The following is a 461,373-nucleotide window of genomic DNA, read 5'->3' as shown; positions in this document are numbered from 1 at the left end:
CGTGCTGCAGCGATTTCGGCTAGCGCGCCCGCCCGTTCGAGATAGACGGAGGTGATGCGCGATCCCGGCAAGAATCTGCTGGTCGCGGCACGGGAATCCGCTGGCACCGTGCCGTCGAGATAGCGGTCGGTCAGCAGTCCCTGCGACAACGGCGAATAAACGATGCTGCCCGCCCCAACCCTCTCCAGCACCGGCAGCAGCCCGCGTTCAATGTGCCGGTTGAACATCGAGTAACTGGGTTGGTGCATCGTCAGGGGCACGTTGAGCTCGGTCAATGCGGCGGCCGCCGCGATGGTTTGCTCGGGGCTGTAATTCGAGATCCCGACGTACAGGGCCTTTCCCTGCTGCACAGCGCTGGCCAAGGCTCCCATGGTCTCCTCGATGGGCGTGTCCGGATCCGGCCGGTGCGAATAGAAGATATCGACGTAGTCGAGGCCGAGTCGGCCGAGGCTGGCGTCCAGCGACGCGAGCAGATTCTTGCGTGAGCCCCACTCCCCGTACGGCCCAGCCCACATCTCGTAGCCTGCCTTGGTTGAGATGATCAGCTCGTCGCGAAATGGACGGAAGTCTTCCGCGAACATCCGCCCGAAATTCGTTTCGGCACTGCCAGGAGGCGGCCCGTAGTTGTTTGCAAGATCGAAGTGCGTCACACCAAGGTCGAACGCCCTGCGCAGAATGGCCCGCTGAGTGTCCGCTGCTCGCGCCGAACCGAAATTGTGCCAGAGCCCGAGCGATAGTGACGGCAATTTCAGGCCGCTACGACCGGCACGCCGGTAGGACATCGACTGGTAGCGGTCTTCCGCCGGCACAAAGGTCATGGCTCCATCGTAGGAGTCGGTGCGCGCACTCGTCCCCAACAGCGGCCAGCCCACGTCGTATCCCACCGATCCGTTGAGCAGCGCCCCACGCCCCCGTCGAGGCGTTCAGGCTTGTGTTCACGAGACCCGCCACCGGCGAACATATCTGGCACGAGTGCCGGTTGCGGGTCTCGCGCTTCGAACAACATACGCACGACCGGCAGCTGCGAACCAGCGGCGCGGAGAGCAGACAGAGAAGGAGAATCTCATGATCGACAGTTTTTCTACCACAGGCCTGGTGGCAACGGAGCCGAGCCACAGCGCGACCGGTGAGGGAGTCGCGCTGATGAGCTTCCGTCTGGCATCCACGCCGCGAAAATTCAATCGAGAGAGCAAGACGTGGGAGTACGGCGAGACCAACTGGTTCACGGTTACGGCATTTCGGCACTTGGCTCTGAATCTCATCCAATCGATCAAGAAGGGCGACCGGGTGATCGTCATGGGGCGCATGCGCATCCGCGAGTGGACATCGCAGGAACGCTCAGGAACGGTGGTTGAAATCACTGCGGATTCTGTCGGTCACGACCTCACCTGGGGCACAGCGGTTTACAGCAGGACCACCAAGTCGGCGCCCGTCGGCGTCGACACCAGCACGCCCACGGTGAGTGATGCCTTCGACCCGGACGAGCCGGCGCAGGAAGCCAGCGTCGGCAGCGGCTGGGCGGACGCTGCCGGCGAAAGTGAGGGATTGCACCAAGACTCGGATGGGCGGGCGGCGGTGCTGGTCGGGGAGTAGCGGGCAGTGGCGCAGGCGGCTCACACCGGGCTGCACCTAGACTCGTACCGGCGCGGCGAGGACGTGTCGGGAAGGTGTCTCGAAGAATGCTTCGATTCTCACGCAATCGTCGCGGGGGATCGCCCATTGGTCTCGGGGGATCGCGCGTCGGCCTTGGGGCAGCCGCCGGCATGGCACTTGCTCTGGCCCTGTGTGGATGCACCGGCGCACCGACGACACCTCCCGCCTCACCGACCACGAGTATCACTCCAACGGCGACACCGTCGACGACCCCGACACCTGACCCGACGTTGCGTGCCGACCTGGGCGCGGCGGAGAACCTGGCATACTTCGACTTCGTCAATGAGAAAACCCTTGCGGCGCATCCCCAACCGGTCGGTCGCGATTTCATCGACGCGTTGGTCGCTGCCGGTTTTTCAAAGCCGGACATGCAGGTCACCGCCGACAAAACCACGATCAACCTTGTGCCGGGCTCGATTCAGTTTTCTGTGCGCTTCAACGGCCAGTGTCTGATCGGGCAATACGGTGCAGACGGCGTTGGGTACCACAGCGAAGTCACCAAATTGGTGTCGACCGGCAACTGCCTGATCGGCGACACGTCGCCCATCAACTGGTAGCACACGGTCATGCACACGACGACGCGGCGGTGGGCTCCGAGGGTGACGAAACCGCCGACCGCGCCCGAATAGACTGATGCGCATGGCCGAATACATTTACTCGATGGTCCGCGCCCGCAAGGCGGTCGGCGACAAGCTCATCCTCGACGACGTGACCATGGCTTTTCTGCCAGGCGCCAAGATCGGTGTGGTCGGCCCGAACGGTGCCGGCAAGTCCACGATCCTGAAGATCATGGCCGGCCTTGACACGCCGAGCAACGGCGAAGCGAAGCTGAGCCCCGGATACAGCGTCGGCATTCTCATGCAGGAACCGGTGCTCGACGAGACGAAGACCGTCTTGGAGAACGTGCAGGAAGGGCTCGGCGAGATCAAACAGCACGTCGACCGTTTCAACGAGATCTCAGCGGCGATGGCAGAGCCCGACGCCGACTTCGACGCCCTGCTGGCCGAAATGGGCACACTCCAAGAAAAGATCGACGCAGCAGACGCCTGGGACCTCGACTCACAACTGGAGCAGGCGATGGATGCCCTGCGCTGCCCCCCATCGGATACCCCCGTTTCTGTGTTGTCCGGCGGTGAGAAGCGGCGCGTCGCGCTGTGCAAGCTCCTGCTGCAGAAGCCGGACTTGTTGCTCCTGGATGAGCCGACGAACCACCTCGACGCGGAAAGCGTGCTGTGGCTCGAGCAGCACTTGTCGCAGTATCACGGTGCCGTGCTCGCCGTCACACACGACCGGTATTTCCTCGACCACGTCGCGGAATGGATCGCAGAAGTCGACCGCGGCCACCTCTACCCCTACGAGGGCAATTACTCGACGTATCTGGAGAAGAAGCAAGAGCGTCTGCAAGTTCAAGGCAAGAAAGACCAGAAGATGGCCAAGAGATTGGCCGACGAACTTGACTGGGTGCGCAGCAACGCCAAGGGCCGCCAGGCGAAATCCAAGGCTCGCCTCTCACGCTACGAGGAGATGGCCGCAGAGGCGGAGCGCACGAAGAAACTCGACTTCGAAGAGATCCAGATTCCGCCAGGCCCGCGTTTGGGCCAGGTCGTTCTCGAGGCCAAGAAGTTGCAGAAGGGCTTCGGAGACCGCACCCTGATCGACGATCTCAGCTTCACGCTGCCACGAAACGGCATCGTAGGCATCATCGGGCCGAACGGAGTCGGCAAGACCACCCTGTTCAAGACGATCGTCGGGCTCGAGCCGCTCGACGGCGGCGATCTCAAGGTCGGTGAGACCGTCGAGATCTCCTACGTCGACCAGTCACGCGGCGGGATCGACCCTAACAAGACCTTGTGGGAGGTTGTCTCGGAGGGGCTGGACTACATCCAGGTTGGGCGAACCGAAGTGCCGTCGAGGGCGTACGTGTCGACATTCGGGTTCAAAGGCCCAGACCAGCAGAAAAAGGCCGGTGTGCTCTCCGGGGGCGAGCGCAACCGCTTGAACCTCGCGTTGACGCTCAAGCAGGGCGGAAACCTGCTGCTGCTCGACGAGCCGACCAACGACCTCGATGTCGAGACCCTTTCGAGCCTGGAGAACGCTCTCCTCGAATTTCCGGGCTGCGCCGTGGTCATCACCCACGATCGATGGTTCCTCGACCGCATTGCGACGCACATCTTGGCCTACGAGGGCACGGAGGAGAGTCCCGCGAGCTGGTACTGGTTCGAGGGCAACTTCGAGGCGTACGAGCAGAACAAGATCGAGCGCCTCGGCCCAGATGCCGCAAAACCGCATCGTTCTGCCTACCGCAAGCTCACCAGGGACTGACATGCGACTGCATGTGCCGATCGGCTTGCGCTGGAGCGATCTGGACGCATACGGCCATGTGAACAACGTGTCGATGTTACGGCTGCTCGAAGAGGCCAGGATTCAAGCGTTCTGGGCAGACGGAGCAGGTCGAGCGGCCGGCGCGACCACCGCGGTGCTCAATGGGGGCCCGGATGCCGACACCCTCACGTTTCTCGCTCGCCAGGAGGTCGAGTATCTGAAGGCCGTGCCGTACCACCGCACGCCGTTGGACGTGCAGATCTGGCTTTCACAGCTCGGCGGCGCAAGTCTCGAGGTCTGCTATGAAGTTCATTCTCCCGAGGGCGAAACGCCCGATGTGCTCTACACGAAGGCGAGCACGACGATCGTGCTGATGGCTGCGGGCACCCAGCGGCCGCGTCGAATGAGCGCAATCGAGCGTGCAGCGTGGGAACCCTATCTGGACGCGCCAATAACCTTTCGGCGCCACCACTGACGCAGCCGTCCGCGCGTCGGTTGCCGCACGCTCAGGAAACAGTCGCCGTGCTCCCGCTCACAGTGACGGTGAGCGCGGTGAGACCTCGTGCGGCAGGTCCGTGCTCCACGGCACCGGTTGTACCGTTGAAAACGGAACCGTGGCACGGGCAGTCGAACCGGGAACCGGCCGGAGCAACGACGCAACCCTGATGTGGGCAGATCGCACTGAACGCGACGACCGTACCCGCCTTCGGCTGCTCCAGCACGATCGGCGAGCCTTTGAAGGTGGCAGACCGGCCGCCGCCAACCGGGATCGTCGACAGGTCGAACACACCATTCGCCGCGGAGCCGGAGCCAGAACCGCCGGAGCCAGAACCGCCGGAGCCAGCCCCGCCGGCGCCAACCCCGCTTGTGCCCCCATCCTGGCTGCAGCCGGCGAGCAACAGAGCTCCGGCTGCCGCACCCGTTGCAACCACGCTGCGCCTGGTCAGCGCCTCGCCGGCACCGGAATTCGACTGAGTCATGCCTTCCCCTCCCGCGGCAATCGGATCATGCCCTCCTGCGCCACACTGGCAAGCAGAACACCGCTCTTCGTGTAGATCCGCCCCTGGGCAAGCCCCCGCCCCCCGGAGGCGCTCGGTGACTCTTGCGCGTAGAGAAGCCAATCGTCGACACGACCGGAGCGGTGCCACCACATCGCGTGGTCGAGACTGGCCACCTTCAGGCCGGGCGTCGCCCACGCGAGCCCGTGGCGACGAAAGACAGATTCGAGGATCGTGTAGTCGCTCGCGAACACGAGTGCGGCACGGTGGAGGGCGTCGTCATCCGGCAGCGGCCCGGTCGCCTTGAACCACACCGCTTGATGCGCAACGTGCGCGCCCTCGACCGAGAGATACACCGGGGACGGAATGTGCCGCATGCTGAACGCTCGCTGTGTCGCCCAGTAGCGGCCGATCGGGTGGTCCAGGTCGATCAGTGCCGCAGCGGCGTCTGGAAGCTCGTCAGGGGACGGTAGATCCGTCGGCATCGCGACCTGGTGGTCGAGTCCGTCTGCGTCGGTTTGGAACGACGCGATCATCGATAAAATCGGGATCCCGTTCTGGTACGCCTGAGTGCGGCGGGCAGAGAAGGAACGTCCGTCGTGGATGCGATCGACGGAGAATGTGATCGGCACTCCGATGTCGCCGGCGCGGAGAAAGTACCCGTGCATCGAGTGCACGCGCCGCTCGTCTGGGATTGTGCGCATCGCGGCGACCAGGGCCTGCGCCAACACTTGCCCGCCGTACACCCGCCCGTGCGGCATCCACTGGCTGTCACCGGTGAAGATGTCCTCATCGGTGCGTGCTCCGGTGTCGGTCAGATCGAGGGCTGCGAGCATTCCGGTCAGCGGGTCTGTCATGGTGCCTCCGATGCACACTGGTCTGGCCAAGCAAGGCCGTGTCGAGTTCTCAGCCGCTGTTAGGTAGTTTAGACAGCAGATGAGTCAGTCATTTTCTTTGGTCGATGCCCTCGCGGTCTCTGACCTCCAGGTCTACCTGTCGCGCGCAGGGCGCGTCGAGGACGGATCCGTGCGCTTGATCGCCGGCGCCGGGGTGCTTGCGGTGTATACCGCCATTCTGTACCCGCATGGGCTCATGGACCGCATTCCGACCGTGCTCGGCCTGCGCACGTTCGCAACCGATCCCTCCGTCTTGTTTGATGCGGTCGTGCCGAGTCGATCGCTACTGGATCGGCTAGCACGTGTGGAGGGTGCGGCATCCGGCGCCGACCCGATTCGGATCAACGTTCCGTTGGAGGTCAGTACGGTCACCTGGGCCGGAATCTCGCCGCCACGCGGCGGCTGGCTTCGCGTCGGTGAGACAAGCGCTGCCGTGCTCGAACGCGCTGCGAAGGCGGGGATCGATGAGGTGGCGACCGCGATTCCGAGCGGAACCGGCGAGCAACTCGTCCAACGTGTCCGCGGTGAAGTGTGGGGTCGGCCGATCGACGGAATCGACTTCGTGCCTGCGGGCGCTGCGTTCGCGGCGACCAGCCTCGGCTTCCTCGACGACGCCGCCGTTCCGATTTTCGAGACCGGGCCATGGACGCGTTTGACGACGCGTCGCGGACATGTTCTCGTGCGCCGGCCGCCATGGACGTTGAAGGCGTAGCAGGCCTCCGCCGCCACAGTCGCTGGCAGCGGCGGTGCCGTCTTAGGACCGCACTGAACCCAGGCGCGCGACAGCGCGACCGGCTTGACGGCCCGTGAACAGGCATCCGCCAAGAAAGGTGCCCTCCAGTGAGCGATAACCGTGGATGCCGCCACCGCCGAATCCGCTTACCTCGCCGACCGCGTAGAGCCCGGGAACCGGCACGCCCGCGGGGTTCAATGCGCGCGAGTCCAGATCGGTCTGGATTCCGCCGAGGGTTTTTCGCGTCAGGATGTGCAATTTGACCGCGATCAGCGGACCAGCTTTGGGGTCGAGCAGTTTGTGCGGTGTTGCCACGCGAATGAGCTTGTCGCCCCGGTAGTGGCGTGCAGCGCGGATGGCGGTGATCTGGGCGTCTTTCGAGAAGTCGTTGTCGAGTTCACGGTCTCGTTCGACCAATTGCCGTTCGATCAGGTTGAAATCGAGGGGGAGGTCCGAGAGCCGCTGCATGCCAGCCAGTAGTTCTGGCAACGTTGAAGCGACGACGAAGTCTTCGCCCTTCTCTTTGAACGCCTCGACCGGTCCGGGTGCGCCCGGGGTGATCCGCTTGGCGAGCAGGCCGAGATCTTTGCCTGTCAGGTCCGGGTTCTGCTCACTGCCGGAGAGCGCGAATTCCTTCTCAATGATCCTCTGGGTCAGGATAAACCAGCTGTAGTCATGGCCGGTTTTCAGGATGTGCTCAAGCGTGCCCAGCGTGTCGAACCCGGGAAAGAGCGGTGCTGGCAGGCGTCGGCCGGTTGCGTCCAGCCACAGCGAAGAGGGGCCGGGCAGGATGCGGATGCCGTGCTTGTCCCAGACCGGTGCCCAGTTCGTGATGCCTTCTGTGTAGTGCCACATGCGGTCAGTGTTGATGAGCCGCGCCCCCGCTTTCTTCGTGATCGCAAGCATCCGTCCGTCGACGTGCGCGGGCACTCCCGTCAGCATGCGCTCGGGCGCCTTGCCCATACTTTTCGGCCAGTTCTTGCGCACGAGAGCCTGGTTGCCGCCGATGCCGCCGCTGGCGACGATCACGGCGGGCGCGCGGAGTTCGAACGCGCCTGCCTTCTTACGATTGCTGGCGACGCCGCGTTCGGCAGCATCGACCGCGAGCACTGTTCCACGCACGCCGACAACGGCGCCATCGTCGGTAATCAGCTCGTCAACGCGGTGCCGGTAGTGCATTGTCACGAGGCCGGACAGCGCCCCTTCGCGCACCGTGTCGATGAACGGCGCCAGGATGCCCGGCCCTGTTCCCCAGACAATGTGGAAACGGGGCACGGAGTTGCCATGCTCGCCTGCGGTGTAACCGCCGCGTTCGGCCCAGCCGACGACGGGGAAGAACCGCACGCCCTTGTCCCGCAGCCACTGCCGCTTCTCTCCCGCAGCGAACTCGAGGTAGGCCTCAGCCCATTTGCGAGCCCAATCGTCTTCGGCGCGGTCGAAGCCGGCGCTGGCGAACCAGTCTTGCCTGGCGAGATCGAGGGAATCCTTCACCCCCATCAGGCGCTGTTCCGGGGAGTCGATCAGGAAGAGACCGCCGAACGACCACCAGGCCTGCCCGCCGAGTGATGCTTCCGGTTCTTGATCGACGATCGCAACCCGTTTACCCGCGTCCACGAGTTCTGCAGCGGCAACGAGGCCGGACAGCCCGGCCCCGACGATGATCGCGTCGAACGGGCTCTGGACCGGTGCGTTGGCAACCGGCTGTTGCGGGTTCTGGCTGTTGGATAGCTGGGGCATCTGTGGCTCCTTCGTCACCTTCGGTTGCGCATCCGCGTCTGTTGCTAGTCGTCGAAGCTGTTCACCATGGCGTGTGCAGCACGGTCCAGGTAATCCCAGAGCGTTTCTGCGTGCAATGGCGAGAGATCGAGTGCGTCGATCGCTGTGCGCATACAGCGCAACCACCGGTCGCGCGCGTCGGGGTTGACTTTGTACGGAACGTGGCGCATCCGGAGTCGAGGATGGCCGCGGCGCTCGCTGTACGTATTCGGTCCGCCCCAGTACTGCTCGAGGAACATCCGCAGTCGGTCGGCGGCGGGGCCGAGATCTTCCTCGGGATACATGGGCTTCAGCACAGGATCGAGCCCGACCTCGCGGTAGAAGACATCGACCAACTTCTGGAAGGTGTCGTGCCCGCCTACTTGATCGTAGAACGTGACGAGCGCCCCTGCGCCGTTCTCGGCCGTCCGCAATACAACCGGGCTCGCCGGCACGCGGCCGGATTGGTTGCTCATCATTGGTGCGGCTCCTCTGTGCCGAGTGTGATCGCACCCGGCTCGGTCGGTCGTGGCTTGCGTCCGCGTGGCTTCTTCGGGGCGGGCTCCTTCTGCACGGTGACCGGCCGCGTGCGTGGCGGGCGTGCACCCGTGACACTCGCGGCGCCGTCGAATCCGGCGAGCACCACTGTGTTCAGTGACGGCAGTTGGATGCCGAGCTCGTCGACGGCAGCTTTCAACCGCGCGCGCAATTCGCGAGAAACGTCATCCTTCGCCGTCGTGCGGGTCTTGATCACGATTCGGAGCACGATTGCATCTGGCGAGACGGACTCCATTCCCCAGAGTTCCGGCTTTTCCAGAATGCGTGAGCGCCATTTCGGGGTGGAGGCGAGTTCCTGTGCAACCTGCAGCATGCGATCCTGTACGGCATCGACGTCTGTGTTGTACGGCACGGCAAGGTCGATGATGACCCGCGCCCAGCCCTGCGACATGTTGCCGACCCTGAGGATTTCGCCGTTTCGCACGAACCAGAGTGTGCCGTTGACGTCGCGGATCTGAGTGATGCGGATGCCGACCGCCTCGACTACACCGGTGGCCGGGCCGAGATCGACGACGTCACCGACGCCTAACTGGTCCTCCATCACCATGAAAAGACCGTTGAGCACGTCCTTCACGATGTTCTGGGCGCCGAAACCGAGGCCGGCGCCGACGGCGGCGGTGATCAACGCGAAGGAGCCGATGATGTCTTTGTTGATGGTGTTGACAACGAGGATGATCGCGATGATCGCGATGACGACGTTGACGATATTGCTGAGCACTGTGCCCAGTGTGCGGGTGCGTTGAACGACGCGAACCGCCGCGAGGGGGGACGCAAGCAGAGCCTGGGTGTCTTCCACGTGTTGGTTCTTCTTCACCCCGTTGACGATGCGGCGCACCGTGTGTCTGATGACGAGTCGCAGAATCCACGCGGCCACGAACGCGAGCACGATGATGACGATGATCGCGACCGAACGTCCGAGCAGAGTGTTGTAGAAGCTGTCCAACCACGCAGATGGCGACTGTGTGGACAGGATTGGTGTTTGCGCGGCCGGCGTCGGGGTCGGCACTGTAGAAACAGTGCGTGCGGCGGCGAGGAGCGCGGTCATAGCCATAGGTTTCGAGTCTATCCGCGCGCAACTGCGCGGTCCCTGGGCGCACGCTGAGCGCAACACATCGAGAGTGGTCAGTTGGTGATGAGGCCGTTTTCATAGGCGAAGATCACTGCGTGCACCCGATCGCGCAGTTCAAGCTTGGAGAGCACACGGCCGACATGTGTCTTCACCGTCGACTCCGTCAAGAAGTATTTTGCCGCGATCTCGTTGTTTGACAGCCCCTCGGCCATGGCACCGAGTATGTCGCGCTCGCGCGGCGTCAGCACGGAGACCGCGTCGAGCGCTCCCTGTTCGGACGTGGCCGGTAGCGCCCCGCCGAACAGGTCCAGCATCCGTTTTGTGACGCGGGGAGACACGACCGCGTCGCCGGCAGCCACCGAACGGATGGCGGAGAGCAGTTCGGCAGGTCGAGCATCTTTCAGTAGAAAGCCGCTTGCGCCCGCACGGAGCCCGCCGAACGCGTACTCGTCGAGATCGAAGGTGGTGAGCACGATCACCCGCGTTTCCGGCAACTCTGCAACGATCTGGCGGGTCGCGGCGATGCCGTCGAGGCCCGGCATCCGCACGTCCATCAAGACGATCCCTGGGCGAAGAGCCGCTGCGCGCGCGATCGCCTCGCGGCCATCGGATGCCTCGCCGACGACCGCGAGATCGGGCTCCGCGTCCAGCACCATGCGGAAGCCCATGCGCACGAGCGACTGGTCGTCAACGATCAGGATGCGAATTTGCGCGTTCCCGGGCACGCTTGCGGCCGAATGCGCGTCGCGAATGGGGTCTGTCATGTTGATTCGCCGTTCTCGAGCGGGTGGAGGGTCACGGCGACGCGCCAGCCGCCGCTCGGGCGCGGCCCCGACTCGAGTGTGCCGCGATGCAGCGCGACTCGTTCGCGCATGCCGACAAGTCCCCGGCCGGCGCCGTGGGTCGCCGTGTGCGAGGTGGTGTCGCTCACCGGGGCGCGAGCGACGCCGCTGTCATCAATGCGGATGCGCACGGCATCCGGTTGGTAGGTCACGGTCACCTCAACATGAGCAGCGCCGCTTGCGTGCCGCAGCACGTTCGTGAGCGACTCCTGCACGACGCGATACACGGTGAGTTGCAGGCCGGGGTCGTCCGGCGCCGCGCCGGTGACCGATAGCCGGGCGGGCAGCCCTGCGCTGCGGAACCTCTGGATCAGTTCCGCGATGTCCGATGCGCGCGGCTGAGGCTCCAAGGCTGCCCCCGTAGGGGCCTCCACGTCTGCAGGCCGTTGCTCCTGCGCGAGCTCCTGCGCCTGCTCCTGCTCCTGTGCAAGGGCCGGTTTCGACGCAGGTGCGGGTTCGGCGAGCACGTCGAGCATCCGCCGCATGTCGGTCAGCGCGTGCCTGCCGGTCTCCGCGACCTGACGCATGGCATCCGTCGCGCGTTCGGGATCAACTGAGGCAAGGGCTGCGGAGCCGTCGGCCAAACTCACCATCACGGTGAGGCTGTGCGAGACGATGTCGTGCATCTCACGTGCGATGCGAGCCCGTTCGGCTGCCGTTGCGAGTTGGGCCTGCTGATCACGCTCACGGGCGAGTTGCGCGGCGCGGTCGATCAGGGCCTGAAGGTACCGCTTGCGGTTTCCGATGTTCACGCCGATGAGCACGGCGAGCAGCATGAACACCGCCCAGGTGGCGACCGGCTGACTTGCCTCGTTGAAACCCAGCAGTTGAGGGAATGGCAGGAAGGCGCCTGCGGCGACGGCTGCGGCCGCGCAGGCGAGTCCGATCCATGCTGCCCGATTCGATCGGTAAACGGCGACCGCGTACAGGGTGAGACAGACACCGAACGCCAGGTATCCCCTTTGCGATGACATCGTGACGAACGTGCATACGGTCGTGACTGCGAGGGCCCACAACGGTGCGCGACGGCGGAACAGAACGGCCGCACCGGAACCGGCGGCGAGAATGGGGCCCGTGACGGCCACGAGAGCGTGCCCGTTCACCGTCGGGCTCAGGACCGCGACGCTGACACTCCCGATGAACGCAGGAAGCACGTATACGGCTGCGATGAGAGAATCGGTCCACCACGGATGCCTGGCCCAGAAGCGGCGAATGACGCCAGGTGGTTTCGGCAGAGACAGATCTCCCTCGGCCGCGGAAGCCGCGCGGCCGAGGGAGCTGTCGTGAGCCGACCGGCGTCGATCCGGTGTCTGCCGATCCGGCACCTGTCGATCCGTCATGACTGGACTCTACGCGTCCCGTCGTTTGACCAGCACAGCGGCAAGGACGCCGAACACCAGCACCCAGCCAACGAGCACGGCGAGGCCTTCCCAGCTGGTCAGGTCGACGAGGCCTGCAGTGTGCGTCGCGGGTTGGGTTGGCGAGCTGGCGACACTGTCCTGGTATGCGAAGATTTTGCCGCCGGCCTCGGACGGCAGGAATGCTGCAACGTTTTGAATCCAGACCGCCTGCGTGAGGTTTGCGATGATGCGCAGAACTGCCGGCACGACCAGGAGCAACCCCAGTATCGACGCGATCGCGCCTGCGCTGCTGCGCACCATTGTGCCGAACGTGAAGGCGAGCAGCGCGATCAGCGTTAGGTAGCCTGCGCCGCCGATCAGCGGCAACAACACCGACCAATCCGACAGTGCCGGATCGATTCCCTTGCCTGCCAGCAGAGGAATGGCAACGAACGCCGTTGCGACGATCGAGACGAGTCCGATCACGAAGGTGCTCACCGCCAGCACGACCGCCTTGCCGATGTATGCTCCGATGCGGCCGGGCACAGCGGCGAAGGTCGAGCGGATCATGCCGGTCGAGTACTCGCCGGTGATGACGAGCGCCCCGAGCACAGCGACGATCAGCTGCGTGAAGTTGACACCGAGTGTCGCCACCTGCACCATCACGGCGTTGCTTTGATCGGCGGTCAGTGCCGGGCCGGAGTGTGTGAAGGTGAGGGCCAGAAGCGCTCCGAAGCCGATGGTCAGCAGAACGATGAGCCCGTAGCACCACACGGTGGAGCGAAGGCTGCGCAACTTGATCCACTCGCTGCGCACGATGCCACTGAAACGCAGACGGACATTCTCGAACGCTGGGTCGGGTGTGTGTGTTGCCTGCATTGCCGTTGCACTCATCGGGAAACCTCCGTGCGGTATTCGACGTCGTCGTGGGTGAGTTCGAGGTACGCCTCTTCGAGGGACGCGCTGACGGGCGTCAGTTCGTGGAGTACGACCCCGGATGCCGCGGCCGCCTCGCCGATCTGGGCGGCGGTGATGCCCACAATCTCCAAAACGCCGGCCTCCGTACTGGAGACCGTGATGTCGGGGCCCGCGATGCGTTCGGCAAGAAGCTGCGCCTGGGGAGTCCGCACTCTCACCGAATTGTGAGTCGCCCCGTTCAGAATCTCCGCCACCGGAGCATCCGCGAGCACGCGGCCCCGGCCGAGCACCACGATGTGGTCCGCGGTCTGCGCCATCTCACTCATGAGGTGCGAGGAGAGGAACACTGTACGCCCTTCGGACGCGTAGTGCCGTGCGAGTTTGCGCACCCAGACCACGCCCTCCGGATCCAGGCCATTGACCGGTTCGTCGAGGATCAGCGTGCCGGGATCTCCGAGCAGCGCTGCCGCGATCCCGAGGCGTTGGCCCATGCCCAACGAGAATCCGCCGACGCGTTTGTTGGCAACGGATTCCAGGCCGGTCATCGCGATCACCTCGTGCACGCGAGACTTCGGTATGCCGTGGGTTGCGGCCATCGCCAACAAGTGGTTGTATGCGCTGCGACCGGTGTGGATCGCTTTGGCGTCGAGCAGTGCTCCGACCTCACGCAACGGCGACACCAGGTCGGCGTAACGTTTGCCCCCGACGGTGACTGTGCCGTGGGTCGGCCGGTCGAGCCCGACGATCATGCGCATCGTCGTCGACTTGCCTGCGCCGTTCGGTCCAAGGAAGCCCGTCACCCGGCCGGGCTGCACCGTGAAGCTGACATTGTCTACGGCGATCTTCTCGCCATAGCGTTTTGTAAGTCCTTCGATCTTGATCATGTATTCCAGACTAGGCATACACGAGTTGCCGGGCATCCGCCAAGCGATGGGTCTTGCAGTGTGCACGAGTCATACTGCGGTACCACCCTGGTGGTCGAGTAGCGAGCGCTAGCGAGCGTATCGAGACCCACATCGACCCCCGGTGGTCGAGTAGCGAGCGCCAGCGAGCGTATCGAGACCCACATCGCGGCTGGCGGAGTCTCGATACGCCTGCTCGCTGCGCTCGCGGGCTACTCGACCAGCGAGGGTGACGCCTGCTCGCTGCGCTCGCGGGCTACTCGACCAGCGGGAGTTACTCCGCGTCGCGCTGTTGCGCGGCCAACGCCCTCTCGATACCGGCGAAGTTCTCCACGACGAGTCGGCGCAGTGCCGCCGGCTCCGGGTTCGCGTTCAGCCACGCCTGCGTTGCATCGGCCAATTGCCGGTTGGCGAGGGGTGCAGGGTACATGCCAACGATCAGCGCGGATGCTATCGCGTAACTGCGCGTCTCCCAGATCGACTGGAGTGCGGCGAAGTACGGTGCGACGAACGGCTCGAGTAGGCTCGTGTCTGCCGCGCGCTGGAAGCCGAGCCCTGTGGTGCGCACGATGGTGTTCGGCAACTTGTCCGAATCGAACACGCTGGCGAACGCCGCCTGCTTGCCTGCAGCGGTCGGGATCGCTGCGCGCGCATGAGCGGCGGACTGCGCACCGGTCGCCGTGTTGTCATCTGCCAGAGCGGCGTCGATCTCGACTTCGCCGGCCTTGCCTCCTGCCACGAGTGCGATCAACAGCTCCCAGCTGAGGTCGGTGTCGATGTCGAGCCCATCGAGAGTCCGTTCGCCGTCGCGTAGTGCGCGGATGGCGCCGAGATGCTCATCGGTGGACGCGAGTGCCGCGAAGAACTTGACGAACTGGAACTGTGCATCGCTGCCCGCCTGCGCTTGCTGGGCCAACACCCACAGAGCGGATGCCGCCTCCTGCGTCGTGCGGACTTGCTCGTCGGGCACCACATAGGTTGAAGCCGTGAGCGCCAACTGGTTCAAAACCGTGCGGATCGTGGTCGACTCTGTCTCGCTGGCGATGTTGTTCAACACCAGCTTCACGAAATCGCTCGGCCGCGTCTCCGCGTCGCGAGTGGAATCCCACACGGATCCCCAGACGATCGAGCGCGCCAGAGGACTCTGAATTTTGTCGAGGTGCTCGATGGCAACCGTCAAGGACGTCTCATCAAGCCGGATCTTGGCGTAAGCCAGGTCGTCGTCGTTGAGCAGCACGAGATCGGGACGGGCGAGCCCGACGAGCTCGGTGACATCCGTTCGCTCGCCGGCGACGTCGAGTTCGACGCGGTGCTCACGAACCAACTCGCCGTCACGGAGGTTATAGAAACCGATCGCGAGACGGTGAGGACGAATCGTCGGGTAGTCGGCGGGCGCGGATTGCAGAACGGCGAAGCTAGTGACGATGCCGACGGCATCCGTCAAGATCTCGGGTCGCAGCGTGTTGACTCCGGCGGTTTCCAGCCACAGTTTCGACCATTCGGTGAGGTCGCGGCCGCTTGTCGCCTCGAGTTCGACAAGCAGGTCGCGCAGTTCGGTGTTTCCGTACTGGTGCTTTTTGAAGTAGCGGCCGACTCCGGCGAGGAAGTCGTCCTGACCAACCCACGCCACCAACTGCTTGAGCACGGAGGCGCCCTTGGCGTAGGTGATCCCATCGAAGTTGACCTGCACGTCTTCGAGGTCGTTGATCGTTGCGACGATCGGGTGGGTCGACGGCAGCTGGTCCTGCTTGTATGCCCAGCTCTTCTCCATCGCGGCAAAGGTGGTCCAGGCCTCGGTCCACTCTGTGGCTTCCGCGACGGCGAAGGTCGACATGTACTCGGCGAACGACTCATTCAGCCACAGGTCGTTCCACCACTTCATGGTGACGAGGTCGCCGAACCACATGTGCGCCAGCTCGTGCAGGATCGTGACCACGCGGCGTTCCTTGATGGCGTCGGTCACCTTCGAGCGGAAGACGTAAGTCTCTGTGAACGTGATCGCGCCCGCATTCTCCATCGCCCCGGCGTTGAACTCGGGAACGAACAACTGGTCGTACTTCTCAAACGGATACGCGTAGTCGAATTTCTCCTCGTAGAACGCGAAGCCCTGACGCGTCTTCTCGAAAATGTAGTCGGCATCGAGATACTGAGCGAGCGAGGCACGCGCGAACACACCGAGCGGGATGGTGCGACCGTCGCGGCTCGTCAGCTCACTGCGCACACTCACGTACGGGCCTGCGATCAGGGCGGTGATGTATGAGGAGATCACGGGGGATGGCGCGAACGTCCACGTTTTGGATTTTGTCCCTCCGTTCCCTGAGCTTGCCGAAGGGTTCGACGGAGCATCGACCGGCTCCGGTGTCGGCGAGTTGCTGACGACCTGCCAGTGCGCCGGTGCTGTCACGGTGAATTGGAACGTCGCCTTGAGGTCGGGCTGCTCGAATACGGCGAACATCCGCCGGGAATCTGGCACCTCGAACTGACTGTAGAGATACACCTCGCCGTCGACCGGGTCGACGAAGCGGTGCAAACCTTCACCGGTGTTGGTGTAGATCGCGTCTGCGACGACAGTGAGCTCGTTCTCGGCCTTCAGGTTCGGCAACTGGATGCGCACGCCGTCACTGACCGCAGCCGGGTCGAGCGGCTCACCGTTGAGAGTCACGGAATGCACCGTGCGGGTGATGGCGTCGATGAACGTCGACGCCCCTGGTGTCGCCGAGAAGCGTACGGTCGTCGTGCTGAGGAACGTCTCGTCGCCGGTGGTGAGATCAAGTGCGATCTCATAACTGTGGGTTGAGACGATACCGGCGCGAGTAGCGGCTTCGACGCGGGTGAGGTTTTCTCCGGGCAACAGTGCCTCCTGATCGATGTGGATTGTGTCCAACGATCAAGCGTAGTCGGCGCTCACGGTGGTCGAGTAGCGGCCGAGCGCCAGCACTCCGGTGGTCGAGTAGCGGCCGAGCGCCAGCGAGGTCGTGTATCGAGACCCGGCTGTGTGGGCCACGGGGTCTCGATATGCCTGCTCGCTGCGCTCGCGGGCTACTCGACCAGCGGAGGGATACCCCTGCTCGCCCTTCTGCTCAGGGACCGAAGCTCGCGGGCTACTCGACAGCGCACTCGGGAACAACTCGCGGGGTGCGCGGTTAGATAGAAGTATGACCTCTGATGAAAAGACTGCCGTAGATTTTTGGTTCGACCCCTCATGCCCGTGGGCGTGGATGGCGTCACGTTGGGTGGACGAGGTGGCGAAACACCGTGCACTCGACGTCACCTGGCACATTATGAGCCTGGCCGTTCTCAACGAGGACAAGGACGTCACGGATGACTATCGCGCGTTCTTCCCGCGTGCCCTCCGCTATACGCGGCTGGTTGCCGCCGTGCAGGAGCTGCACGGTCAACAATTCGTGAAGCCTCTCTATGACGCGCTCGGATCTCGCATCCACCCGGGCGGCAGCAAGAACGCTGACGAGGTGATCCCGGCAGCGCTGGCCGATGTCGGTCTCCCGGCAGACCTCGCCCGTTATGCGGACAGCGACGAGTATGACGAGCAGATGCGCGCGAGCCATTTCGACGGGATCAATCGCGTCGGCCAGGATGTCGGTACGCCGGTCATCGCGGTGAACGGCACGGCATTTTTCGGGCCGGTCATTTCGCCGACACCGCGCGGAGAGCAGGCGCTGAGGTTGTGGGACGGCGTTGTTGCGGCGGCGGCATACGACGGTTTCTTCGAGCTCAAGCGCAGCCGCACCCGCGAGCCCATTTTCGACTGAGTGCAGCTGCCCCTCAATAGGATGGATGCCATGCGCATCCATATCGCCACGGACCACGCCGGCCTCGAATTCAGTCGCGATCTGCAGGAGCACCTGCGCTCTGCGGGACACGAAGTGATCGATCATGGCCCGTCCAACTATGACCCGATCGACGACTACCCGGCGTTCTGCATCAACGCGGCCAAGGGTGTCGCGGCCGACCAGCAAGCCGGAGTCGAGGCTCTCGGCATCGTGTTCGGCGGGTCTGGAAATGGCGAGCAGATTTCGGCGAACAAGGTTCACGGCATCCGCGCGGCCTTGGTCTGGAGCCTGCCCACGGCGTTGCTGGCCCGCCAGCACAACGATGCCAACGTAATTTCGATCGGCGCACGGCAGCACACCGTCGAAGAAGCCACGAGCTTCATCGACGCGTTTCTAGCGGAACCGTTCTCGTTCGAGGAGCGCCACGTTCGCCGGATCGGGCAGCTTGCCGAATTCGAGGCGACCGGCGACATTGCGGGCAAGAACGTCGATGCCTGAGGGGCACTCCGTCCATCGAATCGCCCGGCAATTCGCGCGCAACTTCGTGGGGGATCAGGTTGCCGTCTCGTCCCCACAGGGCCGTTTCGCCTCGGGTGCGGCGCAGCTGAACGGGCGCACCATGGTGGATGCGCGTGCGGTCGGAAAGCAGATGTTCCTCGAGTTCGACAACGAACTGTGGCTGCGCGTGCACCTGGGGATCTACGGCGCGTGGGACTTCGCCGGCGAGATCTCGACGGATGCGACCATCCGCTCTGCGGGCGGCAGGATGGGACAGACGAACCAGCGTGGCACCGTGCTTGACGATGCAGCGCTGAACAACACAGCGCTGAACAACACAGCGCTGAATGACAAGGCGGGCGAAGATTCCATACGTTCGATCGGCGCGCCACGCAAAGCGCGGCTGCGGATGTCGGAGTCCGAAAAGGAAGACGACAGCGATTTCGTGTTCCCGCCGGAACCGGTCGGCGCGGTGCGGGTGCGCCTGCTGACCGAGAAGGCAGTAGCCGATCTGCGCGGTCCGACCGCGTGCGAAGTGCTGGAGTCTGCTGGGGTTCAGGCCGTGATCGACAGGCTTGGCCCCGACCCGATCAACGACTCGTCTGCAGAGGCAGAGCAGCGGTTCGTCACCGCGGTGCGCAAGAAGCAGTCGCCGATCGGACTACTTCTAATGGATCAGTCGATCGTCAGTGGCATCGGCAACGTCTATCGTGCCGAAATGCTCTTTCGCGCCCGGCTGAACCCGCACACCCCCGGCGCGCACGTGCCGGAAGAGACCGTGCGCGCACTTTGGCAGGACTGGGTCTATCTGCTGAAGCTCGGCGTCGCAACCGGTCAGATGATGACGATGGATGACCTCGACGACGCCGCATATCTGAAGGCGATGGCAAGCCGAGACGACCGGCACTGGGTGTACAAGCGCGAAGGTCTGCCCTGCCGCGTCTGCGGGACGAACATCGTCCTGGAGCTGATGGCCTCGCGCAAGCTGTATTGGTGTCCGAAGGATCAGGCCTAGCGCTATTCCGATGGCGGAGTAGCGAGGAAAAGACGGTGGTCGAGTAGCGAGCGCCAAAGACGGTGGTCGAGTAGCGAGCGCCAGCGAGCGTATCGAGACCCGTATCGAGACCCGTATCAACCCGACCAATCGACAGACTCGCAGGTAAGGTGCATCCATGCGACAGAATCCGAGCTTCACATTGACCGATCCGATCGAGATCAGGCGCCTGATTCGGGAGAACCCCTGGGCGGTTCTGGTGAGCCAGACGGATGCTGGATTGGTCGCGTCGCACTACCCGGTTTTGCTCGACGACACCCGCGAGGAGATCTCGATCGTCAGCCACGTCGGCAAGCCGGACGAGCAGGTGCTCGAGCTCGGTCAGCACGAATTGCTGGTGATCATCCAAGGGCCCCACGGCTACATATCACCGGGCTGGTACGACGGGAAACCGGCCGTGCCCACCTGGAACTTCACTGTCGCACACCTGACCGGGGTGCCGGAGATTCTGACCGATGAGGAGAACTATGCCGTTCTGGCGGCGCTCGTCGATCACTTCGAGGATCGGATGCCGCACCCCCGGCGGATGGCTGGCACCCCCGAGAATGCGGACTATGCAAAGCGCATTATGACGGGCACAGTCGGTTTTCGGCTCACACCGACAACAATTGTCGCGAAGAACAAGATGAGTCAGAACAAGCCCGCGGAGACTGTCGACACGGTTATCCGCGAACTCGACGGCGACGGCCCGTATGCAACCGAGGCGCTCGCCGCCCAGATGCGACGAACGCACGAACGGATGCGCGCAGCCCGTGCCGAACGCTGATTTCTACTCGCTGATGTGTGCGAAGAGGAACCAGCGGTCCTTGTCCAGACCGCGGGCGATCTCGACGGCGACATCCTGACTCGTCTGGTCCAACTCGTCGAGCTCGGCGACGGCGGTGTTCACGGCCGCGAGAGCGACATCGATGTGACCGATGATCTCGGCGATCGACTGGTTCGATTGTTGAAATCCGGCGGTCAGCGGCGCGGTCGCCGTCTTGGCCGCCACGGTCTCCAGGCGCGCGTCGACCGGCAGACCAAGTGCGATGATCCGCTCGGCGGCCAGGTCGGCCCACTCTTGCGCATGCGCAACGATTGTGTCGAGCAGTTCGTGCACGCCGACGAAGTTTGCTCCGCGCACATGCCAGTGCGCCTGTTTGCCGTTGACAACGAGCGCGGTCAACTCCACCACGATGGGGCTCAGAAACTGCGCGACGCCTGCTGCAACGTCAGGATTCGAAACACTCTGCGGAACGGTGACGGTGTTCGTCATTGGTCTTCCCCTTTGCTTTGCTTGTCTTCCGTGTCAACGCTACGCGGCCTGCATAATTCCTCAAGCAAGCTGAGGCTCGGCTTACCTCATGCCGAACCGGCGCTCACCGCAGCGCGGAAATCTTCAGCACCACCGAGCGGATGTTGCGGATCCGCTGTTCGTAGCGTGCCGCGAGCACAATCAGGATGATGCCGCCCGCGCCAAGCCACATCCACCATTGCGTCGCCGCGTACGCGTCGGCGATCCACGGCCACAGCTGCACCAGTGCATGCACCAATACGACGACACCGCCCAGCAGGAACGGAGCCTGAAGCTTCAGGACCAACCCGGCCACGAACACGGCAATGGCGACGACCCCGAGGGCGACGAGGCGCCAGAGAGCATCGTCGGTGAACCCGATCACCAGCGAGGGCACGAGCAGTACGGCCACGCCAGGGCCGAGCCACGGCCAGCTCCGAGCCGTCGGAACGCGGTCCAATTGAATCGCCCCGGACAGCAACAGTGCAATCGCCACCGGTACGGTCACGATTTCGATCGGCGTCGGCGCCAGGCGAGAGGCATCGACGACGATTGTGATCGCAGCAATCGTGATCGCAAGCCAGCCGACGGTCGGGGTAAGCGGAGGCGTCCGCAGCCAGTATGTCAGGGCGTGCACTGCGGACATCAAGCACGTCAGCAGCACGATGTGCAGCACCGGTTGTCCCCGCCCGGAGGCCGCGTGCTCGCCGAAGGTGATCAGAAGCAGTGCCGCGACCATCAGCGCGATACTGGCGCGGCGGCGCAACGCGACGGCAGCGCCGTCCCCGCGGCGAACGAGGAGAAACGCCGCTACAACCAGAACAGCGCAGGCGGTGAGCGCCCAGACCTCGATAATCCACGGTGCGCCCCGCGTGGAACCGTATGCATGAACGATACGACCGGATGCGATGAGCACGACACCGAGAGCACCCGGGAGTCCGATCGCGGCACAGTAAGCGACGGCGCCCGAGGTCCATCGGGCTGCACTGGCGACAATGAGGAGGGTCGCGCTGACGCCGCCGACGATGATCGGGCGCAGGATGCCGCCATCGGATGATGCGGGTGTCAGCGGAATGACCGCCAATGGAATTATTGCTACGGACAGCGCGGCCAGCAGAAGAACTGCCGCGCCCGCGCTGGCGTGCGCGGCGTGAGCGCTCGGGCCAAATCGCCACACGAGCATGGCCAGGACGAGCAACGCCGCCGCGACCGGGAGCACGTAGAGTTCGAGCGCATCCACGCCGCTACGGCCCAGACCGATCCAGAGGGCCGCAGTGCCGACCGCGAGGGCGATCCAACCGGCGTGGCGACGCACGGACCGCGACGCGAACAGGCCGTCGGCGTCGATCGCAGCGAGCAGGAAGGCCAGCGCGACGAGCAGCAGCACGAGCCACGTCGCATCCGGTGCAGCGAAAGCGGCGATGCCGCCCGCCCAGCAGAACGTGAGCGCTGCCCCGAGCTCGAGGGCGACGCGATCACGGGCAGGTGATCGTCCGCGCCGCAGTGAATCCGTGCGCGTTCGCGGTGGCGAGATTCCGATGACGAGCGCAATTGCGCACCCGAGCAGTGCCGCCGCCGCGATGACGACCACCCGGACTGTTGTGCCGGTGGCGGCCCCGGTCGTCCAGGCATTGGTTTCCGTGAGCGTTACGATCGCGGACGCGGCGAGGGCGACGACAGGCGCGAGGCCGGCGATTCCGAGCAGCCGCTCACGCCGGAGGCCAGCAGGGTTGCCGCGCGCGACCAGCCACACGATCGGTGCGATCAGCAAGATGGTCGCGCGGCCGAGACTGCCGAGAGGTTCGGGAAACAGCAGACCTGCGTCGCCGCGAGACGTGAGGTGCGCAAAGGCGGGAAGCAACAGGATTGCGAACGTGCTGGTCGGTAGCAACAGGAGCCAGAACGTGGTACGCCGCTCGAGCGGGCGCAGCGCTCGACGCCACGGCAGTGCGACCACTAGTTGCAACACTGCAGTACTCAGCGCGATGCCGCCGAGGACGTTGAAGGTCGTGGTCGTGATGCTGGGGGAGCGGCCCAACGTCAGCGCCCAGGGTGCGATTCCGCTTGCGATGACGGCCAGAGCCGCAGCGACAGGCAGGAGCACGGCGCGTGCGACTGCTCGCGAGCTTCCGCGCACCAGGTAGCGGGAAAAGAAGGCGATGAGGATCGCACCGACGGATCCGATCCACCAGGTGCCCGATGTCGCCCAGCTGACGAAGTAGCCCAAAACGGCCGCGACGATCATCGTGGTGAGCAGCACCGCTCGGAGCCGCCCGACGCGCAGTGTTCCTCGCGTGTCGAGCAGCAGAACGACACAACTTGCCGCTGCGATCACGAGGTAGCTGAGCACGATCGGCAGGAGCGCGGTTGCAAACGCGACCGCGAGAAGCAGGGTGCCGGCGGCGCACCACGCGAGCGAGAGCATCCGGGTGCGGAGGAGTTTCTGGGCCGCCCAAGCCGCAGCGGCCAACACCGCAACACCCGGCAGGGTCAGCAGGGCCCACCCGTTGATCGGTGGAGGGAAGCTGAACGGGTCGACTACGGCATCGATGCCGGTGCGGATACCGCCGCTGACGCCGTAGCTCAACGCCTCGATCGTTGGGACGGCTGCTGCGACGACGGTGGCCAGGAGTGAGCCGGCGGCGAGGACCAGCGCGGTCACTGCGGCAGCGGTCACGATGGAGCGAGCCGGAGCCGGGCGCTGTTGCAGCGTTGGAAACCGGCGCCGTGCCGCCTCCACTGCCAGCGCAATTGCAAGAGCGGCAAGGGTGGAGACGGTCACCGCGAGCGTGGGGCTGTTGAGCCGTGAAGCGAATTGCGGAACGAGCATGACCAGGTTGAGCACGACAAGGCAGGCGATGGTCGCCGGGATAGCGGTGGCAGGCGCAGGCTGCGACTCTCGGCGCATCCGCAGGAGAACGGCAATGTGCAGCAGGCCGACAGCGACGATCAACGGCACCCACCAGGCGGGAGCCCAAGTGTATTGGGGTTGCGCGAGCCAGCTTGCTAAGCCCGCCAGCGCAAGCGACGCGACCAAGATTACGAACAGGACTACTCGCTCTGCTGCCCGATTGTGAGACGGCCACCACGAACTGCGCGTCTGGAGCGTCGCCCGATACGCCATCGTCGCGAGCGCGGCCGCGAGGCAGGCGAGCAGCGTGCTGGTGGCACCGTCGAGTCGGTTCGTGAGTGCGGCGACGAGCAGTCCGCTCGCGGGTGCCAGCAGGGTGAAGCCTGCAACGCTCGCTACCCGCAGGTTGGACATGATGTGCCACACGAGAAAAATCGCTGTACAGTCCATCAGGGCTGCGCCCCAGTAGAGCAATCCGTCGAGCTGGCCGGCGCCGAACATGTCGTTGCTGCGGATCGCCCAGGCGTCAAGCAGCACGAGCACAACCGCGAAGACGGCGATGCCTTCCGCCGTCGCGGTCAGCCGTTTGCGCCGCAGCACTCCGCCGACGATGAGTGCGGTCGCGGTGAGCGCGCCCACAATTGCGGAGCGTACTTCGAGGCCGGTGACCAGCCAGGCGACGGTCAGAAAGAAGATCGCGGCGATTGACACGAGTGACACGCCGACGATCAACAGTGCGATTTGCACCGTTGAGTTCCTGCGAGGGCGCCGCGAGGGAGGCTCGGGAGCGAGTGGGTGCGGGGATGTTGGTGTTGGTGGCGGTGGCAGGGGCGGAGTCGAGCTGGTCTGGATCGGAGCTATGGATGCGGATGTGGGTGTGGAGGTGGTTGTTGGTGCGATCTGGATTGGCGGGGGATAGCGAGCCTCTGCTCGCTGCGCGGCGTACGCGGCCGCTTGCGCTGCGTAAGCGGCCGCTGCCGCCGCCTGTTCCCGCCGCATCGTAGCAATGAGCCTCTGTCGCGCGTCTTCTGCGACAATCAGCTGTGTCGACGCTGCAAGCAACTCGGCAGCGCGTGGCCCGCGCAGGTCCAGCCCGCACGCCGTGCAGTATGGACCAGCGAGGCGACTGAAGCACGCGGGGCAGCGCGTCGTGTCTGTCAGCCAGTTCGGGTCAGCAGGCCATTCGCGCGGCTCGCGGGGTTGGCCGGCATTGTGCGGTGCGTCGGTCATGCGAACACTCTGGCAGAGGTCGGCAGCGTGTCGAGCTATTTCGGCCGATCTGTGGAGAACTGGGATGCCACCTCGAACAGCGTCTCTTCTCGCCCGGCGTACACCCCGTCGGCGCGCGGCCAGTGAGTGATCACATCGGTGAAGCCGAACTCGGCGGCCCGGCCGACGGCATCCGTGAAGCTGTTCACGCTTTCGAGGGCGAATTGCGGTGACGCATCCAGGCTGAGATAGCGGTCGATGCTCTGTGGTGCGCGGCCGGCATTGGCGAGCGTCTCGTCGAGCCGGGCGGACAGTTCCGCAACGCTCCGCCACCAGGTGTCGAGGGAATCGGATTGCCGGCCAAGCGTCACCCAGCCGTCGCCGAGTTCCGCGACGAGTTGCAAGCCTTTCGGCCCGTCGGCGGCGATGATGAACGGCAGCCGCGGCGGCTGTGCAGGTTCGCCGACCATGCGTGCTTTGCGTGCGGTGAACCAGTCGCCGTCGAAGCTGATTCCGCCGCTTCCGGGCTCTTCGAATCGCAGCAGAGCATCCAACCCGCGCACGAATTCGACGAATCGCTCGTGGCGTTGCCGTGGTGTCAGTTGCGGATAGCCGAGCACGTATGCGTCGAAGCCGGTGCCGCCCGAGCCGACACCGAGCAGAAACCGACCGCCTGACACGTCATCAACGGTCGCGAGATCCTTGGCGAACGGCACCGGATGCCGAAAGTTCGGCGACGTCACGAACGTGCCGAGCCGGATCGTCGAGGTGACGGATGCCGCGGCCGTCAGCGTCGGAATCGTCGCGCCCCAGCGCTGATCCGCCAAACTTTGCCACGACAGGTGATCGTAGGTCCAGGCATGATCGAAACCGAGCCCTTCCGCGCTCTGCCACGTGCGCCGGGCCTCACTCCACTGTGCCTGCGGCAGGATGACGATTCCGTGTCTCATGCGCCCAACTCTACGGAAGAGATGGGCGATGATTGGGTCATTTCTGTGTTAGCTACGCGCTGACGAGTTGGGCAGCGCGCTGATGAGAGACGCCGAGAACCGACCCGACGTCAGCGAGCGTGAGGTTCTGAGCACGTAGCATGCGGGCAACGGCACGGTTCTCTTCCGCAGCCACCCGTCGAGCCTCGGCCTCGGCCGCACGCGCCTCGGCCAGCCGCTGCAGGCGTTCGGTGATCGCCTCGGGTAGTTTTAGCTCCACATGAACCTCAGGAGCTTCCTCTCCCGTCATGACCGTAATCAGGTCGGCCGCCATGGTCTGAATTTCACCGACATTGCGCGCCTGTGTGACGCGGTCGATCGCGGGCACGCGAACAAGCCAGAATCGGCCGTCGAGTTCAGCTGTGACTTCGTACATCACTTCCACCACCTTTGTCCTAACTGGGCTTGACATTCTTTGAAGATCTCGATCGCGAACCGATCGCCGATCTCGTTGTGTCGCGCTATGGGGATGATCGTGTCACCGAGGGTATAAACGTCGTGGTTTGCGCCGTTGCGGACGAGTTCCCACGTGATGCCTTGGCGTTTGGCTTCTGCGGCGATCTTCTTGAGGAGGTCCCTGCGCTTCATTGTAACGATTCTAGGACGTACTTGCAAGTAGTGCAAGAGCCGGATTGCAACATGATATTGCGGCGAACCATTCGAGCTCCTGCACACTGTCCTCGTCGGCGCCGTCCTCGGTGCGCACGGCCGCACGCGCCGAGGTGCAGGTGAACACCGCTCGCCATAGTGCTCGATAACTTTCCGGCGTGTCACGTTGTGATGCTGCTCTGTGCGTTGGCAACCCTGCGTACGGCTGAGGTGCAGGGAATGGCGAATCGGGACGTTCTCCTGTCGGCGACGGGCGCCCACATCGAGGTTCGCCATGCATCAAACGCATAAACAGGGCCTGGACGGTCAGCACGCCGAAGTCGAAGCATTCGTCCTGCGATCTGCCACTTCTCGAAGGGACGTCGATAGCGGACCTGAAGATCTACCCTCTGGCGCACCGACGCTCAGCCGACCCTGACGCGCTGATCTGGCCTGCTCGTAGTAGCGGATTTCGTGAGCTCGACTTCTAGCGGAACATCGATTGCGGATTGGTTTTGCAGTACTACGGCTCCCAGGCCGTCGGCCTGGGGTTACTACCCGAGACGTTCTGGCACGACCTCCGACACACCTACGCATCTTTGATGCTGGCCACTGCCGCCGCGCCACACAAGCTGAGCCAGTGGATGGGCACGCATTGCTGGTCACTACCGACACCGTGTACGGCACCCTGTGCCCGAGCGACTACGCGGCCGACATCGCCGCGTTCGAGGCGTTCGCAGTTCAGGCACAATCTGATTAGGAATTCCGACCACGCCTTGATGTCCTGTGACACACCGGCGTTGCCGTGGATGATTCTGCTGACAATTGCCATACTGATGGCAACTCATCTTTGGGAGGCGAGCGTGCCAAGAGGCAAACAGCGCAACTATCCGGCCATTGAACTTTCCCGTGCCCTTGCTGTAGCAAGAGTCATAGTAGACGAAGCCTCTTCACAGGCCGTTTCGAAACTTACCCTCGCCGGGTTGCTCGACACTACGCCAACGTCCAGTGCATTTCGCGATTTAGTTGCGGCGTCAAGACTCTATGGGTTAACAAGCGGTGGTATCAACAGTGACTCGTTCACCGTTACTGCTCTGGGCGAGAAGTCAGTTGGTGGAGACGAAGTTGCGAGAGACACAGCGCTCAAGCGGGCGGTTCAGAACGTTACACCGTACAAGCGATTTATCGACGCATACGTTTCCAAGAAGATTCCGGCAGCTGCTCCTCTGAAAGACTTTATGACTGGGGAAGGAGGCGTTGAAGTAGACCGTGTAGATGAGGCGACTCAGTTCTTGCTGGCCGATCTGGAAACGGCAGGCTTCATTGTGGATATGAAGGGTGGAAAGTGGGTCAATACTTCTGGATCAGCGGCCGCGATTGGCCTAGCCGCATCGTCGTCAGCTCAGGGTGAAGCTGAGGCAGGCGATAACTTCGAGTCGGAAGGCGATGGTCAGACCGAATACGATGCCCCGGCGGATACTTCGACAAGCGGTATCACTAACCTGCAGCCTCGGCTCAAAGACCGCAGTCTTGGCACTGCGAAGAAGGTCTTTATCGCCCATGGAAAGAATCGGACGCCTCTCGATCAATTGAAGAAGGCGCTTGACCAGTTCAAAGTACAGTACGCCGTGGCAGTTGACGAACCGAACAAGGGCCGTCCGATCAGTAAGAAGGTCGCTGATCTCATGGAGCTTGATTGCTCGTCTGGGATATTCATCTTCACGGCCGACGAGCAGTTCTTCAAAGGGGACGCTGACAACCAGCAGGAGGTGTGGCGCCCGAGCGAGAATGTGGTATTTGAGCTGGGCGCCGCATCTATTTTATATGACACGCGTATTGTCATCTTCAAGGAGAAGGGCGTGTCATTCCCGAGCGATTTTAGCGACTTGGGGTACATCGAGTTTGAGAAAGACCAGCTTGTCGCTGAGCTAGGCGCTCTCTTCTCCGAACTGGTTGCGCTCGACATCCTGGAGGTCCGCGCAAAAGGTTAGGACGGGGTTTACACGGGGATCTGCTCTGAGGGCTTCTTGCGCCAGCAGGCCGCGATCGCGGTGCTTGTAAGGAGAGGGGATGACGGGAATCGAACCCGCGTAATCAGTTTGGAAGACTGAGGCTCTACCATTGAGCTACATCCCCGACAACGGAGCGATCCGTTTCGCGCTGTGCAAGCCTAATGCATCGAATGCGCCGCCCGCGAAACCGCGCCCCAGCATCCGTGAGTCGCTCCGGCGACGAATCCGCTGCACCCGTCCGTGGATTCGCACGCGTCGCTTGGCCAGCGTGCATCAAACAGTCGAGCGTGCCCCAAACGGACGAGAGATGCTGCCCAGGCATGCACTCTCGTCAGAACGGGCCACGTTCGTCCATTCGACCATCGCTCGCCGCACGCCAACACAGCGAATACCTCGCAGCGCATCGCGCTGCACGCAGACCACGCGCACCTGGCACGGCGATTGGGCGCGAGAACATTCGCTAGACTGTGGGAGGTCATTTGGCTTGCCATGCGTTCACGCATGCCCGGTTAGGTGACACTCGTGGGTTGACAAAAGCGATCCGGGGCGTAGCTCAGCTTGGTAGAGCGCCCGCTTTGGGAGCGGGAGGTCGCAGGTTCGAATCCTGTCGCCCCGACCAGATCGCATCCGTCCACTTGCAGTGAACTTTGAAAAAACAGGAGATCCCCCAACGTGAAGACCACGGTCGAAAAGCTGAGCCCCACGCGCGCCAAGCTCACCATCTCGGTGACGCCGGAAGAGCTGAAGCCAGCCATCACCCATGCTTACGGACACATCGCCGAACAGGTGAACATTCCCGGCTTCCGTAAGGGCAAGGTGCCGCCGCCCATCATCGATCAACGCGTTGGCAAGGCAGCAGTGCTCGAGCACGCCGTCAACGAGGGCCTCGACGGCTTCTACCGCGCGGCCGTCGAAGAGAACTCGGTTCGCCCGCTTGGCCGCCCGGAGGCCGATATCACAGAGTGGCCGAGCGACAAGGACTACTCCGGCGACCTCCTGCTGACCATCGAGGTCGACGTGCGCCCCGAGTTCACGGTGCCCGACTACAACAAGATCGCGCTCACCGTGGATGCAGCGGAGGTCACAGACGAGGACGTCACCGCCGAGCTGGATCGTCTTCGTGAGCGCTTCGGCACCCTCATCACGGTAGACCGACCGGCCAAGACCGGTGACTTCGTGCAGATCGACCTCGTCGCGACGATCGGCGGCGAAGAGGTCGACACGGCCAGCAGCATTTCGTACGAACTCGGCTCCGGCGACCTGATCGAAGGCATCGACGAGGCACTCGACTCTCTCACCGCCGGTGAGACCACCACCTTCAACGCACCGCTGCTCGGCGGCGACCACGAGGGCGAAGAGGCAGAGATCACGGTGACCGTCATCGCCGTCAAGGAGCGCGAGCTTCCGGATGCCGACGACGATTTCGCGCAGATCGCAAGCGAATTCGACACCGTCGACGAGCTCAAGGAAAGCCTGCGCGGCGAAGCGGCCCGTGCCAAGACCTTCGGGCAGGGCAACGAGGCACGCAACCTTCTGATCGATCGGCTTCTTGAGCTCGTCGAGATCCCCATCCCCGCCCAGCTGGTCGAGGACGAGGTGCACAGGCATCTCGAGAACGAGAACCGCCTCGACGACGATGTACATCGCGCCGAGGTCGCAGAGTCCAGCGAGAAGACGTTCCGCATCCAGATCCTGCTCGACGATATCGCCGAAGCGGAGAAGGTCAAGGTCAGCCAGGACGAGCTCACGCAGTACCTGGTTCAGGGCGCAGCGCAGTACGGCATGGAGCCGAACGAGTTCATCAAGGTGCTGAGCGAAAACAACCAGATCCAGCAGATGGTCGGTGAGGTCGCACGCAACAAGGCCCTTGCCATCGTGCTCGGCCGCGCCGTTGTGACAGACAGCAACGGCGCGACCGTCGACCTGGGTGAATTCACCGCCGTCGATGACACCAGCGATGCGTCGGATGGCATCACCAGCATCCCCGTTGAAGTACCGGTTGTCGACGAAGCGGCCGAGGCCGAAGCGGCTGAAGCGGCAGCTTCTGCATCCGCTGCCGAAAACGACGAGGAAGCCGACGAGAAGCCGAAGAAGAAGTCGGCGAAGAAGTCGGCTGCCAAGAAGGACGCTGCTAAGAAGGACTGACGCGCAAGCGTGTATGCGGCCCGGGTGTCTGAGGACACCCGGGCCGTATGCTTTTGCGCGCATATCTGCCTAGGGCGAACAGGCCCGTGCGCGAGCGTTGGCTCCGATAGATTCGATTCCAGACGATAACGAAACGGAGCGTGACATGGCCGAACCGGCACTGGTGTCAAGCATTTTCGACCAACTTCTCAAGGACCGCATTATTTGGCTCGGCTCAGAGGTGCGCGATGAGAACGCAAACGAGATCTGCGCAAAGATTCTCCTCCTCGCCGCGGGAGATTCGAAGAAGGACATCTTCCTTTACATCAACTCACCCGGCGGTTCCATCACCGCGGGGATGGCGATCTACGACACGATGAAGTTCGTGCCGAACGACATTGTGACGGTCGGCATCGGGCTGGCCGCCTCGATGGGGCAGTTCCTGCTGTCCTCCGGCACAAAGGGCAAGCGATACATCACGCCGAACGCCCGCGTGCTTCTCCACCAGCCGTCCGGCGGATTCGGCGGAACCGCAGCCGACATCCAGACGCAGGCCGGCGTCATCCTCGATATGAAGAAGCGGATGGCCGAACTGACGGCCGAGCAGACCGGCAAGACTGTCGAGCAGATTCTGATCGACAATGACCGCGATAACTGGTTCACGGCTCAGGAAGCGCTTGAATACGGCTTCGTCGACCACCTGCGGGAATTCGCCGCTGAGGTCGTCGGCGGTGGCGGAACAGACGACTCCGTGGTTGCGAAGTAGGGAATGAGAGACATGGACTTCACAAACTTCAACACCCCGTCCTTCAACACACCGGCGTTCGGTTCAGCCGGGCACAACCTGCCTCCCGTTGCACCGGGCGGCTCGGCCCGTTATATCCTGCCGACCTTCGAGGAGCGCACGGCATACGGTTACAAGCGGCAGGACCCGTACGCGAAGCTGTTCGAGGATCGCATCATCTTCCTCGGCGTGCAGATCGACGACGCGTCAGCAGATGATGTGATGGCGCAATTGCTGGTATTGGAAAGCCAAGACCCCGATCGCGACATCGTCATGTACATCAACTCACCGGGCGGATCGTTCACGGCGATGACGGCGATCTACGACACGATGCAGTACATCCGGCCGCACATCCAGACCGTTGTTCTCGGCCAGGCTGCATCAGCCGCGGCAGTGATCACCGCGGCGGGGACACCCGGCAAGCGGCTCGCATTGCCGAACGCACGCATCCTGATTCACCAACCGGCGGGCGGGTCGGAGGGTTCCAGCCAGGCATCTGACATCGAGATCCAGGCTCGCGAGATTCAGCGGATGCGTGTCTGGTTGGAGGAGACCCTCGCCAAGCACTCCAACCGCAGCCAAGAGCAGGTCAACAAAGACATCGATCGCGACAAGATCCTGTCTGCGGAGGAAGCCATGGAATACGGTCTCATCGACCAGGTGCTCACCAGCCGTAAGAACGTTCCGGCCGCGCTGGTCAAATAGAGCAGATCGGCGCGCCGATCGCAACAGCACAGGGGTGGCGGCAGTGATGTCGCCACCCCTTCGTGCTCCGACTGTGTCGACGGGATTTCACAGGTTGGAGCCGCGGCCGGTTTGTGACGGCGTTACGCCTGAATGTCGGTGGCACAGGTTAGGCTCATAGCAAGTAACCCATCGAGGAGAGTGACAGATGGCACGCATCGGAGAAAGCGCCGACCTGCTCAAGTGCTCCTTCTGTGGGAAGAGCCAGAAGCAGGTCCAGCAACTCATTGCGGGACCAGGCGTGTACATCTGCGACGAGTGTGTCGAGTTGTGCAACGAGATCATCGAGGAGCGCCTCGCCGAAGCCGGCGATGACGCATCCGGTGACTTCGAATTGCCGAAGCCGAAAGAGATCTTCGCGTTCCTCGAGGAGTACGTGATCGGGCAGGAGCCGGCCAAACGCGCCCTGGCGGTCGCCGTGTACAACCATTACAAGCGCGTGCGTGCGCACGGCGTGATCGGCCCGGCCGACAAGGTCGCAGACGATGTCGAGATCGCCAAGTCGAACATTCTGCTGATCGGGCCGACCGGGTGCGGCAAGACGTATCTCGCCCAGACGTTGGCCAAGCAGCTGAATGTGCCCTTCGCGGTCGCGGACGCGACGGCCTTGACCGAGGCCGGCTACGTCGGCGAAGACGTCGAAAACATTCTGCTCAAGTTGATCCAGGCTGCTGACTATGACGTCAAGAAGGCCGAGACCGGCATCATCTATATCGACGAGATCGACAAGATCGCCCGCAAGGCAGAGAATCCGTCGATCACTCGAGACGTGTCGGGTGAAGGCGTTCAGCAGGCGCTGCTGAAGATCCTCGAGGGAACGGTCGCGTCCGTTCCGCCGCAGGGCGGGCGCAAGCATCCGCACCAGGAATTCATCCAAATCGACACCACGAACGTGTTGTTCATCGTTGCCGGCGCGTTCGCGGGCCTTGAAGACATTATCAGCCAGCGCGCCGGCAAAAAGGGCATCGGCTTCGGCGCACCGCTGCACAGCAAGGGCGATGATGTGAACCTGTTCGGCGAAGTTCTGCCGGAAGACTTGCACAAGTTCGGTCTGATTCCCGAGTTCATCGGGCGCTTGCCCGTGGTCACCACCGTGACGCAACTCGATCAGGAAGCTTTGATGCAGATTCTGACCGAGCCCAGAAACGCGCTTGTGCGCCAATACCAGCGAATGTTCGAGATCGACGGTGTCGAGCTTGAGTTCGACCACGGCGCGCTCGAGGCGATCGCCGACCTCGCCGTGTTGCGCCAGACGGGCGCCCGCGGACTACGGGCAATTCTGGAGGAAGTCCTCGGCCCGATCATGTTCGAAGTGCCATCCAGTTCCGAAGTTGCGCGCGTCGTCGTGACCCGTGAATCGGTGTTGGACAATGCTGCTCCGACGATCGTGCCGCATCGGGCTCGCCGCGAGGAAAAATCAGCCTGATCCCGTGCGCATGCGTGTTGCCGGAATTTGTGCGAGCGTCTGCTGCGAATCACTAGCAGCGATCGCCCGCCGGTCGTAGCATGGCGTCAGGTGTGCGCTGTCGTTTCTGTTCGAAGGGCGTGAGTCTCTTCGGCGACAGCTACGGACAGGGGTACGGGCCATGAATATGACAGCGCAGATGATGCAGAGCATGTCCAAGGAGATGGCGGGGATGCCGTCGGAGATGGACATGATGGTGATGCAGGACTGTATTGAGGCCTGTTCGGCCTGCGAGCAAGCCTGCACCATCTGTGCCGACGCCGGAGTGGCGGGCGGCATGGTCAAGTGCATGAGCATGTGCATGAACTGCGCAGACCTCTGCAACACCACGATGCGGATGATGATGCGCCCGACCGGCTTCGACATGACGAGCATGATGGCCACACTCGAAGCGTGCATGAGCATGTGCATCGCCTGCGCAGACGAATGCATGGATCACGCCGAGATGAGCGAAACGTGCCGAATGTGCGCCCAGGCCTGCCAAGCATGCGCCAAAGCCTGCGACGCCATGATGTCGATGATGCGGGCGACCGCGAACTAGCCGGCGCGTCCAGCTAACCGATCAGTACGTTGAACCTCTGGCATCCCGCCGCCAACACGCCGTAGCTGGTGTGGACGGACACGGGTTCTCCGACTGCCAGCACGCCGGAAAGGTCGGCGTGGTGCCACAGCGCTACGGTTTCCTCGCCGAACACCGGTATCAGTTCGGCTCGACCGTCGTCCGAAACCGAACCGACAATCGCGTCCAGCCACCGGCTGGGCGTCGCGGATGCGATGCTCAACTGAATTCTGCTGAGAGCGTGACCTGGGCGCTCCGTTGCGCACATCTGACCCTGCTCGCACGCGTGAGCGACTGCGGCGGGGGAGTGCGTGTGAATGGTCATGGCATTCACAGTACGAAATGATTTGCGGTCACGCATCTGCGCGTGTCACACAGTGCAACATTCGCCGAGGGGGTCTCGATACATCTGCTCGCTGCGCTCGCGGATTACTCGACCACCGGTGCCGGAAGGTTGGGAGGGGGTCTCGATACATCTGCTCGCTGCGTTCGCGGATTACTCGACCACCGGTGCCGGAAGGAGGGGAGGGGGGTCTCCTAGGTGCGTGGGTCAGTAGTGGTGTTGGTGTGGTTTGGATGTTTGATCAGGGATTTTGGGTCCCAGTGTGGGATAATTTGGTATGGGATCGGATACTCCTGATGGTCTTTTCGATGAGTCGCTGATTGAACGGGTGATGCCTGATCTGTCGGTGATCCAGGCTGGCGCCGGGATCCATAAACGGTTCAAACCGTTCGATCCGGATCTGGTGATGATGGTGCCGCCGTCGTTGGACGAGTGGCTGCCGGAGGTTCATCTTTCCCGGTTCATTGCTGACGTCGTGGACAGTCAGCTGGACTTGTCGAAGTTTTATGCGTCGTATGCCAAGGCGAAGGGCCAGCCGCCGTATGACCCGCGCCTGATGGTTCGTGTGCTGCTCTACGGGTATTGCGTGGGCGTGCGTTCCTCGCGGGAACTCGAGCGTGCGTGTGTGGATGTGGTCGCTTTTCGTTGGTTGACCGCGCAGCAAGCACCCGATTTTCGTTCGATTGCCCGGTTCCGCAAACGTCACCTGTCGGCCTTGGGCAACGTGTTCTTGCAAGCGTTGGAGTTGTGTCGGGCGGCGGGGATGGTCTCGCTGGGGCAGGTCGCGTTGGACGGCACGAAGGTGCGGGCCAACGCGTCCCGCCGCAAGGCGATGAGTTACGCCCGTCTGACCCAAAGGCAGAAGGTCCTGGCCGAGGAGGTCTCCGATCTCCTCGCGGAGGCCGAGGCGATCGACACTGCGGAAGACACCCGGTTCGGCAAGGACAAACGCGGTGACGAGTTACCGGCCGAGCTTGCCCGGCGTGAAACGCGTTTGGGCAAGCTTGCCCAGGCGCGGGCTGCGCTCGAGGCCGACGCGGCGGCCAAAGCCCGTAAAGATGCCGAACAGAAAGCACGCGAGCACGGCGATGAGGACGGTGCGGTCAAGGAGAAGGGTCAGGACGCGGCAGCCAAAGCTGTGGTGGGACCGAAGACGCAACGCAACTTCACCGACCCGGACTCGAGGATCATGAAGACCGCGGACGGGTCCTTCCACTACTGCTATAACGGTTTCTGCCTGGTGGATAAGGACCATCAAGTGATCGTCAGCAACGATATGACGAACACCCCGAATGATTTCGAACAGTTGGCCCCGATGATTCAGAAAGCCGAAGCGACTCTGGGGGTACTGCCCGGTCAGGTTCTGGTCGATGCCGGCTTCTGCTCGGTGAAGAACCTCGAATTCGCGGAGGGCATCGAGGAAGCCAGTGCGGGCAAGACAGAGTTCTTCATCGCAACCCGCCGACTCAACGCTGCAGAGGAAGCGATCATGGGGACGGGTCAGCAACAGGCGGCCGCGGCGACCGCAAAACTACGAATGGTGCAAAGGCTGCGATCCAAACACGGCCACGATATTTATGCCAGGCGCAAAGCGATCGTGGAACCGGTGTTCGGACAGATACACACCAGGCAAGGCAAACACGTGCTCCTGCGCGGGCTTGATCAAGCCAAACACGAGTGGGACCTGATCGCCGGCTGCCACAACCTACTCAAACTTTTCAGCGCCACAACCGCACGGTCAATGAACGGACTGGGAACCTAACCCGTCAGGATCGGGCCGCCCCACCAGGACCAGTCAAGCTGCCGCCGTCGCTCCACGGTCTCTGCAACACCAGAAGACCCCACCGATCACACATGGCACGCCTGCCCGCCACGACAGCCAGCGGCCGGAAACCGCCGCCAACTCCCAACCCCAAACCACTACTGACCCTCGCACCTAGGGAAGCGGAGTGTCTATGCGGCGGTGGCGTGGTTGAGTTCCACGTGGTATCCGAGGGCTTGGAGTTGTCGGATCGCGGCGTTCTTGGTCTTGTTGGGGTTGCGCCGGGTGTAGTAGTCAGGGCCGAGCTCGTTGTAGACGACGCCGTTTCGGATCATGTTCCAGACGATCACGAGCATGGTGTGTTCGATCGTGACGAGAGCTTTCAGACGTGCCTTGCTGTTGCGGGCCGCTATTCGCTGGTATTTGACGGAGAGGTAAGTGGTCTTCGATCTGGACGCCGACATCGCGGCGATACCCAGGGCGCCTTTGAGGTATCGGTTCCCCGGCCTGGTCCTGGCCGGTTTGACCCGTCCCGCGGACTGATTCTGCCCGGGACACACGCCCGCCCAGGACGCCAGGTTCTCCGCGGTGGGAAACACGTTCATGTCAACACCGATCTCGGCGATGATGATGTCAGCGACCGTGACAGAGAACCCGGGAATCGTCGTCAGCAGGTCCCGGACGTCACGAAAGGGGCGCATCACCTGATCGATCTGCGCATCGAATTTGTGGATATGCGTGTTAATCTCATCGATGGTCGCCAGGTGCTCACCGATCAGGAACTCGTGGTGGGTGGTGAACCGGCCGGTCAGAGCCTCCACCAGCGCCGCGTTCTTGACTCGCATCCCGGGCTCGACCAGCTCGGCAAGCACGTGCGGGTCCCGTTGCCCGGCCACCATCGCGTCCAAAATTGTGCGACACGACTTGGTCGTTAGGGAACTGGCCACCGAGGAGAGTTTGATCCCGGCGTCTTCCAAACACTTCTCGATCCGGGCGAACTCACGATTGGCCTCTTGCACGTAATGCGTGCGCGTTCGAGTCAGATCCCGCAACCGCCGGATCGGCTCCGGCGGAACGAACGAGTCATTCAGGAGGTCATACGCGGCCAGCTTCGCAAGCCACGTCGCATCCGACACATCCGTTTTACGCCCCGGGATGTTCTTGGCCTGCTTCGCGTTGACCAACTGCACATTCAGCGACTGCTCCAGCGGGAAGAAGAACGGTTTCCAATAATCGCCGGTCGCCTCCATCACCACCAGGGACACCTCGGCCGCCTCAAGATCGGCCCGCAATCGCTTCACCTCGTTCGTGGTAGCACCATACGTTGTCACAACCGAACGGAACCGCCCATTGCCACCTAGCGGGCTACGCACGCACACCTTCGCATCATTCTTGGAAATATCCATTCCCGCGCACCGAGGATGCACAACATCCATCCCCGCATCGATACCCATAATCGCCACCTCCAACACCAGCAGCGTGACGGCGCCGGCCGGCGCCGGTTGCCGCGGAGAGGGTAGGAAAAGCAAAAGCAGGATTCTCCTAGACGGGCTCGAAGCACCAATCCACGGTTCCCGTGGAAACCCTCCACACCATGCTCGATATCAGGCTGAAGACACTAAGACCTTCCGGCGTCGACCGCGACAACACCATTGTGCGACCCACGAAAACCAGCCACAAGACGCTTCCGACCACCACAACGGCGCGAAGCGCCCCCCATGCTCGATACGTCTGCTCGCTGCGCTCGCGGATTACTCGACCACCGGGGTCGGTGGTCGAGTAGCGCACGAGCGCAGCGAGTACGCGTATCGAGACCGGCGAAGGTCAGACGTCGAGGCCTCTGCGCTTCAAGAGCGGCTCGATGACGGCATCCCTGCCCCGGAAGTCGCGATAGGCTTCGAGCGGATCCTTCGCCCCGCCGATCCCGAGCAGTCTGCTGCGGAAACGGTCGCCGTTTTCCCGCGTGAGTCCGCCGTTCTCGGTGAACCACTCGACGGTGTCGGCGTCGAGCACTTCGCTCCAGATGTATGAGTAGTATCCCGCGTCGTAGCCCACCGAGAACGCGTGCGCAAAGTAGGTGCTGGAATAGCGCGGCGGCACGGCGGGATTGTCGAGTCCTGCCTCCGCGAGGGCCGCGGCCTCGAACGCGGCAACATCCGTCACCTGGGTTTCAGTCGTGATCCGATGCCAAGCCTGGTCCAGCAGTGCTGCAGCTAGGTATTCGCTGGTCTTGAAGCCCTCGTTGAACGCCTTCGAGGCTTCAAGTTTGTCGACGAGCTCTTGCGGCATTCGCTCGCCGGTCTCGACGTGCTGCGCGTAGTTGGCGAGCACCTCGGGCCAGAGCAGCCACATCTCGTTCACCTGACTCGGGAATTCAACGAAGTCGCGGAAGACGTTCGTTCCGGCGAACTTCGGATACGTGACCTGCGCGAACAGGCCGTGCAAGGCGTGCCCGAACTCGTGAAACAGCGTGCCGACCTCGTCGTAGGTCAAGAGCGTGGGTTCGTCGCCGGCAGGCTTCGGCACGTTGAGGTTGTTGAGCACGACGGTCGGGTTGTCGAGCAGTCTCGACTGGGAGATGAGGGGGTTCATCCAGGCGCCCCCGCGCTTGGAGTCGCGCGTGTAGAGGTCGAGCACATACAGCCCGAGCGGCGAGCCGTCTTCATTGAAGACCTCGAAAACGCGTGCGTCCGGGTGGTAGGCCACGAGGTCAGTACGCTCGCTGAAGGTGATGCCATACAGCCTCTGTGCGGCGAAGAACACGCCGTCGCGCAGCACGCGCTCCGCCTCGAAGTAGGGCCGCATCGCCGCCGTGTCGACGTCGTACGTCGACCTGCGCACCTTCTCCGTGTAAAACGCCCAATCGGACGCCGCGAGCTCGAACTGGTCGCCGACCTGTGCCTGCAGTGCGGCTTCCTCCGCGTGCGCATTGCGTGCTGCCGCGGGCGCGAGGCGTTCGAGCATCGCGGCGACGGCATCCGGAGTCTTTGCGGTTTCGTCGGCGGTCACGTATGCGGCGTGACTGTCGAAACCGAGCAGCTCTGCCCGCTCGGCGCGCAGACGAGTGATCTCGAGTACGACCTTGCGATTGTCGTGATCGCCGCCGCGGATGCCTCGGGAGCGTGACGCGGTCATGATCCGTTCGCGCAGGGCGCGTGAAGTCAGGCTTGCGAGGTAGGGGTGGCCCGTCGGCAGAACCAGCGTGATGAGGTACTGGCCCTCCAGCCCGCGTTCACAGGCTGCCTGCGCGGCGGCCGAGACCTCCGCAGGCGACAGGCCGTCAAGTTCTGCGACGTCGTCGACCACGACGGCGAGATCGTTGGTGTCTGAGAGCAGGTTCTTCTCGAATCGGGTGGTCAGGGTCGCCAGCTGTCGGTTATGGTCCCGCAGCTGCACTTTCTGTGCTTCGGTCAGCCCGGCACCGGCGAGCGTGAACTCCGTGTAGTAGCGCTCGACCAGATAACGGGATTCTGCGTCGAGGGCGTCGCCGGCGCGCTGAGGCGAGTCGAGCGAGTCGTGCACCGTTTTGATCCGCGCGTACAGCTCGGGATCCAGGCGGATGGCGTCGCTGTGCGCTGCGAGCAACGGCGCGAGTTCCTCCTCGAGCGCGTTCGTGAAGTCGCTCGAATCCGCTGAACTTTTCGTGAAGAAGACCTCGGAAACGCGCGACAGGATCTGGCCGGACCGTTCGAGAGGCAGAAAGGTGTTCTCGAACGTCGCGGCATCCGCATTCTGTGTGATGTCGCGCACTTCGGCCAACTGCTGCTCGAAGCCGCGTTCGAACGCCGGCTTGTAGTGCTCATCGCGGATCTCCGCGAACGGCGGGAGTTGATAGGGCAGTGCGCTGGGTTGAAAGAACGGATTAGACGATTCGGCCATGCGTTCTAGCCTAGGCCGCCGCACAGAAGCCTACGATTGCGTCATGGCTACGCATGAGCAGTACACCCACGGTCATCACGAGAGCGTGCTGCGCTCGCACACCTGGCGCACGGTTGAGAACTCGGCCGCATACCTGATTCCACGGCTTTTTCGTGGCGCGCGGGTGCTGGACGTCGGAAGCGGACCTGGCACCATCACGATAGATCTGGCGCGCCGCGTGGCACCGGGGAGCGTGATCGGCATCGATGCCTCCGCCGAGATCGTCGCACAGGCCAACGGGCTTGCCGTCGATAACGCGCTCGGCAATGTGTCGTTCGCCGTCGGCAACGCCTATGCACTGGACTTCGAAGACGACACCTTCGACATCGTGCACGCCCACCAAGTGCTACAACACGTCGCAGACCCGGTGGCCACGCTGGCTGAGGCGCGGCGCGTGCTCAAGCCCGGCGGGATCCTGGCCGTGCGCGAGGTCGACTACGGTGGCACGATTTGGGCACCCGCATCGCCTGGTCTGTCGCAGTGGTTGAGCACTTATGAGGCCGTGCATCGCTCGAACGGGGGCGATCCGCATGCAGGCCGCTCGTTGAAGAGCTGGGTGATGGCCGCAGGCTACGAAGAGGTCGTGAGTTCCGCGTCGATCTGGTGTTTCGCCTCAGATGCGGAGCGCGAATGGTGGGGTGGGTCGTGGGCCGTGCGCGCGGTTGAATCGGACTTCGCGCCGCGCGCCATCGAGATCGGAGTCGCGACACTCGACGATCTGCACGCGATTGCGGATGCCTGGCGCGACTGGGTGGGCGAGAAGGCCGGGTGGTTCGCGATGCCGCATGCGGAGATCATCGCTACAAAATAGACAATGGAGTCTCTGCAATCAAATCGTTGCAATCAAATCATTGCAAAGAAATTATTGCAACGAGTCGAATGCAATGATATCTTTGCAGCATGGCAATCGGTGAGAATGACGACCAAGCATCCGCTCTGAATGAGAGCGCGCAACCGGAGGCGCTTGCGGGCCGGGATTCTAGAAACCTCGATTTGGCTTCGCTGAAGGTTCTGGCGCACCCGCTGCGTGTGCAGCTTCTTGACGTGCTCTCCAAGTACGGCCCAGATACGGCGACGGGGTTGGCCGCGCGACTCGGCGAGTCAAGTGGCGCGACCAGCTATCATCTGCGCCAATTGGCGAAGGCTGACTTCGTGCGCGAGGTGCCCGGTCGGGGCACTAAGCGCGAGCGCTGGTGGGAGCGGAAGCCGGGCGGCATCAATTTGGAGCCGGCTGCGTTCTCGGGCAGCGTGGCGGCACGTACGGCGTCGGACATGGTGATGCGCCAGTGGCAACAGAACAGCGAAAGCGCGCTCTCCGACTATTTGACGCATGGACTCGACGTGCTTGAGAAAGAGTGGGTCATGCGCGGTGAAGTGAGTGTCGCGAACCTGCGCCTGACCAAGGAACAACTCGTCGATTTCACCACGCAGGTCACGGCCGTGATCGACGAATTCGTCACCAACTATCGAACCAGCACGGCGCCGGGATCTCGCCCGGTGCAAGTGCAATTCAATGCGTTCCCCTTGATTGATGGTGAGGAGATTCCATCATGAGCACGATTCTCGTTGGCAAAGCAGGCATGGGCACGTCGGCATTGGATCACCATCAACTGCCGATCATCGACCGGGCTGCGATCCGCATCGGCGCAATGTTGATCGCGTGGGGGCGCCGCCGTGCCCAGCGCGGTCTCGAATTCGACACAGCCGGTCGCGCACGCGCCGACTATGTCGAGCGCGTGCGCACCGCGTCCGCAGTCACACAGCAGCGACTCCTGCCCTGACCGCGTCCGCAAGATCACGAAAAGTGAGTGCGCGCTCTACGACCGCAATCCTCGATCGAGCCGATCGTGGACTCGGTCCGGCGTTCGGGCGGCTTTGGGCGGCCGCGATCGCCAGCAACCTCGCTGACGGCATCGGGCGTACAGCGATCCCGCTGATAGCAACGACGCTCACGAAAGATCCGCTGCTGATCTCCGCCGTCACGGCCGTCGCGTTCGTGCCATGGCTGCTCTTCGGATTGCCCGCCGGAATGCTTGTCGATCGGGTCGATCGCCGTCGTGCGATGGCCGTGGCGAACGGCGTTCGCGTGGCGATGGCGCTTGTCGTCGCCGTGGCGATCACGACCGGTGTGCTGACCATCTGGTTGCTGTACGCCTGCATCCTGATCTGGGGGATGGGCGAGACGGTGTTCGACACGGCAACCAATGCCGTGCTACCGAGCACGGTGCGCGTGACGCAACTCGAGCCCGCCAACGGCCGAATCCAGGCCGCACAACTCGTGGTCGACACGTTCATTGGCACACCGCTTTCCGGTGCGCTGTTCGCACTTGCAATCGCAGTGCCCGTCTGGTCCACCGCAGGCGGATTCGCGGTGAGTGCGCTGCTTGTGCTGTTCCTGCCGTTGTCGGTCGCACGGGCCGCAGCCGCCCCGGAGGAGCAGCAATCGCAGCGTCACGGCGTGCGGCGACTCGCGCACGAGGCGGTCGAGTCGTTGTCATTTCTGTGGCGGCATCGACTCTTGCGCGGACTGCTGGTGTTCACAACTCTGGCCGGCGGCCTGCTGGCATTCGGCCAGGCATCCGAGATCTTGTACCTGCTGTACACGATGGCGGTGCCTCCTGGTCTGCTCGGCTTCGTGCTCGCTGGAGTGGGCGTCGGCGCTCTCGCCGGGGCGTTGACGGCCAGCCGATTGGTGGCGCGTTTCGCCAGAGGAAAGGTGATGTTGCTGGCGACTGCGTTCGGCGGCATCGGTCTTGGTCTCGTCGGGTTGGCGCCAACCCTTCCGCTCGCGATCGTCTCGTGGGCCATCAGCGCATACGCGATCTCGGTGTGGAACGTGCCGTGGAGCGCGCTGCGGCAGCAATTGATCCCGCAGGCGATGCTCGGACGCACGATCGGATTCATCCGCAGCCTCACCTGGGGCATCATTCCGGTGGCGACCATCCTCGGCGGTGCCGTCGCGCGGATCGATTTGCGGTTGCCGTTCCTGATCGGCGGGGTCGGCATCGTGATCGTCGTGCTGCTCGGATCGAAACTGCTGCTTTCCATCGATCGGCGAACACGTGACTACTCGTCGCCGGCCTCGCCGAACTCGTCGTCGAATGCATTGGGCAGCGACTCGGCAGGCTGAGTGATCGTCGCTGAGTCCTCGGCGCGGTTGTACTGAATGCGCGTGCCATCGTCGAGTTCGATTTCGGGGTCCTTCTCGAGCCAGGTCAGCGTCCAACGCCATGCCCGAGTGTCGGTGTCGAGTGCGTCGAGTTCCTCTTCGACGGCTGCGACGGCATAGCGCACGACCTCGGGAAGACCGTCCGGCACCGGGGCTCCGACGGCCCACCGGGTGCCGAGTTGCATGGTCGAGGTCCGCTACTTCGCGAGATCTATTTCGTAGGTGACCCACGGGGTACGGGTGGCGACATCGTCGTAAAGAGCTTGCGCCTCGGCATTGTCCGCCGCAGTGATCCACTGCACGACGCCATGCCCTGCCGCCCGGGCACGATCGCTGACCGCATCGATGAGCGCGCGGCCGACGCCGCTGTGCCGGGCATCGTCCTTCACGAACAGGTCATCGATGTAGCTGCCTTGGTCGGCTTCGAGCGGGCGAGTGAACTCCCGGAAGTGCACCAAGCCCACCAGCGAGCCGTCGTCGACGGCGACAAGCGCGTTCTCCTCGTGCGAGGCATCCGTCAGCCAACTCCACAACTGCAGTGCTCTCTGGTCGGTCAGCGGCTCCTCGTAGAACTGCGCGTATCCCTCGTAGAGGCCGAGCCAGTCAAAGAAATCACCGTCGCCGGGTGTGCGTATCGTGATCGACATCACCGTCTCCTTCAGCCCGCCCCCGCGGAAGGCTCATTGTTGTGGTGCTCAATGACCATACCGCGCCAGCGCAATCCTGGGAAAGACAGACACGGCGCGAACCTGGCCTCCACTGGCCGCAATGCCGCCGATCCCGTCCGGTAGATCACTCCGCGGCGTGCTCCAGCACCACGTCGGTGACGGCCAGCTCGTCGCCGGGCAGGAAGGACAACTGGGAGATGCGGCCCACGGCCTTGAGATCCTCGGCTACGAGCCGCAGACCGGCAAGTTCGACCTCATTGCCGGTCAGTGTCGCAGAGACGACCGGTGTCTTCTGAGAGACCTTGGCGTCGGTCTTTGCTCGGCGGATGCCGGTCAGCGCGGCACTCGCCAGTGACAGTATGTCTCCTGAGCTCGAGGCGGATGCTGCACCGCTTGGTCCAGGCCAGGACGCACGGTGCACCGAGCTGTCATTGAACCACGACCAGGCCTCTGCGGTCGCGAACGGCAAGGCGGGCGCGAACAGCCTGAGCAGCGTCGACAGCGCCTCGCGGAGTGCGGCCACCGCCGAGGATTGCCGTTCAGCAGCCTGCGGTGCAGAGACGTCGCCGGCGTCGCCGGAGTCCTGTCCATAGGCGCGTTCTTTGACCAGTTCGAGGTAGTCGTCGCAGAAAGTCCAGAAAAACGTCTCGGTTGTCTCGAGTGCGCGTGCATGGTCGTAGTTCTCGAATGCGGCGCTCGCCTCCGCGACGACAGTATCGAGCGCGCTCAGCATGCTGAGATCGATTGGTTCGCTGACCAGGGCACCGGGGGTATCCGGGAACCCGAGGATGAACTTCGCCGCATTCAATACCTTGATGGCCAATCGGCGGCCGATCTTGATCTGCGTCGGGTTCTGGGGGTCGAAGGCCGAATCGGTGCCGAGCCGGCTGGTGGCCGCCCAGTATCGCACCGCGTCGGAGCCATGTTTCTCGAGGATGTCGGCCGGAGTGATGACATTGCCCTTCGATTTCGACATCTTCTTGCGATCAGGGTCGACGATGAACCCGGACAGCGCAGCGTTCGCCCACGGCGCCATGCCGTGTTCGAGTTGCGAGCGCAACATCGTTGAGAACAGCCAGGTGCGGATGATGTCCTGGCCTTGCGGACGCAGGTCGAACGGGAACACAGCGTCGAACAATGCGCCGTCGCGCTCCCAGCCGCCCGCCAACTGCGGCGTGAGGGAAGAGGTCATCCAGGTGTCCATCACATCGACCTCGCCGACGAAGCCGCCCGCTTGACCGCGCTGGCTTTCCTCGAAGCCCGGTGCGGCATCCGATGACGGGTCGACCGGCAGCAGGTCGCGTGTCGGCAGAATCGGCTCGTCGAAGACCGGGTTGCCGTCGGCATCGAGTGGATACCAGACCGGCAGGGGAACGCCGAAAAAGCGCTGGCGAGAGATCAGCCAATCACCGGAGAGCCCGCCGACCCAGTTCTCGTAGCGCACGCGCATGAAGTCGGGGTGCCAGTTCAGCTGCGCGCCCAGTTCGAGCAGACGGGCTTTCAAGGCTTCGTCGCGTGCGCCGTTCTTGACGTACCACTGACGAGTTGAGACGATCTCGAGCGGTTTGTCGCCCTTCTCGAAGAACTTCACGGGATGGATGATGGGCTTCGGGTCGCCGATCAAGTCGCCGGACTCGCGTAGCAGTTCAACGACGGACTGCTTTGCTGAGAACACGGTCTTGCCTGCGAGCTGTGCATACGCAGCGCGCCCCGCGTTCGAGGTGATCGCCTCGGGCGGGTCGGGCAGAATGCGGCCGTCGAACCCGATGATCGCGCGGTTCGGCAGATTCAACTCCCGCCACCAGACGACGTCGGTGATGTCGCCGAACGTGCAGATCATGGCGATACCGCTGCCCTTGTCCTGCTGGGCGAGATGGTGCGAAAGCACCGGCACTTCGACGTCGAACAGGGGAGTGCGCACACTCGTGCCGAACAGCGCTTGGTAGCGTTCATCATCCGGATGCGCGACGAGGGCAACGCAGGCAGGCAGCAGTTCCGGGCGGGTCGTCTCGATGTAGACCGGGCCGTCGGCTCCGTGGAAGGCGACGCGGTGGTAGGCGCCGGGCTGATCCTTGTCTTCGAGCTCCGCCTGGGCGACGGCGGTGCGGAAGGTGATGTCCCACAGCGTCGGCGCCATCGCCTGATAGGCCTCGCCTCGCTCGATGTTCCTCAGGAATCCGAGCTGAGAGGCGAGCAGTGCCTCGTGCCCGATTGTGCGGTAGGTCTGGCTCCAGTCGACAGAGAGGCCGAGCGCACGCCAGACCGCCTCGAACTGCTTCTCGTCTTCGACGGTCAGACGCTCGCACAGTTCGATGAAGTTGCGCCGCGAGATCGGCTTCTGATCTGCTGCCTTCGTGCTCTTATTGTCTCCGCCCTCGAATGGCGGCGCGAAGTCGGCGTCATACGGCAGAGACGGGTCACAGCGCACCCCGAAGTAGTTCTGAACGCGGCGCTCGGTCGGGAGGCCGTTGTCGTCCCAGCCCATCGGGTAGAACACGTTCTTGCCGCGCATCCGCTGGTAGCGCGCGATCAGGTCGGTGTGCGTGTAACTGAAGACGTGCCCGATGTGCAGCGAACCGGATGCGGTCGGCGGCGGTGTGTCGATCGAGTAGATCGCGCTGCGATCCTCGGCGGCCAGTGCGGCAGCCCGGTCGAACAGGTACGTGCCGTCGTGCTGCCAGCGCGAACCCCACTTCGCCTCGAGACCTTCCAGCGCCGGCTTGTCCGGAACACCTGACCCTGATCCCGATCCTGATCGTGTTTCGGTCGCGGGGTTCTGTGCATCGTTCATTGCGGTGTCCGGCTCTCGCTATAGGCGGCATCGCGTCAGGGATGCCTCAGTGTGGGGTGTCCTCCTATGCTACAGACCCTGGGCTGCGGGGTTTCTGTGGCGCTTCTTGCCGCACAAACCCTGCATTCAAGCGGATGCCGACGCCGCGTCGAGCTGCTCCGAGAGTTCCGCAAGCGCTGCTTCCTGATCTGCTGCCGCCTCTGCCCGCCGCCGGGTCAGCGGCACTGCGATCAGAGCGCAGACCAGCGTGATCACAGACAGAAGAGCCAGCACGATGCCGGGGTGCCACCAGGCGGCATTCGTCGCCGCAGCGAGACCGGCCGTCGCGAGCGGAATCAGGCCGGACAGCGCCGCGGCGATGCCGTAGGCGATCGACAGTGCGCTGTAGCGGATCGAACTGCCGAAGACATCCGCCATCAGGCCACCGAGTCCGGCCCAGCTGAGCGTCGGCAGAATTCCGCCAATGATCATCGTTCCGACCAGGATCGGGAAGGTGGCGAACTGCAGCAGGTAGTACATCGGGAATGCGATGAGCAGGGTGCCGAGCGCCCCGATCCAGACCACTCGCGCCGACCCGATCCGGGTGGCGAGCAGCCCGAACAGCGGAATCGTGATCAGCTGCAGCAGGCTACCGATGAGGGTCGCGGTGAACAGGTCTTGATACGAGAACTTGAGGATCGTCACGCCGTAACTGATCGTGTACGTGTTCATCAGCGAGTATGACCCGATGCCGAGCATCGCCGCGCCGACGGCGAGCAGCAGGGTGCCGGGCTGGCGACGGAATACCTCGAGAACGGGCGACTTCGTGCGCTGCTTCGTGTCGACGAGGTGCTCGAAAACGGGCGTCTCGTCGATTGTCAGACGCAGGTAGAGCGAGACGGCCAGCAGTGGGAAAGCCAGCAGGAAGGGCAGTCGCCAGCCCCAGGCGAGCATGTCCGCCGGGTTGAGAGTGACGCTCAGAATCAGAAAGAGCGCACCGGTGATGATCGTGCCGACAGGTGAGCCGAGCTGGGGCAGAGCCGCGTAGAAGCCGCGACGCTTCGGCGAGGAATGCTCCACCGCGACGAGGATGGAGCCTCCCCACTCGCCGCCGAGGGAGAGCCCCTGGATGACGCGCAACAGCGTGAGCAAGAACGGCGCAGCCAACCCGATCGTCGCGTAGCTCGGGAGCAGGCCGATCGCACCGGTGGAGACGCCCATGATGGAGATGGTCAGCAGCAGCGTACGCTTGCGGCCGATCCGGTCCCCGAGATGCCCGAAGATGATCGCGCCGATCGGGCGCACGAGATAGCTGGTGGCCAGCACCAGGAAGGCCGAGATCGTGCCCGCCACTCTGTCTTGCTCTGGAAAGAACAGTTGGGCACTGAAGATCGCACTGAAGTACGCGAATACGTAGAAGTCGTATGACTCGAGCGAGGTGCCCACAAACGACGCGAGTGCGACGCGTGTGGCTTTGCGGGCTGGTAGTACGGCAGCGGGGGAAGGCAGGGGAGAAGACATGAATCCTCGTCAAGGTGTAAGTCTGGATACTGTGAGGGCGGCCGGATGCGGGGGCAGCGGGGGCGGCGCACAGGTACATTGTTGTACTGAGACCAATAATAGAGGGTGAGGGGCGTTGTGCGTCAAGAAGACGGCATCAGGGCAGGGCGCAGGCGTGCCTCCTCGCGCGGCATCCTCGAAGAGGCGGCAAGCGAGTTGTTTCTTGAGAATACCTATGACGGCACCACGATCGAGCAGATCACCCAGCGGGCCGGCGTCAGCCGTAACACGTTCTTCAACTACTTTCAGGCCAAGAGCGACGTGCTGTGGGCAAGCGTCGACGAAGCGATCGCCTCGTTGCCGGAAGATTTCGCCCGCGTGTCGGCATCGACGCGGCCGCTGACCGCCGTACGTGCCGCCCTGATCGCGGCGTCTACCAGGTTCGGGCCCGATCGGCTGCCGCTGGCTGTCACGCAATACGAGGTGATGGGCACACAGGCGGAGTTGACGACCTCGGGCCTGACCCGCTTTCTGAGGGTTGCCGGCGATGTCGAAGGGTTCTTGACGAGCCGGCTGGGGGCGGATGCCCGGCCGCGCGCGCGGGTCATCGCTTTCGCGGTCGCCGCTGCGCTCGCCGCGGCGGCTGACGGATGGGCGCGGGCCGGCACCGGCCGGCATCCGCTCTCTGAGTACGTGGCTGAGGCGATCACCCCGATCTGTCGCGGTTTCGCTTGACTGCCAGACGCGTGGGGCGGCACCCGCGATCCGTGTGTGTGACGCCGCCGGAGTGGGTAGACTTTCTAAATCGACTGTGATCCGGCCATCACCGGGGAGTCTTCGGCAGAACTGTGGCGCCTTGTTCGACCAGGGCACCGCTCACTAGAACCGAACGGGGCTGGCCCGTCACAGCCAATGAAGAAGCGGTCGTGCAACGTCACGTTCAGACGGCGTACGGCAAGCGGGGTGGTACCGCGACGTTTGGCCGGAAACGGCGGGCGGCGTCCTCGTGCAGAGTGTCGAACTGCCAGGAGAAGAATGCCGTACCCACTGTCCAACCCGCACGATCTCGTCAACCCTTCCCCGAGGTTTCCGGAAATCGAGACCGGAATCCTCGCCTTTTGGAAGGCAGACGGCACTTTTCGGGCATCCATCGACAACCGAGCGGATGCCGATGAGTGGGTCTTCTACGACGGCCCGCCCTTTGCGAACGGCCTTCCGCACTATGGGCACCTGCTGACCGGCTACGCCAAGGACTTGTTCCCGCGATTCCAGACGATGCGCGGCAAGAAGGTCGAGCGCCGATTCGGCTGGGACACGCACGGCCTGCCCGCCGAGCTGGAGGCCGAGCGGCAGTTGGGCATTACGGACAAGAGCCAGATCGAGGAGATGGGGATCGCCGCGTTCAACGCGGCTGCGCGCGAGTCCGTGCTGCGTTACACCCGTGAATGGCGGGAGTATGTCACCCGTCAGGCGCGCTGGGTCGACTTCGACCACGATTACAAGACCCTCGACATCAGCTACATGGAGTCGGTGATCTGGGCATTCAAGCAGTTGTACGACAAAGGGCTCGCCTACGAGGGCTATCGGGTTTTGCCATACTGCTGGCGCGATCAGACGCCTCTGTCGAACCACGAGTTGCGCATGGACGACGATGTCTACAAGATGCGTCAGGATCAGACTGTCACGGTCACGTTTCCTCTGACCGGCGCAAAAGCCGAGGCGCTGGGTCTGACCGCTGTGCGTGCGCTGGCCTGGACGACCACTCCGTGGACGCTTCCGACCAATCTCGCGCTGGTCGTCGGCCCCGCCATCGAGTACGCGATCGTACCCGCCGGGCCGAACGGCACGGCGGATCGGGACGGAACGCGCGCCGAGGGTAGCGGCGCCGAGTATCTGCTCGCCGCGGACCTCGTCGGGAGCTACGCGAAAGACCTGGGCTACGGTTCCGCCGAGGCCGCCGTCGCGGCGGTGAGCCGAAGCATCCGAGGGGCTGAACTCGAGGACATCGGCTACGACCGACTCTGGGACTACTACGCGGATGCGTCGGAATACGGCACGCAGAACGCCTGGCGGATCCTGGTAGACGACTACGTGACCACGACGGACGGCACCGGCATCGTGCATCAGGCACCGGCGTACGGCGAAGATGACCAGCGCGTCTGCGAGGCCAACGGCATCCCGGTGATCCTGTCGGTTGATGAGGGCGGTCGCTTTCTGCCGAGCGTGCCCGAGGTGGCCGGCCTGCAGGTGTTCGAGGCGAACAAGCCGTTGACGCAACTGCTGAAGACCGGTGGTCGCCTGCTGCGTCAGGCGAGCTACGAGCACTCGTATCCGCATTGCTGGCGCTGCCGCAACCCGCTGATCTACAAGGCGGTTTCCAGCTGGTTCGTGGCCGTGACGGAGTTCCGTGACCGCATGTCCGAACTCAATCAGCAGATCGAATGGGTGCCGGAGAACGTCAAAGACGGCCAATTCGGCAAGTGGCTGGCGAACGCGCGCGACTGGTCGGTGAGCCGCAATCGTTACTGGGGGTCTCCGATCCCGGTGTGGAAGAGCGACAATCCCGATTTTCCGCGCGTCGATGTGTACGGGTCGCTCGCAGAACTCGAAGCGGACTTCGGCACGCTGCCGCTGAACGCAGATGGGGCGCCAGACCTGCATCGGCCATACATCGACGAGCTCACCAGACCCAACCCGGACGATCCGTCTGGCGCGTCAACGATGCGCCGCATCCCGGACGTGCTCGACGTGTGGTTCGACTCGGGGTCGATGCCGTTCGCGCAGGTGCACTATCCGTTCGAGAACCAGGACTGGTTCGATACGCACAGCCCCGCAGACTTCATCGTGGAGTACATCGGGCAGACTCGCGGCTGGTTCTACCTGTTGCACACCCTGTCCACTGCCCTGTTCGATCGGCCTGCGTTCAGCCGGGTGATCAGTCACGGCATCGTGCTCGGCAGCGACGGGCAAAAGATGTCGAAGTCGCTGCGCAACTATCCCAACGTCAACGAGGTCTTCGATCGCGACGGTTCGGATGCGATGCGCTGGTTCCTGATGTCAAGTCCCGTTCTGCGCGGGGGCAACCTCGTCGTCACGGAAGAAGGCATCCGCGAAGGCGTGCGCCAACTGCTGCTGCCACTGTGGAGCACGTGGTACTTCTTCTCGCTGTACGCAAACGCCTCGGGCGAAGGCGGTTATCACGCGCGTCGTCGCACCGACTCGACCGACGTGCTCGACCGGTACCTGCTGGCGAAGACCCACGAGTTGATTGAGGCCGTCACAGACGACCTGGAAGCGCTCGATGCGACGCTCGCGGCGGCGAAACTCCGCGACTTCGCCGACGTGCTCACCAATTGGTATGTGCGCCGTTCACGCGACCGGTTCTGGCAAGGGGCGAGCGCCGACGGCCGCAACGCAGAGGCGTTCGACACGCTGTACACGGTGTTGGAGACCGTGACCCGCGTCGCCGCTCCGTTGCTTCCGCTTGTCACCGAGCAGATCTGGAAGGGCCTGACCGGCGGTCGGAGCGTTCACCTGACCGATTGGCCTGACCCGAACGAGTTCCCCGCCGATGCGGCACTGGTGGCCGCGATGGACCAGATCAGGCAGATCTCCTCCAGCGCACTTTCGCTGCGCAAGCAGGCCGGACTGCGCGTGCGCCTGCCACTTGCGAAGCTGACGGTCGTTACGGCGGATGCGAGAATACTGGCCGAGTTCGAGGCGATCCTGCGCGAAGAACTCAACGTCAAGCAGGTCGAGTTCGTGCAGCTGGAAGAGGGCAGTGCTGCTGCCTACGGCATCACACGTCGGCTCACCGTCAATGCGCGTGCCGCCGGCCCGCGCCTGGGCAAAGCCGTGCAGACCGCCATCCAGGCCGCTCGTGCCGGCGACTGGAGCGACAACGACGGTGTTGTGACGGCAGGAGGTCTCGAACTTGTGGACGGCGAGTTCGACCTCGTGCTCGAGGTCGCCTCCGCCGGAGAATCCGCAGACACAGCTTTGGCGCTGCTGCCGGAGGGCGGCTTCGTGCTGCTGGAGACGCGCACGAGTCCGATCTTGGAAGCGGAGGGCCTTGCCCGCGACGTCGTGCGGGCTGTGCAGGATGCCCGCAAGGGCGCCGGGCTCGAGGTGAGCGACCGCATCCGGCTGCAACTGCAGTTGGACCGGGAAGGGGCAGCTGCGGCTCGTGCCTTCGACGAGTTGATCGCTGCCGAAACGCTCGCGGTACAGTTGCAGGTCACCGAAGCACCGATGATCGCGGACGAAGGTTCCGCGATCAACGTCGGCGACGCATCCGCGCTGATTGTCACACTGGAGAAAGTATGAGCCTCGGAGATACGACAGGCGACGATCAGTTCCGCGAAGCCGGCGACGCCGTCTATGAGACGATCCTCGAACGGCTGGGGGAGGCATCCCCGCAGCCGCGTCTTGCCCCGACCCGACGGGCGCTTGAGCTTCTCGGCGACCCGCAGCGAGCCTTCCCGATCATCCATGTGACCGGCACCAACGGCAAGACCAGCACCAGCCGGATCGCCGAGAGCATCCTCCGAGCGTACGGGTTGCGCACTGGGCTGTTCACGAGTCCGCACCTGGTGCGCTTCAACGAGCGCATCGTGATCGACGGCGAGCCGATCAGCGATGAGGCGCTCGTGCGCAATTGGGAGGACGTGCTGCCTTACGTGCAGATGGTGGACGACGAATTGGTCGGCGCCGATGACGTGCGATTGACCTTCTTCGAAGTGCTCACGATCCTCGCTTTCGCGTGTTTCGCGGATGCGCCGGTGGATGTCGCGGTCATCGAGGTCGGCATGGGTGGGGAATGGGACTCTACAAATGTCGGCGACGGCGATGTTGCGGTTTTCACTCCGATCTCGCTGGATCATCAGAATCGACTCGGCAACACAATTGGCGAGATCGCGCGAACCAAGTCCGGCATCATCAAGCCGGCTGCGATTGTTGTCAGTTCGGCACAACCGACCGAGGCGCTCGGCGAGCTGGAGAAAGCGGCGGCATTACGTGAGGCGTCTCTCACGGTTCAACCCGACGGTTTCGACGTGCTGTCAACGGCGGTTGCCGTCGGTGGGCAGCTGATCAGTGTTCGCGGGCGGGCCGGTGTGTACGAAGACTTGTTCCTGCCGCTTTACGGCGCGCATCAGGCGCAGAACGCTGCGGTGGCGATTGCTGCCGTCGAGTCTTTTCTCGGCGATGGCACGCAGGAGCTGAAGCACGAGCTGATCGAAGAGGGCCTCGCAACGGCGACCTCTCCCGGTCGGCTTCAGCTGGTGGGGGTCGAGCCGACGGTTCTGGTCGATGCGGCGCATAACCCGGCCGGCGCGCAGACGTTGGCCGCCGCTCTGCCGCGCTACTTCGACTTTGACGAAATCGGTTTCGTGGTGGGCATCCTGCGCGACAAAGACGCCAAGGGCATCATGGATGCACTTTCGCCGCTTGCCACACGCATTTTCGTGACGCAATCCCACTCCGAGCGCTCCACGCCGTTCGACGAGCTCGCAGAGAACATCGAGGGGTGGACGCATGAATCCGTGACCTCCTATGATGACCTCGGCGAAGCGATCGAAGCGGCACGAGAATGGGCGGCGCTTGCGCCGCGCCGCGCCGTCGTGATCACCGGGTCGATCACGCTGATCGGCGATGCGATGGCACTCGCCGAAGATCGCGCGTGGAAGGCGGCACCGTGAGACCTCAGAGGCGCTCCGCACGGCAGAGCCTTGGCCAGATCGTGCTCGGGTTTGAATTCGTCGTGGTCTTCCTCGGCGCGCTCGTCGCCTTCGGGTTGAAAGCGGTGCCTCCGGCGATCGCGCTCGGCGGGGGAGGAGCGCTCGTCGTCATAATGCTTGCGACGGTCGGACTTCTCCGCTACCGCTGGGGCTTCGCGCTGGGCTGGGCTTTGCAGGTCATTGTGATCGCGTCGGGATTTCTCGTCAGCATGATGTTCATCGTCGGCGCGATCTTCACCGGTATGTGGGCGTATGCGATGATCACGGGCGAGCGGCTCGATCGCACGAATGCGACGCCGGCGGCGCAAGCCGCGTCAGCGGCAGCTGATCACGCCCCAACTAACGACGACAGCAGCAAAGAAACGGAGAATCCCGAATGAGCACAATCGTCGAAGAGACCCTGGTCCTTGTCAAACCCGACGGCGTCGCACGCGGTCTGACCGGTGAGATTCTGCGCCGGATCGAGGCCAAAGGCTACTCACTTGTCGACCTGAAGATGGTGCAGGCCGATCGTGATCTACTGGCCAAGCACTACGCCGAACATGAGGGCAAGCCGTTCTACGAACCGCTCATCGAGTTCATGGAGTCCGGCCCGATCGTTGCGCTGCGCGTGGCGGGCAACCGCGTCATCGAAGGATTTCGGTCACTGGCGGGCGCGACGGATCCGACGGCAGCGTTGCCTGGCACAATTCGTGGCGACCTTGCCCGCGACTGGGGATTGCGAGTGCAGCAGAATCTCGTGCACGGCAGTGACTCGCAGGAGTCGGCGGCGCGCGAACTGGCGCTGTGGTTCTAACTTGCGCTGTGGTTCTAACTTGCGCTGTGGTTCTAACGTGCGCTGTGGTTCTAACGTGCGCTGTGGTTCTGGGCGTCGGTTGCCTGTTCTAGCGTCGGCTAGCGGAACGCATTCGGGATCCAGCTGACCTGGATTTGTGCGAGCACCGCGACGATCGCATAGCAGACGAGGGTGATCAGCGGCACCCACGAGTAGGCGGCTGCGAAGAACCGCTGGACAGATGCCGGAACGGGAATATTCCCCTCTTTGAGGTTGTAGAACGTCACCAGCCAGAAGGTGGGAATGGTCACGAGCCAGGTCACCATGCAATACGGGCAGAGCACAAACAGGGAATACAGGCTCTCCGAGATGAGAAAGACGACCAGAGCCATCGCCCCGACCACGCCGAGGTTGAATAACATCCAGAACCATCGCGCGAATCGTGCCCCGGCCAGAATCGAAACTCCGACGGCGATGGCCGCAGTCCATCCGGCAATGCCGATCAGCGGGTTGGGGAAGCCAAGAATGCTGCCCTGCCACGATGCCAGGTTCTTGCCGCAACCGATCAGCGGGTTGATATTGCAACTGAGTTGAGCGGCCGGATTCTCCAGTTGCTGGAACTTCTCCAGGGTCAGGATGAATGCGGCGAAAAAGCCGATCAATCCCATAACGATCAGCGAGACGGCGAGGACGGTTGGACGTTTGGCGGGCTCGGTGATCGACACTCTCGGATTATGGCACAGCGACCTTTGACACGGGAGGCGCCGTGGCGACCGTTGGAGCCCTGACCCGCGTCACCGCGCGCGCTCAATGACGCCCCGAGCATACGCGGCATGCGATAATAGATCGTTGCCTGGGCCGCGCTCAGGCAGACACCACCAAAAAGGCTTAGTGGGCGCCCTCGGTGCCCAGCAGGAAAACCAGTACGCAGGTTATGTACGAAAACGCAGGATTGAGTTGCACGGCCGACGGGTCGAACCGATGGGTCGGAACCGGCAGATCACCTGAAACAGACAGACAGGCAGCCCGAGCGAACAGCCGGCTGCTGTAACCCAAGGATTGGCGGGGGGATCGCCAAGCGCGAGAATCCCGCTTTCAGGAAAGTAACCCGGAGACGGCGGCGCGGCCGCGGTTCCGGTCAAGGAGTTGCACCAGAGATGGTGGATAAAGACGAAAACACGACGAATCCAAGGAACGAATCAGAGGCGGAGGGCGGTACCAGGAAGCGCAGCCGATTGTTCGGCGGGCGCAAATCGCACAAGCGCGCCGACCCGGTTGTGACGCAGCCCCAAGCCGCACCGGCTGTCGATTCCGTTCCGCCTGCACCGGTGGCAGCACCGTCGGCAGTCGCCGCACCCGCTGGCGCAGCACCCGCTGCAACTGCGGCGGCGATCGCGACCGCGAATGGTGGAACGACTCCTGGCGCGCAGGCGCCCAACGACGCCATTACGAACCCTGCACTGCCGGCGGCGGTGGTCGCCCCTGCTGCACCGGAAATCGCCGGCCCCGGCCTGCCCAGCGCAGCCATTCTGTTCAAAGCACCTGACATCGCGTTCCTGCCTGCGCTTGCCGATCGTGGGGCACACGACCTCGGCAACGGCGATCGTGATGATGACGAAGCGCCGACGCTGCGCCGGCGTTCTCGCCGCCGGTCCGGTGAGGGCACTCGAACCGGGGCGAACGATCCGGCCAACACCGTGGTCAAGGTACGAACTCCACGCGAACCGGAGCTGATCACAGAACCGCAGAGAATCAAAGGCTCAACACGTCTCGAGGCAAAAAAGCAGCGCCGCCGCGATGGGCGTGACGCCGGTCGCAGACGCCCCGTGATCACAGAAGCCGAGTTCTTGGCGCGCCGCGAGTCCGTCGACCGGCAGATGATCGTGCGGTCGAAAGACGGTCGCATCCAACTTGGAGTGCTCGAAGACAAGGTGCTCGTCGAGCACTACGTCGCGAAGTCGCAAGAAGCATCCCTGATCGGGAATGTGTATCTCGGTCGGGTGCAGAACGTGCTCCCGAGCATGGAAGCGGCATTCGTCGATATCGGCCGTGGCCGCAATGCCGTCTTGTACTCGGGCGAAGTCGACTGGGATGCCGCGGCCGAGAACTCCGCGGACGGCAAGCAGCAGGCTCGCCGCATCGAACTCGCCCTGAAACCCGGGGACAAGGTGCTCGTTCAAGTCACGAAGGACCCGGTTGGCCACAAGGGTGCGCGGCTCACGAGCCAGGTCTCGCTTCCCGGCCGCTATTTGGTGTACGTGCCGAACGGTTCGATGAACGGGATCAGCCGTAAGTTGCCGGACACGGAACGTTCGCGCTTGAAGAAGATCTTGAAGGCCGTGCTGCCCGAGAACGTGGGCGTCATCGTGCGAACCGCGGCAGAAGGCGCCACAGAAGACCAGCTGACGGTCGACGTCAATCGTCTGACCGCGCAGTGGGCGGCGATCTCCACAAAGGTGGAATCGGCGTCCGCCCCTGCGCTGTTGCACAGCGAACCCGACCTTTTGATCAAGATCGTGCGTGACGTCTTCAACGAGGACTTCCACAAGCTGATCATCTCCGGTGAGGATGCCCGCGAGACCATTGAGGGCTACCTCGCGCAGGTGGCGCCTGATCTTCTCGATCGCGTCGAGAAGTACGAAGGCGATCGCGACCCGTTCGACCAATACCGCATCACGGAGCAGATTGAGAAGGCGCTCGAACGCAAGGTGTGGTTGCCGTCGGGTGGCTCGCTGGTGATCGATCGCACAGAAGCCATGACGGTCATCGACGTCAACACCGGCAAGTTCGTCGGTTCAGGCGGAAACCTCGAAGAAACCGTAACGAAGAACAACCTGGAAGCCGCTGAGGAGATCGTGCGGCAGCTGCGGTTGCGTGACATTGGTGGCATCATCGTTGTCGACTTCATCGACATGGTGCTGGAGACCAACCGCGATCTGGTGCTGCGTCGACTGGTCGAGTGCCTCAGCCGCGACCGCACGAAGCATCAGGTTGCGGAGGTCACCTCGCTCGGCTTGATCCAGATGACGCGGAAGAAGCTCGGCCTCGGTCTGCTTGAGACGTTCAGCGAAGCGTGCGAGGTGTGCGCGGGACGCGGCGTCGTTGTGCATCACGACCCGGTTGTCAAGCACCGCACCGCGCCGCAACCGCAAAGCGATCGCAGGCGAGGCAAGGGCAGCATGTCGAGCAGCTCTGGCGTCGGCCAGCAGCAGACTGCCCCTGTCACGCACGCAATCACGGACGATGCGAAGAATGCCCTCGCCCAGATCGCGGCGAGCACGATCGCGCACGTGCATGACGACAGTGCGACTGCAACTGCGACCACAGCCGCGACCACGACTTCAGCTGATGCCGAAGCGTCCCTAGCGCCGGCGCGCTCCGCGGACGTTGGCGCCGCGGAAACCGCCGAGGTCCAGACTTCTACGGCCGAGACACCACGTGCAAAACACGTCGCGGACTCTGACGCAGACATTCCTGCACCGATCGTTGAGCCCGTCGCCATCCTGGACATACCCGTTGCGATCGGTGCGCCTGCCAAGCCGCGCTTGGCAAGCGAAGAGGCCGAGCACCTCTTGGAGACTGTGCTCGAGGCTCTGCCGGAGCCGAAGCAACCCGGTCAGGGTCGTAACAGACGTCGCCGTGTCACCACTGCCTCCCTTACGGGCGGCGTCATTACACCGCAACCAGGAATCAACCCCGACTCGCAACGGTCAGCTGACTGAGCCAGTCGACGGCATCCGTTCGGGCACGGTCTCGGCCTCGTGGGTTAGCGCCCGAGCGGATCCGCCCTGCGTTGTGCGGCGGTGATGCGCAGACCGCTGGCGCGCAGTCGCTCGACAAGTTCGCGCATCCCGACCGGATGCGCCCCCGCGGCCACCAGGTCGGCATAGAGTCGTTGCGGCACGTCGTAATGGTCACGATCGAAACTGCGTGCCGGGATGCCGTTCACGGCTGCAAACGCGTGAAGTTCCGCCAGCGATTCGTCACTGACCAGATGCGACCAGAACGTGCCATGGGCTGGCCACGCCGGCTGATCGATGAGCACGGTCATGACTCGATTCTAGGAACGGCCAGGGTATTTTTTGACGGTGACTGTCACCCGTGCGGATCTGGCCCGTCATGGCGTGGCTGCGTTTGACCAGCGGCGAAGCATCGAGTAAAGTCGACTGTTGGTGTGTGTTGGGCGACGCCCGCACGATCATCCACGGTTTTCTGAGCACGATCGGCTGTCGCCTGAGGCGGCTGGCCTCTGCCGGTGATTCATGGCAAGCGACGGTGAGTCGCGAGCGATGACGGATCGCAGGCGGCGACTCAATCAGCAGTGTGAATCAAGCAGTGCAATTCAAGCAGTGACTTTCCGAAAATAGTGCAGCAACCGGAGCCGTCAGGCTCCCCAGAGAAGTAGGTACCTAGAGTGGTTTACGCAGTAGTGCGCGCCGGTGGCCGGCAGGAAAAGGTCGAGGTCGGCACCATCGTGACGATGGATCGGATCAAAGCCGACAAAAACGGCAACGTCGAGTTGGCCGCAGTGCTGCTTGTTGACGGTGCAAAGGTCACCAGCGACGCCACGTCGCTCGCCAAGGTCACCGTCACCGCTGAGGTGCTCGAAGACCTCCGCGGCCCGAAGATCGTGATCCAGAAGTTCAAGAACAAGACCGGGTACAAGAAGCGCCAAGGGCACCGTCAGGATCTGACGCGCGTCAAGGTCACGGGTATCAAGTAGTAAGGCGAGGGAGAGAATCTCATGGCACACAAAAAGGGAGCGAGCTCCACTCGTAACGGCCGCGATTCGAACGCTCAGCGCCTCGGCGTCAAGCGCTTCGGAGGCCAGGTTGTCGGCGCGGGGGAGATCATCGTCCGCCAACGCGGCACCCACTTCCACCCCGGCGTGAACGTCGGCCGTGGCGGTGACGACACGCTGTTCGCACTCGAGGCGGGCGCTGTCGAATTCGGCAACAAGGGCGGCCGCAAGGTCGTCAACATCGTGGTACAGGCGTAGCCGACCGGCACACCTCACGTGGCTTTCGGATGGGCGAGCTTCGGCTCGCCCATCCGTGTTTACGCCACAAGCACGAAGCGCAGCACAACCACACGAAACCAGGAGGAGCGCACATGGCCACGTTCGTCGACCACGTCACGCTTCACCTGCGTGCCGGAAACGGGGGCAACGGATGCGTTTCCGTTCGCCGTGAGAAATTCAAGCCGCTTGCCGGGCCGGACGGCGGTAATGGCGGCCACGGCGGTGACATCGTGCTCGTCTCCGACGCCCAGGTGACCACGCTGCTCGGATTCCACCGCAATCCGCATCGCGCGTCAGACAACGGCGGATTCGGCATGGGCGATCATCGCAACGGGTATAACGGCCCGGACCTGGAGCTCGCGGTTCCCGTCGGCACCGTGGTGAAGGACGCCGACGGTCTCGAGCTGATCGATCTCGACGAGCCGGACATGCGCTTCGTCGTGGCCGCTGGCGGGCTCGGCGGGCTCGGGAACGCGTCGCTGGCGAGCACGAAGCGAAAGGCGCCGGGGTTCGCACTACTCGGCACGCCTGGCTGGGAAGGCGACGTTCTTCTCGAACTGAAGACGGTGGCCGATATTGCCCTGGTCGGCTACCCGTCTGCGGGCAAGTCCAGTCTCGTGGCGGCGTTGTCTGCTGCAAAACCGAAGATCGCGGATTACCCGTTCACAACGCTGCACCCGAATCTCGGCGTGGTGCAGGCCGGTGAGACCCGCTACACGATTGCGGATGTCCCAGGCCTGATCGAAGGCGCCAGCGAGGGCAAAGGGCTCGGTCTCGAATTTCTGCGTCACGTCGAGCGCTGCAGCGCGCTGCTGCACGTGTTGGACTGCGCCACGCTTGAGTCCGACCGCGATCCGCTCACCGACCTCGACGTCATCCTCGCCGAGCTGGCTGCTTATCCGGTTCCGGAAGGCCAGAAGCCGCTTCTTGAGCGTCCGCAGCTGATCGCCCTCAACAAAATCGACGTTCCGGATGCTCGCGACCTCGCCGCTCTCGTGCGTCCTGAACTCGAGGCCCGCGGTTTTCGCGTCTTCGAGATTTCGACGGTCAGTCACGAAGGGCTCAAGCCGCTTTCCTTTGCCCTCGCAGCCCTTGTCGATGATGCACGCCGCGAAGCACGTGCGGCGGCGGAGACCAAGCCGCGTATCGTCATCCGCCCCAAGAGCGTTGATGAGGCGAAGTTCGTCGTCAAGGTCGAGGGCGGCTCGTTCGGCAACATATATCGAATTCTCGGATCCAAACCGGAACGCTGGGTTGCACAGACCGACTTCACGAATGACGAAGCCATCGGATTCCTGGCCGACAGGCTTGCGAAGATCGGCATTGAAGATCAGCTCTTCAAAGCCGGTGCTGTCGCCGGGTCGACAGTCGTGATCGGCCCGGGCAGGGGAGTGATCTTCGACTGGGAGCCGACGCTGACCTCGACTGCGGAACTGATGACGGCACCGCGCGGCACCGATGCACGCATCGACGCCAATCCGCGTGCGACGCGCAATCAGCGTCGCGAGGAGTACTTCGAACGGATGGACGCGAAGGCAGAGGCCCGCGCCGAACTCGAGCGCGAGCGCCGAGCGGGGCTGTGGCAGGTTGATGTCGAGCGGAGCGAAGAGGAGTCCGTCGACGAATGATGATCGCCGAGCGCAATTTGATCCCGTCGGCCAAACGAGTCGTCGTCAAAGTCGGGTCGTCGTCGATCAGCGGTGAGAACGCCGGCCAGATCGTTCCGCTCGTCGACGCGTTGGCGGAGGCCCACGGGCGTGGCGTGGAGGTCATCCTCGTTTCGTCCGGTGCGATTGCGATCGGTGTTCGCTACCTGTCGCTGAACGGGCGGCCCGACGACCTGGCGACCCAGCAAGCGGCCGCGGCCGTTGGCCAGAACGTCTTGATCTACCGGTATCAAGACACATTGGACCGGTACGGCATTGTGGCCGGTCAGGTCCTTCTGACTGCGGGGGATTTGGAGAATCCGTCACACCGAAGCAACGCACAACGCGCAATGGAGCGCCTGCTCGACCTGCACATCCTGCCGATCGTCAACGAGAACGACACCGTCGCCACCCACGAGATCCGATTCGGCGACAACGACCGCCTGGCCGCGCTCGTCGCCACCCTCGTGCACGCCGATCTGCTCGTACTTCTTTCGGATGTCGACGCGCTTTACACCCGCCCACCCGGCGAACCCGGTGCGGAGCCGATCTTCAGGGTCCCTGCGGATGACCCGCTGGAAAACGTTGAAATCGGTTCGACAGGGGCGGCTGGTGTGGGCACCGGTGGCGCACTGACCAAAGTGTCCGCCGCTCGCCACGCTGCTGAAGCGGGCACCGCCGTGCTGCTCACTTCGACCGCGCTTGTTACCTCAGCATTGCGCGGGGATGCCGTCGGCACCTGGTTCGAACCATCCGTGCCGCGAGACTGAGCCGCTGACCAGGCTCGCTCGATAAGCTTGACCCATGCCCAATTCTGTTTTGCACGACGCTGTTTTGCACGACGCTGTATTGCACGACGCTGCTTTAGATGACGCCGCGCGGCAGAGGCCTGTCGTGAGCGGCTCGGATGCGGATCGCTCGTTCGAGCAGACTGTGGCCGCGGCGAAGGCAGCCTCTCACGCGTTGGCGATTGCCACGACCGACCAGAAGAATCATGCCCTGGCCGCGATCGCATCCGGAATTCGCGATGGAGGCGAAGCGATCGTCGCTGCCAACGAGTTGGATCTCGCCAACGGCCGCGAGAACGGACTGTCGACCGGCCTGCTCGATCGGCTCACGCTAGGCATTCCGCGGCTTTCGGCCCTCGCGGATGCGGTCACCGAGGTCATCGCCCTGGCCGATCCGGTCGGCACAGGGGTGCGGGCGAGCACCTTGCCGAACGGCGTCGCCATTCAGCAGGTGCGCGTTCCGTTCGGTGTTGTCGGCACCATCTACGAGGCCAGGCCGAATGTCACGATCGATATAGCCTCTTTGGCCATCAAGAGCGGAAATGCTGTCGTGCTTCGTGGTGGCAGCGCTGCCCTGAACACCAACCGTGTGCTGGTGGAGATCATCCGGCGCGCGCTTCATGAGGCGGGCCTGCCCGAAGATGCGGTGCAGACGATCGACCGATTCGGCCGAGAGGGTGCTGGGCAACTGATGCGTGCACGCGGCTACGTTGACGTGTTGATCCCGCGGGGCAGTGCCGAATTGATCGCCACGGTCGTGGCAGAGTCGACCGTCCCCGTGATTGAGACCGGCGCCGGCGTCGTGCACATCGTGCTCGACGAGAGCGCCCGGGAGGACTGGGCGGTCGAGATCGTGCGAAACGCCAAGGTTCAACGCCCAAGCGTCTGCAATGCGGTCGAGACGGTGCTCGTGCACTCAGCGGCAGCACAGCGGCTGCTGCCTCCGGTGCTCGCCGCTTTGCGCGCGGACGACGTCACGATCCACGCAGACGAACGTGCGCGCACGATCTTTCCGGACAGTGTGCCTGCGACCGAGGAGGACTGGGCAACTGAATACATGAGTCTGGACATCGCCGTCGCCGTGGTCGACTCGCTCGATGAAGCGATGGCGCACATCCGGCGCTACTCAACCGGGCACACGGAGTCCATCATCACCAATGACCTGGGCAATGCTGACCGTTTTCTTGCAGAGGTCGATTCGGCCGTCGTCATGGTGAATGCATCGACACGGTTCACAGACGGAGGCGAGTTCGGGTTCGGCGCCGAGGTCGGAATCTCCACGCAGAAGCTGCACGCGCGCGGGCCCATGGGGCTGCCGGAATTGACAAGCACGAAGTGGATCGTGCGCGGTTCAGGCCAGGTGCGCGGCTAGACTGGCTAACGCGAACCGGTTCCACCGAACGAACCGATTGCAACGAAAGGATTCGTCGAATGTCATTCGCAGCAGCAGTGCTCGCAGAGGGTGCGACCGCTCCGCTCATTATGGAGCCCTGGGTTTTCGGCGTGATCGCGCTCTGCGTCTTTGCGGCACTTGCTTTTGCGCTCTTCGCATACCGCGATGTTGCAAACCGTCACCCGCACAAGGCTGCGCCGGATGCCGCTGCTCACGCGGGCGCGCCGGGCGCGACGCACCATGGGGCGGGTCATCCTGGGTCAACGCACGAGTGAGCCTTCGGCACCGATGAGTTCGCCGGAGCAAAGGCGCCCTCGAATCGGCATCATGGGCGGCACCTTCGACCCGATCCATCACGGCCACCTTGTGGCGGCCAGCGAGGTCGTCCAGTCATTCGAGCTTGACGAGGTCATCTTCGTTCCCACCGGCCAGCCGTGGCAGAAGGGTACGGTCAGCTGGAGCGAGCATCGTTACCTGATGACGGTCATTGCGACGGCATCCAATCCGCGGTTCACGGTGAGCAGGGTCGATATCGACCGTAAGGGTCCCACCTTCACCATCGACACGCTCCGAGACATCCGGGCAGAACGTCCAGACGCCGAATTGTTCTTCATAACCGGTGCGGATGCGCTCGCGCAGATCCTCAGCTGGCGAGACGTCGGCGAGTTGTGGGCGCTTGCACACTTTGTTGCTGTGAGTCGTCCGGGACATGACTTGAGTATTTCTGGATTGCCACACCAGGACGTAAGCTTGTTGGAGGTTCCGGCGTTGGCGATTTCGTCAACAGATTGCCGGAGTCGGGTGAAGAGGGGATACCCGGTCTGGTACCTGGTGCCGGACGGCGTAGTGCAGTACATCTCCAAACATCATCTTTATCGGAGCGTGGCATGACTTTGTGGCAAGACCCGCCGCCACAATCGCGGCGACAGGCTCGTGAAAACGAGCGCGCCGCTGCTCAGCAAGCCGAAAACGCCGGTCGCTCACGTCGCGCTGCAACCATCGCGCCGACCGCCGCTGGGGAAGTTCCCGATGTCAGTACGCCCTACGGGTCTACGGCCGCCATGCATGGTGGAGCCGGGCCCACTGCTCCCGCAGTGGTACGTCCCGTGCCGCCGCGGTATGACGGGCTTGCTTTCGACACCCTGGTATCCGCCGATCCCGCGCCCAGCGACCTGTATCGCGCGGCGCCGCCTCCTGGCCGAACTGAACCGGTGACCTCCCCGCTCGCGGTAGTGAACCCGCCCGTTGCGCCGGCGCCCGTTGTGCCGGCCTCTGCTGTGCCGGCCTCTGCTGTGCCGGCCTCTGCTGTGCCGGCGTCAACACCGGAGCACACGCTGACCCGGCGCGAGTTGCGCGCAATGCTGCAGGCGCAAGAGGCAAACCAGCAGGCGTCATCACCGAGTTCGGCCGCGCAAAACCTTCCGTCGCCGGCGGCCACAATTCAAGCCGCTCCGATTCAAGCTGCACCGATTCAAGCTGCACCGACGCCCGTTACCCCTCCAATTGCGCCCGAGCCCAGCGTGATTCCGATCGCTGCACTCCCGGTGCCAACCACACAAACTGTGTTCCCGCAACCCGTGTCTCCGCAACCCGCCGCCCCGCAGCCCGTTGCCCAGGTGCAGCCCGTCGCGCCGGCGCCTGTTACGCAAGCGCCTGCCGCGGAGGTGCCTGCAGCCGATTACGCTCCAGTCGCCACCCCACCAGCCACCGCAGAAGTCACCGTAACCACACACCATGCCGCTTCGGCGCCGCGTCCATACGCGCCGACGAACGACCCGTGGTCGCTCGCCGCGGCCGAGGGGTCCACCGCGGGAGATCCGGCTGCACCGAGCTACTCCCGCAGCGCGGTGACAACGGGTAGTGTCACCACGTCCAACGCGCTGATCATTCCCACGGTCCCGTCTGCGGCGGATGCACTCGGCCCACTGACCAGCACCGGAGAGATTCTCGTTACCGGTTCGATCGATCTGCCGCGCAGCCTTGCAGCAACGGGCCAGCACAGCGACCGCATGGACACCTCGGCCATCGACAGGCTATTCGAGCAGCCGGAAGCCGGAGAGCACACACCATCGTCCGTTGCGCCGATTCGTGCCAGCCGGGCCGTCAGCTCGCACACGTCGACCCGCGACGTCATCACTCCGCCGCGCAATCGTGGCAACAAACTTCCGACGTTCCTGGCCATCACCGCTGCAGTGCTGGCACTCGGAGTTGTCGGCCTGCTCGTCGCCGGCTACGTCTTCAAGGTGTTCTGATCGTCCTCTCGCGCACAACCCCGCTTCAGATGGGAGCTTTATGACCGCGTCTTCGTATGCCCGTGAACTCACTCAGCGCGCCGCCGCAGCCGCAGATTCGAAGGCCGGCGAAGACCTCGTCGCGTTGGACGTATCCGGACCGCTGCCCCTGGCGGACGTGTTCTTGCTCGTTTCCGGTCGCAGCGAACGTCAGGTGTTAGCGATCGCGGATGAGATCGAGGACGCGTTGGCCGAAAGCGGTGTGAGGGCACTGCGCCGCGAGGGCCGAGGTGAGGCGCACTGGATCTTGCTCGATTTCGGTGATCTGGTCGTGCACGTGTTCCACCAGGAAGACCGCTCATACTACTCGCTCGAACGGCTTTGGAAGGACTGCCCGGTCGTGCCGATTGAACTCCCGGTCAAGCAAGACGTGACTTCGTGAACGGTTCGAGCTGCGGTTCTTGAGCCGACAAAAGATGTAGTAATCTGAACAGGTTGCTTTCGGCGAACGGAAGCACCGACTGGGGCTGTGGCGCAGCTGGTAGCGCACCTGCATGGCATGCAGGGGGTCAGGGGTTCGAATCCCCTCAGCTCCACCAAGGTATGCGAATGGGACTACTCAAAACGCCAGACGGGCTGGGCGAAGCCCGGTCAAGGTGTGGCCGGGTTCGGCGCGCATCCGGCTGACGGCGTCATTCTTGGTCGTCGCTGCGCGGGTCGGCGCCAACGATCGGCTGACCGAGTGCGGCCGCGACGGCTGTGAACAGCGCCCCCGCCGGGAGCGCCTCAGGTGTGCCGGCGGCGAGGTCGCCATTGACCTCGACGACGACGGTTGTATCCGTGCGGGTGTCATACTCCAGCTCGGTGTTGTATCCCGGCACCAAACCGTTGTGCCCGACCCAGCCTTGTACGCAGTTGAGGCCGATGCCGTAGCCGGCCGGCTCAGGAAAAGAGGACAACCGTTTGATTTGAGCGGCTTCCGGGAGCAGGCCCTGCCCTGTTCCCAGTGCGCGGCCGTACGTGAGCAAATCGTCCACGCGGCTGATGATCTCCCCGGACGCACCCGCCTGGGAAACGTTCCACGCGGTCGCATCAACTCGCGGTGCGTTCGCGCTCGCAACACCATCGACGATTCCGAGGTTCGTGTACCCGTGCGCGTGCGGAGTTGGGATGATTGCCGATCCACCTGGATAGGAGGTTGCGGTCAGCCGAAGAGGAGTGAAGATCCGTCGTTTTAGTTCGTCGGCGAGCCGGTGGCCGGTTACTTTCTCGATGACCTGCCCGAGGAGGACTGTGTTGGTGTTGGAGTAGTGGAACCCTGCGCCAGGGGCGAAGGCAGGCTGCATTGCGTATGCCGTGGCCAGCACCTGGTCGACTGTCCAGACGATGCTGTAATCGCCGCCGAAGTATAGCTTCTGAAACGCGGGGTCATGGGTGTAATCGGCGAGGCCGCTTGTCATGTTCGCCAGCTCGAGGATCGTGATGTTGGATCCGTTCGGCACGTTCGGCACGTACTTGCTGATGGCATCCGTCAATGAGATCTTCTTTTCCGAGACCAACTGCATGATCACCGTGCCGGTGAACGTCTTTGTGACAGATCCAACGCGATGGTGGACATCAGTGGTGAGTGGTTCGTTCGTCGTGATGTCGGCAACACCGTATGCCTTGGTCCAGGTGCCCTTCGGGGTGCGCACCCCAACGACAGCGCCGGGCACCGCCGTTGCGGCGAATGCGGCCGACGCGGCAGCATTCAGGGTTGCGGACAACTCGGCGGGCAGTTTCCCAGTGGATGTCTTGCCCGGTTTGCGTACGGCCACGGCCTGCGGGTTCGGGACGCACGCTGAGGCATTCGTTGTCGAGGTCGCATTCGAAGACGGCGGGTGCGTGGAAGCGGCCGATGTGGCGCCATCGGCGCCACACCCTGTCAACGCGAGCAGACCAACGGTGAGGAATGCCAGCGCGCTCCACGATCGCCCACGCGTGCCGTGCCGTCGATCGGCGGGGTTCGATAGACGCGGTTCACGCACAGCAGCGTCCTTCCGTCAGACGTGCCAGAAGGACAGCACGTGATATCTAGCACTGACATTACATGGGGATCGCATCGAATCCGTGCACCCTGCTGACAGCCTTGGGGGACGGCGGGAATCTGCGATCGCTACGTTGACGCGGCAGCTTCCGGCGGGCACTGGTGTCGCGTTCAGTCGCCAGTCTGCGCGCGTCGGTAACATGGCTCTCAGCCATGATTGCGCAGCCCCAAGCACCCCACACGGAGTTCACGCTGCCGTTCGCGCCGCCATACGAAGCGCTGCCCGCCCTGGCAACCCTGGCAGCCCACGCTATTCCCGGCGCAGAACGCACGGACATCGCCACCCGGTCGCACACCCGGCTGTTCCCGGATGTCTGCGGCTCGATCGCTGCAACCGTCACGTTCGAGGTCGACCACATCAGCGTGAACGCCGAAACAGATTCAGCAGGCGCGGAGCGGCTGACTCCGTTGTTGCGCGGCTGGCTCGACCTGGATGCGGACCCGCAGCGGGTGTACGCCGTGCTGCACGAGGACCCGGTGATCGGCCCTCTCATCGAGAAGCGCCCCGGGCTGCGCGTGATCGGCTACCCGGATGGCTTCGAAGCCGCAGCCACAACGGTGCTCGGCCAGCAGGTGTCCGTTGCTGCCTGTCGCACCTTCGCAGGCCGGCTGACCGCAGCCTTCGGCACGCCGGGGCCGGCGGGGCTGAGTGTTTTTCCGACCCCGGATGCCCTTGCCGCCCGGACGCCGGACCAGTTGCGAACTGCAGTCGGCTTGACGGGCTCGCGAGCCAAGACACTGCACGCTGTGGCCGAAGCCTGCGCGGGCGGCCTCGTCATCGGTCCCGACAGCGACCAGGCCGAAGTGCGCCGGCGATTGCTCGCCCTGCGCGGCATCGGTGCATGGAGCGTCGACTATCTGGCAGTGCGCGCGCTCGGCGATCGTGACGCCTTCGTTCCGGGGGATCTCGTGTTGCGCAAGGCACTCGGCGGCATCACGGCGAAACAGGCGGAGATCGCATCCGCAGCCTGGTCGCCCGTTCGTGCATATGCGCTCTTCCAGCTCTGGACCGAAACCGCATACGCGGCCTGAGCCGTGGCAGGCACGCGGCCTAGTACCAATGCGGGCTTCTGGCCTGCCACTGGTCCCAGGCGTTGCACGGCGATCCGTAGGCCGAGGAGATGTATGCGAGGCCCCAGTTGATCTGCGTGTTCGCGTTTGTACGCCAGTCGGCGCCCGCTGTGGCCATCTTGTAGCCAGGCCATGACTGCGGAATGCCGTACGCGCCGCTTGACGGGTTGTAAGCGTTCGCCCGCCAGCCTGACTCACCAGTCCAGAGGCTGACCAGGCAGCTGAACTGGTCGCCGCCCCAGCCGTACGCGCCGATGGCGCCACGCGCATACGCCTGCGCAGCCGCAGGGTCGACGACAACACCGGTCGTGTCGATGTAGACCGTGCCGTCAGACGAACTGCTCGATTGTGCGGCGAGCGCAGCCTGCTTTGCAACGCCGGCGTAATAGCTCTTCTCCACACTGGCCTCCGTGTTGTTCAACGCCGCGGCCTGCGCATACAGGGTGGCGCTGATCGTCTGCTGTTTCGCCAGTTCAGCGTCGGCGGCGGCCTGCGCAGCCTGGGCCGCCGCGAGCTTCTGTGCAGCGGCCACCGCGAGCTGGTCACGCAGTTGCTTGGCGATCCGTGCCTGCTTGGCCGTCGCATCCGCCACGTTCTGCTGCTGGGCGGCGCGCGATCGCAGCTGGGAACTCTGGCCGGAGAGTTGATCCATCGCGCCGAGTTTGCCCAGCAGGTCTTGCGCTGTCGGCCCGCTCAACAGGAGTTGGGTCGTGTAGTCGGTGCCGCCGGAGATGTAGAGCTGCGACACGTATTGGCCGAATCGCTTGCGAGCCATGGTTGCGGCTTGCGCGGCGCCCGTCGACTGTGCCTGCAGGTTGTCCGCGCGCACGGTGGCCGCATCGAGGGCGTTCTTTGCAACGGAGTACTCCGCGGCCTTCTGCAATTCGGTGGCTGCCGCCGCATCGGCGGAGGATTGAAGTTGGGCGACCAAGGCTGTGATCCTGGCGACTTCTGCCTGGGCGGCCGCGGCGTTGGCTTTCGCGGCCTGCACGTCGTTCCAGCTCGGATAATCGTCGGCGTGGGCAGGCACAGCAAGCGTCAGGATGAGCGCGATGGCGCTGGCTAGCGCGATCCAGCCGGTTCGTCGCCGCACGATAAAGCTCCTCAGCACGATTGTGGACGTTCTTCAGGATAAGCAGACGACGCCCCCCTGCCGGGGGCGACACTCGCATCCGGCGAATCGGAGATCGCTTGAATCGAAGATTCAATAAATTGAAGATCTAAGGATTCGATTGCCAAGCTCGGCCGTGTCGCGTTGACTGAGCGAGTGACTCCGCTCCAGTTCCGTATCCTGCTTGTCGCCATTCTGGCTTCGTTCGTCGCCTTTCTTGATGGTTCGGTCATCAACGTGGCGTTGCCGGCGATCGACAGGGACCTCGGTGGTGGGCTCGCGCTTCAGCAGTGGGTTGTGGACGCGTATCTTGTGACCCTCGGTTCGCTGATTCTTGTTGCGGGGTCGCTATCCGACGTGTTCGGCAGGCGACGCGTGCTGCGCGCCGGATTGATCGGTTTCGCCGTCACCTCCCTTGCCTGTGCCCTGGCGCCGAGTGGCGTGTTCCTCATCGCCGCACGCGCGGCACAGGGCATCGCGGGCGCCCTGCTCGTGCCGAGTTCGCTCGCGATCATCATCTCGACGTTCCATGGCGCCGAACAGTCGAAGGCGATCGGGCGCTGGACCGCGTGGACCGGAATGGCGGCAATCGCCGGGCCGATCGTCGGTGGACTGTTCGTCGACCTGTTGTCGTGGCGCTTCGTGTTCGCCATCAACCTGCTGCCCATCGCCGTCACCCTGTGGCTGATGGTCGGGACCGGGCACGATGAAACGCGGCCGGGCGGTCGCGTCGACTACCCCGGTGCTGTGCTCGGCGCGCTCGGGCTCGGAGCGGTTGTCTTCGCCCTGATCGAACAGGGCCAGTACGGCTGGAGCGCGCCCCACGTGTGGATCAGCCTCACGCTCGGCATTCTGGCGATGGCCGCGTTCTTCGTCGTGGAGGCGCGCTCATCGCATCCGATGCTCTCGTTCTCGATCTTCCGCGTGCACAACTTCTGGGTCGGCAACCTGTCGACCGCAGTGATCTACGGCGCGTTGTCATTCGGCCCATTCATTCTGGTGCTCTATCTGCAGCAGGTGGCCGGCTTCAGCGCGACGGAGGCCGGGATCGCAATGATCCCCGCCACACTGCTGATGCTGGCGTTTTCGGGTCTGTTCGGCTCCCTCGCCGGCAAACATGGCCCACGGTTCTTCATGGCGGTTGGACCGGCGGTTGCCGCGCTCGGCTTCCTCTGGATGATGACGATGGGCCAATCCGTCGTGTACTGGACGCAGCTTCTGCCGGGGGTGCTGCTGTTCGGGTTCGGGCTCTCGCTCACCGTCGCACCGCTGACCTCCGCAATTCTCGGTGCAATCGATCCGGCGGATGCTGGAATCGGCTCCGCGGTCAACAACGCGGTGGCTCGCGTGGCCGGGCTCGTGACAGTGGCGTTCGCGGGCATCCTCATCGGGGGTGCACTGGATCACGCCGGCATGCAACGCGCGATGCTCGCCACCGCGATCCTGATGTTTGCAGGGTCGGCGATCTCGGCCATCGGCATCCGCAACCCGCAGTCGGTTCAGGCCGTCAGCGACTGACCGGAGAGCGCAAGCATCGCGACATCGATCAGCGCACCCGCCATCACCAACCGCATCAGCGTCCGCGAACTTCTAGCACGCGCAATGAGAACGATTCCCCACACGGCGATGGCAAATGTGGCAGCCATGCCGATCCAGCCGATCAGCCGAGGCGGTAGTCCCGGCGCCAACCCGAGCAGGATGCCGGCGGCGGCCAGCGCCGCGAACGCGAGTACACCCGAAGTTGCTCGGCCAAGCCGATGGGGGAGACCGCGCACGCCGGTGCGGCGATCATCGTCGAGGTCGGGCAGCACGTTGGTGAAGTGCGCGGCGACGCCCAGCAACGCGCCGACGATCATCACCCACGGTGCAGCGAACGCGGGACGCTCCTGGCCGAGCGTGGCAACGGCAGGCAACAGCCCGAAACAGACGATGTAAGGAAGCACGGAGTACACGGTCGACTTCAGCCCGAGGTTGTAGCTCCAGCCGGCGACAACGCCGAGCAAGTTCGCGGTCGCCGCCAGGGGGCCGAGCAGCAGCGAGAGCACGATGGCGACTGCGAGCGCGGTGAATGCGGCCGCACGGACCGCACCGGCAGAGATCGCGCCGCTGGCGACGGGCTTGTCCGTTCGGTGCACCGCGACGTCACGCGCGCTGTCGATCCAGTCGTTCGACCAGCCGATCGACAGTTGCCCGGCGCCAACAGCAGCTGCCAGCAGAACGAGCCGGGCCGGTGGGTATCCGAGCGCAATACCGAGCACGATTGCAACGGCGGTGACGACGGCACTCGGGCCAGGGTGGCATGCGAGCAACAGCGCTCTGACCCTTTTCGGCATGTTCATTATCGTATTCGAGTCGGACCACACCGCGGTTGTCAAGAAGTTGCACACGGCCGCAAGAAGTTGCGTAGCATGGTCTCATGTCAAAACGCCTCGCAGAAGTTGCGCGCAAGGTCGGCGTCAGTGAAGCAACGGTCAGCCGCGTGCTCAACGAGAAGCCTGGCGTTTCCGACGCCACCCGCAAGGCCGTTCTGACGGCGCTGGACGTGCTCGGCTACGAGCGGCCCACCAAGTTGCGCGGTGGCCGCGCCCGGTTGGTCGGCCTGGTGCTTCCGGAGCTGCAGAATCCGATCTTCCCGGCATTCGCCGAGGTGATCGGCGGCGCACTCGCGCAGAACGGCTACACCCCGGTGCTCTGCACCCAAACCGCAGGAGGAATCACCGAGGCGGACTACGTCGAGCTGCTATTGCAACAGCAAGTTTCCGGGGTGGTGTTCGTCGGTGGTGCATACGCGCAACGCGATGCGTCGCACGACCACTATCGGCGCTTGTCCGAACTGAAGCTCCCGACCGTGCTGGTGAACGCACCGGTGAGGAGTCTTCGGTTCGCCACAGTGTCGTGCGACGACGCCGTGGCAACGGAACAGGCGATGAATCACCTACGCCAGCTGGGACACACACGGCTCGGATTCCTGCTTGGCCCGCGCGACCACGAGCCGTCTCTGCGCAAACTCGCAGCCGCACGCAGTATCGCGGCGGGCTGGGGTGTCGTGCTGGACGACGACCAGATCACGACCTCGCTGTATTCGCTCGAGGCCGCCCAGGTGGCGGCGTCGCGGCTGCTCGCGGCAGGGGTCACGGCGATCGTCTGTGCGAGCGATCCGATGGCGCTCGGCGCGATCCGTGCAGCACGGCGGGCAGGCCTGAGTGTTCCGCGAGACGTCTCGATCATCGGCTACGACGACTCCGCCCTGATGAATTGCACGGAACCGCCGCTGACGACCGTGCGGCAGCCGATCGAGACCATGGGCAAGATGATCATTGAACTGCTGATCCGGCAAATCTCAAGCGACTCGGCGAGCGCAGACGAGTTTCTGTTCGAACCCGAGTTGGTCGTACGCGGATCGACGGCGCCGTTGCGCGCATAAGTGCAGCGCAACTCGATGCTCGATTGCGCAATTTAACGCAAGAGAATTACTCTTTGTTTAGTTCTTGCGTCATTTCGTCGAGAACTGTACTTTCGCTGTGTGAGCCTCTCGATGCTGAAAGCACTGCCGTCGCCGAGCCGCGCTGACCCGTTGTGGTGGCGCGACGCGGTGATCTACCAGATCTACATCCGCAGCTTCGCGGATGCCAACGGAGACGGCACCGGAGACCTCGCCGGAGTGCGCAGTCGACTGGGCTACCTCAAAGACCTCGGAGTCGACGCAATCTGGTTCAACCCGTGGTATGTGTCGCCCCTGGCCGACGGCGGATACGACGTCGCAGACTATCGGCAGATCAATCCAGCGTTCGGAACCCTGGAAGAGGCAGAGGCGCTGATCACAGACGCGCTCGAGCTCGGCATCCGCACCATCATCGACGTCGTTCCGAATCACGTGTCAGCCGAACACCCGTGGTTCCGCGAGGCGCTCGCGGCCGGACCGGGTTCGCCGGCACGACAACGCTTCTGGTTTCGCCAGGGGCTCGGCCCAGACGGCAATGAGATGCCGAACCACTGGGTGTCGAACTTCTCGGGCGACACCTGGACGCGGACCACGAACCCCGATGGAACACCGGGAGAATGGTACCTGCACCTGTTCACGCCGCAGCAGCCCGACCTCAACTGGAATCATCCGGATGTACGACGAGAACACGAGGACATTCTGCGATTCTGGTTCGACCGTGGTGTCGCCGGCGTCCGCATCGATTCGGCGGCCCTTCTTGTCAAAGACGCCGCGTTGCCGGAGCTGTCAGACACACCTGGTCCAGGGGAACACCCCAACCAGGATCGCGACGAACTCCACGATATCTATCGTGGCTGGCGGGCCGTTGCAGACAGCTACCCCGGTGCTCGGGTGCTGGTCGGCGAAATCTGGTTGCCGGATATCGACCGGTTCGCCAAGTATCTGCGAACAGACGAACTGCACACGGCATTCAACTTCGACTTCTTATCCAGACCCTGGGATGCGCGCGAGTTCCGCGATTCCATCGACGAGACTCTGCGCGCGCACGCCCCGGTCGGGGCACCGTCGACCTGGGTGCTGTCCAATCACGACGTGACCCGGCCGGTGACCCGTTACGGGCGCGACGACACGTCGTTCTCGTTCGCGAAAAAGCGCAGAGGCACGCCGACCAACCTGACCATCGGGCAGCGCCGGGCGCGTGCGGCAGCTCTGCTGACCGCGGCACTGCCCGGATCGCTCTACATCTACCAGGGCGACGAACTCGGTCTGCCTGAGGTTGAGGACATTCCCCTGGATCGCCTGCAGGATCCGATGCACTTTCGGTCAGGCGGCATCGACCCCGGCCGAGACGGATGCCGCGTTCCGCTGCCGTGGCGGGGCATCCACCCCCCGTATGGTTTCAGCCCGATGGGCGCCGAGAGCGCACCGTGGCTGCCACAGCCGGCCGCATGGGCGCGTCTCACGGCTGAGGCGCAACTGAGCAACACCTCATCGATGTTGTGGCTGTACCGGGAGGCGCTCCGAATCCGGCGACAGAATCCGGCGCTCGGTGACGGCCCATTCGCGTGGATCGACAGCGACACCGACGTGCTCCAGTTTCGGCGCGGGCCTCGATTTCTCAACGTGACCAACCTTTCAGCGCACGGCGTGGCGCTGCCCGAACATGTCAGCATCCTCCTTTGCAGCAATCCACTCGAGAACGGATTACTGCCCCCAGACTCCACGGCATGGCTACGAACACAGCAGGAGCCGCCGGAGAACCGCGACGAACGCACCACTCAGTCGCGAACGCCCCACCAATAATCCCGATACGAAAAAACCCGATACGAAAAAACCCTGTACAAATCCCTGTAGAACATCGAAAGGAATATGACGATGACGTCACGCAGAAAGGCCATAGCGATCGCAACCGTTGCGCTCGCTAGCGCCGCACTCCTCAGCGGGTGCAGTAGCGGCGGCAGCGACAGCAGTGGAACGGTCAATCTTGTCGTCGCCCCTGTGCTGCCTGGATCGACCGCTGACGCCCTGACCGCGCTCGCGGCACGGGTCAAGGAATTCGAGAAGCTGAATCCGACGATCAAGGTGAAGGCGATCGAATATCAGTGGACCGGCACGACTTTTGCGGCTGAGCTCGCGGGTGGAACCCTGCCTGATGTGTTCAACGTGCCGTTCACAGATTCCAAGACCCTCGCGAACAACGGCCAGCTGGCAGACATCACCAAGCCATTCAACGAGACCAGCACGGCGAAGAAGTGGAATCCGAATGTGCTCACCGTTGCCACCGGCAACAACGGCAAGATCTACGGCATCCCCTGGGGTCCGTACGCCATGGCGTTGTCATACAACCGGGACCTGTTCACCAAGGCCGGCCTCGACCCGAACAAGCCTCCGACGACTCTTGACGAGATCCGGCAGGATGCCAAGATCATCTCGCAGAAGCTTCCAGGCGTCGCAGGCTACATGCAGATGACGACGGGCAACACCGGCGGGTGGGAGCTTTCGACGAACACCTACTCGCTCGGCGGGCGGCTGGAGACGGTCGGTTCGGGCGGCAAGGTGACGGTCAACACCGACAATGCTCAGACCAAGCAGGCGCTGAGCTGGTTGCATGACCTGCGCTGGAACGACAACTCGATGGGCAGTAACTTCCTGTGGGATTGGAGTGGAATCAACCAGGGCTTCGCCTCAGGCAAGATCGCGATGTACATGAGCGGTTCGGATGTCGTCGGTTCGCTCATGCAGGCCAACGGTGTCGATCCGAGCACGTATGGGGTGACCACCTTCCCGGTCGACTCGTCGAACGCGAATGCCGGAATCCTCTCCGGCGGCAACGTCGACGTCGTCAACGTGAAGGACACGCCTGCGCAAATCGCCGCCTCCGTCAAGTGGATCGACTTTTACCGCACCCAGCCGAGCGTGGACAAGTCGGCCGCCGTGTCGAACGCGAAGACCCTTGCCGCAGGCAAGCAGGCTGTTGGTGCTCCGACCCTGCCGGTGTTCGACAAGGCCACCTGGCAGCAGAATCAGCAGTGGATCGCGCCATACGTGAACGTGCCGGTGAGCAACGTGAAGCCGTTCACCGATGGAATCTGGAATCAGAAGATCGTTCCGGAGCCCTCCGCACACACGCAGGATCTGTACGCAGCGCTGGATTCGGTCGTTCAAGCCGTTCTCACCCAGCAGAATCCGAACGTCGACACCCTGCTGAAGGGCGTCGATACTAAGATCCAGGCGCTGATCGACGCAGACAGCAAGTAGTAGCCCGGCTGCGGCATTCGGGCCGCTGGAGCACACCTCCGGCGGCCCGTGGCCGCATCCCGACCGAAGGACGACGACACAATGGCTGTCTCGACGACTTCCCCCACACGCTTCGGGGCAAGCGATCCCGATGCCGCCCCTCGAACGGGTGCGCCGGTGACGCGAGCGACGCGGCACCACAACCCGATCACGTGGGTACAACGCGGCGGGCTGACCACGCTGCTGTTCCTGTTGCCACTGCTGATCATCTTCGGTGTCTTCTCATGGAACCCGATCGTGCAGTCGGTGATCATGAGCTTCCAGAAGACCAACCTGGTGACGCCCGCGGTGTTCGTCGGCTGGGACAACTTCGTCGCGGTCTTCAACGATCCCGTGTTCTGGCTCGCGGTGCGCAACACCGGCTATTTCGCGCTCCTGGCGCTCTTGTTCGGCTATCCGCTCCCGCTGGTCGTCGCCGTGCTGATGAGCGAAGTCAAACGGATGAAGGGACTGTACAGTGCGCTGGCATATTTGCCGGTGATCATCCCACCGGTCGTCGCCGTGCTGCTGTGGAAGGTTTTCTATGACGCAGGCCCGACCGGCGTCTTCAATAGTATTCTCGGCCTGTTCGGCATCCCCCCGCAGCCCTGGATCCAGTCTGTGACGACAGCAATGCCCTCCCTCGTGCTGCAGGCGACGTGGGCAGGAGCCGGTGGCGCCATCATCATCTATCTTGCGGCGCTGACCTCCGTCTCACCGGAACTCCATGACGCGGCCGAGGCCGACGGCGCCGGCATCTGGACGAAGATCTGGCATGTCACGTTGCCGCAGTTGCGCGGCATCTTGTTCATCACGTTGATTCTGCAGATCATCGCAACCACACAGGTGTTCCTTCAGCCGTATCTATTCACCTCGGGCGGGCCGGTCAATTCGACGACGACGATTCTGCTGTTGATCTATCAGTATGCGTTCACCAACAGTCTCGGGGGAGCCTACGGAGAGGCGACCGCGCTGAGCCTGATGCTGGCGATCTTCCTCGCCGTGCTGTCGATCGTGTACTTCCGAGTCACGGCAAGATGGAGTGACAATTGACCACCAGCTTTCTGAACGCAGAACCGCCCGGCGGCCCAAGCATCGCGAACGGGCGCGGGCGCACGCATCGGCGCGTCGACCGGCGCAGGAGCGGGGCCGGCGCGCCGGAGCCGGATCGCGGCATCCTGTCGACCACGGACTGGCGCCGGCCGCCGATCCGCGTACTCGGCGGCGGTCTGCACGTCGTGCTGCTGATCCTGCTGATCATCGCCGGCCTGCTCCCGCTGCTGTGGCTGCTGAAATCAGCTGTGACTCCAACGCAGGACACACTGACGCAGCCGCTTGCCTTGTTCCCGCACGGGATCGATTGGTCCAACCTCTCGAAGGCCTGGAACGATGTGCACATCGGTGATTTCTTCTTCAACACGATCGCGATGGCAGCAGGAGAGTGGGCCGTGCAATTGCTGGTCGCAACGACCGGCGGCTTCGTGCTGTCTGTGCTGAGGCCAAAATATGCGAAGTTCGTCAGCGGGCTGGTGCTTGCCACCCTGTTTGTTCCCGCTGTCGTATTACTCGTGCCGCTCTATCTGACGATTCTGCACCCACCGGTGATCGGCGTCTCGATGATCAACACCTACTGGGCAGTCTGGCTGCCTGCGGGGGCGAGCGCCTTCAATGTGCTGTTGGTGATGCGGTTCTTCGACAGTTTGCCGCGGGAGGTGTTCGAGGCCGCCCAGACCGACGGGGCAGGCACCTTCCGGCTCTTCTTCTCGGTCGTGCTGCCGATGTCGAAGCCGATCCTCGGTGTCGTTTCCGTTTTTGCGATCACGGCGGCCTGGGCGGATTTTCTGTGGCCGAATCTGGTGCTCACCGACATCTCCGTGCAGCCGTTGTCTGTGCGATTGCCGCAGATCCAATCGAGCACCGATCTCGGCGTCTACCTGGCTGCCCTGGCGATCGCTACACTCATCCCGGTTGTCATCTTCCTGATCTTCCAACGCACCTTCCTGAGCGGAGGCGGCTTAGGCGGCGCCGTCAAGGGGTAACACGGCAACGGGATACGATTTGCGTCATGCGCACTCCCCGAACGGGCACGGCACCAGCGCTGCGGCTGGCAGCCTCTGTTGTGCTACTCGGCCTGTTGGCCGGCTGCGGCGGAGTTGCCAAGTCGACTGAGCACAGCGCAGTCTCGCCCACCCCGACGGCGAGCCCGACCGTGACCCCTGCGCCGCGCGATCCGATCGCGGAGGCGGCCGAGGAACGCTTGGCGAACATGACTCTGCCGCAAAAGGTGGCCAGCCTGCTGATGCTGCACGCGCCCGGCACAGACGCCGCAGCGCTGCGCGCCTTCGTCGACCAATACGGGCTGGGCGGGCTGATCCTGATGGGCGACAACATTCCGTCGTCACCGGGCGCCCTGCTCGCGCAAACGCAAGCGATCAGTGCTGATCCGGCGCTTCCTGTGCTTCTCGGTATCGACGAGGAAGGCGGAGACGTCACGCGTCTTCCCTGGGACACTGCGCCCGGCGCCGACGCGCTCAAGAGCCTCGCGGTGCCGGCGACGACGGATGCTTTCAGCCAGCGGGCGGCGTTCCTCCAGCAGGCTGGTGTAAGCGTGAATTTCGGGATTGTCGCGGATGTCACCGCGGACACGAACTCGTTCATCTACGACCGTGTGCTCGGAACGAACCCGGCGGATGCCTCCGCTCGCGTCGCTGCCGCGGTGACAGCAGAGCGGGGAAAAGTCCTCAGCACGCTCAAACATTTTCCCGGCCATGGTGAGACCGAAGCAGATTCGCATCGCACGATTCCGACGACGGCCCTCTCCCTTGCCAACTGGAGCGTGCGGGATGCGCCGTCGTTCGCGGCGGGCATCGCTGCCGGAGCCCCGATCGTCATGTTCGGCCACCTCGTCTACAGCGCGGTCGATGCTCAGCCGGCCAGTCTGTCCGTGCGCTGGCACGAGATTCTGCGTCAACAACTCGGGTTCGACGGAATCACCATCACCGACGACCTGCGAATGCTGCAGGACACCGGGCTGCCTCAGTATCAGAACCCTTCTGAGAACGCGATCGCGGCGCTCGCCGCCGGTAACACAATGCTCCTGTTCGTAACCGGTGCGAGTGTTGCGCAAGACGGCATCGATCCGGCCCGAGTGATCGCAGACATCGTGGCGGCGGTTCAGTCCGGGCGGATCTCCCTGCGTCAACTCGATGAGGATGCCCGCATGTTGCTGCTCGCCCGGTTGACGCTCGGTTCGGCGCAGCATTGATGACGGCCCTAACCGGAGCTTCCGACGATCTCCTCGTGAATGCGGCGCAGGTCCTCCAGCAGAGAGCCGAGCAGCACCCAGTGCTGTGGGTGTGGTGTCGTGATGATCAGCGGTGCGGTCAATTCCAGGTCCTCTGGTTCGATCGGTGCCCCGGCGGCAGGCTGCGCCGCCGCGGCCGTCGCCTCCGTCGCGTGCGCGGCGATCAGCCGCAGATCGTGCGCGGCCCGCGATAGTTCGTCTGCGATCGCCTTGACGGTCGGCTCAGAGCGCAGGCTGTCGTCATAGTGGTCGTGCACGGCGCGCGTCATGCCGAGGGCGCGCGTCACGAGTGCTGGCATCCGGGCGAACAGCTCTTGTTCGCCGCCGAGCGTTCGCTTGTGCTTGGAACCACGCGGGTTGAACGTCAGGCTTTCCTCAGCCTGGGTCAGCGTCGTTTGCGCCCTGACCTGCATGGGACGCAGCAGCCGCGCGGTCAGCAGCATTTCGGCGAGTTCGGCCGTGGTCTGCGGCGCGACGAGAGCGCCGGCAAGACGCTCGAGCGTTGCGGCGAGCTCCTCGGTCAGCGCTCGCACGGCATCCTGTGCCGGGGCCAGCAGGATCGGAGCGACGATCACCAGATTGACAATGATCGCGATTGCGGCCCCGATCATTGTCTCAATGATGCGATTGAACGCGTAATCCGGATTCGTCGCGCCGATCGAAAGCACCAGCATCGCACTGATCGGCACCTGATTGGCGGTGCCGACGGTCAGTCGCAGTGCCCAGGCGATGAAAATCGCAACCACGATCGCGAGAAGCACCGCCCAGCTGCTCCGGCCGAAGACCACGATGACGACGTAGGCGACCAAGACGCCGACGATCACGCCGATCGTACGCTCGACGGCCTTGCCGAACGACTGGTTCACGCTCGGCTGCACGACCAGAAGCGCCGCGATCGCGGCAAACACCGGCACCTGTTCCGGGAGGAGGGCCGAGGCGATTAGCCATGCTGCGACGGTGGCCACGGCGGCTTTCGCGGTCTGCAGGAAGGGCACGCGGGATGCGGCGCGCAGTGCCTGGGCGAATTTCACCTCTTCAGGGTAGCCGTGGCCCAGGCGGCTCAGGGGGCAGCGCTAGCTCAGTCGGCCCGATAGTGAAGGAACCTAGTGGCGGACGACTGGAACGCTGTCTGTTCTCGAGCGCTCAACATCGTGAACGGATCGACGGTGAATCCTGCCGCTCCCGTGGCGGTGGGTCGCTGCCAGGTGCCGACCGCGCGACCTCGAGAAAGGATCGTGGGCCGGAAGATGCCGTTGCCGCCGGGGATCAGTCGCGCCGCGAATTCTGCGTCCACCACAGGCGAGCGGTCTTGATAGCCGAGGACATACTCATCGAAACCCGGCAGCGCGTGCACCGAATTGTCGGCGCGTCCGGCGGCCACAACGGTATCGGGCAACGCCGCCGGCACCAGATAGCGGATGCCGTTGCACTCGAGGTCGGCGATTTCAGCACCGGCCGCAGCCCGAGCGGTGCGGGCTTGCGCCACCGTGAGATTCGTCCACCACACGAAGTCTTTCACAGTTGCCGGCCCGTGCCCTGCAAGATATCCGACGAGGAACCGAGTCAACGCGGCCTCCTCGCTCAGTGGCAGCGGATTCGGTACCCACTCCTGCAGCAGCACCAACGCTTGCTGGTTGGCGTCGGGCGGGCCCCAAACCAGGGTTCCTGTCTGCGCCAGGAAATAGATCAGGTGGTATCCGCGCTGGCCGTCCGTCGCAATGCCGGCCTGTTCGAACGCCCGCAGCGCGCCGGCGCGATTCAACCGTTTGCCTCCGCACAAGGCATCGACCATCACCGCACGCGCGCGTTCGAGGGTGTCCTCACCGAGTCCGAGCTGGCTGCGGCGGGTCGCGGTGCGTGCAAGCATCCGCGGTGTGGTGAGTTCGAGCATCCAACCAAGTTCGCGGGCGGGAACGATATGCAGTGTTCCGCGCATCGGCCAGGATCGCACCAGCGCACCGGAGGAGAACGCCGCCGCGACGTCGTCCGCCCTCGCCGCTGCGGTGCGGATTCCCAGCCCCCAGCCCGCCTGTCCGAGGTCCTGCGCCTGCACGGCGAGCATCCGGTGTGCGACCGCTTCGACCGAAGCCGCCGGCTCACCGGTCAAGCCGTGCGCCTGCAGGCGAAAGCGCAACAGGTCGGCCGCGGACACCTTAGTCGCCATCGACTCAGTCCAGCACGCCGCGCGCGGTCAATTGATCCAGCAACCCGGCGCCGTCCGGTGCGTAAACCCAAGGAACATCACCGGAATCGGCGTGTTCCTGGGCGTTCGAACGCCCGCCCGCCCACACTGCCTCGCTGGTGGAGAGTTGCCGGATGGCGACGGCGGCCACACTGTGCGGATTGTTGCGCTCGAACTCACTGTAGAGGCTCTCGTCGTGCTGCCCGTCGTCACCGACGAGCAGCCAGCGCACTCGAGGGAACTCTTCGGCGAGACGCGCGAGACTGGCGCGCTTGTGCTCTTGGCCGCTGCGGAACCATCGATCGTGCGTCGGGCCCCAATCGGTCAGGAGCAGCACGCCGGCGGGAAACAGGTTGCGGGAAAGAAAGCGAGTGAGTGTCGGAGCAACGTTCCATGCGCCTGTTGACAAATAGATCATCGGGGTGCCCGGTGTTCCCGAGGTCAGGCGTTCCAGAAGCACGGCCATGCCGGGCGTCGGCACCCGGGCGTGCTCGTCGACCACGAAGGTGTTCCAGGCCGCCAGCAGCGGCCTGGGCAAGGCCGTGACCATGACCGTGTCGTCGACGTCGGAGATCACACCGAACCGCGTCGAGGGATCCACCACGAAGATCGGTGCCTGCGATGTTCCGCCGGAGTCCGATGCCCTCATCACGGCCGTGTGCCAACCCGGCGACAATTGAACGGGGATCACTTCGTCGATCACGCCTCCGCGGTCTGGATGCACGCGGTGCAGTTCACCGCCGATCGTCACCTCGACGACGACATCGGCCACGGGAACGCTCGTGAAGCTGCGCCAGCCGCGAACACTCTCCTCGCGTTTGCGGTATTTGCGTTCGGCGCGACTACCGGCTCGAGGCTCTTTGACCAACACGACCCGTCCAAGCACGCGCACCCACGAGGGCCCCCCGTAGCCCGCATACGGCACGATCGTCGACAGATAGCCGTGTTTTCGTGCGCGGCGCGCGCGAAAATCGTGGAAAGCATCCTCAATGCGCGCAGCGCGATGCACGACGGGCGCCGCAGCGGGCTCGTGATTGTGCGGGGCGGCAGGCATTACGCCAGTCTTTCATGAGTCAACCTGTGCGAACGAATGCGGTCCGCGCGGTGCTCGGTTGCACACTGACGGCGCGGAAGCTGGGCATTCAAGCCATTCCCGTTCTAAGATCGCAACAGTGCGTTGGAAGCTGCGCGGCATAAGGGGTGCCGACAGCGATGGCCAGCGCGTGCCCGCAAAGGAGCAATCGTTCGTGCAATTACATGACCTACTCCCGGAGAACGACAAGAAGTCCAACCTGCTGGTCCGAACAGAACCGGTTCAGGGAAGAAGTGCTGCTCGCATTGACGCGTTGTTGGATGCCGCAGCTTTTGTTGTCGACGAAACCGGCATTGATCGACTGACGACGGCGATGGTTTCCGAACACGCCGAAGCGTCGATCGGCACCGTGTATCGCTATTTTCCGGATCGGATCGCGCTGCTTCAAGCCCTGAGAGATCGCGCGGAGGGACGCTACCGGCTTGCGGTCGTCGCAGAGATCAGACGTGCAAAACCGACGAACTGGTGGGGTGCGGTCGAGTGCGCCCTTGTCGCATTCGCTCAGATGTATCGCACAGAGCCCGGATTCCGAATCATCCGATTCACCGATGTCGCGCGTGCGGCCGCCGAGCCAGATCCGGAGGCGCGCCCCGACTTCTTCGCGGAACGATTCGGAGAGATCCTTGCGGACGAGTACGGGCTCCCCGCCGGCGAGGAACTGACATTCCATCTCGGCATCGCTGTGCAGATCGGTGATTCGCTGATCACGCAGGCGTTCGCGGTCGACCCGGCGGGGGACGAACGCATCCTTGCTGAGGCACAAGCAGTCGTGCACAGCTACTTGGCCGGGTACTACGACGGAGTGCCCGCAGCAGGGTAGGTGTCTGCCGGCAAAGAAATTCGGCTGATCGGGAATGTCTGTGGTGGCTGCGAGGATTACACCAAGTGACGGATTGGGCTTGCCAATCAGGTCAAATGCTGTTTAGTTGAAGCTGTTTAGTTGAAGCGGTTCGTTGAAACTGCTTAGTTGCACTGATGGCGCGTGTCGATTCGAAGTCCGCCTCGAGGAATGAGCCGTAGCACCCATGATCGAGTTCCGATCGGTAACCAAGCGGTATGCAGACGGCACCGTCGCCGTCCGCGATTTCAGCTTGGTGATCCCGTCGCGAAAGATCACCGTTCTCGTCGGCTCGTCTGGCAGCGGCAAAACGACGATCCTGAGGATGATCAACCGCATGGTCGACGCGACGAGCGGCACGGTCGAGATCGACGGTCAAGACGTTGCGACGCTCGAGCCGGTTCGGCTGCGTCGCAGCATCGGCTATGTCATGCAGAACTCCGGACTGCTCCCGCACCGCCGGGTCGTCGACAACATCGCGACGGTGCCGCTCCTGCAGGGTGTGCCCAGGCGAGACGCGCGCGCGCAGGCACTCGAATTGATGGACGTCGTCGGCTTGGATCGTTCTTTGGCGCAGCGCTATCCGGCGCAACTCTCCGGTGGACAGCAGCAACGCGTCGGGGTTGCCCGCGGACTCGCAGTGAACCCGAACATCCTGCTGATGGATGAGCCGTTCGGTGCCGTTGACCCGTTGGTGCGGGCCGAACTGCAGCATGAGTTGACCCGCTTGCAGCGGTCCCTCGACAAAACGGTCGTCTTCGTGACGCACGATGTCGACGAAGCGTTTCTGCTCGGCGATCAGATCGTCATTTTCAAAACGGGCGGCGTCGTTGCCCAGATCGGCACGCCTGCCGAGATTCTCGCGTCACCCGCAGACGACTTCGTCGCGAAATTCATCGGCGCCGATCGTGGCAAGCGAGCCTTGTATCTGGAAGACAGTGCGGGCGGTCAGATCGTCGTCGATGGCGCTGGTCGCGCCGCCGGGATTCTCGAGGTAAAGGCCGCCCCCTCACGGGGTGCGGGTGCTTCGGCGCAGGGTGAGGCGGGGTCGTGAGCTGGTTCTGGTCGAACTTCGACTCGATCTGGCAGCTCACGCTCAGTCACGTGGCGCTGAGCATCCCGCCGATCCTGATCGGCTTCGCACTATCCGTGCCAATCGGCTGGCTCGCGAATCGCTACCATGCGACGCGAGGTGTGCTGCTGTCGATCGGCGGGCTGCTGTACACGATCCCATCGCTGGCCCTGTTTGTTGCCATGCCAAGTCTGATCGGCACGAAAATCCTCGACCCCGTGAACGTCATCGTCGCGCTGAGCATCTACGGCCTTGCGCTGATGGTGAGAACGACAGCCGACGCCCTGGCAGCGGTTGACGGAGACGTCAAGCAGTCTGCAACCGCCGTCGGCTTCTCCGGATGGCGGCGCTTCTGGGCCGTCGATCTGCCGCTGGCCGGGCCCGTGCTGCTCGCCGGTGTGCGCGTCGTGTCGGTCAGCACGGTGAGCCTTGTCAGCGTCGGGTCGATCATCGGTGTCAGCAGCCTCGGCAACCTGTTTCTCGACGGATACCTGCGCAGTTTCCCCGAGGAGATCCTGGTCGGGATCATCGGTACCCTGATCATCGCGATCGTGTTCGATGTCATCTTGGTTCTACTGGGACGCTTTCTGATGCCCTGGTCGCACACAACGCGCACCGATCGCAGACGTGCCCGTGCTGCTCGGTCCGTGGTGGTGAGCGCGTCGTGAACAATTTCTTCGCCGCATTCGCGTGGCTGGTCGATCCGGCGCATTTGGTCGGCGCAGACGGGATCCCGGCCCGCGTCGGCGAACATGTCGGATACACTCTGCTGACACTGGTCATCGCGGCGGCGATCGCGTTGCCGGCCGGGTTGGCGATCGGCCACACCGGGCACGGCAAAACGATTGCCGTGCAGTTATCCGGTGGCCTGCGGTCCCTGCCGACCTTGGGCCTCGTGACACTGCTCGGCGTTGCCATCGGCATCGGGTTGTTGCCGCCTCTGATCGCCCTGGTCATATTGGCGCTCCCGCCGATTCTGGCGGGGGCGTACGCAGGATTGGAAGCCGTTGATCGCACCATCATCGACGCGGCGAGGGCCGTCGGTATGACGGAGTGGCAGATCTTGATTACCGTGGAAATTCCGCTCGCAGCGCCGCTGATCATCGGCGGTATTCGGTCGGCGGCGCTGCAAGTCATCGCAACCTGGACGGTCGCCGCGATCCTCCCGCTCGGCGGTCTGGGTCGCTACATCTATGACGCGATCCCGGTGCTCGACTACACGCAGATGCTGGCCGGATCGATTCTGGTCACCGCTCTCGCCCTCGCGGTCGACGGGCTATTTGCGTTGATTCAGAAATTCGTCGTACCGCGTGGCGTTGTCGCCGGGCGGGTCGCAGAGGTACGGGTGAAGACCTCGCGTCGTCGCCCGGCGGCAGGTGCAGCCCTGTCGAACAACCAGTCCAGTTGAAAACGAAAGGAAACGGTTCAACTATGTTCGCAAAAAGAGTGTTTGCAGGCAGAAGAGGCCTCATTGCCGGCGGTGTGCTGGCAGTCGGGGCGCTCGTTCTCGCCGGGTGTTCATCAGGCAACCCGCTGAGCAATACGACGACAGCAGCATCCGGATCCTCCGCATCGACCACGGTCACAGTGGGTTCTGCGGCATTCCCGGAGAACGAGATCATCGCGCAAATTTATGCGCAGGCGCTGGCTGCAAACGGCGTGACCGTCAAGACCCAGCTGAACATCGGCCAGAGGGCGGTGTACCTGGCTGCGTTGAAAGACGGCTCAATCGACCTGGTGCCCGAATACAGCGGAAATCTGCTTCAGAACTACGATCCGAAGTCGACGGCACAGTCGAGTGAAGACGTGTATGCGGCGCTCAACGATGCGCTGCCCAAGGGATTCGAGGTTCTCAAACAATCCGCCGCGCAAGACGCCGACTCATATAACGTGACGAAGGAGTTTTCTGACAAGAACAACGTGAAGAGCCTGGCCGACCTTGCCGGCCTGAACATTCCGTTGACCGTTGCCGGAAACCCTGAGCTCGGCCAACGCCCCTATGGGATTCCGGGGCTCAAGTCCGTCTACGGTGTCAGTGCAACGCTTCTGCCGATCAGCGATAGCGGCGGACCGAACACGGTGAAGGCGCTTATCGACAACCAAGCACAACTCGCCGACATCTTCACGACGACTCCGGCGATCAAAGCCAACGGTTTCGTGACGCTCGCGGATCCTCAGCACATGATCGTGGCGCAAAACGTCGTGCCGTTGATCAACTCGAAGAAAGCCACGGAGAAAGTGACAACAGTGCTCAACAAGATCTCGGCGGCGCTGACCACACAGGACCTCATCGCCATGAACACGCTGAGCAGTGGATCCGCTAAGGAATCGGCTGACGCCATCGCAAAGCAGTGGCTCGCTCAAAAGAACCTGTTCGGGTAGGCAGAGTGGGCACACGCCGAGGACCGGATGAGCGAGTGGGGAAGGCCCTCTAGGCTTTTGCTGTGGAGCAGTCCCTTCTGCGCGAACGCATCGACGGTTGGGTTGCGCCTGCTGACGCCTTCTTAGCGTTGTACGCGTCGGTTGATAACACGTTCTGGCTCGACCGAGGCGTCTCCGCGACCGACGGCGTCAGCTACATGGGCGAGGCTGCCGCCGCCGCTCGCGATGGTGCGGAGATCCGGTCGATCGTGACAGCGTCTGTTGCCACGCACACCGTGAGGCTGCGTGCGCCTGACGGCAGCCTTGCACGCGAACGCCACGAGTCAGTTTTCGACTTTCTCGATCGAGAGATCGGAGGGGCGGCAGTCGCCGCAGACGTAGGCGGCGACGACGCGTCAATCGCCCTGTCGATCGTCCCGGCGTGGATCGGCTGGCTCGGCTACGAGGCAGGTGCCGATGCCGCTGGTGCGCCGGTGGCGGCGTCTCGCACACCGGATGCCGCGCTGCTGTTCGCGGATCGTGCCATCGCCTTCGATCATGCCCACCGGTCGATCACGCTGACGGCCGCCCCGCGGCCGGGTGCAAAGCATTGGATCGAGGCCACTCGACGTAAGCTCGCCGCGCGTGCGGGCGCGCCGATCGGCGCCCGCACGTCAAATCCGAGTGCGTCGACCGGCAGTGCGCCGACCGAGCCGACGTCGCCGGTCAACGCCCGTTGGCGGCACAATGCGCAGGAATACCTCGACCTGATCGCCCAGGCGCAGGCGGCGATCACCCGGGGGGACGCGTATCAGTTGTGCCTCACCAACGAGCTGCGTATCGATGCCGTCGTCGATCCGGCCGAAGCGTATCTGGCATTGAGGCAGGCAAGCCCGACGCGTAACGGCGGGTATCTGAGAATCGCGGGTGTGTCTGTGTTGAGCGCTTCTCCTGAGCAATTCCTGTCGATCGATCGCGCCGGCACCATCATCACGCGCCCGATCAAGGGCACGCGGCCGCGGGGCGCGAACGCGGCCGAGGATGCCATGTGGGCCGCGGAGTTGCTCGGCAGCGAGAAGGAGCGTGCCGAAAATCTGATGATCGTGGATCTGATGCGCAACGACATAGGCCGGGTTGCGCGGCTCGGCAGCGTCGCGGTACGTGATCTGTTGACCGTGGAGAGCTACGCCCAAGTGCACCAGCTGGTCAGCACGGTGCAGGCGCAACTTGCGGACGGTGCGACCAGCGTGGCTGCGGTACGTGCTTGCTTTCCGGCCGGATCGATGACAGGGGCTCCGAAGCTCAGTGCGATGCGCATCCTGCACTCGCTTGAAGGTGGGCCGCGCGGTGTCTATGCCGGCTGCTTCGGAGCGCTCAGCGTCGATGGACGCGTCGCACTGAGCATGGTGATCCGCAGCATCGTCGCCGACGCGTCCGGGCTCTCGATCGGGGCGGGAGGCGGCATCACCGCGCTGTCCGTGCCTGAAGAGGAGTTGGCAGAAGTTCGCCTGAAAGCAGCGGTCCTGGCCCGAATAGTCGGTGCAGTCGGCAACTTTGAGTAATCTTGAGAGGTGGACCGCCGCCGCTGACGTGACCATCGCAGTGCACCGTGTGGAGGATCCGCACGTCACTGACCGGCGCGGCCGCATCCCAAGCGATCACGCCGACCCCAGACCCGCACCTGCTGTTGCAGAGATTGAGAGCCCCGTGGCACACGAGCATTATTCCGCCACAACCGGTGACGACGCGCACTACGACTTCGCCGCAATCGAAGAGAAGTGGCTGCCGATCTGGGAAAAACTTCGCCCGTTTCGCACCGACAACCCAGCAGACACCCGCCCGCGCAAATATGTGCTGGACATGTTCCCCTACCCGTCGGGCGACCTGCACATGGGACACGCCGAAGCGTTCGGATTCGGTGACTTCGTGGCCCGGTATTGGCGTCAGCAAGGCTTCAACGTATTGCACCCGATCGGTTGGGATTCCTTCGGCCTGCCAGCCGAGAACGCGGCCATCAAACGCGGGATCGATCCACGCGGTTGGACGTACAGCAACATCGCGCAGCAGAAACAGAGTTTCCGCATCTACGCCCCGTCGTTCGACTGGGATCGCGAACTTCACACCAGCGACCCGGAATACTACCGGTGGACGCAATGGCTGTTTCTGAAACTCTACGAAAAAGGACTGGCCTACCGTAAGGACGGCCTGGTCAATTGGTGCCCGTTCGACCAGACTGTCCTCGCGAACGAGCAGGTCGTCGACGGCCACTGCGAGCGTTGCGGCAACCTGGTCACCAAGAAGAAATTGACGCAGTGGTACTTCCGGGTCACCGACTACGGCGACCGGCTGCTTGACGACCTGAACCAACTTGAGGGCGCCTGGCCGAGCAAGGTGCTCAGCATGCAGCGCAACTGGATCGGCCGTTCGCTGGGTGCCGACGTCGAGTTCGCCATCGAAGGGCGCGAAGAGCGGGTGCCCGTCTATACGACCCGCCCAGACACGCTCTACGGTACGACGTTCATGGTGGTCGCGCCCGATTCCGACCTTGCGGCGGAACTCGCATCCGGTGCGTCTGCGCACGTGCAGAGTGAGTTCGATGAGTATCTGAAGTCTGTGCGCTCGCACAGCGACATCGAGCGACTGAGCACCGAACGCCCGAAGACTGGCGTGTTCCTCGAACGGTTCGCGGTGAATCCGCTGAGTGGCGAGCGGATTCCAATTTGGACGGCAGACTACGTCTTGGCGGATTACGGCCACGGTGCCGTGATGGGTGTGCCCGCTCACGATCAACGCGACCTCGACTTCGCGCGAGCTTTCGGGCTGCCCGTGCGCGTGGTCATCGACACGAATGCTCCGGTGACCGGTGCGATCCCGGTGATTCCGACCGATCCTGTCACGGGTGAGGCCGTGCTGCCGGACGACCTTCCGCCGTTGGACCCCGCTGCAACCGGGGTTGCGCTGGCCGGTGAGGGCCGACTGATCAACTCCGGCCCGTTCAACGGTCTCAGCAAAGTGAACGCGATCAAGAAAATCACCGAAGCTCTTGCGACCAGCGGGCGGGGCGGAGCGTCCCGCAATTTCCGCCTGCGCGACTGGCTGATTTCGCGCCAGCGCTACTGGGGTGCCCCGATCCCGATGATCCATTGCCCGACCTGCGGCACCGTTCCTGTGCCCGAGGATCAGCTGCCGGTCGAGCTGCCGAAGGCAGACGGGCTGGATCTTCGCCCGAAGGGCACGAGCCCACTCGGGGCGGCCGAGGACTGGGTCAACGTCGATTGCCCAACCTGTGGTGGGCCCGCACGGCGTGACAGCGACACGATGGACACGTTCGTCGACAGCTCCTGGTACTACCTGCGCTACATGAACTCTCACGACGCCACGCAGGCGTTTGATGTTGCAGAGGTCGAGAAGTGGGCGCCCGTCGATCAGTACGTGGGCGGCGTCGAACATGCCATCCTGCACCTGCTCTATTCGCGCTTCATCACGAAGGTGCTGTTCGATCTCGGCTATCTCAGTTTCACCGAGCCGTTCACCTCCCTGCTGAATCAGGGCATGGTGCTCATGGACGGCTCGAAGATGAGCAAGAGCAAGGGCAACCTGGTCGAATTCGCCGACGAGCTGCGCCAGCACGGTGCCGACGCCCTGCGGGTCACACTTGCGTTCGCAGGCCCCCCGGAAGACGATATCGACTGGGCAGACGTCTCAGCGGCCGGCAGCGCGAAGTTCCTGGGCCGCGCGTGGCGCGTGGCCCACGACGTGACCAGCTCGCCGGACATCGCGTGGAAAAACGGCGACATCGCGTTGCGCCGTGTCACGCATCGCTTCCTCGCAGATGCTCCAGCACTGGTCGAACAGTTCAAATTCAATGTTGTGGTCGCCCGGCTGATGGAGCTCGTCAACGCGACTCGCAAGGCGATCGACTCCGGCCCCGGCCCCGCGGATGCCGCGGTGCGCGAAGCCGCGGAGATCACGGCCATGGCGTTGAACCTGTTCGCCCCATACACCGCGGAGGACATGTGGGAGCTGCTCGGTTATCAGCCGACAGTTGCCCTCGCCCAGTGGCGCAAGCCGGATCCTGCCTTGTTGGTCGAGGAATCCGTTGTCGCAATCGTTCAGGTTGACGGCAAGGTGCGGGACCGCCTTGAGGTCTCGCCGAAAATCAGTCAGGAGAAGCTGGAGTCACTGGCGCAGGCATCCGCAGCCGTGGCGCGTTCGATCGCAGATCGACAGATCGCCGCGGTCATCGTTCGCGCGCCGGGGCTCGTCAACATCGTTACCAAGCCGAGCGCTTCCTAACCCCAGAATCTTCACACGATCTACACAGGATCGGCGCAACGTCGCTCTTCGCGGTCGGCTCCCTCGGCCTCAACAGGCACGACAACGAGCGCGCTGTGCACTGATCGTCGGCCGGGTGGCATGAGGTGACGCGCCGACGTTTAGCCTTCCGGCATGACGGTCGATCCGGATGCGGCTGGCGACGCCGATACGTTGGCGCTGCTTGCGCCTGGGGTGCGCCGTGCCTCGCGGAGTGTCCGGCTGCGGTTGGGCATCGGTGCGGCGGCCGTGTTGCTGATCGGAGCCCTCGTGGTGACGGTGGTGATTTCGCTGCTCGCGCCCGGCAGCGGGAGCCAATCCGTCGCGGCGGTGACGGCGCAGACCCGACAGGCCGCATCGGCCGGCGACCAGAACGGTGACGGGAACGGCGCAGGGAACGGCCACCCGACCGGCTCGGCCCGGCCGGGCATCCTCTACGTTCACGTTCTCGGCGCGGTCAACAACGCCGGGCTGTATCAGCTGAGCAGCGGTGCGCGTGTCGTCGACGCGGTCGCCGCGGCTGGGGGATTCACTGCGGATGCCAATCAGGGCGGCGTAAATCTTGCGCGTGCTTTGTCCGACGGCGAACAGCTGGTCGTACCGAGGGTTGGCGAACCGGCGTCCGAAGCGGTGCCGGACGGGGCTGCGCCGGGGGTGGGCGACGGCCGCAGCACTGGGTCAGGGGGCGCCGTGGGCGGCAAGGTCAATCTCAACACGGCCGGTGAGGCCGAATTGCAGACACTTCCTCACGTCGGCCCGGCACTGGCCGCGCGCATTCTGCAGTGGCGCAAAGACAACGGACGCTTCAGCACGGTCGACGATCTGACGGCGGTCTCCGGAATCGGTGCCAAGACGTTTGAGGCGCTGAAGGACCTCGTGACGGTATGACGGCGACCGTCGACGCGCGCTTGGTCGCTCCGGCACTGGCCTGCTGGGGCGCTGCCGGCGTCGTGATCGCCATACCTCAAGCCGCTGCTGTCATCGCGCTGGTGCTGTGGCTGGCGGCCGGGGCCGGCGGCACGGCAGCGCTGTGGCTGCTGCGGTCAGCAGCCCGCGCGCAGACTCGTGGCCGCGCAACGGCCGGTGGCATCGTGGTCTGTCTGGCGGCAGCGGCAGTCGCGGCGTCTGCGATCGCGTTCGCGCTGCCGACACGACAACCGCCTGCGCTCACGGACGATCCCGGCAGTCACGTGATCACAGCGGTTGCGCAGGTGGATTCCCTGCCGCAGCGTGCGGCAGGAGGCGGCGCGTTCGATGCCGGCGGCCGGGTGCGGTTTCGAGCAACTCTGAGCCAGGTTGACTCGGCGGCGGGAACAGTGGCAGGGCGGATGCCGGTGCTCGTGACTGCGCGCGGTGTCGAAGATGCCGAGCGCAGCATCGACATCGGCGCCACCGTCACACTGAAGGGCACACTCCGGCCGGCTGCGCCGGAAGAACGCAGCGCTTTCTTCCTGAACTCGTCCGAGCCAGCTTCCCTGATTGCGCCTGCCACCGGGGTGCTCTCGTCGACGAATCTGCTTCGAGCCCAGTTCTCCGCTGCGGCCCGAGCGCTGCCCGGTGACGGCGGAGCGCTGCTTCCCGGCCTGTCCATTGGGGACGTGTCTGCGGTTGGCGATGAGCTCGACACCTCGATGAAACTCAGTTCGCTCAGCCACCTCACTGCCGTTTCCGGCGCGAATTGCGCGGTGGTGATCGCGGTGATGATGCTGGTCACGGGGTTGGTCGGGCTTGGGCGCACGACGCGCGTTGTGATCGCACTGACCGCACTGCTGGGATTCGTCGTGCTGGTGACTCCAGGCCCCAGTGTGCTGCGGGCGGCCGTGATGGCGACGATCGTGGTGTTCTCGATGGCAGCAGGTCGGCCTGGGCGGGGCATTCCTGCGCTCTGCGCCGCGGTCATTGCGCTGCTGGTTGCCGACCCGTGGATGGCGCGTGACTACGGTTTCGCATTGTCCGTTTTAGCCACGGCGGGGCTGCTCGTGCTCGCGCCGCCGTTGGCGCGCAGCCTGGGTAGGCACATGCCGCACGCCCTGGCCGCCGCGATCGCTCTGCCGCTTGCCGCACAACTCGCCTGTCAGCCCGTGCTCATTCTGCTGAACCCGAGTGTGCCGCTTTACGGTGTCGGGGCGAACCTGCTCGCGGAGCCGGCGGCGCCGATCGCGACGGTTCTCGGGCTCATCGCCTGCCTCCTGATGCCGTGGGCGCCGGGCATCGGCTATGCCTGCGCGCAGGTGGCGTGGCTGCCGTCCGCCTGGATTGCCGCGGTCGCCGACGTGTGCGCGTCACTGCCGGCCAGCCAGCTTCCGTGGTTGGGCGGTGCTGCAGGTCTGGCAGCGATGGCATTGATGGTGGCGATCGTCATCTTCGTGGCGGTCCCAGGGCGCCCGGAGTCGACGAAGCCGGCTCCGCCGGCTATTGAGGCCAGGCGTGCCGGACACAGGCTGCGTGCAGTTGCCGGCGTTGCTCTAGTGGTGTTCTGCGGATGCTACCTCGGCGCTTTTGTGGCAACCAGCGTGGGCAGCAGCCTGGGCAGGCCGGGGGATTGGCAACTGGCTGCCTGCGACATCGGGCAGGGCGACGCTGTTCTTCTGCAGGATGGCGACGCGCACGGCCTTGTCGACGTCGGCCCGGAGCCGAAGCCGTTGACAGCCTGCCTGGACAGCCTGGGCGTTGCGCGAATCGACCTGCTGGTCCTCACTCACTACGACAGGGATCACGTCGGAGGGGTCGACGCGGTCGTCGGGCGCGTTGGCATTGCGCTCGTCGGCCGACCCACTGATGCGCATGGGCAGTCCATTGTCGATGCTCTCGCACGTGGAGGAGCGGATGTGCGGTTCGCGGCCAGTGGCGATCACGGGAGCTTGGGAAGGCTCGAATGGCACGTGCTGTGGCCGAGCGCGGGGGCGCGTACAATGCAAACCGGAAACGAGGGGAGCGTGACGGTCTCGTTTGCGGGACGCGGCATCCGCTCGGTGTTCCTGGGGGACCTCGATGAGGGTGCGCAGGATGCGCTCTTGCGCTCAGGACGGGTGGGGTCCGTTGACGTTGTCAAGGTCGCACACCACGGCTCCGCCGACCAGAGCGAACGGCTGTACCGGGCGCTCGGTGCCCGGCTTGCGCTCATCTCGGTCGGTGCGAAGAACAGTTATGGGCATCCAACCGAGCGTTTGCTCGGGATTCTCAGGCGGATGCAGGCGCGAGCCGTGCGTACTGACGTTCAGGGATTGGCGCTCGTGTCGAGCAGCGCGGGCGGAACACTCGAACTCTGGACCCAGCGCCAGGTGTCGTCCGACGCGCTTCAGGTGCCCGGTGTTCGCCGCTGACGTCGGATGTCGCAGCTAGGCTTGGGGAGGCAGTGAGGAGCATCGTGGCGGCACGATCGGGTGGGCCTGCACCCCGCGGCAAGACGAGCGGAAGAACGACGGCGAACGCGCCGGCGATTCCGCAGCTTGCCTGGCATCAGGTGCGCCCCGCTCCGGTCGTTCTCGTCTCCGGGACGCAGAGCGTGCTCGCGGATCGAGCGATCCGGCTGCTGCGAGACGCGCTGAAGGCGGCGGACCCCAGCCTCGAAGTCAGCGACATTGCGGCGAATGATTACGCACCGGGCGAACTCGTCACGCTGGCCAGCCCATCGTTGTTCGGGGAACCACGGCTGATCCGCGTCGACGCTGTCGAGAAATGCACGGATGCGTTCTTGCTCGACGCTCTCGACTATCTGGTGTCACCTGCTGAGGACACCGTTGTCGTGCTTCGGCATTCCGGAGGGGTGCGCGGTAAGAAACTGCTCGACGCTGTTCGCACAGATCGTGGCGGCGCCATCGAAATCGTGTGCGCAGAACTGAAGAAAGACAGTGACAGATACGACTTCGCGCAGGCTGAGTTCCGCACGGCAGGCAAGAGGATCAGCGCCGGCGCGCTTCGGGCTCTGACGAGTGCATTCGCCGATGATCTGGCCGAGCTCGCCGGTGCCTGCCAGCAGCTCATCGCCGATGCTGGCGCCGAGATCAGCGAGGCGACGGTCGATCGATACTACGGCGGGAGGGTAGAAGCGAACGCCTTCGCCGTCGCGGATGCCGCGATCGCCGGTCAGCGCGGCGAGGCGTTGGTGACGCTGCGCCATGCGTTGGCATCCGGCGCCGACCCCGTGCCGATGGTGGCGGCCTTTGCAAGCAAATTGCGCACAATGGCGAAGATCGCAGGAGCGAACGGCAGCTCAGGCCAGCTCGCATCGCAGTTCGGCCTTGCGCCCTGGCAGGTCGATCGGGCCCGGCGAGACCTGCGAGGCTGGAGCGACACAGGGCTCGGCCGCTGCATTCAGATGCTCGCAGAAACGGATGCCGACGTCAAAGGTGGCGGGCGCGACCCGGTCTTTGCACTCGAGCGCATGATCGGCGTCGTCAGCATGCGCGGCCGCGCTTAACACAACAGCGACCCCGACTCGTCCGAGCGGGGCCGCTGTGTTGCCGGGCGCTAGAGCGCTGCGACCTGCTTCGCGATGGCCGACTTGCGGTTCGCCGCTTGGTTCTTGTGGATGACGCCCTTGCTGGCGGCCTTGTCGAGCTTCTTCGCTGCGTGGGCGAGTGCCTTCGTGGCCTTGTCCTTGTCTCCTGCCGCAACGGCCTCGCGCGTCGCACGGACTGCCGTCTTGACCTCGCTCTTGACCGCCTTGTTGCGCTCAGTAGCCTTCTTGTTGGTTCCGATGCGCTTGATCTGCGACTTGATATTTGCCACGAGTGATTCGTCTTCCGTTCGTTGTAGGTGATGTTCGGATGTGCCGGGAACGAGAGAGGGCGTTCCATCGGCGATTCGTGTGGTTCTCACCCACACGCAAGCCAACAGGAAACTTTACCAGAATTGCGCTGGACTTCTTGCATCGAGGCGGTGATCGCGGGCGTAGTCTCGGGGGATGACTGCTTTCGGTGGATCCATTGCGCTCATCAACGGCTACGTGGTTCCGGTGTCGTCAGAGCCCATCCAGCATGGAACCGTGCTGGTGCTCGATGGCCGGATTTCCGCTGTCGGAGCCGATGTCGATGTGCCTGCGGGTACTCCGGTGCTCGACGTGTCGGGCAAATGGGTGCTGCCCGGTTTCATCGAAGCGCACGGTCACGTCGGCATTCATGAGGAGGCCAACGGGCCAGCCGGGGATGACACGAACGAGATGACAGCACCGAACACGGCCGGCGTGCGGGCGATCGACGCGATCGACATCGATGATCAGGGTTTTCGCGATGCGCTCTCCGGTGGTGTGACCGCTGTCGTCGTGAAACCCGGGAGCGGCAACGTGATCGGCGGCCAGACCGTTGCGATCAAGACCTGGGGCGGCCGGATCATCGACGAACAGGTGATCAGCATGGCCGTGAGCGTGAAGTCGGCGCTCGGCGAGAACCCGAAACGGGTATACGGCGAGAAAAAGCAGCTTCCGAGCACTCGGCTTGGCATCGCATATGTCATCCGCGAGGCATTTGTCGACGCACAGAATTACGTGGCGGCTAGGGACGCCGCGGCAGCAGACGGCACACCGTTCGCGCGGGATCTGAATAAGGAGACCCTGGCGCGTGTGCTGTCCGGGGAACTGGCCTGGGACCAGCATGTGCATCGGCACGACGACATTGCCACGGCACTGCGGCTGGCCGACGAGTTCGGCTATCGCTTGATCATCAACCACGGCACGGATGCTGCGAAAATCGCAGACATCCTCGCCGAGCGGGACGTTCCGGTGATTTTCGGGCCGATGTTCACCTCGCGGTCCAAAGTCGAGTTACGCGATCGCAGCATCCCGAACCTGGTTGCACTGGCTGCAGCCGGCGTGCGGGTTGCGATCACGACGGATCATCCGGTCGTCCCGATCAATTTCCTGGTGCATCAGGCGTCATTTGCTGTCAGGGAGGGACTTCCGCGGCAGAAGGCATTCGAGGCGCTGACCGTCAACCCGGCCGCGTTCCTGGGGCTCGACGCCCGGGTCGGCTCACTCCGCGAAGGCCTTGACGGTGACCTCGTTGTGTGGTCCGGCGATCCGCTGGATGTGAACGAACGCGCCGAGCATGTCTTCATCGCCGGGAGGCAGGTGTTTTCAGTCGTCGACGGGCACGGCGTCACCGTCGAACGCCGAGAACGGTTCGGCGGATGAGCGCCCAACGGATGAACATGCACTGGGATCCCTCGCTTTATGGTCGGTATGCCGGCGAGCGTGCCCAACCATTCTTTGACCTGACTGCACGCATCAGTGCTGTTGCTCCTCGGAATGTCGTCGATCTCGGCTGTGGAACGGGGGCGCTGACGCAGACGCTGGCAGAACGCTGGCCGGCGGCGCGCATCCTGGGGATTGATTCGTCGCCGCACATGGTCAACCGCGCAAATGAAGCGGCCGGCGGTTCGTCTCGGCTGACGTTCGAGTTGCGCGATCTGGCGGCTTGGCTTCCTGATGAGACGACGGAGGTTGTCATCAGCAATGCCGCACTGCAATGGGTGCCAGAACATCGTGAGCTGCTCGCAGCGTGGGGCGCCGCACTTGCGGACGGCGCGTGGCTTGCCTTTCAGGTGCCGGGAAACTATGCGGCACCGTCGCACCGACTGATGCGCGAAGTGGCTGCTTCTGAGCGTTGGCGATCGCAATTGGACGGCGTCCTGCGCTCCGAGGATGCCGTCAGCGAGCCCGAGGAGTATCTGCGCTTGCTGAGCGGGCTCGGGTTCACGACGACCGCGTGGGAAACAACCTACTTGCACGTGCTGGCAGGGGAGGACCCGGTGTTGGAGTGGGTGCGCGGAACCGGGTTGCGCCCGGCGTTGCAGGCTCTGCCGCCCGCCGCCGCAGTCGAGTTCGAAGCAGACTATGCGCGGTTGTTGCGCCAGGCCTATCCGCAGACCGAACTCGGCACCGTGTTTCCGTTCCGCAGAATCTTCGTGGTCGGTCTCAAAGACGGGCGAGCGGGTCGCTGAACGGCCCGCAGGTACCGACGTACGCGGCGACCGACGCCCGCTGAGCATGGGACAATGGCACCACGATGTCACCACGAGCTTTGACGGCCCTCGAGCCCGCCGCGACGGACCCTGCGCTGATCCGCAACTTTTGCATCATTGCGCACATCGACCATGGCAAGTCGACGCTGGCTGATCGGATGCTGCAGATCACCGGCGTCGTCGACGATCGCGCGATGCGCGCCCAGTATCTGGATCGGATGGACATCGAGCGCGAGCGCGGCATCACGATCAAAAGCCAGGCCGTGCGCATGCCCTGGTCCCTGCCGCAGGCAGGCGGACCAGACCTCGTCTACGCGTTGAACATGATCGACACGCCCGGCCACGTCGACTTCACCTACGAGGTGTCGCGCTCCCTCGCCGCGTGCGAGGGAGCCATCCTGCTCGTGGATGCCGCGCAGGGCATCGAAGCGCAAACGCTCGCCAATCTGTATCTTGCGCTCGAGAACGATCTCACCATCATTCCGGTTCTCAATAAGATCGACCTGCCGGCCGCAGATCCGGACAAGTACTCTCGTGAGCTCGCCAGCCTGATCGGGGGCAGCCCCGACGACGTGATGCGAGTATCGGGCAAGACGGGGGACGGTGTCACTGAGCTGCTGGACCGGGTGACGCAACTCGTACCGGCTCCCACCGGTGTCGTCGACGCGCCCGCCCGCGCCATGATCTTCGACTCTGTGTACGACACGTATCGCGGTGTCGTCACCTACGTGCGTATGATCGACGGTCAGCTCTCGCCGCGGGAACGGATCCAGATGATGTCGACCCGTGCGACGCACGAGATCCTGGAGATCGGCGTCAGTTCGCCCGAACCTACTCCGAGCAACGGGCTCGGCGTCGGCGAGGTCGGCTACCTGATCACCGGGGTGAAGGATGTGCGGCAGTCCAAAGTCGGCGACACCGTGACCACGGCCGCCAAGCCGGCCACCGTTGCACTGCCGGGCTACACAGAGCCCCTGCCGATGGTGTTTTCCGGGTTGTATCCGATTGACGGCAGCGACTATCCCGAGCTGCGGGACGCCCTGGACAAACTGAAGCTGTCGGATGCCGCGCTCAACTACGAGCCGGAGACCTCCGTCGCGCTCGGCTTCGGCTTTCGCTGCGGTTTCCTCGGGTTGCTGCATCTGGAGATAATCACCGAACGGCTTGAGCGCGAGTTCGGGTTGGACCTGATCGCAACGGCGCCGAGCGTGATCTATCAGGTCACGACTGAAGACAAGAAAACCATCACCGTCACGAACCCGAGCGAGTTCCCGACCGGCAAGATCGCCAGCGTGCGCGAACCGATGGTGAAGGCGGCGATTCTGGCGCCGAAGGACTACGTGGGAACGATCATGGAGCTCTGTCAGGGCCGCCGTGGCACGCTCCTCGGCATGGAGTATCTCGGGGAGGATCGTGTCGAGATCCGGTACACCATGCCGCTCGGTGAGATCGTGTTCGACTTCTTCGACCAGTTGAAAAGCCGCACGCAGGGCTACGCGAGCCTCGACTACGAACCGACCGGAGATCAGGAGGCCGACCTGGTGAAGGTCGACATCCTGCTGCAGGGCGAGCAGGTCGACGCGTTCAGTGCGATCGTGCACCGCGACAAGGCATACGCGTACGGCGTTCTGATGACCGAGCGGCTGAAGAAGCTTATTCCGCGGCAGCAGTTCGAGGTGCCGGTGCAGGCCGCTATCGGTGCGCGCATCATCGCGCGTGAGTCGATCCGCGCGATGCGCAAGGACGTTCTGGCAAAGTGTTACGGCGGTGACATCACCCGAAAGCGCAAACTGCTCGAAAAGCAAAAAGAAGGCAAGAAGCGCATGAAGATGGTCGGTCGCGTCGAGGTGCCGCAAGAAGCGTTCATCGCGGCACTCTCCGGCGACACGGAGACCAAGAAGGCCAAGTAGCCGAGCCGTGCGTCTGTGCACAGTCGGCTACGATCGTTCCAACATCTCAGCGCTGAACAAAGGGGTGTCCACGATGGCGAACTCTGCTGCAGCAGACGATTCCGGCCACGGCAGTTCGACGAGCGGCGACGAATATGCGCAGAGACTGCGCAGGCTGGACGAATCCCGTTGGCGGCGCGTTCTCAATGTGCAGGCACCGTATCGCTGGAACATCCGCCGCCTACGACTCGGTCGCACTCTCGACATCGGATGCGGCTTGGGCCGCAACCTCGCCCATCTCGGAGGCAACGGGGTCGGCGTCGATCACAACGCAGCGTCCATCAAGATCGCGAGACAGCGCGGTCTGAATGCGTTCACAACCGAGGAGTTCCTCGCGTCTGCCGAGGCCCAGACCGCAAGCTTCGACTCGCTCCTTCTCGCTCACGTGATTGAGCATCTGAGCGAGGACTTCGCGCGCGAACTGTTGTCGGACTATCTGAGGTACCTGAAACCAGGCGGCAAGGTCTGCCTGATTACTCCGCAGGAGCGCGGCTACGCCACTGACGCCACTCATGTAACCTTCACCGACTTCGCGATGCTCGCCGCGTTGTGCACTCAACTGGGGCTGCACGAGTTGCGGCATTACTCGTTTCCGTTCCCTCGTGCAGCCGGGAAACTCTTCCCGTACAACGAGTTCGTTCTGGTGGCCACGAAGCCGGCCTGAGCCGCTCGGCCCCGAAGGGCGGCGACGGCACCGCGGGCCGCGGCGGAGGTGCCTCGGGGGTCAGTCGGTTACGCTTGTTGTTCGATACCTGTCAGGAAGCGAAGCATCATCATGCGCCGAAGTACGTTCACGGACGCGTCCGTCACCTACGGCTCGGTTGGCGGCACACAGGCGGAAGATCTGCTGTTCTATCCTCCGAAAGGCTACCGGCCGTTGGAGCGGTCAATCCGGCTCGGCAGCGGGCGGGAACGCTTCGAATCGTCCGTTGACGCCTTGATGACCTGGGGCGTCCAGCGCGGCAGCGGCATCGAGGTCACCGACATCGATCGCGGTACGGGCGAAGAGTATTCCGGCATCGTGTTCAACGAAGACGGCTCCCCGGCAGAGTTGCAGGACCACCACAGCAATGAGACGCTTTTCACCGACGACGGCACCGCGTACATTGCGAACGGTATGACAGCCGTATTGAAGATTCCAGTTGGCCCGTTTCACATCCACGCGCCGCTGCGTGTCGTGTACGTCGTGCGCGACGCGAACCGCGCCGGGTTCGCATACGGCACGTTGCGCGGGCATCCGGAAAGCGGTGAGGAGGCCTTCATTCTCGAGCACCGTGACGACGACTCGGTGTGGTTGGTCATCAGAGCGTTCTCCCGGCCGTCGAACTTCTTCTATCGAATCGCCGCACCGATTCTGCGCGTCAAGCAGTCCCAGTTCACGAAACGGTATCTGCGGGCGCTGCATCCGGTCAGCGCGGCGTAGGCGCAGGATGCCGAGCGCCCTGCCGATCGCCGATCCCGCTCCCGACGACGGACTCCTTCCGTCATCGGTCGCCGTCGGCGCGCACCAGCGCGATTTCGGCGTGTACCTGCACGTTCCGTTCTGCCGAGTGCGCTGCGGATACTGCGATTTCAACACATACACCGCCACGGAGCTACGGGGCGCGAAGCAGAGCGACTATGCGAGCCAGGCGATCCAGGAAATCGAGCAGGCCGAACGTGTCCTCGTCGGATCGGGGGTGCCGCCCCGCCCCGTGTCGACGGTCTTCTTCGGCGGTGGCACGCCGACGCTTCTGCCGGCGGGGCAGCTCATCGCGATGCTCGCGGCCGTGCGGGCAGCGTGGGGTTTGAAACCGGGCGCCGAGGTGACGACCGAGGCGAACCCGGACTCAGTAGACGCCGTCTATCTCGCGAACCTGGCCGATGCCGGCTTCACGCGGGTGTCATTCGGAATGCAATCTGCTGTGCGGCATGTATTGGCGACCCTGGATCGCACGCATGATCCGGAGCGCGTGCCGCAGGTGGTGGAGTGGGCGCGAGCAGCTGGGCTCCAGGTAAGCCTGGACCTGATCTACGGCACACCGGGCGAGTCGCTGGGCGACTGGCAGCAATCGGTCGACGCTGCGATCGCCTGCGAGCCGGATCACCTCTCCGCATACTCGTTAATCGTCGAGCCCGGCACGAAGCTCGCGCGGCAGATCAAGCGCGGCGAACTCGCACAGCCAGACGAAGACCTGCAAGCGGACATGTATGAGTTCGCGGATGCCCGACTCGCGCGGGCCGGATTCTCCTGGTACGAAGTCAGCAATTGGGCGAGGGATGCCGCGCACGTATCTCGACACAACCTCGCGTACTGGCTGGGGCACGACTGGTGGGGCGTCGGCCCCGGCGCGCACAGTCACGTCGGTGGCGTGCGCTGGTGGAACGTGAAGCATCCGGCCGCCTATGCCGATCGAGTGAGAGCCGGTCTCTCCCCAGCAGCAGGGCGTGAGACGTTGGACGCGCACACGCGCGAGGTCGAAAACGTGCTGCTGAGGGTGCGCATCCGCGAGGGCATCCGCATCTCCGAGTTACCCGAGAGCGGCAGGCAGGCAGTTGCCGGCCTGATCGCGGACGGCCTGATCGACGGGAAAGCCGCCCTCGGCGGCACCGTTGTGGTGACGTTGCGAGGGCGGCTGCTTGCAGACGCTGTCGTGCGACGGCTGCTCGATTAGAGCGCTGGTGCTCTACTTGATGAACTTGATGGACATCGGGTAGGTGTAGTTCTGGCCCTTGTTCGCGGCGATCGCTGCAATGATGCTGAAGATGATGATCACGATCTCGACGGCAAGGATGATGAAGATGCCGATGATCACAATCGTGAGGATCAAGCCGACCACGTAGGCGATCAGCATCGTCAGCTGGAAGTTCAGCGCCGCCGTCGCGTGCTGGCGCACGAACGGTCCGCGATCCTTCAGGACGAGATAGCCGATCAGCGACGGCAGGAAACTGAAGAAGATGCCGAGCACGTGGATCAGCGTCGACCACAACTTCTCGTCGGCAGGGCTCAACTGGTTGCTGGCTTGGTACGGATTCCCGGGAGGGGGTGTTGCATCAGACATCGAGGCTCCTTGATGTTCTGCCCTCTCGGGCAGGTTTATGTTCTGGCCCCTCACCTTATGGCACAGCGGACACTCAGGAGAAGACCCCCGCGGGCGTTTTTCGCCGCGGGGGCCTTCAACCGGTTACTTGATAAAACGCACTGCGAACGGGTAGCGGTAAGTGCCGCCGCCGTTGACGCGCACTGCGCCGACGATCGAGAACACGACGTCGAGCACAACCAGAGCCCAGCCGATCACGGCGAGGATCAGGAGCACCACCGTCCATACCCCGAAGCTGAGCGAGAACAGCAGCGCTGCTGTGACAATGGCGGCGATGATGGCCCAGATGATCATGGCGGCGACCATGGTGATCTGGAAATTGAGTGCCTCCTTCGATTCTTGCTTCGTCAGCGTGCCGCGCTTGCCGAATGCGAGATAGATCACGAGGGCTGGCACGATCGCCAGAAGCGCGAGCCATCCGGTGAAGAATGCCAGAATCGACACCGCGCCACCGAGGTGGGCCCACATTGCGTATTGCTTGTCCTGAACCGGAGTGAACGGTGCAGCCTCTGCGGCGGCGTACTGCTGTTGCGCCCCTGGTTGCTGTGCGCCCGGCTGTTGCTGGGCATACTGTGGCTGCGCAGGCGCTGCTGGCTGTGGCGGAACGTAGGGCGGTTGCGCGGCTTGAGCCTGGGCTGGTTGCGGTTGGGCTGGTTGCGGTTGCGCGGCTTGCGGCAGGCCCGCTGCAGGATCTGCAGGCTGCTGCACATTCGGGTCTGTCATGATGGTCCCCTTCGGTAAGTGGTTGTTGTCAACCGCTCGCCGATGCGCCTGTGCCTCGACATCTGGAGCAGGCAGCATTGCGAGCACAACCCTAAAGTACCCTGAGGCCATGGGCCCCGCAATCACCGCGTCGGAGGGCCACGCGATATGATTGGCACTCGGAGTTATTGAGTGCTAATCAGAGCGGTACTGGTCAGAGCGGTGCCAATCAGAGCGGTGCCAATCAGAACAAGAGGAGGCGACGATCTGGATGGTATCGGAACGTAGTCTCGAGGTTCTCCGCGTGATCGTGCAGGACTATGTGGCCTCGCGCGAGCCTGTCGGCTCGAAGAGCATCGTCGAACGTCACTCGTTCGGTGTTTCCGCTGCGACAATCCGTAACGACATGGCCGCGTTGGAAGAAGAGGAGTTGATCGCTGCTCCGCACACGTCATCGGGTCGGGTGCCCACTGACAAAGGGTATCGCGTGTTCGTCGATCAGCTTGCCGATCTGAAGCCGCTGACAAGCGCGCAACGCCAGGCGATCGAGGTCTTCCTCGGTCAATCTGTGGACGTCGACGATGTGCTTGCACGCACCGTGCGTCTGCTCTCACAGCTCACACATCAGGTGGCGCTCGTGCAGTACCCGTCGGTGTCTGCCGCTCGCGTTCGGCATATCGAGTTCGTGCCCGTCGCTCCGCAGCGCGTGCTGTGCGTTCTGATCGCAGACACAGGAGCCGTTGAACAGCGTGTCGCGGAACTGCCGGGCGTTGGTGATGAGGAGCTCATCAGCGAGTTGCGCGCGCGTGTGAATGCGGCCGTCGCCGGATGCAAACTTTCGGATGCCGTGCTGCGACTGCGCGAGATCGAGGATCAGTTCGGAGAGAGGCATCGCCGGTTGGCGGCGGCGATTCTCACGGCGCTGATCGATCAGATCGAGAGCACACGGCAAGAGAAGCTCGTCATGGCCGGTACGGCCAACCTGGTTCGCACGGAGCACGACTTCGCCGGCAGTATCTACCCCGTGCTCGAGGCGATTGAGCAGCAGGTGGAGTTGTTGAAGCTTTTCGGTGAGATGGCGACCGATCAGCACGGCGTGTCCGTGAGCATCGGCCGCGAGAACGCACCGTTCGGACTGTCGGAGACCTCTGTGCTTGCAAGCGGATACGCGGGCGGCGGCGGGGCACTCGCCCACGTCGGCGTTCTCGGACCGATCCGGATGGACTATTCGAACAACATGGCGGCCGTGCGCGCCGTCGCCCGATATTTGTCGCGTCGCCTCGGCGAAGACTGAGCCCGCAACGAGAACGAGTAAGGAAACACCTTTTACGTGGCCGACCATTATGAAGTGCTGGGCGTCGATCGCAACGCGACACCGGACGAGATCAAGAAGGCATACCGCAGACTGGCACGCGAACTGCATCCGGATGTGAATCCGAGCCCGGAGGCATCCGAACGGTTCAAGTCCGTGACTCACGCGTATGACGTGCTCAGCGACCCGCAGCAGCGAGAACAGTACGACCTCGGCCCTCAACAGGGCAGCTTCAGTGGTGCCGGTTTCGGCGGCTTCGGCGATATCTTCGAGACATTCTTCGGCGGTGGTGGTGGGACGCGAGGGCCGAAGTCGCGGCGAGAGCGCGGCCAAGACGCCCTCATTCGCGTTGAGGTCGATCTCGATGAGGTGATCTTCGGCACGCACCGCGATCTGGAAGTCGACACCGCAGTGCTCTGCGAGACCTGCTCCGGCTCATGCTGCCAACCGGGTACTGCACCGGTCACCTGCGACATCTGCCACGGAACCGGTCAACTTCAGCGCGCGGTGCGCTCGCTGCTCGGCAATGTGATGACCTCGACGCCCTGCGGCACCTGCCGCGGCTATGGCACGGTCATTGCAACCCCCTGTGTCACCTGCCAGGGTCAGGGCCGGGTGCGTGCCCGGCGCACGGTGCCGGTCGACATTCCGGCCGGCGTCGACACCGGACTGCGGTTGCAGATGCCCGGCAGTGGTGAAGCGGGCCCAGCCGGCGGCCCGAACGGCGACCTCTACCTCGAGATCAAAGTGAAGCACCATGATGTTTTCAGCCGCGACGGCGACGATCTGCTCTGCACACTTGTCATCGCGATGACCGATGCCATTCTCGGAACGCGCGCAACGGTCAGGGCGCTCGACGGCGACATCGACGTCGAACTGAAACCAGGCACGCAAAGCGCCGAGGTGCTCACTGTCAAGGGTCGCGGAATCACGCGGCTGCGAGGCGGCGGCCGTGGCGATCTGCGCATCGGCGTGCAGGTCACGACACCGACGAAACTCGATCGCAAGGAACGCGACCTCATCGAGAAGTTCTCGGCAGTGCGCAAGCAGGAATCTCCCACCCTCACGCACTTCCAGCAGGGTCTGTTCGCGAAGTTGCGCGATCGTTTCATGGGCGTCTAGGCGGCTGGCACCGGCGGGGCTTCTCGTGGCGAACTTCTATCTGGTCGAAGAACTCGACTCGGCGAATGTCGGCGACGAGATCGTGCTCGGGGCGTCGGAATCGCGCCACATCGTGACGGTGTCCCGTACCCGAGTCGGAGACAGGCTGGCGGTCGGCAACGGCCGCGGGCTGGCAGTGCACGGCACGGTGCTTTCCGCCGCGCCGGACGCCGTGGTCGTGCGCGTCGAGGCCGCGGTCTCGACACCGCCCGTTCGGCCGCGAGTGATCCTCGTGCAGGCGCTCGCCAAGGGCGACCGCGACGAGCTGGCCATCCAGGCGGCCACAGAACTCGGCGTCGACGCTGTCGTGCCATGGAGCGCCGCGCGCTCAGTGTCGCGGTGGGACGGCCAGAAGGCCGTCAAAGGCCGCGAACGCTGGGCGGCCATTGTGCGTGAGGCCACAAAGCAGTCGATGCGTCCGTGGCTGCCCGTCGTCGAGGCCCTTGCTGTGACAGCAGACCTCGAACGTCATGCCGGGCAGCGGCGGATGCTGGTGCTCGAGCCGCGCGCGGAACTCGCGTTGAGCGCGCTCGTGCTGCACGATCGTGACCGTCCCGACGATCGTGACCTCGAACTCATCGTCGGTCCGGAGGGCGGAATCACCGACCAGGAGCTTGTGCGGCTCGTCGCCGCGGGGGCGCGACCGGTGCGGTTGGGCGGCACCATCCTGCGCACATCCACGGCGGGTCCGGCAGCGATCGCGGTGCTGAATGCGCTGCTGGGGCGCTGGTGAGCGCATCCGCACGCCCACGGCGTAACCGGCCGCGGTGAACCCCACTGCTGCCTAGAATGAGACCATGGCGAAAGCAGAGCCCTCCCTCTGCGCGCGCGTCAATGCAGGCAGGCTTACGGAAGGCAGACTTGGCAGTCAGTGACGGAAACGACCGACCCAGCACAACGGACGGTGCTTCGGCCCAGCAAGCGGAGGTGCTCATGCATGTGGACGGCGTCGCCATGGTGCGCCTGCTCGGCCCGCAGGATCGATTGCTGAAGACGATCGAAACCCAGTACCCGACTGTCAGCGTGCACGTGCGCGGCAACGAGATCAGTTTGAACGGCGATTCAGTGCAGGTCGAAGCGGCCAGGCACCTGGTCGACGAGCTGCTCCTGATGGTGCGCAACGGACAGGACATCAGCCCGATCGAAGTCCGCAGTTCTGCGCGCATCATCGAATCCGACGCGACGGCGAGCCCGGCCGACGTCTTCAGCCAAGCGATTCTTTCGGCCAGGGGCAAAAGCATCCGACCGAAGACGCTCGGGCAGAAGCAGTACGTCGACGCGATCGACGAGAATACGATCGTGTTCGGCATCGGGCCGGCGGGAACGGGCAAGACCTATCTCGCGATGGCCAAGGCGGTGCAGTCGCTGCAGCGCAAGGAGGTCACCAGGATCATCCTGTCGCGCCCCGCGATCGAGGCCGGTGAAAGGCTCGGCTACCTGCCGGGCACATTGACAGACAAAATCGACCCGTACCTGCGGCCGCTCTACGACGCGCTGAACGAGATGATGGACCCGGAACTGGTTCCGAAACTCTTGGCAGCGGGAACCATCGAGGTCGCCCCGTTGGCATACATGCGCGGGCGCACGCTTAACGACTCGTTCATCGTGCTCGACGAGGCCCAGAACACGACGCCGGAGCAGATGAAGATGTTCCTGACCAGGCTCGGGTTCGGCTCGAAGATGGTCGTCACAGGGGATATCACCCAAATCGACTTGCCGAGCGCGTCGAGTGGGCTGCGGCTGGTCACCCGGGTGCTGGAGGGTATCGATGACATCCACTTCAGCCGGCTGACTAGTGCCGATGTCGTGCGGCACACCCTGGTGGGCCGGATCGTCGATGCGTACACGGAATACGACGCGCAGAAACAGGCAGACCACTACGAGCGCGAACAGGCGCGCGAATTCGCCAATCGCGCGGAACGCAGGTCTGCAGCTCCGCGCGATCACTTGCCGAAGAGACGATAGGAATCGCCGTGAGCATCGAGATCAACAACGAATCGGCGATCGAGGTCGATGAGGCGGCATTGCAGCGTCTGGCCGCGTACGCCCTCGAGGTGATGCACGTGCACGCCGAGGCGGAATTGGCCATCGTGCTCGTCGACGAGGCGGCAATGGAGCAGCTGCACGTGCAGTGGATGGACGAACCCGGGCCGACCGACGTGCTGAGCTTCCCGATGGATGAACTGCGACCCGGCACGGAAGACCTGCAGACCCCGCCCGGGTTGCTCGGTGACGTCGTGCTCTGCCCGCAGGTTGCGCAGGGACAGGCGGAGACGGCGCGCCACTCGCTGATGGACGAGCTGTTTGTGCTGACTGCCCACGGCATCTTGCATCTGCTCGGCTTCGACCACGCCGAACCGGACGAGGAACGCGAGATGTTCGGCATCCAGCGCGACATCCTCGTCGGGTTCGCGCTGGCCGAACGGCGACGATAAGGCTGCGATGCTCGTCGCCGTATTCCTGATCGTCGCACTGGTCCTCGTGGCGTTCGGCGGCTTGATGGCAGCCGTCGATGCGGCGATCAGTGTGCAGTCTCGCGGCGACATCGCGGAATTGGCGGAGGGCGCCCGAGCGCGCCGGTCGTTGCTGGCCATCGCAGCCGATCCCGGCGCTCATTTGAATGCCGTCAGCTTCATGCGGATCATCTCCGAGACGACGGCGGCTGTTCTGGTCACACTCGCGTTCGAGATGGTGTTCGAACAGTGGTGGGTGTCGTTGCTGCTCGCTGCAGCGATCATGACGGGTGTCTCGTTCGTGCTGGTGGGAACCAGCCCGCGCAGCGTCGGTCGCGCGCACGCGAAGACGGTGCTTGCCTTGAGTGCGCCACTGGTGCATTTCGTGCGGATGCTGCTCGGCCCGATCGCGCGGGGGCTGGTGGCGCTCGGCAACAAGGTCACACCGTCGCGCGCCCGATCCGCAGTCGTAGGCTCCGAGGAACAACTGCTCAGTATCGTCGACGAGGCGACTGAACTGGATGTTCTCGAGGAGGACGACAGGGAACTCATCCACTCGATATTCGAGTTCAACGAAACCGTGGTGCGCGAGGTGATGATTCCGAGGACCGACATGGTGACCGTGGATGCTTCTGCCTCGCTCGGCGCGGCAATGGCCCTGTTTCTGAGCAAAGGCGTTTCGCGCATCCCCGTCGTAGCAGACGATGTCGACGACGTCACGGGTGTGCTCTATCTGCGGGACGTTGCGCGGTTGACATTCGAGCGGCCACTGGATGTCGAGAACGTGACGGTCGGAGAGCTCGGGCGGCCGGCGCTGTTCGTGCCTGAGTCGCAGAAGGCAGACTCGTTGCTTCGTCAGATGCAACTCGAAGCCAACCATCTCGCCATGGTCGTCGACGAATACGGCGGAATCGCGGGCCTCGTCACGCTGGAGGACCTCATCGAGGAACTTGTCGGAGACATCTCAGACGAATACGACCACGATGTTGCGTTGGTCGAGGCCATCGGCCCTGACCGCTATCGGGTCAGCGCGAGGCTGCCGGTCGACGAACTCGGTGAACTTTTCGATCTGGAACTGGACGACGACGACGTTGATTCGGTGGGCGGGCTGCTCGGCAAGGCTCTCGGGCGATTGCCTGTTCCCGGGTCGACGGCATCGACCGGCGGATTGCTCCTGACCGCAGAACGCACGGAGGGCAGGCGCAAGCGCATCAGCACGGTGCTGGTCGAACGGGACACTGCATTGATCGACGTTGATGAAGACGCAGACCCAACCCACCGCACGACTCACAAGGAGAAATAGGATGACCAGCTACCGCGCGGGATTCGTGTCGTTCGTCGGGCGACCGAACGTGGGAAAATCCACGTTGACCAACGCCCTGGTGGGGGAGAAGGTGGCGATCACCAGCTCAAAACCGCAGACCACCCGCCGGGCTATCCGCGGGATCGTGCATCAGGAGAACGGGCAGTTGATTCTGGTCGACACCCCGGGCATGCATCGGCCGCGCACACTGCTGGGGGAACGACTGAACTCATTGGTGCAGTCAACTCTCGGCGATGTCGACGTGATTGGCCTGTGCATTCCCGCCAATGAGAAGGTCGGGCCGGGAGACCGCTACATCAACGAGCAACTGAGTGCCTTCCCGCGGGCGAAGAAGGTCGCCATCGTCACGAAGATCGATGCAGCGAGTCGCACCCAGGTCGCAGAGCAGCTGCTCGCGGTTTCAGCCCTGCGCGAGTGGGAGGCGATCATTCCGATCTCCGCGACAAGCCGCATCCAATTGGATACGCTGACCGTGGAATTGATGAAGCTGCTACCGGAATCTCCGCCGCTGTATCCGGATGACACCATCACCGATGAAGGCTTGGAAGATCGGATTGCCGAATACATCAGGGAAGCGGTGCTTGAAGGTGCGCGCGAAGAGTTGCCGCACTCGCTGGCAGTGACCATCGACGACATCATCGAGCGCGAAGACAAAAGCCTGGTCGAGATCTATGCCAACCTGTTCGTCGAACGCGACAGCCAAAAGGCCATCGTGATCGGAAAAGGAGGATCCCGGCTGCGCGAGATCGGCGCAACGGCGCGTGCTCAGATCGAACCGTTGATCGGCAAACAGGTGTTCCTGTCAATCAGGGTCAAGGTTGCGAAAGACTGGCAGCGCGACCCGAAGCAACTCGGGCGGCTCGGCTTCTGAACCGGCAAAAGCTGGGCCGGCAAAAGCTGAACCGGCAAAAGCTGGGCCGGCATACATCGGGCGGATGATTTCACCGGAATCGGCGATGGCGACCGCTGCCGCATCGTACGGTGGAAGCGTGCGTGTGACGCTTTCTGCCTATCGCTGGGTGCTCGAACCGCTCGTCGCCATCGTGCTGTTCGGCGGCTGGCTGGCGTTGACCCTGCCGATCCAACCGGAAGTTCTGCTGGTGCTGGTGCTCGTGAGTGCGGCGTTGGCACTGTCTCGAGTAGCGCCGCCGGTTGCACTCGGTATCGCGTGGCTGGCGGTTGTATGGGACCGCGCGGACGTCTCCTCTCTCCCGGCTGCACTGGCATGGCCCGGCTACGTGGGGTTGATGGCGATCATTCTCGGCGTGACGGCTCACGGTGGCGCCGTGGTTCGCTGGCTGGCACTAGCATCCGCTGTGCTGATGGGTGGGCTGATCGCGGTGCTCGGGATGGAGCCTGGCCTGCCTGCTGTGCCGAGCGCTACCGGTGCGCCCGCCGTGCTTTCCGAGGCATTCGGACTTGTGCTGCGCGTCGCCGTGTTCGCAATCGGATTGGTCGTGGCGTGGCTGGTTGGTTTGCTGATCTCGCGGCAGCGCGGTCGATCGGGCACCGACGTGCCCTCGCTCCTGGTCTGGCTAGCCGTGCCGAGCGCGGCATCATCGCCGGATGCCGATGACGATCACTCGGCCCTCGTTCGTTCACTCAAGCCCGCACAGCTGACGGCCGACATCGTCGTCGCCGTCGTGTTCCTGTTCGGCTGCCTGGTGGTCGTGTCGCAGGTCGGTGCTCACGCCGTCGCGGTCGTCGTATTCGCCGCGGCGCTCGCGCTTCGCCGGCTGTCGCCTCCTGTCGCTCTCGGTCTGGTCTGGGTGGGTGCCATCGCCCAGATGCTGACGGGATCCTCAACACAGGTGAGCGACCTCGCGGTGCTCGCGGTTCTGTACGCGAGCGCGGCGTACGGCGAGTCGATCACACGGTGGGCAGGATTGGCTTCGGTCGGGCTCGGTTCGCTCGTCGCGGCCGGCTACCTCACGCTGTACTCGACCTTGGAAGTGAGCTACCGGGCCGTGGCGTTGCGGCAGGCAGGATCGCTCGCCCTGGAATTCGGGTTTCTCCTGATCACATCGCTGTCTGTTTTGGGAGTTTCGTGGCTCCTCGGGTTGCTGGCACGCACCTGGCGTCGCGCGGGAGAGGGCCGTCGCGCACTCAGGGTGGCCGAAGAGGAGGAACAGCGTGCTCGCGCGGACGTTGCCGTCGAACAGGAGCGCACAAGGATCGCTCGGGATATGCACGATGTCGTCGCGCATTCTCTCGCGGTGGTGATCGCCCAGGCGGACGGTGCGCGCTACGCCGGGCGCACCGATCCGGAATCCGTCGATGAAGCGCTGAAGCAGATCGCCACAACGGCGAGAGACGCGCTCGGGGATGTGCGTGTTCTTCTCGCGGAGCTGCGACATGACGAGCTCGCCGGACCGCAACCGGGGCTTTCCGACCTCGACCCTCTGATCGATCAGTTGACGGCCGCGGGGCTGCATGTGACACGGAGCGACAGCGGACAGGCGCGTCCGGTGGGAGCCGCTGCGCAACTGGCGCTCTTCCGCATCGCGCAGGAGGGACTGACGAACGCGCTGCGGCACGGGCGGTCGGATGGCCCGGTGATCTTGCGCTTGGACTGGCAGAGTGAGAGCGTCGACCTACACATTGAGAACGAGCTCGACGAGCATGGCAGTGCGAACGACCGCGGTCGGCCAGCTGGGGCCGACGGGCACGGCCTGCCCGGGATGCGGGAGCGTGCGTTGCTCGCGGGCGGAGCGCTGAGGGCCGCTGCCAACAGCGGCGTGTTCGTCGTTGAAGCATCGGTGCCGACAGTGCCGATGCGCGCACAGGAGGGGCTGTAAATGAGCGGCTCTCCAATCAGGGTCGGTCTGGTCGACGATCAGGTGCTGTTTCGCGCGGGGATCCGCATGCTGGTGTCCTCCCAATCCGACCTGCAATTCGTCGGTGAGGCGGGTGACGGCTTGGACGGCGTCGCCATGGTCGCCTCCGCGCACCCGGACGTCGTGCTGATGGACATCCGGATGCCCGTGATGGACGGAATCGCATCAACTCAGGCGATCTTCGCTTCGGCCACGCGGCGCTCCGTTACCGCGCCGCGGGTCATCGTGCTCACCACGTTCGATCTCGATGAAGCGGCGGCGCGCGCGATTCGCGCTGGAGCGAGCGGGTTCGTCTTGAAGGACGCAGACCCCGAGTTCCTGCTCGCCGCGATCCGTACCGTTCATTCGGGCAGCGCCGTTATCGCAGCGGGCGCCACGCGGGCGTTGTTCGAGCATTTTGCATCGAATGCGCCCGTGCCGGTGCCAGCTTCGTTCAGCGGCCTCACCGCACGCGAGCACGAGATCTTCGCGTTGGCCGCTCGGGGCCTCAGCAATGGCGAGATCGCCGCAGGCGAGTTTCTCAGTGAGGCCACCGTCAAGACGCACATCAGCCGGATTCTCGCGAAGTTGCGTCTGCGGGATCGGGTGCAGCTGGTCGTGTACGCGTTCGAGCACGGACTGGTTCGCTGACCGAGCGCGCCACGCAGATCTCATGCTCGGGATGGATGCAAGGTCACTCCTGCGCATGATTCGCGCCCCGGGGCCGCGAACCTACCGTTGAGGCATGCAGATCACGACAACAAGCCTCGGCCTCGTCGCGCGGCTCGCGCACGCCACAAAATTCTATGGAAGCGGTGAAGGGGGCGTCCTAGCGCTGAACGAATTGTCATTGGGAATCGAACGCGGACGGTTCACGGCAATCATGGGTCCAAGCGGGTCCGGAAAGTCGACTCTGATGCACATCATGGCGGGGCTGGACACTCTGACCTCCGGTCGGGCATGGCTTGGCGACACTGAGATCACCGCGCTCCGCGACTCTGAGTTGACGTTGCTGCGCCGACGTCGTGTCGGCTTCGTGTTCCAGGCGTTCAATCTGGTGCCCACTCTCGACGTGCTCACGAACATCACGCTTCCGTTCGAACTCGATGGACGCCAGCCGACTGATGGGGAGACCGCGTGGATCAATCAGCTGGTCGATTCGCTCGGACTGCGAGATCGTCTCCGGCATCGCCCGCATGAGCTCTCCGGCGGTCAACAGCAGCGTGTCGCGATTGCGCGTGCGCTCGTGACGCGCCCCGAGCTGATTTTCGCAGACGAGCCGACCGGCAACCTCGATTCCCGCAGCGGCCGTGAGGTGCTGGCCCTGCTGGCTGCTTCCTGCACGGAATATGGGCAAAGCATCGCTTTGGTCACGCACGACCCGATTGCAGCAAGCTATGCCGATCGGATCGTGTTCCTTGCCGATGGGGCGGTGGCACACGAGACAGGCAGGGCGATGCCGTCCGAGATCTCGGAGTTGATGCTGAGCTTGGAGGCCGTCGCGTGAGTGTGCGGATGGTGCGGCGCGGTCACGCCTCGAGCATCCTCGTTGCGGCGTTGAGTTCAGCATTCGGCGTCATTCTGCTGCTCGGCACCGGGGTGCTGTCGACCTCTATCGAGCGGTCGAGACTGGCAGAACATGGGTCAGTGCAGCTTGACTTGATGCTTGTTGCCGCCGTATTCATTGTGATCGCGGTTTACGTCGGCGCGTTGGTCATCACCAACACGTTCGCGACCATCGTGGCCGGTCGGGCGCGCACGCTCGCTCTCTATCGGCTGATCGGCTCGAGTTCAGTGGCGTTGCGCCGCTCTGTCGCGCGCGAAGGCCTGTTAGTCGGAGCGCTCGGTGCCGTCATCGGGGCGCTCTCGGGCATCGTGGTCGTCGTCGTCGGCGTGCGGATTCTGATCGGCATCGGATTGCTGCCTGACCTGCCGTACCCGTTCGTGACTGCGGTGATCCTGGTCCCGGCGATCGTTGTTTTGCTGACCACATGGTGGGCCGCTTGGATCGGCTCGCGCCGTGTGCTGTCGGTCAGCCCGTTGCAGGCGGTCGGGGCCAGCACTCCCGCCTCACGCGAGGACAGCACCGGCTCCCGGCTCCGTCTCGTGGTCTGCCTTGTCATGATGGGAGCGGGCTTCGCCTTGTTGGCCGCGGGCATCGTGATCGGCATGCGATCGCCGGCCGGATTACTGATCGCGCTCCTCGGCGGATTGATGTCCTTCGGCGGACTCGTTGCCGGGGCCAACCGGTTCATGCCGCCCGTTCTTCACGTCGTCGGTCGCGCTCTCGGCTCCAGTGCGCCAGCACGCCTTGCGGCAGCAAACACGCACCGGTATCCAGAGCGCAGCGCACGAACGAGCGTGGGGCTGGTCATCGGCGTAACGCTCGTCACGATGTTCTCGGTCGCCGCCCAGTGCTATCAGAATGCGATCCTCGCCTCGCAGCGCGCCGCGCCAGGACTGTATGCCGACAGCGGTGTGAACACCGTGCTCACCGTAACCGTGACGGTCTTCAGCATTCTGGTTGGATTTTCCGCACTGATCGCCGCCGTCGGCGTTGTGAACAATCTGTCGCTGAGCGTTCTGCAGCGAACGAGAGAGTTGGGCCTCCTCCGAGCGCTCGGCTTCAGCGCGCGCCAGGCGCGGATCATGATCCTTGCAGAGAGCGCACAACTGACGGTCGCATCGGTCGTCGCGGGCCTCGTACTCGGCACTGTGTACGGTTGGGCCGGCGCGCAGTCTTTACTCGGTTCACTGCCGGGAGGAGGATTGCTCGCGCCGGCAATTCCGTGGACGATGTTTCTGATCGCGGCGATCGCGGCCGCCGCGCTGGCGGTGACCGCTGCGATCGCGCCGGCGCGTCGCGCTGTATCCGTTGCCCCAGTCGCCGCGCTCGCAGCAGACTGATTCGCAAAAAGCGGACTGATTCGCAAAAAGCGGACTGATTCGCAAAAAGCGGGCCAGTCGACCTGCTTTCTGTGGTGATGGTCGCGACTTCCTGGGAGTTCGCCCCGGCTGCACTTACCGTCCGCTGTGTTCCAGGCAGGTCTTCGATAATGAGTCGTTGCCATTGGAAGGAGTGTTCGTCGTGCCAGCCTGGTTGCTCTCGGTTCACATCGATCGGGCACCGTTCCTGGTCGTGCTGTATGCGATCGCAGCAGCCTTCGTTCTGGTGCTGATCCTCAGGAAACCGACGGCGCGGTGGGTTCGGATCTCGCTCATCGGCATCCTGGTGGGGGGCACCATCGGATTCCTTGCGGGCTGGCTGACCAGCGACGTGTTCAACACCTTCGGGTTACCGCTGACGGACGTCACCAAAATGTGGGTGACGCTCGGCGGTGCCGGGATCGGTCTCGCCGTTGTCAATCTGTGGAGGTCGGGCCTGTGGCGAAAGGTCGTCGCCGTCGTCAGCGTCGGAGTATTCCTGATCACGATGGCCGCCGGCATCAATGTCGACTTCGGTGCGTATCCGAATCTGCGCGATGCGCTGTTCACGAATCCGTATCCGGCCGCAACCGCGCAACAACTCGATCAGCACGCCGGGCCGCTGCAGGAGGACCTCGCAGCGGTCTGGCAAGCACCGGCGAAGATGCCGCGCACCGGGCAGGTGCGCGCGGTCGACATTCCGGCGACGACCTCGCATTTCGCGGCTCGCAACGGCGAGGTGTATCTACCGCCTGCCGCGTTGACGAAGAATCCGCCAGCCTTGCCGGTGATCGAAATGATGTCCGGTCAGCCAGGCTTTCCCGCAGAAATGTTCACGCTTGCGCGCACTGAAGTGGTGCTGAACGCCTACGCGGCCCAACATCACGGGCTGGCGCCGATCGTGGTCGTTCCCGACCAATTGGGCAACGCTGGTCAGAATCCAATGTGCGTGAATTCGCCGCTCGGAAATTCTGCGACCTACCTCACCGTTGACGTTCCGCGTTGGATCAATAGTCACCTGCACGTCGCAAGCGGCGCATCCGCATGGGCGGTTGCCGGATTTTCGCAGGGCGCGACGTGCGCAATGCAGTTCGGGGCCGCAGACCCGAAGCTGTTCGGCTCGATTCTCAGCATTTCCGGCGAATTGGAGCCGACGATCGGCTCAGATACCGTGTCCAAAGCGTTCCATGGCTCGGTCCTCGCATACGATCAGGCGAAGCCGATGACGATCATGAAGCAGAATGCTCCGTACGTGCACTCGTATGCGATCTTCGGGGTCGGAAGCAAAGACGCAAAGTACACCGCGTTCCAGCGCACGACCATGTCAGCGGCGAATGCGGCGGGTATGACGACGCAGTGGATTTCAGCGCCGGGGTCGTCGCACGACTGGAACACGGTGCGCTACGTCCTGAAGACGGCACTGCCGACGCTTGCGGATCGAATGGGGCTGTGAGGGGTGGTCGCACTCTTCGCATCTGTGAAGATAGGGCTGTGAAGACAGGGGGATGCTGATGACGGATGCCGCCCCCGCGTCCGCCGAAACGGCGCGGATCGCTCGATTCGGCCGGTTTCTGCTGCGCCGCGTCACCGGTGAGCCGTTCACACTCGCAGTAGCACTGCTGCTGCTCGCCACGGCCCTGGCCACAGGATCGATCTTCGGCAGAGCGCCTGGTGCGATCCGTGCCTTGGCGACCGGCTATCTCCCGCTCGGACTGTGGGGACATTGGTGGAGTCCGATCACCGCCGTTTTCCTCAGCCGCGGGATCGTCGACCTCGTCGTCGTGATCGTGCTCGCGATATTGCTGATCGGCTTGGCCGAACGTGCGATGGGTACGTGGCGCACCGTGCTCGCGTTCGTTGTCACAGCGTTTGCCGGAACCGTCGTCGGCGTCTTCGCTCAGGTGCTGACCTCGAGCGGTGACGCGTTCTGGCAGCACGGCGTGCGCACGCTGCTGACCGTTGATCCGACCGTGGCGATCGCCGGAACTTTGATGGCATCCAGTGCGTTCACGACAGCCCTGGTTCGTCGACGCATCCGAGTCCTGACGGTTGTCGTTGCCCTGATGCTCGTGTTCTATTCCGGGCAACCGGCCGACCTCTATCGCGCATTCGCTGTCGCTGCCGGCTGGGGACTCGGCTTGCTGCTTCGCCCGCCGGCCCGAGTGCGCGGCTGGGTGCGCAGTTCGCACCACGAGGTCCGGGTGCTGATGGCGTCCGTCGTCGCGGTGACAGCCGTCGGGCCGGCGATTGCCTTGTTCACGCGTTCTCGGCTCGGGCTGCTTGCGCCCGTCGCGCTGCTGATGAACAGTGGAGGATCCGGCACGGAGTCCCCGCTCGACGACTGCAGGGCATTAGCCGTCAGCAGTGTGTGCGTTCACAACATCACTCTGGAGCGGATCACCGGCGCGGGCCCCGTCATCCTTTCCATCTTGCCCCTGCTCACGCTGTTGCTGGTTGCGTTCGGTCTCTTGCTGGGGCGCCGATTCGCCGTCTGGCTCGGAATTGCGATGAACGGTGGCGAGGCGCTCCTTGCCGCCTACTATTTTGGATTCCTGCCCCGCTCCGGGTTGCCATACGTGGTGCCCAGCCTCAACGCGCACTATTGGGGCTTGACGCTGTCTCTGACCGCCACTGTAGCGATTCCTGCCGCCATCGCCGTATTGCTCGTGGTATTTCGGCGCAACTTCACCGTGCTTCCTTCACGTCGCAGCATTGCTCGGTATCTCGTGACCGTAGCCGGTGGCGCCGTCGCACTGGCAGCCATCTATGTCGGCGCCGGCTGGTCACTGCGGAACACCGGCTTCAGTCGACCGCTCACGCTTTTCGATCTGTTGGCCGATGTCGTAGAGCGCTTCCTCCCCGTGGCCTTCCTGCATCGAGAGGTTCCCAATTTCCTTCCCACAACACCGGCCGGTTGGCTCGCGTATCACGGCGTCGGGCCGGCCTTGTGGCTGGTGATCTTCCTCGCGTCGATCGGGCCGTTGGTGGGTCGCGCACAGGGCGCGCGCGGCGGTGATGCAGTGCGCGCACGCAGCCTGTTGGCATCGGCCGGCGGCGACGCGCTCTCATTCATGACGACCTGGGCCGGCAACTCGTACTGGTTCGATCCGGCCGGCGCCGGTGCCGTGGCATACCGCGTGCGCGGCGGGATCGCCGTGACGACCGGTGGCCCATTCGGAACGACACAGCCGGATGCTGAACTCATAGGCAGGTTCGCACGCTTCTGTGACGACAACGGCTGGGTTCCCGTGTTCTACAGCGTCGATGCAGAGCTGCAGCCGATTTTCCGCTCAATGGGATGGGGCACTCTCGTCGTTGCCGAAGAAGCAGTGGTGATCCCTGCGGAGTGGAGCACGACAGGCAAGAGCATGCAAGACATCCGCACCTCGATCAACCGTGCTTCACGCGCGGGTTTGCGCGCTGAATGGACGCACTACGCGCAGTTGCCGCTGGGCGTTTCCACGCAACTCGCAGAAATTTCCGAGGAATGGATCGCCGAGAAACAACTGCCCGAGATGGGCTTCACTCTCGGTGGGCTTGACGAGTTGCGCGACCAGGATGTCGCTCTGATGCTCGCCATCGACGAAGAAGGCATCGTGCAGGGCGTTACCAGTTGGCTGCCGTCATTCCGGTCCGGGGAGATTGTCGGCTGGACCCTGGACTTCATGCGACGTCGCTCAGGCGGAATGAACGGGGTCATGGAGTTCCTGATCGCTCAGGCCGCTGAGCGGATGCGCGAGCACGGCACAACGTTTATGAGTCTGTCTGCCGCACCACTTGCGCACTCGCTCTCGCCGGCAGACGGCACGGGAGGCGCAACCGATCGTTTTCTCGGCACGCTGAGCGGCGCTCTGGAGCCCGTCTATGGGTTCCGCTCCCTGCTGCGCTTCAAGAGGAAGTTCCATCCGCAACTGCGCCCGCTTCTAATGGCGTATCCAGACCCGATCGCCCTGCCGCGAATCGGACTCGCACTCGTTCGCTCCTATCTTCCCGGGCTCAGTGTCCGTCAGGCCGCGCGCCTGCTGCGCTCGTAGGTAGTCACGGCCGGTGGTATGCGCACACCTGCACATGGTGTTATTGTCGAACTGTGTTCCACGGTGTGCTCCTCCTTAGCTGCCGCGACGGGTCCTAACCTCCAGGCCTCCCTCGTCGCGGAGTTCGGTCGTGGCCTGTTAAACAGTGGCCTGTCAAACGGTGGCCTATCAAACGGTGGCCTGTTAGACAGCGGCCCAAACGACAGCAGCATTCACGAGGAGATTCGAACACCATGAAGAACACTCAGGCGCCGAGCGCCATGCCGATTCATAAGTATCGGCCGTACCACGAGCAGATCACCGTCAATCTGCCCGATCGCACCTGGCCGGACAACCGCATCACGGTTGCGCCGCGCTGGTGCGCCGTCGACCTGCGCGACGGCAACCAGGCTCTGATCGACCCGATGAGTCCAGAACGCAAGCGGATCATGTTCGACCTGCTGGTCTCGATGGGTTACAAGGAGATCGAGGTCGGATTTCCGAGCGCATCGCAGACCGACTTCGACTTCGTGCGCAGCCTCATCGAGACGAATTCGATTCCGGATGACGTGACTATCCAGGTGCTCACGCAGGCGCGCGATCATCTGATCAAACGCACTTATGAGTCGATCGCGGGCGCGAAGCAGGCCATCGTGCACCTGTACAACTCGACGAGCGTTCTTCAGCGTGATGTCGTTTTCCGTACGGACAAGCAGGGCATCGTCGACATCGCTCTGCACGGCGCGCGCATCTGCCGGGAGATGGAGGCAATCGTTCCCGGAACGACTGTCTACTACGAGTATTCGCCGGAGAGTTACACCGGCACCGAGTTGGAATTCGCTGCCGACATCTGCAACCAAGTTCTCGAGATCTTCGAACCGACCCCGGAACGCAAGGTCATCATCAACCTGCCCTCGACAGTGGAGATGGCCAGCCCGAACATTTACGCCGACTCGATCGAGTGGATGTCGCGGCACCTGAACCACCGCGAGAACGTCATCCTGTCGCTGCATCCGCACAATGATCGCGGCACAGCGATTGCTGCTGCCGAGCTGGGCTATCTCGCAGGCGCCGACAGGATCGAAGGCTGCCTGTTCGGTAACGGAGAGCGCACCGGCAACGTCGACCTGGTGGCGCTTGGGATCAACCTGTTCACGCAGGGCATCGACCCGCAAATCGATTTCTCAGATATCGACCACGTCAAGCGCACCGCGGAATACTGCAACCAGCTGCCAGTGCATGAGCGCAGCCCGTGGGCAGGAGACCTCGTGTTCACTGCTTTCAGCGGATCGCACCAAGACGCGATCAAGAAGGGGTTCGAGGCCATGGCGGCCGATGCCGCCGAGCAGGGCAAAGACGTGAACGAACTGCTCTGGGCTGTGCCATACCTGCCCGTCGACCCGAAAGACCTCGGGCGCAGCTACGAAGCGGTGATCCGGGTGAACTCGCAGTCCGGCAAGGGTGGCGTCGCCTACCTGCTGAAGAACGATCACGCCCTTGACCTGCCGCGCCGACTGCAAATCGAATTCTCTTCCGTCGTGCAGGCCAAGACCGATGAGGACGGTGGCGAACTCACGAGCCAGCAGATCTGGGAGATCTTCCAGGACGAGTATCTGCCGGCAGCCGACCACAAAGTCGACGAAAAGTGGGGGCGTTTCGAGGTGACCGGCGCATCGACATCGAGCGACGCATCCGGAATGGTGTCGTTGTCCATACAGCTGCGGCACGCAGACATCATCGAACACGCTGAGGCAATCGGCAACGGCCCGATTAACGCGTTCCTGCAGATCCTCGCAGACAAAGGGTTCGAGATCGAGCTGTACGATTACGTGCAGCACACGCTGTCGCAGGGTGGCGACGCGCAGGCGGCCGCCTATGTCGAGTTGCAGGTCGGCGACCAGCGGCTGTGGGGCGTCGGCATCGATGCGGACACGTCATCCGCATCGTTCAAGGCGATCATCTCTGCGGTCAACCGTGCGGTGCGTTCCCATGCGGCAGACGGGGCATTGGTGAAAGCCTGATCCGTTCGTGCAGGGCTGCGCATTCGTGCAGGCCGTCGCGCTCTCGGCCGAATCACGTGCTGCACGCGGGATAATTGCCCGGTGCCTGTCTATCGTGATGAAGCCGTCGTGCTGCGAACGCACAAGCTGGGTGAGGCCGACCGCATCGTCACCCTGTTGACCCGGCGGCACGGCAAGGTGCGGGCGGTCGCCAAGGGCGTGCGCCGCACCGCGTCGAAGTTCGGCGCGCGTCTCGAGCCGTTCATGGTCGCGGATGTGCAACTGTACGAGGGCAGGAGCCTCGACACCATCACACAGGCCGAGTCTCTCGGGTCGTACGGAGCGCTCATCGCGGACGACTACCCGAGCTACACTGCGGCGAATGCGATGGTGGAGGCGGCGGACCGGCTGACTGAGGCGGAGGGTTCCGTGCAGCAGTACATCCTGCTCGTCGGTGCGTTGCGCTCGCTCGCCCGGCGTGAGCACGCCTCGACGATGACGCTGGATTCCTATCTTCTGCGCGCTTTGTCCGTAGCAGGCTGGGCGCCGAGCTTCATCGACTGCTCGCGCTGCGGCACGCCCGGCCCACACGACAGCATCGTGGTGCAGCTCGGCGGGGTGGTCTGCGGCCAGTGCGCTCCAACCGGCGCGCCCCGCGTGGACGCGCCGACCATCGCCCTTCTCGGCGCACTGCTGGCCGGAGAATGGGACGTCGTCGACGCGGCAGACGACTCGACCAGATCGAAGGCCAGCGGCGTCGTTGCCGCATACACGCAATGGCATCTGGAGCGCGGCTTGCGTTCACTCGCCCATGTGGCGCGGGAGAACCGGATGGGAGCCCCTGCGTGAGTCCGAAGCCATACACGCACAAGGATGCTGTGCCGTTCCGGCCGGTCGACTGGACGGGTCTCTACCCGCCGAAGCTGCCGGCATCCGCAGTGCCGGATCACGTCGCACTGGTCATGGACGGCAATGGACGGTGGGCGAACAAACGGGGCCTCGCGCGGATCGAGGGGCACAGGGCCGGTGAGGCCTCTCTGCTCGACGTGGTCGCGGGAGCTATTCAACTCGGCGTCAAACACCTGAGCGTCTATGCCTTCTCGACGGAGAACTGGCGTCGTTCTCCCGATGAAGTCCGCTTTCTGATGGGGTTCAACCGAGAGGTTCTGCATCGTCGGCGGGATCAGCTGAACGAGTGGGGGGTGCGCGTGCGCTGGGCCGGCCGGAGGCCGCGACTGTGGGCATCCGTCATCAAAGAATTGCAATTCGCCGAGCAGCTCACCGCGCGCAATTCCGTGCTCACCCTCACGATGTGCGTCAACTACGGCGGGCGAACCGAGATTGCGGATGCGGTGCGTGCGATCGCTGCGGATGTCGCGGCCGGCCGCATCCGGCCCGGTGCGATCTCCGAGAAAACGATTCAGAAGCACCTGTATGCGCCGGAACTTCCGGATGTCGACCTGTTCGTGCGCAGTTCGGGGGAGCAGCGCACCAGCAACTTCATGCTCTGGCAGAGCGCGTACGCCGAAATGGTGTTCCTCGACACGCTGTGGCCCGACTTCACGCGGGAGCAGCTCTGGGAGGCCGTCGAACTCTACGCGGCACGTAACCGCCGGTTCGGCGGGGCCGTCGACACGCCCGATGCGGCGCTTTGAGATCGGGAATACGCCATCGGCCGGCACGGTTACCGCAACCATGAGTGAACCCATCAAGGTAGACATCTGGTCGGACATCGCGTGCCCGTGGTGCTACATCGGCAAACGCAAGTTCGAGGCCGGGAGCGGTCTGTTCGTCGGTGCCGGCGAAGATCGCGCCGTGGAGATCGAGTACCACAGCTACGAGTTGTCACCGGACACTCCTGTCGATTTTGACGGCAGCGAGCTCGACTTTCTTGCTGGACACAAAGGCATGCAACCTGACCAAGTCGGTGAGATGCTCGAGCGGGTCAGTGGGATCGCGAAGCAGGTGGGGCTCGACTACGATTTCGACGCGCTCAAGCACACGAACACAGTGAAGGCCCACGAACTCATCCACTATGCGAAAGCGCACGGACGGCAACTGGCAGCCACCGAGCGACTGATGAAGGCGTACTTCATCGAGGGCGGGCACGTCGGTCGGGTCGAGGACCTGGCCGACCTGGCTGCCGAGATCGGGCTGGACCGCGCGGATGTTGTGCGTTCGCTGACCGAGGAGGAGTACCTGACCGACGTGCGTGCTGATCAAGCCTTGGCACGTGAGTACGGCATCCAGGGCGTTCCGTTCTTCGTCGTCGACGGCAAGTACGGTGTGTCCGGAGCGCAAGAGGCTGCGACCTTCTCCCAGGTGCTCGAGCAAGTTTGGACGGAGCGCGCCGACGACGGCGAAGCAGCAGAGGAGGTGTCGGCGTGAGCGGCCCGCTGAAGCAGCTTGGCGACCCAGACGCACTGGTCTGCGAAGGCGGCGTCTGCCTGATTCCAGGCGCAACCGGCGACAGCTACTCCGGATCGGTGATGTCCGCGACGACCGCGTCGAACGCAGACACCAGCGCATCCGCGTCGACGAAGACGCTGTAGCCGTGCTCGCCGGCTCCCATCGCGATCTCTTGGCCGAGAATTGACGTGTCGGCGTACACCGGCCAGGGCGTGCTGCTGCCCAGTGGGGTGATTGTTCCTCGTTCGTAGCCGGTAGCTTGCTTGGCGAGCGCGGCATCCGGCATCGTCAGTTTGTTGACCCCGACGAGCGCCCTCAACCTCGGCCAGGAGATCTTGCGGCCGCCGGGCACCAGAGCGAACAAATAGTCGCCGTCGTGCCGCTTGACCACGAGGGTCTTGACGATGCCCTCCGGCAGGATGCCGAGCAGCGCGGCCGCTTCTTGCAGGGAATTCGCGGCGGGTCTGGGCACGACGCGAACGGTGAGGTTGCGGTCCGCGGCATCCGCGAGCATGCGTGCGCGGCCCGCGGGTTCCCGGTCAGTCATTCGCCGGCTGATTCATGTGACGCTCCATAATCTGGGAGAATTGTGCTCTGATGACTCTTACCGCAACGATAACCCCCACGCAATTGGCCATTGGGCCACTGCGACTCGATGTGCCCGTTGTGCTGGCGCCGATGGCGGGAATCACCAATACCGCGTTCCGGCTGCTCTGCCGCGAATACGGAGCGGGCCTGTATGTCAGTGAGATGATCACCTCACGTGCGCTGGTCGAACGAACGCCCGAATCGATGCGACTCATCGCCCACGATCCCAGTGAAACCCTTCGCTCGATTCAGCTGTACGGCGTGGACCCGACAACCGTGCGCGAGGCCGTCACAATGCTGGTCGCAGAAGACCGCGCCGATCACATCGATCTCAACTTCGGCTGCCCTGTGCCCAAAGTGACTCGCAAGGGTGGAGGGGCCGCGCTGCCGTGGAAGCTCGATCTGTTCGGCGACATCGTGCGGGCTGCGGTGCGAGCGGCAGGCGACATCCCGCTCACGATCAAGATGCGCAAGGGTATCGACACCGATCATCTGACCTACCTGGAGGCAGGGCGGATCGCGGAAGACGCCGGCGTCGCATCCATCGCACTGCACGCCCGCACTGCTGCAGAGTTCTATTCCGGGCACGCCGACTGGTCGGCGATCGCACGCCTGAAGGAGACCATCTCCAGCGTGCCGGTGCTCGGCAACGGAGACATCTGGTCGAGCGCAGACGCGTTGCGGATGGTCGACGAGACCGGGTGCGACGGCGTCGTCGTCGGGCGCGGATGCCTCGGCCGGCCGTGGCTGTTCGGCGACCTGTCCGCGGCCTTCCGCACCCGAGCCGGGGAGCTCGATCCCGCATTCGCGGCTGCGGCGCAGGCGCACCCGTCGCTCGGGCAGGTCGCTTCCGCGTTCCGCAGGCACGCTGAGCTGCTCGTCGACTTCTTCGAGAGCGAGGAACGCGGGTGCCGCGACATTCGCAAGCACGTTGCCTGGTACTTCAAGGGTTACCCGGTCGGTGGCGAGTTGCGTTCACAGCTGGCGCGCGTCGAAACCCTGGCCCAGCTGGATCAACTTCTGTCCACGCTGGACGCTGGACTGCCGTATCCGGGTGACGGGGCCGAAGGCCCGCGCGGCCGCGCAGGTACCCCGAAGCATCCGGCACTCCCGGAAAACTGGCTTGTCAGTCGAACTATTGCCGCAGCACAGCGTTCCGACGTTGCCGCAGCAGAGGTCCACAACAGTGGCGGATAACACGTCAAAGTATCAAGCGCACGACACAGAGCGCTGGCTTGCCGAACAGCACTCGAGCCGCAGGAGCGACTTCGCGCGTGACAGGGCGCGGATGCTGCATTCCAGTGCCCTGCGTCGCCTCGCAGCCAAAACCCAGGTGCTCAGCCCGACGGCAGGTCTCGACTTCGCCCGCAACCGTCTGACGCACTCGCTGGAGGTCGCACAAGTCGGCCGTGAACTGGCCGCGAGTCTGGGCCTGGACCCCGACGTCGTCGACACCGCGTGTCTGGCGCACGACATCGGGCATCCGCCTTTCGGGCACAATGGCGAGCGAGCGCTGAGCGAGTGGTCACGGGATATCGGCGGGTTCGAGGGGAATGCTCAAACCCTGCGACTGCTCACCCGGCTGGAACCAAAGGTCTTCGGCGCGGACGGTCAGGCGTATGGACTCAATCTGACCAGGGCGAGCCTGGACGCGAGCTGCAAGTACCCGTGGCCTGCCAGTCAATCGATCGCTGATCCGAGCGGACGAGCGAAGTTCGGCTTCTACGCAGACGACGAACTGGCCTTCGAGTGGCTCCGGGCCGGCGCCCCCGATCGCGTGCGCTGCATCGAGGCGCAGGTCATGGACCTCTCCGACGACATCGCCTACTCGGTGCATGACTTCGAAGACGCCATAGTGAACGGATACATCGACGTCGCCTCCCTCAGCGACAAGTCCGATCATGACGCACTCGTCGATTCGATGTACGAGTGGATCGGCGGTGAGGTCGCTCACGCGGAGCTGATCGAGGCGTTCGATCGACTCGAGGCGCTTCCCGGTTGGCTGCACACGTGGGACGGATCACGAATCGCCCAGGGGCGACTGAAGAACCTCACCAGCCAGCTGATCGGCCGATTCGCGGGCGCGGCGACCAAGGCGACCAGGGCAGCGCACCCGCAGGACAATCTGATCCGCTTCGCTGCGAGCGTCGTTGTTCCCGATGGGATCCAGGCGGAAATCGCGGTGCTCAAGGGAATCGTCGCGGCTTTTGTCATGTCCAAGAACACCCGGCAGCCGATCTACAGCCGCCAGCGGTTGATGCTCACCGTGCTGGCTGACGTCTTGCTCGAGCGTGGACCAGAGGCACTCGATCATGGTTTCGCGGACGACTGGGAGGCCGCGACAGACGATTCCGCTCGTAAGCGTGTTGTTGTGGATCAGGTGGCCAGCCTGACAGACCAGTCGGCGATCTCCTGGTACGAGCGGTTCAGCAGGTAGCCCTCCGCTGCAAACTCGGCGGGCAGTCCACGTCGGTGCCGCTGGCTAGAATCAAGGTATGGCGGGCCGGATTCGACAGAGTGACATCGAAGAGGTCAAAGCCCGCACTAATCTCGCTGACATCGTGGGCGACTACGTCAGCCTGAAGTCCGCTGGTGTCGGCTCGCTCAAGGGGCTGTGCCCGTTCCATGATGAACGGAGCCCAAGCTTCCACGTTCGACCGCAGGTCGGCATGTACCACTGCTTCGGCTGTGGCGAAAGCGGCGATGTCTACAGCTTCCTGCAGAAGATGGACCACGTCACGTTCGCAGAAGCGGTCGAGCGGCTCGCCGGCCGGATCAATCTGGAATTGCACTACGAAGACGGCGGCGGGCCGACCGAATCCGGCAACCGTGCGCGGATTCTTTCGGCCAATGCGGCAGCCGAAGAATTCTTCACGGGCCGGCTGGCGGCATCCGATGCTGCGGTAGCGCGAACGTTCTTGGGGGAGCGCGGTTTCGACGCCGCGGCAGCGGCACGCTTCGGCGTCGGCTTCGCACCGAAGAGCTGGGATGAGCTCACCGGAGCGCTGAAAGGCCGCGGATTCACGATCGAGGAACTCACTGCTGCCGGTCTGGTCTCTGCGGGGGAGCGAGGCGTGTACGACCGATTCAGGGGCCGCCTGGTCTGGCCGATCCGTGATGTGACCGGTCAGACGATCGGCTTCGGCGCGCGGCGACTGCTCGAAGATGACAAGGGTCCGAAGTATCTCAACACGCCCGAGACGCCCGTCTATCACAAGGCACAGGTGCTCTACGGTCTCGATCTGGCCAAACGCGAGATCTCGCGCAGCAGGCGCGTCGTCGTTGTCGAGGGCTACACAGACGTGATGGCTTGTCACCTGGCCGGCGTCACAACGGCTGTCGCAACGTGCGGCACCGCGTTCGGGGTCGACCACATCAAGGTGCTGCGGCGCGTGCTCGGAGACGACAGCGGCCTTGGCGAAGTGATCTTCACTTTCGATCCGGATGCCGCAGGTCAGAAGGCCGCGATGCGCGCGTTCAGCGAAGAACAGCGGTTCGCTGCTCAGACTTTCGTCGCCGTCGGCCCCGACGGTCTGGATCCCTGCGATCTGCGCTTGCAACAGGGCGATGCCGCCGTGCAGCACATGATCGACGCGAAGAAGCCGATGTTCGAGTTCATGATCAAGCAGGTGCTTTCCCGGTACAACCTCGACACGGTCGAGGGACGTGTCGCTGCTCTGCGCGCTGCCTCGCCCGTTGTGGCGGACATCAGGGACCCTGCCCTGCGGCCGGGCTACACCCGAGAGCTTGCCCGAATGCTGGGCATGGAGCTGCACGAGGTGACGGCAGCAGTCAATCAGCGGAGAGGGCCGACGACCGCGGCAGCATCGCAACGGCCGCGCGAAGCGGCGCCCGGCGACGAGGTGCCCGCTGCGCCCCGCGGGCCATCTTTGACCGAGCTCAGCAGCGACCCCGCCACCCGCCTGGAACGCGACGCATTGATGGCGATTCTGCAGCATCCACAGCTCGTCGGATCCGCTCTGATTCAGGATGCCGTCAGCACCGCTTTCCACAATCAGAGCCTCGTCGTCGTGCGCGATGGCATCGCCGCCAGCGCAGAGACGATCGATCGGCCCGACTGGGTGGACCATGTGGTCGCGGAGGTGCCGGCTGCTTTCGCCACGCTTGTGCAGCAACTCGCCGTCGCTCCGATCCCTGAGCGCGACGAGGCAGCCCTGGCCGGCTATGCGCGCGGTGTGGTCGGCTCCCTCGTCGACAAGGGGCTGCTTGGGCAGAAGGCCGAATTGCTCGGAAGGCTGCAGCGGGCGGACGCGAGCGACCGTGAAGGATTCCATGCCATCCAGCGCGAGCTGGTGGCTGTGGAGGCCCGGCGCCGGCTCATCCGCGAAGACTAGCGCACGTATCAGGTCGATAAAGATCGTGCCGCTGAAGCGCTGCAACCGCGTGTGCCGAACCGATCTGTGATACCACTTGAAGCTATCGCACTGCCGTCAATCTCATCGTTGAGAGTGCTCTGCAGTGATGATCTGACATGAGAAAGAGGAATACGGATATGAAATCCGCACATTCAACCGGCAAACGCATCCTCGTGGCTACCGTCGCGCTTGCGGCGTCGGCCATGGTGTTGACCGGCTGTTCCGGCAACTCGGGTGGTACCACCACGTCGAGTTCCACGCTGACGATCGGCACGACAGACAAGATCACCAGCATCGACCCGGCAGGATCCTATGACAACGGATCATTCGCGGTGATGAACCAGGTATACCCGTTCTTGCTGAACTCGCCATACGGCAGCCCCGACGTCAAGCCGGACATCGCCGCGAGCGCGAGTTTCACCTCGCCCACCGAATACACCGTGAAACTCAAGAAGGATTTGAAGTTCGCGAACGGCCACGACTTGACCTCGTCTGATGTTAAGTTCACCTTCGACCGTCAGTTGAAGATCAACGACCCGAACGGACCGGCTTCCCTGCTGGCCAACCTCGACAGCGTGACTACGCCTGACCCGCTGACCGCGGTCTTCCACCTGAAGACACCGAACGATCAGACCTTCCCGCAGGTGCTCTCGAGCCCAGCCGGCCCGATCGTCGACGAGCAGGTGTTCTCGGCAGACAAGGTCACCCCTGACAACACGATCGTCAAGGGTGAGGGCTTCGCCGGACAGTACGAGATCACCAGTTACGCGGTCAACAGCCTGATCCAGTACAAGGAGAACCCGAACTACGACGGCATCCTCGGCAAGGCGAAGACACCCACGATCAACGTGAAGTACTACGCCAACTCGTCGAACCTGAAGCTCGATGTGCAGCAGGGCAACATCGACGTCGCATTCCGCAGCCTGACTGCGACCGACATCGAGAGCCTGCGCAGCAACAAGAAGGTGAAGGTCGTCGACGGCCCTGGCGGTGAGATCCGTTACATTGTTTTCAACTTCAACACGATGCCGTACGGCGCGAAGACCGCGCAGGCAGACCCCGCTAAGGCCCTGGCGGTTCGCCAGGCCGCAGCAGACCTGCTTGACCGCAAGGCGATTGCGACGCAGGTCTACAAGGACACCTACACGCCGCTGTACTCCTACGTTCCGCAGGGTCTGACCGGCGCCAACGAAGCCCTGAAGGGCCTCTACGGCGATGGCAACGGCGGGCCGAGCCTCGACAAGGCGAAGCAAGTTCTGGCGGCAGCAGGAGTCACGACGCCGATCCAACTGCACCTGCAGTACAACAGCGACCACTACGGTCCGTCCTCCAGTGATGAATACGCCATGGTCAAGGACCAGCTGCAGAACGGCGGGCTGTTCGCCGTCGACCTGCAGTCAACCGAGTGGGTTCAGTACTCGAAGGATCGCGTCGCCGACCTGTACCCGGCTTACCAGCTGGGTTGGTTCCCCGACTACTCTGACGCGGACAACTACCTGTCACCGTTCTTCGCGAAGGACAACTTCCTGGCGAACCACTACGACAATGCCGATGTTCAGAGCCTCATAGACCAGCAGCGCGGCACAACCGATCGTGCGGAGCGCACCAAACTGATCGAGGAGATTCAGACCAAGGTGGCCGCGGACCTGTCCACGCTGCCAATCCTGCAGGGTGCCCAGGTTGCCGTCGTCGGTTCGAGCGTGACGGGAACGGACAAGACGCTCGACGCGTCGTTCAAGTTCCGCTACGGCGCACTGGCGAAGGGCTGATCGACCACTCGGTTAGAATCGGTTAACCGTCGTGGAGGGCGGCTCGCAGATCGCGGGTCGCCCTTCGCGTGCGACCGATCCACCCGATAGGCACACATCCTGATAGGCACACATCCTGATAGGCAACAATGACAACGACTGTCACAACTCCCGATAGCGCTTCGGCCACCCAGGATTCAACCGGAGTGAAGAAGCAACGATCGGGCGGTGGCCTACGCCGGTACTTGATCATCCGGTTCCTTCTGATCTTTCCAACGATCTTCATCCTCGTAACTCTGGTCTTCATCCTGATGCGTACGACGGGTGATCCGATCACCGCAGCGCTCGGCGGGCGTTTGACACCCGCACAATTGGCCGTGCGCATCCATGAAGCAGGGTACGATCGACCGCTGATTGTGCAGTATCTGCAATACCTTGGCAATATCGCCACCGGTAATTTCGGCACAACCACGAGCGACCACCTCCCGGTCACCCAAGTGCTTGTCACATACGGCACGGCGACGCTTGAGCTCGCGTTCTACGCACTCATCGTCGCGTTCATTGTCGGAATCCCTCTCGGAATGCTCGCAGCGTACATCCGAGACAGGTGGGGCGACGCCGTGCTGCGCGTGTTCGCCATCCTCTGCTACGCGACGCCGGTGTTCTTCGCCGGGTTGCTGCTCCAACTGATCTTCGCCGTCTGGCTGGACTGGTTGCCGGTCTCCGGACGGGCATCCGTGTCCGCGCAACTCGCGATGCAATTGGTTCCTCATCCAACCGGCATCTACCTGATCGACGCGTTCCAGACGGGGGATCCTGCGATCGTCGGCGATGTGCTCAGTCATGCCGTGCTCCCGGGAATCGCGCTCGGGTTGCTCACGGCCGGCGTGTTTCTCAGGCTGGTGCGCACCAACGTCATCGGCACCCTGTCCACGGATTACGTCGACGCCGCGCGCTCGCGTGGTGTCGGCGAGTACCGGTTGGTACGCAGACACGCCTATCGGCCGGCGTTGATCCCGATCATCACCGTGATTGGGCTGCAGATCGCGCTGCTGCTGAGCGGCGCGGTCCTGACCGAGGTCACGTTCGAGTGGAAAGGCCTCGGCTTCCAACTGGCCCAGTATCTGCAGGCGCGAGACTTCGTCGCCGTGCAGGGCATCGTCGCCTTGCTGGCGGTGATTGTGGCGCTCACCAACTTCATCGTCGATGTCATTGCCGCGCTCATCGACCCGAGGGTGAGGTTCTGAGATGAGTGCCACAGTCACCCCGCGGCGTAGCCTGTGGACGCGCCTGCCGATCGTGCATCAGGTGCGTGAGAGCGTCGGCGTGCAGCGCACGATGCTCATCGGCGGGCTTGTGCTGACCGCGATCTTCGTCCTGATCGCCTGCTTTGCGCCGCTGATCGCGCCGTACGGATTCGCTCAGCTGCACGACAGCAACGGCGATTTCGGCTCGCAGCAGCCACCGAGTTCCGCTCATATCTGGGGAACGACAGTCGGTGGATATGACGTCTATTCGCGCGTCCTGTGGGGCGCACAGACGGCCATTCTTGTGATCGTCGTTGCCGTGATCCTGTCGATCTTCGCCGGCGTGCTTTTGGGCCTGGTCTCCGGCTACTTCGGCGGCTGGCTCGATCGCGTGCTCGTCGTCATCTGTGACGCCATCTACGCGTTCCCTTCCCTGCTGCTGGCGATCGTGATGTCGATCGTGATCAGCGGCGGCCAATCGAGTCTGTGGGGCGGGGTGATGGCAGCAGCGATCTCGATCACGGTGGTGTACATCCCGCAGTACTTCCGCGTCGTGCGAGCCGAGGCAGTGCGGATCAAGGCGGAGGCCTACGTCGAATCGGCGAAGGTCATCGGCGCAAGCAATGCGCGGATCATGTTCCGGCACGTGTTCCGCAACTCCACGCGAACCCTCCCGTTGATCTTCACGCTCAATGCGTCGGACGCGATTCTCACGCTGGCCGGGCTCGGCTTCCTCGGCTTCGGCATCGAGCCGACCGCCGCTGCGGAATGGGGCTACGACCTGAACAAGGCGATCTCGGACGTGACCGCGGGAATTTGGTGGACGGCGCTGTATCCGGGCCTTGCGATCGTGCTCGTTGTGCTCGGGATCACGTTGGTCGGTGAAAGCCTCAACGATCTCGCCGACCCGAGGCTGCGCGGCCGCCGTGCCGCGGCGGAACTGTCGGGCGAAGTGGGCGAGGTGACTGTGGTGCCAGGAGGTGTGCTGGCTGCTGGTCCTGGCGGGTTCGACGGGCTCGAGGAGGCCGGAATCATGATGTCAGAAAGTGCGCGGCACGATGGGGAGGAGGGCCGGCTGTGACCAACGTCGTCGACATCACGAACCTCAAGGTGACATTTGCCACGGATGCGGGCGCCGTTCACGCGGTCTCCGGCGTCACACTCTCGGTTGCGCCGGGCGAAGTTCTTGCCATTGTCGGCGAGAGTGGCAGTGGAAAGACGGTGACAGCGAAGACGATCCTGGGGTTGCTGCCCGAAACGGCGACCGCATCCGGAACCGTGATTCTTCGCGGGCAGCACAGCGGCGACGGTGTGGACACGATATCGGTCAGCAAGCGTGAACTGCGGGCCGTGCGCGGCACGGATGTCTCCATGGTGTTTCAGGAGCCGTCAACGGCGCTGAACCCCGTGTACACGGTCGGATGGCAGATAGCGGAGGGCTTGCGAGCACACGGCAAGCTGAGCAAGGCTGCGGCGAAGGCACAGGCCATCGAGATCCTCGGCAAGGTCGGCATCCCAGACCCGAACACGCGCGTCAACTACTATCCGCATCAGTTCTCCGGCGGGCAGAAGCAGCGCATCGTCATCGCCATGGCGTTGGTGCTCAATCCGGGACTGATCGTCGCAGACGAGCCGACGACCGCGCTGGATGTCACGGTGCAGGCCGAGATCCTGGATCTGCTGCGTCGCTGCCGCGACGAGTTCGGTGCAGCGATCGTGCTGATCACTCACAACATGGGTGTCGTCGCCGACCTCGCCGATCGCGTCGCAGTGATGTACGAGGGCAAGGTGATCGAAGAGGCGGATGCCCGCACCCTGTTTTCGACTCCCCACGAGGACTACACGAAACGTCTTCTCGCCGCGGTTCCGTATGTCGGGCAAGGTCGCATCAAGACCCAGCAACGCGCGGCGGATCGTTCGGTCGACTGGGCTGATCAAACGCCGGTTGTCGCGGCGCGCGGTCTGCGGATCCAGTACCCCGGCCGTCTGGGGCGACCCGGCTTCGTCGCCGTCGACGGGGTCAGTTTCGACATCCGCCCGGGCGAGGTGCTCGGCCTTGTCGGGGAGAGCGGTTCAGGCAAGACGACCATCGGTCGCGCGATCGGCGGTCTGACACGCGTCACCGGTGGTTCGCTGTCCGTCTTGGGCAACGAGATGAACGGCATTTCCGAGCGCCGCTTCAAGAAGTCTCGCCGGCAGATCGGCTTCGTGTTCCAAGACCCTGCGTCGAGCTTCAACCCACTTCTGACGATCGCGGACTGCGTGGCAGAACCATTAGTCGTGCACGGGCGCGCGAAAACGCCTGCAGCGGCGCGTGGTCGCGTGGACGATCTGCTGGAGGCCGTTCAGTTGCCGCGCGCCTACGGCGACCGTTTTCCGCACGAGTTGAGTGGCGGCCAGCGGCAGCGTGCGTCGCTTGCGCGGGCACTGGCGTTGGAACCGTCGCTGCTGATCGCGGACGAACCGACATCGGCGTTGGATGTGTCCGTGCAGGCTGTGGTGCTCGAACTGTTCGCCGAACTGCAGCGCGAGTTCGGGTTCGCCTGCCTGTTCATCAGCCACGACCTGGCCGTCGTGGACATGCTGGCCGACCGTATAGCGGTGCTTCATCTGGGCCGTCTGGTGGAGGAGGGCACCGGAGAACAGGTGCTCGGAGACCCGCAAGACCCGTATACGCAACGGTTGCTTGCGTCTTTGCCGGTGCCAGACCCCGTGGAGCAGGCGAAACGACGAGAATTGCTGCATCGCTTGCGGGAAGGAGACGCGTGATCGATTCGGATGCACCGATCGTTGTCAGCGATCTGTCGGCAGAATATCCGGCACACGGTGCCAGCGCTGCGTGTGTTGCGCTGCACGGGGTGAGCATTCACGTCGAGCGCGGTGAGACCTTGGGGCTGCTCGGTGCCAGCGGCTCCGGCAAGAGCACACTGGCCCGGATCGTCGCGGGCCGGGCGGTTCGCGATGAGACGGCATCCGTTGTGCCGCGCATCACCGGTGGCGATGCCCGGGTGCGTGGGATGGCCGTGCGGTCGCTCAGCAAGCGCGATCGCGCGCAACTGACGTTTCACGTCGGCTACCTGGCTCAGGATGCAGCGGATACACTCCCTGCGTCGCTGACCGTTGGCGAGATCATCAGCCGGCCGATCTTCGATCGCGACAAACGCTACAACAGGCGTGCGGCAGGCGCCAGAGTCGCAACGATGCTCGACGCTGTGCACTTGCCTCTCGGCGTCATGACGTCGTACCCGTATCAGTTGAGCGGAGGCCAACGGCAGCGCGTCGCACTCGCGCGTTCGATCGTTCTGGGGCCTTCTGTGCTCGTTGCCGACGAACCGACTGCGGGCATCGACGTCACCGTGCGGGCGGCAGTTGTTGAATTGCTCGGTCAGTTGAAGCACGGCCGCGACTTCGCGGCTCTCGTTGTCAGTCATGACCTGGCGGTGCTGCGCCATGCGACCGCGCGGATTGCCGTGCTCGAGCAGGGCGGATTGATCGGCTACGGCGATATCGACACCGTTCTCGCACAACGAGAACACCCGTTTGTGGCCAAGCTCGCAGACGCCCTTCACGATCAGCACACGCACGAGCGCGAGGCGTGAGGAGAGTTTCCTTGCTCTACGACACACATGGGTCGCACGACTCAACCGATTCGATTTTGTCAGGGCGCAACCTTTGGTAAAGTAGCTAAGCCGAACAAGCATTCCTCGATAGCTCAATTGGCAGAGCAGCCGGCTGTTAACCGGCAGGTTCTTGGTTCGAGTCCAAGTCGGGGAGCCAAGGCCCGTAAGACTCCACTCTTACGGGCCTTCTTCGTCTGCGGGCGGGCTGCATACTCCCTCGGGAGTACGCGGTACCTCTCTGGAGCGGCTGCCCAGTTGGGCCCTGCTGGCTAGCATGAGGAGATGCCGGGCAGCAGTTTTGAACATCGCGACGTCGAGCACTGGCGCGGGTACCCTCGTTGGAACGGTGTCCGCTTCGTGCCGGTCGTCATCTCGTTGCTCACGCAGCTGATCGGGCTTGGCATCGCCATCCATGTGCGGGCACCGTTCGGCATTGCGGCTGCCGCGCTCTCGGCGGCCGCAAGTTTCGTCCTGCTCCTCGGTCGCAGAGCCCCAGGCGCCACCGTGGCGGTCGTCGGCTTGCTCTGCGCCCCGGCCATCGCCATTGTGCCCGGCCCTCCACTGGCGGCGATTCCTCTTGTATTCGCCGTCATCGGGGCGGTGATGCGGGGTGCTCACGTGTGGGTGTGGGCAACCTTGGCCGGTGTCGCACTCGTTCCAGGAATAGCTTGGTTTGCGGTCGGCGGCAACCCGTTCGCCATCGTCAGAGTGCTTTTCGTCGTCATCGCGCTGTGCCTGGTCGTCGCGCTTGCCGAAGCGGGTCGCTCACGCCGCGAGCGGTACCGGGCGATGTCGCGCGATGTCGCAACACGCAGACAGAGCGCAGAGGAGGCGGAGCGCCTGCGCATCGCTCGCGAATTGCACGACGTTCTCGCCCATTCGCTGTCGCAGATCAGCGTGCAGGCCGGTGTCGGGCTCCATCTGTTCGACACAGAACCAGAACGTGCGCGTCAGAGCCTTGAGACGATCAAGGCGACCAGCCGCGCCGCCCTTGACGACGTGCGCTCCGTGCTCGGATTGCTGCGCCAGGACGGTGAGCACGCTGCGACGAGTCCCGAGCCGGATCTGGCGCAGCTGGGCGCGCTGATCGACACAGCCGGTGCCGCGGGCCTGACGGTCACGATCGAGAATCGATTGCACGGCACGGTTCCCTCACCGGTGCAGCTCGCGCTGTATCGCATCGTGCAAGAGTCGCTGACGAACGTGATCAAACACTCGGCGGCGCGCGTGGCGACCGTCATGATCGAGCAGGACGCGGCGCACTACCGGGCGACCATCGGCGATCCGGGCCCGAGGGCCGATCGTGTGGAGCCGGCGGCTGACGCACCTCCCGGCCGGGGACTGCTCGGCATGCGCGAGCGCGCCGAACTGCTCGGCGGATCCCTGATGGCGGGAGTAACTCAGATAGGCGGCTTCGAAGTGGTTGTAGAACTGCCTGTGCGCGCCGGCGGTGTGTCGTGATCACCGTCGTGCTGGCCGATGATCAGCAGCTGGTGCGAGCCGGGTTCGGTGCCTTGCTGGCTGCAGAGCCGGACATCGAGGTCGTGGGTGAGGCGGCGACTGGTCGCGAGGCCGTCGCGCTTGCGAGCGCGACGCATCCGGATGTCGTGCTCATGGACATCCGGATGCCGGATGGTGACGGGTTGTGGGCGACCGAGAAGATCGTAGCGGACCCGCAGTTGAGCGGCGTGCACGTCGTCATCGTCACCACATTCGAACTGGACGACTACGTTGCGACAGCAATTCAAGCCGGCGCGAGCGGGTTTCTGGTCAAAGACACCGAGCCGGTCGAGCTGATCAGGTCGGTCCGGGTCGCCGCGGCTGGCGACGCACTTCTGTCGCCCAGTGTGACCAAGCGGTTGCTCGAACGCGTGGCGGATCGCATCAAACCGCAACAGCACCTCGAGTCGCTGTCGGTGCTGACTGACAGGGAACGCGAAGTGCTGGCTCTGGTGGGGCTCGGGTTGACCAACACCGAGATCGCGGGGCGACTCTATCTCAGCCCGTTGACGGCGAAGACGCACGTCTCGCGCATCCTGGGCAAGCTCGGTGCGAGAGACCGTGTGCATCTCGTTGTGATCGCATACGAGACCGGGCTGATCCAGCCGGGCTGGCAGTAGCGCGCGCTGCTCCGCAGGGTGTAGTTCAGATCACTCCTCCGGGCAGATTCCGTTGCATCCTCGACACGCGAGTCTGGGTAGGTGAGGTCGCGCAGTGCGGCCCGACGAAAGATTGGATGCATCGATCATGCTCAACACACTCGCGACAGCTGCCTCAACGGCAACAGCACACTGGGTCGGATGGGGTGCCGGGCCGGTCGGGTTCGGCTGGTTCTTCCTGCTGATTCCACTGTTCTGGATCGGAGTCGTGATTCTGATTGTGACGCTGGTCGCGCGCAGGCGGCGCGCCTTCTGGCACGGCGGAGGCTACGGTCCAGGATTCGGTCCCGGCTACGGCCGTGGGTCTTCGAATGCTGCGTCGTCTGCCGAGCGCACGCTCGCAGAACGATTCGCACAGGGAGACATCGACGAGGTCGAATATCGAGCCAGGCTCGAGGTGCTGCGCGCCAACCGACAGGCCGACAACTGATCGGGCGCGGACGGATCGCGGGTGACCGCTAGCCCTCGGGGTGATCGACGCCGGGCAGCCAACTGGCGCCCGGCGTTCCCCATCCCTGCTTGCGGATCGCCTTGGCAGCAGCCTTTCCATGCGGATGCTCGAGGCGGTCCACGTAGAGAATGCCGTCGAGATGATCGAATTCATGTTGGAAGATCCGGGCCAGCCAGCCATCCGCGCGCACCTCGAACGGGTCGCCGTCTTCGTCCGAAGCCCGCAGGATCACCGACTGCGAGCGGCGAAGTGGGAATCTTTCGCCTGGGACAGAGAGGCAGCCTTCTGACTCGTCGTCCTCATCGGGCTCTCCGACCAGAAGCGGGCTCTGCCACAATTCGGGGTTGACCGCAACGCCGCGGTGAAGCGTGTCATCGTCGTCGCGCCACCCGAAAACAAACACTCGTAGGGCCACGCCGACCTGGGGAGCTGCAAGACCGACGCCGGGCGCGGCATCCATCGTCTCGAACATGTCACGGATCAGATCGCGCAGGTCGTCATCGAACGCCGTGACGGCGATTGCTGGCGAATGCAGCACGGGGTCTCCGGTGATCCGGATCGGGAGGAGCGCCATTGCTCCAGAATATCGGCACAGGAACGGCTAGGGTTCTCACGTGGACCTCGTGACGGCAGACCTGAGTGCGAGTCTTGCTCTGGACCCGACTCAATTCATCGGAATTCCGTTCGCGCTGGTCGGCGCAGTGTTTCTCTCACTCGGTGCACAGTTCCAGCATCGTGGAGTGACAAAGGTTGAGTCGAACACTCCGGAGGACCGCGGCGGCGGGCTCAACTTCAGGCAGCTTGGCCTATTGTTGGCCCGACCATCCTGGGTCGTCGGCACGGTTCTACTCGGCCTAGCGATCGTGTTCCAACTGATCAGCCTCGGCTTCTCACCGCTGATCGTCGTGCAACCGCTCGGCGCAGTCGCCTTGGTGATCACGGCGATTCTCAACTCTCGGCTGAGCAAGATCAAGCTCAACAGGGCGTCGATCGTTGCGATCTGTCTGTGCGTCGGCGGAGTGGGCTTGTTCGTCACGGTCGCTGCCTTCACCGCACGGGAGACCCCCGTGACCGATCGCGACCTGATCGTCATTCTGATCATCCTCGGCGTCGTGCTCGTGTTGTTCGGTGCGGCATTCGCGTTCCTGCGCAACCGCTTCAAAGCCGTGATCTACGTCATCGGTGCCGGGGTGCTCTATGGTTTCGTCGCGACCCTCGCCAAGGTCGTGATTGCGCGGATCGTGCAGGGCCAATTCGAATGGTTGACGTTCACCTGCCTGGTCGCGCTCTTGGCGGCGGTCGGGCTCGGCGCATATTTCGTACAGAATGCCTATTCGTCTGGGCCGCCCGACCTGGTGATTGCCGGGTTGACCGTGATCGACCCCCTTGTTGCCGTGGCCATCGGAATCATCGTTCTGCAGGAGGCGGCCGAGGCGCCACTCTGGGCGGGTATCGCTTTTCTGGCGACCGGGGTGCTCGCGATTGTCGGGGTGTATCTGCTCGCACGGTATCATCCGCAGATTCATGATTGACAGGCTCGCGTCGTGACGATCCGACCCTTCACGGTTGGCATGCGTAGGCTAAAGTGCTTACGGAAGCTCGCCGCATTCAGGTGCGAGCGGCACGCACGCCGGATGACGATACCCGGCCACACACGTTAGGGAATCCACCACTTGTCCGATCCGCACGACTCGCCTTCTGCTGCGTTATCTGACACAGGTCCAGCAGTACGGAAGCCGCTGAAGGTATTGATCGGCGCCGACACTTTTCCGCCGGATGTGAACGGTGCCGCACGGTTCGCCGAACGGCTTGCGGCCGGTCTCGTCGAGCGCGGGCACGAGGTGCACATCGTTGCGCCGTCCGCATCGCGCAAGCACGGAACCTGGGTCGAAGAGCACGCCGGCCAGAAGATGATTGCCCATCGCCTCTACAGTTGGCGCTGGTACCCGCATGACTGGCTACGCTTTGCGATTCCCTGGAGGATCAAGCAAAACAGTGCGCGGATTCTCGATGAGGTCAAGCCGGACGTCGTTCATTTCCAATCGCACATTGTCGTCGGCCGGGGGCTGTCTCAGGAGGCGGAGAAGCGCGGCATCCGGATCATTGGAACCAACCATTTCATGCCCGAGAACATGCTGGAGTTCACGGGGATCCCGAAGCCGATGCAGGAGTGGGCCATCGGGCTCGCCTGGCGGGCGGCACGTCGCACGTTCGGTCGTGCTGAAGCCGTCACGACCCCGACGGAGAAAGCGGCGCAGTTCCTGGAGAAACACACCGGGCTACGTGGTGTGCTTGCGATCTCCTGCGGCATCGACGCGCACAATTACACCCCGAGTTTCGAGCCGCGCATCGAGAACCGCATACTGTTCGTCGGGCGGGTGACCGGGGAGAAGCAGATCGACGTGCTGCTGAAGGCGATGACGCTGCTGCCGGCCGAGCTGGACGCCACGTTGGAGATCGTCGGTGGCGGCGACCAGAAGAAGAATCTGGAGAACCTGACAGAGACTCTCGGTTTGACCGATCGTGTCACGTTCACCGGATATGTGACCGATGAACAGCTCAGGCAGGCGTACACGCGGGCCACGGTGCTCGCGATGCCCTCGATTGCGGAACTGCAGTCGATCGTCACGATGGAGGCAATGGCATCCGCTCTGCCAGTGGTCGCAGCCGATGCCATGGCATTGCCGCACCTGGTGCGCGACGGTGTGAACGGGTATTTGTTCCAGCCGGGCAATGCCCAAGAGCTCGCTGACCGATTGACGCAGGTTTTGACGGCATCACCCGATGAGTTGAATGCTCTCAAGAACGGGTCGCTTGAACTGATCAAGGCGCATGATATCCAGCGGACCCTGACGACGTTTGAAAGGCTCTACCGCGGAGAGCCCGCGTCGGACGATGCGTCGGGCTCGACCCGGAATGCTGCGACTCTGACGAGGTCCGAGGACTGACGCGGGCGGAGGACTGACGCAGGCGGAGTGTTATCCGTTCAGAAGCGTCGCACCGCGCTCGACCAGGAGCGCAATGCCGATCACGATCATGGCGATGCTTGAGACAGCGGCGACGGTGCGCGAGATCGCTGGTCGCGCCTGCAGAAGAGTGTGTGTTCCCCAACCAAGTATGAGGTAGAACACAATGCCTGTGCCGACGAAAACCAGCCCGAGGAGCATCAGCTGCGCGGCAATCGGCCACGGTGCATGCGGCGAGGTGAACTGAGGCAGAATTGCCACGAATACGAGCACGCCCTTGGGATTGAGGCCACTGACGCCGATTCCTCTGGCCATACGGTTCCACCACGGTGATGCCAGTGTGGTTGCTGCGACGGTGGCTGCCGGTGTGGTTACATCCGCGGCAGCCGGGACTGCAGTTCTCCGCCTTCGGCCGGCCGCGAGCGCGCTGACCCCCAGGTAGATCAGGTATCCGGCGCCGGCAAAGGTCAGAATTGTCAGCAGAAGGGGATTCTGCGCGACAAGGATGCCCACGCCGGCCGCCACGACGATCGTCAGCAGTAGGTAGCCGACGGCAAGCCCGGCGACGGCCGGAAGGACTGTGCGGTCCCGAGTTCCTGAGGTGAGAACGAACGCCCAGTCGGGTCCTGGCAACACGATCATGGCAAAGGCCATGCCCCAGAAGGCCAGGATGAGTGCGGGTGACATCGTCGCCTTTCTTGGGGTCGGTTGGGAATTCTTCCCCTGCAGCTGACACTATGGGTTTTCGCGCGCGAGGTGTTTGCTAATATTCCCGCGTTTGCGATCATCTGTGGAAAGATGATCACCGTGGATGCCATTGACCGCGAGATTCTTGCGCAACTCCAGGTAGACGGAAGAATTTCACTCACCGAGCTAGCCCGTCGGGTCGGCTTGAGTGTGTCGCCATGTCATCGTCGACTTCGCGATCTGGAGGAATCCGGTGCGATTCGCGGCTATCGAGCGATTGTGTCACCAGAGGCGCTCGGACTGGGTTTTGAGGCGCTCGTCTTCGTCACGATGAGGCAGGAAGATCGCGATACGCTGCTGGCGTTCGAGGCCGCAGTTGCCGAGATTCCCAACGTGTTGCTCGCGCAGCGGCTGTTCGGCGATCCGGACTATATTTTGCGAATCGTCACCGCCGATCTGGCCGCGTATCAGCGTTTGGAGGATGAGATGCTCTCGACGCTGCCCGGTGTGCAACGCCTGAATTCGACGCTGGTAATGAAGCGCGTTGTCGATGAACGGCCGCTGCCGGCGTAGTTCTTCGCCCGGTGGCCGGGCCGGTTCCAGAACGGCGCTCTTGACCCTGTATCGTGGTGAAACGGCGCTCGATCGTTAGTTAGCGATCGGATGCCCACGGCACAGCGCCAGGGAATGCATTCTCCTGGTCATGTGGTCGCGATCGGGGCGGTAGCTCAGCTGGTTAGAGCATCGGACTCATAATCCGCCGGTCACGGGTTCAAGTCCCGTCCGCCCCACTCGGCTCCAATTCTGGGCGCAAGCCGTGGCGCGCAGCTCATGCTTGGAAGCGTTCGGGCAATACCACGTTGGCGAGCTTGACTGTGAATAGCGGCCCGACGTGCGACGGTGCGTAGCCGGCAATACCGCATCCGATCTCCGTAACGAGGAACCGCAATTCCGGATGCTGCTCGGCAAATTCTAGAAACGTGCGCACCTCTGCGGCGAGCACATCGAGTCCGCTCATCGTGTCGATCGCGTAGGACTGTCCCTGTAGGCCGTGCCCTTGACCCCAGACCGCGCCGAAATGATCGGCCGCGAAACGCGCCGCGCCACCACCGTGAAAGCCGTTCGCATTCGAGCCGAAGACGAAGATCTCGTTCGGTTCGAGTCGTTCGATCATCATGGATGCCAGCCTACGTGTGGCGTCGCGGCTGCGGCGTGACTTGTACTCCTGTTGCTTGTGAAACAGTGTTGGGCGGTGTTCGAGAACGCCAGATGATGTCACCCTCGTGACGTATCGCGCGTTCGATTGCTGAGACGCGATTCGGTCATGCGCCTGCCGCCGGCAGGCGGTTTGAGCGGAATCGCACGGCTCGTTCGTTCCTTGAACGTGGCCGAAGAACCACACTCTGTTCCGATTGTAACGGCTTGGTAACGGTCTTTGAATGGCCCGGATTCGGCGTGTTTTCGCCTGTTTTCGGGGTCGGAGTGTCGGTGGCTGCTGGTTGACTTCAGGTATGGAAGATCTGCTGGAGGCAACGCAACGGCTGGATGCGCGGCTGCTGAATGCCGCGCCGTCCAGTGCCGATCTGCCGCAGTCCACCGTGCTTGACTCCACCGCACCCGAGTCCGACGTGACGTGTTCCAGCGTGCTGGATTCTGCTGAGTTCGGTTCGGTCCTGCTCAGCGCCGAGCTGGTTGACGATCCGGTCCTGATGCTGCCGCCGGCGGAAGTTGATGCGGGGGTGCGCAATGATGGGCAGGTTGCCCGTGCCCTGTTCGCGGGACGTCAGATCGCTCGGGCCACGGCCGGCCAGTTGGCGGCGATTCTCGCCACGATCCGCGAGGCGCGCGTGTTCCCGGAAGTGTTCGTCGGCCCTGCGCCCGAGCGGCAGAGCGCTCGCGGTGAACGGGATCGGGTGGAGTTCGCCGAACGCGCCGCGATCGCCGAACTGGCCGTGTCTCTGGGCGTGTCGCAGAACACGGTCCGTAACCGTCTGGCCGACGCGGAAACGCTGACCACACGGTTGCCGGCGGTGTGGGCCGACTTCCTCGAGGGGGAGATCTGCTACCCGAACGTGCGCGCCATCCTGGACAACACCACCGGCCTACCCAACCACACACCCAACGACGTGTCTGACGGCGCGGTCGGCGAGGCGGCCGAGGCGGCGGCGGTGTGGGCGGAATACGATGCGAAACTCGCCGGTCCGGCCCGCACCGTCAACCCGGGCCGGATGCGCCTGCTGGCGCGCAGCCTCGCCGAGAAACTCGCCGCCGAACCGTTGGCGGTGCGCCACGCCCGGGCCCGGGAGGACCGCCGGGTGTGGGTGGAGACCGCGGCGGACGGGATGGCGTGGTTCGGGGCGTTGCAACCGGCCGATGCCGCTTATCGCGCCTACGCGAGAATCAACGCGAACGCGAAACATTTGGCCGGCCTGCCCGGGGAGACCCGCACCATCGGCCAGATCCGCGCCGACGTGATGGCCGACCTGCTCACCGGCGAGGGCACACCCCACGAAGTCACAGCCACCGTCATGATCACCGTGCCCGTCCTGACCCTCCTGAACCCGGACACACCCACTGGCGGCCAAACGGGTCGGGCTGGCCAAACGCAGCCGACGGATCAATCGCAGCAGGCTGACCGAACCCAGCAGACCAGCCAGGCACAGCAGCCCACCCCGACAGATCAACCCGACCACACAGACCCGCCCGACCAGTCGGATCGAGCAGAACGCTCGGATCACGTTGCTCGGTATGAGCAGCCGGCCCAGTTGAACGGGTACGGGCCGATCGACTCCGACACCGCCAGACGCCTGGCAGGGAAGGCGCCCTCGTTCTACCGCATCCTCACCCACCCGGTCAGCAGTGCGATCCTGGATGTGGACCGCACCAGCTATACGGTTCCCGCCGACCTGAAACGGTGGATCCTGGCCACCCACACGTATTGTGTCTTCCCCGGTTGCAACCGGTTAGCCGTCGACTGTGACATTGACCACAGCCTCGACTGGGTGTTGAACGGCATCACCAGCCTGGACAACCTCGCACCCGTGTGTCGCGGCGACCACCGACTCAAACACAAAACCCGGTGGAAAATCATCCGCCACAAAGACGGCACCATCCAATGGGAAAGCCCCCTCGGCCACACCCACAACACCGACCCACCACCCTTCTAAACAGCACCGAAGCGCGCCTCGGCGGCACCGATCAGCGAGCGCGACCGTTTGCCTCAACGTAGTGAGCCCGAGTTAGCCAGCGTTTCCACCGTACTGACGGCGGGCGGGTATCCACGTGGGTCTTACGAAGCCTTCTTGGGCTTCGGCTTCATCGCAGTGACCTTGACTACGGCACCGTCGCGATCGTAGGTCGTCCATTCTCCGGTCTGCTGCCCGGCCGTGAATGTGCCGGAGCGCATCAGGCTGCCATCCTTGCGGAACCATTCCCAGTAGCCTTCGGCAATGTCGCCGACCTTCTGACCGCGCGCCCACAAGGTGCCGTCGCGGTGGTAGTGCAGGTATTCCTGACTTTCCTCCGCGGAGCCAGCAGAACTTGCCTTGGCAGGTGACATGCCTCCATTGTGCGGATACCGAAGGCGAAAGGGAAGCGGCGCTGTCACCAGTGCACACCAGAATGGAGGCGTGTACATTGCTCTCGCACGCACCTCGGCCGGCGACATCGTCGCGGCCGAACTGGACGACGACGGCAACGTCACGCACGAACACATCCTGCACACCGCGGAACTCCCCGCATTCGTCGCCGCGCGCGAAGACACAAAGCCGCGATGGGTTTGGGACAGCACTGCACGCTGGTACCCAGAGTTGCTCACCGCGGGCTTACGCATCGACCGATGCGTGGATCTCACGCTGTGTCACGCGATCCTGCGCTCGTCGACCTTGACTGTGTCCTCCGAGTTGACCCGCACCGACGACGGACAATGGGATGCGATGGAGCCAGCGGTCGATTCCGGCGCCGAACGCAGTGCAGACGCGACACTGTTCGACCTTGACGCGAACTTTGACACGGACCCAGACACGGACCAAGACACGGACCCAGACACGGATCTTGATGTCCGCCGCGAGGATCGCGTTGCTGAGAATTTCGAACATGACCGCCAGGCACGCGAGCCACAACCACAACACACCTCGCCGAAACAGCCCACCCACAACCCAGTCTCCCAGCTGAAGCTGCAGCTCGCTGCAGTCGAGGGTGCGAGCGTGCCCGGGCGCATCCGCCTGCTGCTTGCAGCAGAGTCCGCCGGTGCCCTCATCGCCGCCGAAATGCGGTTCGCCGGGCTGCCATGGCAGACCAGTGTGCACGACGAGCTGCTCACCCAGTTGTTGGGTCCACGGGTGCCGTACGGCGCGCGCCCGGCCAAGATGGAGGCGCTCACCGCGACGATCCGCACCGCCCTTGGCGCGCCGAACCTCAATCCGGACTCGCAAGCTGAACTGCTACGCGCCCTACGTGCGGCCGGCCTGGTGGTTTCGTCAACACGCGCATGGGAGTTGCGCGAGCTCACGCATCCGGTCATCGCCCCGTTGCTGGAATACAAGAAACTCGCCCGCCTGCTGACCGCGAACGGATGGACCTGGATGGACTCCTGGATCGTCGACGGACGCTTTCACCCGGACTATGTGCCCGGAGCGGTTGTCACCGGCCGCTGGGCGACGCGCGGCGGCGGCGCATTGCAATTACCCAAACAGATTCGCGGGGCCGTCGTCGCGGACCCGGGCTGGAAACTCGTGGTTGCGGATGCCGCACAACTTGAGCCGCGCATCCTCGCCGCACTTTCGGCCGACACTGCAATGGCCGGGGCGGGACGTGGACACGACCTGTACGACGGCATCGTGGCCAGCGGCGCAGTCGACACCCGCGCGCACGCCAAAGTCGCGATGCTGGGCGCTATGTACGGAGCCACCACAGGCGACAGCGCTCGCCTCGGACCGCGACTGGCGCGGGCCTACCCGCGCGCCATTGCGCTTGTCGAGGATGCCGCCCGCACCGGGGAGCGGGGAGGCATCGTCACGACGTGGCTCGGCCGGAGCTCGCCAAAACCGGGCCCGCGCTGGCTCGAGATCCAGGCACGCGCCTACGACCCGGATGCGTCGCCCACCGACGAGCGCAACGCACGCAGTCGCGCGCGCGACTGGGGTCGGTTCACCCGGAATTTCGTCGTGCAGGGTAGCGCGGCGGAGTGGGCGTTGTGCTGGATGGCCGAACTTCGACGACGCCTGTGCGCGCTCCCGGCAGCGGCAAGTGCAACAGGGGGAGCGCCGGAGCCGTTTGCGCGGCGTCCACACCTGGTGTTCTTTCTCCATGACGAGGTCATCGTGCACGCGCCCGAGGCGTTGGCCGAAGCTGTAGCCGCTGAAGTTCGGGCAGCGGCTGCCGAGGCTGGTCGGCTGCTGTTCGGTTCATTCCCTGTTGAATTCGCACTCACAGTCGCCATCGTGGACAACTACGCGCAGGCCAAGTGATCGTGACGGCGGTTAGCGGGCGCCAACAGGTGCTCGTACGTGCCGTGGCATCAACATCCAGGCAAGCACGCCGCCAGCGAAATAGATCGCGCCTTGGAGCTCCAGGAGCGGAAGAATGCCCCACGGCGCGTCGAGAAGACCGGCCGCGAGCATCCCGATCGCCTGTCCAAGCGCGCTGACCAGTCCAAGCATCGTGAAGACGCTTCCACGTTCTGAATCGGCACTGGCGGACTGCAGACTTGTGACGATCCCAGTCATCATGATCACACCGGGGGCGCCGACGATGATGAACAGCACGACATAGGGTGGGATGCCGGAGGTCAGCAACGGCAGGTTCCAGGTCAGCAGGGAGATGACACCGAACAGGATGCTGCCTGCCGCAGCCAGAACGCGGGCGCTCGACTTCTTGCCGAAGATTCCGAGCGCGAGCCCCGCCGCGATCGCACCGATCGCTTGGACACCGCGTAGTAGGCCGACATCGCCATCGCTGCCGGACAGTGTGTCCACCACGAACAGGACGAACAAGACCAGGAACATGCCCTGCGCAATACTCGTGAGAAACATCACGGCAAACGTGCCGCGGAGGTCGGCTTTGCGCAAAACGGCCATCAGGCCAGTTCCGCGTTGACGAGCGCCGGGTGCATCCGAGCCTATCGGCAGCTTTTGGCGCGGCATCGACGGCACGGCCGCGATCAGGAGCGCCGACAGCAGGTAGCTCACCGCATCGACGGCGACGACGAGCTCAAGGTCGCCGACCGCGAGGAGCACTCCGCCGAGAGGCCCGCCGATGAGACGGCCGAGATTCTGATTGAGCCCGACCAAGGCGTTGGCCGAGACAAGTTGTTCTGGCCCGACGAGATTTGGCAGGAGAGCGTTCTTTGCCGGCTCGAAAGCTGTGCCGAGTGCTGCCTGCGCCACGATCACGATATAGACCAACGGGAGATCGGCCTTGGTGTGTACGAACAGCAACGGTACGAGCGCGATTGCCTGAAGCACGTTGATCGCCACCATGAGCCACCGCCGGTCCAGTCGATTGACCAAGCGTGCGGCGATCGGAGCCAGCACGACGGCCGGGATCAACTCGAGCAGGAACGCAAGCGACGTGCCGAGCGCCGAACCGGTGAGCCGATAGACAACGAGGGGGAGAGCGATGAACAGAAGCCAGTCACCGGCATCCGAGATCAGACCGGCCGCCCAGAGCCGGCGAAATCCCGGAACAGAGAACGCGCTGGACATGGCTTACTCGAACGTGGGGCGCGGGAACGCGAGCACGGAAAGGTGAGCGGGTTCAGCATCCGATGGGGCATCGTCGCGGGTCGCCGCGATGTATGGCCGAACAACGGCGTCGATTGCCTCGACGATGCGGTGCAACTCATCCGGCGTCACGCGCAACCCATAGTTGAGGTGCGCATCGGTGTCGCGCCACGGCTGCGCTAGCGATTCTCGGTTGCGCAGATGCTCACGCGCCAATTGATAGTCGAGCTGCAGCGACGCGCCGATCATCGCTGCTGTTGCGGCGGCATCAGCTGGATCTGTGGACGCGAGATCCGTCGTGAATCCTGTGATCGTGGTCTTCCAGGGCCGTTCGCGGCCATCGTCGGATGCGACCTGTTCGACCAGGCCGTGCTTGGCGAGCACCCGCAGGTGGTAGCTGCAATTGGACGGCGTGTCGCCGACCGCGCGAGCACAGACGGATGCCGTCGCCGGTCCTTCGGACATCAGGTAGCCGAGCACGTCCAGACGCACAGGATGCGACAGCGCGTCGAGCACCGCCGGATCAGCGAGTAGCGGGCGATTCTCGTGCATGCGGAGCACTCCGATTTCGTCTGGTGGGTCGGTTGCGCTTCCGCAAGGTCTGAAAGCACCTTTCAGAGTGTAGGACGAATCGAGAAAGTCTGCAACTGTCTTTCAGAGTTTGCGGACGCCAGTGTGCGCAGAAAGCCAGTGTGCCAAGAAAGCCAGTGTGCAAAGAAAGTCAGTGTGCGCAGAAAGTCAGGGCGCGCTGAAAGTCAGGGCGCGAAGAAAATCGGTGCGCCAAGAAATTCGTTCGCAGATAGTCTGCGCAGACGCAATAAACCCGTGTCGGATGCCGTTGTCACAGGTGACCTGATCGAGGATGGAACCCATGACCGAAACCGCCGCCACTTCCACGACATCTCCTGACCCCATCAGTTTGCTCGCAGTGTATCGAGAACGTCGGGCGATGGCCGTCACGCAGCCGCTGGGCAGCCTCGCCCTGGTGAACACACAGTGGATCACAGGCGAGCCCGGCGTCAATCAGCCGATCTGGGGTGTGCCCGGACTCTGGGCGCCTCTGCCGACCGGCGAGTCGGGATTGCGGCTGACGGCGGCAGAATCCGACGGCATCCGTGTGGACGGCGTTCTGGTCGACGGGGACGTCGTTGTACGCGGCAAGGATGATGCGAACCCGAGTGAGATCGTGTTCAGCGACACGGTCGCCGGTTTCGTCATCGCAGGCGTAGACGGAAGTTATGCGCTTCGCGTGTGGGATGCCAACTCAGAAGGCATCCAAGACTTCGGGCAAATCGATGCGTTCGATTACAACCCGGAGTGGGTCATTCAGGGTGCATTCACCCCGAATCCCGATGGCGTGACCGTCGGCTTCGAGCACCTGAAAGACGACGGCAAGACCCGCGAGCTGGTGATTCCGGGCTCTATCACTTTCACCCAAGACGGCGTCGACTACGACCTGGCCGCCTTCAAGGCCGGCCGTGCTCTGCAACTGGTGTTCGCCGATGCGACCAGCGGCGACACCACATACTCTGTCGGCCGATTCCTGTTCGTCGCGCCGAATGCAGACGGCACGATCACCCTCGACTTCAACCGGGCTGTGCTGCCGCCCTGCGCCTTCAGCTACGCGTTCAACTGCCCGATGCCGCCCAAGCAGAACCGTTTTGCGGTGCCGATCGAGGCAGGAGAGAAGAACGTGCTGAACAAGGCTGGCACACTGCTGCACGAGTAGACTCAGCCGTTTTCCGGCGCGCGCTTGCGCTGCTTCACGGGTCGTCCGCGCCTCGGGGTTTCGGTGCTGAGCAACATTGGGGCACCCACTCCGGCGGCGGATGCTTGTGCTAGTTTCACTTCCACGTGGTCGAGCCAGCGCACCTCGGCCTCTGTGGCGAAGATCAGAGACTCGGTGACGAGGAGGCCTGCCAGACCCTCGGTCGATGACGCCGCCCCTGCAGCGTCGCGGTCGGCAGTCAGCTCGTGAAGTGTCTTGAGGCTGGATTCGCGCTGCGAAGCGATCACTCCGGCGACCTCCACACCAGGCAGTGTCACGGCGATTGCCAGCTTGATGGCCAGTTCGTCTCTGGTGGCGCCGGCGCGCACGAGGGGAGTGGACAACCACGCGTCTACTTCCGCGGAACCCACCGCCGTGATGGCGTAGTAGACGTGACCAGCAGCATCCGTGTCGCCCTTTTCGACGAGGCCGTCGCGCTCGAGGCGATCGAGTGTGTTGTAGATCTGGCCGACGTTGAGCGGCCAGGTCGAGCCGGTGCGCCTGTCGAATTCGCTGCGCAACTGGTAGCCGTAACACGGCCCTTGGTTCAGTATGGCGAGCAGACCCTGGCGGATGGACATCTGACTCCTGACGCAGCACGAAACGGATGAACGGAATATGGATACCCAAAAACTAGGTATCTAGTATTCATATACTCAAAATGTATTGTTGTCGAGCGCACAACACGCCCGGAATCACACGCTTGTGATTCAACCGTTATCTGGGGCATAATTCAGGTATCGGCGGCAGCGCCGCGCACAAGTTCACAGGAGTGTCGTTTCAGCAATTTCGTGAGCATCCGTTCAGTCGGGCGATGGGGAAGTCGTACCACACCGAACGGAGGATCATTATGGCGGCACCAACGGCTCGAGGCGTGCTTTACGTGCACTCCTCGCCCCGCGCGATTTGCCCACACGTCGAGTGGGCTGCTGGTCGCGCCCTCGAGCGTGCGGTGAACTTTACCTGGTCTGAGCAGCCCGTGCTCCGCAACACCCAGCGCACCGAGTTCTATTGGGAGGGTGCGCAAGGCACCGGTGCTGCGATCGCGTCAGCGCTTCGCGGCTGGGAAGACGTGCGGTTCGAAGTCACAGAAGACGCAGGGCTCGGCACCGACGGAGGGCGCTGGCTGCACACACCGGATCTCGGCATCTTCTACGCTCAGACCGACACGGCAGGAAACATGGTCGTCTCAGAAGACCGTGTGCGCTATGCCATGGAGATCGCGGGCACCAATGCACTCGAATTGCACCGTGAACTGCGCTTGGCCCTCGGCCAGGCCTGGGACGACGAACTCGAACCGTTTCGGCACGCGAGCGACTTCGCCCCTGTGGTCTGGTTGCACCAGGTGGGGTAGCAGACGGCCGAAGGCGGGAGCGGCGTCACGCGCGAGAGTTGGCGGGCTTCCCCGGCATTCGCGAAGGCGAAGCTCCCGGCCTTCGGTATTGCACCCGTTGCCCGGGTACCGAGCAGCTACACGCTGCGGAACGCTATGACGGCGTTGTGTCCGCCGAACCCGAACGAGTTGCTAATCGCCAGGAGGTCACCGGAGCCCAGCGCGCGTGGCGCGGTCACGACATCCAATGGGATCTCGGGGTCTTGGTGGGTCAGGTTGATCGTCGGCGGGGCTGTGCGCTCGTGCAACGCCATCACGGTGAAGTACGCTTCGATTGCGCCCGCACCGCCGAGCAGGTGACCCGTTGACGCCTTCGTCGCAGACACCGGGATGCCGTCGAGGAAGTCGCCGAAAACGCGGCGCAGCGCGTTGTATTCGGCGATGTCTCCGACCGGCGTACTCGTTGCGTGCGCGTTGATATGGTTGACTTCGGCAAGGGATGCGCCGGAGTGCTCGATCGCGGCGAGCATCGCACGCGCGGCCGCCGAGCCCTCCGGATCGGGTGCGGTGATGTGATACGCATCGCTGGTGACGGAGCCACCGACCAGCTCGGCGTAGATCTTCGCGCCGCGCGCCTTTGCGTGCTCTTCGGTTTCGAGCACGAGTGCGGCAGCGCCCTCACCGAGCACGAAACCGTCACGCGATACGTCGTATGGGCGCGACGCGGTGGTCGGCGAGTCGTTGCGCTTGGACAGCGCCTGCATGGCTGCGAACGACGCGATCGGCAATGGATGAATCGCCGCCTCCGACCCACCCGCAATGATCACGTCGGCAAGACCCTGTTGCAGGTGATCGTACGCATTCGCAATCGACTCGGTGCTCGACGCACACGCCGAAACAACCGTGCGGATGCCTGCTCGAGCGTGCAGATCCATTCCGATTGCGGCGCCGGGCCCGTTCGGCATCAACATCGGCACGGTCATCGGCAGAACACGACGTGGCCCGCGCTCGCGCAGCGTGTCCCAGGCGTCCAACAAGGTCCAGACCCCGCCGATTCCCGTCGCCCAGTCGATCGCGAGCCGCTCCGGTTCGAGTTCAGGGGCACCGGCATCCAACCACGCCTCCCGGCCCGCGATCAGCGCGAACTGACTCGATGGATCGAGTCGCTTGAGTTCGTGCCGTTGCAGAACATCTGCTGCGGCCACCTTTGCCTGCGCCGCAAACGTGACCGGAAGGTCGTTCTTGGCGACCCATTCCTGCGTCAGAGTAGACATGCCGGACTCACCGGCCAACAGCGCACTCCAACTCTCCGGCGCTGTACCGCCGAGCGGCGACGTTGCACCGACACCGGTGACGACGATCTTTTTGGTCATAACGAATTCTCCGAGGATCATGCAAATACCTGCCGCGGAAATTCCGCGGTCGGGAAACACGTGGGGCCGGCGCGATTTGATCAAGCACACTGTGCCAGTGCACAAAGCGCCTGAGGTGCGGCGCCGGCCGCACGGAAGCGCCTTGCTAGACCTGCGCCTTGACGATGAATTCCACGGCGTCTCCGACAGTCTTGAGGTTCTTAACCTCTTCGTCGGGGATCTTCACGTCGAACTTGTCCTCGGCGTTGACCACGATGGTCATCATCGAGATGGAGTCGATGTCGAGGTCGTCGGTGAACGACTTGCCCAGCTCAACCGTGTCGGTTGCAATGCCGGTCTCGTCGTTGATGAGTTCGGCCAGGCCGGCAAGAACTTCTTCGGTGGACAATGCCATGTTGTTTCTCCTTGGTGGGTGTCGTTTGACCGTTGAATAGTTTACGGGAGTACGACGACCTGCGCGCCGTACACCAGACCGGCCCCGAAGCCGATCTGCAGCGCGAGGCCGCCGCTGAGCTCAGGGTGCCCCTGCAACAGTCGATGGGTCGCTAACGGAATGGAGGCGGCCGAGGTGTTGCCGGTCGTCTCAATGTCACGGGCGATGATCACCGTACTGGGCAGCTTGAGTTGCTTCGCAAACTCGTCGACGATACGCATGTTTGCCTGATGGGGAATGAACGCCGCGAGGTCGGCCGCAGTGATTCCGGCAACCTCGAGGGCTCTGCGAGCGACTTTCGCCATGTCCCAAACCGCCCACCGGAAGACGGTCTGACCCTCCTGCCGAAGCGTCGGCCACTCGGCCTCGCCGTCACGAAATTGGGTCAACGTTGCGTTCATGCCGACAGCGTCCGCACGTGAACCGTCCGACCCCCAGACCGTCGGCGCAATGCCGGGTGTCTCGCTCGGCCCGATTACCGTGGCACCTGCGCCGTCACCAAGGAGGAACGAGATCGACCGGTCTGTCGGATCGACGACGTCGGAGAGTTTCTCCGCACCGACCACCAGCGCATAGTGCGCCGCGCCACTTCGGATCAGCGCATCCGCTTGTGCAATCGCATATGCATAGCCTGCACAAGCGGCGTTGACATCGTAGGCGGCCGCGGGATTCGCTCCGACCCGGTCGGCGACGACGGCGGACATCGACGGGGTCTGCTGCACATTGCTGATCGTCGCGATGATGACGAGATCGATATCCTCCGGTGCGATGCCGGATTTCTCGATCGCCTCGCGAGCAGCGTCGGTTGCCAGGTCGACGGCGAGGATCTGCTTCGACGCACGACGTCGGGTGACGATCCCGGTGCGCTGCTGGATCCACTCGTCAGACGAGTTGATCGGGCCGACGATGTCGTCGTTGGAGACGCTCAGGTCGCCACGGGCAGCACCGAATGCGAGCATCCGGGTGAATTCAGGGCCGTGGCTCTGTTGAAGAACGGGTTGGGTCATGTTCTGGAAAGTCTCTCTCGCGCGGCGATCAGGCGAACTGATCGAACAGTTCGATGGCCGCGGGCAGATCCTCCGGCGTCTTGATCGCCACCGTCGGAACTCCTTTGAGTCCTCGTTTGGCGAGTCCGGTCAGGGCGCCGGCAGGCGCAAGCTCAACCACGCCGGTGACTCCGGCAGCGGAGAACGCGGCCATGCACAAATCCCAGCGTACGGGGGATGCCACCTGACCGACGACCAATTCCAGGAATCTCGCACCGGATTCCACTTTCGATCCGTCATTGTTCGTCCAGATGCGCAGGTCGGGGTCGCTGGTCTCGAATGCACCCGCCGCTCCGGCCAGCCAGTCGCGTGCGGGCTCCATGTAGTGCGTGTGGAACGCCCCTGCCACCTGCAGTGGCACGACCCGCGTGCCGCGCAACGGCTCATCGGCCAGCCGCGCGAGCGCGTCGATGGCCCCCGCCACGACGATCTGACCGCCGCCGTTGTAATTGGCGGGCTCAAGGCCGAACGTCTTGACGTGGGCGACGACCGCGTCTTGATCGCCACCAAGCACGGCGCTCATGCCCGTTGGTGTTGCAGCAGCAGCCTGCGCCATCGCTACGGCGCGCTCGCTCACGAACTGCAGAGCGTCTGGTTCGCTGAGGATCCCGGAACCGGCCGCTGCCGCGATCTCACCGACGGAATGGCCGGCGATGCCGCCGATCCGGCCATGCGCGCCCGCGCTCAGCAGCGCATGCAGGGCGATGAGGCTTGCTCCAACGATCAACGGCTGAGCGACTGCCGTGTCCCGGATCGTGTCGGCGTCAGAAACGGTTCCGTGCGTGATCAGGTCGAGGCCCGCCGCATCAGAAAACTCTCCCAGCAGTGTGCGCGCCGTCGGATCGGAAAGCCAGGGCTCGAGAAAACCGGGAGTTTGGGAGCCCTGACCTGGGCAGACAACAACAATCACCGTACTAGTCTGCCAAGAGCGGTGGAATCCAGGGTGTCGACACTCTCACAGTTGTGGGCCAAAGCTTTGTCGATGTCACACAGAACGGTAGTGCGCTTCGGCTTCGCTCAGCGACTGGAAGCTCAGCGGCCGGAAGCTCAGTGACCGGGGTCTCAGCGACTGGGACGGCGTTTGATCGGGGCGTCCGGCTCATTGATGGAGCCGACGATCAGCGCCGCCTGCAGGATCAGCGCTTCACGGGCACCAGTGGCATCCCAGCCGATCACGTCGGTCACACGCTTCAGCCGGTAGCGCACCGTGTTGGGGTGAACGAACAGTTCGCGTGCCGTCGCCTCGAGCGAGCGGCCATTGTCCAGGTAGCACCAGAGAGTTGTCAGCAGTTCCGTCGAGTGCGCTTTGAGCGGCTTGTAGATGCGATTGATCAGCGTTGCGCGCGCCAGGCCGTCGCCGGCGAGAGCGCGTTCGGGAAGTAGATCGTCTGCGTGAACGGGGCGCGGGCAATTGCGCCAACCCTTTGCCACGGCGAATCCGGCAAGCGCTGCTTTCGCGCTCTTCGACGCGTCCACGAGTGTCGGCACCTCGTGGCCGAGCACCAGGTGGCCTTGGCCGAATCCGGGCTCCAACTGCGCGGCAATATCGAGGAAGTTGACCAGCGGTTCTGCGCCGATGGCGTCGTCCTGCTCCTCCGAGCTCGGGCGTGCCCTCCCGATCACGAGTACGAGTCTGCTGCCTTGCACTCCGATCAGCACATCGGCAGACATGTGTCTGGCAGTACGGCGCAGTTGGTCGACATCGAGAACGGGCGGGGTGGTCCCCACCAAGACGCTCACCTCGCCGTGACCGTGCCAGCCGAGTGCCGCAATGCGGCTCGGCAACTCGTCGTCGTATTCGCCGGTCAGGATCGAGTCGACGACGAGCGCCTCGAGGCGGGCATCCCAAAGCCCGCGTGCCTCGGCGGCGCGAGCATAGACATCCGCTGCCGCGAACGCGATCTCACGCGAGTACAGGAGGATCGCCTCGCGGAGTAGCTCACCGCCGTCTTTGACGCGATCCTCGACGACCTCGACCGTGACCCGGATCAGCTGGAGCGTCTGCTGCAGCGTGACGGAGCGCAGCAATTCGCGCGGCGCGGCACCGAAGACATCCGCCGCGATCCACGGGGTCGAACGCGGGTCGTCGAACCATGAGATGAACGACGTGATGCCGGCCTGCGCGACCAAGCCGACGGCGGAGCGTCGGCCGGGCGGCATGTCGCCATACCAGGGCAGTGTGTCCTCAAGCCGCTTGAGCGTGGCGGTGGCTAGCTCCCCGGAGATTTTACGCAGCCAGGCGAGCGTCTCTTCCTTAGTTTTCGGCACCTGTTGTACGCGCCGTCAGCTCTCGCCGCCGGCTGAGCCGGTTGTGCCCGCTGTGACATCGAACAGCCGGTAGCGGTCGATAGCCTGAGCGGGCAGCGAAGGATCCACCTGACCGCGTGCGGCAAGCAACTCCAGGGTGCGCACGACCAGCGATGGGCCGTCGATCTTGAAGAAGCGCCGCGCGGCCGCGCGGGTGTCTGAGAAACCGAAACCATCAGCCCCGAGCGACGCGAAGTCACCGGGAACGAACTGGCGAACCTGATCCGGAACGGCGTGCATGTAGTCGCTCACCGCGACGAACGGTCCCTGAGCGTCTGCCAGTGTGCGGGTCAGGTAAGGTACGACTCTCTCCGCGCTCGGATTCAGGAAGTTGTGGCTCTCGGCGGCGAGACCGTCTCTGCGCAACTCACTCCACGAGGTGACGGACCAGACATCCGCTGAGACGCCCCAGTCCGCCGCAAGCAGCCGCTGCGCTTCGAGTGCCCAGCCGACGGCGACTCCGGATGCCAGCAGTTGCGACTTCGGCCCGTCGTTCATCGCATGACGCAGCTTGTAAATGCCGCGTACCACCCCGTCGACATCGAGTCCTTCCGGCTCGGCGGGGTGAACGATGGGCTCGTTGTAAACGGTGATGTAGTACATGACGTTCGGATCAGGGCGTGTGCCGCCATACATGCGCTCCAGCCCGCTGCGCACGATGTGGCCGATCTCATAGCCGTATGCAGGGTCGTAGGAAACGACGGCCGGGTTCGTCGAGGCCAGCAGCGGCGAATGACCGTCCGCGTGTTGCAGACCTTCGCCGGTCAGTGTGGTTCGACCGGCGGTTGCGCCCATGATGAAGCCGCGGGCCATTTGATCGCCCGCAGCCCAGAAGGCGTCGCCGGTGCGTTGGAACCCGAACATCGAATAGAACACGTAGACCGGGATCAGCACTTCGCCCTGCGTCGAATACGATGTGCCAACCGCGGTGAAGGCGGCTGCTGCGCCGGCCTCGTTGATGCCGACGTGGATGATCTGGCCCTGCGGGCTCTCCTTGTAGGCAAGGAGAAGCTCGCGGTCGACCGACGTGTAGTGCTGCCCGCTCGGGTTGTAAATCTTTGCGCTCGGAAAGAAGGCGTCGATACCGAACGTGCGCGCTTCGTCTGGGATGATCGGCACGATGCGGTGGCCGAAGTCCTTCGATCGCAACAGCTCCTTCAGCAGGCGCACGAAGGCCATCGTCGTGGCGATCTCCTGTGTTCCGGAGCCCTTCTTCGCAAGCGCATAGGTGCCGTCGTTCGGCAGAGGAACCGGCGCATGGTGTGTGCGTCGCTCGGGAATGTACCCTCCGAGCAGGCGCCTGCGCTCTTGGAGATACTGGATCGTCTCATCCTGCTCACCGGGATTGTAGTACGGCGGAAGGTAGGGGTTTTCCTCGAGTTGCGCATCCGAGATCGGAATGTGCATCGCGTCTCGGAATGTCTTCAGGTTCTCGAGCGTCATCTTCTTCATCTGATGGGTCGCATTGCGACCTTCGAAGCTAGGCCCGAGGCCATAGCCCTTGACGGTCTTCGCGATGATCACCGTCGGTTGGCCCCTGTGTTGAAGTGCGGCTTGGAACGCCGCGTAGACCTTGCGGTAGTCGTGGCCGCCGCGCTTCAAGTTCCACAGGTCTTGATCGGAGTAGCCGGTGACCATTTCGAGTGTGCGCGGGTCACGGCCGAAGAAGTGCTCGCGCACGTAGGCGCCGTTTTCGGCCTTGTACGTTTGGTAGTCACCGTCGGGCGTTACGTTCATCAGGTTGACCAGCGCACCTTCGGTGTCGCGATCAAGCAGGACATCCCATTCGCGGCCCCAGATCACCTTGATGACGTTCCAGCCCGCACCGCGGAAGAAGCTCTCGAGCTCCTGGATGATCTTTCCGTTTCCGCGCACCGGGCCGTCGAGGCGTTGGAGATTGGCGTTGATGACGAAGGTCAGGTTGTCCAGGCCCTCGTTTGCGGCAACCTGCAGTTGGCCGCGACTCTCGACCTCGTCCATCTCACCGTCACCGAGGAACGCCCAGACGTGTTGGTCTGAGGCGTCCTTGATGCCGCGGTGCGTGAGGTACTGGTTCAGTTGCGCCTGGTAGATCGCGTTGATCGGGCCGAGCCCCATCGAGACGGTCGGGAACTGCCAGAAGTCCGGCATCAGCCGGGGGTGCGGGTAGGAGGACAGTCCGTTGGGCGCGTGCGACTTCTCCTGCCGGAAGCCGTCCAGTTGGTCGCTGCTCAGCCGACCTTCGAGGAAGGCCCGTGCATAAATTCCGGGGGATGCGTGCCCCTGGATGAAGATCTGGTCGCCGCCGCCCGCGTGATCTTGGCCCCGGAAGAAGTGGTTGAAGCCGACCTCATAGAGCGCAGCGCTGGAGGCATAGGTGGAAATATGGCCGCCGACCGCGATACCCGGGCGCTGCGCGCGGTGCACCTGAATGGCGGCGTTCCAGCGGATCCAAGCCCGATAACGACGTTCGAGCGCTTCATCGCCGGGAAAGTCGGGCTCGTTCTCGGGAGAGATCGTGTTGATATAGTCCGTCGTCGGAACCATCGGCACGTTCAGTTGCAGCTCTTTCGAGCGCTTGAGCAGGCTGAGCATGATCTCGCGGGCTCGACCGCGGCCCTCAGCGGCGACGATGGCGTCGAGCGATTCCTGCCACTCTGCGGTCTCTTCCGGATCCGTATCGACGTAATTCACCGAATACGGATCCTGATCGTTGACGGTCACCTCGACCTCTTTCTTGTGTGGGTTAGATCGGGAATCGGGCACTGGATTTGTCGGGTTTCGACAGAAAGGCACCGAACGTCAGCCTAGTCATAGTTCTCGCGTCGTGGAGTGGTGTTGAGCGGCCGTTCCTGGTGATCCTCAACGAACCGGTCTAGGCTGTCAGTTTGTGCCTGGCGACGGTCAGCCGGGTCCGCATGAAAGGACGCACGATGGCCCTGGAGAACGACACGCTCGCTCCCGACTTCGAACTTGCCAACCAATTCGGTGAGCCGATCCGGCTCAGCGATTTCGCCGGGCGCAAGGCGGTGGCGCTCGTCTTCTTTCCTTTCGCGTTCTCCGGCACGTGCACCGGCGAGCTGTGCGAACTGCGTGACAACGTGGAGCTGTTCGCGGCTGAGGGCGTTGAGCTGCTGGGCATTTCCGTCGACTCGAAATACTCCCTGCGCGCGTGGGCCGAACAGGAGGGTTACAATTTCTCGCTGCTGGCGGACTTCTGGCCGCACGGCCAGGTCGCCAAAGAATACGGCGTGTTCCTCGAAGACAAGGGATTCGCGAATCGCGCGACCTTCCTGATCGACGCTGGTGGCGTCATCCGCGAGAGTTTCATCACCGCGCCGGGCGAGGCGCGCTCCCTCGACGCATACCGCGCCGCATTGGAGGAACTGCACGCGGCGTAACGAACGGATGCTGTTACGCTTACTTCGCATCACGCGCACCGTCGTGCACGCGAAGGGCCTTTAGCTCAGCTGGTAGAGCGCCACGTTTACACCGTGGATGTCATCGGTTCGATCCCGGTAGGGCCCACAGGAGAGCCTTCACCTGTCATCAGCCACACTTTGTCCACGCGAGTGCGCATGACGATACTTGCGACGACTTTGACGAAGTCGCGGGGATTCTTCCCCGTTTCGTAACCGCTCCACGTGTTCTGCGTGAGGCCGCATTCGCGCTCCGCTTCGCTCAGGTTCCATCCCATGCGCCACCGGACCAGTGCAAGGCGCGCGCCAAAAGCGCTGACATCGGGAATCCAGTTGGAAGCCAACTCTGCATTTGACATGCCATATATATGATGCATATCGCATATTCCGCGCAAGATTGAAATTGTAAGTGCATTACATCTCGGGCTTCGTATTACAAATCATGTGCAGCGGTGCGACGGTTCTCGTATGTCGAATCAAGATGTGAACACCACAACTCGCGAAGTATCGAACGGATGAGCTGGCCGCGCCTGCGCACGCAACTGATCACCTTTGATGCCGCTTGTTCATCCTGTAGCGCCGGCCACGTAGTCACCCTCGGCGATGAGGTCGGCGGACGAGTAACTCATGCGGCGTCGTGGAAGACGAGGGCGAGCGTGTGCCGTTCACCGGAGCGAACGGCGGAGACGCCGTGCCGCACTGGCGCGGCTGACCAGCCACGCGCGGACTGCACGGGGCGCTCACGAGTGGTGAACACGTAGCCGTGACCGTGCGGGAGCAGCGTTGCGGTTCCCCTCGACTGCGCTCGGGGGCGCTGTTCGAGCAGTATGAATTCGCCGCCGATGTGGTCAACGCCGGGCTCGTTCAGGTTGATGACGACCTGGAGCGGGAACACGAGGTCTCCGTAGAGGTCGCGGTGCAGTGCGTTCCAATCCTTCTCGCAGTACTTCAGCAGGATCGCCGTCGACTTGGTCTGGCCGGCGTCGTGGCACATGTCGAGCCACTCGTCGAGTGTGTCAGGCCACGGGGAGGGCCTTCCGAGCTTGGTCCACCAATCGCGCGCGATCGGCAGCAGTCGAGGGTACAGCGCCTGCTTGAGCCGTTCGATCGGTTCAGGATAGGGGGCGTGGAAATACCGGTACTGACCCTCGCCGAAGCGGTGGCGACCCATGTTGATCGTGCTGCGGAACACTTCATCGCTTGCGTAGAGCTCCCGGAACGCGACGGTCTCGTCCGGCGTCAGGAGCTGCGGCAGGAGTGCTCCGCCGTACTCGTTGATTTCGTCGGCAACGGCCGACCAATCCGCTGACTCGACGCGGCCTAGCCACGGGTCGGTCGCCTGATTCTTCTTCTCATTGGTTGTCATGCTGCAGCTCCAGTTCGAGCAGGGCGTTTTGACGTCCAGGCCGCCGATGGAGCCGCCGAGCGAGCACTGGCGCGGACAGTCGCTTCATCGTCATCGGGTTGAATACGGCCAAGGCGAGTCTTTCGCGAGATCCGTTAGAACAATCGTCCCGCCCTCACCTGGGCGGGCTCCTCCAACTCCAACAAGGCCTGCTTGCGCTTCAGCCCACCGGCGTAGCCCGTGAGTTTGCCGTTCGCGCCGAGCACGCGGTGGCACGGCACGTAGATGCACAGCGGGTTCGCACCTACGGCCTGCCCGACACGGTAAGACAGCGACTTATCTCCGAGGCGTTCCGCGATCGCGCCGTAGGTGGTCGTCTCACCGAACTGCACTTCCGCCACGATGCTCCACACGGCATGCTGGAAGGCGTCGCCAGTCGCGTCGAATGGAAGATCGAACTCATGTCGCGCGCCAGCCAGGTACTCGTGGAGCTGCCCCGCCGCATCCGCGAGAAGTACATCGTCCGCGGCAGCGACCTCTCGGCCAAACGTCTCCGCCGCCGGCCGCCGAACGTGATGGCGGAAGTAGAGGCCGGTGATCGCGTCGCCGAAAGCGACGATCGTGACCTGTCCGAGCGTGGTGTCTACCGTCGCGTGTCGTGCGCTCATTGCTGTTCCCTTCTCCCGGTGTCTTGTCTCTTCATGTCTTGAAGACGCGCCCGGAGATCGGAACGTGAGATGGGCATCGACATCAGTTTCCGCGGTTGTCGTAGCGCTTGCCGTTGAGTGCGCCGAGAGAAATCGGGCGATGAGCAATCGGGCGATGAGCAACCGGGTGATGAACGCGAGTGACGAGGCGGAGAAGCACTGTCGCAGGCCGCATGAGACCTACCCCGGGCATCCGATGTGTAGATGACGAGCGTTAGAAAGATTTCCGAGCTACTGCGGCGGAGAACGCACGAGACGAATCGAAGAATGAACGTAGAAGACGACCAGCACAGCGTCAACGACAGTGTTCAGGAAATTGGAGAACTCATAGCCGGGCGCCCGTGATGCCGTGCCGAAGACGTCAAGCGTGACGCTCAGAGTGAGGAGAGAGCCGATCACGAGTCCCGCGGTCGGGCGCGCGGTCATCCGCCACCAGGCCCGGGGCGGCTCCACGGGCTCGCCTGCACCGCGAAATGAGCGCGCTCCGCCGAAGTAGAGCAGCAGAGTCACCGCGTTGGAAAGGATAGCGGCGACGGGCGTCGGCAAGAAGCGCGAAAACACGAAACCGTTCAACGTTGTTGCCAGCACGACAGCAACGACGATGTACGCGACCTTCCAGCGTGTCTTGCGGATTCGAAGCATGGCACAAACCTATCGGCCGCAACGGGGTGGTCGCGGTGGCAAGACGATCGCGGATTATGAGAGCAGCACCTCAGCTATTGCCGTTTTGGCTGCCGCCCGAGGGCGGCCGCCGAACGTGCTCACGCAGCCGGTCGGACCCTTCACTGAAATCACGATCGTGCTGGCGGTCAATACGTTGGAACTGGACGCCGCATGCGCGACGACGCATGCACCGACACTGAGGTCAGACGCTGAAGCGGACACACTTTGCGACAGTTTTGTCGAAGTGGACACCGGAAACCGCCGCGGCCGCAGAACACGCCGTCAGTGCCATCGCTGCCGCGATCACAATCGTGACCGCAACGCCTGCCTGCTTCAGCCGATGAGTTTGTGCATGCATTCGCCTTCTCCGTGAACGATGCCGGGGCGTTCCGTGCGCGGCACGTTCCTGAATGGCGTGTTCGCATCGGTCAATGGTGCTACCGGCGTCGCCGAGCCTAACTTCGGTGCCTTGGCGCTGCCTAGCGTCAAGCTCTCAACGCGTTGGATGCGGAGATACTCAGCACCGAGCCGTGGATTCCACCCGGATCACTCAACCTTCCAACCCCAAACGGATGCGTCTGGGCATCGCGTGCACCACGATCGCATGCGACTCCATGATGAGTTCGCGCACGTGATCGGGCGGCACCCGACCGTTCAGGGCTACTGTCACCCAGTGCTTTTTGTTCATGTGATAGCCGGGAGTAATGCCGTCGACGCTCGCGATCAATCGCGGCACGTTCTCGGGGAGCGCCTTCAGCGTGATCGTCGGCACGGGCGCACCGGGAGTGTCAATGGCGAAGATCTTGCCAGCCACTTTGTGCACGCGGGTCTCCGGCCCGAACGGGTATTCTTCGACGGCACCGTTCAGCTCGATCAAGAATGCGGACAATTCATCGGGATCCATGGCACCCATTGTGCGGCAGAGCTGTGACATTCGGTGCGGGCGCTTCAGTGGGTGGCCTGCGGTGCACACTCAATCAATGCCCGACGTGGAATACTGAGTGACATGGAAACCGTTATCTGGTCGGCACTCGGCACCTTCGGCATCGTCGGATTGATTTTGGGCATCATAGCCGCCGTCGCAATGATCAAGTCTCCGTACCGCGATCGGTAGGTGGATGCGGTCAACTCGGCAGTTCGTCGTCCTCTTCGGGCGCATGGTCCTTTTCGGGCGCCTGAGTCGCGACAGGCGGTAATGCTCGCGGCGCGGCCGTTACTTCTCGCGCTGAAGAGCCGGCAGCAGAGGTCAGCGCGCCGCCAGAGGCGAATCCCCACCGACTCAATGGTATGTAGCCGTCTATGAGTTCGTCTTCCGACTCCTCGTCCGTGAACGGCTTTGCGGCCTGCTTTCGCACGCGTTCTGCGGCTCGCGCTTGCTCGGCGGGGTCGTCCGCATTCAGACGGCGGGTCTCATTGCGGATCGCTCGCGCAAGGATGAAGAAGGCGATGAACACGAACAAGAGCCATTGGCCCACATACGAGTAGTGATAGCCGACACCTTCGGTCGGGGCTGTCGGCTGGATCGGCGTCAACTCCTTCGAAGCAGCGGGCGTCTGCGTGTCGAGCACGCCATAGGCACTGGTCTGCACGGCACCGCCGACGCGCTGTTGGATTTGGGCCAGGTCGATGGATTGAATCTGGCCGCTGGCGCCGGAGCCGCTGCCTTTCGCCGCTTCGCTTGGACGCAGACGCAGGACGACACTGACCTCGCCGCCAGGCGGGGCCGGGTTCGAGGCGGGCACGGTTAGATCAGCAGTCGACGGCGCTGTCCAGCCACGGTCCACCATGATGGTCGCCCCATCATCGGTTCGCAGCGGCGTCAGGACTTCGAACCCGATGTTCCCGTCGAGGAACCGATTACGCACAATCAACTGCTCATTCGCATCGTATCTGCCGGTCGCACTGACGCGCTGCCAGTTCTGACCGCTGTGATAGCGCGCACCGGTGGGCAGGGCTTGCGACAGCGGTACAGGGGTCGCGTTGAAGTTCGTGTTCACGATCGCGTTGTCCGTGGAAGCCTGCCGCCCACGGTCGAACTGCCAGAGCGCGAGACCGCAGCAGATCAGTGCGAAGGCGACCGCCAGCGCGATGTAAGCGATCCAGCGACCCGTTCGCAGAAACTGCCTACCTGTGAGCCCCTCCGTGACGGTGTCGTACACCGCCGCCGGCTTTGCCAGAGCGCCTCCGCCCGGCAGGCGGGCAACATCGCGCGAGCCGCGCTGTGCCAGCGTGGTTCGTGGTCGATTTTCCGTCACAGGCTGCTCGGATTCATTGACTCGGATTCATTGGCGTGGCTGATCTGCTGATGCCTCGCAAGAGGACCTTTACTCTCAGATTACTGTGCCTGGCTGGGGGAGGGCCCCGCCAGGGCGTCCGAATTCAGCGTTCATACCGTAAGAATCGGTATGGCAGGCCCGTTGTGGAACTGCGCCAACCTTCTGCCGGGTCTGTCGTGCGGATGGTCCAATCCAGCGCCACCAGAGGGGCATGGGTGTCGCCATCGAAGACGGCATCGATCTCGGTGACCTCCAGCACGTCTGCGATGCCGATCGTTGCAGCGTACAGTTGCCCGCCGCCGATGATCCACACGTCGGAATCGGCAGCCTCGATCGCTTCGTCGATAGAGTGCGCGACGGTTGCACCAACGGCGCACCACGAGGTATCTCGCGTGACGACGATGTTCGAGCGCCCTGGCAACGGCCGGTATCGAGCAGGCAACGAGTCCCAGGTGCGTCGTCCCATGATCACTGCGCCGCTGCCCGTGATCGCACGAAAGTGCCGAGAGTCTTCGGGCACGTGCCAGGGCATGACTCCCTGCCGCCCGATCACGCCGCCGCGCGCCTGCGCCCAAATCAAGCCGATCGTCATGCTGCGGCGAACCTCACACTGCAACAGCGGCGCGAATGGCCGGGTGATGCTGATAGTCGACGAGTTCGAAGTCCTCGTAACGGTAGTCGAAGATGCTTTCCGGGTGAGACAGAATTCGCAGCGTCGGTGCCGGATACGGGTCGCGAGTCAACTGCTCCGTCACCTGGTCGAGGTGGTTGTCATAGATGTGACAGTCACCGCCAGTCCAGACGAATTCGCCGGGTTCGAGGCCAGCCTGGTCGGCGACCATCAGCGTCAGCAGCGCGTAACTGGCGATATTGAAGGGCACGCCGAGAAACAGGTCGGCGCTGCGTTGGTAGAGCTGGCAAGACAGCTTGCCGTCGGCGACATAAAACTGGAATAGCGCGTGGCAGGGTGCGAGTGCCATTTTGGAAATCTCGGACACGTTCCATGCCGAAACGAGCATACGTCGGGAATCGGGGTCGCGGCGCAGAGTGTCGATGACCTGGGTGATCTGGTCGATGTGCCCACCATCCGGTGTCGGCCAGGATCGCCACTGCACGCCGTAGACGGGACCGAGTTCGCCAGCGGCATCCGCCCACTCGTCCCAGATCGTTACTCCATTCTCGCGAAGCCACGCGACGTTGCTGTCGCCTCGCAGGAACCAGAGCAACTCATACGCGATCGACTTGAAATGCACCCGCTTCGTGGTGATCAGCGGGAACCCCTGGGCCAGGTCGAATCGCAACTGTCGGCCGAATACGCTGCGCGTGCCCGTGCCGGTGCGGTCGGACTTCCGCGACCCGTTCGCCAGTGTGTCGCGCAGCAGGTCTTCGTATGGTGTGGTGATCGAATCAGTCATCGTTTCGATGTTACGTGCTCCGCAGCAGGGAATCCGCAGGCGCGAGCAAGTAGGCTCAGTGCGTGAGCGAAACCGTGGCATCCGTGCGGGCTGTGACCGAACACCTGTGGCCATCGTCCGGCACAGAGGCATGGGACGCGCCCGGGCTGCTCAGCGGCGCGTTGGATGCTCCGGTCGCGAGCATTCATCTGGCTGTCGACGCGGTCGCAGACACTGTCGCGGAGGCGATCGATGGGGCAGCAGACCTGCTGTTGGTGCACCACCCTCTGCTGTTGCGCGGTGTCACCAGCGTCGCGGAGGACCGGTACAAAGGCGCCCTTTTGGCGCGACTGATCAGAGCCGATTGCGCGCTGATCGCCGCCCACACCAATGCGGACGTGGTCGCACACGGCACGTCCGCGGTGTTCGCCGACCTGCTCGGGTTGACGAACACCAGGCCGATCGCGTCGGCCGGCGCTGCGAATGGCGAAACCGGTATCGGACGAATCGGCGCTCTTACCGAGGCAACCACTCTAGGCCGGCTCGCGCAGCGGATTGCGGAGTTGCTGCCGGCGACCGCGAGCGGGGTGCGCGCGGCTGGGGAATTCGAACGACCGGTGCGAGTTGTGGCGCTATGCGCCGGAGCGGGGGATGCCTATCTGGCCGACCCAGCAGTGCGAGCGGCGGATGTCTACATCACCTCAGACTTGCGTCACCATCCGGCGTCTGAAGCCCGTGAGCAAGCGCTGATCGGCGACGGCCCTGCACTCATCGACGTTTCGCACTGGGCCAGCGAGTGGCTGTGGCTGCAGACCGCGGCCGATCAATTGCGCAGCGCCCTACCGAATGCGACGATAACGGTCAGTGAGCTGCGCACCGACCCGTGGGATTTTGCGATCGTTCAATAGGTGCCATTCACATGCGGCCCGCCCGCGCTGCCGGCGACGCATGACTGCTGCACACCCGAAGTCGAGAGTTGAGGAACCGTGAAGGCCAGCCCCCAGGAGCAACAAGAGCTGCTTCGATTGCAAGCGTTAGACACCCGCCTTTCCCAACTCGACCACAATCTGAAGATGTTGCCGCAGCACGGTGCTCTCGCACAGTTGACCGCTCCCATGGACTCGGTACGCCAACGGCAGGCGGAGGCCGCCGGTCGGCGCGAGGACGCGCAGACCGAGTTGGGCCGGATCGAATCGGATGTCGCCGTCGTCGAGGCACGAATGGCCCGTGATGCGGATCGCCTGCAGCAGACGGCTTCGATGAAAGACGTCGAGGCGCTCGAAGCGGAAATCAGTGCGCTCACGAAGCGTCGAACCGACTTGGAAGACATCGAACTCACCGTCATGGAACGCATCGAGGGAATCGACGCAGAACTCGCCGGAATTGCCGCGGAGCGTGTAGTGCTCGACGAGCAGGTCGAGCAGCTGGAGTCTGCAAAGGGGGAGCAGCAGGTGGTGCTGGAGGCGGAGCGGGCCGCAGCATCCGCCGATCGTGCCGCGATCGCGGCGCAGCTACCGCAGGAACTGTTGGCGTTGTACGAGCGGCAACGTGGCCGCTACGGCATCGGTGCGGCTTTGTTGGTGCGTGGCGTATCGCTGGGCAGCAACGTCAAACTGACCGAGTCCGACCTGCAGGCTATCCGGGTCGCCGCGGATGACGACGTGGTGCTCTGCCCAGACAGTGGCGCCATCCTGATCAGGAACGAGGAGTCCGGTTTGTAGCCGGTAGGATTCAGTGCAGGAATGGGTCGGCAAGACGGTCGCGTCATCTCATTCGGATTTTCGAATTCGTGTCAGATGCCGAGGAACGTCCGGGCTCCACAGAGCAGGATGGTGGGTAACACCCACCCGGGGCAACCCGCGAGACAGTGCCACAGAAAGCAGACCGCCGCACGGCAACGTGCGGTAAGGGTGAAACGGTGGTGTAAGAGACCACCAGCGACCGGGGCGACCCGGCCGGCTCGGTAAACCTCGTCCGGAGCAAGGTCAGACAGGGAACAATGAGGCTGCTCGTCTCGTTCCCGGGTAGACCGCTAGAGGGCTGCGGCAACGTATGTCCCGAGATAGATGGCCGTCCACGGCGGAGCGTTCGCGCTTCGCCCGGACAGAACCCGGCGTAGCAGCCGGCCCATTCCCTTAGTCGTCGTCTTCGTCCGGCACGAACCGATAGCCCATGCCCGGCTCGGTCAGCAGATAACGCGGACGCGAGGGCTGCGGCTCGAGCTTCTTGCGCAGCTGCGCCAGATAGAGCCGCAGATAGCCGGTGTCGTTCGTGTATTGCGGCCCCCACACCTCAGTGAGCAACATCTGCCTGGTGACCAGCCGGCGCGGATTGCGCAGCAGCAGTTCCAGCATCCGCCACTCGGTCGGAGTCAGCCGAATGGTGACGTTTCCGTCGTCCGTGTGCTTCTGCGCCGACTTCGCGGCCAAGTCGACGGTCACCGGGCCCAGGTGCACGACCGGCTCATCCGCTGCGTTCGGCACGCGCCTGGTCAGAGCCCGGATGCGTGCGAGCAGCTCGTCTGCCGCGAACGGCTTGGTCACGTAGTCGTCTGCGCCGGCGTCCAGTGCATCGACCTTGTCAGCGGAGTCGGTGCGGCCAGACACGACGAGGATCGGCACCGTGCTCCAGCCGCGGAGCGCCTCGATCACTTGGGTGCCGGTGAGCCCGGGCATGCCGAGGTCCAGGATTACGAGCTCGGGGTGCTGTGTCGTGGCCGCATTGAGCGCTTCGGTGCCCGTGCGAGCGAGCACGATGTCGTAGCCGCGCGCCCGCAGCATCACCTGCAGCGCCCGAAGAATCTGCGTGTCGTCGTCTGCGATGAGGATCTTCACGCGCTCCCCCTTTCGCCCGCTACGGGGAGGGTGACGACCATGGTGAGGCCACCGCCCGGCGTGTCTTCTGTCGTGAGCGTGCCGCCCATGCCCTCGACGAATCCTTTTGACAGGGCGAGGCCAAGCCCGATTCCGCTGTCGTTGTCTGTGTCGCCGAGCCGTTGAAACGGAATGAAGATCTGATCTCTGCGTTCATCGGGAACGCCACGGCCCGAGTCGACGACGCGCACCTGGATGGTGCCGGCGAATTCGCTTGCACTGACGAGCGGATGCGTCCCGGCCGGTGAGAAGCGCAGCGCATTGCCCAGCAGATTGACCAGCACGCGCTGCAGGAGCACGGCGTCCGCCAGCGCTGGTCGCAGGTCGGTGGAGACGTCAAGCTCGACTGCGCCTGGCGGGAGCGCGAGTTCATCGAGCACGGCGGGCAACACATCGTCGATGGCGACAGGAGCGAGCGAGACCGCAAGCACTCCGGCTTGCACGCGGCTCACATCCAACAAATTGGTCACGAGGTCTGCAAGATTGGCGAGACTGACTTCTGCGGTGTCCAAGAGTTCCTGCCGATCGGCATCCGACCAGTCGACATCTCGTGAGGCGAGGCTCGTGACAGCGGCGGTCGCTGCTGCCAAGGGGCGTCGCAGGTCGTGGCCGACGGCGGCCAGCAGCGCACTGCGCACCCGGTCGGCTTCGGCCAGAGGCTCCATCTCGCGAGCGGCGTCACTGAGGTTCTGGTGTTCGAGGGCGGCGTCCAGCTGGGTGACGATCACCGCGAGCAGACGACGGTCTGCCGCCGCGAGGTCGCGGCCGGAGAGTTCGAGACGCGCCGAGTCTCCGACAGCCAGTGAGCTTGTGTGTGCTGCGTCTGCGGGCTCGCCGGACGCGAACAGCACGGTATCGCCGTCCATCAGGCGCACGCCGTTGAGCCCGAAGGCCTCCCGGGTGCGGGATACCAGCGCTTGCACGCTGCCTTCTCCGCGGATGACTCCGCCTGCCACGGTGGCGAGGAGTTCGGACTCCGCGGCGGCTCGAACGGCAGCTCTGCTGCGTCTGGCTGCTTGATCGACGACCAGGCTGACCAGCGCTGCAATGACGATGAACAGTGCGAGAGCGAGCAGATGAAGCGGCTTGCTGATCGTGATCGTGTAGAGCGGTTCGACGAAGAAGAAGTCGAGTGTGATCCCAGACAGCGCGGCCGCGAACAGTGCGGGCCAGACCCCGCCGACGAGGGCGACCAGAACGACGAGCAGCTGATAACTGAGAACGTCGCTGGTGATGGAGTCCGCGCTGCGAAACGAAGCGAGCAGTAAGGTCAGCAGGGGGCCGCCCAGCAGAGCAATGATCAGGCCGATCACCTGTCGGCGCAGTGTGAGCCCGCCGCCCAATCGTGGGAGGGCACCGCGTCCGCCGGCGGCCGCGTGCGAAACGATGTGCACGTCAATGTCGCCGGATTCTCGGATCACGGTCGATCCGATGCCCGGCCCGGTCAGCAGAGCGGCCAGCCGGGTTCTGCGGGAGACGCCGATCACCAGCTGCGTCGCGTTGCTCGCCTTGGCGAAATCGACGAGGGCACGGGGAACGTCGTCGCCGACCACTTGATGGTAGCTGCCGCCGAGTTGTTCGACGATTGCGCGCTGGGTGGCAAGTGCGCCGGGATTGGGGTCCCGAAGGCCGTCCTGACTCGTCACGTGCACGGCGAGCAGGTCGCCGCCGGATGCGCGTGCCGCGATTCGCGCCCCCCGTCGCACCAGCGTCTCGCCCTCCGGCCCGCCGGTCAAGGCGACCACGACGCGTTCCCGCGCCTCCCACTTGCTGTCGATGCCGTGCTCTGCGCGGTAGCGCTGCAGCGAGACATCGACTTCGTCTGCGAGCCAGAGCAACGCGAGTTCGCGCAGGGCGGTCAGGTTGCCGAGCCGGAAGTAGTTGGACAGGGCGGCGTCGATTCGACTGGCCGGATAGACGAGGCCGGCGCCGAGACGGTCGCGTAGCGCCTGCGGCGCCAGATCCACGACCTCGATCTGGTCGGCGCTGCGCAGCACCGCGTCGGGGATCGTCTCCTGTTGGGCCACCCCGGTGATCTGTTGCACCACATCGTTGAGAGACTGGATGTGCTGGATGTTCAGCGTGGAAACCACGTCGATACCAGCATCCAGCAGCGCATCCACGTCTTGCCAGCGCTTCTCGTGGGCAAGCCCCGGAGCATTGGTGTGAGCGAGCTCGTCAACCAGCGCGATCTCCGGCGCCCGGGCCAGCACGGCGGCCAGGTCCATGTCCGTCAGCTCGATTCCACGGTGTGCGACGGCGAGTCGAGGCACCACTTCGAGCCCGGCCAACATCGCCGCAGTTGCGTCGCGCCCGTGGGTTTCCACGAAGGCGACGACGACATCTTTGCCCTCATCGGCGAGACGGCGGCCTTCCTCCAGCATCGCGAACGTCTTGCCGACACCGGGGGCTGCACCGAGCAGAACCCGCAAACGACCTCTGCTCACCGTTTCTACCCCTTAGCCATTTCCGTTCGGATCCAGCTGTGCCAATGCCAGATTCAACTGCAGAACGTTGACGGTCGGTTCCCCGAGGTATCCGAGATCCCGTGGTTGAATCTTAGACTCGACCAGCTTCTTCACCACCGATTCGCTCAGGCCCCGCTTGGCTGCGACTGCCTTCACCTGGAGCAGAGCGTATGCCGGTGAGATCTGCGGGTCGAGGCCGGACCCGGATGCCGTGACAGCGTCCGGCGGGACCTGTGCGGCGGTAACCCCATCCAGTTTCTCGATGACCGCCTGACGCTGATCGATCGCCTTCGTGAGGTCCGGGTTGTTCGGCCCGAGGTTGCTGCCGGTCGACGCATTCGCGTCATAGTTCGCAGCAGACGGCCGAGATTGGAACCACTGTGCGAGCGGAACCCCTTTGTCGGTTGTGAAAGACTGCCCGATGAGGCTCGAGCCGATGACAGCGCCGCCGTTGACGCCTGCTGCGCTGATACGCGACCCGTTTGCCTGGGCCGGCATGGTCAACTGGCCGACTCCGGTCATGACAAGTGGATAAATGATTCCGAGAGCGGCGGTCATTACGAGCATGGCACGCAAGGCCACCCAGTATTGGCGAGAGGTGCCTCGCGCTGTGGCGTTCATGAAATGGTGTCCTAACGACTTTCTAAAATCCGGGGATCAGGCCGATGATGAGGTCGATGAGTTTGATGCCGATGAACGGGGCGATCAGGCCGCCCAGTCCGTAGATCAACAGGTTGCGGTTCAGCAACCGCGACGCTGAGGCCGGGCGGTAACGCACTCCGCGCAGTGACAGCGGGATCAGCAGCACGATGATGATCGCGTTGAAGATGACGGCGGAGAGGATCGCAGACGAGGGCGAATGCAACTGCATGATGTTCAGTGCCTGCAAACCGGGAAACACGCCGACGAACATCGCGGGAATGATCGCGAAGTATTTTGCCACATCGTTCGCGATCGAGAACGTGGTCAGTGCACCCCGTGTGATCAGCAACTGCTTGCCGATTCGCACGATGTCGATGAGCTTCGTCGGGTCGGAGTCGAGGTCGACCATGTTTCCGGCCTCTTTCGCAGCGGAGGTGCCCGTGTTCATCGCAACACCGACGTCGGCCTGGGCGAGCGCGGGCGCGTCGTTCGTGCCGTCTCCTGTCATGGCAACCAGGTTGCCGCCCTCTTGCTCGCGCCGAATCAGCACCAGCTTGTCTTCCGGTGTCGCCTCTGCGAGAAAATCGTCGACGCCGGCTTCCGCCGCGATGGCCTTCGCTGTGAGTGGGTTGTCACCGGTGACCATCACCGTGCGAATCCCCATCTTGCGCAGATCGGCGAACCTTTCGGCCAGCCCGGTCTTGACGATGTCCTTCAGATAGATCGCACCGAGAAGGCGGGCAACGCCATCCGCCGACCGAGTTGCAACGGCCAACGGTGTGCCGCCGACGGTCGAAATGCGCTCGATCTGAGCGTCGAGTTCGTGGCGCACATCGTCCGAGATCGCGCTCGTCGCTGCGACCCAGTCGATGACGGATGCCGCAGCTCCCTTTCTGATGCTGCTTCCGTCGCTGAAGTCCACACCGCTCATCCGGGTCTGCGCCGTGAACGGCACGATGTCGCCTGCCAGTTCGCCCGTGTGGGTGTAACCGAGACGTTCTGCGAGGGCAACGACGGATGCACCCTCCGGGGTCGGGTCGCTCAGTGAGGAGAGCGCTGCGGCTCGCACAAGGTCGTCTTGCGTCGTTGAACCGACCGGGATGAACTCATCAGCCTGCCGGTTTCCGTAGGTGATCGTTCCGGTCTTGTCGAGCAACAGCGTGGTGACGTCCCCGGCAGCCTCGACCGCGCGCCCTGACATCGCCAGAACGTTGCGCTGTACGAGCCGATCCATTCCGGCAATGCCGATCGCCGAAAGCAACGCACCGATCGTCGTCGGTATCAGACATACCAACAGGGCGACCAGCACGGCGACGCTCGGGGCTGCGTTCGCGAACCCGGCAGTCGGACCGAGCGCGAGCACCACGACCACGAAAATGATCGTCAGGCTCGCCAGCAGAATGTTCAGGGCGATCTCGTTCGGCGTCTTCTGCCGTGAGGCACCCTCGACCAGTTTGATCATGCGGTCGACGAACGTCTCGCCCGGCTTGCTGGTGATGCGAACGACGATGCGATCCGACAGCACACGGGTGCCGCCGGTCACAGCACTGCGGTCTCCTCCGGACTCACGCACCACCGGTGCGGACTCGCCGGTGATCGCGGATTCGTCGACGGATGCGATTCCCCAGATGATGTCTCCGTCGCCGGGGATCAGGTCGCCCGCCGTCACCACGACGATATCGCCGAGACGAAGGTCGCCGGACAGGGCCGGTGCGATCGTTGCACGTTCCGCACCAGCACCCGTATTCTCGTCGTAGTCCGCGACCACATTCGCGGTCGTCGTGGTGCGGGTTTTGCGCAGCGTGGCCGCTTGGGCCTTGCCGCGGCCTTCTGCGACGGACTCGGCGAGGGTGGCGAAGAGCACCGTGAGCCAGAGCCAGATCGCGATCGACCAGGTGAACGCGAGCGTCGCCGCACTACCCCCCGACGCTTGCCCGAGGAACGGCTGCGCAATGGCGATGACCGTGGTCAGGGCTGCGCCGAGTTCCACGATGAACATCACCGGGTTGTGCCACAGTTCTCGCGGATCCAACTTGCGGAACGCGCCGGGTAGCCCGCTGATGAGTTGACCGAGGCTGAAGGCCCTGCTCGACGGGTTCGGGCTCGACGATTTCGGGCTCGACGGCATCGGCGTAGAAGTGGTGATGGTTGTCATGATTTAGTGCAGCCCTTCCGCCAGGGGACCCAGCGCGAGAACGGGGAAGTAGGTGAGCGCGGTGACGATCACGATCGTGCCGACGAGCAGGCCGACGAACTGCGGCTTGTGCGTTTGCAACGTGCCGGCCGTCGTTGGAACGATCTCTTGGCCGGCGAGCGAGCCGGCCAGTGCAAGCACGAAGACGATCGGTATGAAGCGGCCCAGGAACATGACAGCACCGAGCGAGGCATTCAGCCACGGGGTGTTCGCGGTAACGCCGGCGAACGCCGATCCGTTATTGTTCCCGGCCGATGTGAACATGTAGAGCACCTCGGAGAACCCGTGTTGACCGGGGTTCAAGATCGTCGTCTTCTCAATGCTTTGGGCTACGCCGGGCAGCGCAAAGCTCAAGGCTGTTCCTGCGAGCACGAGCGTCGGCGTCGTGAGGATGTACAGGCTCGCCATCTTGATCTCACGGGAACCGATCTTCTTGCCGAGATACTCCGGGGTGCGGCCGACCATCAGGCCCGCGAGGAACACCGTAACCATGGCGATCATGAGCATCCCGTACAAACCGGCACCGATTCCGCCCGGGGCCACCTCACCCGTCATCATGTTCAGCATCGGCATCATTCCGCCCAGCGGCGTGAAGCTGTCGTGCATCGAGTTGACAGCCCCGGTCGAGGTGAGCGTCGTCGAGGTCGCGAACAGCGAGGACGCGATGATTCCAAAGCGTTGTTCTTTGCCTTCGAGCGCGCCGCCGGCTGCCTGAGTCGCCGATCCTGCGCCTTGAAGCTCGAACAGGGTCAAAGCGGTCAGCGACGCAATGAAGATGACAGCCATCGCGGAGAGGATCGCGTATCCCTGGCGAAGGTCGCCGACCATCCGCCCGAATGTGCGGGTGAGGCTGACCGGCAGGAGCAGGAGCATGAAGATCTCGAGCATGTCAGTCCATGCGGTCGGGTTCTCGAACGGATGCGCCGAGTTGGCGTTGAAGAACCCGCCCCCGTTGTTGCCGAGCTCCTTGATCGCCTCCTGGGAGGCAACAGGCCCGCCGGACAGGTTCTGCGTGGCTCCAGTGAGGGTGGTGATGTGATCGACCGGGTTCAGGTTCTGAATGACACCGCCAGCGATCAGGATGATCGCGAAGATGACAGACAGCGGCAGCAGGATGCGCAGCGTGGTGCGCGTCAGGTCGACCCAGAAATTGCCGATCGTGCCCGTGCGGTGCGCTGCGAAGCCGCGCACGAGGGCGATCGCGACGACGGCTCCGACCGCGGCAGAAGCGAAGTTCTGCACGGCGAGGCCGGCGAACTGCACCGTGTAACCGAGGGTCGCTTCCGGAGAATACGACTGCCAGTTCGTGTTCGTGACGAACGAGATCGCCGTGTTGAACGACAGGCCCTCCGGCACGGCCGGGAGCCCTAGCGAGTACGGCAGGATCGCCTGCATTCGCTGGATCGCGTAGACGAAAAGCACTCCGATGACGGAGAACGCGAGCACTCCGCGCAGATAGATCGGCCAACTCTGCTCAGAACCGGGGTCCACCCCGATGATGCGGTAGAACGCGCGCTCGACGCGGAGGTCTTTGCGGGTCAGATACACCCGCGCCATGTAGTCGCCGAGCGGGCGGTAGCAGACTGCGAGCAGCAGAACGAGCGTGGCAAGGCCTGCCACGAAGAGCCAGAACGTCATCTAGAACTTCTCCGGCTTCAGCAAGGCCCACACCAGGTAGACGATGGAGCCCACCGCCAGGGCTGCCGAGAAAATGGTGAAGAAGATCACAGCTTCTCCACCCCCTTGCCGATCAGGGCGACAATGGCGGCGAGGGCAAGGATACCTGCGACGCAGATCACATCAAGCAACGTCAGAGTCTTTCGTTCGCACGATGCCCGCGCCTTGGCCGGCGCGCGGCAGTGACCGGCAGGTCACAGACTGATTCAACGTTCGGGGGAGGGCTTGCCGGTGCTCCCTAACGAATCTCTAACGCGGTGGAACCCGGATGCTAACGGTTCCCTTTCGCTGCAAGCGCCGCCGCCCCGAGAATGCCCGCGTTGTTGCGGTACTGGGCCGGCACGATCTTGGTGTCCAATTTCAGCAGGGGGAAGAACTCCTGGTAGTGCTTTGAAACGCCGCCGCCGACGACGAACAGGTCGGGCGACATCAAGAATTCGACGGTCTCGTAGTAGCGCTGCAGACGCTTGGACCACTGCTCCCAGGAGAGGCCTTCCCGCTCCTTCGCCGAATACGCTGCCTTGCTCTCGGCATCGTGACCGTCAACCTCGAGATGCCCGAGTTCGGCATTGGGCACGAGCACACCGTTGTAGATCAACGCGCTGCCGATGCCGGTGCCGAGCGTTGTGAGGATGACGAGGCCCGCGACGCCTTTTGCCGCACCGAATTCGGTCTCCGCGTACCCTGCGGCATCCGCGTCGTTCACGAAGTGGATGTCGTGCTTCAGCTTCTTCTCGAAAAGTGACTCCGCATCGAGCCCGATCCACTTCTTCGAGACGTTCGCGGCCGACATGGTGTGACCGTTTCTGATGATCGCAGGAAAACACACGCCGACCGGAGCAGCGGGGTCGGCGACGTCATCGAGTTGAGCGAGCACTTCGTTGGTCGTCTCGACGATGTCGTCTGGCCTGCCACCGGCCGGCGTCGGAAGCTTGATGCGTTCACTGAGCAGCTCACCTGTGCCCAGGTCGACAACACCCCCCTTGATGCCCGTTCCGCCGATGTCGATTCCGATTGCCGTCGTTGAGCTCATGACAGCAATCTACCGGGATGGCGGCGGCCTCGCAGTCTCTTGCAGGTATCAGCGCCGCGTCACGGGAGCGTAAGAACCTGCGCACCGTGTTCTGTCACGACCATGGTGTGCTCGAACTGTGCCGTCATGCTCTTGTCTCGGGTGGTGACGGTCCAGTCATCCGCCCAGATGTCCCAGTCGGTACCGCCGAGCGTGAGCATGGGCTCAATTGTGAAGACCATGCCCACTTGCATCTCGGTGTCGTAGGCGGGGGCCGAGTCATAGTGCGGAATGATCAACCCGGAATGAAACGCCGCACCGACGCCGTGGCCCGTGTAGTCGCGCACGACACCGTAGCCGAAGCGCTTCGCGTACGACTCGATCGCTCTCCCGATCACGTTGACTTGCCGCCCCGGGGCGACCGCCTTGATGCCGCGATTCAATGCTTCTCGCGTGCGCTCGACGAGAAGCGTGACCTCCTCGGATGCGCTCCCGACGATGAACGTCTGGTTGCTGTCGCCGTGCATCCCGTTCTTGTACGCGGTGATGTCGATATTCACGATGTCGCCGTCTTCGAGCACTGTGTTGTCTGGGATGCCGTGGCAGATCACTTCATTGACCGAGCTGCACAGTGATTTCGGATAACCGCGGTAGTCGAGCGTGGATGGGTACGCGCCCTCCGCGACCATAAATTCGTGGCCGATGATGTCGAGTTCCTCCGTGGTGACGCCGGGCTTCACCTGCTGCCCGACGAGCGCGATCGCCTGGGCGGCGATCCGGCCGGACTCGCGGATGAGCGCGATCTCCTCCGCGGAGTACAGGTCTGAACCCGTGTACGCAGCCGGCCCGGGATGCCCGACATACTCGGGACGAGCAATGCTGGCCGGCACGGTGCGGCGCGCGCTGATACGTCCGGGAATGAGGTGGCCGGCGGAGTCCTTTGGCATAGGATCAAGCTTATGGCGCAGATCGACGACGACATCGAGCACAAGTACTGGTACAACATGAAGACCGGTGCGGTCGAACGCGGCTTCGTGTCACCGGCGCCTGATCGCGTCGGGCCGTTCGACACGGCCGAAGAAGCTTCGCACGCCCTCGAGAAACTGCGTGCGAACAGTGAGAAGTGGGCCGCAGACGACGCAGCCGAAGGCCGCTGAGTTCTGGGCCATCGAGCTACGAACGTCGAGAGTGATCGTGAGCGCTAAAGTGAGGCTGATCTCGTGACGACGACGTCGTCGATCGAATCCCTGGTTGATGTTTTGCCGCCTGGAGTTGTCTCGACAGATCCGGTAACGCTGGCTCGCTACCGCCACGATGCAACGAGTGAGACAGCGGGGACGCCTGTGGCCGTGGTCTGCGCTGAAGACGCCGATCAGGTGCAACTCGTCATGCGTTGGGCCCACGGGAACGGCGTTGCGGTCATCCCTCGTGGAGCGGGGAGCGGCGTGTCCGGTGGGTCGTCGGCTCTGGATGGCGCGGTGACGCTCAGCCTCGAGCGGATGCGTGCGATCGAGATCGACCCGGCCAGCCGGATTGCGATCGTTGAGCCCGGAGCGTTCAACGCGGAGGTCAAAGCGGCGGCTGCCGAATTCGGACTGTGGTACCCACCCGACCCGTCGTCCTTCGAGATCTGCTCTATCGGCGGCAACATCGCCACGAACGCCGGTGGGCTGTGTTGTGTCAAATACGGCGTCACGACCGACTATGTGCTCGGTCTGGACATCGTGCTGGCCGACGGCACAAAGGTCAGTCTCGGCGGGTCCCAGGTCAAGGATGTCGCGGGGCTTGCGCTTGTGAAACTGTTCGTCGGCAGCGAGGGCACTCTGGGCGTTGTCACGCGGGCGATTCTGCGGCTGATCCCGGCACAGTCCGAGAAGACGACGCTGATCGCGACGTTCGACACCGTCGAGGCGGCGGCGGAGTCTGTTGTGGAGATCGGCAGAACGCTCCGGCCGTCGATGATGGAATTGATGGACCGAGCATCGATCAACGCGGTCGAGGATCATCTGCCGAGCGGCTTGGATCGCGACGCCGAAGCCATGCTGATCGCGCAGTCGGATGCGCCGGGCGCTTTGGGCGAGTCTGAGATCGCGGCCATGCTCGCCGTGTTCGTCGAGCACGGGGCGAGAGAGACGATACTGGCAACCGATCCGGTTGTCGCGGAACGCTACACGGCGGCCCGGCGGGCGGTATTCCCCGCGCTGATGGCTCGCGGGCGGCTTATGTACGGGGATGTCGGAGTGAAGATCCCGCTTCTGCCTGAACTACTCGCGGGAATCGCGGCGATCGGCGAACAGCATCGGATCGACGTTTCCGTTTGTGCGCACGCCGGGGACGGCAACACGCATCCGAACGTCGTGTTCGACCCGGCGGTGCCGGGCATGGCCGAGAGAGCGCAGCAGGCCTTCACTGAGATCATGGACCTGGCGATCGCACTCGGCGGCACCATCACAGGCGAGCACGGCGTCGGTCGTGCGAAGCGCCACAGGCTGCCGGATCAGCTCGGCCCCGACGTCATGGCGCTCAACCGCGCGATCAAGAACGCGCTTGATCCGGCGGGCATCCTGAACCCCGGTGTGATGTACTGACCCAACGCTGGTCGAGTAGCTCGCGAGGAACGAGCGCGCGTCGCTCACGCTGGTCGAGTAGCACGCGAGGAACGAGCGCGCGTCACCCACGCTGGTCGAGTAGCACGCGAGGAACGAGCGCGCGTATCGGGACCTGCTGGCACACTTGTCAGGTCTCGATACGCGTACTCGCTGCGCTCGTGCGCTACTCGACCACCGGGTGGGCAGAAGGCTAGTAACTGTTTTCGGGGCCGGGATAGACGCCGGCTTCGACGTCGGCCTTGTAGCGCACGGCGGCTTCGCTGAGCACGCCCTTCAGGTCGGCATACTGTTTGACGAATTTCGGGATGCGGCCAGTGGTGAAGCCCGCCCAGTCGGTCCAGACCAGCAACTGCCCGGTCACATGCGGTCCTGCGCCGACCCCGATCGTCGGGATGCGCAACTCGGCCGTGACCCGCTCGGCCGCCTCAGCAGGCACCATCTCAAGCACGACGGCGAATGCGCCGGCATCTTCGACGGCGTGAGCGTCGGCGAGCAGTTGCTCCGCCCCGGCGCCGCGGCCCTGAATGATGTGCCCGCCGAGACCGTGCTCGGACTGCGGCGTGTAGCCGATGTGCGCCATCACCGGGATGCCCGCATCCACGATGCGGCGGATCTGTTTGGCGCTGCGCACGCCGCCCTCGAGTTTGACCGCGTGCGCACCGGTCTCCTTCATGAACCGCACGGCCGTGTGAAGAGCGTCCTGAACATCCGTTTCGTAGGAGCCGAACGGCATGTCCCCGATCACGAACGCGCGTTTGACCGCGCCGGCAACAGCGCGGGTCAACGGGATGAGGTCGTCGACGGTGACCGGCAGGGTGGTGTCGTAGCCGAGCACGTTGTTGCCGGCGGAGTCACCGACGAGGAGGAAGTCGATGCCGGCCGCATCGAAGATCTGCGCACTGAGCATGTCATAGCTGGTCAAACCTGTGATCGATAATCCGGAGTCCTTCGCCGCCTGAAAATGTCGGGTACGAACCCGTTTCAAATCGGCCTGTCCGCCGCCGTACGGGCGGTCTTCGTGCACTGCGTTGTCTGCGCCCGCTTTTTGGTCTGCCATGCCGCAAAGTCTAGTGATGCACCTGCGCCCAGTGGGCGAATCAGACCTACGAACCAGTAGCCTAGATGGTGGTACGAGAGGGGCAGAATGGACAAGCAACGCGACTTCGTTCTACGCACGATCGAGGAACGCGGAATCAAATTCGTGCGGCTCTGGTTCACAGACGTCGTCGGTTCGCTCAAGTCTGTGGCGATCGCCCCCGCCGAAGTTGAAGGAGCGTTCACGGAAGGCCTCGGATTCGATGGCTCCGCGATCGAGGGCCTGACGCGTCTGTTCGAATCAGACCTGCTCGCGCATCCAGACCCTGCGACCTTCCAGATTCTGCCGTGGCGCGGCGAGATCGATCCAACCGCGCGGATGTTCTGCGACATCACGACGCCAGACGGCCTGCCAGCGGTCGCCGACCCGCGCAATGTGCTCAAGCGCACCCTCGAGAAAGCGGCGGAACGCGGGTTCACCTGCTACACGCATCCGGAGATCGAGTTCTATCTGCTGAAGTCATCCAAGCTCGGCAAAGACGGTCAGCCCGTCCCCGTTGATTCGGCAGGCTACTTCGACAATGTTCCCGGCGGCACGGCGCATGATTTCCGGCGGCGCTCCGTGCGGATGCTCGAAGACCTCGGCATTTCGGTGGAGTTCAGTCATCACGAAGCGGGCCCCGGGCAGAACGAGATCGACCTGCGCTATGCGGATGCTCTCGCCACCGCCGACAACATCATGACCTTTCGCACTGTGGTCAAGGAGGTGGCGATCGAGCAGGGCGTCTATGCGACGTTCATGCCCAAGCCGATGTCGGGCAAACCCGGCAGCGGCATGCACACCCACATGTCGTTGTTCGAGGGCGACACGAACGCCTTCTTCGAAGCAGGCGCACAATATCAGTTGTCGCAGACTGGGCGGCAGTTCATCGCAGGTCTGCTGAAGCACGCTCCCGAAATCACCGCTGTCACGAACCAGTTCGTCAATTCCTACAAGCGACTCTGGGGGGGCGATGAGGCGCCGAGTTTTGTCTGCTGGGGCCACAACAACCGCTCAGCACTGGTCCGTGTGCCTTTGTACAAGCCGAGCAAGGGGCAGAGTTCGCGGGTCGAGTATCGCGGCATCGACTCCGCCGCCAACCCATACCTCGCTTTTTCGCTGATGCTGGCCGCAGGGCTGAAGGGTATCGAAGAAGAGTACGAGCTCCCGGCAGAGGCAGAGGATAACGTTTGGGCACTCAGCGATGCCGAGCGGCGCGCCCTCGGCTACAGCCAGCTGCCGGCAAGCCTTGACCACGCGATCCATCGCATGGAAGAGTCAGAACTCGTTGCGGAAACTCTGGGAGAACAGGTCTACAACTACTTCCTGCTCAACAAGCGGCAGGAGTGGCAGCACTATCGCGCGCAAGTCACCCCATACGAGCTCAACTCGAACCTCAGAATTCTCTGACGGACGGCGCAGAGGAGATCCGTGGTTCGTGACGCACTGCCGCTGACGACGCTCGCGCGTGCCGGCTTCGTGCAGCTCAGCGAGGCGCGGGCGCGCCTGGACGAACTACAAGGCGTGAGTTCCGTCACCATCGACGACACACTGCCGCTGTTGTCACGCTGTGCCGACCCGGATGCGGCTCTCAGTCGACTGCTCCAATTGTTGAGGCAAGCTCCGGAGCGTGTGCGCCCGCTCATGGGCGATTCGGGTGTCGCCGGGCGGTTGCTTCGCGTGCTTGGCGCTTCGAGTGGCTTGTGCGAGTTCTTCCTGCGGCGGCCGGATCAGTTGGATGTGTTCGAGGCGCCTGTGACGCAATTACCGAGCGCACAGGCCATGCGTGCAGCGCTTGCAGACGATTCCGCCGCTGAGCTCAGCGAAGAGGGTGCCTGGAGTGAGCTGCGCACGCGCTACCGTCGCACGCTGGCGCAAGTCGCGAGTTTCGACCTCGAACAGGGCGATCCGATCGCAGGCATCGACGCTGTGGCGGCGGCGCTGGCCGACCTCGCCGGCGCGGCGCTGGACGAGTCGTTGTCGATAGCGCGCAGAGCCGCCGTCGGTACCGGGCCCGGGCGGTTTCCTGCCGACGAGGTTGCGGCCACAATGCTTGCCATCATCGGTATGGGTAAATCGGGCGCACGCGAACTGAACTACCTGAGCGATGTCGACGTGATCTTCGTGACAGAGCCGAACGAGCCCGCCGGGTTGAGCAGCACCCGTGCCGTCGACATCGCGACTCGCCTTGCGGTGTTGACCATCCGAGGAATCGACGCACCGGCGCGGGAACCGGAATTATGGGAAGTCGACGTCAACCTGCGACCGGAAGGCAAAGACGGCGCCCTGGTGCGCACCCTCGATTCGCACCTCGCCTACTACCAACGCTGGGCGAAGTCGTGGGAGTTCCAGGCCCTCCTGAAGGCGTCGCCGCTTGCGGGCGATCGGGCGCTCGGCCGGGCGTACGTCGATGCGCTCGCCCCGCAGGTGTGGGCCAGCGCACTGAGAGAGAACTTCGTCGAATCCGTGCAGGCAATGCGCGAGCGCGTCACAGACAACATCCCGGACGATGAGGTCGAACGCCAGCTCAAGCTCGGCCCCGGCGGCTTGCGCGACATCGAGTTCACGGTGCAACTACTGCAGCTGGTGCACGGTGTCGACGACGCGGCGATCCGCGTCGCCGGCACGTTGCCGGCCTTGGCCGCCCTGGCCGCGCAGGGCTACATCGGTCGGCCGGAAGCCGCTGAATTCGCGCAGGACTACCGTGTTCTCAGGCTGCTCGAGCACAGACTGCAACTGTCTGCGCTACGTCGCACACACCTGATGCCCCGCGATGAGAACGAACTGAGGGTGCTGGCCAGAGCCACGACGCTCGCGGCCGGTGCGGAGGAGCTGATCGAACGTTGGAGCGGAGTCAAGCGGCGTGTGCGCGGCCTGCACGAGCGTCTGTTCTACCGGCCGTTGCTGGCTGCCGTCGCGGCGCTCCCGACGGATGAGCGGGCTCTCAGCAGCGATCAAGCGATCGCGCGTCTGGCCGCAATCGGATTCCGTGACCCGCGAGGGGCACTTGCGCACATTGCGGCCTTGACCTCCGGCGTATCTCGGCGCGCGTCGATCCAACGCCACCTCTTGCCGGTAATGCTGCAGTGGTTCGCTGATGGTGCAGACCCGGACTACGGTCTGTTGACGTTCCGCCGGTTGAGTGAGGGCCTCGGCTCCACGCACTGGTTTCTGCGGATGCTCCGCGATTCATCCGGGGCGGCGGAGCGTCTGACCCGTGTACTGTCCGGCTCGAAGTTCGTTGGCGAGTTGGTCGGGCGCATCCCGGAGGCGGTCGCCTGGCTCGACTCTGAAGACGAACTGCGTCCGCGACCACGGGAAGTGCTGCGCGAGGAGATGCTCGCAGTCCTGGCGCGCCACAAGAACCCGGACACGGCAGCGATAGCGCTACGCGGCGCTCGGAGGCGCGAGGTTCTGCGATTGGCTTTCGCGAGCGTGCTGGGCCTGAGCACAGTGCGGGAGTTGGCGGAAGGACTCAGCGACATCACCGAGACGCTCCTCGAGGGCGTTTTGGGCGCCATCCGCCTGGCCGATGACGGTGTCGAGTTCGCGATCATCGGCATGGGCCGATTCGGTGGGCGTGAGGTCGGATTCGGATCGGACGCCGACGTGATGTATGTCTTCCGCGACGTCGGTGGACAGCCTGATCGTGCGCACACACGCGCACTGAAAATCGTTTCGGAGTTGAATCGGCTCACCGAGGATGATGCTCTGCCGCTAGACCTCGATATCGGGTTGCGTCCAGAGGGAAAGAACGGCACGCCGGTGCGTTCGCTGATGTCATATCGGGCGTACTACCAGCGTTGGTCGCTCACCTGGGAAGCGCAGGCGTTGCTACGCGCACGCGGCATCACCGGCGATGCGAACTTGTTGGCTGATTTTGAATTACTCGCCGACGAGATCCGCTATCCGTCGTCGGTTGCCGACCAGTCTGTGCGTGAGATCAAGCGGATCAAGGCTCGCGTTGAAAACGAAAGACTCCCGCAGGGCGCAGACCCGGCACGCCATCTGAAACTCGGTCGCGGATCACTCAGTGATGTCGAGTGGTTCGTTCAGCTCATTCAGCTGCGACACGCAGCGGCGATCCGGCCGTTGAGAACGCCCTCGACACTTGACGCTCTCGACGCGGCTGTGGACGCAGGTTTGGTCGGAGCGGGGGATGCACAGCTCCTACGCGATGCGTGGCTTTTCGCATCACGCGCCCGTTCGGCTATGACCCTGTGGACGAACAAGACCTCGGACCTGTTGCCGGTCGACCGGCTTCAGCTGAACGGTGTAGCCCGCCTTCTGGCGTATCCGCCGGGTTCGGCCACGCAGCTCGAGGAAGACTATCTTGCGGTCACCAGGCGCTCGCGCGCCGTGTTCGAGCGCACGTTCTACGGGCCCGACCAATCCGCCGATCCGACGACCGCCTGAGGGCGGTGGGCCCCCTGCGCGAGCAAGGAGCCCACGGGCAGGGAGCCCTCGGGCAGCAATCAGACGCTGAAGTAGAGCTCGTATTCAAAGGGATGCGGCCGCTGCGCCAGCGGCTTGATTTCCTTCTCGCGCTTGTAATCGATCCACGTTTCGATCAGTTCGGGTGTGAACACGTTGCCTGCGGTCAGGAAGTCGTGATCTGCCTCGAGCGCGTCGAGAGCTTCGCCAAGAGAACCGGGCAGCTGCGGAATGTTCTTTGCCTCTTCTGGGGGCAACTCGTAGAGGTCTTTATCGACGGGTTCGTGCGGCTCAATGCGGTTCCTGATGCCGTCGATACCTGCCATCAGCTGGGCGGCGAAGGCGAGATACGGGTTACCGGAGGCATCCGGGACGCGGAATTCGATGCGTTTGGCCTTCGGATTCGTTCCGGTGATCGGAATTCGGATGCACGCGGAGCGGTTGCCCGCCGAGTACACCAAGTTGACCGGCGCCTCGAATCCGGGAACGAGGCGGTGGAACGAGTTGACGCTCGGGTTTGTGAATGCCAGCACCGCGGGAGCGTGCTTCAGCAGCCCGCCGATGTACCAACGGGCAAGGTCGGACAGGCCGCCGTAGCCGGACTCGTCGTAGAACAGCGGCTTGCCTTCGCTCCACAGTGACTGATGGGTGTGCATGCCTGAGCCGTTGTCGCCGAAAAGGGGCTTCGGCATGAACGTGGCCGTCTTGCCCCATTCGTTCGCCGTGTTCTTGACGATGTATTTGAACTTCAGGATGTCGTCTGCCGCGGCCACCATCGTGTCGAAACGATAGTTGATCTCGGCCTGACCGCCCGAGCCGACCTCGTGGTGGGCACGCTCGAGGATCAGCCCGGCGTCGATCAGCTTCAGGCTGATGTCATCACGGAGGTCTGCCTGCTTGTCCACCGGGCTGACCGGGAAGTAGCCGCCTTTGAACGGTGTCTTGTTGGCGAGGTTGCCGCCTTCTTCTGCGCGGCCGGTGTTCCAGGCGCCCTCCTCAGAATCGACACGGTAAAAGCTGGAGTTCTGGGTGACTTCGTAGCGCACGTCGTCGAAGACATAGAACTCGGCTTCAGGCGCGAAGAATGCCGTGTCTGCGATTCCGGTCGAGGCGAGATAGCGCTCCGCCTTCTTCGCGACCTGGCGCGGGTCCTTCGAGTAGATCTCGCCGTTGCGTGGATTGTAGATGTCGAAGATCATCACCAGTGTCCGCTCGGCACGGAATGGGTCGACGTAGGCGGTGGAGACATCCGGAATCAGCTGCATGTCCGACTCGTGGATCGACGCGAAACCGCGGATCGACGATCCGTCGAACAGCTGGCCAACCGAAAAGAACTCCTCGTCGACGGTCGATGCCGGAATGTTGAAGTGTTGCTGCACACCCGGGAGATCGGTGAATCGGATGTCGAGGAACTTGACGTCCGTTTCCTTGATGAAAGTGAGCACCTCGGATGAGTCGCTGAACATTGGGTATGACTCCAAAAGTTTCGCCGCTGGGAAGAATTGCGTTCGCAATACGCCTGTGAGGCTAGCCCCGCGGAGTTTCTCTGCGGTATCGCGAATGTTTCGAGCATGTTACGCACGGGTCGTCGGCCTACACTCGAGGTATGGCTTCCTCCGACGCGAATCCGGCCCCCGTCGGGCAACGCGCTCCCAGTCGATTTCCCGGCGAACGTCTCGGACTACCGGAGTCTGGATCGCACTCTGTCGCCAGGGCCGGGCGACGGTTCGCCGGGATCGCCATCGACTGGGCAATCGCGGTCGTGTTCTCGGTCGCGTTCTTCCACTACGACGGATTCGCCACGATGATCGTATTCGTGGTGCTGCAAATCGTGTTCATTCCCACGATCGGGGGCAGCATCGGCCACCGGCTTCTCGGCCTGCGGGTCGTGCCCATTGCCGGAGGATGGGTCGGCCCTTGGCGGCCGATTGTTCGCAGCGTGCTGTTGGCCGTCGTGATCCCGGCAGTGATCTGGGATTCGGATCAGCGCGGCTTCCACGACAAAGTCGCGGGAACCGTGCTCATCCGCGGATGACGGCCCGCGGATGACGACCGGCGGATGACGACCAGCGGGTGACGGCTGGCTGGGCGCAAACGCTCAGCGTGCGCGCTGCGGCCGAACCTTGAGCGGGTCGACACCCTTTGGAATCGGCATCCGCGCGCCACCAAGCGAGGTGAGGCGGTTATCGATCGCCAGCACTTCCTGCTTGGTGAGCTTCGGCTTGATCTTGGCGAGCGAACGCGACACCTTGTGCAGCGGTAATGAGTCTTTGTCAGGACCGACGCTCAGAGACGTGATCGGAACGTTGGGCAAAACCTTCGCAACGGTGCGACGCTCTTCGTCGAGCATCCTGACCGTGCGTGACTTGGGGCCCTCGCTGATCAATACGACCCCGCCACGGCCGATCGCCCGGTAGACCGCATCATGTGTCTTGCCGTTGACAGCGACGGGCATCTCACTGCCACGCCAGCCACGCTTCAGTGAGCTTCGCAGTACGGCCCCGACGGCGCCGGGCTGGCCCTCGATCTGCGAATATGCCGCTCGTTCGGCACGACGGCCCAACACGATCATGCCGAGAAGCACCCCCGCGAGAACTCCGGAGATAATCCACAGCACCATCGTGAATGTGCTGCCCGCCGAGAACAGCAACGCAACAACGACCGAGATCACGATCGGCAGCGCGACGGCCCCGATGATGTACCCAAGCGCGCGCGAGTCATAGCGGCGGGTCATCTGGAAGACCTGCCACATCTGCTTCAAGCGGCCCGGTTCTTTTGTCGCCTTCGAGTCCTTACGTGCCATGCTCCCAAGGATACCGGCTCGCGAGCGTTCGATCATGCGAAAAGGCCGGGCCAGGAGACCCCCGGGTTGATCTCGGGTGCGTCAGCGCCGCCGCGCGTGCTACGGGATGTCACTGTTGTTCTCGGCCCTCACCACGCGCAGTTTTGCAGCCAGTCCACTGATTCGGCCGCGGGCCGTTTGTGGCGATGCGAGTTCAGGCACGATTGGCGCATGAAGCGACGATCTTCTGCCGCACGAGCGAAATCGGATGCCGCGCCGGTGCCCGTCCGAGAGGCGCGGCCGGAACCAGAGCCGAGCGGTATTGACGGCTATCGAGTGATCCGCACAATCGGAATTGGCTCGCGAGCGCAGGTACTCCTCGCACATGCAGACGAGGCGCAGACGTCGGTGGCGATCAAGGCCTTCGAGCCGCACGTATCCGATGTGAGTGTCGCAACGGAGGTCGCAGCCTGCGAAGCGGCCCAATCGTTGCACGTTGTGAAGTTGCTCGACGCCAGCTTCGGGGTGGACCAGCCGCGCTGCATCGTTTTGGAACGACTGGATGGTGGCACCCTGGTCGCCCTGTTGCGTGCGCGCGAGCGCATCCGTGCAGGCGAAGCCGTCACGATCCTGGTGTCGGTGCTGCGCGGCATCCGAGCGCTGCATGATGCCGGATTCGCGCACGGTGCTGTGAGTCTGAGTACCATACTCTTCGATCGCGCAGGGCGCCCGGTACTCATCGGGCTGGGCCATGCGGTGGAGCTCGAGGGGCCGGGGGAGTGCCGAGCAGAAGTCGGAGCAGATTGGGACCGCTATCGCACCGTGACGAAGGCTGTGCTCGAACGAGTCGAAACTGAGGGGCGAACGGACGAACTTGCGCACATCGACCGGGTGCTCGATCAACTCGCATCGGCGGGCAGCACCGAGGCTGTCGACAGGGCAGAATCTGCGCTGTTCGCATTGGACCAACCAGCGCCCGTCCGGCTCGATCGCGGGGGCAATGCACTCGCGGGCGCGCGTCAGGTTGGGCTACGGTCACAGAGTCTTCGGCAACATTCGGCCGCAGCTCAGCCCGAAAGCGCGGGTTCTCCTCAGCTTGCGGAGGAGAAGCACGCGCGGCGCCGACGGGCACCCTCACGAGGCGTGACTGCTGAAGGCTTCGCGGCATGGGCGGAAGCCGTGTGGGATGCCGGACCCCTTCGCACAGCGATCCGACGCCTCAGTCCATTCCTTCGTGCGCGCAAGAAACAACTGATCGTTGCCGGCACGGTCGCCGGTGTCGTCGCGATTGCCGGTTTGGCAGCGGTTCCGTCTGGCGCGGTTCCGTCAGGTGCGGTTCCGTCAGGTGCGGTTCCGCCGGGCGCGAGCGCGGCGACCACATCCTCGACGGGCACCTCTTCGCCCGCCACCTCGTCGACGCAGCGCGTCGAGTACCCCGCCGAAGAGACTCAGGCGCCGCCCCACGCAGGGGACCCTGTCGCTGCGACGACGGTTTTGCTGGTGGAGCGAGCACGATGCCTGGCGATCGCATCGGTACCGTGTTTGAACACCGTCGACCAGGCGGACTCCGCACAATTGGCTGCTGACCGGGCGCTCCTGCAACAGGTGGCGGGTGCCAAGGCCGAACCTACGGTCGGGTATGACCGCTTCACTGTGTCGCTGATTCAACGAACAGGCGACTCGGCTCTTGTGGAATTGACCCCGCCGCGCCCGCAAAGCAGTACTGCGCCAGCCGGTGACACCAAAGCGGGCGGCACCAAAACCGACGACGACGCTGGGAGCGCCGCAGGGGGCAAACCGGCCTCGGCACTTGTAATCAAGGGCGAGGCCGGATGGCGTCTGCGTCAGATCTTCGAGAACTGACTCAGATTCCGAGATCCGCTTCGAAGGCACCCGCCTCGAGCCGGTTCTTGACCGCGACAAGGAAGCGGGCAGCATCCGCACCGTCAACGATCCGGTGATCGTATGACAGCGCGAGGTACACACTTGACCGGATCGCGATGGCGTCGGTGCCGTTGGCGGAAACGACGGTTGGCCGTTTGGTGACGATACCGGTGCCGAGGATTGCCACCTGCGGAAGGAATACCAGGGGAGTGTCGAACAATGCGCCGCGTGAGCCCGTGTTCGTCAGCGTGAACGTGCCGCCGGCCAACTCGTCTGGCTTCAGTCTGTTGTCGCGCGTTCGAGCGGCCAGGTCAGCGATCTGTCGTGCCAGGCCCGAGATGTTCAGGTCGCCGGCATCACGAACGACAGGCGTGAGCAACCCGCGATCGGTGTCGACTGCGATCGAGATGTTCTCGTGATCCGGGTAGACGATCGTGTCGCCTTCGATCGTGGCATTGATCACCGGGTAGCTGCGCAGCGCTTCGGCTGCGGCGAGGGCGAAGAACGGCAAGAACGAGAGTTTCGTGCCGGTCTTTTCGAGAAACGCGGCTTTGACGCGATCTCGAAGCGCAGCGACGGCGGTGACATCTACCTCGACCAGCGAAGTCAACTGTGCCGAACTCTGCATGGAGATGACAGCGCGCTCCGCAACGACCTTGCGCAGTCGCGACATCGGTTGCGTCGTCCCGCGCAGCGGAGAAACCGTGACAACGACAGGCTGGGCCGCAGGAGCCTGCGCAGGTGTCGCGACGGCGGTCGCCGTGTTGACGATGTCCTGCTTGCGGATGCGCCCACCAACGCCTGTCCCGGTGACGGTCGACAGGTCGACGCCCTGCGCGTTGGCCAGCTTGCGCACGATCGGCGTCACGTATCCGGAGGCAGCATGAGACGGTCCACTGCTAGCCGGGGCTGTTTGCGGAGCAGCTTCTGCAAGAGGAGCCTCTGCCGCAGCAGCGGCGGGCGGAGCAGCGGCGGGCGGAGTTGACAACGTTTCAGCCGGGCCGGGCTGCGATGCCAGAACCGCGTCAGCAACCGGCTGCGGCGCAACCGCTGGTTCCTGGAACATCGCCGGCGTGGCTGGCGCAGGTGCTGCAAAGACGGGCGCCGGCACGACGAGGGGCTCGCCAGAAACGGGCTCTCCAGAAACAGGCGCTTCAGAAACAGGCGCTTCAAACGCGGGCGCTTCGGCGCCAGGTACCGCGGCAGCAGGTTCTCCTGCAGCTGCCGCACCGGTTCCGATCGTGACGAGAGCGGTTCCGACCTCGACGGTCTCATCCTCCTGCACAAGGATCGCTTCGATTACACCGGAGACCGGCGAGGGGATCTCGGTGTCGACCTTGTCTGTCGACACCTCGAGGAGCGGCTCATCCACCTCCACGTGGTCGCCAACGTTCTTCAACCAGCGGGTGACCGTGCCTTCCGTGACACTCTCGCCGAGTGCTGGGAGGCTGACGGATTCGCTCATGACCCTGTCTCCTTCGAAACCTGAATGCTTGGTGAGTAGCTTATTGCAGTTGCCGGGTAGTAGCCCGTGTGACTACAGCGTGTGCAGCGGCTTGCCCGCAAGATAAAGGAAGGCTTCACCGAGCGCTTCACCCTGTGTCGGGTGCGCGTGGACGAGGGGTGCGATGTCCTCTGGATACGCCTCCCAGTTCACGACCAACTGCGCCTCTCCGATCAGCTCGCCCACGCGACCGCCGATCATGTGCACACCAACGACAGGCCCATCGTTGACTCGTACGACCTTGACGGTTCCGCTTGTGCCGATGATCTCGCTCTTGCCGTTTCCGGCCAGGCTGTAGTCGTAGCTGGTGATCTTGTCCGCACCGTACTGCTCGGCCGCCTTTTGCTCGGAAAGCCCGATCGACGCGACTTCCGGATCGCAATACGTGACCTTGGGAATGTTGACGTCTTCGATCACGATCGGGTTCAGCCCTGCGATCTCTTCCGCGACGAAGATGCCTTGCTGGAATCCGCGATGTGCCAGCTGCAACCCGGGGACGATGTCTCCGACCGCGTACACTCCCGGAATGTTCGTGGCAAGTCGCTCGTCGGTGATGACGAATCCACGATCCATCGTGATTCCGACTTCTTCATAGCCCAGCCCGGCAGTAGACGGGCCGCGGCCGACGGCTACCAGCAACAACTCCGCATCCACGGTGTCACCGTTCTCAAGCGTGACGACGACGCCCTCGTCGTTCTGCGTGACGCCGGCGAAACGCACGCCGAGCCGGAAGTCGATGTTGCGGCGACGGAAGGCGCGCTCCAGCGATTTGCTGATCGACTCATCCTCATTCGGCACCAGGTGCGGCAGCGCCTCAATGATGACCACCTCGGCACCGAATGACTTCCACACGCTGGCGAATTCGACGCCGATCACGCCGCCGCCGAGCACCGCGACCTTTTTCGGCACAAAATCCAGTTCGAGTGCCTGTTCGCTCGTAATGACGCGTCCGCCGATTTCGAGTCCGGGGAGTGAGCGTGAGTACGAACCAGTCGCGAGCACGACGTGCTTGCCGGTAATGACGTCATCGCCGACCTGAACCGTCGTCGGCGAGGTCAGGCGGCCTTCGCCCTCGATTGTGACGATCTTGCGACCCTTGATGAGACCCTGCAGACCCTTGTATTTCTTGGCGACAATGCCTTCACGATACGAGGTGACCCCGGCAACGTCGATGCCTTCGAAGGTACTGGTGACCCCGTACTTCGCAGAGTCACGCGAGACGTCGGCGACCTCGGCTGCATGAAGCAGCGCCTTCGTCGGGATGCAACCGCGATGCAAACAGGTTCCACCGACCTTGTCTTTTTCGATCAGGCCCACGGAGAAGCCGAGTTCGCTGGCGCGCAATGCCGCCGCGTAGCCCCCACTTCCACCGCCGAGCACCACAATGTCAAAGTTCTGCTCAGACACCCAGCTACTCCTCGCGCATTGATGTTGTGCGACGCGGACCAACCCAGGCTGGTTGGCTCGGGCTGCCGCAATCCGGCAGGCTTTTCCTGCCGTATCGACCTTACTACTGAAGTGAATTCCGCTCGCCCTGCCGACGGCGCGCGACGGTGGTCCGTGGCTCATGTTCGCTCATGGCGTGCCCGGACTGCCGGTTCCCACAGGCGTCGCGATTACAGTTGAACTATGAAGGATCCGGGCGAGTTGTATCAGTGGGACGCAGCGCTGAGCGCTGTGCCGCGGGGGCTGCATCTCGTTGCCGGGTTGACCGGATTCGCCGACGCAGGCGGAGCCGTCACGCAACTCGGCAGCTACTTGCTGGGCGCGCTCGAGCATGTCGACGTCGCCGAGTTCGACAATGACCTCCTTCTCGACTACCGGGCACGTCGCCCCACAATCTCGTTCGATCAAGACCATCTCTCGGACTATCAGCCCGCAGCGCTGAAGTTGTACTTGGCATACGACGAAATGCACCAGCCGTTTCTGCTGCTGACCGGTTATGAGCCTGATTTTCGCTGGGAGCAATTCAGCGCAGCCGTTCTGGGGATCATCGACCAGTTGCAGGTGGCCAGCACCACTTGGGTGCACTCCATTCCAATGCCGGTGCCTCACACGCGGCCGATCAAGGTGACAGTCAGCGGCACCCGCACCGAGCTGATCGAAGCGCTGTCCGTGTGGCGTCCGAACACGCAGGCTCCGGCGACGGCGATGCACCTGATCGAATATCGTCTTCAATCAAGCGGACACCCGACGGTTGGGTTCGTACTTCTGATACCGCACTACCTTGCAGACACGGAGTATCCGGCCGCGGCGATCACCGCTCTGGAAAGCATCAGCGCAGCCACGGGATTGATCTTCCCGACGGATCGGCTGCGGCAGGAGGATCGCGATTTCGTGGCGAATATCGACGAACAGGTTGCCGGTAACGCTGAACTCGGGCGCCTCGTCGGTGCGCTCGAGGAGCGTCATGACGCTTACATGCAAGACAGCCCGCTTCGTTCACCGCTGATGCACGAGGATGGCGTGCTGCCGTCCGCAGACGAGATCGCCGCGGAGCTGGAGAACTTCCTTGCATTCCGTCGTCACGGCGACGACGAGCCGCACATCGATCGTTGACGCTGCGCGGTCCGTCACAGGCCCGTTGGCTGTGTGCGCCCGGTAGCCTTGCGCTGTGAATAGCCGTCGCGCCTGGATCGTATTCGGCGTCGGCGTATTCGCCTACCTGGCTGCCGTGATGCAGCGCACGTCGATCGGCGTCGCCGGGGTGGCCGCGACCGATCGGTTCCACACGAGCGCTGCGGTGTTGTCAACACTTGCCGTCGTGCAGCTTGTCGTCTATGCGGCCATGCAGGTGCCCGTCGGAGTTCTGATCGACCGCGTGGGCTCTCGCTGGTTGATGGCATCCGGCACGCTGTTGATGGTCGTCGGGCAGGTCACCGTCGCACTTGCGCCGACGATCGGTATTGCGGTGATCGGGCGGATCCTGGTCGGCGCCGGCGACGCGACAATATTCATCTCGCTCATCCGCTTGGTCAGTTCATGGTTTCGCGGCAGGATCGTGCCGCAATTGTCGCAGTGGGTCGGCAATATTGGTCAGCTCGGCCAGGTGCTGTCTGCGGTGCCGTTCGCGATCATCCTGCATCAATCCGGATGGACGACCGCTTTTCTCAGCGCAGCCTCATTATCCGTGCTGGCCGGGCTCGGCATCCTCGCATTCATCGCCGACCGTCCGAAGGATTCGACCGAGGGTCCGCGACCTGCTTCGTGGCGCCAGTCGATGCATCAACTTGGGATCAGTCTGCGCCGGCCCGGCACCCAACTCGGCTTCTGGTCGCACTTCACCACGCAATCGTCCGGCGCGGTTTTCAGTTTGATGTGGGGCTATCCGTTCATGGTCTTCGCACTTGGCTACAGCGCGGAGCTCGCCTCAGCCCTGCTGATCGTGATCGTCGTCGCAGGCATGGTCTTCGGGCCGCTCCTCGGAATCTTGACCGCGAGGCATCCGCTGCGTCGCAGCAACATTGTGCTCGGCATCATCGCCGCGATGGCACTCGCCTGGACTGTCGTCTTGCTCTGGCCGGGAACACCGCCGCTCTGGCTCGTCATTGCGCTTTTGGTGGTCGTCGGGGCTGGCGGCCCCGGTTCGTTGATCGGCTTCGATTTCGCTCGCACCTCCAACCCGCTGCACAATCTCGGCTCTGCCAATGGAATCGTGAACGTGGGTGGCTTCCTGGCCAGCTTCGTGATGGTGTTCTTGATCGGCGTCGTGCTCGACTTGCTCAACCACAACGCCGGTCAACCGGGTTCGGATGCCGCGACGCTGTACACGCTCGGATCCTTTCGGTGGGCTTTCGCGGTGCAATATCTGGTCATCGGAATCGGCGTGGGCTTCCTGCTCTCGGCACGTCGCAGGACTCGTCGCAAGCTGACCGAAGACGAGGGAATAGAAGTGGGTCCATTGTGGGTTGCAATCAACGAGGCATGGCGGCGTCGGCGGTAGGGGCCGTTGGCGCTCAGCTAGCCGAAAGCATGCAATAATTGTTTCTTGGACCCGTTCATTCCCGGTCGCCCAATGGAATCTTTCCAGTGAGCACAACACCAGGACTTGACATGGGTCCTCATAATGTCGAAAACACGGCACGTCCACAACACAGGACGTCCACAAAATTGCATGTCCACAACACAGCATGTCCGCAACGCAAGCATGTCCACAACACAACCTGAGCCGCGAGTGATGCCGCCTGCACCACGGGCGCGCGGTGTGAAAGGTGTATCCATGGCAACCCAAACCACCAAGGCTCCCGCGAATCGTGCAACAACCAAGGCCGCCGCGACCAAGACGGTTGCGCCGGTGAAGGCTGACGCCCCCACGACAGCGCCCACCAAGACAGCGCCCGCCACGACAGCGCCCGCCAAGACGGCAGCGACCAAGACCTCCGCGACGAAGACCCCGGCCACCAAGACGGCAGCCACCAAGACTGCAGCCACCAAGACTGCAGCGACCAAGACCCCAGCGACGAAGACGGCCACTCCTGCCACGAAGCGGCGCGCCAGCGCCAAGGCTACCGCCGAAGGCGTGCTCGATGACGAGCAGGCTCACGAGCCAGAGACGGACGAGGCAACGGCTGCTGACGACACTGACACTGCGGACGAGGCAGTCGCGCTTCCGACCGGAGCGCTTGTTCTGCGCGCCGTCGACGAGGACGATGACGTTCCGGTTTACTCTGCCACGATCACCGGTGCGACAGCCGACCCGGTCAAGGACTACTTGAAGCAGATCGGCAAGGTCGCTCTGCTGAACGCGGCCGAAGAGGTCGAGTTGGCAATGAGGATTGAGGCCGGCCTGTTCGCGGAGGACAAGCTCGCCAACAGCCAGGGGCTCTCCAAGGAACTCGAGCGCGAGCTGCGCTGGGTCGCCCGCGACGGGCAACGCGCCAAGAGCCACCTGCTCGGTGCGAACCTGCGCCTCGTCGTGTCGCTGGCCAAGCGGTACACGGGTCGTGGCATGCAGTTCTTGGATTTGATCCAGGAGGGCAACCTCGGTTTGATCCGCGCTGTGGAAAAGTTCGACTACACGAAGGGCTTCAAGTTCTCGACGTATGCGACCTGGTGGATTCGCCAGGCGATCACGCGCGCCATGGCCGACCAGGCCCGCACCATCCGTATTCCCGTGCACATGGTCGAGGTCATCAACAAACTTGCCCGCGTCCAGCGGCAAATGCTCCAGGATCTCGGCCGCGAACCCACTCCGGAGGAGCTCAGCCGCGAACTCGACATGACCCCTGAGAAGGTCGTCGAGGTTCAGAAGTACGGCCGGGAGCCGATCTCTCTGCACACCCCGCTCGGCGAAGACGGCGACAGTGAATTCGGCGATCTGATCGAAGACACCGAAGCAGTCGTTCCGGCAGACGCGGTCGGCTTCACAATGCTGCAGAAGCAACTGGAAAGCCTGCTCGACTCGCTGTCCGAACGTGAAGCAGGCGTAATTCGCATGCGTTTCGGTCTCGGTGATGGCATGCCGAAGACGCTGGACCAGATCGGTGACACGTTCGGAGTGACACGCGAACGCATCCGCCAGATCGAGTCGAAGACGATGGCAAAGCTGCGCCACCCGTCCCGTTCGCAGTCGCTGCGCGACTACCTCGAGTAGGCCGGTGCGCTATCGCTTCGCGGTCCTGCTGGGCCGCGCGGCGCGCTGGGCGCTCCGGTTGCGCGGCGGCGGGTCCGCCGTTCCAGGCCGTATCGTCCTCGCGATCGCACCGCGTTTCCTCGAACGCGCCGTCAGCAGACTGCCGCTCGGGCTGGTTTTCGTCTCCGGATCGAACGGCAAGTCGACGACCACGAACATGCTCACCGGAATGCTTCGGGAGAACGGGCTGACCGTGTTCACCAATCCGTCGGGCGGCAATCTTCCGCAGGGGATCGCGTCGGCCATGCTCGCGTCCGTGCCACTGGACGGGTATGTGCGCGGCGACGTCGGCGTGATCGAAGTCGACGAAGCGTACGGAGTCGCACTGGCGGAACGACTGAAGCCGAACGTCGTTCTGCTGCTGAACGTGCAGATCGACCAACTCAATCGGTTCTTCGAGCCCTCTCGAGTTGTCGACATGTTGCGTACCGTGGCCGGCTCCGCTGAGCGGCTGCTGGTTGTCAACCACGACGACGACAACCTTCGACGGATCGGCGCGGAGCGACACGCGGCCGGAGCCAGGACGGCGTCGTTCGCTGTCGCGCCCGAACTGATCGAGCAATCGCCGCACGGGCTGGCGACCGTGGCGGATGTTGCGCCATCGGCCGCACCTATTGTGCTTCCGGATGCCCGGGTGCGCGTGACGGGTGTCGACGATCGCGAGGCGACCGTCACCATCGACGGTGCGCCGGTGGTGCTCGCGCTTCCAGCCCGTGGCCTGCACTATGCCGTTGACGCGGCCGCCGCGCTTACCACGGCCCTCGAATTGCTCGGTGACCGCTTCTCTCCCACGGCAGCGGCGCGCGCGATGACCGGCTTGCGCACGGTTTACGGCCGCGGCGAGACCCTCACTGTGCACGGTGAGGATATCGAGATCATCATGATGAAGAATCCGCCGAGCCTTCAGCTCAATCTGGATTCGCTGACCGCCGCACCCCCTCAGGTGCTGATGGCCGTCGATGAGGGCACGCCCGACCCCTCCTGGATATACGACATCGACTTCGGCGTGTTGAACCAGGTCGACGTGATCAGCGGCACTAAGGCGTGGCAGCTGGCAACACGACTCGGCTACGCGCAAATCCCGATCGGTGTCGTGCTTCCCGAGCTCAAGGATGCCCTTGCCGCGTTCCTGGCGCTTCCCCGCCCCGCATCCGGCATCAAGACGATGATCGTCAACTATGAGCAGATGATGTTCATCCGCAAACAACTCGGGTTTCTGGATCTCGAGGGTGGGCAGTGATGGAAGGTCGGCACGCAACGCTGAATATCGTCAACCTCTACCCGAACGAGCTCGGAATCAACGGCGACGTCGGCAATGTGACGGCGTTGGTCACCCGCGCACGGTGGCGCGGCATCACGGTCGACGTACACAACCATCAGGTCGGCGCTGAGCTGCCGGATCAGATTGACCTGATTCACATCGGCAGCGGCCCCTTGTCGAGTCAACGCCTTGTTCACGCGGACGTGCTACGGCTTTCTGCTGCGCTGCGCTCGGCCGTCGACTCTGGCGTGCCGCTTCTAGCGATCGCGGGTGGTTGGCAACTGCTGGGGCGGGAGCTGACCACGCAGGTCGGTGAACGGATGCCCGGGGCGGGTGTGTTCGCATCGGCGGCGGTGCTCTCATCACAGCGGACCGTGGGCGAGATCCTGCTGCGACGAGGCGACACGGTGCTGGCCGGATTCGAAAACCATGGCGCGCTCACAACACTCGAAGCTGGGTCGTCGCCGCTCGGTCAGGTCATCGTCGGTGGCGGAAACACTCCGCACGCAGCGCGGGAAGAACGTGTGGAAGGCATTCGCTGCGGCGCTGCGATCGGCACCCAGCTACACGGGCCGATCCTGCCGATGAACCCGTCGCTCGCTGATGAGCTGCTGCGCGCTGCGCTTGACCGCCGCGGCGATGCAGCCCGTTGGGACGTTGCCGCCGCGCAACGCTCTGACCCGATTCGCACTGTGGACGAGTATGCGAAAGCAGCACGATCGGCGATCGCCGGCAGGCTCGGCTCCCGCGGGTGATCGTGTGCTATCCACCGCACGCGACTGGGTTCGCGAGATTGCTCATCCCCGGTAGCTACGCGGCACGCGCGCTGACAGATGCGTGACGATCTCATCTCCGATCGTCGACGCCCAGTGCGCCCAGTCAGCCGCCGTCGGCTCGTCGGCGTCGCCTGGCCCGAACACGAGTGCCGTGTCACCAACACGCGGCCGGGTGTCCTGCACGGCAACGAGCATACTGTCGACAGCCAGAGCGACGACAGGTGAACGTCGACCGTCCAGGAGAACCTGTGCGCGGCCGACGGCTCTGGTGGGCAGACCATCTGCGTAGCCAACGGCGACGCGCGCCAGCGTGCCCGGGCCGTCGTCGATCAGCTCCACAACGTCGGCCTGCAACGACATCACAGGGCGCAAACCGAGTTCGGCTGCCGTGCGGTCGTCGAACGGCGAAATGCCGTACGCCGCGATACCGAAGCGCACGAGATCAAAATGCGCCTGCGGCATCCGGATACCGGCTGAGCTGGCGGCGAGATGGAGCACTTCGAACCGTGCACCCAGCGCGTGGGCCGTGGCGACGGCGTCACGAAAGATCTGCAGCGCGGCTTCGTCGTCTTCGACGGACGCATCGGCAAGGTGCGACCAGGCGCCGCGGACGCGGATCGTTCCCGCGCGTTCCGCGGCCAGAGCTGCTGTGACGAGCGCCGGCCAGTCGGCAGGAGTGGCGCCATTGCGGCTGAGCCCGCTGTCGAGCTTCAAATGCACGACGGCCGGTTTACTCGCGTGCGCAGCAGCGATCGCGTGCAATTGCCACTCGGCGGAGACACCGAGTTGGATGTCCGCCTCAATGCCTGCCCGAAAGTCTGTGTTCGTGCCGTGCAACCACGCGAACAGCGGTGCGGCGACGCCCGCGTCGCGCAATTCCAGCCCGGCAGGAATCTCCAGCACAGCGAGCGAACTCGCACCGGCGGCGATCCCGGCCGTGGCGATCGGGATCAGCCCGTGGCCGTACGCGTTGGCCTTGACCGCAAGCATGGTCTCCGCAGGAGCAATACTTGAGGACAACAGCGTGACGTTGGCACGTAGCGCCTCGAGGTCGATGATCGCGCGCGCGCTCATCGCGAATACACCCTCTCGATGCGAGCGCCCAGCCCTGCCACGATCGCCTCGGAACAGATGCCCGTTGCGAGAGCCCAGTCCGCTGCGGTCGGTTCGCCGATTGCGCCGTCACCGAACAGCACGACCGTATCCCCGACGGACGGGGCCGCGTCTCCGACATCGATGACGAACTGGTCCATCGCGATCCGACCGCTGACCCGTGCCCGCACGGCGTTCACGAGCACAGGAGCACGATTGGATGCGACGCGCGGGATCCCGTCGGCGAAGCCGAGACCGGAGAGCACCAGCGTGGTCTCAGCGGAGGTTCGGTAGGTGTAGCCGTAGGAAACCCCACTGCCGCGGGGCACGCGTTTGACCGAGAGCACCTCGGATGTCAACCGCAGGGCGGGTCGTAGGTTGGACCGCAATGAAGGTGCAACAGCGGAATCCTGTTCGCCGAGCCCGAATAATTCCGGTCCGAGCAGGTGAGCATCGAACGCCGCTGCGACGCGCGGTCCTGCCTGTGTACCGACGTGGATGGGCAGATCGGGGTAATGGGCCGCAAGTGCGGTTCGAGCATCGTCATCCGAGACAACGAACCCGCGGATGCCGGCAGCGGCAAGCGCGGTGGCGACCGGCAGGAGTCCGTGCCCGTAGGCATCCGCTCGCAGGTCGGCGAACGCCGCGGGGGCGGCGCCCTGAGCGGTTGTCAGCACCCCGACATTTGCGACAATCGCCCGCAACGAGACATCGGCGCGACGGCGCACGCCTTTGACCTCTGCTGGCACGGTCACCGATCCGTGAAGAAAACTGCGATTGTGTAAGACTCGAAGGACGCGGCTTAGGCGCGCTGATCCTCGAACAAACGTGCCGACTCGTCGTGCCAGCTCTGCGCGATCGCTGACAGCTTTTCTTCGTGCTTCTTCGCGTGGTGTGCGCAGAAGAGGAGTTCGCCGTTGTTTACGACTACGCGCACATAGGCCTGAGCGCCGCAGGCGTCGCAACGGTCGGCAGCGGTCAATTGCGGTCCGGTGGCGAGCTCAGCAGCGGCACCGGTACCTGTGGCGATGTTCGACATGTTGTGCTCCTCCTGCAAAACCCGAACCATTCAACTCGGTACCTCCATACAAGCACGTTCTGCGTGCTCCGACGACTTCAAGACAGGGCATTTCGCTGAACGCGTAGCAGCTGTTCAGTGCCGGGGTGTCAATGGCGGTGGCGGAGCCCCCGCCTGGATACGCTGGAAGGCGGTGCAGAATCGGCTCTGCACGACTGCGCAACCGAGGAGACACATCCGTGGCCAGCTCTGATTATTCCGCCAGGCACCTGTCTGTACTCGAGGGACTGGAAGCGGTGCGCAAGCGCCCGGGCATGTACATCGGCTCCACGGATTCACGCGGACTGATGCACTGCCTCTGGGAGATCATCGACAACTCGGTGGACGAAGCCCTCGGCGGCTACGGTGCGAAGATCGAGGTCGTCTTGCATCCGGATGACAGTGTCGAGGTGCGCGATACCGCCAGGGGCATCCCGGTGGACATCGAGCCGAAGACGGGGCTCACCGGTATCGAGGTCGTGTTCACGAAGCTGCACGCCGGCGGCAAGTTCGGGTCGGGTTCCTACGCCGCATCCGGCGGGTTGCACGGGGTCGGCGCTTCCGTTGTCAACGCGCTGTCCGAGCGCCTCGACGTCGAGGTCGACCGGGACGGCAAGACCTGGGCGATGTCCTTCCGCAGAGGTGAGCCGGGGCTGTTCGCAGACACCGGTGCGCCAAGCCCGGATGCAGCATTCACCCCGTTTGAGAAGAAAAGCGAATTGCGCGTCGTCGGTTCGGTCAAGCGTGGGGTGACCGGCACCCGGATCCGCTATTGGGCCGACCGGCAGATCTTTGGGGGCAATGCTGATTTTCGAACGGATGACCTGCTCGGCCGAGCGCGCCAGACCGCTTTCCTCGTGCCCGGTATCGCGCTGGAGATCACGGACAATCGCGGTGAAGAGCCCGTGCACTCCGCCTTCGCGTTCGAGGGCGGCATTTCCGCGTTCGTCGACTATCTCGCGCCAGACTCGGCGGTCACGGACACCTGGCGTCTGACGGGAACAGGCAACTTCACCGAGACCGTTCCTGTGCTTCACGAGAATGGCGCGATGACGCCCACGGAGCTGCACCGGGAATGTCACGTCGACATCGCGCTGCGCTGGGGGACCGGCTACGAGACCGTGATGCGCAGTTTCGTGAACATCATCGCGACGCCGAAGGGCGGCAGCCATCAACTCGGTTTCGATCAGGGGCTGATGAAGTTCTTCCGACAGCAGGTCGACGCCAACGCGCGGCGCCTGAAGGTCGGAACGGACAAACTCGACAAGGACGACATCCTCGCGGGCTTGACAGCTGTGCTGACGGTGCGACTGCCCGAACCGCAGTTCGAGGGTCAGACGAAGGAAGTGCTCGGCACGCCTGCTGTGCGGGCGATCGTCAGCCAGGTGGTCACCTCTGCGCTGGCTGCACGATTCTCGTCGACGAAACGCGACGACAAGACCCAGTCGGCTCTGTTGCTCGACAAGGTCGTTTCCGAGATGAAGTCCCGGATTTCCGCGCGCGCCCACAAGGAGACCCAGCGTCGCAAGAATGCGTTGGAAACTTCATCGCTGCCGTCCAAGCTCGTCGACTGCCGCTCGAGTGACGTCGCGAACAGCGAACTGTTCATTGTGGAGGGCGACTCGGCGCTCGGTACCGCCCGGCGAGCCCGCGACAGTGAACACCAGGCACTGTTGCCGATTCGCGGCAAGATCTTGAACGTGCAGAAGGCTTCGGTCTCCGACATGCTCGGGAACGCGGAGTGCGCGTCGATCATCCAGGTGATCGGTGCGGGTTCAGGTCGCAGCTTCGACCTCTCCCAGGCGCGCTACGGCAAGATCATCGTGATGAGCGATGCGGATGTCGACGGCGCCCACATTCGAATCCTTCTGTTGACCCTATTCTTCCGCTACATGCGGCCGATGATCGAGGCCGGCCGGGTGTTCGCCGCGGTTCCGCCACTGCACCGGGTGATCGTGATGAACCCGGGCACGAAGCCCAATGAGACGATCTACACGTATTCCGAAGCAGAATTGCAAGGCGTGCTCGCGGGTTTGAAGCGCTCGAATCGCCGGTATCAGGAGCCGATCCAACGCTACAAGGGGCTCGGCGAAATGGATGCAGACCAATTGGCAACCACAACGATGGACAGAACGCACCGGATGCTGCGACGCGTGCAGGTTCCGGACGCCGAGCAAGCCGCCGATGTGTTCGAACTGCTGATGGGCAACGATGTTGCTCCGCGCAAAGAGTTCATCATCGACAGCTCTGACACGCTGTCGCGCGAGCGAATCGACGTCTAGCGATTCTCTGCTTACTCAATTCTCTGCTTACTCAAGTCGCTGCCGGTTCAGGTCGCTGTCTGCTCAAGTCGCTGTCGGTTCAGGATCCGATCGCCATGCCGACCGCGCCGATCACGGCGTCGAGACTCTGACCGGATGCGTCTCGTCGCGCCCCGGCTTCGGGCAGGCTTCGCAGTGAGCCGTCTGATCCGACGGCTCGAGCAGGAGCCGCTCCGACCCAGGCGAGCGACAGCTGATCCTCGCCTTTCAGGAAGCGCTGCGCGCGCACGCCGCCGGTAGCGCGACCCTTCGGCGGGTAGTCTGCGAATGCGCTGACCTTGCCGCTTCCGGTGTCCGCGCCAGCGAGCGTCGCACCACTGGTCGCAATGGTGACGACAAGCGCGTTTTCGCCGTCGGCGGCAGGCACCGCCCCGAAGAAGATCACCTCGGCTGCTGCACCCAGCTTGATACCCGCCATTCCGCTCGCAGCCCGCCCTTGCGGGCGCACGGCGGCTGCGGCAAAGCGCAGCAATTGCGCGTCAGAGGTCACGAAGACGAGTTCGTCGGTGTCTGCTCCCTGCACGGCACCGACCACTTCGTCGCCTGCCTTGAGGCCGATGAGTTCGAACTCCGGCTTGTTCGCCCAGTCCAACGGTGTAACGCGTTTCACGACACCCTGTCTGGTGCCGAGCGCGATCGAGGTCTCGGCGGTGAGCGAGACGACCGCCAACACGCGCTCCGCTTTGTCGGGTAGCGCGAGATAGTCTCGCGCTTTGACGCCGGCAGCGAGTTGAATCGAGTTCGCAGGCACGGCGGGCAGGTCGACGGGGGAGAACCGGAACAGTCGCCCCTTGTTCGTGACTGCACCGATCTCACTTCGGCTCGTCGTGGTCAGAGTCGAACGGATTGCGTCATGTTTGCTTCTCCGCGTCGGGGCCGTGATGCGGTCCAAGCTGCCTGCATCGTCGGCCTGCTGGTCGACGCGTAACATCCGTCCTGTTGCCGAGAGGAAAACTCGGCAAGGAGTGTCTGCCACCTCGAGCACAGCAGCGGTCTTTCGTGAGCCGACCGTCGCGATCGAAGGGCGCGCCTGCGTCAACAGGGTGCGCCGCGGGGTGCCGAACTTCTCGGCAACTGCATCAAGCTCAGCCGCGACGAGTTCTTTGATGCGGTCGTCGCTGCCGAGCAGAGACTCGAGTTGCGCAATCTCCTGCTCAAGCTGCGAACGCTCCGCTTCGAGCTCGATGCGCGAGAACTTCGTCAACCGACGCAAGCGCAATTCGAGGATGTACTCCGCTTGCACCTGACTCAGGTCGAAGACATCGATCAGTCTGGTGCGCGCCTGCTCCGCGTCGTCGCTGCCGCGGATGACCTGGATCACTTCGTCGATGTCGACGATCGCGATCAAGAGCCCGAGAACCAGATGCAGCCGTTCCCTGCGCCGTTCAAGGCGGAATCGCGAACGCCGCGTTGTGACACTGATGCGATGGTCGACGTAGACCCGTAGCAGTTCACGCAGGCCCAGTGTCTGCGGCCCGCCGTCGACGAGGGCAACATTATTGATCGAGAAGCCGTCTTCGAGAGGTGTGTGCCTGTACAGCTGTTCAAGCACAGCCTCCGGGCTGAAGCCGGTCTTGATACCGATCACAAGGCGCAACCCTTTTGTGCGATCGCTCAGGTCGGTGACGTCGGAGATACCGCTGAGCTTCTTTGAATTGACGCCGTCCTTGATCTTGTCGATCACCTTTTCCGGGCCGACCAGATAGGGCAGCTCAGTGACGATCAGGCCGCTCTTCCGTGCGGTGATCGCTTCGATCGTGACCTTTGCGCGTGTCTTGAAACTCCCGCGACCTGAGGTGTAAGCATCCCTGATTCCCGCGAGTCCGACGATGGTGCCGCCGGTTGGCAGATCCGGCCCCGGCACGAATTCCATCAGAGAGTCCAGATCGGCATCCGGGTTTGCGAGCAGATGCTTTGCGGCACCGACAACTTCGATGAGGTTGTGCGGGGCCATGTTCGTGGCCATCCCCACCGCAATGCCGCTCGCACCGTTGACGAGAAGGTTGGGGAACGCGGCGGGCAGCACTTCTGGCTGGGTCAGCTGATTGTCATAGTTCGGAACAAAGTCGACGACGTCCTCGTCGAGTCCGTCGGTCATGGCCAGTGACGCTGCAGCCAGGCGTGCTTCGGTGTAGCGCGCGGCGGCCGGCCCGTCGTCGAGCGACCCGAAGTTGCCATGGCCGTCGATCAGGGGAACGCGAAGGGTGAAGTCCTGCGCCATGCGCACCAGGGCGTCATAGATCGCACTGTCGCCGTGCGGGTGCAGCTTGCCCATCACCTCACCGGTGACCCTCGCCGATTTGACGTGGCCGCGATCCGGACGCAAACCCATCTGCGTCATCTGGTAAAGGATGCGTCGTTGCACCGGTTTCAGGCCGTCACGCGCGTCGGGAAGGGCGCGCGAATAGATCACCGAATATGCATACTCGAGGAACGACCCTTGCATCTCTGTCGTGACGTCGACATCTTCGATGCGTTCTGTGCTACCTGCCGGTGAGGTCTGTTCGTCTGTCGGGCTCATTCGTGCAATCTCGTGCTGCGCTCCTGCAATCAGTGCGTCACGTCGGAAGGGTGGGTGCGGTCGGACCCAACACGCCTATGGCAGACTGAACCCGATGGGCACCATGTTACCGGCCGGCTATTCTTCTGCACGAAGCCTTGCCGACGTTCTTCCAAGTTGCGTGGCAGCACTGGCAGGCCGGCCCAACCTGCTGAAACTTCCGCAGGTGGATCGCGTGGTTGTGATCGTCGTTGACGGGCTCGGTTCTCATCCGCTGAGGGCGCGCGCCGGCCATGCCCGGTTCCTCGCATCGCGGCTCACGCGGGCAACGACAATGATGAGCGGATTCCCAACCACGACTGCGGTCGCGTTGACGAGTCTGTGCACCGGAACGACGCCGGGCCGCCACGGCATGGTGGGATACACGGTGCTCGACCCGGTCGCCGACCGAGTCTTCAATCAGCTCAGCGGGTGGAAAGGGGATCCGGATCCGGCGGCCTGGCAGCGATGCCCGACAGTTTTCGAGTCGGCCAAGGCCGACAGGATCGCTGCTTTCGCCATCGGCCCGGAGCGTTACCGGTCGTCGTCTTTCAGCACCGCCATTCTGTCTGGTGCCGACTACGTGGGTGCGAAGACGATCGAGCACCGATTCGCGGCTGCGCGGCGCATTCTCGATGCGGGCGGTCGGAGCATCAGCTATCTTTACGTGCCGGAGTTGGACATTGCCTGCCATGCGCACGGGTGGCAATCGGATGCCTGGCTCGCCGCGTTAGAGGAAGTCGATTCCCAGGTGGCGGCGTTTGCCCACGAGTTGAAGAATCATGAAGCCGGACTGGTCACAGCGGATCATGGCGTACTCGACGTGCCGACGACCTCGCACGTGCTGTTCGACACGGTTCCCGAATTGCTTGAGGGCGTGCGGCATGTCGCCGGTGACCCGCGTTGCCTGCAACTCCACCTCGCGGCTGATGCTTCCGAGGCGGAGGCGGCCGCACTCGCTGCTCGTTGGACACACGTGGAAGGCCACCGAGCATGGGTCGCGACCAGGGCGCAGGCTATCGAAGCGGGTTGGTTCGGTGCGAACGTCGACCCCGCCATCGTGCCGCGCATCGGGCATCTGTTGATTGCGGCACGCGGGCGGATCGCGTACTACGACTCACGCACGGCGACGAAGCAATCGCTGGCGATGATCGGCCAACATGGCTCATTCACGGTCGAAGAACTGGCCGTACCGCTGATCGGCGTAGGCGCTTTCGCCTAGCGCCCATGCCCGGGGCTTTCGCATGGGTAGGGCTTTCGCCGAAGACAGGCGTTTCGCTACGCCAGGTCGTCGTCCGTTCTGGCCCCGAACACGATCTCGTCCCAGCTCGGCATCGACGTTCTGCCCTTCTTTCCCGGCGCAGTTTTCGATGGCGAAACCTTTCCGAGCGAGCCGCGTGATCCAGCCGAGTTCGCAACCTGGCGCTTCGGTAGTTCGGGAGCCTCCTGCAGGCCGTCGAAATCGTCGAGAGGCACATCGATTGCCGCCGGCGACAACTCCGCGCCCGCGGCTTCGCGTTCGCCCCGCCGACGGCGCAGCGCCTCGAGCAGATCGGCCGTCTGGTGTTGATCCTTCTGCGTGTCGTCCTCGGCACGTTTGATCGCGGTCACTGCGATCGCATTATTGCTCGCGGAGCTCGTGCGCCCGAACGGCGCAGGTTCAAGGTGCGGTGCAGCATCCGGTGCAGCGTGTACCGCTTCATCAGGAAAACTGAACGCACCGCTGTCAAAGCGTGACTCGTCCGGCAGCACGCTCGGCGTAACCGCCCGCAGCCGGGGGATCAGGCCACCCTGCAACTCGCCCTGCTGCGACAGCGTCGTGGCCTCGGAGTTGAGTGGAGACAGCGCGTGCTTGCGCGAGTCATAAGCCCATCGGGCGTCGTGATCGATCTCGTCTGCGGTGAAGGAGAGTTTGACGATCCAACCGCCATCTTGCTCTTTCCAACTCGCCCAGCGCTCTCCAGTCGCAGAAAGCGACGCAAGACGCTCCCGGATCACGACGCCGAACGTCGCCGCCTCACCGAGCGGATCGACGTCCGCGTTCGTGTGCACAGGTACGCCCAAAGCGGACGCGACGATGTGCTCACGCTCGGCCAGAATCGGGCCCTCGAACCGTTGCACGTATTCGACTGCAGCGCCCGTCAATGACGAAACCTCTTCTGCCGTCAGTCCCGACCGAATGTGAGACTGAACCTCGCGCGGCGAAACCTTGTGCCCGGTGGCCGGTCCCGGCTTGTTTTGGCGCAATCTGGACTGCAAAACCTCGTCGATCGCGATGCGGTACCGCTCGCCGTCGTCACTCGCGGCGAGGAGAGCACCGTTCTCAACTCCGATGACCTTCAAATCCTGCATGGTGAAACGCCTCTCCAGCTGTCTCGGTTCGTGGCTAGGATGCCATGAAGACGCCCGAAATCTCGGGAATATCTGTGGCGCGCCGCAAGTTGACCGTGACCAGAGGCGATCAGATCGCGGGATGGTTTGCAATTCTCTCAGGTTTGATGCAAACTGTGCCCGCTGATTTCGTTTGATCGGCAGTCACACGAGAAGTGGATGGGCATGGCAACGGATTACGATGCGCCACGAAAGACCGAGGATGACTCGGAGTCGATCGAGGCGCTCAAGGAACGGGTACCGGACAAGATGTCCGGAGTCGTTGACGTCGACGATGCCGACAATCCGGGCGGCTTCGAGCTGCCTGGCGCGGACCTGTCCGACCTCGATCTCGACGTCGTTGTTCTTCCCCCGCAGGCGGACGAATTCACCTGTGTGAGTTGTTTTCTTGTGAAGCATCGGTCGCAGATGGACCACGAGTCCAAGCTCGGACCGATCTGCATGGAGTGCGCGAGCTGACGCACCATTAGCCGCGTTCGAGCGGACGGCGCTGCGGGCCTGGCAAATCGCTGAGCACTCGCACCAATTCACCGGGTCGGCGTGTCGAGATCAGCCAGTACGGCGCAGGATCGTTGACGTCCAGCACCGCGACCTTGACGACCGGCTTGACCCAGCCGCGAATCAGCAGCCATGCCCGCGCATCGAGCTTCTGACCCCGCTGAAGCGTCGCCTCGTCGCCGTCGTACGCCTGAGCGTTTCCGAGAAGCGACCGTTCGATCCGCGCGCGCCCCGCGCTGAACGACTCTTCTGTCACCTGGATAGTCGCCGCGGAGTTCAGAAGCATCCAGACACAGACCGCATAAAGCACGATCGCCAAGATGACTCCGACGGCCATGTTGATCGGCGCGAACACCAAGATGCAGGCGGGAATGATCAATGCGGTGGAGATGAACAGCCAAGGGGCGGGCCACAGCCGCTCACGATACAGAACCATGCCTCTATTCGATCAGATTTCTGCACTACCCTCGACACGTGACTGATTCCATTGACATTCCGAGCAGAGCGGATGTCCTGCCGAGCTACGCTCACCCCGGTGACGCCGGGGCCGATCTGTGTTCGAACGAAGCGGCGACATTGGCACCCGGCGAGCGCAAGACACTCGGCACCGGGTTTGCACTGGCGCTCCCTGACGGCTACGTGGCCTTCGTCGTTCCGCGCAGCGGGCTGGCTGCCAGACACGGGATCACGATTGTGAACTCGCCGGGCACCGTCGATGCCGGATATCGCGGCGAGATAAAAGTCACCCTTCTCAACACGGACCAAACGGAGCCGTATGCCGTGGAAGTCGGCGACAGAATCGCTCAGATCGTGGTGATGCCCGTCAGTCGGGCCCGATTCCTTCCCGTCGACGAGCTGCCTGACAGCGCTCGGGGTGCCAACGGATTCGGTTCAACGGGCTATACCGTCTTGCAGTCAGGAGGCAACGCGTGAGCGGCACAGACAGCACAGATGGCAGCGGCAACAACGATCCGAACGACTGGGCGAAGTCGGCGCCGGAAGATCGTGCGACGGAGGGGCCGCTCGACGAATCGGAAGCGAACCCCGTGCGCCCGTACATCGACCTGGGTGGCGTGAAGATTCTGCCTCGTGAAGGGTTGCATCTGCGCCTCGAGGTCGAAGAGGAGACACAGCGCGTGGTGGCAGTCGGGCTCGATTACGCGGGTTCGACACTGCAGGTGCAGCCGTTCGCGGCACCCAGGTCAAGCGGGCTGTGGCACGAGATCCGGCAGCAGATCGCCGAACAGGTCAATCGGCAGGGTGGCCGCACCAGCGAGCAAGACGGAGTCTTTGGACCAGAACTTCTCGCCGAGATCCCGGTCGCCTCACCAGGCACCGTCGGTGAGACCCGCGTTGCGCGATTCGTCGGCGTTGACGGCCCTCGTTGGTTCCTGCGCGGCGTGATCGCTGGCGACGCCGCCGTTCAGCCGGAAGCGGCAGCGCTGGTCGAAGACCTTTTCCGCAGCATCGTCGTCGTGCGCGGCACCGTGCCGATGCCGCCACGCGACCTCATTCCGCTGCGAATGCCGCTGACCGGCGACGAAGCCGCAAACATCTGAGCTGACATGACAACCAACGAACCCGACCAGGACAAGACGCATCCTCCGCCACCGGACGGCGTGGCAGCATCTGCCCGGGAGAACTCCCTTTCCGGTGCGCTCGGTCAAAGCCTTGCTGCTGCTGCACAACGCAGCGGATTGGGTGCTGTCGCAGAGGGCCAGGCGCCGAGCGGCGCCGCTTTGCTTGCCGCAATGGGAGGCATCCGCGGGCTTGCCGAAACGATTCTGCCCGGGCTGGTTTTTCTGGTCGTGTACACGTTCACGATGAATGTGCCGTTGGCGCTCGGCGCGTCTGTCGTGATCGCCATCGTGTTCACGGTGGTGCGTGTGATCGGACGCACGCCCGTCACGCAGGCGGTCGCCGGGCTGATCGGGGTCGGGGCGTCCGCGGTCCTCGCGCTCCTCACCGGCAAGGGCAGCGACAACTTCGTTCTCGGGCTGATCACCAACGCCGCCTATGCGCTCGCAATCCTGATCTCGCTGCTGGTACGTTGGCCTGTCATCGGCCTCGCCGTCGGCTACCTGATGGGCGATGGTCTTGCCTGGCGTCGAGACAAGGCCAAGTACCGTGCGCTTCAATTGCTGACCGTGTGCTGGCTCGCGCTGTTCGTCGCACGACTGGCGGTCGAGGTGCCGCTGTATTTTGCCGACAACGTCTCGGGCCTCGCCATCGCGAAGCTGCTGATGGGCGTGCCGCTGTACGCGCCGCTCGTGCTGCTGTCCTGGCTCGTGGTGCGTTCCGTGTACAACCTGAAGCCGGCAAGCGCGGGATCGTAACCGCATGGCAGATGCGAGCGGCCTGACCCTCGATGAGGTGGCTGCGCGACGGGCGGCAGGGCAGATCAACGAGGTCAAACAGCCGGCATCGCGGTCGGTTGCGGACATTCTCCGAGAGAACGTCTTCACCTTCTTCAACGCGATCCTGACGGTGTGCTTCGTGGCGGTGCTGTTCGTCGGCGATGTGCGCGACGGCTTTTTCTACGGCGTCGTCATTGTCAACGCCCTGATCGGAATCGTGCAGGAGCTGCGCGCAAAATTCGTTCTCGAGCGCCTTGCCCTCCTCGCTGCGCCGACGAGCACTGTGCGGCGGGACGGTGCCGCCGTGAATATTCCGATTGAACAGATCGTGCTCGACGATGTGCTGATTTTGCGGCCGGGAGATCAGATTCCCGCCGATGCCTGCACGCTCGCCTCAACCGGGCTCAGCCTCGATGAGTCGATGCTCACCGGTGAGTCGGATCCCGTGGCGAAGGATGCGGGCGAGGCGTTACTTTCCGGATCGCACGTCATCGGCGGAACCGGGTACGCACGAGTGACGGCTGTCGGTGCTGACTCGTACGCGAACAAGCTGACGTCCGAGATCCGCAGGCACTCGCTGGTGCATTCGGAACTGCGCGACACCGTCAATCGCATCCTGGTGTACATCTCCTGGATCCTCGGCCCCGTGATCGTCATCACAATTGTCGGTCGGATCTTCGCGTACGGCGGCGTGCATCAACTCGTATACGGCGGCCAGTGGCGGCGTGCCGTCCTGGACGCCGTTGCCAGCGTCGTCGGCATGATCCCGGAGGGCCTCGTGCTCCTGATCAGCCTGGCATTCGGGGTCGCGGCCATCCAGCTGGCAACCAAGAAGGTCCTGGTGCAGGAGCTTGCGGCCGTCGAAGTACTCGCGCGGGTCGACGTGCTGTGCCTGGACAAGACTGGCACCCTGACCAGCGGCGAACTCGCGTTCGACCGGTTGATCGCGTTTGCCGGCATCCACGAGTCGGAGTCTGCGATCGCGTTGGCCGCGTTCGGCTCCGACGACGCCGGCAACGCCACCGCTCGGCTTCTCGCGCAGCATTTCTCGGCATCCGGTGTCTTAGTCGAGCGTCGACTCCCGTTCAGCTCCGCGACCAAATACAGCGGGGTGCAGTTCAGCACGGGCGGGCAGGCAACCGCGTGGTTTCTCGGCGCGCCTGAGCGGCTACTTGCACCACAGTCACTCGAACGCACAGAGGCCGACCGGATGGCCGCGACCGGCAGGCGCACACTCGCGCTTGTTCGCAGCACAGCTGCGCTGCCGGCGGTCACGTCAGCACAGCAGCCTGACGTCACCACGCTCCGTCCGGCCGCCCTTGTGATCTTCGCCGAGACGATTCGCGAGGATGCTCCGCAGACCCTGCGCTACTTCAAGTCGCAGGGTGTGCGCAGCATCATCATGTCCGGCGACAACCCGGTGACGGTCGCGGCGTTGGCGGGACCGCTCGGCATCGGTGGCGACGCCGTCGACGCATCCGGGCTCGACACCGACGACGCTTTGGCGGCCGCCCTCGAAGGCTCGAACATCTTCGGCAGGGTCAGCCCTGAGCAGAAGCGTGCGGCGATCGGGCTGCTTCGCACGGCTGGCCGCACGGTCGGAATGACCGGCGACGGCGTGAACGATGCGATGGCGATCAAAGACGCCGACCTCGGCATCGCGATGGGCACTGCGACAGCAGCGACCAAGGCGGTTTCGAGAATCGTGCTGCTGGACAACCGTTTTGATCGCCTGCCCGACGTGCTGGCGCTGGGTCGACGGGTGATCGCGAACGTCGAGCGCGTTGCGAATATCTTTCTCGCGAAGACCGTGTACGGGATCATCCTCGCCCTTGTCAGTGCGGCAACGTTCATGCCGTTTCCGTTCCTGCCACGCCAACTGACGTTGGTGTCCTCGCTGGCGATCGGCATCCCGTCTTTCCTGCTCGCGTTGGCACCGAACCGCCGGCTGTACACGCCAGGCGTGTTGCGCCGCATCCTGCGCTACTCGATCCCGACAGGGATCATCGCCGCATGTGCCTGCCTGCTGTCTTTCATTCCGATGCACCTGTTGCAGGTGGAGCGTCACGAGGCGCGCAGTGTTGCGACCGTCACTCTGTTCTGCGTGTCGCTGTGGATCCTGAGTGTGCTCACCCGGCCGTTGAGCGGGGCGCGCTTCGCCCTGTTGGCAGCCGTCATTGCCTCGTTCGTGCTGGTCTGCGTGATTCCGTTCACCCGGACGTTCTTCATGATGGATGTCTATGCGAACCTGACGCTCGTCTACGGCATCGCCGTCGGCGCGGTCGGTGCCGTGGGCATCGAACTCTTCTACCGATTCGCCAAGCGCCGCTCGCTCGTTTTCGACAGAGAATGAGCGCGCGCGGCGTCGCAGGATCAGGGGCGGATTCTGATAGAATTATCTCGATGTCGAGATAGTTTTCGAGCATGCGATGTGCGCTGACCGGGGTAAGGCAATCCTTGGTAGAGAAAACCTTCGCACCGGCACGAAGATTGACCGTGGGGGATCGCCAGCGCGATTCCCGCCAACGAAGGAGAGGGCAGCGTGTCTGCGGTAAACAGCCTTGCGGTAAACAGCTTTGGAGCGAAGGACAGGCTCAGCGTCGGAGGAATCGACTACGAAATTTTTCGGATCGATGCGGTCCCCGGCTATGAGAAGCTGCCATACAGCCTCAAGGTGCTGCTGGAGAACCTGCTTCGCACCGAGGATGGCAAGAACATCACGAAGTCGCAGATCGACGCTGTAGGCGCCTGGGACCCGTCAGCTGAACCCAACACGGAGATCCAGTTCACCCCCGCCCGCGTTCTGATGCAGGACTTCACCGGCGTGCCATGCATCGTCGACCTGGCGACGATGCGCGAGGCTGTGGTCGACCTCGGCGGCGACCCGACTAAGATCAACCCGCTTGCGCCCTCCGAACTCGTGATCGACCACTCCGTGATTGCGGACCTGTTCGGCACGGAAGACTCGTTCGAGCGCAACGTCGAGATCGAATACGAGCGCAATGGCGAGCGTTACCAGTTCCTGCGCTGGGGACAGAGCGCGTTCGGCGACTTCAAAGTCGTGCCGCCGGGAACGGGCATCGTGCACCAGGTGAATATCGAGCACCTTGCACGCGTCACATTCACGCGGGAAGTCGGTGGCGTGCTGCAGGCTTACCCCGACACGCTTGTGGGTACCGACTCGCACACCACCATGGTCAACGGTCTGGGCGTTCTCGGCTGGGGCGTCGGCGGCATTGAGGCGGAGGCGGCAATGCTCGGCCAGCCGGTCTCGATGCTCATTCCCAAGGTGGTCGGCTTCAAGCTGTCCGGTTCCATTCCCGCAGGCGTGACGGCGACCGACGTCGTGCTCAGCATCACCCAGCAATTGCGCGCGCACGGTGTCGTCGGCAAGTTCGTCGAGTTCTACGGATCCGGCGTCGCCCAGGTGCCACTCGCCAACCGGGCGACCATCGGAAACATGAGTCCCGAATTCGGTTCGACAGCTGCGATCTTCCCGATCGACGATGTCACCCTGGACTACCTGCGCCTGACCGGGCGCACCGAGGAGCAGATCGCGCTGGTCGAGGCATACGCGAAGACGCAGACGATGTGGCACGATCCGGATGTCGAACCAACCTTCAGCGAGTACCTCGAGTTGGATCTGGCGAGCGTCGTGCCGTCGATCGCAGGCCCGCGCCGCCCACAAGACCGCATCATTCTGAGCGAATCCAAGGCGCAGTTCAACAAAGACCTGAATGACTTCGCCCAGATCGAGCACGACCTGGTCGACCTGACGATCGCTGAGTCGTTCCCCGCATCCGACCCCGGCGAGCTGTCACCCGCCGATGCGCACAGTGCGCACGCTCACCACCACAGGAGCCACGCGCCCGAGACGGCGTCGCATCCGACACCGGTGACGCTGTCGGACGGCTCCGCGTTCACGATCGATCACGGCGCCGTTGCGATTGCAGCGATCACATCGTGTACGAACACGTCGAACCCGTCCGTCATGCTCGCAGCCGGTCTACTCGCCCGTAACGCAGCGCAGAAGGGCCTCACCGTCAAGCCCTGGGTCAAGACGACGTTGGCACCCGGCTCGAAGGTGGTCACTGACTACTACGACAAGTCCGGCCTGACGAATTATCTCGAGCAGCTCGGTTTCTACCTCGTCGGCTACGGCTGCACCACGTGCATCGGCAATTCGGGCCCGCTGATCGGAGAGATCTCAGCTGCGGTGCAAGACAGCGACCTCGCCGTCACCGCCGTGCTGTCCGGCAACCGCAACTTCGAGGGCCGGATCAACCCGGACGTGAAGATGAACTACCTGGCCAGCCCGCCGCTGGTCATCGCCTACGCACTTGCGGGGTCGATGAACTTCGACTTCGACACCGATGCCCTGGGCGACGACACGGCAGGCAACCCGGTCTATCTCAAAGACATCTGGCCAGACGCAGACGAAGTGCAGTCGACCATCGACAGCTCGATCGATCCCGAGATGTTCCTACATGAGTACGAGGGCGTCTTCGACGGCGATGAGCGCTGGCGTGCGCTGCCCATCCCCACTGGTTCGACTTTCGAATGGGATGATGCATCCACCTACGTGCGCAAGCCGCCGTATTTCGAAGGCATGACCCTGGAGACGACCCCGGTCGGCAACATCGAGGGCGCGCGCGTTCTTGCCAAACTCGGGGATTCGGTCACAACAGACCACATCTCGCCCGCCGGCTCGATCAAGGCGGACAGCCCAGCAGGCCGTTACCTGATCGAGCACGGCATCGAACGCAAGAACTTCAACTCCTATGGATCACGACGCGGAAACCACGAGGTGATGATCCGCGGCACGTTCGCGAACATTCGTCTGCGCAATCAACTTCTGAACGACGTGGAGGGCGGTTACACCCGAGACTTCACGCAGGAGGGCGGACCGCAGGCGTTCATCTTCGACGCGGCTGAGCGCTACCAGGCTGCGGGCACCCCGCTGGTGATCATTGCGGGCAAAGAGTACGGGTCCGGGTCCTCGCGCGACTGGGCAGCCAAGGGCACGCTGCTGCTCGGCGTGCACGCTGTCATCGCGGAGAGCTTCGAGCGAATCCACCGTTCCAACCTGATCGGCATGGGTGTGGTTCCTCTGCAGTTTCCCGCTGGGCAGAGTGCGAACAGCCTCGGCCTGGACGGCACGGAGAAGGTGACGATCACTGGTATCGACGCGCTGAACGAAGAGCTGATCCCGGCGACTGTTCATGTCGTTGCGGAGCCGACGGCAGACTCGCCGACAGGCAAGGACGTCGTCGAATTCGATGCTGTCGTGCGCATCGACACACCGGGCGAGGCGGACTACTACCGCCACGGCGGTATTCTGCAGTACGTTCTGCGCTCTCTCGTGTAAGCAGTCGCTGGCACACTGTGAGAGGCCGGGACCGCAGTGGTCCCGGCCTCTCGCTGTCTGCGCACGACGGGCGCGTAGAATCGAACGATGCCGCGGGGAGACCGTGCGCGGAGGAAAGGCAGTGCGGATGACCCTCCTGGAGACGATCAGGGGTCCGCGCGATCTCGATGAACTCTCGAAGGAGCAGCTGAATCAGCTCGCCGACGAAATCCGGGCGTTCCTGATCTCCAACGTGGCGCGCACGGGAGGTCATCTGGGCCCGAACCTCGGCATGGTCGAGGCGACCATCGCAATTCATCGCGTGTTCGACTCGCCGAGAGATGCCATCGTGTTCGACGTCGGACATCAGGCATATGTGCATAAGCTCGTGACCGGGCGACAAGACTTCGGCAAACTTCGTCAGAAGGGCGGTCTAGCCGGCTATCCGCAGCGCTCTGAGTCGATCCACGACATTGTTGAGAATTCTCACGCGTCGAGCTCACTGTCGTGGGCAGACGGCATTTCGCGCGCATTCGCCGTCACCGGCCAGACGGATCGTCACGTGGTCGCCGTCGTCGGCGACGGTGCACTCACCGGCGGAATGACCTGGGAGGCGCTCAACAACATCACAGACGACAACAACCGAAATCTGGTGATCGTTGTCAATGACAACGGCCGTTCGTACGCCCCGACGATCGGCGGAATCGCGCGATTCCTGAACTCGGTGCGCACGAAGAGCAGTTACCGCAACCTGTACCTGAGCAGTCAGGCCGCGTTCGGCAAGCTCGGCGGGCCCGGCCGGGCGCTGTATCGGGGGATCCGTGGAGGCACGCACGGGTTCCTCAGCCGGTTCGCCAACAATGAGCAGCTGTACTCGAACCTCGACATCAAATACATCGGCCCGATCGACGGTCACGATATCGCGGCAATGGAGGAGGCTCTGCGCCAAGCGAAGGGCTACGGCGCCCCTGTGATCGTGCACGCGATCACCCAGAAGGGCCGCGGTTTTCAGCCGGCCGTCAACGACTCAGCCGATCAATTCCACTCCGTCGGTCAGATCGATCCAGAAACAGGGGAGCCTGTGGGCTCCTCGGCCGCGCCGGCTTGGACGAACGTGTTCGGCGAAGAACTGCTCCGTCTCGCAGAGGGCAATCCGCGACTGGTCGGCATCACCGCCGCCATGCTGAGACCGACCGGATTGAACAGACTCGCCGAACGCTACGCAGAGCGCGTGCACGACGTCGGGATCGCCGAACAGCACGCGGTTGCCAGTGCGGCCGGGCTCGCATACGGTGGCCTGCACCCCGTTGTGGCGATCTACGCGACGTTCATCAATCGTGCGCTCGACCAGGTATTGATGGACGTAGCCCTGCACAAGGCCGGGGTCACTTTCGTGCTCGACCGGGCAGGCGTCACAGGGCCGGATGGCCCCAGCCATCACGGAATCTGGGATCTTGCGATTCTGCAACTCGTGCCGCACATTCGATTGGCGGCTCCTCGCGATGCGGCTCGGCTGCGTGAGGAACTGGCAGAGGCCGTCGTCGTGGAGGACGCGCCGACCGTCGTGCGCTTTCCCAAGGGCAGCGTCGGCGCAGACATCGACGCAGTTCGACGGTTGCCGGACGGCGTCGACGTGCTGGTCGAAGATGACCACCGTGACGTTTTGATCGTGGCGGTCGGGCCGTTCGCCGCCCTGGCACTCCGAGTAGCAGAATTGCTCGACGCTCAGGGAATCGGTGCGACCGTCATCGATCCCCGTTGGGTCGTGCCCGTGCCGCGCAGCGTGATCGAGCTTGCCGAGAGCCATCGCCTGGTCGTGACGATCGAAGACGGCATCCGCGTCGGCGGAATCGGCACCCGCGTGCGGCAGGACCTCCGAGCGGCGGGTGTGGACACCCCCGTCGACGAACTCGGCCTCCCCGATGAGTTCCTGGAACACGCGACGCGTGAGGAGATTCTGCAACAGGCGGGACTCACTCCGCAGCAGATCGCCAGGGACATCGTGGAACAGGTGCTCGGGAGCAAGATCCCCATCGCCCGCCCGCGTCCAGACGATACGGACGAGCCGGAGGCCATCATCAAACGGCGTCGCAGCGCCTGACTCACACGGGCAGGTATGGATATTCCGGGGATCGACCCTGGAATGACAGGATGCTCGGATTGCGGATCATCCCATCGCGAATTTCAATCGCCCTGCTGATCGTCTCGTCGTCATCCCACGACGAGGTGCCGGCCATGACAACGGGCAAGAACGGCAGAAGCGCTTCGCTGATCTCCCAAGTGGCGGAGTCCCACAGGTAAGACGGGCTGTGATCGACTGCGTAATACCGCACGTTGTCGCCCACGATGAACATCGGCTCCGCGAATGAGGTCGGCTTCGCCCAGCTGAAACCCATTCCTTCGTCGCACGACACGTCGATGATCAGGCTGCCTGGTCTGAACGCGTCAAGATCGGCAGCGCGCAGATACATCAACGGCGCATCCGGATCCTGCAGCGTGCAGTTGACGACGATGTCGCTTTCGGCAAGGAACGGGGCCAGCGGAACACGGCCATGGTGCGTGATGACGTTGCCGCCGTCAGGCGCCGCTTCGTCGTGGTCCAACTGCACGATCTGCACGGAGTGAATCGGAGATCCGACGGCGGCGACGTCGCGACTTGTCAGTACCTGCACGTCGTGGATGCCGTGCGCATTCAGTGCGGTGACCGCACCGCGTGCTGTCGCCCCGAACCCGATGACGGTCGCGCTCAACCGCCGGCCATAGTCGCCCGTCGAGCCGATCAGCTCCAGTGCGTGCAGCACAGAACAATAGCCCGCGAGCTCGTTGTTCTTGTGAAAGACATGCAACCCGAACCCGCCGCTCGAGGTCCAGTGGTTCATCGCCTCGAATGCGATCAGCGTCAGCCGCTTGTCGATCGCCAGTTGGGTGATCGTGCGCTCCTGCACACAGTGCGGCCAGCCCCACAGGGTCTGTCCGTCGCGCAGGTCGTGCAGATCAGCTGGCTGAGGTTTAGGCAGCAGCACGACGTCACAGGATGCGATCACCTGTTCGCGCGTTCCCAGTGCGCCCACGAACGTGGAAAGCACCGCGTCTGACATCCCGAACCGGTGCCCGTAGCCGTATTCGAACGTCATACGTCTGCGCAACGCTTCGTCGATGCGATCCAGATGCCCGGGATGGATCGGCAAGCGTCGCTCGTCCACCTTGAGGGTGGTCGCAAGCACCCCCAGCGTGAGGTCGCTCATGCGATTCCGGCGATCGGCGGCGTGTGGAACGTGCCGCCGAAGATCCGTTCGCTCGCGCCGACTCGATCCAGGTATGGTGTGACACCGCCCATCTGGAACGGCCAGCCCGCGCCGAGGATCATGCACAGGTCGATGTCCTCGGCGGCGTGCACGACATCGTCTTCGAGCATCCGGTGGATCTCATCGGCGAGGCCGTCTTGCACTCGGCGCAGGATTTCCTCGGGCGCAACCGGCGTATTGCCGACGGTGATCACCTTGAGCGCTCCCTTGTCGATTCCTTTGACCTTGCCCTTGGCGTCTTTCTCCAACAGCGTTCCGTAATCGGCGAGTTTGTGGAGGTTCGTCGATTGGTAGAACCGGTCGGGGAAAGCGGAGTGGTGGGTGTCGAGCACATGGGCGCCGACCTTCAATCCAACCAGGTCCAGCAGCACAGATGGTGACATCGGCAGTCCGAGCGGCGCCAGTGCGGTGTCGACAACCTCGAACGGAGTACCGAGGTCGACGGCGCGCATCGCTTCACCGAGCAGCTTCGCCAAGACGCGATTGACGACGAATCCTGGGGTGTCCCGCGTGATGACCGCATTCTTGCGCAGAGCCTTCGCTGTGACCATCGCGGTGGACAGGGTGGCATCATCGGTGGCGGGAGCCCTGACGACTTCGATCAGCGGCATGACTGCAACAGGATTGAAGAAGTGGAATCCGACCAGCCGCTCCGGGTGCGCCAGCTTCGCGCCGATCTGCTCGACGGACAACGACGATGTGTTCGTGGCCAGAACGGCTTCGGCGGAGATGAACGGCTCGATCTGCGCAAAGACCTCCTGCTTGACCTCGAGTTCTTCGAACACGGCCTCGATCACCCAGTCGGCGTCGGAAAATAGGTTCTTGTCCGTCGTGCCTGTGACCAGTGCTTGAAGTCGGTTCGCCTCATCGGGGGAGATGCGCTTCTTCGCAGCGAGCGCGGCGATCTCATCGTGGATGTACGCCACGCCCTTGTCTACGCGGGCCTGGTCGAGGTCGGTGATGACGACGGGCACCCGCAGGCGTCTCACGAACAACAGGGCGAACTGACTGGCCATGAGTCCAGCACCGATCACCCCGACCTTGGTGACACGTTTGGCCAGCGCGGCGTCCGGGGAGCCTGCCGGACGCTTTGCACGTTTTTGCACCAGATTGAATGCATAGACGCTGGCCTGGAACTGATCGCCGGCCACCAGATCGGCGAGCGCGACGTCTTCGCGCTCGAAGCCTTCCTCTTTCGAGCCGCTCTTGGCTGCTTTCAGGAGGTCGAGCGCGGCGAATGGTGACGCGGCGACGGTCCCGATCCTGCTCGCGACCATCTTGCGGGCGATGCCGACGGCTGCGTCCCACTTGACCGCCCGCTCGATCTTTCCGGGCTGATTCGACCGCTTGACCGTAATCGTGCCGTTGATGACGCCGTCCGCCCAGCGGATCGAGTCCTCCAGGAAGGTCGCGGACGCGAAGCCGGCATCTGCGATGCCCAGCTCGAGCACATCCGCGGGGCGCAGCATCCGGTTCATCTTCAACGGGTTCTCGATGATGACCTTCAGCGCGTTCTCGATGCCGATCAGGTTAGGCAGAAGATAGGCGCCTCCCCAGCCGGGAATCAAGCCGAGGAACACCTCGGGCAGCCCGATGGCCGCAGCGGACAGATCCACCGTGCGATAGTTCGCGTTAAGGCCGATCTCGAGGCCGCCGCCCAACGCTAGGCCGTTGATGAACACGAATGAGGGCACCCCGAGGTCGCTCAGGGACCCGAGTACCTGGTGTCCGAGCTGTGGTAGGAGCCGGGCGACCGTGCGATCGGGAAGGTCGCTGACCTTACTGAGGTCGGCGCCTGCGGCCAGAAAGTAGGGCTTTCCGGTGATGGTGATCCCGGCGATTTCGCCAGCGACCGCACGGCGCTTCAACGCGGCCAACGTGTCACGCAGTTCCAGCAGTGTCAACGGGCCGAGCGTGTTCGGCCGGGTGTGATCACGACCGTTGTCGAGCGTCACCAAAGCGAGCGTCTTGCCGCTGGCCAGAGCGACGTCGCGCACGAACGAGTGCGTCACCACCTCATCGGAGGAAATCTCGACGAGCGGGCTGAAATCGATGGTGCTGTAGTCCGTCATCGCCTACGCCTTTCCATTCCAATTGGGGTTCTCCCAGATCACACTGCCGCCCTGGCCGAGGCCGACGCACATCGCCGTCAGGCCGTACCGAACCTCCGGGTGCTCGGCGAACTGCGCCGCCAACTGAATCATGAGGCGCACACCGGTGGCTGCCAACGGGTGGCCGATCGCGATCGCACCGCCCCATAGGTTGACGCGGGGGTCCTCATCGTCGATTCCGAAATGATCGAGCAGGGAAATCACCTGAACGGCGAAGGCTTCGTTCAGCTCGAACAGGCCGATGTCCTCGATCGTCAGACCCGCTTTGCGCAGCGCCTTCTCCGTTGAGGGGATCGGTCCGATGCCCATGATCTCAGGGTCCACGCCGGCGAACGCAAAGTTGACCAAACGCATCTTGGGCTTGAGCCCCAACTCGGCCGCGGCATCCGCACTGGCCAGGAGGCTGACCGTCGCACCGTCCGTCAGCGGCGACGCGTTGCCGGCTGTGACGCGACCGTGCGGTCGGAACGGTGTCTTGAGTCCGGCGAGACCTTCCATCGTGGTGCTCGGCCGCATGCCTTCGTCTTCTGTGGCGAGACCCCACCCTGCTTCACTGCGCAGAGCGACGGGGATCAGGTCGGGTTGGATCTTGCCCGCGGCATAGGCTGCAGCAACCTTCTGCTGGCTGCGCATGCCGAAGCGGTCGGCGCGTTCCTTGGTCAGGTTCGGGAAGCGGTCGTGGATGCGTTCCGCCGTCTTACCCATGTTCAGTGCGTCTTCACCGACCAGCCGCTCCGAAAGAAACCGTGGATTCGGGTCAGCCCCGAAGCCCATCGGATGCCGGCCCATGTGCTCAACTCCACCCGCCAGCACGAGATCGTATGCCCCGAACCCGATGCCGGAGCCGAGCGTCGTCACTGAGGTCATGGCGCCCGCGCACATGCGGTCGATCGCGAAGCCCGGAACCGACTGCGGCAATCCGGACAGCAGCGCAACCGTCCGGCCAAGAGTCAGACCCTGATCGCCCTGCTGCGTCGTGGCGGCGATCGCCACATCGTCGATGCGATCTTTCGGCACATTCGGGTTGCGCTCGAGTAGCCCGATCACGGCTTTCACTGCCAGATCATCCGCGCGCGTGTTCCAATACATGCCCTTTTCGCCCGCCCGCCCGAACGGGGTACGAACCCCGTCGACGAACAGAACATCAGCTATCTCGGCCACTGTGCCTCCCAATCGGATCTGTCTTGATCCTAGAGCGGCGCCCTGATGGACAAGAATCGTTTGCGCGATTCTACGAAGCGTCGCTGTCGGGGTCGCCTTCGCTTTGGTCGGCCTCGACAAACGCCGCGGCAACCGATGCTGCCGTCGCCTCAACCTGCCAGGGGCGTGCCCCGTGCTGGGTGAAGGCATCCGCAATCGTCTGTTGATTGATCGGCTCAGGCGGGCTCCAGGCGATGCGGCGCAAGACCTCCGGCGTCAGAAGATTCTCGACAGGGATCTCGCGCTGTTCGGACACTGCGCCGATGGCTTCTCGTGCGTGCTTGAGCCGCAGATCAGCTGCAGGGTTGCGATCGGACCACGAGCGGGCGGGGGGAAGTGTGTCGCTGTGGCCACGCAACACCGGTAGATCATCCGTTGAACGGCCGAGTTCAATGGCCGACCACCACCGATCCAGTTCGCTGCGACTCGCACGACCGGAGAACTCGCGCAACTGACTCAGCTCACGCTTGCTGGCCGGGAGCGCCTTCGCCGCCGCAGCAAGCGACGTATCCGGAACCAGCCGACCGGGTGCTGTGTCGATCTCGCGGGCGTAGCGGTCGCGGGCAAGCCACAGTTCGCGAGCGACAGCCAGGTTGCGCAACCCTTTTATCGAATGGATGCCGGACAACCTGCGCCACGGCTCAGCCCGCGGCGGTTTGTCGTTGCTTTCCAGTTCCGCGCGGAACTCCTGCTCGGCGATCTGTCTCTTGCCGGCCGCGTCGAGCAGTCTCGCAATCTCATCACGCAGATCGACCAGCAGCTCGACGTCCAGCGCAGCATAGACCAGCCAGGGCTCCGGCAGCGGGCGGGTCGACCAGTCGGCGGCCGAGTGCTCTTTCGCCAAGTGGATGCCAAGAAGCTCTTCGACGACGGTTCCGAGCCCGACGCGCGGCATGCCGAGCAACCGTGCGGCCAATTCGGTGTCGAAGAGCACGTGCGGGTTCAATCCGACCTCGCGCAAACAGTGCAGGTCCTGGCTGGCGGCGTGCAGAACCCATTCGTCGTCGCCGATGGCCGTTTCGAGTTCGTCGAAACGACCCACAGCAGGTGGATCGAACAGGTATGTGCCTGAACCGCGGCGGAACATCTGAATCAGGTAGGCGCGCTGTGAATACCGATAACCGGACGCGCGTTCAGCATCGACGGCTATCGGGCCCTCGCCAGCGGCGAGCTCGGCGACAGCGCGTTCGTATTCGGCCCGGGTGTCGATCACGTGATGATCAGCCACGCGCGGCCCGTCGCTGCGACAGCAGGCTGACGCCATCCGGCGTCGGCGGGAGCCCGGCGAGCATGCACAGCAACTCGCCCCAACCTTCCACGTGCGCCGAGATGTCGGTCTGCGTGGGACTCCAGGATGCGCGCAGTTCGATCTGCGCACCATCGCCCTGGCTGGCCAGTTCTCCGAATCCGGTCGAGATGATCTTGGTGGCCGTGCCCGATGCAGCCGAATACGCGGCACCTCGCGCGTCAAGCGCATCGACCAGCCACGACCAGGCGACGTCGGCCAGGAAGGGGTCGAGACCGATTTCCGTTTCGAGCGGCGCCTGCGCAAAGCACACGACCCGGAACGGGCCGCCCCACGGTTCTGGTTCCTCAACGTCGTACAACAGGATGAATCGGCCGGTGCCGAGTTCGGAGTCAGCGCCGTGCCGTGCCGGAGTGACGTCCGCGGCCAAAGCTATGGAGTACGGTGCGAGCTGGCCCGGTGCCGGAATCTCGTTGACAACCAGTTCCGGACGAATTTTCGCGCGCTTGATAGAGTCGAGCGCCGCAGCGAACACCGCGGGCAGATGCGGGTCCGAGGGAGTAGTTGACACCTACGCAGACTAGAGTTTCCATGCAGTCGAACCCGAGAGGCACGCCGTCGAGCGCGTAACGGTCGCCGGTCGCGGCCCCTTGCGGGGTTCCAGGCGAGAAAGGAACTGCGGCATGGCGCGACGAGGCCGACCGGTGGCGGGGCCCGGGGTTTCGTCTGGAGCTCTGGTTGCGACCGCCGGCGTGACGATGCTCGGCGGCGGCGTCGCCGCAGCCGTGACAACGCGTGTGGCGCGCGTGGTCGTGACGCCGGTGCGATCCGTGCGCGACGATGTCGAGATCATTTCATTCGCATCGGATCTGAAGGCGATCACGCTGAGCGCGACGCCGGACACAGTTGTCGACGGACACCTCAGCCTGTGGTTCTCACAGGATCGCGGTCATCTCAAACTCGGCCGTATTCTTGATACGGGCGATGGCACGGTGACGCGCAGCATCGACGAGTTGTCGTTCGGCGAGCTGCACCGTGCTCGACGCGGTCGGATCAGCGGTTGGTGGTACCTGCGGCCCGAAGAATTGGGCTATCCGGTGTCAAGCGTCTGCATCGAAGTCGAACGTGGCTGTGCACCGGCCTGGCTGTTCCCGGCCGCGCGCACGACGCGCCGGTGGGCGATCCACGTGCATGGCAGAGGGACGCGACGTCAAGAGACGTTGCGTGCCATCCCGACCTTCCGTGCGCGCGGCTACGTCAACCTGGTGGCTTCCTACCGTAACGACGGCGACGCACCGACCAGCGCAGACGGGCGCTACGGCCTCGGCTCAACGGAATGGCGCGACGTCGACGCAGCAATCGGCTACGCACTCGCCAACGGGGCGAAGGAGATCGTCTTGGTCGGGTGGTCGATGGGCGGTGCGATCGTGCTCCAGACATTGACCCGATCGAAGCAGGCATGGGTCGTGCGCGGAGTCGTCTTGGATTCACCGGTGATCGACTGGGTGGACACCCTCACACACCAAGCCGCTCAAATGCACCTTCCCGGTCCGGTCACCCGTGCCGCTTTGAGGATGATCACAGAGCCGTGGGGGCGATCGCTGACGGGTCTGCAACAACCGATCGACTTGGCCGGCATGGATTTCACAACGCGCTCAGCACTTTTGGCGGTGCCGATTCTGCTCATGCACAGTGACGACGATGACTTCGTGCCATCGACGGCTTCACGTGCGCTTGCGCTGGAGCGAGACGATATCGTCACGTTTGTTCCGTTCACTGCGGCCCAGCACACGAAGCTGTGGAACCACGACCAGGAACGCTGGGAGGGCGCCGTCGACGGATGGCTTCGCCGCCTCGCCCGACGACCAGCTCGAACGCCCTACTAAGCTGCGACCTTGCGGCGGATCTGCTGTTTTGTACGGCTGAGAAGGGCGGTCATGCCCCGAATCCGCAGTGGGGAAACAGCCTCGGTCAATCCGAGGTCCTGCGGGAATGCGTCGGGAACGGCCAGCACCTCATCGACGGTCAGACCGGTGAGGCCCTGCGTGAGAATCGACGCGAACCCACGTGTGGTCGGCGACTCACGGGGTGCCGTCGCAAACAGGTGCACGACGTCGAATTCGTCGACCTCTACGAAGATGAACACGGGGGACTGGCACTCCTCGACGCGCTCGAGCAGGTCGGGATGCTCGCGATAGCGCTCAGGCAACTCAGGGAGTTCGTTCGAGAACTCCAGCAGGAGTTGGAGCCTTTCGCGTAGCTCGAGGGCGTGAAATTCCTCCGTGATCTCGCGCAGGGTATCGGGAAGTTCTGTTGTGTTCATTTCGTCCATTGTCTCACTCACGCACACGGACAGCGTCGGCCGGCGCCCGCTGCGGGTTGCCGGTCGGCGCTGTCAAGCTCAGAGCGCTGGAACTTCGCCGCGCTCGGAGCCCTTGATGATCGGCACCCGCACTGCACTGCCCCACTCGGTCCACGAACCGTCGTAGTTGCGCACCGACTCGAAGCCGAGCAGATGCTTCAGCACGAACCAGGTGTGGCTGGAGCGCTCACCGATGCGGCAGTAAGCGATCACGTCGTCGCCCTCTGCCAGTCCGACCTCACCCTGGTAGATCGCTTCGAGATCTTCTCGCGACTTGAACGTCGAGTCCGCCGCGGCCGCGCGCGCCCATGGCACCGAAGCTGCTGACGGGATATGGCCGGCCCGGAGCGAGCCCTCCTGCGGATAACCGGGAATCTCGGTGCGCTCACCGCTGTACTCCTCGGGGGAACGAACGTCGATCAACGGCTTGCCGAAATGGGCGAGCACGTCATCCTTGAATGCGCGGATCGCAGCGTCGTTGCGCTCGACAACCGGGTATTCGACGGCGGTTCGCGCCGGAGCGTCTGTAGTGATCTCCCGGCCTTCTGCGATCCACTTATCCCGGCCCCCGTCGAGCAGGCGAACATCTTCGTGACCGAACAGGGTGAACACCCACAGTGCATACGCCGCCCACCAGTTGCTCTTGTCGCCATACAGCACCACCGTGGTGTCGCGGGCGATGCCCTTGGCTCCCAGCAACTCGGCGAAACGCTCACTGGTGACATAGTCGCGAAGCACCGGGTCGTTGAGATCGGTGTGCCAGTCCACCTTGACGGCTCCGGGAATGTGTCCCGTCTCGTACAGCAGCACATCCTCGTCCGACTCGACAACCACCAATCCGGCGTCGCCGAGATGTTCCTGCAACCACTCGGTGCTGACCAAGCGTTCGGGGTGGGCGTACGCGGCGAACTTCTCGGACGCGTCTACTTCTACGGCCATCATTACCTCCAGTTGACGCCCGGGCGGGCGTACGAAATCGGGTGCGGGTGCAGGGTTAGGCTTGTTACCTCAGATCCCACAGCGAACTTACTTTCAACGCTACGCTTCGCGCTCGGGGCTTGTAAGACTTCGACACAAAGGACCTTGATGACGTCGGAAACGACCGAACGCACCACGCGACTCGTGGACATCGCACCGACAATTACCGGTGCCGAGATCGCCGCCGACCTGACTCCGCCTCCGCAGTTCGCCCACGCCAGCTTCGAGTCGTACCGTCCTGACAAAGCCTATCCGTCTCAGGCGGAAGCGGTCGAGCGCTTGAAGGCGTTTGCGCAGACGTGGGCCCCACCACGGCCGACCGGATTGTTCGGCTGGGGTAAGAAGAAGCCCGTCGTGACCAAACCGGGCGTGTATCTCGACGGCGGCTTCGGTGTCGGCAAAACCCACCTGCTTGCCGCTCTGTGGCACGAGGCACCCACTCCGAAGTATTACGGAACATTCATCGAATACACCGCGCTGGTTGGCGCCCTCGGGTTCGCGGGCGCGGGCAAGCTTCTGCGCGGATCCCACCTGGTCTGCATCGATGAGTTCGAATTGGACGACCCCGGCGACACGATGATGATGACCCGCTTGCTCGGGCAGTTGGTCTCAGGTGGCACTCGGATTGCGGCCACGTCGAACACTCCGCCCAACGCGTTGGGGGAGGGCCGGTTCGCGGCATCCGATTTTCTTCGCGAGATTCAGTCGCTCTCGGCGAATTTCGAAACGATCAAGATCGACGGACTCGACTACAGACGGCGCGATACCGACGGCGAAGCCGAATCCGTCGAACCCGGCACGCTGAACGCCACGGTCGAGGCACTGCGGATGCGCGGCACTGTCGTCACCTCGGACGACTTCCGCGAACTGATCGCACACTTGGCGACCGTGCACCCGTCGAAATACGTGAAGCTGATCGCCGGCGTCGAGGTGATCGCACTGAGCGACGTGGCACCGTTGCACGATCAGATGGAGGCGTTGCGCTTGGTCGCGTTCATTGACAGGGTTTACGACGCGGAAATTCCCGTTATCGCAAGCGGAGCACCGCTGAGTGAGGTTTTCGATTCCGAGATGCTGCAGGGCGGGTACCGCAAGAAATATTTGCGCGCAGCCTCGCGCATGATCGCGTTGACAACGGGTGAGCTCCCGCCGCACGACTGATCACCGGACGGATCGCACGACTGCGTGCGAAACACGATGTTAACCAGGGGAGCACGCCCGTAACATCGCTGAAACGTGCGCACCCCGCGCCAGAAATCTGCCGGGACGAGACTGACGCTCACCGCACCACCGACCGGATGCACGAATCCGGCCGGTCGCGGAACGCATCTGCACTCACCCCGAGGAGATCATTCGTATGTTGATACACGCCGCAGCCGCCTACGACGCCAAATCCAGTGTCGATTCACTCTGGCTTTTGGTCGCAGCCGCACTTGTTCTCTTGATGACACCCGGTGTCGCATTCTTCTATGGCGGCATGGTCAAAGCAAAGAGCGTCATCAGCATGATGATGATGAGCTTCGGCGCGATGGCACTGGTCGGAGTGCTGTGGGTGCTCTACGGCTACGGTATGTCGTTCGGCAGCCCTCTGATCCCGCACTGGCTCGGCAATCCGCTGTCCAGCCTCGGCCTGCAGTCGCTGGTCGACGGCAAAAACGGGCCGGATTTGAGCGGCTTGGCATTCGCCGGATTCCAGGCCACCTTTGCGATCATCACCGTCGCCCTGATCTCCGGCGCGATCGCAGACAGGGCGAAGTTCGGCTCATGGCTGATCTTCGCCGGGGTCTGGGTGACGCTGGTCTACTTCCCGGTTGCATACTGGGTCTTCAATCTGGCGGATGGCTGGGCTCCAGCACTTCTGCATGTCAATGACTTCGCCGGCGGCACCGCAGTGCACATCAACGCCGGTGCAGCCGGGTTGGCGCTCGCGCTTGTGCTCGGCAAGCGGGTGGGCTTCCAAAAGGGCATGGTAAAGCCTCACAACGTGCCGCTGACGCTCTTGGGTGCGGCACTCCTATGGTTTGGCTGGTTCGGCTTCAATGCGGGCTCAGAGGGCGCTGTAGACGGGATTGCCGCCCTCGCCTGGATCAACACCCTCGCTGCTCCTGCTGCAGCAACCCTGGGCTGGTTGATCGTGGAAAGGATCAAGGACGGCAAACCGACATCGATCGGTGCGGCATCCGGAGCAGTCGCAGGGTTGGTTGCGATCACGCCGGCCTGCAACATCCTTACGCCGTTCTGGGCTATCGTTCTGGGCCTGCTGGTCGGAGCCGTTTGCGCGATCGCGATCGATATGAAGTACAAGCTCGGATTCGACGACTCGCTCGACGTGGTTGGCATCCACCTGGTCGGCGGCATGATCGGAACGCTGTACATCGGCATCTTCGGCATGACCAAGGTGAACGGTGTGTACACGAGCCTGCTCTACGGGGGCAGCCTGCAGCAGTTGGGTGTGCAGGCACTCGCTGCCTTCGGTGTCGGGATCTTCTCATTCGGCATGGCCTGGATCATCGGCACGATCATTCAGAAGACGATCGGCTTCCGCATCAAGAACGAAGATGAAGTCGCCGGCGTCGACACGTTCGTGCACGGCGAAGAAGGCTACGCGCTCGAGAACGCCTGAGCTGCAGCCCTGTCTGCTGCGCCTTGTCTGCTCTCGCATCGAGTTGCCGCAGCTAGCCCACCCTCGGGATTCTCCGGGGATGGGCTAGTCTGCGCTCGTGGCCTCATTCTCCGGATTCCTTGCCAGCATCGGTCGCGCGCTTTTCGGGACGAAACGGTCGAGGGTTGCCGTAGAACGATCAGAGCCAGGGCGCACCGGTGCCGGCGCGACACTCGAGGTCGATCCGCGCTCAGTTGGCCGACTTCGGATGAGTTACTCGCCGCGCAGAAACGGCAGCCCTGACCCGGGCGAGATCGTCTGGACCTGGGTGCCGTACACCGAGCGGGACGGCCGCGGCAAGGATCGGCCGGTGCTGATCGTCGCTGCCGAGGCATCCGGATCGCTCTTGGCTGTGCAGTTGACGAGCAAAGACCACGATGGCGACCAGCGCGACTTCGTGCACCTGGGCACAGGACCGTGGGACGCTCAAGGTCGGCCGAGCTGGGTCAACATCGAGCGGGTGTTCCGGGTTCTGCCGCAGGGCATGCGACGTGAGGCGGCTGCATTGGATTCTGCGCGCTTTCGAACCGTTGCGGACGCGCTTCGCCGACGGTATGGCTGGGGCAGCTAGGCGGTTCGAGACGAGCTGGGTAGGCCACGGCGTGGGCCAGAGTGTGGGCGATACCGGACTTGAACCGATGACCTCTTCCGTGTGAAGGAAGCGCGCTACCAACTGCGCCAATCGCCCAACGTGCGGCCCGTGCACGAGCGTGTGCCGCGAGACTCGATACTAGTCGAGGATGCGCTCCGAGCGCACATCGAGCGAGCTCCCCGGAGCCGGCGCATCCGAGTTTCGAAACATACCCGCGTGAGTTTGAATATCGCAGGGTCTATCGGCTACAGTTTCAAAGCACGCAGAAATGCGGGCATTGCGGATGTGGCGCAGTGGTAGCGCATCACCTTGCCAAGGTGAGGGTCGCGAGTTCGAATCTCGTCATCCGCTCGAGTGTGTATCGGCCTTCGGACTGGTACATGGATGTGGGAACCCACACACGGTGGCGTGGCCGAGAGGCGAGGCAGCGGCCTGCAAAGCCGTATACACGGGTTCGAATCCCGTCGCCACCTCCATCCTCACTCAGACCGGGCGATTGGCGCAGCGGTAGCGCGCTTCCCTGACACGGAAGAGGTCACTGGTTCGATCCCAGTATCGCCCACAAGAAAACCCCTGGTAAACAGGGGTTTTTTCTTGCCCAAAACACCGCGTGCAATATACGTGCAATATCCACATTTGCGGTGCTCTCGAGTTCTGCCGCGTTACGTCAGCTCGGGCGTGTCGCCGGATGAGCAGCAGGCCCATCGCGCCCATCGTCGGCGCACATCACGACACCGTGGCATCTGACATCGAGGCAAGTGCACCTGTCGGAAATCCGACACCTGTCAGAAACCTGACACCTGATCCTGAGCCTGACCATGCTTTGGTCGGCGGCTCAGTCGTGGCTCTCGGGGAATCCAGCCACGAGGCTACCGGGTCGGTTGAGGATGACGCTCCCGACCCGGTAGCCGTCAACCCGATCACAGGCGAAATCCTCGACGGGTCCGTGGTCACCGAGCACACGGTGACGGAGAAGACGCGCACCGTGATCGGACTCGGCGGGAGGACGTACAGCAAGCCGGAACCGTCCGCGTACGCACCATATTGCCGGTGTCGTGAGAATGGTCGTCCTACCACGAGGGGTACTCGCTGGATGAGTACCCTCAGAGCATTTTAGGGGAGCCCCTAAAATGATCGTCCTACCGGCGAGAGGGTCGGTTCAATCCACACCCTTGCGCGTGGATGTCCATGACCGCGGACACCCTCCGAGGGTGTGCGAATCTTGCATTCCCTCGAATTGAGCGAGCATTCTGCTCACCGATTTGCGATTGTATCGCGCAGAGTGCTCATGATGTGTCCCTGACGGCCACATGATGCCGCCCCGCGTGCCGCTCTAAAGGGCTAACGGGTCCCAACTGCCAGTAGCCCGACATCGACGACAACGCCGGCCCAGGCCGACAAAGCATCGGGGCGGGTGTGCAATGAAGTCCCGCCGACGAGCCCGGCCAGTGGATTAACGTTGAGCGGTCTGAGTGGGCCGGCGGCCAGATGCACTAGTTTTTGTTATCGGCACGGATCGCGGCCTCGTGCATTCTCGCCATCAACTTGGGCATTGCTGACGCGATTGTCTGCCCCGACACGCGCGGATGCAGCGGTCGCGTGTGTTTGAACACGTCGAAATGGTTGAAGTCGGGCACTGACTTGTACCAGAGGTGCAGCTTGGACTCATGCGTGAATGCCCCTCGCAGGGATTCGCCCAGTCGATCAGGTACCCACTTATACCGCGAATCTGAAATGAGCTGGTAGTCAATGGCCCGCGAAACTGCCGCTGCAATCCAGTCTGCGAACTGAATGTTCGAGCTCAAGACGCTGTCGATGTGCATCGGAGGCTCAATGATTCGCTTCATCTCATGACGTTCAGTGGCTCGAGAGAGGATGTGCCCGTACATTTTGGGTAATCGCGCGGCACGTTGTTTTTCGTTGATCTGATCAATCATGACTAACAGATTCTCGTCTGCGGCATCCGCATGGGTGCAGAGTCGGTTCAATGTTTCCCGCATAGCAGCCAACTCGCGCTCTTTCGTATTGAGCGATGTTTGCTTCGGGGTACCGATAGGCTTTTCGTCGGCGTAGTAAAAGAGGCTGCCACCAAGACGACGAAGGCCCTTGACTAGACCTTTGAATACTCGCAGCTGGTGGGGCTGTGTTTCCGGGCTGTCTGGGCGAAAGATGTCCGCCCCTTTCCGTTCCCATCTGGCTGGTTCGGGAGCTTTCGCGATGTCGTTCCTAAAGAGCCTGCGCTTCTCAATCGTGAACTCTTGACCGAGCTGGCGCGCATTTTCGGCCGGGATAATGAACCCGGCATATCCGAATGCTGGGCTGGTGTTGAATCGACTATGTGTTCTGGAAATGAACGCGCCTGTCTCTCCGATTTCATCGATATAGGCAAGCAGCATCTAACAATCTTTCTCCTAACGCAGAAACCCACGCGCAAGGCGTGGGCTTCTCGGATTGGAGCGAGTCCCACTATTTCAGGGAGCGCTACCAAGAACGACACTAATTCAGTTGTCGTTGCCGTGTCAACGACTGCTGCCGTTCAGATCGTGGCCCGAGACCCCACATCCGGGGGTCGCGCTACCCGTCGTAGTCAGATATTCGCGGAGCGTTGTCATCGTCGACGAAGAATTCTCTCGGCGCCACGTTCCCCCAAATATTGTCCGCAAGCTTGGAGGCGACAGAGATGATGACGTTTGCTCCGCGCTTTTGAACGGCACGCAAGATTTCATCCTGCACTCGTCGACGGTCGTCGATGGCGTAGTACGTCTCATCCCTGAGAGTGAATTGAAACTTGTCGAGGCTCATGGGTATCAATACTATTGACAGCCCTGACGTGGGCCAATGCTGCACTCCCTCAGCGGAATCTCGTGGAATAGGCCGGCGAGCGCATCGATCGAGCGCTCCTCTGCTCCGCACATAGGGGTTCAAGGAGCAGGGAGCACGAGCGGCCAGAGACGCAGTAAGCCACAGATGTGAAATACTGCTCAAACCTGCGCGACGTGACTGTGCAATCTGCATTCTGGTAGCCGATCACAGCCACACGCTGTACGCCGTTCTAGCGGCCTAACCTGCCGCAACGACCGCTAGCCCGCCAGCGTGGCGAACGTGCGCACACGGTGGCAAGGCGCCAGCTTGTGCGCACGGGAAAGGCCGGCCCGTCGATGTGCGGCGGCAGTCTAGAGTCTTGGCATGAGCTTTGAAATCAACCTTGAAGCATTTGACCACATAGCGAAGCGCATGGAAGACGCAATCAATGGAGCGTGCGAGGTTGTTGCAATTGAGTACCCTGGCGATTCGTACGACGTTGTGCGGGCTGCACTTGTGGCTGAGCTCGGGACGCGGTTCGAGAGAGGCACCGGCGCCGATGAAGTTGCGATCAACGACCTCGCACGAGTGATTGTAGAGCGAGCACGTTCATAGTTCTGTCCCTGCCGCTGCTCACGAATGTAACGCCGCGCTACCGTGCTTGCCCCGATCTGGGGTGAGACTTTGAACGAGCTTTGGCGGTACTGTGAGCGAACCGTGATGGCCCGAGAATCACGGCAAGGAGACTCAACATGAAGGTCCCGACAATCAGGCTCCAACGTCCACGCGGCGTCTGGCTGGCGCTGTACATTGCCGGCGTGGTCGCGATCGTGGCGATTGTGGCAGGAATTCTGCTCTACGCCAACGCGAAGAGTGACAATGACGCGCTGCTCGCGAAGAATGTCACGCTGATCTCACAAAACGACTCGACTCGATCATCGCTGAGCAAGGTCACCTCTGAGCGTGACTCGCTGCAGGCGAAGGCTGATGACGTAGCAAGCCGGGAGCAGGCCGTCACAGCTGCGGAGGCTGCGGTCAAAGCGCGTGAAGATGCAGTGCAGGCCACTGAGACGCACATTCAGGAGACAACACTCAAGGACGGTGCGGTCTACACGGTCGGGACGACGATGCAAGCAGGCACCTATCAAGCCACCTCATCCAGCTCCCGGTGCTACTGGGAAATCACTTCTAGCGGAAGTAACTACGGCGACATCGTCTCGAACGACATCGGCAAGACTGGAACTATCAGCGTGAGTGTTGCGGGCGGTCAAGACTTCCAGTCGCATGACTGTGGAAACTGGATCAAAATCGGCTGACATCAGCCCGAGCGCGGACGCATGCACAGGCTGCTAGAGCCCCGGCGGTCGAAGGATCTCGCACTGTTTCGAGGGGGTCGTGAAACGCGACACCCTGACGTGTCAGAACCTGCTGTACCACATTCGCGCCCTCCGCGCGTTAGCGCCCTCGTTCTCGTTGACGACGATCTGTGCTTCACCGTTCGCCATCTCACGGAGCATCCCGAACAGGCTGCCGTCTATGATGATCGGCCGGTCAGACGCTGCACCGGGGGCAACGACTTGAACGATGGTCTGCATGCTGCTTACCGGCACGTAGGTTGGCCTGATGCTGCCGTTCGCGAACCCGTCGACACCGAGCCGCTTGCCGGTCTCTTCCCAAATCGCCATCGATCGTTGACGTTTGTCACCCGTCGCGTTATTTGACGATGACGGCGCCGTCTTCGGTGACGATGGTTGAGTGTGAAAAGGCCGCGCCGGTGGTTCCCGGCGGGGCATTGATCGTCGTGGTGACGTGGTGGTCGTTACTCATGACGTGAGGGGTTATTCGCTGTCGACGATGGGTGAATATGAGCACGTGGCGTCGGGCAGATTCTAGGGCAGATAAAGGGCCAAAATTCGGCCGACGTTGACAAACCGTTAGTCTGAAGGATCGTGGACGGGTTGATGCAGTCAAATATCTGGGCGGCCGCCGCAACAATCGTGCCAGCCGCGCTTGTGCTGCTTGGAGAGATCCTGAGAAGCCGAGGTACTTCCCGGTCACTCAGGAGGATTCAAACGCTCGTTGAGACCTGGGATCGATTGCCAGAAGGGATGATGGCGAAGGCGAAGCTCGCATCCGCTATTGATTCATCGGCAGACCGACTGCTCAGGAAAGTGCGTAGGCCAATCAACCCTACGAACGTGGCGCTTACGGTCATTTTGGGTGGCGCGCTTGGGTATGGGTGCTATTGGCTCGGGGTCTGGGCCCTCACGACACAATGGTGGCTCGCGTGGACGGTGTTCATCGTTGGCATTCTGCTGACGCTTACCGTGATCGCAGGGGCGACCGGAACGCTACGTGACCCGAAACGGCAGGGTGAAGCGCACGACTAGCGATGGCAGTGGTGCTCGTGTCTGGGCATCCAAAATAGTGGCCTCGAGATAAACCCGCTCCAGGTCGAGCGACCGCTTGCGTGTTCATGGAGTCGGCGCAGCGTCGCTTTGGTCAGAAGTTGGCGGCGTGAGCTTAGAAATTGGTCCAGAGGTCGATCGCGTTGACACCGGTCCCCCCAACAGCGGGAATGCCCGCAGCGGGTTGCAGTGTGTAGAAATCCGGGGCGTCCCGTTTCCGGCCCGCAGCGTAGGTCGCGTCGTTCGACAGGGTGACGGGATAAAGGTCGTCCGCGATTTTTCGGAGGATAACCTCACCCCACTGCGCGCAGTGAAAAATGTGATGTTCCCGACTTCGGTGGGAAGCGGTATATCAGGAGCTTGCTATTCATCTAACATGCCCGCACTGAATCGGCGGTGGCGTCATGACCGGCACCCGCAGAACAGCAGCTTTAGGTTGGCTGATCATATTCGCGGCTCCGCGAAATCGGTCTAAGTCAGCTCTGGCAGTTTAGTCGGCAGGAAAGCAACTACATGGTCGCGCGGTGCGGCGGTCTAATGCGTGATAGCCCGCTTGACCAACCGTCTTGCCGATCTCGACGCGAATGGGCGCCCGCAGCGCTGATGAATCGGTGTAGGCACAGAAAGGAGCCCGCCTACCGAACCATATGGGCTGTGGCGCCGGGTACCGTTCTGTGCGGGGGAGGGGCAGCCGGCTGGACCGCACTAACGTGCATCGGCTGAAACTGCATCTGCATGCTACGAACGACTGCTCGACCAAGTTGGTTCTCGATCATCTTGACAGCGGAACCCATGTTCAACGTGTGCATGTACGCATCATGAACGGAACCCCGCTATGCATGTCACATCGCGACATGCGTTGCTACGCGCCCACCACAGTGGATCATGCCCTCGCGAATGTCCGTCCGGCAGAACCGCGACAATGGCAGCTTCGGCGCGGGGTCGGGGCGTCCGGCATGGGTGGCCTGCCTTGTCTGACAACTGACATTGTCTCGTTTCGCGATCAACTAGTGCGTCTCCGCATCCGGACTGCTCGAACCGCCGGGGCATCTTTGTTTTGCAGCGGATGCCGCCAAGTACCCAAGAAAGGTCCGACCGCGAATCCGTGGTGAGCTCCATCCAAGTGCCATGACATGCCCCGCGAGTCAGGCGAGCACGCCAGCAACACAAACGTCGAAGTAGCAGTCGATACAGGGCAACTTGTTGTGACCAGCCAGCGCACCGTCTTCCTTGGCAGTATTCAGATACCTGAGCGCGTGTTCGCCAGGCTCATCGTGGGCGAGCACGCAATTCAACAGGTCGCAGCCCACACGGCGGTGCCCAAGCCTCATCACGTCTGGTGTGTCCAGCCTCCGCTGGCCCGGCTCAACTCGAGTAGGAGTAGCGGCGCTTGTTGTAGCCGACGGCGCAGATCGCGACGATGACGCCGTAAGCCATCAGCGTGACGGTCGCCGTCTGAAGGATGAGCTGAACGATCGGGATGAATGGCAGCACAGACACCACCAGCCAGGCGATGGCACCGATAATCGCGATGACGTAGCTGAAGGTCTTGCGCGCGTACACAGCGACACCGCCGACGAGCGTGCCGACCGCGAACGCGTTGAACAACGACGGCCCGTTTGCGGAATGTCCGGTCCAAGTGATGATCAGGCTCCACACACCCAGTGCGAGTGTCAGGACGACCACCAGTGTCGCGATCGCGTCGCCCATCCGGCCAGGCAGTTCGCCTGCCAATGCGCGAACGACTGAACTCTGCTCTTCGACTGGACTCTGCTCTTCTGCGGGCTTCTGCGTGTCTGCGTGCTTCAGATCGTCTGTCGATGGGACGGCTGCTGTCTCAATTTGGCTCACGAAACAATCGTAGGCCCAGCACGGCCCACACGGCGAGAGGCCGTGGCCTGCCTCTACTAAAGTTGGAGTGTCCGATTGAACAGGAAGTGGAAACAGGTGTCTGACGGCTTCGAGCTATTCCCAGACCGGTCCGTGGTCGCGATCCGCGTCAACGGCGAGTTGAAAGACCTTGCCACGCAGGTGACGGCCGACGACACGGTGGAGCCGATCACGATCGAGTCCGCGGACGGACTGAGCATCCTTCGCCACTCCGCAGCCCACGTTCTCGCCCAAGCCGTGCAGTCGATCAACCCCGAGGCCAAGCTTGGCATTGGGCCGCCGATCACCGATGGGTTCTATTACGACTTCGATGTCGCAGAGTCGTTCACGCCGGAAGACCTCAAAGCACTGGATAAGGCGATGGAGCGGATCATCCGCCAAGGCCAGCGCTTCGTACGCCGCACCATCACAGAAGACGACGCGCGTGCCGAGCTGGCAGATCAACCGTACAAGCTGGAACTGATCGGGCTGAAGGGCCACCCTTCTGGTGAAGACAACGAATCCGTTGAAGTGGGCGGCGCGGAGCTGACGATCTATGACAACGTCGACCCGAGAACCGGCGAAACGATCTGGAAAGACCTGTGCCGGGGGCCCCACCTGCCGAGCACGCGCCTGATCGGCAATGGATACGCTCTCACTCGCGTGGCCGCCGCATATTGGCGCGGCTCGGAAAAGAATCCGCAGTTGCAGCGCATCTACGGCACGGCCTGGCCGACAAAAGACGAATTGCGCGCATATCAAACCCGCATGGAAGAGGCTGCCAAGCGCGACCATCGCAAACTCGGCGCCGAACTCGACCTGTTCAGTTTTCCGGAGGAACTCGGCTCCGGCCTGTCGGTGTGGCATCCACGGGGCGGCATCGTGCGGCAAGAGATGGAGCAGCACGCACGCCGCCGTCATCTCGAGGCGGGCTACTCGTACGTCTACACCCCGCACATCTCCAAGGCGGACCTGTTCGCGACGTCCGGACACCTGGAAACCTACGCGGAGGGCATCTGGCCGCCTATCCATATGGATGAGGTTCGTGACGAGGACGGCAACATCACAAAAGTGGGCGCGGACTACTATCTCAAGCCCATGAACTGCCCGATGCACATCCTGATCTACAAGGAGCGGGGTCGCAGCTATCGCGACCTGCCGATGCGGCTCGCCGAGAACGGAACCGTCTACCGAAACGAGCTCTCCGGGGCTCTGCACGGACTGACCCGGGTGCGCGGTTTCACGCAAGACGACTCGCACCTCTTCGTCGCACCGGACCAACTCGAGGGCGAGGTCACGAAAGTGCTCGAATTCGTTCTCTCGATGCTGCGCGACTTCGGCCTGACCGAATTCGAACTCGAGCTCTCGCTGCGCGACGACCACAAGGACAAATGGATTGGCTCTGACGAGTTCTGGCAGATGTCGACAGACGCACTGCGTCGCGTCGCCCTCGCAAGCGGGCTCAAACTGACCGAAGTGCCCGGCGAGGCCGCATTCTACGGACCAAAGATCGATCTGAAGACCACTGACGCTATCGGCCGCGTCTGGCAGCTCTCGACGGTGCAGGTCGACCCCAACCTGCCCGAGCGATTCGGCCTCGAATTCACCGATCGAGACGGCAGCAAGCAGCGACCAATCATGATCCACCGTGCCCTGTTCGGTTCCATCGAACGCTTCTTCGCCATCCTTCTCGAGCACTACGCCGGCGCGTTCCCGGTATGGCTCGCTCCGGTTCAGGTGATCGGCGTCCCGGTCGCAGAAGAGTACGCCGACTACCTCGGCGATGTGATCGCACGGCTGAAGTCGCAGGGCGTGCGGGCGCAGCTCGACGATTCTGACGATCGGATGCAGAAGAAGATCCGCAACGCGACGAAGTCGAAGGTGCCGTTCCAGTTGATCGTCGGCGAGGAGGACCGCAGCAACGGTGCGGTCAGCTTCCGATTCCGTGACGGAACCCAGCTCAACGGCATCCCGGCGCAGGAGGCGATCGAGAAAATCGTCGCATCCGTGCAATCGCACGAGCAAGTCGTCACCGCATGGCCCGCTTGACGCTCGACGACTACGAGTCGGGCGATCACCACAGGTCCGGTGACCACGCAGGGTCGGGCGATCAGGCCGACGCGCAACAGGTGATCATAGACGACCCGTCGCACCTGGTCGGAGTACCAGACGAATTCCAGCGGTTGTGGACACCGCACCGGATGGTCTACATCCAGCAGGGGCAGAAACAACCGCACGGCGACGACTGCCCGTTCTGTGTCGCGCCGACGCTGTCCGACGAACAAGCGCTGATCGTGCACCGTGGTCGCACGGGCTACGCGCTGCTGAACCTGTTCCCATATAACAGCGGCCACGTGCTGGTATGCCCGTACCGGCATGTCTCGTCGTACGATGACGCCACACCGGAAGAGGTCGCCGAGATCGCCGAGATCACCCAGACGGCGATGCGCGTGATCCGATCCGTCTCGCGCAACGACGGGTTCAACATCGGGATGAACCAGGGTGCGATCGCCGGAGCCGGAATCGCCTCACACCTGCATCAGCACATCGTGCCGCGGTGGGCATCCGACGCCAATTTCCTGCCGATCATTGCGAAGACGAAGGCGCTGCCGCAATTGCTCGGAGACGTCCGTCAGGCCATCGTCGAGGCGTGGCCGGCCCAGAAGAGCACACCCCAACCCGAGTAGGATTTGATCTATGAGTGAAAGCACAGCCACGTCCCAGGTCGGCTCGAACCGCGTCAAGCGCGGACTTGCCGAGATGCTCAAGGGCGGCGTCATCATGGACGTCGTCACCGCAGAGCAGGCCCGCATCGCAGAGGATGCTGGCGCGGTCGCCGTGATGGCGCTGGAGCGGGTGCCGGCCGACATCCGTTCGCAGGGTGGCGTGGCCCGAATGAGCGACCCCGATCTGATCGAGTCGATCATCGCCGAGGTGTCGATCCCGGTGATGGCGAAGGCGCGCATCGGCCACTTCGTCGAGGCGCAGATTCTGCAGGCGCTCGACGTCGACTACATCGACGAATCGGAGGTGCTCAGTCCAGCCGACTACCTCAACCACATCGACAAGTGGCGCTTCACCGTTCCGTTCGTCTGCGGCGCCACGAACCTCGGCGAGGCCCTTCGTCGTATCAACGAGGGTGCGGCGATGATCCGCTCCAAAGGCGAAGCCGGCACTGGCGACGTGTCTGAGGCGACCAAGCACATCCGCAAGATCACCTCGGAGATCGCGGCGCTCAGCTCACTGCGCACCGATGAGCTGTATGTCGCCGCCAAGGAATTGCAGGCGCCGTATGAACTCGTCGCGGAGATCGCGGAAACCGGCAAGCTGCCTGTGGTTCTGTTCACCGCCGGCGGTGTTGCGACCCCGGCCGACGCCGCCATGATGATGCAGCTCGGCGCGGACGGCGTGTTCGTCGGCAGCGGCATTTTCAAGTCGGGCGATCCGGCCAAGCGCGCGGCCGCGATCGTGAAGGCGACGACATTCTTCGACGACCCCGGCGTGATCGCGGAAGTCTCGCGCGGGCTCGGCGAGGCCATGGTCGGCATCAACGTGTCCGACCTGCCCGCGCCCCACCGGCTCGCAGAACGTGGTTGGTAACGCGACGCAGTCCGACGAGGTCGCGCTGCGTGTCGGCGTGCTGGCCCTGCAGGGCGATTTTCGAGAGCACCTCGCCGTGCTGCGCTCGCTCGGGGCGGATGCCGTCGCCGTGCGGCGCCCGAGCGAACTCGCGACCGTCGATGGGCTGATCATTCCGGGCGGCGAATCGAGCGTGATGGACAAGCTGTCGCGCACGTTCGAGTTGGTCGCCCCGCTGCGTCAGGCGATCGCATCCGGCTTGCCGATCTACGGAACGTGCGCAGGGCTGATCATGCTCGCCGATCGTGTGCTGGACTCGATCGCTGGGCAGGAGACGCTCGGTGGTCTCGACGTGACGGTGCGACGCAACGCGTTCGGGTCGCAGCTCGACTCGTTCGAGACCGACCTGCACATTCCTGCGCTCGGAGACGAGCCGATGCACGCCGTGTTCATTCGCGCGCCGATCGTTGAGGCTGTCGGCGACAAGGCGCGCGTGGTCGCGGCGCTGGACGACGGCCGTGTCGTCGCCGTCGAGCAGGGCAACCTGCTCGGAACCTCATTCCATCCCGAGATGACCGGCGACACCCGATTCCACGAGTACTTCCTAGCGAAGGTCTGCGGCAGAGTGGCCGCGCGCTGAACCATCAGTGAGTCCTCGTCGTCGCGGGGGAGGCGTTGTCTTAGACTGGCAGGGCACTTCAACCCGCAAGAAACAGGAGATGTATGTCCGGGCATTCCAAGTGGGCGACGACGAAACACAAGAAAGCGGTCATCGACCAGCGCCGTGCGAAGTCGTTCGCCAAGCTGATCAAGAACATCGAGGTCGCCGCAAAGATGGGCGGCGCCGACATGTCCGGCAATCCGACTCTTGTCGACGCCGTGCAGAAGGCTAAGAAGACCTCGGTACCGAACGACAACATCGACCGCGCCATCAAACGCGGAGCAGGCCTAACAGGCGAGGTCATCGACTACGCAACGATCATCTACGAAGGCTATGGCCCGAACGGTGTTGCACTCTTGATCGAGTGCCTGACCGACAACAGGAATCGTGCTGCCGCCGACGTGCGCACGCTGATGACACGCAACGGCGGCACCATGGCTGATCCCGGATCTGTGTCCTACAACTTTCACCGCAAAGGCGTCATCGTCGTGCCGGGTGAGCACACTAACGAGGATGAGATTTTGATGGCCGTGCTCGACGCCGGTGCAGAAGAAGTCACTGCACGCGGCGACGAGTTCGAAATTCTGACGGAGGCCACGGACATGGTCCCGACCCGTGCCGCGTTGCAGGCAGCGGGAATCGACTACGATTCGGCCGATGTCGAATTCGTGCCGCAGCTCAAGGTCGAGGGCAGCGCGGAAACCGCTCGCAAGGTATTCCGTCTAATCGACGCGCTCGAGGACTCAGACGACGTGCAGAATGTGTATACCAACCTCGATCTGACCGCAGAGGTGCAGGCCGAACTCGAAAACGACGACGAGGGCTGAGTTGGCTCTGCGGGTGCTGGGCATCGACCCAGGATTGACCCGCTGCGGTGTCGGCATCGTCGACGTCGAACGCAATCGCACGGCGACGTTGGTGGCAGTGACCGTCTTGCGGACCTCGCCCGACGTTCCGCTCGAACAGCGTCTGCTCACGATCGGCAGCGGCATCGAACAGCTGATGGACCTGCACCGCCCTGCGGTGGTCGCCATCGAGCGCGTGTTCGCGCAGCATAATCTGCGCACGGTGATGGGTGTTGCGCAGATCAGCGGCGTTGCACTGCACGCTGCGGCAAAACGAGGACTGGCCGTATCTCTGCACACCCCCAGCGAGGTCAAGGCCGCAATCACCGGCTATGGATCGGCCGACAAGAAACAGGTGCAGGCAATGGTTGCCCGCATCCTGGGGCTCGCCGATGTGCCCAAGCCCGCTGACGCGGCGGATGCGCTGGCTCTGGCGATCTGCCACGCCTGGCGCACGCCTCTCGCGTCGGGCAAAGAGGGGAAGAGTCGCATTCCGGAACGTCCTGTCTCGCGCGGCACGACGCTGACACCGGCACAGGAAGCGTGGCGCGCCGCCGAGCGCGGCGCAACGACGTCGGGTGTACCCCGTAGGCTGTCGAAGTGATCTCATCCCTTCGCGGTATCGTGCTTTCGACGGCCGGCGGCTCCGCCGTGATCGAGGTTGGCGGAGTGGGATTCTCGGTCACGGTCACACCTGACCATGCCCTTGCGATGCGGGTTGGCCAGCAGACCCGCGTTCTGACGACATTGATCGTGCGTGACGACTCGCTGTCGCTGTTCGGCTTTGCCGAACAAGATCAGTTGGAGGTCTTCGAGTTGTTGACAGGCGTCACCGGTGTCGGTCCAAAATCGGCGATGGGCGTGCTCGCCGTGTTGAGTCCGGAACAGATCGCCGTCGCTGTGGCGGACGAGAATGATTCAGCGTTCCGCGCGGTCTCGGGGATCGGACCGAAAACCGCGAAGCTCATCGTGCTTTCGCTTGCCGGCAAGCTCGCAGTGGTGCGGCGTCGCCAAACATCGCAGCAGACCGGCCCGGCTTCCAGCGTCAGCGGGAGCGTGCTTGTGGCCCTGGTCGGCCTCGGCTGGCCTGAGAAGACCGCGGCAGAAGCCATCCGCCTGGTTGTCGCGGAGACGCCGGAAGCGGAACGCGACTCGGTGCCGCTGCTGCTCAGGCATGCACTCGCTCAGCTCGGCCCCGCCCAAAGTGCAACGACGGTGGAGACAGGCGAGCGTTGATGAGCGACCTGCCGGACGAAGACGTGACGACCCCGGAGCTGGAGTCGGAGGCCGAGCTCGCTTTCGAGGGCGCACTGCGCCCGCGATCACTCGCCGAATTCGTCGGGCAGGCGAAGGTACGCGGCCAGTTGCAATTGCTGTTGACCGCTGCAACCATGCAGGATCGCACGCCCGACCACATACTTCTGGCCGGCCCTCCTGGACTCGGCAAGACGACGTTGGCGATGATCGTCGCTCACGAGAGCGGGCGCCCGCTTCGGTTGTCAAGCGGACCCGCGATCCAGCACGCGGGTGACCTGGCTGCGCTGTTGTCATCACTCGTGCCGGGCGAGGTGCTCTTCATCGATGAAATCCATCGGATGGCACGTTCCGCCGAGGAGATGCTCTATCTCGCGATGGAAGATTTCCGCATCGACATCATGGTAGGCAAGGGTGCGGGTGCGACCTCGATCCCGCTCGATCTCGCGCCGTTCACGCTTGTTGGCGCAACCACCCGCTCTGGTCTGCTCCCCAATCCACTGCGCGACCGCTTCGGCTTCACCGCCCATCTTGAGTTCTACGACGAGGCAGAACTCGCTCAAGTGCTCACCCGCGCGGCCGTGCTACTCGACTTCGCCGTTGACGGTGAAGCACTCGCAGAGATCGCAGGGCGCTGCCGCGGCACTCCGCGGATCGCCAATCGGCTGCTCCGTCGAGTGCGCGACTATGTGCTCGTTCACGGAACGCACGCGGACGTGACGTCAGTGCGTGCCGCCCTCGAACTCTACGATGTGGATGCTCTCGGCTTGGATCGTCTGGACCGTGCGGTCATGCAGGTGCTGCTTACGCGTTTCGACGGTGGACCGGTAGGTTTGAACACGCTCGCCGTTTCCGTTGGCGAGGAAGCTGAAACGGTCGAATCGGTCGTCGAGCCGTTTCTCGTGCGAATCGGTTTGATTTCCAGAACGCCGCGGGGGCGTGTCGCAACCACGGCCGCGTGGCGGCACTTCGGAATCGATCGCTCTCAGCAAGCTCTCTTCACCGATAACCTATAATTTACCCTGGCCCACAGCCCCCATACGTAAATGAGGTGGTTGTACACCCCTCACTGGAAGGTTCCACCCTCATGACTCTTGATCCGCTGACTATTGGCATGCTCGTCATCCTGGCGGTGCTTATCATCTTCATGTTCCGAAGCAGCAGGAAGCGCAAACAGCAGGCTGCAGAGTTGCAGCAGAAGGTCGTCGCCGGTGCGGACGTTATGACGAACTCCGGTGTGTTCGGCACCATCGTGTCTATCGATGACGAAGACAATAAGATCCGCCTCGAGGTTGCGCCGGGCGTTGTCATCACCGTGCACCGCCAGACCGTGACTCGCGTCATCGATGACCACACGGTGGAAGACGACGCATCGCAGCTGACCGATGCTGACGCGTCGACCGCGCCGGAGTTGAATGTCGACCACGCCATCTCGGAGCCCGCTCCCGAGTTCGGCGAGCGGATTGACGGCGCGAAGCGCGAGAAAAAAGCCGACGACAACTAATCACCCACTCCGCGTGGCCGCACGACGCGGTTCAACTGCGAGCGTAGAAAGCTGAGTTCTTCCGTGGCAAAGTCGTCTCCGGTCAAGAATGCCAAGAGATCTCTAACCTGGCTGGGCGTCATCATCGTCGGTCTCGTTGCGATTCTCGCTGGCGGCGTGCTGTTCGGAGGCGCCTCCTGGGCACCCAAGCTGGGCCTTGACCTCGAGGGCGGCACCGAGATAATTCTCGCGCCGCAACTGGAGAACGGGCAGAAGGTCACCAGTGATGAGTTGAACCAGGCCGTGTCGATCATCCGCCAGCGGGTGGACGCATCCGGTGTCTCCGAAGCACAGGTCTCGACACAGGGCACGAACAACATCGTGGTCTCGATCCCGGGCACTCCGGACGAGGCGACGATGAACCGCATCAAGTCTTCGTCGAAGCTCGAACTTCGCCCGGTACTTCTGGCGGGCGCCCCAAGTAACACGTTTGTCGGAGCGAATGGCAAGAACACCCCGTACCCGTCCCCTGCCGCCACGTTAGAGGCCACCCCGTCGACGTCACCGACCAACGGCAGCGACCCTGCATACATCACGCCGCTGTTGCAGGCGCAGTACGACGCATTTGACTGTGCATCGCTGAAGAATCAAGCGACCAACGTTGCTCCATCGAGCAAGCCGCTCGTCACCTGTGACGATCAGAGCAGCGTGAAGTACCTGCTCGGCCCCGTCGAGGTCAGTGGTTCGGACATCAGCGACGCATCTGCAGGCATGGTGCAGGCCAACGGTGCAACGACCGGGCAGTGGGCGATCAATCTCGTTTTCAACGGTCAGGGCACCAAAGACTTCGGTGCGGTCAGTTCCAGGCTGGTCGGCCTTCCTTCGCCCCGCAACCAGTTCGCGTTCGTACTCGACGGCAAGGTGCTCTCGGCTCCTGTGATGCAGGGGGTCATCACCGACGGGAAGCCACAGATCACCGGGAGTTTCACTGAGACTGACGCCAAGACGCTCGCCGATCAGCTGAAGTTCGGTGCGCTGCCGATCAGCTTCACGGTGCAGAGCAATGACACGATCTCGGCAACGCTCGGTTCAACTCAGCTGATGAGCGGATTGGTCGCGGGCGTCATTGGTCTGCTTCTTGTCGTCATTTACACGCTGTTCCAATATCGGCTGCTCGGATTGGTGACGATCACCTCGCTGGTGGTCGCGGCAATCTTGACCTATCTGGTGATCGCGATCCTCTCCTGGCGCATGGATTACCGCCTGTCGCTGGCCGGTGTTGCCGGTCTGATCGTCGCGATCGGATTCACGGCGGACTCGTTCATCGTCTACTTCGAGCGAATACGCGACGAGTTACGCGATGGCAGGGTGCTCGAATCCGCGGTCGAAGCGGGTTGGAAACGTGCGAAGCGCACGATTTACGCCGCGAAGACGACGAACCTGCTGGCCGCCGTCGTGCTTTATGTTCTCGCTGTCGGCAACGTGCAGGGCTTTGCCTTCACCCTCGGAGTCACCACCGTGATCGACGTGCTCGTCGTCATCCTGTTCACTCACCCGACGCTGCAATTGCTCTCGCAGACGCACTTCTTTGCCTCAGGTCATCCCTGGTCGGGTCTGGACCCGGATGCGCACGGTGCCGTCTATCGCGGTGCTGCCCAGTTCCGCGCCCCCGTGGCCGTGTCGGCAGGCAAAGCCGCTTCGAGCAGCCGAGAGGCCGCGAAGCGGCAGACGATCGCAGAGCGCAAGGCCGCTGAACTCATATCCGCAGGCGCGGGAGACAAGAAGAGCGAAGGGAAGGAGTCCTGATGCCCACCCGGTTCCAGAAATTCGGAAACGACCTGTACACAGGTGCCCGTTCCTTCGACTTCGTCGGCACTCGAAAGATCTGGTACAGCATTGCGATCTTCGTTGTCGTCGCATCGATCCTGATTCCGATCTTCAAGGGCGGGTTCAACTTCGGTATCGACTTCCGAGGTGGTTCGCAGTTCCAGATCAGCAACACCAGCACGACCGATCAGAAACTGGCACAGAACGCCGTCGCCAGCGTCAACCCATCGGTCGCTGTGCAAGTGACCAGCGTCAACGACAACGGCGTGCGGGTGCAGACCGATCAGCTTTCTGCCACGCAGACCAGGGAGGTCGCCAGCGCTCTCGCGAGTGCATACAACGTGCCCGCGGCCAATGTCGCGTCGACGTTCATCGGTCCAAGCTGGGGCGCAGACGTCAGCAGGCAGGCGTTACAAGGGCTCATTGTCTTTCTGCTGCTTGCCTTCGCGATGATGGCACTGTATTTCCGAACGTGGAAGATGTCTGCCGCCGCGATCCTTGCGCTGTTCCACGACTTGATCTTGACGGCAGGAATCTACGCCCTGGTGGGTTTCGAGATCACGCCGGCGACGATGATCGGCTTCCTGACGATTCTGGCGTATTCGCTGTATGACACGGTCGTCGTCTTCGACAAGATCCGAGAGAACACGACGGAAGACAAGGATCAGCTGAAGCACACGTTCTCCGAATCCGTCAACCTCGCGGTGAACCAGACGCTTGTGCGATCCATCAACACGGCCGTCGTCGCGGGGCTCCCGGTCGGTTCGATTCTGTTCATCGGTGCCTACGTGCTCGGAGCGGATACGCTGCGCGACATTTCGCTCGCACTTTTCATCGGTATCTTGGTCGGAACGTATTCAACGATTTTCATCGCCGCGCCGCTCTATGCGTCGTTCAGGCATGGGGAGCCGGCCATCCGCAAACACGACAAGAAGGTTCTGGCGGCACGTGCGAAGTCTCCGGTCGGTGTCGCAGTCGTGGAGTGAGTGCGCCGCGAGCGCGTGAACGCGACGGCCTTCCGATGCCGCGATAATAGAACAGGGAGGCGGGAGTGATGGTCGACACGACAACATCGCAAAGCGCTTCTCTGCGCCGTCTGGTGCCACGAATCTTCTCCAGGGCACAACCGGCCGGTGCGGTCGATATGTTGGTGAAAACCGTTCGAGCCAACCATCCGAAGGCGGATGTGGCTGTCATCGAGCGGGCGTATTCGGTCGCAGAACGCGCGCACGACGGCCAGAAACGCCGCAGCGGCGAGCCGTACATCACGCATCCGGTCGCCGTAGCGCAGATTCTGGCCGACTTGGGGATCGGTTCCAAGACAATCGCAGCGGCACTTCTGCACGACACCGTCGAGGACACCGAATACACCCTCGACCAGTTGCGTGCCGACTTCGGCGACGAGATCGCCATGCTCGTCGACGGCGTCACCAAGCTCGACAAGGTCAAATACGGCGACAGCGCGCAAGCCGAAACAGTGCGCAAGATGATCGTGGCGATGTCGAAAGATATTCGCGTGCTGATCATCAAACTCGCCGACCGCCTGCACAACGCGCGCACCTGGGGGTTTGTTCCCGCGGAATCGGCCATCCGCAAGGCAACTGAGACGCTGGAGATCTACGCGCCGTTGGCACACCGCCTCGGCATCCAGGCGATCAAATGGGAACTCGAAGATCTCTCGTTCGCCGTGCTTTATCCGAAGTTGTATGCGGAGATCGAAAGCCTCGTGAAACAGCGTTCGCCCGAGCGCGAGCAGATCGTGCACGAGGTCATCGACGACATCAACGAAGACCTGAAGTCGGCGAAGATCCGCGGCAAGGTCAGTGGCCGACCGAAGCAGTTCTACTCGATATATCAGAAGATGGTCGTGCGCGGGCGCGAGTTCGATGAGATCTACGACCTGGTCGGCATCCGGGTGCTCGTGCAGTCCGTGCGCGACTGCTACGCGGTTCTCGGCCAGATCCACGCACGCTGGACACCGATGCCAGGCCGGTTCAAGGACTACATCGCGACACCGAAGTTCAACCTGTACCAATCACTGCACACCACGGTGGTCGGACCAGAGGGCCGCGCCGTAGAGATCCAGATTCGCACGGAGGAGATGCATCAGCGGGCGGAGTTCGGCGTCGCCGCGCATTGGAAATACAAGGAGCGCGTCGCAGGGAGCAAGGGATCGCAAACGGCGCCCAAGATCGACACCGACCTGGCATGGCTCGCTCACATCTCCGACTGGCAGGCGGAGACGGCGGACCCCAGCGAGTTCCTGGATTCGCTGCGCTTCGAAATCGGCGCGAAAGAGGTGTACGTGTTCACGCCGAAGGGTCGCGTGATCGGCCTGCCTGCCGGCGCGACACCGGTGGACTTCGCGTATGCGGTGCACACCGAGGTCGGTCACCGCACCATGGGCGCGAAGGTCAACGGACGCCTGGTCCCGTTGGAAAGCACCCTGGCGACCGGCGACGTCGTCGAGGTCTTCACGTCCAAGAACCCGGATTCCGGTCCAAGCAAAGACTGGTTGAATTTCGTCAAGTCCCCCCGTGCCCGCAACAAGATCCGGCAGTGGTTCACCAAGGAACGACGCGACGAGGCGATCGAGCAGGGCAAGGATGCCATCGCTCGGTCAATGCGCAAACAGAACCTCCCACTTCAGCGGCTGATGAGTCAGGACTCACTCGCCGAGGTGGCATCGCAACTGCGCTATGACGATGTGTCATCGCTCTACGCCGCGGTCGGTGAGGGGCATGTCTCAACCCAATCTGTCATAGAAAAGGTTGTCGCCTCTGTGCAGGTGGCTATCGAATCGGATGCCGCCGACATGTCGGTGCCGTCGAAGGGGCGCAGCAAGGCTCTCCGAAACAGCGACTCCGGCGTGCTCGTGCGCGGCGCCCCTGACATTCTGGTCAAGTTGGCGAAGTGCTGTACTCCGGTTCCGGGCGATCCGATCGTCGGATTCATCACCCGCGGTTCCGGCGTTTCCGTGCACCAGGCCACCTGCCACAATGTGCAGTCGCTGCTCAAGGAGCCCGAGCGCATGATCGAAGTCGAATGGGCACCGTCTTCGAAGAGCGTCTTCCTGGTGCAAATCCAGGTTGAGGCCCTCGACCGGTCCGGGCTGCTCTCCGACGTCACCCGGGTGCTCTCCGAGTACCATGTGAACATTCTTTCTGCCACAGTGACGACGTCGAGCAATCGACTCGCGCTCAGCCGTTTCGTGTTCGAGATGGGCGACACCACGCACCTGGACAGAGTGCTCAACGCCGTGCGGCGCATCGACGCGGTTTACGATGTCTATCGGGTGAGTGCAGGGTAGGGCTCTGCGGCGCCGGCGAGGTCGTGCAGTCGCCGCAACGCCGCATGCCGGCCCGGAAGATTTCTGACGGCGTCGACGCGGGCGCGGCACGCCGCTTCGGTCAGCGCAAAGCGAGCGATCAACAAGCGGATGCCCTCACTCTCGATCGCAGTGAACCGACGGCCTCTGGCGAGGTCGTAGATCGTTCGCAGCGGCGAGGTCACGCCCATACCGCCGATCGTGCACACGTCACCCGGCAGAAAGCGCGACTGCCCGACGGTGACACGCAGGCAGTGCGGACTCGCAGATCGATCTGCGCGGTCGAGGCACACGGTGTGCACCGACGGCGGCGATGGCACGATACCGTAGATCCACAGGGCACTGATCGTTTCTGCGATCGCGCGCCCGCCGACAATCGACCGAAGCGCGATGGCACGGGCATCCGCACCGATCGCAGTGTCAACGGCGACGAAGCACTCGTCGAGTGCGACCACTTCGCCATCAAGTCGGGCGGCACACAGCTCCGGAAGGGGCAATGTGGCCCTGGGTAACAGAACCTCAGGAAGTAAGCGCGTCATGGGGTACATGCTGCCGCGCGCACGCCCTCTTGAAATCGACGCTAGGGCGATCTGTGGACAGCAGTCAGTGGCGACGCCCTGTGGAGACTTGGTCGGCCCTGTGGACAACGGTCGGTGCTGTGGGGCCGGTCGACGCTCAGCTGAGAGCGTCGAGCCACGCCTTCTGCGCATCGAGCGCCGCTTGAGCCTCGGCAACCTTCGCGGCGTCACCCCCCGAGCGTGCGTCGGCCAACTCAGCTTCGAGCTTGGCGATCGATTCGTGCAACTGTGCTGCGAGGCCTTCGCTCCGCGCCTTTTTCTCCGGGTTATTGTGCTGCCAGTGGTCGTCTTCCAGCTTGCGCACAGCCGTCTCGACTTTGCGCAGCCGATCCTCGACCGTGCGGATCTGATCGCGCGGAACCTTGCCGATCTCGTCCCACCGGCGTTGGATCGACTGCAGAGCAGTTCTGGCCGCGGTTCGATCCGTTGCAGTCAGCAGTGTTTCGGCCTCCTCGAGTAGCGCCAGCTTCTGGGCGAGGTTCTCGGAGAATTCTTCGTTCTCGCGCGCGTCAAGCTCAGACTTCACCGCGAAAAGGGCGTCACCTGCCGCCTTGAAGCGCGCCCACAGGGCATCATCGTTACGCTTGCCGGCCCTCCCCGAACGTTTCCAATCGTCCAGAAGCGCCCGATACGCGGGGATGCCGTCGACTCCCTGTGGGAGGAGAGCCTCTGCTTGCTCGATCAACTGCGTCTTGCGGGCGCGGACATCGCGGTGCTGCGTGTCAAGCTCCGCGAAGAACTCCTTGCGATTGCGTTCGATGTTCGCGCGTGCCGCGCGGAAGCGCTTCCACAGGTCGTTCGCCTGATTCTTCGGCAGACGCGGGCCGTCGTGCTGGAGCGCTTGCCAGCGTGCGAAGAGGTCGTCAAGGCTGGCGGTGGTCTGTTTCCACTGGGTTTTCGCGGGATCCTCTGCTGCCAACTTCTCGACATCTTCGACGACCCGCACGCGTTCTGCGATCGCGTCGTTGACTGCGGCCTTTGCCTCCGCGGATTGCTGCTCCGTCAGCTCCTCGACGGCGCCGCCCAGCTTGTCTAATCGAGACGCGAGGGCGGCCAGGTCGCCAACGGCGTTGGCATCCGCGATATGTTCGCGAAGCGCCGCGACCGACTTCGCAACATCCGCTGCTGGCGCGCCCCGTTTGGCGCGTTGCTCGAGCAGTGTGACCTGCCCAGCCAGATCGGTGTACTTGCGTACGAAGTAGGCGAGGGCCTCTTCTGCCGTGCCGTCGGGGTACGCCCCGACGACTCGTTCGCCATCTGCTTCGCGCACATAGACGGTGCCGGTCTCATCGACGCGACCCCACGGTTGCTGATCAGTCGTACTAGCCAAGAGCCTCACCTTGCTTGGAGCGACAGCGATCCGTGCTGTCGGACATGTGCGAATTATTAGCCTATTGCACCGGGTGTCAGGTGCGCTGAGCGACTACTTAAGCGTTATGGAGTCTATCTTCGTGGCGACCTTCGGCTTGCCGTCGTTCGCGCTCGACACCGGCGTGATGCCCTTGGACGTCACATCAGCATTGAGCTGGTCGAGCCCGCTCGTGATCTTTCCGATGACCGTGTAGCCGCCGGCGGCGTCCGCTGGAATCGTCGTGCTCTTGTAGACGATGAAGAACTGGCTGCCCTGGCTGTACGCGTTGCCGCTTTGGCGCGCCATCGCAAGGTCGCCGGTGGCATATACGTTGTCTGCCGGCGCGTTCTCGATCGGCCCATAGCTGTAGCCGGGCCCGCCGCTGCCGTCGCCGTTCGGGTCGCCGCACTGCAGCACGTAGAAGCCGCCGTCGGTCAGTCTGTGGCAGGTGAGGCCGTTGTAGAAGTCCTTCTGCACGAGACTGATCGTGGAGGACACTGCTTGCGGTGCGGCCTTTCCGTCCAGCTCGATCCCGAGCGGGATGCCGTTGATGGTCATCGTGCCCGTCCAGGTGCGGCCGGCAGCCAGTGAGGCTGGCGGCACATCGCCCTGGTTGGCGCCGGCGGTCGCTGTCGGTGTTGCCGACGGGGTCGTGGTCGCAGTCGGCGTTGCGGTCGGTTTTGCAGTGACTTTGCCCGGCCCGCTGAAATACATCAGTTGGGCGGATACGGCCAGGACGAGCACGATGACGATGCCCGCGCCTGCGATGAGATTGTCGCGAACGCGCCGCTTCTCGCCCCGCTCATGCACGGTCACGCGAGCGGTGTAGACACGCAATCGCTCGCGAGCCTGCCGGTTGCCTCGCTCGTTCTGCTTCTTCGCTGCCACGTGTCTCCTCCACAAGTGCGCGGTCTCGCGCAGGGAACGATAGGGAAGTCGTCATGCCCGATACGCGGGCGCGACCTCAGGTGAACTTTACGCGGGCAGCATGGCTGCGAACAAATACGCCGGCCGCACCAGCCGGATACGCCGGAAGCGGACGGCCGCATCGGCTGTCGGATGCGCCAACTAGTCTGGATTCCATGGCGGACATGCAGGCGGGACTGCGCGGCGGCGCCACCCCGCTGGCGGTGCGGATGCGGCCCCGCACTCTCGATGAGGTGGCCGGGCAGAAACACCTGTTGACCCAGGGGTCGCCGTTGGTTGCACTTGCGAGCGACAAGACGGGAGAACGGGGCTCGGTCTCTGTCATTCTCTGGGGTCCTCCCGGCACGGGCAAGACGACGCTGGCGCAAGCGATCGCGCATTCATCGGGTCGGCGCTTCGTTGAGTTGTCTGCGGTCTCCGCCGGCGTCCGTGACGTTCGTCAGGTGATGGATGAGGCCATGTCCAATCGCGATCTTTACGGGGTCTCGACAGTATTGTTCCTCGACGAGATCCACCGATTCAGCAAGGCGCAACAAGACGCACTGCTGCCTGGCGTTGAGAACGGTTGGGTGATCCTCGTTGCGGCGACGACGGAAAACCCGTCGTTCTCGGTCATCTCACCGCTGCTATCCCGATCCCTTTTGCTCACGCTCGAGCAGTTGAGCGATGAAGACCTGGGTCTGCTGATCGACCGGGCAGTGACCGATCCACGCGGGCTTGATGGCCGGTTCGTCGTTGCCGACGACGCACGTGCCGCGATGATCAGGCTGGCGTCCGGTGACGCGCGGCGGGCGTTGACGGCGTTGGAAGCGGCATCCGTTTCCGCGGATGCGAGTGCGGGCGATGCCGGCCCCGCGGACGCCAAACCGGTGATCACGGCGGAACTGGTCGCGCTGGCGGTGGACCGCGCACTCTTGCGCTACGACCGCAACGGCGATGAGCACTATGACGTGATCAGTGCGTTCATCAAATCGGTGCGGGGATCCGACGTCGACGCCTCGCTTCACTACCTGGCACGAATGATCGAGGCGGGGGAGGATCCTCGCTTCATCGCTCGGCGCATCATCGTCCTGGCCTCCGAGGACATCGGGATGGCCGATCCGCAGGCACTCGGAGTGGCCGTGGCCGCCGCAGACGCTGTGCAGTACATCGGGATGCCGGAAGGGCGCATTCCTCTCGCGCAAGCTGTTGTGCATCTCGCGACGGCACCGAAGTCCAACGCGGCCTACATGGCTTTGGATGCCGCGATCGCCGATGTGCGTGCCGGCAAGATCGGCCGTGTGCCGGAACACCTGCGCGACGCGCACTATCCGGGCGCAAAACGGCTCGGCCACGGCAAGGGCTATCTCTACCCTCACGACGATCCGATCGGTGTGGTGCCGCAGCAATATCTGCCGAACGAACTGAAGGGCGCGCAATACTACACGCCGACCGAACACGGCAATGAGCGCGAGATCGCGGCTCGACTGGTCAAATTGCGCGACATCGTGCACAAACATTGAGCCCTGTGCGGCCTTGTTTTCTGGGCCGCTGTGTTAGGCTGTATCGGCCTAGAAACAGGTATTGCGTGCGGCTGCGTCAATATCGGCTTCGATGGGGGCACGCTCTGTAGCCGAGCATCCCCGGCACCATCCCTCTAATTCTTGCAGGCGAGTTTTGTGTGCCTGGATATTCATCATTAGAGAGACAACCGAAAGGAAACCGTGTCTACCAAGTCACGTACCCGTAGCAAGACCCGCCTGTCGCGGTCACTGGGCCTCGCCCTGACCCCGAAGGCAGCCAAGTACCTCGAGAAGCGTCCGTACGCTCCCGGCGAGCACGGCCGCACCAAGCGCAAGGCCGACAGCGACTACGCGGTTCGTCTGCGTGAGAAGCAGCGCCTGCGCGCCCAGTACGGCATCCGCGAGAAGCAGCTGAAGATCGCGTTCGAGGAAGCCCGTCGTACTAAGGGTCTGACCGGTGAGAACCTCGTCGAGCTGCTCGAGATGCGTCTTGACGCACTCGTGCTGCGCGCCGGCTTCGCACGCACCACCGCGCAGGCTCGCCAGTTCGTTGTGCACCGCCACATTCTGGTCGACGGCCAGATCGTAGACCGCCCATCGTTCCGCGTGAAGCCGGGCCAGCTCATCCACGTCAAGGAGCGCAGCGAAGGCACCGAGCCGTTCCAGGTTGCAGCGGCAGGCGGACACGTCGATGTTCTGCCGAAGGTTCCGTCATACCTCGACGTCGACCTCGACAAGCTTCAGGCACGCCTCGAGCGTCGCCCGAAGCGCGCAGAGGTTCCCGTCACGTGCGAGGTTCAGCTGGTCGTCGAGTACTACGCAGCACGCTGAGCCGCGTTTTCCACATCGGCGCGAACCAGTACGCTGGAGAGCGGGTCGCCTACGGGTGACCCGCTCTCGTGCATTCATATGCCGTTCTTTGAATTCAAGCAGCTGAAGGAGAGGTGACGCAGGTGTCGCTCGGAGACATTGCCGGACTGATCGCTGCCGTGGTGTTCGCGGTGCTCGTCGGATTGCTCGCTGTTCCGCTGTTGAAGCTCGGCCGGGTGCTCGATCAGACAACCGACTCGATTCGCGAGACGAGTGAAGGCATTACACCTATCCTCGCCGAGACGACCATCACACTGCAGGAGACGAACAAGCAGCTTGCCCGCGTTGACACGATTACTCGCAACGTGGCGGATGTCACCGGCAACGTCTCAGCCCTGGTCGCGTTGTTCGCCGCCACCGTCGGCGGCCCGTTGATCAAGCTGGCCGGCTTCTCGGCAGCCGTGCGCGCCGCATTCGCATTCCCAGGCAGACGAAAAGGGCGCAACCGGTAAACTTGCCTCTGGCCGCCGGGCACCCCGCTCGCCATCCCGATCAGCCACCATCTCACGCACGTTCAGGGAGTTGTCTCATGAAGAGTCTGTTCTGGCTCGCCGTCGGCGTCGCCGCCGGGTTTGCGATCGCCCACCAGGTCAACAAGACCGCGCAGGGTAAGGCATTCTTCGAAGATCTTGACGCAAAAGCCCGCGACTTCGGCGCAGCGGTTTCCGATGGATACCGCAAGCGCGAAGAGGAACTACGCGCCGCCATCGACGGCGACTAGCCGACCCAGCAACATTTCACCCACCGAACACACCGATCGACCGATTACTACGGACACAATGCAGACTGCCGAAATCCACAGGCGCTGGCTTGAATTCTTCGCGGAGCGCGGCCATACCGTCGTACCCTCCGCGTCGCTCGTCAGCGATGACCCATCTTTGCTGTTCACTGTGGCAGGCATGGTGCCGTTCGTGCCGTACCTCACCGGGCTCGTGCCCGCGCCGTATCCGCGAGCGACCAGCGTGCAGAAGTGCATCAGGACGAACGACATCGAGGAAGTGGGCAAGACCCCTCGTCACGGCACGTTCTTCCAGATGTGCGGCAATTTCTCATTCGGGGACTACTTCAAGGAGCAGGCGATCCGCTTCGCGTGGGAGCTGCTGACCACGGCGGAGGATGCCGGCGGGCTCGGTTTTGATCCGGACGATCTGTGGGTCACCGTCTACCACGAGGATGCCGAGGCGCGAGAGATTTGGCGTCGCGTCGCGGGGTTGCCGGATGAGCGCATCCAGGGTCTTGGAATGGACAGCAACTACTGGTCGACGGGGCAGCCAGGGCCCGCTGGCCCGTGTTCGGAGATCTTCTTCGATCGAGGCCCGGCATATGGCGCAGACGGTGGCCCGGCGACGGACGACGACCGCTACGTCGAGATCTGGAACCTTGTCTTCATGCAGTACCTGCGCGGAGAGGGAACGAGCAAGAACGACTTCGAGATCCTCGGCGATCTTCCGAAAAAGAACATCGACACGGGCATGGGCTTGGAACGGGTCGCCTTTCTCAAGCAGGGCGTCGAGAACATGTACGAGATCGACCAGGTGCGCCCTGTCCTCGACCGCGCTGCGCAGCTGGCCGACAAGCAATACGGTGCCGATCACGGGGACGACGTGCGACTTCGCGTCGTTGCCGATCACGTACGAAGCGCTCTGATGCTGATGTCCGATGGCGTGACCCCGTCCAACGAGGGCCGTGGCTACATTCTGCGTCGCCTGCTGCGCCGCACCGTGCGCGCGATGCGTCTCATGGGGGTGGAGAACGCAACCTTCCCGCAACTGTTCGCCGCCTCGCGCGACGCTATGAAAGCCGCATACCCGGGCATCGAAGCAGACTACGACAGGATTTCGCGTCTCGCGTTCGCCGAGGAAGAGACCTTTCTGCGCACCCTGGCCAGCGGAACGACCATTCTCGACACGGCGGTGTCCAACTCTCAGAAGGCAGGTCAAACGGAATTGGCCGGGGACACGGCTTTCCTCCTGCACGACACGTACGGCTTTCCGATCGACCTGACCCTGGAGATGGCCGAGGAGGCGGGCCTCACCGTGGATCGGGCCGCGTTCGACGCGCTGATGGCAGACCAGCGCGCTCGAGCGAAGGCGGATGCTCGTGCCAAGAAACGAGCGCTGGCCGACCTTTCGGTGTACAGCGCGTTCCGCGCACTCGGTGAGACCGTCTTCACGGGCTACACCGACCTGCAGACGGAATCCCGGGTGCTCGGCATCATCGTCGACGGGGTGGCGGTCCCACGCGCGGTTGCCGGCGACATCGCAGAAGTCATCCTCGCCGAGACGGCGCTATACGCCGAAGCCGGCGGGCAGGACGCCGACGTCGGGCTCATCGTCGGCCCCGGCTACGAGCTCGAAGTGCTCGATGTCCAGAAGCCGATCAAGGGCTTGATCAGCCACACCGTGCAGGTGACGCAGGGAGAAGTCGGACTCGACGACCGGGCAACCAGTGTTGTCGATGCCGACTACCGTCGAGGAGCACGCCAAGCCCACTCCGGCACGCACATCATCCACGCCGCGCTGCGCCAGATCCTCGGCCCGAATGCGCACCAGTCCGGCTCGTACAACAAAGCCGGGTATCTGCGCCTGGACTTCTCCTGGAATCAGCCGCTGTCCGCCGAAACCCGCAGCGAGATCGAAGACATTTCCAACAACGCCATCCGGGACAACCTCCAGGTGACGACCCGCGAACTGCCGCTCGACGAGGCGAAGGCGCTCGGAGCCATGGCATTGTTCGGCGAGAAGTACGGCGATCGGGTGCGCGTCGTGGATATCGGCGGCCCCTGGTCTCGCGAACTCTGCGCGGGCACGCACGTCGCCTCCAGTGCCGAGATCGGAATGATCAATCTGGTGAGCGAGTCTTCTGTCGGGTCGACCAACCGCCGTGTCGAGTCATTGGTCGGCATCGAGGCCTTCCGTGATCTCGCGGCAGAGCGGGCGCTCGTGTCACAGCTCAGCAGTTCGCTGAGGACCCCGCGAGAGCAGCTACCCGAGCGCATCGCAGAACTCGTTTCCAGCCTGAAGTCCGCTGAGAAGAAGATTGCCGCGTTCGAAGCCCGCGCCGTTCTCGATCGTGTGCCCGCTCTGCTTCAGACCACCCAGCGCCTGGGAGAGATCCGTGTGGTTGCTGAGAATGTCGGCGCGCTCGGCTCGGCAGACGAAGCGCGGATTCTGGCAACCACCGTTCGAGAGCGGCTCGGTAGCGATCCGGCGCTCGTTGCAATTGCGGCGATCACCTCAGGCAAGCCGGTGATCATCGTGGCCTCCAACAAGGCTGCGCGCGACGCCGGTGTGGCCGCAGGCCCGCTTGCGAAGACGGCCGCCGGAATCCTGGGCGGCGGCGGCGGCGGCAAGGCCGACCTGGCGCAGGGCGGCGGCACAGACCCTGAGGCGATTCCTGCAGCACTGGCTGCGCTGACGGAAGCCGTCGCCGGGTAGCGCGATGCGGCAAGGAACGCGAGTCGGCGTCGACGTCGGAAAGGTCCGCATCGGGGTGAGCAAGAGCGACCCGCACGGTGTCTTTGCGCTTCCCGTCGAGACTGTTCCACGATCACGTGACGGCGCAGATCGCGCACGAATTCGTGAGATTGCCGAGGGATGCGAGGCCATCGAGATCATCGTCGGCCTCCCGCTTTCACTGTCGGGTTCGCATACGGCGTCGACGGACGATGCCGCGGATTTTGCTCGCCTGCTCGCCGACGCGGTCAGCGTACCGGTTCGGCTGGTGGACGAACGGCTCTCGACGGTCTCGGCCCAGTCTGCGCTGCGCGCATCCGGACGGAACACGAAGAATTCTCGGAGCGTAATCGACCAAGCAGCGGCTACGGTGATTCTGGAACAAGCGCTCGACATGGAGCGTGTCAGCGGGAAGCTCCCAGGGATTCTCGTGACCCCGACCATAGGACCGACATCGTGACCCCCAGTCATTCATCAGACGAGGCCGTCGACGCCGTGAAGCCGCGTGCAACCGATCCGGCGGCGGATGCGTCAGGCAACCCCGCCGGCGAGCCTGACTTGCTCGGCACACTGCTGGGCACGGGACCGCAATTCGATAGCAGCGACACCGTGCCACAACCGACGACGCGGCGCGAGGCTCGCGATGCCGCCGCGCGACGCGCCCACCAGGCGACCCTGGGCTGGTCGCACGAGGACTACCCGAACCAGCAGAAACCGGTCAAGCCCAAGAAGCGACGGCGCTGGCTGACTGTCACGATCGTGATCGTCGTAATTCTGGGTCTGTTCGGTGGAGCCGGCGCCTACGTGTGGTTCACCTTCCAACCAGAGGTGCTGAAGGTGCTCAACATTACCGAGCCGAACGACTACACCGGCCAGGGCACCGGCTCGGTGACGATCAGCATCAAGGACGGTGACATGGGCAGCAACGTCGCGACCACGCTGTACAAGGCCGGTGTCGTGAAGACTGCTGACGCCTTCTACAGCCTGCTGCTGAAGACCAAGCCAGACCCGGTGTTCCAGCCAGGAGTGTACGCACTGAAGAAGCAGATGAGTGCGAAGGCCGCTCTCGCAGCACTACAGGACCCGAAGAACAAGCTTCAACGCACGGTTGCGATTCCGGAGGGAACGACCGAAGCGGACATCCTGGCCAGCGTCGCGAAGGCCACGTCGATTCCGCTGACCGACCTGCAGTCGGCTGCGGCCAATCCCGCTGCCTTCGGGCTCCCTTCACAGGCCAAGTCGCTCGAAGGATTCCTGTTCCCCGCGACCTATACGTTCGATCCCGGCATCACGGCGAACGACGTACTGAAGACGATGGTCGATCGCAGCTTCACCGCGCTCGACGCCGACGGCGTGCCCGCGGCAGATCGCTGGAAGACGGTCGTGCTGGCTTCGATCGTGCAGAAGGAGGCCGGTCCGAAGGCTGGGGACGCCGCCAAGGTCGCTCGTGTGTTTCAGAATCGGCTGGATCAGGGGATGCTGCTCCAGTCCGACGCGACGGTCGCATACGGCGCCGGCGTGCAGCGGGTGTTCACCACTGATGCCGAGCGTGCCGACGCGGCGAATCTGTACAACACCTATGTGCATCAGGGGTTGCCGATCGGCCCGATCAGCAACCCGGGCGATGTGTCGATCAAGGCTGCGCTGAATCCGACACCGGGGCCGTGGCTGTACTTCGTCGCCGTCAATCTGCAAACCGGTGACACCGTGTTCTCGACAACGCTGGCAGAACAGGAAGCCGCCGTCGCGCAGCTGCAGAAGTGGTGCAACGAGAGTGCTGCAAACGATGCCTACTGCAAGTGAGCGCTCGTTGGCCGTGCTCGGATCACCGATCGCACACTCGCAGTCACCGGCGCTGCATCGCGCGGCGTACGCCGTTCTGGGGCTGCCGTGGAGCTACCGGGCCGTCGAGGTAAAGGCGGCCGAACTGGCAGACTTCGTTGCGTCACGCGGCCCAGAGTGGCGCGGTCTGTCTTTGACGATGCCGCTCAAGCACAGCGCCATTCCGCTGGTGAGCTCGCTGGATCGGGTTGCCCGGCTGACCGGATCAGCGAACACCATTCTGTTCGATCGACCCGAGACGAGAGATGGATCGTACGAAACTGCAGCAATTCTCAGCGGCTTCAACACGGATGTCGCCGGCATCGTGCGCGCGCTGCATGCTGCTGCAATCGGCAGCGTCACTCTCGTGCACGTGCTCGGTTCTGGGGCGACCGCTGCCTCAGCGGTCGCGGCAGCCGCGGAACTCGGCGCCGAACGTGTCATCGTCTGGGCCCGCAACCCCGACCACGCGGCCGCGCTCCGGCCGCTTGCACGCGAACTCGGCCTTGCCATCGAAATCAGACGGCCCGGCGGGGTCACTCCCGAATCGGATGCGGAGCTCGTGATCGGAACACTGCCGGGAGGCGCGGACGCTGGCGTGGAGTTCCCCGTTGAGCTGCGGGTGCGTGCCCTGTTGCTCGATGTGGCCTACGACCCGTGGCCGAGTCTGCTCGCAGAGCGCTGGCGCAGTGTGGGCGGGCAGGTGATTTCCGGCCTGGCCATGCTCGTGCACCAGGCGCTGCTTCAGGTGCGGATCTTTGTGAACGGCGACCCGCTGCAACCGCTCGAACACGAAGGAGACGCGCTGGCGGCGATGCTCACGGCTGTCCACCTCGACGCCGCCGGGCAGCAGGTCATAGCGTAGGAGCACGGCCCCGGCGAGGAGCAGGCGTCGGCTGTGCCAGAATCTTAAGCATGCTTCGTTGGCTCACAGCCGGAGAGTCTCACGGCCCGGAACTCATCGCAATCCTCGAGGGACTCCCGGCTTCCGTGCCCGTCTCGCTCACCGACATTCGCGCGGATCTGGCCAGACGCAAGCTCGGCTACGGTCGCGGTGCACGAATGAAGTTCGAGCAGGATGAACTTGCACTCTCCAGCGGGGTGCGCCACGGTTACAGCCTTGGCAGCCCGATCAGCGTGCGCATCGGCAACACGGAATGGCCGAAGTGGACCGAGGTGATGAGCGCAGAACCGGTCGATGCCGATCAGCTCGCCGGCGGCAGGGGAGCCCTGCTCACGCGCCCACGGCCCGGCCACGCCGACCTGGCCGGGATGCAGAAATACGGCTTCACGGAGGCCAGGCCGATTCTCGAGCGCGCCAGTGCACGGGAGACGGCCGCCCGGGTGGCGCTCGGGGCCGTCGCAAAGGCGTTTTTACGCGAGCTCGGGATCAATCTGGTCAGTCACACACTGTCGATCGGAACGGTGCGCGTACCGGAGGGCAGCGTACTGCCGACCGCCCACGACGTCGACGCTTTGGATGCAGACCCGCTGCGCTGCTTCGACGCTGCCACGTCCGCCGCGATGGTGGACGAGGTGGATGCGGCCCGCAAAGACGGCGACACCCTGGGCGGTGTCGTCGAAGTGCTGGCCTACGGTGTTCCGCCCGGGCTCGGCTCGCACGTGCACTGGGACAGACGGTTGGATTCTCAACTCGCCGCGGCCCTGATGGGCATTCAAGCGATCAAAGGCGTCGAGGTCGGCGACGGCTTCACCACAACGACCAGGCGCGGCTCGCAGGCGCACGACGAACTCGTCATCGACCATGAGCAGATCGCACGCACCAGCGACAGGGCAGGCGGCACGGAAGGCGGCATGAGCACAGGCACCGTGCTTCGGGTGCGCGCCGGGATGAAGCCGATCTCAACAGTGCCGCACTCGCTGCGCACAGTCGACGTCGCCACGGGCGAGCCCGCGGCGGCTCATCACCAGCGGTCCGACGTCTGCGCCGTGCCCGCAGCCGGTGTGGTCGCCGAAGCAATGGTCGCCCTCGTCTTGGCGAACGCCGTTCTCGAAAAATTCGGAGGCGACGCCGTCTCTGAGACCCGGCGCAATCTGGCGGGCTACCTCGACAGCATCCCCACCACCCTGCGCACTCAGCGCGCAGGCATCGACAACGCAGAGGATTCTGCAACGCCGACCGACCGGTGAGTATCGTTCTGATCGGGCCCCCGGCAGCGGGCAAATCCCGCGTCGGCAGACGGCTCGCCCGACGCCTCGGACTCGCATACATCGACACAGATGCAGTGATTGTGCGCGATCACGGTGCGATCGCCGAGATCTTCGCCAGCCAGGGTGAATCTCATTTCAGAATGCTTGAACGGTCGGCAGTCGAGGCGGCGTTGCGTGAGCATGCGGTCGTATCGCTCGGTGGCGGCGCGGTGCTCGATCAGCGAACGCAGAATGAGTTGCGCGGCAGGGCTGTCGTCTTGCTGACCATACGACCGGAGGCGGTCGCGGAACGCATCGCAAACGGCAAGCGACCGCTAGTGCACGACCTCGCATCGTGGCAGCGATTGGTGGACGAGCGAACTCCGCTGTACCGCCGACTGGCAGCGTTCACGACGGACACGACGTATCGACGTGTCGATGACGTCGTCGATGAAATAACACATTGGGCACAGGAGCAGTCATGACAGACCCCGTAACGCAGATCACCGTCCCCGGCACGAATCCGTACAACGTCACGATCGGTGCCGGACTGCGCCTGGAGCTCGCAGCTGTGATCGGGCCGGATGTCGCGCGCGTGCTGATCGTTCACCCGCCGGTGCTCGGACTGGCGGCCGCCGAACTGCGCGATTCGCTCGCCGACCGTTACCAGGTGCTGCTCGCTGAGGTGCCGGATGCTGAAGCGGCCAAACGGGTGGAAGTGGCCGCGTTCTGCTGGCAGATCATGGGCCAGGCCGACTTCACCCGCACCGACGCCGTGATCGGGTTCGGCGGGGGAGCCGTCACTGACCTGGCCGGCTTCGTGGCGGCCACCTGGCTGCGCGGCGTGCGCCTGATTCAGGTTCCGACAACGCTGCTCGGAATGGTCGACGCCGCAGTCGGGGGCAAGACCGGTATCAACACGGCGGAAGGCAAGAACCTTGTCGGCGCCTTCTACGCTCCGAGCGCCGTCGTGGCCGACCTGGACACGCTCACCAGCCTTCCGCGAAACGAGATCCTGGCCGGCTTCGGAGAAGTCGTCAAATACGGCTTCATCGCGGAGCCGGAAATCCTCGACATCATCGAGCGCGATCTGGACACCGCCACCGATCCGACGACTCCGGAATTCCGCCGACTCGTCGAACACTCGATCGGCATCAAAGCACGGGTGGTCGGTGAGGATTTCACCGAGCACGGGTTGCGCGAGATCCTCAACTACGGGCACACGCTCGGGCATGCGATCGAACACGGTGAGCGGTATCAATGGCGGCACGGCGCTGCAGTGTCTGTCGGCATGATGTACGCGGCCGAACTGGCGAGGCTCAACGGACGACTGTCGGATGCCGTCGTGGACAGGCACCGCAGCATCCTCACGTCACTTTCGTTGCCGACAACGTATCCGGCGAACAGGTGGCAGTCGCTGCTCGCGACGATGCAGCGAGACAAGAAGACTCGCGGGAGCATGCTGCGCTTCATCGTGCTCGATGACATCGCCCGACCCACCGTTCTGACCGCGCCTGAGCCGAGCCTTCTGTTCGCGGCGTACCAAGAGATCGCTTCATAGACGACCGCTAGGCTGAATGCCCATGAGCACAGTTCTCGTTCTGAACGGCCCGAATCTCGGACGCCTCGGCACCCGCGAAACAGACATTTACGGGGCTCACAGCCTTGCTGACCTCCACACGATGCTCCAGGCGGATGCGGTCGACACGCAGATCGATCTGCGCCAGACGGATGCCGAGGCGGAGCTACTCGGCTGGTTGTATGAGGCTGCTGACGCCGCCATTCCCGTCATCCTGAACGCCGGCGCCTGGACCCATTATTCATACGCACTGCGTGACGCCGTGTCGCTCGTGACATCGGCAGGAGGCATCGTCATCGAGGTGCACATCTCCAACCCGCACGCCCGGGAGGAATTCCGGCACGTCAGCGTGATCAGCGCGGTTTCGACGGGCGTCATCGCCGGGTTCGGACTGGATTCGTACCGGCTCGCACTAGCGGCCATTCGCCGAATCCTCGCCTGACAACTAGAATCTTTGGGGGCCTAGACGCGTTGACACTCCGCGTGCGACCTGTCATTCCCTCATCTGAACGGATTACATCCCTATGGCATCAACCGCAGACATCCGCAACGGCGCTGTCCTCTCCATCGACGGTCAGCTCTGGACCGTCATCGAGTTCCAGCACGTCAAGCCGGGCAAAGGCGGCGCCTTCGTGCGCACCAAGCTCAAAAACGTCGTCAGCGGCAAAACCGTCGACCGCACCTACAACGCAGGCGCGAAACTCGAGTTCGAAAACGTCGATCGACGCGACTTCCAGTACCTGTACAAGGACGGCGACAGCTTCGTCTTCATGGACTCCGCCGACTACGACCAGTTGACCGTGCAAGCGGCGACGGTCGGGGATGCCGCCAATTTCATGCTCGAGAACCAGCCCGTCACGATCGCTCTGAACAACGGCAACCCACTGTATGTCGAACTCCCAGCATCCGTCGTGCTGGAGATCACCTACACGGAGCCAGGATTGCAAGGCGACCGCTCAACGGGCGGCACCAAGCCGGCGACCGTTGAAACCGGGCACGAGATCCAAGTTCCGCTGTTCCTGGAGACCGGCACCAAGGTCAAGGTCGACACCCGCACCGGCGACTACCTCAGCCGTGTCAACGACTAGTGAGCGCTCGCACCAAGGCTCGCAAGCGGGCGCTGGACATCCTGTATTCGGCGGATGTGCGCCAGGCGCCAGTCGCGAGCATTCTCGCCGCAGAGGCCGAGCGCGCAGCGAGTGAGCCCGCACGTGCCGCGTCCTGGCTGTACGCCAGGGAAATCGTCGACGGCGTGCAAGATCACCTCGTGGAGATCGACGAACTTATCGAGACCTACGCGCAGGGCTGGACGTTGTCGCGGATGCCCGCCGTGGATCGGGCGATCATTCGGATCGGCGTGTGGGAACTGCTGTACAACGACGAGGTGCCCACCGGTGTCGCCATCTCAGAAGCCGCCGATGCGGCGGCTACCCTGTCCACGGACGATTCATCGGGATTCATCAGCGGGTTGCTCTCGAAGATCGCCCAAATCAACGCCGCAGAATAAACGACACAGACTAAACCAACCTCGACAGCACGGGACCAACGAACGGAAAGGCGCCGATCATGCCGACGACCCCGGCAACAAGTGGCAGGTTCCTCGCGTTGATAGCGGCAGCGACTGTGGCGGTAGTCGCGCTGGCCGGATGCTCCTCCGGGGGATCAGGCGGTTCGGGCAACGCATCGCCGTCGTCACAGTCGACCAGCTCTGCAGCGTTGCCGACCGGTGTCAAGGGCGCCGTCGACTTTGACAAGGGTCACATCACACTCGGCTCCGGCGCCACAACCGTCGACACCTTCATCGACCCGATGTGCCCATACTGCGGCGAGTTCGAAAAGGCGAACGGCCGCCAGCTCGCCTCGATGGTCAACGACTCGACGATCACGCTGCGGGTGCACCCACTGACCTTCCTCGACCAGTCGTCACAGGGCACGCAGTACTCGTCACGAGCGTCGTCCTCGTTGGTCTGCGTTGCCGCCAGCGATCCTGCCACGACATTGGTCTATCTCGGCCTGCTGTACACCAACCAACCAGCAGAGGGCTCCAAGGGATTGCGCGACGACCAGCTCGTCACCCTGGCTGCAAAGGCGGGCGCGAACGACGTGTCCGCGTGCATCAGCAACGGCGACTACATTCCGTGGGTGCAGAAGTACAACGACAAAGCGTTGAACGGCGGCATCACCGGAGCCGACATCACCTCGATCAAGGGCACGCCGACGATCCTCGTCAATGGGCACCTGTTCAACGGCGACTTCACGAAGGCCGACGACATCAAGGCGTTCATTCAGAGCGGCGGCAAGGCGTAATCGACCGCGGGAAGCCGTTGTTACTGTGTGGTCTCGATACGCGCGCTCGCTGCGCTCGCGGGCTACTCGACCAACAACCCGGTAGTCGAGTAACGGACGAGCGCCAGCGAGGACGTGTATCGAGACCTGACTGTGCGGGTTGCGACGGTCTCGATATGCCTGCTCGCTGCGCTCGCGGGCTACTCGACCAGCGGGAGGGCACGCCCGCGCTGCTAGGCTTGCCGGGTAGACATCCTTTAACAGCCGTCCAGAGAGGCGGGGAAGGAGGTCGGCTGAATGGCGCGTACCGTGCTGCAGCAGGCTGACATAGCACGAGCGTTGACTCGGATCGCGCACGAGATCCTCGAGTCCAATCGTGGCACAGCAGATCTCGTGATTCTGGGCATCCCTTCCCGCGGTGTGCCGCTTGCGCAGCGCATCGGCGACATCATCGCGAGAATTGAACCGGATGCGCCTCCGAACCTCGTCGGGGCGATCGACGTGACGATGTACCGCGACGATCTGCACCGCAACCCGACGCGCGCGCCGTCCCCCACACAGCTTCCGCGAGGGATCGACGGCGCGACGGTCGTGCTCGTCGACGACGTGCTCTACTCCGGCCGCACGATCCGCGCAGCCCTTGACGCGCTCAGCGATCTCGGTCGGCCCAAAGCTGTTCGGCTGGCCGTTCTGGTCGATCGAGGCCATCGCGAACTGCCGATCCGAGCGGACTTCGTCGGCAAGAACCTGCCGAGCGCTGCGACGGAACGAGTGAACGTGCACCTCACCGAAACGGACGGCGACGAGTATGTCACGATCGAAGGCCCGGCATGAGACACCTGCTGTCGACGAGAGACCTCGACCGCGCTGAGTCGATCGGCCTTCTCGACATTGCGGAAGACATGGCCGATGTGGCCTTGCGCGAAGTCAAGAAACTCCCGACCCTGCGCGGCAAGACCGTTGTCAACCTGTTCTTCGAAGACTCCACCCGCACTCGGATCTCGTTCGAAGCGGCCGCGAAACGGCTCTCCGCAGACGTCATCAACTTCAGCGCGAAGGGATCGAGCGTCTCGAAGGGCGAGAGCCTGAAGGACACCGCACAGACGCTGCAGGCGATGGGCGCCGACGCTGTCGTGATCCGGCACAGCGCCTCCGGCGCGCCGCACACCCTGGCCGCGAGTGGCTGGATCAACGCCGGCATCCTCAACGCCGGCGATGGTACCCATGAACACCCCACCCAGGCGCTGCTGGACGCGTTCACGATTCGCAAGCGCCTGCACGGCGCCGCCTCGCGCGGCCACGGGCTGGACGGCATCCGGGTCACCATCGTCGGAGACATCCTGCATTCGCGGGTCGCTCGATCGAACGTGTGGCTGTTGACGACGCTTGGCGCACAGGTGGGCCTGGTCGGGCCGCCGACGCTCCTGCCGGTCGATTTGCACGGTTGGCCTGCAACCGTCGGATATGACTTCGACGCGGCAATCGAGAACGATGAGCCGGACGTGGTGATGATGCTGCGCATCCAGGCAGAACGGATGCACGCATCCTACTTTCCGAACACGCGCGAGTACGCGCGGGTGTGGGGTCTTGACGGTGAACGGCTCGCGAAGCTGCGCCCCGGTAGCATTGTCATGCACCCCGGGCCGATGAATCGCGGGCTAGAGATCTCAGCGACGGCGGCCGACTCACCGCAGTCAACGGTGCGTGAGCAGGTCGCCAACGGTGTTGCTGTGCGCATGGCGGCGCTGTATCTGCTTTTGGCCGGGGATCGGGAGGATCACTAACACGGATGACGATTTACAAGGTTCTGATCCGAGGTGCCCTGCTGCCGGACGGCGCGCGCACAGACATCCTGATCGACGGCGGCAGGATCACCGAACTCGGAACAGCGCTCAGCGCTGTCGGTGCACGACCCATCGACGCGGCAGGGCTGATTGCGCTGCCCGGACTCGTCGACCTGCACACGCATCTGCGTGAACCGGGCTTCGAACAGAGCGAGACGGTCCTGTCGGGCACTCAGGCCGCAGCAGCAGGCGGTTTCACGACAGTGTTCGCGATGGCGAACACCTCACCGGTCGCGGACACGGCCGGCGTCGTCGAGCAGGTGCTCACGCTGGGGGAGAGTGCAGGATATGCGACGGTCCGCCCGATCGGTGCGGTCACCGTCGGGCTTGAGGGGCGGCAGCTGGCCGAACTCGGGGCAATGGCGCACTCCCGCGCGCAGGTGCGAGTGTTCTCCGATGACGGTCAGTGCGTGTCAGACCCGCTGCTCATGCGTCACGCGCTCGAATACGTCAAAGCCTTCGGCGGGGTGATCGCACAGCACGCGCAAGACCCGCGCCTGACCGAGGGCGCGCAGATGAACGAGGGCGCCCTCAGCGGCCAACTCGGTCTGACCGGCTGGCCGGCCGTCGCCGAGGAGTCGATCATCGCCCGCGACGTTCTCCTGGCCGAGCACGTGGGCGGCCGACTGCATGTCTGCCACGTTTCCACGGCAGGCTCCGTCGACGTGCTCCGCTGGGCGAAAGCGAGGGGCATTGCCGTGACGGCGGAAGTCACCCCGCATCACCTGCTGCTGACAGAGGATCTGGCAGCAAGCTACGATGCGCGATACAAGGTCAACCCGCCGCTGCGGCGCAGCGAAGACGTGCGCGCACTGCGTGATGCCCTGGCAGACGGCACGATCGATATCGTTGCGACCGATCACGCACCGCATCCAGTCGAGGCGAAAGACTGCGAATGGGATGCAGCGGCCAATGGCATGGTCGGGCTCGAGTCCGCACTGTCTGTGGTGCACGCTGCCGTCGTGGAATCGGGTCAATTGAGCTGGGTTGACGTCGAACGCGTGCTCAGCCTCGCACCGGCCAGAATCGGCTCGCTGAGCGCAGACCGCTCAATCGCAATCGGTGCCAGGGCCGACGTCACACTGTATGATCCGAGCGCAAGCCGACGTTTCAGTACGCGAGATCTGGTCGGGAAGGCGACGAACTCGCCATATCTCGACAGAACGCTTCCCGGCCGCGTCATCACCACGATCCACGCCGGGTATCCGACGGTGCTCGACGGGCTGGTGCGCGAGGCGGGCGAGGTCGCCGAGTACGCACGCACACTGCACGGAGGCGATACTCGTGGATAAGTTCGGGCCGACGATCATCATCGTCGTCATCGTCGCACTGGTTTTCATCCTGATGTGGTGGGGCTGGCGCAGACGCGTCAGGAGGGACAGCGGACTGCATCCCGCGCGGGAGGTGCCGCAGGACCTCGGCCCGGTGCATCGAACCGCGGATGTCCTGTATGTCGCGACGACCGCGCATGATCGGGAACTCGAGCGTCTGGCCATCGATGGCCTGCGCTTTCCGGGGCGCGCGACGATCACTGTTGCCGAGCAGGGTGCCCTGATCGCCGTGACCGGTGAACGCGAAACGTTTGTTCCGGCATCCGCCATCATCGCCGCAGACGCGGCCACCGTCGCCATCGACCGGGTGGTCGAGACAGGCGGGCTGATCCGGCTCGCGTGGAACATCGACGCGGCGACCGTCGCCGACAGTTACCTGCGCGCCGTCGACCCGGACGACCGCGCACCGCTGATCGACGCACTCAACACGGTTGCATCGGCACAGGCGGCAGCTAACGACGCCTCGACAGACTCCTCGCCGGCATCGGCCGACGACGACCCAGAAAGTGAAGTGTAACGTGGTCGAACCTGCTCCCGCCGTCCTCGTACTCGAAGACGGCTCACGATACGTCGGCCGAGCATACGGTGCCGAAGGCCGCACGCTCGGCGAGGCAGTATTCTCCACCGGAATGACCGGCTACCAGGAGACTCTGACCGATCCGTCCTATGCCGGCCAGATCGTGATGATGACCGCCCCACATATCGGCAACACCGGGGTCAATGACGAGGACATGGAGTCTTCGCGCATCTGGGTGGCCGGCTTCGTCGTGCGCGAGCCCTCGCGCGTCGTGTCGAACTTCCGTGCACAGCGCAGCCTCGACGACGAACTGATCGCAGGCGGCATTGTAGGAATCAGCGGCATCGATACGCGCGCAGTCACCCGGCACATCCGATCGGTCGGAGCCATGCGAGCGGGCATATTTTCCGGCGCAGAATTTGCGCTCTCAGACGCCGATCAGCTCGAACTTGTATGCGCCGGGGCGCAGATGGCCGGCCGCAACCTCTCCGCCGAAGTGTCAACGCCTCATGCCTACCTGATCCCGGCCTCCAGTGAACGGATCGGCTCCGTCGCAGTGCTCGACCTCGGAGTGAAGCTGTCAACACTGCGCTACCTGGCCGCACGCGGGTTCGACGTGCACGTTCTGCCGGAGCGGGTCACCGCAGAAGAGGTGCTGGCCCTGGGGCCGGACGCGCTGTTCTACTCGAACGGGCCGGGCGACCCCGCCGCGTCGGATGCCGCGGTGCAGCTGCTTCAGGCAATCCTGAAGGCCGGACTCCCGTACTTCGGCATCTGCTTCGGAAACCAGCTTCTCGGCCGCGCGCTCGGCTTCGGCACGTACAAGCTTCCATTCGGCCATCGTGGCATCAATCAACCGGTACTCGATAAAACCACCGGCCGCGTGGAGATCACGGCGCAGAATCACGGCTTCGCAGTGGACGCACCGCTGGACACAGTGATCGATTCCCCGGCAGGCTTCGGCAGGGTGGAAGTCAGCCACTTCAGCCTGAACGACAACGTGGTCGAAGGCTTGAACTGCCTCGACCTGCCTGCGTTCAGTGTGCAGTATCACCCAGAGGCGGCAGCGGGCCCGCACGATGCCAACTATCTGTTCGACCGTTTCCGCGAGATGGTGCTTGCCGAAACAATCCCAGCCGAAACAATCCCGGATGAATCAATCCAAACGAAGGAGAGCGACTAATGCCCAAGCGCGACGACATCGCGAGCGTTCTCGTCATCGGATCCGGCCCGATCGTGATCGGCCAGGCCTGCGAATTCGACTATTCGGGAACGCAAGCGTGCCGCGTGCTGCGCGAGGAGGGCGTGCGTGTCATCCTGGTCAATTCGAATCCGGCAACGATCATGACAGACCCTGACTTCGCAGACGCGACGTACATCGAGCCGATCACCTGGCAGGTCATCGAGACCATCATCGCCAAGGAGAAGCCCGACGCGATCCTGCCGACGCTCGGCGGTCAGACCGCCCTCAACGCCGCGATGGAACTGCACGAACACGGCATCCTGCAAAAATACGGCGTCGAGTTGATCGGCGCGAAATTCGAGGCGATCCAAAAGGGCGAGAATCGGCAGACCTTCAAAGATCTCGTGATCGAAGCGGGCGCAGAAGTTGCACGCTCACACATTGCGCACACGGTCGACGAAGCACTCGGCTTCGCAGATGACCTCGGCTATCCGCTCGTGGTCAGGCCGTCGTTCACCATGGGAGGGCTGGGCAGCGGGTTCGCGTACACGGAAGCCGAGCTGCGTCGGATCGTCGGTGACGGTATCCATCAGTCGCCGACGAGCGAGGTGCTCCTCGAGGAGTCCATCCTCGGCTGGAAGGAATACGAACTCGAACTGATGCGAGACAGTGCAGACAACACTGTGGTGGTGTGTTCGATCGAGAACGTCGACCCGGTCGGCGTGCACACGGGCGACTCGATCACCGTCGCACCGGCACTCACCCTGACCGACCGGGAATTCCAGCGGATGCGCGACGTCGGAATCGACATCATCCGTGCGGTCGGCGTCGACACCGGCGGCTGCAACATCCAGTTCGCGATCGACCCGGCAAACGGCCGGATGATCGTCATCGAGATGAACCCACGCGTGTCGCGCTCGAGCGCGCTCGCCTCGAAAGCGACCGGATTTCCGATCGCCAAGATCGCAGCGAAGCTGGCAATCGGCTATCGCCTCGACGAGATCCCGAACGACATTACGCGGGTAACACCGGCATCATTCGAACCGACGCTCGACTACGTCGTCGTCAAGGTGCCGAGATTCGCGTTCGAAAAGTTCCCAGCCGCGGATGCAACGCTGACTACGACCATGAAGTCCGTCGGAGAAGCGATGGCGATCGGGCGCAACTATGCCAGCGCGCTGCAGAAGGCGTTGCGCTCGCTCGAGAAACGCGGCTCCTCGTTCCATTGGGGCCCACAGGAACTCAGCGTCACCGAGCTGCTTGAACAGGCCAAGACGCCGACGGACGGGCGGATCGTCACCGTTCAGCAGGCGCTGCGCGCCGGCGCTTCGATCGAGCAGGTGTTCGAGGCGACGAAAATCGACCCATGGTTCATCGACCAGATCGTGTTGATCAATGAGATTGCGCAAGAGGTGCGCGACGCAGAAACACTCGACACCGACACCGTGCGGCGGGCGAAGGACCACGGCTTCTCGGATGCCCAGCTCGGCCAACTCCGCGGCTTCGGGGAGGCGGAGGTGCGCGAAGTGCGGCACATCCTCGGGGTGCGGCCGGTGTACAAAACTGTGGACACCTGTGCCGGGGAGTTCCCGGCGCTCACGCCGTACCACTACTCGAGCTATGACGATGAGACCGAGGTCAGCCCGAGCGACGCCCGCAAGGTTGTCATCCTCGGCTCCGGCCCGAACCGTATCGGGCAGGGTGTCGAGTTCGATTACAGCTGCGTGCACGCCTCGTTCGCACTGCGCGATGCTGGTTACGAGACCATCATGATCAACTGCAACCCGGAGACCGTGTCGACGGACTACGACACCAGCGACAGGTTGTACTTCGAGCCGCTGACACTGGAAGACGTGCTCGAGGTCATCCATGCCGAGAGTGCGAGCGGAGAACTCGTCGGGGTGATCGTGCAGCTCGGCGGACAAACTGCGCTCGGGCTGGCGAAGGGCCTGAAGGCCGCCGGTGTAACGATCCTCGGTACGAGCCCGGAGGCGATCGACCTGGCAGAAGAACGGGGGCTCTTCTCGGAGATCCTGCAGCAGGCCGGTTTGCTTGCCCCACGCAATGGCACCGCATTCGATGCCGCTGGTGCCGAAGCGATCGCAGACGAGATCGGTTACCCGGTTCTGGTTCGGCCAAGTTACGTGCTCGGCGGGCGTGGCATGGAGATCGTGTACGGCCCAGCCGCGTTGGTCGACTATTTTACGAAGATGGATGGCCAGGGAATCGTCGGCCCGTCGCACCCGCTGCTGGTCGACCGCTTTCTCGAAGACGCGACGGAAATCGACGTCGACGCCCTGTTCGACGGCACGCAGCTGTATATCGGCGGTGTCATGGAACACATCGAGGAGGCCGGAATCCACTCCGGCGATTCGAGTTGCACGTTGCCGCCCGTCACGCTCGGGCGTGCAGAAATCGACCGCGTTCGGGAGGCCACCCAGCTGATCGCAGAGGGCATCGGCGTGCAAGGCCTGCTGAACGTGCAGTTTGCAATCGGTGCGGGTGTTCTCTATGTGCTCGAGGCGAACCCTCGCGCAAGCCGTACCGTGCCGTTCGTTTCGAAGGCTCTCGGAATCCCGCTCGCAAAGGCTGCTGCGCGGATCATGGCGGGGGAGAGTATTGACGAGTTGAAGGCGATCGGACTGCTCGCACAGCAAGACGGCTCCGTCATCCCGCTGGATTCGCCGATCTCAGTCAAGGAGGCCGTGCTTCCCTTCAAGCGTTTCCGCACCCCGGAGGGAAAGATCGTCGACTCAGTGCTCGGACCCGAGATGCGTTCGACCGGTGAGGTGATGGGCATCGACACCGACTTTCCGCGCGCATTCGCGAAGAGCCAGGCGGCTGCGTACGGTGGTATTCCGCTCAGCGGCACCGTGTTCGTCTCGGTCTCGGACCGAGACAAGCGATCAATCGTTCTGCCGGTGCTTCGACTGCAGCAACTCGGCTATCGGATCGTGGCGACGGCGGGCACCGCTGAGGTGTTGAACCGCAACGGCATTGCCGCGCAGATCGTGCGCAAGTTCAGCGACGATGAGAACGCGGATGAACCGTCGATCGTAGAGCTGATCAATCACGGCGAGATCGACATCGTGATCAACACGCCAAGCGGTGGCGCAGCGCGTGCCGACGGGTACGAAATCCGCGCCGCGAGCGTCGCAGAAGACAAGGCGTTGTTCACGACCATCGCAGAATTGAACGCCGCCGTCGCATCGATCGACGCAGTTCGCGATGGTTTCCAGGTTCGGTCACTGCAGGAGTACGCGGCAGACCGCGCTGCGCGCGCATGAGCGCCGAAATCAGTTTCGGCGCTCGCCTCACCGGCGCGTTCACCCGGCACGGGCGACTGTGCGTCGGAATCGATCCGCATGCTTTCCTCCTCGAAGCGTGGGGACTGCCGGTCAGCGCAGCAGGGGTGCGCGAGTTCGGGCTGCGGGTCATCGATGCAGCAGCCGGCAACGTCGGCATCGTCAAACCACAGGTTGCGTTCTTCGAGCGATTCGGCTCTGCGGGCTACGCTGCGCTGGAAGCCGTGCTTGCCGCAGCACGAACGGCGGATCTCCTTGTGATCGCTGACGCAAAACGCGGCGACCTCGGCACAAGCGTCGAGGCGTATGCGCAGGCCTGGCTCACGCCCGGCTCCCCTCTGGAAGCGGACGCCATGACCGTTTCGGCGTTTCAAGGCGTCGGTTCTCTCAGCGCACCGATGGCGATCGCGCATGAAGCGGGAAAAGGCCTTTTCGTGCTCGCGGCGACGTCGAACCCCGAATCAATCGGCATCCAGCAAGGCCAGGTCACCGGCGAATTCGTCGGCACTCATTCAGTCAGTCGTGTCATCATCGATGATGTGATCAGATTCAACGCGCAATACCCCGCAGAACAGGTCGGGGGCGTCGGCGTCGTGCTCGGCGCGACGCTCGACTTCGCGGCATACGGCATCGATACGTCGACGCAGCAGAAACCCGGGCTGGCCGTACTCGCGCCGGGCTTCGGCCATCAGGGCGCGAAGCTCGCGGATGCATCGAGGATCTACGGTTCGTTGTTGGCGAGCGCCATCGTCAGCGAGTCGCGCAGCGTTCTCAGTGTCGGCCCGGATCTGCTTCCGGATGCGATCGCCAAGCGCAGCAGGCAGGTGCAGGATGCCATCGCCTGAGTCGCCCTATCGCGCCGTACCGCCACCCGTCGATCGAGCTGCCGCCTCGCGCGCTGCCATTGCGGCACGCCGCGCTCGCGCCGCCGTCAAAGCGGCCGTCGCCGCGGGCAGGCGCGATCCCTTGGACGTGCTGCGTGTCGCACTTGACGATGCGCACAGCGTCGAAGGTGGCATGCGCGTTACCGATTTTCTGATGAGCGTGCCTGCCATCGGCACGACGAAGATGCACGAGGCGATGACCAGCATGGAGATCTCGCCCGCGAAGCGCCTCGGCGGCCTGGGCAAGCATCAACGTGTGCGACTCGAACAATTCCTGAGGGATCGCGCGAACAGGCCGACCTCTCGAAAGCGCAGCAGCCTGGTTGTGCTCGCTGGACCGACGGCTGTCGGCAAGGGAACGGTCGCCGCTCACATCCGCGATCACTACCCCGAGGTGCTACTGTCTGTTTCCGCAACGACGCGTGCGCCACGGCCCGGCGAAGTCGACGGTGTCAACTATTTTTTCGTCAGCGATGCCGAGTTCGACCGGCTCATCGCCGACGGAGAACTGCTTGAGTGGGCAGTCGTGCACAATGCCCACCGTTATGGCACACCGCGCGAGCCGATCGACGTCGCGTTGCGCGCTGGGCACAGTGTGCTATTAGAAATCGACCTTCAGGGTGCCCGGCAAGTGCGTGCGGCGATGCCCGAGGCGACCCTGGTATTCCTGGCACCGCCGAGCTGGGACGAATTGGTGCGCAGACTCGTCGGCCGCGGTACGGAAGACGCCGAAGAGCGCCAGCGCAGACTCGACACCGCGCGAGTCGAATTGGCCGCACAAGCAGAGTTCGACTACCGCGTCGTCAATGGCAGCGTGGAAGATGCCGCGCGCGAGGTCGTAGACTTGATACAGATTCGCACGGCGCCGAGGCGCCCGTAGCCGCAGTACGCGTCACGATCGACGCCCACACTTCCCCCGAACAAGGAGATCATCGCCCATGGCCACGTCACAAAAAGGCATCATCGACCCGCCCATCGACGAACTGCTCACGAAGGTCGAATCCAAGTACGCCCTTGTGATCTTCGCTTCTAAGCGCGCACGCCAGATCAACGACTATTACGCAGACCTCCACGAGGGCAGCCTGTTCGACAACGTCGGCCCGCTTGTCGACTCGACCATCGATGACAAGCCGTTGTCTGTCGCGCTGCACGAGATCAACGAAGACAAGCTCGCCATCAAGCCGATCGTCGAGTAGCCCGAGCGACGGATGCCTCCGGACTACAGGCCGCTGTCGATCGTCGTCGGCGTCACAGGCGGGATCGCCGCGTACAAGGCGGTCGGCGTCATCCGACTGCTCGTGAAAGCGGGGCACAACGTTCACGTGGTTGCTACCGAGGCCGCTCTGCGCTTCGTCGGCCGCCCGACGCTGGAGGCGATCAGCCGCAACCCTGTTGACACCGATTTGTATGACGGCGTCGCCCAGGTGAGGCATGTGGCGATCGGTCAATCCGCAGAGCTCATCGTGATCGCGCCTGCAACCGCGAACACCATCGCGAAGCTCGCCGCCGGAATCGCAGACGATCTGCTCGGAAACACCGCGCTCGCGAGCACAGCGCCGCTGGTTATCGCACCCGCGATGCACACAGAGATGTGGCACAACGCCGCAACAGTCGCGAACATCGCGACGCTTCGCGCTCGGGGCGTGACGATCGTGGGGCCCACCAGCGGGCAATTGACCGGAACGGACTCGGGGCCAGGGCGCATGGAGGAACCTGACGCGATTGTCGAGGCCGCGCTGCTGCGCGTTTTTGGCGCAGACACGACCGCGAACGCCGTGCACCAGGATCTCGCAGGCAAACGCATCCTCATCACGGCGGGGGGCACCCGCGAGCCATTGGATCCCGTGCGGTTCCTCGGCAATCGTTCCAGTGGCAAGCAAGGGGTCGCCCTCGCGGCAGCCGCCCAAGCACGTGGCGCCCAGGTGACGCTGATCACAGCGCACGTCGAGGTTCAACCACCGGCAGGCGTCCGCACGCGTGCGGTCGGCACCGCGCTCGAGTTGTTGAAGACGACAACGGAGGAGGCGGCATCCGCCGACATCGTCGTGATGGCAGCGGCTGTCGCAGACTACCGGCCAGCCGCCGTTCGCGACAGCAAGATCAAAAAAGAGGAAACCGGCGAGTCTCTGACTCTTACCCTCGTGCAGAACCCGGATATCCTCCTCACGCTGGCGAAAGCCAAACGCGCCGATCAGGTGATCGTCGGATTTGCGGCTGAGACGGAACCGGATCCAGAAGTTCGACGCGAACTGGGCCGTGCGAAAATCCGGCGCAAGGGCTGCGACCTTCTCGTCGTCAACCACGTGGGCTGGAGCACAGGCTTCGCCACGGACGGTAATGAGATCACGATCGTGAACGCCCGCGGCGATATAGTGATGGAGGCCTCGGGCACCAAGTTGTCGGTGGCCGATCGTATTCTTGACGCTGTCAAAACCGCCTAACGCGAACCAGACGTGGATGGGCCCGACGGTGCCGGTGCAACGGGCATCGACACGAGAGAGGGACAACTATGACTGAATTGCGTCTGTTCACATCGGAATCCGTAACAGAAGGTCACCCGGACAAGATCTGCGACCAGATCTCCGACAGCATTCTGGACGCGCTGCTGGCGAAAGACCCGCGCAGTCGCGTTGCCGTGGAGACGCTGGTGACGACGGGACTCGTGCACGTTGCCGGCGAAGTGACGACCAACGGTTACGTGGAAATTCCCTCCATCGTGCGCGAATGCATCACAGCGATCGGCTACACCTCCTCAGATGTCTGGTTCGATGGCCGATCCTGCGGAGTATCAATCTCGATCGGTGGACAGTCGCCGGATATCGCGCAGGGTGTCGACAACGCCTATGAAACCCGCGAGGGCTCGAGCCACGACGAGCTTGATCGCCAGGGTGCGGGTGACCAGGGCATCATGTTCGGGTATGCCACAACGGAGACGCCAGAACTCATGCCCGTGCCCATCTGGCTCGCGCACCGCATGTCGGAGCGCCTCGCCGCCGTGCGCAAAGAGGGCGTGCTCGACTACCTGCGCCCTGACGGCAAGACGCAGGTTACCGTCGGCTACGACGGCATCGTGCCGCGCACGATCGACATGGTCGTTCTCTCCACCCAACACGCCCCGAGCGTTCAGCTGGCTCAGCTGCGCGCCGACATTCAAGAGATCGTGATCGATCCGGTTCTGGAGTCCGTCGATCTCGACCACAGCAATAAGCACCTGCTGATCAACCCGACCGGTCGATTCGAGATCGGCGGGCCGCAGGGCGATGCCGGGCTCACCGGCCGCAAGATCATCGTCGATACCTACGGCGGTGCGAGCAGGCACGGTGGCGGCGCTTTCAGCGGCAAAGATCCGTCGAAGGTCGACCGATCTGCCGCGTACGCGATGCGCTGGGTGGCGAAGAACGTCGTCGCCGCCGGGCTGGCCGACAAGCTCGAGGTGCAGGTCGCATACGCCATCGGCACGGCAGCCCCAGTCGGGCTCTACGTCGAGTCGTTCGGTACAGCACACGTGCCGGAAGAGCGCATCATCACGGCCGTACGCGAGGTTTTCGATCTGCGCCCGGCGGCGATCATCCGGGATCTGGATCTGCTGCGTCCGATCTACGCACAGACGGCGACATACGGTCACTTCGGCCGAGAGCTGCCTGACTTCACCTGGGAACGCACCGACCGCGTTGCCGACCTGCAAGCCGCCGCCGGCCTATAGCGGCGGCGTCTCTGAGCTGATCATGAGCGCGCTGATCATGAGCGCCCCGCACACCGGAGACCGCGTGGCGCGTGTGTTGCTGGATTCGCCCCTGCCTCAATTGGACCGGCTCCTGGACTACCGCATTCCCGAGCAGTGGGCTGCGGATGCTCTGCCGGGCGTGCGCGTGAGCGTGCCGTTGCGCAGCGCAGGCCGAATCGCATCCGGATATCTGGTCGAACTCGGTGACAACGCAGAATACGTCGGCACACTGAGCGAACTCGAGACCGTCGTCTCGCCGGCGAGGGTGCTGACACCGGAGGTGTGGGCACTCGCCAGGAGGGTGTCGCAGCGCAGCGCCGGAGGGGCGAGCGATGTCATCCGGCTGGCCATCCCGCCACGGCAGGTGCGTGTCGAGAAGGCGTGGCTTGCGAAGCATCCCGCGCACGATGTCGCGCATGCGGATCGCAGTCAGACCGCCGTTCGGGTGGAGCCGGCGCGCCCCGCGCCGATCATGGGTTATCCACCCGGGCAGCTCGAGCGGGCATTGCGCTCCGGCGAACGCATCGCCGTACGTGCCATTCCGCGACCGGCACATCTTTCTGACGACGTGTGGATCGGCCACTGGGCGCTGACGCTCGCGCAGACGGCCGTACACTGCCTGGCGGCAGGCCGCAGCGCGATCCTGATCGTGCCTGACTACCGCGATCAGGAGCAACTCGAGGCCGCCCTGCGCACGATGGTTCCATCCGACTCGATCGTGCGCTTTGATGCGCGGCAGTCGAATGCCGAACGCTATCGCAGCTTTCTGGACTGCCTCGGGTCTGCAGCACACATCATCATCGGCAATCGATCCGCCGTGTACGCTCCCGCTGCGCAACTCGGGATGATCGCCATCTGGGACGATGGCGATCCTCTGCACACGGAGCCGCTCAGCCCGTATGTCCACGTTCGCGACGCCGCGTTGATCCGTCAGGAGCAGCAGAATTGCGCACTGATGCTGATCGCACACACCCGCAGCGTCGAGACGCAGCGACTGGTCGAGATCGGCTGGCTGAACGCGGTCGGACCGGACAAGTTGGTGACGCCTCGGGTGATCGTGACAGCGCAACAGGCCTCGGCCACGCCTGCCGCCAGTGCTGCACGCATCCCGTCGACGGCGTGGCAGGCCGCCACGACCGCGCTAGCTGACGGCCCCGTGCTCGTGCAGGTGTCTCGGCCCGGATATGCGCCCGTCGTGGCGTGTCGCACCTGTCGCCAGGCGGCACGATGCATCCGCTGCGACGGCCCGCTCGGGGTGGCGAGCGCCGGAGCAGTCCCGACGTGCGGCGCGTGCGGCGCCATCGCAGCAGACTGGGTCTGCGCGCACTGCGCCGGCACTGGCCTCAGCGTGGTCAGCCGCGGTGCCGGCTTGACCGCAGAAGAACTCGGCCGTGCGTTCCCGGCAACGCGGGTGATCGTCGCCGACGGCCAGAAGCCGATTCTGGCGGTCGGCACGCAGAAGGCGCTGGTTGTCGCAACCCGTGGTGCCGAGCCGATCGCAGCAGGCGGCTATCGTGCTGTGCTGCTGTTGGACGGAGACCGGATGTTGCTGCGCGAGAACCTGCGTGTCGGCGATGATTGCCTGCGCTGGTGGTCGAATGCCGCAGCACTGGCAGCGCCGGGCGCCCCTGTGCTGCTGGTGGGTGTCGCGGGGCCCCTTGCCCGGGCGATGGCGACCTGGCGACAGGACGGCTATGCCAGTGCAGAACTGGCAGACAGACGACAGCTGAAATTTCCCCCTGCCGTGCGCATCGCCTCCGTGACCGGCCGGCCGGAGACCGTGGCGGCGGCCATAGCCGCCATCGACACGGATTCCGTAATCGACACACTAGGGCCCGCCGCTCTCGAGGGTGGCATGGTCCGCTCGATCGTGCGGTTCCACTACGCCGACGGCGCACAGGTCGCGGCGCAGTTGCGCGCCGCCGTCATCCGCAATGCAACGGCCCGTCGCAAGCGTCCCACGGGGGACGCGCGGTTCCGGCCTGCGCCTACACTCAGAGTACGATTCGACGACCCGGAGGTACTGTGACGCAGGCACCCGTGATGCACGCATCGGTGAGGCACGCACGCGTAACGGCGGTGGTCAGTCCGCCCGCGGGCAAACGCACCGACGGCGCGCGCTGATGCGCCTGGTCTTCGCCGGCACGCCCTCGGTCGCGGTGCCGAGCCTCGACCGGCTGAGGGCGGCGGGACACGAACTTGTCGCAGTGATCAGCAGACAGGATGCGCCGCTCGGCCGCAAACGAGTGCTCACGGCCTCACCGGTCTCGGCCTGGGCGCAGGAACACGGCGTGCCCACGATCAAGGCGAATCGCTTGACAGAAACCGTCACGGCACGAGTCGCCGCCCTGCAGCCGGATCTCGGAGTGATCGTCGCCTACGGAGGGCTTGTCCGCGAACCGTTGCTGTCGACGCCTCGGCTCGGTTGGATCAACCTGCACTTCTCGCTACTGCCACGCTGGCGTGGCGCGGCGCCCGTGCAGCACGCAATCCTCGCCGGCGACCAGGAGACAGGGGCGGCCGTATTTCAATTGGTGCCCGAACTCGATGCCGGCGCCGTGTTCGCGACGAGCAGGCGCTCCATAGACCCAGATGAGACGGCCGGCGAACTTCTCGAAGCGCTGGCGTTCGACGGCGCGAAGCTCCTGGTGGCGGTCGTCGATCAACTGGCAGCAGGGACCGCGCATGCCGAAGAACAGACCGGAGAGCAGACGGCGGCTCCCAAGATCACGCTGGAAGACGCGCGGCTGCGATGGTCGGAACCCGCGGCGGCCGTGTACGACCGCATTCGGGCGGTCACCCCAGAACCCGGCGCGTTCACCTATCTGGACGGAGAACGATTCAAACTCCTCACGGTGCGCCGGAGTCAAGCAAGGCACAGTCAAGCAAGGCACAGTCAAGCAAGGCACAGTCAAGCGAGGCAGTCGGCCGAACGCATCCCGGACCGCGCGCCGCAGCCGGGGCAGGTCATCCAGCGTGGCGCACAGATCCTGATCGGCACCGCAACCGAGCCGCTCGAACTCGTCGAGGTGCAGCCTGCGGGCAAGCGCCCGATGTCTGCGGCGGCCTGGTGGCATGGCAGGCCACGTGACGCGGTCACGGTGGCACTGTGAGCGGCGAACGGCCTGAGGGCCTGATCCAGCCGGCCCGGCGAATCGCCTACGATGTGATCGCCGCCGTGCGCGAGTCGGACGCGTATGCCAATCTGCTTCTACCCATGCGGATCGATCGAGCGAAGCTCGCGCCGGCGGATGCCGCGTTCGCAACCGAACTGACCTACGGAACTCTACGGATGCGCGGCTATTACGATCGCGTCATCGCCTTGGCAGCTCGTCGCGGCATCGATGAAATCGACCCGCCGATCGTGGACGTTCTGCGGCTGGGCGTGCACCAACTGCTCGCCACCCGCGTCGCACAGCATGCTGCAGTCAACGAAAGTGTCGCCCTTGCCCGTACGGTCGGGAGTCGATCCGCAACCGGATTCACCAACGGCGTGCTCCGCACGATCACGCGGTCGACGCCCGAGGAGTGGCGCGAACGGGTTCTGGCGGCCACCGCCGGTGATGACGAACGTCGCGCGGCCGAGTTCTCGCATCCCGAATGGATCGTACGCGCCTTCGCGCAGGCCCTGGCAGCAGAAGGTCGGCGCAACGAACTCGACGAGCTGCTGGATGCGGACAACCGTGCGCCGAAGGTCAACATGATCGCGTTGCCCGGGGTGGCCGACGCCCCGCAAGCTGCCGAGCGTAACCGGTACTCGCCGTTCGGTTTCGTGTTCGGCGGGGGAGACCCGCACAGCGCCGTGCGCTCCAGCGCAGGGGCGCTGCGTGTACAGGATGAGGGCTCGCAGCTTGCTGCAATCGCTCTCGCTGCCGCACGGCCGATCGCACAGGGAGAGCGCTGGCTCGACCTGTGCGCCGGGCCCGGTGGTAAAGCTGCGCTGCTCGGTGCGCTCGCTCGGCAGGGTGGTGCCCGATTGGTCGCGAATGAGCTCGTGCCGGCCCGCGCCGAACTGGTACGTGCCGCCGTCCGGCCGGTCGCCGACACGGTCGAGGTGCGTCAGGGTGACGGACGGTTGTTCGGCGAGGAGAATGCGGGCGTCTTCGACCGCGTGCTCCTGGATGCGCCGTGCACGGGCCTTGGAGCGCTGCGCAGGAGGCCGGAGGCGCGCTGGCGCAAGGTGCCGCACGATGTTGCGGAACTGACCGCTCTGCAAGCCCGGCTGCTCGATTCCGCCGTGCTCGCGATGAAACCAGGCGGCGTGCTCGCCTACGTCACCTGCTCACCGCACCTCGCGGAGAGCCGCCTCGCAGTCACCGACGCGCTCAAACGGCACGGCGCAGGGCTGGAGCCGATGCAGACGCAAGCCATCCTGGGGACGGCGCTGCGGCATCCGCTCGAGAAGGTCGGCGACCCCACCCAGGTGCAGTTGTGGCCTCACCGCCACGGAACGGATGCGATGTTCATCGCTCTGCTGTGCAGACGATGACCAGACGGAGGTCGATAGGGTGACGTACATGCCCGCACGGATCAATCCCAGCATTCTCGCCGCCGACTTCGTCAACATGGAGCGCGACCTCGGCCGGATATCGACTGCCGACCTGGTGCACGTCGACGTGATGGACAACCACTTCGTGCCGAACCTGACTTTCGGCCCGCAGATGGTTGAGCGCATCCAGGCCGTTTCCAGCCTTCCGCTCGACGTGCATCTGATGATCGACGACCCCGACCGCTGGGCGCCCGGGTACGCAGAGCTCGGCGCATACTCCGTGACATTTCACGCCGAGGCGGCAACGGATGCTGTCAGCCTCGCCCGACGCCTCCGTGCGATCGGCGCTCGTGCGGGCATCGCGCTCAAACCGGCGACACCGGTGGAGCCGCTGCTCGAACTCCTGCCGGAGTTCGATCAGGTGCTCGTCATGACGGTCGAACCGGGTTTCGGCGGCCAGAGCTTCATGGCCGCGACGATGCCCAAGTTGCGCGCACTGCGCCAAGCGGCCACGGCATCCGGTCTGGACGTCTGGCTGCAGGTCGACGGAGGGATCACACAGGAGACGATCATCACGGCAGCGCAGGCCGGTGCAGACACATTCGTTGCAGGGTCGAGTGTTTTCGCGTCAGCAGATCCGAGCGCTCAGATCGCCGCGCTTCGCCGCACAGCGCAACTGCACATGCACTGACAGCTGCCAGTCTGACGGCTGCCATCTGCGGGCGGCAAACCACCCCGCACAAACCGGTCGCAGGAAGCTAGTAGCCTTGACGGGTGAAAACGTTCGATGATCTCTTCGCAGAACTTGCCGAGAAGGCCCGGGTACGTCCGGACGGTTCCGGCACGGTGCGCGAATTGGACGCGGGCGTGCACGCGATCGGCAAGAAAATCGTCGAAGAGGCCGCCGAGGTGTGGATGGCCGCCGAGTATGAAACCGACGAGAACACCGCCGAAGAGATTTCGCAACTGCTCTATCACGTGCAGGTGCTGATGATCGCGAAGGGCCTGACGACGGCCGATGTCTACCGACATCTGTGATCGGTGTCCGCCATCGGCAAACCCATCGTTCCCGTCACTGCACCAATCCGTCGCGAAAAGGCCTCATACATGTTGAAAATCGCCGTGCCCAACAAGGGCTCGCTGGCTGAGACAGCCGCTCAAATGCTCGCGGAAGCCGGTTACGCCGGCCGCCGCGACCCGAAAGAACTCATCGTCGCCGATCCACGCAACGGCGTCGAATTCTTCTATCTGCGACCGCGGGACATTGCGACCTATGTCGGTAGTGGAGCACTGGATGTCGGCATCACCGGCCGTGACCTGCTCCTGGATTCGGGTTCGCCTGCGCTCGAGCTCGAGAGTCTCGGCTTCGCTGTATCGACGTTCCGGTTCGCCGGCCCGGCCGGCACGTTCACAGAATTGACGGACCTCGACGGCGCGCGCATCGCGACGAGTTACCCGGGCCTGGTCGGTGCGTTCCTTGGAACCGCCGGGATCTCCGCAACACTCGTGAACCTTGACGGCGCCGTAGAGTCGGCCGTGCGACTGGGCGTCGCGGATGCCGTCGCCGACGTTGTCGAGACCGGAACAACACTGCGCAAGCAGGGCCTGGAAATCTTCGGACCGGTGATCCTGGAATCTGAGGCGGTCCTCATCGGCGCGCGCGCGGGCATCCGCGGGGTCGGAACGTTACACCGCCGACTTCAAGGTGTCATGGTCGCTCGCCGTTATGTGCTGATGGACTACGACCTGCCGTCCAGCCTTCTCGAACAGGCTGTCGCACTCACGCCGGGCAGTGAGTCGCCGACCGTTTCGCCGCTGCGCGACAAAGACTGGGTTGCGGTGCGCGCGATGGTGCCGAAGGACGGCACCAACCGAGTGATGGACGACCTGTACGAACTGGGTGCACGCGCAATTCTGGTCACGCCCATCCACGCTGCTCGGATCTGACGATGAGCCTCGCCGTCAGAGTCATCCCGTGCCTCGACGTGGCGAGCGGCCGCGTCGTGAAGGGGGTCAACTTCCAGAACCTGCGCGACGCCGGCGACCCGGTCGAGCTTGCCAAGCGCTACTACCAACAGGGTGCAGACGAGTTGACTTTTCTCGACGTCACCGCGACCGTCGACAACCGGGCGACGACCTACGACGTGGTTCGCGCGACAGCGGAGCAAGTGTTCATTCCGTTGACGGTGGGCGGCGGGGTGCGCAGCGCGGAGGATGTCGCGCGCCTGCTGGGCAGCGGTGCGGACAAGATCGGCGTGAACAGCGCCGCGATCGCCCGTCCTGCGCTGCTCGGCGAGATCGCCGATCGATTCGGTGCCCAGGTGGTTGTGCTCTCGCTCGACGTCACTCGTTCTGCGCGCACTGAATCGGGATTCGTCGTCACAACGCACGGCGGGCGCACGCAGACCGATCTGGATGCGCTCAGCTGGGCACAGCAGGCGATCACGCTCGGTGTCGGCGAACTCCTGGTGAACTCGATCGACGCGGACGGCACGAAACAGGGCTTCGATCTCGAACTGATCACCCTCATGCGGGCGATCAGCTCTGTGCCTGTGATCGCGTCTGGCGGCGCGGGGCGCGCGGAACACTTCCCGCCGGCGATCCGAGCGGGAGCAGACGCCGTGCTCGCGGCAAGCGTGTTCCACACCGGGGAACTGAGCGTCGGCGACGTCAAACGAGAACTTGCTGCAGCGGGCATGGAGGTGCGCTAGATGGATACGACCGAGGCAGACGAGATCCTGCAGCGGATCATCGTCAACGCAAACGGACTCTTCCCGGCGATCGTGCAGCAGTGGGACACGCTGGAAGTGCTCATGCTCGGCTGGATGGACGCGGAAGCCTTCCGCCGCACGATGACAGAGGGGCGTGTCACGTTCTGGTCCCGATCCCGGCAGGAATATTGGCGAAAAGGTGACACCTCTGGGCACGTGCAGTACGTGCGGTCGGCAGCGCTCGATTGTGATGCCGATACGCTGTTGGTGACCGTCGAACAGGTCGGAGCCGCCTGCCACACCGGCACTCGCACATGTTTCGACGCCGACCGTCTGAACCCAACGAAGGTGGCGACACCATGACTCAGAACAACGGATCGACCAGTCGGGCCGACTTCATGGCGCAGGCAGCAGCAGGCCGGGTCGTGCCAGTCATTCGGGATCTGTTCGCAGACGGTGAGACGCCCGTCGGCATCTACCGCAAGCTCGCCGTCGGAAAGCCGGGCACGTTTCTGCTCGAATCTGCCGAGCAGGGAGGGATCTGGTCGAGGTTCTCGTTCGTCGGGGTGCGCTCGTTCGGTGTGCTCACCGAAGAGGAGGGCGAGGTGCGCTGGCTCGACTACGGCGTGGACGCCAAGCGTGCCCTCGGCGACGAGCCAGCCGGTGCGTCGCTCGACGTGCTTGAACGGTTGTACGCGCGGTGGCAGACATCGCCGATCGACGGACATCCTCCACTCACCGGAGGACTTGTCGGCTTCATCGGCTGGGATGCCGTACGGCAGCTCGAACACTTGCCGAACCCGCCTGTCGCCGACTACGCGGTGCCTGGTCTCGCATTCTGCTTCGTCGCGGACCTGGTCGTGCTTGACCACAAATTCGGCACTATCCGGCTCATCGCCAACGTGCTCAACGATGGCATCGACAACCCGGAAACGCTCTGGAACGCCGCCCAGGAACGCCTCGACGCACTGCAGCGCGGCATCGCCCAGCCCGCTGAAGCATGGCTTGCCGACGCAGACCTCGAGACTTTGCCACAGCCGCGTACGAGGACCAGCCGCGCGGATTTCTTGGATTCTGTGGTCACAGCCAAGCAGCGCATCCGCGACGGCGATGTCTTCCAGGTCGTCATCTCGCAGCGTTTCGACTTGGACTGCACGGCGCATCCGCTCGAGGTCTACCGCATTCTACGCACCCTGAACCCGAGCCCATACATGTACTTGGTCAACCTCCAGGCGCCGAGCGGCGGAGAATATACGATCGTCGGATCGTCGCCTGAAGCGCTATTCAAGGTGGCCAACAGGCGCGCGTTCTCGCATCCGATCGCCGGTTCGAAGCCACGCGGGGCCAACCCGGAGGAAGACCTCGAACTCGAACACGCGCTGGTCAACGATGACAAGGAACGCGCGGAACATCTCATGCTTGTCGATCTGGCTCGCAACGACCTGCTCAAGGTGTGTGCTGCCGGCTCCGTCGAGGTCACGGAGTTCATGCGGGTCGAACGGTTCAGCCACATCATGCATCTGGTCTCCTCGGTCGAGGGCGATCTGAATCCGGACGCGAGCGCCGTTGACGTCTTCCGGGCCACGTTTCCGGCAGGCACGCTCTCCGGCGCGCCGAAACCGCGCGCACTCGAGATCATCGATGAGCTCGAGCCGGCCAGGCGCGGTGTCTACGGCGGCGTGATCGGCTATTTCGGTTTCGCAGGAGACGCCGATCTGGCCATCGCCATTCGCACCGCGACAATAGCGGATGGTGTCGCTCGCGTGCAGGCAGGCGGGGGCCTCGTCGCCGATTCCGATCCGGCGAGCGAGTATCAGGAATCCCAGAACAAGGCGGCAGCACCGCTGCGCGCGGTCGCCGTGGCCAACGCGATGCGGCGGGTGCTCTGAGATGCCCGTGAAGCGAGTCAAATACGGCATCGTCCTCGTGATCATCGCCGCGAGCGCCCTGGCCCTGCTTGCGGCGACGCAGACGTGGTACACGGTGCAGCTCACGGCAGACGCCAACCACTCAGCCGGCATCGACGTACCGGGGTCGATGGCGGCCCCAGCACTCACGGCACTCTCGATCGCCGGCCTCGCGCTTGCGCTCGCTCTTGCGATCTCGGGTCGGCTGGGGCGCATCGTGCTGACAGTGCTCGGACTGCTTGTCGGGGGAAGCGTCATCTTGTCTGCGGTCACCGCCATCGCGAACCCGCCAGCGACGGTCATCGCGACGGTCACGAAAGCGACCGGAATAGCGGGCGAGACCTCCGTCACCCGGCTGATCGGCAGCGTCGATGCGAGCTTCTGGCCGGTTGCGGCACTGATCGGCGGGATCCTGATCGTGCTCGCCGGTCTCGCGGTCGCCATCACAGGACACCGCTGGCCGTCAAGTTCGCACCGTTACGATTCAGTGCGCTTCGTCGCCACGGATGCCGAAGCGGATCCCGACCGGGATGCACGCAGCGACGCGGCCGGCGGCGCAGGATCGAGTGGCTCCACCGCGCATCCGGAGCGGCCGCCCGCGGCGAACGCCAGGGACGCGGCAATCGACACCTGGGACGATCTCAGTCGTGGAGAAGATCCGACGCGATAGCAGCACCGCAAAAGCCGCCATCGGGTTCGATACACTGAAACTGCAACGCTCCGCGCGATGCACAGCCCGAGACGATCCACCGCCGCCATCGGCCCGAGGAACCCAACAGGAGAGACATGAGCACTGAGTCATCAGATCCCGGACACGGCCACTCACCGGCCGCGTGGACAGCTGTGGTGATCATGCTCATCGCCTTCGCCATCGGCATGACTGCCTTCTGGTTCGCGGTGCCGTGGCTCGTGTACAGCGCGGGCGGGCTCGTCATCGTCGGTCTGTTGGTCGGCTACGGCATGTCCAAGGCCGGTTACGGCGTCAACGGCCCGAAGTACGTTCCGAAAGAACACTGAACCGGTGCTGACCGAGTTGGTGTCAGGCGCCCTCGCAGATTCAGATGCACGTGCGATCGAGCGACCGCTCGCGACGGTTGAGGCCGCCGCTCGCGGTCGCGGCCCTGCGATCGACGCCATCGCGGCGCTCGCGCCCTCGGAGCACGTCAAGATCATCGCGGAAGTGAAGCGGGCGAGTCCGTCGCGCGGTGCCTTGGCCAACATCCCGGATCCCGCACTGCTTGCCGCCACCTATCAGGAAGCCGGGGCGAGCGCGATCAGCGTGCTCACAGAGCAGCGCAAATTTCGCGGCTCACTCGCCGACCTCGAAGCGGTCCGCGCGGCCGTGACGGTGCCGGTGCTGCGCAAGGATTTCATCGCGAACCGTTATCAGGTGTTCGAGGCGCGGGCAGCGGGCGCAGACATCGTGCTGTTGATCGTGGCCGCGCTCGACCAGAGCACCTTGGCGTCGTTGCACGCGCTGAGCACCGAGCTCGGCATGACGACGCTCGTGGAAACCCACAGCGCTGAGGAAATCTCCCGTGGGCTCGACGCTGGCGCGCGCCTGCTCGGTGTGAACGCGCGCAATTTGACCACATTCCAGCTGGATCGCGAACTATTCGGCACCCTTGCCGATCACATTCCCTCCGGCGTCATCAGGGTGGCGGAGTCGGCGGTCAGCACCGCAGCGGACGTCGCTCACTACCGCGAGGGCGGCGCAGACGTCGTGCTGGTCGGCGAGGCGCTGGTCACCAGCGACCCGCGCGTGACCCTCAGAGAATTCCTGGCGGTTTAGAGCACCATGTCATCATCATCTGAAGCGACCCCTTCTGAAGGCACCCCCTTGGAAGCCACCCCGAGTGATAATTCGTCGCGCGCCACCTCATTGCGCGCTGAAGACGGACCGTACTTCGGCCCGTTCGGCGGCCGGTTCGTGCCCGAGGCCCTGATCGCGGCACTGGACGAACTGTCTGCGGCGTGGGAGCTCGCGAAGCTCGACCCGAGCTTCCGAAGTGAACTCGATGAATTGAACCGCAGCTACATCGGCCGGCCGTCGCTCATCACGCAGGTGCCGCGCTTCGCGGAACACGCCGGCGGCGCGCGCATCATCCTGAAACGCGAAGACCTCAACCACACCGGGTCGCACAAGATCAACAACGTGCTCGGCCAGGCCATTCTCACAAAACGGATCGGCAAGACCCGAGTGATCGCCGAAACCGGCGCAGGGCAGCACGGCGTCGCGACGGCAACGGCCGCCGCGTTGTTCGGGCTGGACTGCGTCATCTACATGGGTGAAGTGGACACAGAACGGCAGGCCCTGAACGTCGCGCGGATGCGACTGCTCGGCGCCGAAGTCATTCCCGTCACGACCGGCTCGCGCACGCTCAAAGACGCCATCAACGATGCCATGCGCGACTGGGTGACGAACGTCGAGTCGACGAACTACATCTTCGGCACCGTCGCGGGGCCGCATCCGTTCCCGTCCATGGTGCGTGATCTGCAGAAGATCATCGGCGAGGAGGCTCGCGCGCAGGTGCTCGAATTGACCGGTTCGCTGCCGGATGCCGTCGCGGCGTGCGTCGGCGGCGGATCGAATGCGATCGGCATCTTCCACGCGTTCCTCGACGACCCCACTGTCGCCTTGTACGGCTTCGAGGCGGGGGGAGAGGGTATCGACACGCCACGCACTGCTGCGACGATCACCCTCGGGCGCCCTGGCGTGCTGCACGGAGCACGCAGTTATCTTCTGCAGGACGAAGACGGCCAGACGATCGAATCGCATTCCATTTCGGCCGGCCTCGACTACCCAGGCGTTGGGCCAGAACATGCCTGGTTGGCGTCCATCGGACGAGCCCAATACCGGCCGATCACAGACGCTCAGGCGATGGATGCGATGAGGCTGCTGAGCAGAACGGAGGGCATCATCCCGGCGATCGAATCGGCACACGCCCTGGCGGGAGCACTGCAGCTCGGCAGCGAACTCGGGCCAGACGCCACCATCTTGGTGAATCTCAGCGGACGCGGCGACAAAGACATGGAAACGGCGGGGCGCTACTTCGACCTGCTCGACGCGAACGCCGTGCAATCGTGAGCGCTGAAACCAACCAGCAGCCGATCAGCTCGCCGGCCGACACGGCGATTCGGGCGAGCCGTGAAACCCGCGCGGGCGCCCTGATCGGCTACCTGCCGGCCGGTTTTCCCACGCTCTCGGCCAGTATCGACGCTGCCGTCGCGCTCGTGAACAACGGCGTCGACGTTATCGAACTCGGTATTCCATATTCGGATCCGGTGATGGACGGCGCGGTCATCCAGTCCGCAACACAGCAGGCGCTGGCTGACGGTTTTCGCCTACGGGACGGGTTCGAGGCCGTGCGACAGATCACGGCGCAGGTCGACGCGCCCGTCGTGATGATGACCTACTGGAACCCGGTCATGCAGTACGGCGTCGACCGATTCGCAGACACACTACTTGCTGCCGGCGGCGCAGGGCTGGTCACACCGGATCTGGTGCCGGATGAGGCCGCGGAATGGCTGGCCGCGTCGGAACGCACCGGTCTCGATCGGGTGTTCCTCGCCGCACCGACCTCGACGGACGAACGCCTGAGCACAACGGTTCAATCCAGCCGCGGATTCGTCTACGCGGCCTCGACCATGGGAATCACGGGAGCTCGCACCGATATCGACGCCGCGGCTCGTACGCTCGTTTCACGCCTGCGCGCCGTCGGCGCGACCAGTACGTGCGTCGGGCTCGGCATTTCGAGCGCGGAACAGGTTGCAGAGGTGCTCGAGTACGCCGACGGGGCGATCGTCGGCTCCGCCTTGGTCAAGGCGCTGGCCGACGGCGGGGTTCGCCACGTTGGACAGGTTGCAGCTGCGCTGGCGGTCGGCACGCGCTCCGGCGCGACACACACTCACATAAGCGAATAGGCTAAGTTGGCCAGGCGGCACGCCGTGGCCGGGTGACCGCTCTGGTCCCAGCAAGAAGGGTAACGATCTGGTGATTGCACCGCTGAGTATTCCGAGTCCTCCTGTCGATTGGCAGGGTTTCTCGTTCTCGATCTTCAGCTGGCACTGGGACATCCGCACGTACGCGCTGTGCATCCTGGTCGGCATCATCGCGGCCACGATCTGGACCTCGCGGCGGCTGACAAAGCGCGGTGCTGAGCCCGGCATCGTGTTGGACATCATTCTCTGGGCTGTGCCGCTCGGCATCATCGGTGCCCGCGCTTACCACGTGTTCACGCATCCGCATGACTATTTCTATGCTGGTGCGAACCTGCTGAAGACGCTCTACATCTGGGAGGGCGGCAACGCCATCTTCGGCTCGCTGATCGGCGGTGCAATCGGCGTGCTGATCGCCTGCGCGATCACAGGCGTTCGGTTCTGGTCATTCGCCGACGCTCTCGCCCCCGGCATGCTGCTGGCACAGTCTCTGGGCCGCTTCGGCAACTATTTCAACCACGAGTTGTTCGGGTTGCCGACGAACCTGCCATGGGGTCTGCAGATCGAAACGACGAATGCAGCCTTTCCCGCTGGTCTGCCGGCCGGCACGCTTTTCCAACCGTTGTTCCTGTACGAGATCATCTGGAACGTCATCGGCATCGTCGTCATCCTCTGGCTCGAGAAGAAGTTCCAACTGCGCTGGGGCAAGCTGTTCGCGCTGTACCTGATCTGGTACGGTGCCGGCCGGTCATATCTCGAGTCGATCCGCATCGATCCGAGCGAATTCTCCTTCCTCGGCATTCCGAGCAACGTTTGGGCGGCGTTCGGCGCCGTCGTGCTGGGTCTGGTCATTCTGATCGTGCAGACAAGGCGGCATCCGGGTCTCGAATTGAGCGTCTACCGTCCCGGCCGTGCGTGGCACGCCCCCGATGCTGCTGTAGAATCGGACGACGACGATTCGGACGACTGGGAAAACGACGATAACGCCCCACTAGACGCCGAATCCAATACAGCCAAAGCCACAAGCTCAGCCGGCTCGTAAACTCTCGACCTAAGCGTCACCCCACGTCGCTTTTTCCCTTTCTCGTCTCGCGCATCAAACCTGGCCGAGAAATCGAGTTCACTTCACGGGCCGACGGCGTCCCTCTCCCACTTCTCATGTGAGGACGGTAATCATGGCGTCCAGCCCGGCACTGTCTCGGTTCAGCTCGGCTCCAACAAAGCAAGGTCTGTACGACCCTGCAGCAGAACATGACGCGTGCGGCCTTGCAATGGTTGCGACGCTGCGCGGAACGCCCGGTCACGACATCATTGACACGGCGCTGTCTGCGCTGCGCCACCTCGAGCACCGTGGTGCGATTGGTTCGGACGCAGGAACCGGCGACGGCGCCGGCATCCTCACCCAGGTTCCGGATGCGTTTCTGCGCGCGGTCAGCGGCGTCGCGTTGCCACCGCTCGGCCGCTACGCCGTCGGCAACGCATTCCTGCCTGACGAACGCAGCGAGCGCGACGGCATCAAGGCCAGGATCGAAGCTGTCGCAGCGGAAGAGAGTCTGACGATCCTGGGCTGGCGCGAGGTTCCCATCCGTCCGTCTGAAATAGGAACCCTCGCTCGCGCGGCGATGCCGGCCATTGAGCAGGTCTACGTTCAGAGCACGCGCACAACGCAGGCCGGTGTCTCTGCTGGTGGCACCCTGCTTGAGCGTCAGGTCTACCGACTTCGCAAACGGATCGAGCGCGAGCTCACCGTTTACTTCAGTTCGCTCTCCAGCCGCACGCTGGTCTACAAGGGCATGGTCACCACTCTCCAACTCGAGCCGTTCTATCCCGACCTCTCCGATCAGCGGTTCGCTTCCAAGCTCGCGCTCGTGCACTCGCGCTATTCGACCAACACGTTCCCCTCGTGGCCGCTGGCCCAACCATTCCGGATGATCGCGCACAACGGTGAGATCAACACGATCCAGGGCAACCGCAACTGGATGCGTGCGCGCCAGTCGCAGCTGGAGAGCGACGTGCTCGGTGACCTCGGGCCGCTGCTTCCGATCGTGACCGAAGGCGCAAGCGACTCCGCGTCATTCGACGAGGTCGTCGAATTGCTGACCCTGTCCGGCCGCTCGCTGCCGCACGCGATCATGATGATGGTCCCGGAGGCGTGGGAGAACCAGACCGAGATCGACCGAAACCGCCGCGATTTCTACGAGTACCACTCGATGCTCATGGAGCCATGGGACGGCCCGGCCGCGTTGATCTTCACAGACGGTTCGCTGGTCGGCGCCACGCTGGATCGCAACGGCCTACGCCCGGGGCGTTACGTGGTGACCGATGACGGGTTGGTCGTTCTTGCGAGCGAAAGCGGCGTGCTCGAAGTCGACCCGAGCAGGGTTGTGCGCAAGGGCCGCCTTCGGCCGGGGCGGATGTTCCTCGTCGACACTGCGGACGGCCGCCTGATCGAGGACGACGAGATCAAAACAGAGCTGTCCGCCGCCGAACCGTGGGGCGAATGGTTGCGTGACGGCCGCATCAATCTCAAGGATCTGCCCGATCGCGAACACATCGTGCACACGCCCGCATCCGTCACGCGTCGCCAACGCACGTTCGGGTACACGCAGGAGGAGGTGCACCGGCTTCTGATGCCGATGGCCATCACCGGCGCTGAGCCGATCGGCGCCATGGGCACCGACACGCCTGTCGCTGTGCTTGCCGAGCGCCCACGGCTGCTTTTCGACTACTTCACCCAGCAGTTCGCGCAGGTCACCAACCCGCCGCTCGACTCGATCCGCGAGGCCGTCGTGACCTCGTTGCAAGCGGGAGTCGGCCCGGAGCGCAACCTGCTGACAGCCACGCCGGAGCATGCGCGCCAAGTTGTCCTGGACTTCCCGGTCATCAACAACGATGAGTTGGCGAAAATCCAGCACATCGATGTGCGCCACGACAGCCACACCACGATCACCATCAAGGGTCTGTACCGGTTCGATGCCGGCCCAGACGCGATGGAGAAGCGCATCGCGCAGATGTGCGACGAAGTGGACGCAGCGATAGAAGCCGGCACGAAGTTCATCGTGCTGAGCGATCGCGACTCCAACAAGGACCTCGCACCGATCCCGTCATTGCTCATGCTCTCCGGTGTGCACCACCACCTGATCCGCACGCAGAATCGCATGAAGGTCGGCATCATCGTCGAGGCCGGAGACGTGCGTGAGGTCCACCACGTCGCGCTCCTGATCGGCTACGGAGCATCCGCCATCAACCCGTACCTTGCGATGGAAACCTGTGAAGATCTGGTGCGCCAAGGGCTGATCACCGGGGTCACCGCCGACAGCGCTGTGAAAAACGTGATCAAGGGGCTCGGCAAGGGCGTTCTCAAGATCATGTCGAAGATGGGCATCTCCACCGTCTCGTCGTACGCGGCTGCGCAGGCATTTGAAGCGATCGGCCTCAGCCAGGAATTCGTCGACCGCTACTTCACCGGAACAACGAGCAAGCTCGGCGGAGTAGGCATCGAGGTGATCGCGGCGGAGAACCTCGCACGACACCTGAGCGCCTATCCGGAGGAAGGTGCCGTCACAGCGCACCAGCGGCTGAACACCGGCGGCGAATACCAGTGGCGCCGCGACGGCGCGCCACACCTGTTCAACCCCGACACGGTTTTCAAGCTGCAACACTCGACGCGCACCCGCCGGTTCGACATCTTCCGCGACTACACCAAACTCGTCGACGACCAATCCGAAACCCTCATGACGCTGCGCGGAATGTTCCGGTTGCAATCCGGCACGCGCCAGAGAGTGCCGATCGACGAGGTCGAATCGGTGGCATCCATCGTCAAACGGTTCTCGACCGGTGCGATGAGTTACGGCTCGATCTCGAAAGAGGCGCACGAGAACCTGGCCATTGCGATGAACCGGCTGGGCGGAAAGTCGAACACGGGAGAGGGCGGAGAAGACACCGATCGCCTTCTCGACCCCGAACGCCGCAGCGCGATCAAGCAAGTCGCTTCCGGTCGGTTCGGCGTGACGAGCATGTACCTCACCAACGCCGACGATCTCCAGATCAAACTCGCCCAAGGGGCGAAGCCCGGCGAGGGCGGCCAGCTGCCGCCGGCCAAAGTGTACCCATGGATCGCACGCACGCGGCACGCCACCGCCGGGGTCGGCCTGATCTCGCCGCCACCGCACCACGACATCTACTCGATCGAAGACCTCAAGCAGTTGATTTACGATCTCAAGCGAGCAAACCCGGCGGCACGGGTGCACGTGAAACTCGTCAGCGAATCCGGCATCGGCGCCGTCGCGGCCGGCGTGACAAAGGCGCTTGCCGACGTCGTGCTGGTCTCAGGGCACGATGGGGGCACCGGGGCGAGCCCGCTGAACTCTCTCAAGCACGCGGGCACCCCCTGGGAACTCGGACTTGCAGAGACCCAACAGACCTTGATGCTCAATGGTATGCGCGACCGCGTTGTGGTACAGGTCGACGGGCAGTTGAAGACCGGCCGCGACGTCATCATCGGTGCGCTGCTCGGCGCGGAGGAGTTCGGTTTCGCGACGGCGCCTCTCGTAGTGTCGGGCTGCGTGATGATGCGGGTGTGCCATCTGGACACCTGCCCGGTCGGCGTCGCAACGCAGAATCCAGTACTGCGAAGCCGGTTCACGGGCAAGCCCGAATTCGTGGTGAACTTCATGGAATTCATCGCTCAAGAGGTCCGCGAATACCTCGCCGACCTCGGCTTCCGGTCGCTTGACGAGATCATCGGGCGCACCGAGCTGCTCGACGTGAACGGTGCGATCGAGCATTGGAAGGCATCCGGTCTTGACCTGTCGCCGATCTTGAACGGTCCGCAATTTCCAGCGGATGCGCCGCGCAAGAACGCTCGAAAGCAGAATCACGAGCTGGAGAAGCACTTCGACAACGAACTGATTCGGCGCAGCGCCGACGTTCTGGAACACGGCGGGCACCTGCAATTGACGCTGCCGATTCGCAATACGGATCGGGCTGTCGGCACCATGCTCGGCCACGAGGTCACGGTGCGCCACGGTGAAAACGGTCTGCCGGCCGACTCGATCGAAGTCACCCTGATCGGCTCAGCCGGGCAGTCGCTCGGCGCATTCCTGCCGAGCGGAATCACGCTGCGGCTGGAAGGCGACTGTAACGATTATGTGGGCAAGGGGCTCTCCGGCGGCTCGATCGTTCTTCGGCCGAATCGCACGAGTGTATTCGCTGCCGAGCGCAACGTGATCGCAGGCAATGTGATCGGATACGGCGCAACGCGGGGGAGTCTGTTCATCCGCGGAATCGTGGGGGAGCGGTTCCTGGTACGCAACTCCGGCGCGACGGCCGTCGTCGAAGGCGTGGGCGACCATGCGCTCGAGTACATGACCGGCGGACTGGCCGTCATCATCGGCAGCACGGGCCGCAATCTCGGCGCGGGCATGTCAGGCGGCACGGCGTACGTCTATCGATTGCGCACGGAACGAGTGAACCCGGATGCCATCGCCTCCGGTGAATTGGAGCTGTCGAGCCTCGGCAGTGCCGACGTCGAGATCGTGCGCGACCTGCTCGAACGCCACAGGGCGGAAACCGATTCCGGTGTCGCTGCCACGATGCTGGCCGATTTCGATACGGCGATCGCCGCGTTCGTCAAGGTGCGCCCACGCGACTACGCAGCGGTGCTTCAAACACGGCAGAACGCGGCGGCGGAGGGCTTGGACCCAGACGGCGATGTTGTGTGGACGCGGATCTTGGAGGTGACCGGTGGCTGATCCCAAAGGATTCCTGAAGGTAACGGAACGCGAACTGCCAAACCGGCGGCCGGTCTCCGTGCGCCTGATGGACTGGAAAGAGGTCTACGAGCCGGGAGATCCCGTCGAACTGCGCAGGCAGGCCGGTCGTTGCATGGACTGCGGCACCCCGTTCTGCCACCAGGGCTGCCCGCTCGGAAACCTCATCCCGGAATGGAATGACCTGATGTGGCGCGGGGAAGGCCGACTCGCGGCCGAACGTCTCCACGCCACGAACAACTTTCCGGAGATGACAGGACGGTTGTGTCCCGCCCCCTGCGAAGACTCGTGCGTTCTCGGCATCAACCAGCCGGCAGTGACAATAAAGCAGGTCGAGGTGTCGATCATCGATCAAGCCTGGGCGAACGGCTGGGTGCAACCGCACCCGCCACAGCGCCTGACCGGCAAGACCGTCGCCGTCGTCGGGTCCGGGCCGGCCGGGCTTGCGGCCGCACAGCAACTGACCCGTGCCGGCCACACGGTCGCCGTCTATGAGCGCGACGACCGCATCGGCGGTCTCGTGCGTTACGGCATCCCCGACTTCAAAATGGAGAAGAAGCCACTCGAGGCCCGCCTCAATCAGATGATGGCTGAGGGCACACGGTTCCGCGCAGGGGTCAATATCGGCGTCGACATCAGCTGGGACGACCTGCGCAGCCGGTACGACGCCGTCGTGGTCGCAACCGGTGCGATGGTGCCACGCGATCTGCCAATCCCCGGCCGCGACCTGTCCGGGATTCACTTCGCCATGGAGTACCTGGTTGAGCAGAACCGCGTCGTGGCCGGTGACAGCATCGAGAATCAGATCACCGCACAGGGCAAGCACGTCGTCGTGCTCGGCGGAGGAGACACCGGCTCGGACTGCATCGGCACGGCGCACCGTCAAGGAGCGCTGTCTGTGACCAATCTTGCCATCGGCAAGCAACCACCACGTGAACGCCCGGCGCACCAACCATGGCCGATGACGCCGAACCTGTTCGAGGTCTCCAGCGCACACGAGGAGGGCGGGCGTCGTGACTATCTGGCCTCGACTGTGGAGTTCCTCCGGAACGAGTTCGGCGAGGTGCGTGCCATCCGCGTTGCCGAGACCGAGTATCTCGACGGCCGCCGTGTGCCGAAGGCGGGCACCGAGCACGAAATTCCAGCAGATCTCGTGCTGCTGGCACTGGGTTTCAGCGGGCCGGAGGCCGCAGCTCTCGTCGATCAGTTGTCACTGCCGTTCGATCAGCGCGGCAACGTGCAGCGCGACAGCGAGTTCCAGACAGACCAGCCGGGCGTGTTCGTCGCCGGGGACGCCGGGCGAGGCCAGTCGCTGATCGTCTGGGCGATCGCAGAGGGGCGAGCAGCAGCCGCGTCCGTAGACCGGTATCTTGAGGGGGAGACTTCCCTGCCGTCACCGATCAAGCCCACAGATCGCGGCATCACAATTTAGAGAAGCCTGACGGTCGACCGACCCGATGGTCGGCTGTACGAATCGCGCGCGTCATCGCGCAGAATCACGGAGTACACACAGAATGAGACGAGCAAAGATCGTCGCGACCCTGGGGCCAGCGACATCCAGCTACGAGAACATCCGCGCCATCATCGATGCGGGCATCGACGTGGCGCGGATGAACTTGAGCCACGGCAGTTACGACGTGCACGAGTCGGTGTACGCGAACGTGCGAAAGGCTGCGGATGATTGCGGCCGCGCTGTCGCGGTCATGGTCGACCTGCAAGGGCCGAAGATCCGGCTCGGCAAGTTCGAGGCCGGCCCGTACGACCTGGCCGTCGGTGACATCTTCAAAATCACGACGGAAGACGTCATCGGCACCAAGGAGCTGTCGGGCACGACATTCAAAGGGTTGCCGCAGGATGTCAATCCGGGCGATTTTCTGCTGATCGACGACGGCAAAGTCAAGGTCAAGGTTCTTGAAACCGACGGCACCGTCGTCACGACAGAAGTTGTTGTCGCCGGCGCTGTCTCCAACAACAAGGGAATCAACCTGCCCGGTGTCGCCGTCAACGTGCCCGCTCTGAGCGACAAAGACGAAGCCGACCTGCGCTGGGGGCTGCGGCTCGGCGCCGACTTGATCGCGTTATCGTTCGTGCGGAACGCGAGCGACATCAATCGTGTTCACGAGATCATGGCAGAAGAGGGCCGCAAGGTTCCGGTGATCGCGAAAATCGAAAAGCCGCAGGCCGTCGACGCCCTCGAGGAGATTGTCGACACATTCGACGCCATCATGGTTGCCCGCGGTGATCTCGGCGTCGAGCTTCCGCTCGAGGCTGTGCCGATCGTGCAGAAGCGTGCCATCGAGTTGGCCCGGCGAATGGCGAAACCGGTGATCGTTGCGACCCAGATGCTCGAATCGATGATCTCAAGCCCGATTCCGACCCGGGCGGAGACCTCGGACGTCGCGAACGCCGTTCTCGACGGCACGGATGCCGTCATGCTCAGCGGTGAGACCAGCGTCGGCGAGTATCCGGTGATCACGGTGCAGACCATGGCCCGTATCATCGAGTCGACCGAAGAGCACGGGCTGGAGCGCATCCAGCCACTCGGCACGAAGCCGCGCACGCAGGGCGGCGCGATCACACTGGTCGCGGCCGAGGTCGCGGCCTTCGTGGATGCGGTCTATTTATGCGTCTTCACCGAGTCCGGCGACTCCGCACGCCGCATGTCGCGGTTGCGCTCCAAGATCCCGATGCTGGCCTTCACCCCGGAGCCGGGCATCCGTCGCCGGCTGGCGTTGACCTGGGGCATCCAGACCTTCCTGGTCGATCGTGTCACCCACACCGATCAAATGTTCGGGCAGGTCGACGACATTCTGCTCGGCGAGAAGCTGGCGGAAGTCGGCGACAAGGTCGTCGTCATCTCCGGTTCCCCTCCCGGAATCTCCGGTTCTACGAACGATGTGCGCGTTCATGTGCTCGGTGATGTGCACAATAACGCGGCTCCCGCGTATGCAGCGATTCCGTAGTCCAACGCGATTGCGGTGGTGACCGGTTACGCTTCCGCCGTCTTTTCAAGCTCTGATCGCGAGTGCTCACGTTGTGTGGCGACGGCGACAGCAGCAGCCGCGCACACGACGACGATACCGAACTGCTGCTGCAGGGTGAATGTCTCCGCCAGCAGGAGCCATCCGAACGCGGCCGCGATGACCGGCCCGACACTGGTGATGATCGCGTAGAGGCGTGCCGAGATTCTGCGCAGGATGAAAGTGTCGAGCGAGTACGGCAGCGCAGATGACAGTATGCCTGCCGCCAGCAACAGCCCGAGCACCCGCCAATCGATCGCGGCATAGTCGATGACGAACAGGGCGGCCGGGACGAGAATCACGGATGCGACGATGCTCGCCACCGTGAGACCCTCAAGCCCGGGAAGATCGTTGGCAACCCGCCGTGTCAGCAGAATGTATGCAGCCCAGGCCGCGGCGGCGGTCAACGCCAGTGCGACGCCGAACGGGTCGAGCGGGCCCGCGGCATCCGTCAACAGCAGGATGCCCGCGGCAGCGGTTACCGCGCAGGCCAGGTCGATCAGCCGTCGCGAACCGAGCAGCGCCAGCGTGAACGGCCCGAGGAATTCGATCGTTGCAGCCAATCCGAGGCCGAGCCTGCCGACGGACTCGTAAAAAGCGAGATTCATGACGGCGAGCACGACGCCGAGTGCGATCGCCGGCCAGAGGCGGCGCCAGGTCAGCTGGCGCGGTCTCGGCCGATAGAACGGCGTGATCGCGGCGACGGTGACGAGCTGACGGACGGTGACGATGACCACGGCGCCGACGATCGGAATCAGCAGGCCGGCGATCGCTGACCCGAGATTGATGCTGACCTCCGTGCCCAACTGGGTGCCCGCACCAATGAGGGATCTACGTCTGTCTGGTCTGTGCGCCACCAGCCGAGCCTACGGCCTGAAACGTTCCGCCGAGCGAGCCAGCAGGTCGAGCACCGTCGCGTCCGTTGTCTGCGTGAAGTCGGCGTACCACTGCCCGATGGCGAAGAACGGAGACGGCCGGGCAACCCAGATGAATTCGTCGACAGCGGGCACGGGTGGCGGGTTCCAGTCCGGTGGCGCCACCGGAACGGCCAGAATGATGCGAGACGCGCCGGCAGAGCGGGCAACCTGGCACGCCGCCCGCGCGGTCGCGCCGGTCGCGACACCGTCATCGACGATGATCGCGGTGCGGCCGGCCAGTTGAAGCGGCCCGCGCTGCCCGCGAAAGCGGCGCGCCCGGCGCGCAAGCTCCACCTGCTCGCGCTGCTCGACGGCATCCACGTCGTCCGTGCTGACCTGCAGCGATGCCACGGTGTCGTCATCGAGAACTCGAACGCCGTCGCCGATCGCGCCCATGGCGAGTTCCTCGTGCCACGGCACGCCGAGTTTGCGCACCACGATCACATCCAACGGCAGCTCGAGTGCCGTGGCGACCTCGTATCCAACCGGAACGCCGCCGCGCGGAAGTCCGAGCACGATCGCGTCGCTGCCGGCGAGGTGCAGCATGCGCTCGGCAAGTTGCAGACCCGCGTCAACCCGGTCGCTGAAGATCATGATGGCCTCCTGTTCCAGTGTCGCACGGGCGGTCACCCAGGGCAGAGGCCTACCATGGGGTTGTGGATGCACGCGGTGCTGTGCCGCCTCGTGCCGTCCTCGATGTCAGGGTGACCGGGGGCGTCGTCCGCGGAGTCGCTGAAGGCGGCATTCATGCGTGGCGCGGCATCCCATACGCGGCACCGCCGCTGGGTCGCTTGCGATTCCGCGCGCCGAAAGCGGTCATTCCGTGGCAGGGCGTGCGCGACGCGAGTGCCTTCGGCGACGTGGCCCCGCAACTGTACAAGGGTCAGTTCCGCGGCGTCGGGCCGCTGATTCCTGCGAGCGAGGATTGTCTGTCGATCAACGTCCTGACGGCGGCGGACGCGTTTATTCCGCACCGCGGCCTGCCGGTCATGGTGTACATCCACGGCGGCGGCTACAGCGTTGGTTCCTCACAGGATTTCACCGGGCAGGGCAACAGTTTCGTGCGCAGCGGGCGGGTGGTGTACGTCAGTTTCAACTATCGCTTGGGCGCCTTCGGATATTTGCATTTCACCCGGTATTCCAGTCGCAAGCGGCCGATTGACGGGAATCTCGGACTCAGAGACCAAGTGGCGGCGCTGCGCTGGGTGCGCACGAACATCCGAGCCTTCGGCGGTGACCCGCACAACGTTACGGTCTTCGGGCAGTCTGCGGGCGGCAACGCGGTGACAACGCTGATGGCGACGCCATCCGCACGCGGACTGTTCTCACGTGCAATCGCGCAGAGTCCGCCGCCCAATGCTGTGTACACGCAGGAGCGCGCAGACGAGTGGGCAGGAGACTTCATCCCGGCGCTGCGCAGTGTCATGCTGCACGACGGACAACCGCTGCCGGATGCCGCCGGGCCGGTCGACGTGCTCCAGGCCGCGACGGCTCTGCAATTGAACAACGCGTCGCTGATCCTTCAGCTACGCAGTCCGGATGCCGACCCCGGCACGTTCTGCCTCGCACCGGTTGTCGACGGGATCATGATTCCCGAGCGCCCGTTGGATGCATTCCGCAATGGGCGTGCACACCGCGTGCCGCTGATCATCGGCACGAACGAGCGGGAGGGCTCCATCTTCCGAGGACGGGTGGACATTCTGCCGCGCTCACCGTCCCGCATCCACACCATCTTCGAGCGTGCACCCCGCTCGGCGCGCCCGGCCATGCGCGCGGCGTATCCGGGACTTCCGGCCAGCCACGCCGCAACAGATTTCAGCGGTGATTACGCATTCTGGTATCCCAGCGTGGTCGTTGCCGACCGCCATGCGCTGGTGGCACCCGTGCACGTGTACCGTTTCGATGTTGCACCTCGGCTGCTGCATGCGCTCCGAATCGACGCGACGCACGGAATCGAACTGTTCACCCTGTTCGGAGAAACGGACGGCACTCTCGCACGCAGAATGAGCGCCCTCGGCGGTCGCGACGCATACGTCGGAGCGGGCGAGCGGATGCGAACGTACTGGTTGGATTTCGTCTGCACAGGCACACTCGCAAAATCGTGGCCGCCGTACACGGTCGATGACCGCCGCACCCTCATCCTCGACAAGGAGGACCGCGTCGAGCACGATCCTCAGCGTGCACGCCGCCTCGCATGGGCATCATTCCTGCCCGACATGTGAGCCGCACCTCTGGTCGATGAATTGTGACGTCGCCGGTTGCCTTGAGCGTCAGCTAGAACACGGTAGTGTTCGGGTCGACCGGCTGCAACGTCGGAATCTTCGCGCTCCTGCCGTCGCCGCTCGACCTGCGCGTCAGCCGGCGGCCGATCCACGGCAGAACGTATTGTCGGTAGTACGCTGCAGAATTGTGCGACTTCTCACCGGCGGGGGCCGCGGCCACCTCGGCCACACCCCATTCCAACGGAACCGGGACGCTTAGCGCTGTCAGCACATTGCTTGCGACGCGCGCATGCCCGAGAGCATTCAGGTGCAGTTTGTCTGCCGACCAGTAACGAATGTCCTCAAGCCCGGCATCCGCCCAGTTGTCGACGAACGTCACAGAATCGCGCGGGTAATGGGCGCGCACCGCGACCGCGAGTTGTTCGCCTCGTTTGCGCAGCAGTGACCCGAGCGGCAGGTTGCGGGACGGGTTCGCGCCGCTGAGCAACAAAACGTGGCTGCCCGAATCCACGGCAACACTCACAGCGTCGCCCAGTTGGGCGGCGATGCTCTCAATCGACACGCGAGGGCGCATGATGTCGTTGCCGCCACCGTTGATGCTCAGCAGTTCGGGCTTCAGGGCGATTGCCGGATGCAGCTGCTCCGCGATCAGCGGGCCGAGCTTGCGACCGCGGATGGCAAGATTCGCATAGGTCACCGGACCCGTCGCCGCGGCGGCAAGCCCCACGGCCACGAAGTCTGCCCATCCGCGCAGACGGCCGTCTGCCAACTCATCGCCGACACCCTCTGTGAAGCTGTCACCGATTGCCACGTAGCTGGAAAACATGCTGTTCACGCTACTCCAGGCCGAGTTGCGAGTACGGCGTTCCGACGCACGGTGAGCGATGACCTGGGTGGCCGGTCGCCGCCTCGTAAGCTGGGGAGGTGAAATTACGCGGCACGATCCGGTCCATCGAGTCACTATCGCATGAGGGTTCCGGTCTGACGGCGTCCGGGGCACGGCCCGTCGCAATCGCCTCAGTGCCCATCGAGTTCGAACTCACGGATGTCATGACCGTCTCCGCGAAACCCGGCGAACCCGTCACCCTGTCGGCGTCGGCGCGGAGTCGAGACACACGAGACCTCGACGCGGGCGGCACCACGTACAGCGAAACGTTGGCTGCGCTGAAAGCGCTCGTGCCGGAGGGCTGGCGGCTGCAGCACATCATCGTGGTCGACGACTGATCACTGCCCCCGCGGGTCGTCCGGCGGGTTCGGCTGCTCGGCGGTACTGTCCTCATCCGGCCAGTGCCGGGCGATCAGCTTCGGCGCGAGCCAGAACAGAGCAATCGTGCCGATCACTGCGCGCACGAACGTGAACAGCAGCACCCACCAGCCGACGCTGCGACCCGCAAACAGAAACCCGGCCCCGATCAGCGCGAGCGCGACATCGGCGGCGTACGGAACCCGCAGCCAGAACAACAACCGCTTCGTGGGGTCCACGGTCTGTGGTCCGCTCAGCAGTCAGGCATCGTCCGCGCCGCGTTCGGCCGTGATGTCCTCATCCGCAATGGAGGCGAGCACCAATTGCCAACTCGGCACGGATGCCTGTTCGAACGGCCCGCGGCCGTCCGTCATGTATGCAAGCTCATCGAAGGCGACCAGCCAGCGGGCCGCGCCACCGAGATTGAGACCCGGGTAGGCGATCAACTCGCTGTCACCGGGAGCGATGATGACGCCGGAAGGCTCGCCGTCCCATGAGTCGCGACCGCCGGCATCCGCTTTGATGAACACACGGGCGCCGATTCCGACCGCCGGTTCCTCAGGTGTGCGGCGCACGCGCTGCGGGCGTACGCCGTCGCCGGTCTCGCGATGGCTGCGGCGTCCGAACATGGTTTCAGGCTACAACGATCTCAGATCCTGACAGGTGGACGTTGAGCTCCGCACGCCAGCACGGTCATCCAGTGAGTAGAGCGATCCCGGGGTCCGCATACTCCGCGAATTCGTTGTGCCGGTGGTGGGACTCGAACCCACACGTCCTTTCGAACAAAGCATTTTGAGTGCTCCGCGTCTGCCATTCCGCCACACCGGCGCACAACAACGACACCCAGAATACCGTAGGCTTTCACCCGTGAGTGACCAAGAAACTGCCCCGGTGGCGCCGCGTCGCGTCGTTGTCGCGGAAGACGAATCCCTAATCCGCCTCGACATCGTCGAAATCCTGCGTGACAACGGCTTCGAAGTCGTCGGAGAAGCGGGTGACGGCGAGACGGCTGTCGCCCTTGCGACCGAACTCCGCCCCGATCTGGTCATCATGGACGTCAAGATGCCGCAGCTCGACGGCATCTCGGCGGCCGAGCGCCTGTCGAAGGCGCATATTGCTCCGGTTGTGCTGCTGACAGCGTTCAGTCAAAAGGAACTCGTCGAACGCGCCAGTGAGGCCGGCGCCCTCGCCTACGTTGTCAAGCCATTCACCCCGAACGACCTGCTGCCTGCGATCGAAATTGCTCTTGCTCGCTACGCCCAGATCATCGCGCTTGAAGCGGAGGTCGGCGACCTCGTCGAACGATTCGAGACGCGCAAGCTCGTCGACCGGGCCAAGGGCCTGCTGAACGAGAAGATGGGGCTGACCGAGCCGGAGGCGTTCCGCTGGATTCAGAAGGCATCCATGGATCGTCGCCTGACTATGCACGATGTCGCCCAGGCGATCATCGAGCAACTCGCGGTCAAGAAGTCGTAGCAGCCCGCCTCGCGGGCGGCGGGCACGACGACCTCGTTGTCGCGACGGAGCGGAAGATCGCCTCACGCTGTCGCGCGGTGAATGATTTGCGTGGGCGCGGGCGCCGCATCCCCGACGGCCAGCCCGAGGATTTGCCGCGCAAGACGGCGCCCGTAGCTTCGCGTGTCGACGCGGACCGTCGTCAACGCAGGGCGCCAGAACGCGGCTTCTGGAACATCGCCCATCCCGATCAGGGCCATTCGACCGGGAACCGCAATGCCCGCGTCAAGCAGCTCCGCGAGAATCGCAAATGCGACAGTGTCTGTCTGCGCGGCGATCGCTGTCACGGACTGCGGAAGCTCGCGTACGTGTCTACGAAGCGACGTGCCGTCTCCGACTCCGAACGTGACCAGCTCTGGCATTCCGAGCCGACGGGCCGCCGTCTGACTGTAACCGGTCAACTTCAACTCGAAGGGGCTCGCGCCTGTCGCGGTCGCGATCGCGACGGACGAGTGCCCGGTTTCGGCCAGGTAGGCGAGCTGCGTCTGCAGATGGGAAGCCATCCCGTCGATCCAGCCGCCGTCAGCGGCGCCGTCGTCTGACCCCGCGTACAGGCCGGGAAGATCGATGATCGCTCGCGGATTCACCGCCTCGACAGCGGCTGCGCCCGACCTTCGCGCAGCGCCAGAGAAGGAGACGAACAGGCCGTAGCCGGCGGTTGCAAGTTCCTCATCCAGCCCGTCAATGAAGGCCTCGAGCATCGGCGCGCGAGGAATCTCGCCGACCTCGAGCACGACGAGACGCGAACTTCCCTCACGCAGAGCTCGCGCGATCGGATGCACGTGGTACCCGAGTTCGCCCGCTGCCGCGAGCACACGTGCGCGAGTTTCTGCGGAAATCGTCTGGTCGGGTGCATCGTTGAGCACGAAGCTCACCGTTGCGGGTGAGACGCCGCTCGCGCGGGCCACATCTCGCATAGTGCTGCGACGCTCTGCCACGACGGGCTCCTCCCGCCCACTGTCACGGATGCTGCTAGTCTAGGCACTAATCCGATTTAGTAACTTGATTGACGTCGTCTTTGATGGCCTGAGAGGAAGCACCGTGAAGTCACTCGTCGTCACAGGACCCGGAACCGTGGAGTTCCTCGACATCAAAACGCCCATCGCAGGACCTCGCGATATCGTCATCGCTCCGAAGGCCTGCGGCATATGCGGCTCCGATGTCTTCTATACGCACCGAGGGGGCATCCCGCCGCGCGAAGGTCGCACCCCGCTCGGCCATGAGATTGCCGGAGAGGTGGTCGAGGTCGGCGCAGATGTCGAAGACGCCGCGGTTGGCGATCACGTCGTAGTCAACCCGATGGCCAACTCCGATGGCATCATCGGCAATGGCGGGGCACAAGGTGGCCTGTCGGAGTGCCTCGTGCTGTTCGACGCAAAGGCCGGGTCACATTTCCGCGTGATCCCCGCGGAAATTCCCTGGCAAGTGGCCGCACTCAACGAGCCTATGGCGGTCGCGTTTCACGGTGTCAATCGTTCAGGGGCGGGCAAGGGATCGAAGGTCGTGGTCTTCGGCGCGGGGCCAGTCGGCCTCGGTGCCGCGATCGGTTTCAAGAGCAAGGGCGCGGCGCACGTCGTCGTTGTCGACATTGTGGCGAACCGGCTCGAAAAAGCAATCAGGGTTGGCGCCGACGCCGTCATCAACTCGGCCGAGGAAGACGTCAGCGAACGACTCAAGCAACTCCACGGCGAGGTGCCGGGCTTCATGGGCCAAGGAACCAAAGCGGCCACGGATATCTACTTCGATGCGGCAGGCGCGCCCATCGTCATCGAGACCGCGCTCGCGGCAATGCGCAACCGCAGCGTGCTCACCATCGTCGCCGTGCACAAGAAGCCCGTTGAACTCGATCTGCAGGAACTCCTGACCACGGAGCCCGACATCCGGCTCTCGATGGGTTATCCGACCGAGATCTTCGAGGTAACAGACTCGATCATCAAGGACTGGGAAAAATATCAACACATCATCAGTGACGTGCTTCCGTTCTCGGACGCCGTCAAGGCGGTCGAGCTTGCCGCCACTCCCGGGGCGAGCGACAAAGTCGTCATCGCGTTCGAGTAGGACCGGCGGCAGAAAAGGTCGGCAACCAACTGCTTGCGCGGCCGCTACCGCAGCTCCTTGATCAGGTTCGTGATCCGCAGTGTCGAGCAGCGGCGGCCGCGTTCATCCGTGATGACGATCTCGTGGCTGGTCAGAGTGCGGCCCAGGTGAATCGGCGTGCACACACCGGTCACGATCCCGGCGGTCGCGCTGCCGGTGTGCGTCGCACTGAGCTCGATCCCGACCACAGAGCGATCCGGCCCGGCATGCAGTGCGGCGGCAAGAGAGCCGAGTGACTCCGCGAGCACGGCATACGCGCCACCGTGCAACAGGTTCATCGGTTGGGTGTTGCCCTCGACCGGCATCGTTCCGACGGTGCGTTCCACCGTGAACTCGAGCATTTCGATGCCCATCTTGGTGGCCAGAGCCCCCATTCCGTGCTCATTGATGTACGCCAGAATGTCGACGCTCATGGCCGTTTCTCCTGCCTTCGTTCCGTGGACGACGATCGTGGCAACACTGCCGGATGCCGGTGTCCGAGGCGCCTTGTAGGCTGGCTCACGTGTCGGACTCCGAAAAGCCTACCCTCCTGATCATCGATGGCCACTCGCTCGCATTCCGTGCGTTCTACGCGTTGCCGATCGACAGCTTCGTCAATCGCGAAGGGCAGCACACCAACGCGATCCACGGTTTCATCTCGATGTTGATCAATCTGCTCAAGAACGAGAAGCCGACGCACATCGCTGTCGCATTCGATATCTCGCGCTACTCGTTCCGCACCCGCGAGTACCCCGAATACAAGGGCACCCGAGGCGTGACGCCCCCCGAGTTCGTCGGGCAGATCCCGTTGCTGGAGGAAGCTCTGCACGCGATGAACATCACAACTGTTTCGAAGGAAGATTTCGAGGCGGACGACATCCTGGCAACCCTGTCTCGACGAGGCGCTGAGCAGGGCTACCGAGTGCTGGTCGTCTCCGGCGATCGCGACAGCATTCAGTTGGTGAACGACGACGTCACACTGCTCTACCCACAGGTTCGCGGCGTGTCGGAGCTCAAACGTTACGACCGCGACGCCGTCGTCGAGCGCTACGGCATCGAACCCGAGCAGTACCCGGAGGTCGCAGCTCTCGTCGGCGAGACCAGTGACAACCTGGTCGGAATCGACAAAGTCGGTGAGAAGACCGCGGTCAAGTGGGTCAAGCAGTACGGGACCGTTGATGAGATCATCGCGCACGCTGACGAGATCAAGGGCGTCGTTGGCGAGAAACTGCGCGAGCAGAAGGAGAATGCTCTGCGCAACCGCCGACTCAACAGGCTATTGACCGATGTCGAGCTGCCGGTCGGGCCCGGCGATCTCGAGCGGCAGCCCGTCAACGAACAGGCGGTGCGCGACGTGTTCGATCGCCTGCAGTTCAAAACGCTGCTCGATCGCGTTCTGAAGATCGCCGAGTCCGACGGCAGCGGCACGGACGCCGATTCGGCCGGCGCTTCCGGTACAACGGATGCGAGTGCTCCGATCGTTCGAACGCTCGTCGACGAGGAACTCGCGCACTGGCTGACGAAGGTATCCGGCAGCGGTGCCGTGCCGCTGGGTGTGCAAGTCGAACGCGGCCCCAACGGAATCACCGGCCTCGGACTGGCGAGCGCCAACGAATCCGCATTCGTGCCATGGGAACACGGACGCCCCGACTACGTGGCGCTCGAAGAGTGGCTCGCCGGCCCCGCCCCCAAGTATTTCTTCGATGCGAAGCCGCAGATCAAGGCGCTCAGCCGTGCCGGAATGGCCGTTGCAGGGCTCGCGTTCGATACGAAGATCGCCGGGTGGCTGATCCATCCGGCAAAATCTCCGGTCGGGCTTGCCGAACAGGTCTACGAAGTGCTCGGTGAGGATCTGCCGCAAAGCGACCCGAATCAGCTGCTACCCGAGACGGAAGCGCTCAGCCCTGCAACGCAGGCCTGGTACGTCGTGCGACTGACCGAAGCTCTGTCAGCCGCCCTCGAACCGGGCACACGCGGCGTGCTCGACGCGATCGAGTTGCCGATCGTCATGGTTTTGGCTCGGATGGAACTCGCGGGCGTCACGATCAACGAGAACGTCTTGGCCTCGTTGCGCGAAGAACTAACGGCCAGTGCGAATGATTACGCCACACGCGCGTTTGCACAGATCGGGCATGAGGTCAACCTCGGATCGCCGAAGCAGCTTCAGCAAGTGCTGTTCGAGGAACTCGACATGCCCAAGACCCGATCGACCAAGACGGGCTACTCGACGGATGCCGCCTCGCTCGCCGACTTGCAGGAGAAGAACCCGCATCCGTTCCTCGGATTGTTGCTGCAGCACCGCGATGCCACAAAACTGAAGCAGATCATCGAAACACTCGAGCGCGCGATCGAACCGGATGCCCGCATCCACACCAGCTATGACCAGACCGGAACCAGCACCGGGCGGATCTCCTCCAACGACCCAAATCTTCAGAACATCCCAGTGCGCACAGAAGAAGGGCGTCGCATCCGCTCGGCGTTCGAAGCCGGTCGCGACTTCGAAACGCTGCTGACCGCGGACTATTCGCAGATCGAGATGCGGATAATGGCGGACCTCTCCGGCGATGAAGGCCTGATCGAGGCGTTCAACGCGGGGGAGGACCTGCACCGATTCGTTGGCGCGCGGATCTTCGGGGTGACGCCTGAGGAAGTCAGCCCCGCGATGCGCACCAAAGTCAAGGCGATGTCGTACGGCCTCGCATACGGGCTGAGTGCCTTCGGCCTCTCCAAACAGTTACGGATCGAAACTGCTGAGGCCAGGCAGTTGATGACGGATTACTTTGCACGTTTCGGCAAGGTGCGCGACTATCTGCGCGACGTGGTCGAGAAAGCTCGCGTCGACGGCTACACGGAGACGATCTTCGGCCGACGACGCCCGTTCACCGACCTCACGAGCACCAACAGGGTGCTGCGCGACAACGCTGAACGTGCGGCTCTGAACGCGCCGATCCAGGGGTCTGCTGCTGACATCATGAAGCGTGCGATGATCGCCATCCATGCCGACATGCTCGAGCAGCAGCTGGCGTCGAACATGCTTCTGCAGGTGCACGACGAATTGATCTTCGAGGTGGCGACGGGCGAGTGGGATGCTCTGGAGGCCATTGTCACCGATCGCATGTCAACGGCGGCGCAGCTGCGTGTGCCGCTGACGGTGCAGGTGGGGCGCGGCCCGAACTGGGATGCCGCCGCGCACTGACCAACGCCGTCTCGATACGCTCGCTGCCGCTCGCTACTCGACCGGCGGCGCCCTAGGCTTTCAGCCATGACAAACGAAGAATCACGGCAACCCACGCCGATCGACGAGATCGCCGAGCAGTGGGTCGACACCCAGTTGGAGTTGTACCCCGAGTTCCATGTTTATCTCGGCCGACCTGGCCGCGAAGGCGAATACGGTGACTATTCACCCAACGGCCTTGATGCCGCGGCGGCAGCAGCGAAGGCCGCACTGGCCGCAATCCGCCAAGCAGAACCTGTCGATGACATCGACACGGTGACGCAACTAGACCTGACCCGGGAACTCGAGCTCGCGGTCGAGAAGCACGATGCCGGATTCGCTCAGCGCGACCTGAACGTGATCGCCTCACCACCACAGTCGTTGCGGGAGATCTTCGACCTGTCACCGACGGCATCCGAAGAGGACTGGTCGAACATCGCCACCCGGATGCACAACCTGCCTGCGGCAATGGCCGGCTACATTCAGACGCTGCGCAGCGGAATCGCCTCCGGCAACGTCCCAGCCATCCGTCAAGTGCGAGAGGTCATCGCCCAAGCAGACAAGCAGGTTGCGGCAGACGGCTTCTTCTTCGAACTGGCGCAGAATGCGCGTGCCGGTGACAGCGACCTTCCTGCGTCGCTGCGCAGCGACTTGGCGGCGGCGGCCAGGGAGTCCGCGCAAGCATACGCGGATCTCTCGGCGTTCCTGAAAGCCGAGTTGGCGGGGCACGCCCCCGAAAAGGATGCCGTCGGCCGCGAACTCTACGCGCTCGCCTCCCGCGATTTCCTCGGCGCGACAATCGATCTCGACGAGACGTACGAGTGGGGTGTCGAGGAACTACGCCGAATGGTCACTGAGCAGGAGGCGATCGCGAAGGAGATCAAGCCCGGTGCGTCCGTGGCCGAGGCGATCGAATTTCTCGACGGTGACGCCAGCCGCAAACTCGAGGGCACAGACGCGCTTCAGCGGTGGATGCAGGAGACAAGCGATCGCGCGATCGAAGAACTCGGTTCAACCCACTTCGACATTCCCCAGGAGTTGCGCAACCTCGAGTGCATGATCGCCCCCACCCAGGAGGGTGGCATTTACTACACCGGCCCGAGCGACGACTTCGCTCGTGCCGGTCGGATGTGGTGGAGTGTGCCCAAGGGCGTCACCGAGTTCGACACGTGGCGTGAACTGACCACCGTCTACCACGAGGGCGTTCCGGGTCACCATCTGCAGATCGGCATTGCGACATACAACAAGGCCCAATTGAACAGCTGGCGCCGGATCGCAGGCACATCCGGGCATGCGGAGGGCTGGGCGCTGTACGCGGAGCGTCTGATGGAGCAACTCGGTTACCTCGACGACCCGGCAGACCGGCTCGGGATGCTCGACGGCCAGCGGATGCGCGCAGCGCGTGTTGTGCTCGACATCGGCGTGCACCTCGAGAAGCAGCGACCGGACGGCGCCGGTGTGTGGACCGGCGACGACGCGTTCGAGTTCCTCGCAGAGAACGTGAATATGAACGAGGGATTCGTGCGTTTCGAGGTGAATCGGTACCTCGGCTGGCCCGGGCAGGCGCCGTCATACAAGGTCGGACAGCGCATCTGGGAGCAGCTCCGCGACGAGTACCAGCGTCGCGAGGGCGCTGCCTTCGACTTCAAGGAATTCCACGCGAAGGCTCTCAACATCGGCGGTGTCGGTCTCGACACACTCAAGGTGGCGATGTTCGGCTGATCAGCCTCGCCTGGCGGGTTCAGCCTCGCCGTGCGAGATCAGCCTCGCCGGGCGAGTTCAGCCGAGGGGAAAGCGCAACCGCGCGATCGCCGTGCCATCCCATGCCGCAGATGCAACCTCGTCCGGGCGAACGGCGACGACGCTGCCGCCGCGTGCGAGCACACTGACGGCGATGCGCGACAGCACGTCGTAGGCCGGCTCGCCCGAAGGCATCCGCGTTCCGTTGTCCGGAGCGAACTCGATCGCACCGGACGCGTCGTCGAAGGTGCCGTTGACATCGACAGAGAACGCGAACACGAGGGTTCGCACGGCACCGCTCACGGCCGCCCGCGCGATCGTCGAGAGCTCGGTCGCAGCGAGGCCGTTACCGCTGTCGTTCGCGATCGCGTCCACCTCGTCTTGGGCTGTCCGTGCGTTCCACTCGGACAGCCGGTCGCGCATGACCTTGTCGATCTCGGCGGCGGTCAGACGATCAGGAGCGCCCGAAACGGGGAGCAGGACACGCTCGCGAACACCGCGCGACTGGAACATGCTCAGCAGCGGCTCGTTGGCGAAGATGAAAACGACATCGGATTCGCGCGGGTCACGCTCGGCGAGTTCCTTCGCCACCGCGTCGCTGACCCGTTTCGCATAGGTGTCCATGAGGGTCTTGCGCCCCTCGTCACCGATGAGCCTGCCCTGACGTTCGCGCTCGGGAATCGGGTCGCGGTTCGTCGCCTCGTCCAGGTTCGCCGGATGCGCTGCGGCAACCTCGACCTTCGCAGCGCGTGCCTCTGCGGTCGCGAACCACAGACTCCATTCGTTCGCAGACAGCAGCACTGCGTACGCCTCTTGTGGAAAGGTCACCGAACGCAACAACTGCCCGATGTCGAAATACTCGGCGACCTGCAACTGGTTCTCCAGTCGATTGGGAAGCACGAAGACCTCGCTGAAATCCTCGGCGACGAAGAGCGCAAGCGAGGAGGCCAGATTGCCCCAGAGCTGCTGATCGGCAGCGATCCGCGACCACTGGCCGTGCAACGCCGTACGCAGCGCATGCGACGCTCCGGATGCCGCAACCCGCTCGATCGCATCGTCGAACGCACTCTTCACCGCGGTGAAGCTCGCTTCGCGTCTGCCGACGACAGGAGAGGTCGCTGCGTAAACAGTGATCGAATGATCACGACGCTGCGCAAGCCGCAGAAAATCTTCCGCATCGGGCAGTTCATACTGGACTGACATCATGCTCCCTTCATTGGGTGTGACTGCTGCCAGCCTACGGTGCGCTGACAGCGGAATCTCGTTTGTATCGTCCCGGAAAACACCGTTAGGATGGAACGTCACGTTTGTGACGTCCTATTCGCCTGCCGTGGCGGAAAACATCACTGCAATGCTCTGTTCACGGCCTGATTCATGTCCACACTGGAGTAATTACTCAATGACAATCGCAACGACCGAAAAGGCAACCAAGCAGGTCGCGATCAACGACATCGGTTCTGCTGAAGATTTTCTTGCCGCGGTCGAAAAGACTTTGAAGTTCTTCAACGACGGAGACCTCATCGAGGGCACCGTTGTGAAGATCGACCGCGACGAGGTTCTGCTCGACGTCGGTTACAAGACCGAGGGCGTCATCCCCTCGCGTGAACTGTCGATCAAGCACGACGTCGACCCGAGCGAGGTCGTCAACGTCGGTGACACCGTCGAAGCCCTTGTTCTCCAGAAGGAGGACAAAGAAGGCCGCCTCATCCTGTCAAAGAAGCGGGCCCAGTACGAGCGCGCATGGGGCGACGTGGAGAAGATCAAGGATGCCGATGGCGTGGTGACCGGATCGGTCATCGAGGTCGTCAAGGGCGGCCTGATCGTCGACATCGGCCTGCGTGGCTTCCTTCCGGCATCGCTGATCGAGCTCCGTCGCGTTCGCGACCTGACCCCGTACCTTGGCCAGGAGATCGAAGCCAAGATTCTCGAACTCGACAAGAACCGCAACAACGTGGTTCTGTCGCGCCGTGCCCTGCTGGAGCAGACTCAGTCCGAGAGCCGTACCACCTTCCTCAACAACCTTCAAAAGGGTCAGGTCCGCAAGGGCGTCGTCTCCTCGATCGTCAACTTCGGTGCGTTCGTGGACCTCGGCGGCGTCGACGGTCTCGTGCACGTCTCCGAGCTCAGCTGGAAGCACATCGAGCATGCCAGCGAGGTTGTGGAGGTCGGCCAGGAGGTCACCGTCGAGATTCTCGAGGTCGACCTCGACCGCGAGCGCGTCTCGCTGTCGCTGAAGGCAACGCAGGAGGACCCGTGGCAGGTGTTCGCGCGTACGCACGCCATCGGCCAGGTCGCACCGGGCAAGGTCACGAAGCTCGTTCCGTTCGGTGCGTTCGTTCGCGTCGCAGACGGCATCGAGGGCCTCGTTCACATCTCCGAACTCTCCGGCAAGCACGTCGAACTCGCCGAGCAGGTCGTCTCGGTCGGCGAGGACGTCTTCGTCAAGGTCATCGATATCGACCTCGACCGTCGTCGCATCTCGCTCTCGCTCAAGCAGGCCAACGAGGGCGTGGACCCAGAGGGCACCGAGTTCGACCCGGCGCTGTACGGCATGCTCACCGAATACGACGAGGCCGGAAACTACAAGTACCCCGAGGGCTTCGACCCGGAGACGAACGAGTGGAAGGAAGGCTTCGACAGCCAGCGCGAGAAGTGGGAGCAGGACTACGCTGCCGCCCAGGCTCGCTGGGAGGCTCACAAGAAGCAGGTCGCAAAGGGACTCGAAGAGGAGGCTGCCGGCACACGTGGCGGCGCCGCCTCGACGTTCACGAATGACACGTCCGCTGCCTCGGCCGGCACGCTCGCAGATGACGAGTCGCTTGCTGCTCTGCGGGAGAAGCTCTCCAGCAATAGCTGATCGTCACACGCGAAACGGCCGGGCCCGCAATGGGCTCGGCCGTTTCGTGTTCTTGTGGGCCGGGTAGTCTGTCTGAGTGCATCTCCTCGCGCTCACCGGCGGAATCGCCTCCGGAAAATCGACCGTCGCTGCCCGGCTCGCGGAGCACGGTGCCGTGGTCGTCGACGCTGACCGGCTGGCACGCGAGGTTGTCGAACCGGGAACGCCTGCGCTGCACGCGATAGCGAAGCGATTCGGGCCATCCGTGATCCGCACGGACGGCAGCTTGGACCGGCAGGCGCTCGCCGGCATCGTGTTCTCGGACGAGGCAAGCCGACTGAGCCTCAACGCCATCACGCACCCTGCGGTGTGGGCTCGCGCGCGCGAGTTGTTCGCGCTCGCCGAGGCGAACGACCCGGGCGCTGTTGTCGTCTACGACGTTCCCCTTCTGACCGAGGTTGCTGAGGGTCGACCGCTGAAATTCGACCGCGTCGTCGTCGCGCATGCCCCGGCCGAGACGAGAATTAGTCGGCTCGTCGAGTTGCGCGGATATTCACAGGCGGATGCCGCGGCGCGCGTCGCAGCGCAAGCATCCGATGCTGACCGGCTCGCTGTCGCCGACGTTGTGATCGACACCGGCGGGTCGCTGGCACAGACGCTGCAGCAGGCGGACGAGTTGTGGCAGACCGTGCGCGGATCAGGCGATGCCGACTCGCACGCACGGCACGGTTAGGCAAGAATGTACGCGTGATCGATTTCTCCGACCCAGCAACCCGCAATCTCCGACTCAGCAATGCAGAACGGGACGAAGCCGTCGCAGCCCTCGACCAGTTTGCGACAGAAGGCAGACTGACTGACGCGGAAGCGGCGGAGCGCGCAGCGTCCGTTCGCGCCGCGACAACGCGCGGGGACCTCGCACCGGTGTTCGCTGACCTCCCCGCCGGGACGACGCCCTCAACCGGTTCCCACCCGCTTCCACCCCGGAGCGCGCACGAAGCATTCGCGGAGCCGACTGAGGCCGCTCCCGGTGAGAAGGCATTGCGCAACGGGCAGTACGCGCTTGCCGCCATCGCACCGTTCGTGGCCGTCGCACTGTTCTTTCTCACCGGCACCCTGTGGGGCTACAGCGTTGCCTGGCTTTGGTTCCTGCTGATTCCGGTGGCGGGAATCCTCGTATACGGCGCTGGCGGGTGGGACACGCGCGATCGCGGCCGCGACCGGCACCGCAATCGCAACCGGTAACACGGCGGCACTCGTGCCCGCGAGCATACGACGGCCGAGTGTCTGTGGTTCTCCATAAACTTGAATCATGGAACCAACCCGCGCTGTGCATCCGTTCGAGGTCATCAGCGAGTACTCGCCAAGCGGTGATCAGCCACAAGCGATCGCCGAACTGGCGGCGCGGATCAACGCGGGCGAAACCGACGTCGTTCTGCTCGGCGCCACCGGCACAGGCAAGTCGGCGACAACCGCCTGGCTGATCGAGCAGGTGCAACGACCGACACTCGTACTCTCACACAACAAAACGCTCGCCGCGCAATTGGCCAACGAATTCCGCGAGCTCATGCCGAACAACGCCGTTGAGTACTTCGTGTCGTATTACGACTACTACCAGCCAGAGGCATATGTGCCGCAGACGGACACCTTCATCGAGAAGGACTCGTCAATCAACTCCGAGGTCGAGCGACTGAGGCACTCGACCACGAACTCACTGCTCAGCCGGCGAGACGTCGTCGTGGTTTCGACCGTGTCCTGCATCTACGGCCTCGGCGCCGCCGAAGAGTACCTCGACGCGATGGCGGCGCTGCAGGTCGGCCAGCAGGTTGGGCGCGACCGCTTGATTCGCATGTTCGTCGGTATGCAGTACGAGCGCAACGACGTCGACTTCTCGCGCGGCAAGTTCCGCGTACGAGGTGACACCATCGAGATCATTCCGGTCTACGAGGAGCACGCCATCCGCATCGAACTCTTCGGTGACGAGATCGAAGCACTGTACGCGCTGCACCCGCTGACCGGCGAGATCATTTCACGGATGGATGCGGTGTCGGTCTTTCCGGCAACCCACTATGCGGCGAGCCCGGAAACCATGCAACGCGCGATCGGAACGATCAAGATCGAACTCGAGGAACGCCTCACCGAACTCGAACGCGCCGGAAAGCTGCTCGAGGCGCAACGCCTGCGGATGCGTACGACATTCGACTTGGAGATGATGGAGCAGATCGGGTTCTGCTCCGGCATCGAGAACTACTCAAGACACATCGACGGCCGCGCACCTGGGGAGGCCCCGCACTGCCTGCTCGACTACTTTCCAGATGATTTCCTCGTCGTCATCGACGAATCACACGTGACCGTGCCGCAGATCGGGGCCATGTACGAGGGCGACGCTTCACGCAAGCGCACACTCGTCGAGCATGGCTTCCGATTGCCGAGCGCGCTCGACAACCGCCCGCTGAAGTGGAACGAATTCAAAGACAGAGTCGGTCAGACGGTCTATCTGTCCGCAACGCCCGGCCGTTACGAAATGGGGCTCGGTGCGGGCATCGTCGAGCAGATCATCCGCCCCACGGGTCTGATCGACCCGCAGATCATCGTCAAGCCGACCAAGGGTCAAATCGACGATCTGCTTGAGGAGATCCGCGTGCGCGAAGAACGCAACGAACGCGTTCTGGTGACGACACTGACCAAGAAGATGGCTGAGGAACTCACCGGCTACTTCGCCGAAGCCGGCGTTCGCGTGCGCTATCTGCACTCCGACGTCGACACGTTGCGCCGGGTAGAACTGCTGACAGAATTGCGGCAGGGCGTCTACGACGTGCTGGTCGGCATCAATCTGCTTCGTGAAGGCCTCGACCTGCCCGAAGTGTCCCTGGTTGCGATACTCGACGCGGACAAAGAAGGGTTCTTGCGGTCATCGACATCGCTCATCCAGACAATCGGACGCGCCGCCAGGAACGTCTCCGGCCAGGTCATCATGTACGCGGACGTGCTGACCGATTCGATGAAACAGGCCATCGACGAGACGACCCGCCGTCGCGCCAAGCAGGTCGAGTACAACACTGAAAACGGCATCGACCCGACGCCGCTGCGCAAGAAGATCGCAGACATCACCGATGTGCTGGCCAGAGAAGGGGCGGACACTGCGAAGATGCTCGCCGGGCGTGACAGCAAGAAGAGGGCGCCGACGCCGAATCTGCGTCACGTGGGTATCGCCGCTGCTGGAGCGAACGAGCTCGAAGCGTTGATCGCCGATCTGAACGACCAGATGCTCGCCGCGGCCGGCGAACTGAAATTCGAGTTGGCCGCGCGACTGCGCGACGAGCTGGGCGACCTCAAACGTGACCTTCGGCAAATGGAGAAAGCCGGGCACGCCTGAGCCCAGGATCAGCGGCCTGTCGGCGAGGCTCGGCGCGGTACGGTGAACGGATGACGAACGTGGCACCAGGCAGCGTCGAAGAGCAGCGATGAAACGCTCCGGTGCGATCCTGATCGGCTGCATACTGCTCGGCGCTGTCCTCGTCGTCAGCGTCGGATTGCAAGGTGCGGCCCAGTTCACCGGAATACGCTGGGTGCCCGACTTCAGCGCACCGCACAACACGAACTTTCCCACCGGACGGCAACAGCCCACTGGCACCATAACGCCGTTGCCCGCCGCGCCAGGAGCCGCGCGCGGCGCGCTCGACCTCTCGATCGTCGGCTGGATTCTGGTGGGAATCGCCGCATTGACGGCAATCGTGCTCGTCTTGCGCTGGCTTGCTCGACGGCCGGACAGGACTGCCCAAGGGTTGCCACCGACGTCGATCGACTCCGTTGACGATCTGGTTGCCGAGGTTGTGCCTGAGGCGGTCAGCGCTCCCGTCATCAAGCGTGGCTTCTCTCGTGCGATCGCGAGCCTCGACGAGGAGCGGGAACCGCACGACGCGATCGTGAAGGCCTGGTTGGGCGTGCAAGACGCTGCAGCCGAGTCGGGCATCCAGCGCCGAGGCGCAGAAACGCCCACCGAATTCACATCGCGAATCCTGAGGCGAGTGCCCGCTGACTCTTCAGCGGTCCGGACATTGTTGAACGCCTACTTGCGTGTACGCTTCGGCGACCACCCCGCAACCGAAGAGGATGTCGAACAGGTCCGCCGCGCGTTGCAGTCGCTCTCGATGTCGTGGGATGCCGCGCTGAACGCCCGCGCCGCATCCGTTCCGAGGCCGCCATGGGAGCGCCGTTCATGACGACGCAAGCACCGACCCAATCGCCGTGGCGCGCCCTACTGCGACGTCCGTTCCGTCGACGGGCGATCGGCCTCCTGGTGACCGCCGCGCTTGCTGCCGCCTTCCTCTGGTATCTCGGCATTGATGCCTGGCATGCCACGCTCGTTGCCGCAGCCGTGATCGCCCTCGGATTGAGCTGGCAACTGATCCCGGATAATCCCGCGTCAAGCTGGCCGCTCGAGCTGTCAGCGCGTGCTGATGGCAACCGTGGTGACGTCACTCGGCTGTCCTGGACCCTGCGCACTCGCAGGGGACGCGTGCAGCCCGGTGCTCTGATCCGCATCAGGCTTCTGGCAGCACGCAGACTCGAGCCGCACGAGCTCGATCTGGACGATCCAGCGGACGAAGCGGCCGTCATCGAATTGATCGGGCCGGCCGCGTACCGGACGCTCCGGCCGAATCCCCGTTCACTGCCAACGTTCTACCAGCTCGAGCGCTGCCTCGACGGCCTCGGGCACCTGGTCGAGGCTGGTTCCGGTGTAGCGGATCCGCCGTCGCGTACCGCCACAACCCAATTCGGCCGCCTGTTCGACGGCGCAACCACCGCACTCACCGATGCCTTCACAAGGGATGCCCGAGCAGAAAGAGAACGTCATGACGCCGGAAACTGACAATATCGATGAGACCGCCCCGATGCCGATCGCCCCGATGCCGATCACCGAAATCGCGCGTTTGAGCGCCGCCGTGCTTGAACGAGTCAGCACGGTGGTCGTCGGCATGACGGATGCGCTCGAATTGGCACTCGCCACCATTCTTGCCGGCGGCCACGTGTTGTTCGAGGACGTCCCCGGCCTCGGCAAAACGCTGGCCGCGCGAAGCATCGCCTCGGCAATCGGCCTGGACTTCCGGCGACTGCAGTGCACTCCGGACCTGTTACCGTCAGACATCACAGGGTCGTTCGTATACACGCCTGCAGGCGGGGATTTCGTCTTCAGACCAGGTCCCATCTTCACAGGGCTGTTCCTCGCAGACGAGATCAACCGCACGGCACCGAAGACCCAATCAGCACTGCTGGAAGCAATGGCAGAAGCGCAGGTCACCGTAGAAGGCAAGAGTTTCGCGTTGCCGCAGCCGTTCCACGTCATCGCCACGTCGAACCCGATCGAGTTCGAAGGCACATACGCGTTGCCAGAAGCACAATTGGACCGCTTCATGGTGCGCTTGGCCGTCGGCTATCCGGCAGGCGACGGTGAGCGGAAGATTCTCCTCGGCCGCATTGCACGGCGGCACGAGGTGGCGCACGTGGAGAAAGTCGTCGATGCGCAGACGTTGCTCGCGATGCAGCGGGGAATCGAGACCGTGCACGTCGACACGGACATCGTCGACTACTGCGTGAATCTTGCGGCGGCGACGCGATCCAACTCATCTGTACAGGTCGGTGCGTCTCCACGCGGCTCTCAGGCGCTGATGCTGGTCGCGCGCGCACTTGCCGTGATGAACGGGCGTGATTTCGTCGCACCGGAAGACGTGAAGCGTGTCGCCGTGCCTGTGCTGGCTCATCGTCTGTCACTGACGACGCAGGCGTGGGCGAACGGCATCCAGGCGACCCACGTAATCGCCACGATCGTCGAGCAGGTCGCCGGCCCACCCGCCGTCGGTGCAGCCCATCAGGAGCCCGTGGCGCGATGACCGCCGACTCCGACCACGACGCACTCCCGCCAACGGAACAGTCGGCGCCAGAACAGTCGGCGCCAGAACAGTCAGCGCCGGAACAGTCAGTGCCGGATGCCGAATACGCGCCGGTGTGGCGGCTCAGCGCGGCCGCGCCGGCCGCAGTCGCGGTCGCCCTTCTGCTGTGTGCGGGCGGAGTGCTCTTTTCACGGCTAGAACTCGTGCTGCTCGCGCTTCCGTTGCTGATCAGCGCGGCGCTCGCTTGGGAGAAGCGCCCGCCGGGCGCTCACGCCGTGCAGCTGCGCGCCCAGCTATCCGCGCTGCCGGACCGCTCGAGCCTCGGCTACACCATCGCACTGCGGATGCCCGAGCCCGCCGAACAGGTGCAGTTGCGACTGACCGGCCTCGGCGAGCCGATCGGCGACGTACTCATCGGCCGCGTCGGCGCCGCAGCTGTTCACGGCGTAGTTCCGCTAGTGCACTCCGGTCCTCAGGAGTTCTTGCGCATCGAACACCGGTTGATCGGCGCGGACGCGGGCTTCATCAGCAACATCGGCCCAAGCGTCATCGTCAGCAGGGTGATCGAGCCGAAGTACGATCCGGTTTCGAGCTTGCCGGTGCCGCCCGTGCTGCACGGGCTTACCGGCACACACCCATCGCGACGTGCAGGAGACGGCGGCGAGTTCCGCGACATTCACCCATTCGTACCGGGCGACCGGTTACGCAGGATCGACTGGAAGGCGACCGCGCGCCGCGGCAGCGAATCCGGTGAACTGTACGTCCGGCGCACGACGGCGGATGCAGACGCCACGGTGCTGCTGGTTCTCGACAGCAGGGACGACATCGGTGAAAACGTCGACGCGTGGGGAACCACCTCGCCGCTTGCCCAGGGGCTCGGGTCGATGGACATCGCCCGCCAGGCCGCAGCATCGCTCGCCGCCGGCTATATCCGGGTCGGCGATCGGGTCGGCTTCCATGACCTCGCTTCGAGCGCCCGAGCCGTGCAGCATGGCAGCGGCAGCAGACACCTGGCTCGCCTCGTTCGCGCGATCGAGCAGGCCGGTCCGTCGGGCCCCGTGCTGTACCGAGTGCGACCACCGATCGTCGTCACCGGCGCGCTGATCTACGTGCTTTCCACGTTTCTCGACGACGAAGCCGGCCGGATGGCCACGCTGTGGCGCGGTGCAGGACATCGGGTGATCGCCGTCGATGTGCTTCCGGCGGCCAGGCTCAAGCACCTGACCCGTGAGCAGCTCGTGGCTCACCGCATCGTCCTGATGGAGCGTGCCGATCGCGTGCGGGCGCTCGAACGCATCGGCGTCGAGGTGATGCGATGGCAGAATCTGCACGCCGGCGTAAACCGTGCTGCGCAACTGCGCACGCTGAGCAGGCCCGCGAGGGCCGCGCGGTGAGCGGGGGAAGCCCATTGGACGATACGGCTCGCGAAGCTGACGGCAACGTGCCCAGCGGCGCTGATCGGGTGCGACTGCGCTCCCGGCCGCAGATCGGTCAGCGCGTACCCGGATGGGCGCTGCGAGTCGCTGTCGTCGGCGTCGGGGTCGCCCTGAGCGTGAGCCAGCTGCCGCTCGGACTGTGGTTCGGCTTCGGTTTGACGCTGGCCGTGCTCGCGGGCTTCTTCCCGCGCCTTCCCGCCGCGTGGGGGCTCATCATCCTGCTCAGCGCTGGAGTCCTGTGGCGGCAGCCGTCACCGCTCGACCTGCATTTCTATCTGCTCCTGGCCGGGGTGCACCTCCTGCACCTCCTGGCGTCCTTCGCGCTGGTGATGCCCGTTCGTGCGCGCCTGCAGCTCCGAGGTTTCGCCGCGTCGCTGAGGCGCTACCTCCTGATCCAGGTGCCGGTTCAACTGGGCGCCGGTCTCGCCTTGTTCGTTTTTTCCCCTCGGATCGGCCACGTCGCGGATGCGATTCCCGCCGCCGCGGCGGTGGCGGCCGTGTCGTTGGTCGTGCTCGCAGTCGTGCTCACCGGCCCGCTTCTGCGTGCAAGATTGCGCGGCTGAGACTGCACGGCTGAGACTGCACGGCTGAGACTGTGCGGGTAAGACTGCGCCGGGTGAGACTGCACCGGTTGAGACTGTGGCGGTTGAGACTGCACCGATGGGCGGAGCTGGGCGCCCCTGTTCGCTGTGCGCAGCAGTGCTCGGGTGAAGAATGTCAGTGGCGGAACATAGACTCGTGTGGTGTCAGTAACTCAGGTGCAATCCCAGGCAAAATTGAGTGTGCGCGGTGCCCGCGTGCACAATCTGCGCAATATCGATCTGGAGATTCCGCGAGACGCGTTGGTCGTTTTCACCGGGTTGTCCGGGTCGGGCAAATCGTCACTCGCGTTCGACACGATCTTCGCGGAAGGGCAACGCCGCTACGTCGAGTCACTGTCCGCATATGCGCGCCAGTTCCTGGGACAGGTTGATCGGCCCGATGTCGATTTCATCGAAGGACTGAGCCCCGCCGTCTCGATCGACCAGAAGTCGACAAACCGCAATCCGCGCTCAACTGTCGGCACGATCACCGAGATTTACGACTACATGCGCCTGCTCTGGGCCCGTATCGGCATACCGCACTGCCCTGTTTGCGGCGAGAAGATCCAGCGCCAGACCGTGCAGCAAATCGCCGACCAGTTGATGGAACTGGAAGCAGGAACGCGCTACCTGATCCTCAGCCCGATGGTGAAGCAGAAGAAGGGCGAGTTCGTCGATCTCTTCGCCGAACTCGGCGCAAGCGGCTACGCCCGTGCCCTGGTCGACGGAGAGCAGATCCAGCTCAGCGACCCGCCGACTCTGAAGAAACAATACAAACATGACATCTCGGTCGTCGTCGACCGCCTCGTCGCCGGCCCCGACATCCTCGGCCGCCTCACCGACTCGCTCGAGACCGCGCTCGGCCTGACCGACGGTCTGATCGAGGTCAGCTTCGTCGACAGGCAGGGGGCGGATGCGTCGCGCAATTTCAGCGAGAAGCTCTCCTGCCCGAACAACCATCCGATCCAGCTGACCGAGATCGAACCCCGCACGTTCTCGTTCAACGCCCCGTTCGGAGCCTGCCCGGAGTGCTCCGGTCTCGGAACCAGGATGTCAGTGGACGAGGACCTGCTCCTCGGCGATACGTCGTTGAGCATTGCTGAGGGTGTCATCCTGCCCTGGACCACACAGGGCAAGGGGCTGTTCCAGTATTACGAGAAGCTGCTCGATGGGCTTGCACGCGATCTGCACTTCGATCTGGAGACCCCGTGGAAAAAACTGCCGCAGGCCATCCAGAACGCTGTGCTGCGGGGCGACAACTTCGAAGTCAAGGTCAAGTGGCGCAACCGGTACGGCAGGGAAATGAGCTACACGTCCGGGTTCGAAGGCGTGGTGCCGTACATCGAACGACAGTATTTACAGGCTGAAACAGACACGCAACGCCAGCGTTGGGCCGAATACCTGCGAGAGGTGCCGTGCCAGGTGTGCGGCGGCAAACGGTTGAAGCCCGAAGTGCTCGCCGTGCTCGTGCACGGCAAAAGCATCGCGGATGTCGCGTTCCTCAGCCTTGCCGACGCCCGCGTGTTCATGAACAAACTCGTCCTCACCGAGCGCGAGCAAAAGATCGCAGCTCAGGTGCTTCGTGAGATCAAGGTACGGTTGGACTTCCTGATCCAGGTCGGCCTGAATTATCTGAGCATGGCGCGCGCAGCGGCCACATTGTCGGGTGGCGAAGCGCAACGCATCCGGTTGGCCACCCAGATCGGCTCCGGTTTGACCGGCGTTCTGTATGTGCTCGACGAGCCGTCGATCGGCCTTCATCAGCGCGACAATCGCCGATTGATCGAGACGTTGATCGCCTTGCGCGATCTCGGCAACACTCTGATCGTCGTCGAACACGACGAAGACACCATCCGCACGGCTGATTGGATTGTCGACATCGGCCCCGGTGCAGGAGTCAACGGTGGTCGGGTCGTGCACTCCGGGTCGTTCGAGGATCTGGTGGCCAACACCGCATCGCTCACAGGAGACTATCTAGCGGGCCGGAGGTCGATTGAGACGCCCAGCACCCGCAGGCCGATCGATCCGGAGCGAAAGATTACGGTCGTCGGTGCACAAGCCAACAACTTGAAGAAGGTCACAGTCGACTTCCCGCTCGGCACCTTCATCGCCGTCACCGGGGTCAGCGGCTCCGGCAAGTCGTCCCTCGTCAACGATGTGCTCTACCGGGTGCTGGCCAACAAGCTGAACGGTGCACGCAAGTTGCCGGGCAAGCACACCAGGGTCACCGGGCTCGAAAACCTCGACAAAGTCGTGCACGTCGATCAGGCGCCGATCGGGCGTACGCCGCGCTCCAACCCCGCCACGTACACCGGCGTTTTCGACCGAATTCGTACGCTCTTCTCCGAGACACTCGAGGCCAAGTCGCGCGGATATCTGCCCGGGCGATTCAGTTTCAATGTCAAGGGTGGTCGTTGCGAGGCGTGCTCCGGTGATGGAACGATCAAGATCGAGATGAATTTCCTGCCTGATGTGTACGTCGCCTGCGAGGTGTGTGGAGGGGCGCGTTACAACCGGGACACGCTCTCCGTGCGCTACAAAGGAAAGAACATCGCGGAGGTGCTCGACATGCCGATCGCAGAGGCAGCCGAATTCTTCGAACCGATCTCGGCCATCCACCGCTATCTGAAAACGTTGGTCGAAGTCGGTCTCGGGTATGTTCGCCTCGGCCAAAGCGCGACCACGCTCTCCGGCGGCGAGGCGCAGCGGGTCAAGCTCGCGACTGAGCTTCAGCGTCGCTCGAACGGTCGCAGCGTGTACGTCTTGGACGAACCAACGACCGGGTTGCACTTCGAAGATGTGCGCAAGCTGCTGATGGTTTTGAACGGTTTGCTCGACAAGGGCAACACCGTCATCGTCATCGAGCACAACCTCGATGTGATCAAGTCCGCCGACTGGGTGATCGACCTCGGCCCAGAAGGCGGAGCCGGCGGTGGCCGGGTGATCGCCACAGGAACACCTGAACAGGTTGCCCACGCGAAGGGCAGTTTCACCGGAGTGTTCCTCAAAGAAATCCTCGAGGGGGATTCGGAACACCTCGAACGCAAGAGCGCATGAGCCGATGAGCGACGCCGTCGGTTATCGACCCAAGGCCGGTGAGATCCCCACCGGCCCCGGTGTGTACCGTTTCCGGGACGAGAACAGGCGCGTCCTCTATGTTGGCAAGGCGAAGAACCTACGTGCACGCCTGAGCAACTATTTCGCCCCGTTGGCCAGCCTGCACGAACGAACTCGGCGCATGGTGACCACGGCAACGAGCGTCGAATGGACCGTCGTCGCCAACGAGTTCGAAGCGCTCCAACTCGAATTCACCTGGATCAAAGAGTTCAATCCACCCTTCAACGTCCAATTTCGCGACGACAAGACGTACCCGTACCTCGCCGTCACCATGGGGGAGGAGGTGCCGCGGGTCATGGTGACCCGCAACAAGCATCAGAAAGGCACCCGCTACTTCGGCCCGTACACGAAGGTCTGGGCGATTCGGGAAACCGTCGATCTCATGCTCAAGGTGTTTCCGATGCGCAGCTGCTCAGACAGCGTGTATCGCCGTGCCGAATTGACGGGTCGGCCGTGTCTGCTCGGCGACATCGGCAAATGCGTCGCCCCGTGTGTCGGCCGGGTCACGAAGGAGGAACACCGTGCGGTCGCCGACGACTTCGTCTCATTCATCGCCGGCAACGACACTCACTATGTCCACGAACTCGAAGACCGGATGCGCGCCGCTGCAGAAGCGCAGGAATACGAGGCAGCCGCTCGCTTTCGCGACAATCTTGGGGCCTTGCGCGCCGTCATGGAAAAGACCGCCATCGTTCTCTCAGACCATGTCGACGCGGATGTCTTCGGAATCGCGGACGACGAACTCGCGGCCGCTGTTCAGCAGTTCATTGTGCGAGGCGGTCGCATCCGCGGCGTGCGTAGTTGGGTGGTCGACAAAGAACTGGACGTGACGCGGGCCGACCTCGTCGAGACGGTGCTGCAGAACGCCTATGAAGACGACTCTGTGCCGCCGCGCGAGGTGCTCGTGCCGGAGTTGCCGGACGACGCCGAGGAATTGGAGCTCTGGCTGGCCGCACGTCGGCACGAGGCCATCGACCAGCAGACCGGACGCGTGCTATCAGGCGGTCGGGTGCGGATCAAGGTCGCGCAGCGGGGCGAGAAGGCGGCTCTGGCTCTGACTGCAGAACTCAACGCCAAGAACGCGTTGATGCTGTACAAGACGCGGCGCAGTGCAGACTTCGTCACGCGCTCGCAGGCACTTGCCGACATCCGAGACGGGCTCGGCATGGAGCAGGCGCCATTGCGAATGGAATGCTACGACGTCTCACACCTGAGCGGCACCAATATCGTCGCATCGATGGTCGTATTCGAAGACGGCCTGCCGCGCAAAGATCAGTACCGCCGGTTCAGCATTCCATCCTCCACAGACGACACGGAATCGATCTATCAGGTCATCTCGCGTCGGCTGGCCTATCTGAAGGAGCCGGGCCCTTCGGCAAGCTCAGGGACCGAAGAGGCACACTCGGGGACCGAAGAGGCACACTCGGGGACCGACGAGGCACACTCAGGGACCGAAGAAGTGCGTCCTGTCGGTAAGTTCGCCTATCCGCCGCAGCTGTTGATCGTCGACGGCGGGCAGCCGCAGGTCGCGGCGGCGGCGCGTGCGCTCAGGGAGTCCGGCGTCACCGGCATACAACTGGCCGGCATCGCCAAGCGACTCGAAGAGCTGTGGCTGCCGGACTCCGACTACCCGGTGATTCTGCCGCGCAACAGCGATGCACTCTTCATGATTCAACGCATCCGCGATGAGGCACACCGATTCGCGATCACCTATCAACGTGCGCGGCGTAAGCGCGACATCGCATCCGTCCTCGGCGAGATCCCGGGCCTCGGCCCCACCCGCGTTCGAGAACTCCTGCGTCATTTCGGGTCGGTCGCACAGCTGAAGAAGGCGGACATCGCCGGGATCACCCAGGTCCCCGGCATCGGCAGCGCGCTGGCCACGACAATCCATGACGCTCTACACGGCGGTTGACGCGGCCCTCGGGACGGCCCAGCGAGGGCGGCGCTTTCGAGGCGGCGGCGCTTCGATAGGCTAGGAGCAGGTCACTCAACCCGACGGGGGGCTCGATTCAATGACCGCGGAACCGGAGCAACTGCAAGAAGTACTGATCGTCACGGGCATGTCAGGGGCCGGGCGGTCCACTGTCGCGAACGCGCTCGAGGACCTCGACTGGTACGTCGTCGACAACCTTCCGCCGCAAATGTTGCGGCCGCTGGTCGAACTGGCAAGCCGTGCCGGCTCAACCCTGCCGAGGATCGCAGCGGTCGTCGATGTTCGCGGGCGCAATTTCTTCTCGGACTTGCAGGACATCATCCACTCCCTGCGGGTGGGCACCCAAGTGCGGGTGGTGTTTCTCGAGGCAACGGACGCTGTTCTCGTTCGCCGTTTCGAGTCAGTCCGGCGCCCCCACCCGCTCCAGGGCGACGGAACGCTCCTTGATGGGATCAGCCTCGAGCGCACACGACTGCGGGAAATCCGCGAGTCGAGCGACATCATCATCGACACCTCCGACCTGAATATCCACCAATTGGCCACGACCATCACCGAAACATTTGCGGCCGAGAACACCGCTGGCGTGCAGGTGACGGTGATGAGCTTCGGCTTCAAGTACGGCCTACCGTCGGATGCTGACAACGTCGCGGATGCCCGCTTCCTGCCGAACCCATTCTGGATTCCGACGTTGCGGTCGCTGACCGGGCTCGACGAAGATGTGCGCACCTTCGTTTTCGAGCAGGCAGGCACAGAGGAATTCCTTGTCAACTACGAGCGGGCACTAGAACCCGTGCTGGCCGGCTATCAGCGCGAGAACAAACGACACGCCGTGATCGCGATAGGCTGCACGGGGGGAAAACACCGCTCCGTCGCGCTCGTCGAAGAGCTGGCGTCCCGACTGGAGCATCTCCCCGGCGTCGCCGTCAACACGAAACATCGCGACCTCGGCCGAGAGTGACGGGCAACCGACCAGCACAGCGTCCGCACGAGTACAGCGTCCGCACCCAGCGTCCGCACCCAGCATCAGCACAGTCCAGCGCATCATGAGGCGGGCACCGAACCGCAGAATGGAAGTTCTCATTGGCACTCACTGCAGACGTCAAGGATGAATTGCTCGGTGTTGCGGTCAGCAAAACCACCGTCCGGGCGGCAGAACTGGCCACGATCCTGAGGCTTGCCGGCGGGCTTCATCTGATCTCCGGCCGCATCGCAGTCGAGAGCGAATTGGACACCCCCGAGCTCGCGCGCCACGTGCGCAAAGCACTGGCCGAGTTGTACGGAGTGCGCAGCGAGGTTTCCGTGATCTCGGCGTCGGGCATCAGGCGGAGCAACCAATACCTGGTTCGCGTGCTCGACGGCGGCGAAACCCTTGCCCGGCAGACCGGCCTGCTCGATGCCCGCCGCCGAGCGATCCGTGGCCTCCCGAATCGCCTGACCACCGGGTCGAAGGAGGAGCTTGCAGCTCTGTGGCGCGGAGCGTTCCTCGCTCATGGATCGTTGACGGACCCGGGCCGATCTGCGGCATTGGAAATCACCTGCCCAGGCAACGAGACCGCAATGGCGTTGGTCGGCGCTGCCGGGCGGCTGGGCGTTTCAGCGAAAGCGCGCGAGGTGCGCGGTGTGCACCGAGTCGTCATCCGCGATGGTGAAGCGATCGGCACCATGCTCGCGCGCATGGGCGCGCACGACACGGTGAAGGCGTGGGAAGAGTTGCGCCAGCGCCGCGAAGTGCGAGCCACCGCGAACCGCCTGGTGAACTTCGACGACGCGAATCTGCGACGTTCCGCGCAGGCGGCCGTCGCAGCGTGCGCTCGAGTTGAACGCGCGATGGAGATCCTCGGCGACAACATGCCGCAGCATCTGCGCTACGCAGGGGAGTTGCGGCTGCGCTTTCGCGACTCGAGCCTTGACGAGCTCGGTCACCATGCCGACCCGCCCATGACGAAGGATGCCGTAGCCGGCCGCATCCGCCGGTTGCTGGCGATGGCCGACAAGCGCGCCGCAGACCTCGGCATCGACGGAACAGAAGCCAATCTGCCCGCCGACCTCGACGTTTAGCCCGCCAAACGCGCCGAGCCTGGGTCGGTACACTGGAAACGTCACTCTAACCGCGCCTGGAATCGCTCTCGGTGCGGGTGAAATAACGAGGAGATTACTCAATGGCTGACTACACACTCGCCCCCCTTCCCTACGATTATTCGGCTCTGGAGCCAAACATCAGTGGGCGCATCATGGAGCTTCACCACGACAAGCACCATCAGGGTTATGTCACCGGCGCCAACACGGCGCTGGCCAAGCTTGCGGAAGCCCGAGACGCTGACGACTTCGGAAACATCAACAAGCTCCAGAAAGACTTGGCCTTCAACCTGGCAGGTCATGTGAACCACACGGTGTTCTGGAACAACCTCTCGCCGGACGGCGGCGATAAGCCCACCGGCGAACTCGCGGCCGCAGTCGACGAATTCTTCGGATCCTTCGACAAGTTCCGTGCCCAGTTCACTGCGTCGGCACTCGGCATTCAGGGTTCCGGGTGGTCGATCTTGGCGTGGGACGCCCTGGGCGGCAAGCTCATCATCGAGCAGCTCTATGATCACCAGGGCAACTTGGCAACATCGACCGTGCCGCTGCTGACCCTCGACATGTGGGAGCACGCATTCTATCTCGACTACGTCAACGTCAAGGCCGACTATGTGAAGGCATTCTGGAACATCGCGAACTGGGCCGATGTCGACAAGCGGTTCCAGGCCGCACGTGAAAAGACATCCGGGCTGCTGCTACTGTCATAGCTGGAATGGTGTCCCGGGCGGGTGCACCGCCCGGGACGCCGTCGTCCGTCCTTCCCCCTCAAACAAAAATGCGCCTCGCGGCGCTGTGAACAACAGGAGTGATCTGTGTCCGTCAAGATCGGCATCAACGGCTTCGGTCGTATTGGTCGTAACTACTTTCGCGCAGCCTTGGCAAAGGGCAGCAACCTCGAGATCGTTGCGGTCAACGACCTCACAGACAACAAGTCGCTCGCACACCTGTTGAAGTACGATTCGATCACTGGCCGTCTTGATGCAACCGTCGAGCTCGAGGGCGACAACATCGTCGTCAATGGCAAGCCGATCAAGGTTCTCGAAGAGCGCGACCCCGCGAATCTGCCATGGGGCGAACTTGGCGTCGACATCGTGATTGAATCGACGGGCCGCTTCACGAAGTCAGAAGATGCGCGCAAGCACATCACAGCCGGCGCGAAGAAGGTCATCATCTCGGCCCCTGCTTCCGGTGCGGATGTCGCGACACTGGTTCTGGGCGTCAACGAGGGCACATACGACCCCGCAACTCATGACATCATCTCGAATGCGTCGTGCACCACGAACTGCCTGGCCCCTTTGGCCAAGGTACTTCTCGACAACTTCGGCATCGAGCGTGGCCTCATGACCACAGTGCACGCATACACCGCCGACCAGAACCTTCAGGACGGCCCCCACAGCGATCTGCGTCGCGCCCGGGCCGCTGCCATCAATATCATCCCGACCTCGACCGGTGCCGCGAAAGCGCTCGGCCTTGTCATCCCAGAACTCGTCGGCAAACTCGACGGCTATGCGCTGCGCGTGCCGGTGCCGACCGGTTCGATCACAGACCTCACCGTCGAGTTGACCAAGCCGGTGACTGTCGCCGAGGTCAACGCGGCATACAAAACGGCAGCAGAGGGCAGCCTCAAGGGCATCCTCAGTTACACCGAAGACCCGATCGTCTCCAGTGACATCGTGTCCGACCCGCATTCGTCGATCTTTGACGCCGGCCTCACCAAAGTCATCGGATCGCAGGTGAAAGTCGCTTCGTGGTACGACAACGAGTGGGGCTACTCGAACCGGCTCGTCGACATCACCGAGTACGTGGCAGACCGCCTTTAGACACCGATCCGCTCGACCGGATCCGCTCAACAGAAGGAACGCAGTGACGCTTCGCACTCTCGATTCACTGGGTTCGCTCGCCGGCAAACGCGTCATCGTCCGCTGTGACCTGAACGTCCCCCTCAAGGACGGCGTGATCACGGACGATGGCCGCGTGCGGGCGTCGCTGCCAACACTCAACGCGCTCATCAACCAGGGCGCGCGAGTGGTGATCATCTCGCACCTGGGACGACCGGACGGCGTGCCAGACGCCCAGTACAGCCTCGCGCCGGTGGCGCAGCGACTGTGCGAGCTGCTGGGCAAACCGGTCACTTTCGCGCACGACACCGTCGGCAGCGCAGCACAGGATGCCGTTGCCGGGCTCGCAGACGGCGACGTCGCGCTCCTGGAGAACCTCCGCTTCAACCGCGGCGAGACGGCGAAAGATGCGGAAAAACGCGCGTCATTCGCCGCCAAGCTCGCAGCGTTCGGCGACGCGTTCGTCTCTGATGGGTTCGGTGTCGTGCATCGCAAGCAGGCCAGCGTCTACGAGCTGGCGCAGGCGTTACCGAGCGCCGCCGGACAACTCATCGCGACGGAACTGGATGTGCTCAATCGCCTGACAGCTTCGCCGGAGCAGCCCTACACGGTCGTTCTCGGCGGCTCCAAAGTCTCAGACAAGCTCGGCGTCATCGGCCACCTGCTGCCGCGCGTGAACACGCTATTGATCGGCGGTGGCATGATGTTCACCTTCTTGGCAGCGCAAGGCCACGCGGTGGGCGCCAGCCTGCTCGAGGCAGACCAACTCGAGACCGTGCGCGACTATCTGACACAGGCCGCCGCTCTTGGCGTCGAGATCGTTCTGCCGACCGACGTCATCGTGGCGTCACGGTTCGGTGCGGATGCGGAACATGTGGTGCGCTCTGCAGAAGCAATCGAAGACACCGCGTGGGGGGCATCCGGGCTCGGACTCGATATCGGGCCGGAAACCGCGGCCACGTTCGCAACGGCGATTCGCGCGTCACGCACCGTCTTCTGGAACGGCCCGATGGGTGTCTTCGAACTGGCGCCGTTCGCAGAGGGCACGCGCGCCGTCGCAGACGCACTCACAGAGGTCGACGGCCTCAGCGTTGTCGGTGGCGGCGATTCCGCAGCGGCCGTGCGTGCACTCGGCTTCGCCGACCATCAGTTCGGCCATATTTCGACGGGCGGCGGTGCAAGTCTCGAGTTCCTCGAGGGCAAGAAGCTCCCAGGACTGGAGGTACTCGGATGGCAACAGCAGTGAGCGGATCAGGGCCGAAATCGGTGGGGCGCACGCCGCTCATCGCAGGCAACTGGAAGATGAATCTCGATCACCTGCAGTCGATCGCATTCGTGCAGAAACTGGCGTGGAGTCTGAAAGACGCCGCACACGACTACGACGAGGTTGAAGTCGCGGTCTTCCCGCCGTTCACCGATCTGCGCAGCGTGCAAACGCTGGTCGCCGCGGACAAACTCCCACTCGCCTTCGGCGCCCAGGACGTTTCAGAGCACGATGCAGGCGCCTTCACCGGTGAGATCTCGGCCGTGTTCCTGGCCCATCTCGACTGCCGATATGTGATCATCGGCCATTCGGAGCGGCGAACGCTGCACCACGAGTCCGACGAGGCCGTCGCGACAAAAGTTGGCGCTGCACTGAAGAACGGGATCGTGCCGGTTATTTGCGTTGGTGAGACGGCAGAGGATCTGCAAACGCACGGCCCGAGTGCGGTGCCGGTCGCACAGCTCACAGCCGCGTTGGCACAGGTGACCGATGCTTCGGATATCGTCGTGGCATACGAGCCCGTTTGGGCGATCGGCTCCGGCCAGGCGGCGACCCCCGATCAAGCCGAGAACGTTGCGGCGGCACTGCGTGCGGTGCTTGGCCAAGAGGTCGGAGCCGGCATTGCGGCGCGCACACGCATCCTTTACGGCGGATCGGTCAAGTCTGGCAACATCGCCGGCTTCATGCGCGAGCCGAACATCGACGGCGCACTGGTCGGCGGTGCGAGCCTCGACGTCGCAGAGTTCGGCGCGATTGCACGTTTCAAGAAACACGTCGGGCTGTAGCCGGCCAAAGCGTCGCGCGAGTGCGTGGCGGTTATACTTGTCTGTGGCCTCGATAAGCGTTTGCTCGGCCATTGTCTTTCCGAAAGGTTATCCGTGCCGATTCTCCAGGTCGTGTTGCAGGTTCTGCTGGGTATCACCAGCCTCCTGCTCACCCTCCTCATTCTTCTGCACAAGGGCCGCGGCGGCGGTCTCTCCGACATGTTCGGCGGTGGCACCACATCGAACTTGAGCGCGTCCGGAGTCGCAGAGCGCAACCTCAACCGCATCACCGTCATTCTGGGTTTGATTTGGATCGCGTGCATCATCGTGCTCGGCCTGATCACCAAGTTTGCGGCGTAGACAAGGAGATTCCATGGCATCCGGAGGCAGTGCAATTCGAGGTTCCCGCGTCGGTGCGGGTCCGATGGGGGAGCAGGACCGGGGGTATCACGCCGAGCGAATCACCATCTCGTATTGGGATGCCCTCGGTAACGAGACTGTGCGTCACTTCGCGGCGAACCTGCCCGAAGAAGAGATTCCCGAGACGATCGACTCCCCGCAGTCCGGCCTCCCGGCCGGGCGCGACAAGGAGAACCCGCCGTCTGTCGCGAAGCTCGAGCCATACAAGACACACCTGGCATACGTGAAGGAACGTCGCACAGAAGACGAGGCCGCACAACTGCTCGAAGACGCGTTGCGTCAGTTGCGCGAACGGCGCGGCAAGCTCTCTGCGACGAACTGATCTCGATACGGCTGCTCCTTCGTCGCGGCCTACTCGATCACCGTGGCAGGGTTGCTCCTTCGTCGCGGCCTACTCGATCACCGTGGCAGGGTTGCTCCTTCGTCGCGGCCTACTCGATCACCGTGGCAGGGTTGCTCCTTCGTCGCGGCCCACTCGATCACCGTGGCGAGTCGAGCGTCGAACTCGTCAGTAAATCGAGGCGATGAGGCTTTCCGGAACTTCGGCGGCAGCATCTTTGTCGACGAAGAACACGGTGCGCTTGCGCCCTTTCGCGCCAGCGACGGGAACCTCTGTATAACTGGCGCCCGCTAACGCGAGCCCGAGGGCAGACGCCTTGTCCGCGCCCGCAAGCACGAGCCAGATCCTGTCCGACGAGTTCAACACAGGGCGGGTCAGGCTCAACCGTGCCGGCGGCGGCTTCGGAGAGTTTGTCACAGCAATCACAACGGCATCCGTCTCGCGAATCCCCGGGCGGTCGGGGAACAGCGAAGCAATATGTCCATCGGGCCCGACCCCGAGGAATGTGATGTCAAAGCGCGGCCATGCAGCGCCGTCCTCACCGTTTTCGGCAAGCCGGGCAGCGTAATCGGCGGCAGCGTCCTCGATGCTGAACCCCTCGTCTGATGCGGGGAACGGATGTACGTTTCCCGCCGGAACGATGATGTGGTCCAAGAGCGCCTCGCGAGCCTGTTTCTCGTTGCGATCATCCGAGTGCTTCTCGACGAAGCGCTCGTCACCCCACCAGAAGTGCACACGAGACCAGTCGATCGTGTCACGCGCCGGCGAGCTATTCACGGCGGCAAGCACGGCAATCCCCATCGTGCCGCCGGTGAGGACAACGGTGGCACGCCCACGATCGTCGAGGATATCAACGGTTTTCGTGATGAAACGCGCGGCGACAGAAGCCGCCAGCGCTTGCTTGTCTGGGTGAACAAGCACCCGCCGTTCGTTCGTCATCGATTACCCCGCCGCTCCCTGTTCAGCCGCCTCAAGCCGAGCCAGCCCGTGTGTGATCACCTCGCCGTAGAGGTCATCTGGGTCCAGCCTACGCAGTTCCTCCGCGAGACAGTCACGTAGCCCGCGGCGGGGGAGTGAAAGGTCGTGCACGGGTTGCCCAGGCTGGCTGAGCGTTGCGATGCTTGGCATGTCCCGTTCGAGCTCGATCGTGCCGGACTCACGGGTCAGACGTACGCCGTGGATGCCGATGGAGCCGCTGGCGCGCGAAGTCAGGTCATGTTGCACCGGCGCATCCAACTGCAGCGCCAGCCAGGCACCCAGCAGCAGCGTTGACGGTGAATCCGGGGCGCCGGCGACCTCGATCGCCGTCACCGCTTCGTAGGGTGGCTGGTCGAGCACGGCAGCAAGTTGCGCCCGCCAGAGGGTGAGGCGCGTCCACGCGAAATCCGTGTCACCGGGAACATAGGTTTGCGACAGGTGCACGAGCGCTTCGTGCGGGTCGGATTGGGTTGACGCATCCGTTATCCGACGGGTCGCAATCCGGCCGAGAGGCGACGCTGAGACAACAGCGGGCGCAACGCCCGGCCACCACGCAACAACGGGAGCGTCCGGCAGCAACAGACCGGTGACAAGACCTTCCTCGTCACGGGCGGTCTCGCCATAAGCGCGAAGAACGATGACTTCGCTCGCTCCTGCGTCGCCGCCGACCCGAATTTGCGCGTCCAGGCGCCCTTCCTGCTCACCTGGCCCGCTGTCTTCGTCGGCCGTGGAGATCACGATCACGCGCATCGGATGTTCGCGCGAGGCGTCGTTGGCAGCTTCGATCGCATCCTCTTCCGCACCGAGGGTCGTGGCGATCACCAGCGTGAGCACGCGACCGAGGGTGACGACGCCACCCTCCTCGCGAATCTTGACGAGAGCTTTCGACACCTTGCTCGTGGTCGTGTCGGGCAGTTCGACAATCATGGTCGCCTCCAGGTGCGGCCGTCACGGGCCAGAAGATCATCTGCGGATGCCGGACCCCAGGTTCCGGGCCGGTACTGCTCTGGAGCGCCCTCGGCCGCCCAGAATTCCTCAATCGGATCGAGGATCTTCCAGGACAGTTCAACCTCTTCGTGCCGTGGGAACAGCGGCGGATCACCGAGCAGCACGTCGAGGATAAGCCGCTCATAGGCTTCGGGGCTGGCTTCTGTGAAGGCATGCCCGTAGCCGAAGTCCATGCTGACGTCGCGCACCTGCATGCCGGCTCCGGGAACCTTGGACCCGAAGCGGATCGTGACACCTTCGTCCGGCTGCACACGAATCACCAGGGCGTTCTGGCCCAGCGCCGACGTCTGACTCTCGGCAAACAATTGCTGAGGGGCCCGTTTGAACACGACCGCGATCTCGGTCACGCGGCGGCCGAGCCGCTTACCTGCCCGCAAATAAAACGGCACCCCCGCCCAGCGCCGCGTGCCGATGCCGAGTTTGATGGCCGCATACGTCTCGGTGATCGAGGAAGGGTCCATGCCATCCTCGTCAAGGAATCCGACGACCTTCTCGCCACCCTGCCAGCCGCTGGAATACTGGCCGCGGGCGGTGGCCGTGGCGAGGTCCTTCGGCACTCGCACCGCCTTCAGCACCTTCTCCTTTTCCGCACGCAGGTCGGCAGCATCAAACGAGACGGGTTCTTCCATGGCTGTCAGTGCCAGCAGTTGCAGAAGATGGTTCTGGATGACGTCACGGGCCGCTCCGATCCCGTCGTAGTAGCCCGCACGACCGCCGACCCCGATGTCCTCAGCCATGGTGATTTGCACATGATCGACGTAGTTGGCGTTCCAAATCGGCTCATACAACTCGTTGGCGAAACGCAGCGCGAGAATGTTCTGTACAGTCTCTTTACCAAGATAATGGTCGATGCGGAACACCGAATCCGGAGGGAACACGGTTTCGACGACGGCGTTCAGTTCACGCGCGGTCTTGAGATCACTGCCGAACGGTTTCTCGATAACGACACGGCGCCAACCCTTGGACTGCTCGGCAAGCCCGGACCGTCGCAACTGTTCGGTGACCAACGGGAACGCTTTCGGCGGGATCGAGAGATAGAAGGCATGGTTGCCCATGGTTCCACGATCACGATCGAGTTCATCCACCGTCGTTTTCAGCCGGTGGAATGCGGCGTCGTCGTCGAACTCGCCAGAGACGAACCGGATGCCCTGGGCCAGTTGTTCCCAGACCTCATCTTCAAACGGCGTGCGCGCGTACTGCTTGACCGAGTCGTAGACAACTCTCTCGAAGTCCTGATCGGCCCAGTCGCGTCGCGCAAAGCCGACGAGAGCGAAACCGGGCGGCAGCAGACCGCGATTGGCCAGGTCATAGACAGCCGGCATCAGTTTCTTGCGCGACAGGTCACCGGTCACTCCGAAGATGATCAGGCTGCTTGGGCCCGCAATACGATTCAGCCGACGATCGGACGCCAACCGCAGCGGGTTGAAATCCGGAGTGATGTCCACCGGGGTCATGGGTCTCCTCAAGACGGAAGCCGTCTAGTCGTTGATGGCGCCGAACAGGGCGACGATATCGTTCCCCGGATCGGTCAGGGTCAGGGTGAGAACCGGTCTGCCGTGCTCCGCGAGTACACGCGCATCGCCGTCGGCCTGCGCTTGGATCAGCTGGCCGAAGGTGAACGGGCGGTCAGGAACCTGAAGGTCTGTCTGTTCGTTGGTTGTGATCTGCAGGAAGACGCCGATCGCCGGTCCGCCCTTGTGGAATTGGCCGGTCGAGTGAAGGAAGCGAGGCCCCCAGCCGAATGTGACCGGTCGCGCTGCCCTTGCCGCGACGAGATCACGAATACCGGCCAGTTGTGGCAGGGCCAGGCGATTCACGTACGCCTGAACACTGACGTAGCCGTCTGATGGCAACTGTGCAAGAAGTGCCGCGATGGCCTCGTCCAGGGTCTCGACATCGTCGAGCAGGCCGGCCGTGCCGCGCACTTCGATGCCATCCGCAATGAACGCGGGAGAGGTGGGCTCCGGGCGAGCGTCAAGCAAGCCCCGGGCCGCGATCTTCGCAGACTCCACATCAGGCTGATCGAACGGATTGATGCCGAGAAGCCGCCCCGCGGCGGCGGTCGCGAACTCCCAGACCAGCAGCTGGGCGCCCAAAGACCCGGAAACCAGGATCTCTCCCTCGTGCCGGTTGACCGCACGCAGGTGGTGTGCCTCAGCGTCGTCGACGAGTCGAACGATCTGCAGATCCGGCAGGCTTTCGCTCAACTCCGGGGCCAGCGTGTCGAGCACGACCGGAAGGATGCCACTGCCCTTCTTGCCCGTCGATTCTGCGATCAACTGCTCGGCCAAGTCGGCGAACCCGACAATATGGGTGCCGTCCGACACGATGCCGAGCTTGTTCTTGAGCGGCGTGGTTCCGGCCATCGCCGCGGCGAGGATCAGCCCAGGGTTGGTCGGGTCGTCGATCGCGAGCTCGAGCGAGATCGTCTCAGCCTCGACCAGTAGCTCATTGAGGTCGACGCCGGCCAGACCAGACGGGACAAGTCCGAAGGCGGTCAAAGCGGAATAACGGCCTCCGACATTGGGGTCGGCGTTGAACACCGTGTAGCCGGCTTCGCGGGCCGACGTGTCCAGCGGCGACTCCGGGTCCGTCACGACGATGATGCGCTCACGCGGGTCGATGCCCGCTTCGCGGAAGGCCTTCTCATACATACGACGATGACTATCGGTCTCAATGGTCGAGCCGGATTTCGAGGCGACGATCAGCGCGCTCGTGGTGAGCCGATCGTTCAACGCGTCGCTGATCTGAGCGGGGTCCGTCGTGTCGAGGATGGTCAGTTCGCAGCTGTTCGTCTGCGTGATCACCTCTGGGGCGAGCGACGAACCGCCCATGCCGCTCAGCACGAAGTGGTTGACCCCTGCGGCGAGCAGCTTTTCGCGCAGCGCGGTGATGGACGGAATCAGCGGCCGCGAGATCTCGACCGCCTCTGTCCAGCCGAGGCGGATGCTTGCCTCGTGTTCGGCCTTCTTGCCCCAGAGGGCAGGATCCTGTGCGGTGATCCCGGATGCCACGAGATCGGCCACAAGAGCGGGCACCTGGGCCGTGACGGCCTCGGCGGCGGCGCCGCTCACGTGGATTTTGAAACTCACCGTGTTGCCCCGGGCTGTGCTGCTCCTGACTGTGCTGCCCCTGGCTGTGCTGCCCTCAGAGCATTGCGCACGTCGTCGAGCAAGGCGTTCCAGGAGATGATGAACTTCGAGATGCCCTCGTCTTCCAGCTGCTGCGTGACCTCGTCATAGGAGATCCCCACTGCGGCGAGCGCGTCGAGAACGGCGTTCGCCTCATCGTACGCACCCGTGACGCTGTCGGTCGGGATGACGCCATGGTCGAACGTGGCCTCCAGCGTCTTCTCCGGCATCGTGTTGATCACGTTTCGTGCGACGAGGTTGGTCACATAGAGCGTGTCAGGAAGGCTCGGGTCTTTCACGCCGGTCGATGCCCACAACGGTCGTTGCAGATTGGCTCCTGCTGCGATCAGTGTCTTGGCGCGTTCCGATGAAAATGCCTGCTCGAACACCTGATAGGCCAACTGCGCGTTTGCGATGCCTGCCTTGTTCTTGAGCGCGAGCGCTTCTGGCGTGCCGATCGCGTCCAGACGCTTGTCGACCTCGACATCGACCCTTGAGACGAAGAACGACGCAACCGAGTAGATTTTCGAGATATCGATTCCCGCGGCTTTGGCGCGTTCCAAGCCGCTCAAATAGGCGTTGATGACCTCGCGATGGCGTTTCAGGCTGAAGATCAGGGTGATGTTGACATTGATCCCAGCGGCCGTCGCGTCCGCGATCGCCTCGAGGCCCTCTTCCGTTGCCGGAATCTTGATCATCGCATTCGGCTTGTTCACCTTCGCCCACAGCCGCTTTGCTTCAGCCGTCGAGCCTGCGCCGTCACGGGCCAATCCGGGTTCGACCTCGATCGACACCCGCCCGTCGACGTGCCCGGACGCCTCGTAGGTCGGCGTGAAGATGTCGGCTGCGTTCGCGACATCCGTTGTGGTGATCTCGAAGACTGCCTCATCGACCTCCACGCCTGCCTCGGCGAGCTGGCCGATCTGCTCGTCGTACGCGTCGCCGCTGCTGAGTGCCGACGCAAAGATCGTCGGGTTGGTTGTCACTCCAACCACGTTGCGTTCGTCGATCAACTTCTGCAGTCCGCCGGAAACGATCCGCTCCCGCGAGAGGTCGTCGAGCCAGATGCTGACGCCTGCTTCTGCGAGCTGTTCTGTGGTTGTTGCCATGATGGGTGCCTTTCTCCTTGCGTCTTGCGCGCCTAGAGCGCGGCGATCGATTCCTTGGCGGCCGCCACGACGGCATCCGTCGTGATTCCGAACTTCTGAAACAGCGTCTTGTAGTCCGCCGACGCGCCGAAGTGCTCGATCGAGACGCTGCGGCCGGCGTCGCCGACATAGCCACGCCAGGTGAGCGCGATGCCTGCCTCAACGGAAACGCGCGCCTTGACGCTCGCAGGAAGCACCGACTCACGGTATTCCGCGCTCTGTTCTTCGAACCACTCGAGACTCGGAGCAGACACCACCCGGGCGCCCACACCCTCGGCCTTCAGCGCATCGCGGGCATTGACGGCGAGCTGAAGCTCGGACCCTGTGGCGATCAGGATGACGTCGGGCGCGCCGTTCGGCGCTTCGGCAAGGATGTAGGCGCCCTTCGATACATTCTTTGCGGATGCGAGCGTCTCGCCGGATGCTTCGCCCTCGCCACGCTCGAACACCGGAATGTTCTGTCGGGTCAACGCGATGCCCGCCGGACCACCACGGCGCTTCAGCAACTCGAGCCAGGCGTACGCGACCTCGTTTGCGTCGCCCGGACGCACGACGCTCAGTTGCGGTATCGCTCGCAGGGCGGCCAATTGCTCGATCGGCTGATGCGTGGGGCCGTCTTCGCCGAGTGCGACAGAATCGTGGGTCCACACGAAGATCGACGGAATATTCATCAGAGCGGCCAGACGCACGGCCGGGCGCATGTAGTCGCTGAAGATCAGGAACGTGCCACCGTATGGACGGGTCGGTCCATGCAAGACGATGCCGTTGAGGATCGCGGCCATCGCATGCTCTCGGATGCCGAAGTGCAGCACGCGGCCATACGGATCCCCAGTCCATTCGTGCGTCGAGCGCTCGGCCGGAATGAAGGAGGCAGCGCCCTCGATCGTCGTGTTGTTCGATCCGGCGAGGTCCGCCGAGCCGCCCCACAACTCGGGAAGCACGGGTGCCAGTGCGTTCAAAACCTTTCCGCTTGCCGCGCGCGTTGAAACGTCCTTGCCCGCTTCGAAGACGGGAAGTACCTCCTCGACGCCGTTCGGGAGCTCGCCGGCGAGCAGCCGATCCAGCAATGTCTTGCGCTCGGGATTCGCCGCGGCCCACGCATCGAACTTCACGGTCCATTCCGCATGCTCGTCCGCGCCGCGATCGACGGCTTTGCGTGTGTGCTCGATGATCTCAGGTGCGACGACGAAATGCTCTGCCGGGTCGAAACCCAGTACCTCCTTGACGGCGGCGAGCTCGCTGCCACCAAGAGCGGACCCATGGATCGCGCCCGAGTTCTGCTTCGTCGGGCTCGGCCAGCCGATGATCGTCTTCAGAATGATCATGGATGGGCGGTCAGTGACGGCTTTCGCTGCCTCGATCGCGTCGAAAAGCTCCTGCACGTCTTCGACGTAACGGCCGGTCTTCTTCCAGTCGACTGTCTGCACATGCCAGTGGTATGCCTCGTACCGTGCCTTCACATCCTCCGTGAATGCGACGTCGGTGTCGTCCTCGATCGAAATCTGGTTGCTGTCATAGATGACGACCAGGTTGCCCAGCTCCTGGTGTCCGGCGAGCGAGGACGCTTCGCTCGTGATACCTTCCTGAAGATCACCGTCACTGGCGATCACGTAGACGAAGTGGTCGAACGGGCTTGTTCCCGGCTCTGCGTCCGGGTCCAACAAGCCACGCTCGTATCGACTGGCATAGGCGAAGCCCACGGCCGAACTCAAGCCCTGGCCGAGGGGGCCGGTCGTGATCTCGATACCGTCGGTGTGACGATATTCCGGGTGGCCAGGGGTGAGCGAACCCCAGGTGCGCAGTGCCTCGAGGTCCTTCAGCTCCAACCCATAGCCGCCGAAGTACAACTGCACGTACTGCGTGAGCGAACTGTGCCCGCAGGAGAGAATGAAACGGTCACGGCCCAGCCAGTGCTGATCATGCGGATCCTTGCGCATCACCTTTTGGAACAACAGGTAAGCGGCAGGGGCCAGACTCATGGCAGTGCCAGGGTGCCCGTTTCCTACCTTTTCAACTGCGTCTGCCGCCAAGATGCGGGCGGTGTCGACTGCTTGATCGTCTACGGAATCCCATTGCAGAGCTGCCACTGGAAAATGACCCTTCTCATTTCAAGGGGGCCCGCCAGGAAGACGGCCGCCCGGTTAGAGGTAGTGCACGCCGAAGACATCATCGGCACCGGTTCGTCTTGCCTCCGGCTGACCGCGAGCGGCGGAGTCGAAGCGGGGCGCACCGGGAGGCGAGCACTTCCAAGTATAGAGAAGAGCCAACCACGTCGACTCCTGCGTCGTCACGTTGGCACGCGGGCGGCCTTCGCCGCATTTGGCCCGATGATCTAGACTGAGCACCAGGATTTGACTGCGTAAGAGGAGTAATGGACGTTGCTGTACAGAACCGGGCGACGCCCGGTCGCATCGGTTTCAAGCGAACGTTCAAGGCGTACCTGTCGCTGACCAAACCGCGGGTGATGGAGCTCCTGCTCGTCACAACCGTGCCGGTCATGATCCTGGCGGAACGGGGTTTGCCAAACCCCTGGCTGGTTGTCGCCACCGTGATCGGCGGAGCACTCAGTGCAGGCAGCGCGGCAGCATTCAATTGCTATATCGACCGCGACATCGACAAGATCATGCGCCGAACCAAAGACCGTCCGCTCGTGACCGGCGAGCTCACACCGCGGGCCGCGCTGATCTTCTCCTGGGCGCTAGCTGTTGCGTCGACGGTGTGGCTGTACTTCATGACCAACTGGCTGACCGCGCTGCTGTCCGTGATCGCGATCTTCTTCTATGTGGTGATCTACACGCTGATCCTCAAGCGTCGCACAGAGCAGAACATCATCTGGGGCGGAATCGCGGGATGCTTCCCCGTACTGATCGGGTGGTCAGCGGTCACCGGATCGCTCGACTGGGCGCCCTGGATTCTGTTCGGCGTCATCTTCCTGTGGACGCCGCCGCACTACTGGCCGTTGTCGATGAAGTATCGCGACGACTACCAGTCGGCCGGCGTTCCGATGCTCGCCGTCATGCGCGGCCGGGCCTTCGTCGGGCTGCAGACGATCCTCTACGCGTGGGCGACCATTGCCTGTTCCCTCCTGCTGATCCCTGTTGCGCACATGGGGCTCATCTACACGGTCACTGCACTCGCCTCGGGTGGCTGGTTCATCTTCGAGACGCATCGCCTGTATCATCTTGCGATCCGTCACGAAAACGTGTCGCCGATGCGCGTGTTCCACGGTTCGATCACATATCTGTCGCTGCTGTTCCTGGCGATCGCAATCGACCCGCTTCTGCCGTTATTGCCGTTCTAACACCGGCTGCTTCAGATTCAGCATCACCGCCACCGTCACCGAGACGAGCACGCTGGCAAGCACCAGGTGAATGCCCACGAGATAACCCGGGAGCCCGATGTTCGACTGCAGTAGCCCCACTGCGATCTGAACGATCTCCACGACGACGAGTGCGAACAACCAGCGGCGCACCGGACCAACCGCGATGCCGATGCCCGCTCCGACCAGCAACAGGGTCAAGCCGGCCAACGCGTATGCCGGCAGTGAGTGCAGGCGCTCCATCAGATCGGTATCCAGGCCATTCCGCGGCGTGCCTGAGTTGCCGGGGTGCGGTCCGGAACCCGTGGTCAAGACACCGACAGTCACCGTGATGGCGACCAAAACGCTCAACGCCCAGGCGACATATGAGAACCAAACCGGCACGACCAGGGTGCGCGGTCCCGGCACTGCGTAAATACGCGCTAGCAGACCGGCGGCCAGCGCAACCAATACCATCGAGATCAGGAAGTGGAATCCGACGATGTACGGATTCAAATGCATCAACACGGTGATGCCGCCGACGACGGCTTGCACCGGGATGCTCATGCCGATCCAGAAACTCAGCCAGAACAGTTCAGGCCGCGATTTGCGCAACCGCAGGACGAACACGAACATGACGATCACCACGATCGTCAGAACGACGGTCAGCATCCGGTTGGTGAATTCGATGACACCGTGGATGCCCATCTCCGGCGTTGTTATCAGCGACCCGGGTGTGCATTTCGGCCAGGTGGTGCAGCCGAGCCCCGACCCTGTCAAGCGCACCGCTCCACCGGTGCCGACCAGGATGATCTGCCAAATCAGCGACAGCCAGCCCAGCACACGAATGCGCCGATCCACATGGTCCGGCAGCCATTCCCAGAAGCGAAGGAGCACGCCCCGCGCGCCACGCGCGGTGCGGTCATTGCTGCGAACTTCGGCCTGATTCACTGGGATATATCCATTCGTTATGAGGGCGATCAGCAGGTCGGCGCGCCGACACCCCTACTAATCTCAGCATCAACCTGTAGAATCGGGGCGTTCAAGAAGCGCGCACACCTGCGCGTGCCGTCTTTCTGGACCTGAGAAATTCAGGTCCACGTGGCGGCCAGGGCACCGTCGCCCATGTACTTGATTATCTTAGGTACGCACACCAGCCATCCGCACAATCTGCACCAGCAGCGATGCCGCGCGGCATCCGCCAGAGGGAATGAGCCGGACTGATAACCGGTTACGAATGGTAGGAAATGAGGAAGCAATGTCAGATGTTCTGATCGACCGCCCTGAACTCGATAGCCTCGGGCAATACGAGTTCGGCTGGGCCGATTCCGATGCGGCGGGGGCATCCGCTCGCCGAGGAATTTCGCCGGAGGTGGTAGAAGACATCTCGCGATTGAAGAACGAGCCGGAGTGGATGAAACAGCGTCGGCTTCGCGCTCTGCAAGTTTTCGAACGCAAACCCATGCCGTCGTGGGGCGCAGACCTGTCGGAGATCGATTTCGACAACATCAAGTATTTCGTGCGCTCGACTGAGAAGCAGGCCCAGACTTGGGAAGACCTGCCCGATGACATCAAGAACACCTACGAGCGGATCGGCATCCCAGAGGCAGAGCGTTCCAGACTCGTCGCCGGCGTCACCGCGCAGTACGAGTCAGAGGTGGTCTACCACCAGATCCGTGAGGACCTCTCGGCGCAGGGTGTCATCTTCACAGACACGGACACCGCGCTGCGCGAGCACCCGGAATTCTTCGAAGAGTACTTCGGAACCATCATTCCGGCCGGTGACAACAAGTTCGCAGCGCTGAACACTGCGGCCTGGTCCGGCGGGTCATTCGTCTACGTACCCCCGGGCGTGGAGGTGAAGATCCCGCTGCAGGCATATTTCCGCATCAACACGGAGAATATGGGTCAGTTCGAGCGCACTCTGATCATTGCTGATGAGGGAAGCTACGTTCACTACATCGAGGGCTGCACCGCGCCGATCTACACGTCGGACTCGCTGCACTCCGCCGTCGTCGAAATCGTCGTGAAGAAAAACGCCCGCGTGCGCTACACGACGATCCAGAACTGGTCGAACAATGTCTACAACCTCGTGACCAAACGAGCGATGGCGCACGAGGGAGCAACGATGGAATGGGTCGATGGCAACATCGGCTCGAAGGTCACCATGAAGTACCCGTCGATCTACCTCGTCGGCGAGCATGCGAAGGGTGAAACATTGTCTGTCGCGTTCGCCGGTCCTGGGCAGCATCAGGACGCCGGCGCGAAGATGATCCACATGGCGCCGTACACGCAATCCTCGATCGTCTCCAAGTCGATCGCGCGCGGCGGCGGCCGTTCCGGCTACCGTGGTGAGGTGCGGGTGGATGCCACAGCGCACCACGCTGCGAACACCGTGCGATGTGACGCATTGCTGGTCGATCCGATCTCACGCTCGGACACGTATCCATCGATCGATATTCGGGTCGATGACGTCGAACTCGGCCACGAAGCGACCGTGTCCAAGGTCAGCGCCGAACAGCTCTTCTACCTGATGAGCCGCGGCATGCCGGAGGACGAGGCGATGGCCATGATCGTGCGCGGATTCATTGAGCCGATCGCCCGCGAGCTCCCGATGGAGTACGCACTCGAACTCAACAAGCTCATTGAAATGGGCATGGAAGGATCCGTCGGTTAAATGAGCTCTGCAGCCACACAGACTGTATCGACGGAACCGCAGAAGACCGAGCACGGACTCACCCACCACAAAGACGGCGAATACACGCTGCTCCCGGTGGAGTCGCGCGCCGCGCGGTTCCGGTCGACCAACGTCAACGATTTCCCCACGGTCACCGGCCGCGAACTGATCTGGAAGCGCACCCCGATCGCCCAAATCGGCGATCTTATCGCCGGTGACCTCAACGGGTCGGTCTACGACATCAGGTACGAGCCGGTCGACGGGCTCACCGTCGACTGGGTGAACCCGGACGACCCCAGGATCGGCAGCACCGGATTGCCGGAGGATCGGGCATCCGCGAACGCCTGGGGTTCGTTCCAGAAGGCGCTGTCAATCGTGGTTTCCGGCGACAAGCCGGCCACGGTCACCGTCACTCGTTCTGCATTCGGCAACGAGCCGCGGGCGGCACACACGATCATCGAGGCCGCGCCGTTCAGCACAGGCACGGTGATCCTGCGTAACCTCGGGGTCGCTCGGCTGGCCGAGAACGTCGAGATCATCGTGGGGGAGTCGGCTCGTTTGACGGTCGTCTCCGTTCAAGAATGGGACGACGTATCCGTGCACGCCGCGAGTCACTTCGCAACCGTTGGGCGCGACGCCTTCTTCAAGCACGTCGTCGTCTCCCTCGGCGGGGCGGTCGTTCGGTTGAACCCGACGACGCACCTGGCGGGAACAGGCGCCGAGGTCGAGATGCTGGGCGTCTACTTCGCAGACGCGGGCCAGCACCTCGAGCAGCAGGTCTACGTGTACCACGAGGCCGCACACGGCCGCAGCCGGGTGAATTACAAGGGTGCCCTGCAGGGGCACGGTGCGCACACCGTCTGGATCGGCGATGTGCTGATCGGCGCGGACGCCGCGGGCACAGACAGCTACGAGCAGAACCGCAACCTCGTGCTCACCGACGGGACGCGTGCTGACTCGGAGCCCAACCTCGAGATCGAGACAGGGGACATCCTCGGCGCAGGCCACGCCAGCGCCACCGGTCGCTTCGACGACGAGCAGCTGTTCTACCTCGAGTCACGGGGGATCACAGAGGAGGAAGCCCGTCGACTGGTCGTTCGCGGCTTCCTCATCGAGGTCATCCAGCGCATCAACGTTCCGGAACTCGAGGAGCGCCTGCAGCATGCCATCGAGGCCGAACTCGCCGGCGAACGGTTCGACGCAGCCGATCTACCCGCTGCTGATCGGTCCGCTGCTGAGGTGCCCGCTGCTGAGGTGAGCGCGTGACAACAGCCACACGCGTGTGTGCCGCAGCCGAACTTGTCGAGAACCAGGCGAAACGAGTCGTCATCGACGACACGCCGATCGCACTCGTCAAAGACTCGGCCGGCGACATCCACGCGATCGGCGACACCTGCACTCACGGCGAAATCTCGCTGTCGGAGGGATTCGTCGAAGGCGAGACCATTGAATGCTGGGCACACGGTTCCCGATTTTCATTGATCTCCGGTAAGCCCCTGAACTTGCCAGCATACGAGCCCGTTCCCGTCTACGAAATCGAGATCGTCGACGGCGACATATTCATTGACCCGCACAATACGAAAGAAAATTGAAAGCCATGTCTGTTCTTGAGATCCGCGATCTCCACGTGACCGTCGACACCGACCAAGGGGTCAAAGAGATCCTTCGCGGGGTCGACCTGACGATCCGCACCGGTGAAATCCACGCCGTCATGGGCCCGAATGGGTCCGGAAAGTCGACCCTCGCCTACACCATTGCAGGGCATCCGAAGTACAAGGCCACCCAGGGCAGCATCACCCTGGACGGCCAGGACGTGCTGGCCATGACGGTCGACGCGCGCGCCCGTGCCGGGCTGTTCCTGGCCATGCAGTACCCGGTCGAGATCCCTGGCGTGACCAACTCCAACTTCCTGCGCACCGCGAAGACCGCTATCGACGGTGAGGCGCCGGCGATCCGCACGTGGCTCAAGGATGTGCGGGAGGCGATGGGCAAGCTGCGCATGGACAAGCAGTTCGCCGACCGCAACGTGAATGAGGGCTTCTCCGGTGGCGAGAAGAAGCGCAACGAGATTCTTCAGCTCGAACTGCTCAAGCCGCAGTTCGCGATCCTCGACGAGACGGATTCTGGACTGGACGTCGACGCGCTGAAGATTGTCGCGCAAGGAGTCAACCGTGCGCACGATGCGACCGACCTCGGCATTCTGCTCATCACGCACTACACCAGAATCCTGCGCTATATCAAGCCGGACTTCGTGCACGTGTTCGTCGCAGGACGCGTCGCAGAAGAGGGCGGCCGTGAATTGGCCGACCGGCTCGAGGACGAGGGCTACGATCGATTCCTCGACGCAGATGCGAGCGTAAGCTAGCTCTATGGTTTCCACGCTTGCGCCTTCGAAATACGACACGATCGAAGAAGCACTGAAAGACGTCATGGATCCCGAACTCGGGATCAATGTCGTCGATCTCGGCTTGATCTATGATCTGGGCTGGGACGACGAGAACGACGCCCTCGTAATCTCGATGACACTCACCAGCGCAGGCTGCCCGCTCACCGACGTAATCGAAGAGCAGGTCGCGGAGTCGCTGGACGGCGTGGTCGAGGCGTTCCGGATCAACTGGGTCTGGATGCCACCGTGGGGTCCGGAACGAATCACCGATGACGGTCGCGACATGATGCGGGCTCTCGGCTTCGCCATTTGACCTTTCCGTGGTCGAGGATGCCCCGTCCCTGAGCTTGTCGCAGGGCGGCCGCATTCAGACCCCGCAGTCCTTGTTTTCAATCAGAACTGGATGACGCCTGTGCTTGCCGTGCACGACCTTGAGATTCGCGTGGGCGCGCGCGTGCTCATGCAGGATGTCAGCTTTCGCGTCGCTGCAGGCGACAAGATCGGCCTCGTCGGTCGCAACGGTGCCGGAAAGACGACGCTGACCAAGGTCTTGGCAGGCGAGACTCTGCCGACAGGCGGCACAGTGGATCGCCATGGCGAGATCGGCTACCTGCCGCAGGACCCCCGCAGCGGCAATCCCGAAGACCTGGCGCGCACCCGTATCCTGGACGCGCGCGGCCTCGGTACCGTGGCGCTGAAAATGCAGAAGGCAACGCACGACATGGCGAGCGTCGATGCCTCTGTCAGTGCCGCAGCGATGAAGGCCTACAGCAGGCTGGAAGAGCAGTTCCATCTTCTCGGAGGCTATTCCGCGGAGGCACAAGCGGCCGCGATCGCGAGCAACCTCAACCTTCCGGATCGCATTCTGGACCAGCAGGTGAAGACGCTGTCCGGCGGCCAACGCCGCCGGATCGAGCTCGCGCGCATCCTGTTCTCGGATGCGCACACCATGATTCTGGACGAGCCGACGAACCATTTGGACGCGGACTCCGTCGTGTGGTTGCGAGATTTCCTGAAGAACTACAGCGGCGGATTCATCGTGATCAGCCACGACGTCGAACTGATCGGCGAGACGGTCAACCGGGTCTTCTACCTCGATGCCAACCGGCAATGCATCGACGGCTACAACATGGGTTGGAAGAATTACCAACGACAGCGCGCCGCCGACGAAGAACGCCGTAAGAAAGAACGCGCCAACGCGGAGAAGAAGGCCGGCGCTCTTCAGCTTCAGGCCGCGAAGTTCGGCGCGAAGGCGACGAAGGCGGCCGCGGCCCATCAGATGGTGGCGCGTGCCGAAAAACTCTTAGCCGGGCTCGACGACGTTCGAGTGGCCGACCGTGTCGCAAAGCTGCGATTCCCGACCCCGGCGCCGTGCGGCAAAACCCCGCTGATGGCCAGCGACCTGAGCAAAAGCTACGGGTCGCTTGAGATCTTCACGGCTGTCGACCTGGCCATCGACCGCGGTTCCAAGGTGGTGGTGATCGGCCTGAACGGTGCAGGCAAAACGACGCTGCTGCGCATCCTCGGAGGCGTCGACCGACCAGACACCGGATCGATCGAACCGGGGCACGGTCTGCGGATCGGGTATTACGCGCAGGAGCACGAGACGATCGATGTCAAGCGAAGCGTGCTTGAAAACATGGTTGCCTCATCGCCGCACATCACCGAAACCGAAGCGCGCCGCGTGCTCGGCTCGTTCTTGTTCACGGGTGACGACTCGTACAAGCTTGCCGGCGTGCTCTCCGGCGGCGAGAAGACGCGTTTGGCGCTCGCGATGATCGTCGTCTCCGGTGCGAACGTGCTGCTGCTCGACGAGCCCACGAACAACCTCGACCCAGCCAGCCGGGCGGAAATCCTCGATGCGCTCGCACACTACGAGGGCGCCGTCGTTCTCGTCAGCCACGACCCAGGGGCTGTCGAGGCGCTGAACCCGGAGCGCGTCTTGATCCTGCCGGATGGCGTCGAGGATCACTGGAACAAGGATTACGCGGAACTGATCGCACTCGCGTAGCGCCCGTAAGCAGCGACTCTCTCAGGCACCCTCTGCCGCGTCGAGTGCGACCACCGTCAGCGGGAAATCCCTGGCCCCCAGAAAATCACGCAGATAGTCGACATGCTCGTCGCACGCCAACCAGATCTTGACGCGGTCGGCCGTGTGGATCTTGGGGTTCCTCCATCGAATCTGCCAGTTGGCGTGCTGCAGACAGCCCGCACGCGAACAGGTGTGGCGCTCGGGCTCCGAGCCGAGTGAGATCACGCCGTCTTCTCTTGGGACGTTTCGGACGCTGTTGCTTCTGCCGAGTCCGTCGGCACGTACGTGCCGTCATGGCGGAGAACGATGTTGCCCGGCCGCTCAACCTGTGCGCCGCGTTCACCTGCACCCACGTTGGCAATGACAACAGCGAAATACGGCAGAAAGACTGCGCCGGCGGCGGGGATCAGAACCCACCAGCCGTGAATGAACAGGATCGAAAGGATGCACAGCACCCGGATGCCCATGGCCACCGAATATTTGATCATGCGACCGCGCCGCTCCGCGTCTGGAGCTTGGGGGAGTGAAGTGATTGTTTGTTGTTTCATAGTCGCACGGTCGACGTTCTACGGATGAAGGATTCCGTCACCACCAGCCTACGTCCTGCGCAGCCCATAAACTGATACGCGTTCGAAGCTGGGAAGACAGATTCTGCCCGCGCCCGCACCGCACTGATCAGAACACCGATTAGAACACTGCGCTGATGAGAACACTGCACTGATAAGAACACTGCACTGATAAGAACACTGCACTGATAAGAACACCGACGAGAATGAGAATGGACGACAGCATGACCGCACGCACCGTGCTTGTAACCGGCGGCAACCGAGGAATCGGCTACGCGATCGCAGAAGAGTTCGTGGCGCAAGGCCACCGGGTGGCCGTGACGGTTCGAGCAGGCGAGGGCCCCGCGGGCACCCTTGCAGTGAGGGCAGACGTGACGGATGCTGCATCCGTCGATGCTGCGTTCACCGAGATCGAGAGCTCTCTGGGTCCCGTCGAAGTGGTCATCGCCAACGCCGGCATCACCAGGGACACACTTTTGATGCGGATGAGCGCGGAGGATTTCGACGCCGTCGTCGACACCAACCTGGGCGGGTCCTTCCGAGTGGTCAAGCGCGCCTCGAAGGGGATGCTCAAACTGCGGTTCGGCCGCATTGTTCTGATCTCCAGTGTGGTCGGGCTCTATGGATCGGCCGGTCAGGTGAACTATGCCGCCTCCAAGAGTGGGCTGATCGGCATGGCTCGCTCGATAACGCGGGAGTTGGGCTCCCGCGGCATCACCGCAAACGTCGTCGCGCCCGGCTTCATCGAGACCGACATGACCGCTGAACTCTCAGCGGCGCAGCAGGCGGAATACAAGAAGAATATCCCGGCGGGGCGCTACGGGTCGGTCTCCGAGGTCGCAAAAGCGGTTGCGTGGCTCGCGTCCGACGATGCAGCATACATCTCCGGTGCTGTCATCCCCGTCGACGGTGGTCTCGGGATGGGTCACTGAGCGCTCGGTCGACGACGATCGAGTTCAGCCGCGCAGACCCATCAGCGGCAACAGCTGGCTGAGGTCTTGACCATCGACGACGACGTCTGCGGCCCTTCGCACGGCGGGTTTCGCGTTGAATGCGACGGACAATGCCGCCTCCGCCATCATTTCCAGGTCGTTCGCGCCATCACCGACGGCGATCCAACAGCGGGCCGGGATGCTCTTCTGCACGGCCCAGCCGCGCATCGCGCTCGCCTTGGCCTTGGCATCCACGATCGCGCCCGTCACGCGACCGGTCAGCACGCCGTCTGCGAGTTCGAGCCGATTGGCTTGCCAGAAGTCCAGACCGAGCAACTCACCGAGAGGGTCGAGCAGCTCGTGGAAGCCCCCGGACACCACGCCGAGCGCACCACCAGCCGCGTGGACGGCCTCGATCAGCGCGGGCGCACCATCGGTCACCCTGATGCGATCGGCAACTGCCTCGAACACACTGCAGGGCAGGCCTGCCAAGGTCGCGACGCGCGCGCGGAGGCTTTCGGAGAAGTCGAGCTCTCCGTGCATGGCGCGTGCCGTGATGCGGGCGACAGCATCGAGAGATCCTGCATGTTCGGCGAGGAGTTCGATCACCTCGTTGTGGATGAGCGTCGAGTCTGCGTCAAGAACGACGAGGAAACGAGCGTTCGGCACGGTCGTTGCCGTGGCTTCAACAACAGGCGCATGGATGCTCATGGAATGACGCGGACTCCCTTTCCGACAACGGTGATTCCGGACTCTGTCACGGTGAATCCGCGCGCCTTGTCTCGCTCCCGGTCATCGCCGACGTGCGCCCCTGCTTCCACGACGACGTCCTTGTCAAGAATAGCCCGCGTGACGCTGGCCCCCGGTGAGATCACCGCTCGGTCGAACACCACGGAATCCACGACCTGAGCTCCGGAGCCGACCTTCGCCCACGGTCCGAGCACGCTGCGCTCCAGATGGGCGCCCGAGATAACGGACCCGAGCGAGACGATCGAGTCGATCGTCGTGCCGATGCTGCCATTGGCGTCGCGCACGAGTTTGGCGGGAGGGGAGTTCAGTTGCTGGCTGAAGATCGGCCAAGCCCGGTTGTACAAGTTGAAGACGGGCAGAGTGGAGATCAAGTCTTGATGGGCTTCGAAGAACGAATCGATTGTTCCCACGTCGCGCCAGTAGTACCGGTCGCGATCGGTTGAGCCTGGCACATCGTTACGGATGAAGTCGTACACACCGGCCTCGCCACGCGAGACGAAGTCGGGGATGATGTCTCCGCCCATGTCGTGATTGGAATCCGGCCGTAAGCCGTCACGATCGACAGCGTCGATCAACGCTTTGACGTCAAACACGTAGTTGCCCATCGACGCGAGCACTTCACCGGGGGAGTCCGGCAGTCCGACCGGGTCGCTCGGCTTCTCGCGAAAGGCGCCAATCCGAACGGGGTCGTTCGGGTCGAGTTCGATCACGCCGAACTGATCGGCAAGCGCAATCGGCTGTCGAATGGCGGCAACCGTTGCGCTCGCCCCTGAATCGATGTGCGCCTGGATCATCTGCGCAAAATCCATCCGGTAGACGTGGTCGGCTCCGACAACCACGACGATGTCCGGCTGTTCGTCACGGATGAGGTTCATGCTCTGCAGGATCGCGTCCGCGGAACCACTGAACCAGCGCTTGCCGAGCCGCTGCTGCGCGGGAACAGATGCGATGTACGCACCGAGCAGGCCATCCAGGTGCCAGGTCTGCGAGACGTGCCTGTCGAGACTGTGCGATTTGTACTGCGTGAGCACAACCAACTGACGAAGATTCGAATTGATCAGGTTGGACAGGGCGAAGTCGATCAGTCGATACTGCCCGCCGAACGGCACCGCCGGTTTTGCCCGGTCCGCTGTCAACGGCATGAGCCGCTTGCCCTCGCCACCAGCCAGTACGATTCCGAAGATCTTCTTGCCTACCATGGCTCCACAGTAGAGGGAGATGTCGCGACTGTACTAGCGTTCAGGCATGCGAGTTGATCTTCTGACACGTGAATACCCACCCGCCGTCTATGGCGGTGCCGGTGTGCACGTTGCCGAACTGGTGCGAGCGTTGCGACCGAGCGTCGAGGTGCGGGTGCGCTGCTTCGGCGAGCCGAGAGCTGAGGAGGGGACCTTCGCGTATGAAGTTCCCACCGAACTCGCCGAAGCGAACGGCGCCTTGACAACGCTTGGCGTCGACCTGCAGATGGCGCAGGATGTCGCTGGCGCCGACCTCGTGCACTCGCACACCTGGTACGCAAACGCGGGCGGTCGACTGGCCCAGTTGCTGCACGGGATCCCGCACGTCGTTACCGCTCACAGTCTTGAGCCGCTGCGTCCCTGGAAGGCCGAGCAACTCGGCGGGGGCTATCGCGTCTCGAGCTGGATGGAGAAGACCGCTTTCGAATCAGCGGATGCCGTCATCGCCGTCAGCGAGGGTATGCGCCAGGACATCCTGCGCAGCTACCCCGCCATCGACGAATCGCGAACGCACGTGATCTACAACGGCATCGATTTGCAGCGGTGGCAGCGCGAAGACGCGCCGGAGGTTGCGCGCTCACTCGGCATCGACCCCGATCGGCCTTCGATCATCTTCGTCGGGCGAATCACTCGCCAGAAGGGCTTGCCCTACCTCTTGCGCGCCGCGCGATTGCTTCCACCGGACGTGCAATTGGTATTGTGCGCCGGCGCCCCGGATACAGAAGCCATCATGGCGGAAGTCACGGCGGGCGTTCAGCTTCTGCAGAGCGAGCGCAATGGCGTCGTCTGGATCGACAGACTGCTGAGCCAGCCGGAGTTGACGGCGGCGCTCAGCGCCTCGACGGTGTTCGTCTGCCCGTCCGTCTATGAACCGCTCGGAATCGTGAATCTGGAGGCGATGGCCTGCGGGTTGCCTGTCGTCGGAACGGCGACAGGCGGCATCCCCGAGGTCGTCGACGACGCGGTAACCGGGCGTCTGGTGCCGATCGAACAGGCGGATGACGGCACAGGCACGCCCACGGACCCCGACCGTTTCGTCGCCGACCTCGCTGCGACGCTGATCGAGGTCGTCAGCGACCCCACTTCTGCCCGCCAGATGGGGCGAGCGGGGCGGGACCGGGCCGAACGCGTGTTCTCGTGGGCCAGCATCGCCGACCAGACCCGGGCAGTCTACGCATCGGTGATCTCTTAGCGCCTCCTACTAGGCTAAGAGCCATGTCCAGCCGTGTACTGCAGCTCACCTCCGTGTCGATCGTCCGTGACGGCAACACGATTCTCGACGCCGTCGACTGGGCAGTTGACTCCGATCAGCGCTGGGTGATCCTCGGACCCAACGGTGCAGGCAAGACCACGTTGCTGCAATTGGCTGCGGCAGCCATCCACCCGACGACGGGGTCCTCCGAGGTGCTTGAAGAGCACGTCGGAGCGGTCGACCTCTTTGAGTTGCGGCCGAGAATCGGCTATGCCTCCAGCGCCCTCGCCCGCAGAATCCCCGGCCGGGAAAACGTGCTCAATGTGGTTCTCACCGCCGCATATTCTGTCACGGGCCGCTGGAACGAAGACTACGAAGACATTGACATCCGCCGCGCGCGGCGCGTGCTTGCGGAATGGAAGCTCGACCATCTTGCTGACAGGCGGTTCGGCGCGCTCAGCGACGGCGAGCAGAAGCGGGTGCAAATCGCTCGTGCGGTCATGACAGACCCGGAGATCCTGCTGCTGGACGAACCGGCGGCGAGCCTGGATCTCGGTGCCAGGGAAGAACTGGTGCAGCTGCTCGGTGGATACGCGAGCGACCCAGACTCACCGGCGATCGTCTTGGTGACCCATCACGTCGAGGAAATCCCACGAGGCTTCACACACGTCATGCTGCTGGCTGACGGGGGAGTTGTTGCTGCCGGCCCAATCGGTGACACCCTCACGTCCGAGAACCTCACCCGGGCGTTCGGCTTGCCGATTGAGCTGACGGAGCGTGACGCGCGCTTCACTGCCCGCGCCGTGTAATGCCTGCGCGCGACTTCTGCTAAACTCGATAGTCGGTCATGTGGCCGTATTGCTTTCCCGCCCGGGCACGACGCTCCGCCGGAGAAGATCCCATCAAATTTGCAAGGAACCCCTGATGAAGACTGACATTCACCCCGCGTACGCTCCGGTGGTTTTCCGTGACCTCGCGTCTGGGGCCACTTTTCTGACCCGTTCAACGGTGACCAGCGACAAGACGATCGAGTGGGAAGACGGCACAACGTACCCGGTTATCGACGTCGAGATCTCGAGCGCTTCGCACCCGTTCTACACCGGCAAGCAGCGCATCATGGACTCGGCCGGCCGTGTGGAGAAGTTCAACCAGCGGTTCAAGAGTTTCGGCAAGTAACCCTCGAAAGCACCTGGAGGAGGGCGACCGGCGCAAGCCGATCGCCCTCCTCCCGTTTCTGCGCCAGCGCTGTTCGTGGTCAGCGCACCGGCCACGCGCCGGAGGTTGTGAATGACGGATCCTTGACGCGTCTCATGTATGCCTGAAAATCTGCGGCCTGCTCCTGACTCCAATGCACCTGTCGTTGGTGCAATTCGTCAGCGCCGAGATCGAGTTCGGCGGAATGGGCCCGCGCAATGGCCTGCGCCACGCGCCCAGCGGCAACGGCGTCGGCCCCCGCATCGTGGGCATCCGTCAGTTCGACTCCGTAGAACTGGGCCGTCACCTCGAGCGTGCGCTTGCCTTTGCGGTACTTGTCCAGTGCCTTGTCGATCACCAGCGGGTCAACGATCGGCGCAGGCGCGCTCAGCGGTTCTAATCCGTAGCGAACCGCCTCACGTTCCAGCACAGTGAAGTCGTACGGCGCGTTATATGCCACCACAGGAATACCTCGGTTGAGGATGCTGCGCAACGCCGCGATGATCTCTTCGACGGCTTCAGCAGGATCACGGCCTTCTGCCTGCGCACGCTCGGTGCTGACACCGTGCACGGCGCTGGCCTGCCGGGGGATTGCCACACCCGGGTCGACGAGCCAATCGATGCCCTCGATCACCGCTCCGCTGTCGTCGATCAGCCCGACGTTAGCGGTGACGATACGCGCGACGTCGACATCCACTCCAGTTGTTTCAAGATCGAATACACCGAGTTCGCTGTGCCATGTGCTCATGCCGGTAAGCCTAAGGGGCACCACCGTCATCGAGCGACGTGCAGCCAGTAGAAGCTCTGTGTGCCGAGCGTCAGACTGAAACGGCCATCCTCCGCGACGGTGGGGAACTGCCCCCCGCCGAACATGTCATAAAGGGCTGCGCCGGCGAACTCGGGCGCATCCAGAGTCACCGAGACCGGATTGTGCGCAAAACTGAACACGCACAGGATGTCCTCGGGCTGATCACCGAACTGAGCGCCACTGCCTGCGTACGAGCGCACGAAAGCCAAGACGGACTCATGATCGGACTCGAGCACCCTGATGTCTCCCAGGCCGAACCCCGGGTGCCCCTTGCGCACGTAGATCACGTTTCGAACCCAGTGCAGAAGTGACCTCGACTGGGCGAGCTGGGCTTCCACGTTGGTCTGCGTGTAGTGATACACGAGCGACTGAACCACAGGCAGGAAGAGCTTGCCCGGATCGGCCGCCGAGAAACCGGCGTTGCGGTCGGGAGTCCACTGCATGGGTGTCCTGGATGAATCCCGATCGGGCAGCCAGATATTGTCGCCCATTCCGATCTCGTCGCCGTAGTACAGAAACGGACTGCCTGGAAGGGAGAACAGTAACGCGTGCACAAGTTCCAGCTCTGCGCGCGAGTTGTCGAGCAGGGGCGCCAGCCGGCGGCGGATGCCGATGTTCGCGCGCATCCGCGGATCGTATGCGTACCAGCCGTACATCGCCTGCCGGTACTCCTCGCTGACCATTTCAAGCGTGAGCTCGTCGTGGTTGCGCAGAAAGATGCCCCAGCCGGCTCCATCGGGGATATCCGTCGTCTCCGACAACACCCGAACGAGTTCCGCCGCATTCTGCGAGCGCAAAGAGTAGAAGATGCGCGGCATGACCGGAAAGTCAAAAGCCATGTGGCACTCCGGCTCCTCCTCGGTTCCGAAGAACGCGGCGACCTCACGCGGCCACTGATTCGCTTCGGCGATCATGATCCGGCCAGGATATTCGCGGTCGACCATTGTACGAAGGCTTTTGATGAACTCGTGTGTCGGTGGTTCGCCCTCACCGTTGCCCTCATCGGACTCATACAAATAGGGAATCGCATCCAGCCTGAACCCGTCGACACCCAGGTCGAGCCAGAACCGGATCACCTCATACACCGCGTCGTGCACGGCGGGATTCTCAAAATTGAGGTCCGGTTGATGCGAGAAGAACCGGTGGAAGAAGAACTGGCGGCGTTCGGAATCGAACGCCCAGTTGGAGTCTTCCGTGTCGGTGAAAATGATGCGTATGTCCGGCCATTTCTCGTCCGTGTCACTCCACACGTAGAAATCGCCGTACGGTCCGTCGGGATGCTCACGAGACTGCTGAAACCACTCGTGCTGATCGCTGGTGTGATTCAACGGCAGATCGATGATGATGCGCATGTTGCGTTCATGCGCCTTCGTGACCAGATCTTTGAACTCATCGAGAGTGCCGAATTCCGGAAGGATCGATCGAAAATCGGCGACGTCGTAGCCGCCGTCACGCAGCGGAGAGGTGAAGAACGGGGGCAGCCACAGCGCATCGATGCCGAGCCACTGAAGATAGTCGAGTTTCGACGCCAATCCCTGCAGATCTCCTGCGCCATCACCGTTGCTGTCGACGAACGAGCGCACCATCACCTCGTAGAATACGGCCCGGCGGTACCAGTGCGGATCAAGCGTCAGCCCGGGAAGTTGGATAGGCGCGGTGAAACTCACGAGATTCCTTTCGGTCGAATCGATACGACGTGCGCTGATGCAAGCGATTACATTCGTTAGAGTTTAGGTCCTAATCGCGCGCTGCATACACTTGAGCGTGATGATCGTGCCCTCACCATACGCAGCTCAGCTCGAAAGCGTCCCGGTACGCGCCCGATCACTCGCCGTTCACGATCGGGAAACCCGTTATTGGGAGTACGGCGATTCGGCCGCTGCGACGACGATAGTGGTCGTGCACGGCTTCCGCGGCGACCATCACGGACTCGAGCCGATCGTCGCACAGCTGTCTGGATACCGACTGATCTGCCCGGATCTGCCAGGGTTCGGCGAATCGGAGGCGTTGTCGTCAACACACGATATCCATGGCTACGCCGCCTGGCTGCGAGCCTTTGTTGCCGAATTGCATGTGACCGGGCGACTTGTTGTTCTGGGCCACTCGTTCGGCTCGATCGTGGTTGCCGCGGCCCTCGCGGATCAGGTGCCGGCCGATGACGCACTGATTCCAGAGGACGTCGTTCTGATCAACCCGATCGCAGCGCCGGCGCTGTCCGGTCCGCGCGGCATCTTGACCCGGCTCGCCGTGTTCTACTACTGGCTGGCTTCCGCACTGCCCGAGCGTGTTGGTTTCGCACTGCTGCGCAATCGGGTGATCGTTCGGGTGATGAGCGTCACGATGGCCAAGACCAAGGACCCGGCACTGCGGCGGTGGATCCACAATCAGCACGACCGCTACTTCAGTGCGTTCTCAGACCGGAGGGTCGTGCTCGAGGCGTTCACAGCGTCCGTCAGCAACGACGTCAGCGAATTCGCTGCGCGGATCCCGGGGCACACACTGCTGATCGCCGCAGACAAGGACGACATCACCCCGATCGCCGCCCAATACCGGCTTGCCGCACTGTTTCCGGATGCGACGCTGCAGATCATCCATGGCGTCGGCCACCTGGTGCATTACGAAGCACCCGCGCAAGCGGCTGAATTGATCACGGACTTCCTGGGTGCAGAGGAACCCGCATGAAGGCGGCAGCATGAGAATCGTCGTCGACTGCCGGTACACCCGGATCGGCCGGCACGACGGCATCAGCCGCTACACCTCCGGTATCGTGACCGAGTTGGCGAAGCTCCATGCGGTGACGATGCTGATCAGCGATCACCGGCAACTGGAGCTCCTACCGAGCCTGCCGTGGGAAATCGTCAGCGCGCCGACAAGCATCCGTGAGCCGTTCGTCGCCTACCAGGTGAACAAATTGCGCCCCGACGTCGTGTTCACGCCGATGCAGACCATGGGCTCTGCCGGGCGCCGCTACAAACTCGTGCTGACCGTGCACGACTTGATCTACTACCGCAATCGCACGCCACCCCGTGACCTTGCCTGGCCGATCCGCCTTCTCTGGCGGCTCTATCATCTGGCGTGGTGGCCGCAGCGCTTGCTGCTGAATCGTGCGGATGCCGTCGTCACGGTTTCGCAGACCACCCGCGCGTTGATCCGCGAACACAATTTGACCAGGCGCCCCGTGCACGTGGTCAGCAATGCGGCCGACGCGCCGACGGCTGCACTGGCAGAGCGGGCCGCCGATCGCACGGCGCCAAGGTCCCACTCGCTGGTGTACATGGGTTCGTTCATGCCGTACAAGAATGTGGAGACCATCGTGCGCGCGCTCGCGCTGCTTCCCGGGTACCGGCTGCACTTGATGAGCCGAGCGACCGATGCCGAGCAGGCCCGACTGCAGGCGATCGCCCCTGGCGCCGCCCTCGTCTTCCACAACGGTGCAAGCGATGCGGAGTACCAGGAGGAGCTCGCTGCGGCGCGCGCGCTGGTGACGGCGTCGTTCGACGAAGGATTCGGCATCCCGCTCGTTGAAGCGATGGCGCTGGGGACCCCCGTTGTCGTCAGCGACATCCCGATCTTTCGGGAGATCGGGGCAGACGCAGCCGTGTTCTTCGAGCCGCGGAGTGCAGAAGAACTTGCACGCGCCATCCGCTCGCTCGAAGACAGCCCGGAATGGGCGGCGAGATCGGCACGATCGGTCGCTGTCGCGAGCAGGTTCACCTGGGCGGGGTCAGCGGAACATCTGCTCACGGTCCTCACTGCAACCGTCAGTCGCGCCAGCGGGCGAAGGCGGCTCTGAACGCGCCCATTGCCGCGCAGCGCTAGGACATCGCAGCGCTACGACACCACAGCGCTACGACACCACCGCGCTACGACACAACCGCGGTGAACAGGTCGTGGTCTTCCGGGCTGAGGTTGAAGTGCTCGACGGCCAGCCGGCCGTCGCGATACACGAAATCGTGCACAGATCCGTTCGGGATGACCTCGCCCGGCCCGGGCAGCGCATGGTCGGTGAGGGCGCGGACCAGCGATGCAATCACACCGCCGTGACTGACCACGATCAGATTGCGGCCGGGGTTGTTCCCGGCCAGCTCGGTCAGAGCCGGAAGGGCCCGGGCCACAACCTCGTCGCGTGTCTCCCTGCCCGGCACGGCGACTCCCTCGGGAAAACGTGCGAGGATCTCCTCGCCGGTGAGCCCCTCGGCCTCGCCATAGTGTCGCTCCGTGACCTCCGGTATCGGTTGCGGGTCAGCGAGCTTGCTGGCTTGCGCGATGATCCGGGCGGTGTCCATCGCCCGTGACAGCGGACTCGCGTAGATGCCGTCCCAGTTGCGCAGCGCCAGTGCGGCAGCGGTCACCCGCGCCTGCTCTCGCCCTGTCGCGTTCAGAGGGATGTCACTCGTGCCCTGAATGCGGCGCGCAAGGTTCCAGTCCGTCTGTCCATGCCGAACGAGGGAGAGTCTGGTCACGCTGGTCCTTCCGCTGGTGGAACCCCAGCGTCGCGCAGCTAGGCCGACAGGCGGGCAGCGAGCGCGCTCAACGTCTGAGATGTTCCTGAGTCCAGCTTAACGGTGGCCCTGCTGTCGCCCTTCGTCGCGCCTCTGTTGATCACGATGATCGGCATCCGCTTGCGGCGCGCCTGTTCGATCAAGCGGATGCCCGAATTCACGGCCAGCGACGATCCGGCGACCAGGAGTGCTCCGGATGCGTCCAGTAGCGAACTCGCCTCAGCGAAGCGCTCTGTCGGGATGAACTCGCCGAAGAACACAACGTCGGGCTTCAGCGTTCCGCCGCATACTGTGCAGACGGGGAGCACGACGTCGTCGAAGTCACTCACGTCGGCGTCGCCGTCCGGTGCGATTTTGACGTCCTGAGCAGAGTCGCTGCGGGCGAGCCACGGGTTCGCGGCATCGATGCGCGCGGCAATGTCCTCGCGAGCGAACACCTGTCCGCAATCCAGGCACAGCACTCGGTCCATGGTTCCGTGAAGCGGTACCACCCGTCGAGACCCTGCCGCCGTGTGCAGCCCGTCGACGTTCTGTGTGATCACGCCGCGTAATATTCCTGCTCTTTCCAATTCCACTAGGGCGCGATGGCCGCTATTCGGGCGCGCCGAGTTGAACCGCTGCCAACCGAGGTGGCTACCCGCCCAGTAGCGTTTACGTGCTCGCTCGCTGCGCAGAAATTGTGCAATCGTCATCGGGGTACGTTTCGGTGCGCCCTCGCCGCGATAGTCGGGGATGCCCGAATCTGTACTGATCCCTGCACCGGTGAGAGCGACCAGCGGGCGGTCCGAGATGGCGGCGACCACCTCGTCGAGCTGCTCTTCGAGCGCCGGCGGAAGCTCGTCATCGATCAAGATCGTCACGTCATCGGCTTTCATGCTGCATCACTTTCCGCGGCGTGGAAACCGCCCGCGTGTTCGTGAGTGTAAACGCCCCAGTTTTCCGATTTGTTTCCGAACCCTGGCAGTCTAGGAACGCACCCGCCCGGGCGGACTGCAAGAACTGAAGGGAAGCGCGTGCGCATCATCCGGATCGAGAGCCTCGATGAGCCGGGGCTCGCGGACTATTCGCGCCTCACCGACGTTGCACTGCGCCGTATCAGTGAACCGGTCGGCGGACTGTACATTGCGGAATCGACCAAGGTCATCATGCGAGCCCTTGCCGCCGGGCATCGGCCGCGCTCCGTTCTCCTTCTCGAACGCTGGCTGGGCGATATCGTGCCACTCCTCGGCGCCTACGATGATGTTCCGGTCTACGTGGGGGAGTCCGCGCTTCTCGAGACGTTGACCGGATTCAACCTGCACCGGGGCGCGCTCGCCGCAATGCACCGGCCGCCGTTGCCGAGCGTTCCCGAAGCGATCGAGGGGGCCCGACGCATCGTGGTCATCGAGGATGTCGTGGACCACACGAACGTCGGCGCGATCTTCCGCGCCGTAGCCGGCATCGGGGCGGATGCTGTGCTCGTCACCCAGCGCTGCGCCGACCCGCTCTATCGCCGAAGCGTTCGCGTCAGCATGGGCACGGTGTTGCAAGTGCCCTGGACGCGGCTTCCCGAGTGGCGCGAGGCGGCCGGCATTCTGCATGACGCAGGCTTTCACATCGCGGCGCTCGCACTCGCCGATGACGCCGTGTCGCTTGACTCGTTTGCGGCGGACCCGCCGGAGAAGGTGGCGCTCGTGCTCGGCACAGAAGGTGACGGCCTCAGCCGGCGGGCGATTACCGCGGCGGACACGGTCGTCACCATTCCGATGCTGCACGGTGTCGACTCGCTGAATGTCGCATCCGCAAGCGCGGTCGCGCTGTATGCGTTGCGCGTCCACGTATGACTCAGACTTCGCATCAGCACAGTGAATATCATGTGCAGGTGCAGACTCCGCCCGACCGACGCTCCGTCTATCGCCGCCGCCGGATCGTCGTCTTCGGTGTACTCGGTGTGCTGCTGCTCAGTGCCGCCTACAGCCTGGGGGTCATGCTCGCGCCGCTTCCAGCCTCCGCGGCCACACTGCACCCGACCCACACCATCGCATCGTCCGCCGCGAAGCCCGCCTGGCCCGCCGTCGGAAGCGCGGCCATCAGCGCAGTCGGTTACGACGGCCTGCTCGCGCAGAACGGATCGACGGCGAGCGTGCCGATCGCCAGCATGACCAAGACAATCACCGCGCTGGTCGTGCTCGACGCCAAGCCGATCCCAGCCGGATCCGAAGGACCGACCATCACGTTCACGAGCGCAGATGTTCAGATCTTCAATCAGGTGATCGCCGAGGGCGGATCGTGGGCCCCTGTCGTCGCCGGTGAACAGCTGACCGAGAAGCAGGCGCTTGAGGCAATGCTGTTGCCGAGCGCAAACAACTATGCGATCTCGCTGGCCATTTGGTCGCACGGTAGCGTCGCCGGATTTCTTACCACGGCGAACAGTTGGTTGAAAGCGCACGGTTTCAACGGCACGCACCTGACAGACCCGTCAGGGCTTGATCCAGGAACGGTGAGCACAGCATCCGATCTGGTCGGAATCGGCAAACTCGTGCTTGCCAATCCGGTGCTGTCGACCATCGTGAAAACGCAGACGGTCACATTGCCCGGAGCAGGCACGCAAGACAATGGAAACGCGCTGCTCGGCAAAGACGGCATCGACGGGATCAAGACCGGCTTCACCGATGAGGCCGGCCACTGTCTGATGTTCTCCGCGCAGGCTGAGGTCGGCGGCAAGACGATGACCTTGGTCGGCGTCGTTCTGAACGAGCAGTCGTACGGCGCACTGTGGAGCACGGTGCCGCCGCTGCTGGCCAGCGCGAAGGACGGTTTCCATTCCGTGCCGCTGACCGGGGCAGGAATGACCTTCGGCAGTTACACGACACCGTGGGGCGCGAAAGCCACCGTCGTGTCGCCGACACCCTCATCGACGCTGGTCTGGTCTGACACTCCGATCACGGTTAGTACGACGGCACGCCCGGTGACGGTTGCCGCAGCAGGAGACACGGTCGGGACCGCAACCTTTACGGTCGGCAAGACAACCGTCACAAAGCCGTTGACACTCAAACACGCGGTTCCCGGTCCCGGATTCTGGTGGCGTTTCACCCATCCGTTCGCGCTGCTCGGCTGAGCCGGCGATGTGTGGCCGCTACCCGCGGCGCTGCGCAAACGGCACAGCCTCTGGCCGCTTGGCAGCCACGTTGTCGCCGGAGGACTGATGACGGATTCGCCGCAGCACCCACGGCACCAAATACTCGCGCGCCCAGGTCAGGTCTTCCGCTCGCGCTCCTCGCCAGGTTTGCGGCGGCAGCGGCTCCGGCTCGAGCGCTTGCAAGTCATTTTCCACGTTCAGTGCGGACAGCACCATGCGCGCAACCGTGTGATGGCCGAGTGGCGCCAAGTGCAACCGGTCGGGCGACCACATCCGCTGATCCTGGATCTCGGTCAGTGACCACTGATCGGCGACGATGCAGTCGTAGCGTTTCGCGATCGCACGGATGTTCTCGTTGTAGATCGCGACTTTGCCGCGGATGCCACGGAACACCGAAGAGAATCCCACATCGACTCCCGTGAACACGACGATCGTCGCGCCGTCGACCGCCAGTCGCGAAACCGCGGTGTCGAACTTCGCCGCGATCAGATCGGGGTCGGTTCCCGGCCGGATCACGTCGTTGCCGCCGGCCGAGATCGTGATGAGGTCGGGCCGCAAGCGCAATGCCGGATCGATTTGCTCGTCGACAATCTGCTGGATCAGCTTGCCGCGCACCGCGAGATTCGCGTACGCGAAATCATCCGTCTTCTGACTGAGTACCTCGGCAACGCGGTCGGCCCAGCCGCGATAGCCACCGGGGCTGCCCGGTTCAGGGTCTCCGATGCCCTCCGTGAACGAATCGCCGATGGCAACGTACCGGGACCAGGGATGCTCTGCGGTCATTGCTCTATTCTGCACGAGTGCCTCCTCCCGCTGGACGAGTAGTCCGCGAGCGCAGCGAGCCGGCGTACCACCCCGCTGGTCGAGTAGCCAGCGAGCGCAGCGAGCCGGCGTATCGAGACCAAGGGCCCATCCGCACGACACAGTCAGGTCTCGATACACGTATTCGCTGCGCTCATGCGTTACTCGACCACCGGGACTGCTCCCTCGCTGCGCTCATGCGTTACTCGACCACCGGGACTGCACCCTGTCGACGTGCGCCGGTAATGTGGTTCCAAGTGAGTACCGCAGCATCCGTTCCCGACGAGTCGTTCGGCCTACCCGTTTCCAGCGACCGAATCCCGATGAGCGGTACGACACCCGCCACGCCGATGGTCGGCTCGTTCGCCGCAGAGCACCTGTCTCCATCGTTCCCGGAACGTGCGGCGTGGGGTACGGCCAGCAAGTTGCGCGCCTGGCAGGCCGAAGCACTCGACGCCTACTTCCTGCACGAACCGCGAGACTTTCTCGCGGCCGCTACGCCCGGAGCGGGTAAGACGACGTTCGCGTTGCGCTTGGCGCGAGAGCTGATCGCGCGCCGGGTGATCGAACGCGTCATCGTCGTCGCACCGACCGAACACCTCAAGCGGCAGTGGGCGGATGCCGCCGAGCGGGTCGGCATCCGCTTGGATCCGGCGTTCAAGAACAGGGACAAGCGCTACGGTCGCCACTTCAAAGGCATCGCAGTCACATACGCTCAGGTGGCCACTCGGGCGAGTCTGCACCGCGAGCTGACCGAGACCTTTCGCACGCTGGTGATCCTCGATGAGGTGCATCACGGGGGAGATGCGCTCAGCTGGGGCGACGCCATCCGCGATGCGTTCGAGCCGGCAACCCGGCGCTTGTCGCTGACCGGCACGCCATTCCGCTCCGACACCGCTCCGATCCCGTTCGTGACCTACCTGCAGGACGAGCAGGGCATCCGCACCTCGCAGACCGACTACAGCTACGGTTACGGTCGTGCGCTGAGCGATGGTGTGGTGCGACCGGTGATCTTCATGGTCTACGCCGGGCACATGCGCTGGCGCACAAAGACCGGTGACGAGATGGAGGCCCGCCTCGGCGAGGGCAACACGAAGGACATCACTGCTCAAGCCTGGCGCACGGCGCTGGATCCGAAGGGCGAGTGGATCCCGGCTGTACTCCAGGCGGCGAATCGGCGGCTGAGCGAGGTGCGCCAGTCGATTCCGGATGCCGGCGGCCTGGTCATCGCAACCGACCACTTTGCGGCACGCGCGTACGCGGACATCCTGCAGGAGATCAGCGGCGAGAGGGTCACGGTCGTGCTCTCCGACGAGAAGGAGGCCAGCGACCGGATCGGATCGTTCGCGCGGGGCACAAGCAGGTGGATGGTGGCCGTGCGGATGGTTTCCGAGGGTGTTGATGTGCCGCGACTGGCTGTCGGTGTGTACGCGACGAGCGCGTCAACGCCGCTGTACTTCGCCCAGGCGGTCGGACGATTCGTGCGAGCGCGCAGGCGCGGCGAGACAGCATCCGTTTTTCTGCCGAACGTGCCGAGTCTGATGGCACTGGCAGCGCAACTCGAGCTGGAACGCGATCACGCGCTCGATCGGGTGTCCACCGACCAGGACGGTCTGTACAACCCCGAAGACGCGATGATGGCCGAGGCCAACCGTGACGAGCGGGCATCCGAAGCGCTGCAGTCAGAGTTCGCATTCGAGGCCCTCGGGTCACAGGCGAACTTCGACCGGGCGCTCTTCAACGGCGACGAATTCGGCGGGTATGCCGAGCCCGGTAGCGACGAGGAGCTCGACTTCATCGGCATCCCCGGCATTCTGGAGCCCGAGCAGGTGCACGAGCTACTGCAGCAGCGTCAGGCCCGCCAGTCACGGCGTGCGGCATCGAGACCGCAGGGGAGTGCGCCGGAAGGGGCCGCGCATCCGCCTGCGCCGCTCTATCGAACGCTCAAAGAACAGCGCAGCCTGCTCAACAGCCTGGTCGGGCTTTACGCAAAAAGCTCAGGAGAGCCGCACGGACTCGTGCATGCTGAACTGCGGCGGGTCTGCGGCGGGCCGGCCGTAGCGCAGGCGAGCGTCACACAACTGCAGTCGCGCATCGACCTGCTGCGCAAGCGCATGGGCCAGCACTAGAACTCAGTTGGGCGCACCGGCCGCATCCAGCGCGGCCATCAGGTCGGCGGCGAGGTCGTCGACGTGCTCAAGGCCGATCGACAGCCGCACGACTCCAGGATGCGGCTTCGCACTCGCCTCGACCGGGCGATGTGTCAGCGATGCCGGATGCTGCACCAGCGAATCCACACCGCCGAGCGAGACGGCGTGGCTGACCAGCGTGCATGCTTCTGTGAAGCGCACAGCGGCGTCGTACCCGCCGGCCAGCTCGATCGAGATGAGGGAGCCCGCGCCCTCGGCCTGTCGGCCGATCAGCCCGAGCGGGTCCTGACCGGGCAGACCCGGGTACAGCACCCGATCAATCGCTGGATGGCCAAGCAAGCGACGGGCTAGTTCACCTGCCGTCTCCTGCTGTGCGCGTACTCGGATCGGCAGCGTGCGCAGACCCCGGTGCAGCAGATAAGCGGCGAACGGATGCAACAGCCCACCGGTCAGTGCGCGCACGTGACGCAATCGTGTCGCCCACGCGTCAGTCGTCGCGACGACGCCACCCATCACGTCGCCGTGGCCGCCGAGATACTTGGTCGCACTGTGCAGTACAAGCGTCGCGCCGTGTTCTGCTGGCCGCTGGAGCACGGGGGAGGCGAACGTGTTGTCCACGAGTACGGGAACGTCGCCCGCTGCCGCGACGGCAGCCGCAATGTCGACGAGTTCGAGCGTCGGGTTCGCCGGCGTCTCGATGACAACCAAGCCTGTGTCCGGTCGGATCGCCTGTGCAATCCCGTCGAACGCTCCGTCGACGCTCGCCCAGGTGACGGTCGTGCCGAGAAGGCCGTTGTCGAGCACGTGGTCGGTGCCGCCGTAGAGCGGGCGCACCGCCACGACGTGCGGAGTGCCTGCCGTAACGATCGAAATCAAGCACGCGCTCAGCGCTGCCATTCCACTGGAAAACGCGACAGCGGCATCCGTTCCTTCGAGGTCGGCGAGAGCGTCTTCGAATCGGGCGACGCCGGGCTGCCACAATCGCTGGTACACGGCGGAATCACCGGCGTGCAGCGTGCCACCGTTCGCCAGGTTCTCATATGAGTCGCCTCCGGCATCGACACCGGGCAGGGGGTTGGTCGTAGACAGATCGATGACGGGGACATGCGAGCCCGCCTCGCGCAGGCCGTCCATGCCTGCGTGGACAGCGCGTGTTTCGAAATGCACGCGCTGCGGTTCGAGGGATACCGCGTCGTTTTCGAGCGGGCTGAGATGAAGGGAAGACGTCGATGTCATACCCCGAGACAAGCAGTTTCTTCTGGAAGAAGCAAGCTGAGCGTAAGCATCCTCGAAGCAACTGTATTCTGCCCAATATTCTGCGATCATGAGTGGCGTGGACATCGTCGAATCGAAGAACGCCCAGTTGGATAGGATCGACCGCGCACTTATCCGCGCACTGTCACAGAACGCCCGCGCATCCGGATCGGTGCTGGCGACCTCGATCGGTGTCGCCGAGTCGACCGTGTCCATGAGACTGCGCCGATTGCAAGAACGCGGCTTCCTGAGGGGTTACCGTCTCGATATCGATCTGGCGGCGCTGGGCGCATCGCTGCAGGCGCTGATCGCGGTGCGTTTGGTCAAACATTCACGCGACCAGGTGATCGCGTTCCGTGACGCCGCTCCGAGCTGGCCGGGCGTGCTCTCGATGTTCCACACCGGGGGAGCGGACGACTATCTGCTGCACGTCGCAGCGCACAACGCTAGCGAGTTGCGCGACTTCGTGCTCGACTATCTCACGGGGCATCCAGCTGTCGCGCACACCGAGACAACGCTGATTTTCGATCACGCAGTCGGAGACGGTTGGCAGCACCTGCTGGATGGTCATGAGCACGGTCTTTAGCACAGCCTCAGCTTGCTGGCACACCTGCTTTCGTGGGTGTTTGATGGAGGGATGACTGAGCCGATTGACCAGGATGCCCCGATCGGAGCCCATCCGGATGAACCACACCGAGAAGGTATCGCACAGCGCCTGAATTGGCTGCGTGCCGGCGTTCTCGGGGCAAACGACGGCATCGTCTCCGTTGCCGCGATCGTCGTCGGCGTGGCGGGCGCCACGAACAATACGGCCGCCATCCTCACTGCCGGGTTGGCCGGACTAGTCGGTGGCGCCGTCTCGATGGCGCTCGGCGAATACGTGTCGGTCAGCAGTCAGCGAGACAGCGAGCGCGCCCTCATCGAGAAGGAAAGACTCGAGCTGGCGGAGACGCCGGAAGAAGAGTTCGCCGAGCTCGTCGGCATGTACCGCGAGAAGGGACTGACCGAAGAAACGGCGACGCAGGTGGCCCGCGAACTCACGGACCACGACGCTTTGTCCGCTCACCTTTCGATCGAGTTGAACATCGATCAAAACGACGTCGCCAGTCCGTGGCATGCCGCGTTCGCGTCTGCGATCGCGTTCACTATCGGTGCGATCCTCCCGATGCTGGCGATCCTGTTGCCGCCCGATGGCTGGCGCGTGCCCGTCACATTCGTCGTTGTTCTGATCGCTCTGGCCGCAACCGGCAACATCGCGGCCTACATCGGCGGCAGTTCGCGCGGCCGTGCGATGGCCCGCGTCGTGATCGGCGGAGCGCTCGCGCTGGCCGCGACGTTCACGATCGGCGCACTCTTGGGCACGGCAGGTGTCGTCTAGCGCTTGCACCCATGTGGTTATCGCCTGACGCCGGTATCCGGGTGATGCTACGAGCGATTGGGTGTACCGGTCACTTTCTGGTTGCCGGGCTCCCAGATGTCCTCAGTCCAGTGTTGTTCGACCTGCGCGGCGGGGAAGAAGGCGACGATGGACAAATCCCCAGTCCCGGTGTTGCGCAGGTCGTGCGGTGTGCCCTGCTTGATCACGAAAACATCCCCGGCCCGGATCTGCTTGACGCCCTCGTCGAGAAGCAACTCCCCGGAGCCGCGGATGATGTACTGAGTCTCTTCAGCGGTGTCGGTGTGGCGTCCGAGTCTTTTGCCTTCGGGCATGGCGAAGTAGATGACCGTAGAGTCCTGTGACCCGGCCCCGCCGTAAGCGAAGAACTGACCAACCCACTGGGCGTCGGGAGTGGTCGAGGAGGTGAGTTCGAACGTGTCGAGTTTGTCGACGTTGAGCGGGTTCGTGACACCGTTCGTAGCTGAGTCCAGTGGAAGTGATGAAGTGGTGCCCATGTAAGCTCCTCGTTCGCGATTCGGTCGGATGCAGGTGAGTATATACCGTGCGTTCTACGGCTCAATCGCTGATCCAAACGTGAAGGAACACCGTTACTGGAGTTTGACACGTCCGTGACAATAACCGATTGACGAATCCGTAGACGTGACGAATAATTAGGTATGTGCCTAAGTATTACGACGAGCTTGACGCCGTGCTCCGTGCTCTCGCGGACCCGACGCGGCGCGCCGTCGTGCAACGGTTGGCGAAGTCTCCAGCCGTTGTGTCCGAGCTTGCGGCACCGTTCTCGATGGCCCTGCCGTCGCTCATGCAGCACCTGCGCATCCTCGAGGATGCGGGAGTGGTCACGTCGCAGAAATCTGGACGCGTCCGCACCGTGAGCCTGAGGCCGAGCGCACTCGACGTGCTGCAGCTGTGGCTCAGCGAGCAACGAACCCCCGCAGAACGCCAAGCCGACCGGCTCGGCATCCACCTGACCCGAACCACACCGAAGGAAGCGTGACATGACCCGCGTTCGCACCGACCTGTTCCTCTCGCTGGATGGCTATGCCGCCACCGCCGAGCCGACCCCTGAAAGTCCGATGGGCGAGGACTGGGAACGCCTCACCGCCGCTTATACTGCAACCCGCACCTTCCGCAAGCTGGTCTTCGCCGAAACCAGTGGAGCCGGCACAACCGGCCTCGACGATAGTTACGCCGCCGCGTTCGTCGAAGGCGTCGGCGCGGAGATCATGGGCGCGGGCATGTTCGGCCTGCACTCCTACCCGGACGACCCGGACTGGAAGGGCTGGTGGGGCGATCAACCGCCGTTCCACACCCCCGTCTACGTGCTCACCCACACCGCCTCGCGTCCGCCGATTCCGATGGAGGGCGGAACAACGTTCCATTTCCGCAACGGCTCTATTCAGGAGGTGCTCGCAGAGGCGACAGCAGCCGCCGGCAGCCAGGACGTGCGCGTCGGCGGGGGTATCAGCACCGCTCGCGCGTTCCTGCTTGCCGGGTTGGTCGACAGCTTGCACCTCATGATCGCCCCGATCATCCTCGGCCGGGGGACTCGGCTGTGGGACGACCTGGGCGGACTCGAGCGCACTCACGCCGTGACGACCCAGGTGGCCGAGAGCGGCACTATCCACGTCAATTTCACGCGATAGGACGTATCGATGACGATCGAGCGCAGACTCGCCCGTGCGGGGTTCACCCTGACCCGCGACTACCCCGTTGCGCTCGAGCGTGTCTGGGATGCCTTCGCAATCGACGACCAGAAACGTCAATGGTTCGGCGACGGCGACACCTTCGAGCCCGGTGAGTGGGCATTCGACTTCCGCGTCGGCGGACGAGACGTTGCCGTCGGAATGTTTCATGACGGCCCGGTTTCGCGGTTCGAGGCCACCTACACGGACATCGTCGAGCACGTGCGCATCGTCAACACCTACGACATGTGGCTCGACGCAGTGCACATGTCGACGTCGGTGGCATCGTTCGAATTCGAGCCGATCGACGGCGGCACCCGCCTCACCCAGATCGAGCACGGAGTCTTCTTCGACCAGTTCTGGGCAGACGGGCCAAACCGCGAGGCGGGCAGCCGGGGCGTGCTCGAGATACTGGGCACCTACCTCGCGTGAGGCGCCTCCCGCGCGCTGCTCGGGACCACTCGCGCCGCCTGGCCTCCAGTGCGCGTTGCCATCAGCCGATGCTGGCGGTCTCGTGCAAGGTCTCGGTCTGCTGCAGTGCGCGCTGGCATGCGACCGGCAGGGCGGCCAGCACGAGCCACGCCAACTGCATGGCGAGGAACACCTTTTCATAGAGCCCGCCGAGCGAATCCGGCTGGAGCCCTGCGCGCCCGAGAAGCAGCAGCGGCACGATCGCACCCCACGAGAGGATGAGCAGGGGTATTCGCAGAGCGTGCCAGCGCGGGCGCCGCCTCAGCGCTGAGGTGGCCAGGATGGTGCCAGCCAGCACCGCGAGGAAGGCAATCAAAGCCAGGGCAACGTGGATGCGCCCGGTGCCGCGCACGAGCGTGCCGGCCGGGTCGTCGGGGAAGATGGCGAGGAGCCCGGATGCGATGGCCCACACGGTCAACAGCACAAGGGCCACCCTCAACCGGCGGGTCTTGTCGTCGACCGTCACAAGGCTGACGACGACGGCGAGGCTCAGCAGGCAGCGCAGCACGAAGTTCACGTCCATCAGCCAGGCCCACGACCCGGCGCTGCCGTAGTCGCTCTCGGCGTTGTGCAATACGGAGAACTCCGGTCGCAGAAATACCAGCAGCACATCAATCACGACATATAGCGCCACGCCAGCCAGAGCAGCGCACGCGATTCTCGATTTGGATAGGTAACTAGGTTGCATATCTGCTAGTGTGCGTCGTGATGCGTACGTCGTCAATACCTCCGTACCGATTCGGGGATCTGCTCGCCCTTGCCCGGCAAAGCTGGGTGAAGCAGCTGGCCGGCGCTCTTGCCGAGGCTGGTTATCCTGACTACCGGCGCAGCGACGCCCTGGCCATGCGACTGCTGCTTCGGAGGCCGCTGCCCATCGGCCGACTCGGCGAAGCGCTGGGCGTCACCCGCCAGGCAGCGAAGAAGGTGGCGACCGGGCTCGAGGGCCGGGGCTACGCAACGGCCGAGCGAGACGCCCGCGACGGGCGACAGACCAACATCGCGCTCACGTCCCGGGGCCGCGACTTCGCGCACGCGATCGTCGGGGTGATCGACCAGCTCGATGCAGCCCTTGCCGCGCGCGTCTCACCAGATCAACTCACGGCGGCTGACACAGTGCTGCGTGCTGTCCTGGGCGACGAGCATTCCCGAGCTCTTGCGAGGTTGGTGGCGCCGCCACATGATGGTCGCTGACGAGAGTGAGGCCCCGAGCCGGCCACGTCCCCCGAGACTTGTCCGCGGATGGCCGTTTCCACGATCGGTCTACCATGAGTAGACTTGCGTCATGGCCGATACCACCACCGTGAAAGTGCGCAGCAGCACTCGCGACCTTCTCCTCAAGATCGGCGCCTCCCGCCACGAGAGCGCCGATCAGGTTATCGTCGCCGCTCTGGAGGCGATGAACCGCGACGAACGTCGCAGGATTGCCGCAGAAGAGGCGCGCGCCATCAAGGACGATCCTGCCGACCTGGCCGAAGTGAGGGCCATCCAGCAGGAGATGGCCGCGCTGCATGAGGGGTGAGGTCTACCGGCTCCCGGCGCGCGGTAAGGGCCACGAGCAGAAGGGCCGGCGGTACGCGGTCGTGTTGCAACCGGCCTGGCTCACGCTCAGTACCTGGATCGTCGCGTTCACGAGCACCAGCGCACGAGAGACCAGCTTCCGGCCGCCGGTGATCATCGCCGATCAACGGACACTGGTGATGTGCGACCAACTCGCGACTGTGGACCTGACCCGGCTTACAGAACCCGTCGGCTTCCTGACCATCGACGAGACACAGCGAGTCGACGACGCCCTCGCACTAGTCCTCGATCTGTAGCCGGGCGATACCGGCTACTCCCAGAAGCAGGAGAGTATTGCACACCGCTACGCGGGTGCCACGCGAGCTTACCGACGATGACGCTTCGTTCGCTCACCCGTCTGGGGAGTTGAATATCGATCAAAACGACGTCGCCAGCCCGTGGCATGCCGGTTTCGCCATCAACGCGCGGTCGGGCACAGCAAGGGTCGTCTAACGGCGGTCATCTGGTTATGTTCGGTGGCGGATGCGCGCAGTCCGCCTTCGATGGTGAGGATGTCCTCGGCCCAGTCGACGACCAGGTTGTCGTGGCTGGCGACGAGGACGGCGGTGCCGGCGTCGCGGGCGGCGGCCAGGACGTCGAGCACGCGGTGCGCGTTGCGGCTGTCCAGGCTTGCGGTGGGTTCGTCCAGGTTGAGCACGTCGGGCCTGATGATGAGGGCGCGGGCGACGCCGCAGCGTTGGCGTTCGCCGCCGGAGCAGGATTGCGGCCACGCGTTCGCGACGTGGTCGACGGCCAGCGCGGTCAGCAACTCTTGAGCCCGTTCCAGGCCGGCGGGGCCGCGCGCGGTCAGTGGGATCATCACGCTCTCGATCATGCGTAAGTCGCCGAGCATTTCCGAGTCCTGGTCGAGGAACCCGAGGTGCTCGACCTGCTGTTGCGCGTCTTGTGGGGTGCCGACGAGCGCGGCGGCAGCGACGACTGGGTTTTGCTGGGCGGGATTTGATTTGAGCGCGTCGGCGGCGTCAGGCTGACGATGTCCGGATAGGCGAACGGCCCGGCGTGTGATGTTTGCTGCATCACGCCGGGCCGTTCTGACGCCTACGCAGGCACCGCCACCCCTGCAATGGGGCAGCGGTTACAGTAAGTTCGTGACAAGCGGTCAGATGAGTTCGGGAGCCGCATTCTTGTCAATACCAATTTCTTCACGGCCGTCAACGATTCCGACACTGTTGATCTGCCACGGTCACTAACGGATGGCCGCGAACGACGTCACCGTGGCGCTGGAACGCTACGAGGCCGCCTTGCGGAACCTCGGTGCGCCGGTTGTGGCGAACCTTCGCCCGGGTATCTCACCACGGGAGGCCCTCGAGCTCGAGGCCCAATACGATGTCAAACTCCCGGACGAGGCGCGTGCCGTGTGGGAATGGCACAACGGTGTCGACGGCGCCCGCGGGTCGTATGGTGGAGACCCGCTGCGATACCTCACCCCGCCCTGCGCGTTCGGCGACCTGGGCTGGTCGCTCGAGTTCGCGCATGAGTTCATCGGCATCGTCGAAGGCACCAACCCCACCTCGGGATTCTCCAGCAGAAAGTTCGTGAGCCTGCTCATCGGAAATCTCGGCTACGTCATCAATCTCACCCCTGGGCAACCGCCACTCACCTACATGAACGACCCGATGAGTTGGTCACTCGCCGATTATCCATCGATGCCGATTGCTGAACAAGTCGACTGGTGGACGTGGGCACTGGAGACCGGGGCATGGCAAATCGATGAAGCCGGCCGCTGGCACGCGGACTTCGCACGTTACCCACAAGATGGCCTCCGTCACGTTCTACTCTGACCCGGCACAACTGCAACTACATCGCGACCGAGCAGCACTAACGATAAAACCCCGACGTGAAGGTCCCCGGTAGGAGACACGATGCTTGCCACCGATGCCGAACACGCTTACGATGGCCGGTGCCGATCCGCCCCGAAGGAGTGCCGATGAGCGCGCGATTCGTGTACTGGATGAACGTCTCACTCGATCTCATGATCGAGCAGCGTGCCGACGATCACAGCAAGCTGAGCGGTCCCGACTGGGTGCGCCTCGGCGCACCGCTGCACCGGGAGTTCAACACCCGAGCCCGCGCGGTGTCGACGATGATCGAGGGTCGCGTGACCTACGAGATGATGGACCCGTTCTGGCCGGATGCCCGTGCCAACGAATCGCTTCCCGACTTTCTGCGCGAGTATGCCGAGATCTGGACGTCTATGCCTAAAGTGCTGGTGTCGCGCACCCGCACGCTCACATCGGCGCTGGCATCCCACAACACGCGCATCGTCGGCGGGGACGACGCGATCGACCAGCTGGCTGCGCTGCGGCAGGATGCGACTGGCGACATCGCTGTCGGCGGCGCCACACTGGCCACGCAGCTACTGCGCGCGGGCCTGATCGACGAGCTGATGCTGTTCACGCATCCAGTCATCCTGGGCACGGGACGACCGCTCTTCGACGATCCGCACCCTCGCGTCGACCTCGACCTGATTGAGCAGCAGACATACGATCAGGGCGTGACCTTGCACCGTTACGCTGTGCGTGGCACTGTGTGACAAGCCTGATCGTTGCAGGGTTCCCGCTTGGGGACCGACTCGCTTGCGATCCGGAGGATATTCTCAATCAGTGGACGGCGAGCAACTACTCTCGGGGGGCAACGCCAGCGGTGCGGTTGTGCGTATCGGCTCAACTGTGCGTAAACAGTGGGCCGATGCCTCACCGAGTGTGCTCGAGTTCATGACTGCCATGCGCGAGGCCGGAGTTGACGTGCCGGCTGTCTACGGCCGAGACGAGCAGGGCAGACAGGTCACCGAATTCATCCCCGGTCAACTGGCGCTCGAATCAGCCCCGCTTACGCATGCGCAGCTCGGCAGGGTCGGAGCACTGGTGCGTGCAATCCACGACGCGAGTAAGACTTTCGCCCCCGATGGTGAAGCGGTGTGGAGCACCGCTATCCCCGCACCCGGCACCGAGCTGATCTGCCACAACGATCTTGCACCCTGGAATCTCATCATTGGGGATCGATGGGTCTTCATCGACTGGGATGCGGCCGCGCCGAGCACTCGGCTTTGGGACCTTGCGTACTCGGCTCAGGCATTCACGCTCTCCAACACCGATCAAACACCCCAGGAGGCGGCAGGCAACCTCGTAGCCTTCGTCAACGGGTATGGAGCAGACCGCGCTTTGCGCGCCGAGCTGCCCAAGGCCATGTATCGTCGCGCTGCGGCCATGCTCGAACTCTTGAATTCGTCACACGATACCGGCCGCGAACCGTGGGCGTCGATGTACTCGGACGGTCACGGAGACCACTGGCGTGCTGCAACCGACTACGCCAAGCACCACCAAAGCATCTGGTCGGAAGCCCTTCTCGCCCGCGCCCGCTGAACGTTCCTCTATTGAATATGCCTCCCAGCGGACGCTGCTGGTCATGGGCATCGTTCATACGCTAGCTGGTCTCTATACGCGCAAAAGGGAGCAGCTGTGATCGGTCTGACTGACGAACGCCCGTGGGAAACCTGGACGATTCTCGATGAGCGTGAAGGGTTCAAAGTCAAACGGATCGAGGTCAAGCCGTACTCAAGGCTGTCCTACCAGACCCACGAACATCGGGCCGAAGTTTGGGTCGTTGCCGCAGGGACCGCGTCGGCGGTCATCGATGGTCAGACGGTCATTGCGCGTGTCGGCGAGGCGGTCACCATCGCGATTGGCCAGCCGCATCGCATCGTGAATGACCACGACGACCCGCTCCTGATCATCGAGGTGCAGCTCGGCAAATACCTCGGAGAAGACGACATCGTGCGACTCCAGGACGACTTCGGCCGAGTGTGACTGGACCTCGCGCGATGATTCGCGCCCTTGCGTCGACCTCGACCTGATCGAGCAGCAGACACACGGTCAGGGCGTGACCGTGGCGGCAGCGAGGTCGATTAACGGGTCCATTATCGGATCAGTCGCACTCGGATCGGGAGATCGAGGTCGGCCCAGGCCCTGTCTGCGGTCAATACTTCTGACGGCGTTGTTCTGATCGTCAGTGCCAGGCAGCAGCGGTCGCCGAGTGAGAGCGATCGCCCTCCGTCAAGCGCGCGCATCGCTCCGGCGAGTTCGGCGTCAGCGGAAGTAAGCGGTTCAACCGTTACTCCGGCGGCGGCGATCAATGCCCGCAGGCGCCTGACGTCGACTCCGGCATCAACCAGTTTGCCGACGACTTCGGCGAGATTCGCGGTGCTGAGCACCGCCCCGTTGATCTCGGCTGCAACAACATCGCCGCCTGGTTCATTGTGGATCAACGCAAGCACGGCTGATGCGTCGAGCACGATCATTCGTTCGCCGCGGCAACTCGGCGTTCCGCCAACAGCTCATCGACGAACGATCGCGTCTTCGGCACGTCGTCAGCAAACTTACGCAGCTCAGCGACAGCGTCGGTTTGCCGCTCGAGAGTCAGCGCGGATCCTCGCGCGGACAGGTGCAGCCGGTCTCCCGGCTCCAGACCCAACGCGGTTCGGATATCGGCCGGGATCACCAGTCGCCCCTGCTGGCCGAGTACAATCGTGGCATCCATAATCTGATTATGCCACGTGATGCCCATGAATGCCACGCTGTTCGGCAGGCGTTCACTGGAAGTCGCGGCTGCGGGTGCGCGCGGCCAGCGGCAGCAGCTCGAAGCGGTCGGCAACTAGACTGATCACTCCCTCCGGTGAGCGTTCCAGGATGCCGCGAATCACCATCGCGGGCGCCTCACGGGCGACCCGTCGATAGCGGTTCCAGACCCCGACGCTGGAGATCACATTGAGCATGCCCGTCTCGTCCTCGAGGTTGAGGAACGTGATTCCGCCCGCCGTCGACGGCCGCTGCCGGTGCGTGACCACCCCTGCGACCTCGATCCGGCGGCCCGGCTCTGCCGTCGCCAGTTGCTCGGTGCTCAGCACCCCGCGCGCCGCCAACGGTTCGCGCAGATGACGAATCGGATGATCGCCCGGGGATATTCCCGTCGCCCACAGGTCGTAGCTGGTCTGCTCCGCCTCGGTCAGCACAGGCAGCAACGGCGGTTGCACAGTGAGGGAGACCCCCGGCAGATAGTCACGACGCTCTTGGGACGCCGGACCGGCATTCCACAGCGCCTCGCGGCGGGTCAATCCCAGTGTTTCGAAGGCACCGGCCGCTGCCAGTGCTTCCAGTTGCGGCGCGCTCAGCCCGATCCGGCGCGCGAGCTCTGCCATGTCCGTGTAGTCTCCGCCGGCCTCCCGCTCCGCGACGATACGTTCGGCCAGCTTCTCGCCGATCGAGCTCACCGCGGCCAGCCCAAGCCGTACCGCGTAGTTGCCGTCTCGGCGGTGCGCAGCGGATGCGTCCGGTGCGGCCCGATCGAACGTCGCCGACACGCGCGGCTGCTCCCGCTCCAGGCAACGCGCCTGCCCGGTTGCGGGAGGTGCTGTTGCGGCAGGCACGGTTGCGGCAGTGCCTGCTGCGCCAGGCACTGCTGAGCTTCCCGCCACGAGCGGCTCGAGCGTTGCGTGAACACCGGAGCGCAGGATGTCCACGTGACGCACCTCGACGCCGTGCCGAACGGCATCCGCTGTCAAAGATTGAGGCGAGTAGAAGCCCATCGGCTGCGCATGCAGCAGTGCGGCCAGAAATGCGGCGGGGTAGTGCAATTTGAGCCAGGAACTGGCGTAGACGATCAGGGCGAAGCTGAGGGCGTGGCTCTCGGCGAAACCGAAGTTGGCGAAGGCTTCGATCTTGTCGTAGATCTGCTGGGCGTTCTCATCGGAGATTCCGCGTCTGGCCATGCCGCCGAAGATCTTGGCCTTCAGGCTGCCGATCTTCTCGATGCCGCGCTTGGACCCCATCGCCCGGCGCAGCAGGTCGGCGTCTTCGCCGGTGCAGTCGCCGACCGCCATCGCCATCTGCATGACCTGCTCCTGGAACAGCGGAACGCCCAGCGTGCGCTCCAGCACAGGCTCCAGGTCCGGATGCAGGTAGGTCACCGTCTCCACGCCCGTCTTGCGCCGGATGAACGGATGCACCGCCCCGCCCTGGATCGGACCGGGCCGGATCAGCGCCACCTCGATCACCAGGTCGTAGAACCGGCGCGGCTGCAACCGGGGGAGCGTGCCCAACTGTGCGCGGCTCTCCACCTGGAACACGCCGACCGCATCCGCCCGGCAGAGCATGTCGTACACCTCCGGCTCCTCCTTCGGGATGGAGGCGAGATCCCATCGCTCACCGAAGTGCTGCTCCACCAGGTCGAAGACGTATTGCACGGCCGCCAGCATGCCGAGCCCGAGCAGATCGAACTTGACCAGGCCCATCCACTCGCAATCGCCCTTGTCCCACTGCAGCACCGTGCGGTTCTCCATCCGGCCATGCTCGATCGGGCAGACCTCGCCGATCGGCCGCTCGGTGAGCACCATGCCGCCGGAGTGGATGCCGAGGTGCCGCGGGGCACGCATCAGTTCGCCCGCCAGTTCGACCACCGGCGCCGGGATGTCGAGGTCGGTCTGGGAGACTCCCGGCCCCCAACGTTCAACCTGCTTGGAGAACGCATCCTGCGCCCCCGGACTGTGCCCGAGCGCCTTGGCCATGTCACGCACTGCGTTCTTCGGCCGGTAGCTGATGACGTTCGCGACCTGTGCTGCGTTGCGGCGGCCGTATTTGTTGAAGACGTACTGGATCACCTCTTCCCGCCGGTTCGAGTCGAAGTCGACGTCGATGTCCGGCTCCTCCGGCCGCAGACTGGAGAGGAACCGTTCGAACGGCAGGTCGTAACCGATGGAGTCGACGGCGGTGATGTCCAGGGCGTAGCAGACCGCGGAGTTCGCGGCCGATCCGCGGCCTTGGCAGAGGATGCCGTTGCGGCGGGCAAACTGCACGATGTCATAGACGATCAGAAAGTAGCCGGGGAAGTCCTTCTTCTCGATGACGGTGAGCTCCTGCTCCATCCGCGCCCAGACCTTGGCCTGGTCCGGCTCGTACGCGTATTTGGTTGCGACCCCCTGCCGTACAAGCTCGCGCAGATAACTCATCGGCGTGTGGCCGGCCGGCACCTCGAGTTTCGGTAACTTCGGGCGGGCGCTGCGCAGGTCGAAGGCCAGGGCATCCGCCACCGCCACGGTGTTCTCAACGACCGCCGGGTAGCGGACGAAGGCGCGGGCCATCTCGGCGCCGCTGCGCAGATGGGCGGTTCCGGATGCCGGCAGGTAGCCGTCCAGCTCATCCAGACTCCTGCGGGCGCGCACCGCAGCGACCGCCCCTGCCAGCCGGTGTTCTGCAGGGGTGGCGTAGTGCACGATGTTCGTCGCGACCGAGACCAGCCCGCGCTCCTGTGCGAGCGCGAACAGTGCGTCGTTGTGTGTGCTGTCCAACGGTGCGCCCGTGTCGAACAGTTCGACGACGACGTTGTCGTGCCCGAACCGGTCGACGAGTCGATCGAGTTCCCGGGCCGCAGCCGACGCACCACCGTCGACCAGTGCCCGGCGCACGTCGCCCTTGCGGCATCCGGTCAGGATGGTCCAGTGCCCGGCTGCGCCCGCTGCCAGTGCGTCGAGGTCGTAGACCGGGCGGCCCTTCTCGGCGCCGTCGGCCAGCTGCGCATCCGTGATGGCTCCGGCCAGCCGATGGTAGCCTTCCTCGCCTCGGGCGAGCACGAGGAGATGGCTGCCCTCCGGGTCGGCTTCGCCGTTCTGCGGCTTGCCCAGCCCCAGGGAGAGTTCGGCACCGAACACCGTCTTCACCGTGTGGGTCGCGATCGCGGGGGTGTTATCGGTTGCGGAGTTGTCGTCGGTCGCGGGGTTGTTGTCGGTTGCGGCCCCGCCATAGGCTTCCGCGGCCTCTGCGAGGTGCACAATGCCGTATAGCCCGTCATGATCGGTGAGGGCGAGGGCGTGCAGCCGCAGGCGAGTGGCCTCCTCGAGCAGCTTCTCCGGGTCGCTCGCTCCGTCGAGGAAGCTGAAGTTTGAGTGCGCATGCAGTTCGGCGTAGGGCACGTAGGGGCCGTCATCCGGGTGGATCGGCTGCGCCTGATAGGCGTGTCGTTTCGACGCCCGGGTCGGCCCCTCGTCGTTCAACGCTTCATTCGGCTTTTCCGGCCGGCTGCGGTCGGAGAGCCGCCGTTCGAGTTCCGACCAGGGGATCGGCGGATTATTCCAGCCCATGCGCCACCAGCCCAGTTGCTGCCTGCTCAGTCATAGCGCGCTCAGTCACGGTCAACTCAGTCACGGTCAGCTCAGTCATAGCGCGCCTCCGCCAGCCAGCGGCGACCCTCGAGCAGCAGAAGCCAGGCCATCCCGTCGGCATCGACGATGTGGAAACGATGCACAACGCGCGCCTTCGCGGCATCCCACCACCGTTCGTCGATCGGCCATGGACCAGCCCAGGTCGCGATCGGCTGTGCCTGATCCACCGAACCGCGCAGGGAGAACAGTGCCGGCTCGCCCGTCATGGTCCCGCGCTCGGTGACCTCGATCGGCCCACTGTCTTCTGTGAATACGGCGACCGGGCGCGGCGGCGAGAAAACGGTTGCGGGCAGCGCAGCGGGCAGGCTGCCCGGCCACGGTTCCCCGCGCCTGTCGCCGATATCGCGTGGGGCGCGGTCCCCCCATGGGATGAGGACCTGGCGATCCTGAAGCAGTCGGCCGCCGCCGATCGCCGAGGTGAGCACTGCTTCATGCCCCAGCATGCTCTGCACGCGAGAGAGCGCATGGTGAATGCGCTCATCCGGCCCGTCGCCCCAGAGCCCGCTCTCGTGGTTGCCGATCGCATCCACACTTTCCGGGGTCACCGTCACCTCGACGACGGGGGAGCGCAGGCCGGTTTCGGCGCCGCCTGCACCCTGCAGCTGCCAGCGCACCCGGTCGAGCACATCCGCTGCGGTGAACCAGCGCGGATGCAGCCACTGACGTTCGGATGCCTCCCCGGATTCCGCGCGCATCCCCACGGTGATCGAGGTGCAGACCAGTCCGGCCTGCGTCAGGCCTTCTACGAAAGCATCCGCTGCCGCACGAAAGCCGAAGGTCACCTGGTCGACGCGATCCAGTCCCGGTTCGAACGCGACGGAGCGTTCCAGGCTGCGCTGCGGCGCCCGCGGCACCACCGCGCTCGTGTCCTGCCCACTCGCCAGGGCGTGCAGGCGTGCTCCGGCCGCACCGAAACGGTCCTGAAGAGCGACGATATCGAGCGCTGCAATATCACCGAGGGTGTGCAAACCCAACTTCTGCAGCAGGGTGATCAGGCCGGGATCTTCCAACGTCGTAACGGGAAGCGCTGCCAGAAACCGCGCGGATCCGCCGGGCTCGACGATCCGGATGCGAGTTGTACGCGCCAAACCCGTGCCGGTCGTGCCGGTGCCTGTCGTGCTCGTGCTGGTCGTGCGCGTGCCGATCGTGTCCTGACTGATCCGGCCCGTGCCGGCGAGTCGAGCCGCGTGTTCTGCGGCGAACGGCCCGTCTGCAATACCCAGCTGAGCATCGGGGATGCCCTGTTCGGCAAGCACCCCGAGCAGTGCGGAGGCCGCCGGCCGTTCTCCGCCGTAGTATCGGCTCGGGCCTCGTGCACGAATCGCGCAGAGCCCCGGCCGGATCGACTGGACTCCGGGCATGAGTTGCTCGATCGTGGCGAGAATCGCTTCGAACATTCTGCTGTCGTGCACGGCGTCGTAGGGGAACACGATGAGGTCTGCACAGCGCGCCTGCGCCTCTCGCAACCGCAGCCCTCTGCGCACCCCTTCGCTGCGTGCAGAAGCCGAGCAGGCGAAAACTCTGCCCTTCTCGATCACGGCGATGGGGGCATCCCGCGACGGCGATCCCGAGGATGATTCCGGCCCCGAGGATGATCCCGCCGGCGATCCGGATCCGGGGGCCAGTCCTGCCTGTTGCAGTGCCCGCACCGGCCAGTCCGGGCACCAGAGCACCATGGCACGCATGGTCACACCACAGCCTCAAGCGTGCGCGGCAGCTCATCGATCGTGCTGTCGACCGCACGGATCGCATCATGCTCATCGGGCAGCCACAGTCGAGCGCTACGAGAGCGCCCCACCCCTCCGCGACCGGACGCCACGACCGTCAGTTGCCGCGCAACCGGATAGCCGTGACCCCGCCCGAGCCCATCCCAGCTACTGGCCGCCACGGTGAGACTCACCTCGCTGCGCGGCCACTCGCCGAGAGCGATCAGGGTTGTCTCCTTACCACGCAAGCGCGCGCTCAGCCGCGCGGCATCCGCATCGCTCACTCGCGTGGCGGGGCGGGTCACAACGACGGTCAGGGCGTCGGCCAGTGCCGCGGTGACCGTGAGCCAGTGCGTTCCCGGTTCCGGAATCAGTACGAGCCGCTCCAGGTCGATGCCGAACCGGGCGGCGGCCTCCACCCCGAACTCGGGCACCCCGACCACACCGCACCACGCACCGGATCGGCTCGGCCCGGCCAGCAGCCCCATCACCAGGCTCATCGAATCGGAAACGGCGTAGGCGACCCCGGTCTGCAACGCCCCACCCGGAAGAAGGGGAGCGAACGCGTCGAGTGTGCTCAGCGCCGTGGTGTCCAGCTTCCGCCGCTGCATCTGGGAGATGCGCGACTGCAGAGCCCGCACCTGATCCGATTCCTGCGCTGTCAGCTCCGCAGCTGCGGAGCGCCCCGCCGCCGCCCCTGCCACCAAGCCCGCAGCTGTCTGCTCCACCGGCAGGCCGGGGGAGTCGAGTGCTGCGAGCGCGGAGTTCATTCTTCAATGATCGAACATATGTTCGAGCATGTCAATTGCGCATAACCATGGTTCGCGCTCTGCCTCGGGCCGTGGATTGTCAGTGACGCAGACTATCCTGCAATCATGTGCGGATGTCTGAACGGTGCGGCCCGAATCGAACAGATAGCCGAAGGGGAGTGGTGATGGTCAGCCGACCGATCGCCGATTTCGTCGACCATCTCGCGCGCGTTCCCGTCGGCCCTGCAAGCGTCAACATGTTCGCAGGAACCGGTGACAGCGCACTGCGCCGGCACAATCTCGAGCTCTACCTGCAGTCGATGCTCGACCGCGCACCGCGTGTGCTGCTGGTCGGCGAGGCACCCGGCTATCGAGGCATGCGCATCACCGGTGTGCCGTTCACCAATCGCACACTCCTCGGCAGTAACTCCGGATGCTTCGGCCTCTTCGGCCCCGAGAACGGCTACGAGATACCCGCCGATTTTCCTCACGCGTCGGCAGAACCGACCTCCACCGTGATGTGGAATGTGCTGGCAGATCTCGACTTCCTGCCCCTGCTCTGGAGCGCATACCCGCTGCACCCGCATCGACCGGGAAACCCGCAAAGCAACCGCACGCCGTCCACCGCAGAAGTTGCACTCGGCCTGCCGATCTGGCGTGATCTCCGGGAGCTTTTCTCGATCGAGACGACCGTCGCCGTCGGCAACATCGGCTACCGCAGCATCACCAAGGCGGGGGAGTCCGTGACGCGGGTGCGGCATCCCGCCCACGGAGGCAAGGTTGAATTCGCCAACGGTTTGCGCGCACTCCTCGAACAGGAAGCCGCGGCCGGCCGATGAGCGCCGGGCCACACTGGTCGGTCGTCATCCCATTCAAGGGTGCGCCGCACGCCAAGAGCCGCTTCGCCGAGAACTTCGACGATGCTCGTCGGGCCGCATTGGCCATCGCGCTTCTCACCGACACGGTGCGCGCCGTGCGCGCGGTCGCGGCCGTCACACGCATCATTGTGGTGTCGAATGAACCCAACGTGGCGGAGGCGATCCTAAGTGAAGAATCGGGCGCACCGAGGCTCGGCACACAACAGACCGGTACACAACAGACCGGTACACAACAGACCGGTACACAACAGGCCGGCACCGAGTTGATCATCGTTGCGGACCCGGGAGGCGGGCTGAACGCGGCAGTCTCCCACGGCATCCGGCAGGCGAGAAATATTGACGACCGCGCGTTCACCGCAGCGATGGTCGGGGATGTTGCAGCACTGCAACCCGATGATCTCGCGCACGCCCTCGCCGAATCCGTCGCGCTGTTTCACACCGGAACCGCCCTCACCCTGGTCGCCGATCACGACGGCACGGGAACGACCATGATCACCGCGGCCCCAGGGGCGGTCATCGAGCCGCACTTCGGCGTCGACTCGTGCGCCGAACACCAGGCGGCCGGCCACGTTCTGCTTCAACTGCCCGCTGAATCGTCGTTGCGGCTCGACATCGACTCCGCCGAGGACATGCAACGCGTACTCTCACTCGACCCCGGGCTCGGCGCCGCGACGCGTCGCGTGCTGTCCAGCGGGCTTGTCGCCAGGAGCCCATTGGCTAAGGTCGAGGCCGCGACCGTGACTGCTCTGCCGCCGAACTGAGATAGAGTTCTGACCCGCCGAATTGAAGGCGTCAGTCAGCGAAGCCGGCCAACTTGAGCGTCTCGGCAGCGAGCGCAGCCGACGTCGCCGTGTCTCGCATCCAGAGCGGTACCGCGGCCGCCCGAAGCCCGGCAGCCTCAACGGCTGGCACGGCCGCGGCATCCACCTCGTCGACGAGCCAGCCGTCGAGAACGCCGCCGGCACTGCGACCGCCATAGTGCAGGCCGACCGCCGCAGCACTCGTCTCGACTCCAATCGTCTCCAGGCACTGATCGGCCATGCCCCGCACGGCGCTCCCGCCGATGATCGGGGAGACCCCGACCACCCGGGCTTTCGTCGCTTGCAACGCATCGCGTACCCCGGGAACATTCAGGATGCAACCGACAGACACGACAGGATTGGACGGAGGAAGGATGACCATGTCCGCCGCGGCGATGGCATCCAGCACGCCAGGGGCGGGCTGCGCCTCGGCGAGTCCGACCTGCACGAATTCGGATGCGCGCACCCGCGCCCCATAGCGAACCCACCACTCTTCGAAATGGATCAGCTCGCCGACCGCGTGGTCATCGACCGCCTCGGCGAGACGCACGTTGGTCTCGATCGGCTGATCGCTCATCGGCAGCAGCCCCACGCCCGGCTTCCAGCGCCGCGCAAGGAATTCGGTTGCCTCGCTGAGCGTGCGCCCGGAGCGCAACAGATCGGTTCGCACGATGTGTGTTGCGAGATCGAGATCGCCGAGCGTGAACCAACTCCAGCCGCGACCGTATGCAGCGATCTCGGCGGATACCCGCCTTGATTCGTCAGGCCGGCCCCAGCCCTGATCCTCGGCGATCCCGCCGCCGAGCGTGTACATCACGGTGTCGAGATCCGGGCAGACGCGCAGCCCGTTCAGCCACATGTCGTCGCCCGTATTGACGATCACGTCGACGCGCACGGACGACCCGGCGCCATCCGTCGCCGGACATCGATCGGCCAGCAGCGCAAGAAGACCGCGCGTGAAGCGTGCTCCGCCGACCCCGCCGGCGAGAACCGTGACGCGCGCGAGAGCGGATGGCGATGCGGAATTCTGCGAAGTCATGCTCCTAGTCAACCGTGTTTTTGTTCACACCCGACGCACTCGAATCTAAAATCGACTCATGAGCGCAGCAGACCGCGAGGGTCGGCTGGCCGGCGTGTTCGTGACCCTCGCAGACACTCTCGTCGCAGAATACGACGTTGTCGACCTTCTTCACACACTGGTCGAGGAGTGCATCAGCCTCTTCGACGCGGCCGCAGCAGGCCTCGTGCTGGCAGATGCGAACGGTCGACTGCAACTGATGGCCTCCACCAGCGAGCGCAGCCGTGTTGTCGAGGCGCACCAGCTGAACGTCGGTGACGGCCCGTGCGTCGCTTGCTTCAGTTCCGGCCAGATTGTCGTGATCGAGGATCTGATGGCGGTTGACGCGCAGTGGAGCACCTTCCGCACTACTGCGCTCGATCAGGGGTTCCGCTCCGTTCACGCGGTTCCGTTGCGGCTGCGCGATCAGACCATCGGAGCCCTCAATCTCTTCAGAGACCAGCCGGGCGTGCTCAATGCTGAAGATGCCGCTGCGGCGCGCGCGTTGGCGGATGTCGCGACCATCGGCATCCTGCAGGAGCGCGCGATCCGCGAGCGCACCCTTGTCACCGAGCAACTGCAAATCGCCCTGGACAGCCGTGTCGTGATCGAACAGGCAAAGGGAGTCGTCGCGCAAACCAGTGGCGTACCGATGGATGAGGCCTTCGCACGACTCCGCGACTACGCACGCCGGCACAATCAGCGGCTGCACGAGGTCGCCGAGAACGTCATCTCCCGCGCCCTGAATATCTGAATCGCCCTCACGCGCCGCTGAGAGTATGCACAACCGCATCGGTTGCTGACCGTGAGCGGCGTATCGTGAGTGTCAGATGCCCTAGACCCCGGCAGTGTGTGTATTCCGCTGATCCTGGAGCCGTCATGAGCAACGCAATCGAACCCACTACGACGACCGCTATAGCCACGGAACCGCCGCAGCCCGCATCCGCACGCGCGCCCCGAGCACGTCAGATCAGTGACTATGTGCTGCTATCGCAACAGATCCAGGCCGCCGGTCTGATGCGCAGACGCTACGGCTACTACTGGAGCAAACTCGGCGCCATCGCCGTCATCTTTCCCGCCGCAGTTCTCACGTTCCTCTGGATCGGCGACACCTGGTGGCAGATGTTCGTCGCAGCCGGCTTCGCACTGATCTTGACCCAAACTGCCTTCCTCGGTCATGACGCAGCACACCGACAGATCTTCAAATCCGGCCATTGGAACGACTGGACGAGCGTCATCATCGCCAACCTGTTCGTCGGCATGAGCTACGCCTGGTGGCAGAACAAACATTCCCGACATCATGGCAACCCCAACAAAGAGGGCAGCGACCCGGACATCGAATTTCCCCCGTTGGCTCTGACACCGGCCCAAGCACGGTCACCGCACAATCCTGTCGAGCGGTGGTTTCTCGCCCGCCAAGGCTGGTTGTTCTTCCCGATGCTGCCGCTCGAGGGCGTTTCGCTGCACCTGTCTGGGCTGCGTCGCCTGATCGAGCCGCAACCGATTCCTCGTCGCTGGGTGGAGTTGTCGCTTATCACGGCGCGCCTCGGCGCCTATGTCACGATGCTCTTTCTTGTGCTGTCACCGGGCAAGGCCGGAGTCTTCCTCGCGATCCAGCTGGGAATCTTCGGCATCTACATGGGCGGATCCTTCGCGCCCAATCACAAGGGGATGCCGATCATTCCGGCAGGCCTGCGTCTCGACTTCGTACGCAGGCAGGTGCTGACCAGCCGAAACATCCACGGCAGCCTCGTGCTCGATGTCGCGATGGGCGGCCTCAACTATCAGATCGAGCACCACCTTTTCCCGTCGATGGCGAGGCCTTCGTTGCGCCGGGCGCAACCCATCGTCGAAGCATTCTGTGTCGAGCACGAGGTGCACTACACGAGCACGACGTTTCTGCACTCCTACGCCATCGTCGTGCGGTATCTGAACCGGGTCGGCATCGGCGCGCGCGATCCGTTCGAATGCCCGTTGCTCGTGCAGCGTCAATTGGGCTCGAGACCGGATAGTTGAGCTGCGGCCCGTATCGTTAATGACGATGCTGACACGACGAGACGTAGCCCAACGGCTGGATATTCCGCTGGAGATGGCGCAGCGCCACGAAATCCCACCGCGCTTGAGCGAGGCCGAATTCGCTGAGCTGGAAGCGCATCCGCCCGCCTGGTTGGCGCAGTCGCGCGCGAATCGCACCGGCAAGCGCCCCGTCTGGGTGCAACTCACCTGCGATGTCTGCGGGTTCACCGAGACCGCCCGCCCGAAGAAATGGTGGCCGGCCTTCACCTACCTGACCTGCGAGAACCACCTGATCGGCGACGTTCCGGATGCCGCCCCCGGCACCCACAGGCGCGAATACGACGGCATCGGCTCGCGTTTCGTCGGCATCGTGGATGAGCCCGTCGGCTGACAGACCTCCGCCGCATGACTCCACACAGCTTGACAACCCGCGATTCCAGCGTTCTGCGCACCATTAACGGCGAAAGGCCCTGAATCCGAACAGATTCAAGGCCTTTCGAGCTGCGTGCGCGAGGGGGGACTTGAACCCCCACGCCCTAATACGGGCACTAGCACCTCAAGCTAGCGCGTCTGCCTATTCCGCCACCCGCGCGCAATTTCTGCAGCCGACGAATCAGCTGCCGAGGTAAGACCTTAGCACGAAAACACCCACTGGATTCATCGCCGACGACGCCGATTTCGTCTGGCTGGTGAGCAGATTGCCAGACCGGTAGCGTGGGCGTCATGGCTTCAGTACCAGACGGTCCGACGCTCGACGCGACGGCTGTGATCGCACGTGATCTCATCCGCTTCGACACCACCAACTTTGGCGAGGGAAAATCCAACGGCGAAGCCGAAGCAGCCGAGTATGTCGCTGCACACTTGACCCGGATCGGGCTGCAGCCTCAGCTTTTCGATTCAGATCCAGGGCGCACGAGCGTCGTCGCGCGGGTCGAGGGCCGCAATCGCGACATGCCGGCGCTCGTCGTACACGGGCACCTCGATGTCGTGCCCGCAGATCCACGCACCTGGTCGGTCGACCCCTTCGCAGGCGAAATCAAAGACGGCATGCTCTGGGGCCGCGGAGCCGTCGATATGAAGAACATGGACGCCATGATCATCACGGCGCTCGACGACATCCGCACCGCTGGAAAGCAACCGGAGCGCGACCTCGTGGTCGCGTTCTTCGCAGACGAGGAAGACGGCGGCCAGCGCGGATCCCATCACCTCGTCGCCAATCACCCCGAGCTGTTCGACGGCGCAACCGAAGCGATCAGCGAGGTCGGCGGCTATTCGATCGACCTCGACGGCCAGCGTGCGTACCTCTTGCAAACAGGGGAGAAGGCCCTCATCTGGGCGAAACTCGTCGCCCACGGCCAGGCTGCGCACGGCTCGCGACTTGTCGCCGACAATGCGGTCACCCGACTCGCGGAAGCGGTCGCCCGCATCGGCAGGGAACCGTGGCCGATCACCCTCACCGACACCACCCGGCAACTGATCAGAGAGCTCGAGCGCCTGCTCGGCGTCAGTGCTCAGCAGCTCGGACCGGACGGCGTGGTGCTGCGAACCGGTACGGCCGCAGGATTCATCCTCGCCACGCTGCGGACGACGAGCAATCCGACGGCACTGACGGCCGGCTACAAACACAATGTGATCCCGGATCGCGCGGAAGCGCTGATCGACATCCGCACGCTGCCAGGCGACGAGGATGCAGTTCTCTCCCGGATCGCCGAACTCGCCGGCGAGCACGTGCAGGTTGAGATCCTGCACCAGGACATCGGGCTCGAGACGGCGTTCTCCGGCAACCTGGTCGACACGATCGTGCAGACTCTCGGTGAGCACGACCCGGGCGCCCCTGTCCTGCCCTACCTGCTTTCCGGCGGCACGGATAACAAGGCGCTCAGCCTGCTCGGCATCACCGGCTACGGCTTCGCCCCATTGCGGCTTCCGCCCGAGCTGGACTTCCCGGGGATGTTTCATGGTGTCGACGAGCGCGTGCCGCTTGACGCGCTCACCTTCGGCCGCAACGTGCTCGCCGACTTCCTGCTGCGCTACTAGGCGGGCGCGGTCCTACCGACCGCCTAGGCTGAGTAAGTGCGCGCCTGGACGAAACCCGAGATCCCTACGATCGAAGGGCACGTCGGGCCGCCGCAATTGTTCGACACGCCAACCGGATCGCTCGTGGCCGCAGTGCCACGAGGCGACAACACCACACGCCTTTACGTGTGCGGGATCACGCCGTACGACGCAACGCACATCGGGCATGCTGCGACCTATCTGGCCTATGACACGCTGCAGCGGCTCTGGCGCGATGCCGGCTATCAGGTGCGTTACACGCAGAACGTGACGGATGTCGACGACCCGCTTCTCGAGCGCGCAACCGCCACCGGCATCGACTGGCGGGCGTTGGCCGACCAGCAGATCGACCTGTTCCGCGCCGACATGGAAAGCCTGTCGATCATTCCGCCCGACGACTACGTTGCGGTCACAGAGACGATTCAACCCGTCGCAGACGCCGTGGCTGCGCTGCTCGAGCGTGGCATCGCCTATCGGGTTCCGACGACGGATGCCGCCGGCCAGGACATCTACTTCGACCTCGCCGCGGCCGCAGCTTTGACCCCGTGGCGGCTTGGGCAGGAGAGCAACCTCGACAGGGTGCAAATGCTCGAACTTTCTGCAGAGCGCGGCGGCGATCCTGAGCGGGCGGGCAAGCGCGACCCGCTTGACCCTCTGCTCTGGCGCAGCGCTCGCAACGGGGAACCCAGCTGGCCATCTCGCGTCGGAGTCGGCAGACCCGGGTGGCACATCGAGTGCGCTGTGATCGCGCTGGGCACTCTGGGCGAGAACTTCACCGTGCAGGGCGGAGGCACCGACCTGATCTTTCCGCACCACGAGATGAGCGCGGCGCACGCGACCGCCTTGTCGGGGCATCCGCTTGCCGTCGTGTTCAACCACACCGGGCTCGTCGGATATCAAGGCGCGAAGATGAGCAAATCGCTCGGCAACCTCGTACTCGTCTCTGAGCTGCGCGAACGGGGCGTCGACCCGCGAGCGATCCGGCTCGCGCTATTGGCGAACCATTATCGCAGCGAGTGGGAATGGACACCGGCCGTGCTCGAAACGGCAACAGCACGTTTGGCGCAGTGGTCGGCGTTCGCCGCCCGGCAGAACGCGGCAACGGCTATCGACACAACGGCCATCGGCACAACGGCGGTCGTCGATGAACTGCGTCGCAAGCTCGCCGACGACCTCGACACACCGGGTGCGCTGGCCACCATGGATCGGGCCGTTGCATCCGGGATCGGCAGCTCACGCCTGCTCGTCGACGCCATTGACGCCCTGCTCGGAGTGCGCCTGTAGCGGGCTCACGCGCGCCGACGGGTCAGTCTTTGCCCCGCCACGGCTCGTCGGCACGACCATCGCGGCCATCGCCGCGCTTGCGCAGGTAGCGTTCGAACTCCTGCGCGATCGCCTCGCCGCTGGCTTCGGGCGAGTCGACCGTGTCTCTGGCCTGCTCCAATTGGCGGATGTACGCGGCCATGTCCTCGTCGTCGGCCGCGAGTGCGTCGATGCCGGCTTCCCAGCTCGCGGCCTCTGCGACCAGGTCGCCACGCGGAATCGTCACGTCGACCAGTTCCTCGACCTTATCGATCAGGGCGAGCATCGCCTTCGGCGACGGCGCATTGTGCACGTAGTGCGGCACGGACGCCCAGATCGCGAGGGTGGGGATGCCGACGCGCTCGGCGGCATCCCCGAACACGCTGAGAATTCCGACCGGGCCTTCGTAAGTCGGCCGTTCCACGTGGAGTTCTGCCCGCACCTGCGCGTTCTCGCTCGAGGTGAAGATCGAGATCGGCCGGGTGTGCGGAACATCCGCCAACATCGAGCCGAGAAACACGATGGCGTCGATGTCCGCGGCGAGGGCTGCGTCCAGCAACTCGGCTGTGAAACTTTTCCAGCTGCGCGAGGGTTCCGTGCCGAGCAAAAGGTAGATGTTTCCGACATTGTTGCCACTTATCTGCAAGTCGGCATCGTCGGCGAGCGTGTGCGGGGCTGCACCGGGGGAGGCCGGCCCGAAGAGCGTCGCACTCGGCCATTCGATCGTGCGACTGCCGTCGTCCTCCGACGAGATCATCGGCCGGTTGAACTGAAAATCGAAATACAGCTCAGGGTCGACCTCGGCCAGCGCAACCACATCCAGGGTGTCTTTCAGGGTCCGCACCGCACCGCTGGCGGCCTCACCGGCGTCATTCCAGCCTTCGAACGCCACGACGAGCAACCGCCCGCCCAGAACACTCTTTCCTTGTGTCACGATCCGTCGTACTCCGATTCCACGCGTATGGTCTCGGCCAGGGTTCGTCCATGACCTCCCTCCAGGATAGGGCCCACGATCGGCACCCGCCGCAGGCAAGACGCGTGGCCCCCGGTAGACTTGGGGCTCGTGACTATCGACTACCCCGCTGCCGTTCTCTGGGACATGGACGGCACCCTGGTGGACAGCGAACCCTACTGGATGAAGGCAGAGCTGGAACTCATCCACGAATACGGCGGAACCTGGTCGCACGAAGAAGCGCTCCAGATGGTCGGAGCCGGCCTGTGGGTCTCGGCAGAGGTTTTCCAGTCGCGCGGTGTCGACCTCAGCCCGGACGAGATCGTCACCCGTCTCACCGACCGGGTGCAGCAGCAGATCCACGACGGCGGTATACCCTGGCGCCCCGGGGCCCGCGAGTTGCTCGCAGAAGTCCGCGATGCGGGCATCCCGACCGCCCTCGTCACAATGTCGGTGCGCCGCATGGCCCAACAGGTGGTCGACGAGATCCCGTACCCGGCTTTTGATCTGCTCGTCACGGGAGACGAGGTGAACCATCCGAAACCGCATCCGGATGCCTATCAAAGTGCCGCGCAGCGGCTCGGTGTCGACCCGTCGCTCACGATCGCCATCGAAGACTCCGTTGCAGGTCTCGGCTCTGCGGTGGCTGCCGGCACTGTCGCCATCGGCGTGCCGCACATCTTGACTCTGCCGGAGAGCCCCGACTACACGCTGTGGCCGAGCCTCGAGCACCGTACCCTCGCCGACCTCGTCTCCGTTCTGCGGGCCCGTCGCGAACTCATTGCATCAGGCGGGTCTCGGCCATGACGGCCGAGACGAACACGCCGGATCCGCAGAGCAGCGGGCCGTTCCGCGCCGGAGATCGCGTTCAGCTGACCGGCCCGCGCGGGCATCTGAACACCATCTCACTTCACGTCGGCGGAAGCTTCCACAGTCACAAGGGCGTGCTGCAGCATGACTCGATCATCGGACTGCCGGACGGCTCCGTTGTGACTAACGACGCAGGGGTCGAGCATCTGGCACTACGCCCGCTTCTCAATGACTTCGTGATGTCGATGCCGCGCGGCGCCGCAATCATCTACCCGAAAGACGCGGCACAGATTCTCGCTTTGGCCGACATCTTTCCCGGAGCCAGTGTCGTCGAGGCAGGAGTCGGGTCCGGTGCGCTCTCACTGTGGCTGCTGCGGGCGATCGGACACGTCGGAACGCTGAACTCTTTCGAGCGGCGTGAGGAGTTCGCGGATGTCGCGCGGGACAACGTTGCGACGTTTTTCGGTCGCGATCCTGACAACTGGACCATCACGGTCGGCGACCTGAACGAAGCGCTGCCAACCGTCACGACCCGCGCGAGCGTCGATCGCATCGTTCTCGACATGCTTGCCCCATGGGAGTGCCTTGATGCGTGCAGCGCCGCGTTGAAACCCGGCGGCGTGCTGCTCTGTTACGTCGCGACCGTTACCCAGCTCTCACGAGTCGCGGAGGCCATCCGTGCGACGGCGCGGTTCACGCACCCGGTTTCCAGTGAGACGATGGTGCGCGGGTGGCATGTGGAAGGGCTGGCCGTTCGCCCCGACCACCGGATGATCGGCCACACCGGCTTCCTCATCACGGCTAGGCTTCTTGCCCCCGGAACCGTACTGCCAGAACTCAAACGCCGGCCGTCCAAGTCGGATTACAGCGACGACGATGTCGAAGCATGGACCCCCGGATCGCTCGGCGAGCGCGTCGTGAGCCCGAAGTCGTTACGCAAGCGCGTGCGCGAGGCATCCGTCAGCGCAGAATATGCTCGTAATCGCGGTGCGGCCCCGGCTGCATCCCCAACTCAGCCGAGCACCAGTCTCGACCCCACACCCGAACCGTCAGATTCACAGAAATCCATCAACTAGCATGGGATGCCGTAAGCCCCGGTTTACGTCCCGTGTTGATCGCAGCGAAAGAGGACTCGTGCGCAGAGTACCCGCATTGTTCGTAGCCGCCGGTTTGATCGTTGCGACACTGTCAGGTTGCAGTGCGCCCGCTGGCCAGAACTGCATTGTGCAGCCGGGCTCCGCCTCGCAGCTCGTCTCGGTCACCGGCACGTTCGGCAAGAAGCAGAATGTCCAGTTCCCGACACCGCTTCCGTCCTCGACGCTCCAGCGCAGCACCATCAGTCAGGGAACCGGCACTCCGCTGCAGCGAGGGCAGTTCGTCGAGGCCGAACTCACCCTGCTCAACGGCGTTACCGGGGCGTCGGAGCAGAACGGGCGGGTGGGCCTGCCGTTGAGCCTTTCCACCTATCCCGGTATCGGCAAGGCACTGCAGTGCGTGCCCGTCGGCTCGCGGATCGCGATCACGGGCACCGCCCAGCAGATCTTCGGCGCATCAGGTGTTCAGTCGACGGGACTTTCGCCGTCGTTCCCGCTGGTTCTCACCGTCGACGTTCTGCGTGCATTCCTACCGAAGGCCAACGGAACGCCTCAACCCGGTCAGCCCGGCTTCCCAACAGTGGTGCTCGCCCCCAACGGGCGGCCCGGCATCAAGGTGCCGAGCACGCCTGCCCCGAAGAAGGTCGAAGTCGCTACCTTGAAGAGCGGCAACGGCCAGACCGTCACCAAGGACAAGTCCGTCATCGTCGCATACACACAGGTGAGTTGGGCCGACAACACTGTCACGGCCTCGAGTTGGGACCAGGGTGCTCCCGTGCAATGGGCACTCGGCACGGCGGCGCAAGGCCAGACCGCTGCGCCCACTGGCACGGCGCAAGCGCTGATCGGCTCGAAAGTCGGGTCACAGCTGGTCGTCATCGTTCCGGCCGACGCGAAGACCGGCGCAGCGGCATCCGCATACGTGATCGACGTTCTCGGCATCATCTGACCGCTCAGCTCCGCTCGCGTGCACACAAGCTGACCTAGGATGGACGGGTGTCTTCAGCGTCGTCACCTGCCCGGGTTCCGGTCGAAGAGCGACTCTTCAGCCTGGTGCTCGCGTTGCTCGCGACCGAGACCGGGCTGACGAAGAGCGAGATCCTCTCGACGGTGCAGGGCTACCGCCAGCGGTACTCGAGCGCCGGCACCAACGCCAGCCTGGAGCGGCAGTTCGAACGCGACAAGGATGACATCCGCGAGTTGGGTGTGCCGCTGGAGACGGTGGAGACGCCGGGGGAGCCCGGGAACAATCAGAACCTGCGTTACCGCATCCCGAAAGGCAGCTACGATCTGCCGCCGGACATTCGATTCTCGCCGAATGAGATCACCCTGCTGAGCCTGGCAGCGACGGTGTGGCGCGAAGGTTCGCTTTCCGGAGAATCGCGCCGAGCGATCATGAAACTCCATGCCCTCGGAGTCGAGTCTGAAACGCCGATCATCGGGTACGCACCGCGACTGCGCGCACGGGAGGCCGCGTTCGAACCGCTCAGCGTCGCCTTGGAGCGCAAAACCGTCGTCACCTTCCTCTACCTCAAACCAGGCGAGCCGGCTCCGCGGCGCCGCACCGTCGAACCCCTCGCTCTGGTGCAGCACGTCGGGCGGTGGCATCTCTACGGCATCGACAAGGATGCCGGGCAATTGCGCACCTTCCTGCTCTCACGCATCGTGGATCAGGTCGCCCTGACCGGTGAGATCTTCGAGCCGGAAGGCAGCGACTTCGCCACGCGCGCGCTCGATGAACTGCAGGAGATCTGGCTCGCCAACGTCGCAGAGGTCGAGGTCGTGCCTGACACGGATGCTGCCGCGCGGCTCGGGAAACGCTACGGCACGCCCGAGCCGGGACAGACTCGGTTGGCGGTGCACTATTCCGACATTAACATCCTCGCTGACGAACTCGCCGGATACGGCCCTGAGGTGCTTGTGCTCTCGCCGAACGCGCTTCGCGATCATGTGATGAATCGCCTGAGGGCGACCCTGGCGGCGCACACAGGCGATGCGCACACAAGCGATGCGCACACAAGCGACGCCCTCACAACCGACGCCGAGAAGGTGCCAGGCGAAGATGGCTGAACACCCGATGCAAGCGCAGGACAAGCTGGCGTTCCTGCTGTCACTGGTTCCATACCTGATGGACCAGGGCAGGGTCAGCGTGACGGATGCGGCGGCGCACTTCGGCGTCTCAGATGAACAGCTGCGTGCGGCCGTGCGTCTGATAGCAGTCTCAGGCGTTCCGGGCGAAACGCAGCAGTATCAGCCGGGCGACCTGTTCGACATCGCGTGGGATGCGTTTGAGGACAGAGACGAAATCATCCTCACCCATCTGGTCGCGATCGACGATTCTCCGCGATTCTCGGCTCGCGAGGCTGCAGCGCTGATCGCAGGTCTGCAGTACCTGTCCGCACTGCCCGAGAACGCCAACCGTGACGCGATTGCGTCTCTGATGGCGAAGCTGGCGCACGGCGCTTTCGGCCGACCGAGTCAGGTCGCCGTGGCCCCGGCCGAGACGGATGCTTCGCTCGCGTTGATCCGCTCGGCCGTCGCCGGCGGCACCCAGCTCGAATTCGGATATCTGTCCTCACGCGGGGAATACGAACTGCGTCGTGTCGATCCGCTGCGTATCGAGTCAGTCGATCAGGATTGGTACCTGCGCGGCTGGTGCCATCTGCGAAAAGCCGTGCGCACGTTCCGGCTCGATCGCATGACGAAGCTCGCCGCGACAACGGACCCGATCAGCTACCGCCCCGCCGACGTCTCGTTGCCCGAGACACTTTTCGAGAGTTCTCCAGAAGACCTCACTGTGCAACTGGAAGTTCCCGTCGCCGCGCTTCCGTTGATCGCCGACTACCTGCGCGGTAGCAGGGACACCGTACAAGAGGACGGTTTCATCAGGGCAACAGTGCGTGTTGCCCACTATCACAGCCTCAAGCGACTTGTGAACTCGTTCGCAGGCGTGCTCACCGTGCTCGCTCCGGAGGAAGCGCGTGCTGCGGTTGCGAAGTGGGCGGCAGCCGGGCTTGCCCGTTACAACGCCTAGACTCAGTTCATGCCGTGGTGGTCGTGGATTGTGATCTGGGGATGCCTCGTACTGGCAGCTCTCGCCACGTTCGGTTGGCTCGGTTACCGGATCGTGATCAAGTTCTTGCAGGCTCTGCACGCCCTCGGTGATCTGGCAAGCAAGACGGAAGCTCTGCAGTCGCATGCCGACGAGCTCACCAGTGAACAAAACGGTTCAGCGGTCTTCGCAGACGCAGCACTACTCGATGACCAGCACCGCGCTCGGCAAGCGGAACGTCGACGTTGGCGTCAAACACGCAGGGAAGCGCGAGTGCGACGGGGTAAGATCTTAGTGAATGCTGATCCTCAGCAGTTCTCCCACCTAGTCAAAAGGACGTGACCGAATGTTCGCCGGTCTAACAGGATGGCATCTCCTCATCATCCTTGCCGTGATCTTGTTGTTGTTCGGCGCAACGAAGCTGCCCGCTCTGTCGAAGAGCGTCGGTCAGTCGATGCGCATCTTCAAGAACGAAGTCAAGACGATGAAGGAAGAAGACTCGAAGGGCGCGCCCGTCAGCAAGGATGCCGACGCATCCGACGTAGATTCACTGAGTGCTGACTCGCAGAAGGCAAGCGCGACGGACTCGTCGTCTCAAACCAAGTCGTAGGAGCATGAGCACCGCCACACGGCCCAAGCGGAGCAAAAACAGTGAGGGCCGGATGTCGCTGGGCCAGCATCTCGTTGAGTTGCGCAAGCGACTGTTTCGAATTGCTTTAGGCGTTGTCGTCGGCGCTGTCGCCGGCTGGTTCTTGTACGACATCGTCTGGGGTGCGATGAGCGCGCCGGTGGCGGTGCTCGCAGATGCCCAGAACGTCCACATCAACTATACGAACGTCACGTCCGCGTTCGACCTGCACATGCAAGTGGCGATCTACACCGGCATCGTGATTTCGTCCCCAGTGTGGCTGTATCAAATCTTCGCGTTCCTGGTGCCAGGGCTGACGGGCAAGGAGAAGCGCTACACCTTCGGCTTCTTCTTTACGGCCATCCCGCTGTTCATCGCAGGGTGTGCTGCCGGCTGGTTCGTGCTCCCGCACATTGTGACGCTTCTGACAAGTTTCGCGCCGAAGGGTGACGCGACCCTCCTGACGGCGAGCGATTACTTCTCCTTCGTGCTGAAGCTGATCGTGGCGACGGGGATCGCGTTCGTGCTGCCGGTGTTCCTCGTGCTGCTCAACTTCATGGGGGTGCTCTCGGCACGCGGAATTCTCAAGGCCTGGCGGATTGCGCTGGTCGTGATCTTGCTGTTCACGGCGATCGCGACACCGTCTGCCGACGTGATCTCCATGTTCATGCTGGCCGTCCCGCTCGTGTTCTTGTACTTCGCATCGGCCGGCGTCGCGGCCATCCACGACCGGCGCGTCGCGCGGACGGCAAACCGCATCGAACAAGACCTCGCCATCTAGCGCCGACGCGGGTAGCAGAGTCGCCGCCCGGATCGGAGGATTCAGCAGATGTCCGTCTAGGGTGAGAGGGTGAACGCAGACCCGACGCCGGCGCAACGGTATGCGTTGTCACGCGTGAGCACCCGATCGCCCCGTTTGGACGAATTCCGCGGCTCGCTTCACTTCGAACTCGATCCGTTCCAGCGGGAAGCCTGCGCAGTTCTGGAAAGCGGCCGCAGTGTGCTGGTCGCGGCGCCGACCGGTGCAGGCAAAACGGTGGTCGCCGAATTCGCGGTCTTCCTCGCCATGCAACAGCCTGCATCGAAGGTGTTCTACACCGCACCGATGAAGGCCCTCAGCAATCAGAAGTATCAGGAATTCGTCGCGCAGTACGGGCCGGGACAGGTCGGACTCCTCACGGGCGATACGAACGTCAACTCGCATGCACGCATCGTGGTCATGACGACGGAAGTGCTGCGCAACATGCTGTACGCCGACTCCGACCTCCTCGCCGATTTGTCCTATGTCGTGATGGACGAGGTGCACTATCTCGCCGACCGATTCCGTGGCGCAGTCTGGGAAGAGGTCATCATCCATCTGCCGCAGTCCGTGCGGCTCGTCTCGCTGAGTGCAACCGTCTCCAATGCCGAGGAGTTCGGTGACTGGCTGCAAGCTGTGCGTGGCGACACAGAGGTCATCGTCTCCGAAGAGCGCCCCGTTCCGCTCGAGCAGCACGTCCTGATGCGATCCAAGTTGATCGACCTGTTCGATTCGTCCGGCCTGGCCGCCACCAATCGGGTCAACCCGGAGCTGGTCCAAATGGCGCGTTACGGCGGGCGCACGCTCGGCTCGCGCCAGCTGAAAGACGTGGGCAGACGCCACTCGAGAGGTGGGAGACGAGAAAGCTTTCGGCTCGATCGAGCCGACGTGGTGACGATGCTTCGGGATCGCAACCTCACGCCGGCGATCTTCTTCGTGTTCAGCAGAATGGGTTGCGATCAGGCGGTCAAGCAGGTGCTGCGCGCCGGCATCCGTCTCACCGAGGCACACGAGCGCGACGAGATCCAAGCGATCGTCGACGATCGCTGCAGAACGCTGCGAGATGAAGACCTCGCGGTGCTCGGATATTGGGAGTGGCTCGAGGGTCTGAAGCGTGGGGTCGCCGCGCATCACGCCGGCATGCTGCCCGCGTTCAAAGAAGTCGTTGAAGAACTCTTCCAGAAGAAGCTCGTGAAGGCTGTGTTCGCGACGGAGACGCTCGCTCTCGGCATCAACATGCCGGCACGCACCGTGGTGCTGGAGAAACTGGAAAAGTTCAACGGCGAATCGAGGGTGCCGATCACGCCGGGGGAGTACACCCAGCTCACGGGCAGGGCGGGGCGCCGCGGCATCGACGTCGAGGGCCACTCGGTCATCCAATGGCAGGATGGCCTGGATCCGCAGTCGGTTGCGTCTCTCGCGTCCCGCCGCAGCTATCCGCTGAATTCCAGTTTTCGCCCGACCTACAACATGGCGGCGAACCTCATCGATCAGTTCGGCCGGGAGCGCACGCGAGAAATTCTGGAATCATCGTTCGCCCAGTTCCAGGCAGATCGAGCCGTCGTCGACCTCGCACGAACAGTGCGCTCGCAAGAAGAATCTCTGGCCGGCTACGCGCAATCGATGCACTGTCATCTCGGCGACTTCGCAGAATACTCGGGAATCCGGCGTGAACTCAGCGATCTCGAACGACAGGGCGCTCGCGTCGAGCATCAAAGCCGGGCGGAGCGGGAGAAACGACAGACTCGCCTTGCTGCGCTGCGCAAACGGCTGAAGTCTCACCCGTGCAACGGATGCGCAGATCGGGAAAAGCACGCGCGTTGGGCCGAGCGGTGGTGGCGCCTGAAGCGCGACACGGATGCCCTCAACAGGCAGATCCGCACGCGCACCGGCGCCGTCGCCCGCGTATTCGACCGCGTCACCGACGTGCTGCTCGACCGCGGCTATTTAGCGATCGACACAGACGGAGTCACCGCGCTGACGCCGCACGGCCGCACGCTCAAACGGATATACGGCGAACGCGACCTCCTCGTCGCTGAGTGCCTGCGCCGAGCGACCTGGACCCAGCTGGACGCGCCGAGCCTCGCTGCGATGACCTGCGCTCTCGTTTACGAGCCCCGTCGAGACGAAGCGGATGCGGCGGACCGTTACCTTCCGCGCGGGCCGTTCCGCCCGGCACTTGCGAAAACGCAAGAGCTCTGGGCACACCTCGACGATCTGGAGCGTGTCCACAAATTGCCCGGCAGTGAGCCACTCGCAACGGGGCTGTGTCTGCCGATGCACTCCTGGGCCTCAGGAGGCAGCCTGGACGCCGTGCTGCGCGATGCCGACATGGCCGCCGGTGACTTCGTACGCTGGACCAAGCAGACCGTCGATCTGCTCGACCAGATCTCCGTCGTCGCTCCCGGGCCGGTGTCGCGCACCGCCCGGGGCGCGCTCGAGTCGATCCGCCGCGGCATCGTGGCATACTCCTCCGTTGCCTGAGCGTGCGTTGCCTGAACGCTTCGGGAGCAGCACCTCGGTTGATCGCCTAAGCTCGAACACCGTGACCCCTGCACGCCGAGCCCTGCTGCCGACGTGGCTCGCGCTCATCGTCGCCGTTATAGCGGCCCCTCTCCTTGACGCGGGCTTTCCAGACCAGAACGTCTGGCCGCTCACCTTCGTTGGTATCGGGCTGGTGTTGATCACGTTGATCGGTCGTCGTGCCGGCGCTGCGCTGACAATCGGCATCATCACAGGTGTGGCGTTCTACCTCATCCATGTGTCTTGGACGGCGCTATACCTCGGCCCGCTTCCGTGGATCGCCCTTGCCGTGCTCGAAGGCCTGTTCTTCATGGTCGGCAGCCTCACCATCGCCCTGGCCTATCGCTGGGTGCCCCTCGCGTGGCCGTCGAAGCTCGCACGGCTCGGCCTGCTGCCTGTTGTCATCGCCGGCCTCTGGACGGCGCGTGAGGCAATCGCCAGCGTTTGGCCGTATGGCGGCTTCGCCTGGGGTCGCATGGCCTTGTCGCAGTCTGAGAGCCCGTTTGCTCCGCTCGTCGCCTGGTTCGGCGTGTCCGGCTTGACCTTTGTGATGGTCTGGCTGGTCGCGTTCCTGGTCGCCTGCGCCGTCGAACTGCGCACGGTCGAGATCGGTGCCGACTCTGTGCGCGGGCGCCCGCCAACTCTCGGCGGGTCTGCAAGGGGTGTACTTGCGGTCGGAGCGGTGGCCCTTGTGCTTGCCATCCCAGCTTGGCCGGCAACAACGTCCGGCACCGTTGACATCGGCGCGGTGCAAGGGAACGGTCCAGCCGGCTATTTCCAAGACGCCGCACCCGGCGAGGTGATGAACGCCCAGACAAGTGCAACCATCCCATTGATCGGGAAGCATCTGGACATGGTGGTCTGGCCGGAAGGAGCCGCCGATGTCGATCCGACGCGGGACGCGGCATCCGCTCAGGTCTTGAACGAGTTGAGCCGTCAGCTGAAGGCACCGCTGATCGTCGGCACGATCACACACCGTGATGGCAAATACTTCAACTCGTCGCTGCTCTGGAAGGCAGACAAGGGCGCCGTCGCGATCTACGACAAGAAGCATCCGGTGCCGTTCGGGGAGTACGTGCCGGATCGTGCCTTCTGGGAACCGTTCGCACCCAGCCTGATCGGACTGATCCAGCGTGACTACACGCCGGGAACCCGAAGCAACGTGTTCGATGTGAACGGCATCAAAGCAGGGATTTCGATCTGCTTCGACATCGCCGACGATCAGCTGCTGACCGAGATGATGGACGGGGGAGCGCAAGTCATCCTCGCCCAGACGAACAACGCCGACTTCGGCAGAACGAAGGAGAACGTGCAGCAACTGGCGATCGCACGACTGCGTGCGATCGAGGCCGGGCGGTCGCTCGTGAACATTTCGACCGTCGGCACGAGTCAGATCATCGCCCCGAACGGTGCCACGCTCGCGGAGATTCCGGCGTACAAGCCCGGAGCGATGGTGGCGGCGGTGCCTCTCGGCACCGCGACGACACCGGCGACCCTGCTCAGCAGGGGCATCGAATGGCTGGTCAGCGGACTCGGCGTCGCAGGGCTGCTCATTGCGGCGTTCGCGTCACGGCCGTCGCGGGCAGAAAGAACGAGGTAGCGCCGTGGCTGACACTCTGGTGATTGTGCCGACCTACAACGAACGCGCCGGCCTCGAAGCGGTCGTCAAGCGCATCAATGAGGCTGTGCCGGCCGCTGACGTACTGATCGTCGACGACGGAAGCCCAGACGGCACAGGGGAACTTGCCGATCATCTGGCCGCTGCCGATGCGCGGATCCGCGTCCTTCACCGGACTCAAAAGGACGGGCTGGGGCGGGCGTATTTGGCTGGTTTCAGCCTCGCGCTCGACGACGGATATGACTTCATCGCCGAAATCGACGCAGATGGTTCACACGACCCCGCTGAGTTGGCGGTGATGGTGCAATTGGCCAGGGATGGGGCAGACCTTGTCATCGGCTCCCGCTGGGTACCGGGCGGCACCGTGCGGGATTGGCCGTGGTATCGGCAAGCGATCTCCCGCGCAGGCAACCGCTATTCGCGCATTGTTCTGCGTTCGCAGATCCGCGATATCACGGCTGGGTTCCGCGTCTTCCGCGCAGACACCCTCCGCCGCCTCGATCTTGAAAGCGTCTCGTCACAGGGCTATTGTTTCCAAGTCGAGATGGCCTGGCGTACCGAGCGCGCCGGGCTGAAGGTGAGCGAACATCCGATTACGTTCGTCGAGCGAACGCAGGGTGACTCGAAAATGCACACGGGCATCGTGATCGAGGCTCTGTTCCGGGTCACCGGGTGGGGTATAGCCGATCGCTTTCGCAGGGGGCGCGTTCCACGGGCACCTCGTGCCCGCACGTCTCGGAATTAGGCGCCGACCTTGTGCTCCCCTCGGCGGGCACGCAGATACGTCAGTCGTTCTTCAAGCAGATCTTCAAGCTCCGCACGCGTGCGACGCTCCAGCAGCATGTCCCAATGGCTCCGGGGAGCCTTCGCATCGCTTCTGTCGATTTCGACGGGCTCGTCTCCGACCAGGAGAGTGGCCGCGTGACCGCAGGTCTTGCACTCCCAGGTCTCCGGGGCCTCAGCCTCGGCCGAGAAGACGACGTCGGTCGTCCGACCGCACTCCGAACAGAGGTAGGTGTACTGTGCGCGGGGGGAGAACGTCACTCCCTCTTCGGATTGGAGGCTCTGGGATCCAAGCCTCATTCCGCGCAAACTGCGATCTGCCATTGTGTGGTCTCCTTCACGCGATGCATGCACAGTTATAAACCGTCAAGCTGGGCATTCTCTTTCCGTATTCGCCTTTCTCTCAGCCGGCTCTCAGGGGCGGTGGCCGATCACCCCTTTGGCCAGGTCGCAACGGTCGGTGATGATGCCGTCGACACCGAGCGCTAACAACCGGCGCATGTCCGCGAGATCGTTGACCGTCCAGACGTGGACTTCCAGCCCCGCGGAGTGCCAGGCACGCACCGTTCGAGGTGTCACAAGGCGGAACCGGCCGTAGCGCTCGGGGAGCTGCAACGCGTCCACAGCACGCGCAACGTGGCGGATCAGGGGAGCGATCCGCAGCCGCGCACCGACGAAAGCGCACAGAACTTGCACGGAAGAGGCAGACGTCGAAACACCCGGGAGCAGCGCGACGGTACGCCGACGACGACGGAGCGAGAACGAGGTGATCAGCACGCGATCGGTGGCGCCTGCCGCGAGGATCGCTCGGGCCGCCGGCTCGACCGCGCGGGACGACTTCACGTCGACGTTGAACAGCGCATGCGGAAACCCGGCCAAAACCTCGGACAACGACACGAAGCCCTGACCGCCACCCAGGTCGATCGCCCGCAACTCCGCCATGCTGAGTTGTTCGATGCTTGCCTCATGGCCCGAGACACGTTTCACATCGGGGTCGTGACTGACGACCGCGATTCCGTCGGCGGAAGCGTGCACATCCGTCTCGAGATGAGTTGCTCCTGCCTTCAATGCGGCGCGAAACGCAGGTGGTGTGTTCTCGGGTACCTCGAGTGCGAGCCCGCGATGGGCGAAGATGCGCGGGGGTGATTCCGCGAAGAACGCCCCGCCACGCACCGGACCGACCTTGCCTAGTCGTTCGCCGCCGGAGGTACTGCCGATGATGCCGATGACGCAGGAGGTGTCTGCAGTCCGTCCGGCAGCGCGCCAGGCACGAACGCCTTGCCGATGCCTTTCAGTGCTTCCGTCAACTCGCTCGGAATGACCCAGAGCGTGTTCGATGTGCCCTGGGCCAACTGCGGCAACGTGAGCAGGTATTGATACGCGAGCAACTTCGGATCCGCATTCCCAGCGTGGATCGCGCCGAACACGGTCGTGATCGCCTTGCCTTCGCCCTCTGCCCGCAGGACTGCCGCTTTCGCGTCACCCTCTGCCTTGAGGATGGCGGCCTGCCGCATTCCCTCCGCGTTCAGGATTTCCGACTGCTTGTTTCCTTCGGCGGTCAGAATGACTGCACGTCGGTCACGCTCCGCACGCATCTGCTTCTCCATCGAATCCTGAATCGAGAGGGGCGGATCGATGGCCTTCAATTCGACGCGTCCAACACGGATGCCCCACTTGCCAGTCGCTTCGTCCAACACGATGCGCAATTGGCCATTGATCTCATCGCGACTGGTCAATGCCTGTTCCAGGTTGAGGCCACCCACCACGTTACGCAGTGTCGTGGTCGTGAGCTGTTCGACGGCGCCGAGATAGTTGGCGATCTCGTATGTCGCAGCGCGTGCATCCGTCACTTGGAAATAGACGACGGTGTCGATCGAGACCACAAGGTTGTCCTCCGTGATCACCGGTTGCGGCGGGAAGGAGACAACTTGCTCGCGCATGTCGAGCAGCGGCCGCACCCGGTCGATGAACGGTACGACGATGTTCAGGCCCGGCAGCAGCGTCTTGTGATACTTGCCGAGCCGCTCGACCACTCCTGCCGTCGCCTGCGGCACGATGCGGATCGCCCGAAACAGTGTGACGAGTACGAAGATGACAATGACGGCGACGATCACGAAAACGATGATCTGCACGACGAACTGGGTGCCGCTACTCACGCCGCGTTCCTTTCAGCGGGGACGACGACCGCCGTCGACCCTTCAATGGCTGAGACGAGCACGCGCTCGCCCGGGTGTAAGTCCTGGGCCGGAACGTCCGGTGCGATCTTGGCCGTCCAGGTTTCTCCGTTGGCGAGTTTGACCTGCCCGCCTGCAGAAGTCATCGTGATGATCACGGTGCCCTCGATACCGATCAGGGCCGCGACGTTGCTTTTGGCAGGGTCTGCGCCCCGTTTGAGCACGCGAAGCAACGGAGGCCTGATCGCCAACAACAGAAATACCGATAGGGCGGCTGCGATGAGCAATTGCCCCCACCAGACAACACCGAACAGCCCAGACACCAGTCCGCCGAGGCTGCCGATCGCGATCATCAAAAACGTGAACTCAAGCGTCAGCATCTCGACAGTGATGAAGATCAGAATCAGCACGAGCCAAACGATCCATGCGAAGGATGTGATCTCACCCATGGGACGCGCGCCCCTTTCCCTATGACTAGCTTTGACCGTAGCAGTTCGCGTGTCTCGCATGGAGCCGATATTGGTAGTCTCTTCCCAGCCGTGCCGCGTCTGGCGCGCGTCAGTTCCAAGGAGTCTTTGAAGTGAGCAATCCTCTCGCACCGTCGTCTCTCACAGGCAAACGCGCTCTCGTGACAGGGTCGTCGCGCGGAATCGGCGCAGACACGATCTCCTACCTGGCCGACGCCGGAGCCGAGGTTGTGATCAACTACCGGAATAAGGAAGCCCGCGCACTCAAACTGGCGGATGCCTTGCGCTCACGCGGCGCAGTCGCCCACGTCGTCGGCGCCGATTTGACCGACCCGGCGTCCGTCAGTGCGATGTTCGACACGGTGGCCGCCGACCTCGGCGGGTTAGACGTTCTGGTCTTGAATGCCTCCGGCGGTATGGAATCGGGCATGGCAGCGGACTACGCGATGCAACTGAACCGCGACGCGCAGGTCAACGTACTGATGAGTGCTCTGCCTCTGTTGCAGTCGGGCGGGCGCGTCATTTTCGTGACCAGCCACCAGGCCCACTTCATTCGTACAACCGAGACGATGCCCGAGTACGAGGCTGTCGCGCGCAGCAAACGTGCGGGGGAGGACGCTCTGCGTGCGCTCATCCCAGAACTCGATGCAAAAGGAGTGGAGTTCGTCGTTGTGTCCGGCGACATGATCGAGGGCACGATCACGGCGACTCTGCTCGAACGGGCGAACCCCGGCGCTATCGGCGCGCGCAAAGAAGCGGCGGGCAGACTGTACAACGTGAGCGAATTCGCCGCCGAAGTCGCAGCGGCGACCGTCGACCCAGTGCCGGCAGACCACACGCGCTACGTTGGAGATGTCTCCGGGTTCGTCACGGAATGAATTCGCGCCGAACGAGTTTGCTCGTGGCCGTGCCCACACTGATCAACTACTCGGCGCCGGTGGGGCCGCCGACGGACAGACTGTCGCTGTAGCGGTACCGACACCGCTGAGAGGAATCCTGTGAAAGCATCCGATCTGTCGTTGATGGCTACGCTGTCGCGACCGACGCTGCACCCGAGCGGGCGCAGGGCGGTCATCGCAGTGACCCGGCCAGATTTGTCCGCAGATTCCAATGTCGGGCAATTGTGGACGATTCCGATCACCGGACACGCCGCACCGCGCCGGCTGACACGCGGGTTTCGTGACAGCGCGCCGCAGTTCTCTCCGGACGGCCGCCTGATCGCCTTTTTGCGCTCTGAACCCGGCGGTTCCGCGCAACTGCACATCGTGGATGCCATGGGCGGCGACCCGATGCGGGTGACCGACCGGCTCCTCGGCGTCACCGAGTTCTGCTGGTCGCCGGACGGCAGCATGCTGGCGTTCGTGAGCAGGGTGCCGGAACCTGGTCGCTATGGCACCGTCGCGGGGCTGGCTCCCGAAGCGGAGGCTCCTCGTCGATTCACGACGTTGAAGTATCGGGAAAACGGTGTCGGCTTCGTGACGGATCGACGCGCCCAGGTGTTCCTGATCGATGCGCCGGACGTGTGGGCTGCGCCGCTCGTACAACCGGCACCGACGGCCGAAGGTGCGGCCGAACCGGTCGCCGTCGTGCCCGCCGCGCGGCAGCTGACCGATTTCGATGCCGACCACGGCGCGATCGCGTTCTCTCAGGACGGCGCGACCCTCGCGATGGTTGCTGCGCGGCACGCACGGCGCGACAACGATCTCCGATCAAATGTCTTTCTCCTCGACGTCGACTCGGCAGCCGCGCCGGTCGATGTCACGGGGCGACACGGTAACTTCGCGGTGCTGAATGCGCCAGGTGCCCTCGCGTACGGCCTGGACGGGTCGCTGTTCTTCCTCGCCCAGAACGTGGGTCGCAGCGGGCGCGACTTCGTGGCGAAGAACACGTCGCTTTTCGTGATCAACGCGTCGAGCACGGTTCCACGCCGACTCAGCGACCCGGAAACCATCGACCTCGGCGAAGGCGGGAGTGCGATCACACCGTTCGGTGAGCACAGTGTGCTGGTTCAGAACCGTTCGCGCGGCACCGTTCAGTTGCTGGAGATCGATCTCGACGGGTCGGTGAGCTCGCTCAGTGGCGACGCGCCGATCGAGGTGACCGGGGTCGCCGCAGCAGGTAACACAATCGCCATCTGCTATGCGGATGCGACGACGACCGGTGACGTCGGCGTCTACCAGAATGGCGCGATCCGGCGGCTCACCGATTTTTCGGCACGCCTGCGTCGCACCGGCTTCGCGCGAGCCCGCGAGCTGACGATCACGGGGCGTGACGGCTATCCCGTGCATGGGTGGTTGGTCTCGCCGCAAGGTCCGGGGCCGCATCCGGTGCTGTTGAATATTCACGGCGGTCCGTTCGCGCAGTACTCGGTGCACTTCTTCGACGAAGCCCAGGTCTATGCGGATGCCGGCTACGCCGTTGTCATGTGCAATCCACGCGGCTCCGCCGGGTACGGGCAAGCGCACGGTCGCAGCATCCGTCGCTCCATGGGAACAGTCGACCTGCACGACGTGCTCGATTTTCTTGACGGCGCCATCGCACAGAGCAACGACCTCGACGGCGAGCGGGTCGGCATTATGGGCGGATCGTACGGCGGATATCTGACCGCGTGGGCGATTGCCCACGATCACCGGTTCGCTGCCGCGATCGTCGAGCGCGGCTTTCTGGACCCGGATGGGTTCGTCGGCACCAGCGACATCGGCAGCTTCTTCAGCGACGAATACACCGGCATCGACCCGGATACGGTCAGGCAGCAAAGTCCGCAGGCGATGGTGGACGAGGTGCGCACGCCGACGCTCGTTCTGCACTCCGAGGAGGATCTGCGGTGTCCGGTCGGTCAGGCCGAACGCTACTACGCGTCATTGAAGCGCAGGGGAGTGGACACCGAGCTCGTGCTCTTCCCCGGCGAGAACCACGAACTCAGCCGCTCGGGGAGGCCGCGCCACCGGCAACAACGCTTCGAGGTCATCCTCGAGTGGTGGGCGCGCCACCTGCCAACGGTCTAGGCGGCGGCCTTCAGAACCTCACGGCCGAAGGTGAACGCTCGGACGATACCGACGATCCCGAGCACGACGAGAACGATTCCGGTGACGATGATCAGCCAGACGGCCGACCATCCGGGTACGACGAGCACGACGATGCCGGCGATGATGCTGATGATGCCTGAGGTGATCGCCCAGCCGGCCGACGGTGCGCCGCGCGACTCAACGATCGACAAGACGCCCTCGATGATCCAACCGACTCCGATCACCGCAACCACAAGAATTACCAGGGCCGCGGCGGACACCGCCACGTTCTTCAGAACGATGACTCCGGCAATGATCAGGAGAATTCCGAGCAGGATATCCAGGGTGCGCATGCCGCCGCTGATGCCCTTGCTGAAGATGCCGAGCGCGAGGCGAACAACCCCGCTGATCAAGAAGTAGATTCCCAAAATGATCGCGACGGCGCCGAGAGACTTGTCCGGCCAGACCAACAAGAGGATGCCCAGGATCAGGGCGACCACCCCGCCGATTCCGAAGGCGACGCGGATGCCGTTGATGGCGGACTTCGCAAGTTTCGTTGGGTCGATTGCGAAGTCGTGAGATGCCGAACTGAGTGGATCGGTTGCTGTCATCATGATGAGCTCCTTCAATGGCCGGGGTACTGGGGTATCGATGACACAGCTGACGCAGACTGTGAACTGTTCAGAGACTATACCGATCTGACGCACAGACAACGGAAGGACGCGGCCATTCGGCGGCGGCTAAAGTGACGGTCATGGAGATTACTGCGCTCGCCGACAGTCACGACCTGATCCGCGTGCGGGGCGCGCGCGTCAACAATCTCAAAGACGTCAGCGTCGAGTTGCCGAAGCGCAGGTTGACCGTGTTCACCGGGGTCTCGGGCTCGGGCAAGAGCTCCCTGGTCTTCGGCACGATTGCCGCAGAATCACAACGGATGATCAACGAAACGTACAGCACGTTCGTGCAGGGTTTCATGCCGACGCAAGCACGGCCCGATGTCGATGTGCTCGAGGGCCTGACCACGGCGATCATCGTCGATCAGGAGCGCATGGGCTCGAACCCGCGATCCACGGTCGGCACGGCAACGGACGCCAACGCGATGCTGCGGATCATGTTCAGCCGCCTCGGGGAGCCGCACATCGGTTCGCCGCAGGCGTTCTCCTTCAACGTCGCATCCGTCAGCGGCGCCGGGGCTGTGACGTTCGATCGCGGCGGCCAGAAAGTCAAGGAACGCCGCAGCTTCAGCATCACCGGCGGCATGTGCCCGCGCTGCGAGGGAATCGGTTCGGTCACCGACTTCGACCTGTCCGCCCTGTACAACGACGAACTGTCGTTGAACGAGGGCGCTCTTACGATCCCCGGCTACAGCATGGACGGTTGGTATGGCCGCATCTATCGCGGCAGCGGGCTCTTCGATCCCGACAAGGCAATCCGCGACTTCTCCAGCAAAGAACTGCATGATCTGCTGCGCAAGGAGCCGACCAAAATCAAGATCGAAGGCATCAATCTGACATACGAGGGACTGATCCCGAAGATTCAAAAGTCGTTCCTCTCCAAGGACATCGATGCCATGCAACCGCACATTCGTGCCTTCGTCGAGAGGGCGGTGACGTTCACCACCTGCCCGCAATGCGGCGGCACTCGGTTGAGCGAAGCAGCGCGGTCATCCACCATCGCGGGGATTAGCATCGCGGACGCCTGCTCGATGCAAATCAGCGACCTGGCAGAGTGGGTTCGGGCACTCGACGAGCCGTCGGTCGGCCCTCTGCTGATCGCACTGGGCGAGACGCTGGATTCGTTCGTGAACATCGGGCTCGGCTACCTGTCGCTCGATCGATCATCCGGCACACTGTCGGGCGGTGAATCGCAGCGAACGAAGATGATCCGCCATCTCGGCTCCTCGCTCACCGACGTGACCTACGTGTTCGACGAGCCGACGATCGGCCTGCATCCGCACGACATCCAGCGGATGAACACGCTCCTGCTGCAGTTGCGCGACAAGGGCAACACGGTGCTCGTCGTGGAGCACAAGCCGGAACTGATCGCGATCGCCGATCACGCCGTCGACCTCGGCCCCGGGGCCGGTGCGAACGGCGGATCCGTCTGCTTCGAAGGCACGGTCGATGCGCTGCGCGCCAGCGACACGATCACGGGCAGACACCTTGACGACCGAGCCGCGCTCAAACAATCCGTGCGGACATCGTCCGGCGCGCTGACTGTGCGCGCCGCCACGACGCACAATCTGCAGCACGTCGACGTTGATATCCCCCTGGGTGTGCTCGTCGTGGTGACCGGTGTGGCCGGCTCGGGCAAGAGTTCGCTGATCACCGGTTCGGTATCGGGGCAAGACGGGGTCGTCACAATCGACCAGGGTGCGATCAAGGGATCTCGGCGCAGCAACCCGGCGACGTACACGGGATTGCTCGATCCGATCCGCAAGGCATTCGCGAAGGCGAACGGTGTGAAACCTGCCCTGTTCAGTTCGAACTCGGAAGGCGCATGCCCGACCTGCAACGGCGCGGGCGTCATCTACACCGATCTCGGAGTGATGGCCGGGGTGTCCACCGTGTGCGAGGAGTGCGAGGGCAAGCGGTTCCAGGCATCCGTACTGGAGTATCACCTCGGTGGACGCGACATCAGCGAAGTGCTGGCCATGTCAGCGCGCGAAGCTGAGGAATTCTTCGACGCCGGTGAGTCGAAGGTGCCTGCGGCGCAGATGATCGCCCACCGGATCGTCGATGTCGGCCTCGGTTACCTGAACATCGGCCAGCCGTTGCCAACGCTGTCCGGCGGTGAACGTCAGCGACTCAAGTTGGCGACGCATCTGGGGGAGAAGGGTGGCGTGTTCGTGCTCGACGAACCGACCGCAGGGCTTCACCTGGCCGACGTCGAACAGTTGCTCGCGCTGCTCGACCGGCTAGTCGACTCCGGAAAGTCGGTGATCGTGATCGAACACCATCAGGCTGTCATGGCGCACGCGGACTGGATCATCGACCTCGGCCCCGGCGCGGGCCACGAGGGCGGCCGGATCGTCTTCGAGGGCACGCCGGCCGAACTGGCGGCCGGCCAGGCCACGCTGACGGGGGAGTACCTCGCGCACTACGTCGGCGATTCGAGCATTTCTGGGGCAGCTGCGCAGGCGTTGGCTCCGTAGCCCGGGACGCGTTCTCAGCAATCACACAGACAACGGTTCTCTCGATTAAGGTGCAGCCCGATCCCCGTTCCTGCGCCATTCGCTCGGACGCCCGCTACTCATAGTGCGCGAAGTGTCGGAATGATTGGGCATTCGGACACTTCGCGCACTATGAACGTGGACACCGTCGTAAATGTTGGTCATCGTCTCGGATATGTGAGTATGCTGTGCAATTTCTGACAGCAATCTGCGTGGCACCACAGTTGCGTAGTCGCGCAGTCTTGCAGTGCCGGTCGCCAGGGCATACAAGGCGCTGTGCATGAGGTATTGCAGAAGCCGATGGACCGTGACCCAGCACTCATTGCGCAAGCACAGGGTTAATCGACCGGCTAAACGCCACTCGATTCACCTGTTGATATTGCGCTGATAATGCTCATTATGTCAACAAGAAGATCGCGAGGCCCTCCCCGAAGTGCAACGCGCCCGCTGCCCGTCATGTTGTCCTTCTCACGTAAGTTGGGGCAGTCGCAATTTAGTTGAAGCACGCGCGTGCTTACAGGTTGCCCATGGGACGCGTCGCTGTCGCTCCTGACGCATCATTCAAACGTGAGGATTGTGCAGGTTCTCAGACCCGCCGGCAGCGGAGACAAGCGCGGCGAGCTTTGCGATGATTGCGTCGATTCCCCGCTCCAAAGCCGGAACATCGCCGGGCATGACGGCCCCGAGCAGCGTATCCGAAAGTTCGGCGTGGTCGCGTTGCATCTTCTCCATCACACCGGCCGCAAGAGGGGTGAGCTCAACGAGGACCGCCCGACGATCGGTCGGGTGCGGTGCGCGCTGCACGTAACCAGCGCCTTCCAACACATCCACCAGCGCGGAAATGTTCCTCGGACTGACGTCGAGAGCCTGCGCGATCGCCTGCTGCGTCGAGGATCCCCGAGTCTGCAGGATCCAGAGGACTCCCACGCGGGCTTGGGTCAACGAGGTACCCTCAAAAGCCCGAGCCATGTCCCGCTGGAACAACTCGACGATCAGGAGCAATTTGTCCAGGAAGATCGGTTCCATATGGTTACCTCGATACACTGTGAATGATAGTAACCATATCCCATGGCACGGCTGTCACATCAGCTGGCCGCACAGTGCCCCGGTCCGGTAAAGCCAGATCGAGAGTAAGGACACAACCTTGACACCGGTGACTGATGCCGCGCAGAGGAACGCAGCGCTCGTGTGCGAGTCATACGACGCATTCAACGCCAACGACACCAAGAAACTGCTCGCAGTCGTGGCACCGGACCTCGTGATGCATTACGCCGAACTGCCCGAACCGCTCATCGGCCGGCAAACCTGGCTGCAGGGGTTCGAGATGATGAAGCGCGCGTTTCCCGACCTCGAAGCACACGTCGATGACGTCGTAGCGGCCGAGGACCGCGTTGCGGTACGCGTGAACTTCACCGGAACCCACGCCGACGACTTCCAAGGCATCCCCGCCACCGGTCGCAGCATCCACTACGTCAGCCACGAGTTCTACCGACTTGCCGACAGCGTTTTCGTCGAGGAATGGATCTGCTCTGACATGGCATCCCTCTTCCGACAACTCAGCTGAACAGGTGGCGACGTCCTTTGCGCTTTCAACGGCGGGACGTCGATAGCTGTGTCACCAGCCGGCCGCTCGCCGGGTACTCCCCCGCGATCACTGGGCTCCACGGCACGCTTGGGCGTGGTGTGCTGGCGTAGGTGCCTCAACATTAAGCCCGATGCCGCTGGCGTCAAACGCAACAACCTTTGGGTGCGTAAGCCCGGTGCATACCGTTGCTTCCGATCAGCCGCACGAGTGCGGAACGTGACGCGATTCTTCAATCCGCTTCAACGTGGATGAGACAAACAGCCGAGTTCTGTCTCATTCAAGCCGAGGCAATCCCGAAAACTCGGGCATGCATGCATCGTTTTCGAACAGACGCGACAAGACGACCCGCAAGATCGTTGCCGAACACGAGCGACAGGCTGCCTACCGGCCGAACTGGGGCTGCCCCTGTATTAGGGCGTATGCCCGGCCGACCCGGCCCAGTAGGTTCGAGGGGTGGACGCAAAGTCGGAGACGTCTCGCATCCCTCACCAGCAGGTGCTCAGCTATTCCCAGACATACTTGGCTCAGGCGCATGCCCGCGATCGCGGATGGAATATCGGTGCATCGTGACACCATGCTCGAACGATCGCTGCTCAAGCAGATCCAGCTCGATCGGGATGTCGCAGCGGTCGAACAGCGGTCTCCCTGCGCCGAGGATCGCAGGATGCGTGAAGAGCAGAAGCTCGTCAAGCAGACCCGCCTCGAGCAGCTGCGTGGCCAGAGCTGCGCCGCCGACCCCGATGGCGCCGTCAGTCGCGGCCTTGAGCGCGGCGAGCTGTTCGATCGCGTCGATTCCCCCGATGACCCGGGTGTTGTGATCAGCGATGCGCCGGGAGCGGGAAACGAGCACTTTGGGCTTGGTGGTCCAGATCTGACCGTACTCCCGTAGGTAACCGGGCAGGGACGCGTCGTCACGCGCTCGTGGCCAGTACCCCTCCATCGTCTCGTAGATGACCCTGCCCTGGACCATCAGCGCGAGCACCCGCGCTCTGGCGTTGAACTCCTGATGAAGCGCTTCGCCGATGCGCAGCCACTTTCCAGCGCCGTCCTCCCCCGGAGCCTGTTCGATCCGCAAGTCGAGCGACACGTTCATCCAATACACGAACCGACCCACTGGATTCTCCCTTCAAGAGTGTTTGCGTTACGAAACACTATTCCTTCGCCCCGGTCGCCGGACGCGGACAATCTGAGCGTGAAGCTCCGCACGGCCGGTGCATTGCGGATTCTCCCGGCCTGAGCGGCCAACGAGTAGCATCAGGACCTATTGGAGGTGTCAGCCATGCGAAAAATCGTCGTCTACGAGTTGCTGTCCCTTGACGGGGTTGCCGAGGACCCGGACAGCTTCTTCACCGACTGGGACGATGCGATGGATGCGAACCTCGCCGCTGTGATCGCCACCCAGGACGCGGTCGTTCTCGGCCGTCGTAGCTACACCGAGTGGGCACAGTTCTGGCCGGACAGTCAGATCCAGCCATTCGCGACATTCATCAACGGGGTCAGAAAATACGTCGCGACATCGACGCCGCTTGATCAGGACTGGGCCAACGCGAGGGCGATCGATGGCGAGCTGGCTGCATTCGTTCGAGACCTCAAGCAGCAAGACGGAGGCGATATCGGCATCCACGCAAGTATCTCGGTCGCGCAGGCGCTACTTGCCGCCGGCCTCGTCGACGAAGTCAGGCTCGTGATCGCACCGAAGATCGCCGGCCACGGACGACGGCTCCTCTACGCTTTGCCACCGATGCAACTCGAATCGATCCGTAGCGAGCTCTCCCCCACCGGTTATCTGCTCGTCGACTATCGCGTCATCCGGTAACACTTCGCAGATTGTGCATTGAGGTGAGGTTAGTCGACCGGATTCAAGACGTGTCCGGCGGAGTGAAGATACCTTCGATCGGCCTTTCGAACAGACGGGAGATGCGAAAGGCCAGCGGCAGCGACGGATCGTACTTTCCCGTCTCGAGAGCCACGACCGTCTGACGCGATACTCTCAGGCGTTCCGCGAGCACTGCCTGGGTCCATCCCCGCTTTTCGCGTTCCGAACGGATCAGGTTCTCCATCAGGCTTCGGGAGCGCCGGTCACCAGCGTGGTGAATCCCCACGCCACCATCCCAATGATTGCGACCGGCCATCCGCCGTTCGGCACTGCGAACCCGGCAGCACTGAGGGTGCCGAGAGTGACGGCCGCGAACATCGCGACAGTGAAGCCGACCGCCAGCGGCGGAAACAGCAGCTTGATCTGGTACTCATCCAGCTGGCGCATGCGCAACACGATGACGACCACGTTCCACGCGAAAAAGAGTAGCGGCAGCACTGCCCAGATAATGCTCCACGGGCTCGAGCCATGGCCCCATTGGTACAGGGCGAAGCTCGCGAGCAGGTAACAACCAGTTCCAGCCCATATCTGCACCCGGAAGATGCGCCGGCGTCGCCGTTCGATCGAAGATTCCCCGCCACTGTCAGACCCAGAGGTGGAGTCAAGGTCACTTGTCATTCTTCGATCATAAGCGGGTCGGGCTGTTGAGTCAAGGAGACTTGACATTATGGCCGGCGGCTGCTCTCGTTCACGTGTCACAGCTGCGCTGCGTTCGACCACGCCCGCTCCATCGCCTGGGAATGGATCTACGCCGTCGACGATCTCGCCTCCGATCCGCAGTTGCAGGCGTACGTCAACCTTATCTGGGGGCTGGCTGACATCGTGATCCTTTTCACCTTCTTCCGGTTCGGTCGACGCGAGTTCCCAAACCTGGTCTCGCGGCCACTTTTCATCGCATGGGGCGTCACGATCGTCGCGAGCTCGTTCATCATTCAATGGCTGTTCATCGCGATGTTCGTTGCACGACGCCGAGCGCGCGGCCAAAGCCTCCTGATCGCGGTTGCGAAGTGGATCGGCACGCTCGCCCCCACGGTCTTGCTGGGCTTCCTCAACGGTTGCCTGCTCGTGATCGGCATCAGTCTGCTCTGCAGCGTCTTCGACCTCGCCTACATCGGGCTTCTCGTCTGGGCCAAACGACGGCTGAGCGAAAACCGGTCAGAGGACAGCTCCGTGCCCGTGCAAGACACGATCGGGTAGACGGCCGTGCTATTCCGGCGGCTCCCAGAGTTCGATCGGCAGGCCCTCTGGGTCATGAATGCGAGCGAAGCTGCCATACTCGGTGCTGTTCCACTCGGGCCGACGCTCAACGGCCACACCCGCGGCCGCCAGTGTCGCGGCCAAGGCATCCAACTCCGTCACGCGAAGGTTGAGCATGAAGGCCTGATCCGCCGCAAAGTAATCACTGCCCGCTGGAAAAGGCGCAAAGACGGTCATGCCAGCCTGCTGCTGCCACACCTCGCTTTGACCGGCCTCGATGCCAAGATGTTCTCGATACCATACCGCGCGGGCGTCCGGATCCTCACTGCGAAAGAACAGCCCGCCGATACCGGTCACAGCCATCGCACGCCCCCTCGGTCACTGATTTGCGGTAAAGCATACCGCCGTGGTTCGCGGTGCCCGTCAGTGTGATTGCCAGCGGAACCAGCGGATGCCGATGAACGTGAACACGATGATGTAAGCAAACGCCATCGGCAGCGAGTACGTGTCTTGTGCGGCCCAGCCGTTCTGGGCCACCGCATCGGAGAACAGCGTTGTGACGACACCGACGGGTGACCATTCGGCGATCACCTGGATCGTGTCACCCAGAATGCCGCTCGTGCCGAGCAAGCCCAGCAGCACGAACGCGATCAGCACGATCCGGTTGAGCGCATTGACTGCGCTCACCGTCTTCACGATCGCAACCAGCGCCTGCGCAATGCTCAGGAAGACGCCACCGCCGAGGAGTGCAACGAGCAGCACCAGCGCGATCTGAAAACCGTTCAGGTTCAGCCCATACGCGATCACAGCGGCGACCACGACGACCACCGCGATGACCAGGTTCAGAATTTCCTGAACGCAGAGACGGCTGGTCATGATCATCCAGGTGGCCACCGGTGTGACCCGCAAACGCTGCAGCACGCCGGATTCGCGATCGTGGGCAACGGCCAGGCTGTAGCCGAGCAGGCCGGAGACCAGCAGCCCGATGGTCAAAGCGATGCCGATCAGCTCAGCGGCCCCGCCGAGTCGCGTCTGGGCCTTGGTGTTGAAACTCGTGGCGACGACCAGCACGACGGGCAAGAGCAGACTCACGATCGTCGAGATTCCACTGCGTACAACCACGATCGAGTCCGCCCGCAAGAGCGAACCCATCGCCAGCCCGAAGGGCGGTCGCTCGTATGCCCTCGACATCTCAGTCACGAATCTCACTCCCCGTCAGCCCGATGAACACGTCCTCCAGGGTGACAGCTCCGTGTGCGACCTTCCTTACCTGCGGATCGTCTTTGTGCTTGTCTATCAATTGCGCCGGTGTACCGAGAGTCAGCAATCGGCCGCGGTCGATGATCGCAACCCGGTTACACACAGCCTGCGCCTCTTCCATCGAGTGCGTCGTGAGCAGAATGCTGCTTCCGGAATCTCGCAGCTGCTCCATGCGCGTCCACAATTGGCGGCGCGACTGCGGGTCCAGCCCGGCGGTCGGCTCGTCGAGCATCAATAATAGTGGGTCGTGGATGACGGCGATATACAGGGCGAGACGCTGCTGCTGCCCACCGGAAAGCTGCTTGAACCTCTTTCCCATTTCTTGATCGAGTCCGATCGCGCGCATTCCATCGGAAATCTGCTCTCGCGAAAGACGCACCCCGTAGAGCCCCCCGTAAAGCCGGGCGATCTGCGCGATCGTCAACTCGGCCTGAAAGCTCGACGACTGAAGTTGCACGCCCAGTCGCGCCGTCGCCTCAAGTGGATGCCGTAACGTGTCGACGCCGCCGAGCATCACACGTCCGGATTTCGCAGGCACGAGACCTTCGATCGCACTCAGCGTGCTGGTCTTGCCTGCCCCGTTCGGGCCGAGCAGACCGAAGATCTCCCCCGCGAGAATGTCGAAACTGACGCCGTGCACCACCGTTCGAGGGCCGTAGGCGACGTCCAATCCGTCGACATTCAGGATGCTTGCAGCCACCTGCGCGCTCGCGTCGCGCAGCCCGGCCTCATCACTCACCGGTGTCCTCCATCTGCGGCCAAAGATGGTGACTCAACCGTTCGACGAGGTGCGATGCCAGATCGGGTTCCGCAGAGAGGATGACGCGGGTGCGCACCCCAGGCACGCCCTGCGGGCTGACCCGCAGCATCCGCAGATCACAGATCGTTTGGCCGCGGCCAGGCCCAGCCGAGTCGTCGACGATCACGCGGACGGACGGCGCGCGCACAGGCACCACTGTTCCAACTGCGATGGCCGCAGCGAGGGGATCGTGCATGGCCGCGCAGCGTACACCGAACACCGACACGTAGTACTCGAAATAGGCGTCGAGACTCGCCGCAATCGACTGCAGGAACGGCGCTCCGGAGGCGGCAAGGGCTTCCCGATGCTCTTCGCGCAAGACGTGACCCATTGTCGCATCAAGTGGAACCACGACGACATCCCACTCCGCCTCGAAGACCAGCCGTGCGGCTTCTGCATCGTGCCAGATATTGGCCTCAGCGACGGCGGTCGCGTTGCCTGCGACGAGTGCCGCGCCGCCCATCACGACGACGGTTCGAACCAAGCCGACGAGTGATGGATCACGCTTGAGTGCGATCGCCAGATTGGTGAGAGGTCCGACCGCCAGTACGTCCAGCTCGCCCGGGTGCGTGTGGGCGAGGTCGATCACAAACTGTGCTGCGTCACCGGCGATCGGCTCGTGCGCGGACCGCGGCAGCCTGACCCCGCCCAGCCCGTTTGTCCCGTGCACCTGCGGGGCACCGCCGCCGAACAGTCCGTCGATCGGATCGTGTGCACCGACGGCAACCCGGATGTCAGATCGGCCGGCCAAGGCGAGCAGATCCAGCGTGTTGCGTGCAGCGGCTTCCGCGCTCACATTGCCGCTGACCGACCCGATTCCGACAACGTCAACCTCGGGCGACGCCAGCAGGTACGCGAGCGCGAGCGCGTCGTCGATTCCTGTGTCACAGTCGAAATACAGCGGTCGCGCAACGACGGGATCGGTCATGCTCCTACTTTATTCCGGCTGCTGGTATGACCGAGCAGCGACATCGGCCAGCAGCAACCCGCGCGACCAAACGTCAGTCCGTACCGGAGTCGAAAGCGGCGCCCTCTGACGCGATATCGGTCGCGAGCTCGAGCGCCTCGGTCGCAGCATCGCCACTGACGCGTTCCATGATTTCGCCAGCGGCTCCCGGCTCGACGCGTCCAACGAGTTCCGCCGTGGCCCCGCCGATCAGGCCGGCCGCCGCATACTGCTCGAGCCGTGCCCTCGAGTCTGCAATGTCAAGATTGCGCATCGTGAGCTGCCCGATCCGGTCGTCTGGGCCGAAAGCCGCGTCGCCGACACGCTCCATCGACAGTTTGCCCGGGTGGTAGCTCAAGGCAGGTCCCGTCGTGTCGAGAATCGTATAGTCGTCACCGCGACGCAGGCGCAAGGTCACCTCGCCGGTGACCGCGGAACCGACCCAGCGTTGAATGGATTCGCGCAGCATCAGCGACTGCGGATCGAACCAGCGCCCCTCGTACATCAAACGCCCGAGTCGCCGGCCCTCCGCGTGATAGTTCGCGATCGTGTCTTCATTGTGAATGGCGTTGAGCAGGCGTTCGTACGTAATGTGCAGCAGCGCCATGCCGGGCGCCTCATAGATGCCGCGGCTCTTCGCCTCAATGATGCGGTTCTCGATCTGGTCTGACATGCCGAGCCCGTGCCGCCCGCCGATCGCGTTCGCCTCGAGCACGAGGGCGATCAAGTCGTCGAATTCGACGCCGTTGATGGCAACGGGGCGGCCTGCCTCGTATCGCACAGAAACCACCTCGGTGGCGACCTCGACGTCGTCGCGCCATGCCGCAACGCCCATGATCGGCTCGACGATCTCGATGCCAGAACTGAGTTCCTCGAGCCGCTTCGCCTCGTGAGTGGCGCCCCAGATGTTCGCGTCGGTGCTGTAAGCCTTCTCCGCGGCGTCACGATAGGGAAAGCCACGGGCGACGAGCCACTCGCTCATCTCGGTGCGTCCGCCCAGCTCCCCGACGAACTCGGCGTCGAGCCACGGCTTGTAGATGCGCAGGCGAGGGTTGGCCATGAGGCCGTAACGGTAGAACCGCTCGATGTCATTGCCCTTGTAGGTCGAGCCGTCGCCCCAGATATCGACCCCGTCGTCCTTCATGGCGCGCACCAGCAGGGTGCCCGTCACGGCGCGCCCGAGAGGCGTCGTGTTGAAGTAGGTCTTGCCACCTGACCGGATGTGGAACGCCCCGCATTGGAGTGCGACGATGCCCTCTTCGACAAGCGCGCTCTTCGCATCGACCAACCGGGCGAGCTCCGCCCCGTATTCGGATGCCCGACCGGGCACCGCGCCGATGTCCGGCTCGTCGTACTGGCCGATGTCCGCCGTGTAGGTGCACGGAATCGCACCTTTTTCTCGCATCCAGGCGACCGCGCACGAGGTGTCGAGCCCCCCGGAGAATGCAATACCGACGCGCTCGCCAACCGGGAGTCTGCTCAGAACCTTGGACATACTAAAACCCTAGGGCAATCTGCAACTAGACCCGCGCGCCGGCTAAAATCATCTGCCCAACCCATGAAGGTGATCATTCCTCACAATTTGCCCCCAGTACTGGGCAGAACACTTGTGCCACCTGATACCCACTGTCACACTCGAACTAGGTCGGCTCCGTACCCGTCGACCGTCCGTCGAAGAGAACCCCTGGCCGGCGATGATGCATTTCAACGCAGAACCGATCAACATCCCGAAGCGGCGCGGCTCTTACCGCCGCATCGGAGGGGCATTCGCGCTCGCAATCGCCCTCGGCGTGATGGGGATCGCGGCAGCTCCCGAATCCGCGTCCGCTGAAGACGCAACGCCGACTGCAACGGCAACATCTTCAGACCCGGCCCCAGCCGCACTGGCTGCGGCCCCGGCACCGGCAGACACCTCCGCGCCGACACCCACGCCTGCGACGACTCCGACCGAAACACCGACCCCCACCGAATCGCCGACTCCAACCGAAACACCGACCCCCACGGAAACGCCAACCCCGACCGAAACGCCGACTCCGACCGAAACGCCGACAGCCACCCCGACACCACAGCCCACGACCACGCCGACGGCGCAGCCGACCGGCACTCCCCCGCCCACCGGCAATCCCGCGCCCAGCTCCAGCGCGCCGTCGGCGCCACAGGCGACCACGCCGGCAGCCGATACATCGCAGGCGACCGACTCGATCGATTCCGTGGCCACCCAGCAGTCGACGGCAGCCAGCGCTCAACTGTACGCAGCACTGGCAACGGCTACGGGCGCGCTGACAGCGGCACAGTCCCGACTAAGTGATGCCACTCATGCGTACACAGAGACGCAGTCGCGTTACGACCACGCGCGCACTGTTGCCGAAGCCGCAGATCAGCACGCGGCGGCCGCGAAGGCGAGGGCGGCGGCATCCGCAGGTGAATTGATATTGGCGGTGCGCGGCCCAAGCGGTCAAGCTCCCGGCGGCGTCGCCGGCGGCCTCTTGTTCGACTCGACAGGCGGCAACCTGCTGCAGAAGCTGAGCGCAATGGATCAACTCGGGCGCAGCAACCTGAGCCCGGCCCAGCTGTCCCAACAAGCAAAACACGACGCATCCGCCGCCCGAAGCGCTCAAACTCAGGCAGTGAAGGCGAAGACAGCGCTCGCCGCGATTCCCCTCGCCGAAGCTCGCGCAACGATGGCTGCCGCTCAGGCGGATGTCGATGCGGCCCAGGCAGCCCTCTCCGACGCGCAGGCAGAACTCGCGGCCGCCGCATCGAGCCTCAACCTGCCGAGTTTCGACAGCAGCGGCCTGTTGAGCGGAGCGACCTGGGTCGATCCGGTGCGAGGTCCGATCACCGATGGCTTCGGGCCGCGACCGTCACGGCCGCTTGGCACGGCGCTGTTCCACCCCGGTGACGACATCGGAGCCGCATGTCTGACCTGGATCGTGGCGGCATCCGCCGGAACGGTCGTGGCAACGGGGCCGTACAGCGGTTACGGCAACTGGGTCGTCATCGACCACGGCCAAGGCGTGCAAACGGTGTACGGCCACATCGCAGACGGCGGTACCGCCGTAACTGTCGGGCAGCACGTTACGGCGGGCCAGCCGATTGCACGCGTCGGCAGCACCGGCTTGTCGACAGGATGCCACTTGCATCTCGAAGTTCGAGTCAACGGGCAGCAGATCGACCCGATGCTCTTCTTTGCCGCGCGCGGCGTGACTGTCGGCAGTTGACCCACTCGGCTGCTGGCGCTTGCCAGCCTTTTACGTCTCCGAACTGGGGAGCGGATCCTCGAGCACAGACAAGATGTTGCCCGCCGGATCGGTGAACCACGCAATAAGCGGCCCGCCGCCGTGGAAGATACCACGCTCATCCGTTTCCGCTGCCATCTGCGGGTATCGCTGGAATGTCACACCGCGGGATGCAAGCTCGTCCACGGCGGCCTCGATGTCGTCGACCGGAAGATTCATCATGGTGTAGCTCGCCGGTTCGTGGTTCGGCTTCGGGTAGGCCAAAACCACGGCTCCCGAACCGAGGGTGAGCTGAAGCATGCCGTTCGCTTCGCTCGTCTCCAGGCCGAGGACCTCACCGTAGAAGCGTTTGGCTTCTGCGATATCGGTGACAGAAAATCCGCTGAACGCTCGTGTTGAATCAAACATGTGGCCACTCCCTGGTTCCGGCAGTAACTGACTGGTGTGCACAGGCTACGCCGCCAGCGCAGCGTGTGACAGGGGGAATTGTGACAGGAGGAAAGGTGGATTACACGGGGGAATCTTCGCCGAACCCTGACTCAATGAGCTGTGCGAGCGCGTCGACCGCCGCAACACCGTCTGACGCAGCACCGTCCGACGCAGCACCGTCCGACGCAGCCCCGTCTGACGCAGCCGCATCTGTCACCGCGGAGAGTTCGACGCGCGCGCCGCGCAAAAGCCCAAGCGACATGATGCCGAGCAGGCTCTTCGCGTCCTTGCCGTTGACCGTGACACGGGCCGAGAAGGTCGCAGCGAGGCGCACGAAATCGGCTGCGGGGCGCGCGTGCAAGCCGTCGCGGTTGATCAGGGTGACGGTTCGCGCATAACGGGTCGAGCCGCCCGATGTGCCCGTCGGCTTGGCCGAACTGGGGGCAGTCGAACTGGGGGCAGTCGAACTGGGGGCAGCCGGACCGGGAGTCGACAACTCCGGTTCCGCCGAAGGTGCTTGCACCCCTCGAGCGTTTTCTGCCGCCGCGATCACCGCGTTGAGGTCGCCGCCGATCTGCGCAGCCACCGCCGCCGCAACCGCGCCCTCCACCAGCGGTGCATCCACGACGACGACGCGTTCGCGGTCTCGTTCGTCCAGGAATTCTCGCGCCGTTTGTGCGATCAAGCCTGCGGAGCCCAGGTCGGACAGCACAACGACTCCAGACGCCGAGTCGGCTGCGGCGCCGACCCGGTTTCCCGCTCCGGCCAGTGCGGAATTCAACGCGGAGGCGACTTTACCGAAGCTGGTTCCCAGTCCGCCGTCATCGGTGCCGCCGGCCGACTCCAGCGTCACGTCGGGCGCCATCTGCCGGGCGAGCTCGGTCACGCCCGCTGCGATCAGCGCACTGTGGGAGACGATCACGATTCCCACGCGCGGTGCACCGGACACGGCAGTCATCTCAATCGTTCCCCACAGACCCTGATATCGGCATTGCCGCCGCGTCGGCGGCCGCTCGAAGGATGAGCGCGCTGGATTGTGCACCAGGATCGCGGTGGCCGATTGCCCGATCGCCCAAGTAGCTTGCCCGCCCTTTACGTGCAATCAGGGGTTCCGTTTGCACTGCGCCGTCTTCTGCGGCGGAGGCCGCTGCGTTCAGCACCGCCGTCGCACTGTTGCCGGCCTGCGCGGCCGCAGCTGCGGCATCCGCTGCCGGGCTCCACGCATCGAGCATCGTCTTTTCACCGACGGCCGCCGACCCCCTGTGCACGATTCCATCGCGGGCTGCCGCGAGGAGTTCTGCCACCGCCGTGGGATCCAGGTCTGCGCGGTCCCCGACGGCATCCGCAGCCCGCAGAAACGCGGTGCCGTACAGCGGGCCGGCCGCACCTCCGACGCTGGAGATCAGCGTCGTGGCGATCATGCGCAGTGCATCGTGAGGCGTCGCGTCCGCTGACAGCGAGTTGAGCGCCGAAACAACGGCATGGAAGCCGCGATCGAGATTTTCACCGTGATCACCGTCTCCGATGGCTCGATCCAACTCCCCGAGCTGCGTGCGTTGTTCATCGACACGTCGGGCCGATTCACGCGCCCAGGCGAGAACCCATTCGATTCCGAGTGCCATGCGAGCCTCCTTGTCAGCGTGCCCATCTGCGTGCCCATCAGCGTGCCCCATCAGCGTGCCTTGTCAGCGTGCCTTGTCAGCGTGCCGCGGCGATCCATGCGTCAAGTTTCGCGGTGGCCGCGCCAGAGTCGATCGCCGCCGCCGACTGCGTCATCGCGGCGCGGAACCGGTCGAGGATGTTGGTCTGCGTGGCGGTCGGGTCCCCTGCAAGCTGGAAGGACACCAGGCCAGCTGCAGCGTTCAAAAGCACAATGTCACGCACAGCACCCTCTTCCCCGGACAGGACGGCACGGATGACCGACGCGTTGTATGCGGCGTCGCCCCCCAGTAGCTCCGCGATCTTCGCGCGCTTCAGGCCGAGATCTCTGGGGTCGATGTCGTGCTCGGTGACGAGCCCCCTGGAGACTTCCCAGACGTGACTGTGGCCTGTCGTCGACAGTTCGTCCAGGCCGTCGTCGCCGCGGAATACCAGAGCAGTTGCACCGCGGGTCTGAAACACTCCGACGATCAGCGGAACGCGATCCAACTGCGCGACACCGACTGCGGATGCCTCCGGTCGCGCCGGATTGACCAGCGGGCCGAGAAAATTGAACACCGTCGGGATGCCGAGCTCCGCCCGGGTCGCCCCCGCGTGCCGGAACCCCGGGTGAAACGCCGACGCGTACGCGAACGTGATGCCGACACTGTTGAAAACTTCGACGACGCGCTCAGGGCTCAGAGTCAGATCCAGGCCGAGGGCGGCAAGCACGTCAGAGGACCCGGATGATGAACTGGCCGCCTTGTTGCCATGCTTGACGACCGGCACTCCTGCGGCTGCAGCGACGATCGCGGCGGTCGTTGACACATTGACGGTGCCGAACCGGTCCCCTCCTGTGCCAACAATGTCCAGTGCCATTGGATCGACGGGCAGAGCAAGAGCGTGCTCAAGGATCGCATCGCGGAAGCCGACGATCTCATCGACGGTCTCACCTTTCGCCCGCAGCGCTACCAAGAAGCCGGAGAGCTGTGATGGCGTTGCCTCGCCCGACATGATCTGTTCCATCGCCCAGGCAGCGTCGGCGACACTGAGGTCTTCGCCACCCAGGAGGGAACTGAGGATCGTGGGCCAGCTCTGCTGTTCCGTCATGAATCGATCCTATCCAGCCGTACGCGAGCCGAGAGACGTCCCCTAAAACACCTGGTTATGAGCGGCACGACAGAACAATCGACTAAGACTGGCCGCCAGAATTGGAAAACCACCGCCGGTTTTCGGCCATAATGGGAACCGTGACCAGCACCTCAATTCCTTCATCGGCCAACGTGCCTGCGCTCAACCGCCCCAATGTCGTGGCGGTAGGCACAATCGTGTGGCTAGGCAGCGAAGTGATGTTCTTCGCAGGCTTGTTCGCAATCTACTTCACGCTGCGGTCAACCTCACCCGGATTGTGGGCGGCGGAGACCGCTCACCTGAACGTGCCCTACGCCCTGACGAACACCCTGATTCTGGTTGCCAGCTCCTTCACCTGTCAGGCAGGCGTGTTCGCCGCTGAACGGCTGCAACCGCGCGCCACCGGCTGGAAGATCACGCAATGGGGCATGGTCGAGTGGTTCTTCATCAGCTACGCACTCGGTGCGATCTTCGTGGCTGGGCAGGTGACGGAGTATGCGACGCTGGTCGGCGAAGGCATCTCTCTCGACTCGAATGCCTACGGCTCCGCTTTCTACATCACAACGGGCTTCCACGCTCTGCACGTCACGGGCGGCCTGATCGCAATGATATTCGTGATGGGGCGCGCATTCGCAGTGCGAAAGTTCGGGCACAAAGAGGCAACGACCGCCATCGTTGTCTCCTACTACTGGCACTTCGTCGACGTCGTGTGGATCGGGCTCTTCCTGGTCATCTACGTTCTTAAATAAGAATCAGGAGCAGAGACAAGATTCATATGCGCGAGAACACGCACACAGGCGGCCGCAAGGCCCGCACACCTCGCCGGTCCGGGCGGCGTCATCCGCTCGCGACCGTCGCACTCATCGCGATCGGCCTCGGCCTCACCGGCGGCGCATACGCCGCGATCAACACGTCGACGGCGACCGCCGAATCCTCGTCGACGACGTCGGTCTCCGTCGAACAGGGCAGCAAGTTGTTCATGGCGAATTGCGCAACCTGCCACGGGATGAACGCCGTCGGTACAGAGAACGGGCCGAGCCTGATCGGCGTCGGTGCCGCTGCGGTCGACTTCCAGGTCGGAACGGGCCGCATGCCGATGGCCATGCAGGGCCCGCAGGCCGAGCAGAAGCCGGTGCAGTTCACGCAAACCGACATCGACGCGTTGGCCGCCTATGTTGCATCCCTGGCTCCCGGCCCTGCCATCCCCGACTCGAAGTACTTGGACACCAGCAAGGGCGACGCTGCCAACGGCGGCGAGTTGTTCCGCATCAACTGTGCGATGTGCCACAACGTTGCGGGAGCAGGGGGCGCGTTGACCGAGGGCAAGTATGCTCCGCCGCTGGCCGGTGTGACGCCGGCGCACATTTACGAGGCGATGGTGACCGGGCCGCAGAACATGCCGGTCTTCAACGACCTCAACATCACCCCGAACAACAAGCGCGACATCATCACCTATCTCGAGTACATCCAAAAGAACCCCTCACCAGGCGGAAACGACCTGGGCGCCATCGGCCCGGTATCCGAAGGGCTATTCCTGTGGATTTTCGGCCTCGGCGCCATCGTCGCGCTGACCGTATGGATCACGGCGAAGTCGAATTGAGCGGATTGCGGGTCATGACACAGCGTGAGAAGGAGAGCAATGGCACAGGACGATAACGGCGGCACAGAACTCACCGCTGCCGCCTCGTCGGCCGTCGACCGCTGGGCCGGCGATCCGGGTACGGCGGTGGTCCTTCAGGATGCGCCGCAGAACCCGGGCTTCCCGCCGCACCACGTGCGCATCACGGACAAGGATCCGCTGAAGGAACGTCGTGCTGCGCGCACAGTGTACACACTTTTCTACCTGTCGATCATCGGAAGTATCTGGGCGGTTGCCGCGTACATGCTGTTCCCGATCGAATCCGGAAACATCGCAGACATCCGACTGAGCACGTTGTTCGTCGGCCTCGGCATGGCTCTGGCACTTCTCGGCATCGGACTTGGGGCGATCCACTGGTCGAAGAGCCTGATGTCGAACAAGGAGGGCATCGACCTGCGCCACGCCCAGGGAGGTAGTGCAGAGACTCAGGCTCGCGCCGTTGAAATCTTCGCCGAGGCGAATGAGGAGTCAGGTTTCGGACGCCGCACGATGATCCGCAACACGCTGATCGGCGCGCTTATCGCGTTCCCGCTGCCGGCAGTGGTGCTGTTCCGCGGTCTCGGACCCCAGGTCGACGACCCGGCGGCGCTGCTTGAACACACTATGTGGAAGAAGGGCACTCGCTTGACGCGTGATCCCTCTGGCACGCCGATCAAGGCATCCGACGTCACACTCGGCTCGGTCTTCCACGTGATCCCGGAAGGCCTGCTCGAAAAATCGGACATGCTCGAGGAGAAGGCCAAGGCCGCCGTGCTGCTCATGCGTTTGAAGCCGGAAGACCTCCACGTCTCTCCGGATCGCAAGACCTGGAACTACAACGGCATCGTCGCCTACTCGAAGATCTGCACGCACGTCGGTTGCCCTGTTGCGCTGTATGAGCAGCAGACTCACCATCTGCTGTGCCCGTGCCATCAGTCGCAGTTTGATATCACCCACGAGGCCAAAGTGATCTTCGGGCCTGCGAAGCGACCGCTGCCGCAGCTGCCGATCACCGTTGACGCCGAGGGTTATCTCGTCGCGCGCAGCGACTTCCATGAACCCGTCGGCCCGAGCTTCTGGGAGCGCCATTGAGCACCACAACCACCGCACCAGACGCGGCCAAGAAGAGCAGCTTCACCGCCTCAGCAATCAGCTATCTTGAAGAGCGCACGAGTATCTCCGTCGCCGTCAAGGGCCTCGGTCGCAAGATCTTTCCGGACCACTGGTCATTCCTACTCGGCGAGGTGGCGTTGTACAGCTTCGTCGTCATTCTGCTGTCCGGTACCTTCCTGACGTTCTTCTTCCAGGCATCAATGGCAGAGACGGTCTACAACGGCGCCTGGGTGCCATTGAAGGGCGTTGAGATGTCCTCGGCACTCAACTCGACTCTGAACATCTCCTTCGATGTGCGCGGCGGTCTGCTGATGCGCCAGATCCACCACTGGGCGGCGTTGCTTTTCGTTGCATCCATCGGTCTGCACATGCTCCGGATCTTCTTCACCGGTGCCTTCCGCAAACCGCGCGAGATCAACTGGGTCGTAGGATTCATACTCTTCATTCTGGCAATGGCAGAAGGCTTCACCGGATACTCGCTGCCCGATGATCTGCTTTCCGGCAACGGCCTTCGCATCATCGACGGAATGGTCAAGGGCATCCCTGTCGTCGGCACGTGGATATCCTTCCTGCTGTTCGGCGGAGAGTTCCCCGGCACCGCGATCGTGGGACGCCTGTACACCCTTCACATCCTCCTTCTGCCTGCGATCTTGCTTGCCGTGCTCGGGATACACCTGCTCTATGTCTTCGTGCATAAACACACGCAGTACGCAGGCCCAGGCCGCACGCCGGAGAACGTCGTGGGCTACCCGATCCTTCCGGTCTACGCCGCGAAGGCGGGCGGGTTCTTCTTCATCGTGTTCGGCGTGATCGCATTGATGGCGTCGCTGTTCACGATTAACCCGGTCTGGATGTACGGACCATATGACCCCTCGCCGATCTCCGCCGGAACACAGCCCGACTGGTACATCGGGTTCGCCGATGGCGCCCTCCGTCTGATACCGCCGGGCTGGGAGTTTGTGTGGCTCGACCGCACCTGGTCGTTCAACATCATCGTTCCACTCGTCGTACTCGGTGCCTTCATCGTGGCCGTCATGTTCTACCCGTTCCTCGAGGGGTGGATAACCGGCGACAAGCGTGAACATCACATCACCGATCGCCCGCGCAACAACGCGACGCGCACCGGAATCGGCGCTGCCGGCGTGACGTTCTACGCCGCGCTCTGGGCTGCTGCCAGTTCCGACATCATTGCGGTGCATTTCAAGCTGACAATGGAGGGCGTGATCCATTCGCTGCAAGCGATCGCGATCCTCGGCCCGTTCGTCGCCTTCTTCATCGCGAAGCGTATCTGCATCGCTCTGCAGAGGAAGGACCGCTCGATCGCCCTGCACGGTTACGAGTCTGGGCGCATCGTCAAGTTGCCCGGCGGGGAGTTCATCGAAGTCCACGAGCAACTCAGCGATTACGAGCGCTGGCGTCTGGTGAGCTACGAGACTTATCATCCATTGATGATCCGGCCCAACAGTCGCGGCAAGATCACGGCTGCCCAACGCACACGGGCTGCGCTCTCCCGGTGGTTCTTCGAAGATCGCATCGAACCGCCGACACGCGGCGAAATCGAAGGCGGCCACGGTCAGCACTGACGTCATTCATCTCGACAGTTCAGTTCGGGCACCGATGTCATTGACGCACCTTGCGCAATGGCTTCGGTGCCCGAACTGTTCCGCTCCGCTGACACCCACCGCCGAACTGACGCTCGGATGTACGGCAGGGCACCGCTTCGACGTCAACAAGCGCGGCTACGTAACGCTCGTGAGCACGCGAAGCGCGACGGCGGGCGATACCGCCCAGATGCTCGCCGACCGCGCCGCACTGCTCGACAGCGGCGCGTATGCTCCCGTCGTCGACGCACTACTGGACGCACTCCCGCGCGACACTTCACGTATCGTCGACGCGGGCTGCGGAACCGGCTACTACCTTGCTCGCGCGCTTGAATCGCGGACAGCGGCCAGCGGCCTCGCCCTGGATCGTTCCGCTGCGGGCGTCAGGCTGGCGATGCGCTCCAGCGATCGCGTCAGCGGCCTCGTCGCGGATACCTGGGAGCCTCTTCCGATTCGCGATTCCATCGCCGACGTCGTGCTCAATGTGTTTGCTCCGCGTAACCCCGGCGAATTCAATCGGATTCTCCGGCCCGGCGGGTCGCTGATCATCATCGTGCCGCGCGACCGGCATCTCCGGGAGCTACGCGAGGGCGCGCGGATGCTGTCTGTGCCGGCAGACAAGGCGGAACACCTCGAGCAACAACTCGCAGCTCAGTTCAGCGCCGACAGTCGTGTCACGGTCGAGTACTCACTCCCCCTGGCAGCCGGCCAAGCCGAGCTGCTTCGCGAGATGGGGCCGTCGGCGTATCACCCGACCTTGTGCGACGAAAGCGTGCACGAGAACGAGGCGGCATCCGGGTGGATGCCGCCTCAGAGTGTGACCGTCTCAGTCGACGTTCTACGCTTCACCCGGCCGCTTCCTGCGTCGAATCAGCGGCTTGAGCCGACCGGCTAGAATCAGCCGGCCTGCATTAGCGGGCGAAGTATCCGCGGTAGTACTCGAACACCCAGCCGACCAGGCAGATCAGGGCGAGTGGCACCGCGATGTAACACAGCCAGAACCCGACGGCAAGCCCGAGCGCCATGATCCCGACCGAGCCGGCCAACAGCATCGGCCACCAGCTCCAGGGGCTGAAATGCCCGAGCTCCGGATCACCGTCGTCGATGTTGCCGTCCACCCGGTCTTCTGGCAATGGCCCACCCTGCGAGGCGTATGAGCGGCCGAGATAGAAACCGATGAATGCGCCGAGAATACCGGTGAGACCGAGTGCGATCGTACCGACCCACTCGACCCTGCCATGGTAATAGATCAGAGCCCACACCGTGTAGATCGCTGCCACGGTCCAGAAGAACGCGGCAATGATCCAGAAGATGACCGAACTGGCCTTCATCTACTTCACCTTTCCCGTCGCGAAGTCGTCTTCCCGCCCCGCCCCGACGCCGACCAATAACGGCAACCCGGCCTCGGGATGGTTGAGATCGAACGCGGGCGACTCGCTGCGGATGCGCGGAATCGACGTGAAGTTATGCCGAGGCGGCGGGCAACTGGTCGCCCACTCCAACGAACGGCCATAACCCCATGGGTCGTTCACCGTCACCTTCGGCGCATAGCGCGCCGTAATGTACACGTTCAAGAAGAACGGGATCATCGATACTGCGAGCGTTGCGGCACCGATCGTGGAGACCTGGTTCAGCCAGGTGAACCCATCGGTCGGCAGGTAGGTGTAGTAGCGGCGCGGCATTCCGATTACGCCCAGCCAGTGCTGGATCAGGAACGTCGTGTGGAAGCCGATGAACAGCAACCAGAAGTGCCACTTGCCGAGCCGCTCGTTCAGCATCTTGCCGGTCCACTTCGGCCACCAGAAGTAGAACCCGCTGAACATCGCGAACACGACCGTGCCGAACACGACGTAGTGGAAGTGCGCCACCACGAAGTACGTGTCCGAAACGTGGAAGTCCAGCGGCGGGGAGGCCAGGATCACCCCGGTCAGACCACCGAACGTGAATGTCACCAGGAACCCGATCGCCCAGAGCATCGGGGTCTCGAAGGTCAGAGATCCCCGGAACATGGTGCCGACCCAGTTGAAGATCTTCACCCCGGTCGGCACCGCGATCAACATCGTCATCAGCGAGAAGAACGGCAACAACACCCCGCCGGTGACATACATGTGGTGCGCCCAGACCGTGACAGACAGCGCGGCGATGGAGATCGTGGCATAGACCAGGGTTTTATACCCGAACACCGGTTTTCGACTGAAGACAGGGAACACCTCTGACACGATGCCGAAGAACGGCAGGGCGATGATGTAGACCTCCGGATGGCCGAAGAACCAGAACAGATGTTGCCAGAGCAGAGCTCCGCCATTGGCCGCATCGAAGATATGCGCCCCGAACACCCGATCGGCGGCAGCTGCAAAGATTGCGGCGGCCAGTACTGGGAAGGCCATCAACACCAGAATTGATGTCACCAGCGCGTTCCAGGTCATGATCGGCATGCGGAACATGGTCATCCCGGGCGCGCGCAGGGTCACGATCGTGGTGATGAAGTTCACCGCACCCAGAATCGTGCCGAACCCGCTGATACCCAACCCGAGGAACCACATATTCCCGCCCAACCCCGGCGAGAACGTCGTCGAGGCCAACGGTTGATACGCGAACCAACCAAACGACGCAGCACCCTGCGGCGTCAAAAACCCCGCAACCGCAATCAGGCTGCCGAAGTTGTACAACCAATACGCGAACGCATTCAACCGCGGAAACGCCACATCCGGCGCCCCGATCTGCAACGGCATGATCACATTCACGAAGCCGGCGAACAACGGTGTCGCGAACATCAACAACATGATCGTGCCGTGCATCGTGAACAACTGGTTGTACTGCTCCCGCGTCTGCACCACCTCAAGACCCGGCTCGAACAACTGCGCCCGCATGATCAACGCCATCACGCCGCCGATGCAGAAATACACGAACGACGTGACCAGATACATGTACCCGATTGTCTTATGATCCGTCGACGTCATCCAATTGACCAGAATGTTGCCCTTACGGTGCACCTTCGAGGCGCCGAAAACAGGCGTGGGCGGCTGTTTGACGGGGGCGGGAGCTGGTGCCGGTGCTGTTGTCGTACTCATGTCGCGTGCCCTTACTCGTTGTTCTTCGGCGCGTTCGTACCGGGCAGGTTGTTATTGCGATCGTATTCGGAGCCCAGCTGCCCGACGTACCCCTTCGCCTTCAGCTCCGCAATGTGGGCCTGATAGTCGGCTTCGGAGACGATCTTCACGTTGAAGAGCATGGCGGAATGGTATTCACCACACAGCTCCGCACATTTGCCGACATAGGTTCCGTTGCGCTCCGGTGTGAGATACATGTAGTTCGTGTGCCCGGGCACGACGTCTTTCTTATACAGGAACGCGGGAACCCAGAATGAGTGGATCACGTCACGTGAGCTGAGGGTGATGGCGACCGATTTGCCGACCGGGAGGTACAGCGTGGGAATCTCGGCTTCGTCAACGGCGCCCTTGACTCCGGATGCCGGATCTGCCTGCGCCTGGATGCCCGGGTCATACGCGTTATCCGAGGTGTACTGGAAGTCCCATGCCCACTGCTTCGCGAAAACCTCAACCTTCAGGTCGGGGTGTGCGTAGGGCTTTTCGATTGCGTCCTGATCGCGCGCTGTGAACGAGAAGAACCCGATGATCAAGATCAGCGGAACGATCGTGTAAAAGATCTCGATCGGCATGTTGTAACGCAGTTGAGCCGGAAGGCCGGTCTGCCCCTTGCGCCGACGATAGACGATCACCGTCCAGATGATCAGACCCCAGACGATCAGACCGATGATCAACAGCACGATCCACGACGTGACCCAGAGCCCCGCGATGCGTTCCGTGTGGTTGGTGACGGGCGGTTCCCCCGCAATGAACCCGGGCATGAATCCGTGCAACTGGTCTGTGGTACAGCCAGCCAGGAGGAATGCGAGTGTCGCTGCGATCGGAATTGCAGCCCATCGGAGTCGACGTTTCTGGCGCACCGGTGACCTTTCGAGAGACTCAGAGCAATTCACAGGGAACTGCGTATGACCAGTGCCTAGCCTACTGCGTTCTCGTACCGCTTCACACGCCTTGAGGGGCGTGCCGCACGCGGTTTCGGCTACCCATCAAGGGTTTTCCGTCGCCGAACGCGACGAAACGGGCCATCCAGATCGGATGACCCGTTTCGAGAACGCTGGGCAAATGCCGCGCTCATTCAGCGCGTTGCGCACCCACTAATTGAAGCTGTCACCACATGCACAGCTTCCCTCTGCATTGGGATTGTCGATGGTGAAACCCTGCTTCGCAATGGTGTCCTCGAAGTCGATAGTCGCGCCATCCAAATACGGCACGCTCATCTTGTCGACGACCACCTCGACGCCGTCGAACTCGACGGTTGCGTCGCCGTCGAGTACCCGCTCGTCGAAATAAAGCTGATAGATCAGCCCCGAGCAGCCGCCGGGCTGCACCGCAACCCGAAGTCGAAGATCGTCACGACCCTCCTGCGCCAGCAGGCTTCGCACCTTGTCCGCCGCTGTATCGGTCAGCGAGACGCCGTGCTCCTTGGCCCGGACCGGTGTCGTCTCGATCGGCGTCGTCTCGATCAGTGTCGTGTCACTCATGGCGCTCCTTATCGTGCGAATTGAACGAAATCATACTCGTTATCGATGAGAATCCGGCCGAGCTTCGTTCAGCCGTGCCAAGAACAGCGCCTCTGTCATGATCGCCCGCTTGAACACGCCGAGGTGCAGCGATTCATTGGGACTGTGCGCGCGGGTGTCCGGATCCTCGACGCCGGTGACTAAAATCTGGGCCTCCGGGAACACTCCTACCAGGTCGGCGATGAATGGGATCGACCCGCCGATGCCGGTCTCGACCGGGTCTACGCCCCATCCGTCGGACATTGCCCGCTTGACCTCGTCCACTGCCCAGCCGCTGGTGTCGACCAGGAAGGGTTCACCCGTGTCGACGTCGTCGAACTCAAGCGTTGCGCCGAAAGGCGCGTGCTCGCGCAGATGCTGCTCGATAGCGGCGAACGCATCTCCGGCTGTCTGGCCCGGCGCGATCCGCGCGCTGATTTGAACGGTCACCGCCGGCGACAGCGTATTGGATGCGTTGGCGATGCTCGGCGCATCGATTCCGGTGACCGTGATCGCCGGTTTGGTCCACAGCCGACTCAGAATGCCGCCCGTGCCGATCGGAGTGACGCCGTCGAGCAACGCTGCCTCCTCGCGCAGCTGAGTTTCGTCGTAGTCAGGAGTTTGAGCGTCAACGGCGTGCAGACCGGCGACGGCCACAGAGCCGTCGTCGGAATGCAACGTGGCAAGCAGACGGATCATCGCCAGCATCGCATCCGGCACGGCGCCGCCGAACATTCCGGAGTGGGACGCGTGCGCCAGCGTGCGCACGGTCAGGTGGAACGTCACGTTGCCCCGCAGCGAGACCGTCAATGCGGGCGTCTTGACATCCCAATTGTCCGAATCGGCCACGATGATCACGTCGGCAGCGAGGGTGTCCTGGTGCTGGTGGAGGAAGTTCGCAAAGGACCGCGAGCCGTACTCCTCCTCCCCTTCGATGAAGACGGACAAGCCAAGCTCGATGTCACCATTGCTCGCGTCGGCCAGTGCGCGAATTGCCGCGATGTGCGTCATCACTCCTGCCTTGTCGTCGGCAGCGCCCCTGCCGTAGAGGCGGTCACCGCGCACGGTCGGCTCGAAAGGTGCCGTTTCCCAGTCGGCGTCCTGCCCCGGCGGCTGCACGTCGTGGTGAGCGTACAGCAGCACGGTGGGGTGGCCTGCCTTGGCGGCACGGGCCGCGAGCACGGCCGGCTGACCCAGTGTTTCGCCCACCTCGCCCACTTCGCCCGCGCTGCCCGTGCCGATCGGTGCTCGGCTGATCGTCACCGTGTCGAAGACGCCAAGGTTACGCAACAGCGACGCGACGGCATCCGCACTGGCTGCAACGTGTGCAGGATCGAACGCTGCCCAGGAGACCGATGGGATGCGCACGAGTGCTCCCAAGTCGGCGATCGCACTGGGCAGACCCTCACCCACCGCCCTCGTGACCGCCTCATCCGTTGTCGATTGGTTGACGTTCTCTTCGCTGTGCATCATGCAGGTAATCTTAAGACGACAACGATTGAGGATTCACCGTGGCAAAACGACCAACCGCTTCCGAATCTGCTGCACAGACGCACCCGCCTGAGACGGCGGAGGAGACCGCAGCGCGCCTCGAACAGGCCGGCAAGGGGCATCCGACGCCGAGCCGCAAGGAACGCGAGGCTGCCAACAAGCGTCCCCTCGTGCCAGAGGACCGCAAAGAAGCAGCGCGACAGGCGCGGTCGAAAAACGCAGAGTCGCGAGAAAAGGCGCGCCTCGGCATGGCCGCAGGTGACGACCGTTATCTCACCGCCCGCGACAAAGGGCCCCAACGGCGTTTTGTCAGGGACTACGTGGACGCGCGTTTCAGCGTCGGCGAGATCATGATTCCGGTGATGCTGCTGGTGATCGTGCTGACCTTCCTGCCTCAGCGCGAGATGCAGGTGTACGGGATCATCGCATTGTGGACGTTCTTCCTCATCGCCGTCGTCGACTGCTTCTTTCTCGGCTTCACCGTTCGGCGAAAACTTGCCGCCAAATTCGGGGAAAGCAAGGTTGAGCGTGGAGTGCGCTGGTATGCCGCGATGCGCGCACTGCAATTGCGTGTGATCCGCCTGCCGAAGCCGCAGGTCAAGCGCGGGCACTATCCGCGCTGATGACGATCACTGCGGCGGCAGACGGTTCCGCTCTCGGAAACCCTGGCCCCGCCGGTTGGGCGTGGTACGTCGACGAGGATCATTGGGCTGCAGGCGGCTGGCCGCACGGCACCAATAACCAAGGCGAACTCATGGCCGTGCTCGACCTGTTCACGGCCACCGCTGACGATGCCGATCAGGAACTGCACGTGCTCTGCGACAGCCAGTACGTGATCAACACCGTGACGAAGTGGATGCCCGGCTGGAAACGCAAAGGCTGGCGCAAGGCTGACGGCTCCGCCGTGCTCAACCTCGAGTTGATCAAGGAGCTCGATGCGGCGATTGCCGGCCGTCGCTTTCGCTTCGAATGGGTCAAGGGGCACGCAGGACACACCCTCAACGAGGCTGCTGACGAGCGTGCACGAGCGGCAGCGCTGGCATACCAGAACGGCTCAGCGCTCGATTCCGGCCCAGGCTGGAGCCGCAAAGCGGCTCGAGCTCTTGACGACACGGATACCCTGTTCGGCATTGATGTCGCCGCCGCCGCACTGAGCGATGCCGCGACGGTCGAACGGTTGGAGCGCCGCCTGCTCGATCCGCTGGTGCGGGCCGACGCTGCGGAGGTGGCCCGGCTGCTGCATCCGCAGTTCGAGGAGATCGGTGCTTCCGGTCGACATTACGACCGCGACACTGTGCTGCAAATACTCGAGTCCGATCCGCGGACCAGCGCAACCGTCGAGGACGTGACGACGGATGCGATCGCAGACGGGGTCATCCTACTGACGTACCGGTCGGAGACGAACGCGGGCGCGCGACTGCGCAGTTCGCTGTGGGTGCGCCAGGGATCCCACTGGCGGCTGCGCTTTCACCAGGGAACGCCTGAGCGGTCGTAGGGGCCCACCCGTCGGCTACGGGCGGCTGCGGCGTGCGAGCCCGCGGTTGATCTGAGCGGCCCAGAGCGGTCCCCTGTAGAGGAACGCGGTGTAGCCCTGCACAAGGGTGGCGCCCGCGTTCAGTCTCTCCGCAACGTCTGCAGCCGTTTCGACACCGCCGACGGAGATGATGCACAGCTCAGCGGGCACGTGCGAGCGCACGAGTCGCAGCACTTCGAGCGATCGTGTGCGCAACGGGGCGCCGGACAATCCCCCGGTTCCAGCCGCACCGACGATTTCGGCGGGCGTGCGCAACCCGCTGCGTGTCGTGGTGGTGTTCGTCGCGATGATGCCGTTCAGGCCGAGTTCGACCACGAGCTCGGTGATGCGAACGACCGCCTCATCGGACAAGTCTGGAGAGATCTTCACCAGCACGGGTGTGGCCGCTGCCACCGCTTTGACCGCGGTCAGCAGCGGAGCGAGCAGGTCGATTTCCTGGAGTCCGCGCAACCCGGGCGTGTTCGGGGAGCTGACGTTGACGGCGAGGTAGTCGGCGAGCGGCGCCAAGACGCGCGCACTCTCGCAGTAGTCGGCGACCGCATCCTCGAGTGAAACGACGCGGCTCTTTCCGATGTTGATGCCGAGCACAGGTCGCCGGGCATGCGCGCGCACGCTGCACAGCCGCGCCGTGGCCGCGGCCACTCCCCCGTTGTTGAATCCCATCCGATTGATCACCGCATGATCCGGAATCAGCCGGAACAGGCGCGGCTTCGGGTTACCGGGCTGCGCGATCGCAGTCAGAGTTCCGACTTCGACGTGGCCGAAGCCCAACTGACCGAGTCCGATGACCGCTTCGGCATCCTTGTCGAACCCGGCCGCGACGCCGAACGGCGAATCGAAATGCAATCCCAACGTGTCCACTGCCAGGTCGATGTGCGGGCGCGTGAAGCGCCGGACGACACGTCCGATGCCGAAAATCGGCAGAAAGCGGATCACGAGAAATGCAAGATGATGCGCGCGCTCCGGGTCGATACGACGCAGAACCAGTGAGAAGAGAATGCGATACATGCCGCTGCAACCCTAGCGGTCGGCGTGCGATTCTATGGGCACCGGCTCACGCGCTCGTGTCCGCGTGCTCAGATCGCAATCGCGCGATCGCCTCTTCAAAATCGCTCAGCGAAGCGAACGCCTGATAGACACTCGCGAACCGCAGATACGCGACTTCATCCAGTTCGCGCAACGGCGGCAAGATGGCGAGTCCGATTTCATTGGCCTCGATCTGCGACACGCCTGTCGCCCTGATCGTCTCCTCGGCGCGCTGCGCCAGCAAGGCGAGGTCGGTGTCGGTCACGGGACGCCCCTGACAAGCCTTGCGCACGCCACTGACGATCTTTTCGCGACTGAACGGCTCAGCGACTCCGCTGCGCTTGATGACCGTCAGACTCGCCGTCTCGATCGTGCTGAAGCGTCCTCCGCACTCCGGGCACTGGCGACGACGACGGATCGACAGCCCGTCGTCGCTGGTACGGGAATCGATCACACGCGAGTCGGGGTGGCGGCAGAACGGGCAGAACATGCCAAAAGACTAGCCGACGTGCCTGTCGGATTGCGTTCGGGGCGAGTGATCACTCGCTCTGGAATCGGGCGGTGACCGCTTCGCCGTGCGCGGGCAGATCTTCCGCGTCGGACAAGGCGAGGATCTTGTCAGCGACGGCGGACAGCGCCGCGGTGTCGTAACGCACGACCTGCTGCGGCCGCAGAAACGAGTACGCGCCGAGGCCTGAGGAGAACCGTGACTGGCCACCAGTCGGCAGGACATGGTTGGAACCTGCGAGATAGTCGCCGAGGCTCACTGGTGCAGCCGACCCGACGAAGATCGCGCCGGCGTTCTCGATCATCGCGAGCACACGGTCGGGGTCCGCAGTCTGGATCTCAAGGTGTTCCGGGCCATACGCATTGCTGAACGCGGCCGCCATTTGCAGGTCGTCGACGAGTGCGATGGCCGATTGCTGGCCGCTGAGTGCCGTCCGCACGCGTTCGCTGTGGCGGGTACGCGGCGCACGAACCTCAAGCTCTGCGCGCACTCGATCGGCGAATTCCGCGGAATCCGTGACCAGCACGGCTGCGGCGGCCTCATCGTGCTCGGCCTGGCTGATGAGGTCGAATGCGATCAAGCGAGCGTCTGCCGTCGCATCTGCGATGACCAGAATCTCGGTCGGTCCAGCCTCTGAGTCGATGCCCACTGTTCCGCGTACAAGACGTTTGGCAGCAGCCACATAAATGTTGCCTGGCCCGGTGATCATGTGCACGGGCTGCAGGTCGAGCTCGGGGACACCCCATGCGAGAGCGCCGATCGCCCCTGCACCGCCCATGGCGTACACCTCATCGATGCCAAGAAGCCCGGCTGCGCCAAGAATCGTCGGGTGCACGTGCCCTGAATACGCCCGCTGCGGCGGACTCGCCAACGCGATCGAACGCACCCCGGCCACCTGCGCAGGCACGGCATTCATCACGACGCTGGAGGCCAGCGGTGCTTTGCCGCCGGGCACGTACAGCCCCGCGCGCTCGACCGGCTGCCAGCGTTGCTCGATTCGTGCGCCCGGGGCGATCTGCGTTGCCACCGGCTGCGGCAGCTGCGCTGTGGTCGCTACCCGAACCCGTGCGATGGATTCCTCGAGAGCGAAGCGCACGGCATCCGGCAATTCCGCCACCGCCCGAGCGATGTCATCGGCGTCGACCCGCACGCTCGCCGGCCGCACCCCGTCAAAGCGTTCAGCCTGCTCCGCCAGCGCGCTGGCTCCGCGTGTGCGCACCGCGTCGATCAGAGCAGCAGCGGTCTCTGCCACGTGCGAAACATCGAGTGCAGAGCGAGGAACAAGCTGCAGGTATTCAGCGCGGCTAGGCTGGGAATCTCGAAGGTCGATCGTTTGGATCATGGCCAGCCCAGCCTAGCGGTTGGGAATACATCGAGATCACTCGCGATTGATGCATGCGTATGGATACTTCCTCGACTCCCCTGCAGACCGGCTCTGACAACTTGTCCGCGTTCAAACAGGCGTTCCGACGTCACGCAGCCGGTGTCGCGATCGTGACGGCACTGCGTCCGGATGGCGTACCGGTCGGCTTCACGGCAACCTCGCTCGCGTCGCTGTCCGCGGTTCCGCCACTCGCCAGCTTCAATATGGCCAGGACGGCCAGCGCCTGGCCCGCCATCGAGGCAACGGACTTCGTCATCATCCACATGCTCGGGGTGCGCAATCGCGCCGTCGCCGAACTCATGGCCGGAGACAATAGCATCCGTTTCGTCGGCGATCATTGGGCACCGGGCCCGCAAGGCATTCCACTCATCCGCGACGTGACCGGCTGGATGCTCGGCCACATCATCGAACGGATTCCGGTTCACAACAACGCGGTCGTCGTCGCCGAAATCGTCGACGGCGGCCTCGGCGACGAAGACGAGGCGCTGCTGTACCACGAGCGTGGGTTCCTGCGCCCGGGTAGCCCGGCCTGAGCTCGTTCAGCCCAGGCAGTGCGGCCCGAGCAGGCTCTTCAACTCGCCGTACAGGTCAGCAGAGACCTTCACCGGCCGCGGCACCTCGAACACCCGAGCCGTCGGGCCCTTGATCAGCTTCAACCGCACCTCGCTGTCCCCTCGATGCCGCGCGAGGATCTCACTCAGACTCGTCATGGTGCCTGTCGTCGCACGGCTGTCCGCCAGTTGAATCGTGATCGGCCCCGAATCGACGGCCTGACCGAATTCCGGGGTCGTCAGATTGAATGCATGCAGGTTCATCCCGTCATCGCGGAGGCTGACTCGGCCGCGCACGACGACGATGCTGTCGCTGATCAGCGCCGTTGAGAATTCCAGATAAGCCTTACCCATGAACATGACGGTGATTTCGCCGCCGAAGTCTTCAACCTGAATCATGCCGTACTGGTTGCCCGACTTCTTCGCGACGCGGTGCTGCACGTTCGTGATCAATCCCGCGATCGTCACAGTGTCACCGTCTTGCGTCTGGTCGGATGCCATCAGCTCGGCGATCGTCGTGCTCGCGTACTTCGCCAGCGCGGTTTCCAGGCCGGCCAGCGGGTGATCCGAGACATAGAGCCCCAGCATTTCACGCTCGAACGCCAGCTTGTCCTTCTTGGCCCATTCCGGCCTGTCCGGCACGCGTTCGCTCGACTGCGGGTCATCGAACAGGCTGTCGAAGTCGAACCCGACATTGCCGTGCTCTTCGTCTCGCTTGATCTTCACAGCGGACTCGACGGCCGACTCATGAATTTCAACCATGCCGCGCCGAGTCGCCCCGAGCGAATCGAAAGCGCCCGCTTTCACGAGAGACTCGACGGTGCGCTTGTTCGCAACGGAGATCGGCACCTTACGCAGAAAGTCGTGGAACGTCTCAAACCGGCCCTTGCTCTCGCGGGCCGCTCGAATCGCATCCACGACGGCGAAGCCGACATTGCGCACGGCGCCCATCCCGAAGCGAATGTCCTCGCCGACCGCCGCGAAGTAGCCGATTGACTCGTTCACATCGGGTGGCAGCACTCGAATGCCCATGCGCCTGCATTCGTTGAGATAGACCGCCATTTTGTCCTTGGAGTCACCGACACTCGTCAAAAGGGCCGCCATGTACTCGGCGGGATAGTGCGCCTTGAGGTACGCGGTCCAATACGAGACCACTCCGTACGCCGCGGAGTGCGCCTTGTTGAAGGCATAGTCGGAGAACGGCAACAGGATATTCCAGAGCGTCTCGATTGCGGCGTCCGAATAGCCATTCGACTTCATGCCGGCTTCGAATCCCGCATATTGCTTGTCGAGTTCTGACTTCTTTTTCTTGCCCATCGCCCGCCGAAGAATATCGGCCTGGCCGAGCGAGAACCCCGCCACCTTCTGCGCGATCGCCATCACCTGCTCCTGATAGATGATGAGGCCATAGCTGGTCGACAGGATCTCTGCGAGAGGCTCCTCCAGCTCTGGATGGATCGGTGTGATCTCTTGCAGGCCGTTCTTGCGCAGGGCGTAGTTATTGTGCGAATTCGCACCCATCGGGCCGGGCCGGTACAGCGCAATCAGTGCTGAGATGTCCTCGAAGTTGTCTGGCTTCATCAGGCGCAGCAATGACCGCATCGGCCCGCCGTCCAATTGGAACACCCCCAGGGTGTCTCCGCGCGACAAGAGTTCGTATGCTTCAGGATCGTCGAGCGCGAGCGCCTCGAGCTCGAGCCCGTGACCGCGGTTGGACTCGATGTTGTCCAACGCGTCGTTGATGATCGTAAGATTTCTAAGCCCCAGGAAGTCCATCTTGATCAGGCCGAGCGTCTCGCACGCAGGATAGTCGAACTGGGTGACGATCTGACCGTCCTGCTCCCGCTTCATCACGGGGACGATGTCGATCAGCGGGTCGCTGGACATGATCACACCGGCGGCATGCACCCCCCATTGCCGCTTCAGGTTTTCGATGCCGAGTGCCGTGTCGAAAACGGTTCTGGCCTCTGGGTCGGTCTCGACCACGGTGCGCAGATCGACAGCTTCCTTGTAGCGCGGGTGGGTCTTGTCGAAGATCCCGGTCAGCGGGATGTCTTTGCCCATCACAGGCGGCGGCATCGCTTTTGTGAGTTTCTCTCCCATGCTGAATGGGAAACCGAGAACCCTGCCGGCGTCTTTCAGCGCCTGCTTGGCTTTGATGGTGCCGTACGTGACGATCTGGGCGACGCGTTCCTCACCATACTTCTCGGTGACGTAGCGAATCACCTCTGTACGCCTGCGGTCGTCGAAGTCGACATCGAAGTCGGGCATCGACACGCGATCCGGATTGAGGAAGCGTTCGAAGATCAGGCCGTGCTGCAGCGGGTCAAGGTCGGTGATGCGCATGGCGTATGCAGCCATCGAACCTGCACCAGACCCGCGCCCTGGACCCACCCGGATGCCGTTGCGCTTCGACCAGTTGATGAAGTCGGCGACGACCAGAAAATATCCTGGGAAGCCCATCTGTGAGATGACGCCGAGTTCGTAGTCGGCGCGAGCGCGCACCTCGGCAGAGATTCCGTCCGGGTATCGCTCGCGCAGACCGTCCTCGACCTCCTTGACGAACCAGCTCTGCTCGGTCTCTCCCTCCGGCACGGGAAAGCGCGGCATGTAGTTCGCCGCGGTGTCGAAATGCACGTTGCACCGTTCTGCGATCAGCAGAGTGTTGTCACAGGCATCAGGATGATCGCGGAACAACTGCCGCATCTCCTGCGCGCTCTTGAGGTAGAACTCGTCTGCATCGAACTTGAACCGGTTCGGGTCGTCCAGTGTCGACCCCGACTGCACACAGAGCAACGCGGCATGACTCGTCGCGTCTTTCGCGTGGGTGTAGTGCAGGTCATTCGTGCCAACCAGCGGGAGGCCGAGGTCTTTCGCGAGCCGCAGCAGGTCTGTCATGATCCGTCGCTCGATGCCAAGACCGTGGTCCATGATCTCGCAGAAGAAGTTGTCTGCACCGAAGATGTCTCGGAAGTCGGCCGCAGCCGCCACCGCCTCGTCGTACTGACCAAGCCGCAGCCGCGTCTGCACCTCGCCGCTCGGGCAGCCGGTTGTTGCAATCAGCCCCTTGCCATACGACTCGAGGAGTTCGCGGTCCATCCGGGGCTTGAAATAGTAGCCCTCCACCGATGCCTTCGACGACAGCCTGAACAGGTTGTGCATGCCCTCAGTCGTTTCGGCGAGCAGTGTCATGTGGGTGTACGCGCCTGAGCCGGAGACGTCGTCTCCACCGCCGTTGCCCCAGCGCACCCTGGTGCGATCTGTGCGGTGTGTACCGGGCGTCAGATAGGCCTCTGTGCCGATGATCGGCTTGATCCCGGCCTCGGTTGCCGTCTTCCAGAAATCGAAAGCACCGAACATGTTGCCGTGGTCGGTGACGGCGACCGCGGGCATCCCGAGTTCGCGAGCAGCATCCACCAGCGGCTTGATGCGGGCTGCACCGTCGAGCATGGAATACTCGCTGTGCACATGGAGATGAACGAACGAATCGTCGGTGGTGGGCACTGCAACTGCTTCCGTTGACTGGGGGGTGAACTGCCACGCGACGGCGGCTGCCGCTGTGGTTTGGCTTTCAGCCTAATTCTCGCTCAGGACATCGAGGGCGTGCGCCAGGTCGCCCGGATAGTCGGCGCTGAATTGAACCCACTGCCCTGATCCCGGGTGGTGGAAGGCGAGCCGCGTCGCATGCAACCATTGCCGGGTCAACCCGAGCTTCGCCGTCAATGTCGGGTCGGCGCCGTACATCGTGTCTCCGACCAGCGGATGCCGCCCAGCGGCCAGGTGCACCCGAATCTGATGGGTGCGCCCCGTCTCCAGATGGATCTCCAGCAGACTTGCCGCCCGAAACGCTTCCAGCGTCTCGTAGTGCGTCACAGACGGCTTGCCGCCGGAGACGACCGCGAACTTCCAGTCGGATGTGGGGTGCCGACCGATCGGCGCATCGATCGTACCCGCAGACGGATCAGGATGCCCTTGAGCGATCGCGTGATAGATCTTCTCGACCTCGCGATCGTGGAACGCTCGTTTGAGTGACGTGTACGCACGCTCACTTTTAGCGACGACCATCAGGCCGCTCGTGCCCGCGTCCAATCGGTGAACAATGCCGGCTCGCTCTGCTGCGCCGGAGGTCGAGATTCGGAAACCGGCGGCCGCAAGCGCCCCCGGCACGGTTGGTCCGCTCCATCCCACCGACGGATGCGCCGCAACTCCGGCCGGCTTGTTCACAACGACGATGTCATCATCGTCGTGAACGATGGACAGCTCAGGCACAGCGAGTGGAACGATTCTCGCTTCGTGGCGCGGCTCCCAGACGACCTCGATGATGCCGCCGGCACGCAGACGATCCGACTTTCCGACGACAATGCCGTCGATGCTCACTCCGCCGGCCTCTGCGACTTCGGCGGCGAAGGTACGCGAGAATCCGAGGAGTTTTGCGAGTCCGGCGTCGACGCGTGCGCCATCGAGCCCGTCGGGTAGGGGAAGCCGACGTGATTCCATCACCGCGACCTAGGCGGCGCCGAAGCGCTGGCTGGTGCTGTCGCCGCTTGCGTCCCGGGGCTCGGCTTCGGCATCCGCGCTTGCCCCTGGCTCTGTCGCATCTTCTGTTTCCGTGCCGGCGACCTGCCCGTGGCGTGTGCCGTCGAGGGACACACCACGCATCGTCAGGATCAGGAACAGCACCATACTCGAGACGATTGCGACGTCCGCAAGGTTGAAAATCGCGGGCAACAGCGGAATTTGCAAGAAGTCGACGACTTCACCGCGACCGAAGCCGGGGGCGCGGGTCAGTCTGTCTGTGAGGTTGCCGAGCAGCCCGCCAAGAAGCAGGCCGAACAAGATCGCCCAGCCGATCGACCGGATCCGACGGGCGAACCAGATCACGAACACCAGCACCGCACACGCGATGATCGTGAAGATCCACGTCGACCCTGCGCCGATCGAGAATGCAGCCCCGGAGTTTTTGACGAAATAGAACTGCAGCAACTGGCCGAGCACTTCGACGCGCACGCCCTCGGTCAGGTGTGCGACCACCAGAAACTTCGCGACCTGATCGATGACCAGCACGACCAGAGCGACAACGGTCAGGACGATGATCGCCCGAACGCTGACCTTCGGACGCGGCCTAACCGCCAAAGCTCTGCAGCGTCGGTGGTTGGGTCGCCCCTGTCGGCTCGCCGAGGCCCTGTGGCACGCTCACGGCGGGGAACTGACCGGATGCCGCAGCTACGGGTGCCGGGCTGCCTGACACGCCGGAGGCATCCAAGTCGCGCAACTGCCCCTCGATGTAACTCTTCAGCTTGGCGCGGTAGTCGCGCTCGAACGTGCGGAGTTCGTCGATACGGTGCTCAAGGCCCGCGCGTTCCTGATCGAGAGCAGAAATCTGCGCGCGCTGCTTGGACTCAGCCTCGGCCACGACACGCGCCGCGGTTGCATGACCCTCTGCGATCAGCGCATCGCGCTTCTCGATGCCTTCGCGAACGTGCTCTTCATGAAGTCTACGTGCCAGCTGCAACAGATTGTTGGTGCCGGCTGTCTCGTCGACGACCGCCGCAACGACGGGTGCCGCGACGACCGGCGCTGCGACAACAGGCGCAGCTGGTGCGACCGCTGCCGCGACAGGCGCAGGTGCCGGCTGCTCAACGGCGGGAGCGACCGGGCGGGAGTCTGCTGCCGACAGCCTCTGCTTCAGTTCGTCGTTTTCCTGATTGAGCCTGCGAAGCTCGACGACCACCTCGTCGAGGAAGTCATCGACCTCATCCTGGTCATAGCCCTCACGGAACTTCGTCGGCTGAAACCGCTTGTTGACCACATCTTCCGGAGTTAGCGCCATGGCTTGCCACCCTTAGAACTTGTTTGTACGAACAGAAAGTAACGTTCCGCTAACGCTAGCAAAGTTGAACGATGCCACGCACACGCTCCACTTGCTTTCGCGCCATCAACACTACATCGCCGTCAGCCCAGTTGCCGAAGCAGCAGCGTGACATACATGCAGACGACGCAGGCCAGCATCGTCAGACTCCAGCCGAAATCGATCGCAACCGGCCCCATCGACATCGGGGGAACCAGTTTTCGAAAGAACTTGATCGGCGGATCCGTGACCGAGTACATCACTTCGGTCAGCACCAGTCCAGCACCGCGGGGACGCCACGATCTGCTGAACGTGCGAACAAGGTCGATGACGAAACGTGCCCACAGGGCTAAGAAAAAGATCAAGAACGCGTAATAGAGCAGATTCGCGATGATCGAAACGACAGGCACCCCTCAAGTATGACGGACGAAACTCGCCCGCTCGCGCCGCAGGGAACGGGCGATTCACGCCCCCGCAAAGAACGACGCTTCAGCGTCAGCGTCGCGGCCGGAGGAATGATCGCCAGACACCACGACGTGCGATGGCGAAAGCAGGAAGACCTTGCTGGTGACACGCTCGATCTTGCCGTAAAGACCCTGCGACAGCCCGCTCGCGAAATCGATGAGTCGCCGAGCATCGGCCTCGCTCATCTGGGACAGGTTGATGATGACCGGGATCCCTTCGCGGAAGGACTCCGCAATCACCTGGGCGTCACGATATTGGCGCGGGTGAACCGTGAGGATTTCATTCATTTCCTGAACCATCGCATTCCGTGCTGGTGTGTTCTTGCGCAGGGGCGTGACAGGTGCGCGACCGGGTGTCGCGGTCGGCACACTGGCGACCGGGGCGAGCGGCGCCGGATGCTGCGGCTGGGCAGGGCGGGCCGGCTGCTCCTCGTACTCGAGCTCCTCGTCGGCCAAGCCGAGGTAGACCATCGTCTTCTTGAGCGGGTTGCTCATCGTATCCTCCGTGCTGCTTGTGTCGTGCGAACGATCCGTGCGTCATGCATGTCTGATCTGGTTCGAGATACTGATCTGGTTCGAGATACTGTCCTGTTTCGAGATTAAGGGCGCTCCGGGCGATTTCCGGTGATTGCGGTGCCAATGCGTAGGTGTGTCGCGCCCTCCGCGATCGCTGCTGCAAAGTCTTGCGACATGCCGGCGGAGATCGACCGTGCACCTGGTGCGAGCGAGCGCACCCGATCTGAAACGAGACGCAATCGCGCGAATGCCGCGCGCGGTTCTTCTGAAAGCGGTGCTACGGCCATCACGCCGATCAGGTTCAATCCCGGCGTGACCAGAACCTGTTCGACGAGAGGTTCGAGACCTTCGGAGTCCACGCCGCCGCGCCCCGGATCTGCGGTGAGGTTGAATTGGATGAAGCAGTCGATCGCTGGCCCGTTGGTTTCCAGCGCGGTTACAAGAGCGGGACGGTCCACCGAGTGGATCACGTGGGCGTATTGCCGGGCCTGCTTAGCCTTCTTGCTTTGCAGTTGGCCGATGAAATGCCAGGTGAGTGCGAGGTCAGCACAGTCGCGCGCTTTCTGTTGCGCCTCTTGATGGCGGTTTTCCCCGACGTCCGTTACCCCGAGAGCAGCAAGTTCTCGTACGAGCGATGCCGGATGGAATTTCGTGACGACGATCATTGTCATTTCTCCCGGATCACGGTCAGCGGCGCGTGCGGCGTCAGCGATCCGGCTGCGAACGGCGTCGAGGCGGTCCGACAGTGCCTCAGCGCTGGAACTCTCGCTCACCTCACCGTGTTCCGTCACTTGAGGAAGTCGGGGATGTCCAGGTCATCGTTCTCGTCGTCGAACGCGGGGTCGACGGCTGCCGCCTGCACGAGTTGGGAGTCTGCATCCGTCCACGACGGACCATCGGGCAAATCGCTCGCTTCGAGCGCCTGGGTGTCCACGAGCTCGCTTCCGCTCCGCACCGACGCCGCAGAAGTTGCTGCACCCGCGTAAGCCGGCACACGGTGCGCGTCATGTGCCGTCGAGCTCGGCTCACCACTGTCGAAACCCGCCGCGATGACGGTGACCCGAACCTCGTCACCGAGCGTGTCGTCGATGACGGCGCCGAAGATGATGTTGGCCTCCGGGTGCACCGCCTCTTGTACCAGCCGCGCAGCGTCGTTGATCTCGAAGATCCCGAGCGTCGAGCCGCCCTGAATCGACAACAGCACCCCGTGTGCGCCTTCGATGCTGGCTTCCAGCAGCGGGGACGCGACAGCGAGTTCTGCGGCTTTGATCGCCCGGTCGGCGCCGCGAGACGAACCGATGCCCATCAGCGCGGATCCTGCACCCTGCATGACCGATTTGACGTCTGCAAAGTCGAGGTTGATCAGGCCAGGAGTCGTGATGAGGTCCGTGATGCCCTGCACGCCGGCCAGCAGCACCTGGTCGGCCGTTGAGAACGCCTCGAGCATGCTGATGCCCCGGTCGCTGATTTCCAGCAGCCGGTCGTTCGGCACCACGATGAGCGTGTCGACCTCTTCCTTCAAACGTGCGACGCCGGCTTCCGCCTGCTCGGCGCGCCGCTTGCCTTCGAATCCGAACGGCTTGGTGACCACACCGATCGTCAGAGCACCGATCGACTTGGCGATGCGGGCGATGACGGGGGCGCCTCCTGTTCCGGTTCCGCCGCCCTCCCCCGCCGTTACGAAGACCATGTCTGCTCCGGCGAGAGCCTCCTCGATTTCCTCAGCGTGATCCTCTGCGGCACGCCGGCCGACCTCGGGGTCCGCTCCGGCACCGAGTCCGCGAGTGATCTCACGGCCGACGTCGAGCTTGACGTCGGCGTCGCTCATGAGTAGCGCTTGAGCATCCGTGTTGATGGCGATGAATTCGACCCCGCGCAGGCCGAGCTCGATCATTCTGTTCACGGCGTTCACGCCGCCGCCGCCGATGCCGACGACTTTGATCACGGCAAGGTAGTTCTGGTTTGTAGTCACGTCCGGCCTCCGCTGGGAACCTTCAACCTCAAGTCGAGGATTAAAGTCATGCTCAGTATGCAATTCCTCTAACTGACGTTAGGTTGCGGTGTGCCTACTGCCTGCAGCGCCGCCCGCGTGTTGGAAAAATAAACTACTCGCGAGCTATTTGGTGACTGGGCTCTGCGGCGCGGAGACGTCGTAGAGCGACGCAGCAGGTGCGTCCTTGAGTAGCGCCGCCAGATCGGCTGCCTTGAAATCTGACTGATCAGGGCCGCCCCACAGCACGGTCTTACCTCCGATCAGAGTGAGCGCGACATCGTTCGCCGTCTGTGCACTGACCGAATCCACCTGAGACAACACGCTCGGCGGCAGCGCACTCAACACGCCTGTCGCTGCCGCGAAGCCGGGTGTTGCTGATACCTTTCCGGCGGCGCCGGCAACCTGGATCACGGGGTAGCCGGCCGGCCGCTGTGCCGTCGTGGTGATGACCACACCAGCGGGGTCGACGAGTTGAAAACCTGCGCCGGTCTTCAACAATCCGACCGGCGCTCGCTCGACGATCCGTACGACCAGCGTGCCAGGCGGATGCGTCTCCGTGCTGTAACTGCGGATCAAGGCGAAAGCGCCCAATTCCTTCTTCACCGCGGCGAAGTCGATCAAAGGCAGCGGTTTACCGAGTTGACCATCGAGCGCGCGGGCGACGACAGCGGGCTTCAGCCGCGCGGTGCCGACGACGTCGATGGTGTGCAGAGCCATCAAGGGAGAATACGCCGCGAGCACGGCCCCACCGAGAACCACAACCACGCTGCCCAACGAAATCAGCCACACCATCCTGCGCCGACGGGCGCGCCGCGTGAACCGTTTGACCTCCTCCCGCTCGTAGCGCTTGCGGTCACGACGCGCCTGGCGCAGGCTCCGCGGAGAGCTCACCCCGGGGCGCTCCGGTTCGACCTGAGCTCGCCGGGAGGGTGCTGGCCCGTCGGCGGCTGACCCGGAGGCGGCGGGTTCGGAGCGCACCTGAGCGATGGGCGACTCGAGCACCGTGAGCGGTTCAGTGATCGGTTCAGCGATTGGTGCGGCGACCGACTTCGTGATTCGCTCGGTGGGCTCACCGGTCGTCGGTTCAGTCGCGTTCGCGCCCACCGGCCCGACGATCTCTTCGGTGGCCTTCCCCGCGGCCGTGCGCGACGGCGGGGTCGGCGTCGCGAACGGACCGGATGCCGGCCCGCCGGAGTGATCGAATCCCTGCGGTCGCTTCATGAGCGGCGAATCACCCGTCTCGCCGTTGCCGCAACGACTCGAGGAGTTGCGGAACGATCCGGTAGACGTCCCCGCAACCGAGGGTGATGACGAAGTCACCCCTCTGCGCGATTGTCGCCGTGTAGTCTGACGCCTGCTGCCAATCCGGGATATACGCAACCTTGCTGGGATCGGTGAACCGCTCGGATACCAGGGCGCCGGTGACACCCGGCTCCGGGTCCTCCCGAGCGCCGTACACGCCGAGCACGACAGTTTGGTCGGCATACTGCTCGAGCGTCTGGGCGAACTCACTCGCGAAAAGGCGCGTTCTGCTGTACAGATGTGGCTGGTGCACGGCTATGATCCGGCCGTCTCCGACGACGGTGCGCGCTGCAGCCAGCGCCGCGGCGACCTCGGTCGGATGGTGCGCATAGTCGTCATAGACACTGATGCCGTCGACCGTGCCATGCAATTCGAAACGACGCTGCGTCCCGCCGAACGGTGCGATCGCGGCCAACGTTGCCGCCGGGGCGTGGCCGAGCCCGACCAGAACTGCGAACGCGCCCGCGGCATTGATCGCATTGTGCCGACCGGGAATCCGCAAGGTAGCCGGGTAGTCCACGCCCTGGTAGCTGATGACGAACGCTACCGGACCGTCCGTGACGATCGAGTGCACGCGCACATCGGCATCCGCTGCCTCGCCGAATGTAAGAATTCGCTTGTGGTCAAGACGAGCACTCACACCGAGCGCTCCCGGATCGTCGGAGGAGATGACGACGAGTTCGCCGGCGTTCTGCGCGAACTCGACGAACGCCGCACGGAACGCCTCGAGCGATCCGTAGTGATCCAGATGGTCCGGATCGACGTTCGTAACCAGAGCGACGGCAGTGTCATAGAGCAGGAAGGTGCCGTCGGATTCGTCGGCCTCGACGACGAACAGGTCACCGGACCCCGCCTGGCTGCTGATGCCGAGGGATTCGATCACACCTCCGTTGACAAAACTCGGGCTTTCGCCAAGGCCGAGCAGGCCGGTAACGATCATGCCGGTCGAGGTGGTCTTACCGTGCGCACCTGCGACCGCGACCAGCCGGTGCGTTTTGACGAGCCAGGCAAGTGCTTGCGCTCGGTGCAGGACTGGAATGCCCATTTTCAGTGCGCCCTGATACTCCGGATTGTCTTGCCAGAGGGCGCCGGTGACGACCACGGTGTCCGCGTCGCCGAGATTCGCGGCATCGTGCCCGATCGTGATGCGAGCGCCCAGTGCACGCAGCGCGTCGATGTTGCCGGATTCGCGCACATCGGAACCGGTGATCGTGTGCCCTGCGCCGAGAAAAAGGCGTGCGATGCCGCTCATGCCCGATCCACCGATTCCGACGAAGTGAATCGCTCCGAGTTCATCGGGTATGGACAGGGAAAGGTCGGGTTCGATCACGGGGTTTCTACTTCTCTCTGGCTCATCTGCGTCAGCTCTGCTGTGCCGCCTCTGCTGTTACATCGGACACGTCCATCACAGTATGCCGGACGTCGTTTACAACGTGCTGGGCATCAGCTTCTCGGCGATCAGGTCGATGAATCGGTCTGATCCGTCGCGAATTCCGGTGTCGGCGGCGGCGCGCGCCATGGCATCGAGTCGGCGTCGCTCGCGCAGCAACGGTATCAAGGTGCCGGCAATCCACGATGCCGTGAAGTCGGCATCGTCGACAAGCAGCGCACCACCCGCCGCGACGACTCCTGCGGCGTTGAAGCGCTGCTCTCCGTTGCCGACCGGATACGGCACGTAGACGGCCGGAATCCCGAGGGCGCTCAACTCGCTGACCGTTGCCGCACCGGCCCGGCCGACGCAGAGGTCCGCGACCGCGAGGGCGAGGTCCATGCGGTCGCAGTAGTCGATCAGGTGATAGTGCTCGATGCTTGGATCCGTGAATTCGCGACGGCCCCCTTGTACGTGCAGCACTTGGTAGCCGGCATCGACCAGTGCCGCTGCCGATTCGAGCATGGCTGCGTTGATGCTTCGGGCGCCGAGCGACCCGCCGGTCGCCAGTAGTGTCGGCCGGCCCGCAACGAGCCCGAAGGTTTCCAGCGCCTCAGGCCGTGCAGCAGCACGATCGAGCGACCCGATCTCGCGTCGGAGCGGCATACCGACGAACGTGGCGTGCGCGATCTTCGTCCCTTCGAAGGCGACGCCGACGCAGTGCGTGTATCGACTACCGAGACGGTTGGCGAGACCCGGGCGTGCGTTGGCTTCGTGAATCGCGAGCGGAACGGTGTCGCGACGTGCTGCACTGTAGGCGGGCGCAGACGCATACCCGCCGAAGCCGACGACGATGTCGATCGCGTGCGCGGTCAGCATCCGCCGGACATCGGCCACCGTGGAACGCCACAGGCCCGGAAACCGCAGCGCGGCGGCGTTCGGGCGGCGTGGGAAGGGCAGTTTGGGAATCGTCAACAATTCATAACCGCGCTCGGGGACCAGTCGAGCCTCGAGGCCCTCCTTCGTGCCCAGCACGAATACCGCGGATTCAGGGTCTCGTTCCATGATGCGGTCAGCGACGGCCAGGAGCGGATTGACGTGGCCGGCGGTGCCGCCGCCCGCCAAGAGATAGCGGGTCATCGGCGCACTTTCTGGTTTCTGGCGAACGACAGCACAACGCCGATCGC

Annotated in this window: 430 protein-coding genes, 12 tRNA genes and 1 other RNA gene (2 of these 443 only partly in view); 276 read left to right on the top strand and 167 right to left on the bottom strand. The window is 63.7% G+C overall.

The window, feature by feature from the left end:
- Positions 1 to 818, bottom strand: partial view of an aldo/keto reductase gene (locus QU604_RS12215; RefSeq protein ID WP_308464905.1) — the 5' portion only. The gene continues 190 nt to the left of window position 1, outside the view; 818 of the gene's 1,008 nt are visible here — the first part of the coding sequence; the start codon lies at positions 816 to 818; the stop codon falls past the left edge of the window.
- A 247-nt stretch (positions 819 to 1,065) separates the two neighbouring features.
- Between QU604_RS12215 and QU604_RS12210 the strand changes: the two genes are divergently transcribed.
- From QU604_RS12210 to QU604_RS12195, 4 genes are all read left to right on the top strand, one after another.
- Positions 1,066 to 1,593, top strand: coding sequence for a single-stranded DNA-binding protein (locus QU604_RS12210; RefSeq protein ID WP_308464904.1), 528 nt, complete (start codon positions 1,066 to 1,068; stop codon positions 1,591 to 1,593).
- Positions 1,594 to 1,763: 170 nt separating this feature from the next.
- On the top strand, positions 1,764 to 2,210 hold the full coding sequence (locus QU604_RS12205) for a DUF6993 domain-containing protein (RefSeq protein ID WP_308464903.1): 447 nt from the start codon (positions 1,764 to 1,766) through the stop codon (positions 2,208 to 2,210).
- Positions 2,211 to 2,292: 82 nt separating this feature from the next.
- On the top strand, positions 2,293 to 3,975 hold the full coding sequence (gene ettA / locus QU604_RS12200; protein ID WP_308464902.1) for an energy-dependent translational throttle protein EttA: 1,683 nt from the start codon (positions 2,293 to 2,295) through the stop codon (positions 3,973 to 3,975).
- Position 3,976: 1 nt separating this feature from the next.
- Complete coding sequence (locus QU604_RS12195) at positions 3,977 to 4,450, top strand: acyl-CoA thioesterase (RefSeq protein ID WP_308464901.1); 474 nt, start codon at positions 3,977 to 3,979, stop codon at positions 4,448 to 4,450.
- A gap of 31 nt (positions 4,451 to 4,481) precedes the next feature.
- Here the strand turns inward: QU604_RS12195 and QU604_RS12190 are convergent, their stop codons facing one another.
- A complete protein-coding gene (locus tag QU604_RS12190; protein WP_308464900.1) occupies positions 4,482 to 4,955 on the bottom strand; it encodes a QcrA and Rieske domain-containing protein in 474 nt (157 codons plus the stop codon).
- Positions 4,952 to 5,830 carry an acyl-CoA thioesterase gene (locus QU604_RS12185; protein ID WP_308464899.1) on the bottom strand — a complete coding sequence of 293 codons (879 nt, stop codon included), beginning with the start codon at positions 5,828 to 5,830 and terminating at the stop codon, positions 4,952 to 4,954. Before QU604_RS12185 ends, QU604_RS12190 begins: the two co-directional genes overlap by 4 nt.
- 79 nt (positions 5,831 to 5,909) lie before the next feature.
- On the opposite strand from QU604_RS12185, the gene QU604_RS12180 reads away from it, so the two are divergent.
- Positions 5,910 to 6,581 (top strand): DUF8185 domain-containing protein, encoded by a 672-nt coding sequence (locus QU604_RS12180; RefSeq protein WP_308464898.1) that lies wholly within the window; start codon positions 5,910 to 5,912, stop codon positions 6,579 to 6,581.
- 42 nt (positions 6,582 to 6,623) lie between these two features.
- On the opposite strand, the gene QU604_RS12175 is transcribed toward QU604_RS12180, so the two are convergent.
- The 8 genes from QU604_RS12175 to pepN all read right to left on the bottom strand — a co-directional run bounded on the left by QU604_RS12175 (position 6,624) and on the right by pepN (position 16,837).
- Positions 6,624 to 8,339, bottom strand: a complete 1,716-nt coding sequence (locus QU604_RS12175) for an FAD-binding dehydrogenase (RefSeq protein WP_308464897.1) — start codon at positions 8,337 to 8,339, stop codon at positions 6,624 to 6,626.
- Between the two features lie 44 nt (positions 8,340 to 8,383).
- Entirely contained in the window at positions 8,384 to 8,836 is a 453-nt protein-coding gene (locus QU604_RS12170; RefSeq protein WP_308464896.1) for a globin, read from the bottom strand.
- Positions 8,833 to 9,960, bottom strand: a complete 1,128-nt coding sequence (locus QU604_RS12165; RefSeq protein ID WP_409350032.1) for a mechanosensitive ion channel family protein — start codon at positions 9,958 to 9,960, stop codon at positions 8,833 to 8,835. Before QU604_RS12165 ends, QU604_RS12170 begins: the two co-directional genes overlap by 4 nt.
- Before the next feature lie 77 nt (positions 9,961 to 10,037).
- Positions 10,038 to 10,748 carry a response regulator gene (locus tag QU604_RS12160; protein ID WP_308464894.1) on the bottom strand — a complete coding sequence of 237 codons (711 nt, stop codon included), beginning with the start codon at positions 10,746 to 10,748 and terminating at the stop codon, positions 10,038 to 10,040.
- Positions 10,745 to 12,166, bottom strand: a complete 1,422-nt coding sequence (locus tag QU604_RS12155) for a sensor histidine kinase (protein ID WP_308464893.1) — start codon at positions 12,164 to 12,166, stop codon at positions 10,745 to 10,747. The genes QU604_RS12160 and QU604_RS12155 overlap by 4 nt, the downstream gene beginning before the upstream one ends.
- 9 nt (positions 12,167 to 12,175) lie before the next feature.
- Positions 12,176 to 13,060: an ABC-2 transporter permease family protein gene (locus QU604_RS12150; protein WP_308464892.1), complete on the bottom strand. Its 885-nt coding sequence runs from the start codon at positions 13,058 to 13,060 to the stop codon at positions 12,176 to 12,178.
- The gene (locus QU604_RS12145) at positions 13,057 to 13,968 is read right to left on the bottom strand and encodes an ABC transporter ATP-binding protein (RefSeq protein ID WP_308464891.1); all 912 of its coding nucleotides are present in this window, start codon (positions 13,966 to 13,968) and stop codon (positions 13,057 to 13,059) included. The genes QU604_RS12150 and QU604_RS12145 overlap by 4 nt, the downstream gene beginning before the upstream one ends.
- 292 nt (positions 13,969 to 14,260) lie before the next feature.
- A complete protein-coding gene (gene pepN / locus QU604_RS12140) occupies positions 14,261 to 16,837 on the bottom strand; it encodes an aminopeptidase N (RefSeq protein ID WP_308468914.1) in 2,577 nt (858 codons plus the stop codon).
- A 304-nt stretch (positions 16,838 to 17,141) separates the two neighbouring features.
- Here pepN and QU604_RS12135 point away from each other — a divergent pair, with 304 nt between their 5' ends.
- The 4 genes from QU604_RS12135 (at position 17,142) to QU604_RS12120 (ending at position 20,095) form a co-directional block, all read left to right on the top strand.
- Complete coding sequence (locus QU604_RS12135; protein WP_308464890.1) at positions 17,142 to 17,756, top strand: mycothiol-dependent nitroreductase Rv2466c family protein; 615 nt, start codon at positions 17,142 to 17,144, stop codon at positions 17,754 to 17,756.
- A gap of 30 nt (positions 17,757 to 17,786) precedes the next feature.
- A complete protein-coding gene (locus tag QU604_RS12130) occupies positions 17,787 to 18,275 on the top strand; it encodes a ribose-5-phosphate isomerase (RefSeq protein ID WP_308464889.1) in 489 nt (162 codons plus the stop codon).
- The gene (locus QU604_RS12125) at positions 18,268 to 19,290 is read left to right on the top strand and encodes an Fpg/Nei family DNA glycosylase (protein WP_308464888.1); all 1,023 of its coding nucleotides are present in this window, start codon (positions 18,268 to 18,270) and stop codon (positions 19,288 to 19,290) included. The genes QU604_RS12130 and QU604_RS12125 overlap by 8 nt, the downstream gene beginning before the upstream one ends.
- Before the next feature lie 157 nt (positions 19,291 to 19,447).
- Positions 19,448 to 20,095 (top strand): FMN-binding negative transcriptional regulator, encoded by a 648-nt coding sequence (locus QU604_RS12120; RefSeq protein WP_308464887.1) that lies wholly within the window; start codon positions 19,448 to 19,450, stop codon positions 20,093 to 20,095.
- 3 nt (positions 20,096 to 20,098) lie between these two features.
- Here QU604_RS12120 and QU604_RS12115 read toward each other — a convergent pair whose 3' ends face one another.
- The 5 genes from QU604_RS12115 to QU604_RS12095 form a co-directional block, all read right to left on the bottom strand.
- The gene (locus tag QU604_RS12115; RefSeq protein ID WP_308464886.1) at positions 20,099 to 20,584 is read right to left on the bottom strand and encodes a Dps family protein; all 486 of its coding nucleotides are present in this window, start codon (positions 20,582 to 20,584) and stop codon (positions 20,099 to 20,101) included.
- Positions 20,585 to 20,687: 103 nt separating this feature from the next.
- Positions 20,688 to 24,200: an SCO7613 C-terminal domain-containing membrane protein gene (locus tag QU604_RS12110; protein WP_308464885.1), complete on the bottom strand. Its 3,513-nt coding sequence runs from the start codon at positions 24,198 to 24,200 to the stop codon at positions 20,688 to 20,690.
- Positions 24,201 to 24,718: 518 nt separating this feature from the next.
- Entirely contained in the window at positions 24,719 to 25,612 is an 894-nt protein-coding gene (locus QU604_RS12105) for an LLM class flavin-dependent oxidoreductase (RefSeq protein ID WP_308464884.1), read from the bottom strand.
- A 52-nt stretch (positions 25,613 to 25,664) separates the two neighbouring features.
- Positions 25,665 to 26,027: a hypothetical protein gene (locus QU604_RS12100; protein ID WP_308464883.1), complete on the bottom strand. Its 363-nt coding sequence runs from the start codon at positions 26,025 to 26,027 to the stop codon at positions 25,665 to 25,667.
- A complete protein-coding gene (locus QU604_RS12095) occupies positions 26,027 to 26,239 on the bottom strand; it encodes a hypothetical protein (protein WP_308464882.1) in 213 nt (70 codons plus the stop codon). Before QU604_RS12095 ends, QU604_RS12100 begins: the two co-directional genes overlap by 1 nt.
- Positions 26,240 to 27,048: 809 nt before the next feature.
- Between QU604_RS12095 and QU604_RS12090 the strand changes: the two genes are divergently transcribed.
- Positions 27,049 to 28,230, top strand: coding sequence for a TIR domain-containing protein (locus tag QU604_RS12090; RefSeq protein WP_308464881.1), 1,182 nt, complete (start codon positions 27,049 to 27,051; stop codon positions 28,228 to 28,230).
- Positions 28,231 to 28,304: 74 nt separating this feature from the next.
- Here QU604_RS12090 and QU604_RS12085 read toward each other — a convergent pair.
- Positions 28,305 to 28,375 (bottom strand) — tRNA-Gly (locus tag QU604_RS12085).
- A 418-nt stretch (positions 28,376 to 28,793) separates the two neighbouring features.
- Here QU604_RS12085 and QU604_RS12080 point away from each other — a divergent pair.
- From QU604_RS12080 to QU604_RS12055, 6 genes are all read left to right on the top strand, one after another.
- Positions 28,794 to 28,870 (top strand) — tRNA-Pro (locus tag QU604_RS12080).
- Between the two features lie 53 nt (positions 28,871 to 28,923).
- Positions 28,924 to 30,396, top strand: coding sequence for a trigger factor (gene tig, locus QU604_RS12075; RefSeq protein WP_308464880.1), 1,473 nt, complete (start codon positions 28,924 to 28,926; stop codon positions 30,394 to 30,396).
- 145 nt (positions 30,397 to 30,541) lie between these two features.
- Positions 30,542 to 31,141 carry an ATP-dependent Clp protease proteolytic subunit gene (locus QU604_RS12070; RefSeq protein WP_308464879.1) on the top strand — a complete coding sequence of 200 codons (600 nt, stop codon included), beginning with the start codon at positions 30,542 to 30,544 and terminating at the stop codon, positions 31,139 to 31,141.
- A 12-nt stretch (positions 31,142 to 31,153) separates the two neighbouring features.
- Positions 31,154 to 31,864 carry an ATP-dependent Clp protease proteolytic subunit gene (locus QU604_RS12065; RefSeq protein WP_308464878.1) on the top strand — a complete coding sequence of 237 codons (711 nt, stop codon included), beginning with the start codon at positions 31,154 to 31,156 and terminating at the stop codon, positions 31,862 to 31,864.
- Between the two features lie 187 nt (positions 31,865 to 32,051).
- Positions 32,052 to 33,329, top strand: a complete 1,278-nt coding sequence (clpX, locus tag QU604_RS12060) for an ATP-dependent Clp protease ATP-binding subunit ClpX (RefSeq protein WP_308464877.1) — start codon at positions 32,052 to 32,054, stop codon at positions 33,327 to 33,329.
- 160 nt (positions 33,330 to 33,489) lie between these two features.
- Positions 33,490 to 33,909, top strand: coding sequence for a four-helix bundle copper-binding protein (locus QU604_RS12055; protein ID WP_308464876.1), 420 nt, complete (start codon positions 33,490 to 33,492; stop codon positions 33,907 to 33,909).
- Between the two features lie 13 nt (positions 33,910 to 33,922).
- Here QU604_RS12055 and QU604_RS12050 read toward each other — a convergent pair whose 3' ends face one another.
- Complete coding sequence (locus QU604_RS12050) at positions 33,923 to 34,252, bottom strand: hypothetical protein (protein ID WP_308464875.1); 330 nt, start codon at positions 34,250 to 34,252, stop codon at positions 33,923 to 33,925.
- Between the two features lie 385 nt (positions 34,253 to 34,637).
- Between QU604_RS12050 and QU604_RS12045 the strand changes: the two genes are divergently transcribed.
- Entirely contained in the window at positions 34,638 to 36,032 is a 1,395-nt protein-coding gene (locus tag QU604_RS12045) for an IS1182 family transposase (RefSeq protein WP_457852546.1), read from the top strand.
- 191 nt (positions 36,033 to 36,223) lie between these two features.
- Here QU604_RS12045 and QU604_RS12040 read toward each other — a convergent pair whose 3' ends face one another.
- Both QU604_RS12040 and QU604_RS12035 read right to left on the bottom strand, forming a co-directional pair.
- Complete coding sequence (locus QU604_RS12040; RefSeq protein WP_308468913.1) at positions 36,224 to 37,468, bottom strand: IS110 family RNA-guided transposase; 1,245 nt, start codon at positions 37,466 to 37,468, stop codon at positions 36,224 to 36,226.
- Between the two features lie 388 nt (positions 37,469 to 37,856).
- Complete coding sequence (locus QU604_RS12035; protein WP_308464873.1) at positions 37,857 to 39,911, bottom strand: M3 family metallopeptidase; 2,055 nt, start codon at positions 39,909 to 39,911, stop codon at positions 37,857 to 37,859.
- A gap of 43 nt (positions 39,912 to 39,954) precedes the next feature.
- Here QU604_RS12035 and QU604_RS12030 point away from each other — a divergent pair, with 43 nt between their 5' ends.
- The 4 genes from QU604_RS12030 (at position 39,955) to QU604_RS12015 (ending at position 43,080) form a co-directional block, all read left to right on the top strand.
- Entirely contained in the window at positions 39,955 to 40,761 is an 807-nt protein-coding gene (locus tag QU604_RS12030) for a methyltransferase domain-containing protein (RefSeq protein WP_308464872.1), read from the top strand.
- Between the two features lie 89 nt (positions 40,762 to 40,850).
- Positions 40,851 to 41,504 carry an ArsR/SmtB family transcription factor gene (locus QU604_RS12025; RefSeq protein WP_308464871.1) on the top strand — a complete coding sequence of 218 codons (654 nt, stop codon included), beginning with the start codon at positions 40,851 to 40,853 and terminating at the stop codon, positions 41,502 to 41,504.
- Entirely contained in the window at positions 41,501 to 41,731 is a 231-nt protein-coding gene (locus QU604_RS12020; protein ID WP_308464870.1) for a hypothetical protein, read from the top strand. The genes QU604_RS12025 and QU604_RS12020 overlap by 4 nt, the downstream gene beginning before the upstream one ends.
- Positions 41,732 to 41,754: 23 nt before the next feature.
- The gene (locus tag QU604_RS12015) at positions 41,755 to 43,080 is read left to right on the top strand and encodes an MFS transporter (protein ID WP_308464869.1); all 1,326 of its coding nucleotides are present in this window, start codon (positions 41,755 to 41,757) and stop codon (positions 43,078 to 43,080) included.
- Here QU604_RS12015 and QU604_RS12010 read toward each other — a convergent pair.
- From QU604_RS12010 to QU604_RS11995, 4 genes are all read right to left on the bottom strand, one after another.
- Positions 43,017 to 43,304 carry a hypothetical protein gene (locus QU604_RS12010; RefSeq protein ID WP_308464868.1) on the bottom strand — a complete coding sequence of 96 codons (288 nt, stop codon included), beginning with the start codon at positions 43,302 to 43,304 and terminating at the stop codon, positions 43,017 to 43,019. The genes QU604_RS12015 and QU604_RS12010 overlap by 64 nt on opposite strands.
- Positions 43,305 to 43,316: 12 nt before the next feature.
- Entirely contained in the window at positions 43,317 to 43,766 is a 450-nt protein-coding gene (locus QU604_RS12005) for a GNAT family N-acetyltransferase (protein ID WP_308464867.1), read from the bottom strand.
- A gap of 145 nt (positions 43,767 to 43,911) precedes the next feature.
- On the bottom strand, positions 43,912 to 46,578 hold the full coding sequence (gene valS, locus QU604_RS12000; RefSeq protein WP_308464866.1) for a valine--tRNA ligase: 2,667 nt from the start codon (positions 46,576 to 46,578) through the stop codon (positions 43,912 to 43,914).
- Positions 46,579 to 46,704: 126 nt separating this feature from the next.
- Positions 46,705 to 48,078 carry an MFS transporter gene (locus tag QU604_RS11995; protein WP_308464865.1) on the bottom strand — a complete coding sequence of 458 codons (1,374 nt, stop codon included), beginning with the start codon at positions 48,076 to 48,078 and terminating at the stop codon, positions 46,705 to 46,707.
- Positions 48,079 to 48,195: 117 nt separating this feature from the next.
- Here QU604_RS11995 and QU604_RS11990 point away from each other — a divergent pair, with 117 nt between their 5' ends.
- From QU604_RS11990 to ndk, 5 genes are all read left to right on the top strand, one after another.
- Positions 48,196 to 48,792 (top strand): TetR/AcrR family transcriptional regulator, encoded by a 597-nt coding sequence (locus tag QU604_RS11990; RefSeq protein ID WP_308464864.1) that lies wholly within the window; start codon positions 48,196 to 48,198, stop codon positions 48,790 to 48,792.
- A gap of 300 nt (positions 48,793 to 49,092) precedes the next feature.
- Positions 49,093 to 52,383: an isoleucine--tRNA ligase gene (gene ileS, locus QU604_RS11985; RefSeq protein ID WP_308464863.1), complete on the top strand. Its 3,291-nt coding sequence runs from the start codon at positions 49,093 to 49,095 to the stop codon at positions 52,381 to 52,383.
- Positions 52,380 to 53,756: a bifunctional folylpolyglutamate synthase/dihydrofolate synthase gene (locus tag QU604_RS11980; protein ID WP_308464862.1), complete on the top strand. Its 1,377-nt coding sequence runs from the start codon at positions 52,380 to 52,382 to the stop codon at positions 53,754 to 53,756. Before ileS ends, QU604_RS11980 begins: the two co-directional genes overlap by 4 nt.
- Entirely contained in the window at positions 53,753 to 54,175 is a 423-nt protein-coding gene (locus QU604_RS11975; RefSeq protein ID WP_308464861.1) for a DUF4233 domain-containing protein, read from the top strand. The genes QU604_RS11980 and QU604_RS11975 overlap by 4 nt, the downstream gene beginning before the upstream one ends.
- Positions 54,172 to 54,591 carry a nucleoside-diphosphate kinase gene (gene ndk, locus QU604_RS11970; RefSeq protein ID WP_308464860.1) on the top strand — a complete coding sequence of 140 codons (420 nt, stop codon included), beginning with the start codon at positions 54,172 to 54,174 and terminating at the stop codon, positions 54,589 to 54,591. Before QU604_RS11975 ends, ndk begins: the two co-directional genes overlap by 4 nt.
- A gap of 98 nt (positions 54,592 to 54,689) precedes the next feature.
- Here ndk and QU604_RS11965 read toward each other — a convergent pair whose 3' ends face one another.
- Positions 54,690 to 55,295, bottom strand: a complete 606-nt coding sequence (locus QU604_RS11965) for a vitamin K epoxide reductase family protein (protein ID WP_308464859.1) — start codon at positions 55,293 to 55,295, stop codon at positions 54,690 to 54,692.
- 432 nt (positions 55,296 to 55,727) lie between these two features.
- Here QU604_RS11965 and QU604_RS11960 point away from each other — a divergent pair, with 432 nt between their 5' ends.
- A complete protein-coding gene (locus tag QU604_RS11960) occupies positions 55,728 to 58,292 on the top strand; it encodes an Rne/Rng family ribonuclease (protein WP_308464858.1) in 2,565 nt (854 codons plus the stop codon).
- Positions 58,293 to 58,336: 44 nt separating this feature from the next.
- Here the strand turns inward: QU604_RS11960 and QU604_RS11955 are convergent, their stop codons facing one another.
- Complete coding sequence (locus QU604_RS11955; RefSeq protein ID WP_308464857.1) at positions 58,337 to 58,621, bottom strand: DUF4031 domain-containing protein; 285 nt, start codon at positions 58,619 to 58,621, stop codon at positions 58,337 to 58,339.
- Between the two features lie 363 nt (positions 58,622 to 58,984).
- Here QU604_RS11955 and rplU point away from each other — a divergent pair, with 363 nt between their 5' ends.
- The 10 genes from rplU to QU604_RS11905 all read left to right on the top strand — a co-directional run bounded on the left by rplU (position 58,985) and on the right by QU604_RS11905 (position 66,247).
- Positions 58,985 to 59,293, top strand: a complete 309-nt coding sequence (rplU, locus tag QU604_RS11950; protein WP_308464856.1) for a 50S ribosomal protein L21 — start codon at positions 58,985 to 58,987, stop codon at positions 59,291 to 59,293.
- Positions 59,294 to 59,314: 21 nt separating this feature from the next.
- Positions 59,315 to 59,569, top strand: coding sequence for a 50S ribosomal protein L27 (gene rpmA / locus QU604_RS11945; RefSeq protein WP_308464855.1), 255 nt, complete (start codon positions 59,315 to 59,317; stop codon positions 59,567 to 59,569).
- Between the two features lie 113 nt (positions 59,570 to 59,682).
- On the top strand, positions 59,683 to 61,218 hold the full coding sequence (gene obgE, locus QU604_RS11940; protein WP_308464854.1) for a GTPase ObgE: 1,536 nt from the start codon (positions 59,683 to 59,685) through the stop codon (positions 61,216 to 61,218).
- Positions 61,215 to 62,006 carry a glutamate 5-kinase gene (gene proB, locus QU604_RS11935; protein WP_308464853.1) on the top strand — a complete coding sequence of 264 codons (792 nt, stop codon included), beginning with the start codon at positions 61,215 to 61,217 and terminating at the stop codon, positions 62,004 to 62,006. Before obgE ends, proB begins: the two co-directional genes overlap by 4 nt.
- A gap of 34 nt (positions 62,007 to 62,040) precedes the next feature.
- A complete protein-coding gene (locus QU604_RS11930; RefSeq protein WP_308464852.1) occupies positions 62,041 to 63,396 on the top strand; it encodes a glutamate-5-semialdehyde dehydrogenase in 1,356 nt (451 codons plus the stop codon).
- A gap of 59 nt (positions 63,397 to 63,455) precedes the next feature.
- Positions 63,456 to 63,692, top strand: a complete 237-nt coding sequence (locus tag QU604_RS11925; protein WP_308464851.1) for a hypothetical protein — start codon at positions 63,456 to 63,458, stop codon at positions 63,690 to 63,692.
- A gap of 13 nt (positions 63,693 to 63,705) precedes the next feature.
- Entirely contained in the window at positions 63,706 to 64,308 is a 603-nt protein-coding gene (gene nadD, locus QU604_RS11920; RefSeq protein ID WP_308464850.1) for a nicotinate-nucleotide adenylyltransferase, read from the top strand.
- A gap of 320 nt (positions 64,309 to 64,628) precedes the next feature.
- The gene (locus tag QU604_RS11915) at positions 64,629 to 65,669 is read left to right on the top strand and encodes a hypothetical protein (protein ID WP_308464849.1); all 1,041 of its coding nucleotides are present in this window, start codon (positions 64,629 to 64,631) and stop codon (positions 65,667 to 65,669) included.
- 40 nt (positions 65,670 to 65,709) lie between these two features.
- Complete coding sequence (gene rsfS / locus QU604_RS11910) at positions 65,710 to 66,090, top strand: ribosome silencing factor (RefSeq protein ID WP_308464848.1); 381 nt, start codon at positions 65,710 to 65,712, stop codon at positions 66,088 to 66,090.
- Between the two features lie 81 nt (positions 66,091 to 66,171).
- A tRNA-Ala gene (locus QU604_RS11905) sits at positions 66,172 to 66,247 on the top strand.
- A 93-nt stretch (positions 66,248 to 66,340) separates the two neighbouring features.
- On the opposite strand, the gene QU604_RS11900 is transcribed toward QU604_RS11905, so the two are convergent.
- Positions 66,341 to 67,675 (bottom strand): serine hydrolase domain-containing protein, encoded by a 1,335-nt coding sequence (locus QU604_RS11900; protein ID WP_308464847.1) that lies wholly within the window; start codon positions 67,673 to 67,675, stop codon positions 66,341 to 66,343.
- Positions 67,676 to 67,887: 212 nt separating this feature from the next.
- Between QU604_RS11900 and QU604_RS11895 the strand changes: the two genes are divergently transcribed.
- Entirely contained in the window at positions 67,888 to 68,766 is an 879-nt protein-coding gene (locus tag QU604_RS11895) for a DNA-3-methyladenine glycosylase family protein (RefSeq protein WP_308464846.1), read from the top strand.
- A gap of 19 nt (positions 68,767 to 68,785) precedes the next feature.
- On the opposite strand, the gene QU604_RS11890 is transcribed toward QU604_RS11895, so the two are convergent.
- Positions 68,786 to 69,898, bottom strand: coding sequence for a coiled-coil domain-containing protein (locus QU604_RS11890; RefSeq protein WP_308464845.1), 1,113 nt, complete (start codon positions 69,896 to 69,898; stop codon positions 68,786 to 68,788).
- Positions 69,899 to 70,072: 174 nt separating this feature from the next.
- Between QU604_RS11890 and QU604_RS11885 the strand changes: the two genes are divergently transcribed.
- The gene (locus QU604_RS11885; RefSeq protein WP_308464844.1) at positions 70,073 to 71,434 is read left to right on the top strand and encodes an MFS transporter; all 1,362 of its coding nucleotides are present in this window, start codon (positions 70,073 to 70,075) and stop codon (positions 71,432 to 71,434) included.
- Here QU604_RS11885 and QU604_RS11880 read toward each other — a convergent pair.
- The gene (locus QU604_RS11880; RefSeq protein WP_308464843.1) at positions 71,416 to 72,249 is read right to left on the bottom strand and encodes a UbiA family prenyltransferase; all 834 of its coding nucleotides are present in this window, start codon (positions 72,247 to 72,249) and stop codon (positions 71,416 to 71,418) included. The two genes, QU604_RS11885 and QU604_RS11880, sit on opposite strands and share 19 nt — an antisense overlap.
- An 83-nt stretch (positions 72,250 to 72,332) precedes the next feature.
- Here QU604_RS11880 and QU604_RS11875 point away from each other — a divergent pair, with 83 nt between their 5' ends.
- The 6 genes from QU604_RS11875 to QU604_RS11850 all read left to right on the top strand — a co-directional run bounded on the left by QU604_RS11875 (position 72,333) and on the right by QU604_RS11850 (position 79,899).
- Positions 72,333 to 73,340: a LacI family DNA-binding transcriptional regulator gene (locus tag QU604_RS11875; protein WP_308464842.1), complete on the top strand. Its 1,008-nt coding sequence runs from the start codon at positions 72,333 to 72,335 to the stop codon at positions 73,338 to 73,340.
- Positions 73,341 to 73,451: 111 nt separating this feature from the next.
- The gene (locus QU604_RS11870; RefSeq protein ID WP_308468912.1) at positions 73,452 to 75,161 is read left to right on the top strand and encodes a glycoside hydrolase family 13 protein; all 1,710 of its coding nucleotides are present in this window, start codon (positions 73,452 to 73,454) and stop codon (positions 75,159 to 75,161) included.
- A 72-nt stretch (positions 75,162 to 75,233) separates the two neighbouring features.
- A complete protein-coding gene (locus tag QU604_RS11865) occupies positions 75,234 to 76,616 on the top strand; it encodes an extracellular solute-binding protein (RefSeq protein WP_308464841.1) in 1,383 nt (460 codons plus the stop codon).
- 81 nt (positions 76,617 to 76,697) lie between these two features.
- Complete coding sequence (locus QU604_RS11860) at positions 76,698 to 77,687, top strand: carbohydrate ABC transporter permease (RefSeq protein ID WP_308464840.1); 990 nt, start codon at positions 76,698 to 76,700, stop codon at positions 77,685 to 77,687.
- Entirely contained in the window at positions 77,684 to 78,673 is a 990-nt protein-coding gene (locus QU604_RS11855; protein ID WP_409349962.1) for a carbohydrate ABC transporter permease, read from the top strand. The genes QU604_RS11860 and QU604_RS11855 overlap by 4 nt, the downstream gene beginning before the upstream one ends.
- A gap of 26 nt (positions 78,674 to 78,699) precedes the next feature.
- Positions 78,700 to 79,899: a glycoside hydrolase family 3 N-terminal domain-containing protein gene (locus QU604_RS11850; protein ID WP_308464839.1), complete on the top strand. Its 1,200-nt coding sequence runs from the start codon at positions 78,700 to 78,702 to the stop codon at positions 79,897 to 79,899.
- 8 nt (positions 79,900 to 79,907) lie between these two features.
- Here QU604_RS11850 and QU604_RS11845 read toward each other — a convergent pair whose 3' ends face one another.
- Genes QU604_RS11845 through QU604_RS11835 form a run of 3 tightly spaced genes read right to left on the bottom strand, consistent with a single transcriptional unit; the run spans position 79,908 to position 83,174 of the window.
- Positions 79,908 to 80,969, bottom strand: coding sequence for an FUSC family protein (locus QU604_RS11845; RefSeq protein WP_308464838.1), 1,062 nt, complete (start codon positions 80,967 to 80,969; stop codon positions 79,908 to 79,910).
- Positions 80,970 to 81,016: 47 nt separating this feature from the next.
- Positions 81,017 to 82,102, bottom strand: coding sequence for a winged helix DNA-binding domain-containing protein (locus QU604_RS11840; RefSeq protein ID WP_308464837.1), 1,086 nt, complete (start codon positions 82,100 to 82,102; stop codon positions 81,017 to 81,019).
- A gap of 4 nt (positions 82,103 to 82,106) precedes the next feature.
- Positions 82,107 to 83,174, bottom strand: coding sequence for an App1 family protein phosphatidate phosphatase (locus tag QU604_RS11835; RefSeq protein WP_308464836.1), 1,068 nt, complete (start codon positions 83,172 to 83,174; stop codon positions 82,107 to 82,109).
- A 193-nt stretch (positions 83,175 to 83,367) separates the two neighbouring features.
- Between QU604_RS11835 and QU604_RS11830 the strand changes: the two genes are divergently transcribed.
- The 10 genes from QU604_RS11830 (at position 83,368) to holA (ending at position 96,218) form a co-directional block, all read left to right on the top strand.
- Positions 83,368 to 84,033, top strand: coding sequence for a TetR/AcrR family transcriptional regulator (locus QU604_RS11830; RefSeq protein ID WP_308464835.1), 666 nt, complete (start codon positions 83,368 to 83,370; stop codon positions 84,031 to 84,033).
- Positions 84,034 to 84,238: 205 nt separating this feature from the next.
- Entirely contained in the window at positions 84,239 to 85,105 is an 867-nt protein-coding gene (locus QU604_RS11825) for an ABC transporter ATP-binding protein (protein ID WP_308464834.1), read from the top strand.
- On the top strand, positions 85,102 to 85,791 hold the full coding sequence (locus QU604_RS11820) for an ABC transporter permease (RefSeq protein WP_308464833.1): 690 nt from the start codon (positions 85,102 to 85,104) through the stop codon (positions 85,789 to 85,791). The genes QU604_RS11825 and QU604_RS11820 overlap by 4 nt, the downstream gene beginning before the upstream one ends.
- On the top strand, positions 85,788 to 86,531 hold the full coding sequence (locus tag QU604_RS11815; protein WP_308464832.1) for an ABC transporter permease: 744 nt from the start codon (positions 85,788 to 85,790) through the stop codon (positions 86,529 to 86,531). Before QU604_RS11820 ends, QU604_RS11815 begins: the two co-directional genes overlap by 4 nt.
- A gap of 23 nt (positions 86,532 to 86,554) precedes the next feature.
- Complete coding sequence (locus QU604_RS11810; RefSeq protein ID WP_308464831.1) at positions 86,555 to 87,505, top strand: ABC transporter substrate-binding protein; 951 nt, start codon at positions 86,555 to 86,557, stop codon at positions 87,503 to 87,505.
- A gap of 62 nt (positions 87,506 to 87,567) precedes the next feature.
- Complete coding sequence (locus QU604_RS11805) at positions 87,568 to 89,046, top strand: anthranilate synthase component I family protein (protein WP_308464830.1); 1,479 nt, start codon at positions 87,568 to 87,570, stop codon at positions 89,044 to 89,046.
- Between the two features lie 145 nt (positions 89,047 to 89,191).
- A complete protein-coding gene (leuS, locus tag QU604_RS11800; protein WP_308464829.1) occupies positions 89,192 to 91,780 on the top strand; it encodes a leucine--tRNA ligase in 2,589 nt (862 codons plus the stop codon).
- A 153-nt stretch (positions 91,781 to 91,933) separates the two neighbouring features.
- On the top strand, positions 91,934 to 92,686 hold the full coding sequence (locus QU604_RS11795; protein ID WP_308464828.1) for a ComEA family DNA-binding protein: 753 nt from the start codon (positions 91,934 to 91,936) through the stop codon (positions 92,684 to 92,686).
- Entirely contained in the window at positions 92,683 to 95,121 is a 2,439-nt protein-coding gene (locus QU604_RS11790) for a ComEC/Rec2 family competence protein (protein ID WP_308464827.1), read from the top strand. The genes QU604_RS11795 and QU604_RS11790 overlap by 4 nt, the downstream gene beginning before the upstream one ends.
- Positions 95,122 to 95,165: 44 nt before the next feature.
- The gene (holA, locus tag QU604_RS11785; protein ID WP_308464826.1) at positions 95,166 to 96,218 is read left to right on the top strand and encodes a DNA polymerase III subunit delta; all 1,053 of its coding nucleotides are present in this window, start codon (positions 95,166 to 95,168) and stop codon (positions 96,216 to 96,218) included.
- Between the two features lie 50 nt (positions 96,219 to 96,268).
- Here holA and rpsT read toward each other — a convergent pair whose 3' ends face one another.
- Entirely contained in the window at positions 96,269 to 96,529 is a 261-nt protein-coding gene (gene rpsT, locus QU604_RS11780) for a 30S ribosomal protein S20 (RefSeq protein ID WP_308464825.1), read from the bottom strand.
- Positions 96,530 to 96,704: 175 nt separating this feature from the next.
- Between rpsT and QU604_RS11775 the strand changes: the two genes are divergently transcribed.
- The 6 genes from QU604_RS11775 (at position 96,705) to hemW (ending at position 103,361) form a co-directional block, all read left to right on the top strand.
- Positions 96,705 to 97,928: an amidohydrolase gene (locus QU604_RS11775; protein ID WP_308464824.1), complete on the top strand. Its 1,224-nt coding sequence runs from the start codon at positions 96,705 to 96,707 to the stop codon at positions 97,926 to 97,928.
- Positions 97,925 to 98,737, top strand: a complete 813-nt coding sequence (locus QU604_RS11770) for a trans-aconitate 2-methyltransferase (protein ID WP_308464823.1) — start codon at positions 97,925 to 97,927, stop codon at positions 98,735 to 98,737. The genes QU604_RS11775 and QU604_RS11770 overlap by 4 nt, the downstream gene beginning before the upstream one ends.
- A gap of 65 nt (positions 98,738 to 98,802) precedes the next feature.
- Positions 98,803 to 100,668 (top strand): translation elongation factor 4, encoded by a 1,866-nt coding sequence (lepA, locus tag QU604_RS11765; RefSeq protein ID WP_308464822.1) that lies wholly within the window; start codon positions 98,803 to 98,805, stop codon positions 100,666 to 100,668.
- Positions 100,669 to 100,675: 7 nt separating this feature from the next.
- On the top strand, positions 100,676 to 101,371 hold the full coding sequence (locus tag QU604_RS11760; protein ID WP_308464821.1) for a class I SAM-dependent methyltransferase: 696 nt from the start codon (positions 100,676 to 100,678) through the stop codon (positions 101,369 to 101,371).
- Between the two features lie 111 nt (positions 101,372 to 101,482).
- The gene (locus QU604_RS11755; protein WP_308464820.1) at positions 101,483 to 102,130 is read left to right on the top strand and encodes a DUF1990 domain-containing protein; all 648 of its coding nucleotides are present in this window, start codon (positions 101,483 to 101,485) and stop codon (positions 102,128 to 102,130) included.
- A gap of 7 nt (positions 102,131 to 102,137) precedes the next feature.
- On the top strand, positions 102,138 to 103,361 hold the full coding sequence (gene hemW, locus QU604_RS11750) for a radical SAM family heme chaperone HemW (protein WP_308464819.1): 1,224 nt from the start codon (positions 102,138 to 102,140) through the stop codon (positions 103,359 to 103,361).
- A 12-nt stretch (positions 103,362 to 103,373) separates the two neighbouring features.
- Here the strand turns inward: hemW and QU604_RS11745 are convergent, their stop codons facing one another.
- Together QU604_RS11745 and QU604_RS11740 are read right to left on the bottom strand one after the other, a co-directional pair.
- Entirely contained in the window at positions 103,374 to 103,748 is a 375-nt protein-coding gene (locus tag QU604_RS11745) for a DUF4870 domain-containing protein (RefSeq protein ID WP_308464818.1), read from the bottom strand.
- 123 nt (positions 103,749 to 103,871) lie between these two features.
- The gene (locus QU604_RS11740) at positions 103,872 to 104,510 is read right to left on the bottom strand and encodes a DUF4870 domain-containing protein (protein ID WP_308464817.1); all 639 of its coding nucleotides are present in this window, start codon (positions 104,508 to 104,510) and stop codon (positions 103,872 to 103,874) included.
- A 250-nt stretch (positions 104,511 to 104,760) separates the two neighbouring features.
- On the opposite strand from QU604_RS11740, the gene hrcA reads away from it, so the two are divergent.
- The 17 genes from hrcA (at position 104,761) to QU604_RS11655 (ending at position 124,881) form a co-directional block, all read left to right on the top strand.
- Positions 104,761 to 105,783 carry a heat-inducible transcriptional repressor HrcA gene (gene hrcA / locus QU604_RS11735; RefSeq protein WP_308464816.1) on the top strand — a complete coding sequence of 341 codons (1,023 nt, stop codon included), beginning with the start codon at positions 104,761 to 104,763 and terminating at the stop codon, positions 105,781 to 105,783.
- 36 nt (positions 105,784 to 105,819) lie between these two features.
- On the top strand, positions 105,820 to 106,923 hold the full coding sequence (dnaJ, locus tag QU604_RS11730) for a molecular chaperone DnaJ (protein WP_308464815.1): 1,104 nt from the start codon (positions 105,820 to 105,822) through the stop codon (positions 106,921 to 106,923).
- 25 nt (positions 106,924 to 106,948) lie between these two features.
- Positions 106,949 to 107,695 carry a 16S rRNA (uracil(1498)-N(3))-methyltransferase gene (locus tag QU604_RS11725; RefSeq protein ID WP_308464814.1) on the top strand — a complete coding sequence of 249 codons (747 nt, stop codon included), beginning with the start codon at positions 106,949 to 106,951 and terminating at the stop codon, positions 107,693 to 107,695.
- A 101-nt stretch (positions 107,696 to 107,796) separates the two neighbouring features.
- Complete coding sequence (locus tag QU604_RS11720) at positions 107,797 to 108,927, top strand: PhoH family protein (protein WP_409349961.1); 1,131 nt, start codon at positions 107,797 to 107,799, stop codon at positions 108,925 to 108,927.
- Positions 108,928 to 108,935: 8 nt separating this feature from the next.
- Entirely contained in the window at positions 108,936 to 109,397 is a 462-nt protein-coding gene (ybeY, locus tag QU604_RS11715; protein ID WP_308464813.1) for an rRNA maturation RNase YbeY, read from the top strand.
- Between the two features lie 7 nt (positions 109,398 to 109,404).
- Positions 109,405 to 110,718, top strand: coding sequence for a hemolysin family protein (locus tag QU604_RS11710; RefSeq protein ID WP_308464812.1), 1,314 nt, complete (start codon positions 109,405 to 109,407; stop codon positions 110,716 to 110,718).
- Between the two features lies 1 nt (position 110,719).
- A complete protein-coding gene (era, locus tag QU604_RS11705) occupies positions 110,720 to 111,610 on the top strand; it encodes a GTPase Era (protein WP_308464811.1) in 891 nt (296 codons plus the stop codon).
- Between the two features lie 64 nt (positions 111,611 to 111,674).
- Positions 111,675 to 113,537 (top strand): sensor histidine kinase, encoded by a 1,863-nt coding sequence (locus QU604_RS11700; protein ID WP_308464810.1) that lies wholly within the window; start codon positions 111,675 to 111,677, stop codon positions 113,535 to 113,537.
- Positions 113,538 to 114,206, top strand: a complete 669-nt coding sequence (locus QU604_RS11695; protein WP_308464809.1) for a response regulator — start codon at positions 113,538 to 113,540, stop codon at positions 114,204 to 114,206.
- Between the two features lie 94 nt (positions 114,207 to 114,300).
- Positions 114,301 to 115,062 carry an ABC transporter ATP-binding protein gene (locus QU604_RS11690; protein ID WP_308464808.1) on the top strand — a complete coding sequence of 254 codons (762 nt, stop codon included), beginning with the start codon at positions 114,301 to 114,303 and terminating at the stop codon, positions 115,060 to 115,062.
- Complete coding sequence (locus QU604_RS11685) at positions 115,059 to 116,462, top strand: ABC transporter permease (protein ID WP_308464807.1); 1,404 nt, start codon at positions 115,059 to 115,061, stop codon at positions 116,460 to 116,462. Before QU604_RS11690 ends, QU604_RS11685 begins: the two co-directional genes overlap by 4 nt.
- A gap of 181 nt (positions 116,463 to 116,643) precedes the next feature.
- Positions 116,644 to 117,933 carry an alpha/beta hydrolase gene (locus tag QU604_RS11680; protein WP_308464806.1) on the top strand — a complete coding sequence of 430 codons (1,290 nt, stop codon included), beginning with the start codon at positions 116,644 to 116,646 and terminating at the stop codon, positions 117,931 to 117,933.
- A 58-nt stretch (positions 117,934 to 117,991) separates the two neighbouring features.
- Positions 117,992 to 120,514, top strand: coding sequence for an MprF family protein (locus QU604_RS11675; RefSeq protein ID WP_308464805.1), 2,523 nt, complete (start codon positions 117,992 to 117,994; stop codon positions 120,512 to 120,514).
- Positions 120,515 to 120,747: 233 nt separating this feature from the next.
- The gene (gene leuA, locus QU604_RS11670) at positions 120,748 to 122,514 is read left to right on the top strand and encodes a 2-isopropylmalate synthase (protein WP_308464804.1); all 1,767 of its coding nucleotides are present in this window, start codon (positions 120,748 to 120,750) and stop codon (positions 122,512 to 122,514) included.
- 81 nt (positions 122,515 to 122,595) lie between these two features.
- A complete protein-coding gene (gene recO, locus QU604_RS11665; protein ID WP_308464802.1) occupies positions 122,596 to 123,342 on the top strand; it encodes a DNA repair protein RecO in 747 nt (248 codons plus the stop codon).
- Positions 123,339 to 124,148: an isoprenyl transferase gene (locus tag QU604_RS11660; RefSeq protein WP_308464801.1), complete on the top strand. Its 810-nt coding sequence runs from the start codon at positions 123,339 to 123,341 to the stop codon at positions 124,146 to 124,148. The genes recO and QU604_RS11660 overlap by 4 nt, the downstream gene beginning before the upstream one ends.
- 40 nt (positions 124,149 to 124,188) lie before the next feature.
- Positions 124,189 to 124,881 (top strand): DsbA family oxidoreductase, encoded by a 693-nt coding sequence (locus tag QU604_RS11655; RefSeq protein ID WP_308464800.1) that lies wholly within the window; start codon positions 124,189 to 124,191, stop codon positions 124,879 to 124,881.
- Between the two features lie 85 nt (positions 124,882 to 124,966).
- Here the strand turns inward: QU604_RS11655 and QU604_RS11650 are convergent, their stop codons facing one another.
- A complete protein-coding gene (locus QU604_RS11650) occupies positions 124,967 to 125,449 on the bottom strand; it encodes an aminoacyl-tRNA deacylase (RefSeq protein ID WP_308464799.1) in 483 nt (160 codons plus the stop codon).
- A 50-nt stretch (positions 125,450 to 125,499) separates the two neighbouring features.
- On the opposite strand from QU604_RS11650, the gene dusB reads away from it, so the two are divergent.
- The 12 genes from dusB to QU604_RS11590 all read left to right on the top strand — a co-directional run bounded on the left by dusB (position 125,500) and on the right by QU604_RS11590 (position 139,070).
- Positions 125,500 to 126,687 (top strand): tRNA dihydrouridine synthase DusB, encoded by a 1,188-nt coding sequence (gene dusB / locus QU604_RS11645; protein WP_308464798.1) that lies wholly within the window; start codon positions 125,500 to 125,502, stop codon positions 126,685 to 126,687.
- The gene (locus QU604_RS11640) at positions 126,677 to 127,927 is read left to right on the top strand and encodes a deoxyguanosinetriphosphate triphosphohydrolase (protein WP_308464797.1); all 1,251 of its coding nucleotides are present in this window, start codon (positions 126,677 to 126,679) and stop codon (positions 127,925 to 127,927) included. Before dusB ends, QU604_RS11640 begins: the two co-directional genes overlap by 11 nt.
- Before the next feature lie 58 nt (positions 127,928 to 127,985).
- A complete protein-coding gene (gene dnaG / locus QU604_RS11635) occupies positions 127,986 to 129,845 on the top strand; it encodes a DNA primase (RefSeq protein WP_308464796.1) in 1,860 nt (619 codons plus the stop codon).
- A gap of 158 nt (positions 129,846 to 130,003) precedes the next feature.
- Positions 130,004 to 131,635, top strand: coding sequence for an ABC transporter substrate-binding protein (locus QU604_RS11630; RefSeq protein ID WP_308464795.1), 1,632 nt, complete (start codon positions 130,004 to 130,006; stop codon positions 131,633 to 131,635).
- A gap of 128 nt (positions 131,636 to 131,763) precedes the next feature.
- Positions 131,764 to 132,861 carry an ABC transporter permease gene (locus QU604_RS11625; RefSeq protein ID WP_308464794.1) on the top strand — a complete coding sequence of 366 codons (1,098 nt, stop codon included), beginning with the start codon at positions 131,764 to 131,766 and terminating at the stop codon, positions 132,859 to 132,861.
- Position 132,862: 1 nt separating this feature from the next.
- Entirely contained in the window at positions 132,863 to 133,942 is a 1,080-nt protein-coding gene (locus tag QU604_RS11620) for an ABC transporter permease (RefSeq protein ID WP_308464793.1), read from the top strand.
- Complete coding sequence (locus QU604_RS11615; RefSeq protein WP_308464792.1) at positions 133,939 to 135,630, top strand: dipeptide ABC transporter ATP-binding protein; 1,692 nt, start codon at positions 133,939 to 133,941, stop codon at positions 135,628 to 135,630. The genes QU604_RS11620 and QU604_RS11615 overlap by 4 nt, the downstream gene beginning before the upstream one ends.
- Positions 135,627 to 136,460 carry an ATP-binding cassette domain-containing protein gene (locus QU604_RS11610; RefSeq protein WP_308464791.1) on the top strand — a complete coding sequence of 278 codons (834 nt, stop codon included), beginning with the start codon at positions 135,627 to 135,629 and terminating at the stop codon, positions 136,458 to 136,460. The genes QU604_RS11615 and QU604_RS11610 overlap by 4 nt, the downstream gene beginning before the upstream one ends.
- Positions 136,461 to 136,562: 102 nt before the next feature.
- Positions 136,563 to 136,638, top strand: a tRNA-Asn gene (locus QU604_RS11605).
- Between the two features lie 125 nt (positions 136,639 to 136,763).
- The gene (locus QU604_RS11600; RefSeq protein WP_308464790.1) at positions 136,764 to 137,942 is read left to right on the top strand and encodes a sensor histidine kinase; all 1,179 of its coding nucleotides are present in this window, start codon (positions 136,764 to 136,766) and stop codon (positions 137,940 to 137,942) included.
- On the top strand, positions 137,939 to 138,601 hold the full coding sequence (locus QU604_RS11595; protein ID WP_308464789.1) for a response regulator: 663 nt from the start codon (positions 137,939 to 137,941) through the stop codon (positions 138,599 to 138,601). The genes QU604_RS11600 and QU604_RS11595 overlap by 4 nt, the downstream gene beginning before the upstream one ends.
- A gap of 127 nt (positions 138,602 to 138,728) precedes the next feature.
- Positions 138,729 to 139,070, top strand: a complete 342-nt coding sequence (locus QU604_RS11590; protein ID WP_308464788.1) for an SHOCT domain-containing protein — start codon at positions 138,729 to 138,731, stop codon at positions 139,068 to 139,070.
- Between the two features lie 28 nt (positions 139,071 to 139,098).
- Here QU604_RS11590 and def read toward each other — a convergent pair whose 3' ends face one another.
- Positions 139,099 to 139,665: a peptide deformylase gene (def, locus tag QU604_RS11585; protein ID WP_308464787.1), complete on the bottom strand. Its 567-nt coding sequence runs from the start codon at positions 139,663 to 139,665 to the stop codon at positions 139,099 to 139,101.
- A 40-nt stretch (positions 139,666 to 139,705) separates the two neighbouring features.
- On the opposite strand from def, the gene QU604_RS11580 reads away from it, so the two are divergent.
- Both QU604_RS11580 and QU604_RS11575 read left to right on the top strand, forming a co-directional pair.
- Positions 139,706 to 140,623, top strand: a complete 918-nt coding sequence (locus QU604_RS11580; RefSeq protein ID WP_308464786.1) for a DMT family transporter — start codon at positions 139,706 to 139,708, stop codon at positions 140,621 to 140,623.
- A 219-nt stretch (positions 140,624 to 140,842) separates the two neighbouring features.
- Positions 140,843 to 142,039 (top strand): glycosyltransferase, encoded by a 1,197-nt coding sequence (locus QU604_RS11575; RefSeq protein WP_308468909.1) that lies wholly within the window; start codon positions 140,843 to 140,845, stop codon positions 142,037 to 142,039.
- Between the two features lie 30 nt (positions 142,040 to 142,069).
- Here the strand turns inward: QU604_RS11575 and QU604_RS11570 are convergent, their stop codons facing one another.
- Positions 142,070 to 142,744, bottom strand: coding sequence for a LysE family translocator (locus QU604_RS11570; protein ID WP_308464785.1), 675 nt, complete (start codon positions 142,742 to 142,744; stop codon positions 142,070 to 142,072).
- A 120-nt stretch (positions 142,745 to 142,864) separates the two neighbouring features.
- Here QU604_RS11570 and QU604_RS11565 point away from each other — a divergent pair, with 120 nt between their 5' ends.
- On the top strand, positions 142,865 to 143,317 hold the full coding sequence (locus QU604_RS11565) for an Lrp/AsnC family transcriptional regulator (protein WP_308468908.1): 453 nt from the start codon (positions 142,865 to 142,867) through the stop codon (positions 143,315 to 143,317).
- 144 nt (positions 143,318 to 143,461) lie between these two features.
- Positions 143,462 to 143,535, top strand: a tRNA-Ile gene (locus tag QU604_RS11560).
- A 38-nt stretch (positions 143,536 to 143,573) separates the two neighbouring features.
- Here the strand turns inward: QU604_RS11560 and QU604_RS11555 are convergent.
- Positions 143,574 to 143,921, bottom strand: coding sequence for an A1S_2505 family phage non-structural protein (locus tag QU604_RS11555; protein ID WP_308464784.1), 348 nt, complete (start codon positions 143,919 to 143,921; stop codon positions 143,574 to 143,576).
- A 334-nt stretch (positions 143,922 to 144,255) separates the two neighbouring features.
- Here QU604_RS11555 and QU604_RS11550 point away from each other — a divergent pair, with 334 nt between their 5' ends.
- Positions 144,256 to 145,911: an HNH endonuclease signature motif containing protein gene (locus QU604_RS11550; protein ID WP_308464783.1), complete on the top strand. Its 1,656-nt coding sequence runs from the start codon at positions 144,256 to 144,258 to the stop codon at positions 145,909 to 145,911.
- A 122-nt stretch (positions 145,912 to 146,033) separates the two neighbouring features.
- Here the strand turns inward: QU604_RS11550 and QU604_RS11545 are convergent, their stop codons facing one another.
- Positions 146,034 to 146,303 (bottom strand): toxin-antitoxin system YwqK family antitoxin, encoded by a 270-nt coding sequence (locus QU604_RS11545; protein WP_308464782.1) that lies wholly within the window; start codon positions 146,301 to 146,303, stop codon positions 146,034 to 146,036.
- A 70-nt stretch (positions 146,304 to 146,373) separates the two neighbouring features.
- Here QU604_RS11545 and QU604_RS11540 point away from each other — a divergent pair, with 70 nt between their 5' ends.
- Positions 146,374 to 148,212, top strand: coding sequence for a bifunctional 3'-5' exonuclease/DNA polymerase (locus QU604_RS11540; protein WP_308464781.1), 1,839 nt, complete (start codon positions 146,374 to 146,376; stop codon positions 148,210 to 148,212).
- Positions 148,213 to 148,224: 12 nt separating this feature from the next.
- Here QU604_RS11540 and QU604_RS11535 read toward each other — a convergent pair whose 3' ends face one another.
- The 3 genes from QU604_RS11535 to QU604_RS11525 all read right to left on the bottom strand — a co-directional run bounded on the left by QU604_RS11535 (position 148,225) and on the right by QU604_RS11525 (position 150,363).
- On the bottom strand, positions 148,225 to 149,448 hold the full coding sequence (locus QU604_RS11535; protein ID WP_308464780.1) for an MFS transporter: 1,224 nt from the start codon (positions 149,446 to 149,448) through the stop codon (positions 148,225 to 148,227).
- 3 nt (positions 149,449 to 149,451) lie between these two features.
- Positions 149,452 to 150,018 carry a winged helix-turn-helix domain-containing protein gene (locus QU604_RS11530; RefSeq protein ID WP_308464779.1) on the bottom strand — a complete coding sequence of 189 codons (567 nt, stop codon included), beginning with the start codon at positions 150,016 to 150,018 and terminating at the stop codon, positions 149,452 to 149,454.
- A 186-nt stretch (positions 150,019 to 150,204) separates the two neighbouring features.
- Positions 150,205 to 150,363 (bottom strand): hypothetical protein, encoded by a 159-nt coding sequence (locus QU604_RS11525; RefSeq protein WP_308469023.1) that lies wholly within the window; start codon positions 150,361 to 150,363, stop codon positions 150,205 to 150,207.
- On the opposite strand from QU604_RS11525, the gene QU604_RS11520 reads away from it, so the two are divergent.
- Positions 150,338 to 151,195, top strand: coding sequence for a DUF1684 domain-containing protein (locus QU604_RS11520; RefSeq protein WP_308464778.1), 858 nt, complete (start codon positions 150,338 to 150,340; stop codon positions 151,193 to 151,195). The genes QU604_RS11525 and QU604_RS11520 overlap by 26 nt on opposite strands.
- A gap of 2 nt (positions 151,196 to 151,197) precedes the next feature.
- On the opposite strand, the gene QU604_RS11515 is transcribed toward QU604_RS11520, so the two are convergent.
- Positions 151,198 to 151,815: a PadR family transcriptional regulator gene (locus QU604_RS11515; protein ID WP_308464777.1), complete on the bottom strand. Its 618-nt coding sequence runs from the start codon at positions 151,813 to 151,815 to the stop codon at positions 151,198 to 151,200.
- Between the two features lie 269 nt (positions 151,816 to 152,084).
- On the opposite strand from QU604_RS11515, the gene QU604_RS11510 reads away from it, so the two are divergent.
- Entirely contained in the window at positions 152,085 to 152,588 is a 504-nt protein-coding gene (locus QU604_RS11510) for a DUF3145 domain-containing protein (protein ID WP_308464776.1), read from the top strand.
- 116 nt (positions 152,589 to 152,704) lie between these two features.
- On the opposite strand, the gene QU604_RS11505 is transcribed toward QU604_RS11510, so the two are convergent.
- The 6 genes from QU604_RS11505 to aceE form a co-directional block, all read right to left on the bottom strand.
- Positions 152,705 to 153,940, bottom strand: coding sequence for a beta-ketoacyl-[acyl-carrier-protein] synthase family protein (locus tag QU604_RS11505; protein WP_308464775.1), 1,236 nt, complete (start codon positions 153,938 to 153,940; stop codon positions 152,705 to 152,707).
- Between the two features lie 145 nt (positions 153,941 to 154,085).
- Positions 154,086 to 154,334, bottom strand: a complete 249-nt coding sequence (locus QU604_RS11500) for an acyl carrier protein (RefSeq protein ID WP_308464774.1) — start codon at positions 154,332 to 154,334, stop codon at positions 154,086 to 154,088.
- Positions 154,335 to 154,375: 41 nt separating this feature from the next.
- Positions 154,376 to 155,380 (bottom strand): beta-ketoacyl-ACP synthase III, encoded by a 1,005-nt coding sequence (locus QU604_RS11495; RefSeq protein WP_308464773.1) that lies wholly within the window; start codon positions 155,378 to 155,380, stop codon positions 154,376 to 154,378.
- Between the two features lie 28 nt (positions 155,381 to 155,408).
- The gene (locus QU604_RS11490) at positions 155,409 to 156,329 is read right to left on the bottom strand and encodes an ACP S-malonyltransferase (protein ID WP_308464772.1); all 921 of its coding nucleotides are present in this window, start codon (positions 156,327 to 156,329) and stop codon (positions 155,409 to 155,411) included.
- Between the two features lie 152 nt (positions 156,330 to 156,481).
- Positions 156,482 to 157,687 carry a PucR family transcriptional regulator gene (locus QU604_RS11485; RefSeq protein WP_308464771.1) on the bottom strand — a complete coding sequence of 402 codons (1,206 nt, stop codon included), beginning with the start codon at positions 157,685 to 157,687 and terminating at the stop codon, positions 156,482 to 156,484.
- Between the two features lie 15 nt (positions 157,688 to 157,702).
- On the bottom strand, positions 157,703 to 160,429 hold the full coding sequence (aceE, locus tag QU604_RS11480; RefSeq protein WP_308464770.1) for a pyruvate dehydrogenase (acetyl-transferring), homodimeric type: 2,727 nt from the start codon (positions 160,427 to 160,429) through the stop codon (positions 157,703 to 157,705).
- Positions 160,430 to 160,638: 209 nt separating this feature from the next.
- Between aceE and QU604_RS11475 the strand changes: the two genes are divergently transcribed.
- Together QU604_RS11475 and QU604_RS11470 are read left to right on the top strand one after the other, a co-directional pair.
- On the top strand, positions 160,639 to 161,106 hold the full coding sequence (locus QU604_RS11475; protein WP_308464769.1) for a peroxiredoxin: 468 nt from the start codon (positions 160,639 to 160,641) through the stop codon (positions 161,104 to 161,106).
- 54 nt (positions 161,107 to 161,160) lie between these two features.
- Positions 161,161 to 161,233, top strand: a tRNA-Val gene (locus tag QU604_RS11470).
- Here the strand turns inward: QU604_RS11470 and QU604_RS22195 are convergent.
- The 4 genes from QU604_RS22195 to QU604_RS11455 form a co-directional block, all read right to left on the bottom strand.
- Entirely contained in the window at positions 161,193 to 161,483 is a 291-nt protein-coding gene (locus QU604_RS22195) for a helix-turn-helix domain-containing protein (protein ID WP_409350031.1), read from the bottom strand. The genes QU604_RS11470 and QU604_RS22195 overlap by 41 nt on opposite strands.
- A 266-nt stretch (positions 161,484 to 161,749) precedes the next feature.
- Complete coding sequence (locus tag QU604_RS11465) at positions 161,750 to 162,490, bottom strand: 2OG-Fe(II) oxygenase (RefSeq protein WP_308464768.1); 741 nt, start codon at positions 162,488 to 162,490, stop codon at positions 161,750 to 161,752.
- Between the two features lie 134 nt (positions 162,491 to 162,624).
- A complete protein-coding gene (locus tag QU604_RS11460; protein ID WP_308464767.1) occupies positions 162,625 to 163,137 on the bottom strand; it encodes a methylated-DNA--[protein]-cysteine S-methyltransferase in 513 nt (170 codons plus the stop codon).
- Positions 163,138 to 163,407: 270 nt separating this feature from the next.
- Entirely contained in the window at positions 163,408 to 163,818 is a 411-nt protein-coding gene (locus tag QU604_RS11455; RefSeq protein ID WP_308464766.1) for a hypothetical protein, read from the bottom strand.
- On the opposite strand from QU604_RS11455, the gene QU604_RS11450 reads away from it, so the two are divergent.
- A complete protein-coding gene (locus QU604_RS11450) occupies positions 163,817 to 164,212 on the top strand; it encodes a hypothetical protein (RefSeq protein WP_308464764.1) in 396 nt (131 codons plus the stop codon). The genes QU604_RS11455 and QU604_RS11450 overlap by 2 nt on opposite strands.
- A 177-nt stretch (positions 164,213 to 164,389) precedes the next feature.
- On the opposite strand, the gene QU604_RS11445 is transcribed toward QU604_RS11450, so the two are convergent.
- From QU604_RS11445 to QU604_RS11430, 4 genes are all read right to left on the bottom strand, one after another.
- Positions 164,390 to 164,743 (bottom strand): MmcQ/YjbR family DNA-binding protein, encoded by a 354-nt coding sequence (locus tag QU604_RS11445; protein WP_308464763.1) that lies wholly within the window; start codon positions 164,741 to 164,743, stop codon positions 164,390 to 164,392.
- A 220-nt stretch (positions 164,744 to 164,963) separates the two neighbouring features.
- Positions 164,964 to 166,094, bottom strand: a complete 1,131-nt coding sequence (locus QU604_RS11440) for an SURF1 family cytochrome oxidase biogenesis protein (protein WP_308464762.1) — start codon at positions 166,092 to 166,094, stop codon at positions 164,964 to 164,966.
- 124 nt (positions 166,095 to 166,218) lie between these two features.
- Positions 166,219 to 166,707, bottom strand: a complete 489-nt coding sequence (locus QU604_RS11435; RefSeq protein ID WP_308464761.1) for a dihydrofolate reductase — start codon at positions 166,705 to 166,707, stop codon at positions 166,219 to 166,221.
- 13 nt (positions 166,708 to 166,720) lie between these two features.
- Positions 166,721 to 167,530 carry a thymidylate synthase gene (locus QU604_RS11430; RefSeq protein ID WP_308464760.1) on the bottom strand — a complete coding sequence of 270 codons (810 nt, stop codon included), beginning with the start codon at positions 167,528 to 167,530 and terminating at the stop codon, positions 166,721 to 166,723.
- Between the two features lie 62 nt (positions 167,531 to 167,592).
- Here QU604_RS11430 and QU604_RS11425 point away from each other — a divergent pair, with 62 nt between their 5' ends.
- From QU604_RS11425 to rnpB, 3 genes are all read left to right on the top strand, one after another.
- Positions 167,593 to 168,417, top strand: a complete 825-nt coding sequence (locus QU604_RS11425) for a Nif3-like dinuclear metal center hexameric protein (protein ID WP_308464759.1) — start codon at positions 167,593 to 167,595, stop codon at positions 168,415 to 168,417.
- A 78-nt stretch (positions 168,418 to 168,495) separates the two neighbouring features.
- Positions 168,496 to 169,230 carry a zinc ribbon domain-containing protein gene (locus QU604_RS11420; RefSeq protein ID WP_308464758.1) on the top strand — a complete coding sequence of 245 codons (735 nt, stop codon included), beginning with the start codon at positions 168,496 to 168,498 and terminating at the stop codon, positions 169,228 to 169,230.
- Positions 169,231 to 169,252: 22 nt separating this feature from the next.
- Positions 169,253 to 169,643, top strand: an RNA gene (gene rnpB / locus QU604_RS11415) — RNase P RNA component class A.
- Position 169,644: 1 nt separating this feature from the next.
- On the opposite strand, the gene QU604_RS11410 is transcribed toward rnpB, so the two are convergent.
- The 8 genes from QU604_RS11410 to map all read right to left on the bottom strand — a co-directional run bounded on the left by QU604_RS11410 (position 169,645) and on the right by map (position 179,322).
- Positions 169,645 to 170,343: a response regulator gene (locus QU604_RS11410; protein ID WP_308464757.1), complete on the bottom strand. Its 699-nt coding sequence runs from the start codon at positions 170,341 to 170,343 to the stop codon at positions 169,645 to 169,647.
- Entirely contained in the window at positions 170,340 to 172,829 is a 2,490-nt protein-coding gene (locus QU604_RS11405; RefSeq protein WP_308464756.1) for a sensor histidine kinase, read from the bottom strand. The genes QU604_RS11410 and QU604_RS11405 overlap by 4 nt, the downstream gene beginning before the upstream one ends.
- 12 nt (positions 172,830 to 172,841) lie before the next feature.
- Positions 172,842 to 173,471, bottom strand: a complete 630-nt coding sequence (kdpC, locus tag QU604_RS11400; RefSeq protein ID WP_308464755.1) for a potassium-transporting ATPase subunit KdpC — start codon at positions 173,469 to 173,471, stop codon at positions 172,842 to 172,844.
- A gap of 22 nt (positions 173,472 to 173,493) precedes the next feature.
- Positions 173,494 to 175,647 (bottom strand): potassium-transporting ATPase subunit KdpB, encoded by a 2,154-nt coding sequence (gene kdpB / locus QU604_RS11395; RefSeq protein WP_308464754.1) that lies wholly within the window; start codon positions 175,645 to 175,647, stop codon positions 173,494 to 173,496.
- 3 nt (positions 175,648 to 175,650) lie between these two features.
- Complete coding sequence (gene kdpA / locus QU604_RS11390; RefSeq protein WP_308464753.1) at positions 175,651 to 177,324, bottom strand: potassium-transporting ATPase subunit KdpA; 1,674 nt, start codon at positions 177,322 to 177,324, stop codon at positions 175,651 to 175,653.
- A complete protein-coding gene (gene kdpF / locus QU604_RS11385) occupies positions 177,325 to 177,414 on the bottom strand; it encodes a K(+)-transporting ATPase subunit F (protein WP_308464752.1) in 90 nt (29 codons plus the stop codon).
- A 220-nt stretch (positions 177,415 to 177,634) separates the two neighbouring features.
- Positions 177,635 to 178,396 carry a polyphosphate--glucose phosphotransferase gene (gene ppgK, locus QU604_RS11380; protein ID WP_308464751.1) on the bottom strand — a complete coding sequence of 254 codons (762 nt, stop codon included), beginning with the start codon at positions 178,394 to 178,396 and terminating at the stop codon, positions 177,635 to 177,637.
- 59 nt (positions 178,397 to 178,455) lie between these two features.
- A complete protein-coding gene (gene map / locus QU604_RS11375; RefSeq protein ID WP_308464750.1) occupies positions 178,456 to 179,322 on the bottom strand; it encodes a type I methionyl aminopeptidase in 867 nt (288 codons plus the stop codon).
- 12 nt (positions 179,323 to 179,334) lie between these two features.
- On the opposite strand from map, the gene QU604_RS11370 reads away from it, so the two are divergent.
- Both QU604_RS11370 and QU604_RS11365 read left to right on the top strand, forming a co-directional pair.
- The gene (locus QU604_RS11370) at positions 179,335 to 179,532 is read left to right on the top strand and encodes an SPOR domain-containing protein (RefSeq protein WP_308464749.1); all 198 of its coding nucleotides are present in this window, start codon (positions 179,335 to 179,337) and stop codon (positions 179,530 to 179,532) included.
- A gap of 63 nt (positions 179,533 to 179,595) precedes the next feature.
- The gene (locus QU604_RS11365; RefSeq protein ID WP_308464748.1) at positions 179,596 to 180,963 is read left to right on the top strand and encodes an FAD-binding oxidoreductase; all 1,368 of its coding nucleotides are present in this window, start codon (positions 179,596 to 179,598) and stop codon (positions 180,961 to 180,963) included.
- Positions 180,964 to 181,174: 211 nt separating this feature from the next.
- On the opposite strand, the gene panB is transcribed toward QU604_RS11365, so the two are convergent.
- Positions 181,175 to 182,041, bottom strand: a complete 867-nt coding sequence (panB, locus tag QU604_RS11360) for a 3-methyl-2-oxobutanoate hydroxymethyltransferase (protein ID WP_308464747.1) — start codon at positions 182,039 to 182,041, stop codon at positions 181,175 to 181,177.
- 87 nt (positions 182,042 to 182,128) lie between these two features.
- Here panB and glnA (QU604_RS11355) point away from each other — a divergent pair, with 87 nt between their 5' ends.
- The gene (gene glnA, locus QU604_RS11355; RefSeq protein WP_308464746.1) at positions 182,129 to 183,469 is read left to right on the top strand and encodes a type I glutamate--ammonia ligase; all 1,341 of its coding nucleotides are present in this window, start codon (positions 182,129 to 182,131) and stop codon (positions 183,467 to 183,469) included.
- 21 nt (positions 183,470 to 183,490) lie between these two features.
- Positions 183,491 to 186,475 carry a bifunctional [glutamine synthetase] adenylyltransferase/[glutamine synthetase]-adenylyl-L-tyrosine phosphorylase gene (locus QU604_RS11350; protein ID WP_308464745.1) on the top strand — a complete coding sequence of 995 codons (2,985 nt, stop codon included), beginning with the start codon at positions 183,491 to 183,493 and terminating at the stop codon, positions 186,473 to 186,475.
- Between the two features lie 59 nt (positions 186,476 to 186,534).
- On the opposite strand, the gene glnA (QU604_RS11345) is transcribed toward QU604_RS11350, so the two are convergent.
- Positions 186,535 to 187,959 carry a type I glutamate--ammonia ligase gene (glnA, locus tag QU604_RS11345; RefSeq protein ID WP_308464744.1) on the bottom strand — a complete coding sequence of 475 codons (1,425 nt, stop codon included), beginning with the start codon at positions 187,957 to 187,959 and terminating at the stop codon, positions 186,535 to 186,537.
- 140 nt (positions 187,960 to 188,099) lie between these two features.
- On the opposite strand from glnA (QU604_RS11345), the gene QU604_RS11340 reads away from it, so the two are divergent.
- The gene (locus QU604_RS11340; protein ID WP_308464743.1) at positions 188,100 to 188,528 is read left to right on the top strand and encodes an RDD family protein; all 429 of its coding nucleotides are present in this window, start codon (positions 188,100 to 188,102) and stop codon (positions 188,526 to 188,528) included.
- 63 nt (positions 188,529 to 188,591) lie between these two features.
- Here QU604_RS11340 and QU604_RS11335 read toward each other — a convergent pair whose 3' ends face one another.
- On the bottom strand, positions 188,592 to 189,296 hold the full coding sequence (locus QU604_RS11335) for a DUF4191 domain-containing protein (protein ID WP_308464742.1): 705 nt from the start codon (positions 189,294 to 189,296) through the stop codon (positions 188,592 to 188,594).
- A gap of 210 nt (positions 189,297 to 189,506) precedes the next feature.
- On the opposite strand from QU604_RS11335, the gene QU604_RS11330 reads away from it, so the two are divergent.
- The gene (locus tag QU604_RS11330) at positions 189,507 to 191,138 is read left to right on the top strand and encodes a protein kinase domain-containing protein (RefSeq protein ID WP_308464741.1); all 1,632 of its coding nucleotides are present in this window, start codon (positions 189,507 to 189,509) and stop codon (positions 191,136 to 191,138) included.
- A gap of 1 nt (position 191,139) precedes the next feature.
- On the opposite strand, the gene sucB is transcribed toward QU604_RS11330, so the two are convergent.
- Positions 191,140 to 192,624 carry a 2-oxoglutarate dehydrogenase, E2 component, dihydrolipoamide succinyltransferase gene (sucB, locus tag QU604_RS11325; protein ID WP_308464740.1) on the bottom strand — a complete coding sequence of 495 codons (1,485 nt, stop codon included), beginning with the start codon at positions 192,622 to 192,624 and terminating at the stop codon, positions 191,140 to 191,142.
- 72 nt (positions 192,625 to 192,696) lie between these two features.
- Positions 192,697 to 194,070 (bottom strand): dihydrolipoyl dehydrogenase, encoded by a 1,374-nt coding sequence (gene lpdA, locus QU604_RS11320; protein WP_308464739.1) that lies wholly within the window; start codon positions 194,068 to 194,070, stop codon positions 192,697 to 192,699.
- Between the two features lie 222 nt (positions 194,071 to 194,292).
- On the opposite strand from lpdA, the gene QU604_RS11315 reads away from it, so the two are divergent.
- The 5 genes from QU604_RS11315 to QU604_RS11295 all read left to right on the top strand — a co-directional run bounded on the left by QU604_RS11315 (position 194,293) and on the right by QU604_RS11295 (position 200,311).
- Entirely contained in the window at positions 194,293 to 195,222 is a 930-nt protein-coding gene (locus tag QU604_RS11315; RefSeq protein ID WP_308464738.1) for a proteasome assembly chaperone family protein, read from the top strand.
- A 55-nt stretch (positions 195,223 to 195,277) separates the two neighbouring features.
- Positions 195,278 to 196,606: an MFS transporter gene (locus tag QU604_RS11310; protein ID WP_308464737.1), complete on the top strand. Its 1,329-nt coding sequence runs from the start codon at positions 195,278 to 195,280 to the stop codon at positions 196,604 to 196,606.
- Positions 196,607 to 196,777: 171 nt separating this feature from the next.
- Positions 196,778 to 198,256 (top strand): RNA polymerase sigma factor, encoded by a 1,479-nt coding sequence (locus QU604_RS11305; protein WP_409349960.1) that lies wholly within the window; start codon positions 196,778 to 196,780, stop codon positions 198,254 to 198,256.
- 4 nt (positions 198,257 to 198,260) lie between these two features.
- Positions 198,261 to 199,535, top strand: coding sequence for a MurT ligase domain-containing protein (locus QU604_RS11300; protein WP_308464736.1), 1,275 nt, complete (start codon positions 198,261 to 198,263; stop codon positions 199,533 to 199,535).
- Positions 199,535 to 200,311, top strand: a complete 777-nt coding sequence (locus QU604_RS11295; RefSeq protein ID WP_308464735.1) for a type 1 glutamine amidotransferase — start codon at positions 199,535 to 199,537, stop codon at positions 200,309 to 200,311. The genes QU604_RS11300 and QU604_RS11295 overlap by 1 nt, the downstream gene beginning before the upstream one ends.
- Positions 200,312 to 200,353: 42 nt before the next feature.
- On the opposite strand, the gene QU604_RS11290 is transcribed toward QU604_RS11295, so the two are convergent.
- Genes QU604_RS11290 through QU604_RS11280 form a run of 3 tightly spaced genes read right to left on the bottom strand, consistent with a single transcriptional unit; the run spans position 200,354 to position 202,463 of the window.
- Complete coding sequence (locus QU604_RS11290) at positions 200,354 to 201,406, bottom strand: alanine racemase (RefSeq protein ID WP_308464734.1); 1,053 nt, start codon at positions 201,404 to 201,406, stop codon at positions 200,354 to 200,356.
- Positions 201,403 to 202,179 carry an alanine racemase gene (locus QU604_RS11285; RefSeq protein WP_308464733.1) on the bottom strand — a complete coding sequence of 259 codons (777 nt, stop codon included), beginning with the start codon at positions 202,177 to 202,179 and terminating at the stop codon, positions 201,403 to 201,405. Before QU604_RS11285 ends, QU604_RS11290 begins: the two co-directional genes overlap by 4 nt.
- Before the next feature lie 47 nt (positions 202,180 to 202,226).
- Positions 202,227 to 202,463, bottom strand: a complete 237-nt coding sequence (locus QU604_RS11280; protein WP_308464732.1) for a DUF7455 domain-containing protein — start codon at positions 202,461 to 202,463, stop codon at positions 202,227 to 202,229.
- A gap of 218 nt (positions 202,464 to 202,681) precedes the next feature.
- Between QU604_RS11280 and QU604_RS11275 the strand changes: the two genes are divergently transcribed.
- Positions 202,682 to 204,763, top strand: a complete 2,082-nt coding sequence (locus QU604_RS11275; RefSeq protein ID WP_308464731.1) for a DNA gyrase/topoisomerase IV subunit B — start codon at positions 202,682 to 202,684, stop codon at positions 204,761 to 204,763.
- Positions 204,764 to 204,842: 79 nt separating this feature from the next.
- On the opposite strand, the gene QU604_RS11270 is transcribed toward QU604_RS11275, so the two are convergent.
- Positions 204,843 to 207,323 (bottom strand): DNA gyrase/topoisomerase IV subunit A, encoded by a 2,481-nt coding sequence (locus QU604_RS11270; RefSeq protein ID WP_308464730.1) that lies wholly within the window; start codon positions 207,321 to 207,323, stop codon positions 204,843 to 204,845.
- A 94-nt stretch (positions 207,324 to 207,417) separates the two neighbouring features.
- Here QU604_RS11270 and QU604_RS11265 point away from each other — a divergent pair, with 94 nt between their 5' ends.
- Positions 207,418 to 208,563, top strand: coding sequence for an alkaline phosphatase family protein (locus tag QU604_RS11265; protein ID WP_308464729.1), 1,146 nt, complete (start codon positions 207,418 to 207,420; stop codon positions 208,561 to 208,563).
- Between the two features lie 56 nt (positions 208,564 to 208,619).
- On the opposite strand, the gene sepH is transcribed toward QU604_RS11265, so the two are convergent.
- Complete coding sequence (gene sepH, locus QU604_RS11260) at positions 208,620 to 209,693, bottom strand: septation protein SepH (RefSeq protein WP_308464728.1); 1,074 nt, start codon at positions 209,691 to 209,693, stop codon at positions 208,620 to 208,622.
- Positions 209,694 to 209,897: 204 nt separating this feature from the next.
- Between sepH and QU604_RS11255 the strand changes: the two genes are divergently transcribed.
- Positions 209,898 to 210,191 (top strand): DUF4193 domain-containing protein, encoded by a 294-nt coding sequence (locus tag QU604_RS11255; RefSeq protein ID WP_308464727.1) that lies wholly within the window; start codon positions 209,898 to 209,900, stop codon positions 210,189 to 210,191.
- 7 nt (positions 210,192 to 210,198) lie between these two features.
- Here QU604_RS11255 and QU604_RS11250 read toward each other — a convergent pair whose 3' ends face one another.
- Positions 210,199 to 210,666 carry a DUF3093 domain-containing protein gene (locus QU604_RS11250; RefSeq protein ID WP_308464726.1) on the bottom strand — a complete coding sequence of 156 codons (468 nt, stop codon included), beginning with the start codon at positions 210,664 to 210,666 and terminating at the stop codon, positions 210,199 to 210,201.
- 38 nt (positions 210,667 to 210,704) lie between these two features.
- Here QU604_RS11250 and dut point away from each other — a divergent pair, with 38 nt between their 5' ends.
- The 6 genes from dut (at position 210,705) to dxs (ending at position 220,035) form a co-directional block, all read left to right on the top strand.
- Positions 210,705 to 211,163: a dUTP diphosphatase gene (gene dut, locus QU604_RS11245; protein WP_308464725.1), complete on the top strand. Its 459-nt coding sequence runs from the start codon at positions 210,705 to 210,707 to the stop codon at positions 211,161 to 211,163.
- Positions 211,160 to 211,789 (top strand): DUF3710 domain-containing protein, encoded by a 630-nt coding sequence (locus QU604_RS11240; protein WP_308464724.1) that lies wholly within the window; start codon positions 211,160 to 211,162, stop codon positions 211,787 to 211,789. The genes dut and QU604_RS11240 overlap by 4 nt, the downstream gene beginning before the upstream one ends.
- Before the next feature lie 6 nt (positions 211,790 to 211,795).
- A complete protein-coding gene (locus QU604_RS11235) occupies positions 211,796 to 212,566 on the top strand; it encodes a DUF3159 domain-containing protein (RefSeq protein WP_308464723.1) in 771 nt (256 codons plus the stop codon).
- A 4-nt stretch (positions 212,567 to 212,570) separates the two neighbouring features.
- Positions 212,571 to 214,940, top strand: coding sequence for an HAD-IC family P-type ATPase (locus QU604_RS11230; RefSeq protein WP_308464722.1), 2,370 nt, complete (start codon positions 212,571 to 212,573; stop codon positions 214,938 to 214,940).
- A 189-nt stretch (positions 214,941 to 215,129) separates the two neighbouring features.
- Positions 215,130 to 217,955 (top strand): aconitate hydratase AcnA, encoded by a 2,826-nt coding sequence (gene acnA / locus QU604_RS11225; RefSeq protein ID WP_308464721.1) that lies wholly within the window; start codon positions 215,130 to 215,132, stop codon positions 217,953 to 217,955.
- A gap of 127 nt (positions 217,956 to 218,082) precedes the next feature.
- Positions 218,083 to 220,035: a 1-deoxy-D-xylulose-5-phosphate synthase gene (gene dxs, locus QU604_RS11220; protein WP_308464720.1), complete on the top strand. Its 1,953-nt coding sequence runs from the start codon at positions 218,083 to 218,085 to the stop codon at positions 220,033 to 220,035.
- A gap of 1 nt (position 220,036) precedes the next feature.
- Here the strand turns inward: dxs and QU604_RS11215 are convergent, their stop codons facing one another.
- The 5 genes from QU604_RS11215 to QU604_RS11195 form a co-directional block, all read right to left on the bottom strand.
- A complete protein-coding gene (locus QU604_RS11215; protein WP_308464719.1) occupies positions 220,037 to 221,179 on the bottom strand; it encodes a N(5)-(carboxyethyl)ornithine synthase in 1,143 nt (380 codons plus the stop codon).
- A complete protein-coding gene (locus QU604_RS11210; protein WP_308464718.1) occupies positions 221,176 to 223,311 on the bottom strand; it encodes a 3-hydroxyacyl-CoA dehydrogenase NAD-binding domain-containing protein in 2,136 nt (711 codons plus the stop codon). The genes QU604_RS11215 and QU604_RS11210 overlap by 4 nt, the downstream gene beginning before the upstream one ends.
- 3 nt (positions 223,312 to 223,314) lie before the next feature.
- Positions 223,315 to 224,511, bottom strand: a complete 1,197-nt coding sequence (locus QU604_RS11205) for a thiolase family protein (protein ID WP_308464717.1) — start codon at positions 224,509 to 224,511, stop codon at positions 223,315 to 223,317.
- Between the two features lie 70 nt (positions 224,512 to 224,581).
- Complete coding sequence (locus tag QU604_RS11200; RefSeq protein WP_308464716.1) at positions 224,582 to 225,778, bottom strand: HRDC domain-containing protein; 1,197 nt, start codon at positions 225,776 to 225,778, stop codon at positions 224,582 to 224,584.
- Positions 225,771 to 226,367, bottom strand: a complete 597-nt coding sequence (locus QU604_RS11195; RefSeq protein WP_308464715.1) for a DUF3000 domain-containing protein — start codon at positions 226,365 to 226,367, stop codon at positions 225,771 to 225,773. Before QU604_RS11195 ends, QU604_RS11200 begins: the two co-directional genes overlap by 8 nt.
- A gap of 112 nt (positions 226,368 to 226,479) precedes the next feature.
- Here QU604_RS11195 and QU604_RS11190 point away from each other — a divergent pair, with 112 nt between their 5' ends.
- Positions 226,480 to 227,682: an alpha/beta hydrolase family protein gene (locus QU604_RS11190; RefSeq protein ID WP_308464714.1), complete on the top strand. Its 1,203-nt coding sequence runs from the start codon at positions 226,480 to 226,482 to the stop codon at positions 227,680 to 227,682.
- Here QU604_RS11190 and QU604_RS11185 read toward each other — a convergent pair.
- Both QU604_RS11185 and QU604_RS11180 read right to left on the bottom strand, forming a co-directional pair.
- Positions 227,679 to 228,119 (bottom strand): SufE family protein, encoded by a 441-nt coding sequence (locus QU604_RS11185; RefSeq protein ID WP_308464713.1) that lies wholly within the window; start codon positions 228,117 to 228,119, stop codon positions 227,679 to 227,681. The two genes, QU604_RS11190 and QU604_RS11185, sit on opposite strands and share 4 nt — an antisense overlap.
- A gap of 78 nt (positions 228,120 to 228,197) precedes the next feature.
- Complete coding sequence (locus QU604_RS11180) at positions 228,198 to 229,097, bottom strand: sulfurtransferase (protein WP_308468906.1); 900 nt, start codon at positions 229,095 to 229,097, stop codon at positions 228,198 to 228,200.
- 147 nt (positions 229,098 to 229,244) lie between these two features.
- On the opposite strand from QU604_RS11180, the gene zapE reads away from it, so the two are divergent.
- The 3 genes from zapE to QU604_RS11165 all read left to right on the top strand — a co-directional run bounded on the left by zapE (position 229,245) and on the right by QU604_RS11165 (position 232,369).
- Positions 229,245 to 230,297: a cell division protein ZapE gene (gene zapE / locus QU604_RS11175; RefSeq protein ID WP_308464712.1), complete on the top strand. Its 1,053-nt coding sequence runs from the start codon at positions 229,245 to 229,247 to the stop codon at positions 230,295 to 230,297.
- 196 nt (positions 230,298 to 230,493) lie between these two features.
- Complete coding sequence (locus QU604_RS11170) at positions 230,494 to 231,759, top strand: ammonium transporter (RefSeq protein WP_308464711.1); 1,266 nt, start codon at positions 230,494 to 230,496, stop codon at positions 231,757 to 231,759.
- Between the two features lie 97 nt (positions 231,760 to 231,856).
- Positions 231,857 to 232,369 carry a type II toxin-antitoxin system PemK/MazF family toxin gene (locus tag QU604_RS11165; RefSeq protein WP_308464710.1) on the top strand — a complete coding sequence of 171 codons (513 nt, stop codon included), beginning with the start codon at positions 231,857 to 231,859 and terminating at the stop codon, positions 232,367 to 232,369.
- Positions 232,370 to 232,413: 44 nt separating this feature from the next.
- Here QU604_RS11165 and QU604_RS11160 read toward each other — a convergent pair.
- Positions 232,414 to 232,486 (bottom strand) — tRNA-Val (locus QU604_RS11160).
- Positions 232,487 to 232,669: 183 nt separating this feature from the next.
- On the opposite strand from QU604_RS11160, the gene QU604_RS11155 reads away from it, so the two are divergent.
- The 3 genes from QU604_RS11155 to QU604_RS11145 all read left to right on the top strand — a co-directional run bounded on the left by QU604_RS11155 (position 232,670) and on the right by QU604_RS11145 (position 232,952).
- Positions 232,670 to 232,741 (top strand) — tRNA-Gly (locus QU604_RS11155).
- A gap of 51 nt (positions 232,742 to 232,792) precedes the next feature.
- Positions 232,793 to 232,866, top strand: a tRNA-Cys gene (locus QU604_RS11150).
- 14 nt (positions 232,867 to 232,880) lie between these two features.
- A tRNA-Val gene (locus tag QU604_RS11145) sits at positions 232,881 to 232,952 on the top strand.
- Positions 232,953 to 233,883: 931 nt separating this feature from the next.
- On the opposite strand, the gene QU604_RS11140 is transcribed toward QU604_RS11145, so the two are convergent.
- Together QU604_RS11140 and QU604_RS11135 are read right to left on the bottom strand one after the other, a co-directional pair.
- Entirely contained in the window at positions 233,884 to 234,786 is a 903-nt protein-coding gene (locus tag QU604_RS11140) for a DUF3800 domain-containing protein (RefSeq protein WP_308464709.1), read from the bottom strand.
- A gap of 178 nt (positions 234,787 to 234,964) precedes the next feature.
- On the bottom strand, positions 234,965 to 235,192 hold the full coding sequence (locus tag QU604_RS11135; protein ID WP_308464708.1) for a hypothetical protein: 228 nt from the start codon (positions 235,190 to 235,192) through the stop codon (positions 234,965 to 234,967).
- A gap of 384 nt (positions 235,193 to 235,576) precedes the next feature.
- Here QU604_RS11135 and QU604_RS11130 point away from each other — a divergent pair, with 384 nt between their 5' ends.
- Positions 235,577 to 235,807 carry a hypothetical protein gene (locus tag QU604_RS11130; protein ID WP_308464707.1) on the top strand — a complete coding sequence of 77 codons (231 nt, stop codon included), beginning with the start codon at positions 235,577 to 235,579 and terminating at the stop codon, positions 235,805 to 235,807.
- Between the two features lie 137 nt (positions 235,808 to 235,944).
- On the top strand, positions 235,945 to 236,508 hold the full coding sequence (locus QU604_RS11125) for an Rv1352/Rv1906c domain-containing protein (protein WP_308464706.1): 564 nt from the start codon (positions 235,945 to 235,947) through the stop codon (positions 236,506 to 236,508).
- A 102-nt stretch (positions 236,509 to 236,610) separates the two neighbouring features.
- Here the strand turns inward: QU604_RS11125 and QU604_RS11120 are convergent, their stop codons facing one another.
- Entirely contained in the window at positions 236,611 to 236,877 is a 267-nt protein-coding gene (locus QU604_RS11120) for a hypothetical protein (RefSeq protein ID WP_308464705.1), read from the bottom strand.
- A gap of 513 nt (positions 236,878 to 237,390) precedes the next feature.
- Between QU604_RS11120 and QU604_RS11115 the strand changes: the two genes are divergently transcribed.
- Positions 237,391 to 237,582 carry a hypothetical protein gene (locus tag QU604_RS11115; protein WP_308464704.1) on the top strand — a complete coding sequence of 64 codons (192 nt, stop codon included), beginning with the start codon at positions 237,391 to 237,393 and terminating at the stop codon, positions 237,580 to 237,582.
- A 1,383-nt stretch (positions 237,583 to 238,965) separates the two neighbouring features.
- On the opposite strand, the gene QU604_RS11110 is transcribed toward QU604_RS11115, so the two are convergent.
- Positions 238,966 to 239,451 carry a hypothetical protein gene (locus QU604_RS11110; protein WP_308464703.1) on the bottom strand — a complete coding sequence of 162 codons (486 nt, stop codon included), beginning with the start codon at positions 239,449 to 239,451 and terminating at the stop codon, positions 238,966 to 238,968.
- A 96-nt stretch (positions 239,452 to 239,547) separates the two neighbouring features.
- Between QU604_RS11110 and thrS the strand changes: the two genes are divergently transcribed.
- The 12 genes from thrS to QU604_RS11050 all read left to right on the top strand — a co-directional run bounded on the left by thrS (position 239,548) and on the right by QU604_RS11050 (position 252,428).
- Positions 239,548 to 241,518 (top strand): threonine--tRNA ligase, encoded by a 1,971-nt coding sequence (gene thrS, locus QU604_RS11105; RefSeq protein WP_308464702.1) that lies wholly within the window; start codon positions 239,548 to 239,550, stop codon positions 241,516 to 241,518.
- Complete coding sequence (locus tag QU604_RS11100) at positions 241,506 to 242,156, top strand: HIT family protein (protein ID WP_308464701.1); 651 nt, start codon at positions 241,506 to 241,508, stop codon at positions 242,154 to 242,156. The genes thrS and QU604_RS11100 overlap by 13 nt, the downstream gene beginning before the upstream one ends.
- 10 nt (positions 242,157 to 242,166) lie before the next feature.
- Positions 242,167 to 243,069 (top strand): pyridoxal 5'-phosphate synthase lyase subunit PdxS, encoded by a 903-nt coding sequence (pdxS, locus tag QU604_RS11095; RefSeq protein ID WP_308464700.1) that lies wholly within the window; start codon positions 242,167 to 242,169, stop codon positions 243,067 to 243,069.
- Positions 243,059 to 243,688: a pyridoxal 5'-phosphate synthase glutaminase subunit PdxT gene (pdxT, locus tag QU604_RS11090; protein ID WP_308464699.1), complete on the top strand. Its 630-nt coding sequence runs from the start codon at positions 243,059 to 243,061 to the stop codon at positions 243,686 to 243,688. Before pdxS ends, pdxT begins: the two co-directional genes overlap by 11 nt.
- 83 nt (positions 243,689 to 243,771) lie before the next feature.
- The gene (locus QU604_RS11085; protein ID WP_308464698.1) at positions 243,772 to 244,536 is read left to right on the top strand and encodes a YebC/PmpR family DNA-binding transcriptional regulator; all 765 of its coding nucleotides are present in this window, start codon (positions 243,772 to 243,774) and stop codon (positions 244,534 to 244,536) included.
- Positions 244,537 to 244,543: 7 nt separating this feature from the next.
- Positions 244,544 to 245,158, top strand: a complete 615-nt coding sequence (gene ruvC, locus QU604_RS11080; RefSeq protein WP_308468905.1) for a crossover junction endodeoxyribonuclease RuvC — start codon at positions 244,544 to 244,546, stop codon at positions 245,156 to 245,158.
- Positions 245,155 to 245,790 (top strand): Holliday junction branch migration protein RuvA, encoded by a 636-nt coding sequence (ruvA, locus tag QU604_RS11075; protein ID WP_308464697.1) that lies wholly within the window; start codon positions 245,155 to 245,157, stop codon positions 245,788 to 245,790. The genes ruvC and ruvA overlap by 4 nt, the downstream gene beginning before the upstream one ends.
- Positions 245,790 to 246,824 carry a Holliday junction branch migration DNA helicase RuvB gene (ruvB, locus tag QU604_RS11070; protein WP_308464696.1) on the top strand — a complete coding sequence of 345 codons (1,035 nt, stop codon included), beginning with the start codon at positions 245,790 to 245,792 and terminating at the stop codon, positions 246,822 to 246,824. Before ruvA ends, ruvB begins: the two co-directional genes overlap by 1 nt.
- 71 nt (positions 246,825 to 246,895) lie before the next feature.
- Positions 246,896 to 247,312, top strand: a complete 417-nt coding sequence (yajC, locus tag QU604_RS11065; protein ID WP_308464695.1) for a preprotein translocase subunit YajC — start codon at positions 246,896 to 246,898, stop codon at positions 247,310 to 247,312.
- Between the two features lie 63 nt (positions 247,313 to 247,375).
- Positions 247,376 to 249,097, top strand: coding sequence for a protein translocase subunit SecD (secD, locus tag QU604_RS11060; RefSeq protein WP_308464694.1), 1,722 nt, complete (start codon positions 247,376 to 247,378; stop codon positions 249,095 to 249,097).
- Positions 249,097 to 250,104 carry a protein translocase subunit SecF gene (secF, locus tag QU604_RS11055; RefSeq protein WP_308464693.1) on the top strand — a complete coding sequence of 336 codons (1,008 nt, stop codon included), beginning with the start codon at positions 249,097 to 249,099 and terminating at the stop codon, positions 250,102 to 250,104. The genes secD and secF overlap by 1 nt, the downstream gene beginning before the upstream one ends.
- Before the next feature lie 68 nt (positions 250,105 to 250,172).
- Complete coding sequence (locus QU604_RS11050) at positions 250,173 to 252,428, top strand: RelA/SpoT family protein (protein WP_308464692.1); 2,256 nt, start codon at positions 250,173 to 250,175, stop codon at positions 252,426 to 252,428.
- Here the strand turns inward: QU604_RS11050 and QU604_RS11045 are convergent.
- The 3 genes from QU604_RS11045 to QU604_RS11035 form a co-directional block, all read right to left on the bottom strand.
- The gene (locus tag QU604_RS11045) at positions 252,407 to 252,985 is read right to left on the bottom strand and encodes a hypothetical protein (RefSeq protein ID WP_308464691.1); all 579 of its coding nucleotides are present in this window, start codon (positions 252,983 to 252,985) and stop codon (positions 252,407 to 252,409) included. The genes QU604_RS11050 and QU604_RS11045 overlap by 22 nt on opposite strands.
- A 136-nt stretch (positions 252,986 to 253,121) precedes the next feature.
- On the bottom strand, positions 253,122 to 254,354 hold the full coding sequence (locus QU604_RS11040) for a DUF349 domain-containing protein (protein WP_308464690.1): 1,233 nt from the start codon (positions 254,352 to 254,354) through the stop codon (positions 253,122 to 253,124).
- A gap of 93 nt (positions 254,355 to 254,447) precedes the next feature.
- Positions 254,448 to 255,263: a peptidylprolyl isomerase gene (locus QU604_RS11035; protein ID WP_308464689.1), complete on the bottom strand. Its 816-nt coding sequence runs from the start codon at positions 255,261 to 255,263 to the stop codon at positions 254,448 to 254,450.
- 194 nt (positions 255,264 to 255,457) lie between these two features.
- Here QU604_RS11035 and QU604_RS11030 point away from each other — a divergent pair, with 194 nt between their 5' ends.
- The 44 genes from QU604_RS11030 (at position 255,458) to pyk (ending at position 303,534) form a co-directional block, all read left to right on the top strand.
- Positions 255,458 to 256,804 carry a replication-associated recombination protein A gene (locus QU604_RS11030; protein WP_308464688.1) on the top strand — a complete coding sequence of 449 codons (1,347 nt, stop codon included), beginning with the start codon at positions 255,458 to 255,460 and terminating at the stop codon, positions 256,802 to 256,804.
- Between the two features lie 201 nt (positions 256,805 to 257,005).
- Entirely contained in the window at positions 257,006 to 257,635 is a 630-nt protein-coding gene (gene rpsD, locus QU604_RS11025; RefSeq protein ID WP_308464687.1) for a 30S ribosomal protein S4, read from the top strand.
- A 122-nt stretch (positions 257,636 to 257,757) separates the two neighbouring features.
- Positions 257,758 to 258,126, top strand: a complete 369-nt coding sequence (locus QU604_RS11020) for a DUF948 domain-containing protein (RefSeq protein ID WP_308468904.1) — start codon at positions 257,758 to 257,760, stop codon at positions 258,124 to 258,126.
- A gap of 77 nt (positions 258,127 to 258,203) precedes the next feature.
- The gene (locus QU604_RS11015) at positions 258,204 to 258,395 is read left to right on the top strand and encodes a hypothetical protein (RefSeq protein ID WP_308464686.1); all 192 of its coding nucleotides are present in this window, start codon (positions 258,204 to 258,206) and stop codon (positions 258,393 to 258,395) included.
- A gap of 58 nt (positions 258,396 to 258,453) precedes the next feature.
- The gene (gene alaS, locus QU604_RS11010) at positions 258,454 to 261,111 is read left to right on the top strand and encodes an alanine--tRNA ligase (protein ID WP_308464685.1); all 2,658 of its coding nucleotides are present in this window, start codon (positions 258,454 to 258,456) and stop codon (positions 261,109 to 261,111) included.
- Positions 261,112 to 261,115: 4 nt separating this feature from the next.
- Positions 261,116 to 261,589 (top strand): Holliday junction resolvase RuvX, encoded by a 474-nt coding sequence (ruvX, locus tag QU604_RS11005; protein ID WP_308464684.1) that lies wholly within the window; start codon positions 261,116 to 261,118, stop codon positions 261,587 to 261,589.
- Positions 261,586 to 262,932: an endolytic transglycosylase MltG gene (mltG, locus tag QU604_RS11000; RefSeq protein ID WP_308464683.1), complete on the top strand. Its 1,347-nt coding sequence runs from the start codon at positions 261,586 to 261,588 to the stop codon at positions 262,930 to 262,932. Before ruvX ends, mltG begins: the two co-directional genes overlap by 4 nt.
- Positions 262,916 to 263,815: a shikimate dehydrogenase gene (locus tag QU604_RS10995; protein WP_308464682.1), complete on the top strand. Its 900-nt coding sequence runs from the start codon at positions 262,916 to 262,918 to the stop codon at positions 263,813 to 263,815. The genes mltG and QU604_RS10995 overlap by 17 nt, the downstream gene beginning before the upstream one ends.
- Positions 263,816 to 263,865: 50 nt before the next feature.
- A complete protein-coding gene (aroC, locus tag QU604_RS10990) occupies positions 263,866 to 265,101 on the top strand; it encodes a chorismate synthase (RefSeq protein ID WP_308464681.1) in 1,236 nt (411 codons plus the stop codon).
- Complete coding sequence (locus QU604_RS10985) at positions 265,098 to 265,586, top strand: shikimate kinase (RefSeq protein WP_308464680.1); 489 nt, start codon at positions 265,098 to 265,100, stop codon at positions 265,584 to 265,586. Before aroC ends, QU604_RS10985 begins: the two co-directional genes overlap by 4 nt.
- Entirely contained in the window at positions 265,583 to 266,662 is a 1,080-nt protein-coding gene (gene aroB, locus QU604_RS10980) for a 3-dehydroquinate synthase (protein WP_308464679.1), read from the top strand. The genes QU604_RS10985 and aroB overlap by 4 nt, the downstream gene beginning before the upstream one ends.
- Positions 266,663 to 266,684: 22 nt before the next feature.
- On the top strand, positions 266,685 to 267,122 hold the full coding sequence (locus tag QU604_RS10975; RefSeq protein WP_308464678.1) for a type II 3-dehydroquinate dehydratase: 438 nt from the start codon (positions 266,685 to 266,687) through the stop codon (positions 267,120 to 267,122).
- 82 nt (positions 267,123 to 267,204) lie between these two features.
- Positions 267,205 to 267,768, top strand: coding sequence for an elongation factor P (efp, locus tag QU604_RS10970; RefSeq protein WP_308464677.1), 564 nt, complete (start codon positions 267,205 to 267,207; stop codon positions 267,766 to 267,768).
- A complete protein-coding gene (gene nusB / locus QU604_RS10965; protein WP_308464676.1) occupies positions 267,768 to 268,187 on the top strand; it encodes a transcription antitermination factor NusB in 420 nt (139 codons plus the stop codon). The genes efp and nusB overlap by 1 nt, the downstream gene beginning before the upstream one ends.
- 59 nt (positions 268,188 to 268,246) lie before the next feature.
- Positions 268,247 to 268,987, top strand: coding sequence for a DsbA family protein (locus tag QU604_RS10960; RefSeq protein WP_308464675.1), 741 nt, complete (start codon positions 268,247 to 268,249; stop codon positions 268,985 to 268,987).
- Between the two features lie 276 nt (positions 268,988 to 269,263).
- Positions 269,264 to 269,800 (top strand): bifunctional pyr operon transcriptional regulator/uracil phosphoribosyltransferase PyrR, encoded by a 537-nt coding sequence (pyrR, locus tag QU604_RS10955; RefSeq protein WP_308464674.1) that lies wholly within the window; start codon positions 269,264 to 269,266, stop codon positions 269,798 to 269,800.
- Positions 269,797 to 270,750, top strand: a complete 954-nt coding sequence (locus QU604_RS10950) for an aspartate carbamoyltransferase catalytic subunit (RefSeq protein WP_308464673.1) — start codon at positions 269,797 to 269,799, stop codon at positions 270,748 to 270,750. Before pyrR ends, QU604_RS10950 begins: the two co-directional genes overlap by 4 nt.
- A gap of 5 nt (positions 270,751 to 270,755) precedes the next feature.
- Positions 270,756 to 272,102 (top strand): dihydroorotase, encoded by a 1,347-nt coding sequence (locus QU604_RS10945; RefSeq protein ID WP_308464672.1) that lies wholly within the window; start codon positions 270,756 to 270,758, stop codon positions 272,100 to 272,102.
- The gene (locus QU604_RS10940) at positions 272,095 to 272,658 is read left to right on the top strand and encodes a PH-like domain-containing protein (RefSeq protein WP_308468833.1); all 564 of its coding nucleotides are present in this window, start codon (positions 272,095 to 272,097) and stop codon (positions 272,656 to 272,658) included. The genes QU604_RS10945 and QU604_RS10940 overlap by 8 nt, the downstream gene beginning before the upstream one ends.
- 1 nt (position 272,659) lies before the next feature.
- Positions 272,660 to 273,841: a glutamine-hydrolyzing carbamoyl-phosphate synthase small subunit gene (gene carA, locus QU604_RS10935; protein WP_308468832.1), complete on the top strand. Its 1,182-nt coding sequence runs from the start codon at positions 272,660 to 272,662 to the stop codon at positions 273,839 to 273,841.
- Positions 273,841 to 277,128, top strand: coding sequence for a carbamoyl-phosphate synthase large subunit (gene carB, locus QU604_RS10930; RefSeq protein ID WP_308468831.1), 3,288 nt, complete (start codon positions 273,841 to 273,843; stop codon positions 277,126 to 277,128). The genes carA and carB overlap by 1 nt, the downstream gene beginning before the upstream one ends.
- On the top strand, positions 277,125 to 277,991 hold the full coding sequence (pyrF, locus tag QU604_RS10925) for an orotidine-5'-phosphate decarboxylase (RefSeq protein WP_308468830.1): 867 nt from the start codon (positions 277,125 to 277,127) through the stop codon (positions 277,989 to 277,991). The genes carB and pyrF overlap by 4 nt, the downstream gene beginning before the upstream one ends.
- The gene (gene gmk / locus QU604_RS10920) at positions 277,978 to 278,910 is read left to right on the top strand and encodes a guanylate kinase (RefSeq protein ID WP_308468829.1); all 933 of its coding nucleotides are present in this window, start codon (positions 277,978 to 277,980) and stop codon (positions 278,908 to 278,910) included. The genes pyrF and gmk overlap by 14 nt, the downstream gene beginning before the upstream one ends.
- 58 nt (positions 278,911 to 278,968) lie before the next feature.
- Positions 278,969 to 279,226 carry a DNA-directed RNA polymerase subunit omega gene (gene rpoZ, locus QU604_RS10915; RefSeq protein WP_308468828.1) on the top strand — a complete coding sequence of 86 codons (258 nt, stop codon included), beginning with the start codon at positions 278,969 to 278,971 and terminating at the stop codon, positions 279,224 to 279,226.
- Between the two features lie 12 nt (positions 279,227 to 279,238).
- The gene (gene coaBC, locus QU604_RS10910) at positions 279,239 to 280,471 is read left to right on the top strand and encodes a bifunctional phosphopantothenoylcysteine decarboxylase/phosphopantothenate--cysteine ligase CoaBC (RefSeq protein ID WP_308468827.1); all 1,233 of its coding nucleotides are present in this window, start codon (positions 279,239 to 279,241) and stop codon (positions 280,469 to 280,471) included.
- A gap of 68 nt (positions 280,472 to 280,539) precedes the next feature.
- Positions 280,540 to 281,733, top strand: a complete 1,194-nt coding sequence (metK, locus tag QU604_RS10905) for a methionine adenosyltransferase (RefSeq protein WP_308468826.1) — start codon at positions 280,540 to 280,542, stop codon at positions 281,731 to 281,733.
- 22 nt (positions 281,734 to 281,755) lie between these two features.
- Entirely contained in the window at positions 281,756 to 283,783 is a 2,028-nt protein-coding gene (locus QU604_RS10900; protein ID WP_308468825.1) for a primosomal protein N' family DNA-binding protein, read from the top strand.
- 94 nt (positions 283,784 to 283,877) lie between these two features.
- Positions 283,878 to 284,867 carry a methionyl-tRNA formyltransferase gene (fmt, locus tag QU604_RS10895; protein ID WP_308468824.1) on the top strand — a complete coding sequence of 330 codons (990 nt, stop codon included), beginning with the start codon at positions 283,878 to 283,880 and terminating at the stop codon, positions 284,865 to 284,867.
- Positions 284,864 to 286,243: an RsmB/NOP family class I SAM-dependent RNA methyltransferase gene (locus QU604_RS10890; RefSeq protein ID WP_308468823.1), complete on the top strand. Its 1,380-nt coding sequence runs from the start codon at positions 284,864 to 284,866 to the stop codon at positions 286,241 to 286,243. The genes fmt and QU604_RS10890 overlap by 4 nt, the downstream gene beginning before the upstream one ends.
- Positions 286,244 to 286,271: 28 nt before the next feature.
- The gene (gene rpe, locus QU604_RS10885; protein ID WP_308468822.1) at positions 286,272 to 286,934 is read left to right on the top strand and encodes a ribulose-phosphate 3-epimerase; all 663 of its coding nucleotides are present in this window, start codon (positions 286,272 to 286,274) and stop codon (positions 286,932 to 286,934) included.
- Positions 286,935 to 287,017: 83 nt separating this feature from the next.
- Positions 287,018 to 287,281: a phosphoribosyl-ATP diphosphatase gene (locus QU604_RS10880; RefSeq protein WP_308468821.1), complete on the top strand. Its 264-nt coding sequence runs from the start codon at positions 287,018 to 287,020 to the stop codon at positions 287,279 to 287,281.
- Between the two features lie 69 nt (positions 287,282 to 287,350).
- Positions 287,351 to 288,190: an ATP phosphoribosyltransferase gene (gene hisG / locus QU604_RS10875; RefSeq protein ID WP_308468820.1), complete on the top strand. Its 840-nt coding sequence runs from the start codon at positions 287,351 to 287,353 to the stop codon at positions 288,188 to 288,190.
- 2 nt (positions 288,191 to 288,192) lie between these two features.
- On the top strand, positions 288,193 to 288,954 hold the full coding sequence (gene hisF, locus QU604_RS10870; RefSeq protein ID WP_308468819.1) for an imidazole glycerol phosphate synthase subunit HisF: 762 nt from the start codon (positions 288,193 to 288,195) through the stop codon (positions 288,952 to 288,954).
- Positions 288,955 to 289,317 (top strand): phosphoribosyl-AMP cyclohydrolase, encoded by a 363-nt coding sequence (hisI, locus tag QU604_RS10865; protein WP_308468818.1) that lies wholly within the window; start codon positions 288,955 to 288,957, stop codon positions 289,315 to 289,317.
- Entirely contained in the window at positions 289,314 to 290,843 is a 1,530-nt protein-coding gene (locus tag QU604_RS10860) for an anthranilate synthase component I (RefSeq protein WP_308468817.1), read from the top strand. The genes hisI and QU604_RS10860 overlap by 4 nt, the downstream gene beginning before the upstream one ends.
- 1 nt (position 290,844) lies before the next feature.
- Entirely contained in the window at positions 290,845 to 291,531 is a 687-nt protein-coding gene (locus QU604_RS10855) for a Trp biosynthesis-associated membrane protein (RefSeq protein WP_308468816.1), read from the top strand.
- Between the two features lie 116 nt (positions 291,532 to 291,647).
- Entirely contained in the window at positions 291,648 to 291,878 is a 231-nt protein-coding gene (locus tag QU604_RS10850; protein WP_308468815.1) for a DUF6704 family protein, read from the top strand.
- A gap of 4 nt (positions 291,879 to 291,882) precedes the next feature.
- A complete protein-coding gene (gene trpC / locus QU604_RS10845) occupies positions 291,883 to 292,653 on the top strand; it encodes an indole-3-glycerol phosphate synthase TrpC (protein ID WP_308468814.1) in 771 nt (256 codons plus the stop codon).
- 6 nt (positions 292,654 to 292,659) lie between these two features.
- Positions 292,660 to 293,949: a tryptophan synthase subunit beta gene (gene trpB, locus QU604_RS10840; protein ID WP_308468813.1), complete on the top strand. Its 1,290-nt coding sequence runs from the start codon at positions 292,660 to 292,662 to the stop codon at positions 293,947 to 293,949.
- Between the two features lie 23 nt (positions 293,950 to 293,972).
- Positions 293,973 to 294,785, top strand: a complete 813-nt coding sequence (gene trpA / locus QU604_RS10835) for a tryptophan synthase subunit alpha (protein WP_308468903.1) — start codon at positions 293,973 to 293,975, stop codon at positions 294,783 to 294,785.
- 70 nt (positions 294,786 to 294,855) lie between these two features.
- Positions 294,856 to 295,842 (top strand): prolipoprotein diacylglyceryl transferase, encoded by a 987-nt coding sequence (lgt, locus tag QU604_RS10830; protein WP_409350018.1) that lies wholly within the window; start codon positions 294,856 to 294,858, stop codon positions 295,840 to 295,842.
- A gap of 133 nt (positions 295,843 to 295,975) precedes the next feature.
- Positions 295,976 to 300,553, top strand: a complete 4,578-nt coding sequence (gltB, locus tag QU604_RS10825) for a glutamate synthase large subunit (protein WP_308468812.1) — start codon at positions 295,976 to 295,978, stop codon at positions 300,551 to 300,553.
- The gene (locus QU604_RS10820) at positions 300,546 to 302,003 is read left to right on the top strand and encodes a glutamate synthase subunit beta (RefSeq protein ID WP_308468811.1); all 1,458 of its coding nucleotides are present in this window, start codon (positions 300,546 to 300,548) and stop codon (positions 302,001 to 302,003) included. The genes gltB and QU604_RS10820 overlap by 8 nt, the downstream gene beginning before the upstream one ends.
- A gap of 82 nt (positions 302,004 to 302,085) precedes the next feature.
- A complete protein-coding gene (gene pyk / locus QU604_RS10815) occupies positions 302,086 to 303,534 on the top strand; it encodes a pyruvate kinase (protein WP_308468810.1) in 1,449 nt (482 codons plus the stop codon).
- Between the two features lie 26 nt (positions 303,535 to 303,560).
- Here pyk and QU604_RS10810 read toward each other — a convergent pair whose 3' ends face one another.
- Positions 303,561 to 304,448: an EamA family transporter gene (locus tag QU604_RS10810; protein WP_308468809.1), complete on the bottom strand. Its 888-nt coding sequence runs from the start codon at positions 304,446 to 304,448 to the stop codon at positions 303,561 to 303,563.
- 9 nt (positions 304,449 to 304,457) lie between these two features.
- Positions 304,458 to 305,102: a phosphoribosyltransferase gene (locus QU604_RS10805; protein ID WP_308468808.1), complete on the bottom strand. Its 645-nt coding sequence runs from the start codon at positions 305,100 to 305,102 to the stop codon at positions 304,458 to 304,460.
- Positions 305,103 to 305,164: 62 nt separating this feature from the next.
- Here QU604_RS10805 and QU604_RS10800 point away from each other — a divergent pair, with 62 nt between their 5' ends.
- Entirely contained in the window at positions 305,165 to 306,730 is a 1,566-nt protein-coding gene (locus QU604_RS10800; protein ID WP_308468807.1) for a carboxylesterase/lipase family protein, read from the top strand.
- A gap of 52 nt (positions 306,731 to 306,782) precedes the next feature.
- On the opposite strand, the gene QU604_RS10795 is transcribed toward QU604_RS10800, so the two are convergent.
- Complete coding sequence (locus QU604_RS10795) at positions 306,783 to 307,556, bottom strand: SGNH/GDSL hydrolase family protein (RefSeq protein ID WP_308468806.1); 774 nt, start codon at positions 307,554 to 307,556, stop codon at positions 306,783 to 306,785.
- 98 nt (positions 307,557 to 307,654) lie between these two features.
- Here QU604_RS10795 and QU604_RS10790 point away from each other — a divergent pair, with 98 nt between their 5' ends.
- The gene (locus tag QU604_RS10790) at positions 307,655 to 307,954 is read left to right on the top strand and encodes a hypothetical protein (RefSeq protein WP_308468805.1); all 300 of its coding nucleotides are present in this window, start codon (positions 307,655 to 307,657) and stop codon (positions 307,952 to 307,954) included.
- On the opposite strand, the gene QU604_RS10785 is transcribed toward QU604_RS10790, so the two are convergent.
- From QU604_RS10785 to QU604_RS10775, 3 genes are all read right to left on the bottom strand, one after another.
- On the bottom strand, positions 307,955 to 308,212 hold the full coding sequence (locus tag QU604_RS10785) for a hypothetical protein (protein ID WP_308468804.1): 258 nt from the start codon (positions 308,210 to 308,212) through the stop codon (positions 307,955 to 307,957). It lies immediately after the preceding gene.
- 21 nt (positions 308,213 to 308,233) lie between these two features.
- Positions 308,234 to 308,602, bottom strand: coding sequence for a hypothetical protein (locus QU604_RS10780; protein WP_308468803.1), 369 nt, complete (start codon positions 308,600 to 308,602; stop codon positions 308,234 to 308,236).
- Between the two features lie 116 nt (positions 308,603 to 308,718).
- Positions 308,719 to 308,801 (bottom strand) — tRNA-Leu (locus QU604_RS10775).
- 39 nt (positions 308,802 to 308,840) lie between these two features.
- On the opposite strand from QU604_RS10775, the gene QU604_RS10770 reads away from it, so the two are divergent.
- Positions 308,841 to 309,449, top strand: a complete 609-nt coding sequence (locus QU604_RS10770) for an ANTAR domain-containing response regulator (protein WP_308468802.1) — start codon at positions 308,841 to 308,843, stop codon at positions 309,447 to 309,449.
- A 62-nt stretch (positions 309,450 to 309,511) separates the two neighbouring features.
- Here the strand turns inward: QU604_RS10770 and QU604_RS10765 are convergent, their stop codons facing one another.
- On the bottom strand, positions 309,512 to 310,426 hold the full coding sequence (locus QU604_RS10765; protein WP_308468801.1) for a LacI family DNA-binding transcriptional regulator: 915 nt from the start codon (positions 310,424 to 310,426) through the stop codon (positions 309,512 to 309,514).
- Between the two features lie 103 nt (positions 310,427 to 310,529).
- On the opposite strand from QU604_RS10765, the gene QU604_RS10760 reads away from it, so the two are divergent.
- The gene (locus QU604_RS10760; protein ID WP_308468800.1) at positions 310,530 to 311,546 is read left to right on the top strand and encodes a zinc-dependent alcohol dehydrogenase; all 1,017 of its coding nucleotides are present in this window, start codon (positions 310,530 to 310,532) and stop codon (positions 311,544 to 311,546) included.
- 44 nt (positions 311,547 to 311,590) lie between these two features.
- Here QU604_RS10760 and QU604_RS10755 read toward each other — a convergent pair whose 3' ends face one another.
- Entirely contained in the window at positions 311,591 to 311,998 is a 408-nt protein-coding gene (locus tag QU604_RS10755) for a hotdog fold thioesterase (protein WP_308468799.1), read from the bottom strand.
- A gap of 89 nt (positions 311,999 to 312,087) precedes the next feature.
- Between QU604_RS10755 and polA the strand changes: the two genes are divergently transcribed.
- Together polA and QU604_RS10745 are read left to right on the top strand one after the other, a co-directional pair.
- Positions 312,088 to 314,760, top strand: coding sequence for a DNA polymerase I (gene polA / locus QU604_RS10750; protein ID WP_308468901.1), 2,673 nt, complete (start codon positions 312,088 to 312,090; stop codon positions 314,758 to 314,760).
- Between the two features lie 66 nt (positions 314,761 to 314,826).
- Positions 314,827 to 316,500, top strand: a complete 1,674-nt coding sequence (locus QU604_RS10745) for a DUF885 domain-containing protein (protein WP_308468798.1) — start codon at positions 314,827 to 314,829, stop codon at positions 316,498 to 316,500.
- Between the two features lie 57 nt (positions 316,501 to 316,557).
- Here QU604_RS10745 and QU604_RS10740 read toward each other — a convergent pair whose 3' ends face one another.
- Positions 316,558 to 317,724 carry a baeRF11 domain-containing protein gene (locus QU604_RS10740; protein WP_308468797.1) on the bottom strand — a complete coding sequence of 389 codons (1,167 nt, stop codon included), beginning with the start codon at positions 317,722 to 317,724 and terminating at the stop codon, positions 316,558 to 316,560.
- 193 nt (positions 317,725 to 317,917) lie between these two features.
- Between QU604_RS10740 and rpsA the strand changes: the two genes are divergently transcribed.
- From rpsA to QU604_RS10645, 19 genes are all read left to right on the top strand, one after another.
- Entirely contained in the window at positions 317,918 to 319,375 is a 1,458-nt protein-coding gene (gene rpsA / locus QU604_RS10735; RefSeq protein WP_308468796.1) for a 30S ribosomal protein S1, read from the top strand.
- Between the two features lie 76 nt (positions 319,376 to 319,451).
- Complete coding sequence (gene coaE / locus QU604_RS10730; RefSeq protein ID WP_308468795.1) at positions 319,452 to 320,087, top strand: dephospho-CoA kinase; 636 nt, start codon at positions 319,452 to 319,454, stop codon at positions 320,085 to 320,087.
- Positions 320,088 to 320,101: 14 nt separating this feature from the next.
- The gene (locus QU604_RS10725) at positions 320,102 to 320,596 is read left to right on the top strand and encodes a DUF1707 SHOCT-like domain-containing protein (protein WP_308468794.1); all 495 of its coding nucleotides are present in this window, start codon (positions 320,102 to 320,104) and stop codon (positions 320,594 to 320,596) included.
- Between the two features lie 67 nt (positions 320,597 to 320,663).
- A complete protein-coding gene (uvrB, locus tag QU604_RS10720; RefSeq protein WP_308468793.1) occupies positions 320,664 to 322,727 on the top strand; it encodes an excinuclease ABC subunit UvrB in 2,064 nt (687 codons plus the stop codon).
- An 88-nt stretch (positions 322,728 to 322,815) separates the two neighbouring features.
- Positions 322,816 to 323,574: a DUF4129 domain-containing protein gene (locus QU604_RS10715; protein ID WP_308468792.1), complete on the top strand. Its 759-nt coding sequence runs from the start codon at positions 322,816 to 322,818 to the stop codon at positions 323,572 to 323,574.
- Entirely contained in the window at positions 323,571 to 324,224 is a 654-nt protein-coding gene (locus QU604_RS10710; RefSeq protein ID WP_308468791.1) for a hypothetical protein, read from the top strand. Before QU604_RS10715 ends, QU604_RS10710 begins: the two co-directional genes overlap by 4 nt.
- On the top strand, positions 324,208 to 325,242 hold the full coding sequence (locus tag QU604_RS10705; RefSeq protein ID WP_308468790.1) for an AAA family ATPase: 1,035 nt from the start codon (positions 324,208 to 324,210) through the stop codon (positions 325,240 to 325,242). The genes QU604_RS10710 and QU604_RS10705 overlap by 17 nt, the downstream gene beginning before the upstream one ends.
- Complete coding sequence (locus tag QU604_RS10700; RefSeq protein ID WP_308468789.1) at positions 325,239 to 326,636, top strand: DUF58 domain-containing protein; 1,398 nt, start codon at positions 325,239 to 325,241, stop codon at positions 326,634 to 326,636. The genes QU604_RS10705 and QU604_RS10700 overlap by 4 nt, the downstream gene beginning before the upstream one ends.
- A 14-nt stretch (positions 326,637 to 326,650) precedes the next feature.
- The gene (locus QU604_RS10695; RefSeq protein ID WP_308468788.1) at positions 326,651 to 327,241 is read left to right on the top strand and encodes a hypothetical protein; all 591 of its coding nucleotides are present in this window, start codon (positions 326,651 to 326,653) and stop codon (positions 327,239 to 327,241) included.
- Positions 327,242 to 327,421: 180 nt separating this feature from the next.
- Positions 327,422 to 330,316: an excinuclease ABC subunit UvrA gene (gene uvrA / locus QU604_RS10690; RefSeq protein WP_308468787.1), complete on the top strand. Its 2,895-nt coding sequence runs from the start codon at positions 327,422 to 327,424 to the stop codon at positions 330,314 to 330,316.
- A gap of 4 nt (positions 330,317 to 330,320) precedes the next feature.
- On the top strand, positions 330,321 to 332,291 hold the full coding sequence (uvrC, locus tag QU604_RS10685; protein ID WP_308468786.1) for an excinuclease ABC subunit UvrC: 1,971 nt from the start codon (positions 330,321 to 330,323) through the stop codon (positions 332,289 to 332,291).
- 100 nt (positions 332,292 to 332,391) lie between these two features.
- Positions 332,392 to 333,270, top strand: a complete 879-nt coding sequence (gene rapZ / locus QU604_RS10680; RefSeq protein WP_308468785.1) for an RNase adapter RapZ — start codon at positions 332,392 to 332,394, stop codon at positions 333,268 to 333,270.
- A gap of 122 nt (positions 333,271 to 333,392) precedes the next feature.
- Entirely contained in the window at positions 333,393 to 334,370 is a 978-nt protein-coding gene (gene whiA, locus QU604_RS10675; protein WP_308468784.1) for a DNA-binding protein WhiA, read from the top strand.
- Positions 334,371 to 334,471: 101 nt separating this feature from the next.
- The gene (locus QU604_RS10670; RefSeq protein WP_308468783.1) at positions 334,472 to 335,098 is read left to right on the top strand and encodes a superoxide dismutase; all 627 of its coding nucleotides are present in this window, start codon (positions 334,472 to 334,474) and stop codon (positions 335,096 to 335,098) included.
- Between the two features lie 105 nt (positions 335,099 to 335,203).
- Positions 335,204 to 336,211, top strand: a complete 1,008-nt coding sequence (gap, locus tag QU604_RS10665) for a type I glyceraldehyde-3-phosphate dehydrogenase (RefSeq protein ID WP_308468782.1) — start codon at positions 335,204 to 335,206, stop codon at positions 336,209 to 336,211.
- 43 nt (positions 336,212 to 336,254) lie between these two features.
- The gene (locus QU604_RS10660; protein ID WP_308468781.1) at positions 336,255 to 337,475 is read left to right on the top strand and encodes a phosphoglycerate kinase; all 1,221 of its coding nucleotides are present in this window, start codon (positions 336,255 to 336,257) and stop codon (positions 337,473 to 337,475) included.
- Positions 337,460 to 338,278: a triose-phosphate isomerase gene (gene tpiA, locus QU604_RS10655; RefSeq protein WP_308468779.1), complete on the top strand. Its 819-nt coding sequence runs from the start codon at positions 337,460 to 337,462 to the stop codon at positions 338,276 to 338,278. Before QU604_RS10660 ends, tpiA begins: the two co-directional genes overlap by 16 nt.
- 93 nt (positions 338,279 to 338,371) lie before the next feature.
- Positions 338,372 to 338,617 (top strand): preprotein translocase subunit SecG, encoded by a 246-nt coding sequence (gene secG / locus QU604_RS10650; protein WP_308468778.1) that lies wholly within the window; start codon positions 338,372 to 338,374, stop codon positions 338,615 to 338,617.
- A 13-nt stretch (positions 338,618 to 338,630) separates the two neighbouring features.
- Entirely contained in the window at positions 338,631 to 338,999 is a 369-nt protein-coding gene (locus QU604_RS10645) for an RNA polymerase-binding protein RbpA (protein ID WP_308468777.1), read from the top strand.
- A gap of 186 nt (positions 339,000 to 339,185) precedes the next feature.
- Here QU604_RS10645 and pgl read toward each other — a convergent pair whose 3' ends face one another.
- The 6 genes from pgl to tkt are packed head-to-tail and all read right to left on the bottom strand — an operon-like array spanning position 339,186 to position 347,369.
- Entirely contained in the window at positions 339,186 to 339,956 is a 771-nt protein-coding gene (gene pgl / locus QU604_RS10640) for a 6-phosphogluconolactonase (RefSeq protein ID WP_308468776.1), read from the bottom strand.
- Between the two features lie 3 nt (positions 339,957 to 339,959).
- Positions 339,960 to 340,922, bottom strand: a complete 963-nt coding sequence (locus QU604_RS10635; protein ID WP_308468775.1) for a glucose-6-phosphate dehydrogenase assembly protein OpcA — start codon at positions 340,920 to 340,922, stop codon at positions 339,960 to 339,962.
- The gene (gene zwf / locus QU604_RS10630) at positions 340,919 to 342,457 is read right to left on the bottom strand and encodes a glucose-6-phosphate dehydrogenase (protein ID WP_308468774.1); all 1,539 of its coding nucleotides are present in this window, start codon (positions 342,455 to 342,457) and stop codon (positions 340,919 to 340,921) included. Before zwf ends, QU604_RS10635 begins: the two co-directional genes overlap by 4 nt.
- Before the next feature lie 24 nt (positions 342,458 to 342,481).
- Positions 342,482 to 344,095, bottom strand: coding sequence for a phosphoglucose isomerase-related protein (locus QU604_RS10625; protein ID WP_308468773.1), 1,614 nt, complete (start codon positions 344,093 to 344,095; stop codon positions 342,482 to 342,484).
- Positions 344,092 to 345,243 carry a transaldolase gene (gene tal, locus QU604_RS10620; RefSeq protein WP_308468772.1) on the bottom strand — a complete coding sequence of 384 codons (1,152 nt, stop codon included), beginning with the start codon at positions 345,241 to 345,243 and terminating at the stop codon, positions 344,092 to 344,094. Before tal ends, QU604_RS10625 begins: the two co-directional genes overlap by 4 nt.
- A gap of 32 nt (positions 345,244 to 345,275) precedes the next feature.
- Entirely contained in the window at positions 345,276 to 347,369 is a 2,094-nt protein-coding gene (gene tkt, locus QU604_RS10615; RefSeq protein ID WP_308468771.1) for a transketolase, read from the bottom strand.
- Positions 347,370 to 347,653: 284 nt separating this feature from the next.
- On the opposite strand from tkt, the gene QU604_RS10610 reads away from it, so the two are divergent.
- On the top strand, positions 347,654 to 348,583 hold the full coding sequence (locus QU604_RS10610) for a heme o synthase (protein ID WP_308468770.1): 930 nt from the start codon (positions 347,654 to 347,656) through the stop codon (positions 348,581 to 348,583).
- Here QU604_RS10610 and QU604_RS10605 read toward each other — a convergent pair.
- The gene (locus QU604_RS10605) at positions 348,569 to 349,531 is read right to left on the bottom strand and encodes a COX15/CtaA family protein (protein WP_308468769.1); all 963 of its coding nucleotides are present in this window, start codon (positions 349,529 to 349,531) and stop codon (positions 348,569 to 348,571) included. The genes QU604_RS10610 and QU604_RS10605 overlap by 15 nt on opposite strands.
- Before the next feature lie 307 nt (positions 349,532 to 349,838).
- Between QU604_RS10605 and sufB the strand changes: the two genes are divergently transcribed.
- From sufB to QU604_RS10575, 6 genes are all read left to right on the top strand, one after another.
- Positions 349,839 to 351,257 (top strand): Fe-S cluster assembly protein SufB, encoded by a 1,419-nt coding sequence (gene sufB, locus QU604_RS10600; protein WP_308468768.1) that lies wholly within the window; start codon positions 349,839 to 349,841, stop codon positions 351,255 to 351,257.
- Positions 351,258 to 352,523, top strand: a complete 1,266-nt coding sequence (sufD, locus tag QU604_RS10595; protein WP_308468767.1) for a Fe-S cluster assembly protein SufD — start codon at positions 351,258 to 351,260, stop codon at positions 352,521 to 352,523.
- The gene (locus QU604_RS10590; RefSeq protein ID WP_308468766.1) at positions 352,520 to 352,849 is read left to right on the top strand and encodes a non-heme iron oxygenase ferredoxin subunit; all 330 of its coding nucleotides are present in this window, start codon (positions 352,520 to 352,522) and stop codon (positions 352,847 to 352,849) included. The genes sufD and QU604_RS10590 overlap by 4 nt, the downstream gene beginning before the upstream one ends.
- Before the next feature lie 5 nt (positions 352,850 to 352,854).
- Positions 352,855 to 353,622, top strand: a complete 768-nt coding sequence (gene sufC, locus QU604_RS10585; protein WP_308468765.1) for a Fe-S cluster assembly ATPase SufC — start codon at positions 352,855 to 352,857, stop codon at positions 353,620 to 353,622.
- Between the two features lie 4 nt (positions 353,623 to 353,626).
- Complete coding sequence (locus tag QU604_RS10580; protein ID WP_308468764.1) at positions 353,627 to 353,956, top strand: metal-sulfur cluster assembly factor; 330 nt, start codon at positions 353,627 to 353,629, stop codon at positions 353,954 to 353,956.
- A 99-nt stretch (positions 353,957 to 354,055) separates the two neighbouring features.
- Complete coding sequence (locus QU604_RS10575; protein WP_308468900.1) at positions 354,056 to 355,654, top strand: ABC-F family ATP-binding cassette domain-containing protein; 1,599 nt, start codon at positions 354,056 to 354,058, stop codon at positions 355,652 to 355,654.
- A gap of 21 nt (positions 355,655 to 355,675) precedes the next feature.
- Here the strand turns inward: QU604_RS10575 and QU604_RS10570 are convergent, their stop codons facing one another.
- Positions 355,676 to 355,900 (bottom strand): hypothetical protein, encoded by a 225-nt coding sequence (locus tag QU604_RS10570; RefSeq protein WP_308468763.1) that lies wholly within the window; start codon positions 355,898 to 355,900, stop codon positions 355,676 to 355,678.
- On the bottom strand, positions 355,897 to 356,223 hold the full coding sequence (locus tag QU604_RS10565; RefSeq protein WP_308468762.1) for a DUF3099 domain-containing protein: 327 nt from the start codon (positions 356,221 to 356,223) through the stop codon (positions 355,897 to 355,899). Before QU604_RS10565 ends, QU604_RS10570 begins: the two co-directional genes overlap by 4 nt.
- Positions 356,224 to 356,465: 242 nt before the next feature.
- On the opposite strand from QU604_RS10565, the gene fabG reads away from it, so the two are divergent.
- Positions 356,466 to 357,173 (top strand): 3-oxoacyl-ACP reductase FabG, encoded by a 708-nt coding sequence (gene fabG, locus QU604_RS10560; RefSeq protein WP_308468761.1) that lies wholly within the window; start codon positions 356,466 to 356,468, stop codon positions 357,171 to 357,173.
- A 24-nt stretch (positions 357,174 to 357,197) separates the two neighbouring features.
- Here the strand turns inward: fabG and serB are convergent, their stop codons facing one another.
- On the bottom strand, positions 357,198 to 357,884 hold the full coding sequence (gene serB / locus QU604_RS10555) for a phosphoserine phosphatase SerB (RefSeq protein ID WP_308468760.1): 687 nt from the start codon (positions 357,882 to 357,884) through the stop codon (positions 357,198 to 357,200).
- A complete protein-coding gene (locus QU604_RS10550; RefSeq protein ID WP_308468759.1) occupies positions 357,881 to 359,122 on the bottom strand; it encodes a glucose-1-phosphate adenylyltransferase in 1,242 nt (413 codons plus the stop codon). The genes serB and QU604_RS10550 overlap by 4 nt, the downstream gene beginning before the upstream one ends.
- Positions 359,123 to 359,168: 46 nt before the next feature.
- On the opposite strand from QU604_RS10550, the gene glgA reads away from it, so the two are divergent.
- From glgA to QU604_RS10535, 3 genes are all read left to right on the top strand, one after another.
- A complete protein-coding gene (glgA, locus tag QU604_RS10545; protein ID WP_308468758.1) occupies positions 359,169 to 360,353 on the top strand; it encodes a glycogen synthase in 1,185 nt (394 codons plus the stop codon).
- A gap of 23 nt (positions 360,354 to 360,376) precedes the next feature.
- Positions 360,377 to 361,162 carry an ABC transporter ATP-binding protein gene (locus QU604_RS10540; RefSeq protein WP_308468757.1) on the top strand — a complete coding sequence of 262 codons (786 nt, stop codon included), beginning with the start codon at positions 360,377 to 360,379 and terminating at the stop codon, positions 361,160 to 361,162.
- 115 nt (positions 361,163 to 361,277) lie between these two features.
- Positions 361,278 to 361,529: a type B 50S ribosomal protein L31 gene (locus QU604_RS10535; protein WP_308468756.1), complete on the top strand. Its 252-nt coding sequence runs from the start codon at positions 361,278 to 361,280 to the stop codon at positions 361,527 to 361,529.
- 79 nt (positions 361,530 to 361,608) lie between these two features.
- Here the strand turns inward: QU604_RS10535 and QU604_RS10530 are convergent, their stop codons facing one another.
- Both QU604_RS10530 and treS read right to left on the bottom strand, forming a co-directional pair.
- Complete coding sequence (locus QU604_RS10530) at positions 361,609 to 362,295, bottom strand: exonuclease domain-containing protein (protein WP_308468755.1); 687 nt, start codon at positions 362,293 to 362,295, stop codon at positions 361,609 to 361,611.
- 26 nt (positions 362,296 to 362,321) lie between these two features.
- Positions 362,322 to 364,022, bottom strand: coding sequence for a maltose alpha-D-glucosyltransferase (treS, locus tag QU604_RS10525; protein ID WP_308468754.1), 1,701 nt, complete (start codon positions 364,020 to 364,022; stop codon positions 362,322 to 362,324).
- A 100-nt stretch (positions 364,023 to 364,122) separates the two neighbouring features.
- Here treS and QU604_RS10520 point away from each other — a divergent pair, with 100 nt between their 5' ends.
- Together QU604_RS10520 and QU604_RS10515 are read left to right on the top strand one after the other, a co-directional pair.
- Entirely contained in the window at positions 364,123 to 365,037 is a 915-nt protein-coding gene (locus QU604_RS10520) for an alpha/beta fold hydrolase (protein WP_308468753.1), read from the top strand.
- A gap of 10 nt (positions 365,038 to 365,047) precedes the next feature.
- Complete coding sequence (locus QU604_RS10515) at positions 365,048 to 366,148, top strand: glycosyltransferase family 4 protein (protein WP_308468752.1); 1,101 nt, start codon at positions 365,048 to 365,050, stop codon at positions 366,146 to 366,148.
- A gap of 70 nt (positions 366,149 to 366,218) precedes the next feature.
- Here QU604_RS10515 and QU604_RS10510 read toward each other — a convergent pair whose 3' ends face one another.
- Both QU604_RS10510 and QU604_RS10505 read right to left on the bottom strand, forming a co-directional pair.
- Positions 366,219 to 366,818, bottom strand: coding sequence for a histidine phosphatase family protein (locus QU604_RS10510; RefSeq protein WP_308468751.1), 600 nt, complete (start codon positions 366,816 to 366,818; stop codon positions 366,219 to 366,221).
- A gap of 38 nt (positions 366,819 to 366,856) precedes the next feature.
- Positions 366,857 to 367,732, bottom strand: a complete 876-nt coding sequence (locus QU604_RS10505; RefSeq protein WP_308468750.1) for a Sir2 family NAD-dependent protein deacetylase — start codon at positions 367,730 to 367,732, stop codon at positions 366,857 to 366,859.
- A gap of 138 nt (positions 367,733 to 367,870) precedes the next feature.
- Between QU604_RS10505 and QU604_RS10500 the strand changes: the two genes are divergently transcribed.
- Both QU604_RS10500 and QU604_RS10495 read left to right on the top strand, forming a co-directional pair.
- Entirely contained in the window at positions 367,871 to 368,680 is an 810-nt protein-coding gene (locus QU604_RS10500) for a TrmH family RNA methyltransferase (protein ID WP_308468749.1), read from the top strand.
- Positions 368,681 to 368,718: 38 nt separating this feature from the next.
- Positions 368,719 to 369,954, top strand: coding sequence for a D-alanyl-D-alanine carboxypeptidase family protein (locus tag QU604_RS10495; protein ID WP_308468748.1), 1,236 nt, complete (start codon positions 368,719 to 368,721; stop codon positions 369,952 to 369,954).
- A gap of 18 nt (positions 369,955 to 369,972) precedes the next feature.
- On the opposite strand, the gene QU604_RS10490 is transcribed toward QU604_RS10495, so the two are convergent.
- Complete coding sequence (locus QU604_RS10490; RefSeq protein WP_308468747.1) at positions 369,973 to 370,758, bottom strand: SGNH/GDSL hydrolase family protein; 786 nt, start codon at positions 370,756 to 370,758, stop codon at positions 369,973 to 369,975.
- Positions 370,759 to 371,099: 341 nt separating this feature from the next.
- On the opposite strand from QU604_RS10490, the gene QU604_RS10485 reads away from it, so the two are divergent.
- A complete protein-coding gene (locus QU604_RS10485; protein WP_308468899.1) occupies positions 371,100 to 372,905 on the top strand; it encodes a DEAD/DEAH box helicase in 1,806 nt (601 codons plus the stop codon).
- A gap of 3 nt (positions 372,906 to 372,908) precedes the next feature.
- On the opposite strand, the gene QU604_RS10480 is transcribed toward QU604_RS10485, so the two are convergent.
- Positions 372,909 to 374,162 carry a trans-sulfuration enzyme family protein gene (locus QU604_RS10480; protein ID WP_308468745.1) on the bottom strand — a complete coding sequence of 418 codons (1,254 nt, stop codon included), beginning with the start codon at positions 374,160 to 374,162 and terminating at the stop codon, positions 372,909 to 372,911.
- Positions 374,163 to 374,250: 88 nt separating this feature from the next.
- Here QU604_RS10480 and QU604_RS10475 point away from each other — a divergent pair, with 88 nt between their 5' ends.
- The gene (locus QU604_RS10475) at positions 374,251 to 374,766 is read left to right on the top strand and encodes an Lrp/AsnC family transcriptional regulator (protein ID WP_308468744.1); all 516 of its coding nucleotides are present in this window, start codon (positions 374,251 to 374,253) and stop codon (positions 374,764 to 374,766) included.
- Between the two features lie 51 nt (positions 374,767 to 374,817).
- On the top strand, positions 374,818 to 375,558 hold the full coding sequence (locus tag QU604_RS10470) for a VIT1/CCC1 transporter family protein (protein WP_308468743.1): 741 nt from the start codon (positions 374,818 to 374,820) through the stop codon (positions 375,556 to 375,558).
- Between the two features lie 47 nt (positions 375,559 to 375,605).
- Here QU604_RS10470 and QU604_RS10465 read toward each other — a convergent pair whose 3' ends face one another.
- The gene (locus QU604_RS10465) at positions 375,606 to 376,073 is read right to left on the bottom strand and encodes a cupin domain-containing protein (protein WP_308468742.1); all 468 of its coding nucleotides are present in this window, start codon (positions 376,071 to 376,073) and stop codon (positions 375,606 to 375,608) included.
- A gap of 164 nt (positions 376,074 to 376,237) precedes the next feature.
- Between QU604_RS10465 and QU604_RS10460 the strand changes: the two genes are divergently transcribed.
- From QU604_RS10460 to QU604_RS10450, 3 genes are read left to right on the top strand one after another with little or no spacing between them, the layout of a single operon-like run.
- Positions 376,238 to 376,576: an ArsR/SmtB family transcription factor gene (locus QU604_RS10460; RefSeq protein WP_308468741.1), complete on the top strand. Its 339-nt coding sequence runs from the start codon at positions 376,238 to 376,240 to the stop codon at positions 376,574 to 376,576.
- Position 376,577: 1 nt separating this feature from the next.
- On the top strand, positions 376,578 to 377,225 hold the full coding sequence (locus tag QU604_RS10455) for a dihydrofolate reductase family protein (protein ID WP_308468740.1): 648 nt from the start codon (positions 376,578 to 376,580) through the stop codon (positions 377,223 to 377,225).
- Positions 377,226 to 377,234: 9 nt separating this feature from the next.
- Complete coding sequence (locus QU604_RS10450; protein WP_308468739.1) at positions 377,235 to 377,696, top strand: SRPBCC domain-containing protein; 462 nt, start codon at positions 377,235 to 377,237, stop codon at positions 377,694 to 377,696.
- Positions 377,697 to 377,757: 61 nt separating this feature from the next.
- Here the strand turns inward: QU604_RS10450 and QU604_RS10445 are convergent, their stop codons facing one another.
- On the bottom strand, positions 377,758 to 378,423 hold the full coding sequence (locus QU604_RS10445; RefSeq protein ID WP_308468738.1) for a DUF998 domain-containing protein: 666 nt from the start codon (positions 378,421 to 378,423) through the stop codon (positions 377,758 to 377,760).
- A 20-nt stretch (positions 378,424 to 378,443) separates the two neighbouring features.
- Here QU604_RS10445 and QU604_RS10440 point away from each other — a divergent pair, with 20 nt between their 5' ends.
- From QU604_RS10440 to QU604_RS10430, 3 genes are all read left to right on the top strand, one after another.
- Positions 378,444 to 378,926, top strand: a complete 483-nt coding sequence (locus tag QU604_RS10440) for a MarR family winged helix-turn-helix transcriptional regulator (protein WP_308468737.1) — start codon at positions 378,444 to 378,446, stop codon at positions 378,924 to 378,926.
- A 91-nt stretch (positions 378,927 to 379,017) separates the two neighbouring features.
- Positions 379,018 to 379,254: a hypothetical protein gene (locus QU604_RS10435; protein WP_308468736.1), complete on the top strand. Its 237-nt coding sequence runs from the start codon at positions 379,018 to 379,020 to the stop codon at positions 379,252 to 379,254.
- Positions 379,244 to 379,549, top strand: coding sequence for a type II toxin-antitoxin system PemK/MazF family toxin (locus QU604_RS10430; RefSeq protein WP_308468735.1), 306 nt, complete (start codon positions 379,244 to 379,246; stop codon positions 379,547 to 379,549). The genes QU604_RS10435 and QU604_RS10430 overlap by 11 nt, the downstream gene beginning before the upstream one ends.
- Before the next feature lie 161 nt (positions 379,550 to 379,710).
- On the opposite strand, the gene QU604_RS10420 is transcribed toward QU604_RS10430, so the two are convergent.
- Entirely contained in the window at positions 379,711 to 380,319 is a 609-nt protein-coding gene (locus tag QU604_RS10420) for an ATP-binding cassette domain-containing protein (RefSeq protein WP_308468898.1), read from the bottom strand.
- Between the two features lie 187 nt (positions 380,320 to 380,506).
- On the opposite strand from QU604_RS10420, the gene QU604_RS10415 reads away from it, so the two are divergent.
- The 4 genes from QU604_RS10415 to QU604_RS10400 all read left to right on the top strand — a co-directional run bounded on the left by QU604_RS10415 (position 380,507) and on the right by QU604_RS10400 (position 383,119).
- On the top strand, positions 380,507 to 381,094 hold the full coding sequence (locus tag QU604_RS10415; protein WP_308468734.1) for an SMI1/KNR4 family protein: 588 nt from the start codon (positions 380,507 to 380,509) through the stop codon (positions 381,092 to 381,094).
- A 146-nt stretch (positions 381,095 to 381,240) separates the two neighbouring features.
- Complete coding sequence (locus QU604_RS10410; RefSeq protein WP_308468733.1) at positions 381,241 to 381,846, top strand: dihydrofolate reductase family protein; 606 nt, start codon at positions 381,241 to 381,243, stop codon at positions 381,844 to 381,846.
- Positions 381,847 to 381,916: 70 nt separating this feature from the next.
- Positions 381,917 to 382,675 carry a phosphotransferase gene (locus QU604_RS10405; protein WP_308468732.1) on the top strand — a complete coding sequence of 253 codons (759 nt, stop codon included), beginning with the start codon at positions 381,917 to 381,919 and terminating at the stop codon, positions 382,673 to 382,675.
- 96 nt (positions 382,676 to 382,771) lie between these two features.
- Positions 382,772 to 383,119 (top strand): phosphomannose isomerase type II C-terminal cupin domain, encoded by a 348-nt coding sequence (locus QU604_RS10400; RefSeq protein ID WP_308468731.1) that lies wholly within the window; start codon positions 382,772 to 382,774, stop codon positions 383,117 to 383,119.
- 110 nt (positions 383,120 to 383,229) lie between these two features.
- Here QU604_RS10400 and QU604_RS10395 read toward each other — a convergent pair whose 3' ends face one another.
- The 5 genes from QU604_RS10395 to QU604_RS10375 form a co-directional block, all read right to left on the bottom strand.
- Positions 383,230 to 383,610, bottom strand: a complete 381-nt coding sequence (locus QU604_RS10395) for a type II toxin-antitoxin system VapC family toxin (RefSeq protein WP_308468730.1) — start codon at positions 383,608 to 383,610, stop codon at positions 383,230 to 383,232.
- Entirely contained in the window at positions 383,607 to 383,849 is a 243-nt protein-coding gene (locus tag QU604_RS10390; protein ID WP_308468729.1) for an AbrB/MazE/SpoVT family DNA-binding domain-containing protein, read from the bottom strand. Before QU604_RS10390 ends, QU604_RS10395 begins: the two co-directional genes overlap by 4 nt.
- A 52-nt stretch (positions 383,850 to 383,901) precedes the next feature.
- Complete coding sequence (locus QU604_RS10385) at positions 383,902 to 387,441, bottom strand: error-prone DNA polymerase (RefSeq protein ID WP_308468728.1); 3,540 nt, start codon at positions 387,439 to 387,441, stop codon at positions 383,902 to 383,904.
- A gap of 71 nt (positions 387,442 to 387,512) precedes the next feature.
- On the bottom strand, positions 387,513 to 389,207 hold the full coding sequence (locus tag QU604_RS10380; protein ID WP_308468897.1) for a DNA polymerase Y family protein: 1,695 nt from the start codon (positions 389,205 to 389,207) through the stop codon (positions 387,513 to 387,515).
- A 2-nt stretch (positions 389,208 to 389,209) separates the two neighbouring features.
- Positions 389,210 to 389,998: a DnaE2-dependent mutagenesis accessory factor ImuA' gene (locus tag QU604_RS10375; protein WP_308468727.1), complete on the bottom strand. Its 789-nt coding sequence runs from the start codon at positions 389,996 to 389,998 to the stop codon at positions 389,210 to 389,212.
- A gap of 164 nt (positions 389,999 to 390,162) precedes the next feature.
- On the opposite strand from QU604_RS10375, the gene QU604_RS10370 reads away from it, so the two are divergent.
- Both QU604_RS10370 and cofC read left to right on the top strand, forming a co-directional pair.
- Positions 390,163 to 390,816, top strand: coding sequence for a uracil-DNA glycosylase family protein (locus tag QU604_RS10370; protein ID WP_308468726.1), 654 nt, complete (start codon positions 390,163 to 390,165; stop codon positions 390,814 to 390,816).
- Complete coding sequence (gene cofC / locus QU604_RS10365) at positions 390,813 to 391,616, top strand: 2-phospho-L-lactate guanylyltransferase (RefSeq protein ID WP_308468725.1); 804 nt, start codon at positions 390,813 to 390,815, stop codon at positions 391,614 to 391,616. The genes QU604_RS10370 and cofC overlap by 4 nt, the downstream gene beginning before the upstream one ends.
- A gap of 31 nt (positions 391,617 to 391,647) precedes the next feature.
- On the opposite strand, the gene cofD is transcribed toward cofC, so the two are convergent.
- Positions 391,648 to 392,694 (bottom strand): 2-phospho-L-lactate transferase, encoded by a 1,047-nt coding sequence (gene cofD / locus QU604_RS10360; RefSeq protein WP_308468724.1) that lies wholly within the window; start codon positions 392,692 to 392,694, stop codon positions 391,648 to 391,650.
- A 58-nt stretch (positions 392,695 to 392,752) separates the two neighbouring features.
- Here cofD and QU604_RS10355 point away from each other — a divergent pair, with 58 nt between their 5' ends.
- The 3 genes from QU604_RS10355 (at position 392,753) to QU604_RS10345 (ending at position 395,119) form a co-directional block, all read left to right on the top strand.
- A complete protein-coding gene (locus QU604_RS10355; RefSeq protein ID WP_308468723.1) occupies positions 392,753 to 393,466 on the top strand; it encodes a GAF and ANTAR domain-containing protein in 714 nt (237 codons plus the stop codon).
- Positions 393,467 to 393,591: 125 nt separating this feature from the next.
- Complete coding sequence (locus QU604_RS10350; protein WP_308468722.1) at positions 393,592 to 394,728, top strand: fatty acid desaturase family protein; 1,137 nt, start codon at positions 393,592 to 393,594, stop codon at positions 394,726 to 394,728.
- A 25-nt stretch (positions 394,729 to 394,753) separates the two neighbouring features.
- Positions 394,754 to 395,119 (top strand): hypothetical protein, encoded by a 366-nt coding sequence (locus QU604_RS10345; RefSeq protein ID WP_308468721.1) that lies wholly within the window; start codon positions 394,754 to 394,756, stop codon positions 395,117 to 395,119.
- 115 nt (positions 395,120 to 395,234) lie between these two features.
- On the opposite strand, the gene QU604_RS10340 is transcribed toward QU604_RS10345, so the two are convergent.
- Positions 395,235 to 395,320, bottom strand: a tRNA-Leu gene (locus QU604_RS10340).
- A 131-nt stretch (positions 395,321 to 395,451) separates the two neighbouring features.
- Here QU604_RS10340 and QU604_RS10335 point away from each other — a divergent pair.
- Together QU604_RS10335 and mshC are read left to right on the top strand one after the other, a co-directional pair.
- Positions 395,452 to 396,765: a M20/M25/M40 family metallo-hydrolase gene (locus QU604_RS10335; protein ID WP_308468720.1), complete on the top strand. Its 1,314-nt coding sequence runs from the start codon at positions 395,452 to 395,454 to the stop codon at positions 396,763 to 396,765.
- Positions 396,766 to 396,801: 36 nt separating this feature from the next.
- A complete protein-coding gene (gene mshC / locus QU604_RS10330) occupies positions 396,802 to 398,067 on the top strand; it encodes a cysteine--1-D-myo-inosityl 2-amino-2-deoxy-alpha-D-glucopyranoside ligase (protein ID WP_308468719.1) in 1,266 nt (421 codons plus the stop codon).
- A 22-nt stretch (positions 398,068 to 398,089) separates the two neighbouring features.
- Here the strand turns inward: mshC and QU604_RS10325 are convergent, their stop codons facing one another.
- Positions 398,090 to 399,019, bottom strand: a complete 930-nt coding sequence (locus QU604_RS10325; RefSeq protein WP_308468718.1) for a proteasome assembly chaperone family protein — start codon at positions 399,017 to 399,019, stop codon at positions 398,090 to 398,092.
- A gap of 129 nt (positions 399,020 to 399,148) precedes the next feature.
- On the opposite strand from QU604_RS10325, the gene QU604_RS10320 reads away from it, so the two are divergent.
- From QU604_RS10320 to QU604_RS10270, 11 genes are all read left to right on the top strand, one after another.
- The gene (locus QU604_RS10320) at positions 399,149 to 399,844 is read left to right on the top strand and encodes an HAD family hydrolase (protein ID WP_308468717.1); all 696 of its coding nucleotides are present in this window, start codon (positions 399,149 to 399,151) and stop codon (positions 399,842 to 399,844) included.
- The gene (locus tag QU604_RS10315) at positions 399,841 to 400,923 is read left to right on the top strand and encodes a tRNA (adenine-N1)-methyltransferase (RefSeq protein ID WP_308468716.1); all 1,083 of its coding nucleotides are present in this window, start codon (positions 399,841 to 399,843) and stop codon (positions 400,921 to 400,923) included. The genes QU604_RS10320 and QU604_RS10315 overlap by 4 nt, the downstream gene beginning before the upstream one ends.
- Before the next feature lie 58 nt (positions 400,924 to 400,981).
- The gene (locus QU604_RS10310; RefSeq protein ID WP_308468715.1) at positions 400,982 to 401,890 is read left to right on the top strand and encodes an FKBP-type peptidyl-prolyl cis-trans isomerase; all 909 of its coding nucleotides are present in this window, start codon (positions 400,982 to 400,984) and stop codon (positions 401,888 to 401,890) included.
- Positions 401,891 to 401,937: 47 nt separating this feature from the next.
- The gene (locus QU604_RS10305; protein WP_308468714.1) at positions 401,938 to 403,011 is read left to right on the top strand and encodes a helix-turn-helix transcriptional regulator; all 1,074 of its coding nucleotides are present in this window, start codon (positions 401,938 to 401,940) and stop codon (positions 403,009 to 403,011) included.
- A complete protein-coding gene (locus tag QU604_RS10300; protein WP_308468713.1) occupies positions 403,004 to 403,975 on the top strand; it encodes a helix-turn-helix transcriptional regulator in 972 nt (323 codons plus the stop codon). The genes QU604_RS10305 and QU604_RS10300 overlap by 8 nt, the downstream gene beginning before the upstream one ends.
- 9 nt (positions 403,976 to 403,984) lie before the next feature.
- Complete coding sequence (locus QU604_RS10295) at positions 403,985 to 404,335, top strand: hypothetical protein (protein ID WP_308468712.1); 351 nt, start codon at positions 403,985 to 403,987, stop codon at positions 404,333 to 404,335.
- Between the two features lie 4 nt (positions 404,336 to 404,339).
- A complete protein-coding gene (gene tatA, locus QU604_RS10290; protein ID WP_308468711.1) occupies positions 404,340 to 404,603 on the top strand; it encodes a Sec-independent protein translocase subunit TatA in 264 nt (87 codons plus the stop codon).
- Positions 404,604 to 404,607: 4 nt separating this feature from the next.
- On the top strand, positions 404,608 to 405,402 hold the full coding sequence (tatC, locus tag QU604_RS10285) for a twin-arginine translocase subunit TatC (protein ID WP_308468710.1): 795 nt from the start codon (positions 404,608 to 404,610) through the stop codon (positions 405,400 to 405,402).
- Between the two features lie 69 nt (positions 405,403 to 405,471).
- Positions 405,472 to 407,904: a DEAD/DEAH box helicase gene (locus tag QU604_RS10280; RefSeq protein WP_308468709.1), complete on the top strand. Its 2,433-nt coding sequence runs from the start codon at positions 405,472 to 405,474 to the stop codon at positions 407,902 to 407,904.
- Positions 407,905 to 407,965: 61 nt separating this feature from the next.
- On the top strand, positions 407,966 to 409,543 hold the full coding sequence (lnt, locus tag QU604_RS10275) for an apolipoprotein N-acyltransferase (RefSeq protein ID WP_308468708.1): 1,578 nt from the start codon (positions 407,966 to 407,968) through the stop codon (positions 409,541 to 409,543).
- A gap of 4 nt (positions 409,544 to 409,547) precedes the next feature.
- Positions 409,548 to 410,306 (top strand): polyprenol monophosphomannose synthase, encoded by a 759-nt coding sequence (locus tag QU604_RS10270; RefSeq protein ID WP_308468707.1) that lies wholly within the window; start codon positions 409,548 to 409,550, stop codon positions 410,304 to 410,306.
- Here the strand turns inward: QU604_RS10270 and QU604_RS10265 are convergent.
- The 4 genes from QU604_RS10265 to QU604_RS10250 all read right to left on the bottom strand — a co-directional run bounded on the left by QU604_RS10265 (position 410,303) and on the right by QU604_RS10250 (position 412,967).
- Entirely contained in the window at positions 410,303 to 410,668 is a 366-nt protein-coding gene (locus tag QU604_RS10265) for an RNA polymerase-binding protein RbpA (protein ID WP_308468706.1), read from the bottom strand. The two genes, QU604_RS10270 and QU604_RS10265, sit on opposite strands and share 4 nt — an antisense overlap.
- A 90-nt stretch (positions 410,669 to 410,758) precedes the next feature.
- On the bottom strand, positions 410,759 to 411,517 hold the full coding sequence (locus tag QU604_RS10260; protein ID WP_308468705.1) for a glycerophosphodiester phosphodiesterase family protein: 759 nt from the start codon (positions 411,515 to 411,517) through the stop codon (positions 410,759 to 410,761).
- A gap of 14 nt (positions 411,518 to 411,531) precedes the next feature.
- Positions 411,532 to 412,500 carry an SPFH domain-containing protein gene (locus tag QU604_RS10255; RefSeq protein ID WP_308468704.1) on the bottom strand — a complete coding sequence of 323 codons (969 nt, stop codon included), beginning with the start codon at positions 412,498 to 412,500 and terminating at the stop codon, positions 411,532 to 411,534.
- The gene (locus tag QU604_RS10250; protein WP_308468703.1) at positions 412,497 to 412,967 is read right to left on the bottom strand and encodes an NfeD family protein; all 471 of its coding nucleotides are present in this window, start codon (positions 412,965 to 412,967) and stop codon (positions 412,497 to 412,499) included. The genes QU604_RS10255 and QU604_RS10250 overlap by 4 nt, the downstream gene beginning before the upstream one ends.
- A gap of 131 nt (positions 412,968 to 413,098) precedes the next feature.
- Here QU604_RS10250 and QU604_RS10245 point away from each other — a divergent pair, with 131 nt between their 5' ends.
- Positions 413,099 to 413,863: an SDR family oxidoreductase gene (locus tag QU604_RS10245; RefSeq protein ID WP_308468702.1), complete on the top strand. Its 765-nt coding sequence runs from the start codon at positions 413,099 to 413,101 to the stop codon at positions 413,861 to 413,863.
- Between the two features lie 120 nt (positions 413,864 to 413,983).
- Positions 413,984 to 415,990: a S9 family peptidase gene (locus tag QU604_RS10240; protein ID WP_308468701.1), complete on the top strand. Its 2,007-nt coding sequence runs from the start codon at positions 413,984 to 413,986 to the stop codon at positions 415,988 to 415,990.
- Here QU604_RS10240 and QU604_RS10235 read toward each other — a convergent pair.
- Positions 415,987 to 416,604 (bottom strand): HdeD family acid-resistance protein, encoded by a 618-nt coding sequence (locus QU604_RS10235; protein ID WP_308468700.1) that lies wholly within the window; start codon positions 416,602 to 416,604, stop codon positions 415,987 to 415,989. The genes QU604_RS10240 and QU604_RS10235 overlap by 4 nt on opposite strands.
- 140 nt (positions 416,605 to 416,744) lie before the next feature.
- On the opposite strand from QU604_RS10235, the gene QU604_RS10230 reads away from it, so the two are divergent.
- Positions 416,745 to 419,144, top strand: a complete 2,400-nt coding sequence (locus QU604_RS10230) for an ATP-binding cassette domain-containing protein (RefSeq protein ID WP_308468699.1) — start codon at positions 416,745 to 416,747, stop codon at positions 419,142 to 419,144.
- A 579-nt stretch (positions 419,145 to 419,723) separates the two neighbouring features.
- On the opposite strand, the gene QU604_RS10225 is transcribed toward QU604_RS10230, so the two are convergent.
- Positions 419,724 to 420,188 carry a MarR family winged helix-turn-helix transcriptional regulator gene (locus QU604_RS10225; protein WP_308468698.1) on the bottom strand — a complete coding sequence of 155 codons (465 nt, stop codon included), beginning with the start codon at positions 420,186 to 420,188 and terminating at the stop codon, positions 419,724 to 419,726.
- 127 nt (positions 420,189 to 420,315) lie between these two features.
- On the opposite strand from QU604_RS10225, the gene QU604_RS10220 reads away from it, so the two are divergent.
- On the top strand, positions 420,316 to 420,726 hold the full coding sequence (locus QU604_RS10220) for an ester cyclase (RefSeq protein ID WP_308468896.1): 411 nt from the start codon (positions 420,316 to 420,318) through the stop codon (positions 420,724 to 420,726).
- Between the two features lie 520 nt (positions 420,727 to 421,246).
- Here the strand turns inward: QU604_RS10220 and QU604_RS10215 are convergent.
- The gene (locus tag QU604_RS10215; RefSeq protein WP_308468697.1) at positions 421,247 to 421,861 is read right to left on the bottom strand and encodes a dihydrofolate reductase family protein; all 615 of its coding nucleotides are present in this window, start codon (positions 421,859 to 421,861) and stop codon (positions 421,247 to 421,249) included.
- A gap of 165 nt (positions 421,862 to 422,026) precedes the next feature.
- Here QU604_RS10215 and QU604_RS10210 point away from each other — a divergent pair, with 165 nt between their 5' ends.
- Entirely contained in the window at positions 422,027 to 422,563 is a 537-nt protein-coding gene (locus tag QU604_RS10210; RefSeq protein ID WP_308468696.1) for a dihydrofolate reductase family protein, read from the top strand.
- 43 nt (positions 422,564 to 422,606) lie between these two features.
- On the opposite strand, the gene QU604_RS10205 is transcribed toward QU604_RS10210, so the two are convergent.
- Both QU604_RS10205 and QU604_RS10200 read right to left on the bottom strand, forming a co-directional pair.
- On the bottom strand, positions 422,607 to 422,807 hold the full coding sequence (locus QU604_RS10205) for a helix-turn-helix transcriptional regulator (protein ID WP_308468695.1): 201 nt from the start codon (positions 422,805 to 422,807) through the stop codon (positions 422,607 to 422,609).
- Positions 422,807 to 423,241, bottom strand: coding sequence for a hypothetical protein (locus QU604_RS10200; protein WP_308468694.1), 435 nt, complete (start codon positions 423,239 to 423,241; stop codon positions 422,807 to 422,809). The genes QU604_RS10205 and QU604_RS10200 overlap by 1 nt, the downstream gene beginning before the upstream one ends.
- A 162-nt stretch (positions 423,242 to 423,403) precedes the next feature.
- Here QU604_RS10200 and QU604_RS10195 point away from each other — a divergent pair, with 162 nt between their 5' ends.
- Positions 423,404 to 423,820, top strand: coding sequence for a hypothetical protein (locus QU604_RS10195; RefSeq protein WP_308468693.1), 417 nt, complete (start codon positions 423,404 to 423,406; stop codon positions 423,818 to 423,820).
- A gap of 9 nt (positions 423,821 to 423,829) precedes the next feature.
- On the opposite strand, the gene QU604_RS10190 is transcribed toward QU604_RS10195, so the two are convergent.
- From QU604_RS10190 to argG, 5 genes are all read right to left on the bottom strand, one after another.
- Positions 423,830 to 424,183, bottom strand: coding sequence for a VOC family protein (locus tag QU604_RS10190; protein WP_308468692.1), 354 nt, complete (start codon positions 424,181 to 424,183; stop codon positions 423,830 to 423,832).
- Between the two features lie 60 nt (positions 424,184 to 424,243).
- Positions 424,244 to 425,011, bottom strand: coding sequence for an ABC transporter permease (locus QU604_RS10185; protein WP_308468895.1), 768 nt, complete (start codon positions 425,009 to 425,011; stop codon positions 424,244 to 424,246).
- A 1-nt stretch (position 425,012) separates the two neighbouring features.
- Positions 425,013 to 425,819: an ABC transporter ATP-binding protein gene (locus QU604_RS10180; RefSeq protein ID WP_308468691.1), complete on the bottom strand. Its 807-nt coding sequence runs from the start codon at positions 425,817 to 425,819 to the stop codon at positions 425,013 to 425,015.
- Entirely contained in the window at positions 425,812 to 426,807 is a 996-nt protein-coding gene (locus QU604_RS10175) for a nucleoside hydrolase (protein WP_308468690.1), read from the bottom strand. Before QU604_RS10175 ends, QU604_RS10180 begins: the two co-directional genes overlap by 8 nt.
- Before the next feature lie 73 nt (positions 426,808 to 426,880).
- On the bottom strand, positions 426,881 to 428,320 hold the full coding sequence (gene argG, locus QU604_RS10170; RefSeq protein ID WP_308468689.1) for an argininosuccinate synthase: 1,440 nt from the start codon (positions 428,318 to 428,320) through the stop codon (positions 426,881 to 426,883).
- A gap of 199 nt (positions 428,321 to 428,519) precedes the next feature.
- On the opposite strand from argG, the gene QU604_RS10165 reads away from it, so the two are divergent.
- The gene (locus tag QU604_RS10165; RefSeq protein WP_308468688.1) at positions 428,520 to 430,046 is read left to right on the top strand and encodes a M23 family metallopeptidase; all 1,527 of its coding nucleotides are present in this window, start codon (positions 428,520 to 428,522) and stop codon (positions 430,044 to 430,046) included.
- Between the two features lie 30 nt (positions 430,047 to 430,076).
- Here the strand turns inward: QU604_RS10165 and QU604_RS10160 are convergent, their stop codons facing one another.
- The 4 genes from QU604_RS10160 to trpD all read right to left on the bottom strand — a co-directional run bounded on the left by QU604_RS10160 (position 430,077) and on the right by trpD (position 433,241).
- Positions 430,077 to 430,472, bottom strand: a complete 396-nt coding sequence (locus QU604_RS10160; protein ID WP_308468687.1) for a VOC family protein — start codon at positions 430,470 to 430,472, stop codon at positions 430,077 to 430,079.
- Positions 430,473 to 430,572: 100 nt separating this feature from the next.
- Positions 430,573 to 431,451, bottom strand: coding sequence for a dihydroxyacetone kinase phosphoryl donor subunit DhaM (gene dhaM, locus QU604_RS10155; protein WP_308468686.1), 879 nt, complete (start codon positions 431,449 to 431,451; stop codon positions 430,573 to 430,575).
- A gap of 1 nt (position 431,452) precedes the next feature.
- Positions 431,453 to 432,115, bottom strand: coding sequence for a dihydroxyacetone kinase subunit DhaL (gene dhaL, locus QU604_RS10150; RefSeq protein ID WP_308468685.1), 663 nt, complete (start codon positions 432,113 to 432,115; stop codon positions 431,453 to 431,455).
- 76 nt (positions 432,116 to 432,191) lie between these two features.
- Positions 432,192 to 433,241, bottom strand: coding sequence for an anthranilate phosphoribosyltransferase (gene trpD / locus QU604_RS10145; protein WP_308468684.1), 1,050 nt, complete (start codon positions 433,239 to 433,241; stop codon positions 432,192 to 432,194).
- A gap of 131 nt (positions 433,242 to 433,372) precedes the next feature.
- Between trpD and ctaE the strand changes: the two genes are divergently transcribed.
- The 5 genes from ctaE to QU604_RS10120 are packed head-to-tail and all read left to right on the top strand — an operon-like array spanning position 433,373 to position 438,489.
- Complete coding sequence (gene ctaE, locus QU604_RS10140) at positions 433,373 to 434,011, top strand: aa3-type cytochrome oxidase subunit III (protein WP_308468683.1); 639 nt, start codon at positions 433,373 to 433,375, stop codon at positions 434,009 to 434,011.
- A gap of 26 nt (positions 434,012 to 434,037) precedes the next feature.
- Positions 434,038 to 434,862, top strand: coding sequence for a cytochrome bc1 complex diheme cytochrome c subunit (qcrC, locus tag QU604_RS10135; protein WP_308468682.1), 825 nt, complete (start codon positions 434,038 to 434,040; stop codon positions 434,860 to 434,862).
- 39 nt (positions 434,863 to 434,901) lie between these two features.
- Positions 434,902 to 435,972, top strand: a complete 1,071-nt coding sequence (qcrA, locus tag QU604_RS10130; RefSeq protein WP_308468681.1) for a cytochrome bc1 complex Rieske iron-sulfur subunit — start codon at positions 434,902 to 434,904, stop codon at positions 435,970 to 435,972.
- A complete protein-coding gene (qcrB, locus tag QU604_RS10125; protein ID WP_308468680.1) occupies positions 435,969 to 437,576 on the top strand; it encodes a cytochrome bc1 complex cytochrome b subunit in 1,608 nt (535 codons plus the stop codon). The genes qcrA and qcrB overlap by 4 nt, the downstream gene beginning before the upstream one ends.
- 34 nt (positions 437,577 to 437,610) lie before the next feature.
- Positions 437,611 to 438,489: a putative RNA methyltransferase gene (locus QU604_RS10120; RefSeq protein ID WP_409350017.1), complete on the top strand. Its 879-nt coding sequence runs from the start codon at positions 437,611 to 437,613 to the stop codon at positions 438,487 to 438,489.
- Between the two features lie 16 nt (positions 438,490 to 438,505).
- Here the strand turns inward: QU604_RS10120 and QU604_RS10115 are convergent, their stop codons facing one another.
- From QU604_RS10115 to QU604_RS10095, 5 genes are all read right to left on the bottom strand, one after another.
- Positions 438,506 to 438,925 carry a cytochrome c oxidase subunit 4 gene (locus QU604_RS10115; protein WP_308468678.1) on the bottom strand — a complete coding sequence of 140 codons (420 nt, stop codon included), beginning with the start codon at positions 438,923 to 438,925 and terminating at the stop codon, positions 438,506 to 438,508.
- Positions 438,926 to 440,554: an aa3-type cytochrome oxidase subunit I gene (gene ctaD / locus QU604_RS10110; RefSeq protein ID WP_308468894.1), complete on the bottom strand. Its 1,629-nt coding sequence runs from the start codon at positions 440,552 to 440,554 to the stop codon at positions 438,926 to 438,928.
- Between the two features lie 122 nt (positions 440,555 to 440,676).
- Positions 440,677 to 441,561 (bottom strand): aa3-type cytochrome oxidase subunit II, encoded by an 885-nt coding sequence (gene ctaC / locus QU604_RS10105; RefSeq protein WP_308468677.1) that lies wholly within the window; start codon positions 441,559 to 441,561, stop codon positions 440,677 to 440,679.
- Between the two features lie 234 nt (positions 441,562 to 441,795).
- Positions 441,796 to 442,182, bottom strand: a complete 387-nt coding sequence (erpA, locus tag QU604_RS10100; RefSeq protein WP_308468676.1) for an iron-sulfur cluster insertion protein ErpA — start codon at positions 442,180 to 442,182, stop codon at positions 441,796 to 441,798.
- A gap of 39 nt (positions 442,183 to 442,221) precedes the next feature.
- Entirely contained in the window at positions 442,222 to 443,673 is a 1,452-nt protein-coding gene (locus tag QU604_RS10095) for a dipeptidase (RefSeq protein WP_308468675.1), read from the bottom strand.
- A 38-nt stretch (positions 443,674 to 443,711) separates the two neighbouring features.
- On the opposite strand from QU604_RS10095, the gene QU604_RS10090 reads away from it, so the two are divergent.
- Positions 443,712 to 444,314, top strand: coding sequence for a DUF3043 domain-containing protein (locus QU604_RS10090; RefSeq protein WP_308468674.1), 603 nt, complete (start codon positions 443,712 to 443,714; stop codon positions 444,312 to 444,314).
- Positions 444,314 to 445,186 carry an RNase H family protein gene (locus QU604_RS10085; RefSeq protein WP_308468673.1) on the top strand — a complete coding sequence of 291 codons (873 nt, stop codon included), beginning with the start codon at positions 444,314 to 444,316 and terminating at the stop codon, positions 445,184 to 445,186. The genes QU604_RS10090 and QU604_RS10085 overlap by 1 nt, the downstream gene beginning before the upstream one ends.
- A gap of 15 nt (positions 445,187 to 445,201) precedes the next feature.
- Here the strand turns inward: QU604_RS10085 and QU604_RS10080 are convergent, their stop codons facing one another.
- The 3 genes from QU604_RS10080 to hisD are packed head-to-tail and all read right to left on the bottom strand — an operon-like array spanning position 445,202 to position 448,101.
- On the bottom strand, positions 445,202 to 446,233 hold the full coding sequence (locus QU604_RS10080; RefSeq protein WP_308468672.1) for a quinone-dependent dihydroorotate dehydrogenase: 1,032 nt from the start codon (positions 446,231 to 446,233) through the stop codon (positions 445,202 to 445,204).
- A 46-nt stretch (positions 446,234 to 446,279) separates the two neighbouring features.
- On the bottom strand, positions 446,280 to 446,741 hold the full coding sequence (gene nrdR, locus QU604_RS10075) for a transcriptional regulator NrdR (protein WP_308468671.1): 462 nt from the start codon (positions 446,739 to 446,741) through the stop codon (positions 446,280 to 446,282).
- A gap of 49 nt (positions 446,742 to 446,790) precedes the next feature.
- Positions 446,791 to 448,101 carry a histidinol dehydrogenase gene (gene hisD, locus QU604_RS10070; RefSeq protein WP_308468670.1) on the bottom strand — a complete coding sequence of 437 codons (1,311 nt, stop codon included), beginning with the start codon at positions 448,099 to 448,101 and terminating at the stop codon, positions 446,791 to 446,793.
- Between the two features lie 59 nt (positions 448,102 to 448,160).
- On the opposite strand from hisD, the gene QU604_RS10065 reads away from it, so the two are divergent.
- The gene (locus QU604_RS10065; RefSeq protein WP_308468669.1) at positions 448,161 to 448,676 is read left to right on the top strand and encodes a flavin reductase family protein; all 516 of its coding nucleotides are present in this window, start codon (positions 448,161 to 448,163) and stop codon (positions 448,674 to 448,676) included.
- 6 nt (positions 448,677 to 448,682) lie between these two features.
- Here the strand turns inward: QU604_RS10065 and dnaE are convergent, their stop codons facing one another.
- The 12 genes from dnaE to ftsW all read right to left on the bottom strand — a co-directional run.
- Positions 448,683 to 452,144: a DNA polymerase III subunit alpha gene (dnaE, locus tag QU604_RS10060; RefSeq protein ID WP_409350030.1), complete on the bottom strand. Its 3,462-nt coding sequence runs from the start codon at positions 452,142 to 452,144 to the stop codon at positions 448,683 to 448,685.
- A gap of 126 nt (positions 452,145 to 452,270) precedes the next feature.
- Positions 452,271 to 453,191 carry an RluA family pseudouridine synthase gene (locus tag QU604_RS10055; RefSeq protein ID WP_308468667.1) on the bottom strand — a complete coding sequence of 307 codons (921 nt, stop codon included), beginning with the start codon at positions 453,189 to 453,191 and terminating at the stop codon, positions 452,271 to 452,273.
- Between the two features lie 9 nt (positions 453,192 to 453,200).
- Entirely contained in the window at positions 453,201 to 453,827 is a 627-nt protein-coding gene (gene lspA / locus QU604_RS10050) for a signal peptidase II (RefSeq protein ID WP_308468666.1), read from the bottom strand.
- Complete coding sequence (locus tag QU604_RS10045) at positions 453,817 to 454,524, bottom strand: DivIVA domain-containing protein (protein WP_308468665.1); 708 nt, start codon at positions 454,522 to 454,524, stop codon at positions 453,817 to 453,819. Before QU604_RS10045 ends, lspA begins: the two co-directional genes overlap by 11 nt.
- 122 nt (positions 454,525 to 454,646) lie before the next feature.
- Positions 454,647 to 454,952, bottom strand: coding sequence for a YggT family protein (locus tag QU604_RS10040; RefSeq protein WP_308468664.1), 306 nt, complete (start codon positions 454,950 to 454,952; stop codon positions 454,647 to 454,649).
- Between the two features lie 54 nt (positions 454,953 to 455,006).
- On the bottom strand, positions 455,007 to 455,501 hold the full coding sequence (locus tag QU604_RS10035; protein ID WP_308468663.1) for a cell division protein SepF: 495 nt from the start codon (positions 455,499 to 455,501) through the stop codon (positions 455,007 to 455,009).
- Between the two features lie 104 nt (positions 455,502 to 455,605).
- Positions 455,606 to 456,295 (bottom strand): YggS family pyridoxal phosphate-dependent enzyme, encoded by a 690-nt coding sequence (locus tag QU604_RS10030; RefSeq protein ID WP_308468662.1) that lies wholly within the window; start codon positions 456,293 to 456,295, stop codon positions 455,606 to 455,608.
- 14 nt (positions 456,296 to 456,309) lie between these two features.
- A complete protein-coding gene (gene ftsZ / locus QU604_RS10025; RefSeq protein ID WP_308468661.1) occupies positions 456,310 to 457,494 on the bottom strand; it encodes a cell division protein FtsZ in 1,185 nt (394 codons plus the stop codon).
- 144 nt (positions 457,495 to 457,638) lie between these two features.
- The gene (locus tag QU604_RS10020; RefSeq protein ID WP_308468660.1) at positions 457,639 to 458,736 is read right to left on the bottom strand and encodes a cell division protein FtsQ/DivIB; all 1,098 of its coding nucleotides are present in this window, start codon (positions 458,734 to 458,736) and stop codon (positions 457,639 to 457,641) included.
- 10 nt (positions 458,737 to 458,746) lie between these two features.
- Complete coding sequence (gene murC / locus QU604_RS10015; protein ID WP_308468659.1) at positions 458,747 to 460,147, bottom strand: UDP-N-acetylmuramate--L-alanine ligase; 1,401 nt, start codon at positions 460,145 to 460,147, stop codon at positions 458,747 to 458,749.
- Between the two features lie 96 nt (positions 460,148 to 460,243).
- Positions 460,244 to 461,326 (bottom strand): UDP-N-acetylglucosamine--N-acetylmuramyl-(pentapeptide) pyrophosphoryl-undecaprenol N-acetylglucosamine transferase, encoded by a 1,083-nt coding sequence (locus QU604_RS10010; RefSeq protein WP_308468658.1) that lies wholly within the window; start codon positions 461,324 to 461,326, stop codon positions 460,244 to 460,246.
- Positions 461,323 to 461,373 carry the final stretch of a putative lipid II flippase FtsW gene (gene ftsW, locus QU604_RS10005; protein ID WP_308468657.1) on the bottom strand. 1,182 nt of this gene lie beyond the right edge of the window, so the window shows 51 of its 1,233 coding nt (coding positions 1,183-1,233); its start codon lies off the right edge, out of view; it ends in the stop codon at positions 461,323 to 461,325. The genes QU604_RS10010 and ftsW overlap by 4 nt, the downstream gene beginning before the upstream one ends.

The sequence above is a fragment of the Rathayibacter sp. SW19 genome, assembly GCF_030866825.1.
GTDB classification, from domain to species: domain Bacteria; phylum Actinomycetota; class Actinomycetes; order Actinomycetales; family Microbacteriaceae; genus Rathayibacter_A; species Rathayibacter_A soli.
The sequence above is the reverse complement of the archived record's forward strand: the minus strand, read 5'-3'. Positions and strand labels throughout refer to the sequence as shown.

Bases quoted from the DNA above. Each gene is read 5' to 3' on its own strand.
- QU604_RS12210 (WP_308464904.1), top strand. From the start codon at position 1,066: ATGATCGACAGTTTTTCTACCACAGGCCTGGTGGCAACGGAGCCGAGC.
- QU604_RS12205 (WP_308464903.1), top strand. From the start codon at position 1,764: ATGGCACTTGCTCTGGCCCTGTGTGGATGCACCGGCGCACCGACGACA.
- ettA (WP_308464902.1), top strand. From the start codon at position 2,293: ATGGCCGAATACATTTACTCGATGGTCCGCGCCCGCAAGGCGGTCGGC.
- QU604_RS12195 (WP_308464901.1), top strand. From the start codon at position 3,977: ATGCGACTGCATGTGCCGATCGGCTTGCGCTGGAGCGATCTGGACGCA.
- QU604_RS12190 (WP_308464900.1), bottom strand. From the start codon at position 4,955: ATGACTCAGTCGAATTCCGGTGCCGGCGAGGCGCTGACCAGGCGCAGC.
- QU604_RS12185 (WP_308464899.1), bottom strand. From the start codon at position 5,830: ATGACAGACCCGCTGACCGGAATGCTCGCAGCCCTCGATCTGACCGAC.
- QU604_RS12180 (WP_308464898.1), top strand. From the start codon at position 5,910: ATGAGTCAGTCATTTTCTTTGGTCGATGCCCTCGCGGTCTCTGACCTC.
- QU604_RS12175 (WP_308464897.1), bottom strand. From the start codon at position 8,339: ATGCCCCAGCTATCCAACAGCCAGAACCCGCAACAGCCGGTTGCCAAC.
- QU604_RS12170 (WP_308464896.1), bottom strand. From the start codon at position 8,836: ATGATGAGCAACCAATCCGGCCGCGTGCCGGCGAGCCCGGTTGTATTG.
- QU604_RS12165 (WP_409350032.1), bottom strand. From the start codon at position 9,960: ATGACCGCGCTCCTCGCCGCCGCACGCACTGTTTCTACAGTGCCGACC.
- QU604_RS12160 (WP_308464894.1), bottom strand. From the start codon at position 10,748: ATGACAGACCCCATTCGCGACGCGCATTCGGCCGCAAGCGTGCCCGGG.
- QU604_RS12155 (WP_308464893.1), bottom strand. From the start codon at position 12,166: ATGACGGATCGACAGGTGCCGGATCGGCAGACACCGGATCGACGCCGG.
- QU604_RS12150 (WP_308464892.1), bottom strand. From the start codon at position 13,060: ATGAGTGCAACGGCAATGCAGGCAACACACACACCCGACCCAGCGTTC.
- QU604_RS12145 (WP_308464891.1), bottom strand. From the start codon at position 13,968: ATGATCAAGATCGAAGGACTTACAAAACGCTATGGCGAGAAGATCGCC.
- QU604_RS12135 (WP_308464890.1), top strand. From the start codon at position 17,142: ATGACCTCTGATGAAAAGACTGCCGTAGATTTTTGGTTCGACCCCTCA.
- QU604_RS12130 (WP_308464889.1), top strand. From the start codon at position 17,787: ATGCGCATCCATATCGCCACGGACCACGCCGGCCTCGAATTCAGTCGC.
- QU604_RS12125 (WP_308464888.1), top strand. From the start codon at position 18,268: ATGCCTGAGGGGCACTCCGTCCATCGAATCGCCCGGCAATTCGCGCGC.
- QU604_RS12120 (WP_308464887.1), top strand. From the start codon at position 19,448: ATGCGACAGAATCCGAGCTTCACATTGACCGATCCGATCGAGATCAGG.
- QU604_RS12115 (WP_308464886.1), bottom strand. From the start codon at position 20,584: ATGACGAACACCGTCACCGTTCCGCAGAGTGTTTCGAATCCTGACGTT.
- QU604_RS12105 (WP_308464884.1), bottom strand. From the start codon at position 25,612: ATGAGACACGGAATCGTCATCCTGCCGCAGGCACAGTGGAGTGAGGCC.
- QU604_RS12100 (WP_308464883.1), bottom strand. From the start codon at position 26,027: ATGTACGAAGTCACAGCTGAACTCGACGGCCGATTCTGGCTTGTTCGC.
- QU604_RS12095 (WP_308464882.1), bottom strand. From the start codon at position 26,239: ATGAAGCGCAGGGACCTCCTCAAGAAGATCGCCGCAGAAGCCAAACGC.
- QU604_RS12090 (WP_308464881.1), top strand. From the start codon at position 27,049: ATGATTCTGCTGACAATTGCCATACTGATGGCAACTCATCTTTGGGAG.
- QU604_RS12070 (WP_308464879.1), top strand. From the start codon at position 30,542: ATGGCCGAACCGGCACTGGTGTCAAGCATTTTCGACCAACTTCTCAAG.
- QU604_RS12065 (WP_308464878.1), top strand. From the start codon at position 31,154: ATGGACTTCACAAACTTCAACACCCCGTCCTTCAACACACCGGCGTTC.
- clpX (WP_308464877.1), top strand. From the start codon at position 32,052: ATGGCACGCATCGGAGAAAGCGCCGACCTGCTCAAGTGCTCCTTCTGT.
- QU604_RS12055 (WP_308464876.1), top strand. From the start codon at position 33,490: ATGAATATGACAGCGCAGATGATGCAGAGCATGTCCAAGGAGATGGCG.
- QU604_RS12050 (WP_308464875.1), bottom strand. From the start codon at position 34,252: ATGACCATTCACACGCACTCCCCCGCCGCAGTCGCTCACGCGTGCGAG.
- QU604_RS12040 (WP_308468913.1), bottom strand. From the start codon at position 37,468: ATGGATGTTGTGCATCCTCGGTGCGCGGGAATGGATATTTCCAAGAAT.
- QU604_RS12035 (WP_308464873.1), bottom strand. From the start codon at position 39,911: ATGGCCGAATCGTCTAATCCGTTCTTTCAACCCAGCGCACTGCCCTAT.
- QU604_RS12030 (WP_308464872.1), top strand. From the start codon at position 39,955: ATGGCTACGCATGAGCAGTACACCCACGGTCATCACGAGAGCGTGCTG.
- QU604_RS12025 (WP_308464871.1), top strand. From the start codon at position 40,851: ATGGCAATCGGTGAGAATGACGACCAAGCATCCGCTCTGAATGAGAGC.
- QU604_RS12020 (WP_308464870.1), top strand. From the start codon at position 41,501: ATGAGCACGATTCTCGTTGGCAAAGCAGGCATGGGCACGTCGGCATTG.
- QU604_RS12010 (WP_308464868.1), bottom strand. From the start codon at position 43,304: ATGCAACTCGGCACCCGGTGGGCCGTCGGAGCCCCGGTGCCGGACGGT.
- QU604_RS12005 (WP_308464867.1), bottom strand. From the start codon at position 43,766: ATGTCGATCACGATACGCACACCCGGCGACGGTGATTTCTTTGACTGG.
- valS (WP_308464866.1), bottom strand. From the start codon at position 46,578: ATGAACGATGCACAGAACCCCGCGACCGAAACACGATCAGGATCGGGA.
- QU604_RS11995 (WP_308464865.1), bottom strand. From the start codon at position 48,078: ATGTCTTCTCCCCTGCCTTCCCCCGCTGCCGTACTACCAGCCCGCAAA.
- ileS (WP_308464863.1), top strand. From the start codon at position 49,093: ATGCCGTACCCACTGTCCAACCCGCACGATCTCGTCAACCCTTCCCCG.
- QU604_RS11980 (WP_308464862.1), top strand. From the start codon at position 52,380: ATGAGCCTCGGAGATACGACAGGCGACGATCAGTTCCGCGAAGCCGGC.
- ndk (WP_308464860.1), top strand. From the start codon at position 54,172: ATGAGCACAATCGTCGAAGAGACCCTGGTCCTTGTCAAACCCGACGGC.
- QU604_RS11960 (WP_308464858.1), top strand. From the start codon at position 55,728: ATGGTGGATAAAGACGAAAACACGACGAATCCAAGGAACGAATCAGAG.
- QU604_RS11955 (WP_308464857.1), bottom strand. From the start codon at position 58,621: ATGACCGTGCTCATCGATCAGCCGGCGTGGCCAGCCCATGGCACGTTC.
- rpmA (WP_308464855.1), top strand. From the start codon at position 59,315: ATGGCACACAAAAAGGGAGCGAGCTCCACTCGTAACGGCCGCGATTCG.
- obgE (WP_308464854.1), top strand. From the start codon at position 59,683: ATGGCCACGTTCGTCGACCACGTCACGCTTCACCTGCGTGCCGGAAAC.
- proB (WP_308464853.1), top strand. From the start codon at position 61,215: ATGATGATCGCCGAGCGCAATTTGATCCCGTCGGCCAAACGAGTCGTC.
- QU604_RS11930 (WP_308464852.1), top strand. From the start codon at position 62,041: ATGCCCAATTCTGTTTTGCACGACGCTGTTTTGCACGACGCTGTATTG.
- QU604_RS11925 (WP_308464851.1), top strand. From the start codon at position 63,456: ATGTCATTCGCAGCAGCAGTGCTCGCAGAGGGTGCGACCGCTCCGCTC.
- nadD (WP_308464850.1), top strand. From the start codon at position 63,706: ATGAGTTCGCCGGAGCAAAGGCGCCCTCGAATCGGCATCATGGGCGGC.
- rsfS (WP_308464848.1), top strand. From the start codon at position 65,710: ATGACCGCGTCTTCGTATGCCCGTGAACTCACTCAGCGCGCCGCCGCA.
- QU604_RS11895 (WP_308464846.1), top strand. From the start codon at position 67,888: ATGATTGCGCAGCCCCAAGCACCCCACACGGAGTTCACGCTGCCGTTC.
- QU604_RS11880 (WP_308464843.1), bottom strand. From the start codon at position 72,249: ATGCCGAAAAGGGTCAGAGCGCTGTTGCTCGCATGCCACCCTGGCCCG.
- QU604_RS11875 (WP_308464842.1), top strand. From the start codon at position 72,333: ATGTCAAAACGCCTCGCAGAAGTTGCGCGCAAGGTCGGCGTCAGTGAA.
- QU604_RS11870 (WP_308468912.1), top strand. From the start codon at position 73,452: ATGCTGAAAGCACTGCCGTCGCCGAGCCGCGCTGACCCGTTGTGGTGG.
- QU604_RS11865 (WP_308464841.1), top strand. From the start codon at position 75,234: ATGACGTCACGCAGAAAGGCCATAGCGATCGCAACCGTTGCGCTCGCT.
- QU604_RS11860 (WP_308464840.1), top strand. From the start codon at position 76,698: ATGGCTGTCTCGACGACTTCCCCCACACGCTTCGGGGCAAGCGATCCC.
- QU604_RS11850 (WP_308464839.1), top strand. From the start codon at position 78,700: ATGCGCACTCCCCGAACGGGCACGGCACCAGCGCTGCGGCTGGCAGCC.
- QU604_RS11840 (WP_308464837.1), bottom strand. From the start codon at position 82,102: ATGGCGACTAAGGTGTCCGCGGCCGACCTGTTGCGCTTTCGCCTGCAG.
- QU604_RS11835 (WP_308464836.1), bottom strand. From the start codon at position 83,174: ATGCCTGCCGCCCCGCACAATCACGAGCCCGCTGCGGCGCCCGTCGTG.
- QU604_RS11825 (WP_308464834.1), top strand. From the start codon at position 84,239: ATGATCGAGTTCCGATCGGTAACCAAGCGGTATGCAGACGGCACCGTC.
- QU604_RS11810 (WP_308464831.1), top strand. From the start codon at position 86,555: ATGTTCGCAAAAAGAGTGTTTGCAGGCAGAAGAGGCCTCATTGCCGGC.
- QU604_RS11795 (WP_308464828.1), top strand. From the start codon at position 91,934: ATGACGGTCGATCCGGATGCGGCTGGCGACGCCGATACGTTGGCGCTG.
- QU604_RS11790 (WP_308464827.1), top strand. From the start codon at position 92,683: ATGACGGCGACCGTCGACGCGCGCTTGGTCGCTCCGGCACTGGCCTGC.
- QU604_RS11775 (WP_308464824.1), top strand. From the start codon at position 96,705: ATGACTGCTTTCGGTGGATCCATTGCGCTCATCAACGGCTACGTGGTT.
- QU604_RS11770 (WP_308464823.1), top strand. From the start codon at position 97,925: ATGAGCGCCCAACGGATGAACATGCACTGGGATCCCTCGCTTTATGGT.
- lepA (WP_308464822.1), top strand. From the start codon at position 98,803: ATGTCACCACGAGCTTTGACGGCCCTCGAGCCCGCCGCGACGGACCCT.
- QU604_RS11755 (WP_308464820.1), top strand. From the start codon at position 101,483: ATGCGCCGAAGTACGTTCACGGACGCGTCCGTCACCTACGGCTCGGTT.
- hemW (WP_308464819.1), top strand. From the start codon at position 102,138: ATGCCGAGCGCCCTGCCGATCGCCGATCCCGCTCCCGACGACGGACTC.
- QU604_RS11745 (WP_308464818.1), bottom strand. From the start codon at position 103,748: ATGTCTGATGCAACACCCCCTCCCGGGAATCCGTACCAAGCCAGCAAC.
- QU604_RS11740 (WP_308464817.1), bottom strand. From the start codon at position 104,510: ATGACAGACCCGAATGTGCAGCAGCCTGCAGATCCTGCAGCGGGCCTG.
- hrcA (WP_308464816.1), top strand. From the start codon at position 104,761: ATGGTATCGGAACGTAGTCTCGAGGTTCTCCGCGTGATCGTGCAGGAC.
- QU604_RS11720 (WP_409349961.1), top strand. From the start codon at position 107,797: ATGCAGGCAGGCTTACGGAAGGCAGACTTGGCAGTCAGTGACGGAAAC.
- QU604_RS11710 (WP_308464812.1), top strand. From the start codon at position 109,405: ATGCTCGTCGCCGTATTCCTGATCGTCGCACTGGTCCTCGTGGCGTTC.
- era (WP_308464811.1), top strand. From the start codon at position 110,720: ATGACCAGCTACCGCGCGGGATTCGTGTCGTTCGTCGGGCGACCGAAC.
- QU604_RS11700 (WP_308464810.1), top strand. From the start codon at position 111,675: ATGATTTCACCGGAATCGGCGATGGCGACCGCTGCCGCATCGTACGGT.
- QU604_RS11695 (WP_308464809.1), top strand. From the start codon at position 113,538: ATGAGCGGCTCTCCAATCAGGGTCGGTCTGGTCGACGATCAGGTGCTG.
- QU604_RS11690 (WP_308464808.1), top strand. From the start codon at position 114,301: ATGCAGATCACGACAACAAGCCTCGGCCTCGTCGCGCGGCTCGCGCAC.
- QU604_RS11675 (WP_308464805.1), top strand. From the start codon at position 117,992: ATGACGGATGCCGCCCCCGCGTCCGCCGAAACGGCGCGGATCGCTCGA.
- leuA (WP_308464804.1), top strand. From the start codon at position 120,748: ATGAAGAACACTCAGGCGCCGAGCGCCATGCCGATTCATAAGTATCGG.
- QU604_RS11655 (WP_308464800.1), top strand. From the start codon at position 124,189: ATGAGTGAACCCATCAAGGTAGACATCTGGTCGGACATCGCGTGCCCG.
- QU604_RS11650 (WP_308464799.1), bottom strand. From the start codon at position 125,449: ATGACTGACCGGGAACCCGCGGGCCGCGCACGCATGCTCGCGGATGCC.
- dusB (WP_308464798.1), top strand. From the start codon at position 125,500: ATGACTCTTACCGCAACGATAACCCCCACGCAATTGGCCATTGGGCCA.
- dnaG (WP_308464796.1), top strand. From the start codon at position 127,986: ATGGCGGGCCGGATTCGACAGAGTGACATCGAAGAGGTCAAAGCCCGC.
- QU604_RS11630 (WP_308464795.1), top strand. From the start codon at position 130,004: ATGAAATCCGCACATTCAACCGGCAAACGCATCCTCGTGGCTACCGTC.
- QU604_RS11625 (WP_308464794.1), top strand. From the start codon at position 131,764: ATGACAACGACTGTCACAACTCCCGATAGCGCTTCGGCCACCCAGGAT.
- QU604_RS11620 (WP_308464793.1), top strand. From the start codon at position 132,863: ATGAGTGCCACAGTCACCCCGCGGCGTAGCCTGTGGACGCGCCTGCCG.
- QU604_RS11600 (WP_308464790.1), top strand. From the start codon at position 136,764: ATGCCGGGCAGCAGTTTTGAACATCGCGACGTCGAGCACTGGCGCGGG.
- QU604_RS11590 (WP_308464788.1), top strand. From the start codon at position 138,729: ATGCTCAACACACTCGCGACAGCTGCCTCAACGGCAACAGCACACTGG.
- def (WP_308464787.1), bottom strand. From the start codon at position 139,665: ATGGCGCTCCTCCCGATCCGGATCACCGGAGACCCCGTGCTGCATTCG.
- QU604_RS11570 (WP_308464785.1), bottom strand. From the start codon at position 142,744: ATGTCACCCGCACTCATCCTGGCCTTCTGGGGCATGGCCTTTGCCATG.
- QU604_RS11555 (WP_308464784.1), bottom strand. From the start codon at position 143,921: ATGATGATCGAACGACTCGAACCGAACGAGATCTTCGTCTTCGGCTCG.
- QU604_RS11550 (WP_308464783.1), top strand. From the start codon at position 144,256: ATGGAAGATCTGCTGGAGGCAACGCAACGGCTGGATGCGCGGCTGCTG.
- QU604_RS11545 (WP_308464782.1), bottom strand. From the start codon at position 146,303: ATGTCACCTGCCAAGGCAAGTTCTGCTGGCTCCGCGGAGGAAAGTCAG.
- QU604_RS11535 (WP_308464780.1), bottom strand. From the start codon at position 149,448: ATGTCCAGCGCGTTCTCTGTTCCGGGATTTCGCCGGCTCTGGGCGGCC.
- QU604_RS11530 (WP_308464779.1), bottom strand. From the start codon at position 150,018: ATGCACGAGAATCGCCCGCTACTCGCTGATCCGGCGGTGCTCGACGCG.
- QU604_RS11520 (WP_308464778.1), top strand. From the start codon at position 150,338: ATGACCGAAACCGCCGCCACTTCCACGACATCTCCTGACCCCATCAGT.
- QU604_RS11515 (WP_308464777.1), bottom strand. From the start codon at position 151,815: ATGTCCATCCGCCAGGGTCTGCTCGCCATACTGAACCAAGGGCCGTGT.
- QU604_RS11510 (WP_308464776.1), top strand. From the start codon at position 152,085: ATGGCGGCACCAACGGCTCGAGGCGTGCTTTACGTGCACTCCTCGCCC.
- QU604_RS11505 (WP_308464775.1), bottom strand. From the start codon at position 153,940: ATGACCAAAAAGATCGTCGTCACCGGTGTCGGTGCAACGTCGCCGCTC.
- QU604_RS11500 (WP_308464774.1), bottom strand. From the start codon at position 154,334: ATGGCATTGTCCACCGAAGAAGTTCTTGCCGGCCTGGCCGAACTCATC.
- QU604_RS11495 (WP_308464773.1), bottom strand. From the start codon at position 155,380: ATGACCCAACCCGTTCTTCAACAGAGCCACGGCCCTGAATTCACCCGG.
- QU604_RS11475 (WP_308464769.1), top strand. From the start codon at position 160,639: ATGGCCCTGGAGAACGACACGCTCGCTCCCGACTTCGAACTTGCCAAC.
- QU604_RS22195 (WP_409350031.1), bottom strand. From the start codon at position 161,483: ATGTCAAATGCAGAGTTGGCTTCCAACTGGATTCCCGATGTCAGCGCT.
- QU604_RS11465 (WP_308464768.1), bottom strand. From the start codon at position 162,490: ATGACAACCAATGAGAAGAAGAATCAGGCGACCGACCCGTGGCTAGGC.
- QU604_RS11460 (WP_308464767.1), bottom strand. From the start codon at position 163,137: ATGAGCGCACGACACGCGACGGTAGACACCACGCTCGGACAGGTCACG.
- QU604_RS11450 (WP_308464764.1), top strand. From the start codon at position 163,817: ATGGCACAAACCTATCGGCCGCAACGGGGTGGTCGCGGTGGCAAGACG.
- QU604_RS11455 (WP_308464766.1), bottom strand. From the start codon at position 163,818: ATGCTTCGAATCCGCAAGACACGCTGGAAGGTCGCGTACATCGTCGTT.
- QU604_RS11445 (WP_308464763.1), bottom strand. From the start codon at position 164,743: ATGGATCCCGATGAATTGTCCGCATTCTTGATCGAGCTGAACGGTGCC.
- QU604_RS11435 (WP_308464761.1), bottom strand. From the start codon at position 166,707: ATGACGATCGGCTTGATTTGGGCGCAGGCGCGCGGCGGCGTGATCGGG.
- QU604_RS11430 (WP_308464760.1), bottom strand. From the start codon at position 167,530: ATGACTGATTCGATCACCACACCATACGAAGACCTGCTGCGCGACACA.
- kdpC (WP_308464755.1), bottom strand. From the start codon at position 173,471: ATGAACGCCACAGCGCGAGGCACCTCTCGCCAATACTGGGTGGCCTTG.
- kdpB (WP_308464754.1), bottom strand. From the start codon at position 175,647: ATGACAACCATCACCACTTCTACGCCGATGCCGTCGAGCCCGAAATCG.
- kdpA (WP_308464753.1), bottom strand. From the start codon at position 177,324: ATGACGTTCTGGCTCTTCGTGGCAGGCCTTGCCACGCTCGTTCTGCTG.
- ppgK (WP_308464751.1), bottom strand. From the start codon at position 178,396: ATGAGCTCAACGACGGCAATCGGAATCGACATCGGCGGAACGGGCATC.
- map (WP_308464750.1), bottom strand. From the start codon at position 179,322: ATGCCAAAGGACTCCGCCGGCCACCTCATTCCCGGACGTATCAGCGCG.
- QU604_RS11370 (WP_308464749.1), top strand. From the start codon at position 179,335: ATGGCGCAGATCGACGACGACATCGAGCACAAGTACTGGTACAACATG.
- panB (WP_308464747.1), bottom strand. From the start codon at position 182,041: ATGGCAGACCAAAAAGCGGGCGCAGACAACGCAGTGCACGAAGACCGC.
- glnA (WP_308464746.1), top strand. From the start codon at position 182,129: ATGGACAAGCAACGCGACTTCGTTCTACGCACGATCGAGGAACGCGGA.
- glnA (WP_308464744.1), bottom strand. From the start codon at position 187,959: ATGTTCAGCGACTCATCCGAGGTGCTCACTTTCATCAAGGAAACGGAC.
- QU604_RS11340 (WP_308464743.1), top strand. From the start codon at position 188,100: ATGGCTTCCTCCGACGCGAATCCGGCCCCCGTCGGGCAACGCGCTCCC.
- QU604_RS11335 (WP_308464742.1), bottom strand. From the start codon at position 189,296: ATGGCACGTAAGGACTCGAAGGCGACAAAAGAACCGGGCCGCTTGAAG.
- QU604_RS11330 (WP_308464741.1), top strand. From the start codon at position 189,507: ATGAAGCGACGATCTTCTGCCGCACGAGCGAAATCGGATGCCGCGCCG.
- sucB (WP_308464740.1), bottom strand. From the start codon at position 192,624: ATGAGCGAATCCGTCAGCCTCCCAGCACTCGGCGAGAGTGTCACGGAA.
- QU604_RS11315 (WP_308464738.1), top strand. From the start codon at position 194,293: ATGAAGGATCCGGGCGAGTTGTATCAGTGGGACGCAGCGCTGAGCGCT.
- QU604_RS11305 (WP_409349960.1), top strand. From the start codon at position 196,778: ATGTCCACAACACAGCATGTCCGCAACGCAAGCATGTCCACAACACAA.
- QU604_RS11295 (WP_308464735.1), top strand. From the start codon at position 199,535: ATGGAAGGTCGGCACGCAACGCTGAATATCGTCAACCTCTACCCGAAC.
- QU604_RS11290 (WP_308464734.1), bottom strand. From the start codon at position 201,406: ATGAGCGCGCGCGCGATCATCGACCTCGAGGCGCTACGTGCCAACGTC.
- QU604_RS11280 (WP_308464732.1), bottom strand. From the start codon at position 202,463: ATGTCGAACATCGCCACAGGTACCGGTGCCGCTGCTGAGCTCGCCACC.
- QU604_RS11270 (WP_308464730.1), bottom strand. From the start codon at position 207,323: ATGAGCCCGACAGACGAACAGACCTCACCGGCAGGTAGCACAGAACGC.
- QU604_RS11265 (WP_308464729.1), top strand. From the start codon at position 207,418: ATGGGCACCATGTTACCGGCCGGCTATTCTTCTGCACGAAGCCTTGCC.
- sepH (WP_308464728.1), bottom strand. From the start codon at position 209,693: ATGCAGGATTTGAAGGTCATCGGAGTTGAGAACGGTGCTCTCCTCGCC.
- QU604_RS11255 (WP_308464727.1), top strand. From the start codon at position 209,898: ATGGCAACGGATTACGATGCGCCACGAAAGACCGAGGATGACTCGGAG.
- QU604_RS11250 (WP_308464726.1), bottom strand. From the start codon at position 210,666: ATGGTTCTGTATCGTGAGCGGCTGTGGCCCGCCCCTTGGCTGTTCATC.
- QU604_RS11235 (WP_308464723.1), top strand. From the start codon at position 211,796: ATGACAACCAACGAACCCGACCAGGACAAGACGCATCCTCCGCCACCG.
- QU604_RS11230 (WP_308464722.1), top strand. From the start codon at position 212,571: ATGGCAGATGCGAGCGGCCTGACCCTCGATGAGGTGGCTGCGCGACGG.
- dxs (WP_308464720.1), top strand. From the start codon at position 218,083: ATGACCCTCCTGGAGACGATCAGGGGTCCGCGCGATCTCGATGAACTC.
- QU604_RS11215 (WP_308464719.1), bottom strand. From the start codon at position 221,179: ATGAGCGACCTCACGCTGGGGGTGCTTGCGACCACCCTCAAGGTGGAC.
- QU604_RS11210 (WP_308464718.1), bottom strand. From the start codon at position 223,311: ATGACGGACTACAGCACCATCGATTTCAGCCCGCTCGTCGAGATTTCC.
- QU604_RS11190 (WP_308464714.1), top strand. From the start codon at position 226,480: ATGGCGCGACGAGGCCGACCGGTGGCGGGGCCCGGGGTTTCGTCTGGA.
- QU604_RS11185 (WP_308464713.1), bottom strand. From the start codon at position 228,119: ATGAACACAACAGAACTTCCCGATACCCTGCGCGAGATCACGGAGGAA.
- QU604_RS11180 (WP_308468906.1), bottom strand. From the start codon at position 229,097: ATGGCCGTAGAAGTAGACGCGTCCGAGAAGTTCGCCGCGTACGCCCAC.
- zapE (WP_308464712.1), top strand. From the start codon at position 229,245: ATGACGTCGGAAACGACCGAACGCACCACGCGACTCGTGGACATCGCA.
- QU604_RS11170 (WP_308464711.1), top strand. From the start codon at position 230,494: ATGTTGATACACGCCGCAGCCGCCTACGACGCCAAATCCAGTGTCGAT.
- QU604_RS11140 (WP_308464709.1), bottom strand. From the start codon at position 234,786: ATGCTGCTTGCCTATATCGATGAAATCGGAGAGACAGGCGCGTTCATT.
- QU604_RS11135 (WP_308464708.1), bottom strand. From the start codon at position 235,192: ATGAGCCTCGACAAGTTTCAATTCACTCTCAGGGATGAGACGTACTAC.
- QU604_RS11130 (WP_308464707.1), top strand. From the start codon at position 235,577: ATGAGCTTTGAAATCAACCTTGAAGCATTTGACCACATAGCGAAGCGC.
- QU604_RS11125 (WP_308464706.1), top strand. From the start codon at position 235,945: ATGAAGGTCCCGACAATCAGGCTCCAACGTCCACGCGGCGTCTGGCTG.
- QU604_RS11120 (WP_308464705.1), bottom strand. From the start codon at position 236,877: ATGGCGATTTGGGAAGAGACCGGCAAGCGGCTCGGTGTCGACGGGTTC.
- QU604_RS11100 (WP_308464701.1), top strand. From the start codon at position 241,506: ATGGCCCGCTTGACGCTCGACGACTACGAGTCGGGCGATCACCACAGG.
- pdxS (WP_308464700.1), top strand. From the start codon at position 242,167: ATGAGTGAAAGCACAGCCACGTCCCAGGTCGGCTCGAACCGCGTCAAG.
- QU604_RS11085 (WP_308464698.1), top strand. From the start codon at position 243,772: ATGTCCGGGCATTCCAAGTGGGCGACGACGAAACACAAGAAAGCGGTC.
- ruvB (WP_308464696.1), top strand. From the start codon at position 245,790: ATGAGCGACCTGCCGGACGAAGACGTGACGACCCCGGAGCTGGAGTCG.
- yajC (WP_308464695.1), top strand. From the start codon at position 246,896: ATGACTCTTGATCCGCTGACTATTGGCATGCTCGTCATCCTGGCGGTG.
- secF (WP_308464693.1), top strand. From the start codon at position 249,097: ATGCCCACCCGGTTCCAGAAATTCGGAAACGACCTGTACACAGGTGCC.
- QU604_RS11050 (WP_308464692.1), top strand. From the start codon at position 250,173: ATGGTCGACACGACAACATCGCAAAGCGCTTCTCTGCGCCGTCTGGTG.
- QU604_RS11045 (WP_308464691.1), bottom strand. From the start codon at position 252,985: ATGACGCGCTTACTTCCTGAGGTTCTGTTACCCAGGGCCACATTGCCC.
- QU604_RS11030 (WP_308464688.1), top strand. From the start codon at position 255,458: ATGGCGGACATGCAGGCGGGACTGCGCGGCGGCGCCACCCCGCTGGCG.
- QU604_RS11015 (WP_308464686.1), top strand. From the start codon at position 258,204: ATGAAGAGTCTGTTCTGGCTCGCCGTCGGCGTCGCCGCCGGGTTTGCG.
- alaS (WP_308464685.1), top strand. From the start codon at position 258,454: ATGCAGACTGCCGAAATCCACAGGCGCTGGCTTGAATTCTTCGCGGAG.
- ruvX (WP_308464684.1), top strand. From the start codon at position 261,116: ATGCGGCAAGGAACGCGAGTCGGCGTCGACGTCGGAAAGGTCCGCATC.
- QU604_RS10995 (WP_308464682.1), top strand. From the start codon at position 262,916: ATGCCTACTGCAAGTGAGCGCTCGTTGGCCGTGCTCGGATCACCGATC.
- aroC (WP_308464681.1), top strand. From the start codon at position 263,866: ATGCTTCGTTGGCTCACAGCCGGAGAGTCTCACGGCCCGGAACTCATC.
- aroB (WP_308464679.1), top strand. From the start codon at position 265,583: ATGACAGACCCCGTAACGCAGATCACCGTCCCCGGCACGAATCCGTAC.
- QU604_RS10975 (WP_308464678.1), top strand. From the start codon at position 266,685: ATGAGCACAGTTCTCGTTCTGAACGGCCCGAATCTCGGACGCCTCGGC.
- efp (WP_308464677.1), top strand. From the start codon at position 267,205: ATGGCATCAACCGCAGACATCCGCAACGGCGCTGTCCTCTCCATCGAC.
- QU604_RS10960 (WP_308464675.1), top strand. From the start codon at position 268,247: ATGCCGACGACCCCGGCAACAAGTGGCAGGTTCCTCGCGTTGATAGCG.
- pyrR (WP_308464674.1), top strand. From the start codon at position 269,264: ATGGCGCGTACCGTGCTGCAGCAGGCTGACATAGCACGAGCGTTGACT.
- QU604_RS10950 (WP_308464673.1), top strand. From the start codon at position 269,797: ATGAGACACCTGCTGTCGACGAGAGACCTCGACCGCGCTGAGTCGATC.
- QU604_RS10945 (WP_308464672.1), top strand. From the start codon at position 270,756: ATGACGATTTACAAGGTTCTGATCCGAGGTGCCCTGCTGCCGGACGGC.
- carB (WP_308468831.1), top strand. From the start codon at position 273,841: ATGCCCAAGCGCGACGACATCGCGAGCGTTCTCGTCATCGGATCCGGC.
- pyrF (WP_308468830.1), top strand. From the start codon at position 277,125: ATGAGCGCCGAAATCAGTTTCGGCGCTCGCCTCACCGGCGCGTTCACC.
- gmk (WP_308468829.1), top strand. From the start codon at position 277,978: ATGCCATCGCCTGAGTCGCCCTATCGCGCCGTACCGCCACCCGTCGAT.
- rpoZ (WP_308468828.1), top strand. From the start codon at position 278,969: ATGGCCACGTCACAAAAAGGCATCATCGACCCGCCCATCGACGAACTG.
- coaBC (WP_308468827.1), top strand. From the start codon at position 279,239: ATGCCTCCGGACTACAGGCCGCTGTCGATCGTCGTCGGCGTCACAGGC.
- metK (WP_308468826.1), top strand. From the start codon at position 280,540: ATGACTGAATTGCGTCTGTTCACATCGGAATCCGTAACAGAAGGTCAC.
- QU604_RS10900 (WP_308468825.1), top strand. From the start codon at position 281,756: ATGAGCGCGCTGATCATGAGCGCCCCGCACACCGGAGACCGCGTGGCG.
- fmt (WP_308468824.1), top strand. From the start codon at position 283,878: ATGCGCCTGGTCTTCGCCGGCACGCCCTCGGTCGCGGTGCCGAGCCTC.
- rpe (WP_308468822.1), top strand. From the start codon at position 286,272: ATGCCCGCACGGATCAATCCCAGCATTCTCGCCGCCGACTTCGTCAAC.
- hisG (WP_308468820.1), top strand. From the start codon at position 287,351: ATGTTGAAAATCGCCGTGCCCAACAAGGGCTCGCTGGCTGAGACAGCC.
- hisF (WP_308468819.1), top strand. From the start codon at position 288,193: ATGAGCCTCGCCGTCAGAGTCATCCCGTGCCTCGACGTGGCGAGCGGC.
- hisI (WP_308468818.1), top strand. From the start codon at position 288,955: ATGGATACGACCGAGGCAGACGAGATCCTGCAGCGGATCATCGTCAAC.
- QU604_RS10860 (WP_308468817.1), top strand. From the start codon at position 289,314: ATGACTCAGAACAACGGATCGACCAGTCGGGCCGACTTCATGGCGCAG.
- QU604_RS10855 (WP_308468816.1), top strand. From the start codon at position 290,845: ATGCCCGTGAAGCGAGTCAAATACGGCATCGTCCTCGTGATCATCGCC.
- QU604_RS10850 (WP_308468815.1), top strand. From the start codon at position 291,648: ATGAGCACTGAGTCATCAGATCCCGGACACGGCCACTCACCGGCCGCG.
- trpB (WP_308468813.1), top strand. From the start codon at position 292,660: ATGTCATCATCATCTGAAGCGACCCCTTCTGAAGGCACCCCCTTGGAA.
- gltB (WP_308468812.1), top strand. From the start codon at position 295,976: ATGGCGTCCAGCCCGGCACTGTCTCGGTTCAGCTCGGCTCCAACAAAG.
- pyk (WP_308468810.1), top strand. From the start codon at position 302,086: ATGAGACGAGCAAAGATCGTCGCGACCCTGGGGCCAGCGACATCCAGC.
- QU604_RS10805 (WP_308468808.1), bottom strand. From the start codon at position 305,102: ATGATCTTCAGCGACCGGGTTGACGCGGGTCTGCAACTTGCCGAGCGC.
- QU604_RS10795 (WP_308468806.1), bottom strand. From the start codon at position 307,556: ATGTTTTCCAGCTACGTGGCAATCGGTGACAGCTTCACAGAGGGTGTC.
- QU604_RS10780 (WP_308468803.1), bottom strand. From the start codon at position 308,602: ATGTTCGGACGCCGCAGCCATCGCGAGACCGGCGACGGCGTACGCCCG.
- QU604_RS10755 (WP_308468799.1), bottom strand. From the start codon at position 311,998: ATGAGCGTCGACATTCTGGCGTACATCAATGAGCACGGAATGGGGGCT.
- QU604_RS10745 (WP_308468798.1), top strand. From the start codon at position 314,827: ATGACAAACGAAGAATCACGGCAACCCACGCCGATCGACGAGATCGCC.
- QU604_RS10740 (WP_308468797.1), bottom strand. From the start codon at position 317,724: ATGATGTCAGTCCAGTATGAACTGCCCGATGCGGAAGATTTTCTGCGG.
- rpsA (WP_308468796.1), top strand. From the start codon at position 317,918: ATGACAATCGCAACGACCGAAAAGGCAACCAAGCAGGTCGCGATCAAC.
- uvrB (WP_308468793.1), top strand. From the start codon at position 320,664: ATGGAACCAACCCGCGCTGTGCATCCGTTCGAGGTCATCAGCGAGTAC.
- QU604_RS10715 (WP_308468792.1), top strand. From the start codon at position 322,816: ATGAAACGCTCCGGTGCGATCCTGATCGGCTGCATACTGCTCGGCGCT.
- QU604_RS10710 (WP_308468791.1), top strand. From the start codon at position 323,571: ATGACGACGCAAGCACCGACCCAATCGCCGTGGCGCGCCCTACTGCGA.
- QU604_RS10705 (WP_308468790.1), top strand. From the start codon at position 324,208: ATGACGCCGGAAACTGACAATATCGATGAGACCGCCCCGATGCCGATC.
- QU604_RS10700 (WP_308468789.1), top strand. From the start codon at position 325,239: ATGACCGCCGACTCCGACCACGACGCACTCCCGCCAACGGAACAGTCG.
- uvrC (WP_308468786.1), top strand. From the start codon at position 330,321: ATGAGCGACGCCGTCGGTTATCGACCCAAGGCCGGTGAGATCCCCACC.
- rapZ (WP_308468785.1), top strand. From the start codon at position 332,392: ATGACCGCGGAACCGGAGCAACTGCAAGAAGTACTGATCGTCACGGGC.
- QU604_RS10670 (WP_308468783.1), top strand. From the start codon at position 334,472: ATGGCTGACTACACACTCGCCCCCCTTCCCTACGATTATTCGGCTCTG.
- tpiA (WP_308468779.1), top strand. From the start codon at position 337,460: ATGGCAACAGCAGTGAGCGGATCAGGGCCGAAATCGGTGGGGCGCACG.
- QU604_RS10645 (WP_308468777.1), top strand. From the start codon at position 338,631: ATGGCATCCGGAGGCAGTGCAATTCGAGGTTCCCGCGTCGGTGCGGGT.
- pgl (WP_308468776.1), bottom strand. From the start codon at position 339,956: ATGACGAACGAACGGCGGGTGCTTGTTCACCCAGACAAGCAAGCGCTG.
- QU604_RS10635 (WP_308468775.1), bottom strand. From the start codon at position 340,922: ATGATTGTCGAACTGCCCGACACGACCACGAGCAAGGTGTCGAAAGCT.
- zwf (WP_308468774.1), bottom strand. From the start codon at position 342,457: ATGACCCCGGTGGACATCACTCCGGATTTCAACCCGCTGCGGTTGGCG.
- tal (WP_308468772.1), bottom strand. From the start codon at position 345,243: ATGGCAACAACCACAGAACAGCTCGCAGAAGCAGGCGTCAGCATCTGG.
- QU604_RS10610 (WP_308468770.1), top strand. From the start codon at position 347,654: ATGGACGTTGCTGTACAGAACCGGGCGACGCCCGGTCGCATCGGTTTC.
- sufB (WP_308468768.1), top strand. From the start codon at position 349,839: ATGTCAGATGTTCTGATCGACCGCCCTGAACTCGATAGCCTCGGGCAA.
- sufD (WP_308468767.1), top strand. From the start codon at position 351,258: ATGAGCTCTGCAGCCACACAGACTGTATCGACGGAACCGCAGAAGACC.
- sufC (WP_308468765.1), top strand. From the start codon at position 352,855: ATGTCTGTTCTTGAGATCCGCGATCTCCACGTGACCGTCGACACCGAC.
- QU604_RS10580 (WP_308468764.1), top strand. From the start codon at position 353,627: ATGGTTTCCACGCTTGCGCCTTCGAAATACGACACGATCGAAGAAGCA.
- QU604_RS10565 (WP_308468762.1), bottom strand. From the start codon at position 356,223: ATGAAACAACAAACAATCACTTCACTCCCCCAAGCTCCAGACGCGGAG.
- fabG (WP_308468761.1), top strand. From the start codon at position 356,466: ATGACCGCACGCACCGTGCTTGTAACCGGCGGCAACCGAGGAATCGGC.
- serB (WP_308468760.1), bottom strand. From the start codon at position 357,884: ATGAGCATCCATGCGCCTGTTGTTGAAGCCACGGCAACGACCGTGCCG.
- QU604_RS10550 (WP_308468759.1), bottom strand. From the start codon at position 359,122: ATGGTAGGCAAGAAGATCTTCGGAATCGTACTGGCTGGTGGCGAGGGC.
- glgA (WP_308468758.1), top strand. From the start codon at position 359,169: ATGCGAGTTGATCTTCTGACACGTGAATACCCACCCGCCGTCTATGGC.
- QU604_RS10540 (WP_308468757.1), top strand. From the start codon at position 360,377: ATGTCCAGCCGTGTACTGCAGCTCACCTCCGTGTCGATCGTCCGTGAC.
- QU604_RS10535 (WP_308468756.1), top strand. From the start codon at position 361,278: ATGAAGACTGACATTCACCCCGCGTACGCTCCGGTGGTTTTCCGTGAC.
- QU604_RS10530 (WP_308468755.1), bottom strand. From the start codon at position 362,295: ATGAGCACATGGCACAGCGAACTCGGTGTATTCGATCTTGAAACAACT.
- QU604_RS10520 (WP_308468753.1), top strand. From the start codon at position 364,123: ATGATCGTGCCCTCACCATACGCAGCTCAGCTCGAAAGCGTCCCGGTA.
- QU604_RS10515 (WP_308468752.1), top strand. From the start codon at position 365,048: ATGAGAATCGTCGTCGACTGCCGGTACACCCGGATCGGCCGGCACGAC.
- QU604_RS10505 (WP_308468750.1), bottom strand. From the start codon at position 367,732: ATGAAAGCCGATGACGTGACGATCTTGATCGATGACGAGCTTCCGCCG.
- QU604_RS10490 (WP_308468747.1), bottom strand. From the start codon at position 370,758: ATGACCGCAGAGCATCCCTGGTCCCGGTACGTTGCCATCGGCGATTCG.
- QU604_RS10485 (WP_308468899.1), top strand. From the start codon at position 371,100: ATGAGCGGTACGACACCCGCCACGCCGATGGTCGGCTCGTTCGCCGCA.
- QU604_RS10480 (WP_308468745.1), bottom strand. From the start codon at position 374,162: ATGACATCGACGTCTTCCCTTCATCTCAGCCCGCTCGAAAACGACGCG.
- QU604_RS10475 (WP_308468744.1), top strand. From the start codon at position 374,251: ATGAGTGGCGTGGACATCGTCGAATCGAAGAACGCCCAGTTGGATAGG.
- QU604_RS10470 (WP_308468743.1), top strand. From the start codon at position 374,818: ATGACTGAGCCGATTGACCAGGATGCCCCGATCGGAGCCCATCCGGAT.
- QU604_RS10465 (WP_308468742.1), bottom strand. From the start codon at position 376,073: ATGGGCACCACTTCATCACTTCCACTGGACTCAGCTACGAACGGTGTC.
- QU604_RS10455 (WP_308468740.1), top strand. From the start codon at position 376,578: ATGACCCGCGTTCGCACCGACCTGTTCCTCTCGCTGGATGGCTATGCC.
- QU604_RS10450 (WP_308468739.1), top strand. From the start codon at position 377,235: ATGACGATCGAGCGCAGACTCGCCCGTGCGGGGTTCACCCTGACCCGC.
- QU604_RS10445 (WP_308468738.1), bottom strand. From the start codon at position 378,423: ATGCAACCTAGTTACCTATCCAAATCGAGAATCGCGTGCGCTGCTCTG.
- QU604_RS10440 (WP_308468737.1), top strand. From the start codon at position 378,444: ATGCGTACGTCGTCAATACCTCCGTACCGATTCGGGGATCTGCTCGCC.
- QU604_RS10435 (WP_308468736.1), top strand. From the start codon at position 379,018: ATGGCCGATACCACCACCGTGAAAGTGCGCAGCAGCACTCGCGACCTT.
- QU604_RS10430 (WP_308468735.1), top strand. From the start codon at position 379,244: ATGAGGGGTGAGGTCTACCGGCTCCCGGCGCGCGGTAAGGGCCACGAG.
- QU604_RS10415 (WP_308468734.1), top strand. From the start codon at position 380,507: ATGGCCGCGAACGACGTCACCGTGGCGCTGGAACGCTACGAGGCCGCC.
- QU604_RS10410 (WP_308468733.1), top strand. From the start codon at position 381,241: ATGAGCGCGCGATTCGTGTACTGGATGAACGTCTCACTCGATCTCATG.
- QU604_RS10395 (WP_308468730.1), bottom strand. From the start codon at position 383,610: ATGATCGTGCTCGACGCATCAGCCGTGCTTGCGTTGATCCACAATGAA.
- QU604_RS10390 (WP_308468729.1), bottom strand. From the start codon at position 383,849: ATGGATGCCACGATTGTACTCGGCCAGCAGGGGCGACTGGTGATCCCG.
- QU604_RS10385 (WP_308468728.1), bottom strand. From the start codon at position 387,441: ATGGGCTGGAATAATCCGCCGATCCCCTGGTCGGAACTCGAACGGCGG.
- QU604_RS10380 (WP_308468897.1), bottom strand. From the start codon at position 389,207: ATGCGTGCCATGGTGCTCTGGTGCCCGGACTGGCCGGTGCGGGCACTG.
- QU604_RS10375 (WP_308468727.1), bottom strand. From the start codon at position 389,998: ATGAACTCCGCGCTCGCAGCACTCGACTCCCCCGGCCTGCCGGTGGAG.
- QU604_RS10370 (WP_308468726.1), top strand. From the start codon at position 390,163: ATGGTCAGCCGACCGATCGCCGATTTCGTCGACCATCTCGCGCGCGTT.
- cofC (WP_308468725.1), top strand. From the start codon at position 390,813: ATGAGCGCCGGGCCACACTGGTCGGTCGTCATCCCATTCAAGGGTGCG.
- cofD (WP_308468724.1), bottom strand. From the start codon at position 392,694: ATGACTTCGCAGAATTCCGCATCGCCATCCGCTCTCGCGCGCGTCACG.
- QU604_RS10355 (WP_308468723.1), top strand. From the start codon at position 392,753: ATGAGCGCAGCAGACCGCGAGGGTCGGCTGGCCGGCGTGTTCGTGACC.
- QU604_RS10350 (WP_308468722.1), top strand. From the start codon at position 393,592: ATGAGCAACGCAATCGAACCCACTACGACGACCGCTATAGCCACGGAA.
- QU604_RS10345 (WP_308468721.1), top strand. From the start codon at position 394,754: ATGCTGACACGACGAGACGTAGCCCAACGGCTGGATATTCCGCTGGAG.
- QU604_RS10335 (WP_308468720.1), top strand. From the start codon at position 395,452: ATGGCTTCAGTACCAGACGGTCCGACGCTCGACGCGACGGCTGTGATC.
- QU604_RS10315 (WP_308468716.1), top strand. From the start codon at position 399,841: ATGACGGCCGAGACGAACACGCCGGATCCGCAGAGCAGCGGGCCGTTC.
- QU604_RS10300 (WP_308468713.1), top strand. From the start codon at position 403,004: ATGGCTGAACACCCGATGCAAGCGCAGGACAAGCTGGCGTTCCTGCTG.
- QU604_RS10295 (WP_308468712.1), top strand. From the start codon at position 403,985: ATGCCGTGGTGGTCGTGGATTGTGATCTGGGGATGCCTCGTACTGGCA.
- tatA (WP_308468711.1), top strand. From the start codon at position 404,340: ATGTTCGCCGGTCTAACAGGATGGCATCTCCTCATCATCCTTGCCGTG.
- tatC (WP_308468710.1), top strand. From the start codon at position 404,608: ATGAGCACCGCCACACGGCCCAAGCGGAGCAAAAACAGTGAGGGCCGG.
- QU604_RS10265 (WP_308468706.1), bottom strand. From the start codon at position 410,668: ATGGCAGATCGCAGTTTGCGCGGAATGAGGCTTGGATCCCAGAGCCTC.
- QU604_RS10250 (WP_308468703.1), bottom strand. From the start codon at position 412,967: ATGGGTGAGATCACATCCTTCGCATGGATCGTTTGGCTCGTGCTGATT.
- QU604_RS10235 (WP_308468700.1), bottom strand. From the start codon at position 416,604: ATGATGACAGCAACCGATCCACTCAGTTCGGCATCTCACGACTTCGCA.
- QU604_RS10230 (WP_308468699.1), top strand. From the start codon at position 416,745: ATGGAGATTACTGCGCTCGCCGACAGTCACGACCTGATCCGCGTGCGG.
- QU604_RS10225 (WP_308468698.1), bottom strand. From the start codon at position 420,188: ATGGAACCGATCTTCCTGGACAAATTGCTCCTGATCGTCGAGTTGTTC.
- QU604_RS10210 (WP_308468696.1), top strand. From the start codon at position 422,027: ATGCGAAAAATCGTCGTCTACGAGTTGCTGTCCCTTGACGGGGTTGCC.
- QU604_RS10205 (WP_308468695.1), bottom strand. From the start codon at position 422,807: ATGGAGAACCTGATCCGTTCGGAACGCGAAAAGCGGGGATGGACCCAG.
- QU604_RS10200 (WP_308468694.1), bottom strand. From the start codon at position 423,241: ATGACAAGTGACCTTGACTCCACCTCTGGGTCTGACAGTGGCGGGGAA.
- QU604_RS10190 (WP_308468692.1), bottom strand. From the start codon at position 424,183: ATGGCTGTGACCGGTATCGGCGGGCTGTTCTTTCGCAGTGAGGATCCG.
- QU604_RS10185 (WP_308468895.1), bottom strand. From the start codon at position 425,011: ATGTCGAGGGCATACGAGCGACCGCCCTTCGGGCTGGCGATGGGTTCG.
- QU604_RS10175 (WP_308468690.1), bottom strand. From the start codon at position 426,807: ATGACCGATCCCGTCGTTGCGCGACCGCTGTATTTCGACTGTGACACA.
- argG (WP_308468689.1), bottom strand. From the start codon at position 428,320: ATGTCCAAGGTTCTGAGCAGACTCCCGGTTGGCGAGCGCGTCGGTATT.
- QU604_RS10165 (WP_308468688.1), top strand. From the start codon at position 428,520: ATGATGCATTTCAACGCAGAACCGATCAACATCCCGAAGCGGCGCGGC.
- QU604_RS10160 (WP_308468687.1), bottom strand. From the start codon at position 430,472: ATGTTTGATTCAACACGAGCGTTCAGCGGATTTTCTGTCACCGATATC.
- dhaM (WP_308468686.1), bottom strand. From the start codon at position 431,451: ATGACTGCCGTGTCCGGTGCACCGCGCGTGGGAATCGTGATCGTCTCC.
- dhaL (WP_308468685.1), bottom strand. From the start codon at position 432,115: ATGGCACTCGGAATCGAATGGGTTCTCGCCTGGGCGCGTGAATCGGCC.
- trpD (WP_308468684.1), bottom strand. From the start codon at position 433,241: ATGACGGAACAGCAGAGCTGGCCCACGATCCTCAGTTCCCTCCTGGGT.
- ctaE (WP_308468683.1), top strand. From the start codon at position 433,373: ATGGGAACCGTGACCAGCACCTCAATTCCTTCATCGGCCAACGTGCCT.
- qcrC (WP_308468682.1), top strand. From the start codon at position 434,038: ATGCGCGAGAACACGCACACAGGCGGCCGCAAGGCCCGCACACCTCGC.
- qcrA (WP_308468681.1), top strand. From the start codon at position 434,902: ATGGCACAGGACGATAACGGCGGCACAGAACTCACCGCTGCCGCCTCG.
- QU604_RS10120 (WP_409350017.1), top strand. From the start codon at position 437,611: ATGTCATTGACGCACCTTGCGCAATGGCTTCGGTGCCCGAACTGTTCC.
- QU604_RS10115 (WP_308468678.1), bottom strand. From the start codon at position 438,925: ATGAAGGCCAGTTCGGTCATCTTCTGGATCATTGCCGCGTTCTTCTGG.
- ctaD (WP_308468894.1), bottom strand. From the start codon at position 440,554: ATGACGTCGACGGATCATAAGACAATCGGGTACATGTATCTGGTCACG.
- erpA (WP_308468676.1), bottom strand. From the start codon at position 442,182: ATGAGTGACACGACACTGATCGAGACGACGCCGATCGAGACGACACCG.
- QU604_RS10095 (WP_308468675.1), bottom strand. From the start codon at position 443,673: ATGATGCACAGCGAAGAGAACGTCAACCAATCGACAACGGATGAGGCG.
- QU604_RS10085 (WP_308468673.1), top strand. From the start codon at position 444,314: ATGACGATCACTGCGGCGGCAGACGGTTCCGCTCTCGGAAACCCTGGC.
- QU604_RS10080 (WP_308468672.1), bottom strand. From the start codon at position 446,233: ATGTATCGCATTCTCTTCTCACTGGTTCTGCGTCGTATCGACCCGGAG.
- nrdR (WP_308468671.1), bottom strand. From the start codon at position 446,741: ATGTTCTGCCCGTTCTGCCGCCACCCCGACTCGCGTGTGATCGATTCC.
- hisD (WP_308468670.1), bottom strand. From the start codon at position 448,101: ATGATCCAAACGATCGACCTTCGAGATTCCCAGCCTAGCCGCGCTGAA.
- QU604_RS10065 (WP_308468669.1), top strand. From the start codon at position 448,161: ATGGATACTTCCTCGACTCCCCTGCAGACCGGCTCTGACAACTTGTCC.
- dnaE (WP_409350030.1), bottom strand. From the start codon at position 452,144: ATGCTCGACGGTGCAGCCCGCATCAAGCCGCTGGTGGATGCTGCTCGC.
- QU604_RS10055 (WP_308468667.1), bottom strand. From the start codon at position 453,191: ATGGAATCACGTCGGCTTCCCCTACCCGACGGGCTCGATGGCGCACGC.
- QU604_RS10045 (WP_308468665.1), bottom strand. From the start codon at position 454,524: ATGGCGCTAACTCCGGAAGATGTGGTCAACAAGCGGTTTCAGCCGACG.
- QU604_RS10035 (WP_308468663.1), bottom strand. From the start codon at position 455,501: ATGAGCAACCCGCTCAAGAAGACGATGGTCTACCTCGGCTTGGCCGAC.
- QU604_RS10020 (WP_308468660.1), bottom strand. From the start codon at position 458,736: ATGAAGCGACCGCAGGGATTCGATCACTCCGGCGGGCCGGCATCCGGT.
- QU604_RS10010 (WP_308468658.1), bottom strand. From the start codon at position 461,326: ATGACCCGCTATCTCTTGGCGGGCGGCGGCACCGCCGGCCACGTCAAT.